446 protein-coding genes, 31 pseudogenes, 1 riboswitch and 8 other annotated features (2 of these 486 only partly in view) are annotated in these 461,373 nt (G+C 34.3%); of the genes and pseudogenes, 349 read left to right on the top strand and 128 right to left on the bottom strand.

The window, feature by feature from the left end; translation table 11 throughout:
• The 5 genes from MKX66_RS10090 to MKX66_RS10070 form a co-directional block, all read left to right on the top strand.
• A protein-coding gene (locus MKX66_RS10090) for a 3-ketoacyl-ACP reductase (protein ID WP_000818985.1) crosses the window boundary here: on the top strand, positions 1–672 show its 3' portion. It extends 48 nt beyond the left edge of the window; 672 of the gene's 720 nt are visible here — the last part of the coding sequence; the start codon falls outside the window, past its left edge; the stop codon is at positions 670–672.
• A 149-nt stretch (positions 673–821) separates the two neighbouring features.
• Positions 822–1,493: an O-methyltransferase gene (locus MKX66_RS10085; RefSeq protein ID WP_016103188.1), complete on the top strand. Its 672-nt coding sequence runs from the start codon at positions 822–824 to the stop codon at positions 1,491–1,493.
• Positions 1,494–1,626: 133 nt separating this feature from the next.
• Positions 1,627–2,505 carry an aminoglycoside 6-adenylyltransferase gene (locus tag MKX66_RS10080; protein ID WP_193653627.1) on the top strand — a complete coding sequence of 293 codons (879 nt, stop codon included), beginning with the start codon at positions 1,627–1,629 and terminating at the stop codon, positions 2,503–2,505.
• Positions 2,506–2,757: 252 nt separating this feature from the next.
• Positions 2,758–3,588, top strand: a complete 831-nt coding sequence (locus MKX66_RS10075) for a peptidoglycan-N-acetylglucosamine deacetylase (RefSeq protein ID WP_002031366.1) — start codon at positions 2,758–2,760, stop codon at positions 3,586–3,588.
• A gap of 70 nt (positions 3,589–3,658) precedes the next feature.
• On the top strand, positions 3,659–3,997 hold the full coding sequence (locus tag MKX66_RS10070) for an SdpI family protein (RefSeq protein WP_002012358.1): 339 nt from the start codon (positions 3,659–3,661) through the stop codon (positions 3,995–3,997).
• Positions 3,998–4,041: 44 nt separating this feature from the next.
• Here MKX66_RS10070 and MKX66_RS10065 read toward each other — a convergent pair whose 3' ends face one another.
• Positions 4,042–4,650 (bottom strand): NUDIX hydrolase, encoded by a 609-nt coding sequence (locus MKX66_RS10065; RefSeq protein ID WP_326996465.1) that lies wholly within the window; start codon positions 4,648–4,650, stop codon positions 4,042–4,044.
• Between the two features lie 81 nt (positions 4,651–4,731).
• Here MKX66_RS10065 and MKX66_RS10060 point away from each other — a divergent pair, with 81 nt between their 5' ends.
• From MKX66_RS10060 to MKX66_RS09945, 24 genes and pseudogenes are all read left to right on the top strand, one after another.
• The gene (locus MKX66_RS10060) at positions 4,732–5,370 is read left to right on the top strand and encodes a pyridoxamine 5'-phosphate oxidase family protein (RefSeq protein WP_341086036.1); all 639 of its coding nucleotides are present in this window, start codon (positions 4,732–4,734) and stop codon (positions 5,368–5,370) included.
• A gap of 236 nt (positions 5,371–5,606) precedes the next feature.
• Positions 5,607–5,838 (top strand) — a binding site (T-box leader).
• A gap of 115 nt (positions 5,839–5,953) precedes the next feature.
• Positions 5,954–6,185 (top strand) — a binding site (T-box leader).
• A gap of 155 nt (positions 6,186–6,340) precedes the next feature.
• Positions 6,341–7,636 (top strand): homoserine dehydrogenase, encoded by a 1,296-nt coding sequence (locus MKX66_RS10055; RefSeq protein WP_002031370.1) that lies wholly within the window; start codon positions 6,341–6,343, stop codon positions 7,634–7,636.
• Entirely contained in the window at positions 7,629–8,687 is a 1,059-nt protein-coding gene (gene thrC / locus MKX66_RS10050) for a threonine synthase (RefSeq protein WP_002189302.1), read from the top strand. Before MKX66_RS10055 ends, thrC begins: the two co-directional genes overlap by 8 nt.
• Positions 8,684–9,577, top strand: coding sequence for a homoserine kinase (thrB, locus tag MKX66_RS10045; protein WP_002189304.1), 894 nt, complete (start codon positions 8,684–8,686; stop codon positions 9,575–9,577). Before thrC ends, thrB begins: the two co-directional genes overlap by 4 nt.
• A gap of 92 nt (positions 9,578–9,669) precedes the next feature.
• A complete protein-coding gene (locus tag MKX66_RS10040) occupies positions 9,670–9,882 on the top strand; it encodes a DUF6366 family protein (RefSeq protein ID WP_002031378.1) in 213 nt (70 codons plus the stop codon).
• Positions 9,883–10,100: 218 nt separating this feature from the next.
• On the top strand, positions 10,101–12,404 hold the full coding sequence (locus MKX66_RS10035) for a glycoside hydrolase (protein WP_326996466.1): 2,304 nt from the start codon (positions 10,101–10,103) through the stop codon (positions 12,402–12,404).
• 358 nt (positions 12,405–12,762) lie between these two features.
• Positions 12,763–13,764, top strand: coding sequence for an LCP family protein (locus MKX66_RS10030; RefSeq protein WP_002189306.1), 1,002 nt, complete (start codon positions 12,763–12,765; stop codon positions 13,762–13,764).
• Positions 13,765–13,926: 162 nt separating this feature from the next.
• On the top strand, positions 13,927–15,174 hold the full coding sequence (locus tag MKX66_RS10025; RefSeq protein ID WP_326996467.1) for a hypothetical protein: 1,248 nt from the start codon (positions 13,927–13,929) through the stop codon (positions 15,172–15,174).
• A gap of 13 nt (positions 15,175–15,187) precedes the next feature.
• The gene (locus MKX66_RS10020; RefSeq protein WP_002189311.1) at positions 15,188–15,877 is read left to right on the top strand and encodes a response regulator transcription factor; all 690 of its coding nucleotides are present in this window, start codon (positions 15,188–15,190) and stop codon (positions 15,875–15,877) included.
• A complete protein-coding gene (locus tag MKX66_RS10015; protein WP_002189312.1) occupies positions 15,874–17,235 on the top strand; it encodes a sensor histidine kinase in 1,362 nt (453 codons plus the stop codon). The genes MKX66_RS10020 and MKX66_RS10015 overlap by 4 nt, the downstream gene beginning before the upstream one ends.
• A 101-nt stretch (positions 17,236–17,336) precedes the next feature.
• Positions 17,337–18,158, top strand: coding sequence for a peptidoglycan-N-acetylglucosamine deacetylase (locus MKX66_RS10010; protein WP_002189313.1), 822 nt, complete (start codon positions 17,337–17,339; stop codon positions 18,156–18,158).
• A 14-nt stretch (positions 18,159–18,172) separates the two neighbouring features.
• Positions 18,173–18,829 (top strand): YkyA family protein, encoded by a 657-nt coding sequence (locus MKX66_RS10005; RefSeq protein ID WP_326996468.1) that lies wholly within the window; start codon positions 18,173–18,175, stop codon positions 18,827–18,829.
• A 207-nt stretch (positions 18,830–19,036) separates the two neighbouring features.
• A pseudogene (locus MKX66_RS10000) lies at positions 19,037–19,189 on the top strand (MerR family transcriptional regulator); the annotation flags it as partial.
• Between the two features lie 32 nt (positions 19,190–19,221).
• The gene (locus MKX66_RS09995; RefSeq protein ID WP_002189317.1) at positions 19,222–20,379 is read left to right on the top strand and encodes an RNA-guided endonuclease InsQ/TnpB family protein; all 1,158 of its coding nucleotides are present in this window, start codon (positions 19,222–19,224) and stop codon (positions 20,377–20,379) included.
• Between the two features lie 157 nt (positions 20,380–20,536).
• Entirely contained in the window at positions 20,537–21,217 is a 681-nt protein-coding gene (locus MKX66_RS09990; protein WP_002012374.1) for an MgtC/SapB family protein, read from the top strand.
• 77 nt (positions 21,218–21,294) lie between these two features.
• Positions 21,295–21,831, top strand: a complete 537-nt coding sequence (locus MKX66_RS09985; RefSeq protein WP_061675411.1) for a GNAT family N-acetyltransferase — start codon at positions 21,295–21,297, stop codon at positions 21,829–21,831.
• Positions 21,832–22,081: 250 nt separating this feature from the next.
• A complete protein-coding gene (locus MKX66_RS09980; RefSeq protein WP_326996469.1) occupies positions 22,082–23,890 on the top strand; it encodes an IucA/IucC family protein in 1,809 nt (602 codons plus the stop codon).
• A 67-nt stretch (positions 23,891–23,957) separates the two neighbouring features.
• Positions 23,958–25,799, top strand: coding sequence for an IucA/IucC family protein (locus MKX66_RS09975; protein ID WP_061675413.1), 1,842 nt, complete (start codon positions 23,958–23,960; stop codon positions 25,797–25,799).
• Positions 25,786–27,024 carry an AMP-binding protein gene (locus tag MKX66_RS09970; RefSeq protein ID WP_326996470.1) on the top strand — a complete coding sequence of 413 codons (1,239 nt, stop codon included), beginning with the start codon at positions 25,786–25,788 and terminating at the stop codon, positions 27,022–27,024. The genes MKX66_RS09975 and MKX66_RS09970 overlap by 14 nt, the downstream gene beginning before the upstream one ends.
• Positions 27,021–27,296 carry a petrobactin biosynthesis protein AsbD gene (asbD, locus tag MKX66_RS09965; protein ID WP_002064932.1) on the top strand — a complete coding sequence of 92 codons (276 nt, stop codon included), beginning with the start codon at positions 27,021–27,023 and terminating at the stop codon, positions 27,294–27,296. Before MKX66_RS09970 ends, asbD begins: the two co-directional genes overlap by 4 nt.
• Before the next feature lie 24 nt (positions 27,297–27,320).
• Positions 27,321–28,325: a DUF6005 family protein gene (locus MKX66_RS09960; RefSeq protein WP_326996471.1), complete on the top strand. Its 1,005-nt coding sequence runs from the start codon at positions 27,321–27,323 to the stop codon at positions 28,323–28,325.
• Between the two features lie 14 nt (positions 28,326–28,339).
• Entirely contained in the window at positions 28,340–29,182 is an 843-nt protein-coding gene (locus MKX66_RS09955; RefSeq protein WP_326996472.1) for a sugar phosphate isomerase/epimerase family protein, read from the top strand.
• 123 nt (positions 29,183–29,305) lie between these two features.
• Entirely contained in the window at positions 29,306–29,512 is a 207-nt protein-coding gene (locus tag MKX66_RS09950; RefSeq protein WP_000113539.1) for an alpha/beta-type small acid-soluble spore protein, read from the top strand.
• A gap of 238 nt (positions 29,513–29,750) precedes the next feature.
• Positions 29,751–30,980 (top strand): MFS transporter, encoded by a 1,230-nt coding sequence (locus MKX66_RS09945; RefSeq protein ID WP_341086029.1) that lies wholly within the window; start codon positions 29,751–29,753, stop codon positions 30,978–30,980.
• Positions 30,981–31,028: 48 nt separating this feature from the next.
• Here the strand turns inward: MKX66_RS09945 and MKX66_RS09940 are convergent, their stop codons facing one another.
• Entirely contained in the window at positions 31,029–31,646 is a 618-nt protein-coding gene (locus tag MKX66_RS09940) for a LysE/ArgO family amino acid transporter (RefSeq protein ID WP_002189328.1), read from the bottom strand.
• A 122-nt stretch (positions 31,647–31,768) separates the two neighbouring features.
• On the opposite strand from MKX66_RS09940, the gene MKX66_RS09935 reads away from it, so the two are divergent.
• Both MKX66_RS09935 and MKX66_RS09930 read left to right on the top strand, forming a co-directional pair.
• Positions 31,769–33,211 (top strand): aminotransferase-like domain-containing protein, encoded by a 1,443-nt coding sequence (locus tag MKX66_RS09935; RefSeq protein ID WP_002189329.1) that lies wholly within the window; start codon positions 31,769–31,771, stop codon positions 33,209–33,211.
• Positions 33,212–33,223: 12 nt separating this feature from the next.
• Complete coding sequence (locus MKX66_RS09930; RefSeq protein WP_002012388.1) at positions 33,224–33,391, top strand: DUF3933 family protein; 168 nt, start codon at positions 33,224–33,226, stop codon at positions 33,389–33,391.
• 95 nt (positions 33,392–33,486) lie between these two features.
• On the opposite strand, the gene MKX66_RS09925 is transcribed toward MKX66_RS09930, so the two are convergent.
• Complete coding sequence (locus MKX66_RS09925; RefSeq protein ID WP_002141372.1) at positions 33,487–34,452, bottom strand: patatin-like phospholipase family protein; 966 nt, start codon at positions 34,450–34,452, stop codon at positions 33,487–33,489.
• Positions 34,453–34,534: 82 nt separating this feature from the next.
• Positions 34,535–34,696, bottom strand: a complete 162-nt coding sequence (locus MKX66_RS09920; RefSeq protein ID WP_002012392.1) for a YjcZ family sporulation protein — start codon at positions 34,694–34,696, stop codon at positions 34,535–34,537.
• A 224-nt stretch (positions 34,697–34,920) separates the two neighbouring features.
• Between MKX66_RS09920 and MKX66_RS09915 the strand changes: the two genes are divergently transcribed.
• From MKX66_RS09915 to MKX66_RS09900, 4 genes are all read left to right on the top strand, one after another.
• A complete protein-coding gene (locus MKX66_RS09915) occupies positions 34,921–35,673 on the top strand; it encodes a YwqG family protein (RefSeq protein ID WP_002141373.1) in 753 nt (250 codons plus the stop codon).
• Between the two features lie 147 nt (positions 35,674–35,820).
• Entirely contained in the window at positions 35,821–36,981 is a 1,161-nt protein-coding gene (locus tag MKX66_RS09910) for a transglutaminase domain-containing protein (RefSeq protein WP_044444241.1), read from the top strand.
• A gap of 108 nt (positions 36,982–37,089) precedes the next feature.
• A complete protein-coding gene (locus MKX66_RS09905; protein WP_326996473.1) occupies positions 37,090–37,290 on the top strand; it encodes a DUF4083 domain-containing protein in 201 nt (66 codons plus the stop codon).
• A 27-nt stretch (positions 37,291–37,317) separates the two neighbouring features.
• On the top strand, positions 37,318–37,779 hold the full coding sequence (locus MKX66_RS09900) for an NUDIX hydrolase (protein WP_002141378.1): 462 nt from the start codon (positions 37,318–37,320) through the stop codon (positions 37,777–37,779).
• 44 nt (positions 37,780–37,823) lie between these two features.
• Here the strand turns inward: MKX66_RS09900 and nadE are convergent, their stop codons facing one another.
• Positions 37,824–38,642: an ammonia-dependent NAD(+) synthetase gene (gene nadE / locus MKX66_RS09895; protein WP_326996474.1), complete on the bottom strand. Its 819-nt coding sequence runs from the start codon at positions 38,640–38,642 to the stop codon at positions 37,824–37,826.
• A gap of 264 nt (positions 38,643–38,906) precedes the next feature.
• On the opposite strand from nadE, the gene MKX66_RS09890 reads away from it, so the two are divergent.
• From MKX66_RS09890 to MKX66_RS09880, 3 genes are all read left to right on the top strand, one after another.
• Positions 38,907–40,787 (top strand): FtsX-like permease family protein, encoded by a 1,881-nt coding sequence (locus tag MKX66_RS09890; RefSeq protein WP_016102182.1) that lies wholly within the window; start codon positions 38,907–38,909, stop codon positions 40,785–40,787.
• Between the two features lie 119 nt (positions 40,788–40,906).
• Entirely contained in the window at positions 40,907–41,194 is a 288-nt protein-coding gene (locus MKX66_RS09885; protein WP_002012401.1) for an AbrB/MazE/SpoVT family DNA-binding domain-containing protein, read from the top strand.
• Positions 41,195–41,528: 334 nt separating this feature from the next.
• Entirely contained in the window at positions 41,529–42,479 is a 951-nt protein-coding gene (locus MKX66_RS09880; RefSeq protein WP_326996475.1) for a serine protease, read from the top strand.
• A 40-nt stretch (positions 42,480–42,519) separates the two neighbouring features.
• On the opposite strand, the gene MKX66_RS09875 is transcribed toward MKX66_RS09880, so the two are convergent.
• The gene (locus tag MKX66_RS09875) at positions 42,520–42,828 is read right to left on the bottom strand and encodes an ArsR/SmtB family transcription factor (protein ID WP_016102179.1); all 309 of its coding nucleotides are present in this window, start codon (positions 42,826–42,828) and stop codon (positions 42,520–42,522) included.
• 107 nt (positions 42,829–42,935) lie between these two features.
• On the opposite strand from MKX66_RS09875, the gene MKX66_RS09870 reads away from it, so the two are divergent.
• Together MKX66_RS09870 and MKX66_RS09865 are read left to right on the top strand one after the other, a co-directional pair.
• Positions 42,936–43,871 carry an aldo/keto reductase gene (locus MKX66_RS09870; RefSeq protein ID WP_326996476.1) on the top strand — a complete coding sequence of 312 codons (936 nt, stop codon included), beginning with the start codon at positions 42,936–42,938 and terminating at the stop codon, positions 43,869–43,871.
• A gap of 49 nt (positions 43,872–43,920) precedes the next feature.
• A complete protein-coding gene (locus tag MKX66_RS09865; protein WP_326996552.1) occupies positions 43,921–44,124 on the top strand; it encodes a hypothetical protein in 204 nt (67 codons plus the stop codon).
• Positions 44,125–44,154: 30 nt separating this feature from the next.
• On the opposite strand, the gene MKX66_RS09860 is transcribed toward MKX66_RS09865, so the two are convergent.
• Positions 44,155–44,379, bottom strand: a complete 225-nt coding sequence (locus MKX66_RS09860) for a hypothetical protein (protein ID WP_002141385.1) — start codon at positions 44,377–44,379, stop codon at positions 44,155–44,157.
• 84 nt (positions 44,380–44,463) lie between these two features.
• Positions 44,464–44,811 (bottom strand): DUF4257 domain-containing protein, encoded by a 348-nt coding sequence (locus MKX66_RS09855; protein ID WP_000426320.1) that lies wholly within the window; start codon positions 44,809–44,811, stop codon positions 44,464–44,466.
• Between the two features lie 196 nt (positions 44,812–45,007).
• On the opposite strand from MKX66_RS09855, the pseudogene MKX66_RS09850 reads away from it, so the two are divergent.
• From MKX66_RS09850 to MKX66_RS09830, 5 genes and pseudogenes are all read left to right on the top strand, one after another.
• Positions 45,008–45,519, top strand: a pseudogene (locus tag MKX66_RS09850) (DinB family protein).
• Positions 45,520–45,701: 182 nt separating this feature from the next.
• Positions 45,702–46,751 carry a ribosome small subunit-dependent GTPase A gene (gene rsgA / locus MKX66_RS09845; RefSeq protein WP_044444234.1) on the top strand — a complete coding sequence of 350 codons (1,050 nt, stop codon included), beginning with the start codon at positions 45,702–45,704 and terminating at the stop codon, positions 46,749–46,751.
• 208 nt (positions 46,752–46,959) lie between these two features.
• Positions 46,960–48,942, top strand: a complete 1,983-nt coding sequence (locus MKX66_RS09840; protein ID WP_326996477.1) for a methyl-accepting chemotaxis protein — start codon at positions 46,960–46,962, stop codon at positions 48,940–48,942.
• Between the two features lie 164 nt (positions 48,943–49,106).
• On the top strand, positions 49,107–49,412 hold the full coding sequence (locus MKX66_RS09835) for a hypothetical protein (RefSeq protein WP_107887935.1): 306 nt from the start codon (positions 49,107–49,109) through the stop codon (positions 49,410–49,412).
• 266 nt (positions 49,413–49,678) lie between these two features.
• A complete protein-coding gene (locus MKX66_RS09830) occupies positions 49,679–50,047 on the top strand; it encodes a DUF3979 family protein (protein WP_002086098.1) in 369 nt (122 codons plus the stop codon).
• 33 nt (positions 50,048–50,080) lie between these two features.
• On the opposite strand, the gene MKX66_RS09825 is transcribed toward MKX66_RS09830, so the two are convergent.
• On the bottom strand, positions 50,081–51,121 hold the full coding sequence (locus MKX66_RS09825; protein WP_002031445.1) for a YkvI family membrane protein: 1,041 nt from the start codon (positions 51,119–51,121) through the stop codon (positions 50,081–50,083).
• 235 nt (positions 51,122–51,356) lie between these two features.
• Between MKX66_RS09825 and MKX66_RS09820 the strand changes: the two genes are divergently transcribed.
• From MKX66_RS09820 to MKX66_RS09810, 3 genes are all read left to right on the top strand, one after another.
• The gene (locus MKX66_RS09820) at positions 51,357–51,800 is read left to right on the top strand and encodes a Dps family protein (protein ID WP_002012416.1); all 444 of its coding nucleotides are present in this window, start codon (positions 51,357–51,359) and stop codon (positions 51,798–51,800) included.
• 108 nt (positions 51,801–51,908) lie between these two features.
• Entirely contained in the window at positions 51,909–52,373 is a 465-nt protein-coding gene (locus tag MKX66_RS09815; RefSeq protein ID WP_000488199.1) for a DUF3939 domain-containing protein, read from the top strand.
• Positions 52,374–52,626: 253 nt separating this feature from the next.
• Complete coding sequence (locus tag MKX66_RS09810; RefSeq protein WP_326996478.1) at positions 52,627–53,568, top strand: alpha/beta hydrolase; 942 nt, start codon at positions 52,627–52,629, stop codon at positions 53,566–53,568.
• Between the two features lie 52 nt (positions 53,569–53,620).
• Here the strand turns inward: MKX66_RS09810 and MKX66_RS09805 are convergent, their stop codons facing one another.
• Together MKX66_RS09805 and MKX66_RS09800 are read right to left on the bottom strand one after the other, a co-directional pair.
• Entirely contained in the window at positions 53,621–54,622 is a 1,002-nt protein-coding gene (locus MKX66_RS09805; protein ID WP_002141391.1) for an LLM class flavin-dependent oxidoreductase, read from the bottom strand.
• A gap of 104 nt (positions 54,623–54,726) precedes the next feature.
• Positions 54,727–54,918 carry a DUF3896 family protein gene (locus MKX66_RS09800; protein ID WP_002012420.1) on the bottom strand — a complete coding sequence of 64 codons (192 nt, stop codon included), beginning with the start codon at positions 54,916–54,918 and terminating at the stop codon, positions 54,727–54,729.
• Positions 54,919–55,105: 187 nt separating this feature from the next.
• Here MKX66_RS09800 and MKX66_RS09795 point away from each other — a divergent pair, with 187 nt between their 5' ends.
• Together MKX66_RS09795 and MKX66_RS09790 are read left to right on the top strand one after the other, a co-directional pair.
• The gene (locus tag MKX66_RS09795; protein ID WP_326996479.1) at positions 55,106–56,578 is read left to right on the top strand and encodes a flavin monoamine oxidase family protein; all 1,473 of its coding nucleotides are present in this window, start codon (positions 55,106–55,108) and stop codon (positions 56,576–56,578) included.
• A 75-nt stretch (positions 56,579–56,653) separates the two neighbouring features.
• Complete coding sequence (locus tag MKX66_RS09790) at positions 56,654–57,238, top strand: GNAT family N-acetyltransferase (RefSeq protein ID WP_326996480.1); 585 nt, start codon at positions 56,654–56,656, stop codon at positions 57,236–57,238.
• Between the two features lie 387 nt (positions 57,239–57,625).
• On the opposite strand, the gene MKX66_RS09785 is transcribed toward MKX66_RS09790, so the two are convergent.
• The 4 genes from MKX66_RS09785 to MKX66_RS09770 all read right to left on the bottom strand — a co-directional run bounded on the left by MKX66_RS09785 (position 57,626) and on the right by MKX66_RS09770 (position 61,007).
• Entirely contained in the window at positions 57,626–58,195 is a 570-nt protein-coding gene (locus MKX66_RS09785) for a YdeI/OmpD-associated family protein (RefSeq protein ID WP_341086018.1), read from the bottom strand.
• On the bottom strand, positions 58,180–59,112 hold the full coding sequence (locus MKX66_RS09780; protein WP_085310577.1) for an alpha/beta fold hydrolase: 933 nt from the start codon (positions 59,110–59,112) through the stop codon (positions 58,180–58,182). Before MKX66_RS09780 ends, MKX66_RS09785 begins: the two co-directional genes overlap by 16 nt.
• A 92-nt stretch (positions 59,113–59,204) precedes the next feature.
• A complete protein-coding gene (locus MKX66_RS09775; protein ID WP_085310579.1) occupies positions 59,205–60,134 on the bottom strand; it encodes a helix-turn-helix transcriptional regulator in 930 nt (309 codons plus the stop codon).
• A 225-nt stretch (positions 60,135–60,359) separates the two neighbouring features.
• On the bottom strand, positions 60,360–61,007 hold the full coding sequence (locus tag MKX66_RS09770) for a hypothetical protein (RefSeq protein WP_341086016.1): 648 nt from the start codon (positions 61,005–61,007) through the stop codon (positions 60,360–60,362).
• A 353-nt stretch (positions 61,008–61,360) separates the two neighbouring features.
• On the opposite strand from MKX66_RS09770, the gene MKX66_RS09765 reads away from it, so the two are divergent.
• Entirely contained in the window at positions 61,361–62,044 is a 684-nt protein-coding gene (locus tag MKX66_RS09765) for a DUF4145 domain-containing protein (RefSeq protein WP_341086015.1), read from the top strand.
• A gap of 342 nt (positions 62,045–62,386) precedes the next feature.
• Here the strand turns inward: MKX66_RS09765 and MKX66_RS09760 are convergent, their stop codons facing one another.
• Complete coding sequence (locus MKX66_RS09760) at positions 62,387–63,289, bottom strand: aldo/keto reductase (RefSeq protein ID WP_341086014.1); 903 nt, start codon at positions 63,287–63,289, stop codon at positions 62,387–62,389.
• Positions 63,290–63,455: 166 nt separating this feature from the next.
• Here MKX66_RS09760 and MKX66_RS09755 point away from each other — a divergent pair, with 166 nt between their 5' ends.
• Positions 63,456–64,406, top strand: a complete 951-nt coding sequence (locus MKX66_RS09755; protein WP_002086082.1) for a CobW family GTP-binding protein — start codon at positions 63,456–63,458, stop codon at positions 64,404–64,406.
• 137 nt (positions 64,407–64,543) lie between these two features.
• Here the strand turns inward: MKX66_RS09755 and MKX66_RS09750 are convergent, their stop codons facing one another.
• Positions 64,544–65,014 (bottom strand): GNAT family N-acetyltransferase, encoded by a 471-nt coding sequence (locus tag MKX66_RS09750; protein ID WP_002012425.1) that lies wholly within the window; start codon positions 65,012–65,014, stop codon positions 64,544–64,546.
• A gap of 138 nt (positions 65,015–65,152) precedes the next feature.
• Entirely contained in the window at positions 65,153–66,103 is a 951-nt protein-coding gene (locus tag MKX66_RS09745; RefSeq protein WP_002141395.1) for a metal ABC transporter substrate-binding protein, read from the bottom strand.
• A gap of 223 nt (positions 66,104–66,326) precedes the next feature.
• Here MKX66_RS09745 and MKX66_RS09740 point away from each other — a divergent pair, with 223 nt between their 5' ends.
• Both MKX66_RS09740 and MKX66_RS09735 read left to right on the top strand, forming a co-directional pair.
• Positions 66,327–66,551, top strand: a complete 225-nt coding sequence (locus MKX66_RS09740) for a hypothetical protein (protein ID WP_215587668.1) — start codon at positions 66,327–66,329, stop codon at positions 66,549–66,551.
• 116 nt (positions 66,552–66,667) lie between these two features.
• Positions 66,668–67,327, top strand: coding sequence for an oxidoreductase (locus MKX66_RS09735; protein ID WP_002141396.1), 660 nt, complete (start codon positions 66,668–66,670; stop codon positions 67,325–67,327).
• A gap of 29 nt (positions 67,328–67,356) precedes the next feature.
• Here MKX66_RS09735 and namA read toward each other — a convergent pair whose 3' ends face one another.
• Entirely contained in the window at positions 67,357–68,394 is a 1,038-nt protein-coding gene (gene namA, locus MKX66_RS09730) for an NADPH dehydrogenase NamA (RefSeq protein WP_341086012.1), read from the bottom strand.
• Positions 68,395–68,527: 133 nt separating this feature from the next.
• On the opposite strand from namA, the gene MKX66_RS09725 reads away from it, so the two are divergent.
• From MKX66_RS09725 to MKX66_RS09700, 6 genes are all read left to right on the top strand, one after another.
• A complete protein-coding gene (locus MKX66_RS09725) occupies positions 68,528–68,986 on the top strand; it encodes a methylated-DNA--[protein]-cysteine S-methyltransferase (RefSeq protein WP_002186074.1) in 459 nt (152 codons plus the stop codon).
• Positions 68,987–69,151: 165 nt separating this feature from the next.
• Entirely contained in the window at positions 69,152–70,150 is a 999-nt protein-coding gene (locus MKX66_RS09720; RefSeq protein ID WP_012260773.1) for a DUF2628 domain-containing protein, read from the top strand.
• Between the two features lie 71 nt (positions 70,151–70,221).
• Positions 70,222–71,883, top strand: a complete 1,662-nt coding sequence (locus tag MKX66_RS09715; protein ID WP_012260774.1) for a peptide ABC transporter substrate-binding protein — start codon at positions 70,222–70,224, stop codon at positions 71,881–71,883.
• 58 nt (positions 71,884–71,941) lie between these two features.
• Positions 71,942–72,358, top strand: coding sequence for a FosBx1 family fosfomycin resistance bacillithiol transferase (gene fosB / locus MKX66_RS09710; protein WP_341086009.1), 417 nt, complete (start codon positions 71,942–71,944; stop codon positions 72,356–72,358).
• A 12-nt stretch (positions 72,359–72,370) separates the two neighbouring features.
• The gene (locus tag MKX66_RS09705; protein ID WP_002012437.1) at positions 72,371–72,916 is read left to right on the top strand and encodes a short-chain dehydrogenase; all 546 of its coding nucleotides are present in this window, start codon (positions 72,371–72,373) and stop codon (positions 72,914–72,916) included.
• Between the two features lie 11 nt (positions 72,917–72,927).
• Positions 72,928–73,539 carry a phosphoserine phosphatase 1 gene (locus MKX66_RS09700; protein WP_012260775.1) on the top strand — a complete coding sequence of 204 codons (612 nt, stop codon included), beginning with the start codon at positions 72,928–72,930 and terminating at the stop codon, positions 73,537–73,539.
• Between the two features lie 46 nt (positions 73,540–73,585).
• Here MKX66_RS09700 and exsB read toward each other — a convergent pair whose 3' ends face one another.
• Positions 73,586–74,218, bottom strand: a complete 633-nt coding sequence (gene exsB, locus MKX66_RS09695; protein WP_002012440.1) for an exosporium protein ExsB — start codon at positions 74,216–74,218, stop codon at positions 73,586–73,588.
• A 181-nt stretch (positions 74,219–74,399) separates the two neighbouring features.
• Here exsB and cotH point away from each other — a divergent pair, with 181 nt between their 5' ends.
• From cotH to MKX66_RS09655, 8 genes are all read left to right on the top strand, one after another.
• Positions 74,400–75,476, top strand: coding sequence for a spore coat protein CotH (gene cotH, locus MKX66_RS09690; RefSeq protein ID WP_000937998.1), 1,077 nt, complete (start codon positions 74,400–74,402; stop codon positions 75,474–75,476).
• 105 nt (positions 75,477–75,581) lie between these two features.
• Complete coding sequence (locus MKX66_RS09685) at positions 75,582–76,199, top strand: NUDIX hydrolase N-terminal domain-containing protein (RefSeq protein ID WP_061675463.1); 618 nt, start codon at positions 75,582–75,584, stop codon at positions 76,197–76,199.
• A 104-nt stretch (positions 76,200–76,303) separates the two neighbouring features.
• Positions 76,304–76,906 carry a DedA family protein gene (locus MKX66_RS09680; RefSeq protein WP_002086054.1) on the top strand — a complete coding sequence of 201 codons (603 nt, stop codon included), beginning with the start codon at positions 76,304–76,306 and terminating at the stop codon, positions 76,904–76,906.
• A gap of 96 nt (positions 76,907–77,002) precedes the next feature.
• The gene (locus MKX66_RS09675) at positions 77,003–78,382 is read left to right on the top strand and encodes a putative polysaccharide biosynthesis protein (RefSeq protein ID WP_002086052.1); all 1,380 of its coding nucleotides are present in this window, start codon (positions 77,003–77,005) and stop codon (positions 78,380–78,382) included.
• 184 nt (positions 78,383–78,566) lie between these two features.
• Positions 78,567–79,508, top strand: coding sequence for a magnesium transporter CorA family protein (locus MKX66_RS09670; protein ID WP_000932392.1), 942 nt, complete (start codon positions 78,567–78,569; stop codon positions 79,506–79,508).
• Between the two features lie 199 nt (positions 79,509–79,707).
• Positions 79,708–80,604, top strand: a complete 897-nt coding sequence (locus tag MKX66_RS09665; protein WP_000418719.1) for a permease — start codon at positions 79,708–79,710, stop codon at positions 80,602–80,604.
• Between the two features lie 3 nt (positions 80,605–80,607).
• A complete protein-coding gene (locus MKX66_RS09660; protein ID WP_002012447.1) occupies positions 80,608–81,477 on the top strand; it encodes a TIGR03943 family putative permease subunit in 870 nt (289 codons plus the stop codon).
• A gap of 119 nt (positions 81,478–81,596) precedes the next feature.
• Positions 81,597–82,103 carry an acyl-CoA thioesterase gene (locus tag MKX66_RS09655; protein WP_002012448.1) on the top strand — a complete coding sequence of 169 codons (507 nt, stop codon included), beginning with the start codon at positions 81,597–81,599 and terminating at the stop codon, positions 82,101–82,103.
• 129 nt (positions 82,104–82,232) lie between these two features.
• On the opposite strand, the gene MKX66_RS09650 is transcribed toward MKX66_RS09655, so the two are convergent.
• Positions 82,233–82,319, bottom strand: coding sequence for a YjcZ family sporulation protein (locus MKX66_RS09650; protein WP_000505094.1), 87 nt, complete (start codon positions 82,317–82,319; stop codon positions 82,233–82,235).
• Between the two features lie 159 nt (positions 82,320–82,478).
• Here MKX66_RS09650 and cls point away from each other — a divergent pair, with 159 nt between their 5' ends.
• The 4 genes from cls to MKX66_RS09630 all read left to right on the top strand — a co-directional run bounded on the left by cls (position 82,479) and on the right by MKX66_RS09630 (position 85,262).
• Positions 82,479–83,663, top strand: coding sequence for a cardiolipin synthase (cls, locus tag MKX66_RS09645; protein ID WP_078184755.1), 1,185 nt, complete (start codon positions 82,479–82,481; stop codon positions 83,661–83,663).
• 32 nt (positions 83,664–83,695) lie between these two features.
• Positions 83,696–84,166 (top strand): spore coat protein, encoded by a 471-nt coding sequence (locus MKX66_RS09640; RefSeq protein ID WP_012260778.1) that lies wholly within the window; start codon positions 83,696–83,698, stop codon positions 84,164–84,166.
• Between the two features lie 197 nt (positions 84,167–84,363).
• Positions 84,364–84,543 (top strand): hypothetical protein, encoded by a 180-nt coding sequence (locus tag MKX66_RS09635; RefSeq protein ID WP_002086048.1) that lies wholly within the window; start codon positions 84,364–84,366, stop codon positions 84,541–84,543.
• 98 nt (positions 84,544–84,641) lie between these two features.
• Complete coding sequence (locus tag MKX66_RS09630) at positions 84,642–85,262, top strand: NAD(P)-dependent oxidoreductase (protein ID WP_341086005.1); 621 nt, start codon at positions 84,642–84,644, stop codon at positions 85,260–85,262.
• Positions 85,263–85,286: 24 nt separating this feature from the next.
• Here the strand turns inward: MKX66_RS09630 and MKX66_RS09625 are convergent, their stop codons facing one another.
• From MKX66_RS09625 to MKX66_RS09615, 3 genes are all read right to left on the bottom strand, one after another.
• Positions 85,287–85,769, bottom strand: a complete 483-nt coding sequence (locus MKX66_RS09625) for a DUF456 domain-containing protein (protein WP_000217328.1) — start codon at positions 85,767–85,769, stop codon at positions 85,287–85,289.
• Position 85,770: 1 nt separating this feature from the next.
• Entirely contained in the window at positions 85,771–87,078 is a 1,308-nt protein-coding gene (locus MKX66_RS09620) for a hemolysin family protein (protein ID WP_002086044.1), read from the bottom strand.
• A gap of 209 nt (positions 87,079–87,287) precedes the next feature.
• Positions 87,288–88,175 (bottom strand): hypothetical protein, encoded by an 888-nt coding sequence (locus MKX66_RS09615; protein WP_193653181.1) that lies wholly within the window; start codon positions 88,173–88,175, stop codon positions 87,288–87,290.
• 350 nt (positions 88,176–88,525) lie between these two features.
• Between MKX66_RS09615 and MKX66_RS09610 the strand changes: the two genes are divergently transcribed.
• The 6 genes from MKX66_RS09610 to MKX66_RS09585 all read left to right on the top strand — a co-directional run bounded on the left by MKX66_RS09610 (position 88,526) and on the right by MKX66_RS09585 (position 93,311).
• Complete coding sequence (locus MKX66_RS09610) at positions 88,526–89,113, top strand: TetR/AcrR family transcriptional regulator (protein ID WP_002012456.1); 588 nt, start codon at positions 88,526–88,528, stop codon at positions 89,111–89,113.
• An 8-nt stretch (positions 89,114–89,121) separates the two neighbouring features.
• On the top strand, positions 89,122–89,766 hold the full coding sequence (locus MKX66_RS09605; protein ID WP_341086004.1) for an HXXEE domain-containing protein: 645 nt from the start codon (positions 89,122–89,124) through the stop codon (positions 89,764–89,766).
• A 175-nt stretch (positions 89,767–89,941) separates the two neighbouring features.
• Complete coding sequence (cbpA, locus tag MKX66_RS09600) at positions 89,942–90,589, top strand: cyclic di-AMP binding protein CbpA (protein ID WP_341086003.1); 648 nt, start codon at positions 89,942–89,944, stop codon at positions 90,587–90,589.
• A gap of 441 nt (positions 90,590–91,030) precedes the next feature.
• Complete coding sequence (gene brnQ4 / locus MKX66_RS09595; RefSeq protein ID WP_394818273.1) at positions 91,031–92,368, top strand: branched-chain amino acid transport system II carrier protein BrnQ4; 1,338 nt, start codon at positions 91,031–91,033, stop codon at positions 92,366–92,368.
• A gap of 66 nt (positions 92,369–92,434) precedes the next feature.
• A complete protein-coding gene (gene csaA / locus MKX66_RS09590; RefSeq protein ID WP_341086001.1) occupies positions 92,435–92,764 on the top strand; it encodes a chaperone CsaA in 330 nt (109 codons plus the stop codon).
• A complete protein-coding gene (locus MKX66_RS09585) occupies positions 92,745–93,311 on the top strand; it encodes a DUF1572 domain-containing protein (RefSeq protein ID WP_002193071.1) in 567 nt (188 codons plus the stop codon). The genes csaA and MKX66_RS09585 overlap by 20 nt, the downstream gene beginning before the upstream one ends.
• Here MKX66_RS09585 and MKX66_RS09580 read toward each other — a convergent pair.
• On the bottom strand, positions 93,284–93,589 hold the full coding sequence (locus tag MKX66_RS09580) for a permease (protein WP_080019332.1): 306 nt from the start codon (positions 93,587–93,589) through the stop codon (positions 93,284–93,286). The two genes, MKX66_RS09585 and MKX66_RS09580, sit on opposite strands and share 28 nt — an antisense overlap.
• A 4-nt stretch (positions 93,590–93,593) precedes the next feature.
• Positions 93,594–93,890 carry a hypothetical protein gene (locus MKX66_RS09575; protein WP_002189378.1) on the bottom strand — a complete coding sequence of 99 codons (297 nt, stop codon included), beginning with the start codon at positions 93,888–93,890 and terminating at the stop codon, positions 93,594–93,596.
• Between the two features lie 89 nt (positions 93,891–93,979).
• On the opposite strand from MKX66_RS09575, the gene spoIIP (MKX66_RS09570) reads away from it, so the two are divergent.
• The 5 genes from spoIIP (MKX66_RS09570) (at position 93,980) to MKX66_RS09550 (ending at position 98,783) form a co-directional block, all read left to right on the top strand.
• Positions 93,980–95,134: a stage II sporulation protein SpoIIP gene (spoIIP, locus tag MKX66_RS09570; RefSeq protein WP_002141409.1), complete on the top strand. Its 1,155-nt coding sequence runs from the start codon at positions 93,980–93,982 to the stop codon at positions 95,132–95,134.
• Positions 95,135–95,400: 266 nt separating this feature from the next.
• On the top strand, positions 95,401–95,898 hold the full coding sequence (locus MKX66_RS09565) for a GNAT family N-acetyltransferase (protein ID WP_002031539.1): 498 nt from the start codon (positions 95,401–95,403) through the stop codon (positions 95,896–95,898).
• An 11-nt stretch (positions 95,899–95,909) separates the two neighbouring features.
• The gene (locus MKX66_RS09560; protein WP_002031537.1) at positions 95,910–96,650 is read left to right on the top strand and encodes a M15 family metallopeptidase; all 741 of its coding nucleotides are present in this window, start codon (positions 95,910–95,912) and stop codon (positions 96,648–96,650) included.
• A 23-nt stretch (positions 96,651–96,673) separates the two neighbouring features.
• Positions 96,674–97,120, top strand: a complete 447-nt coding sequence (locus MKX66_RS09555; protein WP_002141412.1) for an NUDIX hydrolase — start codon at positions 96,674–96,676, stop codon at positions 97,118–97,120.
• 187 nt (positions 97,121–97,307) lie between these two features.
• On the top strand, positions 97,308–98,783 hold the full coding sequence (locus MKX66_RS09550; RefSeq protein ID WP_341085998.1) for an amidase family protein: 1,476 nt from the start codon (positions 97,308–97,310) through the stop codon (positions 98,781–98,783).
• 224 nt (positions 98,784–99,007) lie between these two features.
• Here MKX66_RS09550 and MKX66_RS09545 read toward each other — a convergent pair.
• Positions 99,008–99,133 (bottom strand): annotated as a pseudogene (locus MKX66_RS09545) (MFS transporter); the annotation flags it as partial.
• 351 nt (positions 99,134–99,484) lie between these two features.
• On the opposite strand from MKX66_RS09545, the gene MKX66_RS09540 reads away from it, so the two are divergent.
• The 5 genes from MKX66_RS09540 to MKX66_RS09520 all read left to right on the top strand — a co-directional run bounded on the left by MKX66_RS09540 (position 99,485) and on the right by MKX66_RS09520 (position 103,579).
• A complete protein-coding gene (locus MKX66_RS09540; RefSeq protein ID WP_002012470.1) occupies positions 99,485–99,913 on the top strand; it encodes an NfeD family protein in 429 nt (142 codons plus the stop codon).
• 2 nt (positions 99,914–99,915) lie between these two features.
• Positions 99,916–100,884 (top strand): SPFH domain-containing protein, encoded by a 969-nt coding sequence (locus tag MKX66_RS09535; protein ID WP_002031527.1) that lies wholly within the window; start codon positions 99,916–99,918, stop codon positions 100,882–100,884.
• 23 nt (positions 100,885–100,907) lie between these two features.
• Positions 100,908–102,113 (top strand): stage II sporulation protein P, encoded by a 1,206-nt coding sequence (gene spoIIP / locus MKX66_RS09530; RefSeq protein WP_002193069.1) that lies wholly within the window; start codon positions 100,908–100,910, stop codon positions 102,111–102,113.
• Positions 102,114–102,205: 92 nt separating this feature from the next.
• Positions 102,206–102,796, top strand: coding sequence for a histidine phosphatase family protein (locus MKX66_RS09525; protein ID WP_002141416.1), 591 nt, complete (start codon positions 102,206–102,208; stop codon positions 102,794–102,796).
• Positions 102,797–102,802: 6 nt separating this feature from the next.
• Entirely contained in the window at positions 102,803–103,579 is a 777-nt protein-coding gene (locus tag MKX66_RS09520; RefSeq protein WP_002031522.1) for a Cof-type HAD-IIB family hydrolase, read from the top strand.
• 7 nt (positions 103,580–103,586) lie between these two features.
• Here MKX66_RS09520 and MKX66_RS09515 read toward each other — a convergent pair whose 3' ends face one another.
• Entirely contained in the window at positions 103,587–104,048 is a 462-nt protein-coding gene (locus tag MKX66_RS09515; RefSeq protein WP_002031519.1) for a DinB family protein, read from the bottom strand.
• A gap of 171 nt (positions 104,049–104,219) precedes the next feature.
• Here MKX66_RS09515 and alr (MKX66_RS09510) point away from each other — a divergent pair, with 171 nt between their 5' ends.
• Entirely contained in the window at positions 104,220–105,395 is a 1,176-nt protein-coding gene (alr, locus tag MKX66_RS09510) for an alanine racemase (RefSeq protein ID WP_002141421.1), read from the top strand.
• Positions 105,396–105,415: 20 nt separating this feature from the next.
• Here alr (MKX66_RS09510) and MKX66_RS09505 read toward each other — a convergent pair whose 3' ends face one another.
• From MKX66_RS09505 to MKX66_RS09495, 3 genes are read right to left on the bottom strand one after another with little or no spacing between them, the layout of a single operon-like run.
• Positions 105,416–106,129 (bottom strand): class I SAM-dependent methyltransferase, encoded by a 714-nt coding sequence (locus MKX66_RS09505; protein WP_341085995.1) that lies wholly within the window; start codon positions 106,127–106,129, stop codon positions 105,416–105,418.
• On the bottom strand, positions 106,122–107,009 hold the full coding sequence (locus MKX66_RS09500; RefSeq protein ID WP_341085993.1) for a GNAT family N-acetyltransferase: 888 nt from the start codon (positions 107,007–107,009) through the stop codon (positions 106,122–106,124). The genes MKX66_RS09505 and MKX66_RS09500 overlap by 8 nt, the downstream gene beginning before the upstream one ends.
• 23 nt (positions 107,010–107,032) lie before the next feature.
• The gene (locus tag MKX66_RS09495) at positions 107,033–107,911 is read right to left on the bottom strand and encodes a phosphotransferase (protein WP_326996490.1); all 879 of its coding nucleotides are present in this window, start codon (positions 107,909–107,911) and stop codon (positions 107,033–107,035) included.
• A gap of 383 nt (positions 107,912–108,294) precedes the next feature.
• Between MKX66_RS09495 and MKX66_RS09490 the strand changes: the two genes are divergently transcribed.
• On the top strand, positions 108,295–109,503 hold the full coding sequence (locus MKX66_RS09490; protein WP_242247472.1) for a macrolide family glycosyltransferase: 1,209 nt from the start codon (positions 108,295–108,297) through the stop codon (positions 109,501–109,503).
• A 169-nt stretch (positions 109,504–109,672) separates the two neighbouring features.
• Complete coding sequence (locus tag MKX66_RS09485) at positions 109,673–110,530, top strand: YitT family protein (RefSeq protein WP_002031506.1); 858 nt, start codon at positions 109,673–109,675, stop codon at positions 110,528–110,530.
• A 44-nt stretch (positions 110,531–110,574) separates the two neighbouring features.
• Here MKX66_RS09485 and pdxR read toward each other — a convergent pair whose 3' ends face one another.
• The gene (gene pdxR, locus MKX66_RS09480) at positions 110,575–111,975 is read right to left on the bottom strand and encodes a MocR-like pyridoxine biosynthesis transcription factor PdxR (RefSeq protein ID WP_341085989.1); all 1,401 of its coding nucleotides are present in this window, start codon (positions 111,973–111,975) and stop codon (positions 110,575–110,577) included.
• Between the two features lie 131 nt (positions 111,976–112,106).
• Here pdxR and MKX66_RS09475 point away from each other — a divergent pair, with 131 nt between their 5' ends.
• The 7 genes from MKX66_RS09475 to MKX66_RS09445 all read left to right on the top strand — a co-directional run bounded on the left by MKX66_RS09475 (position 112,107) and on the right by MKX66_RS09445 (position 116,466).
• On the top strand, positions 112,107–112,529 hold the full coding sequence (locus MKX66_RS09475) for a GNAT family N-acetyltransferase (protein WP_088032670.1): 423 nt from the start codon (positions 112,107–112,109) through the stop codon (positions 112,527–112,529).
• Between the two features lie 150 nt (positions 112,530–112,679).
• Positions 112,680–113,807, top strand: a complete 1,128-nt coding sequence (locus tag MKX66_RS09470; RefSeq protein ID WP_341085987.1) for a metallophosphoesterase — start codon at positions 112,680–112,682, stop codon at positions 113,805–113,807.
• Positions 113,808–114,039: 232 nt separating this feature from the next.
• Complete coding sequence (locus MKX66_RS09465; RefSeq protein WP_002031502.1) at positions 114,040–114,606, top strand: GNAT family N-acetyltransferase; 567 nt, start codon at positions 114,040–114,042, stop codon at positions 114,604–114,606.
• Between the two features lie 6 nt (positions 114,607–114,612).
• Positions 114,613–115,173: a 2'-5' RNA ligase family protein gene (locus MKX66_RS09460; protein ID WP_326996495.1), complete on the top strand. Its 561-nt coding sequence runs from the start codon at positions 114,613–114,615 to the stop codon at positions 115,171–115,173.
• Positions 115,170–115,655 (top strand): GNAT family N-acetyltransferase, encoded by a 486-nt coding sequence (locus MKX66_RS09455; protein WP_002127033.1) that lies wholly within the window; start codon positions 115,170–115,172, stop codon positions 115,653–115,655. The genes MKX66_RS09460 and MKX66_RS09455 overlap by 4 nt, the downstream gene beginning before the upstream one ends.
• Positions 115,656–115,667: 12 nt before the next feature.
• A complete protein-coding gene (locus tag MKX66_RS09450; protein WP_107887955.1) occupies positions 115,668–116,024 on the top strand; it encodes a cupin domain-containing protein in 357 nt (118 codons plus the stop codon).
• A gap of 13 nt (positions 116,025–116,037) precedes the next feature.
• A complete protein-coding gene (locus MKX66_RS09445) occupies positions 116,038–116,466 on the top strand; it encodes a GNAT family N-acetyltransferase (RefSeq protein ID WP_341085985.1) in 429 nt (142 codons plus the stop codon).
• Positions 116,467–116,530: 64 nt separating this feature from the next.
• On the opposite strand, the gene MKX66_RS09440 is transcribed toward MKX66_RS09445, so the two are convergent.
• Positions 116,531–117,316: a GNAT family N-acetyltransferase gene (locus MKX66_RS09440; protein ID WP_215591182.1), complete on the bottom strand. Its 786-nt coding sequence runs from the start codon at positions 117,314–117,316 to the stop codon at positions 116,531–116,533.
• A 132-nt stretch (positions 117,317–117,448) separates the two neighbouring features.
• Here MKX66_RS09440 and ytfJ point away from each other — a divergent pair, with 132 nt between their 5' ends.
• The 4 genes from ytfJ (at position 117,449) to MKX66_RS09420 (ending at position 119,465) form a co-directional block, all read left to right on the top strand.
• The gene (ytfJ, locus tag MKX66_RS09435) at positions 117,449–117,874 is read left to right on the top strand and encodes a GerW family sporulation protein (protein ID WP_002127061.1); all 426 of its coding nucleotides are present in this window, start codon (positions 117,449–117,451) and stop codon (positions 117,872–117,874) included.
• A gap of 160 nt (positions 117,875–118,034) precedes the next feature.
• Positions 118,035–118,811 (top strand): hypothetical protein, encoded by a 777-nt coding sequence (locus MKX66_RS09430; RefSeq protein ID WP_002085994.1) that lies wholly within the window; start codon positions 118,035–118,037, stop codon positions 118,809–118,811.
• Positions 118,812–118,862: 51 nt separating this feature from the next.
• Positions 118,863–119,183, top strand: a complete 321-nt coding sequence (locus MKX66_RS09425; protein ID WP_002118741.1) for a hypothetical protein — start codon at positions 118,863–118,865, stop codon at positions 119,181–119,183.
• 69 nt (positions 119,184–119,252) lie between these two features.
• On the top strand, positions 119,253–119,465 hold the full coding sequence (locus MKX66_RS09420; RefSeq protein ID WP_002012518.1) for a hypothetical protein: 213 nt from the start codon (positions 119,253–119,255) through the stop codon (positions 119,463–119,465).
• Between the two features lie 30 nt (positions 119,466–119,495).
• Here MKX66_RS09420 and MKX66_RS09415 read toward each other — a convergent pair whose 3' ends face one another.
• Complete coding sequence (locus MKX66_RS09415) at positions 119,496–119,834, bottom strand: hypothetical protein (RefSeq protein ID WP_001253195.1); 339 nt, start codon at positions 119,832–119,834, stop codon at positions 119,496–119,498.
• Positions 119,835–120,193: 359 nt separating this feature from the next.
• Between MKX66_RS09415 and MKX66_RS09410 the strand changes: the two genes are divergently transcribed.
• From MKX66_RS09410 to MKX66_RS09395, 4 genes are all read left to right on the top strand, one after another.
• Positions 120,194–120,874, top strand: coding sequence for a class I SAM-dependent methyltransferase (locus MKX66_RS09410; protein WP_002085991.1), 681 nt, complete (start codon positions 120,194–120,196; stop codon positions 120,872–120,874).
• Between the two features lie 93 nt (positions 120,875–120,967).
• Positions 120,968–122,656, top strand: coding sequence for a formate--tetrahydrofolate ligase (locus MKX66_RS09405; RefSeq protein ID WP_002031556.1), 1,689 nt, complete (start codon positions 120,968–120,970; stop codon positions 122,654–122,656).
• A 90-nt stretch (positions 122,657–122,746) separates the two neighbouring features.
• Positions 122,747–123,274: a hypothetical protein gene (locus MKX66_RS09400; protein ID WP_002065080.1), complete on the top strand. Its 528-nt coding sequence runs from the start codon at positions 122,747–122,749 to the stop codon at positions 123,272–123,274.
• Positions 123,275–123,293: 19 nt separating this feature from the next.
• Entirely contained in the window at positions 123,294–124,463 is a 1,170-nt protein-coding gene (locus MKX66_RS09395; RefSeq protein ID WP_002012513.1) for a DEAD/DEAH box helicase, read from the top strand.
• Between the two features lie 298 nt (positions 124,464–124,761).
• Here the strand turns inward: MKX66_RS09395 and MKX66_RS09390 are convergent, their stop codons facing one another.
• The gene (locus MKX66_RS09390) at positions 124,762–125,841 is read right to left on the bottom strand and encodes an RNA-guided endonuclease InsQ/TnpB family protein (protein ID WP_002085987.1); all 1,080 of its coding nucleotides are present in this window, start codon (positions 125,839–125,841) and stop codon (positions 124,762–124,764) included.
• 295 nt (positions 125,842–126,136) lie between these two features.
• Between MKX66_RS09390 and MKX66_RS09385 the strand changes: the two are divergent.
• A pseudogene (locus MKX66_RS09385) lies at positions 126,137–126,199 on the top strand (VOC family protein); the annotation flags it as partial.
• 44 nt (positions 126,200–126,243) lie between these two features.
• Here the strand turns inward: MKX66_RS09385 and MKX66_RS09380 are convergent.
• Complete coding sequence (locus MKX66_RS09380; RefSeq protein WP_098635340.1) at positions 126,244–126,882, bottom strand: zinc dependent phospholipase C family protein; 639 nt, start codon at positions 126,880–126,882, stop codon at positions 126,244–126,246.
• 29 nt (positions 126,883–126,911) lie between these two features.
• Positions 126,912–127,898, bottom strand: coding sequence for a quinone oxidoreductase family protein (locus MKX66_RS09375; protein ID WP_341085981.1), 987 nt, complete (start codon positions 127,896–127,898; stop codon positions 126,912–126,914).
• A gap of 206 nt (positions 127,899–128,104) precedes the next feature.
• Between MKX66_RS09375 and MKX66_RS09370 the strand changes: the two genes are divergently transcribed.
• Positions 128,105–128,683, top strand: a complete 579-nt coding sequence (locus MKX66_RS09370) for a sigma-70 family RNA polymerase sigma factor (RefSeq protein ID WP_002031567.1) — start codon at positions 128,105–128,107, stop codon at positions 128,681–128,683.
• Positions 128,680–129,360: a DUF3600 domain-containing protein gene (locus MKX66_RS09365; protein WP_002135916.1), complete on the top strand. Its 681-nt coding sequence runs from the start codon at positions 128,680–128,682 to the stop codon at positions 129,358–129,360. Before MKX66_RS09370 ends, MKX66_RS09365 begins: the two co-directional genes overlap by 4 nt.
• 277 nt (positions 129,361–129,637) lie before the next feature.
• On the opposite strand, the gene MKX66_RS09360 is transcribed toward MKX66_RS09365, so the two are convergent.
• The 3 genes from MKX66_RS09360 to MKX66_RS09350 form a co-directional block, all read right to left on the bottom strand.
• Positions 129,638–130,072, bottom strand: a complete 435-nt coding sequence (locus MKX66_RS09360) for a hypothetical protein (protein WP_002135918.1) — start codon at positions 130,070–130,072, stop codon at positions 129,638–129,640.
• Positions 130,073–130,157: 85 nt separating this feature from the next.
• Positions 130,158–131,123: an MBL fold metallo-hydrolase gene (locus MKX66_RS09355; protein WP_002141446.1), complete on the bottom strand. Its 966-nt coding sequence runs from the start codon at positions 131,121–131,123 to the stop codon at positions 130,158–130,160.
• A gap of 96 nt (positions 131,124–131,219) precedes the next feature.
• Positions 131,220–131,429 carry a DUF3925 family protein gene (locus MKX66_RS09350; protein ID WP_002127081.1) on the bottom strand — a complete coding sequence of 70 codons (210 nt, stop codon included), beginning with the start codon at positions 131,427–131,429 and terminating at the stop codon, positions 131,220–131,222.
• A 225-nt stretch (positions 131,430–131,654) separates the two neighbouring features.
• On the opposite strand from MKX66_RS09350, the gene bsaA reads away from it, so the two are divergent.
• Positions 131,655–132,137 (top strand): glutathione peroxidase, encoded by a 483-nt coding sequence (bsaA, locus tag MKX66_RS09345; protein WP_002135920.1) that lies wholly within the window; start codon positions 131,655–131,657, stop codon positions 132,135–132,137.
• Between the two features lie 83 nt (positions 132,138–132,220).
• Here bsaA and MKX66_RS09340 read toward each other — a convergent pair whose 3' ends face one another.
• The 3 genes from MKX66_RS09340 to MKX66_RS09330 are packed head-to-tail and all read right to left on the bottom strand — an operon-like array spanning position 132,221 to position 136,622.
• Positions 132,221–134,449, bottom strand: coding sequence for a transglutaminase TgpA family protein (locus MKX66_RS09340; protein WP_107887959.1), 2,229 nt, complete (start codon positions 134,447–134,449; stop codon positions 132,221–132,223).
• Complete coding sequence (locus MKX66_RS09335) at positions 134,446–135,660, bottom strand: DUF58 domain-containing protein (RefSeq protein ID WP_341085977.1); 1,215 nt, start codon at positions 135,658–135,660, stop codon at positions 134,446–134,448. Before MKX66_RS09335 ends, MKX66_RS09340 begins: the two co-directional genes overlap by 4 nt.
• On the bottom strand, positions 135,660–136,622 hold the full coding sequence (locus MKX66_RS09330) for an AAA family ATPase (protein WP_002135924.1): 963 nt from the start codon (positions 136,620–136,622) through the stop codon (positions 135,660–135,662). The genes MKX66_RS09335 and MKX66_RS09330 overlap by 1 nt, the downstream gene beginning before the upstream one ends.
• A 710-nt stretch (positions 136,623–137,332) precedes the next feature.
• Between MKX66_RS09330 and MKX66_RS09325 the strand changes: the two genes are divergently transcribed.
• The 4 genes from MKX66_RS09325 to narI are packed head-to-tail and all read left to right on the top strand — an operon-like array spanning position 137,333 to position 143,738.
• The gene (locus tag MKX66_RS09325; RefSeq protein ID WP_341085974.1) at positions 137,333–141,016 is read left to right on the top strand and encodes a nitrate reductase subunit alpha; all 3,684 of its coding nucleotides are present in this window, start codon (positions 137,333–137,335) and stop codon (positions 141,014–141,016) included.
• A complete protein-coding gene (gene narH, locus MKX66_RS09320) occupies positions 141,006–142,481 on the top strand; it encodes a nitrate reductase subunit beta (RefSeq protein ID WP_326996502.1) in 1,476 nt (491 codons plus the stop codon). Before MKX66_RS09325 ends, narH begins: the two co-directional genes overlap by 11 nt.
• Positions 142,482–142,500: 19 nt before the next feature.
• Entirely contained in the window at positions 142,501–143,031 is a 531-nt protein-coding gene (gene narJ / locus MKX66_RS09315; RefSeq protein ID WP_098635331.1) for a nitrate reductase molybdenum cofactor assembly chaperone, read from the top strand.
• A gap of 17 nt (positions 143,032–143,048) precedes the next feature.
• Positions 143,049–143,738 carry a respiratory nitrate reductase subunit gamma gene (gene narI / locus MKX66_RS09310; protein WP_002031592.1) on the top strand — a complete coding sequence of 230 codons (690 nt, stop codon included), beginning with the start codon at positions 143,049–143,051 and terminating at the stop codon, positions 143,736–143,738.
• 118 nt (positions 143,739–143,856) lie between these two features.
• On the opposite strand, the gene MKX66_RS09305 is transcribed toward narI, so the two are convergent.
• Positions 143,857–144,549 (bottom strand): Crp/Fnr family transcriptional regulator, encoded by a 693-nt coding sequence (locus MKX66_RS09305; RefSeq protein ID WP_044444129.1) that lies wholly within the window; start codon positions 144,547–144,549, stop codon positions 143,857–143,859.
• Between the two features lie 376 nt (positions 144,550–144,925).
• Here MKX66_RS09305 and moaA point away from each other — a divergent pair, with 376 nt between their 5' ends.
• The 9 genes from moaA (at position 144,926) to MKX66_RS09260 (ending at position 153,005) form a co-directional block, all read left to right on the top strand.
• Positions 144,926–145,939: a GTP 3',8-cyclase MoaA gene (gene moaA / locus MKX66_RS09300; RefSeq protein ID WP_341085971.1), complete on the top strand. Its 1,014-nt coding sequence runs from the start codon at positions 144,926–144,928 to the stop codon at positions 145,937–145,939.
• A gap of 17 nt (positions 145,940–145,956) precedes the next feature.
• The gene (locus MKX66_RS09295) at positions 145,957–146,970 is read left to right on the top strand and encodes a molybdopterin-synthase adenylyltransferase MoeB (protein ID WP_002031598.1); all 1,014 of its coding nucleotides are present in this window, start codon (positions 145,957–145,959) and stop codon (positions 146,968–146,970) included.
• Between the two features lie 43 nt (positions 146,971–147,013).
• Positions 147,014–148,303, top strand: coding sequence for a molybdopterin molybdotransferase MoeA (locus tag MKX66_RS09290; protein ID WP_107887963.1), 1,290 nt, complete (start codon positions 147,014–147,016; stop codon positions 148,301–148,303).
• A gap of 44 nt (positions 148,304–148,347) precedes the next feature.
• The gene (locus tag MKX66_RS09285) at positions 148,348–148,818 is read left to right on the top strand and encodes a molybdenum cofactor biosynthesis protein MoaE (protein ID WP_002031600.1); all 471 of its coding nucleotides are present in this window, start codon (positions 148,348–148,350) and stop codon (positions 148,816–148,818) included.
• A complete protein-coding gene (gene moaD / locus MKX66_RS09280; RefSeq protein WP_107887964.1) occupies positions 148,815–149,048 on the top strand; it encodes a molybdopterin converting factor subunit 1 in 234 nt (77 codons plus the stop codon). Before MKX66_RS09285 ends, moaD begins: the two co-directional genes overlap by 4 nt.
• 80 nt (positions 149,049–149,128) lie before the next feature.
• Positions 149,129–150,298: a nitrate transporter NarK gene (gene narK, locus MKX66_RS09275; protein ID WP_002031603.1), complete on the top strand. Its 1,170-nt coding sequence runs from the start codon at positions 149,129–149,131 to the stop codon at positions 150,296–150,298.
• 267 nt (positions 150,299–150,565) lie between these two features.
• Positions 150,566–150,763: a PspC domain-containing protein gene (locus tag MKX66_RS09270; protein ID WP_000737853.1), complete on the top strand. Its 198-nt coding sequence runs from the start codon at positions 150,566–150,568 to the stop codon at positions 150,761–150,763.
• A gap of 495 nt (positions 150,764–151,258) precedes the next feature.
• Positions 151,259–152,002 carry an amidohydrolase family protein gene (locus tag MKX66_RS09265; RefSeq protein ID WP_002189422.1) on the top strand — a complete coding sequence of 248 codons (744 nt, stop codon included), beginning with the start codon at positions 151,259–151,261 and terminating at the stop codon, positions 152,000–152,002.
• Positions 152,003–152,087: 85 nt separating this feature from the next.
• Entirely contained in the window at positions 152,088–153,005 is a 918-nt protein-coding gene (locus tag MKX66_RS09260; protein ID WP_002031605.1) for an AEC family transporter, read from the top strand.
• A 224-nt stretch (positions 153,006–153,229) separates the two neighbouring features.
• On the opposite strand, the gene MKX66_RS09255 is transcribed toward MKX66_RS09260, so the two are convergent.
• The 6 genes from MKX66_RS09255 to ric all read right to left on the bottom strand — a co-directional run bounded on the left by MKX66_RS09255 (position 153,230) and on the right by ric (position 159,690).
• On the bottom strand, positions 153,230–153,700 hold the full coding sequence (locus tag MKX66_RS09255) for a precorrin-2 dehydrogenase (RefSeq protein WP_002189424.1): 471 nt from the start codon (positions 153,698–153,700) through the stop codon (positions 153,230–153,232).
• A complete protein-coding gene (locus MKX66_RS09250; RefSeq protein WP_341085968.1) occupies positions 153,693–154,403 on the bottom strand; it encodes a sirohydrochlorin chelatase in 711 nt (236 codons plus the stop codon). Before MKX66_RS09250 ends, MKX66_RS09255 begins: the two co-directional genes overlap by 8 nt.
• Positions 154,400–155,824, bottom strand: coding sequence for a uroporphyrin-III C-methyltransferase (locus MKX66_RS09245; RefSeq protein ID WP_002031608.1), 1,425 nt, complete (start codon positions 155,822–155,824; stop codon positions 154,400–154,402). The genes MKX66_RS09250 and MKX66_RS09245 overlap by 4 nt, the downstream gene beginning before the upstream one ends.
• A gap of 214 nt (positions 155,825–156,038) precedes the next feature.
• Positions 156,039–156,353, bottom strand: coding sequence for a nitrite reductase small subunit NirD (gene nirD, locus MKX66_RS09240; RefSeq protein WP_002031610.1), 315 nt, complete (start codon positions 156,351–156,353; stop codon positions 156,039–156,041).
• Positions 156,354–156,368: 15 nt separating this feature from the next.
• A complete protein-coding gene (gene nirB / locus MKX66_RS09235; protein ID WP_107888427.1) occupies positions 156,369–158,774 on the bottom strand; it encodes an NADPH-nitrite reductase large subunit in 2,406 nt (801 codons plus the stop codon).
• Between the two features lie 208 nt (positions 158,775–158,982).
• Positions 158,983–159,690 carry an iron-sulfur cluster repair di-iron protein gene (ric, locus tag MKX66_RS09230; RefSeq protein WP_098168008.1) on the bottom strand — a complete coding sequence of 236 codons (708 nt, stop codon included), beginning with the start codon at positions 159,688–159,690 and terminating at the stop codon, positions 158,983–158,985.
• Between the two features lie 421 nt (positions 159,691–160,111).
• On the opposite strand from ric, the pseudogene MKX66_RS09225 reads away from it, so the two are divergent.
• Positions 160,112–160,683, top strand: a pseudogene (locus MKX66_RS09225) (group-specific protein).
• A 124-nt stretch (positions 160,684–160,807) separates the two neighbouring features.
• Here MKX66_RS09225 and MKX66_RS09220 read toward each other — a convergent pair.
• Positions 160,808–161,743, bottom strand: a complete 936-nt coding sequence (locus MKX66_RS09220; protein WP_201051989.1) for an excalibur calcium-binding domain-containing protein — start codon at positions 161,741–161,743, stop codon at positions 160,808–160,810.
• Positions 161,744–161,951: 208 nt separating this feature from the next.
• On the opposite strand from MKX66_RS09220, the gene exsG reads away from it, so the two are divergent.
• The 3 genes from exsG (at position 161,952) to MKX66_RS09205 (ending at position 164,353) form a co-directional block, all read left to right on the top strand.
• Positions 161,952–162,104, top strand: a complete 153-nt coding sequence (exsG, locus tag MKX66_RS09215; RefSeq protein WP_000395678.1) for an exosporium protein ExsG — start codon at positions 161,952–161,954, stop codon at positions 162,102–162,104.
• A 216-nt stretch (positions 162,105–162,320) separates the two neighbouring features.
• Positions 162,321–162,530, top strand: coding sequence for a hypothetical protein (locus MKX66_RS09210; RefSeq protein WP_046959276.1), 210 nt, complete (start codon positions 162,321–162,323; stop codon positions 162,528–162,530).
• A 239-nt stretch (positions 162,531–162,769) separates the two neighbouring features.
• On the top strand, positions 162,770–164,353 hold the full coding sequence (locus tag MKX66_RS09205) for a lipase family alpha/beta hydrolase (protein WP_374101545.1): 1,584 nt from the start codon (positions 162,770–162,772) through the stop codon (positions 164,351–164,353).
• 186 nt (positions 164,354–164,539) lie between these two features.
• Here the strand turns inward: MKX66_RS09205 and MKX66_RS09200 are convergent, their stop codons facing one another.
• Positions 164,540–165,124, bottom strand: coding sequence for a hypothetical protein (locus MKX66_RS09200; RefSeq protein ID WP_002127124.1), 585 nt, complete (start codon positions 165,122–165,124; stop codon positions 164,540–164,542).
• Positions 165,125–165,314: 190 nt separating this feature from the next.
• Here MKX66_RS09200 and MKX66_RS09195 point away from each other — a divergent pair, with 190 nt between their 5' ends.
• The 3 genes and pseudogenes from MKX66_RS09195 to MKX66_RS09185 form a co-directional block, all read left to right on the top strand.
• Positions 165,315–165,464, top strand: a complete 150-nt coding sequence (locus MKX66_RS09195) for a hypothetical protein (protein ID WP_002012544.1) — start codon at positions 165,315–165,317, stop codon at positions 165,462–165,464.
• 191 nt (positions 165,465–165,655) lie between these two features.
• Positions 165,656–165,931: a stage V sporulation protein S gene (locus tag MKX66_RS09190; protein WP_002035358.1), complete on the top strand. Its 276-nt coding sequence runs from the start codon at positions 165,656–165,658 to the stop codon at positions 165,929–165,931.
• A gap of 157 nt (positions 165,932–166,088) precedes the next feature.
• Positions 166,089–166,361: pseudogene (locus MKX66_RS09185) on the top strand (IS3-like element ISBt2 family transposase); the annotation flags it as partial.
• A 371-nt stretch (positions 166,362–166,732) separates the two neighbouring features.
• On the opposite strand, the gene MKX66_RS09180 reads toward MKX66_RS09185, so the two are convergent.
• The 4 genes and pseudogenes from MKX66_RS09180 to MKX66_RS09165 form a co-directional block, all read right to left on the bottom strand.
• Positions 166,733–167,032, bottom strand: a complete 300-nt coding sequence (locus MKX66_RS09180) for a contact-dependent growth inhibition system immunity protein (RefSeq protein ID WP_002141479.1) — start codon at positions 167,030–167,032, stop codon at positions 166,733–166,735.
• A 12-nt stretch (positions 167,033–167,044) separates the two neighbouring features.
• Positions 167,045–167,455 (bottom strand): annotated as a pseudogene (locus tag MKX66_RS09175) (RNase A-like domain-containing protein); the annotation flags it as partial.
• Positions 167,456–167,770: 315 nt separating this feature from the next.
• On the bottom strand, positions 167,771–168,058 hold the full coding sequence (locus tag MKX66_RS09170) for a contact-dependent growth inhibition system immunity protein (RefSeq protein ID WP_002141482.1): 288 nt from the start codon (positions 168,056–168,058) through the stop codon (positions 167,771–167,773).
• Between the two features lie 17 nt (positions 168,059–168,075).
• A pseudogene (locus MKX66_RS09165) lies at positions 168,076–168,495 on the bottom strand (RNase A-like domain-containing protein); the annotation flags it as partial.
• 3,018 nt (positions 168,496–171,513) lie between these two features.
• Here MKX66_RS09165 and MKX66_RS09160 point away from each other — a divergent pair.
• The 3 genes from MKX66_RS09160 to MKX66_RS09150 are packed head-to-tail and all read left to right on the top strand — an operon-like array spanning position 171,514 to position 172,736.
• Positions 171,514–171,684, top strand: a complete 171-nt coding sequence (locus MKX66_RS09160; RefSeq protein ID WP_097855281.1) for a hypothetical protein — start codon at positions 171,514–171,516, stop codon at positions 171,682–171,684.
• 27 nt (positions 171,685–171,711) lie between these two features.
• Positions 171,712–172,194, top strand: coding sequence for an ArpU family phage packaging/lysis transcriptional regulator (locus MKX66_RS09155; protein WP_197210001.1), 483 nt, complete (start codon positions 171,712–171,714; stop codon positions 172,192–172,194).
• Positions 172,194–172,736 (top strand): site-specific integrase, encoded by a 543-nt coding sequence (locus MKX66_RS09150; RefSeq protein ID WP_326996510.1) that lies wholly within the window; start codon positions 172,194–172,196, stop codon positions 172,734–172,736. The genes MKX66_RS09155 and MKX66_RS09150 overlap by 1 nt, the downstream gene beginning before the upstream one ends.
• Positions 172,737–172,841: 105 nt before the next feature.
• Here the strand turns inward: MKX66_RS09150 and MKX66_RS09145 are convergent, their stop codons facing one another.
• Positions 172,842–173,981: an Ig-like domain-containing protein gene (locus MKX66_RS09145; RefSeq protein ID WP_215591186.1), complete on the bottom strand. Its 1,140-nt coding sequence runs from the start codon at positions 173,979–173,981 to the stop codon at positions 172,842–172,844.
• A gap of 657 nt (positions 173,982–174,638) precedes the next feature.
• On the opposite strand from MKX66_RS09145, the gene MKX66_RS09140 reads away from it, so the two are divergent.
• Positions 174,639–174,872 (top strand): hemolysin XhlA family protein, encoded by a 234-nt coding sequence (locus tag MKX66_RS09140; RefSeq protein ID WP_326996512.1) that lies wholly within the window; start codon positions 174,639–174,641, stop codon positions 174,870–174,872.
• A gap of 415 nt (positions 174,873–175,287) precedes the next feature.
• Here MKX66_RS09140 and MKX66_RS09135 read toward each other — a convergent pair whose 3' ends face one another.
• The gene (locus MKX66_RS09135) at positions 175,288–175,611 is read right to left on the bottom strand and encodes a WGxxGxxG family protein (protein WP_215591188.1); all 324 of its coding nucleotides are present in this window, start codon (positions 175,609–175,611) and stop codon (positions 175,288–175,290) included.
• Between the two features lie 345 nt (positions 175,612–175,956).
• Between MKX66_RS09135 and MKX66_RS09130 the strand changes: the two genes are divergently transcribed.
• From MKX66_RS09130 to MKX66_RS09115, 4 genes and pseudogenes are all read left to right on the top strand, one after another.
• Entirely contained in the window at positions 175,957–176,472 is a 516-nt protein-coding gene (locus MKX66_RS09130; RefSeq protein WP_000512143.1) for a DUF3231 family protein, read from the top strand.
• Positions 176,473–177,041: 569 nt separating this feature from the next.
• Positions 177,042–177,209: a hypothetical protein gene (locus MKX66_RS09125; protein ID WP_044441988.1), complete on the top strand. Its 168-nt coding sequence runs from the start codon at positions 177,042–177,044 to the stop codon at positions 177,207–177,209.
• A gap of 58 nt (positions 177,210–177,267) precedes the next feature.
• Positions 177,268–177,702 (top strand): hypothetical protein, encoded by a 435-nt coding sequence (locus MKX66_RS09120; RefSeq protein WP_215591189.1) that lies wholly within the window; start codon positions 177,268–177,270, stop codon positions 177,700–177,702.
• Positions 177,699–178,038 (top strand): annotated as a pseudogene (locus MKX66_RS09115) (HNH endonuclease). The gene MKX66_RS09120 and the pseudogene MKX66_RS09115 overlap by 4 nt, the downstream one beginning before the upstream one ends.
• 114 nt (positions 178,039–178,152) lie before the next feature.
• Here the strand turns inward: MKX66_RS09115 and MKX66_RS09110 are convergent.
• Together MKX66_RS09110 and MKX66_RS09105 are read right to left on the bottom strand one after the other, a co-directional pair.
• A pseudogene (locus MKX66_RS09110) lies at positions 178,153–178,842 on the bottom strand (helix-turn-helix domain-containing protein); the annotation flags it as partial.
• A 621-nt stretch (positions 178,843–179,463) separates the two neighbouring features.
• The gene (locus tag MKX66_RS09105; protein WP_113734563.1) at positions 179,464–180,153 is read right to left on the bottom strand and encodes a hypothetical protein; all 690 of its coding nucleotides are present in this window, start codon (positions 180,151–180,153) and stop codon (positions 179,464–179,466) included.
• A gap of 109 nt (positions 180,154–180,262) precedes the next feature.
• On the opposite strand from MKX66_RS09105, the gene MKX66_RS09100 reads away from it, so the two are divergent.
• From MKX66_RS09100 to ileS, 16 genes are all read left to right on the top strand, one after another.
• Positions 180,263–180,910: an HD domain-containing protein gene (locus tag MKX66_RS09100; RefSeq protein ID WP_002065130.1), complete on the top strand. Its 648-nt coding sequence runs from the start codon at positions 180,263–180,265 to the stop codon at positions 180,908–180,910.
• Complete coding sequence (locus MKX66_RS09095; protein ID WP_002127139.1) at positions 180,907–182,802, top strand: ABC-F family ATP-binding cassette domain-containing protein; 1,896 nt, start codon at positions 180,907–180,909, stop codon at positions 182,800–182,802. Before MKX66_RS09100 ends, MKX66_RS09095 begins: the two co-directional genes overlap by 4 nt.
• 75 nt (positions 182,803–182,877) lie before the next feature.
• On the top strand, positions 182,878–183,609 hold the full coding sequence (locus MKX66_RS09090) for a Bax inhibitor-1/YccA family protein (RefSeq protein ID WP_215591191.1): 732 nt from the start codon (positions 182,878–182,880) through the stop codon (positions 183,607–183,609).
• A gap of 95 nt (positions 183,610–183,704) precedes the next feature.
• On the top strand, positions 183,705–183,959 hold the full coding sequence (locus tag MKX66_RS09085; RefSeq protein ID WP_002012563.1) for a DUF4318 domain-containing protein: 255 nt from the start codon (positions 183,705–183,707) through the stop codon (positions 183,957–183,959).
• Between the two features lie 161 nt (positions 183,960–184,120).
• A complete protein-coding gene (locus MKX66_RS09080) occupies positions 184,121–184,459 on the top strand; it encodes a single-stranded DNA-binding protein (RefSeq protein WP_002141572.1) in 339 nt (112 codons plus the stop codon).
• 156 nt (positions 184,460–184,615) lie between these two features.
• On the top strand, positions 184,616–185,743 hold the full coding sequence (locus MKX66_RS09075; protein WP_016094150.1) for a conserved virulence factor C family protein: 1,128 nt from the start codon (positions 184,616–184,618) through the stop codon (positions 185,741–185,743).
• A gap of 3 nt (positions 185,744–185,746) precedes the next feature.
• On the top strand, positions 185,747–186,130 hold the full coding sequence (locus MKX66_RS09070; protein WP_002085930.1) for a thiol-disulfide oxidoreductase DCC family protein: 384 nt from the start codon (positions 185,747–185,749) through the stop codon (positions 186,128–186,130).
• Positions 186,131–186,212: 82 nt separating this feature from the next.
• Positions 186,213–186,647, top strand: coding sequence for a BrxA/BrxB family bacilliredoxin (locus MKX66_RS09065; RefSeq protein ID WP_002012568.1), 435 nt, complete (start codon positions 186,213–186,215; stop codon positions 186,645–186,647).
• Positions 186,648–186,696: 49 nt separating this feature from the next.
• Positions 186,697–187,473 (top strand): class I SAM-dependent methyltransferase, encoded by a 777-nt coding sequence (locus MKX66_RS09060; RefSeq protein WP_215591192.1) that lies wholly within the window; start codon positions 186,697–186,699, stop codon positions 187,471–187,473.
• Between the two features lie 36 nt (positions 187,474–187,509).
• Positions 187,510–187,724, top strand: a binding site (T-box leader).
• 45 nt (positions 187,725–187,769) lie between these two features.
• The gene (argS, locus tag MKX66_RS09055; protein ID WP_215591193.1) at positions 187,770–189,458 is read left to right on the top strand and encodes an arginine--tRNA ligase; all 1,689 of its coding nucleotides are present in this window, start codon (positions 187,770–187,772) and stop codon (positions 189,456–189,458) included.
• A gap of 171 nt (positions 189,459–189,629) precedes the next feature.
• A complete protein-coding gene (locus tag MKX66_RS09050) occupies positions 189,630–189,959 on the top strand; it encodes a DUF2085 domain-containing protein (RefSeq protein ID WP_341085956.1) in 330 nt (109 codons plus the stop codon).
• Between the two features lie 29 nt (positions 189,960–189,988).
• Positions 189,989–190,207, top strand: a complete 219-nt coding sequence (locus MKX66_RS09045; protein WP_341085955.1) for a hypothetical protein — start codon at positions 189,989–189,991, stop codon at positions 190,205–190,207.
• 222 nt (positions 190,208–190,429) lie between these two features.
• On the top strand, positions 190,430–191,308 hold the full coding sequence (locus tag MKX66_RS09040; protein ID WP_215591195.1) for a class I SAM-dependent methyltransferase: 879 nt from the start codon (positions 190,430–190,432) through the stop codon (positions 191,306–191,308).
• On the top strand, positions 191,302–192,096 hold the full coding sequence (locus MKX66_RS09035; protein WP_341085954.1) for an endonuclease/exonuclease/phosphatase family protein: 795 nt from the start codon (positions 191,302–191,304) through the stop codon (positions 192,094–192,096). Before MKX66_RS09040 ends, MKX66_RS09035 begins: the two co-directional genes overlap by 7 nt.
• A 367-nt stretch (positions 192,097–192,463) precedes the next feature.
• Complete coding sequence (locus MKX66_RS09030) at positions 192,464–196,666, top strand: tetratricopeptide repeat protein (RefSeq protein WP_341085953.1); 4,203 nt, start codon at positions 192,464–192,466, stop codon at positions 196,664–196,666.
• Positions 196,667–196,764: 98 nt separating this feature from the next.
• Positions 196,765–197,003: a binding site (T-box leader), on the top strand.
• 54 nt (positions 197,004–197,057) lie between these two features.
• Complete coding sequence (gene ileS / locus MKX66_RS09025; RefSeq protein ID WP_215591198.1) at positions 197,058–200,159, top strand: isoleucine--tRNA ligase; 3,102 nt, start codon at positions 197,058–197,060, stop codon at positions 200,157–200,159.
• Here the strand turns inward: ileS and MKX66_RS09020 are convergent.
• Positions 200,156–200,299, bottom strand: a pseudogene (locus tag MKX66_RS09020) (DUF418 domain-containing protein); the annotation flags it as partial. The gene ileS and the pseudogene MKX66_RS09020 sit on opposite strands and share 4 nt — an antisense overlap.
• Positions 200,300–200,517: 218 nt before the next feature.
• On the opposite strand from MKX66_RS09020, the gene MKX66_RS09015 reads away from it, so the two are divergent.
• The gene (locus MKX66_RS09015) at positions 200,518–202,029 is read left to right on the top strand and encodes a M36 family metallopeptidase (protein WP_063219642.1); all 1,512 of its coding nucleotides are present in this window, start codon (positions 200,518–200,520) and stop codon (positions 202,027–202,029) included.
• A 136-nt stretch (positions 202,030–202,165) separates the two neighbouring features.
• Here the strand turns inward: MKX66_RS09015 and MKX66_RS09010 are convergent, their stop codons facing one another.
• Entirely contained in the window at positions 202,166–202,642 is a 477-nt protein-coding gene (locus MKX66_RS09010; protein WP_341085951.1) for a hypothetical protein, read from the bottom strand.
• Between the two features lie 250 nt (positions 202,643–202,892).
• Positions 202,893–203,104: a binding site (T-box leader), on the top strand.
• Positions 203,105–203,218: 114 nt separating this feature from the next.
• Between MKX66_RS09010 and aspS the strand changes: the two genes are divergently transcribed.
• The 16 genes and pseudogenes from aspS to MKX66_RS08930 all read left to right on the top strand — a co-directional run bounded on the left by aspS (position 203,219) and on the right by MKX66_RS08930 (position 225,112).
• Positions 203,219–204,517 (top strand): aspartate--tRNA(Asn) ligase, encoded by a 1,299-nt coding sequence (gene aspS / locus MKX66_RS09005; RefSeq protein ID WP_098634950.1) that lies wholly within the window; start codon positions 203,219–203,221, stop codon positions 204,515–204,517.
• A 201-nt stretch (positions 204,518–204,718) separates the two neighbouring features.
• Complete coding sequence (locus MKX66_RS09000; RefSeq protein WP_002031626.1) at positions 204,719–205,483, top strand: vWA domain-containing protein; 765 nt, start codon at positions 204,719–204,721, stop codon at positions 205,481–205,483.
• Positions 205,484–205,494: 11 nt separating this feature from the next.
• Positions 205,495–206,268 (top strand): hypothetical protein, encoded by a 774-nt coding sequence (locus MKX66_RS08995; RefSeq protein ID WP_341085950.1) that lies wholly within the window; start codon positions 205,495–205,497, stop codon positions 206,266–206,268.
• 28 nt (positions 206,269–206,296) lie between these two features.
• Positions 206,297–206,659, top strand: coding sequence for a hypothetical protein (locus MKX66_RS08990; RefSeq protein ID WP_012260834.1), 363 nt, complete (start codon positions 206,297–206,299; stop codon positions 206,657–206,659).
• Positions 206,660–206,690: 31 nt separating this feature from the next.
• The gene (gene essC / locus MKX66_RS08985) at positions 206,691–210,701 is read left to right on the top strand and encodes a type VII secretion protein EssC (RefSeq protein ID WP_341085948.1); all 4,011 of its coding nucleotides are present in this window, start codon (positions 206,691–206,693) and stop codon (positions 210,699–210,701) included.
• 118 nt (positions 210,702–210,819) lie between these two features.
• Positions 210,820–211,092: a WXG100 family type VII secretion target gene (locus MKX66_RS08980; RefSeq protein ID WP_002158043.1), complete on the top strand. Its 273-nt coding sequence runs from the start codon at positions 210,820–210,822 to the stop codon at positions 211,090–211,092.
• A gap of 82 nt (positions 211,093–211,174) precedes the next feature.
• The gene (locus MKX66_RS08975; protein ID WP_341085947.1) at positions 211,175–213,850 is read left to right on the top strand and encodes a tetratricopeptide repeat protein; all 2,676 of its coding nucleotides are present in this window, start codon (positions 211,175–211,177) and stop codon (positions 213,848–213,850) included.
• Positions 213,851–213,873: 23 nt separating this feature from the next.
• A complete protein-coding gene (locus tag MKX66_RS08970) occupies positions 213,874–216,732 on the top strand; it encodes a hypothetical protein (RefSeq protein WP_341085946.1) in 2,859 nt (952 codons plus the stop codon).
• A gap of 70 nt (positions 216,733–216,802) precedes the next feature.
• A complete protein-coding gene (locus MKX66_RS08965) occupies positions 216,803–217,240 on the top strand; it encodes an SseB family protein (protein ID WP_088039298.1) in 438 nt (145 codons plus the stop codon).
• 56 nt (positions 217,241–217,296) lie between these two features.
• On the top strand, positions 217,297–218,808 hold the full coding sequence (locus MKX66_RS08960; RefSeq protein ID WP_341085943.1) for a WXG100 family type VII secretion target: 1,512 nt from the start codon (positions 217,297–217,299) through the stop codon (positions 218,806–218,808).
• Positions 218,809–218,822: 14 nt separating this feature from the next.
• Positions 218,823–219,290 carry a DUF2004 domain-containing protein gene (locus MKX66_RS08955; RefSeq protein WP_002141600.1) on the top strand — a complete coding sequence of 156 codons (468 nt, stop codon included), beginning with the start codon at positions 218,823–218,825 and terminating at the stop codon, positions 219,288–219,290.
• A 534-nt stretch (positions 219,291–219,824) separates the two neighbouring features.
• Complete coding sequence (locus tag MKX66_RS08950; RefSeq protein ID WP_341085942.1) at positions 219,825–220,610, top strand: recombinase family protein; 786 nt, start codon at positions 219,825–219,827, stop codon at positions 220,608–220,610.
• A gap of 155 nt (positions 220,611–220,765) precedes the next feature.
• A pseudogene (locus MKX66_RS08945) lies at positions 220,766–222,002 on the top strand (IS110 family transposase).
• Between the two features lie 74 nt (positions 222,003–222,076).
• Positions 222,077–222,295 (top strand): annotated as a pseudogene (locus MKX66_RS08940) (DNA/RNA non-specific endonuclease); the annotation flags it as partial.
• Between the two features lie 160 nt (positions 222,296–222,455).
• Positions 222,456–222,704, top strand: a binding site (T-box leader).
• 116 nt (positions 222,705–222,820) lie between these two features.
• Complete coding sequence (locus MKX66_RS08935; RefSeq protein WP_341085941.1) at positions 222,821–224,161, top strand: sodium-dependent transporter; 1,341 nt, start codon at positions 222,821–222,823, stop codon at positions 224,159–224,161.
• A 36-nt stretch (positions 224,162–224,197) separates the two neighbouring features.
• Entirely contained in the window at positions 224,198–225,112 is a 915-nt protein-coding gene (locus tag MKX66_RS08930) for an alpha/beta fold hydrolase (protein WP_326996527.1), read from the top strand.
• Between the two features lie 39 nt (positions 225,113–225,151).
• Here MKX66_RS08930 and MKX66_RS08925 read toward each other — a convergent pair whose 3' ends face one another.
• Positions 225,152–225,727 carry a nucleotidyltransferase family protein gene (locus tag MKX66_RS08925; RefSeq protein ID WP_002012589.1) on the bottom strand — a complete coding sequence of 192 codons (576 nt, stop codon included), beginning with the start codon at positions 225,725–225,727 and terminating at the stop codon, positions 225,152–225,154.
• Between the two features lie 24 nt (positions 225,728–225,751).
• A complete protein-coding gene (locus tag MKX66_RS08920; protein ID WP_002141610.1) occupies positions 225,752–226,549 on the bottom strand; it encodes a lipid II flippase family protein in 798 nt (265 codons plus the stop codon).
• 191 nt (positions 226,550–226,740) lie between these two features.
• On the opposite strand from MKX66_RS08920, the gene MKX66_RS08915 reads away from it, so the two are divergent.
• From MKX66_RS08915 to MKX66_RS08890, 6 genes are all read left to right on the top strand, one after another.
• The gene (locus MKX66_RS08915) at positions 226,741–227,406 is read left to right on the top strand and encodes an HAD family hydrolase (protein WP_215591207.1); all 666 of its coding nucleotides are present in this window, start codon (positions 226,741–226,743) and stop codon (positions 227,404–227,406) included.
• 370 nt (positions 227,407–227,776) lie between these two features.
• Positions 227,777–229,216, top strand: coding sequence for a GntP family permease (locus tag MKX66_RS08910; RefSeq protein WP_033709030.1), 1,440 nt, complete (start codon positions 227,777–227,779; stop codon positions 229,214–229,216).
• A gap of 303 nt (positions 229,217–229,519) precedes the next feature.
• Entirely contained in the window at positions 229,520–230,722 is a 1,203-nt protein-coding gene (locus MKX66_RS08905; protein WP_033709032.1) for an iron-containing alcohol dehydrogenase, read from the top strand.
• A 148-nt stretch (positions 230,723–230,870) separates the two neighbouring features.
• Positions 230,871–231,569 carry an aspartate/glutamate racemase family protein gene (locus MKX66_RS08900; RefSeq protein ID WP_002012596.1) on the top strand — a complete coding sequence of 233 codons (699 nt, stop codon included), beginning with the start codon at positions 230,871–230,873 and terminating at the stop codon, positions 231,567–231,569.
• An 88-nt stretch (positions 231,570–231,657) separates the two neighbouring features.
• Positions 231,658–232,131 (top strand): SAM-dependent methyltransferase, encoded by a 474-nt coding sequence (locus MKX66_RS08895; RefSeq protein WP_002085895.1) that lies wholly within the window; start codon positions 231,658–231,660, stop codon positions 232,129–232,131.
• Positions 232,128–232,568: a GNAT family N-acetyltransferase gene (locus MKX66_RS08890; RefSeq protein ID WP_002085894.1), complete on the top strand. Its 441-nt coding sequence runs from the start codon at positions 232,128–232,130 to the stop codon at positions 232,566–232,568. Before MKX66_RS08895 ends, MKX66_RS08890 begins: the two co-directional genes overlap by 4 nt.
• Before the next feature lie 55 nt (positions 232,569–232,623).
• Here MKX66_RS08890 and MKX66_RS08885 read toward each other — a convergent pair whose 3' ends face one another.
• Complete coding sequence (locus MKX66_RS08885; protein WP_016102095.1) at positions 232,624–233,151, bottom strand: HAD-IIIA family hydrolase; 528 nt, start codon at positions 233,149–233,151, stop codon at positions 232,624–232,626.
• A 171-nt stretch (positions 233,152–233,322) separates the two neighbouring features.
• Here MKX66_RS08885 and MKX66_RS08880 point away from each other — a divergent pair, with 171 nt between their 5' ends.
• The 9 genes and pseudogenes from MKX66_RS08880 (at position 233,323) to MKX66_RS08845 (ending at position 240,660) form a co-directional block, all read left to right on the top strand.
• Positions 233,323–234,033 (top strand): ABC transporter ATP-binding protein, encoded by a 711-nt coding sequence (locus tag MKX66_RS08880; RefSeq protein ID WP_002141616.1) that lies wholly within the window; start codon positions 233,323–233,325, stop codon positions 234,031–234,033.
• Positions 234,026–235,225 carry an ABC transporter permease gene (locus tag MKX66_RS08875; protein ID WP_061688413.1) on the top strand — a complete coding sequence of 400 codons (1,200 nt, stop codon included), beginning with the start codon at positions 234,026–234,028 and terminating at the stop codon, positions 235,223–235,225. Before MKX66_RS08880 ends, MKX66_RS08875 begins: the two co-directional genes overlap by 8 nt.
• Positions 235,226–235,507: 282 nt before the next feature.
• Entirely contained in the window at positions 235,508–236,095 is a 588-nt protein-coding gene (locus tag MKX66_RS08870; RefSeq protein WP_002031682.1) for a YpjP family protein, read from the top strand.
• A 105-nt stretch (positions 236,096–236,200) separates the two neighbouring features.
• A complete protein-coding gene (locus tag MKX66_RS08865) occupies positions 236,201–236,845 on the top strand; it encodes an HAD family hydrolase (RefSeq protein WP_341087637.1) in 645 nt (214 codons plus the stop codon).
• Between the two features lie 34 nt (positions 236,846–236,879).
• Positions 236,880–237,028, top strand: a pseudogene (locus tag MKX66_RS30845) (VOC family protein); the annotation flags it as partial.
• An 11-nt stretch (positions 237,029–237,039) separates the two neighbouring features.
• Positions 237,040–237,972: an aminoglycoside phosphotransferase family protein gene (locus MKX66_RS08860; RefSeq protein WP_341085936.1), complete on the top strand. Its 933-nt coding sequence runs from the start codon at positions 237,040–237,042 to the stop codon at positions 237,970–237,972.
• 294 nt (positions 237,973–238,266) lie between these two features.
• A complete protein-coding gene (locus MKX66_RS08855) occupies positions 238,267–239,148 on the top strand; it encodes an AraC family transcriptional regulator (RefSeq protein WP_341085935.1) in 882 nt (293 codons plus the stop codon).
• 112 nt (positions 239,149–239,260) lie between these two features.
• Positions 239,261–240,370: an alpha/beta hydrolase gene (locus MKX66_RS08850; protein WP_242308474.1), complete on the top strand. Its 1,110-nt coding sequence runs from the start codon at positions 239,261–239,263 to the stop codon at positions 240,368–240,370.
• A gap of 8 nt (positions 240,371–240,378) precedes the next feature.
• The gene (locus tag MKX66_RS08845) at positions 240,379–240,660 is read left to right on the top strand and encodes a phosphatase PAP2 family protein (RefSeq protein WP_002085886.1); all 282 of its coding nucleotides are present in this window, start codon (positions 240,379–240,381) and stop codon (positions 240,658–240,660) included.
• A 150-nt stretch (positions 240,661–240,810) separates the two neighbouring features.
• Here the strand turns inward: MKX66_RS08845 and tnpB are convergent.
• Together tnpB and MKX66_RS08835 are read right to left on the bottom strand one after the other, a co-directional pair.
• Positions 240,811–241,938, bottom strand: a pseudogene (gene tnpB / locus MKX66_RS08840) (IS200/IS605 family element RNA-guided endonuclease TnpB).
• Positions 241,939–242,204: 266 nt separating this feature from the next.
• Positions 242,205–243,662, bottom strand: coding sequence for a serine hydrolase (locus tag MKX66_RS08835; RefSeq protein WP_341085932.1), 1,458 nt, complete (start codon positions 243,660–243,662; stop codon positions 242,205–242,207).
• Positions 243,663–243,860: 198 nt separating this feature from the next.
• Between MKX66_RS08835 and MKX66_RS08830 the strand changes: the two genes are divergently transcribed.
• From MKX66_RS08830 to MKX66_RS08810, 5 genes are all read left to right on the top strand, one after another.
• Positions 243,861–244,817 carry a thymidylate synthase gene (locus MKX66_RS08830; protein WP_151627919.1) on the top strand — a complete coding sequence of 319 codons (957 nt, stop codon included), beginning with the start codon at positions 243,861–243,863 and terminating at the stop codon, positions 244,815–244,817.
• A gap of 19 nt (positions 244,818–244,836) precedes the next feature.
• Positions 244,837–245,325 (top strand): dihydrofolate reductase, encoded by a 489-nt coding sequence (locus tag MKX66_RS08825; protein ID WP_002031690.1) that lies wholly within the window; start codon positions 244,837–244,839, stop codon positions 245,323–245,325.
• Positions 245,326–245,479: 154 nt separating this feature from the next.
• Positions 245,480–247,465 (top strand): penicillin-binding protein 3, encoded by a 1,986-nt coding sequence (gene pbpC / locus MKX66_RS08820; RefSeq protein ID WP_341085931.1) that lies wholly within the window; start codon positions 245,480–245,482, stop codon positions 247,463–247,465.
• A gap of 238 nt (positions 247,466–247,703) precedes the next feature.
• Positions 247,704–248,339 carry an FMN-dependent NADH-azoreductase gene (locus MKX66_RS08815; RefSeq protein WP_012260865.1) on the top strand — a complete coding sequence of 212 codons (636 nt, stop codon included), beginning with the start codon at positions 247,704–247,706 and terminating at the stop codon, positions 248,337–248,339.
• A 111-nt stretch (positions 248,340–248,450) separates the two neighbouring features.
• Positions 248,451–249,170 carry a lysophospholipid acyltransferase family protein gene (locus MKX66_RS08810; protein WP_002141628.1) on the top strand — a complete coding sequence of 240 codons (720 nt, stop codon included), beginning with the start codon at positions 248,451–248,453 and terminating at the stop codon, positions 249,168–249,170.
• A gap of 37 nt (positions 249,171–249,207) precedes the next feature.
• Here the strand turns inward: MKX66_RS08810 and trhA are convergent, their stop codons facing one another.
• Entirely contained in the window at positions 249,208–249,864 is a 657-nt protein-coding gene (gene trhA, locus MKX66_RS08805) for a PAQR family membrane homeostasis protein TrhA (protein ID WP_002085872.1), read from the bottom strand.
• A gap of 209 nt (positions 249,865–250,073) precedes the next feature.
• Between trhA and MKX66_RS08800 the strand changes: the two genes are divergently transcribed.
• From MKX66_RS08800 to MKX66_RS08785, 4 genes are all read left to right on the top strand, one after another.
• Positions 250,074–250,250: a twin-arginine translocase TatA/TatE family subunit gene (locus tag MKX66_RS08800; protein WP_002141629.1), complete on the top strand. Its 177-nt coding sequence runs from the start codon at positions 250,074–250,076 to the stop codon at positions 250,248–250,250.
• Between the two features lie 57 nt (positions 250,251–250,307).
• On the top strand, positions 250,308–251,051 hold the full coding sequence (tatC, locus tag MKX66_RS08795) for a twin-arginine translocase subunit TatC (protein WP_215591218.1): 744 nt from the start codon (positions 250,308–250,310) through the stop codon (positions 251,049–251,051).
• 328 nt (positions 251,052–251,379) lie between these two features.
• Positions 251,380–251,631 (top strand): DUF2535 family protein, encoded by a 252-nt coding sequence (locus MKX66_RS08790; protein WP_002012715.1) that lies wholly within the window; start codon positions 251,380–251,382, stop codon positions 251,629–251,631.
• Between the two features lie 153 nt (positions 251,632–251,784).
• Positions 251,785–252,627, top strand: a complete 843-nt coding sequence (locus tag MKX66_RS08785) for a DegV family protein (protein ID WP_061673909.1) — start codon at positions 251,785–251,787, stop codon at positions 252,625–252,627.
• Between the two features lie 188 nt (positions 252,628–252,815).
• Here the strand turns inward: MKX66_RS08785 and MKX66_RS08780 are convergent, their stop codons facing one another.
• Entirely contained in the window at positions 252,816–253,790 is a 975-nt protein-coding gene (locus MKX66_RS08780; RefSeq protein ID WP_061673897.1) for an MBL fold metallo-hydrolase, read from the bottom strand.
• Between the two features lie 336 nt (positions 253,791–254,126).
• Between MKX66_RS08780 and MKX66_RS08775 the strand changes: the two genes are divergently transcribed.
• Positions 254,127–254,714 (top strand): SCO family protein, encoded by a 588-nt coding sequence (locus MKX66_RS08775; protein WP_002141632.1) that lies wholly within the window; start codon positions 254,127–254,129, stop codon positions 254,712–254,714.
• A gap of 36 nt (positions 254,715–254,750) precedes the next feature.
• On the opposite strand, the gene MKX66_RS08770 is transcribed toward MKX66_RS08775, so the two are convergent.
• Positions 254,751–255,218, bottom strand: coding sequence for an Hsp20/alpha crystallin family protein (locus MKX66_RS08770; protein ID WP_002012708.1), 468 nt, complete (start codon positions 255,216–255,218; stop codon positions 254,751–254,753).
• 217 nt (positions 255,219–255,435) lie between these two features.
• On the opposite strand from MKX66_RS08770, the gene asnB reads away from it, so the two are divergent.
• From asnB to MKX66_RS08720, 10 genes are all read left to right on the top strand, one after another.
• Positions 255,436–257,337 (top strand): asparagine synthase (glutamine-hydrolyzing), encoded by a 1,902-nt coding sequence (gene asnB / locus MKX66_RS08765; protein ID WP_002012706.1) that lies wholly within the window; start codon positions 255,436–255,438, stop codon positions 257,335–257,337.
• Between the two features lie 91 nt (positions 257,338–257,428).
• Positions 257,429–257,788 (top strand): GNAT family N-acetyltransferase, encoded by a 360-nt coding sequence (locus MKX66_RS08760; RefSeq protein ID WP_215591219.1) that lies wholly within the window; start codon positions 257,429–257,431, stop codon positions 257,786–257,788.
• Between the two features lie 45 nt (positions 257,789–257,833).
• Positions 257,834–258,169: a hypothetical protein gene (locus tag MKX66_RS08755; RefSeq protein WP_078176649.1), complete on the top strand. Its 336-nt coding sequence runs from the start codon at positions 257,834–257,836 to the stop codon at positions 258,167–258,169.
• Positions 258,170–258,275: 106 nt separating this feature from the next.
• Positions 258,276–259,277: an N-acetylmuramoyl-L-alanine amidase gene (locus MKX66_RS08750; protein ID WP_002031713.1), complete on the top strand. Its 1,002-nt coding sequence runs from the start codon at positions 258,276–258,278 to the stop codon at positions 259,275–259,277.
• A 234-nt stretch (positions 259,278–259,511) separates the two neighbouring features.
• Positions 259,512–260,474, top strand: coding sequence for an ABC transporter substrate-binding protein (locus tag MKX66_RS08745; protein WP_215591221.1), 963 nt, complete (start codon positions 259,512–259,514; stop codon positions 260,472–260,474).
• A 132-nt stretch (positions 260,475–260,606) separates the two neighbouring features.
• Entirely contained in the window at positions 260,607–261,482 is an 876-nt protein-coding gene (gene dat / locus MKX66_RS08740; RefSeq protein ID WP_002141635.1) for a D-amino-acid transaminase, read from the top strand.
• Between the two features lie 98 nt (positions 261,483–261,580).
• Positions 261,581–262,228 carry a nitroreductase family protein gene (locus MKX66_RS08735; RefSeq protein ID WP_002012699.1) on the top strand — a complete coding sequence of 216 codons (648 nt, stop codon included), beginning with the start codon at positions 261,581–261,583 and terminating at the stop codon, positions 262,226–262,228.
• A 260-nt stretch (positions 262,229–262,488) separates the two neighbouring features.
• Positions 262,489–262,977, top strand: a complete 489-nt coding sequence (locus tag MKX66_RS08730; RefSeq protein WP_002065200.1) for a hypothetical protein — start codon at positions 262,489–262,491, stop codon at positions 262,975–262,977.
• 147 nt (positions 262,978–263,124) lie between these two features.
• A complete protein-coding gene (locus MKX66_RS08725; protein WP_012260876.1) occupies positions 263,125–263,307 on the top strand; it encodes a hypothetical protein in 183 nt (60 codons plus the stop codon).
• Positions 263,308–263,542: 235 nt separating this feature from the next.
• Positions 263,543–264,091 (top strand): cysteine hydrolase family protein, encoded by a 549-nt coding sequence (locus tag MKX66_RS08720; RefSeq protein WP_341085929.1) that lies wholly within the window; start codon positions 263,543–263,545, stop codon positions 264,089–264,091.
• Positions 264,092–264,127: 36 nt separating this feature from the next.
• On the opposite strand, the pseudogene MKX66_RS08715 reads toward MKX66_RS08720, so the two are convergent.
• Positions 264,128–264,248: pseudogene (locus MKX66_RS08715) on the bottom strand (NUDIX hydrolase); the annotation flags it as partial.
• A gap of 287 nt (positions 264,249–264,535) precedes the next feature.
• On the opposite strand from MKX66_RS08715, the gene MKX66_RS08710 reads away from it, so the two are divergent.
• The 5 genes from MKX66_RS08710 to adhP all read left to right on the top strand — a co-directional run bounded on the left by MKX66_RS08710 (position 264,536) and on the right by adhP (position 269,930).
• On the top strand, positions 264,536–265,429 hold the full coding sequence (locus MKX66_RS08710) for a mechanosensitive ion channel family protein (protein WP_341085928.1): 894 nt from the start codon (positions 264,536–264,538) through the stop codon (positions 265,427–265,429).
• A 188-nt stretch (positions 265,430–265,617) separates the two neighbouring features.
• Entirely contained in the window at positions 265,618–266,715 is a 1,098-nt protein-coding gene (locus MKX66_RS08705; protein WP_341087634.1) for a GAF domain-containing sensor histidine kinase, read from the top strand.
• Between the two features lie 14 nt (positions 266,716–266,729).
• Positions 266,730–267,365 carry a response regulator gene (locus MKX66_RS08700; RefSeq protein ID WP_002031722.1) on the top strand — a complete coding sequence of 212 codons (636 nt, stop codon included), beginning with the start codon at positions 266,730–266,732 and terminating at the stop codon, positions 267,363–267,365.
• Positions 267,366–267,651: 286 nt separating this feature from the next.
• Positions 267,652–268,506, top strand: coding sequence for a MurR/RpiR family transcriptional regulator (locus tag MKX66_RS08695; protein ID WP_002031820.1), 855 nt, complete (start codon positions 267,652–267,654; stop codon positions 268,504–268,506).
• A 386-nt stretch (positions 268,507–268,892) separates the two neighbouring features.
• Positions 268,893–269,930, top strand: coding sequence for an alcohol dehydrogenase AdhP (gene adhP / locus MKX66_RS08690; protein WP_002031819.1), 1,038 nt, complete (start codon positions 268,893–268,895; stop codon positions 269,928–269,930).
• Positions 269,931–270,082: 152 nt separating this feature from the next.
• Here adhP and MKX66_RS08685 read toward each other — a convergent pair whose 3' ends face one another.
• Positions 270,083–271,102 carry an ABC transporter permease gene (locus MKX66_RS08685; RefSeq protein WP_149190462.1) on the bottom strand — a complete coding sequence of 340 codons (1,020 nt, stop codon included), beginning with the start codon at positions 271,100–271,102 and terminating at the stop codon, positions 270,083–270,085.
• A complete protein-coding gene (locus MKX66_RS08680) occupies positions 271,099–272,001 on the bottom strand; it encodes an ABC transporter permease subunit (RefSeq protein WP_002012684.1) in 903 nt (300 codons plus the stop codon). The genes MKX66_RS08685 and MKX66_RS08680 overlap by 4 nt, the downstream gene beginning before the upstream one ends.
• Before the next feature lie 394 nt (positions 272,002–272,395).
• Here MKX66_RS08680 and gntK point away from each other — a divergent pair, with 394 nt between their 5' ends.
• From gntK to MKX66_RS08615, 13 genes are all read left to right on the top strand, one after another.
• A complete protein-coding gene (gntK, locus tag MKX66_RS08675) occupies positions 272,396–273,934 on the top strand; it encodes a gluconokinase (RefSeq protein ID WP_341085927.1) in 1,539 nt (512 codons plus the stop codon).
• 14 nt (positions 273,935–273,948) lie between these two features.
• Entirely contained in the window at positions 273,949–275,298 is a 1,350-nt protein-coding gene (locus MKX66_RS08670; protein ID WP_002141651.1) for a GntP family permease, read from the top strand.
• Between the two features lie 18 nt (positions 275,299–275,316).
• A complete protein-coding gene (gene gnd, locus MKX66_RS08665) occupies positions 275,317–276,213 on the top strand; it encodes a phosphogluconate dehydrogenase (NAD(+)-dependent, decarboxylating) (RefSeq protein WP_002085837.1) in 897 nt (298 codons plus the stop codon).
• 143 nt (positions 276,214–276,356) lie between these two features.
• Positions 276,357–276,893 carry an NADPH-dependent FMN reductase gene (locus tag MKX66_RS08660; RefSeq protein WP_002031805.1) on the top strand — a complete coding sequence of 179 codons (537 nt, stop codon included), beginning with the start codon at positions 276,357–276,359 and terminating at the stop codon, positions 276,891–276,893.
• 1 nt (position 276,894) lies between these two features.
• On the top strand, positions 276,895–278,124 hold the full coding sequence (locus MKX66_RS08655) for an MFS transporter (RefSeq protein WP_016102081.1): 1,230 nt from the start codon (positions 276,895–276,897) through the stop codon (positions 278,122–278,124).
• A gap of 63 nt (positions 278,125–278,187) precedes the next feature.
• Positions 278,188–278,745 (top strand): YdcF family protein, encoded by a 558-nt coding sequence (locus MKX66_RS08650; protein ID WP_002165881.1) that lies wholly within the window; start codon positions 278,188–278,190, stop codon positions 278,743–278,745.
• Between the two features lie 102 nt (positions 278,746–278,847).
• A complete protein-coding gene (locus MKX66_RS08645; protein ID WP_341085924.1) occupies positions 278,848–279,795 on the top strand; it encodes an ABC transporter ATP-binding protein in 948 nt (315 codons plus the stop codon).
• Positions 279,796–279,798: 3 nt separating this feature from the next.
• Positions 279,799–281,310 (top strand): ABC transporter permease/substrate-binding protein, encoded by a 1,512-nt coding sequence (locus MKX66_RS08640; protein ID WP_341085923.1) that lies wholly within the window; start codon positions 279,799–279,801, stop codon positions 281,308–281,310.
• A gap of 213 nt (positions 281,311–281,523) precedes the next feature.
• Positions 281,524–282,951 carry a basic amino acid/polyamine antiporter gene (locus tag MKX66_RS08635; protein WP_002189509.1) on the top strand — a complete coding sequence of 476 codons (1,428 nt, stop codon included), beginning with the start codon at positions 281,524–281,526 and terminating at the stop codon, positions 282,949–282,951.
• A 76-nt stretch (positions 282,952–283,027) separates the two neighbouring features.
• Positions 283,028–283,288: a hypothetical protein gene (locus MKX66_RS08630; protein ID WP_002085825.1), complete on the top strand. Its 261-nt coding sequence runs from the start codon at positions 283,028–283,030 to the stop codon at positions 283,286–283,288.
• Positions 283,289–283,395: 107 nt separating this feature from the next.
• Entirely contained in the window at positions 283,396–285,213 is a 1,818-nt protein-coding gene (locus MKX66_RS08625) for an AAA family ATPase (protein WP_002012669.1), read from the top strand.
• On the top strand, positions 285,203–287,053 hold the full coding sequence (locus tag MKX66_RS08620; protein ID WP_016102078.1) for a hypothetical protein: 1,851 nt from the start codon (positions 285,203–285,205) through the stop codon (positions 287,051–287,053). The genes MKX66_RS08625 and MKX66_RS08620 overlap by 11 nt, the downstream gene beginning before the upstream one ends.
• Before the next feature lie 316 nt (positions 287,054–287,369).
• Positions 287,370–287,966 carry a hypothetical protein gene (locus MKX66_RS08615; protein ID WP_002085820.1) on the top strand — a complete coding sequence of 199 codons (597 nt, stop codon included), beginning with the start codon at positions 287,370–287,372 and terminating at the stop codon, positions 287,964–287,966.
• Between the two features lie 101 nt (positions 287,967–288,067).
• On the opposite strand, the gene racA is transcribed toward MKX66_RS08615, so the two are convergent.
• Positions 288,068–288,610: a chromosome-anchoring protein RacA gene (racA, locus tag MKX66_RS08610; RefSeq protein ID WP_002012665.1), complete on the bottom strand. Its 543-nt coding sequence runs from the start codon at positions 288,608–288,610 to the stop codon at positions 288,068–288,070.
• Between the two features lie 363 nt (positions 288,611–288,973).
• Here racA and MKX66_RS08605 point away from each other — a divergent pair, with 363 nt between their 5' ends.
• Together MKX66_RS08605 and MKX66_RS08600 are read left to right on the top strand one after the other, a co-directional pair.
• Positions 288,974–290,329 (top strand): hemolysin family protein, encoded by a 1,356-nt coding sequence (locus MKX66_RS08605; RefSeq protein ID WP_002127238.1) that lies wholly within the window; start codon positions 288,974–288,976, stop codon positions 290,327–290,329.
• A gap of 144 nt (positions 290,330–290,473) precedes the next feature.
• The gene (locus MKX66_RS08600) at positions 290,474–291,898 is read left to right on the top strand and encodes an aldehyde dehydrogenase family protein (protein WP_002012663.1); all 1,425 of its coding nucleotides are present in this window, start codon (positions 290,474–290,476) and stop codon (positions 291,896–291,898) included.
• 120 nt (positions 291,899–292,018) lie between these two features.
• Here the strand turns inward: MKX66_RS08600 and MKX66_RS08595 are convergent, their stop codons facing one another.
• The gene (locus MKX66_RS08595) at positions 292,019–292,411 is read right to left on the bottom strand and encodes a YueI family protein (RefSeq protein WP_002141658.1); all 393 of its coding nucleotides are present in this window, start codon (positions 292,409–292,411) and stop codon (positions 292,019–292,021) included.
• 254 nt (positions 292,412–292,665) lie between these two features.
• Between MKX66_RS08595 and MKX66_RS08590 the strand changes: the two genes are divergently transcribed.
• Positions 292,666–293,784, top strand: a complete 1,119-nt coding sequence (locus MKX66_RS08590) for a BA2291 family sporulation histidine kinase (RefSeq protein WP_002065228.1) — start codon at positions 292,666–292,668, stop codon at positions 293,782–293,784.
• 33 nt (positions 293,785–293,817) lie between these two features.
• Here the strand turns inward: MKX66_RS08590 and MKX66_RS08585 are convergent, their stop codons facing one another.
• On the bottom strand, positions 293,818–294,567 hold the full coding sequence (locus MKX66_RS08585; RefSeq protein ID WP_002012659.1) for a DUF4397 domain-containing protein: 750 nt from the start codon (positions 294,565–294,567) through the stop codon (positions 293,818–293,820).
• 801 nt (positions 294,568–295,368) lie between these two features.
• On the opposite strand from MKX66_RS08585, the gene MKX66_RS08580 reads away from it, so the two are divergent.
• The 10 genes from MKX66_RS08580 to MKX66_RS08535 all read left to right on the top strand — a co-directional run bounded on the left by MKX66_RS08580 (position 295,369) and on the right by MKX66_RS08535 (position 304,887).
• The gene (locus MKX66_RS08580; protein ID WP_033708325.1) at positions 295,369–296,679 is read left to right on the top strand and encodes an aspartate aminotransferase family protein; all 1,311 of its coding nucleotides are present in this window, start codon (positions 295,369–295,371) and stop codon (positions 296,677–296,679) included.
• Positions 296,676–297,374, top strand: coding sequence for an acetate CoA-transferase subunit alpha (atoD, locus tag MKX66_RS08575; RefSeq protein ID WP_002085805.1), 699 nt, complete (start codon positions 296,676–296,678; stop codon positions 297,372–297,374). The genes MKX66_RS08580 and atoD overlap by 4 nt, the downstream gene beginning before the upstream one ends.
• Positions 297,359–298,021, top strand: coding sequence for a CoA transferase subunit B (locus MKX66_RS08570; RefSeq protein WP_002127246.1), 663 nt, complete (start codon positions 297,359–297,361; stop codon positions 298,019–298,021). The genes atoD and MKX66_RS08570 overlap by 16 nt, the downstream gene beginning before the upstream one ends.
• Before the next feature lie 15 nt (positions 298,022–298,036).
• Positions 298,037–299,305: a peptidase gene (locus MKX66_RS08565; RefSeq protein ID WP_002012655.1), complete on the top strand. Its 1,269-nt coding sequence runs from the start codon at positions 298,037–298,039 to the stop codon at positions 299,303–299,305.
• The gene (gene ablB, locus MKX66_RS08560; protein ID WP_002085802.1) at positions 299,302–300,201 is read left to right on the top strand and encodes a putative beta-lysine N-acetyltransferase; all 900 of its coding nucleotides are present in this window, start codon (positions 299,302–299,304) and stop codon (positions 300,199–300,201) included. The genes MKX66_RS08565 and ablB overlap by 4 nt, the downstream gene beginning before the upstream one ends.
• A gap of 178 nt (positions 300,202–300,379) precedes the next feature.
• Positions 300,380–301,765 (top strand): arginine utilization transcriptional regulator RocR, encoded by a 1,386-nt coding sequence (rocR, locus tag MKX66_RS08555; RefSeq protein ID WP_002031776.1) that lies wholly within the window; start codon positions 300,380–300,382, stop codon positions 301,763–301,765.
• Positions 301,766–301,975: 210 nt separating this feature from the next.
• Positions 301,976–303,394, top strand: a complete 1,419-nt coding sequence (gene ablA / locus MKX66_RS08550) for a lysine 2,3-aminomutase (protein WP_002012651.1) — start codon at positions 301,976–301,978, stop codon at positions 303,392–303,394.
• Positions 303,391–303,663 (top strand): YokU family protein, encoded by a 273-nt coding sequence (locus MKX66_RS08545; protein ID WP_002085797.1) that lies wholly within the window; start codon positions 303,391–303,393, stop codon positions 303,661–303,663. Before ablA ends, MKX66_RS08545 begins: the two co-directional genes overlap by 4 nt.
• Before the next feature lie 72 nt (positions 303,664–303,735).
• The gene (locus MKX66_RS08540) at positions 303,736–303,951 is read left to right on the top strand and encodes a YozE family protein (protein ID WP_002085796.1); all 216 of its coding nucleotides are present in this window, start codon (positions 303,736–303,738) and stop codon (positions 303,949–303,951) included.
• Positions 303,952–304,224: 273 nt separating this feature from the next.
• Positions 304,225–304,887, top strand: coding sequence for a hypothetical protein (locus MKX66_RS08535; protein WP_002012647.1), 663 nt, complete (start codon positions 304,225–304,227; stop codon positions 304,885–304,887).
• Positions 304,888–304,891: 4 nt separating this feature from the next.
• Here MKX66_RS08535 and MKX66_RS08530 read toward each other — a convergent pair whose 3' ends face one another.
• Positions 304,892–305,059 carry a DUF3930 family protein gene (locus MKX66_RS08530; protein ID WP_000456534.1) on the bottom strand — a complete coding sequence of 56 codons (168 nt, stop codon included), beginning with the start codon at positions 305,057–305,059 and terminating at the stop codon, positions 304,892–304,894.
• A 148-nt stretch (positions 305,060–305,207) separates the two neighbouring features.
• Here MKX66_RS08530 and MKX66_RS08525 point away from each other — a divergent pair, with 148 nt between their 5' ends.
• From MKX66_RS08525 to MKX66_RS08505, 5 genes are all read left to right on the top strand, one after another.
• Positions 305,208–305,387 (top strand): YozD family protein, encoded by a 180-nt coding sequence (locus tag MKX66_RS08525; protein ID WP_002012644.1) that lies wholly within the window; start codon positions 305,208–305,210, stop codon positions 305,385–305,387.
• A gap of 110 nt (positions 305,388–305,497) precedes the next feature.
• On the top strand, positions 305,498–305,680 hold the full coding sequence (locus MKX66_RS08520) for a hypothetical protein (RefSeq protein ID WP_000473368.1): 183 nt from the start codon (positions 305,498–305,500) through the stop codon (positions 305,678–305,680).
• A complete protein-coding gene (locus MKX66_RS08515; protein WP_002031735.1) occupies positions 305,680–306,501 on the top strand; it encodes a serine/threonine protein kinase in 822 nt (273 codons plus the stop codon). Before MKX66_RS08520 ends, MKX66_RS08515 begins: the two co-directional genes overlap by 1 nt.
• Positions 306,483–307,238, top strand: a complete 756-nt coding sequence (locus MKX66_RS08510) for a sporulation protein (protein ID WP_326996542.1) — start codon at positions 306,483–306,485, stop codon at positions 307,236–307,238. The genes MKX66_RS08515 and MKX66_RS08510 overlap by 19 nt, the downstream gene beginning before the upstream one ends.
• A 77-nt stretch (positions 307,239–307,315) precedes the next feature.
• Positions 307,316–307,951 carry a phosphatase PAP2 family protein gene (locus MKX66_RS08505; RefSeq protein WP_002127255.1) on the top strand — a complete coding sequence of 212 codons (636 nt, stop codon included), beginning with the start codon at positions 307,316–307,318 and terminating at the stop codon, positions 307,949–307,951.
• On the opposite strand, the gene MKX66_RS08500 is transcribed toward MKX66_RS08505, so the two are convergent.
• From MKX66_RS08500 to MKX66_RS08490, 3 genes and pseudogenes are all read right to left on the bottom strand, one after another.
• Positions 307,941–308,822, bottom strand: coding sequence for a cation diffusion facilitator family transporter (locus MKX66_RS08500; RefSeq protein WP_002085782.1), 882 nt, complete (start codon positions 308,820–308,822; stop codon positions 307,941–307,943). The genes MKX66_RS08505 and MKX66_RS08500 overlap by 11 nt on opposite strands.
• Positions 308,823–309,246: 424 nt before the next feature.
• Complete coding sequence (locus tag MKX66_RS08495; RefSeq protein WP_000658777.1) at positions 309,247–309,561, bottom strand: thioredoxin family protein; 315 nt, start codon at positions 309,559–309,561, stop codon at positions 309,247–309,249.
• A gap of 43 nt (positions 309,562–309,604) precedes the next feature.
• Positions 309,605–309,928, bottom strand: a pseudogene (locus MKX66_RS08490) (site-specific integrase).
• Positions 309,929–310,539: 611 nt separating this feature from the next.
• On the opposite strand from MKX66_RS08490, the gene MKX66_RS08485 reads away from it, so the two are divergent.
• Both MKX66_RS08485 and MKX66_RS08480 read left to right on the top strand, forming a co-directional pair.
• The gene (locus MKX66_RS08485) at positions 310,540–310,674 is read left to right on the top strand and encodes a hypothetical protein (RefSeq protein WP_256491187.1); all 135 of its coding nucleotides are present in this window, start codon (positions 310,540–310,542) and stop codon (positions 310,672–310,674) included.
• A 22-nt stretch (positions 310,675–310,696) separates the two neighbouring features.
• Positions 310,697–311,092: pseudogene (locus MKX66_RS08480) on the top strand (hypothetical protein).
• Here MKX66_RS08480 and MKX66_RS08475 read toward each other — a convergent pair.
• A pseudogene (locus MKX66_RS08475) lies at positions 311,076–311,264 on the bottom strand (exosporium leader peptide-containing protein); the annotation flags it as partial. The pseudogenes MKX66_RS08480 and MKX66_RS08475 overlap by 17 nt on opposite strands.
• Before the next feature lie 131 nt (positions 311,265–311,395).
• Here MKX66_RS08475 and MKX66_RS08470 point away from each other — a divergent pair.
• A pseudogene (locus tag MKX66_RS08470) lies at positions 311,396–311,491 on the top strand (DNA (cytosine-5-)-methyltransferase); the annotation flags it as partial.
• 5 nt (positions 311,492–311,496) lie between these two features.
• Positions 311,497–311,922 (top strand): annotated as a pseudogene (locus MKX66_RS08465) (N-acetylmuramoyl-L-alanine amidase); the annotation flags it as partial.
• Positions 311,923–312,212: 290 nt separating this feature from the next.
• On the opposite strand, the gene MKX66_RS08460 reads toward MKX66_RS08465, so the two are convergent.
• The 3 genes and pseudogenes from MKX66_RS08460 to MKX66_RS08450 all read right to left on the bottom strand — a co-directional run bounded on the left by MKX66_RS08460 (position 312,213) and on the right by MKX66_RS08450 (position 313,986).
• Positions 312,213–312,644 carry an SMI1/KNR4 family protein gene (locus MKX66_RS08460; RefSeq protein ID WP_341085919.1) on the bottom strand — a complete coding sequence of 144 codons (432 nt, stop codon included), beginning with the start codon at positions 312,642–312,644 and terminating at the stop codon, positions 312,213–312,215.
• Positions 312,644–313,054, bottom strand: a pseudogene (locus MKX66_RS08455) (WXG100 family type VII secretion target); the annotation flags it as partial. The gene MKX66_RS08460 and the pseudogene MKX66_RS08455, both read right to left, overlap by 1 nt.
• A gap of 323 nt (positions 313,055–313,377) precedes the next feature.
• Entirely contained in the window at positions 313,378–313,986 is a 609-nt protein-coding gene (locus MKX66_RS08450; RefSeq protein WP_341085918.1) for a hypothetical protein, read from the bottom strand.
• A 76-nt stretch (positions 313,987–314,062) separates the two neighbouring features.
• Here MKX66_RS08450 and MKX66_RS08445 point away from each other — a divergent pair, with 76 nt between their 5' ends.
• The 4 genes and pseudogenes from MKX66_RS08445 (at position 314,063) to MKX66_RS08430 (ending at position 317,076) form a co-directional block, all read left to right on the top strand.
• Complete coding sequence (locus tag MKX66_RS08445; RefSeq protein ID WP_040963065.1) at positions 314,063–314,284, top strand: hypothetical protein; 222 nt, start codon at positions 314,063–314,065, stop codon at positions 314,282–314,284.
• A gap of 516 nt (positions 314,285–314,800) precedes the next feature.
• Positions 314,801–314,986 (top strand): annotated as a pseudogene (locus MKX66_RS08440) (hypothetical protein); the annotation flags it as partial.
• An 820-nt stretch (positions 314,987–315,806) separates the two neighbouring features.
• Positions 315,807–316,382 carry a C1q-like domain-containing protein gene (locus tag MKX66_RS08435; RefSeq protein WP_002031829.1) on the top strand — a complete coding sequence of 192 codons (576 nt, stop codon included), beginning with the start codon at positions 315,807–315,809 and terminating at the stop codon, positions 316,380–316,382.
• Positions 316,383–316,518: 136 nt separating this feature from the next.
• Positions 316,519–317,076 carry a C1q-like domain-containing protein gene (locus tag MKX66_RS08430; protein WP_002031830.1) on the top strand — a complete coding sequence of 186 codons (558 nt, stop codon included), beginning with the start codon at positions 316,519–316,521 and terminating at the stop codon, positions 317,074–317,076.
• Positions 317,077–317,167: 91 nt separating this feature from the next.
• On the opposite strand, the pseudogene MKX66_RS08425 reads toward MKX66_RS08430, so the two are convergent.
• A pseudogene (locus MKX66_RS08425) lies at positions 317,168–317,380 on the bottom strand (hypothetical protein).
• Between the two features lie 220 nt (positions 317,381–317,600).
• Here MKX66_RS08425 and MKX66_RS08420 point away from each other — a divergent pair.
• Complete coding sequence (locus tag MKX66_RS08420; RefSeq protein WP_341085917.1) at positions 317,601–318,104, top strand: MepB family protein; 504 nt, start codon at positions 317,601–317,603, stop codon at positions 318,102–318,104.
• Between the two features lie 350 nt (positions 318,105–318,454).
• On the opposite strand, the gene MKX66_RS08415 is transcribed toward MKX66_RS08420, so the two are convergent.
• Positions 318,455–318,649 carry a hypothetical protein gene (locus MKX66_RS08415; RefSeq protein ID WP_002189528.1) on the bottom strand — a complete coding sequence of 65 codons (195 nt, stop codon included), beginning with the start codon at positions 318,647–318,649 and terminating at the stop codon, positions 318,455–318,457.
• 566 nt (positions 318,650–319,215) lie between these two features.
• Here MKX66_RS08415 and MKX66_RS08410 point away from each other — a divergent pair.
• The 4 genes from MKX66_RS08410 to MKX66_RS08395 all read left to right on the top strand — a co-directional run bounded on the left by MKX66_RS08410 (position 319,216) and on the right by MKX66_RS08395 (position 323,004).
• A complete protein-coding gene (locus MKX66_RS08410) occupies positions 319,216–320,211 on the top strand; it encodes a glycoside hydrolase family 25 protein (protein WP_012260898.1) in 996 nt (331 codons plus the stop codon).
• 143 nt (positions 320,212–320,354) lie between these two features.
• Positions 320,355–321,206, top strand: a complete 852-nt coding sequence (locus MKX66_RS08405) for a peptidylprolyl isomerase PrsA (RefSeq protein ID WP_002031835.1) — start codon at positions 320,355–320,357, stop codon at positions 321,204–321,206.
• A 533-nt stretch (positions 321,207–321,739) separates the two neighbouring features.
• The gene (locus MKX66_RS08400; protein WP_326996807.1) at positions 321,740–321,961 is read left to right on the top strand and encodes a hypothetical protein; all 222 of its coding nucleotides are present in this window, start codon (positions 321,740–321,742) and stop codon (positions 321,959–321,961) included.
• Between the two features lie 707 nt (positions 321,962–322,668).
• Complete coding sequence (locus tag MKX66_RS08395; protein ID WP_002085766.1) at positions 322,669–323,004, top strand: YolD-like family protein; 336 nt, start codon at positions 322,669–322,671, stop codon at positions 323,002–323,004.
• Between the two features lie 285 nt (positions 323,005–323,289).
• Here the strand turns inward: MKX66_RS08395 and gerPF are convergent, their stop codons facing one another.
• Entirely contained in the window at positions 323,290–323,505 is a 216-nt protein-coding gene (gene gerPF / locus MKX66_RS08390) for a spore germination protein GerPF (RefSeq protein WP_001141569.1), read from the bottom strand.
• Positions 323,506–323,717: 212 nt separating this feature from the next.
• Between gerPF and MKX66_RS08385 the strand changes: the two genes are divergently transcribed.
• The 4 genes from MKX66_RS08385 to MKX66_RS08370 all read left to right on the top strand — a co-directional run bounded on the left by MKX66_RS08385 (position 323,718) and on the right by MKX66_RS08370 (position 326,423).
• Positions 323,718–324,056 carry a hypothetical protein gene (locus tag MKX66_RS08385; protein ID WP_002031841.1) on the top strand — a complete coding sequence of 113 codons (339 nt, stop codon included), beginning with the start codon at positions 323,718–323,720 and terminating at the stop codon, positions 324,054–324,056.
• 325 nt (positions 324,057–324,381) lie between these two features.
• The gene (locus MKX66_RS08380) at positions 324,382–325,092 is read left to right on the top strand and encodes an SDR family oxidoreductase (RefSeq protein WP_002085764.1); all 711 of its coding nucleotides are present in this window, start codon (positions 324,382–324,384) and stop codon (positions 325,090–325,092) included.
• Positions 325,093–325,250: 158 nt separating this feature from the next.
• A complete protein-coding gene (locus MKX66_RS08375; protein WP_002035373.1) occupies positions 325,251–325,910 on the top strand; it encodes a DUF6944 family repetitive protein in 660 nt (219 codons plus the stop codon).
• Between the two features lie 300 nt (positions 325,911–326,210).
• Positions 326,211–326,423 carry a YqaE/Pmp3 family membrane protein gene (locus MKX66_RS08370; protein ID WP_002085763.1) on the top strand — a complete coding sequence of 71 codons (213 nt, stop codon included), beginning with the start codon at positions 326,211–326,213 and terminating at the stop codon, positions 326,421–326,423.
• Positions 326,424–326,490: 67 nt separating this feature from the next.
• Here MKX66_RS08370 and MKX66_RS08365 read toward each other — a convergent pair whose 3' ends face one another.
• On the bottom strand, positions 326,491–326,700 hold the full coding sequence (locus tag MKX66_RS08365; RefSeq protein ID WP_002035375.1) for a KTSC domain-containing protein: 210 nt from the start codon (positions 326,698–326,700) through the stop codon (positions 326,491–326,493).
• Positions 326,701–327,166: 466 nt separating this feature from the next.
• Here MKX66_RS08365 and MKX66_RS08360 point away from each other — a divergent pair, with 466 nt between their 5' ends.
• Complete coding sequence (locus tag MKX66_RS08360) at positions 327,167–329,686, top strand: PBP1A family penicillin-binding protein (RefSeq protein WP_061688759.1); 2,520 nt, start codon at positions 327,167–327,169, stop codon at positions 329,684–329,686.
• A gap of 82 nt (positions 329,687–329,768) precedes the next feature.
• Here MKX66_RS08360 and MKX66_RS08355 read toward each other — a convergent pair whose 3' ends face one another.
• Positions 329,769–330,047, bottom strand: a complete 279-nt coding sequence (locus MKX66_RS08355; protein WP_002085760.1) for a hypothetical protein — start codon at positions 330,045–330,047, stop codon at positions 329,769–329,771.
• 234 nt (positions 330,048–330,281) lie between these two features.
• Between MKX66_RS08355 and MKX66_RS08350 the strand changes: the two genes are divergently transcribed.
• From MKX66_RS08350 to MKX66_RS08315, 8 genes and pseudogenes are all read left to right on the top strand, one after another.
• Entirely contained in the window at positions 330,282–331,436 is a 1,155-nt protein-coding gene (locus MKX66_RS08350; RefSeq protein ID WP_002031843.1) for an MFS transporter, read from the top strand.
• Positions 331,417–331,643 (top strand): annotated as a pseudogene (locus MKX66_RS08345) (HesB/YadR/YfhF family protein). The gene MKX66_RS08350 and the pseudogene MKX66_RS08345 overlap by 20 nt, the downstream one beginning before the upstream one ends.
• Positions 331,644–332,058: 415 nt before the next feature.
• Positions 332,059–333,180: a citrate synthase gene (gene mmgD / locus MKX66_RS08340; protein ID WP_002127276.1), complete on the top strand. Its 1,122-nt coding sequence runs from the start codon at positions 332,059–332,061 to the stop codon at positions 333,178–333,180.
• A 98-nt stretch (positions 333,181–333,278) separates the two neighbouring features.
• Positions 333,279–334,715, top strand: a complete 1,437-nt coding sequence (gene prpD, locus MKX66_RS08335; protein ID WP_002085755.1) for a 2-methylcitrate dehydratase — start codon at positions 333,279–333,281, stop codon at positions 334,713–334,715.
• Positions 334,716–334,733: 18 nt separating this feature from the next.
• Positions 334,734–335,642: a methylisocitrate lyase gene (gene prpB / locus MKX66_RS08330; RefSeq protein WP_002031847.1), complete on the top strand. Its 909-nt coding sequence runs from the start codon at positions 334,734–334,736 to the stop codon at positions 335,640–335,642.
• Positions 335,643–335,797: 155 nt separating this feature from the next.
• The gene (locus tag MKX66_RS08325) at positions 335,798–337,507 is read left to right on the top strand and encodes an acyl-CoA dehydrogenase family protein (protein WP_033709052.1); all 1,710 of its coding nucleotides are present in this window, start codon (positions 335,798–335,800) and stop codon (positions 337,505–337,507) included.
• Positions 337,508–337,523: 16 nt separating this feature from the next.
• Positions 337,524–338,414: an NAD(P)-dependent oxidoreductase gene (locus tag MKX66_RS08320; RefSeq protein ID WP_002031851.1), complete on the top strand. Its 891-nt coding sequence runs from the start codon at positions 337,524–337,526 to the stop codon at positions 338,412–338,414.
• 39 nt (positions 338,415–338,453) lie between these two features.
• Positions 338,454–339,914, top strand: a complete 1,461-nt coding sequence (locus MKX66_RS08315) for a CoA-acylating methylmalonate-semialdehyde dehydrogenase (protein ID WP_341085914.1) — start codon at positions 338,454–338,456, stop codon at positions 339,912–339,914.
• 106 nt (positions 339,915–340,020) lie between these two features.
• Here MKX66_RS08315 and MKX66_RS08310 read toward each other — a convergent pair whose 3' ends face one another.
• Both MKX66_RS08310 and MKX66_RS08305 read right to left on the bottom strand, forming a co-directional pair.
• Positions 340,021–340,653: a LysE family translocator gene (locus tag MKX66_RS08310; RefSeq protein ID WP_085960726.1), complete on the bottom strand. Its 633-nt coding sequence runs from the start codon at positions 340,651–340,653 to the stop codon at positions 340,021–340,023.
• Positions 340,654–340,812: 159 nt separating this feature from the next.
• Positions 340,813–341,865 (bottom strand): enoyl-CoA hydratase/isomerase family protein, encoded by a 1,053-nt coding sequence (locus tag MKX66_RS08305; RefSeq protein ID WP_002065275.1) that lies wholly within the window; start codon positions 341,863–341,865, stop codon positions 340,813–340,815.
• Positions 341,866–342,215: 350 nt separating this feature from the next.
• On the opposite strand from MKX66_RS08305, the gene MKX66_RS08300 reads away from it, so the two are divergent.
• From MKX66_RS08300 to MKX66_RS08285, 4 genes are all read left to right on the top strand, one after another.
• Positions 342,216–342,473 carry a hypothetical protein gene (locus MKX66_RS08300; RefSeq protein WP_002012747.1) on the top strand — a complete coding sequence of 86 codons (258 nt, stop codon included), beginning with the start codon at positions 342,216–342,218 and terminating at the stop codon, positions 342,471–342,473.
• Positions 342,474–342,657: 184 nt separating this feature from the next.
• Positions 342,658–342,897: a DUF2584 family protein gene (locus tag MKX66_RS08295; protein ID WP_002085739.1), complete on the top strand. Its 240-nt coding sequence runs from the start codon at positions 342,658–342,660 to the stop codon at positions 342,895–342,897.
• A 15-nt stretch (positions 342,898–342,912) separates the two neighbouring features.
• Complete coding sequence (locus tag MKX66_RS08290; RefSeq protein WP_002012752.1) at positions 342,913–344,070, top strand: exonuclease SbcCD subunit D; 1,158 nt, start codon at positions 342,913–342,915, stop codon at positions 344,068–344,070.
• Positions 344,067–347,156 (top strand): SMC family ATPase, encoded by a 3,090-nt coding sequence (locus MKX66_RS08285; protein ID WP_341085913.1) that lies wholly within the window; start codon positions 344,067–344,069, stop codon positions 347,154–347,156. The genes MKX66_RS08290 and MKX66_RS08285 overlap by 4 nt, the downstream gene beginning before the upstream one ends.
• Positions 347,157–347,316: 160 nt before the next feature.
• Here the strand turns inward: MKX66_RS08285 and MKX66_RS08280 are convergent, their stop codons facing one another.
• Positions 347,317–347,490, bottom strand: a complete 174-nt coding sequence (locus tag MKX66_RS08280; protein ID WP_002157923.1) for a hypothetical protein — start codon at positions 347,488–347,490, stop codon at positions 347,317–347,319.
• Between the two features lie 343 nt (positions 347,491–347,833).
• Here MKX66_RS08280 and MKX66_RS08275 point away from each other — a divergent pair, with 343 nt between their 5' ends.
• Complete coding sequence (locus tag MKX66_RS08275) at positions 347,834–349,201, top strand: lytic polysaccharide monooxygenase (RefSeq protein WP_341085912.1); 1,368 nt, start codon at positions 347,834–347,836, stop codon at positions 349,199–349,201.
• 125 nt (positions 349,202–349,326) lie between these two features.
• Here MKX66_RS08275 and MKX66_RS08270 read toward each other — a convergent pair whose 3' ends face one another.
• Positions 349,327–349,464, bottom strand: a complete 138-nt coding sequence (locus MKX66_RS08270; protein WP_162836435.1) for a hypothetical protein — start codon at positions 349,462–349,464, stop codon at positions 349,327–349,329.
• 483 nt (positions 349,465–349,947) lie between these two features.
• On the opposite strand from MKX66_RS08270, the gene alr (MKX66_RS08265) reads away from it, so the two are divergent.
• Both alr (MKX66_RS08265) and MKX66_RS08260 read left to right on the top strand, forming a co-directional pair.
• Positions 349,948–351,144, top strand: coding sequence for an alanine racemase (gene alr, locus MKX66_RS08265; protein ID WP_012260906.1), 1,197 nt, complete (start codon positions 349,948–349,950; stop codon positions 351,142–351,144).
• A 219-nt stretch (positions 351,145–351,363) separates the two neighbouring features.
• A complete protein-coding gene (locus MKX66_RS08260) occupies positions 351,364–351,663 on the top strand; it encodes an ArsR/SmtB family transcription factor (RefSeq protein ID WP_002012759.1) in 300 nt (99 codons plus the stop codon).
• Positions 351,664–351,726: 63 nt separating this feature from the next.
• Here MKX66_RS08260 and MKX66_RS08255 read toward each other — a convergent pair whose 3' ends face one another.
• A complete protein-coding gene (locus MKX66_RS08255) occupies positions 351,727–351,912 on the bottom strand; it encodes a YkvS family protein (RefSeq protein ID WP_002012762.1) in 186 nt (61 codons plus the stop codon).
• 680 nt (positions 351,913–352,592) lie between these two features.
• Here MKX66_RS08255 and MKX66_RS08250 point away from each other — a divergent pair.
• The 10 genes from MKX66_RS08250 to MKX66_RS08205 all read left to right on the top strand — a co-directional run bounded on the left by MKX66_RS08250 (position 352,593) and on the right by MKX66_RS08205 (position 369,233).
• On the top strand, positions 352,593–353,795 hold the full coding sequence (locus tag MKX66_RS08250; protein ID WP_063219575.1) for an L-lactate MFS transporter: 1,203 nt from the start codon (positions 352,593–352,595) through the stop codon (positions 353,793–353,795).
• 629 nt (positions 353,796–354,424) lie between these two features.
• Positions 354,425–355,210 (top strand): 2,3-dihydro-2,3-dihydroxybenzoate dehydrogenase, encoded by a 786-nt coding sequence (gene dhbA / locus MKX66_RS08245; RefSeq protein WP_002141680.1) that lies wholly within the window; start codon positions 354,425–354,427, stop codon positions 355,208–355,210.
• Between the two features lie 26 nt (positions 355,211–355,236).
• Entirely contained in the window at positions 355,237–356,436 is a 1,200-nt protein-coding gene (dhbC, locus tag MKX66_RS08240; protein WP_326996804.1) for an isochorismate synthase DhbC, read from the top strand.
• 12 nt (positions 356,437–356,448) lie between these two features.
• Positions 356,449–358,065: a (2,3-dihydroxybenzoyl)adenylate synthase gene (locus MKX66_RS08235; RefSeq protein ID WP_063219574.1), complete on the top strand. Its 1,617-nt coding sequence runs from the start codon at positions 356,449–356,451 to the stop codon at positions 358,063–358,065.
• 24 nt (positions 358,066–358,089) lie between these two features.
• On the top strand, positions 358,090–358,983 hold the full coding sequence (locus tag MKX66_RS08230; protein ID WP_002012770.1) for an isochorismatase family protein: 894 nt from the start codon (positions 358,090–358,092) through the stop codon (positions 358,981–358,983).
• Between the two features lie 33 nt (positions 358,984–359,016).
• Complete coding sequence (locus MKX66_RS08225) at positions 359,017–366,177, top strand: amino acid adenylation domain-containing protein (RefSeq protein WP_341085911.1); 7,161 nt, start codon at positions 359,017–359,019, stop codon at positions 366,175–366,177.
• Entirely contained in the window at positions 366,174–366,398 is a 225-nt protein-coding gene (locus MKX66_RS08220; protein WP_000184075.1) for an MbtH family protein, read from the top strand. Before MKX66_RS08225 ends, MKX66_RS08220 begins: the two co-directional genes overlap by 4 nt.
• Positions 366,398–367,840 (top strand): MDR family MFS transporter, encoded by a 1,443-nt coding sequence (locus tag MKX66_RS08215; protein WP_341085908.1) that lies wholly within the window; start codon positions 366,398–366,400, stop codon positions 367,838–367,840. Before MKX66_RS08220 ends, MKX66_RS08215 begins: the two co-directional genes overlap by 1 nt.
• 64 nt (positions 367,841–367,904) lie before the next feature.
• On the top strand, positions 367,905–368,654 hold the full coding sequence (sfp, locus tag MKX66_RS08210) for a 4'-phosphopantetheinyl transferase Sfp (protein ID WP_341085906.1): 750 nt from the start codon (positions 367,905–367,907) through the stop codon (positions 368,652–368,654).
• A 36-nt stretch (positions 368,655–368,690) separates the two neighbouring features.
• Positions 368,691–369,233: a hypothetical protein gene (locus MKX66_RS08205; RefSeq protein ID WP_002012778.1), complete on the top strand. Its 543-nt coding sequence runs from the start codon at positions 368,691–368,693 to the stop codon at positions 369,231–369,233.
• 50 nt (positions 369,234–369,283) lie between these two features.
• Here the strand turns inward: MKX66_RS08205 and MKX66_RS08200 are convergent, their stop codons facing one another.
• Complete coding sequence (locus tag MKX66_RS08200; RefSeq protein WP_002012780.1) at positions 369,284–369,556, bottom strand: HU family DNA-binding protein; 273 nt, start codon at positions 369,554–369,556, stop codon at positions 369,284–369,286.
• Between the two features lie 204 nt (positions 369,557–369,760).
• On the opposite strand from MKX66_RS08200, the gene MKX66_RS08195 reads away from it, so the two are divergent.
• Positions 369,761–370,528, top strand: coding sequence for a DUF3891 family protein (locus MKX66_RS08195; RefSeq protein ID WP_002085720.1), 768 nt, complete (start codon positions 369,761–369,763; stop codon positions 370,526–370,528).
• A 14-nt stretch (positions 370,529–370,542) separates the two neighbouring features.
• Positions 370,543–371,073, top strand: a pseudogene (locus tag MKX66_RS08190) (DinB family protein).
• 49 nt (positions 371,074–371,122) lie between these two features.
• On the opposite strand, the gene MKX66_RS08185 reads toward MKX66_RS08190, so the two are convergent.
• Positions 371,123–372,490 (bottom strand): alanine/glycine:cation symporter family protein, encoded by a 1,368-nt coding sequence (locus MKX66_RS08185; RefSeq protein WP_002012784.1) that lies wholly within the window; start codon positions 372,488–372,490, stop codon positions 371,123–371,125.
• Positions 372,491–372,597: 107 nt separating this feature from the next.
• A riboswitch (glycine riboswitch) is annotated at positions 372,598–372,717 on the bottom strand.
• A gap of 435 nt (positions 372,718–373,152) precedes the next feature.
• Between MKX66_RS08185 and MKX66_RS08180 the strand changes: the two genes are divergently transcribed.
• The 6 genes from MKX66_RS08180 (at position 373,153) to thrS (ending at position 379,218) form a co-directional block, all read left to right on the top strand.
• Positions 373,153–373,971, top strand: coding sequence for a nucleotidyltransferase (locus MKX66_RS08180; protein ID WP_088039341.1), 819 nt, complete (start codon positions 373,153–373,155; stop codon positions 373,969–373,971).
• A gap of 149 nt (positions 373,972–374,120) precedes the next feature.
• Positions 374,121–374,390, top strand: coding sequence for a PhzF family phenazine biosynthesis protein (locus tag MKX66_RS08175; protein WP_078176586.1), 270 nt, complete (start codon positions 374,121–374,123; stop codon positions 374,388–374,390).
• Positions 374,391–374,402: 12 nt separating this feature from the next.
• The gene (locus MKX66_RS08170; RefSeq protein ID WP_002127296.1) at positions 374,403–375,032 is read left to right on the top strand and encodes a YdbC family protein; all 630 of its coding nucleotides are present in this window, start codon (positions 374,403–374,405) and stop codon (positions 375,030–375,032) included.
• Positions 375,033–375,131: 99 nt separating this feature from the next.
• Complete coding sequence (locus MKX66_RS08165; protein ID WP_326996797.1) at positions 375,132–375,497, top strand: VOC family protein; 366 nt, start codon at positions 375,132–375,134, stop codon at positions 375,495–375,497.
• A 444-nt stretch (positions 375,498–375,941) separates the two neighbouring features.
• A complete protein-coding gene (locus tag MKX66_RS08155) occupies positions 375,942–376,649 on the top strand; it encodes a pseudouridine synthase (RefSeq protein ID WP_002085707.1) in 708 nt (235 codons plus the stop codon).
• 121 nt (positions 376,650–376,770) lie between these two features.
• Positions 376,771–376,994: a binding site (T-box leader), on the top strand.
• A gap of 37 nt (positions 376,995–377,031) precedes the next feature.
• Positions 377,032–377,254: a binding site (T-box leader), on the top strand.
• Positions 377,255–377,298: 44 nt separating this feature from the next.
• Complete coding sequence (gene thrS / locus MKX66_RS08150; protein ID WP_326996796.1) at positions 377,299–379,218, top strand: threonine--tRNA ligase; 1,920 nt, start codon at positions 377,299–377,301, stop codon at positions 379,216–379,218.
• A gap of 165 nt (positions 379,219–379,383) precedes the next feature.
• Here the strand turns inward: thrS and MKX66_RS08145 are convergent, their stop codons facing one another.
• Together MKX66_RS08145 and MKX66_RS08140 are read right to left on the bottom strand one after the other, a co-directional pair.
• On the bottom strand, positions 379,384–379,602 hold the full coding sequence (locus MKX66_RS08145; RefSeq protein ID WP_326996795.1) for a helix-turn-helix domain-containing protein: 219 nt from the start codon (positions 379,600–379,602) through the stop codon (positions 379,384–379,386).
• 10 nt (positions 379,603–379,612) lie between these two features.
• Complete coding sequence (locus MKX66_RS08140; RefSeq protein WP_016102056.1) at positions 379,613–380,095, bottom strand: DUF2975 domain-containing protein; 483 nt, start codon at positions 380,093–380,095, stop codon at positions 379,613–379,615.
• A 388-nt stretch (positions 380,096–380,483) separates the two neighbouring features.
• Between MKX66_RS08140 and MKX66_RS08135 the strand changes: the two genes are divergently transcribed.
• From MKX66_RS08135 to MKX66_RS08115, 5 genes are all read left to right on the top strand, one after another.
• Entirely contained in the window at positions 380,484–381,251 is a 768-nt protein-coding gene (locus MKX66_RS08135; protein WP_002127303.1) for an ABC transporter ATP-binding protein, read from the top strand.
• A 12-nt stretch (positions 381,252–381,263) separates the two neighbouring features.
• Positions 381,264–383,147, top strand: a complete 1,884-nt coding sequence (locus tag MKX66_RS08130; protein WP_088292237.1) for an ABC transporter permease — start codon at positions 381,264–381,266, stop codon at positions 383,145–383,147.
• A gap of 272 nt (positions 383,148–383,419) precedes the next feature.
• Positions 383,420–384,451, top strand: coding sequence for an alpha/beta fold hydrolase (locus tag MKX66_RS08125; RefSeq protein ID WP_201033746.1), 1,032 nt, complete (start codon positions 383,420–383,422; stop codon positions 384,449–384,451).
• Between the two features lie 224 nt (positions 384,452–384,675).
• Positions 384,676–385,542, top strand: coding sequence for an ABC transporter permease subunit (locus MKX66_RS08120; protein ID WP_326996794.1), 867 nt, complete (start codon positions 384,676–384,678; stop codon positions 385,540–385,542).
• Between the two features lies 1 nt (position 385,543).
• Positions 385,544–386,548 (top strand): ABC transporter permease, encoded by a 1,005-nt coding sequence (locus MKX66_RS08115; protein ID WP_061688774.1) that lies wholly within the window; start codon positions 385,544–385,546, stop codon positions 386,546–386,548.
• A gap of 44 nt (positions 386,549–386,592) precedes the next feature.
• On the opposite strand, the gene MKX66_RS08110 is transcribed toward MKX66_RS08115, so the two are convergent.
• Positions 386,593–388,293: a pyruvate oxidase gene (locus tag MKX66_RS08110; protein WP_002136230.1), complete on the bottom strand. Its 1,701-nt coding sequence runs from the start codon at positions 388,291–388,293 to the stop codon at positions 386,593–386,595.
• Positions 388,294–388,375: 82 nt separating this feature from the next.
• Complete coding sequence (locus MKX66_RS08105) at positions 388,376–389,113, bottom strand: ZIP family metal transporter (protein WP_193653609.1); 738 nt, start codon at positions 389,111–389,113, stop codon at positions 388,376–388,378.
• Between the two features lie 107 nt (positions 389,114–389,220).
• On the opposite strand from MKX66_RS08105, the pseudogene MKX66_RS08100 reads away from it, so the two are divergent.
• Together MKX66_RS08100 and MKX66_RS08095 are read left to right on the top strand one after the other, a co-directional pair.
• Positions 389,221–389,586, top strand: a pseudogene (locus tag MKX66_RS08100) (SAM-dependent methyltransferase); the annotation flags it as partial.
• 349 nt (positions 389,587–389,935) lie between these two features.
• Positions 389,936–390,634, top strand: coding sequence for a DUF7003 family protein (locus MKX66_RS08095; protein WP_256485151.1), 699 nt, complete (start codon positions 389,936–389,938; stop codon positions 390,632–390,634).
• Positions 390,635–390,645: 11 nt separating this feature from the next.
• On the opposite strand, the pseudogene MKX66_RS08090 reads toward MKX66_RS08095, so the two are convergent.
• Positions 390,646–390,747, bottom strand: a pseudogene (locus tag MKX66_RS08090) (ArsR/SmtB family transcription factor); the annotation flags it as partial.
• Between the two features lie 473 nt (positions 390,748–391,220).
• Here MKX66_RS08090 and MKX66_RS08085 point away from each other — a divergent pair.
• Both MKX66_RS08085 and MKX66_RS08080 read left to right on the top strand, forming a co-directional pair.
• Positions 391,221–392,534: a hemolysin family protein gene (locus tag MKX66_RS08085; RefSeq protein WP_016092639.1), complete on the top strand. Its 1,314-nt coding sequence runs from the start codon at positions 391,221–391,223 to the stop codon at positions 392,532–392,534.
• Between the two features lie 390 nt (positions 392,535–392,924).
• Entirely contained in the window at positions 392,925–393,791 is an 867-nt protein-coding gene (locus MKX66_RS08080; protein ID WP_326996792.1) for an MBL fold metallo-hydrolase, read from the top strand.
• A 188-nt stretch (positions 393,792–393,979) separates the two neighbouring features.
• On the opposite strand, the gene MKX66_RS08075 is transcribed toward MKX66_RS08080, so the two are convergent.
• On the bottom strand, positions 393,980–394,921 hold the full coding sequence (locus tag MKX66_RS08075; protein ID WP_341085899.1) for a nucleoside hydrolase: 942 nt from the start codon (positions 394,919–394,921) through the stop codon (positions 393,980–393,982).
• A 33-nt stretch (positions 394,922–394,954) separates the two neighbouring features.
• Positions 394,955–395,557: a DUF2441 domain-containing protein gene (locus MKX66_RS08070; RefSeq protein ID WP_016102044.1), complete on the bottom strand. Its 603-nt coding sequence runs from the start codon at positions 395,555–395,557 to the stop codon at positions 394,955–394,957.
• Between the two features lie 111 nt (positions 395,558–395,668).
• Here MKX66_RS08070 and MKX66_RS08065 point away from each other — a divergent pair, with 111 nt between their 5' ends.
• From MKX66_RS08065 to MKX66_RS08040, 6 genes are all read left to right on the top strand, one after another.
• Positions 395,669–395,905, top strand: a complete 237-nt coding sequence (locus MKX66_RS08065) for a hypothetical protein (RefSeq protein WP_341087682.1) — start codon at positions 395,669–395,671, stop codon at positions 395,903–395,905.
• The gene (locus MKX66_RS08060) at positions 395,823–396,272 is read left to right on the top strand and encodes a DUF2798 domain-containing protein (protein ID WP_341087630.1); all 450 of its coding nucleotides are present in this window, start codon (positions 395,823–395,825) and stop codon (positions 396,270–396,272) included. The genes MKX66_RS08065 and MKX66_RS08060 overlap by 83 nt, the downstream gene beginning before the upstream one ends.
• A gap of 181 nt (positions 396,273–396,453) precedes the next feature.
• On the top strand, positions 396,454–396,879 hold the full coding sequence (locus MKX66_RS08055) for a DMT family transporter (RefSeq protein ID WP_341085898.1): 426 nt from the start codon (positions 396,454–396,456) through the stop codon (positions 396,877–396,879).
• An 18-nt stretch (positions 396,880–396,897) separates the two neighbouring features.
• A complete protein-coding gene (locus MKX66_RS08050) occupies positions 396,898–397,590 on the top strand; it encodes a Crp/Fnr family transcriptional regulator (RefSeq protein ID WP_341085897.1) in 693 nt (230 codons plus the stop codon).
• 19 nt (positions 397,591–397,609) lie between these two features.
• A complete protein-coding gene (locus tag MKX66_RS08045) occupies positions 397,610–398,080 on the top strand; it encodes a DMT family transporter (RefSeq protein WP_012260918.1) in 471 nt (156 codons plus the stop codon).
• Between the two features lie 154 nt (positions 398,081–398,234).
• Positions 398,235–398,738 (top strand): GNAT family N-acetyltransferase, encoded by a 504-nt coding sequence (locus MKX66_RS08040; RefSeq protein ID WP_016102041.1) that lies wholly within the window; start codon positions 398,235–398,237, stop codon positions 398,736–398,738.
• 376 nt (positions 398,739–399,114) lie between these two features.
• Here the strand turns inward: MKX66_RS08040 and MKX66_RS08035 are convergent, their stop codons facing one another.
• Positions 399,115–399,936: a class I SAM-dependent methyltransferase gene (locus MKX66_RS08035; protein ID WP_341085896.1), complete on the bottom strand. Its 822-nt coding sequence runs from the start codon at positions 399,934–399,936 to the stop codon at positions 399,115–399,117.
• Positions 399,937–399,981: 45 nt separating this feature from the next.
• The gene (locus tag MKX66_RS08030; RefSeq protein WP_341085895.1) at positions 399,982–400,422 is read right to left on the bottom strand and encodes a MarR family winged helix-turn-helix transcriptional regulator; all 441 of its coding nucleotides are present in this window, start codon (positions 400,420–400,422) and stop codon (positions 399,982–399,984) included.
• Positions 400,423–401,094: 672 nt separating this feature from the next.
• Between MKX66_RS08030 and MKX66_RS08025 the strand changes: the two genes are divergently transcribed.
• Positions 401,095–401,502, top strand: coding sequence for a GNAT family N-acetyltransferase (locus MKX66_RS08025; protein WP_002031872.1), 408 nt, complete (start codon positions 401,095–401,097; stop codon positions 401,500–401,502).
• 82 nt (positions 401,503–401,584) lie between these two features.
• Positions 401,585–402,238 (top strand): MBL fold metallo-hydrolase, encoded by a 654-nt coding sequence (locus tag MKX66_RS08020; RefSeq protein WP_002031870.1) that lies wholly within the window; start codon positions 401,585–401,587, stop codon positions 402,236–402,238.
• Between the two features lie 126 nt (positions 402,239–402,364).
• Here the strand turns inward: MKX66_RS08020 and MKX66_RS08015 are convergent, their stop codons facing one another.
• Positions 402,365–402,988, bottom strand: a complete 624-nt coding sequence (locus MKX66_RS08015) for a TetR/AcrR family transcriptional regulator (RefSeq protein ID WP_002085667.1) — start codon at positions 402,986–402,988, stop codon at positions 402,365–402,367.
• Positions 402,989–403,111: 123 nt separating this feature from the next.
• Between MKX66_RS08015 and MKX66_RS08010 the strand changes: the two genes are divergently transcribed.
• Positions 403,112–405,343: an MMPL family transporter gene (locus MKX66_RS08010; protein ID WP_341085894.1), complete on the top strand. Its 2,232-nt coding sequence runs from the start codon at positions 403,112–403,114 to the stop codon at positions 405,341–405,343.
• Between the two features lie 48 nt (positions 405,344–405,391).
• Here the strand turns inward: MKX66_RS08010 and MKX66_RS08005 are convergent, their stop codons facing one another.
• Entirely contained in the window at positions 405,392–405,574 is a 183-nt protein-coding gene (locus MKX66_RS08005) for a DUF4021 domain-containing protein (RefSeq protein ID WP_002141724.1), read from the bottom strand.
• Between the two features lie 201 nt (positions 405,575–405,775).
• Between MKX66_RS08005 and catA the strand changes: the two genes are divergently transcribed.
• The 4 genes from catA to MKX66_RS07985 all read left to right on the top strand — a co-directional run bounded on the left by catA (position 405,776) and on the right by MKX66_RS07985 (position 408,856).
• The gene (gene catA, locus MKX66_RS08000) at positions 405,776–406,426 is read left to right on the top strand and encodes a type A chloramphenicol O-acetyltransferase (protein ID WP_341085893.1); all 651 of its coding nucleotides are present in this window, start codon (positions 405,776–405,778) and stop codon (positions 406,424–406,426) included.
• Positions 406,427–406,650: 224 nt separating this feature from the next.
• Complete coding sequence (locus MKX66_RS07995) at positions 406,651–407,175, top strand: GNAT family N-acetyltransferase (RefSeq protein WP_002141727.1); 525 nt, start codon at positions 406,651–406,653, stop codon at positions 407,173–407,175.
• Positions 407,176–407,212: 37 nt separating this feature from the next.
• Entirely contained in the window at positions 407,213–408,157 is a 945-nt protein-coding gene (locus MKX66_RS07990) for a GNAT family N-acetyltransferase (protein WP_341085892.1), read from the top strand.
• Between the two features lie 186 nt (positions 408,158–408,343).
• On the top strand, positions 408,344–408,856 hold the full coding sequence (locus MKX66_RS07985; RefSeq protein WP_002141729.1) for a GNAT family N-acetyltransferase: 513 nt from the start codon (positions 408,344–408,346) through the stop codon (positions 408,854–408,856).
• Positions 408,857–409,082: 226 nt separating this feature from the next.
• On the opposite strand, the gene MKX66_RS07980 is transcribed toward MKX66_RS07985, so the two are convergent.
• Positions 409,083–409,973 carry a DMT family transporter gene (locus MKX66_RS07980; protein ID WP_002141731.1) on the bottom strand — a complete coding sequence of 297 codons (891 nt, stop codon included), beginning with the start codon at positions 409,971–409,973 and terminating at the stop codon, positions 409,083–409,085.
• A gap of 114 nt (positions 409,974–410,087) precedes the next feature.
• Between MKX66_RS07980 and MKX66_RS07975 the strand changes: the two genes are divergently transcribed.
• The 5 genes from MKX66_RS07975 to MKX66_RS07955 all read left to right on the top strand — a co-directional run bounded on the left by MKX66_RS07975 (position 410,088) and on the right by MKX66_RS07955 (position 414,837).
• On the top strand, positions 410,088–410,705 hold the full coding sequence (locus MKX66_RS07975) for a helix-turn-helix domain-containing protein (protein ID WP_002031957.1): 618 nt from the start codon (positions 410,088–410,090) through the stop codon (positions 410,703–410,705).
• Between the two features lie 486 nt (positions 410,706–411,191).
• Positions 411,192–412,142, top strand: coding sequence for a hypothetical protein (locus MKX66_RS07970; RefSeq protein WP_341085890.1), 951 nt, complete (start codon positions 411,192–411,194; stop codon positions 412,140–412,142).
• A gap of 241 nt (positions 412,143–412,383) precedes the next feature.
• Positions 412,384–412,533, top strand: coding sequence for an aspartyl-phosphate phosphatase Spo0E family protein (locus tag MKX66_RS07965; RefSeq protein WP_002012842.1), 150 nt, complete (start codon positions 412,384–412,386; stop codon positions 412,531–412,533).
• A gap of 114 nt (positions 412,534–412,647) precedes the next feature.
• A complete protein-coding gene (locus tag MKX66_RS07960) occupies positions 412,648–413,376 on the top strand; it encodes an alpha/beta fold hydrolase (RefSeq protein WP_328068370.1) in 729 nt (242 codons plus the stop codon).
• Positions 413,377–413,436: 60 nt separating this feature from the next.
• Entirely contained in the window at positions 413,437–414,837 is a 1,401-nt protein-coding gene (locus MKX66_RS07955; protein WP_002031950.1) for a protoporphyrinogen oxidase, read from the top strand.
• 65 nt (positions 414,838–414,902) lie between these two features.
• Here MKX66_RS07955 and MKX66_RS07950 read toward each other — a convergent pair whose 3' ends face one another.
• Positions 414,903–415,451 carry a hypothetical protein gene (locus MKX66_RS07950; protein ID WP_326996782.1) on the bottom strand — a complete coding sequence of 183 codons (549 nt, stop codon included), beginning with the start codon at positions 415,449–415,451 and terminating at the stop codon, positions 414,903–414,905.
• Between the two features lie 230 nt (positions 415,452–415,681).
• Here MKX66_RS07950 and MKX66_RS07945 point away from each other — a divergent pair, with 230 nt between their 5' ends.
• On the top strand, positions 415,682–416,233 hold the full coding sequence (locus tag MKX66_RS07945) for a GNAT family N-acetyltransferase (RefSeq protein ID WP_002031946.1): 552 nt from the start codon (positions 415,682–415,684) through the stop codon (positions 416,231–416,233).
• Between the two features lie 43 nt (positions 416,234–416,276).
• Here the strand turns inward: MKX66_RS07945 and MKX66_RS07940 are convergent, their stop codons facing one another.
• Positions 416,277–416,462, bottom strand: coding sequence for a cold-shock protein (locus tag MKX66_RS07940; RefSeq protein ID WP_000286202.1), 186 nt, complete (start codon positions 416,460–416,462; stop codon positions 416,277–416,279).
• An 86-nt stretch (positions 416,463–416,548) separates the two neighbouring features.
• Positions 416,549–416,752, bottom strand: coding sequence for a cold-shock protein CspD (cspD, locus tag MKX66_RS07935; RefSeq protein ID WP_002012849.1), 204 nt, complete (start codon positions 416,750–416,752; stop codon positions 416,549–416,551).
• A 382-nt stretch (positions 416,753–417,134) separates the two neighbouring features.
• Between cspD and MKX66_RS07930 the strand changes: the two genes are divergently transcribed.
• From MKX66_RS07930 to MKX66_RS07920, 3 genes are all read left to right on the top strand, one after another.
• The gene (locus MKX66_RS07930; protein ID WP_033709068.1) at positions 417,135–418,031 is read left to right on the top strand and encodes a CPBP family intramembrane glutamic endopeptidase; all 897 of its coding nucleotides are present in this window, start codon (positions 417,135–417,137) and stop codon (positions 418,029–418,031) included.
• Between the two features lie 17 nt (positions 418,032–418,048).
• Positions 418,049–418,690 (top strand): AAA family ATPase, encoded by a 642-nt coding sequence (locus MKX66_RS07925; protein ID WP_061688797.1) that lies wholly within the window; start codon positions 418,049–418,051, stop codon positions 418,688–418,690.
• A gap of 256 nt (positions 418,691–418,946) precedes the next feature.
• A complete protein-coding gene (locus MKX66_RS07920; protein ID WP_341085886.1) occupies positions 418,947–419,552 on the top strand; it encodes a PRK06770 family protein in 606 nt (201 codons plus the stop codon).
• A gap of 113 nt (positions 419,553–419,665) precedes the next feature.
• On the opposite strand, the gene MKX66_RS07915 is transcribed toward MKX66_RS07920, so the two are convergent.
• Positions 419,666–420,535: a LysR family transcriptional regulator gene (locus MKX66_RS07915; protein ID WP_341085884.1), complete on the bottom strand. Its 870-nt coding sequence runs from the start codon at positions 420,533–420,535 to the stop codon at positions 419,666–419,668.
• 129 nt (positions 420,536–420,664) lie between these two features.
• Here MKX66_RS07915 and MKX66_RS07910 point away from each other — a divergent pair, with 129 nt between their 5' ends.
• The gene (locus MKX66_RS07910) at positions 420,665–421,708 is read left to right on the top strand and encodes an aspartate-semialdehyde dehydrogenase (protein WP_002168402.1); all 1,044 of its coding nucleotides are present in this window, start codon (positions 420,665–420,667) and stop codon (positions 421,706–421,708) included.
• A gap of 109 nt (positions 421,709–421,817) precedes the next feature.
• Here MKX66_RS07910 and MKX66_RS07905 read toward each other — a convergent pair whose 3' ends face one another.
• Positions 421,818–421,946 (bottom strand): hypothetical protein, encoded by a 129-nt coding sequence (locus MKX66_RS07905; protein ID WP_255220432.1) that lies wholly within the window; start codon positions 421,944–421,946, stop codon positions 421,818–421,820.
• An 8-nt stretch (positions 421,947–421,954) separates the two neighbouring features.
• The gene (locus MKX66_RS07900; protein ID WP_002168401.1) at positions 421,955–422,248 is read right to left on the bottom strand and encodes a hypothetical protein; all 294 of its coding nucleotides are present in this window, start codon (positions 422,246–422,248) and stop codon (positions 421,955–421,957) included.
• A gap of 376 nt (positions 422,249–422,624) precedes the next feature.
• On the opposite strand from MKX66_RS07900, the gene MKX66_RS07895 reads away from it, so the two are divergent.
• Positions 422,625–423,755 carry a C45 family peptidase gene (locus tag MKX66_RS07895; RefSeq protein ID WP_326996781.1) on the top strand — a complete coding sequence of 377 codons (1,131 nt, stop codon included), beginning with the start codon at positions 422,625–422,627 and terminating at the stop codon, positions 423,753–423,755.
• A gap of 44 nt (positions 423,756–423,799) precedes the next feature.
• Positions 423,800–424,063, top strand: coding sequence for a hypothetical protein (locus tag MKX66_RS07890; protein ID WP_113768944.1), 264 nt, complete (start codon positions 423,800–423,802; stop codon positions 424,061–424,063).
• A gap of 99 nt (positions 424,064–424,162) precedes the next feature.
• Here the strand turns inward: MKX66_RS07890 and MKX66_RS30840 are convergent.
• Positions 424,163–424,257: pseudogene (locus MKX66_RS30840) on the bottom strand (tyrosine-type recombinase/integrase); the annotation flags it as partial.
• 63 nt (positions 424,258–424,320) lie between these two features.
• On the opposite strand from MKX66_RS30840, the gene MKX66_RS07880 reads away from it, so the two are divergent.
• Together MKX66_RS07880 and MKX66_RS07875 are read left to right on the top strand one after the other, a co-directional pair.
• Positions 424,321–424,569, top strand: a complete 249-nt coding sequence (locus MKX66_RS07880; RefSeq protein WP_341087680.1) for a hypothetical protein — start codon at positions 424,321–424,323, stop codon at positions 424,567–424,569.
• A gap of 1,150 nt (positions 424,570–425,719) precedes the next feature.
• Complete coding sequence (locus tag MKX66_RS07875; protein WP_002085634.1) at positions 425,720–425,971, top strand: DUF3947 family protein; 252 nt, start codon at positions 425,720–425,722, stop codon at positions 425,969–425,971.
• 362 nt (positions 425,972–426,333) lie between these two features.
• Here the strand turns inward: MKX66_RS07875 and MKX66_RS07870 are convergent, their stop codons facing one another.
• Positions 426,334–428,223 carry a YVTN family beta-propeller repeat protein gene (locus tag MKX66_RS07870; RefSeq protein ID WP_341085880.1) on the bottom strand — a complete coding sequence of 630 codons (1,890 nt, stop codon included), beginning with the start codon at positions 428,221–428,223 and terminating at the stop codon, positions 426,334–426,336.
• 518 nt (positions 428,224–428,741) lie between these two features.
• Here MKX66_RS07870 and MKX66_RS07865 point away from each other — a divergent pair.
• Positions 428,742–429,032 (top strand): ArpU family transcriptional regulator, encoded by a 291-nt coding sequence (locus tag MKX66_RS07865; RefSeq protein WP_341085878.1) that lies wholly within the window; start codon positions 428,742–428,744, stop codon positions 429,030–429,032.
• 922 nt (positions 429,033–429,954) lie between these two features.
• Positions 429,955–430,284, top strand: a complete 330-nt coding sequence (locus MKX66_RS07860) for a heterocycloanthracin/sonorensin family bacteriocin (RefSeq protein ID WP_002141746.1) — start codon at positions 429,955–429,957, stop codon at positions 430,282–430,284.
• A 308-nt stretch (positions 430,285–430,592) separates the two neighbouring features.
• Here MKX66_RS07860 and MKX66_RS07855 read toward each other — a convergent pair whose 3' ends face one another.
• Entirely contained in the window at positions 430,593–431,495 is a 903-nt protein-coding gene (locus tag MKX66_RS07855) for a LysR family transcriptional regulator (protein ID WP_341087628.1), read from the bottom strand.
• 129 nt (positions 431,496–431,624) lie between these two features.
• Between MKX66_RS07855 and gabT the strand changes: the two genes are divergently transcribed.
• From gabT to MKX66_RS07825, 6 genes are all read left to right on the top strand, one after another.
• Positions 431,625–432,950 carry a 4-aminobutyrate--2-oxoglutarate transaminase gene (gene gabT / locus MKX66_RS07850; RefSeq protein WP_002136283.1) on the top strand — a complete coding sequence of 442 codons (1,326 nt, stop codon included), beginning with the start codon at positions 431,625–431,627 and terminating at the stop codon, positions 432,948–432,950.
• 14 nt (positions 432,951–432,964) lie between these two features.
• Positions 432,965–433,654 (top strand): MOSC domain-containing protein, encoded by a 690-nt coding sequence (locus MKX66_RS07845; RefSeq protein ID WP_002189591.1) that lies wholly within the window; start codon positions 432,965–432,967, stop codon positions 433,652–433,654.
• A 262-nt stretch (positions 433,655–433,916) separates the two neighbouring features.
• The gene (locus MKX66_RS07840) at positions 433,917–434,801 is read left to right on the top strand and encodes a GNAT family N-acetyltransferase (RefSeq protein ID WP_341085876.1); all 885 of its coding nucleotides are present in this window, start codon (positions 433,917–433,919) and stop codon (positions 434,799–434,801) included.
• A 33-nt stretch (positions 434,802–434,834) separates the two neighbouring features.
• Positions 434,835–435,431, top strand: a complete 597-nt coding sequence (locus MKX66_RS07835; RefSeq protein WP_002127357.1) for a DUF1349 domain-containing protein — start codon at positions 434,835–434,837, stop codon at positions 435,429–435,431.
• A 262-nt stretch (positions 435,432–435,693) separates the two neighbouring features.
• Positions 435,694–437,448 carry an ABC transporter ATP-binding protein gene (locus MKX66_RS07830; protein WP_002168397.1) on the top strand — a complete coding sequence of 585 codons (1,755 nt, stop codon included), beginning with the start codon at positions 435,694–435,696 and terminating at the stop codon, positions 437,446–437,448.
• Positions 437,441–439,237: an ABC transporter ATP-binding protein gene (locus tag MKX66_RS07825; RefSeq protein WP_341085875.1), complete on the top strand. Its 1,797-nt coding sequence runs from the start codon at positions 437,441–437,443 to the stop codon at positions 439,235–439,237. The genes MKX66_RS07830 and MKX66_RS07825 overlap by 8 nt, the downstream gene beginning before the upstream one ends.
• Before the next feature lie 65 nt (positions 439,238–439,302).
• On the opposite strand, the gene MKX66_RS07820 is transcribed toward MKX66_RS07825, so the two are convergent.
• Both MKX66_RS07820 and MKX66_RS07815 read right to left on the bottom strand, forming a co-directional pair.
• Entirely contained in the window at positions 439,303–439,590 is a 288-nt protein-coding gene (locus tag MKX66_RS07820) for a tyrosine-type recombinase/integrase (RefSeq protein ID WP_445662205.1), read from the bottom strand.
• Positions 439,591–439,852: 262 nt separating this feature from the next.
• On the bottom strand, positions 439,853–441,073 hold the full coding sequence (locus MKX66_RS07815; protein ID WP_341085874.1) for an ATP-grasp domain-containing protein: 1,221 nt from the start codon (positions 441,071–441,073) through the stop codon (positions 439,853–439,855).
• Between the two features lie 123 nt (positions 441,074–441,196).
• On the opposite strand from MKX66_RS07815, the gene MKX66_RS07810 reads away from it, so the two are divergent.
• Both MKX66_RS07810 and MKX66_RS07805 read left to right on the top strand, forming a co-directional pair.
• On the top strand, positions 441,197–442,294 hold the full coding sequence (locus tag MKX66_RS07810; protein ID WP_326996771.1) for a YheC/YheD family endospore coat-associated protein: 1,098 nt from the start codon (positions 441,197–441,199) through the stop codon (positions 442,292–442,294).
• A 271-nt stretch (positions 442,295–442,565) separates the two neighbouring features.
• A complete protein-coding gene (locus tag MKX66_RS07805; RefSeq protein ID WP_003189202.1) occupies positions 442,566–443,096 on the top strand; it encodes a hypothetical protein in 531 nt (176 codons plus the stop codon).
• 707 nt (positions 443,097–443,803) lie between these two features.
• On the opposite strand, the gene MKX66_RS07800 is transcribed toward MKX66_RS07805, so the two are convergent.
• Positions 443,804–444,664, bottom strand: coding sequence for an exosporium protein D (locus MKX66_RS07800; RefSeq protein ID WP_341085873.1), 861 nt, complete (start codon positions 444,662–444,664; stop codon positions 443,804–443,806).
• 174 nt (positions 444,665–444,838) lie between these two features.
• Positions 444,839–445,423, bottom strand: coding sequence for a LysE family translocator (locus MKX66_RS07795; protein ID WP_001128091.1), 585 nt, complete (start codon positions 445,421–445,423; stop codon positions 444,839–444,841).
• Between the two features lie 117 nt (positions 445,424–445,540).
• On the opposite strand from MKX66_RS07795, the gene MKX66_RS07790 reads away from it, so the two are divergent.
• Positions 445,541–446,098 carry a helix-turn-helix domain-containing protein gene (locus tag MKX66_RS07790; RefSeq protein WP_326996768.1) on the top strand — a complete coding sequence of 186 codons (558 nt, stop codon included), beginning with the start codon at positions 445,541–445,543 and terminating at the stop codon, positions 446,096–446,098.
• Between the two features lie 322 nt (positions 446,099–446,420).
• On the opposite strand, the pseudogene MKX66_RS07785 reads toward MKX66_RS07790, so the two are convergent.
• Positions 446,421–446,871 (bottom strand): annotated as a pseudogene (locus MKX66_RS07785) (BclA C-terminal domain-containing protein).
• A gap of 323 nt (positions 446,872–447,194) precedes the next feature.
• Here MKX66_RS07785 and MKX66_RS07780 point away from each other — a divergent pair.
• Positions 447,195–448,199 (top strand): annotated as a pseudogene (locus MKX66_RS07780) (DUF4183 domain-containing protein).
• Between the two features lie 65 nt (positions 448,200–448,264).
• Here MKX66_RS07780 and MKX66_RS07775 read toward each other — a convergent pair.
• Positions 448,265–448,555: a DUF4183 domain-containing protein gene (locus tag MKX66_RS07775; protein ID WP_002189596.1), complete on the bottom strand. Its 291-nt coding sequence runs from the start codon at positions 448,553–448,555 to the stop codon at positions 448,265–448,267.
• Between the two features lie 477 nt (positions 448,556–449,032).
• Here MKX66_RS07775 and MKX66_RS07770 point away from each other — a divergent pair, with 477 nt between their 5' ends.
• Positions 449,033–450,319, top strand: a complete 1,287-nt coding sequence (locus MKX66_RS07770) for an exosporium glycoprotein BclB-related protein (protein WP_341085871.1) — start codon at positions 449,033–449,035, stop codon at positions 450,317–450,319.
• Positions 450,320–450,646: 327 nt separating this feature from the next.
• Here the strand turns inward: MKX66_RS07770 and MKX66_RS07765 are convergent, their stop codons facing one another.
• The 3 genes from MKX66_RS07765 to MKX66_RS07755 all read right to left on the bottom strand — a co-directional run bounded on the left by MKX66_RS07765 (position 450,647) and on the right by MKX66_RS07755 (position 453,253).
• Positions 450,647–450,814, bottom strand: a complete 168-nt coding sequence (locus tag MKX66_RS07765; RefSeq protein ID WP_002085580.1) for a hypothetical protein — start codon at positions 450,812–450,814, stop codon at positions 450,647–450,649.
• Between the two features lie 124 nt (positions 450,815–450,938).
• Positions 450,939–451,571, bottom strand: coding sequence for a cupin domain-containing protein (locus MKX66_RS07760; RefSeq protein WP_341085870.1), 633 nt, complete (start codon positions 451,569–451,571; stop codon positions 450,939–450,941).
• Between the two features lie 293 nt (positions 451,572–451,864).
• On the bottom strand, positions 451,865–453,253 hold the full coding sequence (locus MKX66_RS07755; protein WP_193653836.1) for an HD domain-containing protein: 1,389 nt from the start codon (positions 453,251–453,253) through the stop codon (positions 451,865–451,867).
• Positions 453,254–453,458: 205 nt separating this feature from the next.
• Here MKX66_RS07755 and MKX66_RS07750 point away from each other — a divergent pair, with 205 nt between their 5' ends.
• The 3 genes from MKX66_RS07750 (at position 453,459) to MKX66_RS07740 (ending at position 456,016) form a co-directional block, all read left to right on the top strand.
• Entirely contained in the window at positions 453,459–453,764 is a 306-nt protein-coding gene (locus tag MKX66_RS07750) for a luciferase domain-containing protein (RefSeq protein ID WP_002035104.1), read from the top strand.
• 94 nt (positions 453,765–453,858) lie between these two features.
• Positions 453,859–455,169: a phytoene desaturase family protein gene (locus MKX66_RS07745; RefSeq protein WP_341085869.1), complete on the top strand. Its 1,311-nt coding sequence runs from the start codon at positions 453,859–453,861 to the stop codon at positions 455,167–455,169.
• Complete coding sequence (locus tag MKX66_RS07740; RefSeq protein WP_341085868.1) at positions 455,147–456,016, top strand: sigma-70 family RNA polymerase sigma factor; 870 nt, start codon at positions 455,147–455,149, stop codon at positions 456,014–456,016. Before MKX66_RS07745 ends, MKX66_RS07740 begins: the two co-directional genes overlap by 23 nt.
• 35 nt (positions 456,017–456,051) lie before the next feature.
• Here the strand turns inward: MKX66_RS07740 and MKX66_RS07735 are convergent, their stop codons facing one another.
• Complete coding sequence (locus tag MKX66_RS07735) at positions 456,052–456,210, bottom strand: hypothetical protein (RefSeq protein WP_002085567.1); 159 nt, start codon at positions 456,208–456,210, stop codon at positions 456,052–456,054.
• Positions 456,211–456,515: 305 nt separating this feature from the next.
• Between MKX66_RS07735 and MKX66_RS07730 the strand changes: the two genes are divergently transcribed.
• The 3 genes from MKX66_RS07730 to MKX66_RS07720 all read left to right on the top strand — a co-directional run bounded on the left by MKX66_RS07730 (position 456,516) and on the right by MKX66_RS07720 (position 459,428).
• On the top strand, positions 456,516–457,109 hold the full coding sequence (locus tag MKX66_RS07730) for an O-methyltransferase (protein ID WP_002085565.1): 594 nt from the start codon (positions 456,516–456,518) through the stop codon (positions 457,107–457,109).
• Positions 457,110–457,457: 348 nt separating this feature from the next.
• Positions 457,458–458,570: a toxic anion resistance protein gene (locus MKX66_RS07725; protein WP_002085564.1), complete on the top strand. Its 1,113-nt coding sequence runs from the start codon at positions 457,458–457,460 to the stop codon at positions 458,568–458,570.
• A gap of 24 nt (positions 458,571–458,594) precedes the next feature.
• A complete protein-coding gene (locus MKX66_RS07720) occupies positions 458,595–459,428 on the top strand; it encodes a DUF3974 domain-containing protein (RefSeq protein WP_002035109.1) in 834 nt (277 codons plus the stop codon).
• Between the two features lie 56 nt (positions 459,429–459,484).
• Here the strand turns inward: MKX66_RS07720 and MKX66_RS07715 are convergent, their stop codons facing one another.
• Positions 459,485–461,044: a glycoside hydrolase family 10 protein gene (locus MKX66_RS07715; protein WP_002035110.1), complete on the bottom strand. Its 1,560-nt coding sequence runs from the start codon at positions 461,042–461,044 to the stop codon at positions 459,485–459,487.
• Positions 461,045–461,270: 226 nt separating this feature from the next.
• Here MKX66_RS07715 and MKX66_RS07710 point away from each other — a divergent pair, with 226 nt between their 5' ends.
• Positions 461,271–461,373, top strand: partial view of a PTS sugar transporter subunit IIB gene (locus tag MKX66_RS07710; protein ID WP_000865888.1) — the start only. It continues 203 nt past the right edge of the window; 103 of the gene's 306 nt are visible here — the first part of the coding sequence; it begins with the start codon at positions 461,271–461,273; its stop codon lies off the right edge, out of view.

Here is a 461,373-nt window from a genome sequence, read left to right as displayed (position 1 = left end):
AGAGGGATTGGTCGCGCTGTAGCGATCGCATTAGCGAAAGAAGGCGTAAATGTTGGTCTTTTAGCTCGTTCAGAAGAAAACTTAAAAGCAGTTGCGAAAGAAGTAGAAGCAGAAGGCGTAAAAGCTGTTATTGCGACTGCTGACGTATCTTCATATGAAGAGGTAACTACTGCAATTGAAACATTAAAAAACGGTTTAGGATCTATCGATATTTTAATTAATAACGCTGGTATTTCTAAATTCGGTAAGTTTTTAGAATTAGACGTTGCTGATTGGGAAAAAATCATTCAAGTAAACTTAATGGGTGTATACTATGCAACTCGTGCAGCTTTACCAAGTATGATTGAACAACAATCTGGTGATATTATTAATATTTCATCTACAGCAGGACAAAAAGGTGCACCTGTAACAAGTGCATATAGTGCTTCTAAATTTGGTGTTCTTGGTTTAACAGAATCGTTAGCGATGGAAGTTCGTAAACATAATATCCGTGTAACAGCTTTAACACCAAGTACAGTAGCAACTGACATGGCTGTAGACTTAGGATTAACTGATGGAAATCCTGATAAAGTAATGCAAGCGGAAGATATTGCAGAGTTTATCGTAGCGCAGCTGAAATTAAATAAACGTACATTTATTAAATCAGCAGGACTTTGGTCTACTAATCCGTAAGGGGTAAATTTATAAACAAAGAAGGGACATCTATTCTGTAATGGAATGGGTGTCCCTTTTTTATTTTTTTGTATGTAAAGCAGAATTGTCGGTATAATGTGAAGTGAATGGTAGAAAAGCATGAAAAACTTGAAGGGGATGGTATTTCCATGAGTACGATTGAGAAATGGACGGCTGTTGATCAATATATGAGTGATGTATTAATACCGAAAGACTCTACATTAGAAGAAGTTCTTCAAGCAAATGCTTCAGCTAATTTACCGGCACATGATGTATCGCCAACTCAAGGGAAGTTTTTACAACTATTAGTACAAATTCAAGGAGCGCGTAACATTTTAGAGATTGGCACTCTAGGCGGATATAGTACAATATGGCTTGCAAGAGCATTGCCATCTGGAGGGCGAATTGTTACATTAGAGGCAAGTGAAAAGCATGCTGAAATTGCACGGAGCAATATTGAGCGTGCCAATTTGAATGATAAAATTGAAATACGATTAGGATTAGCGTTAGATTCTTTAAAACAAATAGAAAATGAGAAGTATGAACCATTTGATTTTATTTTCATAGATGCGGATAAACAAAATAACCCTGCTTATTTTGAATGGGCACTGAAACTATCACGACCGGGTACTGTAATTATTGGGGATAATGTAGTACGTGAAGGAGAAGTTATTGACAATACTAGCAGCGACCCTCGTGTGCAAGGGATACGCCATTTCTATGAGCTAATAGCTGCTGAGCCGCGTGTAAGTGCTACTGCGCTTCAAACTGTAGGAAGTAAAGGGTACGATGGGTTTGTAATGGCAGTCGTAACAGAGTAATGTAAGGAGGAAAAAGGGATGAAAAAGAAGTTTCAAAAATTATAACGTGTATCTTGTACAACGAATTTAGCTCGTGGACCTCCAATTTACATAGCTTTATATTATATATTAAAAACTTGGAGGCTATAAGAAGATGAGAACTGAAAAAGAAATGTTAGACTTAATTATAAATACAGCAAAAGAGGATGAAAGAATTCGAGCTGTCATCATGAATGGGTCACGTGTGAATCCAAATGTGAAAAAAGATTGTTTTCAAGACTATGATATTATTTATGTTGTAAAAGATATACAATCTTTTACGTGTAATCATAGTTGGATTAATAGATTTGGAGAAATAATGATTGTGCAAATGCCGGAAGAAATGTCGTTACTTCCAGCTGATAAAGACGGGAAATTTCCGTATTTAATGCAGTTCATGGATGGGAATCGAATTGATTTAATGCTAGTTCCAGTTGATTTAATAAATAAATTTATTGGACAGGATAGTTTAAGTAAATTACTACTGGATAAAGACAAATGTATTGGAGAATTTCCGCCAGCAAGTGATAAAGATTACGTTATAAAAAATCCTACAGAAAAAGAGTTTTTCGATTGCTGTAATGAATTTTGGTGGTGCAGTACAAATGTAGGAAAAGGATTGTGGCGCGAGGAACTTTCTTATGCGAAAGGAATGCTTGAAGGCCCAATGCGTGATATGTTAATCGTAATGCTAGAATGGCATATTGGTATGAAAACAAATTTTACAGTGAATACCGGAAAGTTTGGTAAGCATTTCGAGCAATATGTTGAAAAAGATACGTGGGAGCAATTTAGAAATACATTTTCAAATGCAGAATATGAAAATATATGGGAGTCATTCTTTGTAATGGGTGATTTATTTAGGGAAGTTGCGAACGAAATTGCTAACACATATGGATATCAATACCCGCAAGATGATGATGACAAAGTGACAAGCTATTTAAAACATGTGAAAGTTTTGCCGAAAGGTAGTACATCGATTTATCCCGCATAAACGGGCAGTAAAACCCCCACCTCAAAATCCAGCGAATGCAAGGAAGTTAGGTGGGGGATAACTGCCCGATTGGTTCAACTAATAATCAGTCGGGAATGGACAAAAGCCCCACTGATTAAAGTTTCACTTTATTAATTGTATAAAGCAGTAAGACTGTCCTAATTACGGACAGTCTTATTTTTGTTCATGAATAAGAATTTCTCTAACAAAGTACAGATGAATCACATATGAAATTTTAGGGAGGTTTTTATCATGTATTATTTTTACGCACCAGAAATGTTCGTTCCATTTCATTGGGGACTAGAACGAAATGTTTCGTATGCTTATATGCCATATCATTCATTTTATTATGGAAACTATATAGACGCAGTGCCGTATGTATTAAATGTTCCGCAAAATGATCAAGTCAAAGTGAAGGAAGAGAATCGGGGGTCATGGACACCTTTTTCATGGGTTGAAAAATATGCGTATGCATTTTCAGGACCATACAATAAAGCGGAAGTAGCTCTTACATTTGATGATGGACCAGATTTAGTATTTACGCCAAAAATTTTAGATAAGTTAAAACAATATAATGTAAAAGCTACTTTTTTCTTACTTGGTGAAAATGCAGAAAAGTTTCCGAATGTAGTAAAGCGTATCGCGAATGAAGGGCATGTAATTGGTAACCATACGTATAATCATCCGAATTTAGCGAAAGTAAATGAGGCTGAATACCGTAATCAAATTATAAAAACGGAAGAAATATTAAATCATTTAGCTGGTTATGCACCGAAGTTTATACGTCCACCATACGGTGAAATACTTGAAAATCAATTGAAGTGGGCGACAGAGCAAAATTTTATGATTGTACAGTGGAGTGTTGATACAGTTGATTGGAAAGGGGTAAGTGCTGATACGATTACAAATAATGTGCTAGGGAATTCATTTCCAGGAAGTGTCATACTTCAACATTCGACTCCAGGTGGACATTTGCAAGGATCTGTCGATGCACTAGACAAAATCATTCCGCAGTTAAAAACGAAAGGGGCACGTTTTGTAACACTTCCAAGTATGTTCCAGACATCTAAAGAGAGAAAATAAAAATGTTAATAATTGGGATTTTAAGGGTTGTATAGTATAATGAAGGTGTAAGTTAGGGGGGATATAATTGATGGATGCACTAGTAAACATAGGAATGAGCATATTGATTGGTATTATATTTATACTTGCGGCACTTATTCTTCAAAAAAATCCACCGACGGATATTAACGCAGCATATGGTTACCGTACGAAACGGTCTATGAAAAATAAGGAATTATGGGATGCAGGTAACAAGTATAGTGCAGAAGTGATGAAACAAAATGGATTCATTATGATGTTAATTGGAAGTGTTATTAGTATACTGTTTAGATATCCACATACAATGATAGCGATTATGATTGTTATGCTGTTGTTAATTATACGATTATTTATACGAGTAGAGAAAAAATTAAAGATACTTGAGCAATAAAAAAATAAGACTCCCGAATACAGTAAGCTGGGAGTCCTATTTTTTTATAAACTATTTTTGTTTAGCGATTCTTGTCCTTGCACTATAACAAATTCATAGTATTCAAGATCATAAGGATAAATATCTTCAAATGTTATCGTTATCGGATTATTGTTTAAAACAGAATTAGTCGTTAAAGATGAAATCTCTCTTCTTAATAGTTGTAGAAAAGAAGTCGCATGTACTTTCATCACATCGTCTACTTCTTCACCTGGTGCAAATGGAAGTGGTTTTATTACATTGTGGAAATACATATGACAAAACTCACGATCAGTAAGGCTTGAAATTTCATAATCTATTTTATAGATTCCTTTGTATGTTAAATCATTCGTTTGGAAGGAAAGACCCAGTTCTTCCTCAATTTCACGTAGACCGCCAATTAGTACATCTTCATCATGCATAATATGTCCGGCGGATGTAATATCCCATATACCCGGAGCTTCTTTTTTATTATTAGAGCGTAATTGGAAATATAAGAACATATCCTCAGCATCTTTTTCTATAAACCAGCAATGAAATGTTTCGTGCCAATCACCGTCACGATGCACGTCATCACGTAATTTCTTTCCAAGTGTATTTCCTTCAGGATCAAATATTGTTAACCACTCTGTCATTTTAATTCCCCTTTCTGCAAATTTTATTATACAATATTTGTATTGAATTTTGGGAAAATAAAGAAAAAGGAGTGATTATTAGTGAAGATAGAGAATAAGGAAATAAAATCAATAATTTCAACTGAGGAAGAATTACGACAAATATTGGGGCAACCAAGTGAACGGGCTTTGAAAAAAGTTATTTCATCACTTGATCACCATTGTGTAGATTTCCTGTCTAAATCGCCTTTTCTAGTATTATCTACTGCAAATAAATTCGGAGAGTGTGATGCTTCGCCGAGGGGGGACGCACCTGGATTTGTATATGTATTAAATGAAAATAAAATTATCATCCCAGAAAGACCGGGTAATCGTCGTATAGACTCTATTTTAAATATAATTTCAAATTCGCACGTAGGGTTAATCTTTTTTATTCCGGGTCTTGGGGAAACACTCCGAATAAACGGTAAAGCATATATTACGAACGATGAAGAAATTTTGAAAGAAATGCAGGCGAATGGACGCAATCCGTTACTTGGAATTGTTGTTGAAATAGAAGAATGCTATATTCATTGTGCAAAAGCTTTTATTCGTTCAAAAATGTGGGATCCAGAGTCATGGTTAAATAAAACAGAGCTACCTTCAGCACCGAAAATGTTAATGGAGCATGCGAAAGTGAATGCTTCAGAAGAGGACGTTGCACGTTCTTTAGAAGAAAGTTATAGGGAAAGATTGTATTAAAAATTATTTTTTAAATATAGTGTTGAAGTATGAAACTCTAAACGTTTTAGAGTGAGACTTTAACTATGAATATTGTTAATTTGTATGTGATGAATATATGTGCAAGAGAATAAATCTGTATTAGATGATTTGTTATTTTAAAATATAATTATTCATATTCTTAAAAATTGTGAAGAAAAATAGGCTTGCTTTTTAAAAAGTTGATAACTATAATAAGTTAACAAATAGACATGAACGAAAAAGTAACGATAAGGACATGAGATGATTTTTACGGTTTACAGAGAGGGAAGACAAGGCTGTGAGCTTCCTAACACGAAAAATGATCTTACCACCTTTGAACTTCAATAGTGAACGAGTAATCGAGTAATTATTGACGGTATCAGCCGTTATCTGAACTTGAGCAATCTAGAAGAAAGTAAGTCTAGGTTGGAACAAGGGTGGAACCACGAAAACACATTCGTCCCTTTCCTAGGGATGAGTGTGTTTTTTTATAGTTTTTAAGATTGAAAATTTAAAACAATTAAAAAATAGTATTGATTTTGTTTTTTATGCGAGTATAATGAGTTAACAAATAAACATGAGCGAAAAAGTAACGATAAGGACATGAGAACATTTTTACGGTTTACAGAGAGGGAGGCCAAGGCTGTGAGCTTCCTAACACGAGAAATGATCTTACCACCTTTGAACTTCAATAGTGAACGAGCAATCTAGTAATTATTGACGGTATCAGCCGTTATCTGAACTTGAGCAATCTAGAAGAAAGTAAGTCTAGGTTGGAACAAGGGTGGAACCACGAAAACACATTCGTCCCTTTCCTAGGGATGAGTGTGTTTTTTTATTACTTTGAAAGGAGGTGCGGTAACATGAAACGATTAGTACGTACGGAAATAACCACCACCTGCATGATTAAAAAGCAGAGTAAGGTGATTCACAGGTGTAACAATTAAACTATTTAGGAGGAGATTAGAAAATGAATAACGTTATTAATGTTGGGGTATTAGGATTAGGTACTGTCGGAAGTGGTGTTGTCCATATTTTGAAAGAACATTATCGAAAGATCGCTCTTGATACAGGATATGAAGTAAAGGTAAAGACAGTCGTTGTACGTGATTTGGAAAAGGAACGTGATGTTTGCATTGATGGAATCGTAGTAACAAGTAATGTAGATGAAGTTCTAAATGATTCAAATATTGATATTGTAGTAGAGGTAATGGGCGGAATTGAAGAAGCAAAACAGCATATTGTTACGGCTTTACAAAATAAAAAACATGTTGTAACAGCAAATAAAGATTTAATGGCCGTATACGGTGCGGAGCTTTTGCAACTGGCAAATAAAAATGAATGTGACCTATGTTACGAAGCGAGTGTAGCCGGTGGGATTCCAATATTAAGAGGATTATCAGACGGGCTAGCTTCAGATCAAATTGAAAAAATAATGGGAATCGTAAATGGAACAACAAATTATATGTTAACAAAGATGAGTCAAAATGGATGGTCGTATGAAGAGGCTTTACAGGAAGCGCAAAAATTAGGGTTTGCAGAATCAGATCCGACAGCGGATGTAGATGGACTAGACGCTGCGAGAAAGGTAGCAATTCTTGCAAACTTAGGTTTTTCGATGAATGTTTCTTTAGATGATGTTCAAGTTAGAGGTATTCGAAAGGTTGAAAAAGAAGATTTAGAGATGGCCGAAAAATTAGGATTTACAATGAAATTAATTGGTAAAGCAGAGAAACAAGGATCAGCCATTCATTTAAGTGTAGAACCGACTTTATTACCAAGGCATCATCCGTTATCGAATGTAAATAATGAATTCAATGCGGTGTATGTTCACGGTCAAGCAGTAGGGGAAGTGATGTTTTACGGACCTGGAGCTGGGAAGTTACCAACTGGTTCTGCTGTAGTAAGTGATATTATTTCAATCGTTAAAAATATGAATCAAGTTCCGAAAAATAAAAGTGCGTTAAAAGAACCAGAGCCTTACGAATTACAAGGAGATGAAGAAGTAGTTTCGAAATATTTCTTACGTATTTCATTACGAGATGAGCCAGGGATGTTGCAAAAAGTAACGGAATGTTTCGTTAATTACTCTGTAAGTTTAAAAGAAGTTATTCAATTACCTTTAAATCGCGAACTTGCAGAAGTCGTTGTTGTGACGCATCGAACTTCAAAATATCAATTCGAACAAGTTTTAGGGGCGATAGAAGATGTCGCAAGTGAAATAAACAGTTACTACATTATTGAGGAGGAAAAACAATATGTATAAAGGACTATTAAAACAGTATGCTTCTTATTTACCAGTGAATGAAAACACACCTGATGTCAGCTTAATGGAAGGGAATACACCTCTGATTCCATTATTAAATATATCAAAGCAATTAGGAATTCAGTTATACGGGAAATATGAAGGAGCGAATCCAACAGGTTCTTTTAAAGACCGTGGCATGGTAATGGCAGTTGCAAAGGCGAAAGAAGAAGGGGCAGAGGCAATTATTTGTGCATCTACAGGTAATACATCGGCATCAGCTGCCGCATATGCGGCACGCCTCGGAATGAAATGTATTATCGTAATACCAGAAGGAAAGATTGCGCATGGGAAATTAGCGCAAGCAGTTGCTTATGGAGCGGAGATCATTTCAATAGAAGGGAATTTCGATGATGCACTTAAGGCTGTAAGAAATATTGCTGCAGAAGAGCCGATTACATTAGTAAACTCAGTAAATCCTTACCGAATTGAAGGGCAAAAAACAGCGGCATTTGAAATTTGTGACCAGTTGCAAAACGCACCAGATGTTCTAGCTATCCCTGTTGGAAATGCTGGGAATATTACAGCATATTGGAAAGGGTTCTGTGAATACGAGAAAGAAAAAGGCTATAAGAAGCCCAGAATTCACGGCTTTGAAGCGGAAGGAGCGGCGGCAATTGTAAAAGGACATGTCATTGAGGCACCTGAAACGATTGCAACAGCGATTCGCATCGGTAATCCGGCAAGTTGGTCGTATGCAGTAGAGGCTGCCGAACAGTCTAATGGTGAAATAGATATGGTGTCAGATGAGGAGATTTTACATGCGTATAGATTGTTAGCAAAAACTGAAGGAGTTTTCGCAGAGCCAGGATCAAATGCTTCATTAGCGGGTGTAATTAAACATGTTCAATCTGGAAAAATTAAAAAAGGCGAAACAGTTGTTGCAGTTTTAACTGGAAATGGTTTAAAAGATCCTGATATCGCAATTTCTTCTAATAAATTTGATATTGCAAGTGTGTCAAATGATATAGAACAAATTAAAGATCATATTAAAGGGGTGATTATGTCGTGATACCATTAAGAGTTCGTGTTCCTGCTAGTACAGCGAATGTTGGACCAGGATTTGATTCTGTTGGAATAGCTTTGTCATTATATTTAGAAGTAAGTGTAAAGGAAGAAGCTGATAAGTGGCAAGTGATACATTCTTTTGACGATTCAATTCCAAAAGACGATAAAAATTTAATTGTTAGCACGGCATGTAAAGTATGTCCTTCTTTATCACCCCATATAATAGAAGTTACTAGTAATATTCCGCTGACAAGAGGGCTAGGAAGTAGCGCATCAGCGATTGTAGCAGGAATAGAGCTTGCGAATCAACTTGGAAATTTATATTTAACAACTGATCAAAAGGTTCAAATTGCTACAAACTTTGAAGGACATCCAGATAATGTCGCTGCTTCTATTTTAGGTGGAACTGTAATCGGAGCACTTGATGGAAAAAATGTTTCGGTTGTAAGGATTGAAAGTAAGGAATTAGGCGTAATTTCTCTTATTCCGAATGAAGAGCTAAATACGGATGAAAGTCGATCTGTATTACCAGAGATGTTTCCGTTTCATGAAGCGGTTAAGGCTAGTGCGATAAGTAACGTATTAGTAGCTGCGTTATGTCAAAAGAAGTGGGAAGTTGTAGGTGAAATGATGGAAAGAGATCATTTCCACGAGCCATATCGTTTAGAACTTGTACCGTTATTACCATCAATTCGTAAATGTGCAAAAGAATTCGGAGCATATGGAACAGCGCTTAGTGGTGCGGGACCATCCATTTTTATTTTAACTCCGTACGAGAAGCGTAAAGAAATAGCTGACCAATTAGCGAGAGTATTTGCAGCTATGAAAGTATGTGAGCTTGAAATTGATCATAAAGGGATTACTGTAAATAAGGAAGAACATATTGGATTATAAAGAAAGCTAGCATCGCTAGCTTTCTTTACGTTATGGAGAATCTATTTTAAAGGGGACTTTTCGGAATAAACATTAATTTTAGAGGTGATTATATGAGTTCAAAAGAGTCACCAGAAGAAAAAAGAGAACGCATGAGACAAAGTGAATTGAAAAATAATCCTACCGGTTCTTTGAATGATGGACTCAACAGGGCGGAATCAGGTAGCCCCGCTGATATGACAGGTGGTATGAATTGGAAAGGTACAGGGATATTAATTTTAGTGCTAGTTTTAGGATATATTATATATAGTTACTTTTTCAGTTAAGGAAAGCTTGATGGAAGTTAGATTTGCTTGATCTAATTATTAGTGAGAATAAAAAAAAGGATTAAAGTCTGCCTGTATTACATATTTTCTTTAAACAGATTATAGTAATACGTAAATTTTTTTTGCTCATAATAGAGCTAGCATAATGCTAGCTCTATTATTTTTTGCCATATTCCTGTAACAAACCTCCTGTATATTCAGTGGTGGAGGTGCAGAAGATGAAAAAAATGATAGCGATATGTCTTCTTACAACATTGTCACTTTCGACTTTAGTCGGGTGTGATGTAAAAGGTAATGATGCTTTACAAGAGTCTAAAATAAAGAAAGCGACGTATAAAGATTTTACTTACGATGTAAATCCTGAGACTTTTACGTTAACTGTAGAACATGATGGTGTAAAAGAACAGGCATCACAACCGTTACCAAAAATGAAGGTATCGAATTTGAAAAAAGACAGGGATCATACATCATGGGAATATCCGGATCAAAAAGTAAAAGTAAATTTAGAAAAGAAAAAAGACCACTTAAATATTGAAGTGGAATCGACTGGTGCAGAAAGTTTTACATGGCCAAAAGTGCAAGCTGAAAATTATACACTTCCGTTATGGGAAGGTAAGCAAATTCCGAGTAATGATGAGAATTGGAAGAAGTTTTTAAAGGATGATGCATATTCATTTGCTGAATCATTTTCTATGAAGTTTTTTGCATTAAATGGTTCTAAATATTCGATCGTATATATTGCGAACAATATGTTTAATAATGAATTGAAATTTCATTCAGATCCGAAAATAGGGTTTGATTTTATACATGAATTCCCGAGTATAAATAAAAATAAAACATATGGATTTCAATTATATGTGACAAATAATGATGCAGTAAGTATTGCTAAACTGTATAAGGATAATATTGCTCGAAAAGGTGAATTTAAAACATTACAAGAAAAGGCAAGAAAAAATAAAGAAATCGAAAAACTTTACGGGGCAGCTCATTTTTACTTTTGGAATCAAAATGGTTTATCAGAAAGTAACGTGAATTGGCCGAAGCTAAGAGAGCAAATAAATAGCCCGGTGTTTAGCCATATAAAAGACCTTATTCAAAAGAATAGTTCAGAGCCTGGGGAATTGAATGTATTTGAGCAGGTGAGTAAACAAGACTTTATCGATAAGTACCAAAAAAATGTTATTTTACGCTATACAAACGAAGTATTATCTATGAAGGAATTGTATAAAGAGGATATTTTCCCGAAAGTTAATCAGGAAGCTAGTGTGTTATTAAAGAAAGGTGTAGATCACTTATCGAAGACAGAGCTGTATAGCTTAAATAAACATTTATTAAAGTCAGTACTCGGTGATGCAGTTGAAGAAGTAAGTAAATGGGGTAAAGCAGATGGAACGGATATAATAAAGGAAATGAAAAAAGTAGGGATAGACAAAGCGTGGATTGGTCTACCGAACTGGGAACAAGGATTTATGCAGCCTAATTTCGTTACAGAAGCTAAGGAAATGGGATATTTAGTTGGTCCGTATGATTCTTACCATTCTATTCACGAAAAAGGTGATAAAAATTGGAACACAGCTTCTTTTAATGACCCATCGTTATATGAAGAAGCCACTGTAACGAAGAAAAATGGTGAGAAAGTGCAAGGGTTTTTAGGGAGAGGCCGAAAATTAAATCCGACATTATCACTTCCTAGTGTAAAAGAACGAATGAACGATATATTACAAAATGGCCCTAAATATAATTCATGGTTTATTGATTGTGACGCGACGGGCGAAATTTATGATGATTATTCAACAAAACATTTAACGACACAAGAACAAGATTTACAAGCAAGATTAAAACGAATGGATTATATTGCACAAGAAAAAGGTATGGTAGTTGGCTCTGAGGGCGGAAATGATTTTGCAAGTAGTACGATTGCATTTGCTCATGGAATTGAAACACCAGTTATTAAGTGGGACGATGAAGATATGAGAAAAAATAAAACAAGCCCGTATTATGTCGGTGGATATTGGTCACCAAATCAAAATGTTCCAGAAAAATATGCAAAACAAGTACCGTTAAAAGAAGAATATAAGCAAGTATATTTAAATCCAGTATATTCGGTGCCATTATATAAACTAGTATACAATGATTCGGTTATTACAACGCACCACTGGGAATGGGGAAGTTTGAAGGTAAAGGACGAGGTTGGAAATCGTATGTTATATGAGTTATTGTATAATGTTCCTCCGTTGTACCATTTAGATGAAGTAGAGTGGAATAAGCATAAAAAAGAAATTACAGAGCATCTGAAAGTTTGGAATGAAGTTCATGAAAAGGCAGTAAAAGAAGAAATGACGAACTTTGCATATCTGTCAGAAGATAAGCTAGTACAATCTACTTCATATGGAAAAGATATTAAAATCATTGTGAATTTCTCAAATAAAGATGTAGAAATAGAAAAAACGAAAATAAAAGCAAAGTCAGCTTTAATTAATAATAATGGGAAGCAAATGATATACACACCAAATGAGAAATAATAAAGTGAAACTTTAATCAGTGGGGGATTTATCCCTCACTGATTATTAGTCATCACCAATCAAGATGGTACGGCACAAACTTGACTCTTTATTCTTGCTAAATTGTGAGGTGAAAATCTTACTACCTGCAAATAACAGAATAATAAATATGTAAATTCGAATATTCCGAAGTATTGGATTTTTTAAGTTGATAAATAGTGACTTGCCAAAAATAAGCACAAGAGTATAATGTGAAATGGAATACATGTTGGATTCATGAAGTAACCTTACAAAAATGTAAGGTAATTGAAAGGAAATTCAATATGAAGATTAATAGACTTACATTATACTAGGGAAAGAGAAAGAGAGGCGAATGGGTATGAGCTCTGAATTAGAACAAAATACGAGAAGCAATAAAAAACGTTCTAAACGAAAGTCAATAAAATGGTTCATTTTAATTCCATTTTTCCTACTTATTTTTGGAGGAGTAGGATATGGATCGTTTATATATAACAAAGCAAAAGCGGTTGTAAGTGATGCATATGCAAAAATTGATAAGTCATCAAAAAGGGACAAAGAAGTGGAACCTTTAAAGGATAATATTTCGATTTTAATCATGGGTGTAGACGGAAGTGAAATGAGAAAAAGCCAATACGGCGAAGCAGTTCGGACAGATGCACTTTTATTAGCGACAATTAATAAAGATGATAAATCCGTTAAATTAGTAAGTATTCCGCGTGATTCACGCGTTTATATTCCATCTAGAAAGAAATTAGATAAAATTACACACGCACACGTATTTGGCGGTGTTGAAAGTACAAGAGATACAGTGGAAAGATTTTTAAATGTTCCAGTTGATTATTATGTGAAGTTTAACTTTGAGTCATTTGTACAAATTGTAGATTCAATTGGTGGTATTGATATTGATGTACCGGTTACTTTCACAGAACAAGATAGTAAAGACCAAGCAGGTATGATCCATTTAGAAAAAGGTTACCAACATTTAAATGGTGAACAAGCCCTTGCACTTGCTAGAACGCGTAAAATTGATAGTGACGCAATGCGTGGTCAAAGGCAACAACTTGTAATTGAAGCAATTGCGAAAAAAGCAATGTCTGTTCAATCAATTAGTAAAATGGGCTCTTTACTTGATGCAGTGGATAACAACATGAAAACAAACTTAACGTTTGATGATATGCTTGCTATTACGAAAAATATGGCTGGATCTGACCTGCAAATGGAAAAAATGCAAATTGAAGGTACTGATAAACGTATTGGTGGTATTTATTATTACAGTCCAAACGAAAAAAATGTAAAAGATATTTCAAAAAAATTAAATGATCATTTGGGTATAACACCAAAACCAGCTCGAAACGAATAGTAAAAAAGATTGGCCTTTGCCAATCTTTTTTTATGGAAATATAGTTGTAACTTTTCTGTAACGATTTTTTATATTAGAAAAACTATACTCATATGTATGAGAATATTGGAGAGGCACATAGTATAAAAAATACTTAAAATTTGTAGTAAGGAAAGATATCATATGCAGAAATGGATAAGCATTTTGGGAATCATTTTTATATTGACTGGATGTAAAATGTCTGAAGCTCCAACAAGTTTAATGGGAGCTCCTGCAAATGAAAAGTGGATTAATGAATTAAAAGAGCAAATAGATAAAGATTTGCCAGTTAATTATCGGTTGCTTACTCCAATGTCTAATAAAGATAAACAGATGATTTGGTCAATGGATTTTAAACAAGATAATAAGAAAGAAGCGATCGTATTTTATAAAGTACCGAATGAAGATCGGAGTATATATTTAGCTATTTATGCGGAAAGCAGCAATGGCTGGAAATTAAAGTCCACTCATACATTTGATGGTGAGAATATAGATATCGTTAAAGTCGGTGATTTTACAGGGAACGGGAAGCGAGAGTTATTAATTGGAATCTCTGTAAGTCGTGAATCTTTAGAACATGTAATGTATGTCTTTTCGGAAGAAAATGATGATATGAAGGAGATTTATAATCGGCAATATACGAAGTTATTTATAGAGGATTTAAATAAAAATGGCCTTAATGATATAAGCCTTGTTACTTATAAAAAAGATGAGCAATTGAAAGTTGAGTTCATTGAACAGTTTAACACTATGTCTGAAGTTACATTTGATCCATATATAAATAGTATCCAACGAATACAAATGGGACGTATTTCTAACAAGTCAAAGGCAGTTGTAATTGATGCAGGAGTTGGGGCTCATTCAGGTATAACATATGTAGCAAAATTTGATCAGGATCATTATGAGGGGCTGCCTATAGACGGGAAAGAAGATTTATTCAATGATTATGTTGTGGAAAGTAAAGACGTTAATGAAGACGGCATTATTGAATTTGTTCGTACTGTGCGTCCAAAAGGTTGGGAGGAGGTATCGTACGGAGAGAGCACGATGTTTGAGCGTTATATACAGTGGAGTGAAGAGGGAATTAAACTGATAGAAGAAAGATATGTCAATATAGAGAAAGGTTATTTTGTCAAAATCCCTCAAGCGCTAATTGGAAAAATAACTGTCCCAGTTCAGCAAGAAGCACCGGATGTTCAAAAATTTATAGATGTAACTACAAATGAAACATGGCTTGAAGTCCATATTTTTAAGCGGAAAGAATGGTTCAAAATAAAAGGATACGAGGCAGCAGTTAAAACGGCTTCTCATGTATATGCAGTACCGAAGCAATCAAAATTTGAAAAGGTAAAAGCATATATAAAACCGCTAGCGGATTATCAACAAGAGTAGGGAGGTGGGAATTATGTCAACAATTTTAGTTTTAGAAGATGAAATACCAATCCGTAGCTTTATTGTCTTAAATTTGAAACATGCTGGATTTTATGTATTAGAAGCTAGTACTGGAGAAGAAGCGTTACAGATTTTAAGTGAACATATTGTTGATGTAGCGTTACTTGATGTTATGTTACCAGGGATTGATGGTTTTCAAGTTTGTAAAGCTATCCGAGAAGAAAATAAAAAAATGGGTATTATTATGTTAACCGCACGTGTACAAGATGAAGATAAAGTACAAGGGTTAGGAATTGGTGCAGATGATTATATCGCAAAGCCGTTTAGTCCAGTAGAGTTAACTGCACGTATACAATCTTTATTAAGAAGAATAGAAGTACATGAAGAAAAAACGAATACAATCACGTCTGGTCCGTTTTCGTTAAATATTATAGAAGAAAGATTATATAAAGGTGGACAATTAGTTGATTTAACCCCTACAGAGTACATGATATTACAGTATTTAATGAATCAGGCTTCAAAGCCAGTCTCGCGTGATGAAATTCTAAATATGATTTGGGGAACCAATTACGTAGGCGAGACGAAAGTAGTCGATGTAAATATGAGACGATTACGTCAAAAGATAGAATGTAATCCGTCAGAACCAGAGTTTATCCATACTGTGTGGGGAAAAGGATATGTGTGGAAGGAAACTATAAGATGAGACGGAAAGTGACTTTATATTTTATGACGGTCATTACACTAATGCTTGTATTATTTGAAGTAGCATTTTCAGTTTCTATTTATCGATATTATTATAACGGCATTGTGCAATATGTTGAATCTCATGCAAAGACCAGTACACGTTTTTTCTCGGAATACAATTCACTATATTTTATTCGTTTGCAAGAATATAGCGGAGAAATAATTGAGAGTTTCCAATTAGAAGGAACGGAATTACAATTGATTGATCGTCACGGTACAATTATACAATCGTCAAGTGGGCAAAAGGTTGAAGGTAAAGTGAGTATTCCTTATTCTTTACTAGAGGGGGAAATGTATCACCAAGTTATTACTACGAAAGATAACGTGAAACAATTAGAAGTATTTAGTCCACTTATTCATCAAGGGCAAACTATCGGTGTTTTAAAATATACGACTGTTTTAAAACATGTAAATGCAAAGATTATTGAAATTATTTTGTTTACTATTTCAGTTGGAATTGTCATTTCAGGTATCGTATTCTTAATCAGTAGACGATTGGCGAATTCGTTTGTGAAACCTATCGAATCTATTATTCATGCTTCTTCGCAAATTGCGGAAGGTACATTAAAGGAGCAAATTAAAGAGGATTATCCTGGTGAATTAGGTGAGTTAGCGCATAGTTTAAATTATATGGCCGATAAAATAGAAAAGGCTGAGCAACTGAAAAATGAATTTATTGCCTCTATTTCTCATGAAATACGAACACCTTTAACAGGAATTAAAGGGTGGAGTGAGACGTTAAAAACAGTAGATCATTTAACAGATGAAGAAGTAAAGGTAGGTATGGGAATTATTTCAGGTGAAACAGACCGATTGATTCATTTAGTAGAAGAGTTACTAGATTTTTCAAGATTGCAGTCAAATCATTTTAATTTATATAAACAAAAGGTGCAATTATACGATATACTAGAAGAGACGATTTGGCAATTAACTCCTAAATCAGAAGAGAAACAGATTCATCTAGTTGCTAATTTAGAACGAGTAGAACTAGTAGGAGATCGAAATAGACTAAAACAAGTTTTCCTAAATATTATTCATAATGCTATTAAATATTCAAATGAAAAAAGTACAGTTTACATTGAAGCGACCAAAAGTGAGGGACAAGCCGTGATTAAGGTGACAGATCAAGGTATTGGAATTGCTAAAGAGCATCTACCATTTATAGAGCAGTCATTTTATCAGATTAATAACCATATTGAAGGCGCAGGTATTGGATTAGCTATCGTAAAGAAAATGGTGGAGCTTCATGGTGGTACGCTTAGTATTACAAGTAGAGAAAGAGTAGGAACAACAATTTTGATAAAACTCCCACTATAATTTATATAAAATATGTTTATATAGTGTAATGAAAATAAATAGATGTATAATTATATTGGGTGATTTACATATAAGATTAATAGGGAGAGGAATTCGATAGAATGGAAAAGGCTTTTAAAATTAAACGAGTTGTAGTTGTTTTAATAGCGATTGCAATAGTAGCTATTGGGTATTTCATGTTTCAATCTATTACTTCACCAGCAAAAGCTGTAGCGAAACAAGAAAATGTAGTGCAGCTTGCAAGTGAACAATCGAAAGTTGAAATGAATAAAACGGCACCAAGTCGTTTTAACGGAGTGGAAAGAAAAGTTGCGTATCTTACATTTGATGATGGGCCAGGAAAATATACGGCTGAATTATTAAATATGTTAAAACAGCATGATGCGAAGGCGACATTCTTTTTAATAGGAGCGAATGTAAAAGCGTTTCCTGATTTAGTAAAACGTCAAAATGCAGAGGGTCATTATGTTGGAATGCATAGCATGACACACAATTTTGCGAAGTTATATAAAAATGGCGAATATGTTAATGAAATGAAAGAAGATCAAAGCTTGATCGCAAATATTATTGGAAAATCACCTCAATTAACACGTCCACCATACGGGTCGAAGCCTGGTTTAAATGAAGACCTTCGAAACAAAGTAGTAGAGGGTGGTCTTAAAGTATGGGACTGGACAATTGATTCTTTAGACTGGAAATACAACAAAGTACCAGTCGATGCGGCGGCAGCACAAATCGCTCAAAATGTATTAGCTGGTGCAACAAATCCTCAAGAAGTCATTTTAATGCATGATATTCATCCGCAATCAGTCGCAGCTGTGCCAGCAATATTAAAGGGTCTAAAAGAAAAGGGTTATGAGTTTGAAGCATATCATGAAGAGAATCACTTCCCCGTGAACCTCTGGCATGATAACCGTATGTAATGGAGGAATTGAAGTTGAAATATGGAAAAGTAGCAGTAGTTGGAGCATTATCAGTAGGATTATTATCAGGTTGTTTCGGTGAAAAGCCAGAAGAAAATTTATTTACGGCTTTTGAAGCAGCATCTACACAAGAAAAATCTTTAGCAGATGACACAAAAAAATTAGAGAAGTTAGAAAAGCAAGGACAAGAACTTTATTCTCAAATTTTACAAGAAGGTAAAGAGCATAATGAAGCAGTTTCAAAGAAAATAGAGCAAGCTACTGCAAATGTAGACGAGCGTGAAAAAGTATTGAAAAACGAGAAGGAACAGTTAGAAAAAGCGCAGAAAGAAACGACATCCGTTCAAAATGATATTGAAAAACTCGAAGATAAGAAATTACAAAAACAAGCAAAAACAGTAGAAGAATCGTATAAAAATCGTTATAATGCCTTCCAAAAGATGAATGAGAATTACACGAAGGCGTTAGCGACTGAAAAAGAACTGTATGAAAAATTAAAAGTAAAAGAAACGAAGTTAAAAGAAATTGGTGAAAAAGTTAAAACTGTTAATGAATTAAATGTGGAAGCGCAAAAGGCGAAAGAACAATTTAATAAACATACAAAAGAGTATAATGATAATAAGTTAGCATTTTATAAAGATGCACAAATTAAAATTAAAGAACAAAAATAAAGAAAGATCTTAATTGTAATAAAAAGCCGGGGAAACATTGTCAAAAATGTTTTTTCGGTTTTTTACTTTAAATGAATAGAAAAGACTGGAATTGATATCATAAAAGAGTTATAGTGAAATATTCGAAGGGAAACATTAGGAAGTAAGGAGATCAATACAGTTGTATAAAACATACGCAAATGCAGATGAATATGTTACATTCTACCTATGAAACAATATAAATCAAAAGAATTCGCTGAAATAATCAATGTGTCTGTAAGAACTTTACAGAGAAGGATAACGAGGGTGTATTGACTGCTTACCGAAACCCTAAAGGAAGAAGATTTTATACAGATAAACAGTATAAAGACTATATGGGGATTCAAGAAGAAAATACCGGAGGATAAAGATTTATGAAAAGAGCATATCTAATAGAAATCCATCCGACAAAAGAACAAATACCTCGAATAAATCAGACTATTGGTGTGTGCAGATATGTTTACAACCTGTATATCTCTAAAAACAAAGAGTTGTATGAAGCCGAAGGAAAGTTTTTAAGTGGGTATGACTTTTCAAAATGGTTGAACAATGTCTATACAAAAGAATGTGACCAGTGGATAAAAGAAGTATCAAGTAAAGCTGTAAAACAAGCGATTATGAACGGGGATAAAGCTTTTAAGCGATTTTTTAAGGGTTTATCTAAATTTCCACGATATAAGAAAAAGAAGAAGCAAGATGTGAAGTGCTATTTTCCTAAAAACAACAAAACAGATTGGACAGTAGAAAGGCATAGAGTAAAAATCCCCACAATTGGTTGGGTAAGGTTAAAAGAATATGGGTATATTCCCAAAAATGCGATTGTAAAAAGTGGAACGATAGGTAAAAGAGCAGGAAGATATTTTGTATCCGTGCTTTGCGAATTGGAAGAAACAGAAACGAAGCCAACTTTCAAGCAAACAGGTTTAGGTATTGATTTAGGGGTGAAGGATTTCGCTATACGTAGCGACGGTATCGTTCATGAAAACATCAACAAAACAATAAGAGTAAAAAAGATAGAAAAACGGTTAAGACGTGAGCAACGTTCTTTATCGCGTAAATTTGAAAATATAAAAAAGAGAGGTGAAAAATCTGTTACTAACAAAAGAGCGAATATAGATAAAAATATTCTTAGAGTGCAAAAACTACATGCCAGATTAACAAATATTCGATTAGCGTATGTAAAGTCTATTGTAAATGATGTAGTGAAAACCAAGCCAACATTTATTACAGTAGAAGATTTGAATGTGAAAGGTATGATGAAGAACAAACATCTATCTAAAGCAGTTGCGAAGCAATGCTTTTATACATTTCAAACATGGTTATTGGCGAAATGTGAGGAATATGGAATTGAACTACGTCAAGTAGACAGGTTCTATCCCTCGTCGAAGTTATGCTCATGTTGTGGTCAAAAGAAAGTAGACTTAAAACTATCCGAACGAGTATATGAATGTGACTGTGGAAATGTAATAGGTAGAGATTTGAACGCGTCAATCAACCTTTTACAAGCAAAAAAATATACAATACTAACGTAAATAGATTGTATATATGTACGGTGGGCTACATCGGAATTTATGCCTGTGGAGTGTTACAGCAAACTGTAGTAGCGAGTTAGTGGCGAGACAGGACACGCAGAAGCAGGAATACTCTAAGAATGTACATTTGTCTATATTCTTAGTAGCAGAAGGAATTATGTCATATGAATTTTTATTCAAATTAGGTTTAGCACTCTTTTTAGGATTATTCATCGGAATAGATAGGCAGCTAAAGAATAAACCGCTTGGTGTGAAAACAAGTATGGTTATTTCCGTAGCGAGTTGTTTAATTACAATGGTTTCAATTGAATCAGTGAATGTTTATTCTGTACCGGGTCATACAAACATGGATCCAATGCGTCTCGCCGCTCAAATTGTTAGTGGGATTGGTTTTCTTGGAGCAGGGGTAATTTTACGAAGAAATAATGACGTTATTTCAGGATTAACGACAGCCTCTATGGTATGGGCCGCTTCAGCACTAGGTATTGCGATTGGTGCAGGTTTTTATATACAAGCGACGGTTGCTATGATTTTAATTATATTAGCGATTAACGTACTTCCGCAAATTGTGAAAATTGCAGGCCCTTATTCATTAAGACAAAAGGACTTATCTATAAAAATTACCGTAAACAAACATCGAGAGTTAGACGGGATTTTTAAGCAAATTAAAAATTTAAATATGCAAGTGAAACGAGTGAAAATTAAAGATATTGATAATGGGGCATCTCAGCAATTGGAAATGGTCATTTTAGCTCCAGAAGATTTATATACAACTGAATTATATAGTTCTTTAAAAGAAATCGATCATGTTGTTTCAGTAGAAGTTGAAAGTAGATAAAAAGAGTGATGAAAATTCACTCTTTTTTTAATGCATACAAAACATTTTGCTATAATTATTTTCTAAGGGGGATGAGTATGGTGGAGATACATATTAGAAGGGCAATAAAAGATGATATTTCGGCAATTGCAAAAGTGCATGTGGATAGTTGGAAAACAACGTATAAGGGGATATTCTCTAATGAAATTTTAGACAATATAACGTATGACCAACGAGAAAAGCTATGGGAAAGTATATTTCAAAAAGAAGACGGGCATCAATTTAGGTTTGTAGCAGAAACGTTAAATGGTAAAATAATTGGATTTATCGATGGGGGAGTTGAAAGAACAGGTGCATATAATTGTGATGGAGAATTATATGCAATATACATTTTACAAAAATATCAAGGAATGAAGATAGGACAAAGATTATTTCAAGCATTGCTATCGGAATGTAAAAAAGATAATATGCAATCTCTGTTAGTTTGGGTTGTTGCTAATAACCCTTCTAAAAAGTTTTATGAAAAATATAATCCGGAAAAAATTGACACGAAACTTTTAGAAAGACTAAATGTAGAAGAAATAGCATATGCTTGGCGAGATATGGATTGTTTATACAAATCACTATCAATCTAGAAAACGATAATTTTATTATGTAAACTTAATTTACGAGAATGAAAAAATACATCAATTATTATATTGGTGTATTTTTTTGTTGACGGATTAAATGTTTTGAAAAGGTGAAAAGTTTAGCTAGATAAAAAAATTCTGAAATATATCTTGAAATGATTATCATTATCAATTAAAATCATAGTTGATAATAAAATTCAACTGTCAGAAGTTTCACAAAAAAATGATAGTGTTCGTCTAAAAGAGGAGGAGCAGTATGCAGCATGCGAAACAAATCGCGGAACATGCAACAATACAAAGCTTTTTAAATTGTTATTTAAGAGAAACAGGAAGTGGAGAATGGATTACGGAGGATAAAAGGATAGAAAATATTTTCTGCCATTCATTTCAAAGAGACGCTATCCCCACTTATTTATGCTGCCCTTTATCGGCACAAAACGTTACTTTGTATGGGGAAGTTATATATAGATCGTCAACGGACCGTCATCTATTTGGAGAACAATTTTATTACCAAATTGGCGAAAATAAAAATGTTATTAAAGCAGATTATATTACGGTTATTATGTTTTTAATAAAGGAAATGTCTATTAACTATGGAGAAGGTACGCATCCTGATGAACTTATGCTTCGAGTTATCTGTAGTTGTCAAAATATTGAGAAGTTTATACAAGGAAGGGAGCAGGATACAGCTGAATTATATGGTTTCCATACGACTTTTATAGAGGCGGAGCAATCTTTATTATTTGGACATTTAACTCATCCTACACCAAAGAGTAGACAAGGTATATTGGATTGGAAAAGTTCAATGTATTCTCCTGAATTAAAAGGGGAGTGCCAACTTCACTATTTTCGGGCACATAAAAGTATAGTAAGTGAAAAGTCATTGTTACAAGATTCTACAACGGCGATGATAAAAAAGGAATTAAAAAACGATGAAAAGGTAGGTCAAGAATTTATTGAAGAGTACTGTCAAGAAGATGAATATTCATTAATTCCAATCCATCCGCTACAAGCAGAATGGCTATTACATCAATCTTATGTGCAAAATTGGATGAATCAAGGTGTACTTGAATATATCGGTCCAGTAGGTAAGTGTTATATGGCGACATCATCACTTAGAACGCTATATCATCCTCATTCGAAGTATATGTTCAAGTTTTCATTCCCTGTAAAGGTCACGAATTCAATGCGTATTAATAAATTGAAGGAACTTGAGAGTGGACTTGAAGGTAAGGAAATATTGAATACTAAAATTGGAGAGGTGCTAGAAAAGTTTCCAGGATTTGATTTTATATGTGATCCGGCCTTTATTACTTTAAAATACGGGGCACAAGAGTCTGGATTTGAAGTGATTATTCGAGAAAACACATTTTATAGTGAAAATGAAAATGATGCAACGCTTATCGCTGGATTAGTACAAGATGCAATTCCGGGTGAAAGAACTCGTTTAGCAAATATTATCCATCGCCTAGCGGATTTAGAAGGTAGAAGCTGTGAAGAAGTAAGTTTAGAGTGGTTTAGACGATATATGAATATCTCTTTAAAGCCGATGGTATGGATGTATTTACGTTATGGCGTTGCATTAGAAGCGCATCAACAAAATAGTGTTGTTCAATTGAAAGATGGTTATCCAGTTAAGTTTTACTTCCGTGATAATCAAGGTTTTTATTTCTGCAATTCAATGAAGTCAGTGCTAGATAATGAACTAGCGGGTATTGGCGAACGTACTGGGAATTTATATGACGATTACATTGTAGATGAAAGATTTCGTTACTATTTAATTTTTAATCATATGTTTGGACTAATTAACGGTTTTGGTACAGCAGGATTAATAAAGGAGGAAATTCTTCTTTCGGAATTAAGGTCTGTACTTGAAGCGTTCCTTCCATATAACCGCGAACCTTCTACATTTTTAAGTGAATTGTTGGAAGAAAATAAATTGGCATGTAAAGCAAATTTGCTAACGAGATTTTTCGATGTTGATGAACTGACAAATCCTTTAGAGCAAGCAATTTATGTACAAGTAGATAATCCACTCGTTAGAGAAGTGGCTGTTCGTTCATAAGTAGTGCTAAAATTTCACGTAATACAAATAATGGAATTTGATATTCCGTATTATAGCGGAGGGATTTATGAAAGAAGAAGTTTATCACATAAAAATATTGAAGGCACTCCAATCAAAAGAGTATATTTCAGTAAGAAGAAGAGTATTCCGGCAATTAGTAGAATCGTTAATTTATGAAGAAATCATTACGCCGATTCGTATACAAAAGGGAGAGCAAATACTTTTTATTATACAAGGTCTTGATGAAAAGGATCAAAATGTAATGTACCAATGCTATGGGCAAGAACGTATGACATTTGGGCGTATTTGTTTACATGACTCATTAATAATGAGAGTTCAAGATGAGGAAGAAGAAATACAATCAGTTTCACAATTTTTACAGGAGATTTTTCGGATTGTTCAAGTGGATCGAACGAAATTGGATTCTTTTATTCAAGAATTAGAACAAACAATCTTTAAAGATACGATTGCACAATATGAGAGAAGTTGTGAAGAAGACTATCTTGCGAAATCTTATGATGAGCTTGAAAGTCATTTAATAGATGGACACCCGTATCATCCTAGTTATAAAGCACGCATCGGGTTTCAATATCGTGATAATTTTCAATATGGATTTGAATTTATGCAACCAATGAAAATTATATGGATTGCAGTTCATGAGAAATATACGACTGTAGGATATGAAAGTGAAGAGAGTTATAACTGTACCTTTAAAGAAGAGATTGGTGAAAAGAAAATCGAAGAGTATATGGATCGTATTCGAACAATGGACTGTGATTCGAAGAAGTACATGTTTATACCTGTTCATCCTTGGCAGTGGGAGAACTTTATTATTCCGAATTATACTGACCATATACAGGGTAAATATATTATTTATTTAGGGAAATCAGAAGATGATTATTGCGCGCAGCAGTCGATGCGGACATTAAGAAATGTTACGAATCGAGAGAAACCATATGTAAAGTTATCAATGAATTTACTCAATACTTCAACTATCCGTACATTAAAACCACATTCGGTTGTGAGTGCACCTGCTATATCGAATTGGTTAAAAGATATAGTAAATCATGACCCTTATTTAAGGGATGAATCGCGTTTAATTTTGTTAAATGAATTTTCGAGTGTTACGTACGATGCGAATAAAAAAGCTACGTATGGCTCATTAGGATGTATTTGGCGCGAAAGCGTTCACAAATATTTAGATAAGAAAGAAGAGGCAATCCCATTTAACGGTTTATATGCCAAGGGAAAAGATGGGACACCAACTATTGACTTGTGGTTAAAGAGATATGGAGTAGAAAGCTGGTTACAATTGCTTATTCAAAAAGCAATTATCCCAGTTGTACACCTCGTTGTAGAGCATGGAGTCGCATTAGAATCACATGGACAAAACATGATTTTAGTTCATGAAGAGGGAATACCAGTCCGTATTGCACTAAAAGATTTTCATGAAGGACTGGAGTTTTATCGTCCATTTTTGAAAGAACTCGAAAAATGTCCAGACTTTACTAAAATGCATAAAACATATGCGAATGGTCAAATGAATGATTTCTTTGAAATGGACCGTATTGAATGTTTGCAAGAAATGGTTTTAGATGCGCTTTTCCTATTCAATCTAGGTGAACTGGCTTTCGTGTTGGCAGATGAGTATCAGTTGAAAGAGGAACAATTTTGGATCATTCTTGTTGAAGAAATAGAAGATCATTTTGAAAGATTTTCGCATTTGAAAGAACGTTTTGAAGCATTACAATTATATGCACCTACATTTCATGCAGAGCAATTAACGAAGCGTCGTTTATATATGGATGTGGAATCGCTTGTTCATGAAGTTCCAAATCCATTGTATAGGGCAAAGCAACTTACAATACAAAAATCAGTTGTTACAGGGGGAAATCATGCTAATCGTTAATAAACAAGAATTTAGCAAATATGATTTTGAATTGAGATTACAAGGTTACGAGGGAGTGGAACAATTTCAAGAAGCAGAAGGAAATAGATTTGCACTTTGTCTGAAAAATCCATTCGATATTATTACGCTTGTGTTTTTCCTAAAAGAAAAAAGAGCATCTGTACTACTTATTCATGAAGATACGCCAAAGGATACAGCTATTGAAATGGCAAAGCGCGCAAAGTGTACTGCACTTTTATACGGAGAAAGTAACGACTTTACAAAATTAGAAGTTCCAAATCTATTACAAGAAGAACCGTCTTTATTGCAGTATAGTTCAGGTACAACAGGAGAGCCAAAACTGATTCGTAGAGCATGGACGGAAATTGAAACAGAAATTGCTGCTTACAATGAAGCTTTAAAATGTGAAGAAGACGAAGTGCCAATTGTAATGGCTCCAGTTTCACATTCATACGGATTAATTTGTGGCACGTTATCAGCAATTACGAGAGGTAGTAAGCCTATAATCATTACAAATAAAAACCCTAAATTCGCATTAAATATAGTTCGTAATACCGAAAAACATATCATATACGCAGTACCACTTATGTTACATATTATGGGGAGTTTTCCACAAGGGACTTTTCAGTTTCATAAAATTATGACATCAGGATCACCTTTGCCAGAAACGCTATTTTATAAGTTAAAGTGCATGACGAAATACATGATGCAGCAGTACGGCTGTTCTGAAGCTGGTTGCATTAGTATATGTCATGCTATGGAAACACATTTGGATTTAGGAAAACCACTTCCTCATGTAAGTATTAACATAGGTTCAAATGAAGATGAACCTGAAGAAATCGTAGTGAAAATTGCTGAAAAGGAGATTTATACAAAAGATTTAGGTTATAGATCTGAGCAAGGCCTTCATTTCATGGGGCGAATAGATGATGTTATTAATGTGTCCGGTCTAAAGGTATTTCCTATAGAAGTGGAAGAAACGATACTTCGATTAGAAGGTATTCAGGAGGCGATTGTATACCGGGGCAAGCATCCTGTGATGGGAGAAATAGTAAAAGCGAAAGTAGTCTCTCGTATTGAACCAGTACAAATACGAGAATGGTGCATACAGCATTTACCGTCTTATAAAGTGCCACATGAAATTGAAAATGTAGCAGAGATTCCGAAAAATAAAACAGGGAAAGTAAGTCGGAAGTTATTAGAGATGGGAGAGATAACAACATGAGTCGTGAAATGTTAAAAGAAGCAGTTTTAAGTATTATGAGAGAAAAAATGGAACTGAAAAATGTAACGCATTTAGAAGAAACGATGCGTTTAAATCAAGATTTATATATAGATTCGGTAATGATGTTACAGCTTATAGTATACATAGAAATGGATTTAAAGCTATGCGTTCCAGAGGATGAGATAGACCCAAAGGCGTTTCTTACTGTAGGATCTTTGCTTGACTTTATGGAAGAGTTACAGCCGTTACACGAAATAAATGTGAATAACTAACCTTTTAGGAAAGTGGATGAGAGTATGACTTCAATTAAAGTTCACTGTTTAGTGAGTTGTTTTTGTGAAATTATAAAAAGGCGTAGCGATATAGATTTCCGTCCATTTTATTTCGGATTATGGGATGGAGATTTTGATATAACAGAAGGCGGGATTATTTCTTATCATTCCGAAAACATTAATCATGATAACTACTTACTTTGGTATGAAAAATTGTATGGCATTAAAGTGAACGAATGGTACGATCATTCAAAAGATAAAAGTAGCAATGTAGAAACATTTTTAGAATTAGTAGAAAATAAGCCGGAAAATCGTTACGTAATTGTAATGGTTGATATGTCTTTATTGCCTGAGAGAGAAAATAAGTTTCATCAAAAACCGTTTCCGCATTACTTAATGATATCGAAGACAGAGAAAGAAGAGGAATGGTTCATGCTTGATCCTGATTTTCGCTGGGAAGGGAATATGGAAAGAGAAAAAGTGCTCCATTCTGTTAAAGACAACCCATTTGGTGGAGGCTATTTCATTGATATAGAAGGAATTCAGGAGCCAACACAAGAGATGGTAGAAAGTTATTTCATGGAAACATTCAAAAAAGATGATAATGAACTAACAATGGAATTAAAAAAATTAATAATAAAAATGGTAAATGAAGAGGATGGGTATTCACTTTCCGGGCTCGTAACGGCAGTAAAGCAAATACCCGTATTGGCAATACGTAAATATAGCTATGAACATGCCTTTGCATACTTCCGTGAAACTTTACAATATTCGGAGCAAGAATTTGATTATTGGTGTGATCGAGTGGAAGAAATTGTACAAGGATTTACAAGTGTACAGTACCGTGCTATTAAAATGGCAATGACAAATAATAAAGATATGTTATTACCAATTGTTGAAAAACTTGATGAAATGAATACAATTGAACTGCAAATTAAGGATGAACTAGAGAAACAGTTTCTGTTATGGAAAGAAATGATAACAAATCAGTCTTTCTTAACTAATACAAGTTCATTGAATTTAAGATAAGGGAGTTCAAACCAATGAAATATTCGCTATGTACAATTTCATTTCGCCATCAACTAATTTCATTTACTGATATTGTTCAATTTGCATATGAAAACGGTTTTGAAGGAATTGAGTTGTGGGGGACCCATGCACAAAATTTATATATGCAAGAGCGTGAAACGACAGAACGAGAAATAGATTATTTAAAGGATAAAAATTTAGAGGTCACGATGATAAGTGATTACTTGGACATATCATTATCAGCAGATTTTCAAAAAACGATGGAAAAATGTGAACAGCTGGTAATACTAGCTAATTGGTTTAATACAAATAAAATTCGTACATTTGCCGGGCAAAAAGGTAGTGAGGATTTCTCGGAACAAGAGAGAAAAGAGTATGTGAAGCGAATTCGCATGATTTGTGATCTATTTGCTCCGCATAATATGTATATACTATTAGAAACACATCCAAATACGTTAACGGATACTTTGCCGTCTACTTTGAAATTGTTAGAAGAAGTAAATCATCCATATTTAAAAATAAACCTTGATTTTCTTCATATATGGGAGTCTGGTGCAGACCCTGTAGATAGTTTTCATCGATTAAAGCCGTGGATACAACATTACCATTTTAAGAATATATCATCAGCGGAGTATTTACACGTGTTTGAACCAAATAATGTATATGCCGCTGCTGGAAGTCGTGTAGGAATGGTTCCATTATTTGAAGGTATTGTAAACTATGATGAAATCATCCGGGAAGTGAGAGGTACTGATCATTTTGCTTCGCTTGAATGGTTTGGGCATAATGCGAAAGATATATTGAAAGAAGAAATGAAAGTATTAACGAATAGAAAATTAGAAGTAGTAAGTTCATAAGGTGAAATGATGAAAGAGTCTCGTTTAGGAGACTCTTTTTTTATTTTTATCAATAACCAAAAATTACCATGTATTTAATTTCGGATTTGATACAGTTTAATATATATAAGGAGGTGATCGGTAATGGCTAGAAATCGTAACGCTAATCAATTAGCATCACATGGAGCACAAGCAGCTCTAGATCAAATGAAATATGAAATTGCACAAGAGTTTGGTGTACAGCTTGGGGCTGATACTTCTTCACGTGCAAACGGTTCTGTAGGCGGTGAAATTACAAAACGCCTTGTAGCGATGGCAGAACAACAGCTTGGTGGCGGATATACTCGCTAAATGTAGAAGGTTATAGGAGAAAGGAAGGATTCTTCCTTTCTTTTTTATTTTCAATTAATTGGTATGGATATATTGTGAACAGGATTCAAAGAATAGGAGTAATGCTATATTTTACCCAATTTCTTTTGTTGTAAATGGAAAGTAGTAAAGATGAAATAGCCCTGGTGGAATGTAAACATAATTTCCAGCAGGGCTATTATATGGTAAGAAATATATGATGAAAGGTTCCGAAATCAACATGTTAAAAAAAGAAAACTGTTGTTTAATTGCACTTGCATCAGTTCCACTTGTTATGACGCTAGGTAATTCAATGCTTATTCCAATCCTGCCAACCATTGAAAAGAAATTACATATTTCATCTTTCCAAGTATCCATGATAATTACAATTTATTCTATCATTGCAATTATACTTATACCGATTGCTGGTTATTTATCAGATAGATGGGGACGAAAGATGGTAATGGTTCCAAGTTTATTAATTGCAGCTATTGGAGGAGCGATAACGGGATGGGTATCATGGAAAGTTGATAACCCTTATGTTTGGATTCTTATCGGAAGAGCAATTCAAGGGATAGGTGCTGCTGGTGCTATGCCAGTTGTCATACCATGTGTCGGTGATTTATACAAAGATGAAAAACAGGTTAGTGCAGGTTTAGGAATCATTGAGACGTCAAATACATTTGGAAAAGTATTGAGTCCCATATTAGGATCAGCTCTTGCAGCAATTGTATGGTTCTTACCATTTTGGGCGATTCCAGTTTTATGTGTAATATCGATTGTTTTACTACTGGTACTAGTAAAGGCGAAGAAACAAGAAGAAGAAGCCCCACCACTTAAGGAATTTATTCAATCTATTATCTCTACGTTTCGAGAAAAGGGAAGATGGTTAATTGCCATTTTTATACTAGGTGCAATTATTATGCTTATTTTATTCGGAATACTTTTTTATCTGTCAACTATACTGGAGTCGAAGTACGATATTCATGGTATATGGAAAGGGTGTGTACTCGCTATTCCTTTACTTGTACTATCACTTAGCTCATATATGGCTGGTAAAAAAATTGGAGATAAACAAGATATTATGAAAAAGTGTATCTATATTGGATTTTTACTGGCTGCTGCATCTGTCTTCTTACCTTTATTTCTAAAAGGAATCTATTTGCTACTTCTTTGTCTCGTTATTATGGGGGGAGGAATTGGTATGGCGTTACCATGTCTAGATGCTCTTATTACACAAGGGATTGAAAAAGAGCAGAGGGGGACAGTTACGTCATTTTATAGTTCAATGCGATTTATCGGTGTAGCAGCTGGACCACCCCTGTATTCTTTTTTTATGAAAGGGGCAGACCATGAAGTGTTTTATTTAACAAGCATCTTCGCTACTATTGGTGCTGTCATAGCAATTATTTGGATTAAACCAGCAAAAGATAAAATGATGTTAAAACAGAAACCGGAACCAACTTCATAATGCGAAAGAGAATTGCATGCCAATTACATAACATGCAATTCTCTTTAATTAGTTAGGAAAAACAACTTGTTTTAACATATAAAGTGCGACTCCCCATATGAGTAGCCCTGAAATTTTATTTAATACTATAATCGTTTTTCCTGTCGAGTCAAATCCTTTAAGAAATTTTCCAGCAAAAGCTAAACTAATAAACCAGATCCAAGAAACTATAATTGTTGCAAAAGTGAAAGCCCATTTCTCACTTCCTATGTACTGTATAGAGTTTGTTCCGATTACACCAATTGTGTCTAAAATTGCGTGTGGATTTAGTAATGAAACTGATGCGGCGAAAATAATTTGATTTTTTAAAGGCATGCTTTTTTCTTGTTTTACATCATTTGAAGGATCGCTTCTCCAAATAACCCAGCCCATATACATAAGAAAGAAAAATCCAATCATATACAAGGTGGTTGTTAACCAAGAGAAAGTTAAGAGGACAAGGGAGACACCTTGTACAGCAATTAATATTAATAATGTATCACATATAGATGCAGTCAAGACTACAGGAGCAGCTCGCCAAATATTTGGTTGACTAGCGCCTTGGTTAAAGACGAAAACATTTTGGACACCTAATGGAATGATAAGACCAAATGCAAGGATGATACCGTGAATAATTGCTTCACTCATCAGATTACCTCCTACTTAATTTGATTAATTATGATAGTCTATATTGTATAGAAGAAATGAAAATTTGTATCCATCCATATGGTTGGATAGGTTACCAACCATAAAGTATGTGAGGTGAGATAATGGAAAGGCTCGTTTGGAAACCTAATATGTCTTCATCTGTTCCTTTGTATAAACAAATAGAATCTTATATAAAAGAGAGAATTGTTAATGGGGAATGGACAATTGGAACTAAATTACCTTCACAAAGAGATTTGGCGCATACGTTTGAAGTGAATCGAAGTACAATTGTAATGGCTTTCGATGAATTAGTAGCAAAAGGGTATGTTGAGGGGAATGGCCGGAAGGGAACAATTGTTATAAATAATAGTGAGAGTACTTCTACATATGCCCCGCCTCCAAACTGGCAGTCTTATGTAGAAACAGGACTTCATTATCCGAATCTTCCTGCTGTACAAGAGATTAATCAAGCTGAATTTACTCCCAATGTAATTCGATTAGGAACAGGTGAACTTTCACCGAGTCTCTTGCCTGAGAAAAAGATGAAGGGTATTATTAATAAAATTCTACAATCAAATGTTACACTTGGGTATGAGGAACCGAAAGGAAATCTCCATTTAAGAGAAAAAATTGCGGAATATTTAAAAGGGCATGGGGTATATGTATCTCCTGACTCTATTTTAATTGTTTCGGGAGCAATCCAAGCACTGCAACTTATTTCTATGGGGCTTCTTCCGAAAGGAGCGTCAATTTTATTAGAAAAACCATCATATTTATATTCGCTTAATGTATTTCAATCAGCAGGAATGCGCTTGATTGGAATACCAATAAATGAGAATGGTATAAATACTTCCTATATCACAAAATATAAGAAACAATTTAACGCATCTATTTTATATACAATCCCATCTTTTCATAATCCGACCAATTTTAGTATGAACGCTAAGAAGAGGGAAGAAGTGATGGAGATATGTAATGAAATTGGATTACCTATTATTGAGGACGCGGTATATCAAGATTTATGGTTCGATGCACCAGTTTCAAAGCCTTTAAAGGCATATGATAAAAATGGTATCGTGCTACATATTGGAAGTATGTCCAAAGTCATTAGTCCTGGTTTAAGAATTGGGTGGGTTGTTGGATCAGAATCAGTTATTCAAAGATTAGCAGATATAAAAATGCAAACTGATTATGGTTCAAGTTCTATATCCCAGCAGATTGCAGCGGAGTGGTTTGAAAATGGATTGTATGATGAACATTTACAGTTTGTAAGAAGTGAATTGAAAAAACGTAGAGATTTTATGATAAGTATGTTAGAAAAGTATTGTAGTGGCATTGCAACTTGGCATGAGCCAGTAGGAAGCTTTTACATTTGGCTACATATAAACCTACCAATTTCGAATCGTAGTTTATTTGAAAAAGCTTTACAAGAAAAGGTGTTGTTAAACCCAGGCACTTTGTATGATAGAAGTGCTAACCAATTTTTACGTCTTTCTTATTCCTATGCAACTGTAGAAGAAATTGAAGTTGGAATAAAAAAGATTGCGCAATTAATTAAAATGTAAAAGGAGAAAACCATGAAACAATATGTGATTTGCCAAATTATCGATGGGGATAAATATTTAGCTGCTTATGCAGAGACAAAACAGGATGCAGTTGAAAAAGCAGAACTGTTAGGATTAAGAACCGGAAACCGTTACATAGTAATTACCGCAGAAGAAGCTGAAGGGTTAACTTATCCTTAAATAATGGGAGAGTACATAAGAAGTAAATAAGCCTAATAATGTACTATATTATTAGGCTTATTTACTATTAAAGTGTGACAGGGAAAATAATATAATTATGAGTCAAGTTGGCGGAAATACCGATTTGTTTTTCGATCCTGATTGCCGTCTCTATATTCATCAACATATTGTCTGAAGTTCCAGGATTGTAAAAACTTATTAGCTGCATTATAACCAGAGTTATAGAGCCATTCTTTCTCTTCTTTAGTTAGTTGAAAATTAGTACTGGTAATGATTCCTGTTGGAATTGTAATAGTTCTAGCCTTTGATTCTTTATCTAAATGACGTAAATCATGAGCTTGCATCATCGTTTTAAATAATCCTTTGAACATGGAAATAGGTTCGTCATAGTGGGCGGGATCAGCTTGAATCTCATCTTTTACAAAATGAAATCCAAAGGTAGGCCAGCGAGGAGAAGTCGGTGAATCGAAAATCCAAATTGGGTAATTACTTAAAATACCGCCGTCAACCATATAACAAGGTTGTTTCCATTTTGGGGTTCTCCATTTCACTGGTTCGAAGAAGAAAGGAATGGTTCCACTCATTCTTACTGCTTTAGCGATAGAGAAGCGATAATTTAAAAATCCGTAGTTTGGCAAGTCATCAGGAAAAATAACCATTTTACCATTGCTTATATCTGAAGCGATAATTTTGAGTTTATTCAAATCGGGTAAGTCTGTAAACAAATGAATTCCTTTTTTTCTAAGCAGGTCTTCTAGCCATTCTTCGAGAAATACATTTGAATAAATACCTAGAGTAGACCAAGCGCTTAATCCTTTACCAATAAAGGGGATTTTATCAAGAAAAGTTTTTTTAGTGAATTTTTCATAATCAATGTCTGTTACAATCGTCTTTAATTCGGAACAAGAATATCCTGCTGCTAGAAGAGCTGCAATAATAGCGCCGGCTGATGTTCCAGCTAAACGTTCCCATTCATATCCTTTTTCGGCTAACGCGCAAATTGCCCCTACATGAGCAATTCCGCGTACACCGCCTCCTTCAAAAACACCATCAATTTTCATTGAACATACTTCCTTTCTAAAAAATGAAAATGGAAAAAAAGCACGTATTGTACGTGCTTTTTTACAATAGTTTTTAAGTTTACTAGCAGCCTACAAAGCCGCCCCAACAGCTAGCTCCGATGATGATTAGAAGGATAAATAAAACGATTAATAAAGCGAAACCTCCATAACCACAACCGCCACCACAACTACCGCCGTAACCGTAACCACCGCCGTAACCGCCGCAACTATATCCGTAACCCATGTGGAATTCCTCCTTAAATTAAAAATAAAAATGAACGAGGGGAAAATGTACTGGAAGAAATAAAGAACTATCGTGTTTGTAGGAACAATGTATACTATGCTTTTTTAAACTTGTTCGCGTACGAGGGATAAGCCCGTTTTTTGGAGGGCTTGTTGAATTTACAATGAATGAAGTATAATCTTTGTGCTATGATACAAATAAGTATGTAAATGTAAGGAGAATTTATGGAACAGAAAATTGAAATATTAATTGATAAATATGAACTAACACATTTGAAACAGGAACTTATTAATACTGTATTTCCTTGTGTAAAAGTTGTGCCAAAACAACAGGAAATAATTGCGATAGGCAGTTCGAAAATGGGCGGAGTTCCTGATTTGCCAAATACATTTGAATATCCAACATACAAAGAGAATCCGTTACGTTTTATCGCACAATTTAATTTAAGTGATTTACAAAACGTTGGTATGGATCATAATCTTCCTAAGACAGGGATGTTATATTTCTTTAGTATTGAAAATTACTTTGAAGAAGATGTGGATCCAACCGAAGCTGGACGTGTACTTTATTATGATATCCCTGTAGAGCAATTACGTAGAGCAGATGAAATACAAGCGAAATATAACCAGTGTGCAATTACTTTTGAACTGACGTATAAATTACCGGAGCTTTTCATTGAAGATGAGGCGGATTCAGATCGTTTCTTGCAATTACTTGAAGAGCTAATCCCAGACAACTATGATAATCATCAAATGTTTGGAGAACCATTCTCTGTACAAGATGAGGTATTGTACGAGACTGGACAATATATGGGGATAGATCCACAGCATATGACGCTCTTATTCCAAATTGATTCAGATACTAAAAATTGTAATATGATGTGGGGAGATTTAGGGATGCTTTATTTCTGTATTGGAAATGAAGACTTGAAAAATCGCCATTTTGAAAATACATGCTGTGTGTTACAAACTTGCTAAAAAAAGGGTTGTTCTTTTTCTAAAAGAACAACCCTTTTAAAAATGTTAAATATGCATAATCTCATATGACCTATTTTGAAAAGTATTGTATACTCTGAAACTATACGATACTTTTTTGTATAGTTATAGAATGTAAGGAGTGACAAGATGGGAAAGACAAGTAAGTATGTGACAGCTGCCGCACTTTGTTCAACTATAGTAATGGGAGGCTTACAGGCGTCAGCTGTATCTTATGCGGCTACGAATCCGACTACAGTGACAACACAATCAGATGCAAAGTTGTTAAATGATTTCAGAAAAGAATTAAAAAAACAGATTGATAATAGAGAAGAAAATATTACAATCACATATAAAACAAAAGATAGAAATGCTAGAAATATTATGGACCAATTGTATGGCGAGTTTAATAAAATTGTAGATGCTGATGAGTATGTAAAATATAATGTAGCGTCTACTAAATATTCTATAAAAGGGATGCCAGGGAATTATACATTTACATTACAAGTGAAGTACCGTGAATCAAAAGAGCAAACACAGTATGTAAAGTCTCAGGCGAAAGCAATTGTAAATTCTATCATTAAACAAGGCATGGATGAACATGAAAAAGTGAAAGCTATTCATGATTATGTTGTGAAAGAAGTATCATATGATACTTCTTATCAAGCATATACAGCGTATGAAGCGTTAGCGAATCGTTCTGCCGTTTGCCAAGGATATACATTGTTAACATATCAATTACTAAAAGAAGCAGGTATTCAAAATCATATTGTAACAGGTACAGGGAATGGACAAGCTCACGCATGGAATTTAGTGAACATTGATAACAAGTGGTACCACCTTGATACTACATTCGATGATCCAGTTCCTGATAAAGCTGGGCGCGTAACATATTCATATTTTAATATGTCTGATGAACAATTAAGCAAAGACCATGAATGGGATCGTAGTGAATATCCCGCGGCAACTACAAGCTACTTCAACGAATTAACAAGCAAAATAAAAGCCGGTAGTTCAAAAACTGCTGTATATGAACAAATGTTAAAAGAAACAAATTTAAAGTATTTATCTGCACAATACGGAGCGGAAAATTACAATGAGTTTAAGAAAAAATTACAGCAACAATTTGCTTCCAAGCCAGAAAAAGTAGAAGTACGATATAAGCAGTCCATGGATGGAACGATGCAAGATATAAAGAAAGTATTAAATGAAATAACTTGGCCAAAAGGTGCAAAGCGTGTATCTTATCAAGTTGCGCCATATAGTGCAATGACAGGTTATTCATTAGCGACAATTACATTTACGTATTAATGAAAAAGAGCATCTTTAAAAGGTGCTCTTTTTACGTTTGAGTATAATTCTAGTGACTATTTAGAATTATGTGATAAAATAATTGAAAATAGAGGATGTGATAGCTGAATGAATTTGTTCGAAAATAATATATTTGCATTGATATATTTTTGTCTAGTAATCGGACTTATCGTTTTGTTTTTTGTATCATTTACTCTGTTCATTAAAAGATTATTGCAAAACAACACTCTGAAAAAACAACATGTGATTAATATGAATCAGAAGTTAGATCGGATTATTGAATTGCTTGAAAAAGATAAAAAAGAATAATGGAAGATGGATAAAAAGGAGAAGCAGATGGCGAATTATATAAAGGAATTACGTGAAAAAATAGGGCATGATTATGTTATTTTGAATTTTGCAGGAGGTTGTGTATTTAATGAATTTGGTGAAGTGCTTCTGCAAAAAAGAGGAGACTTTAATGCTTGGGGATTTCCAGGCGGTGCAATGGAAATCGGGGAATCTGCGGCAGAAACTGCGATTCGAGAAATAAAAGAAGAAACAGGATATGATGTGAAAATTGATGAGCTCATTGGTGTGTATACGAAATATTTTCAAGCATATCCGAATGGAGATCAGGCACAGGCAATTGTAATATTCTTTAAGTTTTCAATCGTTGGAGGGAATACAAAAATAGACGGTGATGAAACGTTAGATTTGCAGTTTTTCCCTTTAGACAAAATGCCGCCATTGTTTAATAAACAACATGAAGATTGCTTGCAGGATTTATTAGAGAAAAGAGTAGGGGTATATCGTTAACGTATAAAAAAGAAGCTAAATGAGATTAGCTTCTTTTTTATGTTCTATTTCCACCAATCATCAAACATTGACGCTGGTACTTGTCTTTTATGTTCACTCACTTTGTAACGCTTCTCGATCTTTTCAGCAACGTCAGGTGGAACGGATTTACCTTCTAAATAGTCATCTAATTGATCGTAAGTAATGCCTAGCTCTGTTTCATCAGCTTGACCTGGTTTTTCATCTAATAAATCAGCTGTTGGCATTTTTAAGTAAAGTCGCTCGTCTGCACCTAATTCTTGTAATAAATCACGTCCTTGGCGTTTCGTTAATCCCGTTAATGGTAATAAATCTGCACCGCCATCTCCGAATTTTGTGAAGAAACCTGTTACAGCTTCAGCAGCATGATCAGTTCCGATAACGAGTAGCCCTTGTTGTCCGCCGATTGCGTATTGTGTAACCATACGGATACGCGCTTTAACGTTCCCTTTATTGAAATCTGTTAATGATTCGTCTAATAAGTTTTCGTATTGATTTGAGAAAGCATCAACTGTTGAAGCGATATCGAAAGCAACAGACTGATCAGCTTGAATAAATTGTAATGCTAATTGTGCATCATCTTCATCTTTTTGTACTTTGTATGGAAGACGTACGGAGATAAACGTTGCGTTACCACCTTCATTACGAACTTCTTCGACTGCAAGCTGTGCTAAACGTCCTGCCAGTGTAGAGTCTTGTCCGCCGCTAATTCCAAGTACAAATCCTTTTGCACCTGTAGTTTTTAAATAATCTTTTAAGAAATCAATTCGTTTACGAATTTCTACTTTCGGATCAATTACAGGCTGAACATGTAATGCTTTCATAATTTGTTCTTGTAATGTCATTATGTTTTCCTCCTATTCATATTAAAGCGGTAAATAAGTTTATATGTATATTGGTACATACTTCTATCCTTTATTATTTCGCAAAACTAACGAATATACAATAGGATGCGTGTATGAATGTAGTCATTATAATGAAACTGTTTTATATAAGCAATTGTTTAAAACCTTTCAATAATGTAAGGTTTTTGTCATTTGAATCGATGGAAGGTATTTCCGAACTTTACTAATATAAAAGTATAGTTAGTAGAAGGGCGGAGAAGTAGTATGAACATTAGAGAACTCGCATTTCGAAATGTAACGCGAAATAGACGAACATACTCAGCTTATTTTTTGAGTAGTGCATTTGCAATTATGGCCTTTTTTGTGTATTCATTTTTTGCGTTTCATCCGGCATTAAGTGCTGGAGAATTAGGACAGTACGTATTCGTAAGTATGTCTTTTGCGCAGTCTATTATTTACTTATTTACATTCTTCTTTATTTTATATTCAATGGGAATGTTTTTAAAAACGAGAAAGCGTGAACTAGGAATTTTAATGATGCTAGGTATGACGAAATATCAATTAAAGCGTCTTATCTTCTTTGAAAATATAATGATTGGAATAGGAGCAATAATTTTTGGGATTCTTTCAGGTATGTTGTTTTCAGGGATATTAATATTTGTAGCTCCGATGATATTAAAACTAGATATCTCTTTATCCTATTACATACCGATGAAAGCGATTGTTGTAACGAGTATTATGTTTTTCGTATTATTTATGATCATTTCATTGTTTAGTGCAGGAATGGTTCGTAAAAATAAAATTATGAAATTGTTTAGAGGATCAGCAGAGGCGAAGCCAGAACCGAAGGCATCTATAATTTCTTCTATATTAGCAGTATTATTGCTTAGCGCTGGTTATGCAGGAGCTCTTATGTCACATGGTGCAATGGTATTTATAATGATGATTCCTGTTACAACGGTAGTCATTATTGGTACGTATTTGCTGTACAAGCAGTTGAGCGTCTTTATTATTCGATTATGTAAAAAAAGCAAACGTTTCTATTGGACACAGACAAATATTATTACTTTGTCAGATTTAGCATACCGTATGAGAGATAATGCAAGGATGTTCTTTATTGTAACGATTATTTCAACAGTAGCATTTTCAGCAATAGGTACATTGGTTGGGTTTGCTTCGATGACGAAAGAAATTATGGACAGACCAATTGCGTTTCACTATCAGTCTAAGCAAGGTAATAGCAATGAGCCACAGCATCTGAAAATCATTGACGAAGGATTAAAGAAACATAATATAGCAGCTTCAAAAATAAATATTTCATCGAAGAAAACGGAGGAGCAGTCGTTAAGAAGCGCCATTTTTATAAAAGAATCAGATTATAAAGAATATGCAAAGTTAACAGGAGAACCATTTAATACTGTATCAAATAAAGAGGCTTTATTTTTGTCAGTCGAAATACCCGGACCACCGATGAAAGAAAGAAAAGAAATTACTTTACCAAATATGAATGAACCTTTAAATGTGAAAAAAGTTAATACTTCTTCATTAAGTAAAATACTAAGAGGTAATGTGTATGTAATCTCTAAAAATCAATATGATTCATTACAAGATGGATTTAAAGAAGAAAAAGATTATATGTATAAAACACAATCCGCGAAAGATGAAATTGAGGTCGGTAAGGAACTTACGCTTCAGATGAAGCCTTATGAAGAACATTCAACGTTTAGTGCAGAAGAGTACGATCAAAATCAAAGTCTACAAATCGCAGGACCCATTTTATTTGTAGGTTTCTTTATTGGTATTGTATTTTTCGTTTGTGCAGGAAGCTTCCTTTACTTCCGTTTATTTTCAGATTTGGAGGACGATACTCGTTTATTTGAAATGATTCGAAAAGTTGGATTGACGAGAGGGGAATTATCGAAAGTAGTCACAATCCGCTTAGCGCTTTTATTCTTCGTTCCAGTTGGAGTTGCAACATTACACGGGGCAGTAGCATTAACTGCGTTAGGACAAATGTTTGAGTACTCACTGTTTAAAGAAAATACAATTGTATTAAGTATTTTCGTAGGTATTCAAGTTGTATACTTCTTAATTATAAGATCGCGTTATTTAAAACAATTGAAAGAAAGATTGAATATTCGTTAAATGTGTTTTTTTAACTTTTGTACTATATTTTCTAAAAAGAGTAAGGCATTACCAAATATATAGTGATAAAATGAAAATAGCGAGGTGAAAAAAATAATAGAGAGTAAGGGGGGAGTAACATGAAAGCAACAGGAATTATTCGAAAAGTAGATGAATTGGGACGGATAGTTATTCCTAAAGAATTACGAGATGTATTAGGAATACAAATCAAATCACCACTTGAAATTTTTGTAGAAGAAGACAAAGTCATTTTACAAAAATATCAACCTTACAATGCTTGTCAAATAACAGGTGATGTTTCAGACCAAAATATTTCATTAGCAAATGGAAACATTACTGTTAGTATAGAAGGCGCAAAACATGTAATAAAAGAAATTGAGCAGTTTTTGAACAAGAGTAAGATTTAGTCTTAATTTATCCCGCTATTTGTGGGCAGTAAAACTCCCACCTCAAAACTCGGCTGAAGCAAAGCAGTTAGGTGGGAGATCAACTGCCCGTAAAAGCCCGATTGGTGAGGGCTAATAATCAGTGGGGGATGAACACCACCCACTGATTATAGTTTCACTTTATATTATTCTATTGAAAAACTGAAAAAGAAAAGGACCATTAATGGTCCTTTTCTTTTGTTTATTGAGAAACATTTGAGAGGAAGGGAAATGGAACGAATAAAACGAATGTTAAATCTAAACGCATTCAATAGTGGTCTGAAATGAAAATAATATATTTTCAGGAGGGATTACGATGAATAGTAGTACAGCGAATAAACAAAAAGGCATTAAATTAATTCCGTTTACTGTAAATAAAGTGGTTGAACAAGTAAATGAAATTCCACCAGGTGTACAATTGATTCATGCTCCGCAAGTATGGGAAAAGAGCGCGAAAGGAAAAGACATTGTCGTTGCTGTTTTAGATACAGGTTGTGATGTAAATCATGTAGATTTAAAAGATCGTATTATTAGTGGGAGAAATTTCACAAAAGATTATGAAGGAAATCCCAATATTTATCTTGATAATAATGGGCATGGTACTCATGTAGCGGGGACAATTGCAGCGACTGAAAATGGAGTGGGTGTACTAGGAGTCGCACCACTTTCTAAAATGTTAGTTTTAAAAGTATTAGCTGGAGATGGTTCTGGAAGTTATGAGCAAATTATTGAGGCCATTCATTATGCTGTAAATTGGAGAGGACCGAATAAAGAGAAAGTAAGAATTATTTCAATGTCACTTGGTGGTCCGCAAGATGTACCAGAGTTACATGAAGCTATTCAAAATGCGGTAAAACAAGACGTACTTGTCGTGTGCGCTGCAGGAAATGATGGAGATTGTAACGATGATACTGAAGAATTAGATTTTCCAGGTGCTTATTCTGAAGTAATTGAAGTAGGTGCTGTTAATTTAGAGCGGAAAATTTCATGCTTTAGTAATTCAAATCAAGAAATTGATTTAGTAGCGCCGGGTGATGAAATACTGTCTACGTATCCAGAGGGGAAATATGCGGTATTAAGTGGTACTTCAATGGCGACGCCGCATGTCGCTGGGGCGCTAGCACTTCTCATAAAGCAGTGTGAGAGAGAGTATGGTAGAAAATTATCAGAGCCGGAAATATATGCGCAACTTATAAAAAGGACTGTACCTTTAGGGTATGAACGTACATCTGAAGGGAATGGATTAATAGATTTATTAAAAGAATAGTAATTACTAAAAAACATCTCATATTTATATGAGATGTTTTTTAGTATGGTTCTGTCGCATGTATTACAACATCTAATAAACCAGGGAATCGAGCATTTAAATCATCTTCACGAATTGAAATGAAACGTTGCGTTCCCTCAAGTCGTGTAAACATAACACCAGATTCACGTAAAACTTTGAAATGATGAGATAAAGTTGATTTTGCAATTGGAATGTTTAACGCACCACAAGATTGTTCATTTTTCTCTAGTAGCATAGTTACAATTTGTAAACGAATTTGATCGCTAAGTGCATATAAGACAGAAGAGAATTGAATTTCTTCTCGATTTGGATGATAGAGAGTACGCATTTTTTCACCTGCTTGTATAAGTTAATATATTTGCACTATAACATATAAAGTGGTATATTTCTATTGTTCGAATATAATCGAACAATAGAAATATAGGGGGATAAAAAATGAAGTATACAAAATTGCAAAAGGCAGGACTAAATATTTCGAAGTTGGGGTTAGGAACAAACGCTGTTGGGGGACATAATTTATATGCTGATGTGAATGAGGAAGAAGGAAAAAGATTAATAGAAGAAGCAATTCAGCAAGGGATTACATTTTTTGATACAGCAGATTCATACGGTTTCGGTAGATCAGAGGAATTGGTAGGAGAAGTATTAAAAGGAAAACGCCACGAGTTTGTACTTGCTACAAAAGGTGGAATTCAGCCGTTATTAAATGGAGAGGTTCATATTAATAATGAACGAAGCTATTTAAGAAATGCTGTGGAAAATAGCTTAAGAAGATTACAAACTGATTATATTGATTTATATTATTTACATTTTACAAATCCTGAAACAAGTTACATAGATTCAATTGGAGAGCTTACTCGCCTAAAAGAGGAAGGGAAAATTCGTTCAATTGGAATATCTAACGTAAATGTAGAGCAATTAAAAGAAGCGAATCAGCACGGACATATAGATGTTGTACAATCACCGTATAATATGTTGGATCGTGTTGCTGGGGAAGAACTTTTGCCATATTGTATAGAATCAGGTATTTCATTTATTCCGTACGGGCCTCTTGCCTTTGGGATACTAGGCGGTAAATATACAGAAGATTTTAAATTGGCTGAAGGCGATTGGCGTCAAAGTGTAAATCTATTTGAAGAAAATACATATAAGAGTAACTTTAAGAAAGTTGAGAAGTTAAAAGGCTTATCTAAAGAAAAGAATCTCGAAGTATCGCATTTAGCTTTAGTGTGGTTATTAAACAAAAAAGGAATTGATACTGTTATTCCTGGCGGGAAGCGGGCAGAGCAAATAAGAGAAAGTGTAAGAGCAGTGGATGTTTCATTGAATGAAAAAGTTATGAAAGAGATTGAATCTATTTTAGAAGATTAGTTGAAAAGAGGGAACTATCCCTCTTTTTATATAAAAAGAGAAGAAATACCTGAAGGAGCTTTTGAGTGCAGGGGGTAAAAAAAGTAGACAAATAATAGAAATGTATTGTAATAAAATTATGGGGAATCCAAAAATAAAAATCCCTAAAGAGATAGGGATTTATATATCGGCATATTGTTCCTTGGAAAAGGATATACTTAGTTTAACATATAGGAATACTTATATTTGTGAAATAGATGTGAAAGTAATGTGAAAAATGCCGTAATAAAAAGCACTGTTTTAGCTAAAACAGTGCTTTTCGTTTAGATTGAACTGTTGCCGCATTTTCATCATGTATTCCTGCTTCTTTAATAATTCGTTTTTTTACTTTATTTAATAGATGGTCTACTGCCTCACCAAAATAGTTAGCTTCGCTTTTTGTGCGGGCTTCTCGTAAACATTTATAGTTTTCTAGCAGTTCCTCTTTTTCGGTGTTTGTTAAGAAATCTTCTATTTTCTTTTTTGTCATACGAAACACCCTTTCTTCTGACAAACGACGCAATAGAAAATATTTATTTTTTATTATAACAATAATTTTTAGAGAAAGTATAGACTAACGTCGTAATAGTTTGTCAATTTCTTGGATTTTCTCATCAGCTTTCCCAATTTGCGTATTTTTAGCCTGTTCACCACCAAGAGCTTGGTGAAGTAAAAACGTTTGACCGGAAATAGCGGTCACAATGGAGACTTTTATAATTTCTTTTATTAAGGTGACATCGAATAAAACGAGTCCAAGAAGTGCGGCGAGGCTACCTGTAAAAATATCAGTTAAAAATCCAAAATGAAAAAAAGTTTTTAAACGGCGTGGAAGCAATAACTTGCCTTGGTTATTGATCAGATGGGAAACGAAGCCAGTAATGCCACCAACGAGAACAGCGGTTAGCCATTGATACATTTCCATCGAATCCACTCCTTTTAGTGAATAAGATTCGATAATTTGATATTGATTCCTTTTAATATTTCATATAAGCATATTGAGAAAGTTTGTTTAGGTTTATTCCGTATTCAATTTAATTATAACAGAAAAATCTGATATATTTCAGTCTATTGTATGAAGCGGTTATTCCTTAATATGAATGTAGAAAGGGGTGCGTGATATGAATATAGATTATCGAATAAGAAGTGTAGATGGTTATACAAAAAATATAGGGGAATTAGTAAGCATGCTGTAACATTACAGGAAATAAACGAGCTATCAGTTGAGCAATTAGATTTAATTATGCCGAGTGGAGGGAATTCCATCGGAGCGTTACTAAAGCATATAGCAGCTATTGAAAAAGCACATCAGCTTATTTCATTTCAAAAGCGTGACTTTACAAAAGAAGAATTAGAAATATGGGAAGATGCACTGTATTTAGGGGAAGCAGGGAAATCTATTCGTGGCTATGACATACCGTATTATGTACAACTTTTGCAAAGTGTTCGAGAAGAGTCGCTAAAGTATTTGAGTGAAGTAGATGATACATGGCTAATGTCAGAAAGAAAGTGGCCTAACGGTGTAGCGTATAATCAGCACTACCTTTGGTTTCATGTGCTAGAAGATGAAATTAGTCATCGCGGACAAATTAAAATGCTAAAAAATAAGTTATTTGAAAATTACGTTAAATGAGGTAGCTTTTTAAATCAATATTCCATATAATGAGAGTAATTAAAATAAGAACGGGGTGATGTATTATGGCGAAATTAACTTATATGAATAATAAACCAAATACAAAGGTGGACGGAAAGGGCGATACTCTATAAGTGAGCGCACAATCCTTCCACTAAGTTCAAACTAGGGAGGATATCAATTTGGATCAAAATATTTTAGAATCTTTCGGATGGGATTCTTTTTTTGAAGAACAAGCTGTAGAGAACTATGAAGTAGGGCGTATTTTACTTGAGCATAAGCATATATATCGGATTATTTGTAATGATGGTGAATATGTAGCGGAACTGTCTGGGAAGTTTCGTCATGAAGCGTTAACGAAGGGAGATTATCCGGCAGTTGGGGATTGGGTATATATAAAGAAAATAGAAAATGAGAAAAAGGCAATTATTCACCGTATTTTTCCGAGAAGAAGTTCTTTTTCAAGACAAGAAGCTGGTAACAGAACTGAAGAACAAATTATCGCAACAAATGTAGATTATCTATTTTTAGTGAATGCACTTAACCATGATTTCAACGTAAGAAGGATGGAACGTTATTTGCTGGTGGCTTATGAGAGCGGTGCAATGCCTGTTATTGTTTTAACGAAGAGTAGTTTATGTGAAGATGTGGAACAGAAAATTGCAGAAACTGAAGCGGTAGCAATCGGTGTTCCTATATTTGTTGTTGATAGCTTAGTGTACGTCGGAATAGAATCATTGCAACAATTTGTCTCACCAGGAAAAACAGTTGCTTTAGTTGGATCTTCAGGTGCAGGAAAATCTACTTTGTTAAATGCATTAATAGGAACAGATGTAGCAAAAACCGGAGATATACGTGAAGAAGATAGTAAAGGAAGACATACGACAACTCACCGTGAATTGTTCCAATTACCGAGTGGCGGTTTAGTAATTGATACTCCTGGTATGAGGGAACTTCAGCTTTGGGAAGGAAGCGCGGCAATTCAAACTACATTTTCTGATATTGAAGATCTTGCAAATACTTGCCGCTTTCGAGATTGTAAACATGAGAATGAACCAGGATGCGCAGTGCATAAAGCAATTGATAACGGGCTAATGACGATAAATCGTTTGCAAAGCTATAAAAAGTTGCAAAGAGAATTGGCGTATTTTATGAGAAAACAAGATGCTATTCTCGCAAGAGCTGAGCGTGATAAGTGGAAGAAGATTTCTAAACAACATAAAAAAATGTAAAAAACCAAAGGACTATTCCTTTGGTTTTTTGTATTTGTAAATTTTATAATAATATTATTCATATATATAGACAAAGGGGGAATATTTGTTTAAACTTTACAAGGTGTTTATCAAAAACGAATTGTAAAAATAGAGGATAGGGAATGGGATATATTCATAATTGGTTATTTATCTTTAAAACTTAATATTTAAATGTGGGAGGTTTATAATGAGTAAACTGTTAAGGTGGTTTCGAGATATAAAAGTAGCAAAAAAGCTATTAATTTCATTTTTGATAATTTTAATTGCGGCTGTCTCTATTATTGGAGGAATGTCTTATCAAACGGCTAAAAAGAATTTTGAATCACAAATTACGAGTAGTGCTCACGATAATATAAAAATATTAGATAATTTAATCAATCAAATGATTGAGGCGAAATTTAACGAAGTAAATAACTTTGCACGAGTGATTCATAGTGATATGTATCAAGGAGATAATCAAGATGAATTAAGAAAGGTATTATCTCAATATATTAATTTAAATAAAGATATTGAACAAGTATATGTTGCCGGCAATGATAAGAAGTTTGTGCAAGAACCAAATATACAAATGGCAGCAGATTATGATCCAACAACTCGTTCTTGGTATAAAGATGCAGTGAGTAAACAAGGTGGAATCGTGGTCACTGAACCGTATAAGGCGAAAGGAAATGGACATATTGTCGTAACGATCGCGAAACAAACAGAAGATAAAAATGGTGTTGTTGCGGTAGATTTAAGTTTAGATAATTTATTGAAAACAACAAAGTTAATCAATATTGGTAAAAAAGGATATACTTTCATTTTAGATGGAAAACAAAAAATAATTGCGCATCCTCAAGAAAAACCAGGAGATAAAGCAGCTGATTCTTGGGCAAAGAGAATTTACGAAGATAATCAAGGCACTTTTTCATACACGTATGACGGTAGTGAAAAGAAAATGGTATTTGCTACAAACTTAAAAACAGGTTGGAAAATCGGTGGAACGATGTACTCAAATGAAGTAATTGAAGCTGCTCAGCCTGTATTTTATAATATGTTAATTGTTATGCTTATTTCATTAGTTGTAGGAGGGGCACTTATTTATTTCGTAACTCTTTCTATTACAAAACCTTTAAAGAGATTAGTTGCCACTTCTAAAGAAATAAGTGAAGGAGATTTAACGCAAACAATTGAAATTAATTCAAACGATGAAATCGGTCAACTTGCAAAAGGTTTTAATGAAATGACAGATTCACTAAGAACGTTAATTGGAAGAATTAATACTTCAGCAGGGCATGTTGCAGCGGCATCTGAAGAGTTAACAGCAAGTGTGAGACAAGCGAGTGAAGCGACTGAACAAATTACATCAGCAATGGATGAAATATCAAGTGGTGCAACGACGCAAACAGCAAGCGTAGAAAATGGTGCTCTGTTACTGTTTGATGTAACAGAAGGGATTCAGCATGTAGCAAATAGCTCATCATCTATTAATACTGCTTCTGCTCACACTCGCGAAAAAGCAGAAGATGGTGGAAAGCTAGTTGGAAAAACAGTAAATCAAATGCAATCTATTGCGGAATCTGTTTCACAGTCAGATGCTGTTATTCAGTTGTTGAATAACAAATCAAAGCAAATTGGTGATATTTTAGAAGTTATTCAAAATATTGCAGATCAGACAAATCTTCTAGCTTTAAATGCAGCAATTGAGGCTGCAAGAGCTGGTGAGCATGGAAGAGGCTTTGCAATTGTTGCTGATGAAGTACGAAAATTAGCAGAACAATCTAGTGTATCATCAAGTGAAATTAGTAAATTAATTTGTGAAATACAAGATGATATGAGTAAGACAGTAAAATCTATGAATAATGTAAATGAAGAAGTGCAATCTGGACTTGTTATCGCAAATGAAACAAAACAAAATTTCACTGAAATTTTACAATCTACAAATGAAATTGCTGACCAAATTAAAACGATGGTTGAAACAGCTAATGGGATGTCAAAAGGTGCAAATGAAGTATCTATTTCGGTTGGTCAAATTGCTATGACGGCACAAAATAATGCGACGAGTACACAAAGTGTTGCAGCGTCAGCTGAGGAGCAGTTAGCTTCTATGGAAGAAATTGGTTCTGCAGCTGGTACACTATCTCAAATGGCTGAAGAGTTACAAGTATTAATTGAAAGATTTAAAGTATAAAAAGGGGAGGCTGTCTCAAAATAGCATTAGTGCTATTAGAGACAGTCTTTTAGCTGATAAACGGATTAGAGGTTCAATGTATTTAATGTTTGTCGAAAAATAGAGGAATTTGTTAAGCGGGTGTATAATTAATATAATATAGACTACGTTTAAAGGAGATCAGTATGGGAGTGTATTGGGGAACGAAAAGACATTCTTGGCTTAGCTATGTCTCGTTTTGGTTAAGCATTTTATTCTTTGTTGTTTTTTTAATTGAAGTGTTTGTATTTAAAACACTTTCAAATAGTTCATTACAAATCGTTAAATATCTTTATTTGATATTTGTCCCATTAAATATCATCCTTTGTTTAAGGTTATTATTTAAGAAGAATGAAAAGAAAATATTACCGATTTTTAGTTTAATTGTAACACTATTATTTGCAAGTTTAATTATAGTGTTAGCATTAGCAGCTACAGGAAAAATCTTATGAGGAGAGTGATATAAATTACTCTTCTTTTTTGTGGTTTTTTAAGAGTTATAAGTAGTGTATAGGAAATAAGGAAAGTGATAAGTTATCAGTAAGAGGACGTACTAGTGAATAGAGAGTGAACTGAAAATACTATATGTTTTGTATGTGTTTATAAAGCAAATGAATGCGGTAAGATTCATGATATATGGTACAATAAACATGGATAGTGATAGAGATAAAGGGTATATAAAATACTCATCGTTTTTTAGTAAGAGAGGGGTTATCTTATGCTATACGAGGATTTGATGACATTATTCCAAGCTGCTCCGATAGAATTGGATAGAGGCGGCTGGAAATATATAATCCAGGAACAAAATGATAATTATGAAATTGTTGATGAAATGTTAAAAAAGCAAATGAATGTTGAATTGTATTTTAATGAGTATGATGAGGTGAAAATCACTTTATATAAAGATGGAAGCCCTATTACTACTATGCAAAGAATTGCTATTTCAAAAGTTGAGTTGGATGAAGAGGAAGACGGCATTCAATTCGTATTGGAACGCATGCCAAGTCGAATGATTCGTTTGCAATTAAAGCCATATCTTGCAGTAGAAATGGGGCCGTACTGGGAAGTATGTGAAGACTGTGAATGAAGATGAAAAACATCCGTATACACGGATGTTTTTTTATGTTTTTTGAAGTTGTTTAAAGGCAATAATCGGTAGTAAAATGATGCTCACCCAACCGATAATAGGGTATAGAATATGAAGTAATTCACTATATCCAATGAAACTAAAGCAATAACTAATTAGTAATATGAAGTAAATAATGTTATTACTTTTCCATCCGGTAATGGATTGCATTTGTTTTGTCATTCCGAATATATTCCCAACTAATGTGGTGAATACTTCACCAAAAATGATAAGAACAAAGAAAAAATGGAAAGTTGCATTAAACCTTCTTACAACTTCAGCCATTGGGATGTTATATTGATAAAATTGTTCAACTGATAATATTGCTAGATGGCTACATAATAAAATAAAGCAAAGCCCCGCGCCGCCTAAAATACCACCCCATAAAATAGCTTTTCGATCTTTTACTTCACTGGCCAATGGGACGAGAACACTTTGGGCGAGAGAAAGATTTAATGCAACATATGTAATAGGGCTAGTAATCCATTTCATATTCCAACTTTCTGTAGGAACGGTGTCAATAATAGGAGTTGTACCATGAATAAAGGTTGTAATAGCAAGTCCGATAATGAAAATCATCATAATAGGTACGACAAGTGTATTCACTTCAAAAACACCTTGTAATCCCCGGCTCCCAATAATGAGGCAGGCGATGACTGTGATGAAAATACCAAGTTGTCTTGGGAGACGAAGTTGTTCTTCAAATACTGCCCCGGCTCCTGATAACATAACGCTAGTTACGCCAAATAATACGAGTAATAATAAAGTATTTACGACATTTCCAAATACATCCCCAAATAAATATTTATTAAATTCTTGCGCTGAAAATGCCCCGATTTGTGATGAAAGTAACATCATTTTTGTACCGAGCCAAATAAAAAAAAATCCACTTATACATATGCCAATGGTTCCGTACAATCCGTTAACTGTAAAAAATTCGACAATTTCTCGCCCAGTAGCAAATCCAGCTCCAACGACCGTTCCGATATAAGTAGCAGCGACTTTCTTTGCTACTTGCCATTGTTGATTGTCCATGTTATCCCTCTTTCTTCTATGATGAGCTTGACTTACTATTATGCATATGTGTGAGCTTGGACAATTAGACATATGAAGTAGTTGAAAGGATACATGAATTATATGATATTAGGGAAATATTAAGGTTGTTAAAACTTTGTTACATAAAAGCTGTTCATTCAAAAGAATAGGGAATGTATGGTAAAATGAAGTTAGGTCATTAAAAGATAGTAACATGATAAGAGGAGTGGATTGTATGAGTACGAAAACGAATGTTGTTGAAGTATTAAACAAGCAGGTAGCAAACTGGAATGTATTATATGTCAAACTGCATAATTATCATTGGTATGTGACAGGGCCGCACTTCTTTACATTACATGAGAAATTTGAAGAGTTTTATAATGAAGCAGGAACATACATTGATGAGTTAGCAGAGCGTATTTTAGCGTTAGAAGGAAAACCGTTAGCGACAATGAAAGAGTATTTAGCAACTTCAACTGTAATCGAAGGGACAAGCAAAGAGTCTGCAGAAGAAATGGTGCAAATTTTAGTAAACGATTTTTCTGCACTTATTCAAGAATTAAAAGAAGGTATGGAAGTAGCTGATGAAGCTGATGATGAAACATCGGCTGATATGCTATTAGCAATTCATACGACATTAGAACAACATGTATGGATGTTAAGTGCATTCTTAAAATAAACATAAATGGATTAAAGAAAAACTCTATTGAAAAATTCTTTCAATAGAGTTTTTTATAATTTTTCAGTTTTCTTTTATGCTATAATATAGTAAAAAGGAGGCGATACAATGTTTCGCTTTTTCAGAACTGGAAAAGAAGATAGGGAAATTACGAAAGATGAATTAGAACAAGCGATGGCGAAGTTTCTAGAAACGAATGCTAATATCGTTTATACAGTTTTAGTAAATGATGATTACACAGTAAATTATGATTTGCTAAAGCCCTATTTACCTGCATTTCCAACAAATTTTTTTCTGATAACGAAGGAAACGCTTGAAGTATTTGAACATACAGAAGAAAATCTAAACCTAGTTAAAGAAATTGATATCGTACAAAAGGCCGTAGATCAATATGTAACAGAAAAAGAAATGTTCCCAATTGTTGAAGATAGCGAAGATCGCCTCATATGCGGAGTGAAGCTAGGACCATATTTAAATCGTATATTAAAAAGAAACTTATATATTTCAGAAAAGCATTATTTAGTTTCAAGTAAACCAGATAAGAAAAAAAAGAATAGTGGGCAGATGTTATGAGAACAACAATAATATTATTGTTGTCTTTTTTTATTAAAATATTGATTTTTCAGTTTATTTAACTTTATACTACAACTAGTGGATAGGAAGGAGTGGTGTATTATGCGTATACATGCATTAACTATTAAATATCATTCTGAGAATCAGGTATTGTTAAGTTGAATTGTAGAATTTAACTACTTATACCGTGACCCTAGAATGATAGGAAGATTGGAGAAGCAATTATTATAAAAGGTTACGGGGGAATTCCTATATGGAAAATAATATGACTTATCTTAAGTTATTAAATGAAACGTTACATTGTTATGCAAATAAAGGAAGTTTTGAAGCGTATTCTTATATAATGAATAATGCTAAAGATGTAATGGGTAATGAAGCACAAATATATAATTTTAAATATGCATTAGCAAGTGCAGCAGGACTTGAAGAAGAAGCGTTGCATTTAATGAAGAAAGCAATTATAGAAAATGGATTTTGGTACGGAAGTGAGTATTTAATTTCCGATGATGATTTAAAACCACTACATAAATTTGAAGAGTTTCATAGAATGGTTCAATTATGTAAAGAAAGAGAAGAATTAGCAAAGAAATCGGAACAAGCAGACGTGAAATATAAATACAGCAAACAAAATGAAAATCTACTAATAACACTGCATGGGGATCAAGAAAATATACAAATAATAGAACCATATTGGAACTCTGTAATGGAACAAGGTTTTATGCTAGCATTGCCTCAATCTTCCCAAATTCAATTTTCAGATGGATATGTTTGGGATAATATCGAAAGAGGAAGAGAAGAGTTAAAAGGACATTACAATAAGATTAAAGTGAATAAACCATTTGAGAATATTATTATTGGTGGCTTTTCTGCTGGGGCAAGAGTAGCGTTACATTCCATGTTACAAGGTGAAATAGAAGTGAACGGTTTTATTTTTGTGGCACCGTGGCTCCCGGAAATGGAAGAATGGGAAGAAATGATTGGAATATTGCATGATAAAAGCATAAAAGGATATATAATATGTGGGGATCAAGATGAAGATTGTTTTGAAGGTACACAGCAATTTGTAAAGTTATTAAAGGATAAAAATATAGAACATAAGTATAAAGTTGTGCCTAACTTAAATCATGATTACCCTCATAATTTTGATGAGTTATTAAAAGAAGCTATTGAATATATAGGAAGCAAAAACAATTGATTGGTAGTAAGAAAAGGAGATGCATCATATGTGATGCATCTCTTTTTCGTTATTATAAATTAAAAGCATCTGCCAATAGGCGATAAGAGTTTAATTTATGTTCAAATTGATGAGTAATCGTGACAATCATAAATTCGTCAGTATTATACGCTTTGCTTAAGTTTAATATTTTTTCTTTCACAGAAGACGGATCACCGACAATCATACGTTGACGATTTTCTTTTATGCGGAATAGATCATAAGCACTATACGAATAATTTTGAGCAGTTTCAATAGAAGGAGTACCAGTAGTCCGTTTTCCTTGTTCTAATAGTAAAATCGATAAATCAAGGCTTGATGCAATCTTCTCCGCTTCTTCATTTGTTTCTCCGCAAATAACAAAAATAGATACGATTGATTTTGGTTTATCACCTAAATAGGAAGGTTGGAATTGTTCTTGGTAAGCCTTCATTACTTCAGGGCCACCGTATCCGTTAATGAACTGTGCAAATGCAAAAGAAGCGCCTTGCTTTGCGGCAATCATTGCACTTTCTCCGCTAGAACCGAGCATCCACATTTCAGGAGATGTTGGGATAACTGGAGTAGCCTTTAAGTTTGCATAATGATGGTTTTCTGGTACTTGATCATGTAAGTACATAGCAACATCTGCAATTTGTTCTGGATATTGATCAAGTGAGACCATTTTACCTTCTTGAAGTGCGCGAGTTGCTATTGGCATACCACCAGGCGCTCTACCGACACCAAGGTCGATGCGGCCCTTATAAAGTGCTTCTAAAACGCGGAAATTCTCGGCAACTTTATATGGACTATAATGTGGCAGCATAACACCACCAGAACCAACTCTAATACGGTCAGTTTTCGCGGCAATATGTGAAATGAGTATTTCTGGACTTGAACCAGCTAAGCTAATTGAATTATGGTGCTCGGATACCCAAAAACGTGTGAATCCGAGTTTCTCAACTTCTTGTGCAAGCGTAACTGTATGCGAAATAGCCTGGGCTGCTGTGCTACCATCTGAAATAGGTGATTGGTCTAATACACTTAATTTGATCATAGAATATACCTCTCAATCTTAATGTACATCCTATTATATATTTACTTACGAAAAATGCGTAATGAAATGCTCAAAAGGAAAAGTGAATAATTTTTTATCCGCTTTTAATGAGAAAACCCTCGTTCATAATGATTCATTTCGACTAAGTTTAATATATATTCGTAGTTATCAATTTCTAAATGTATTTGCTTGCGTTCTTCTTCAGTTAGTTTAACGCTAGTGAGTTTTTTACATAACTGCTGTTTCTTTAATTCTAAATGTTTTTTTGTAGCCTGATAATCGTAAGTACGTTTCATGTGTATCCACCCTTTCCATACAGTTACTATCTGTATGTTTATCATATGAAGCATGTGGAAGGGGGAGAGCTGCACCTTATGTATTTTTAGTGAATTTTCAAATTGTGGTGGTGTTATGTTTAAGTGAATTTAGGAATAAAATGCACTAAACCACTAATTTGTATTTCATGAAGTAAGGGGTGGGATTGTGCAGAAAGATATAATGTTTAACAATGAGATGGATGAAACGTTAAAAGTTATAAATAAGGGATTGAAGAAGACGACACGTCCGAAACAAATCATTGTAGTAGGGGCTGGTATGGCTGGATTAGTTTCGGCATCTTTATTAAAAGCAGCAGGGCATGAAGTGAAGGTTTTTGAAGCGAACAACCGTGTAGGTGGCCGCATAGAGACAGTTAGGATGGAAGATACCGGATTATATTTAGATGTTGGAGCGATGAGAATTCCGTATTCGCATACATTAACGATGGCATATATAAGAAAGTTTGGGCTACAGGTGAGCCCTTTTATTAATAGGAATGAGACAGATATTATCTACGTAAATGGTCGGAAAACGACATTAAAACAATACGAAAAAGATCCAAGTATTTTAAGATATCCTGTGGAAATGAATGAAGTTGGGAAAACGTCTGAGGAACTATTAATGTTAGCGGTACAGCCCATTATAAATTTTATAAAAAAGAAACCAGAGAAAAATTGGGATATTGTAGTAAAGGATTTTGGGAAATATTCTACAGGGCAATTTTTAAAGTATCATCCTTATCAATATAATACTTATTTTTCGCCAGTAACGATTGAGATGATTGGTGTTCTATTAGATTTAGAAGGTTTTTTGGAAAGGTCATTTGTTGAGACGTTACGATTTTTATACATTATGCAAGAGGAAAGTGGATTTTGTGAAATAATAGGTGGGAATGATAGATTACCAAAGTCTTTTTTACCACAATTAGAAGAAAATATTATATATAATCAAAAATTAATGAAGCTTCATCAACAAGCCAATAGTGTAACAGCCTATTACCGGAACGAGGAAACTTTTGAATATAGTAGTATTACAGGGGATTTAGTTATTGTTACAATTCCTTTTTCAACAATGCGATTTGTAGAAGTAGATCCATTTGATTCGATATCTCATGCGAAGTGGAAAACAATTCGCGAATTGCATTATATGCCAGCTACAAAAATAGGGATTCAATTTAAAAGTCGTTTTTGGGAGGAACAAGGGCAATTAGGTGGGAGAATTATAACAGATCTTCCTATACGTTATGCGTATTATCCAAGTCATGGAATCGGTTCAAAAGGACCAGCCATTATGCTAGGGAGTTATACATGGTCATACGATGCATTACTATGGGATGGTTTATCAAAAGGGGATCGTATCTATTACACATTACAAAATTTAGCAACAATATTAGGTGGTCAAGTATATGATGAGTTCATGTCTGGAATATCAAAAAGTTGGACATTAGATCCATATGCGCTTGGAGGGTTTGCACTATTTCAAGCTGGTCAAGAATCTGAATTACAGCCAGTCATTGTAAAACCTGAGGGGAGAATATACTTTGCCGGAGATCATACAACGCTGTATCACGGATGGATTCAAGGTGCGATTGAATCCGGAGTGCGTGTGGCGATGGAAGTGAATGATCAAAAAGTTTAAAATTCAGAAATTTCTTTACTGTATAACTTGAGATGGATATTATTATATATAAAAGAATTATAGGGAGTGTTTACAGTGAATCCGTTATTATTCGATTTTCCTTCTGAATTTTATACTGACAGGCTTTTTATTCGAATGCCAAAACCAGGTGATGGTAAAGTTGTATATGACGCAATTCAAGCTTCAATACAAGAATTAAAACCTTGGATGGTCTTTGCACAAAAAGAGCAAACGGAGGAAGAAATAGAAGAGAGTATTAGAAAATCGCATATTCAATTTTTGCAGCGTGAGGATTTGAGATTACTAGTTTTTTCGAACGAAACAGGTGAATTTATTGCATCTGCCGGATTACATCGTATTAATTGGGATATACCTCAATTTGAAATCGGGTATTGGATTGATTCAAGGTTTAGTGGAAAGGGCTTTATGGTAGAGGCTGCAAAAGGAATAACGGATTATGCTTTCACTGAACTGAAAGCAAACCGGGTAGAAATTCGTTGTGATTCTCTAAATAAGAAGAGTAGAGCGATACCAGAGAAATTAGGCTTTAAATTAGAGGGTACTTTAGAAAGCGCGAGTGTTGCGGTGGATGGAAATGGATTAAGGGATATGTGTGTATTTGCAATGACGAGAAATACGTATGAAAAAGAAGAGCTGTAAAGAACTATATAGACTAAACTAATAAGAGGATATTATGTTCAATATATGAGCATATATCCTCTTTTCCTATGCATATTATATTCGTTAATTAGATAGTAATAATTAATTAGGTTTAAAAAAGACAAGTTTGTGAAGAAACCCACTTAAACTATAGGGTGCTTTAATTGAAGATTCGCAACCAGAAATAATCAATCTTTATTATAAAAACCAAACTAGATAAATAAAGAACCAACTGTTTTGATCAAACTTTGTTTCAAAACAGTTGGTTTCTTTCTGTATAAAATCAGCGTTTGCAACTTACTTTTAATCGAACTTTATTCAAAAGCTACATATTCTTCTCTCTAAACAATCCAGGTATATATAAATTAATGCTGTTGATTGATAAAACTACGGTCTTAATATGTCTCCCTCTTTCCATGAATCGATTAATCGATTCAATCTTCTTAGCCTAGTTTCTTCTTTTTTGGCACTCATTACCCACCAAATAGAATCTCTTTTGTAAGAATCCGGAAGCTGATTAAAGAATTTCCAAGAATTTTGATTTTTTTTAATTTCATCCTCATATTCTTTTATTAAAGTAACGTTCCTATTAGCGGAAGAATAACCTGTTTGATCATTTCTTTGATTAAAAATAGTCAATCCTTCAGGCTTCATTTGATTAAGTTCTATTAATTTATGCACCTTTTGCACGTTAACTTTACTCCAGAGGCTATTAGACTTACGTGGAGTAAAGCGGATTTTATAGCTATCTTCATCAACTGTTTTTCGTATCCCATCAATCCAACCAAACGACAGTGCACAATCTACTGATTCTGACCAAGTAAGACTAGCTTTATTGGTCTTTTTTTTTGAAAAAACTACCCAAATCTCACTAGCTGTTTGGTGATGAATATCTAACCAATCAATAAATTCTGTTTGATTAATAAAAAATAAGGCTTCACTCATTTTATCAGCCATTTTAAAATCATTTGATTAAGCTCTTCAGGTCTTTCTTCTTGAATCCAATGACCAGTGTCCAAACTCTTAACGTCTATATTAGGTACAAAATCTTTTATATTTTGAAGTGGCGGAATAATATCTTTCTCGCCATATACCATCAATGTTGGCTGATGAATAATAGGAGAGATGTCACCTAATAAATGCCAATTGCGATTTAGATTTCTGTACCAATTGATGCTTGGAGTGAAACCTGTCTTATTGAACCCTGAGATATAAACAGAAAGATCTTCATCACTCATAACAGGTTTACCTAATGGCTTGGTTGCTTTAGCTAGATTAATCATTTCCATTCCTTTACCAGGAACTTGTGATGGAGCATTCTTTCGATATAAGTTATTAAGAAATTGTGATGAATTTTCATCTAGTATAGCATCTGCAACACCTGGTTGTTTGTTAAAGTGAACAAAATAGTAATCGTCTCCAAAAACTTCTTCCATAAAATCAATCCAAGGTTTCTCTCCACGAACTTGATAGGGCAAGCATAAGTTAATCATTTTACGAACACGTTCTGGGTGCAGCAAAGCCATGCTCCAAACAACACTTGCACCCCAATCATGCCCCATAAAAATGGCATCTTTGTACTGATAGTGATCCAATAGAGCAACAAGATCACCGGTTAAATGTTTAATATCATATTTTGTAACTTCTTTGGGACAAGAAGATTCTCCATATCCCCGTTGATTGGGAATAATAACGTGATAACCTGCTTCTACAAGAGGAGTCACTTGATGTCTCCAAGAATAGGCATGTTCTGGCCATCCGTGGCAGAGAACGATAGGTCGCCCCCAATTTTTTTGTCCAGCTTCAAAAACTTCTAGTTTCACACCGTTAACTGAGATAAGTGTTGGTGTCGGAAATTCATAATTGTTTGTCATTTAACGTTCCTCCTAATTAAAATAAATGTGTCTTATAACAACAATATTATCACGGTGATTTGACAACAGTCTGTCAACTTTGAGAAACGCAATTAACGATATTTTTCAGCCATCAATCTGAGTTTTGAAGCAATTGCTTCACGCATTTCTTTTGGAGCTAAGACCTCTACATGCTCTCCAAAACTAAATATGAGAGAGAACAACCATTCTTTTTCGGGGAGTGTAGCTTTAACAAGAAGTTCACCTGTTTCTAACACCGAAATATCTTCTTTATTAAAAATATCCTCCACACGAGACTGCATTATAGAGGAAATCTTTAAGACAATTGTTGTCATTATTGTTTGCTCATTTAATAATGTCCTAATCTCATGATACGATTTTTCTCGACGTTCAAATGATTGATTTTCGATATAACAATCACTTATACGGGAAACTTTAAATATTCTGAAATCTTCTTTTGAAAGACAATAAGCAAATAAGTACCAAGTATAATTTTTAAATATGAGTGACATAGGTTCAACTCGTCTTTTGCTGACAATATTATTATAATTTCTGTAGTCAATCATCAGTATATCAGTCTGTGTAATAGATTTTCTTAGCGTTTTAACTAATGACTTTTGTTCTAGAGATTCTCCAAAAGGATGTAAATCAATGATGATTTGTTCCATATGCAGCTTTAGTTCATCTGCCTTGTTTTTAGGAATGATATTTTCTAACTTTTCTATGGATGATTCTAGCTCAATGTCGTCAACCGTGGAATTAATATCTTTGAGAACAGAAAGAAGGGAGGACAGATTATTAAGAGTCAGTACTTGATGATTTAATTTATAATTTTCATAAATGCTGAATCCACCATTGTTTCCAGAGTGGGAAATGATAGGAATTCCGGCTAGATTGATTGTTTCAATATCTCGGTAAATAGTCCGAACCGACACTTCAAATTTTTGAGCCAATTCATTGGCTGTTATACGATTTCTATTAAGTAACATCACAATAATGGTTAACATACGTTCTATTTTCATTTTGTTCTCCTTAGATAAGGTTTCTTTTCATTCTACACTACACAATATGATGATACATTAAAAAAACTTTTCAAAAGAACTAATCTTTCATATACAAAAATATTATTCAAGTCTTGTATGCTTAGAGGTTCTTTTTTTACGTAACAAGTATGATAAAAGAATACTCAATACTTTTGATTGAGAAATTAAATCATGATATACTTTAAGTGCGAAACGTTATGAAATTTAGCAAGACAACACGAAAGCCAGTCCTACAGCGAATAGGACTGGCTTTTTTTTCGTTTGTTGCGAAGCCAAACGCGTGTTCAATACATGCGTCACACCATATAGTTCACCTTTTCCATTATGATTAATTGCAACGTCTAAATCATTGATAATTTGCTTCATGTATTCGAATGCAATACGCGTATTTTCATCAGTAGGTGCCCATTGATTAACTAAATCTGTTGATTCCATTGCTTCACCATTAGGATCTAAATGTACCGTACGGGCAGCTTGCTTATTAGATATATAACTTGTTAAAAGGAACAAATTTATATAATCTTTTTCCAATTCTTTATTTCCTTTAATTAAATGGATTGGTGATTCATCATTGACTACTAGTGACTTCAAGTAATACTCGAAACCTTCATCGTTACTAGCTTTTTTCAATTTTGGGTCGTTCATCGGTTCGGAAAGTAATACGTTCATCTTTGAAACCCATTCTCCGATTTCAGCATTATAAATTTGGGATTCAGATGCTTCTACAATGTTGCTATTTGTTGAGTCATCTTTGTCGCTTGAATATTTAAGAGCCCCATATTCACGAACTCCAAGTGTGGCAATAAGTATAACGGCAATAGCAGCAGAACCGAATAAGATTTTTCTTTTCATTCTCAACACTACTTTCCCTAATAAAGTTAGTATAACCAATAAGAGGGGCTCTTACAAATAAACGGGAAAGGGATGGAGAAGTAATTGTAATTGAATGATTTAATTGTATTTTCTAAATAAAGATAAATTTGATTAGTAATGATATTACAACTCTTATTCAACTAACGGAGTGCTTTAGTTGAATTTTAAAGCCAAAAATAACCCACATATTAGATATGTTCTAATTTGTGGGTATCTTTTATTATGATACGTTCAAGTTAACTGACCTAAAAATAGGTGTCTCCTCGTTTTTTTATATTTAAAGAGGAAAACTATCCTATTGTAGAAATTTTATGAGAGGAGAGTGAGGAGGAATGAAAGAAGTTAGACTTTGTTTTCATTGTGGAAATAAAACACAGATGGAGTTAGTGACTACGTATAAACATAATATTCCTGAAGTTGAATATGAACCAGGTTACGGAGAAATACAAATCGGGGAATATTGGGATGTTTATAACCTTTTTCTTTGTCCAGTATGTCAGAAAGTTACATTAGAACTGAAATCCTCAAGTACTTTTGAGTGCGGACCAGATGGAACAGAATATTGGAGCGAAAAGGTATTATATTCTCTAATAGAATCTCAAGTAATAAAGTTTCCCTCCGGAGTGAAAGAGGCTTTTGAAGCAGTACATAAAGTGAGAAATATTGATGGAGCTATAACATCTCTGGCTTTAAGGAGAACACTTGAAAGAATGTGTAAGGATAAAGGTGCGGAAGGGAAAGATCTATATCGTAAATTGAAATATTTATCAGATAATGGTGTAATCCCACCGATTCTTTCAGTAATGTCTTCTATCATCAAAGATATTGGCAACGAAGCTGCACACGGTGATGATGTGGAATTTGATCAACAATTAGTAAGTTCCCTATTCAAATTTACAGAGATAATTTTGGAATATGTTTATGTAATACCAAGGCATCTAAAAAAAATTCAATTTGATATGGGCATAAGGGAAGAGGAAAATCAGAAACCAACAGTGGAGGTAACTAGCGAGTAGAAAATACTCGCTTTTTTTGATTATTTAAAAGTAAAAACAGGACACTTGTGTACTGCATTTCTAACCAAATAAAATGGGGAATAATTGATTCTATTGAAATATAAAGACTTTAAAGAAGTTGAAGAATCATTAGGGATGACTTATATATTTCTAATAGGTGTTTTTTTATATCGTATATAAATATATTCGAAAGTGATAAATTACTTATTCAACTAACGGGGGCTTTAGTAAAAGAAGAAAGGTTCTACATATTAGTCATATCTAATATGTAGAACCCTTTAATTTTTCTATCTTTTTTAAAATTAGGTCTTGATAAATGTGTACAGCTCTTCTTTTTGTTTATTATGGTACAGGATGTCCATTAGAGCTTTCGAAAATTGTAAACCATTGTTGGCGGTCTAAATTAACTTTTGTTGCCATTGCGGCCGTTTTTACTCGATCTAATTTACCAGAGCCAACGATTGGCATCATGTTAGCTGGATGAGCGAGTAACCATGCATACATAACAGTATCGATGCTAGTAACACCTAGTTCAGTAGCAACTTTTTGTAAAGTTTCACGTACACGTACGGCGCGTTCTGATTGGCCAGTAAAGATTTCTCCACCAGCAAGAGGTGACCAAATCATTGGATTGATTCGTTTTTCTTGGCATAAATCAATCGTACCTTTTTCAAAATGCTCGATTTGCATCGCAGATACTTCAATTTGATTTGTAATGAGTGGGAAATCTAAATACGAACTTAACATATTAAATTGTGAAGGTAAAAAGTTAGATACACCGAAGTGGCGAACTTTGCCTTCTTGCTTTAAGCGTGAGAACGCTTCTGCCACTTCAGTTGGATCCATAAATGGATCTGGACGATGGATGAGCAATACATCAATATAATCTGTATGTAAGTTTTGTAATGAATCTTCCGCGCTTTTTATTATATGTTCAGCACTCGTATTGTAGTGAGCAACATATCGATCTGGAAATTTAGGTGATGGGGGAGCGATTCCACATTTAGTGATGATTTGCATATTTTCGCGTAAGGAAGGCTTTAATTGTAACGCTTCTCCAAACAATCCTTCACACGTATACCCACCATAAATATCAGCGTGATCGAAAGTAGTAATCCCCAAATCCATACAGTCTTCAATAAAAGAAAGTAACTCTTGCTTTGGCATATTCCATTCTGCTAAACGCCAAAAACCTTGAATAATACGAGAAAATTCTAGCGTTTCGGCCATTTGAACTCGTTCCACTATAAGTACCCCCTATATGAATGAATAATATTTTTGAAAAGGCTTTCTTACTACGTATTATTATATAGTTATAGGGTCGTACATACAATAAATATGTTTTGCTACAAAAACGTTTTTCTCTATATGCTATAATGTAGAAACATAGAGCTATAAGGAGATGTAAGGAATGATTCCAGTAACAATACTAACTGGTTTTCTTGGATCAGGGAAAACGACATTATTAAATCGAATTTTATCAGAGGATCACGGCAAGAAATTAGCAGTGATTGTAAATGAAATAGGGCAAATTGGTATCGATAATCAATTAATTATGAACGTTGAAGAAGAAATTATGGAAATGACAAACGGTTGTTTATGCTGTACTGTGCGTGAAGATTTACTTGTTGCTTTAAAACAATTACTGGATGTGAAAGCAGAAGGGAAAATGGACTTTGATGGATTAGTAATTGAAACAACAGGTCTTGCAAATCCAGGTCCGATTATTCAAACTTTCTTTTTAGATCCAGTTATTCAATCTGCATACCAAATTAACGGTGTTGTAACAGTTGTAGATAGCTATCATATACATAAACATTTTGAAAAAGGACTAGAAGCAAAAGAACAAATTGCCTTTGCTGATGTTGTGTTAGTTAATAAATTAGATTTAATTGAAGAAAATGAGAAAGAAAATCTCTTGCATGAACTTCAAGGAATTAACCCGACTGCAAAGTTAATCGAGGCGACTAACTGTGAGGTAGATATTCCATCGTTATTACAAATTCAAACGTTTAAAACGAAAGATACGCTGCAAATTTACCCTCATACAGAACATAACCATCTAGAAGGTGTAAAATCGTTTGTACTACGTGAAGAACGTCCGTTAGATTTACAAAAATTGAATGAGTGGATGTCAGCTGTCGTTCAGGAACTAGGGGAGCATTTATATCGCTACAAAGGAATTTTATCTATTGATGGAGTAGATAAACGTATTGTTTTCCAAGGTGTGCATACGTTATTTGCTGCTTCGTACGATAGAGAGTGGCAAGAGGGCGAAGAGCGAGTAAGCGAAGTAGTTTTCATCGGAAGAGATATTAATAAAGAATGGTTCCAAGAACATTTTGAAGAATGTGTGAAATAAGTCTGCGTAAATCGCAGGCTTATTTTTTATGAGCATTTTAATGAGGTAATACTAGATTACAAAAATGAAGTATATAAGGGAAAGAAACTAAAAATAGAAAACATAACATTGATAAATGCATAATAAAAAGCCTGTTTTCACAGGCTTGTATTTTCATCTATAAGTAATTCCATTACAACACCTACAACTGGACCTTCGTCATCAATATCCCCATTTAAACGGAAGCCAAATGACTCATATAGTCCCATTGCGTGTTTGTTGTCAGGATGTAAACTTAAATAAATTATTTTACATTCGAATTTTTGTTGCAAGAATTGAATTAGTAAGCGAAGGAAACGTTTTGCGTATCCTTTTCCTTGAAATTGTTGGTCAATCATAAAACGATCTAACCATACACTTTCATGTTTTTGGGAATACCAACCGTACATTGCGTATCCAACGAGTGTTTCTTTGTCATATAAGCCTACTGACGTTCCGTTTTCTTCATATAATGATTCCGCTAAAGAAAACGCATTGCTTTCAATAAACTGCTGCTGGTCTTTTGCTACGTCTAAAGCAGCAACTGAACGCCAATTATTTGCTGTTACTTCACAAATGTGAAGATTCATAGTTCCAACTCACCTTCTAAATTAGTATAGCTTACAAGCTAATATGGATAATTCTACTTGTTATCTCGATCAAGTCAAGGATAAATACATAAAAAGGCAGCTGAATGACATATTCAGCTGCCTAGAAAATATAGTTGATTAGTTTGTTGCTTCTTTTAAAGTATTTACGTTTTCTTCCATTAATGTGAAGTAATCTTTATTGTTCTTTGCATCATCCTCAGAAATAGTAGCAAGGTGATTTAAGCGTAAAATTTTTGTACCTGTTTCTTTTTGAATAACTGATGCTACTTTTGGAGTAGAGAATGTTTCAAATAAAATATATTGTAGACCGTGCTCTTTTACTGTTTTTGTAATGTCAGTAAGCTGCTTTTGAGATGGTTCATCAGATGCTGAAATTCCAGCGATTGGAATTTGTTTCAAACCGTATCGTTGTTCCCAGTAGCCGTAAGCTGCGTGTGAAACTAATATTTCTTTCGTTTTTGCATTTGCAACAACTGCTTTAAATTGATCATCTAAATCAGTAAATTTTGTTTGTAGTGCTGCAAAGTTTTTTTCGAACTCTTTTTTATGTTCAGGCTGTAATTCTACAAGTGCATTTTTAATTTTTTCTGCTTGTTTCATCGCAAGAGTAGGGTCTATCCAAACGTGTGGGTCTTTATCGTGATGATGTTCATCTTCTTTATGACCGTCTCCATGATCGTGCTGCTCTTCTTCAGATGAAGCACGAAGTTCGATATCTTTAGATGCATTTACAATTTTTACGTTTTCTTTTTTTAATGATTTTTCCATTTTTTCGGCAAATGGTTCTAATTCTGCGCCGTTATAAACAAATAAATCGGCTTTCGCCACTTGTACAGTCTGCTTTTGACTTGGTTCAAATGTATGAGAATCCGCACCAGGTGGGTAAATTGTTTCTACATTTACATAATCACCACCGATTTTTTTTGCAAAGTCAGCGAGTGGGAAAATGGTTGTATAAACAGAAAGTTTCCCATCTTTTTTCGCTGCACTATCTTTGTTGTTAGAACATCCAGCAAAGATGAGTGTGAAAATAAGTATAAATGAAAATAGAGCTAATTTTTTAGGCATATAATTCTCCTCTTTTCTTTTTTACAATTATATTTTCTCCAAATATAAGAAGAAAATATCGTTTTAATACAAAACGGAATAATTACGTTTTAATACAAAACGGAATAATTACGTTTTAGTTTGCGAACCTAGTATAATACATCTTTATGAAAGTTGCAATAAATAATAATCATTACGATTTGATTTTGTAATAAATCTGTCAAAAAGAAAGGTATTAAATTTTATGATTGGTGCATATGTGACAATGTTACTTTCATATATTGGGAGGGAGCAGAGAAAAGGGGATGAGCGCTTGGGTTACTTCATGGAAGCTATCTTATTAATACTTGCGGTTGTTTTGCCATTATCTTTTGTTTTAATTTTTTTAAGAAGACTAATAAGTAATTTAGGGGATGCTACAACAATTACAAAATTGCCAGCGGAAGAAAAAGAAGAGAAAAAAGAGTAAGTAAAGCACTATGCATACGCATAGTGCTTTACTTATGGTAAAATGGGAGAACGGAAACTCCTGTTAGCGACGATTAGCTATAGGAGAGAATAGTAAATAAAGAGGTATACACATATATGAATAAGCGAACAGCGTTAGTACTTGGCGCAAGTGGGTTAGTTGGACAAGAAATAACGCGACTATTACTTGACTCAGATTACTACGATTCGGTTACTATTTTTGTAAGGGAACCATTACAATTACAGCATGAGAAATTGCAACAGAAACAGGTGGATTTTTCAGTATTAGAGGAATACAAAGAATTTTTTGCAGTAGATGATGTTTTTAGTTGCTTAGGAACAACGATAAAAAAGGCGAAGTCGAAGTCGAATTTTAAAAAAGTAGATTATGAATATACATTACGAGCTGCCTGCTTAGCTGAAAAACAAGGCGTGCAAAATTTTCTTGTTATTTCATCAATGGGAGCAAAACCTAAATCATTTTTCTTTTACTCGCAAGTGAAGGGGAAAATGGAAGAGGAGCTGAAAAAGCTAGTTATTGGTGGCATACATATTTTCAGGCCGTCATTATTAGTTGGAAATCGAAAAGAATATCGTTTTGGGGAAAGAATGGCTGAGAAATTATCTCGTATTCTTCCGTTTATATTTAAAGGGGCTTTTAAAAAGTATAAACCAATTTCAGCTAAAGATGTGGCGAAAGGAATGTATATAACAGCGCTACGTGAAGAATCTGGTATTCATATTTATAGTTCAAACGATATTATAGAAATAAAATAAATAAAACCGAGAAGAATAATTTCTCGGTTTTATTTATTAGTTTTAATGTTTCCGGGTGCTCGTCGGTACTGATATGGTTCTTTTAATTCAAAGCCAAGTTCATTGGCAGCTATTCTTGGGAAGTATGGATTACGAAGTAACTCGCGTCCGATAAAAATTAAATCTGCTTCGTTATTATTTAAAATTTGCTCTGCTTGTGATCCGTTTGTAATTAATCCTACCGCACCAGTCGCGATGTCAACATGCTCCTTAATATGTTTAGCATATTGTACTTGGTAACCAGGATACACATCAATATGTGCGGGTACAACAGCACCAGAACTACAATCGATTAAATCTACCCCTTGTTCTTTCATCCATCCTGTATACTGCACATAATCTTGAACCGTTAACCCGTCAGGATGATAATCATTTGCTGAAATACGAACAAATAACGGTCCGTTCCAAACTTCATTTACAGCATCGATGATTTCGCGTAAGAAACGATAGCGATTTTCAGGTGAGCCCCCGTATTCATCAGTCCGCTTATTGGAAAGCGGAGAAAGAAATTCATTAATAAGATAACCGTGAGCACCATGTAATTCAATAACGTCAACCCCCGCTAGTTTAGAGTGTAAAGCTGCTTTTTGAAAAGCAGAAACAGTTTCTTTAATTTGCTGTTTATTCATTTCTACTGGTATTTTCATTCTATCGTTAAACGGAATTGCTGAGGGAGCGAAAGCATCTGTTTCTAATTCAGCCTTTCTTCCGGCGTGAGCGAGTTGAATGGCTGCTTTTGCACCGTTATTATGTATAAATGTTGTCGTTTTATGTAAGCCTTCAATTAGATTATCATCCCAAATGCCTAAGTCTTTGTTAGAAATTCGTCCTTCAGGTAACACAGCTGTTGCTTCAATCATAACTAAACCTACTTGGCCAGCAGCCCTGGTTCCATAATGGACGAGATGAAAATTAGTTACTTGGCCATCCTCATTTTCTGATGAATACATGCACATAGGTGACATAATGATACGGTTTTTTAGCGTAACGTCCTTAATTGTATAAGGTGAAAAGAGTTGAAACTCCATCAAATATCCCCCTTGATTGAATTTTCTTACATTGTATCATCCTCTTTTTTGTTTCCCTAATAAAACGCTTATACGAAAAATTTCGTCTATTCGTGTTACAATAAATAATATGTAATGAATTGGAGGATGACATATGTACCAGGCTTATTATGATAGTGAATTAGGTTTGTTAGAAATTACAGCGAACGAAGAAGGAATTACGTCTGTTATATTTGTTGAAGAAAGAAAAGAAGAACATAAAAATGAATTTGTTGAACAATGTATAAATGAATTAGATGAATACTTTGAAGGAAAAAGAAAAGAGTTTACAGTTCCATTGTCTGCTGAAGGAACACCATTCCAAAAGAATGTATGGGATGCACTTTACACTGTTCCGTATGGCGTAAGTGCTTCATATTTAGATATTGCGGAGAAGGTTGGGAATACGAAAGCTGTACGAGCGATAGGAGGGGCAAATAGCCGGAATCCAATTTCAATTATCGTTCCATGCCATCGTGTAATAGGAAAGAGTGGAAAACTTGTTGGGTATGCGGGTGGTTTATGGAGGAAAGAGTGGTTATTGAAACATGAAGGTATTTTAAATAAATCGTAAGAAACAACCTTTGGAAAGAGGGAGTTAGCTCGGCTGTCCTAAGACAAATGCGTTAGCTATCAAAAGTAACGATGAACCGAGAAGCCCCCACTTCGGGGTAAGCTCGTAAGAGATACTAAGTGGTGGGTAGTTCACAATGAAGTATGGATGGAAAGAGGGATTGTTTTGAAATGTATAAATTGTGGGCGACCTTGTATTAATGATCAGCTGAATTGTGCAAATTGTCAACGAAACTTGCATAATGAACAAGGTGAAGAAAGCTCGCTAATAGACAAAGAATTAGAAGTATATGTAGGGAGACAATATCCATATTACAAAAGAAAATGGGAGCTTGAGAATAAGCGAATTGCTAGGTGGAGCTGGAATGGTCTGGCTGCTATTTTTAATGTAGGTTGGCTTGGATATCGCAAGTATTACGTACCTGCTGCTTTATTTATACTGTTATTAGTAGCATGTGATGCATTTTCTTATTATATGGGGTTCAACGTAGCGTTGCCAATCATTAATATGGTGCCTCTTACGTTTTTATTACTCATTTTCATTCTATTTGGGATGGGGATTTTTGCAAATGGATTATATTATCAATTTGCAGAAAGGCGTATATATCGAATAAAAGCACGGGGAATTAAAGATGAATCGGTTGAAAATTATCTCATCCGTGATAGTGGTGGAACGAGTAAAATGGGAGCAACAATCGTTACTATTTTAGCAGTTGCTAGTATTTTTTTCAGTCATTTCTTTTTTCCGACTGATCGAGATATTATACAAAAAGTTCGTACAAGCTCGCTTTATGAATATCCAGTCTTTTCAATTGGTGAATCGTTCGAAAATTATTTTCAAAATTCAGGATGGATATACTATCGGGGAACGGAAGGATTAGAATTAGTAGAATTTCAGGGGGAGAGTCCTGAGATGCCAAGGAAAAAGGTGACAATTCAATTTATTGTTGATTATAAATTGGGAGAAGTGGAACCATATTCACTTACGATTAACGGTGAATCTAAAAATGAAGAAGAGTTTTTGAAGATAATGGAGGAAATATTTAAAGTTCAAAATCCATTTGATATAGAGGATGGCTTACAAGTAAATGCTATTCAACAAAGCGGAGGGAAAGCAATTTCTGACCGCTTTTTTTCTTTTTATGAAAATAAATATTTAAAATAATCAGAATTTTTTGTATAATAAAATATATTATACAAGTTTTAACTTATACATATAGATTGGGGGAAGGAAGAATGAAGAGAAAGGTAACAACGATTGCTGCAGTTGCATTATCGGCTAGTGTATTGGTTGCAGGTTGCGGAAATGGGGAGAAGGCATCTACAACGAAGAAAGAAGCAGGTAAGGGAGTAGCGGATAAGCAAGTATTAAACTTACTAGAAACAGCTGAAATTCCTTCAATGGATACATCTAAATCAACAGATTCTGTATCTTTCCGTGTATTTGTAAATGCAATGGAAGGATTATATCGTCTAGATAAAGATAATAAACCAACTCCAGGTATGGCCAAAGACGTGAAGATTAGTGAAGATAAAAAGACATATACATTTGAATTACGTGATGCAAAATGGTCAAATGGTGATCCAGTTCGAGCACAAGATTTTGTATATGCATGGCAACGTACATTAGATAAAGCAATAGCAGCAGAATATGCATTTATTTTATTTGATGTGAAAAATGCACAGAAAGTAAATAAAGGAGAAGTACCGTCGGATCAATTAGGTGTTAAAGCGAAGGATGATAAAACGTTGGTAGTAGAATTAGAGCAACCAGCACCTTATTTCCTTGAGCTTACTTCGTTCCCTACATTCTTCCCATTAAATGAAAAGTATGTAAAAGGACAAGGGGATAAATACGGATTAGAAGCAGATAAATTATTGTACAATGGACCATTTACAATGAGTGAATGGAAACATGAACAAAGTTACCAGTTAAAGAAAAACCCAAATTATTGGGATAAAGATGCTGTAAAATTACAAGAAATTAATGTGGGTATAGTAAAAGAGACAAGTACTGGGGTAAATTTATATGATAGTGATCAAGCAGATCGTGTCATTTTAAGTTCTGAGTTTGTAGACAAATATAAAAAGAATAAACCAGATGAATTTAAAACGAAGCTAGACCCACGTATGTATTTCCTACGTTTTAATCAAAAAAATGCAACGTTTAAAAATCAAAAGGTTCGTGAGGCGATTGATTTAGCGTACGATAAAAAAGGAATTGCGGATGTAATTTTGAATGATGGATCATTGCCGGCGTATTTCTTAGTACCTGAAAAGTTTACGACAGGACCAGATGGAAAAGACTTCCGTACTGTAAATAAAAATTTCCGTGACAGTAAAGATAATGCTGCGAAAGCAAAAAAACTGTGGGAAGAAGCGAAGAAAGAACTTGGTCAAGATACAATTACAGTAGAATTACTAAATGATGATAACGGTAGTCGTAAAAAAGTGGGCGACTTTATTAAAGAAGAATTAGAGAAAAACTTACCTGGTATTAAAGTGAATCTGAAGCAACAACCATATAAGCAGAAGTTAGATTTAGAAAAGAAATTTGAATATGAATTCTCATTATCTGCATGGAGTCCAGATTATCCAGACCCAATGACATATATTGATATGTTCGTTACTGGAAGCTCATTTAATGAAATGGATTATTCAAATCCGAAGTACGATGATTTAGTAGCAAAATCAAAAGGAGAACTACTAAAAGATGACGCAGCACGCTGGAAAGCACTTGCAGAAGCTGAAAAAATCTTAATTGGTCAAGATGCTGCAATCTCTCCTACGTATCAGCAAAGTACGGCTTATTTAGAGAAGACATATGTAAAAGGTATCGCTAACCATACGTTTGGTGGAGACTTCAGTTATAAATGGGCATATATTACAAAGAAATAGTATAATAAAAGATGAGTGAATTTTCGCTCATCTTTTATTTGTATAGGAGGAATTAGAGTTGTTAAAGGGAATCAATCATCTTTGTTTTTCAGTGTCCAATTTAGAAAACTCTATTACATTTTACGAGAAAGTATTGGAAGGAGAATTATTAGTCAAGGGGAGAAAACTTGCATATTTTAATATATGTGGAGTATGGATAGCGCTTAATGAAGAAACACATATTCCGAGAAAGGAGATTCATCAATCTTATACGCACCTCGCATTTTCTGTTGAACAAAAAGATTTTGAACGCCTGTTACATCGGTTAGAAGAAAATAATGTTCATATTTTACAAGGAAGAGAGCGTGATGTGAGAGATTGTAGGTCTATATATTTTGTTGATCCTGATGGTCATAAATTTGAGTTTCATTCAGGGACGTTACAAGACCGTCTAAATTATTATAGAGATGAGAAACCTCATATGACATTTTACTAAGGGGGGAAGAAGTTGCATGCGCTTGTAATTGGTGGAACAGGAATGCTAAAGAAAGTTTCTATGTGGCTTTGTGATCAAGGGTTTCATGTTTCTATTATTGGACGAGATAGTACGAAATTGGAAAATGTTAAGCAAGTGAGTTCTGTACCGGGAAATATTACGTGCCTTCCTTTAGATTATCAAAATGACGATGATGTAAAGCAATCTATTACAAATACAATTGAACAAAATGGTCCAATAACATTAGTTGTTGCCTGGATACACTCTAGTGCAAAGCATGCATTACGACTCATTTGTAATGAAGTTGAATTGTCATCGGAAAAGTATAGTTTATTTCATATATTAGGTAGTAGTGCATCGCGTACGAAGTCACAAAAAATAGGCGGGACATTATGTAGTTATTATAGAATTATATTAGGGTTTATTTTAGAAGATACATATGCAAGATGGCTTACTCATGAAGAGATTGCTGACGGAGTTATAAAAGGAATTGAAAGTAAATGCACAGAATGGATTGTAGGGAGAGTAGAGCCGTGGGAATCGCGGCCAAAATGGTAAGGGGGCTTGAAATGAAGACAACGGTATATGTAACAAGGCACGGTGAGACAGAATGGAATGTAGCAGGGCGGATGCAAGGACGGAAAAATTCAGCATTAACAGAGAATGGTATGATACAAGCGAAACAATTAGGGGAGCGTATGAAGGATTTACCACTCCATGCCATATATAGTAGTCCAAGCGAAAGAACGCTTCATACTGCTGAATTGATTAAAGGGGAACGCGATCTTCCAATTATAGAAGATGAATGTTTCTATGAAATAAACATGGGGATATGGGAAGGGCAAACAATTGCTGACTTGGAAATGCAATATCCAGAAGAAGTACATTTATTTTGGAATGAACCACATCTTTTTCAGTCAACATCAGGGGAAAACTTTGCGGCCGTTCATAAAAGAGTAATTGAAGGGATACACTTTCTTTTGGAAAAGCATAAAGGAGAAAATATTTTAATAGTTACTCATGCTGCAGCAGCGAAATTACTCGTAGGGCATTTTGCAGGTTTTGAAATTGAACATGTATGGGAAGAGCCATTTATGCATAGCGCGAGCCTTAGTGTGATTGAATTTGATGAAAACCGTGGTAAAGTAAAACAATTTGCAGATATAAGTCATTTTCAGTAAACGTAAAAAAGGTCGCAAAGCGACCTTTTTTGGTGGACATAAAAAACTAGCAATTACGTTTTTTATACCAGAAGTGATCGAATTTCTTGTTTTTGCAAGATGGGAACTTATGTCCGTCTCTGCAATCATTCCATTTGTGCCCGTCATCGTGACAGTCTTTACCATGATCACAATCATCATCGCAAGAGCTACCGTGTCCGTGAGGGAAGAATTCGCATTTTTTACAGAAACTTCGTTTTGTCCAGAAAAATTTCTTTTCAAAGCGTATGCATTTTGTAACGAACGTACAATGCTTTCTGCGAGTACGTTTTGTAACTAAAACGCATTCTTTTCTACGCGTCACTTTTGTAACGAAAGTCCATTTTTGAACACGTACACGAGTGCATTTCGTAACAAACGTCCATTTTTTAACATGAGTACATTTTGTAACGAAAGTACAATGTTTTACGCGAGTACATCTTGTTCTTGGACATTTACGCCCAGTTGTACATTTACGCCCAGTTGTACATTTACGCCCAGTTGTACATTTACGCCCAGTTGTACATTTACACCCTGTTGTACATTTATGATGAGAGAATTTATCATCATCGCACTCAAAAGTACTTGGATCTTGGTGTAAGAAATCCTCCATACCAGCACTTTTGATTTCTTCAACAGCTTTTCTAATATCACGTTTCATAGAAATCCTCCTTATCGAGTGTTAAATTGAAAAGGTATTCTTTTTCCTTAACATGATATGAGATTCGACTTCTTTCTGAACAGGACAAGAGTGTAATTTTATATAAATAGATGATAGCGGATGTATGGACAAGACAAGGCGCATACATTGAATGAAGAGAACTGAGAAGGGATGAGAAAACATGCTGCCTTCATATGATTTTTTTGTTCATCCAATGTACTTAGTGGAATTGAAAAAGGACATTTGGTCAGATAGTCCAGTGCCAGCAAAATTAACTTATGGAAAAAAGAAGTATGACATTGATATCGTATACCGAGGGGCTCATATTCGCGAATTTGAGAAAAAGTCTTATCATGTTATGTTTTATAAACCGAAAAAATTTCAAGGCGCGAAAGAGTTTCATTTGAATTCTGAGTTTATGGATCCGTCTCTCATACGAAATAAATTATCTTTAGATTTTTTTCATGATATTGGTGTACTTTCGCCAAAATCACAACATGTATTTATAAAAATTAATGGTCAAATTCAAGGTGTGTATTTACAGTTAGAATCAGTTGATGAAAACTTTTTGAAAAATAGAGGGTTACCGAGTGGTTCTATTTATTATGCGATAGATGATGATGCGAATTTTTCGTTAATGAGTGAGCGAGATAAAGATGTTAAGACAGAGCTCTTTGCGGGTTATGAATTTAAATATTCGAATAAAAATAGTGAAGAACAACTGAGTGAATTTGTATTTCAAGCGAATACTTTGTCGAGGGAAGATTATGAAAAAGAAATCGGGAAGTTTCTACATGTAGATAAATATTTACGATGGTTAGCTGGAGTTATTTTTACGCAAAACTTTGATGGTTTCGTTCATAACTATGCACTATATCATAACGATGAGACAAATTTATTTGAAGTGATACCGTGGGATTATGATGCGACTTGGGGGCGAGATGTACAAGGGAGACCACTTAATCATGAATATATTCGTATTCAAGGTTATAATACGTTAAGTGCAAGATTGTTAGATATACCTGTATTTAGAAAACAATACCGAAGTATTTTGGAAGAAATATTAGAAGAACAATTTACCGTTTCGTTTATGATGCCGAAAGTAGAAGGTTTGTGTGAATCGATTCGTCCATATTTACTACAAGATCCATATATGAAAGAAAAATTAGAAACATTTGATCAAGAAGCTGATATGATTGATGAATATATAAATAAAAGAAGGAAGTATATACAAGACCACTTACATGAATTGGATTAATTTTGAAAGAGATTGGAACATTATCAATCTCTTTTTTTGTATAATAAAGATGTATCAATTGAATTGACGTAATATTTACTTAATAAAGAATGGAGATGTGGAAACATGACGGTCAAGTGGATTGATTGGGTAAAACAAATACAATCTATAGCTCAAGCGGGTTTAACGTATTCTAAGGATGTGTATGACATAGAGCGTTTCCAACAATTACGGGATATTTCCATCTCGATGATGTCACATTACACAAAGACAGATTGGGAAGTAGTAGAGAATTTATTTGCAAGTGAGACAGGCTATCAAACACCTAAAGTTGATATACGGGCAGTTATTTTTCAAAATGAAAAACTATTATTTGTGAAAGAAAAAAGTGATAGGAAATGGGCATTGCCAGGTGGATGGGCTGATGTTGGTTATACGCCAACAGAAGTAGCAGCAAAAGAAGTTTTAGAGGAGACGGGCTATGAAGTAGATGATTTTAAGCTACTCGCTATATTTGATAAAGAAAAACATCAACCATCGCCTTCAGCAACACATGTATATAAAATTTTTATTGGCTGTAAGATTATTGGTGGCGAAAAGAAAACTAGTATTGAAACAGAAGATGTGGAGTTTTTTGGTGAGAATGAATTGCCTAATTTATCGATTGCTAGAAATACAGAAGAGCAAATTAAAGAAATGTTTGCCTACATGAAAGAACCTCAAAAAGAAACATTAATAGATTAATAATGCTTATGCCGATGATATTGTTGAAATGAAGATATTGGCAGAATGCGACCTTTATGTAATAATGGGATGGTATGTGAAGAAAAAAGGAGATAGAAAATAAAATGTTAGCAAGCATAATAGATCAGTTATTGCAATTTTTTGCAAGCCTAGGTTACTTTGGAGTAGCGCTAGCTTTAATGATTGAAATTATCCCGAGTGAAATTGTACTTTCGTATGCTGGCTTTTTAGTCGCAGATGGTAAAATTAGCTTTGTCGGTGCAGTTATTGCTGGAACAATCGGTGGTACTTTAGCTCAAATCTTTTTATATTGGCTTGGATATTACGGAGGGCGTCCGGTTGTAGAGAAATATGGGAAATATCTACTTATTAATAAACACCATTTAGACATAGCAGAAAATTGGTTTAAGCGTTACGGAGCTGGAGTAATATTTTCGGCACGTTTTATCCCAATTGTACGTCATGCAATCTCTATTCCGGCAGGACTAGCTAAGATGCCATTAAAACTTTTCACACTGTATACAGTTGTAGCGATTATTCCATGGTCAATACTATTTATATACTTAGGTGAAAAGCTTGGTGGAAATTGGCGACATATTAAAGAGTATGCATCTGATTACACACATTACATAATTATAGCGGCTGTTCTCTTTGTTGCTCTATACTTCGGTTTAAAGTATTTAAAAAAGAAAAAAGCAGCGCGTTAAAGTCAATGATTTTTCATTGGCTTTTTTTATTGTTTCAGTTCTAAAAAAAAGGAGTTGTCCATAATGTGTAATAATAAAGCGTAGCGGGGGAATGTGATGAAAGGATCACCGTTTTTACGTGGAACGATATTTTTAACGATGGCAACGATGATATCTAAAATGTTAGGGTTTATATATGTTATACCATTTACAGCAATGGTGGGTACGAGTGGGTACGTATTATATACGTATGCATACCGTCCTTATACAATTATGCTTAGTATTGCAACGATGGGATTACCACTTGCCGTTTCAAAAATGGTTTCAAAATATGATCAACTCAATGATTATCACACTGTTAAGAGAGTGCTAAAGAGTGGTATCGTTTTTATGGTCATTATGGGCGTTATTTCTTGTTTAGCATTATATATGTTAGCACCACATTTAGCTAAACTTGTGATTGATGGAAATGATCAGTCGGGGAATAGTGTGGTAGCTGTCACGCACAATATTCAAATTGTAAGTTTTGCGTTAATACTCGTTCCTGTAATGAGCTTGTTACGTGGTTTCTTTCAAGGTTTTCAATCTATGGGACCTTCTGCGCTCAGTGTAGTTGTAGAGCAATTTTTTCGGGTCTTAACTATTTTGATAGGAAGCTTTGTCGTTTTATATGTTATAAAAGCTTCTGTTTCGTTGGCAGTTGGTATTTCAACGTTTGGAGCATTTATGGGAGCACTAGGTGGATTAAGTGTTTTAAGTGCGTATTATATAAGAAGGAGAAAACATTTAAAGAAAAAAGAGATTGCCAGTATACCACAAACGACGAAAACTTTTTTTTCGTTGTATAGAGAACTGTTTACATATTCTATTCCTTTCGTTGTAGTTGGATTAGCGATTCCGTTATATCAGACGATTGATACATTTACAATTAATAAACTACTTATACAAATAGGGTATATGCAAGGAGAAGCGGAGAAGATTAATGCGATAATTGGTCTTGTCCAGATGGTTGTACTTATCCCGGTTTCCGTTGCGACTGCTTTTAGTATGTCTCTCGTACCTGAGATGACAAAAGCCTATACAGCAGGGAATGTGAAGTTACTGTACAAACATTTTACGAGGACGAATGTATTAGTAGTAGGTATTACGGTACCAGCGGCGATTGGAATGATGTTGTTAGCAAAACCAGTATATACTCTTTTATTTGGTGCCGGAAATGATCCGGAGATGGGGAGAGTTATTTTACAGTATTATGCTCCTGCCTGTATACTATTTTCGCTTTTCACAGTAACAGCTGCGATGTTACAAGGAATTAATCAACAACAGAAAACAGTGCTAGGATTAGTAATTGGTATTATTGTGAAGATAGTTTTAAATATCGTATTGCTTCCGTATTTCGATTATGTAAGTTTTATTATTTCAACATACGCTGGTTATACGATTTCAGTTGGCTTTAACTTGTGGATGCTTTCTAAATATGTTATAAAGGCAACATAAGCTTTTTAAGGCAGAGAGCACTCTGTCTTTTTCTTTGTTTAGAATATTTTTCTTATAAAAACGTTTTCAAAATAATTTTTCTATTGAAATTTAAACGTATGTTTCATATGCTGAGAATGGCGGTTCAAAAACTGTTATGTAAGAGAGGTAGATTCCTACATGTAAAAAGAATCGGGGTGATAGTATGTTAAATATTTATTTAACAGACCGAAACGGAAAACTACAAGAGGTTGAGGAAATGCAAAAGGGTTGCTGGATTAATGTACTTCATCCAACGGAAGAAGAAATTCAATATCTAGTACAAACGTTAAATGTAGATTTAGATTTCATTAAAGACCCTTTAGATGATGAAGAACGCTCTCGTATTGAAAAGGAAGACAATAATACTTTAATTATCGTGGATATTCCAACAGTTAGACATGATGAAGAAGGAAATTCGATTTATGACACGATTCCAATAGGTATGATTGTAATGCCAGATTGCTTTGTGACAATTTGTTTAGAAGAAAATCCAATTTTTGAACGCTTTATTAATCAACGTATTAAAGAATTTTATACGTTTAAAAAGACGCGCTTTGCACTTCAGCTCTTATATACGATTTCTACTTATTATTTAAGATACTTAAAGCAAATTAACAGAAAAACAATCGATTTAGAGCACCAATTAAATAAGTCGATGAAAAATAAAGAAATTTTTACATTGCTCGGCCTTGAAAAAAGTTTAGTTTATTTTACAACATCATTAAAGGCAAATAAAATTGTAATTCAAAAATTAATGCGAAACAGTACATTTTTGAAAATGTATGAAGACGATCAAGATTTACTAGAAGATGTATTAATTGAAAATAAGCAGGCTATTGAAATGGCGGAAATATATAGTCACATTTTAAGTGGAATGATGAATACATTTAGTTCGGTTATTTCTAACAATTTAAATAGTGTTATGAAACTGTTGACTTCTATTACAATCATTTTATCATTACCAACGATGGTTTCTAGTTTCTTTGGAATGAATGTAAAGGTTCCGTTTGAAGGGGAAGCACATGGTTTTGTAATTGTACTTATAATATGTGTAACATTATCTTTCACTTTAGCATTTGTTTTTTGGAAGAAACGTTACTTTTAATGATAGGAAAGCTGCGCTAGCATAGTTATAAAACTGTGCTAGCGCAGCTTTTTTTGCTATGAAATCTCAATTTTGGAACAGAATATAACTTGTGAAATGTAATGTGTATGAAGGTTATGAATTCCATATAACTCTTGTTCAAATAATGAAATGGGGTTAAAATTACATATTGTTAATGAAAAGTTGGAGGAAATACATCATGGAATTGTTTCAATTACCGAAAGCATTCCTGCAAATGAATACAATCTTTATCTCAATATTAATCGAAGCACTTCCTTTTGTGCTAATTGGTGTATTTATTTCAGGATTCATTCAAATGTTTGTGACAGAAGATATGGTGGCAAAATGGATGCCTAAAAACCGATTTCTGTCTGTTTTATTAGCTACTTTTTTAGGTATGATGTTTCCTGGATGTGAATGTGGAATTGTTCCGATTGTAAGACGATTAATCGGAAAAGGGGTTCCACCCTATGCAGGAATTGCATTTATGTTAACTGGACCGATTATTAATCCAGTTGTATTATTTGCAACATATGTTGCTTTTGGAAGTAGTATGCACATGGTATGGTATCGTTCTATTGTAGCGATTATCGTAGCAATTATCGTTGGAATTATATTATCATTTATGTTTAAAGAACATCAATTAAGAGATGATCACTTCCCAGAAGTGAACCATAAGCGTCCGTTACGTACAAAAATGTGGGATGTATGTACACATGCTGTTGAGGAATTTTTCTCAATGGGGAAATATTTAGTGTTAGGAGCGTTAATTGCTGCTGCAGTTCAAACGTTTGTACAAACTTCAACATTGCTTGCTATTGGACAAGGTCCGTTTTCTTCATCAGCTGTAATGATGGGACTTGCTTTCATTTTATCACTTTGTTCAGAGGCGGATGCATTTATTGCTTCTTCGTTCCAAAGTACATTTTCAACAGCGTCACTTGTCGCGTTTCTCGTATATGGACCGATGGTGGATATTAAAAATATGTTTATGATGCTTGCGACATTTAAAACAAAATTTGTAATTGTTGTGACGGTTACAGTTACCCTTGTTGTTTATGCAAGCTCACTACTCATTTATGCGATGGGGTGGTAGGTTATGTTTCGAGCATATATATTATTAGGCTTTACAATTTTAATTGGACAGCTTCATATTTCCGGTAACATTACGAAGTATATAAATATGAAGTACGCCTATTTATCAAAAACTGCTGCTATTATTTTAGGTTTCTTAACGATTGTACAAATTATTATCGTTTTCCAAAAAGAGCACCAAAAGGAAAAAGAGAAACATGATTGTAGTTGTGATCATAGTCATTGTGGGCATGATCATTCGAAAGATGAGAATACATGGTGGAAAAAAGTGTTTTCTTACACGTTATTCTGTTTTCCAATCATTACAGGATTGTTTTTCCCAATTGCAACATTAGATTCCGATATTGTTAAGGCGAAGGGATTCCATTTTCCAGTAGCGCAAGCAGAAAGTAAAGATCCATTTATGACAAGGCAATTTCTAAGACCTGACACGAGCATTTATTACGGGAAAGAAGGATACCGTGGTGTAATGGAAAAAGGGAAGAAAGAGTTTGTAACGAAAGACAATATCACTTTAAAAGATGAAGATTTCTTAAAGGGTATGGAGACAATTTATAATTATCCTGGTGAATTTACTGGTAAAACCCTGTCTTATAAAGGATTTGTTTTCCGAGATGATTCTTCTAAAAAGGAACAATATTTCTTATTCCGTTTCGGCATTATACATTGTGTTGCCGATTCGGGTGTATATGGTATGTTAGTTAAAAAACCAGAAGGTGTAGAGTGGAAAAATGATGATTGGATTCAGATAGAGGGAGAAATTTCAACTGAATTTTATCAGCCGTTTCATGCGAATATTCCAGTGTTAGAAGTAACGAAATGGAATAAAGTTGAACAGCCGAAAGAACAATATGTATTTAGAGGAGCCGATTGATAAAATCGGTTCTTTTTTATGGACTAAAAGTTCTAAAAATTGTTAATATTAAACGTGTAGTTCATGAGGTGTAGTGTATATTGGGATATTAGGGATAAATAATTAAAGGGGTGATAACAATGACTGAAGTAAAGGGTAAAACAGCTAATGAATCAAGGGTGTTTAAAACGAGTCGAGTATTTCCAACGGATTTAAATGATCATAACACGCTATTTGGTGGAAAGATATTGGCGGAGATGGATATGGTTGCTTCAATTTCAGCAACGAGACACTCGAGAATGGAATGTGTCACAGCGTCTATGGATTGGGTAGATTTCTTACATCCAGTACGTTCTTCAGATTGTGTTAGTTATGAATCTTTCGTAATTTGGACGGGAAGAACTTCTATGGAGATATTTGTGAAAGTAGTAGCAGAAGATTTAATTTCAGGTAAAAAACGTGTAGCAGCAACTTCATTCGTTACTTTTGTTGCGCTTAGTAAGGAGAATAATCCAGTTCCTGTACCGCGTGTTATCCCTGAGACAGAAGAGGAGAAAGAATTGCATCGAATTGCTGTGTTACGTGCAGAACAGCGCCATATTCGTAAGGCAGAGAGTAAGAAGGTAGCTACACTGCTAACTTTTTGATGTAAAATACTTTCCTAGTGGTACTATTTTGTAATAGGTTAGGAGATTTTTGAAATGAAAAGCGGACACCTAAAAATAGGTGTCCGCTTTTATAGTTTTTTCATCCCCATATCGTACTACAATAACTGCTTAGCAGAAGCAAGCAGCACCGACGATAATTAAGAGGATAAATAATACGACTAGTAGCGCAAATCCATTACCATGTGCGAAGCCCATTGTTATTTCCTCCTTTTATTTTAAGATACAACATACAATATGCAGATGAGCTCCTGTTTGATATGGACGTATATCATGCAATGACATATTTTTTGTATGATAATGTTTTAAAAAAGGAAAGATATAGGAATAACAGTAGTTAGAGAAAGGAACGTATCCATGAAGCGCTTTTTAATTGTAATAATTTGTTTTATAGGTGTATTCATATGGATGAACGTTGATGTGGAAATGGGGAAGAAAATGGCTAGTGGATATGAATTAGAAAAAATCCGATCAGGGGATTTTCAAGTATATACGAACGGTGATGAGTTATATAAAAGTTTATTTGAGGATATAAATCGTGCAGAAAAGAATGTGTATATTCATTTTTATATTGTAGGAAAAGATGAAGTAAGCCAAAAGTTCTTACAGTTATTAGAGAAAAAAGCATCTAGCGGAGTAGATGTGAAATTGTCAGTAGACCGCATTGGCGGATATAAGCTTAAGAAAAAGATAATTAATCAATTAAAAGAAAAAGGCGTGAAGTTTACATTTAGTAAAAAACCTAAATTTAAAAACTTATTTTATTCTTTGCATCAACGTAATCATAGACGCATTGTTACTATAGATGGGAAAGTTTCTTACATTGGTGGCTTCAATATCGGAAAGGAATATCTTGGACAGGATCCTAAATTTGGTCCGTGGCGTGATTATCATGTACGCATCGAAGGGAATGGAGCTACTGATATGGAACGGAAGTTTGCGGAAGACTGGCAAGAAGATACGGGAGAAAAGTTTCCTATACACCAAGAGTTACCTGTACAAGGAAATGTAAAATATCAATACGTATTTTCGAATGGAAAAGGTTTATGGAAGGAGTATGGAGCGTTTTTAAAGAAGGCAAAACATTCTTTAATTATCGCTACACCATATTTTGTACCGAGTAAAGAAATGGTGAAGGGGCTGAAAGATGCATTAAATCGTGGTGTCCATGTAAAAATCCTCGTCCCATTTAAAAGTGATGCAGTATTGCTAAAACAGGCTGCCTATCCTTATTTGAAAGACATGTTAGATGCTGGAGCGGAGATTTATCAATATCGAAATGGATTTTTTCATGGGAAAGTAACAATCATCGATGAGGAAATGGTTGATATTGGTACAGCAAATTTTGATAATAGAAGTTTTTACTTAAATAACGAATCTAACTGTTTCATATATGATAAGACAGTCGTTGCTGACGTATGGAATCGATTAAAAGAAGACTTTCATAAATCAAAACGATTTTCTGAAGAAGATTTTGAGAAAATTAGTAGATGGGATTGGTTTCTAGCAAGAATATCAAATGTTATCGCATCATATTTATAGTATAGAGATGAAATAGGAAGGGAGGCGCTTTAATGGATTGTATGAAAGAATTGATGACATATAGTTACACACTTATATATAAAGTTGGAGAATACACGAGCAAGGTTCGAGATGAAGAATTAAAGGATATATTACAGCATCATTTGCCGTATATGTTACAAGCATATAATGAACAAGTGAATTTTCAAGAAGGAGAAAATATACAACATATAACTTGTAAACAAATGTGGCCGGAATTTACTGAAATGGATAGGGAAACAGATAATGAGTGTACAGGGGATATTGGGATTGCTATTTGTTATATTTCACATTTGAAACGATTAGCATTAAAGTTTGCTCAAGTTGCAGTGGAAGTTGCGAACCCAGAGTTTCGTTCTTTCTTGGAAAATTGTTTTGTGAAAATGAATCGTTATGCTTATAGTGTTTGGCAATATGTTGTGAAGAAGGAATATAAAATTAAACATTTATATGAAAATGAAAGTGAAAGTGAGAAGTTTGCGTGAAAAACTAAGACGGAATGAAAGGCGTCTTAGTTTTTTTATGTCTAATGAAAGGCTCAATTAGAAGAATTGAGAAAAACCAGTTGTGTTATCGGAATATTTACAAAAGTTTACAATATCTTTACTGTTTTTAAATCTTCCCTTTAAAAAAAAAGAGTAATATGGGATTGTACATATTCTATCAAAGGGAGGAAACGCAAATGAACAAATGGGTTAAGTCATTAACTGCTATGGCACTTGCAAGTTCTTTATTAATGGTAGGTTGTAGTAAAGATGAGGATAAAAAGAAAGAGGATGACACAACTTCGCAGCAAGATGAAAAGAAAGATAAAGAAACAAGTGGAACAGAAAAATCTTCTGATTCGAAAGAAAAGAAATAAATAATAGAGCTTCCTCACATAAACGAGGAAGCTTTTTTGTTGTATATTTGTATGTATTAGGGAAAAATAGAGAGAAAGAACTGAAGAGGGGATAATATATGAAAGTATGCATATTAGGAGCGACAGGTAGAGTAGGATCACACATTATGAAATTGGCATTACAAGATTCATATGAAGTAACGGTATTAGTTCGTGATTTGAGTAGAGTGGAAACAGAGCATGAAAGGTTGCAAGTTATTAAGGGAAATGTATTAAGCGGAGATGATATAAAGGAAGCGATTAAAGGATGTGATATTGTAATTAGTGCTCTTGGAACTGATCGGAATGGGACGTTAGAGAAGAGTGTACCGATTATTATAAAGCAAATGGAAGAAGAGGGCATAAAGAAAATTGTTACAATAGGAACTGCTGGTATTTTACAAGCACGAACAAACCCAAGTATATATCGTTTCCGATCAAAAGAATCGAAAAGAAAAATGACAACAGCTGCGGAAGATCATTTAGCTGCTTATGAAGCGCTGAATAATAGTAAACTATGTTGGACTGTTGTTTGTCCGACGCATTTAATAGATGGTGATGTAACCGGTGTATATCGAACTGAACAAGATATGTTGCCAACAGATGGATCGAAAATCACAGTTGGTGATACAGCTCAGTTTACATGGAGTTTACGTAATAAAAGCTTATACGAGAAAAGCCGAGTAGGTATTTCATATTAAAAAACCATCCCAAAATAGGGATGGCTAAAAAATGATATAGCATACAAAGATGATAATCATAATGATTTGGAGAATGGCTTTGGCTACTGTACTACTTAAAAAACCGACAACAGTTGCAATTCCGACTAAAAGGGCGTCTTTTGGCGCCTTTTTATGCATAAGTTCCGTAATAAATACAGATAAGAACGGTATGATAATAAGCCCGAATGGTGGGAAGAAGAACGATCCGACAATGATAGAAACCATACCAACACGTTCGCCCGATTTTGTACTTCCGTATTTTTTTAGGAAGTATCCATTTGCAATAAAGTCAGCAACGAAAATGAAGAGTGTAAAAATGACTTGAATAATCCAAAAAGATGTCGTTAACTCTCCGCCGTTTATTCCAAAATGATAAATGAAATAGCCAGCCCATACGGCAAGGATGCCAGGGATAATGGGGTATATAAAGGCAAGAAATGAAACAATGAAACAAGCAATGATACAAATTGTTAGTAAAACAGTCACTTTATAGCTCCTTTGTAGTATCTAATTTATGTACAGCAATCTTTTTAATTTGATGCCCATCAAGTTCTAATGCTTTAAATTGAAAACCATCATATTCAACTGAATAGCCAGCCTCAATATTTAAATCAATTGATTGAGAGAGAAGCCAACCACCAATTGTATCTAAATCACTTTCATCGATATGTAGGCCAAACATATCATTTACTTCAGAAATGAGTACTTTCCCATCTAAAACAGTAAGCCTAGGAGTACGCTTTTCAATCATTGGTGATTCGTCTGCGTCAAATTCATCTTGAATTTCTCCGATAATTTCTTCAAGAATATCCTCCATCGTTAAAAGGCCAGCAGTTCCGCCGTATTCATCCATAACAATCGCCATTTGTACGCGGTTCTTTTGGAGGTGTATTAACGTTTTACGAATGGGAACTGTTTCAAATACAGTTAAAACAGGATGTATGTAGGCATCAAGTGGTTTGTAAATGCCTTTTGTTTGATTATGAAAAATCTCTTTCGTATTTATCATTCCGATAATATCATCTTTATCCTTTTCAATAATAGGATAACGTGTATACTTTTCAGTTGCAACGATTTTCATATTTTCTTCTAACGTATTTTCAGTAGATAAACAAACCATTTCAGTTCTAGGTACCATAATTTCTTTAGCAACACGATCATCAAATTCAAAAATATTATTTACATATTTATATTCGGTTTGATTAATTTCGCCGCTTTTATAGCTTTCACCTAAAATGAGTCGTAGTTCTTCTTCGGAATGGGCAAGTTCATTTTCTTTCGCAGGCTCTAAACCGAGTAATTTTGTGAAAAATATAGCTGCACTATTGAGAAGCCAAATGAACGGATACATAATTTTATCAAATAAAATAAGTGGTTTTGCAAATTTTAATGTGATTGCTTCAGCTTTTTGGATTGCGAAAGACTTAGGAACTAACTCGCCTAATACAACATGGAAAAAAGTAATCACACTAAAAGCAATAATAAAGGATAACGTGTTAGCCATTGTTCCAGTAATATTGATTTTTTCAAATAGTGGTCGCAGTAAATGTTCCACAGTTGGTTCACCAAGCCAACCAAGTCCTAAAGAGGTGATAGTAATGCCAAGCTGACAAGCGGATAAATAAACGTCTAAGTTAGATAAAACGCTTCTTGCAGCTAATGCTTGTTTATTACCTTCATTAGCAAGCTGGTCAATTCGACTTTTTCGTACTTTTACGACAGCGAATTCTGAAGCAACGAAAAAACCAGAAATAAGGATAAGTATAAAGATGAGAAAAATATTTAATATGTCCAAGTGTGTTCTTTATTCCTAATTTGGAATAAAGATGTCACCTCCTGTAATTATGTTATACTTTTATAATAAATCCAAATGAAAAGATTAGTCAAAGAAAATGGGTAAATAATGGTAGGTTTCTATAGTAGTTTTTTAATTTGCTGTTATTTTGTCCTCTATATAATAGGAATAACCGTCTACTTTTAATTTAAGTAGACGGTTATTCTATGTTATGGTTTCGAAATACTTCTAGTTAAAGTATACGTGTTTTGTTTAGAGTGGTTTGTTGTCCATAAAGCTTGGAGAAACGATAAGATGCTATATGGAATATAAAGTAGTAATAAACCAATTGTGACAACTATAGGTGCATTTCTACCAAATTGGACGATAAATTGTAATAGTCCGTTTGTATGAAAAATACATTCCATAAAAACGAATGAAAGAATAATGGAACTCAAAATAGATTTATGATTGGAAGTAAGCGCAATAAATAACGTATCAACAAGGAAAGATGAATTTTTTATTTCGTATTCATTAGTAGTATTTAAGAACGGTAGCCATTTTTTAATTGCTTGCATAACGATTATCATCGAAGTGCTACATACGATGATAAAAGAAGAGAAGAAAGGAAACTTTATGAATTTAGATATGTAGAGAAGTGATAATAGGACTGAACATTGTAATATCACAGTGCCAAAAGAATACGGTATCCAGCGAAATAAAGAACTACACTTTTTTAATGATTTTGGTGCTTTTAAAAATAGATGGCCAATTCCTAGACTTATAAAGAAACCGATTACAAGAGTGAATGTGAAACGAACGATTGATAAAAAATATATTTCCCATATGTAGGGGAACAGTGGTGACGAATGGTTAGAGATATGTAGTATATTTTGTGTATGTACAAGCTGATTTGCTGAGAAAAGGATAGGCTCATGCATCCAATCAATTGTTGGAATTGAAATGGAAGAAGGCTGTGCTAAATTATGAAAAATGCTTACAAATCCAGTTAAGTAGGAGTAATTATGTGTAATGAATAATGCTGGAAGGGGACTTATGACAAAAATAATCAAAACACCGGCTATAAATTTACATATATGTGAGCGCAATAAGGACATACAATCACCTACTCTTAGAATATTCAGAAAATTCTTATTCTTATTTTAGCTTTTTTCAGGGGAAGTTACAATATATTTTTCTTTACCTATTGGTATATGGATAGTTTTAAATTATTTTTAGAAATTTATTTTATGTGTGGGATATAAAGCAGGAGAGGGTATATAACAGCATCCATACAAAAAACGTGAACAGTTTAGCATTTTCACGTTTTTTGTATGGGATGAATGAAAAGAAATGTAGGTAAATGTCGAAAGGATTAAATTGATTTTTCAAATTGGAAAGTGATACCATAAAGTTAAACAGTGTTTAAATCATTGTTTAATCGATAAATTCTAGAGGGGGAGATAAGTTGGGGGGAAATGAAAACATATCAACGAAAGAAAAGATTTTAAATACAACCTTGGAGTTAATTAAAAACGAAGGTTTTGAAAGGGTAACGATAAGGAAAATTGCATCATTGTCAGATGTAAATATTGCGCTTGTAAATTACCATTTTGGTTCAAAAGAAAAGTTGATTAGTGAGGCGATTAAAGTTTTGTTAATTAGCTTCCAAGGCACTTTTTCTATTTTAGATGATATTACAGTACCAGCGAAAGAAAGATTAAAAATATTTTTATTTGATTATGTACTAGTAATTCGGCAATATCCTGAGTTAGTCAGGAAGATTATTGCAATGGGAACTACGGTATTTACATCTCAATACGAATATGGAGATTTTTTGAAGAGGCTAGGTTTTAGTAAAGTGAAGAATATTTTGAGCGAAATAACAAATGAAGCGGATCAGGAAATTTTAATGATGATGACAGTGCAAATATTTGGATCCATTTTTCTTCCAGCATTAATGATGCCAATTCTTGAATCAGGAGCAGATATAAGAGTACTGCCTATAGAAAAACAGATTGATTTCCTATTTGAACGCTATTTTTATAAAAATTGAGATAGTGGGTGATAGAGATGGTTAGTTTCTTTAGAAAGCATTGGTATGATATAGGGTTAGTTGTGGCTATTGTTGTCGTTGTTTGTTTAGTCGCGAATTTGGGAGAAATAAGTGAAATAAAAGTACTGTTAGCGTTAAGTTTTGTAGCCATTTTAGTGCATCAATTTGAAGAGTATCGTTGGCCAGGTTATTTCGCTGGTCTGTTTAATGTAGTTATATTTAAAAGTGATATACCAGATCGCTATCCATTAAATACGCAATCTGCTATGGTAATAAATATTTTGATTGCGTATGTTTTTTATTTACTTCCGGTTTTCTTTCAAAATATAATATGGCTTGGGATGGCACCTATTTTAATGGGGTTTTTTCAATTCATATGGCATGGTATTTTTGCGAATATAAAAGCTAAAACAATATACAATCCGGGATTAGGTGCGGTTGTATTACTACATGTTCCGATTGGTTATGCATATATGAGATATGTTCTTTTACACAATCTAGCTACAAATTTGGATTGGATATTAGGGCTGATCTATTTTCTAGTAGCAACCTATTTTTTAATTATAAAAGGAAATATGTTAATGAAAAGTAAGGAGACAAATCATTATTTTTCTAAAAAGCAATTAGATCCGTACAATGATGCAGTAAAGTGATCCAGAATGCAGAAGGGATTTTTGATGCTGAAGAGAGTACAAGTGAATGATTCATGAATAAATTATGACGAAAAAATGAATAATTTTCAGAAAAATAAAATAATATATTTATTTTTTTCTGAAAATATAATATAGTTATGGCACAGAAAGTATTTTAGCATAAGGAGGCTTTTTTATGAGGATTAAAGGGAATTATGTGCCAAAGAGGGAAGTTTTGTTTTGCTCAAGTTCAATTACGATAAGGGAAACGCTGGAACATTTAAATAAAACGGGGTATCGTTGTGTACCAGTTTTAGATGAAAAAAAAGAGAAGTTTTTAGGGAATGTATATAAAGTAGATATTTTAGAATATAAAGGTTCACTTGAAGATAATGTATTACAATTATTGAACGATAAAAATGGGTACGTGAGAGAAGACTCTTCCTTCTTTAAAGTATTTTTTACAATTAAAAAACTACCGTATTTATCAGTAGTTGATGAAAAAGGGGCCTTCCTTGGTATTTTAACTCATAAAAAAGTTTTTGAACTATTAGAAGATGCATGGGGAGTCCATTCTAGTAAATATTCTGTCATGATTGGAACACAAGATTATAATGGGGCCATTCAAAAATTATCGACAGTGTTAAAGAAATACACTGGTATTCAAAGCTTAATGACTTTTGATAATGATGCTTTATTAGTACGTAGAATAATGTTTACATTGGGAGAAGAGTTTGAAGATAGTGAATTAGAAACATTGCTAAAGGATTTAGAAGATCATGGATTTAGAGTTGTGTATGTTGAAGAGATGAAAAATCCACGTGAAGTTGAAACGATAGACTAACAAGTAAAGCCATCTTATTTTTGATGGCTTTTACTTTCTTTCACATAAAGATATCTAAATATAATAAAATATATGAATCGTAAATTTTAAAAAATATTTGTGTAATAGAATGAATAAAGGAAGTATATGTAGATAATTTTGATTTTCAAAAAAATCAAATTGAAAATATGTTTTTATTTTTCAACTAAATATGTTACTATATGTGTGATAAAAACAAAGAGGTCTGACAACTAAACTCCACGTTATACCACTCTAATGAGTTAAATTTTCGAAAAAATCAAAAATTAATAATTAGAGTAAGAATAAGGGGAATGGAGAAATTATGGAGAAAGACACTGCTTTGTAAGGGGCATATTTTATCATCTTGAGCAGAGAGGAGGATGCATAGCATATTGTGAAAAGAGATATAAACAATGAAAAAGTGCTATGCAAATGAAAAGCATGAAGGGACGTTTAAGGCCAGGTGATACGGTAGCGATTGGTTTAATGTTATTTGCACTATTTTTAGGAGCAGGAAATTTAATTTTCCCGCCAGTTTTAGGTCAACAAGCAGGAGAAAATGTTTGGATTGCTACAATTGGATTCCTTGTAACGGGAGTCGGATTACCCCTATTAGCTGTAACAGCTGTCGCGTTTGTAGAGGGGGACTTGAAAGCGCTATCTTCTAGAGTTCACCCTATATTTGCGTTTATTTTCCCATTGATTAGTTATTTAGCGATTGGACCATTTTTTGCGATTCCGCGTACTGGAGCTGTTTCATTTGAAATGGGTATGAAGCCATTTCTATCAGAGACAATGGTTTCTGAGTGGTACATGCTATTTCTTTTCACTATAGTTTTCTTCGGAATAACGTGGTATTTATCATTAAATCCATCTAAATTAGTGGATTGGTTCGGGAAATTTCTTACACCATTGTTAGTATTGATTGTTGCTGTTATTGTCGGAAAAGCAATTATTGATCCAATTGGAGAACCGGCTGCACCTTTAGCTGCTTATAAAGAGAATGCTTTCTTTGGTGGATTTATTCAAGGATATTTAACGATGGATGCGATTAGTGCACTTGTGTTTGGGATTGTTGTTGTACAAGTTATTCGCTCAAAAGGGATAAAAGAGAGCGGACAAATCGCAAAAATAACAGTTGTATCAGGGGTTATTGCTGTATTAGGCTTAACGTTAATATATTTATCACTTGCATATCTCGGATCTACAAGTACATCACTTGGTGTGTCGGAGAACGGTGGTCTTATTTTAACGAATGTTGTAAATGAGTTATATGGAACAAGTGGCAAAATTTTATTAGGACTTGTAATTATACTCGCTTGTTTAACAACTTCTGTTGGATTAACATCTGCGTGTGCTGGCTTCTTTACAAACTTATTCCCAAAACTTTCGCATAAAACGATTGTAACTATGGTATGTGTATTTAGTTTAATTGTATCTAACCTAGGGTTAACACAATTAATCACAGTAACATTACCAGTGTTAATGATCATTTATCCAGTTGCAATTGTATTAATCGTTCTTTCATATTTCCATAAATGGATAGGGAAGCGTAATACAATATATATTGGAGCTATTTTAGGTGCGTTGTTAATTAGTTTCTTTAACGGTTTAGAAAGTGCGAACATTAAAATTGATGCGATTTCTAATGTGCTACAAATGTTACCATTATATAAAGAAGGAATAGGATGGCTAATCCCATCATGTATTGGCGGGATTCTCGGTTTCTTCTTCTATAAATCAAATGAATTAAGTGAATTACAAAAGAAAGGTGCTTAGGCGCCTTTCTTTTTTTAAAGGGGATTTTTGTATTTTGTCTAAGTAATAATTGGGAGGAATGATAAAATGGCTAATTTTGAAGATTTTTTAACTTTTGATGTAAGAATTGGAACAGTAACACAGGCAGAGGAATTTACAGAAGCGAGAGTGCCAGCGATTAAACTAGAAATTGATTTTGGGGAGCTTGGGGTCAAGCAGTCAAGTGCTCAAATTACGAAGAGATATAATCCAGAAGACTTAATCGGTCAGCAAATTGTTGCTGTTGTAAATTTTCCGCCAAAGCGTGTGGCAGGATTTAAATCGGAAGTGCTTGTATTGGGTGGTGTTCCTGAAGCTGGTGATGTTGTGTTGCTTCAGCCTAATATGGAATTGCCAAATGGAACGAAAATTAGTTAGTGTGAAGGTAGGGGTAAACATGGATATCGGACGAGAATATTTACAATGTGCCATTTCGAATTTCAAGGCAACACAAAAACAAGGAGAACGTGTACTTTCTCAATTATCTTATGAACAGATAATGTGGTCTGCTCAGGAAGAGACAAATAGTATCGCGATTATTATTAAACATTTACATGGTAATATGCGTTCAAGATGGACGGAATTTTTAACGTCTGATGGCGAAAAAATAGATCGTAACCGAGATGGTGAATTTGAAGGTGGCTACAATTCAAAACAAGAAGCGCTTGCTGCGTGGCAAGAAGGGTGGGAGTATGTCTTTAAAACGATGGATACTTTAACAGCAGAACAGATTTTGCAGAAAGTATACATTCGCGGAGAAGAACACACTGTCATGCAAGCGATCGAAAGGCAAATTTCTCATTATGCTTTACATATTGGACAAATCATTTACATTGGTAAAATGTTAAAAGAAAATGAATGGGAGTGTTTAAGCATTCCTAGAGGTCAATCTACTAGTTATTTACAGAAAAAACGTTCAACGTAATAATATGAAAGAAACCGATATAAAATAGGAAGCAAAAAAATAAGCCAATTGATAGAGGGCTCCGTGAACATTAGAATGCTGCCAGCAATAAGCCCATATGTAATAAGAAAGAAACCAAAGAGTGTATTTATAGGAATAAAGCGTGAGACAAATAATTGCTGATTTTTGAAACAAGTGTTGTGAAACAAATAAAAGCGGAAATACCGTGTAGAGGTAATAAGATCTTTCTTTCTCGTTATTCTTTTTTTACATTTATGACAGATGAATGGTGGCTGCATTTCATTACGCTCCATTTTTTATATTTGTAATAATGTAAGACAAAAGTAAGTATAAAGTGTATGTTCCTATATACGCTCCTGCAATAAGGAAAAATGGATTCAGTAAAATTCCATGAATGCTCGTCATGAAAACTAAATCTTGTATTAAAACATCGTATATATTAATGGAAATAACTGTACCGAGTACATACAGTGCTAAGTATGCGGAAATATGTAGCACAATACGAATTTTAGGATGTAAAGCAAACAAATAAAAAATAAATGATAAGACGATTGGTAATGTTCCTATTAGTAGCTTCAATTCATTTCACCTCATTAACAATATAGCCGGAATTTAAGCGGTCTATTCTCTAGAGCTTGTACATAACTTGAAATAGAGAGGGTGATAGTATGAATCGAGGCTTTTTTTACGTGAAGTTCACAAGTGTACGTAAGTTAGTTTTATTTATTATTACTACAGTACTGGCGACTTTTTTTCTTATTAGTATGATGGTAACCTCTATGAAAGAGACAAAGTCAACGTATTTATATAATTGGTTAAATGAGTTATCGATGAATGGCTACATGTACGTTATTGGGAAAGAGAATCATTATTTTACACAGGAGTACCGGAATTTGAATCAAGACTTTTCTATTTCTTCATTCCTCTTTTCGATGGCTACGAATATTCGTTTTGATGATGTACGTAGTTTTGTCGGGAAAGAGCTTCCTGGCTTTGGTAAGTACGATACAGAAATCGTTATCGCAGGTGAGGGAACAAATTATTCTAACTTACCGATAGAGTCGAGTGTTCCTCTTGAAGAAGTAGTGAAAGAACGGACTGGAGAAGGTGGACAAGCGCCAAAGCCTGATACGAATAAAGAGAAAAAACAACCAGCTCAAACGACTGGAAAAAGACAAGTTGCATTTATATATCATTCACATAGCTGGGAATCTTATTTGCCGTTACTTAACTTAACAAATGATCCTAATCCAAATAAAGCAACGAGTTCTGTAACGAATATTTCAATAGTTGGAGATCGCTTTCGTGAACAACTGGCAAGTGAAGGGATAGGTGCTACTAACGATAAGACTAATGTCGGTCAAAAGTTAATAAGTAAAGGATTGAATGATACTAGTTCTTATAAAATGTCACGGGAAATTGTACAAGAAGCGATGGCTGGTAATAAAGAATTACAATACTTCTTCGATTTACACCGTGATAGTGCACGGAAAAATGTAACAACAAAAACAATTGGAGATAAATCATATGCTAAGCTTGCTTTTGTAATTGGGAAAGGTAACAAAAACTATGAAAAAAACTTACAATTAGCAACTGCGTTACATGAGACGATTAGTAAGAAATATCCGGGAATGAGCCGTGGTGTAATTCAAAAAGGATTCCAAACAGGAAATGGAGTCTACAATCAAGACCTATCAGGACAAGCGATATTAATTGAAGTTGGCGGGGTAGATAATACAGAGGAAGAATTAAATCGATCAATTGATGCACTTGCTAAAGCATTTGGTGAATATTTTTGGCAAGCAGAAAAAGTGAATGGATAAAGTGAAATTTGAATTAGTGGTAGGCATTGCCGATGGTTATCAGCCTACATCAATTGGGGGAAAACGTAAGTGTACAGCTTACGTTTTTTGTTTGTCATGAAATGAGGATGATAAGATGTCACATTATAGACATAATTTGTAATTGCTATAGTAATATCGAAATTTGTCTATTTATAATAGGAGAATTAGAAAGGGATTTTCGCAAAAATAGAGAAAATCTTTTTACAAGGAAAATTTTTAACTAACAGAATGGGTAGGGGATTAAGGTGATACGAGAGATTAGAGTAGAAGATGCAGCATCATTTTTACAATTAAGTAAGCAGTTAGACGAAGAAACGAAATTTATGTTATACGAACCAGGGGAAAGAAAAACCACAGTAGAGCAACAAGAAAAGATGGTCCACCGTTTTATAGAAAATGAATATGCAACAATATTTGTAGCAGTTGAAGATGATAGAGTAGTTGGATTTATTTTAGCCAATGGTAATGATGTTCAAAGAAAGAGACATGTGGCAGGCATTGTAATTGGTATTTTGCAAGAGTATAGTGGCCGAGGTATTGGAACGAGTTTGTTTAAAGAAGTAGAGAAGTGGGCAAGATTACATGATGTATGGCGTTTAGAATTAACGGTAATGGCCCACAATACAAGAGCTCAGGCACTATATAGCAAAATTGGATTTGAACAAGAAGGTGTCAAAAAATCTGCTCTTATCATCGATGGAAAAGGTATCGATGAGTATGAAATGGCCAAATTATTAAAATAAGAGGTCGTTATATGAAAAAAAGATGGGCACTACTTGGTATCGTAGCAATGATACTAATCATTGGAGTAGCAGGAATAAATTATAAGATGTACAAGGAGCAAGAGGCGAAGGAAGTAAATGTAAACAATATATTTCCGAAAGCTAAAGAAACGATTGCTAATATGGATGGGGATATCGCAGTCATTAGTAATCCAAGTTCGATGCTTGTACTTGTGAATAAAAATAGGCGTTTACCAGATGGGTATAGACCGCCAGATTTAGTTGTTCCGAAAGTACGTTACTCTAGTGAAGGTGATCAAGAGAAGAAAAAGATGAGGAAAGAGGCAGCGGTGGCACTTGAGGAAATGTTTCAGCAAGCCAATAATGAGCGGATTTTCCTTTTTGCAGTCTCTGGATTTAGATCTTTTGATCGACAAAAAGCATTAAATACAATGTATAAAAGACAAGATGGAGAAGCAAAGACAGCGATGTCTAGTGCAGTCCCTGGTACGAGTGAACATCAAACAGGACTAGCTATGGATATTACATCTCAATCTGCTAAATTTCAGCTAGAAACTGTTTTTGGGGAGACGAAAGAAGGAAAGTGGCTTTCTGAAAATGCCCATAAGTTTGGTTTTGTTATTAGATATACGAAAGAGAAAGAAGGGATTACCGGTTATCGTTATGAACCGTGGCATGTACGGTATGTTGGGAATCCGCAAGCTACATATTTATATGAAAACCAACTGACGATTGAAGAAGTAACGCAGTAATGAATTGAGGGGAGAGGGCTAAGATGACGATGTTATATAAGAAAAAGGTACATGCATATATTACGAGAGAAAAAGAAGGGGCTATGCAACTACTCGTTTTTAAACATCGTGATATACGAGAGGCTGGTATCCAAGTTCCAGGCGGGACGGTAGATGAAGGCGAAACGTTAGAGGCAGCAATTTTACGTGAAGTACAAGAAGAGTCAGGACTACGCCATTTTTGTATCGAGCGCTTCCTTTCTGATTACATTATTTATATGAAAGAAAAAAAGGAATATCAAAAACGTCATTTTTTCCACATTTCATTATTAACAGATGTGAAAGATACGTGGGAACATATAGTAAGTGCTGGTGAGGAAGACAAAGGTTTAGTATTTTGTTATGAATGGATTGATATTAACAAATGCCCTGAATTAGCAGGTAAACAAGGCGAGTTTTTACATTTGTTAGAAGAGGTATATGTAAAATAATAAAAAGAGTCTGAGGCGATATTGTATTCGTTTCAGACTCTTTTTATTTCTCTGGAAATTAAAGGTTTTTAAACTGGTGAGTTGAATTTCTTTAAAGGGATTGTAGCTGTTTATGCGAGGAGCGGAGAAAATGAAAAAGTAATAGATACACGTCATATATATAAGGGCTTATAAAAGGAGAATGAAAATGGAAATTCAGTTTAATACATTATTGCAAAAAGAATTAACAATTCATGATATTCAAAAGGAAATGGAAGCTGGGAAGTTAACTTCAAAAGAACTAGTCATGTATTATCTTCATAGAATCGCAAAGTATGACCAAGATGGTCCGAAAATCAATTCTATTTTAGAAATCAATCCGGATGCTATCTTTATTGCAGAAGCGCTAGATCATGAAAGAAAGACAAAAGGTGTAAGAGGCCTATTACATGGTATACCTGTTTTACTTAAGGATAATATTGAAACGAATGACTCAATGCATACAAGTGCAGGTACGATTGCCCTGGAACAAAATATAAGTAGTGAAGATGCATTTCTTGTTAAAAAGCTCCGAGAAGCAGGTGCGATTATACTAGGGAAAGCAAATATGACAGAGTTAGCAAACGGAATGTCTTTTGAAATGTGGGCTGGATATAGCGCTAGAGGCGGTCAAACGATTAATCCTTACGGTACAGGAAAGGATGATATGTTTGTTGGTGGATCGAGTACAGGATCTGCCGTTGCAGTTGCTGCTAACTTTACTGTATTATCCGTTGGAACAGAGACAGATGCTTCTATTTTAAGTCCAGCTGTTCAAAACTCGGTTGTAGGTATTAAGCCGACAGTTGGTTTAATTAGCCGTAGTGGAATTATTCCGTTCACATATTCTCAAGATACAGCCGGTCCGTTTGCTAGAACGGTAACAGATGCTGCTATTTTACTAGGGAGTCTAACTGGGGTGGATGAAAAAGATGTAGCTACTCATAAAGGTGAAGGCATGGCATATCAAGATTATACATCTTATCTTGATGCTAATGGTTTAAAGGGAGCGAAGATTGGTGTTTATAGCAATGCGCCAAAAGATTATTACGAAAATGGTGAGTACGATGAAAAATTGTTTGAGGAAACGATCCAAGTATTACGTAGTGAGGGAGCGACAGTAGTAGAAGATATTGATATTCCGTCTTTTCATAGGGAATGGAGTTGGGGAGTTCCACTTTATGAGCTGAAGCACAGCTTGGATAACTATCTTTCTAAATTACCTTCTACTATTCCAGTACATTCTATTTCGGAGTTAATGGAGTTTAATAAAAACATAGCAGAAAGAGCTTTGAAATATGGACAAACTAAGTTAGAAAGAAGAAAAGATTTTCCTAATACGTTAAGAAATCCAGAATATTTAAACGCAAGATTAGAAGATATATATTTTTCGCAAAAACAAGGTATTGATTTTGCGTTGGAAAAATATAATCTGGATGCGATACTGTTCCCTTCTTATATAGGATCTACTATATGTGCGAAAGCAGGTTATCCATCTATAGCAATGCCTGCGGGATATATGGATAATGGGAGGCCTTTTGGAATTACTCTTGCAAGTGCTGCTTTTAGTGAAGGGGCATTAATTAAACTAGCATATGCTTTTGAACAAGCGACAAAACATAGAAAAATGCCAAACTTATCGTAAATAGAAACGAGAGAAGGTTGCCTGAAATGGATTTATGGAGGCCAGCCTTCTCTTATTAATAGCTAAAAGTATTGTCGATTTCTTTTGATGAATCGATATCTCATATCGAATCGTTGATATATTGTAAGTTGTAATATATATAATTGAAAAATCGTTGATATAAATTCATTGGACTATTTAGTTGGAAGTCTTATATAAGAAATAAATCACTTAGATACAATATGTTAAATAGAAATCTCTTTCTTTTGCAATCTCTGATGCTTTAATAAACGAAAAGACAAACAAGTAGAACATAAAATAAGAAAAGAAGCGATAATATAAATAGTACGAACATCGAAAATATCGGTAATTGTAGCTGATTTAGTTGTATACAATGTCAGCGAGGATAATACACATTTTGGAGCCTAAATAGTAAGCTAGTGAACGTTTCGGCAATAAGAAGCCCATCTTCAAATCAATAATATTTTTCAAATTATAATCAGAAAAATATATTTTTGAAAGAATTAAATTTTTTGTCATTTTTTGAAAGGGGTTTTCGTGTATAATGAAGAATATATTAATATAGCATTATATTAATGCTTGTTGTAACAGCGAATACATATAATAGCTTGTAGCAAACGCCCCCTCTATGAGAAAGGGCGGATAAACCATTCTTTTCTTCATATACATATAGAAAATGAGAAAGAAAGTGAGGGTTGCATATGGCTGGATGGGTGATTTGGTTTATAATAGCGGGTATTTTATTTATTGCAGAAATGTTGTCGATTACGTTTTACATGCTTTGGCTTGGAATTGGAGCTGTTGTCGGAGGTCTTATTGCTTTGTTTGCTCCTGATGCACTATTTTTACAAGTTGTTGTTGGGGCGATTGTAAGTTTAACATTGACTTTCTTTACGAAAAGAATTTCTAAAAACTTTCGAGAAGCAAAAGGTTTTACTGATACAGTAGATAAACTTGTTGGTAAAAAGGGAATTGTTATGCAAACGATTACAAGTGAAGTGAACGGTATTGTGAAAGTGGATGGAGATACTTGGACAGCTATTTCGGATACTCCTATTGATGCTGGAGAAAAAGTCGTTGTTATACAGAGGCATAGTACTATTTTACAAGTGAAAAAGGAGAGTGAATAAATATGGCAGTAGCATTAACGTTAACGATTATTTTCGCATTGATTGTCGTTGTATTTATTGCATTGACAATTAAAATTATTTCTCAGCAAAAAGTTGGGGTCGTTGAAAGGTTTGGTAAATTTCAACGGATTATGCACCCAGGATTAAATATTCTAATCCCAATTGTAGACCGCGTTCGTGTATATCACGATTTACGTATTCAACAAACGAATGTACCACCACAAAAGGTAATAACGAAAGATAATGTACAAGTAGAAATTGATACAATTATTTTCTATCAAATTGTTGAACCAGAGCTTGCGACATATGGTATTTCAAACTATGAATATGGTGTTCGTAATATTACATCTGCAACAATGCGTCAAATTATTGGTAAAATGGAGCTTGATGAAACATTATCAGGTCGTGAAAAAATTTCAACAGAAATTCGTTTAGCACTTGATGAAGCGACAGAAAAATGGGGCGTTCGTATTGAGCGTGTCGAAATAGTCGATATTAATCCACCAAAAGATGTGCAAGTATCAATGGAAAAACAAATGAAAGCAGAACGTAATAAACGTGCGATCATTTTAGAAGCTGAAGCAGCGAAACAAGATAAAGTCCTTCGGGCTGAAGGGGAAAAACAAAGTAAAATTTTAATGGCTGAAGGGGATAAAGAAGCGCGTATTCGAGAAGCTGAAGGTTTAAAAGAAGCAAAAGAATTAGAAGCGCAAGGGGAAGCAAGAGCGATTGAGGAAATCGCAAAAGCAGAACAAAACCGAATTGAATTACTTCGCGCAGCAGATTTAGATGAACGCGTACTTGCTTATAAATCGTTTGAATCATTAATTGAGGTTGCAAAAGGACCAGCGAATAAAGTCTTTATTCCGTCTAATGCAATTGAAACACTTGGTACTCTTGGTGCAATTGGGGAAATCTTCAAAGAAAAACAAGCGAAGAAATTACCTTCGTCAGATACAGAAAAAGAATAATAAGAGTGAGAAAGAGAAATGGGATGCCATTTCTCTTTTTTTTTGCGTATATTACGAAAAGCTTGTACATATCCATGTATAAAGAAGGTGATACATTGAAAAAGTATGCAACCCGTATACATGGGAAGAAACTAATCTCGTTACTCTTTCTATATGCACTAGTCATAATTATTATTGCGTCGATTTTGACGTCGCTTTTACATACAATGAAATCGAATTACGTGAATCAATGGTTTGGAAAAGTATCGATGCAAGGTTTTGTTCAAATGATAGAAAGTGAGAATCGCTATTACGGATTTGATTATTTTAAGCAGAATAAAAGGGAGTCATTTGGAAATTTAATGTTCTCGATTGCGACGGATTTGAAAATTAAAGATTTAAGAACGTTTGTCGGTAAAGAAGTGCCTGGTATGTCAAAGTATTACTCTAACATTATCGTAGCTGGGGAAGGGACAAACTTTACGAATATCCCAAATGAATCTAGTGTACCGATTGAAGAAGTAACGAAAGAGCGAGAAGTAGCAAAAGATAAAGTTACAGAAGCTGAAAAGAATAATCCGGTTCAGAAAAAGAACGGAGCGAAAAAAGGTGAAAGTGCAGTATATATTTATCATACACATAGCTGGGAATCTTTCTTTCCGTTATTACCAGGGGCTACCGATCCATCAAGTCCAGATGTAAATGTGTCCTTACTAGGGAAACGTATGAAAGAACAACTTGAAGGACAAGGAATTCCAGTAGTTCATGATAAAACGAATATGGGGGATTTATTAGCGAGTAAAAAATGGAAATGGCCGCAATCATATAAAGCGTCTCATGAATATGTAAAAGAAACATTAGCACAAAATAATAAAATTGCGTTTCCGATTGATATACACCGTGATGATCAGCGGAAGAAGGTAACAACAAAAGTAATTAACGGGAAATCGTATGCAAGATTATATTTTATAATTGGGATGGAAAATGAAGGGCGTGCTGAAAATGAAAAAATTGCAAGAGCAATCAATAGTTATTTAGATGAAAACTATTACGGATTAAGCAGAGGAATCTTTCCAAAGTATAAAAAAGATGGAAATGGCGTTTATAATCAAGATTTATCTAAAAATGCGATGTTAATTGAAGTTGGTGGTGTTGATAATACATTAGATGAATTATATAACACAATTGATGTGTTGACGGAAGCGTTTAGTAAGTATTATTGGAATGATGCAGAGAAAGTGAATGGATGAGGGGCGGGAAACCGTTCCTTTTTTTGTTATATAAAGTTAAGAATGTGATATAATGGAGTTTTGTGAGTATTAAACAAGGGAGCGGAAGAAACATGCAAATACTACTAATACGCCACGGTGAATCAGAAGCAGATATTTTAAATGTACATGAAGGTCGAGCTGACTTTGAATTAACAGAAAAGGGAAGACAGCAAGTACAAAGACTTGTACAGAAAGTGAAAGCAGATTTCCCGCCAGATTTCATTTGGGCAAGCACATTAAAACGTGCTCGCGAAACTGGTGAAACATTAGCAGAAGGAATTGGGTGCCCAATTCAACTAGAAGAAGAATTAATGGAGTTTAATAATGGGGTACAAGCAGGGTTATCATTTGAAGAAGCGAAAAAATATCCAGAGCCAAAATTTCTTCATGATCGTTTTGAAAACGGGGAATCATTTATTGAATTTAGAATGAGAATAGAAGGGATTTTTTCTAAAATCGTGACAGAGAATACATATGACCGAATTGCAATTGTTGCACACGGTGGTGTAATAAATAGTATTTTACGAGCGTTTTTCCAAATGCCAATTAGCATGGACTATTATTTTAAAATGGGAGATACGGGAATTAGTTTGATTGAACTTACGGATAAACAGAAAACTATTCATTTTATAAATGATACAAATCATTTAGAGGGAATGTAAGAGGATATGTACAAAGTTGTATTTTTCGATGTGGATGGTACTCTTTTAAGTGAGATTGATAGAAGTATGCATGAAAGCACAAAAGAAGCGATACAAAGGTTAATAGATAAAGAAATTCACGTAGTTGTTACAACAGGGAGACCATATAGTTTATGCTCACAATTTAAAGAGCTGGGCATAAATACGTTTATTTCTGCAAATGGTGCACATATAAAATGTGCTGATGAAGTTATACATAAATCGGTACTTTCAAGTGGAATTGTTCATGATATTTCAAATTTCGCTGAATTACATGGTCACAGTGTTTCTTATTTTACAGAGGAATTTGTAATGAATGGTATTGCCTCAAAAGACGAACGTGTAATACGAGCATTAAATGAAACGTTAAATTTAGAGCGGTATCCTGACAAAGTTAGAAACTTATCAGAAGAGATTTATTGTGTATGTCTGTATGCTGATGAAACAGAAGCTCAAAAATTCTTTGAAAGATATCCAGCACTTACGTTTGAACGTTTTCATGGTTACGTTATGAATGTGTTGGAAGATAGTAAAGTATCGAAGCTAACTGCAATTCAAAAGGTATTGGAACATCTGGAAATTTGTAAATCAGAAGCAATTGCTTTTGGTGACGGTGGAAATGATGTTGAGATGTTACAGTATGTAGGACTAGGAATTGCGATGGGGAATGGCGGAGAAGAGTTAAAAACAAGAGCAGATTTCGTTACAAAGAAGGCGAGTGAAGGTGGTATTTTATTTGCCTTAAAAAAGTTTAATGTCGTCTAACATACCTTTATTGAAATAAAGGTATGTTAGGATCTTTAACGTGCTCACATAATAAAATATGAATTTGCCCGCGATGATGATAAAAATGTGCAACGATTTCAAGCAACCATTCGAATCGAGAGTAAGAAATACCCCAATAAGCAGTCATAATTTCCGCTAACTCTTCATTGGAATAGGATAAAAAAGTTTTAGAAAGTAAATCGTACCCTTGTATCATCGTTTGCTGTATTTGAGTAATTGTTTCTGGTGTTTGTTCTATATAAAAGGTATGTAAGTCTTTTTCCGTAATACCATTTAATATGAGTAAATCAGCGTGGCAAATAAGGGAAAGATGTGTACACATTTCAAATAATGCCCGCTTTGATTCAATCGACTTTATTTTCAAATCACTTTCAGTATATTGGTTCAGTATTTGAATGGAAGTATCGATAGCAATTTTAACTTGATTCAATGCAGATGGAACAAACATTGTAATTATTCTCACCTCCGTATATAATAGTTTCTTAAGGGTATTATATCATACTCAAAATTCCGAAAATTCTAGTAGTTTGACTAGCATAGTGAAAAGTATTATATTGTAAAAGGTCATATGAAACGTGAAATAGAATGGAATGTAATTATTGAGTTAGGAGTTAGACCAATGAGCTTGAAATATGGAAGAGATACAATTGTTGAAGTTGACTTAAATGCGGTAAAACATAATGTAAAAGAATTTAAAAAACGTGTGAATGATGAAAATATTGCAATGATGGCTGCTGTAAAAGCGAATGGGTATGGTCATGGGGCAGTTGAAGTTGCGAAATCGGCTATTGAAGCAGGAATAAACCAACTTGCAGTTGCATTTGTAGATGAAGCAATTGAATTAAGAGAAGCTGGAATCACTGTACCTATTTTAATTTTAGGATATACACCAGTAGCAGCTGTAGAAGATGTAATTCAATATGACGTTATGATGACTGTTTATAGAGTAGAAGATTTACAAGGTATAGATGAAGTTGCAAACCATCTTCAAAAGAAAGTGCGAATTCATGTGAAAATTGATACAGGAATGAGCCGTATTGGTTTACAGGAAGAAGAAGTTAAACCGTTTTTTGAAGAGTTAAAACGTATGCGATATGTAGAAGTAGTAGGGATGTTTACACATTACTCTACCGCTGATGAAATAGATAAAACTTATACAAATATGCAAACAAGTTTGTTTGAGAAAGCTGTAAATACAGCGGAAGAATTAGGAATTCATTTTCCATATATTCATAGTTCAAACAGTGCAGGATCAATGGAACTTAGTAACACATTTCAAAATATGGTTCGTGTCGGTATTGGAATTTACGGTATGTATCCTTCAAGAGAAGTGGATCATACAGTTGCTTCCTTACAGCCAGCGTTGTCTTTAAAATCAAAAGTAGCTCATGTTAAACATGCGAAAAAAAATCGTGGTGTTAGCTATGGGAATACTTATGTAACAACGGGCGAAGAATGGATTGCAACTGTACCGATTGGTTATGCTGATGGTTATAATCGTCAGCTATCTAATAAAGGGCATGCACTAATAAACGGAGTACGAGTACCTGTAATTGGCCGTGTTTGTATGGATCAGCTTATGCTAGATGTTACAAATGCAATGCCAGTACAAGTAGGAGACGAAGTTGTATTCTACGGCAAACAAGATGAAGAAGAGATTGCGGTAGAAGAAATAGCAGATATGCTAGGTACAATTAACTATGAAGTTACATGTATGTTGGACAGAAGAATTCCACGTGTCTATAAAGAAAATGATGAAACGACTGCAATTGTAAATATATTAAGAAAAAACTGAATCGATATGATTCAGTTTTTTTATTTTTGACAAATGAAAAATGTTCTATTTGCACCATGTAGTTGAATGTTTTTAAATCCTACAGATTCCAACGAAGAAATTATTTCTTCATTGGAGTAACAGGCTTCCTCAAAAGAAAAGTCACTTCTTTTCCAACTATCATCTATGTCATGTTTAAATAGTATGAAGTTCATTTCTGCTCTGTTACTTTCACTATCATACGTGGAATCAATGGTACAAACATATTCTCGTTCTGAAATATGAAACGAAGCACTCCAGTTTTCAAGAAATTCTTTTTCTGTATTTATATCAAATGCGAATGTACCTCCATCATATAATGCCGAATAAACATGATGAAAAGCGTCTTTTAGCTCGTTTAATTTCATAATGTGATTTAAGCTATCACCGGCTGAGATGACGTAGTGGAATTGCTCATTTATATTGAAATAGCGAGCATCATCGACGATGAAGGTTGCATCTGGCGCATTTTGACGTGCGTGTTCGATCATTTGAGCAGAACCATCTATACCAGTTACTATAAAATTATTATCAATTAGTTTCCTAGTAAGATGACCAGTCCCGCAGCAAAGGTCTAATATACGGGAGTGGGAAGCGGCATCTTGTAAAACAAATTTATGATAGGCTGGATAGGAGTGTTCTGCAAAATGTCCCCAATGTTTATTATAAATGTCTGCAAAAATATCATAATCAGAATAAATTAGTTTTTTAGACATATGTATTCTGCTCAAAATTCATTAAATTATAATAGTCATGCTTCTTTTTAATTTCAAAACCACATTGTGTATATAGTTTTAAAGCATTGTTATTTTTCGTTTCGACGTCTAGTTCAATTGTTGAAACTCCTTCTGTAATAAGTGTATGTACCATATAACTAAGAATATCTTTACCATATCCTTTACCTTGATAAGAAGGATGAACTGCAAATCCTGATAGTGTAGTAGATTGCTCTTGCTCAGTAACTGTAATCGTTCCAATTGCTTTTTCATTAATAAGAGCAATGTAAACTTGATGAGAAGGTGAATTCATCATTTTCTGTAACCATGTAGCGGTATTTTCTACAGAATCTCCAAAGGCTTTACTGGAAATTTCAATAAGATTAAGAAGTGATTCTGAAGATGCAAGTGTGAGCTGTATAGTATTCTTTGTTGTTTTTTGCACTTCTTTTGCTTTGAACTCCATACTATATTCACTATATAAATAAGGTAACTTCATTTGTTTTGCAAATTCTTTCCCAGAAGCAGAATCCCCATTCAAAATAAGAAGAGCTTCATCTGCCTCTCTTATTCGTATTTCTTTCATTGCGGTTTGTAAAAGAGTGGTGCCTATATGTTGTTTCCTATAGTTTGGATGAACAAACCCTATTAATTCCAGTTTTGTCGGTCTTTCAAAGTCATACATACTTAATGCACTGATTAATTGTGTATCATCATAAAATAGAAAATCATTTATCACATCTTTATTACGAGCTGTTAAAAAGTTTATATGTAAATCTGACGAGTAATCAATTTGATCGTGTTGTCCGCAAATATGAGATAAATCTTTCATTTGCTGAATTTCGTTTGCTGTTAAAGATGTCTTTTTTTCAATATTCATTTCATAATCCCTCTCATTCGTATTTAAAAATAGGATGGATGACTTAGCCACTTTTCTAACTCCACACTGCCCTGAACAGATAATAACCGGTACAAATATCGATAGGGGTGTCTACATTCTTCAAGACGAGGAATGGGCATAATGGTTTCGTAACCTTGTTTAAAAGCATGAGCCTCTTTTTCTGTAAGTACATATTCTAATCCAATAAAATCAAACTCTCGTGGAGAAATTGCATAAGCCTCTGTATCTACTAAACCAGTAATAGATTCTCCATCTGATAAAAACTGAGTAGGATCCATATCAATTAAAACAAGTGTAGATTCCTTCGGTGACGGCAAGGAAGAGAGCTGTGACTCAAAAGTATGAAATGCGTTTTGGATGCTCGCGTTATCGGAATAGAACTTATTTACAAGATCTTTACTGACTTTTAATATGTGAGACTTAAATTCTTCTAGTGGAATGTGGAAAGTATTTGATGGGTTTCCTATAAACTCTGCTTGAAACGAATGAATTTCTGCTAGTCCTTTTCCAAGGCTGAATAAAATAGAATCAGGTTGTCCGATAAATGATTGCAGCGTATTTCCGGTTAGTTTTTCGACGATTACATACTCTCGCTCATTTAAAACATGTTTTTGCAAAATAGTCGGGATGGGTAAGGTAGTATGCTTTTTCAATAATGCGTGTATTGTTTCTAAATGATGTACATGCCTTGGATCAATTCCAAAAAGATTTTTACATCCCCACCAAAAATCATTGTTGGGCTCTTCAGTCATTTTTGAAGAGCGAACAATAACTTCTTCAGCTTCTGTTTTAACAAGAAACACGTCGCTTGCATGGTCTTCATAGCCTGGATGCAAAGCTTGAGCGGATAAAATAGGTGAAGTAAACAATTGTTGTAGCATGAAAGGGCTCCTTATTCTGTAAATTCTATAAATTCATTATATAACAGAATATGTACCAAGTGGATAATGATGGGGACAACATAGAACTTAAATAAATTTATGGTGAGAAATCAGTGTGAAAATTATATTTTTCTAGTTTTGTATGAATTATCAAAATAATGTTTCTGATGATAAATCTGTAAAAATGCCTGAATGTAAATCCCGTATTTTTCAATAAATGAAAGGTTAAGCCTACTTTTATAAGAGTTATAATGTAGGTTATGAAAAATATTTCTCAATTATAAAATGAAGAGAAAAATATGAAGAAGTAGAATAGATTACTTAATAGTTTTAAATTAATTAATATGATTAACTATTAATTATATTAGATAGGAGAGAATATTATGGCAAATGTACTCGTAATAAATTTCCCTGGAGAAGGTCATATAAATCCGACTTTAGCTATTGTAAGTGAGTTAATTCGGCGAGGGGAAACAGTTGTTTCGTATTGTATTGAAGATTATAGAAAGAAGATTGAAGCAACAGGTGCAGAATTCCGAGTGTTTGAGAATTTCCTCTCTCAAATTAATATTATGGAACGAGTAAATGAAGGTGGGAATCCTTTGACGATGCTATCTCATATGATTGAAGCATCAGAGCGTATTGTTACTCAAATTGTAGAAGAAACAAAAGGGGAAAAGTACGATTACTTGATATACGATAATCATTTTCCAGTAGGACGTATTATAGCGAATGTTTTAAAATTACCTAGCGTTTCTTCTTGTACAACGTTTGCTTTTAATCAGTACATTACTTTTAATGATGAACAAGAATCGAGACAAGTAGATGAAACTAATCCATTATATCAATCTTGTTTAGCGGGAATGGAAAAATGGAATAGGCAGTATGGAATGAAATGTATTAATATGTATGATATTATGAATCATCCTGGTGATATTACTATTGTATATACTTCAAAGGAATATCAGCCGCGTTCAGATGTATTCGATGAATCGTATAAGTTTGTCGGTCCATCAATTGCTACTCGAAAAGAAGTAGATAGCTTTCCTATGGAAGGTTTAAAAGATAAACAATTGATTTTCATTTCTATGGGAACAGTTTTTAATGAACAACCTGAGTTATATGAAAAATGTTTTGAAGCGTTTAAAGATGTAGAAGCGACAGTCGTATTAGTTGTTGGTAAGAAGATAAATATAAGTCAATTTGAAAACATTCCGAATAACTTTAAGTTGTATAATTATGTGCCGCAATTAGAAGTATTACAGTACGCTGATGTATTCGTGACACACGGTGGTATGAATAGTTCGAGTGAAGCACTATATTACGGTGTCCCGTTAGTTGTAATTCCGGTAACAGGAGATCAGCCTTTAGTTGCGAAACGAGTGAGTGAAGTAGGAGCTGGAATAAGGCTTAATCGTAAAGAATTAACTTCTGAATTGTTACGTGAGACTGTAAAGAAAGTAATGTATGATGTAACGTTTAAGGAAAATAGTCGTAAAGTTGGAGAGTCACTTCGAAATGCTGGTGGGTATAATAGAGCAGTTGATGAAATATTTAAAATGAAAGTGAATTCATACTTAAAACTTAAATAAATGTTTGGAGCACACTTACTGAAATACGTAAGTGTGTTTTTATAAATAAATTACATAAAAAATCACTATAAAGGTGAAACTTTTGTGTATATAAACTGATATCTTTGAATTAGTAGTAAAATTACGTTAAAATAATACTAAGAAAATATATAAGTTTTGGGGGTAATGAATGAAAAAATTATTCGAATACGTATTATTAACAATTGGATCCATTATTGTAGCGGGCTCACTAGAACTTATTTTAGCGCCTAATGGCCTAGTAGACGGTGGGGTAACTGCGATTGCTATTATGGCAAATAAAGTTGCTGGATTACCGCTTTATGGAGTATTTTTAGGACTTAATATCCCAATTTTACTATTTACTGCAAAAGTAATGGGTAAGAAGTTCTTTATCCGTACGTCTTATGCAAATGTTGTTACAACACTTGGATTGATTTATTTAAAGCCATTTCCAGCAATTACAACTTCGGAATTATTAATTGTACTTTACGGAGGAGTTCTATTTGGAGTTGGTGTTGGGATCGTTGTAAAAATGGGCGGGGCAATTGATGGATCAGAAATGTTAGCTGTTTGGATGAACAAACACTTTAAAGTACCAATTAGCACATTTTTACTTGCTGTTAATGCAGTTATTTTCATTTTTGTTGCCATTTTATTTTCAATTGAACAAGCGATGTTCTCATTAGCTATTTTCTATATTGTTACGAAAATGATTGATTTCATATTAGATGGTATTAATCAAGGAAAGAGCGTTATGATTATTTCTGGGAAAAATAAAGAAATAGGCGATTTGCTTATGAAAGAATTGCAATTATCCGTTACGTATCTACATGGAGAAGGTGGTTTTTTAGGAGAGCACAAGAAAATCATTTATTGTATTACAAACCGTTTCATTTATCCAAAAATGAAAGATCTCGTTCTCTCTGTAGATCCAACCGCTATAATTGAAGCTTCTTATTCAACAGAAACAACTGGTGTTAAGCGTCCAGGAAGGACTGCTCGATCAGGAGACGTATCAGAAAAATAGTGTGTAAAATAACTCCACATAAGTATAACTTATGTGGAGTTATTTTACTTAGGGAACCAGGATTCCTTTAGTAATTTGACTACAATTTCGATACTATCTTCGGGAATGCTGCCGAAACCGAGTAGTACATATGACGCCTCGCTTAAATTATGTACAGAATCATATGTAGAGAGTGGGTATAATTTGATTTGTTGGTTTGCAGCAGCATGAATAAGTTCTTGTTCGTTCATCCCATTATGAACATGAAGTACGATATGAAGCCCTGATTGTTCACCGAGTATATGAACGTTATTGCCCATTTCATTTGTAATAGATTTAACTAAAGAAATATGTTTTCTTTTATATAACGTACGACTTCGATTAATATGACGTTCCCAATCCCCATTTTGAATAAAGGTTGCAAAGGCAAGTTGCTGCAGGGTAGAAACAGTTTGTTTAAACATGCCCCCAAGCGCTTTATAGATTTTTAAAAGATGAGGTGGTAAAACGATATACCCCATTCGCAAAGAAGGTAAAAAGGATTTCGAGAAAGTTCCCATATAAATAACGCGTTCATTTGAATCTAGTCCCTGTAAAGAGGGGATAGGTTTTCCTATATAACGAAATTCCCCGTCATAATCATCTTCAATAATATATCCTTCGCAATCATTGGCCCATCTTAATAATTCGAGCCTTCTAGATAATGGCATAATCATTCCAAGAGGAAATTGGTGAGATGGAGTGACGTATGCTACATTAGCACTTGATTCACGTAAAGCTGAAATATGAAGCCCTTTATCATCTAGAGGTATAGGGTGAACAGGAAGAGCAGAGCTTTGAATCATAGCAGTTATACGGTGAAATCCAGGGTTTTCGATTCCATATTCTTTTTTTGAACCAAGCAGTTGGAGTAGTAACCAAAGAAGAGGCTGCGTACCGGCTCCAATAATAATTTGATCAGGTGTAGAATGTACCCCGCGAGCATGATATAAATATTTTGAAATATGTTCTCGTAGAATGAACTCACCTTGAGGATCTTCTTTAGCAAATAATTCATTTTCATACTGGAATAAAGTTTCTTGTAATGCTCTTTTCCAGTTTGTAATTGGAAAAGCTTTTTGATCAATAAGGCCTTGGCTACAATCATAGTCATATTGTTCATTTTTAGTATTGTTAGCGCTGTTTGACGCAACGTGTTGTTTATTTTGAATGACATCAATATCAACTTCCACAACAAAAATCCCGCGCTTCGGTTTACTTTCTACATAACCTTCAGCTAGTAATTGTTGATAAGCAGATTCAACAGTAATACGGCTAACATTAAGTTGTATCGCTAAATTTCTGTGAGAAGGAAGGCGTGTACCGGCAGGCAGTGATCCCTGAGAGATTTCTCGTTTCATATATTCGTAAATTTGTAAATAAATTGGTGTTTTACTTTCTAATTGTAATGGGATAGTAAGATCCATTTTAAGAATTCTCCTTTAAAAACTGGCCATATAAAAAATAATCGAACTGTCACTTAAGTTAAGGGCAGTTACTTTTTATAATGATGATACAACATTTAGAAAATTTAATAAATAGAAAGAGGAGAATCAAAATGAATATTAGAGAAATAGTAACAGAAGCTGATTTACATGATGTATTCCCTGTATTACAGCAATTACGAACAAAAATTTCAAGAGAAGAAGCAAGTTCTTTATTTCAAAAAATGAAAAAAGAAAATTATAAACTACTCTCGTTACAGAATGAAGATGACGAAGTTGTTAGTCTAGCTGGTGTAGCGATTTGTACGAATTTTTATAATGAGAAACATGTTTTCGTATATGATCTTGTAACTGCAGAAGCTCACAGATCAAAAGGATATGGTAAGGTTCTGCTGTCATATGTAGAAAAATGGGGGGAAGAAAAAGGGTGCAGTTCTATCGTTCTTACATCAGCGTTTCCAAGAGCTGATGCACATCGTTTTTATGAAAGAGAAGGCTATGATAAGGTAAGCTATTCTTTTTATAAAGAATTATAATAGTAAGGGGGTTCTATGTGTGAAAACATATGGAACCCCTTTTAATTTAGAATTGAAGAATGAGGAGGGTTAATTACTTATTTTGTCGAATAGTCTCTTTATAATTGAGACGATAATATGGAATTAAAAGAAGGTTAGGGGAGTTCATACTTGGAAAAAATTCAGAAACTATTAATCCCAAAAGGTGTAAGAGTTATCGTAATATCTGATATTCATGGCGAATTAAATCTTTTAAAGGAATTATTACATAAAGTTAATTTTAAAGATGATGATTATTTAATTATAAATGGTGACCTTTGTGAGAAGGGGAACGATAGCATTGGCGTCGTAAACTATGTGATGGATTTAGTAGTTAGCAAGCCAAATGTTTATGTAGTTGAAGGGAATTGTGAAGTTGTAGTTGAAGCGCTTGTAAATGAAAATCCTGCGCTAATAAATTATTTATGTACGCGAAAAAATACAATTTTTAATGAATGGCTAGGGCAATTGAACGTTACAGTTAATGAAGAAAGTGATATTTGTGAAGTGAAAAACATATTGATGAGCTATTTTTCAAAAGAAATAAAGTGGCTAACAGAATTACCGACAGCGATTGAAACAGAAGATTATATCTTTGTACATGCTGGTCTTGAAGATAGAGAGAATTGGAGACAAACAGACAGGAAAAATGCAATTGCAATGCCGGAGTTTTTTAATAAATCACATAGAGCGGATAAGTACGTAATTGTTGGACATTGGCCTGTTGTGAACTATTCCGAGGAGGCGTCGTCTAACAATCCAGTTATTGATAAGGAGAAAAAAATTATTGCGATTGATGGTGGTAATGCGATTAAAGAAGCAGGGCAATTAAATGCATTTATTATTCAGAGGACAACTTCAGGTGATACGTTTTCTTATACATATGTAGATCATTTTCCGCAGTATGAAGTATTGGCCGATTTTAATGCGAATTCAGTAATGCAGGGCGGGGTTACATATCCGCATTATTATATAGAGCCTGTGGAGAGAATGAAAGGTTTTACCGTATGTAAACAACTAGGAACAAATGAATTACTTCATGTGAAAAACGAGTATATAAAGCAACTTGAATCAGGTGAGTATACAGTGAAAACGGATATTTCTTGTGCACAATTAAGCGTTAGAAACGGGGATGTTGTTTCTCTCATTGATGGTAGTTGTGTCGGATATGATTTAATTAAAAAAGATGGTGTAGAAGGCTGGATAGAGAAAGGAATTCTACTTGAGATAGAAAAGAAGAGGAATACAATATTTAGCTAAAATGGGAGGGATATAACCTCCTATTTTTTATTAACTATGTTACGAGTTCGTACTTCATCTGATTTTTTCCGAAGTTCCGTTTCTAAATTAAACTCGAAAAAATAGGCTAATTTACATAAATAATTCGTATTTTATAACAAAATTATACAATATAATAAATGATATTTGTTTTGATTTTTCTGAAAAAATATTATAATTGTATATGAAATAAAGAGGAATGTAGGAGGGAATTATGCAAAACGTTATATTAAAGGGGAACAAAGTTACAATTCGTACAATTGAAGAATCAGATATAAAAACATTATGGAGCTTCATATATAAAGAAGAAAATCCAGAGTGGAAAAAATGGGATGCACCGTATTTTCCGTTCTCAATGCAAGAATATTCGTCCTATAAAGAGAAGATGCAAACTCGTTTACAAGAAGAACCGCTATCAAATTTAATAATAGAAAATAACGGTCAAATTATAGGGACAGTCGGATTTTATTGGGAACATAAACCGACGCGTTGGTTAGAAATGGGAATCGTAATTTATGACCCAGCATACTGGAATGGTGGATATGGTACAGAAGCATTAAAACTATATAGAGATTTGCTATTTGAAAATATGGAGATTGGTAGAGTAGGACTTACGACTTGGTCTGGTAATGAACGAATGATGAAAGTAGCGGAGAAAATAGGAATGCGATTAGAAGGTAGAATGCGAAAATGCCGTTATTATAACGGGACATACTATGACTCTATTCGAATGGGAATGATTCGTGAAGAGTGGGAAGCGCTATGTGTAACGAAGGGGTGAGGAAGCATGTACGCAATTATTGCTACATTGGATAGTGTGTTTACTAATAAAATTAAAGAATTGCAAAATGAATTAACAAATATAATTGGAATAAATCAACTAGCTGGAGTAGAACCACATATTACATTGGCTGATTATAATGAGTTAGATGTTAATTTATATACGAAGAAATTAGAGGAGTTTGTAGTTTTTCAAGAGAACATCTCCGCTGTAACTTTTCCTTCAGTTGGAACTTTTCCTACTAACGGAACGATCTTTCTAGCACCAACCATTACTGATGAATTATTAAGACTTCATCATTCTTATCATGATTATTTCAAAACTTTTCATGATAATCCACAGTCCTATTACGTTCCAGGAAAATGGATTCCGCATTGCACGATTGCTAATGGGTTAAATTCAAATCAATTTTTAAGTGTAATGGAATATATATATGAAAAATTTAATGTTACACTAGCTTCGATTGAGAAGTTAAAATTAATTAAGGTAAATTATGAAGATGGTTCTGCCGTTTCTTCTAGTATTTTAGCAGAGTGTAATTTAAAGAGAATGGAGACATCGAGATGACATATGTAATTAGAGAAATGAAGCAAGAAGATATTCATGCTGTACAAAACGTAGCGAAAATAGCTTGGCATGATACTTACGAAGGAATTATTCCGGGAGAGATTCAAGACAACTTTTTAAATGAAGCGTATTCCGATGAAAAAATGAAATATCGTCTTGAAAATACACATTTATTTGTTGCGGAAGAAGAGGGAGAAGTAATTGGCTTTGCAAATTTTTCACCAATTAGACTGCAAAACGAAGCAGAATTAGGTGCAATTTATTTGTTGCCAGATCAGCAAGGGAAAGGGATAGGGACAGCTTTGTTACAAAAAGGGATCACGACGTTAAAAGGGATTCGAAAAATGTACATTCATGTAGAAGCGGAAAATGAAAAAGGAAAACGATTTTATGAAGCAAAAGGTTTTGCGGCTTTAGAGCAATTTGAAGAAGATTTCGAAGGACATATGCTGCAAACAGTGAGAATGGTTTTATACATATAAGGAGGATCAGAAATGAAAATTTTTGATTTCAGTGAAAAAGTGGGAGAGCATATATCAGCATTTCAATCTAACTTTATAATGTCAAAAATATTAAAACATCAAGGGAATATACATATCGGTGCCATGCATTTACAAGAGAATGGAATTATCGGATATCATGAAGCAGTTGTATCTCAACTGCTTCTTATTGTGGATGGTGAAGGATATGTATGCGGGGCAGATAAAGAAAAAGTGAAGGTGGAAGCTGGACAAGCTGTGTTTTGGGAGAAGGGTGAGTTTCATGAGACGAGTACGGAAAAGGGCTTGATGGCAATTGTAATTGAGTCGGAGGGACTTGAAAATGGTATTTCAATGATGATTAGAGGGTAGGAGGGAGAAAGGAATGATTACAAAAGCGAATGAGAAAGAAACGGAAAAAATATTACATTATGCAGCTCAATCACTTTTCGAAGGAACGAGAGGGAATTGTCAGTTAAGTAAAGAAAAAGCGATTGAAATTACAAAGCCAATAATAGAAAAAGGGGCATATTATTTAGTCATTAAAGAAGAAAATAAAGTAATGGGATGGATATTAATAGGGGAAAATACAGACTATTTTTCTCGTAAAAAACTTGGATTTATATATGAGCTGTATGTGTTTTCAGAATATCGCGGGAGAGGATTATCGCGAGAATTGATGGAGGCTGGCATTAAGGAATTGAAGGAGAAGTATTCCGAAATTCGTTTGAACGTATTTGCTGGAAATTTTGCAAAAGAGATGTACGAAGAATTTGGGTTCATTGAAAGACAAGTAATTATGACTTTGAAGTGAGAAAATATTTCAAGCTGGAATAGCAAAATATAAAATAAAAGAAGCCGATGAATAAATCGGCTTTTTAACGATACATCGTCCACATTCCAATATCTTTAAACCCTAAACTTTTATAAATTCGTCCAGCAGCTGGGTTGTTATAAAATAAGCAAAGCGTTCGGCCTTCTTTCGTAAAGTCTTGGATCATTTTCTGTAATATGAGCGAAGCATATCCATTCCCGCGATGATTCGGATGTGTGCAGACTCCAACAACCATAGCCGATAGTGAATTTTCAGCGGAAGTAGAAGCAGATGCGATAATAGCACCGTCTTTTTCAATATAATATGTACGTCCTGTATTTGTTTCGAGAGTTTGTCTTAATATTTTCTCTGATTCATTAGCAACTGGAAATTCAGCAATGTTACTTCGTAATTGCATAATTCGCTCCACATCATCTAGTGTGGCAAGTTTAATTGTTTCTTGGACAGGTGTGCTAGGTAAGTTGCTGTCATTTAGACATTCGCAAAAATACATTTCATTTTTGGCGCCTAGTTGTACACTTGGAGCAGTTTCAAATCTTTCTACAATAGTTGACTTGCCAGAGAGTTTAAGCGGCTTATATGCGGAAAGAAGTGCCTCATAGTCAGTAACCACAAACTCTTCTTTACTATACGGTATAAATGTATCGTGAAAGCGAAGTAAAATCGATTTTAATGTTCCGTTCTCTTTAAATACTCCCCATAATTCTTGAAAATCTGTGTCATAACCGAAAGCTTCAATATCTCCAATAATAAACAAGTTAATGGCTGCTTCTTCTTTTAGGTAAGCGAATACTTGTTCATGATCTTTCTTTGTTAATTTTCGCATCATAACGAATCGACCTCTTTTTTTATTTTTCTAAATATTACAACTTAAGTTTTTTGAAATCAATATAAAATTTTATGTTTAGTTCACAAACTTTCGGAAAAACTAGGAAAGATATGACAAAGGAGGTTATGAACGGTGGATCATCCAATTCAAGGGTTAATGAAAGCAGCAATGGAAAATTTAAAAGAAATGGTTGATGTAAATACGATTGTTGGAGAGCCTGTTCAAACGGCTGACGGTGGTGTGGTGTTAACGGTTTCTAAAGTAGCGTTCGGTTTTGGAGCAGGAGGTTCTGATTTCCAAACGAATGATGGACAAAGAGCGAACGGTAACCCTGCATTTGGTGGCGGTAGCGCGGGTGGTGTTTCTATTACACCAGTAGCATTTCTAGTCGTGAATAAAGACGGGGTAAATATTCTTCATTTACAAAATGCGACACATTTAGCGGAAAAAATAATTGAATTAGCTCCACAAACAATTGATAAAATTCAATCGATGTTCCAAACAGATGAAAAGAAAGAGGGAAATCATCACCCTCAAAACCCAGATGAAATCCTTTAAAAACGCCTGCTCATAAGCAGGCGTTTTTTCTTGTAATCAGTATGTAATAAAACACATGAAATTGTAAATAGTTTTTGAAGTTTTTTCTATGTTTCTAAAATTTTTCATGTTAAAATATGCTATAGAATTGAAACATATAAAACGAAGGTGGCTAGGTGCTTTGTCTGGAGGATCTGACCAAGTAAACAATATGATATATATTAATGGTAATCGTCGGGGTCATTGTTTTATTACATCTGGAATTACGTTTAAAGAGTTTGCAAGTAACATCCCTTCACCGCTTCATCAAGTATTGCTTTTAAAGCATAATTTTGAGTGGACAGATTTTCATTATCATACTTTATTTGAATATGTTGAGGAAGAAAACATACATAAACTCATTCAAGCAGAGATTGATGAATTTGATGAATTTTGTTGGGTAGATTTCGATGATGCAAGCGATTTAGATGAGTTAGAGCCAAAAGAAATTGCAGAATTATTATATTTGGCTCACAAAAAAGAACCACTTGGAAGAACGTTCTTCCCATTGTTGAAGAATAGATTCGTTTATTTTTCACATGATGACGGTTGGTACAACAAAGTGTATTACCGTAGAATCGGTGATTTTGTAGGAATGCTGAGTAAAGTGATTCCATATAAACTCGGTTCGTTTGGAAAGAAACGTTTTACTTTCTTCCAAAAATCAAAAATTTTCCCAGCAATTTCAAAGGAAGTTATCCTTGGGCTTATGCCGTTAATGGAAGATGGATTATACATTGATTTAGCGGGGAAAATTGAGTCGAGAAGAGGTCTTGAAATTCCGGTATATGTAGTAGGATCATTCGAAAGTACGGATGAGGTACTAGATAATATCGATGAATTGAAAGCGGAAGCAACAGAAACGGGTTGGCTCATTTTTGATAAGAAAGAACAAGAGTGGCAATGGGTTGTAGACTAAGAAAACTTGGCGCATGAAGTCAAGTTTTCTTGTCTTTTGAAAGGAGAACAAATGAAGAAATATTATACAATTGTGGGTATTGTAAGTATTATTCTCGTGGCAATATTACTTATAACTTGTCCGAAAGAATCAGATTTTAAATTGTATTTAGAGGATAAGTATGCATTGAAATGTGACGAGAGTAGCTTTGAATGCACGCAAAATGTAGATGAAAAAAAAGAGAAATTACAGTTTGAAAGTATTGATGCACGAAATGGTGTTTTCTTTATGACTGTAAAGCAAACGTATAAAACAGAAGCTGGTGTTACGAAAGAATATAGCGGAGTAGGTATATTCGGTACATTTCTTTTTGTTTCAGAGAAGACTTTCTAGTAATAGAAGGTCTTTTTTTTATGCTTATGTTCATATAGATGAAGTAAGACAAGCATAGGAGGGGTATTGATGAAGAAGGGATGTATCGTTTGTGGTGGTGAGGAGTTTTTTTCTTCAACATTATATGCACGTACGAAACAAGATTGGGCATATGCGCCAAACATGTACCGATTTGAAAAGGTGTTTATTGAGCATAGAGATGAAGAAAATTATCCAGTTTTTCAAGAAATTACAGCGAAGCATTGTTGTGGATGCGGTCATATTATGTTGTATCACGAATGAACACACCAAGTATAACTTGGTGTGTTTTTTTTAAAACGCTGACAAAGCAAGCGGATAGAGTAAAGTAAATAAAACAGAAAAACTACCAAAACCAATTGCGGTATATCCAAGTGTTCTCGCTCCAAAATTGACAGCTAATAAGCCAACTAAAATAGCAAGGGAGCCGAGTGTAACAGGATAAAAAGCAATGGAGAATAACGAAAGAAATAATGCGACATAGCCGATCATTGCACCGGTATTTGTACCTTCTATTTCATTTGCAATTTCTTTGCGCTCATGTCTAATCGGAATACCAGCCGGAGATATTTCAGCTGCATACTCTTCGTTTTTTTCACCACTTTTAAAATGATGATTTCTCTTTCTTCGCATGTACATCCCTCTCTTTCAATTGGGTGTATCTATAGTATCTTTCATAAGGAGCAGAACATGAGTATGAGTTAAACCCAAGTAAAGCAAAAATTGGAGAAAATAGATTCCGTTGTTATCCTGTTTATCCCGCTATTTGCCGTGCAGTAAGACCCCCACCTCAAAATTCGGCTGGAGCAAAGAAGTTAGATGGGAGTCGGGCTGCCCATAAAAACCCGATTGGTTCAAAGAATAATCAGTGGCGGACGAACAAACACCCCCACTGATTAAAGTTTCACTTTATCTCCTTATGAAGATAAACAGGGATTTTGGAACATGATGTAGAATGAAATGAATGATAATACGTGAAGGTAGGGGAATGTATGGCGAAGTTTAATTGGCATGAATCGGCAGAGAAAAAATGGGATAACAATGCAGAGTTTTGGAATCAAAATAGTCAAGAAATGTGGGATAGCGGGAGCAGGAGTACAATCATTCCATTTTTTGAGCAGTACGTGGAAAAGGAAGTACAAGTGTTAGATGTTGGCTGTGGTGATGGGTATGGTACATATAAATTAAGTCTTACTGGCTACAAAGCGGTTGGGGTGGACTTATCGGAAGTTATGATTCAAAAGGGTAAGGAGCGCGGAGAAGACCCAAACTTATCTTTTATAAAAGGTGATCTTTCTTCATTACCATTTGAAAATGAGAAATTTGAAGCAATTATGGCAATTAATTCTTTAGAATGGACCGAGGAGCCGTTGCGAGCATTAAATGAAATAAAGCGTGTTTTAAAGAAAGATGGATACGCATGTATTGCAATTTTAGGACCGACAGCAAAACCGAGAGAGAACAGTTATCCGCGCCTATATGGCAAAGACGTTGTTTGCAATACGATGATGCCTTGGGAATTTGAACAGTTAGCAAAAGAACAAGGATTTGAAGTTGTAGATGGTACCGGCGTATATAAGCGCGGAGTAAATGAGAAGATGTTAGGTCAGCTACCTACAGAGTTACAACAAGCGTTAACATTTTTATGGGTATTTATGTTAAAAAACGTATAACAAAATTGAAGGGTTTTAGGAGGTAAATAAGTGCAGAAAATACAAAAAACTGATACAATATCATCAGAATCAATTAAAGGGGGACTAGGGTATATGACAACTACTACAACAGTTAAATCTGATATTGAAATCGCACAAGAAGCAAGTATGAAGAAGATTCAAGAAATTGCAGCTAATTTAAATATTTTAGAAGAAGAACTAGAGCCATACGGACATTATAAAGGCAAGTTATCTCTTGATATTTTTAAGCGTTTACAAGATGAGAAAGACGGTAAAGTTGTTTTAGTAACAGCGATTAACCCAACTCCAGCAGGAGAAGGTAAATCAACAGTAACAGTTGGTTTAGGTCAAGCTTTTAATAAAATTGGTAAGAAAACAGTAATTGCACTTCGCGAACCATCTCTTGGACCAACAATGGGATTAAAAGGCGGAGCAGCAGGTGGTGGTTATTCTCAAGTAGTACCAATGGAAGATATTAACCTTCACTTTACTGGAGATATTCATGCGATTACAACTGCCAATAACGCATTAGCGGCGTTCATTGATAATCATATCCAACAAGGAAACACACTTGGAATTGATACGCGTAAAATCGTTTGGAAACGCTGTGTTGACTTAAATGATCGTGCCCTTCGTAATGTAGTAATTGGCCTTGGTGGACCGGTTCAAGGTGTACCACGTGAAGATGGCTTTGATATTACAGTAGCATCTGAAATTATGGCCGTATTCTGCCTTGCAACAGATATTCAAGATTTAAAATCACGTCTATCTCGCATTGTTGTCGCTTATAATTTTTCAAATCAACCTGTAACAGTTAAAGATTTAGGAGTAGAAGGAGCGTTAACACTTCTATTAAAAGATGCATTAAAACCGAACTTAGTACAAACATTAGAAAATACACCAGCTATCATTCATGGCGGACCATTTGCGAATATCGCTCACGGTTGTAACAGTGTTATCGCTACGACAATGGCAGCAAAATTAGGTGATTATGTTATTACAGAAGCTGGATTCGGTGCAGATTTAGGTGCCGAGAAGTTTTTAGATATTAAAGCACGTGCAGCTGGTATTAAACCAGAAGCGGTAGTTATTGTTGCGACTATTCGTGCGCTTAAAATGCACGGTGGTGTGGCGAGAGATCAATTAAAAGAAGAAAATGTAGATGCGTTAGCAAAAGGTATGGAGAACTTACAGAAGCATGTTGAAACAATTCAAAGCTTCGGTGTTCCTTTCGTAATTGCCATTAACAAATTCATTACTGATACAGATGCAGAAGTTGCATACTTACAAGAATGGTGCAATGAGCGTGGCTATGCAGTATCCTTAACAGAAGTTTGGGAGAAAGGTGGCCAAGGCGGAGTTGACCTTGCTGAGAAAGTGTTAAAAGAAATTGAAAAAGGTGAAAACAACTACGCACCACTTTATGAATTAGAATTACCATTAGAAGAAAAAATTCGTACAATTGCTCAAAAAGTGTACGGCGCAAAAGATATTGAATTTGCTCCGAAAGCACGTAAGCAATTAGCTCAATATGAGGGAGAAGGTTGGAGTAACCTACCGATTTGTATGGCGAAAACACAATACTCTCTTTCAGATGATGCAACAAAATTAGGTCGCCCATCTGACTTTATCGTTACAATTCGTGAATTAAAACCATCTATCGGTGCAGGGTTTATCGTTGCGTTAACAGGAACAATGTTAACAATGCCAGGCCTTCCAAAACAGCCAGCTGCGCTGCAAATGGATGTAAATGAAGATGGAAAAGCAGTAGGTTTATTCTAAAAGGTTGTAATTCATCTCGTTTATCTGTAAACTATATATACATCAAGTGGCGCCTTTCCATCGAAAGGCGCCTGTTTTTTGGAGGAAATTATGTTTGATCCAACTGCTTTTGAAAATTTAAAGGTAATTGTGGAAGGAGCTGTCTATGATTTCGATTTACACGGTGATATTCTCGTAACGGATCGAAAAGATGTGATGGACCTTGCTTCATTAAGTCGTATGTATAGTATTTCATTTCAACTAACAGAAACATTTAAAACGATGGTAGAGGCGACATTTTCACTATCTGTTGATGCAAAGAATTTATCAGGTGAAATATTAGAAGTACCTCAGTTTATACCAGGTTGTGAAATGAAGCTGGAATTCTCGTTCGAAATGGAGCAACCAGAGATAGGATGCGAAGAAATTGAAACTTTATTGCATTCTATATGGGGAAAAGAGCGAATGATTACGCAAAAAATTTCATACGAATATAATAAGCAAGCGATTTCATATCATAATAAGGTAGAGGTTCTATTTCAAAAATCGATTACAGAAGACCATGTTGATGATTTAATAGCTGTTATTTCACACATGATAGAAACGGTGCGAACAATACAACATTTTCTTCAAAAATAGAGATAAAGGAGAAAAACAAATGATAAAAGATATGCAACCATTTTTACAACAAGCTTGGGAAAAGGCTGGTTTTAAAGAATTTACTGAAATTCAAAAACAAGCGATTCCAACTATTTTAGAAGGACAAGACGTTATTGCTGAATCTCCAACTGGAACAGGAAAAACATTAGCGTACTTATTACCACTTTTACATAAAATTAATCCTGAAGTTAAACAACCTCAAGTTGTAATTTTAGCGCCAACTCGTGAACTTGTTATGCAAATTCATGAAGAGGTTCAAAAGTTTACAGCAGGAACGGATATTTCAGGTGCGTCTTTAATTGGTGGTGCGGATATTAAGCGCCAAGTTGAAAAATTAAAGAAACATCCGAGAGTTATTGTCGGTTCACCAGGACGTATTTTAGAGTTGATTCGCATGAAAAAATTAAAGATGCATGAAGTGAAAACGATTGTATTTGATGAGTTTGATCAAATTGTAAAACAAAAGATGATGGGTGCTGTACTTGATGTAATTAAATCAACGATGCGCGATCGTCAATTAGTGTTCTGCTCGGCGACAATAACAAAAGCTGCAGAAGATGCGGCACGTGATTTGACAGTTGAACCACAATTAGTACGTGTAACACGTTCAGAGGCACAGAGCCTAGTTGAACATACGTATATCGTTTGTGAGCGTCGTGAAAAAAATGATTATATTAGAAGAGTTATGCATATGGGAAATGTAAAAGCAGTTGCCTTCTTAAATGATCCATTCCGTTTAGATGAAATTACTCAAAAACTGAAGTTCCGTAAAATGAAAGCAGCAGCACTTCATGCAGAGGCAAGCAAACAAGAGCGTGAAGTAACGATGCGCGCGTTCCGTAGCGGGAAATTAGAAATATTACTTGCTACTGATATTGCAGCACGTGGATTAGATATCGATGATTTAACACACGTAATCCACTTAGAGTTACCAGACACAGTAGACCAATATATTCACCGCTCAGGACGTACTGGACGTATGGGCAAAGAAGGAACAGTTGTTTCTCTTGTAACAGAACAAGAAGAGCGTAAATTACTTCAATTTGCGAAAAAATTAGGTATCGTGTTTACGAAACAAGAAATGTTCAAAGGAACATTTGTAGAATCGAAACCACCAGCACCAAAGAAAAAGAAACCAGCCTTTACTGGTAAGAAAAAACCTAGATAAATAATGAGAAAGACGTAACTATGCGTAGTTACGTCTTTTATGTTTATTGGTAAAGTAGTGAACGAGTCAGTTGATAAATTTCGTGAAGAAATACATATAAAATAAAAATGTTACAGTTGGCGAGATGGTAACTATGCCTTCTGTTGAGACTCCCACGACTAAAGTCGCAAGCCCGAATCCTTACGGATTTACGGGTGGGATTCTTGAATGACTAATCGTTCGCAATCCATTTCTGCTTTGAACAGCCTTCAAGATAAGGGCATCTCATTGCCCCTCCTAAACCAGACCATAAAGGTGCTTAGGCTGATTGACTGTTATCATCAATCACAGTTGCGTAGCGAATATTCATCGCTCCAACGATATCACGATGTGTCTTAAACCCACACGAACACTTATATTTTCTATCTCGAGCCTTATTCTTTTTAGCACATTTCGGACAACTTTGACTTGTATAAGCTGGATTCACATATTCAATCTGAATACCAGCTATCATTGCTTTATAGGCAATAAATTGTGACAAACGATAAAATGACCAAGTGTGTAGGTTTTTTTCGTTTTTACGGCTTGTTCTTGCCGTCTGTCTTATATTCGTTAGTTGTTCTAATCGAATGACAGAAATATGATTTGCAATCGCAAAATTAATAATCGCACGACTTATTTTGTGATCTTTATCTTGCATCCATCTTTGCTCTTTATCATCCATTCTTCGAATGGCTTTCACTTTTTTGTCTTTTCCTAACTCCTTACGGACACTACGAAACTTACGCTTTTTATATTTATTGTGCCTACCATTCCCAAAGAAACGAACTTTATCATCATCTGTGATTGCTACTGCAGGGACCTTGAGACCTAAGTCTATGCCTAAAATTTTCGTTCCTGTCCTTTTATTGATAGGAAGTGTGACAGATATTTGGGCTATCCACTTATTCGATTTCTTTGTAATGCGAAGTGTACCTAATTTATGTTTTAACAGATTCAGATTACGATTGTTTTTATCACTTAATAAAGCTCGGATTTTTACACGAGTCGACTTTCCATTTACCTTAAATGGGATTGAAATATAAGTAGGATCAAATGAATAATTTTGATTGTTCCATACACAAACAGGTCTCTTTATAATTGGAATGATTTTATAATGACTTTTCTTTACTTTTGTAGCAAACAAACTTTTCGCGTCTTTAATCGCTTGATTTTTCACTGCGCTGGGGATATTTGCTTCAATATCTTTTGTGCTTTTTTTCGTACTTTTTTTTGCTTCAACCATTTCTGATACAAGCATATTCATGACTTTGATATACTCACGACTACTTTCTTCCAATAAACGACTTTGTTCTTTTGTTGGAATCAATTTCACTTTCGCTGTTAGGGTCTGTGACATACGTTTCACCCCTTGTTTTTGATTTTCAACATATTTTCATTTGCTACATTTTTAGCTGTAGAAACAAAATAAGAACGTGTCCATAAACTTTGCAACGTTCTTCTATAATCATTTACCATAGTTACAATGTATCATTTATTTTCGAAAAATCACAACAAAAAGATCCAATGAAACTACCTATACTTTGTATACATAAAGTACCATGAACCTTACGATTTTTAGTGGTACTCCGTATCCAACCTTACTTTTAGCCCATGCCTAAAGGCGATGGGCTTTCTCGTTCGGAAAGGGCTGTAAAGTATTTAACTTTGCTGATAGTGAAGGGAATTACTTTGCAGTAATGGAAAAAAATAAATAATTATATAGTTATGTGAAAATCCCCCTCGTAAATAATGAGGGGGATTAAATATTTGAAGTCAATTTTTTATTAGCGAGTTGTTCTATAAAAAATGTTCCTTTTTCAATTGCAGTCTCAATATAACCAACGATTTGATCAAATGAAAACACTTGTAAGTTTTCGTGCAAGTGTTGCTCAGGATATAGCATATCTTCAAAAATATATTGCCGAAAAGCTAAAACATTCTCTCTAGAAACCTCCTCTATATTCACAATGTTAGCCTCTTGATTAAGTAGGGCGAAGAGCTGCTGTTCTTTATCGTAATGATGCAACAATTGTGCGTTCAATAATTTAAAATCGTTATAGTACATAGGTGCGATAGTTTCGTCGTTTTCTATTCTGTTTTTAAGCCAAGGTAGAAAAAAGCCGCTTAGCCAATTATCATCGGCAATGAGGTGGGTATAATAACCTAAAATATAAGGGGAATCCATATGATCTTCGTATTTATGAATAAATGAATCATAATCTATTCTTCTCGTATAGTTCTTCGTTGTACCAGCGTAAAAATGGGAAGTTCCTTTTTCTTTTTTTGAATGAACAGCATCAGGAGCTACACCACCAAGTAAGAAAGAAGTTTTATCTTGAATAGATAGTTTCTCAGCAATACCGCTCGCGATAATGATATGCATAATTCGTGATCCCATGAATAACACCTCTATTTCATGTATTCATTTTAGGGAGCTGTCTGAACGTGTAGTATTACTTTCCCTGTACTTTGTCTACTTTCGACCCATTCATGTGCTTTCCCTGCATCTTGAAGGGGAAAAGATTTCGTAGCCTTAATTTGTAAACTTCCATCGCGTAAATAACGGAAAACTTCATTCGCAGTTTCTTGAAGCAATTCAGGACGTTTTTTCCGTGTAGTGCCAAAGCTGAAACCGAGTATAGAACGGCAACTTGCGTGTAAATCTTTCGTTTGAAAACTACCAACTTCTCCGCTAGCATTGCCGAAATGGACGAGGCGACCGTAATAAGCAAGGCAGTTTAAACTTCTTTCAGAAACAGTTCCAGAAATAGAATCTAAAACAATATTAACGCCTTCTCCGTGTGTAAGCTGATTTACCCTCTCTACAAAATCTTCATCTTGATGACAAATAACATAATCAGCGCCAGCATCTAAAGCAATTTTTCTTTTTGCTTCACTTCCGACAGTCCCGATTACTTTTTTAGCCCCTAATAGTTTTGCAAGTTGAATCGCTGTAGTACCAATTCCACCAGCAGCTGCATGGATTAGAACTGTTTCATCTTTTTGTAGTCTTGCAACATTTGCAAGTAAATTGTAGCTTGTAAAAGATACGATAGGGCAGGCAGCTGCAGCTTGAAAATCGACTTCATCAGGTAAAACGAAAGTAAGATTTTCGTTTGCGACAACGTATTCTGCGTAAGATCCGTTTTGAGGGAAAGCGATGACACGTTGTCCAGAATGAATATTTTTCACTTGAGAACCTACGTGTTCTACAATACCAGCTACATCTATACCTGGAATAAAAGGTAATGCTTTGTTTCCTTTTTTGCCATAGCGTGATTTAATATCGGCGAAATTAACACTAGTAGCAACAACACGAATTAAAACTTGATTATCTGAAATTGTAGGAATATCCATGTCCGTATATTTCAACACTTCAGGACCACCGAATGAAGTTACAACGATAGCTTTCATATACATCCTCCTAAATTTGACTATATATATTATTTTAAATCTTCATTAGGAATTGGAAAATTATATAATTGTTATGCAGGGTTATAAGTGAAGCTTATGAAGTTATTGCATCATTATATTAATTTATTTGAAAAATCTTTGAAAGAAATCGAACGAAATATCGTTTGCTTGCCAATATATAGTGTAAGACAAAGGAGGGATGGTACATGAAAGATGAAACAGTGTATACAGATTTAATCCAATTAACTTTATCAGGCAATAAAGAAGCGTATAGCGAATTGTATGATAAAACGATTCAAGAAGTATATAAGACAGCACATTTTTTAATAGAGGATAAAGCAGATATAGATGATGTCGTTCAGGAAATATACATACAGCTATATGAATCGCTTCGTAAATATGATAGTGAGAAGCCATTTCGTCCATGGTTAATTGGACTTGCGATTAAACAAATCCATTCTTATAGAAGAAAGAGGTGGATGCGACTGCGAATTGTAAAAAAAGCAGAAGAGCAAAGAAAACCAGTAGAAATTGATTTTTCTAGCGATGTTGTAAGTAAAATATCAAACCAAAAATTAATTGAGCTCATTCATAAATTACCATATAAATTGAAACAAGTTATTATCTTAAGATACTTACATGATTACTCACAAGAAGAAGTAGCACAAATATTACATATTCCAATCGGTACCGTGAAATCTAGAATTCATGCGGCCTTAAAGAAACTACGTCAAAAAGAGCAAGTAGAAGAAATCTTTTTAGGAGAGGTAGGGAATGTAAAATGAGTTTAGATTGTAGAGTTAGAGAATCTATACAAGAAGAAGCGAAGGGGATTATTGCCCCGCCGGAGTTAAAAGAAAAAGTAATTGTTCAAATAAAAATGAAGAGCGGGGGAAGTAAAAGGAAGAAGCGCCTTATCGCAGGAGTGCTTGCAGCCGCATTTTTAATCCCAACGACTGGTTTTGCTTACCAATCTATTATGGCGGATGGTATATACGGATCTTTTGAGAACTTAAAAAAACATGCCGGAGCTATAACATTAGAAGGATACATGCGTTTTAATGCAAAGTTATCACAAGCGAAAGACGAAATGGGTGCGAAGGAATATGAAGAGTTTACAAAAGAACTAAAGAAATTAACGAATGCAAAGCTTGAGTACGGGGATTCGAACGGTAATATTGATTATGATCAATTATCACCAGCTAAAAAAGAGGAAATGAAAAAGGTAGAAATGGAACTTCAGCCGTATTTTGATAAATTAAATGGCCATAAATCTAGTAAAGAAGTATTAACTTCAGAAGAGTATGAACGATATATGGAAGCGTTAATGTCATATCAAACTGTATTAGTAAAAGCGAAATCGAGTGGTGGGATAACAGTAGAAGAAGTACCTGAAGCGTATAAAGAAAGATTTATTAAAGCAGAACAGTTTATGGAGTATGTAGATGAAAAGGTGAGATAAGTAAAAAAGCTCATAGCTTAAGCTGTGAGCTTTTCTTATTGAAACGTAAATATATGAACAATAAAAAACGAGTATAAAATCTATGCGATTTTATACTCGTTTTGTTATTACTTAAATTTCCTTACCACATGTATAGCAACTCTTACTAGGAGTATTGCACTTATAAATAACCCAGCATAACCAACGGCACTTAAAAATTGAACATTAGGTTCTTTTGCATACAAGTCAGGGGCAGAATTACCTTGACTTGCTTAATAAAGTGAAAGTGGGAAATCACTTAGTTATATTCCTTACTATTCTCCTTGTCTTTTTGTATCAAACAATCTAAAAGTGAGTAACCAGCTATTAAACTAATAATGGTAATGAAAGTTGTATTCACAAGAATAATATTAGTTAAATAAGGTAGGTATTTACCAACTGGTGAAAAGAGTAGAGCTGGAGAAAAGGCAATGAATAGTGTTGGCAACGTAATAGCGATAAACTTATCCGGCTGAAAGTTCCAGTTTTGTTTACTCGTTTCGCGATTAATTGATTGTAGGAATCGTAATAAAATGCCGACCAAAAGAGGGAAGAGTGTAAAGTAGAATAATCTTGGATAGACGTTAAAGTTCACTTGCGCGTCTGTATCTAAATAAAATTGAATTTTAACACCTACAACTAATAATAAGATGATAAATAATGTAAAGCAGAGGTATAGTATCACTTTTTGCATTCCATTCCACCATCCTTTATTAAAAAATATATTCAAGGAGCGAAGATATATACGATAATGGCGTTGTATATATCTTCGTTTTCTATTAGTTAATTGTGGATTTTGTTTGCTTCGTTAAGTAATCAATAATTCCCATCGCGCTAATTTCTAAATCAAGATGTAAAATGTTATAAACAGAATGATTGGATGGAACATTTAGCTTTGTAAGATGAGTGGAGACTTTCTCCAGTAGCAAAGATTGTAATGCCTTAGTAGCCTCATCAAAATCAGTATGTTTTTGAAAAATTTCATTTCCAGTATTAACGAAAATAGGTAACCAATGTTCAAGTTGGTTATATACTTCTGTAACATTGGATGATGCGCCGTAATGACCGAAATAAATAGTATCTACATTCATACTTTGAATATGATTTTTAGAAGCAATCATCGCATCTGGCTGGAATTGTGAAGGAGACGTTGATGGTAGATATAGTTCTACATCAAGGTCTGCGAGTTCTCTATAATAAATTCCTATTGTATCACCAGTAAAAATGCCGTTTGTTAATGAATCGTGAATGCTAATATGGTGCTTCGCATGTCCCGGTGTATCATAAAATGTGAGTGTACGGTCTTCTGCAATTTTTAATGTATCACCATTTTGTACAATATGAACACGTTCTTCTTCAATTGGAAGAATTGGATCAAAAAGTTTATCAAAATCTTCTTTGTACACAGCTTTTGCGCCAAGAATTAGTTTTGTTGGATCAATCATATGACGAGCCCCGCGCGGATGCACAAATAGAGTAGCATTTGGGCACTTTTCCATCATTAACCCTGCTGCGCCTGCGTGATCTAAATGAACATGTGTAACGATAATGTTTTTTACATCATTTAAATTAATATGTAATTGCTGTAAGCCGTCTAAAATATAGGGAAGAGAAGGGGCCGCACAAGTTTCAATTAAAGTAATATCGTCACCTAATAAAACGTATGTACCTGTGCGTTCATCATGTTGTAAGTCATAATCATCAATAAGATATAGATGAGAAGATAGTTGTTCTACTTTTTTCATACTTACCACTCCTTATATACGGTATGTATCTATTATACGCTAAAAACAGAAAAAGACAGAAAACGAAAGCTCGTCTTCTGCCCTTTTGTAATGTAGTTATTTCGTTTGTTCTTTATTGATAGACATAACGAACAGTCCAACAATGCCACCAACGATCGGAAGCATAATTTCTCCTGCTAAATTAAAGTAGGAGCTTAAAAATAAACCATTTACATCGATTACCCAGCCAATAACATACAATAACATCATATATAGTACGAAATAAAACTCGCGATTTGAAATCGTTTCATGTTGTGCAGTTTTCATAATGAACACCATCCTTTTCTATTATAATGGAAATATAAACTGTCACATTTTGTTCACAAATTAATTGTAAAACTTTCCATCATAAAAGTCTAGTATATTGTGTCGAATTTTCGAACGAAAATAAAGCGCTATCATTACGGTATGTGAATACGTAATAAGAGCTGTATATTCACGAATGTAGTATAGTATAAACATAGAATGATAGTGAAGAGAGGGGTATGAACAATGACAGTTTATGATTTTTCAGCTAAAACAATAACAGGAGAAGAAAAATCGTTAAAAGATTACGAAGGAAAAGCACTTCTTATTGTAAATGTAGCTAGTAAATGTGGATTTACACCACAATATAAAGGGTTACAGGAAGTATATGATAAATATAAAGACCAAGGACTAGAAATACTCGGTTTCCCTTGTAATCAATTTGGGGGACAAGAACCAGGCACAGAAGCTGATATTACTAGTTTTTGTGAATTGAACTACGGTGTGAACTTCCCAATGTTTGCAAAGATTGATGTAAAAGGTGACAAGGCTCATCCTCTCTATACATACATGACAGAACAAGCGCCAGGTTTACTCGGTATGAAAGCAGTGAAATGGAACTTTACTAAGTTTCTAATTGGAAAAGACGGGAAAATAGTAGGGCGTTTTGCACCACAGACGAAGCCGATGGATTTAGAGGTTGAGATTGAGAAGGTACTTGGGGAATAATTAGGAGTTTCACTTTATTAACAAACACCTCAAAGAACAAAGTAGCTCTTTGAGGTGTTTTCTTTAAACTCACATTATCAAGATTAAATCACTCTATCGTAGTCGTTTGATTTAGGCAGAGAAGCTGCTTTTTTCATAAGCACTTCCCATAAGTGTACGGATGTCTTCCATTCGGCTGCGGCCTGTTCCTTTTGATACATAGCGTTCTCATAACTGAAAGTAAGTTGTTGCATATCGGCCGAATTGTAAAGTGTATCGATGTGGAGAGCGTATTCTCGGAATGTTTGACTTTCACCCCGTGGTATGCCGATTCTCGCAAATTGTTTTAAAAGTGCACCGTAAGCTTTTTGATAAACAGCATCATCTTTTAGGTATTTATAGAAAAGAATAATAAAAAATGTAATCCATTTCATTCTAGTGGTGAAGAGAATGTATCCGATGATACTAATCGGTATCGTAGAGAGGAATACGTACCACCAAGAAAAATCATTTTTAGAATTCGTGATCTTTTTAGTAGAGGCTTCTTCTGTATTTTCTATTAAACTTTTGAGCTTTGCTTCATTGTTCCGTTGGTGTATTGGCTCGTTATTAGAATTATTTACTTCGTTATTTTGTGAAGTAGAAGCAGGAGTATTATTTGTAAAATTATAGGGATTAGTAAATCCTTTTGTTGGTTCGAATGGAATCCATCCGTATCCTGGGAAATATACTTCGACCCAAGAGTGTGCGTTATCGTTCGCGATTTTATAAACATCCTCACCTTCTGCAGAGGCAAGTGTATTATCAAGAGTTCCTTCTGTATAACCTTTTACCCAGCGAGCAGGAATCCCGGTAGAACGAAGTAACACAATCATAGACGTCGAGAAATTATTACAGTAGCCGCTTTTTGTATCGAAAAGGAATTGATCTACATAATCTTGGTTTTTGGAAGGGAACAACACATTCATTGTTTCATATACAAAAGAATGGTCGGTAAAGTAGTTTTCAATAGCTAATACTTTATCATATCGGTTGTCTTTATCATTTGTTAGATTTACAGCTAAGTCTTTTACTCGCTGTGGTAATGATTCGGGAAGTTGCGTGTACTTTGTCATGAAATAAGGATTTGATTCTTGACCTTCATTTGTTTTTACAGCTTTCAAGTTTTCTATGGAAAACTCTGGGACCCCATATGTTACTTTATATGAATTTAAAATAGTAGAAGAATCTCCGTCCATCGTATAGATTTTTTCTGAAAAGGGGTCAACGCTGTATGATACATTAGAAGAAGCCTCAACTGATATTAATCCTGCTGGATAGGTAAGGTGTGGATAACTTTTTTTCATGGTGATTGTCGCCTCAGTGGCCTCCGTTTTTGTATTTTGTTCGTACCAGCTCACGACGTCGTTTTTATTTTTAAAAGAAATCTTTTTTTGATTTTCAGAAACTTCCCAGCCTTTTCCTGTATAAAAATCTTTCGTTTCGACTCTCCAATATTGTTTGTTTTGCGTTTGTGCTGTGAAAACAATTGTAGGATCTGCCTTAAAAGGACCGCCTAATCGCGAGTCATCTAAACCATATCCAATTTTAGAAACTTCTTGTTTTTTACTTGCTTCGGATGTGTTGAATTTTAAAAAATCCATTGGGTTTGGCCATTGAGGGCCAAATTTTGGAGCAAAGTATGCGATAGTTGCTGACAATACAATAAATATTGTAAGAGGTCTAAGTAATTTTGAGATTTCTCTAGCAAAATTTTGTAAGTTTTCCATCTCTCTTATTCGTTCTATGCGAAGAAGACTAAGCATAAAAAAGCCGATGACAATAGTACGAATAATAGCGTAGTTTGCATTGTATAAATGTAAGTTATGAAAAATGGTGATATAAATAATAGTCAATATAAGAAATAACAACCCACGTTTTTTATGAATCATCCAAAAAGAGATGAAAGCACTCAAAAACCAAAAGGATAAAAAAAATAAAAGTGTTGGAAAAACGGGAGAAATATCTAGCAAATTCCCCTGGAAAAACAGAGAGGAATTTCGAGAAATATCAGCAAAAAATTTCGTTAGCCAAGATGGATTTATAAAAGCATTTTTATAATACAGGAAATGAATGATGAATAAGATCGTGACGATCTTTATTGGAATCTGCCACCTTGTTTGAAAAAAAGAGAGAGTGAAGCAAATTCCTATAAATATTACAAAAATATCTAATCTACCTACGTTTGTAATACCTATAAGGGGTCTTAGCCATTCTAGTAAAAGTAGAAATGCACATACATGCATGAAGAATCTGCTCATATCCCATTTGTATTTTGTTCGTAATGTTATCATTTGCTCACCTCAAAAAACACGTTTGTATACCGGTTCCCATAAACCACATTTACAAATATTTTTCGTTTTTGTAGAGTTTCTAGAATACTTAGTTCTCGATGTGAGAGTTGATTTGCTTTTTCTTTCACGACAAACACCATTAATTTTCTACTTTTAATAGCGGCATAGTCAGCCGCCTTTTGAATATCGGGAGAAAGATCGCTTGTCACGAGTATAATCGTTACGGGCTCATAAATTTTTCTTAATTCCATTTCTACACTCCGGGAGAGCGGGAATACACTGTCTGCTTGTACTTTCGCTAAATGACAAAAGATTTGTTGTAACTGACTATCTCCATTGTCTAAAGGGAAAAAAGTTCGTTCTTTTCCGACAGACACGAATGACGCTGGTGAATTTTGCTTCAAGACAGCCCTTACAATAGAGGCGGAAAATGTTACGACTGATTCGAATAGAGGGGACTCAGTTCTGTCCATGAATATCATGATATTATGGCTGCGCTGTTGTTCAAACTCTTTCGTCATAATATTGTTTGTTCGGGCAGTTGCTTTCCAATCAATCCATGAAAAGCGGTCACCAGGTTTATAGTCTCTGACACCGACAGAGATTGTAGAGTCTTTTGCTAAATTTATATTTGCTGAAAGCGCTCCTTGTTCGAAATGATTTTCCAATTGTCGATACGTTATATCTACGTACTGGGGATAGATTAAAAATGTATCTGGAACTGAAAAAGTTACTTCCTTCTCCATCATACCGAATAGATCACCAGTTTTGACACGTACGCTTGAAAAAGTGTGCTCTCCTCTAGGGATTGTGTCAATAACATATTGAAACGAAATATTCCGTTTGAATCCTGGAAAGAGTATTACCTTATTCACCTTCGTTTGTCTACAATTTGTAAATTGTGATGGCAGTTCATCTTCTATAATTAAATAAAGTAAGGGAAAAGGAAATCTTCTTTTTATTGTAATGGTGCTTAAAAATTGTTCTCCTGCTGCATATTCATTTTGGTTTGTTATTCGTTTTACTTCAGCGTCTCGTAAAGCGTAGAAGGGAAGTAGTAGTGAATAAAGACCAATAGGAATCGTACTGTAAAACAAAAACCAACTTACAAATCCTCCTTGAAGCATAGCGTACACAAATGTTAAGACTAGGCATAAAGGGATTAGCAATAACTTCGTAACGTGATATAGTGCTCGTAGTATTCGTTTCATCAAAGGTTTTTCGTCCTTTGAGTCGGCACGGTAGTTCGTGCAACGATTTTGGCGATAACTTGTTCTCCTGTTATTCCTTCAAATCTTGCTTCCATTTTTAGAATGAGTCTGTGAGCTAAAACGTAAGGAGCTAAAAATTTAACATCGTCTGGAATAACATAATTTCTGCCATGGATGAATGCATAAGCTTGTGAAGCTTTCATTAAAGCGATTGAGCCGCGTGGACTTGCACCTAGCTGTATAGAACTATAAGAACGCGTCTGAGTAACAAGTTTTACAATGTAATGCTTGATTGCTTTGTCCATGCTTACTTCCCGTACGCTTTGTTGTAAATAAAGTAATTCTTTTATTGTAGTAATAGCTTGTAAATGAGAGAGTGGATTTGTTTTTTCCATCCGGTTTAAAATTTCAAATTCTTCTTCTGGTGTAGGATATCCCATTCTTAGCTTCAACAAGAAACGATCGAGCTGAGCCTCTGGTAAAGGATATGTTCCCTCATATTCGACCGGATTTTGTGTAGCCATTACAAAGAAAGGTTTTGGTAACGATCTTGTAATGCCATCTATTGTGATAGTGCCTTCTTCCATACTTTCAAGTAAGGCAGATTGTGTCTTTGGAGATGTACGATTAATTTCATCAGCAAGTACAAAATTCCCCATAATCGGTCCAGGCTTGAACTCAAATTGGAGCTCTTTCGGATTATAAATAGAAACACCTGTTACATCTGACGGCAGTAAATCAGGTGTGAATTGAATACGCTTGTAATCGGCATCAATGGATTTAGAAAGAGCACGTACTAGCATTGTTTTCCCAACGCCAGGAACATCTTCTAATAGTACATGACCTTCAGCTAAGAGAGCTGTCAAAGCTAAGATCGTTTCTTTTCGTTTTCCGACCATTAATTTTTCAATATTGTTGATTATTCTTTCTACTATGGGATGTAATGAATCAAGCTGGGGCATCGTAATCCTCCTAATTTTATTATCTTTTCTAATTCATTTTTATGTTAAAGAAAAGGAGCTCCTTCATTTTAATGCAGTATAATAGTAATCTAAGAGGTAAGTAGGAATGGTTTATATAAGTTCATATTGAGAACTTATATAAATAGGAAAAACTTAAATGTTAAAAAATCATGGTGATATACTTTATAATTTATATGTCCCAAAAGGAAATCATACTCATAATTTTATGAATATTCAGATTATATATGCAGATAACATCTAGTATAATTGTTTCCGTAATTAAGGGCAATACAGTAAATAATGATTTGTAGTTTTATCCCTCTATTTGCGGGCTGATTAAAGTTTCACTTTATATAAAATATGTCTTGATAATAGTATCGTTGCAGAAAAGTAAATTCCTTATAGCGTTATTGAAGTAGTATCAAAACTCTTTTTAATATATTTATATAAAAACGTAGGAATTTCTCCTGCGTTTTTTCTTATGCAAAAAAAGGTGAATCCTCCAAATACTATTCTCCTAATAAGCCCACCGCTGACCGAAATCTTCACAACAAAACAAAGTAATCTTTACTTATAAATGTTTCCCCTTAAACCGATTTCCAAATGAATTTATGACAATCTCTTGAACTGTGCGAAATGTCACATCTGTATTTTACAACCTCTTTTATAGTAAGGGTATGTAAGAGAGACGTATTAAAGGAGTGAACAGTATGAAGAAGAAACCTTCAGCATTAATGAGACGTTTAAAATATTTTTCACCAATAGATCGTTATAACGATAATCATACACAAGAAACATATGAAGATCGCGAATGGGAAAATATGTATAGAAAGCGTTGGCAGCATGATAAAGTAATCCGTTCTACACACGGTGTGAACTGTACTGGTTCTTGTAGCTGGAACATTTATGTGAAAGATGGAATTGTAACATGGGAGGGTCAAGAGCTTAACTATCCAACAACAGGTCCTGATATGCCTGATTTTGAACCACGAGGATGTCCGCGTGGAGCGAGTTTTTCTTGGTACATTTACAGTCCGCTTCGTGTGAAATATCCGTATGTACGTGGTGTGCTTTGGGAAATGTGGCAAGAGGAACTACAAAATAACGAGTCACCACTAGACGCTTGGAAAAGCATTGTGGAAAACCCTGAAAAAGCACGTACGTATAAGCAGGCGCGTGGTAAAGGGGGATTCATTCGTGCGAATTGGGATGAAGTATTACAACTCGTTTCTGCTTCATTACTATACACAGTAATTAAATACGGTCCAGACCGAAATGTTGGTTTTTCACCAATTCCAGCAATGTCGATGTTAAGTCACGCTGCAGGTAGCCGTTTTATGCAACTTATGGGTGGACCGATGCTTAGCTTTTATGATTGGTATGCTGATTTACCACCAGCTTCTCCGCAAATTTGGGGTGATCAAACTGATGTACCAGAAAGTAGTGACTGGTATAACTCTGGTTACATTATGACATGGGGTTCAAACGTACCGATGACGAGAACGCCAGATGCACACTTTTTAGCCGAAGTTCGATATAAAGGAACGAAAGTTGTTTCTGTAAGTCCTGACTTCGCCGAGTCTACTAAGTTTGCGGATGATTGGATTAGTGTGAAACAAGGTACAGACGGTGCGCTTGCGATGGCAATGGGGCATGTGATCTTACAAGAATTTTACGTAGATAATCAAGTGGAATACTTCACAAAGTATGCGAAGCAATATACTGATTTTCCTTTCTTTGTCACATTGAAAGAAAAAGGAGATCAATTCGTCGCTGATCGTTTCTTAAATGCTACTGATATTGGACGTGAAACAAAGTTAGGAGAATGGAAGCCTGTTCTTTGGAACGATAACACGAAAGATTTTGCAACACCTCACGGCACAATGGGATCACGTTGGGATAACGAGAAGAAATGGAACTTGCGTTTAGAAGATGAACAGACAGGTGAAACGATTGATCCACGTCTTTCTTTACTTGGAATGGAAGATAGTGTTGAAACAGTGCAAATTCCGTACTTCTCTGATGATGGAAATACAATATTAGAACGTACAATTCCAGTGAAAAAAGTTATGACAGAAGAAGGCGAAGTGTGCGTTACAACTGTATATGACTTAACGTTAGCAAATTACGGTGTGAACCGAGGTCTTGGCGGGCAAGAACCGAAAGATTTCAATGATGATGTACCGTTTACACCTGCATGGCAAGAGAAAATGACTGGAGTAAAACGAGAGCTTATTATTCAAATTGCTCGTGAGTTCGCGCAAAATGCAGTTGATACGAATGGCCGCTCGATGATTATTATGGGAGCTGGTATTAACCATTGGTTTAACTCTGATACGATTTATCGCGCAGTTTTAAATCTTGTTCTTCTCGTTGGGGCACAAGGTGTAAACGGCGGCGGTTGGGCACATTATGTTGGTCAAGAAAAATTACGACCAGCAGAAGGATGGCAAACAATCGCGATGGCGAAAGATTGGCAGGGGCCACCGAAATTACAAAACGGTACATCTTTCTTCTATTTCGTAACAGATCAATGGCGCTATGAAGATACACCTGTTGGACATTTAGCATCACCAGTTGAGGGCAACTCTCGTTATCAACATCACGGTGATTACAATGTATTAGCAGCACGACTTGGCTGGTTGCCTTCATATCCAACATTCGAGAAGAATGGAATTGAATTATATAAAGAAGCTGTTGCTGCTGGTGCAACAACACAAGAAGAAATCGGAAAATACGTTGCACAAAAACTAAAAGAAAAAGAACTGAAATTTGCGATTGAAGACCCAGATAATAAAAACAACTTCCCGCGTAACTTATTCGTATGGCGTGCAAACTTAATTTCAAGTTCCGGTAAAGGACACGAATATTTCTTAAAACATTTATTAGGTACAACAAACGGATTAATGAATGACGATAGTGACTCATTAAGACCAGAAGAAATTAAGTGGCATGAAGATGCACCTGAAGGGAAGTTAGATTTACTCATTAATTTAGATTTCCGTATGGCTGGAACGGCGCTTTATTCTGATATCGTCTTACCTGCTTCAACTTGGTATGAAAAGCATGATTTAAGCAGTACGGATATGCATCCATTTGTACATCCATTTAATCCAGCAATCGGTTCACCGTGGGAAGCACGCTCTGACTGGGATATTTTCACCTCTCTTTCTAAAGCTGTGTCAGATTTAGCGAAGAAAATCGATCTTGAACCAATGAAAGAAGTCGTTGCAACACCACTTCTTCACGATACACCGCAAGAATTAGCACAACCACTTGGTAAGATTAAAGACTGGAGCAAAGGAGAGTGTGAACCGATCCCAGGTAAAACAATGCCGCAAATTCATGTTGTCGAAAGGGATTATAAAACGATTTATGACAAGATGACAGCGCTTGGACCAAATACCGGAAAACAACCGATTGGTACGAAAGGGATTTCTTGGTCGGCAGAAAAAGAATATGAGCAATTAAAGAGTCGATTAGGAGTTGTTCGAACGGATTCTATTGCGAAGGGGTGCCCAGACATAAAAGAAGCAATTAATGCTGCTGAGGCGGTATTAACACTTTCTTCTACAACAAACGGTCATATGGCGGTAAAAGCATGGGAAGCGCTTGAAAAACAAACCGATTTAAAACTACGTGACTTAGCAGAAGAACGTGAAGAAGAATGCTTCACATTTGAACAAATTACAGCGCAGCCTAAAACAGTAATTACTTCTCCGGCCTTTACGGGTTCTGAAAAAGGTGGACGCCGTTACTCACCATTTACAACAAATGTTGAACGTCTCATCCCTTGGAGAACGATAACTGGTCGACAATCTTTCTACTTAGATCACGACATGATGAAAGAATTTGGCGAAACGATGGCAACATTTAAACCAATACTGCAACATAAACCATTCCGTAAATCACGCCCTGAAGTAGAAGGGAAAGAAATTACACTAAACTATTTAACACCGCATAATAAGTGGTCGATTCATAGTATGTACTTCGATTCATTGCCAATGTTAACGCTGTTTAGAGGTGGTCCAACTGTTTGGATGAATAAAGATGATGCGACTGAAGCTGGTGTTGCTGATAATGATTGGATTGAATGCTTTAACCGTAACGGCGTAGTCGTAGCACGTGCTGTTGTAACACACCGTATACCGAGGGGGATGGCATTTATGCACCATGCGCAAGATCGTCACATTAACGTGCCTGGTACGAAATTAACAAGCACCCGCGGGGGAACACATAATAGTCCAACTCGTATTCACGTTAAACCAACACATATGATTGGTGGATATGGCCAATTAAGCTATGGATTTAACTATTATGGTCCGACTGGGAACCAGCGTGACTTAAACGTTGTAATCCGTAAACTGAAGGAGGTAGATTGGCTTGAAGATTAAAGCGCAAGTCGGAATGGTAATGAACTTAGATAAATGCATCGGCTGCCACACTTGTAGCGTAACATGCAAAAACACCTGGACGAATCGTCCAGGTGCTGAATATATGTACTTCAATAACGTAGAAACGAAACCTGGAATTGGTTATCCGAAACAATGGGAAAATCAGGAGAAATACAAAGGCGGCTGGGAATTGAAAAATGGTGAAATTCAGCTGAAATCCGGTTCGAAAATGAAGCGTCTTATGAATATTTTCCACAATCCAGATCAGCCAACAATTGATGATTACTTTGAACCTTGGAATTATGATTATGAAACATTAACAAATAGCCCGCAGCGTAAGCATCAACCAGTTGCTCGTCCGAAATCAGCAATTACGGGTGAATTTATCGACAAAATTGAATGGGGTCCAAACTGGGAAGATGATTTAGCAGGCGGACATATAACAGGGTTACAAGATCCGAACGTCAAGAAAATGGAAGAAGGAATTAAAACGGATTTTGAAAATGTCTTTATGATGTATTTACCACGTATTTGCGAACATTGTATGAATCCATCTTGCGTTTCTTCTTGTCCATCGGGTGCGATGTATAAACGTGAGGAAGATGGGATTGTTCTTGTGGATCAAAATGCATGTCGTGCATGGAGATTTTGTGTATCGTCTTGTCCGTATAAAAAAGTATATTTTAACTGGCAAACAAATAAAGCTGAAAAATGTACAATGTGTTTCCCTCGTATTGAAGCTGGTATGCCAACAATTTGTTCTGAAACATGTGTAGGACGTATTCGATATATTGGGGTAATGCTATATGACGCTGACAAAGTAAAAGAAGCGGCTTCTGTTGAAAATGAAAAAGATTTATATGAATCTCAGCTTACTGCTTTCCTAGATCCAAATGATCCAGAAGTAGCAGCTGAAGCGAAAAAACAAGGGATTCCTGAAGAATGGATTAAAGCGGCACAACAGTCGCCAATCTATAAAATGATTATCGATTGGAAAATCGCTCTACCTCTTCATCCAGAGTATCGTACAATGCCAATGGTTTGGTATATCCCGCCGCTTAGCCCAATTATGAACATGGTGGAGGGGAAAGGTAGTAACTGGCAAGCAGAAGAGATTTTCCCTGCTATTGATAATATGCGTATTCCAATTCAATATTTAGCGAATTTACTCACTGCAGGAGATGAATCACATATTCGTCTTACATTGAAAAAATTGGCTGTCATGCGAACACATATGAGAGCATTGCAAATTAATAAAGAACCAAATGAAGCTGTATTAAAAGAACTCGGTTTAACGAAAGAAGATGTAGAAGATATGTATCGTCTTCTTGCTATTGCGAAATATAAAGATCGCTTTGTTATCCCGACGTCTCACCGCGAACAAGTTGCAGATTTATATAGCGAGCAAGGAAGTTGTGGTTTATCTTTCGCAGGTGGGCCAGGCTCTTGTACGACAATTTCTTAAAAAAAGGGGGCAGAAAACTATGAAACAAAGTTTACAAACAGCTTTTTCTTGTTCTTCTTTTCTTCTCTCCTATCCTGAACTAGGTTGGAGGGAAGCTTTACTAGAATTACAGGAAGAGATTCAAGAAATTGAACAGGAAGAAATCAGAGCATCACTTACAACATTTATAAAAGAAGCGCTAAATAAAACAGACAATCAACTTATTGATTCTTACGTCTATACATTCGACTTTGGAAAGAAGACAAATATGTATCTTACCTACATGAAAACAGGTGAACAAAGAGAGCGTGGAATTGAATTATTAGAGTTAAAACAGCATTATCAAAAATCTGGTTTTAACGTAACAGATAAAGAACTACCTGATTATTTACCGCTTCTACTTGAGTTTCTTGCAAACGCGAATGAAAAAGATAGCGAACCAATTATGAGTAAATACACGGAAAATATACAAGCGTTGCACGGGCAATTAAAAGAAGCAAACTGTATGTATGAACCAATTCTCGCCGCTGTTCTACTCGCTATCAATACATGGGGTGTACAGGAAAATTAGAAAGGAGAGTTGTCAAAATGATGGATCAATTTCTATGGGTATTGTTTCCCTATATCATTTTTGCAATCTTTATCGGTGGACATATTTTCAGATACAACTATGATCAATTTGGATGGACGTCAAAATCTAGTGAACTATTAGAAAAGAAAATGCTCCGAATCGGAAGTCTATTATTCCACTTTGGGATCATGTTCGTCATTGGTGGTCATGTTATGGGGATTTTAATTCCAGAGTCTGTATACCGTTCAATAGGTATTTCTGAGCATATGTATCATATAATGGCAATTAGTTTCGGGCTTCCGGCAGGTGTTGCTTCTATCATCGGTTTAATTATATTAACGTACCGCCGTGTAACAGTAAAACGCATCATTGCAACGAGTACAAGGGGAGATTATATTGCGCTTATTTTATTACTAATCGTAATGCTAGCGGGACTTTCTTCAACCTTTTTAAATATCGACTCAAAAGGGTTTGATTATCGTACAACAATCGGTCCGTGGTTCCGAAGTCTCTTTATTTTCCAACCGAAAGTTGAATATATGATGGAAGTACCAGTATGGTTTAAAATTCATATAATTGCAGGTATGGGTCTATTCGCAGTATGGCCATTTACTAGACTTGTTCATGTATTTAGTGCCCCAATTAAATACTTAAGCCGTAGTTATGTGATTTACAGAAGACGTATTCCTAATGAATTGAAAAAATAATGCCACAGTAAACGAATAGAAGTTAGCAACTAACATGAAACGAGGTCTAATGGAAGGCCTCGTCTTTTTTAGGAAATAACTGTATGCAAGAGAAAAAGAGTAGCATCTAAATAAGATGCTACTCTATGCTACAAACAGAGGCAGAGCAATCTTCACAAGCAATTTCACATTTTAAAAATTGTAAATCATGGATTGTAATCTTTCCTTTATGAATAGAAATCGTACCTTTTTTTTTCAAATCATTTAACATTCGATTTACGCTTTCACGCGAAGTTGCACAGAAGTTTGCAAGTTCTTGATTCGTTAATGGTAAATCGATGAGAATCCCATTTTCTTTAAACACACCATAACTATTTGTCATTCGAATGAGAGTAGAATATAGGGCACCTTTTTTGCCATGTAATACTAGATCTCGGAACTTCGTTTGCATTCTTCTTAAATGTTCACTAATCCATTTCATAAATTCAAATACAAGAGCGGGTTTTTGGAGTAATGCTTTTTCTAAGGCTTCACGCTTTATAACGCCTACTTCAACATCTTCAAGGCATTTTGAATTTAATAAATACCTTGCATCTTCCGTGAACAATGTTAATTCCCCAATAATGTCATTTTGTGAACAAATGCGAAGTGTTAATTCTTGTCCGTCAGCACTAAGTTTACTGATTTGCACTTTTCCAGAGTGAATAATATAAATTTCTGTTGCTTCCATACCTTCTTGAAAAATAAAACTCCCCTTATTGATTTGCATTTTATATTCAACAGATGAAAGTAACTCCTTTAAATCTTTGGATAATGCCGTACTGTTTGCCACAGCAATCACCTTTCTTCTTATAAGCAGTATATTTCTTATTTTGGATGTAATCATGATGAAATTGCAAGAGATATTTTTGAAAATAAAGTAAAATTTCAATGACCGTAAGGAAAAACGACCTTAAATGTCTAAAAAGCTACTTATAGTAAGGGTTTATATTATACGAATATAAGTTTTTTAGTTTAAGAAATTTTAGTATGTAAAGAGAATGGGACTAGAGATGTGAACAAAATTCGAACGGATTTGTGAAGAATTTTTGAATGGGGAAAGTAATGTGAGAAAAGTCACATTGAATATGTAGCTTCTTTTTTATAATGAAGGCAAATAAAAAAATTGAAAGCTTACTAATGATTGCAGTAGAAAAGAAGGGATATATATGCACGAGAAGATGAAAGATTCTTTAGAGCGGCCACTTCAAGATTTACGTATTTCAGTTATTGACCGTTGTAATTTTAGGTGCACGTACTGTATGCCAGCTGAAGTGTTCGGACCTGATTATGCTTTTTTACAGGAAGAGTTTTTATTAACGTTCGATGAAATAGAAAGGTTAGCGAGATTATTTATAAGTATGGGTGTTAATAAAATTAGACTTACTGGCGGTGAACCTTTATTGCGTAAAGATTTACCGAAGTTAATTGCAAGGCTTACAAAGCTAGAAGGCTTAAAGGATATTGGACTCACAACAAACGGTATTCATTTAGCAAAACAGGCAAGGTCATTAAAAGAAGCGGGATTAAAACGTGTAAACATTAGTTTAGATGCGATAGAAGATCATGTCTTCCGAAAAATTAATGGACGAAATGTAAGTACAAAACCTGTATTGAAAGGAATTGAAGCAGCAAAAGCAGCTGGATTAGAAGTAAAATTAAATATGGTCGTAAAAAAAGGGATGAATGATAGTCAAATTCTTCTAATGGCTCGTTATTTTAAAGAACAAGAAATTCAGCTTCGTTTTATCGAATTTATGGATGTGGGCAGTACGAACGGATGGAACTTTGAACAAGTTATTACGAAGGAACAATTAATAGAGAAAATTAATCGTGTATATCCGATTGAGCCCGCCCAGCCTCGTTACTTTGGAGAAGTTGCGAAATTGTATCGATATGTAGGGAGCGATGCAGAAGTTGGATTTATTACTTCTGTTTCTGAATCTTTTTGTTCCTCTTGTACGAGAGCTCGTATTTCGGCAGACGGTAAGTTTTTTACGTGCTTATTTGGAACGAAAGGAACTGATTTGCGAACGCTTCTTCGAGAAAATATTTCTGATGCTTCATTATTAAAAATTCTCCAACATACATGGGAGTGCAGAACAGATCGGTATTCGGATGAAAGAACGGCTGAAAGTACAAATAAACGTCCAAAAGTTGAAATGTCTTATATTGGTGGATAGCGAGAGGAGGATTCCCTATGCAAGAGCGGTATTCAAGGCAAGTATTGTTTTCTGGAATTGGTGAAATGGGACAAAGAAAAATAAGAAAAAAACATGTGCTCCTAATCGGTGCGGGTGCACTAGGAGCTGCAAATGCGGAAGCGCTCGTTAGGATGGGGATTGGGAAATTAACAATTGCTGACCGTGACTACGTCGAATGGAGTAATTTACAGCGGCAACAGTTATATACAGAAGAAGATGCACAGCAGTGTAAACCAAAAGCAATTGCAGCGGCAGAACATTTAAGAAAGATTAATTCTGAAGTAGAAATTGTACCAATTGTAACGGATGTCACAATGCAAGAAATAGAAGAGTTAACAAAAGAAGTGGATCTTATATTAGATGCGACTGACAATTTCGATACGCGTCTACTTATAAATGACATTTCGCAAAAAGAAAATATACCTTGGATATACGGTGGATGCATTGGAAGTTACGGTGTAACGTATACAATTCTTCCGGGGGAAACACCATGCTTTCGCTGCCTAATGGATCATCCTATGGGCGGTGCAACATGTGATACAGCAGGAATCATTCAGCCGGCTGTACAAATGGTCGTTGCTCACCAAGTGACAGAAGCGATGAAAATATTGGTGAATGATTTTCAGGCGCTAAGGGGAACGATGTTATCATTTGATATTTGGAACAATCAATATCTCTCATTAAAAGTAAATAGGCAGAAGAAAAGTACATGTCCATCTTGTGGGAATGTACGCACTTACCCAAATTTAACATTTGGATCACAGATGAAAACTGAAGTGCTATGCGGGCGGAATACAGTTCAAATCCGTCCAGGGATAAAGCGAGTTCTTAATTTAGAAGAAGTTCGAAATCGCTTACAAAAAAGCGTGAGTGTCAAAAAAACTCCATATTTACTATCGTTTCTAGTAGATGAATATCGTTTTGTTTTATTTACAGACGGTAGGGCATTTATTCATGGGACAAATGATGTAAAAATGGCAAAACGATTATACGCAAAATATATAGGATGAACAGAAAGAGAGTTTATCCTTATCAAAACGAGGTGAAAAAAGAATGCTAGAAAAACGTAAACCAATTCCAGTAGCAGAAGCAGTTGCACGCATAATGGAGTATGCTCATCAAGGTGAAATAGAAAAGGTTTCTCTTATAGACAGCTACGGTAGAATGCTTGGAGAAGATGTTATTGCAGATCATGATGTCCCGCATTTCGATCGCTCTCCGTACGACGGATTTGCGATTCGAGCGGAAGATACAAAAGAAGCAAATAGCAGTAACCCGATTCAGTTCGAAGTGATTGGTGAGATCGGGGCAGGTTCTGTTTTTAGAGAAGAGGTGAAAGTATTTCAAGCTGTACGTATTATGACAGGAGCTGCAATTCCAGCAGGATGTAATGCGGTTGTTATGTTAGAGCTAACGGAAGGATTTGAAGAAAAAGAAAAGACTTATATGAAATTAAAACGCTCTTTTGCTGCTGGTGATAACATTTCTTTTAAAGGAGAAGATGTAAAACAAAATGCCATACTTGTGAAAAAAGGGACTTCTATTAACCCTGGAGTAGCGGCGCTTCTTGCTACGTTTGGTTATAGTTCCGTACATGTTGTAAAACAGCCGGTTATTGGAATTGTAGCGACAGGAAGTGAACTTTTAGAAGTACATGAACAGCTTAAATCGGGGAGGATTCGAAATAGTAATTCCTATATGATTGCTGCTCAAATTGAGCGAGCAGGTGGAATTGTACGCTATTATGGACAATTTGCTGATGATTTAGAGACGTGTTATGAGACCGTAAAAAGAGCAATAAAAGAAGTCGATATTTTAATTACAACTGGTGGCGTTTCAGTAGGAGACTACGATTATTTACCTGCTATTTATGAGAGATTACAAGCTAATGTACTTTTCAATAAAATAGCGATGCGACCAGGAAGCGTGACAACTGTAGCTGAGCTAGAAGGAAAACTATTATTTGGTCTATCTGGTAATCCCTCTGCTTGTTATGTCGGATGTGAATTATATGTTAGACCAGTTATTCGAACATATTTGCAAAGAAAAGATCCGCATGTATATCGTGCAGAAGCGATTTTACAGAAAGATTTTCCGAAAGCAAACCCATTTACTCGTTTTGTAAGAGGGAGAGTAGAAATTGTAGATGGCCAATTGCAAGCTACACCAGTTGGTTTAGATAAATCTAGTGCAATTTCTTCACTTGCAGAGGCGAACGCATTTATCGTCCTGCCGGGCGGAACAAGAGGATTTGAAGCAGGAATAATTGTTTCGGTATTATTATTGGAATCGAACATAGGAAGTGAGTGGCCGTGGAAAGAACCACTTCGATCATACAAGTAATAGAAAAATAGATTGCTAATTTATACAAAGGTAAGAGGTGCAAAATGACACATACGTATTATGAAGTAATTGATACACCTATTTCAATTGAAGAAGTTACAAACAAAGTAATTCGGTGTGAGTGTGGTGCGGTTACTACTTTCATTGGTACCGTCAGAGAATTTACGAAAGGACGTCGTACGCTATATTTAGAGTATGTAGCATATAAAACAATGGCGGAAAAACAGCTTGAGAAAATTGGTAATGAAGTAGAAGAGAAGTGGCCTGGGACATATGTAGCAATTACACATCGCATTGGTACATTGCAAATTTCTGATTTTGCTGTTGTTGTCGCCGTTTCAACACCACACCGGAAAGCAGCCTATGAGGCGAACGTATATATTATGGAGCGTATAAAACAAATTATTCCGATTTGGAAGAAAGAGTTTTGGGAAGATGGTGAGTCATGGATAGGTGATCAGTTAGAGAAAATAGCATATGCAAATGGTGAGCCTGAAAGGGAGATGAGAACATGATTGAAGTACTATTATTTGCACATTTGCAAGAAGAAGCAAGTAAGCCGGCCTTGTACATAGATTGTGAAAATATTACGGTTGTTGAACTAAAGGAAGTTCTCATTAAGAAATACAGCGTAGCGATTTCAAACGAGATAATGGTCGCCGTAAATGAAGAGTATGCAAATGAGGATGACATTATTCAAACTGGCGATGTAGTAGCAATGATTCCGCCAGTAAGTGGTGGTTGATTCTTTTCAGCCTAATCATGTTAGGACGTGATTAGGCTGGAGAGAATGAATATAACTATGCATACATAGGAGGGAACAAGGTGAAAAGTCCTAATTTTCAATTAAGTTTACAAACTTCTAATCTAGTTATCGGTTTTATGGTATGGGTTATCTTATCATCATTAATGCCATATATTAAAGCGGATATTCCATTAACTGCGGGACAAATTTCTATGGTCACAGCAGTACCCGTTATTTTAGGTTCTATTCTTCGCATTCCAATTGGTTATTGGACAAATCGTTACGGAGCAAGAAAATTGTTCTTTATTAGTTTTATACTTTTATTATTCCCTGTCTTTTACATTAGTGTTGCCAATTCTATGATGGATTTAATTATTGGTGGATTATTTGTAGGGATTGGTGGTGCTGTATTCTCTGTAGGAGTAACTTCTCTACCGAAATACTTCCCGAAAGAGAGTCACGGTTTTGTAAATGGTATTTACGGTGTGGGTAACGCTGGAACAGCAATTACTTCATTTTTAGCACCTGTAATTGCGACATCAGTTGGCTGGAGAACAACAGTACAGTGTTATTTAGTTTTACTTGCAGCATTTGCACTTATGAACTTTTTATTAGGCGATCGTAAGGAAAAAAAGGTGAATACACCATTAATGGAACAAATAAAAGGTGTATATAAAAATGAAAAACTTTGGTTTCTATGTATCTTTTATTTTTTAACTTTCGGATCATTTGTTGCATTTACAGTATATTTACCAAACTTTTTAGTATCTCACTTCGGATTAGAGAAAGTAGATGCAGGCATGCGGACAGCTGGATTCATCGTATTAGCAACAATGATGCGCCCGATTGGTGGTTGGCTCGGTGATAAATTTAATCCATTTAAAATATTAATCTTCGTATTTATCGGCTTAACACTATCTGGTATTGTTTTATCATTCATGCCTAGTATGAACGTGTATACGTTTGGTTGCTTACTAGTCGCATTCTGTGCAGGTATTGGAAATGGCACAATCTTTAAGCTTGTTCCAATGTACTTCTCTGAGCAAGCAGGGATTGTAAATGGGGTTGTGTCAGCTTTAGGTGGATTAGGAGGGTTCTTCCCACCATTAATTTTAACGTTACTATTCCAACTAACAGGTCATTATGCAATTGGATTTATGGCGTTATCAGAAGTCGCTCTTGCTTGTTTAATCATTACAGTATGGATGTATAGCCAAGAGAAGCTGTTAGTGATGTTAAAGAATCATTAATAAAGAAAAAGAACCCTCCTAAAGTAATCTAGGAGGGTTCTTTTAGTAATAGGCTTCGATATGTTTTTTATTGCTAACTTAACAAACACTTGTATTCTAAAATAATGTGGTTTAAAAATGAAAAACAGAAGTTTTATGGAATTTTATGTTAAAATATAGATATCAGATGTTATTCAATTAAAGGGTTAGTTAAAGAAAGTTTAAATCTCTTCCGAAGATAGAACTAATTTTTAGCATACAAATACTTAATTGGATCGGGGTGTTTAGATGAAAAAATTATATAAGTCCACTCAAGATAAACAAGTATCAGGTGTATTAGGTGGCTTAAGCGATAAGTATGGAATTGATGTAAGTATCCTTCGCATAGTCACTGCATTATCAGCCTTTTTTACTAGTGGATTTACGGTGTTACTTTATATAATAGCTGCAATTGTTTTACCTACAGATAAAGATATTAAGAGATAAATGTATGAACTTAAATCTAATTCCACAATCGAGAACTCTGTTTTTTGTCTATTGAAAGTTTCCAAAGTAAAAGCAACAGTACGATTGTTATAAGACTGAAATGAACAAACGAAAAATCCTCATAAAACATTCGGAATATATCGAGAACGAAAATAATAACTTTTGAATTAAACGATGACTATTGATCGCTAACGAATCGATAAATAGTCGCTCCTTTCTAAAGGATATCTATTAATCTGTATAAAAATATATTGGTGGATTTAAATATTCTGAAATTCCAAAAACATATGACGGTATTTATAACAAGAAAAAACTTCATATTTTTTAGGGCCAGATTTTTTCGTAAGGCTAATGGATATTGTGAAAAAGTACACTTAAAATAAAGAATAAAGTTTAGGTCGATAAGATAAAATTATGAATTTGTATAAATAATCCATAATTTTCTTTATGAGTCATATTTGATATGTTAAAGAAAAGAGAGGGGAGGGAAATGAAATGAGAATTTTTGATGCACATTTTCATATTATTGATTTTAATTTTCCGATTATTGAGAACCAAGGGTATTTTCCACCCAACTTTGTTGTAGAAGATTATCAGAATGAAACTCCTAATTTGAATGTAATTGGTGGAGCGATCGTATCTGGTTCTTTCCAAGGGTTTGATCAAGAATATTTATTAAAGGCACTAAAACAGTTGGGTTCAACATTTTGTGGCGTAACACAATTACCTTTTACAGTGACGGATGAAGAAATACTAAATTTAAATGAAAATGGGGTAAAAGCATTACGCTTTAATATTAAAAGAGGTGGTTCAGAAGATTTATCGAAGCTGGATTACTTTGCTAGAAGAGTTCATGATTTAGTAGGATGGCATAGTGAGCTTTATATGGATGCAAAAGAGTTGCCCGAAATTGCATCCACTATAGAAAAATTACCAGCTATATCAATTGACCATTTAGGGTTATCAGAAGAAGGTTTACCATATTTATTAAAACTAGTTGATAAAGGGGTACATGTGAAAGCTACTGGTTTTGGTCGTGTCGAATTAGATGTTGAGAATGCCTTAAAGTCGATTTATGAAGTTAACCCAGATGCACTTATGTTTGGAACAGATTTACCATCTACAAGAGCAAAAAGACCTTTTGAGTATGGAGATATCAAATTGATTCAACAGCTATTTGATGAACAAGCTACCGATAAAATCCTGTATACGAATGCTTTCAAATGGTATTTTGGGTAGCGTCAGGGGCTACATTTGAATTAACTGTATCCATATTTAGTAAAGAGTTTAATCCAACTATAATGTATTTAGAATGGGGTATTAAATGTTTGTTTTTATTATATTAGACGTGATATTACCAATATTAATATTGATTCTAATTGGTGCAATCTTACAAAGAAAGTTCCAATTTAACTTAAAGCAGCTATCTACACTTATTACTTATTGCTTGATGCCAGCGGCTGTATTTGTGAATATATATGATATTAGTATAGAAACAGGTTTGTTGCTCCAGATAATATACTATTTAATACTTTACAGTCTGAGTGTGATGATAGTAAGTCATTTCATTTCAAAAACATTAAAGTTAGAAAAAGGAGAAAGTGCAGCTCTAAAAAATAGCATTTCGTTAATGAATTCCGGTAATTATGGATTACCAGTAAGTCAATTGATTTTCAGTCACAATCCAGTGGGGGTTTCCATTCAGATTTTCATTGTGATTTTCCAGAATCTTTTAACTTATTCATACGGGATATATAACTTACTATCAGCAACAAAAACAATCGGAAGTATTATTCAATCATTTCTAAGACTGCCTGTATTTCATGCACTCATATTAGGGGTTCTCTTTCAATCTTTTACAATTCAAATACCTAATTCTATCTTTCTACCTCTTAATCAGCTTGCGAATAGTTTTGTTGCAATAGCACTCATATTGCTAGGAGCGCAATTATCCAACATTAAGCTTAATTTTTTCCATCGAGTCATAACATGGGCTTTAATTGGAAGATTATTGATGGGACCATTATTAGCACTTGCCATGATATACCTACTAAACATTGATGGTATTGTTGCACAATCATTATTTATTGCAAGTTCTTTTCCTACTTCAAGAAATACAGCAACTATTGCTATGGAGTATCAAATAGAGCCTGAACTACATGCACAAATCGTTTTATTTTCAACACTTTTCAGCATTATTACAGTAACTGTCGTTATTTATTTGTCATATATTTTGTTTTGAATATACGTGCAAAAACGGATAGATTTGAGGCGGTAAATGATGGACGGAAATCCCATCGATATGAGAAGAAAACAGTCTTTGATATATTGGGTGTCGTTTACAATTGTACCATGTCTGATAATCAAGCGGCTTAATTCAAAAAAGGAACTAAAACAAAAAGAACAAACGCTTCTAAAAAAACGTTTGTCCAAAGGTAATTACTATTTTAGCTAAGAAATAGATTATTATTTGTGAGTACGAGAAAGCTTTTTTATAAGTTTAGGAAATATAGATGTTAGTTCCTGCTTCAAACGCTTTGTAAACGATGGATCCTTACCTGAAGTTGAAATCGTTACAATATATTCATCATTTCGGATGACACCAGGTGTGTGAAAGGATGATTCTGTGCCATCACTTACAACGTTAACCCATTGGAAATCATGGGAGGCCTGTTTGACCATCATATTGACATCATGTTGATTTGTAGCTGCATAAATAAGGTGAGCATCTTTAATATCATCATTACTAAAAGTTTTTTGCTTCCAAGTAATATAAGGAAGTTCCTTCATTTCCTCGCAAATCTCTGGGCTGATAACGGTGACAAAAGCGCCTGTATCTTTTAATCCAGACGCTTTCCGATATGCAATTTTACCACCACCAACTATAACAACAACTTTTTTATCTAAATTAAACATAAGAGGATACATATTATACATACACACATTCCTCCATTCGTTCTAATAATGCCAACTTCATATATGTATCAAATTGAAGACAATTACAAGTCGTAACGTGATCATATTTTTTTGTATGCAACTTAATTTTTTGAAGCAACAATCCGGTAAAGAGAAGGTACGGCATGACATATACATGGGACGCAGTCGATGTTATCGTCTTGAGCTCAGCAGTAAAAGAGGGCGCTCCTTTCGTTAAAAAGGAGCACGATACGGGCATACCGAGTTTTCGTTCGACCGCTGCTCCGATTTGTTGTAACTCATGTATCGGCTGTGGATCACTACTGCCTCGTCCTACGAGTAAAACGCTACTATCTTGCTTTGGCAAAGTTTCACGTATTCTTTTCACTACAAGTTCAACCATATGTGGATGCGTACTAAAAGGTGGTACAACTGAAAATGTTATATGTGGATATTTCTTTTGTAGTTGCTCTATTTCAAAAGGAATATCACGTTTATAGTGAGCTGCTGCAAATAATAAAACAGGTACAATCAATATTTCAGTTGCGCCCTCTAGTATTGCTTCTGTAACTGCATCCGAAATGGTAGGTGTCGTTAGTTCTAGAAAAGCTATTTTTTGACTCCTTTCGTTACGTTCTTTCATAACAGATTGAATAAAGTGAATGAATTGTTCATTACCTTCTCGCAGGCGACTACCGTGTCCAACATATACAATTCCTTTCATCGTACCACCAAATCTTTCTTCATAATCATGTCTTGTAATTGCTCATCTACATTATGAAAACCAACTTTATTCGCATAGTGTAACGTTGGAATGTCGGTATACGAGAAGGGAAGAGTAAGAATATCGATAAAGCCAAGTCGTTTTATTTCTGCTAGAAACGTATCAATTGAAGCACGCCCTTCAAATACAATGCTATCCCATGAGAATTCAGAAAGCATACGAGAATGAATTTCATCGAAGCGATGATCAATTGTATACTCATGAGTCATCATATAAGACCCAGCACCAATTTTTTCTTGAATAAAACCAATTCGATTAATATTTCTGCCTAAATAAACAGTTGTATCGGAAGAGAACTCTGCTTGTTTACTTAGTAGCCCATATTGCATAAGTTTTTCTTGAGTGGCAACGTTCATATACTGCAGTTTCGCCTGTAAGGAACGAATATCTTTCTGGTGTTTACTACATGATCGCATCAAGATTTCTACACTTTCATCTGAACAAAATACAAGGCGATCAACGTTAAAAATTTCATTGATTTGTTCAGATGTTAACGTGTATTCTTCCCTTTTGAAAGTTGGAATTTGATATGTTTCTGCACCGCATTCTTGTAACTTTTGCTTTATGAAACTGGTTTTATTTGTTGCGGATGCAAATAAAACTTTTTTACCATGCAATGGTTTACGTTCTTTCCAAGCGATTTGATCCCGTAAGGAAACGACATCACCAACAATTGTCATAGAAGGGTTAGAAATATTTTCGTTTTTGACGACAGGAACAATGGTTGAAAGTGTTCCTGTGACAACGCGTTGCTTTCCAGTTGTACCCCACTCAATGACTGCTACGGGTGTATTTTCTTGTTTTCCTGCTTGTAGTAAATTTTCACAAATTGTAGGTAAGTTTTTTATACCCATGTAGTAGGCAATTGTATCGCTATTGTGGGATGAATTATATTTTCCATGATCGGTTAAAGGACCTTTTGCATGCCCAGTTAGTAAAGTAACGCTATTACTATAGTCACGGTGGGTGAGGGGGATACCTGCATAGCTACTAGCGGCGATGCTAGATGTAATACCTGGTACAATTTCATATGGAATGTCCGCTGCTGCTAAAGTTTCTGCTTCTTCACCAACACGGCCAAAAATAGATGGATCTCCGCCCTTTAAGCGGACAACGATTTTTCCTTCTTGTGCAAATTGAAGGAGGTGGGCGTTAATCATTTCTTGACGCATAGTATGATTCTTTGGCATTTTACCGCAATAAATAAGTTCACAAGTTGGCTTTGTATAGCTAAGAAAGTTAGGGTTCAATAAGCGGTCATATAAGACAATATCTGCACGCTTTAAGCAATCTATCGCTTTCTTTGTAATAAGCCCTTCATCACCTGGTCCTGCACCAACTAAATATACATATCCGTTCATAATCGCACCTCATCATTTTTTATTTAAAAGGAAGCCAGAGGAGGCTTCCTTTCGTAAATTACATGTTTATCCCGCTATTTGCAGGGCAGTAAGACCCCTACCTCAAAATTCAGCGAAAGCAAAGTAGTTAGGTAGGGATCAACTGCCCGTAAAAGCCCGATTGGTGAGGGCTAATAATCAGCGGGGGATGAACCAATCCCCGCTGATTAAAGTTTCACTTTATATAAATGTCACCATCAATAACTTCTACTTCGTACGTTTGGATACAGCCGTCATCAGGTTTTTGAACTTCACCTGTTAGTAATGAGATTTTCCAATCATGCAGTGGACAAAAGACGAATTCCCCAGATACAATTCCTTCCGCTAACGGTCCATTTTTATGAGGGCACCGATTTTCTACAGCTCGAATATCACCATTTGAAAGGCGGAATAGGGCGATAGACATGTCTTTCATTTGTACCTCTTTACCAATTTGAATAGGAAGGTCTTCCGCACGCATAACTTTTATTTTTTCTTTCGTTTGTATCATATAGATCACAGCTCCTTATTTCACAGTTTCTACTTCATACATCGCTTTTAAAGACTTCGTTTCTAGTGCTTCTCCCCAAGCTTCCGTATATGTGCTACGAGCTGTTTGGAAACGATCATTTAACATCGTGACCATACTTGTATCTTGTAGTATTTCTTTTATATGATCGAAGCCTAATCGTTCTGTCCAATAGGCAGTACGCTCCCCGTAAATACCAGTTTCACGATAATATTGCATGTAAGCTGTAGCGATGCGAAGGACATCGTCTTCAGTAGGGACGATCATTACAAAATCAGCCTCGCGTACTTCCGTACCACCATTTCCACCGATATACAGTTGGAATCCATTTTCAACACACACAACGCCGAAATCTTTCGTAAGTACTTCCGCACAGTTACGTGGACAACCTGTTACACCCATTTTCATTTTATGAGGTGTATCTACCATTTCTAATGACTGTTCAAGGAGCATACCAAGTCCTAAAGAATCTTTCGTACCGAAACGACAGAAGCGAGAACCAACACATGATTTTACATTACGAAGCGATTTTGAGTACGCATATCCAGAAGTCATATTTAAGTCAGCCCATACGTTAGGTAAATCTTGTTTCTTAACACCATATAAGCCGATTCGGCTCGCACCTGTAATTTTCACAAGAGGAACGTCATATTTTTTTGCGACTTCAGCAATTTTCATTAAATCATCTGCGGTTGTAACGCCTCCGTACATACGTGGAATAACAGAGAATGTACCATCATGCTGGATGTTACCATTCATTCTTTCATTAACGTAACGGGATGATTTATCATCTACATATTCTTCCGGAATCGCCATACGTAAATAGTAATTTAAAGCAGGACGACATTTCGAACAGCCGTCTTCATGTGCAAAACCGAGTACATTTCGTACTTCTTTTGGCGATTTTAAACCTTTCTCGTGAATGGCGGCTACGACTTCGTCACGTGATAAAGTTGTACATCCGCACATACCAGCAGACTGCGCAGAAGCATCAAAAGCATCTCCGAGTGTATGAGCTAGAACTTGTTCCACAAGCGGACGACATTTACCACAAGACCCTGCGGCTTTCGTGCATCCTTTAACTTCTTCAAAAGTAGTTAACTCTTGTTCTAAAATGGCATGAACGATTGTACCTTTCGTAACGCCATTACATCCACAAATTGTGTCATCCGCACTCATTGTAGCAACGTCAAGTTCACTTTCTTCACCAGCTTTGTGAAGAAGGGAAGCGGCTGTATATTCTTGTATATCTTCTTCTTTCTTTAACATGCTAAAGAGGCGTGTACCATCAGTTGCATCACCATATAAAACGATACCGACGACTTTATTGTCACGAATTAATACTTTTTTATAGGAACGTTTACATTCATCAAAGATTGAAATTGCTTTCGTTTGATCATCTTCATAAATTTGACCAGCAGAGAATAAATCACAACCTGCAACTTTTAACTGTGTACCGACGATGCTGCCCGTATATCCATTAGTTTGTAAATTCGTTATATGTTTTGCTAATATTGCGCCTTGTTCATAAAGAGGAGCAACAAGTCCATATGCGATACCGTCATGTTCTGCACATTCTCCAACTGCATAAATGGATTCATCATTCGTTAGCATATAGTCATTGACTACAATGCCGCGATTTACAAGTAAACTAGCATCTTTTGCTATTTGAGTATTTGGGCGTATTCCGACAGCCATTACGATTAAATTACAATCTACAACTTCACCATCTTCAAATTGAATGCCCTCAACATGGTCTGTACCAAGAATCTTTACAGTTTTCTTTTCCATTAGAAACTTCATGCCTTGCGCTTCTAAATCTTCACGCAATAGGGAAGCTGCTTTCGTATCTAGTTGTTGCTCCATTAAGCTAGGCATTAAATGAACAACATGTACGTCCATTCCTAAGTCAATAAGACCTCTTGCGGCTTCTAAACCGAGTAATCCACCACCAATGACAACGGCCTTTTTCTTTTCTTTAGCGGTATCCATCATAAATTGTGTATCTTCAATTGTTCGAAATCCTGTTACACCAGGAAGGGTGGAACCTTCAACTGGTAAAATAAAAGCACTAGAACCTGTTGCGATAATGAGTTTGTCGTATGTAATAGTACGATTTTTTTCTGTAATAATAATTTTTTCTTTTCGGTTAATACTTTGAACTCTTTCATTTGTATACAAAGTTATTTCATTTTCTTCATACCAACTGTATTGATTCATAATGATATCTTGCATATTTGTTTTTCCTTGTAATACATGAGAGAGCATAATACGGTTGTAGTTCGGATGTGGTTCATCTCCGAAAATAGTAATCTCATATAAATTACTATCATGTTTTAATATTTCTTCCATACAACGTATGCCAGCCATACCATTTCCGATCATAACTAAACGTTTTTTCATTTTCGTTTCCCCTTTTTATGTGAAATGTTGAACAAAGGATTATATTTCTATTATAGAAAATTAAAAAAGAGGGAGATGTGATATTTATCACACTTATATAATGATTCACAAATTGTTGAAATTCGGATTTGTGTGAGGGGGGCGTGGATATTTTTCGCAAAATGAAAAAGCAGGACATAAGTATTTACACTCATGTCCTGCACTTGATTTATGCTCTCGTAATGGCACGTGGAAATAAAATATTATTTTCTAAATGAATATGCTCAAATAAATCAGACTCTAGCGCTTCAAGACGTTGATAAACAAGTCGATAAGTGCCGCAAGCTCCTTCTGGAGGAGTAAAGTCATTTGTCACTTTACGAAGTTCTTTTATAATATTTCCGGCATGATTGTGCTCATTTTCTAGTTCATCTACTACTTTACGTAACTTAGCATAGTTTTCATCAGTTGGATTGTGTTCAAATTCTAAAATTAATGGAAAATCTTCTGTTTCTTCTTTAATTAAATGCTGTTCTAATTCCATTTTAAGTTCATGAAACAGCTTATGAATTTGAGCTAAATGAGGCTGATTTGCTCCATGAACGCGTAATACTTTCGTCACATATGGACTTAACTGCGGTAACTCTTCATTTAAATAACGATGATGCTTATTAATTACATAATCAATCAATTCGCGATAAGAAGCATTTTTCCAATCAATTTCAGATTCATTTAATCGTTTCGTATTATGATAAAGCGTATTTAACTCTGTAATTACTTCAGAAGCTGATAAATTTCTTTCATGAATTGCATCAATAAGTGGCTTATTACCACCACAACAAAAATCTATTCTATACGATTTAAAAAGATCACTAGCTTTCGGAAATTGTGTAACAATCTCACCAACAATTGAAGTTTCAGTAAATGTATGTTTCATATGAATGCCTCCATAAAGTTTAAATGTAATATCTAAATTAAGAATAGCGATAAATGAAAAACAATGTGGTGATTGAAATCACTTATTATGTGTCTGATTTGAGAATAATAGGAGTGATATTTAATAGAGGAAATAATAGAATTGATGACGAAGAATTTTTTGAGCAGGAAATTATCCATAGGGCATTATTAAGGTATAGATAAGTTACAAATTTATTTTCTATCAATCTAAGATGCTTTTGGGTAGGAAGTATATCTTTTATCCCGCGTTAACGGACAGTAAAACTCCCACCTCAAAATTCAGTTGGAGCAAAGGAGTTAGGTGAGAGATCAACTGTCCGTAAACGTCCGATTGGTTCAACTAATAATCCGTGGAGGATGAACAAAACCCCCTATAAAGTTTCACTTTATAGGGGGTTTTTATGGAATATGTTTATCATATGGTACCAGAAGAACTAAAAGGAGAATATTTAATCCCATTAAATGAATTGAAAAGGGTATATCCAATTTTATATGGTGAGTATATACAAAAATATAAAGATCATACTCAAAGGGAGAACTTATTAACACGTAAAATACCAAAACTAGAATGTTTATGGAATGATGTTGTGCATTTTTTACCACTGCACCCTTATGAGATTTATAAAGTATTGTTGGAAATAGGAATAAACATTAATACAAATAAACTGTTTTATAAAATTCCTATTAGCGCACTGAATGGTCAGTGTATGGCAATATACAAGTACTCAAAGCATAATTTTGGGATGGACCAAATAGAGAATTAAAAGAATGTGAAATAGAACTCATCAACTTTAATGAATATAGAGAATTAAAGCAATTAAATACCTGCACAAAAGAATATTACAGAGATGAATACGAAAAGGGTAGAAGATTTGGGATGTTTCACCTAATTTCACATGTTCTTGTCAAAGGGAAAGTGGAGGTGAAACATATTGAAATCATTAATTGGAGTATTGACCCAGTTAATGATTAATTGTTACAAGTATAAAAAAATAAGATGCCAATTTGAATTGATATAGGGCTTACAAGAATGGAAGAGTAATAAGATTCTATACGTAATAGTAAAAAGAAGCTTACTAGAAGCTTCTTTTTCATTGCTATTTTTCACATGCGACTCCATCGCCATCTTTGTCTAGTTTACGGCTATACCCTGGTTGATCTTTATATAACGGAGCTTTCCCAGCAGCTCTAACTGCATCACAGTTTTTGTAATATGCATTACTAGTATTTCCGGAAGCAGGTTGTGTTTGAGGTTGCTGTGCCTTTTTCTGTTCCTCTTGTTGTTTACGAGCTTGTTCATCAGCTTGGCGTTTTTGCTCTTCTTGTTGCTTACGAGCTTGTTCATCAGCTTGGCGTTTTTGCTCTTCTTGTTGTTTACGAGCTTGTTCATCAGCTTGGCGTTTTTGCTCTTCTTGTTGTTTACGAGCTTGTTCATCAGCTAGACGTTTTTGCTCTTCTTGTTGTTTGCGAGCTTGTTCATCAGCTAGACGTTTTTCATCCTCTTGCTTACGAGCTTGCTCTTCGGCTTGGTGTTTTTCATCCTCTTGCTTACGAGCTTGTTCATCGGCTAGACGCTTCTCATCTTCTTGCTTTTGAGTTTTCTCGTCCGCTTCTTTCTTTTTATCATCTTTTTTCTCTGCATTATTAGAAGCGACTTGTTTATTTGTTGCTGTCGTCTTTTCAGAAGAAGGAGCTGAAATACTTGATAATGCAACAAAAATGACAAATAAAATAGCAGTGATAATAAATTGTTTTTTTGCTACACCTGTCTTTTTAATTACGGATAAGATTGCTAGAACAAGGAAAAAAATAAATAAAATTAAACTTAAAGTAGCAAAAAAATCGATGAATGGGTGTTCAGATTTTGTAGTGCCCATTCCTATTAAGAGAATTGAAATCATAAAAAGAATAACAGTAGGACGACCATATTGTTTTGCTTTTCCATTTTTCTTAAAGAATGAAATGATACATAGTATTAAAAGAATAAAAGCAATAAAAAATAAAGCTGCACCAATATTACTCAAAATCGCCATTTTTATACCTCCATTTGTAAGATTTTCACTATTGATTATATAGGAACTTATTGGATATTACACGATTTATATAAATTTAGAAAATTAGTATTTTTAATAGACTTATAAACATTTATTTTATATATAAGGAAAAATAGATATATTCCTTATTACATTTTTAAAGAGAATTCATAAAGTATAATATATCGATTGAAAGGAGGGGGTTTAAATGGAATTTCAATTATTGGTAACTTGTATATTACAAGAAGGTAATGCTTTCTTTTTAGTAACGAAAGTAGACGATGTTATTACGTTAAAAGTACCGATTACTGCGGGAGTAGCAGGTTTATTCTTAGCTTTAGGTGTACCAAGATGTTCTTAATTTAAATTTCTAGAGTAGAAGAGAAGGGATATTCCTTTCTCTTCTACTCTTACATAATATGATTATGTAAACTGAAATGTTGTTTTGTAATAGCACGTTTAAAATGGACATGCATATACTATAATGTTTCATTGGATGTTAGTGATGAAAGGTAGTTTTCACACGTGCATGTAATGATGTTCATTAAGTTATGAAATTAAAGAGGTGCTATTATATATGAAAAGAAGAACATTTGATATTCCAGTTACATTGCGAAGAGAGTGGTTTTTAATAGAATTAGCCCATTTAACGAAAAAATATGGAATTGAAATTGCAACTAGCAAAATGGAAGCTGCACCGTTTTTAAGAGATCAAGTTACGGAATCCAAAATAGGATCAGGGCTCCAATACGATAAATATGATGATGAGTATATCATTGATTTATAAGAAAGAAGCTGCGTATAAAAGGTTATGAAATAGACCTTTTATACGCAGCTTTTTTAGCTAGAAATATGTTGAGAAATTTTTAATGAGCTTAGTAGGAAAAGGAATGAATACATGTTGAGAGAATAACGTTTCATAAGAAAGGACAGTTACTAGTTATTTCACCTGCAAAAATAACTAGAGTAAAAATAGTGCTTCCTTTCAAAAAAGGGGGAATGTTAATGAGGATTTTGAAAAGGTGTATGTTATTACTTCTCGCATTTTTTATTATGACTCCGATGGCTGTTAGTACGAAGGTAGAGGCGGAGGAAGTAAAAGAAATTAAAACGGGATTTCCAGATAAAGAAGTATTTACACCTGGAGAATGGTTTTTAGGTCAAAAACCTGCTAATTACGATGAGAATAAGCCTCCAATTCTTTTTGTACAAGGAAGGAACGGGAATGCTGATAGTTGGTATGGAAATACAGTGTATCACGATATCAATGATATGTATGACTATGCTTTAAAAGCAGGATATCAAACAGTATTTATCCAATTATATGATGCTGCTGGGAAAGGGTCAGCTAGTCAGTGGGACAACGGAAAATTGTTAGCACAAAAATTAGAAGAAATATATAATCACTTCGGTAAAAAAGTTAATATTGTAGCACATAGTAAAGGCGGTATCGATACACAGGCTGCATTAGTAGGATATGGCGCAAATCGATTTGTCGGAAATGTTGTAACGCTTGCGACGCCACACCATGGATCAAACTTAGCGGATTTATCATATAGTTGGTGGGCAGGATGGCTGGCTTCTATATTAGGTCAAAAAGATGATGGTACGTACTCATTACAAATGGGCGAAATGGCAAAATTTCGTTCAACGATTGATAATAATCCAGCAGCTAAATTAAACCGTTACTATACGGCTACTGGGACTAGCTGGGGACCAGTATTTTCTGCGCTATCTATGGGCGGGTTCTATTTGTCATCATACGGTTCAAATGATGGACTAGTAAATGAGTGGAGTGCTAAGTTACCGTATGGAACGCATTTATTTACAGATTCCAGATTTGATCATGATAATATACGAAAAGGATCTGCTGTTTTCTCTCGAATTGAACCATATTTACGTACAGCAAATGTAGCCGTACCAGCTTTAGTAGCATCCAGCACTAGTTCAAATGAAAATATAGAACAATTAAATACAACTTCAAATCAAAACATATTAGGAGGAGATTTGCCACAAAATCAGTGGATAGAGCAAACTGTTACGGTTGATAAAAAAGCTGAAGGAATAGTTTCTATCTTAACAGCGTCTTCTGATGTAGAAGTACAAATGATGTCTCCAAATGGAAAAATGTATACAAATAAGGATAGCGTTATTACTACTGGTGAAGGTGAATCTTTCTTTGGTGGTGCGACAATTAGAACATTTAAATTTGATAAAATGGATGTAGGAGAATGGAAAGTTAAAATGATGGCGAAGCAGTCGAAAGATGCATTTTTGATTGTAAGCGATTACAAGAGTGGTGCACCATTTGTTCTCCAAATGCCTACAAAAGTTAAAGTGAATAAATCTGAGTATAAACTGAAAAAATCACCTGTGGCACCTGAAATGAAAGGGGATCTTTCTATAACAGTAAGAGTAGTTAATAAAGAAGGGAAACTAGTCTCTGAATACAATGAATTACAAAAGGGTAATAACAACACGTTTACTGGTGCTTTGAAGGACATAAAGCAACCAGGAGTATATAACGTTACGATGGATATAAAAGGGACGAATAAAGAAGGACAACCGTATAATCGTACAATTGTTAAGTCGGTTTATGTGGAGAAGTAAGAAAGAATGAGAAGTTTTTAATATAAAAAGTACCGAACTTTTGTAGTAGAAGAGTTCGGTACTTTTTTCATGTTTATTAGATTAACAGAAACGTACAATGGAATTTATGTTTGATTATAGGAATCAAAAGAGCATTATTCAATAAAAAAAGATGCTGAAATAGCATCTGAATGTGAGGGAATAGTATTAACTTAGTTTTGTAACTGTTAATTCAACTGAATTTATACCATTATCACAAGTTACAATACTTTGATGATTAAAACCACTATTATTTCTAAGTTGAAGAGTTGAATTAGCAGGCACCGTAACAATAGTTTCGCCAACTAGTTGAAGGCATTCGTTATTTGATGAAGTATTCATTTGAAAAGCGAAATCACCTTGACTATTAGCAAGTGGATTATTATTTAAAAATATAGTTATGACTGGAATATGGGGAAATACAGGATTTAACGTAGTGTTAATACTTGAAATGAAAGAAATTCTATAATCACCAGCTTTACTAAATTGTATAGTAGTCGGATTTAATAAGGAAACTCCCCCTGCCAAAGGGCCAACGTGATTAAACGGAAAAGAACCGCCAAAAGGAACAGTTATAAACTCAGTTTGCCAAAAAGTGCCGTAAGCAGGCTTAGATGATTTATGTGAATGGTCGCATGAACATTTTTTATACGAACTGGAAGATTGATGGCACGAACATTTTTTATATGAACTAGAAGAAGAGTGGCATGAAGATCTTTTATATGAACTTGAAGAATGATAGTATGAACCCAATATATTACCTCCTATTATTAATAAATGTATAACACATAGTAGTTTATGCAATCGAAAAGCAATTGGCGTGTATACTTGTCCATATATAAGGTAATAGATTTGGGATAAAAAGCTGGCATAATATAAAGTGCTCTAATGAGGAGATATAGTTTTCAAAAAAATGGAGTTAGAATATTCTATGTAATGAATTTTGGAGAAGAAAAAGGATGAATATTTAGCAGATAACTCTATCCAAGGTTTTAAAATGTTGAAGTATTTAAACTTTAAGATAGTATATCGCCAAAGTAAAGAAGAGAAGTATTTAAAGGACAGCATTTTAGTGAAACAGAGAAATGGATAAAGCGATGATTAAGTTTTTAACTTAGTCGTCGCTTTTTATTTATGTAGTTGTGCAGGAAGAAGGCAAAAAATATCGAATGAATGTAATTATACAGAATTGTTTGTATTTATTTCGAATAGTAGTTAAAGATACGTTAGTTATATTTCAAACAGTAAGAAAAGAGAGATTAAATAATAGAGGGAGCAACTTACATGGAAAATATATTAAAGGTATCCTCAAAATCAAGTCCGAATTCAGTGGCAGGTGCAATAGCGGGCGTACTAAGAGCAAGTGGCAAAGTAGAAATCCAAGTGATTGGAGCTGGTTCTTTAAATCAAGCGATTAAAGCAATTGCGATTGCAAGAGGTTTTGTAGCTCCAAGTGGCATTGACTTGGTTCTTGTTCCAGCATTTCAAGAGGTTACTATCGATAATCAAGAAAGAACAGCAATCAAATTAATTGTAGGTCCTAGAAGGAGAAGGTCTTAATAGCGAGCATTAATATAAGGGGATTTGAAAAGGTCGCTAGATAAAGTAATAAAAAGACCACTCTCACTTTTGAAGTGAACCCGAATAGTGGTACATGAGAAAAACACCTCCTGAATTCGCATACTAAGTATGCAAATTCAATGGAGGTGTTTTTCGTTTGAAGACAAGAGTTCATTATCCAGAAGAAATAAAGTGGAAAGTGATTGAGATGAAAAAGGATGGTTATTCAAATCGTACCATTATGGAGATACTCGAAATTAAAAATGTTTCCCAAATTAAGACATGGATGAAATGGTATCGTACAGGTCAAACTTATCGTTTTCAACAACCTTTAGGAAAACAATATTCTTATGGAAAAGGGCCAAAATAGCTAAATGAATTGGAACAGCTACGATTAGAAAATAAACATTTAAAAACAAAATTATTTTGTTATTGCTGGAATAAAATGCTGGTATTTTTCGCGATATACTCCTACTAATTTTTCTTCACCATTAATTATCGTGTAGATTTCCGCTCCGTTTTTTGGTTCTAAGATTCATATTCTGGAATAATCCGTCCGTTTTCGGACATTACAAATCCATTTCCTGTTTGAGGATATTGTAAGTAGTCGCTAGGTTATTTATTGGTCATTAAAATTATCGCCATAAGGGATAAAAAGTAAATGTAAACGATCCGCTACAATATAAAGTACACAATAGAAAAGGGGGAAATATACTATGTTACGACAAATGAAGCTTTTGTATATATGAAGTAGAAAAAAGTAAAAGACCACCTGTAAAGGGCGGTCGAAAATCGTTCTTACTATTTATTTTTTAATGCTCTTTTTAAGAGGTCAACTATTTGCTCTAGCCATTCTATAGGGGTAAGGTTTAAAGCAGGAAAATAAATTTCGGCATTATATTTAATGAACTCTTCTTTTTCATGAACAGTTAAACCACTTTGTAGGAATGATGTAATGTCTTCAATCGTATTCTCTAAACATATATTAGTAACTTCAGTGATAAATTCGTTTATGGCGAATTCGAGTGATTCAATATCTTGATGGAAAGTTCCTGCTAAAAAACCACCTAATTCTTCATATTGTGTGTATTTATCTTTCATGTAAACTCTCATCTATCTTTCTGGATATCCTGTAATAATAAAACTACCATCTCTGTCTTTTTTTAAAACAATTTTTGCATTTGTTACTTCTGAGATAATTTCTGATCCTCTAGCAACATGCCTACCAGTAATATCTGTACTTTGGTATCTTAACGGTAAGGTTGGCCTGCTGTTAGGGTTATTTAACCATCTGTTTATTTTTTCCGTATTTTGCGGGTTGCTTAAAACTTCATTTGTTATTTTTTCAGCCGTAGCTCTATCGGCAAAGGTGGACGCACCTGTTATTGTAGAATTACTTTCTAATCTTTGCAATAGTTCTTCATCCGTTTTACCTACATGTCTTTCTAGTAAATGTCCACCTCTAGCCTCATGTGCAGCTAGGCCTCCTCCAGGGGCAAGTGAACTGCTATCACCAGGTTTTACCTTACATGAAAGCTTTACAACTTATAAAATAAAAAAGGTAGTTATTTCGATTTCCTTTTTTAGATTCTATTTCTGTATTAGAAGAACATAGTAGATGAAGGATTAAAGTTTAAAATTAATGGGTGATAATAACAAATAACTTTGAACAATTTGTCATTATCACCTCACTAACTATTGAATGTATATTTGTTATACGGTAGCCCCATATGGAAAGGAAAATATACAACGTAACAGTAAATGAAGTCTATATGTTTGTGAAGTAAGATAAAAGCCGTTTCCTTTAGTAGAGACGGCTTTTGGGTAGCATTGCATTTTTTATCTTTTTTTTAATAAATCAACGGTTTGTTCTAACCATTCTAAAGGTGTTACTTTTAATCCCTCAAAATATATTCCATCTGCAGCTTCTTTTATATATCTGTTTTTTTCTTCGTTACTGTAATCACTTTGAATAAATTTAGTTAAGAAAATAATAGCATCTTGTATATATTCTTTGTTTTCCTCTTCTATTAGTTCTTGAATTACCTCTTCATAGAAAGAATCTTGATGAAAGTTTCCTGCTAGGAATTGATAAATTTCATCTTCTGGATTGTGTTTTAATAACATATTTATCCTCCTATTTATTAATTTGGATAGCCAGTTAAAATAAATTTTCCGTTTGCATCTTTCTTTAAAATAATTTTAGCATTGGTCATTTCCTCAATTGTCGTAGAACCTCTTTGAATTCCTCTACCAATTATTTCATTACCACTATAGGGTAAGGCTAAGGGCCGATTATTACGTGAATTATTTAACCAGTTTTGAATAAGTTCTTGGTTTCTAGGGTTATTTAAAACATTGTTAGCTATATTTTCAGCTGTCGCTCTATCTGTAAAGGTGGATGCACCTGTTATTCTAGTATCACTTTCTAATCTTTGCAATAGTTCTTCATCCGTTTTACCTACATGTCTTTCTAGTAAATGTCCACCTCTAGCCTCATGTGTAGCTAAGCCTCCTCCAGGGGCAAGTGAACTGCTATCACCAGGTTTCACTGTATCTTGGTTTGTTGAAGAAATTTAAACAAAAGCGTTATTTGAAAACAAAAAAAGAGCGTACAAATGAGTAGGCTCTTAGAAAGATAGGCTTTATGAGTATTGAATTACCATATACTTTATGTTTCTTTTGCATAATCGTGTAAAAAAAATTAAATAAAAGAGCACATATTAAAATGTGCTCCTTAAAAGGTGTCAGCTCACAAGGCCTAATTTGTAAGCTGAATACATGTGCAGCCGATATTAATATATGTATTTTCTCATGAAGGGTGAAAAGAGAGCACTTTTTCATAGTGCTCTTTGTAAGGTGATTCCTATAAGTGAAAAGCTTCCGTATTAATACTATATGCTTGTCTTATCAAAAGGTGAAAGCTTTTATATAAATGTTTTATCTAATAACAAACTTAAGAGCATGCAGTTAGCGATGCTCTTAGACAAGAAAAATTGATATTTATGGGTGAAGCCTCTTCATACAATAACATATGCTTGTCCAGTTTAAACGTGAAAAGTTTTTAACAAAATGGTTATGTAAATGAAAAAGCAGCTAGCAAAGGCTAACTGCAATGAGAACATTACAACCATTAATTTAAGGAGTACAAAATCTCATGGTTGAGTATAGTATAAGCAGAAATTCTAAGTTTATGTAACGAAAATTAAAAAAGAACAATTAATTATATTAACTGCTCAATGTAATAGAACCTGGGCAAGAAGCAAATTGTACTGTCATTAGTATTAGTGGAATATCGAATTTTATTATTTTTTTAACAAAATATTAATTTTATAGTAAATAAAAAAGAGCACACATATAAGCATGCTCTTTGATAAGAAAGGTAGATTTTTTGAATGGAGAGTTTCCATACAATAACATATGCTTGGCCAATTAAAAGGTGAAAATAATTTAACAAAAATGCTATTTTAGTAAGGAACAAGTTTAAAAGACCCTGATTGACACAGGGTCTTTTAAAAGGGAACAACACTTGACATGTTAAAAATTATGACTGAAAGGTACTTTTATATTACCATTATTGGGATTTTAATTCCAATAATGGTTGTTGAGAAATATAAACTTTATTTCGCACAACAAAGCAGCTAGCTGAAGTAGCTACCTGCTCTATTGTACAATTTTAGAAATTCATTGGATACAGATATATGTTGTAACAAAAAGTTACATCAATAGTATAAACAAATATCAAAATATTATGCAGGAAAGAAAACTAAATTAAAACTTCATTTAGCACAACAAAGCAATCAGCTTAATTAGCTAACTGCTTGTTGTACAAAAGAAAATTAGGCCCTACAAGTTAATATGTGTAACTTAAAGTTACAGTTATAGTGTTAGCAGGACTGGAAATGTTATACGGGGATTAATGCAATAAAAATTTCATTTTGTATTAGTTTAAAACCAAAAGAGAACACTTAATAAAGTGCACTCGTGACGAGATTATCCAATTGTAAAGACTATTTCAATTTATAAAGAAACACAGAATATTATATGTGTGCCCAGTTAATTGAGTGCTTTTTGCAAACAAAGAGCAGCTAGCAAAAGCTAACTGCTTAGCCCCAAGGAAGAGAGAGGAGCGCTTGATTAGGTCTAATACTAAAGGCTGAAATGAAGATTTAGAAAATTAGACCTATATATATTATGAATTTCATTTTGGAAATTATGCACTTTAAATATTTTTTGGCAGACAATTATAAAAAGCTGTCTGCCAAGTGAATGAACATTTACGTTTTTATTAGGCTACATCTGTAATAGCCCATAAATAGTATATGCTTAAATTCTAAATTTATGTAATGGAAACTAAAAAAGCAGTTAGTTATATTAACTGCTCTATGTAATACAACCTGGGTCAGAAGTAGATTGTACTGTCATTAGTATTAGTGGAATATCAAATTTTATTAATTTTTTTAACAAAATCCTTATTTAAATAAAAAGAGCGCTTTTTAAGGCGCTCTATGACCAAGAGAGCATTGAAATAAGATGATCTTGATTATTGTATGTATGTTCGTAATTTATGTGTAGTTTATAAACAAAATCGTTATTTAAATAAAAGAAACCCCGTTTGTCTGCGGGGTTCCTAAGGGTAATCGTCAAGTGATGACGTACTCGACTAATTAACAATATCATGAATTTTTTGGTAAAAATACTGGTAAATGTGTCCAAATGGATGAGGTCATCATTTTGAACAAAAACGCTATTTTGCACAACAAAGCAGCTAGCTGAAGTAGCTAACTGCTAAGCCCTCAGAGAAAGGGGAAAAGAACATTACAGAGGTCACTGTGAATTCAAGCTGTATCAGCCCATTTATAGTATTGGACAGAATTTAAAATTTTATTCGAATAAACTCAAAAGAGCAGCTAGCAAAAGCTAACTGCTCACCTCTCGACCAAGAGAGCTAGAGTGGGAAGAATTTAAAATAACCTTTTAAATTCTTCCATAGTATCGGAAAAAATTAGAATTTTATTCACTTAAAACTTAAATTAGGAAGTTCAATAATTGAATGTATCTATAGCATAGACAAGGTTTAAAAATTTATTCAAGGGAAATAAGGAATGGGTACTTATTGAAAAAAGGCAGTCAAGGAGTACTTCAAGGAGCAAGAGTTGGAACGCAATAAAAAGCAGTTAGCAAAAGCTAACTGCTCGAATCATGGAATGTGTTTAAGAAATGGGTTGTCTACAGTATTGACGTAATGTTGAGTTTTATTCAGGCGTAGAAGGTCTTTTTCAAAAGAAAAACGCTAGGATTTCTCCTAGCAAGTCACAGGGTATTCGTGCATAGACGAATTTACTTATATTATAACGCAATAACTAACTGTTCAAGATGTTAATGTTATTAATTTTTTTTACGAGATAATTACATTTGCAAATTGAGAGTAAAGTTAGATTTGAACAAAATAATCCTTTTAAAGTGAAAGCAAACTGAATATAGTCCGGCTAGAAAACTAGAGGACACCAATTCATTAAAGCAGTAATTAAAGCTGTTTTAAGAATAGGTGTCCTTTTTATTTTGAAAAAGGGGATGGGGAAATGAAGGTGCTAAGAGATCAGTTACGTGAGTGGGAAAAGCAATCAAAACAAGCAAAGAAGAAAAATAAGAAAAAACGAAAAGAGAAATTAAGCACTCGTGACATTGAAGATTTAATGGGAATTCATGGGCCGCGTTATGAGCGTAGACGTGGAGCTTTAAGACAAAAATAATTAAAAAATAAAAAGGAGTGGTCTTACATGACTAAACAATTATCTTTCTTACCAAAAATCGATAGAACGGCAACACAAGAGGAATTAGAAGGCGTTTTGGAAAGTGTACGTATACATAGACAATTCGGGATGATGCGTAAAGAAATGAAAGTCACTCCTTCTTATGAAATACGTGAGCACGGTCCTACACATACAGTTGGTAAGCCGTTAGAAGATGTTGCCATAGCAAATATTCAACAAAGTAAACGAGAAGAATGGCTTGAAAGAATGTCATTACGTATTGATCAGTTTCTAAATCGATTAGGAAACGGACGTGCAGGAATTATCCAAAGGGATATTATTTATAAACGTTATTTAGAAGAAGAGGACGTATGTGATTACATTGTTTATAACGAAATCGGAATGTCAGAGCGTACTTATCGACGTTGGAAGTCCAAAGCGTTTTATAAACTTGCTTTTGCACTTGGATTAGAAGTTTACGAGACAGAAGAAACGAGAGGTAATGAGTAATGAATTTTGTTCAGCCAATACGTGATCCAGAAGAAATACAGCAGCTAAAAGAGTATTTTAAGGAGAAGAGTGTACGAAATTATATTTTATTCATTATGGGAATCAATACAGGCCTGAGAATCTCTGACATTTTAAAATTGAAGGTAGGAGATGTCAAAGGCAGTCATATATCTATGCGGGCAAAGAAAACAGGGAAACAGAAACGAATACAAATTACTGCAGCACTGAAAAGAGAACTTAAATGGTTTATTGAAGAAAGAGAAGACAATGAGTATTTATTGCAAAGCAGACAAGGTAAGAATCGTCCAATTGGTCGTAGCATGGCATATAAGATACTAAGTGGAGCGGCGGCAGAGTTCGGATTAGATGAAATAGGAACACATACATTAAGAAAGACGTACGGATATCATATGTACATGCAAACAAAAAACATAGCATTACTCATGGAGATATTCAATCACTCTTCAGAGAAAGTCACGTTACGTTATATAGGCGTAAACCAAGATGCAATGGATAAAGCAATGACTAGGTTTAAAATCTAATCATTGCTTATTTCTTTTTAAATCTAGGGGTATCGCAGCATTTTGGGAAAAAAGACTCGACCGTTTTTTGGTCAAGCCCTGTATTAAATTACAAACTATTTCCCTTTAAGCACCAGGAATAGTTGGAACCAAACTCTGTACTACTTTGATGAGATTATTTGCGATATCTTGTTGTTGAGATGTAAGTGTATCAGATCCATCAATGAATACTGTAACGCAGATCGGACAAGCTTCGATATGAATCCCCAATAGATTAATAGCTAGACCACCTGGTATATCCACAGTAAGAATCGATGTGGAACCTTCAGGAGGAGTACAAGTCTGACAGTTAGTTTCAAGAGCCATAGAGTCACCTTCTTTCTTGATAGAGTTATTATATAAATATGTTCGAAGATACTCAAAGGACAAAGGTATTTGTACAAGCTTCGAAAATTGTGTTAGTGACTCAGATTTACCCCCAATGAACTCAAATCCTTCAGAAGATGTTACAATTATTGGATTAGTATCGGTATCGTGTACAATGAAAATTCCACCAAGCTTGGTGAATTCATCAATGATTCCTCCTGGTTGCATTAATTCCATGACGTCCAGATCAGTAATATTCCCTTGAATTTTGATCCAAACACACCAGTAATCCGCTGCCAGTTGTTTACCTGTAGTGTATTGATCTTTGATAATTGATGGAGATATCTGCACAACAGTATATTGAGTGAGTGACCAAAGTTGTTTGGCGAAGTCATAGGAAGCAACATCATTCTCAAGCAGTAAGACGCCCTTACCAAAAACGAAAGTGCTACTAGGACAATTCATACTGGTTGTCTCAGTAGTAGAAACTGTTTTATTTATATCCAACGTATAATCATTGGATCCCTTTAAATTTGTCATTTGAACCACTGGTTCAGTAACGGTGAGACAACTATCCGAACTCATGATTCCGTCTAATCTTGCAAAAATTTGAGCTTCCCCAGTATTAATTGCTGTAGTCAAACCTTTTGTTTCTTCCTCATTTGAAACTATTGCACTTGAAAGATTGCTAGAGTACCACTCTACAAGTTTTGTAATGTCCCTAGTTGATTTGTCAGAATACGTGCCTGTCGCAGTAAACTGATGGCTCAAACTTGAACAAAGAGATAAAGTCTTAGGATCTATCTTGATGGAAACCAAGACACATATTCTTTTTTCGTAACATTCTTTCTCTTTTGGGATAAACAGAATAGGAGGGTTAAATTGATTGGAAGTGTTCATTTGTGTTAGCCTCACTTTCTTTATCAATACATTTAATCAATATATGTTACATACAGAACTCGGTTTGGACTTGACCGCTCCCCTGATTATTTAGTTCATTTTAATCTGAAACTATTCACTTCCAGCAACGATAATTATGTAAATAAGCTGTCCAAATGGGCAGCTTATTTTATTTTTCCTCATAGCGTAGGTTATTTTGCTGGTGGTATCCCTATACAGTTACTCATAATTTTCGTACTGTGTAACTCAAAAGAGAAAGTAAAATGAAATCAATGGTACCAAGGGATTCAGCAAAAGGGGCAGTTACACACAATATAAGATATGGGTAAGTGAAGAAAAGGGATAAAAAAGGAGCGGAGTTCGTCAAACAGATGTAATGCTCTATTACTTTTAAGATAAGAAATTCATTGTTTCCGATTAATTGTATCCGTTTTTTGTGATTGTTGTGATTTGAATCATAAGTCCGCCACAATTTGAACCATAATATTGCCATAAATCTTTTTTTTACACATAAACTTGCCGTATTTTTTATTAATGTAGTTTGATGGGCAGGTGGTGCAACCCTAATAGATTTGGGACCTCTCTTTGCATCACTATCCTTTAATTATCATATACATATAAAGTATTAAAATTAAATTTTAATACTTTATATGTTATATGACAAAATTGGAGGAACTAGAAAAAGATTTTAATCAAATGAAACTAGATTTAAAAGCTATGCAACATGATATGAAAAATTTAGAAACAAGAATACTAGTAGCTGAAAAGGATGTTTTAACTATTAATAAACAATTAGATAAAATTAGTGCAAATACTACATGGATTTTACGATTAATCATAAGCGGATTGTTAACAGGAGTACTTGGTGTAGTAGCAAAAGCCCTGTTATAGGAAAAAAGGATGTTGGTCAATCAAAACGGATTTAGTGAAGCAAAGAGAATATTTGATTTGATTAACTAGCGTGGGAGCCCTTCAAAGATTGAGGGGCTCAAAGGGAACAGTCCTCCATAGGGTACACACTTTACTGTGGATGTGGTCTACATATATTTTGACAGTCATAGAAATTATCGCCTGTTCTTAACAAGCGATAGGTGAAACAGTCTTGGACAGTATAGGCAAACATTGAGGTTATAGGAGGATCGCCACAAACCGAAAGAACCATAAGCCTGCCCAAGCGGCAAAATTATGGCTCAAATCACAATTGTTATTGATTTTTAAAAAATAAAAAATCGCCTTATTAAAGGCGATTCATTTTGCATTTTTTTGATAAATAAATATTTTTTAAAATTAAATACAATGTTCTACATTAACGTCTTTCTGGATCATTGTCTTTTTTTCTAAGACCAAATAATCCTACTAGCCCCAGTAAACCAAGCCAAGCCCAATTATTATTTTTATTACGATTATCATTTAAATCATTTGTCGTATTTACATTTCGAGTTCTCACATCATTATTAACTCTATTCATATGATAGTCATTAACTCTATTCGTGTTATAGTCATTAACTCGAGTTGTAGTATTGTTAACTCTATTCGTATTATATCCATCGTATTCAGCATGGACGCTTGTACCAAAAACCATAATAGTTAGTAATAGGGCACCTAAAATAGATGAAAGTTTTTTCTTCATGGTTTTCCCTCCTTTCGTATTTAGTAATATCTCCAGTTCCTTTAGACAATATTCGGTTGAAAATATATAAAACCATTTGAATTGAAATTCCAATAAACATCTTTAATTTTTATTATTAAAAGTACTTATAATAATGGATTAAGTTAATTGAAATGTATTTATTCTTTATAAGAATAAATTTTTGGTAACGGTACATTCTATGAGAGGTAATTACTATATTTGGGTAAGGTGTTCCTTATGAGTTATAAGAATTTATTTTCTTTAATCAAGAACATGGTTGGGAAAATTTTTTCTATAGTAAGTATTGTTGCTAAAAGTCTAATTTCTTTAAGGAGGAATATTTTTATGGGTATTTTAAGTGGAAATCCACAAAATGAACCAATGCACTACGGAGAAGTCTTTGGAATTTGGAGTTACCTTGCAGCGGCACAAGGTGCAATTGCTGGATATCAAGTTCTTATTAACCACACAGGAGACGAGGATTTAAAGAAATTTTTAGAAAACCTTGTAGAGAATGATATTCAATCAGAAGTTGAAGAATTAAAAAATATATTAAAATTGAATGGTGTTGCATTACCACCAGCACCTCCAGAAAGACCAGTTGCATCTATTGAAACGATTCCTCCTGGTGCTCGTATTAATGATGCAGAAATTGCAGCTAAAGTTTCTATGGATCTTGCTGCTGGGTTAGTAGCATGTAGTCAAGCTATGGGACAATCTCTTCGAGAAGACGTTGGAATGATGTTTGGTCAATTTCATATGAAAAAGGCCCAAGCTGGAGCTATATTACTTCGTCTGAATAAGAAAAAAGGTTGGATTATTCCGCCTCCATTACATGTTCTACAATCAGATCAAGCATAATAACTAAATAAAATTCAATCTATTCTTTATGGTTGTTGCAGTGAGGTTGTCTAGGGAAATAAAGGCGATTAGCAAATTAAAATAATTGGCAGAGTCGTGACCGCTTTTTGGCAGTAAATGTGTCGGTTGTTTTGGAATCAACGTGATATCTTTGTATTGTGAGTAGTGGCGGAAAACATTGCTCACAAAACTCCTTATATCTGAAAATGGATCGTCATAACCGGTGGCGATGGTTGCAGATTGGCTGAACAGTTGTTTCTTGATTTCACATTCAATTGCAATTCACGTTGTGTAAACGGAGAAGGGCTTTTGCTCTTCTTCCAGTTACTTAATATTGTTACCTAGATAAGTGTAAACAACGTTAGGTGGTTGGAAGAAGAATAAAACTTCATTTACCGTATTTATAGTAATAGCATAAGATTTTGACGAAAGGGCAACTGACGCATGGTTGCTCTTTTATAATGCCAAAAGTGTATAATTCGTGTGAGATTTGAAAAAATAGTATATTATCTTTCTCGATGTACATATTAAATAAAGTGTTTAATATCATACATAAAAGGCGGGAGAATATGAGTGAAAATAAGAAAAATGAAGAATTGAATAAGGTAAAGAAGTATTATTTTAATGAGGATAATCAGCCAGTAGCTGGTATAGAGTTAACTTTGCCGCCTGATATAGGAAGCTTGTTAGACCCGAAATCAGTTAATGATGAAAGTAGAGATATTGATAATGAATAAGTTTAATCTAAGCATCCATTCGGGTGCTTTTTATTTTATAGATAAGGAGTGAGGATAGATGTGTGAGGTACGTACAGAAACAAGATATTTCAATCGTTCTGAATGTTTAGCGTGTGGTCATCAAAATAAGGTGTATCATCCATCTAAAGAAAAATATCAAGAAGTAACCGTTTGTCCGAAATGTAACGGTGCTTTTGTAGATATGTTTAAGTTAGGGAAGTACAAACAATCGGATGATATAAAAGCTAACGAAGAACCTTTATTACAAATTGTGCAATCAGATATCAATGCTGTTCCTATTGTGCTTTATAAAGGCGAAGAGATAAAAGGTAGAGTAAGAGTTAGTTTTGATTGGAAGACAAACTATAATTGTAGATTAGGTTCTTACATTCACACCGAACACGTTGAACCAGATGAACAAGGTATTAACACAAAAAGCATACAGCATAATCATCCTATTGTGGGAGAACAGGTAGAGTTCTTTCGGTTATGAAAGAATACAAAACCAAACAACAGAAGCGTAAGTTCTATTACAGTGGCGAGTGGAAGAGTATACGAGAACAAGTAAAGAAACGAGACAACTATGAGTGCCAACCAAGAATGTAAACGAAATGGTCGAGTTCAAACTGATACCAATGAGTATAGTGAGAGCGCAAAGCGTAAGAAGATACAACTCGTTGTTCATCATATAAAAGAACTAGAACATCATCCAGAACTTGCATTAGAAATAGACAATCTCGAAACAGTCTGTGTTAATTGCCACAATAAAGAACACGGAAGAACATTTAAAAAGAAAATCAACAAATGGGAACATGATGAAAAGTGGTGAAAATGATTCGGAAACAGCACCCCCCCTTAAAATATTTCATCAAAAATTGCTCTAAGGGGCACCGGAGGAGGGGATCGATTTTCTGAATTTATCACCGTTTTCGCGCGTTATATTAGTAACCTCTTGGTCCTTAGTAAATGCTTTATCACCTGTAGAGAAGTTTGTAACTTTATTGCACTGTCTTACGACCTTCCACAGTTCTTGAATTGTTTTTGATTCACTGTAAAAAGAGCTAGTTAAAGAAACAAAACGTTCTGGTACCCAGTGAGCTACGAAATCAGCTTCTTTAATGTTTTTTTCAGGAGTATTGCTATTCTCATTACTATTACGTTTGTTTTTATCTTTTATATTTTGTTTTAAGGAAGAAGGGGTTGTTTTAATGGTAGGGCACTTTGTAGGAGTTTTTGTATTTACCTTGTCGGATACTTCTTCCACAATTGGTTGAATGATAATGGCATTAGAAGTTTGTAGCATATCTTTTGTGCGCTTCATTGCCACTTGTTTAATCATCTCTAAATCGACAAGTTTCTTCATTAAACGTTGTACAGTTTTATATGAAACTTCCATCTATGCAGCAATTCTATTTCTGCATAGGAAACTAACACCTACATATTTAAAGCTGTGGCGCTTTAAAATTTCAAGTAATGTAATTAATTTAGATTGTACGTCAGTACGTTTAATAGACATACGAATGTTGTCTCTGTATGTACGTACAGTTTTATTTAGTTCTTCTAAATCTGTGAATGATGATAAATTATGGAAGGATTCTTTACTTGCGATAACATCGATACGTTTCTTTTCCATCATTAATTAGCCCCTTTGTATAAACAAAAAAGCAACAGAATGCCAATTGTAAGCAAACTGTTGTTAAGGAGCTCTTACGTACTGTAAAATAGTCCGTAAGAGTACAGCAAGTGTTTGTGCCTATCTAGCGTAGGCGGACGGTATATAGAGTGTTGGTATCACCTTATATACACGCTATGCTCTTTTGTTTTAGATTTAAAAATGCCCGATTTTATACAGTGCATTTTGGGTTATTTTGATTTATCGAATATACAAAAGGCTGATAAAGTAATGTTTCACAATGAATTTGATTTGAATTAATATCCTGAAATTTGTTCCGCACACAAGTTCAAAAATGGGAACGGTAATACCTATTTATCAAGGTGATTGTAATACAATATTTATTGTAGAAATGTATGTTAAATGAATTGTTTTTAAAATAAAAATCGATTTAATACAGTTTAATTAAAAGGCTATTATTTGCTCACATTTTGCTCACAAATAATATAAAAACACGTGAAAAAATATGAAATTCCCTATTGAAATAGAATGTAATATAACAAATGAAAAAGTGTCACAAATGCTTGTATAACAGGCGTTTGCGACACTTTTATAGTTTTGCTTAACACAAGATGAATAAGATTAAAACTGCTCATTCTTCTCCCAAGATTCCACAATATAATGTGCAATCGTCGGATTAAATCCTTTGCCAACTAAGAACATAATCGCAGCAACTTCTGTTAAAGCATGTTTGTGTGATGTATGTTTCGCTTCATTCAAGCCGTAATCTACCCAAGGTTTTACGAAATCAAGTACAGGTTTCTTTAAAGGTAAAAACTGTGTACCGACAACTTGTTGAATTTGTTGTTGCGTTGGTTCTGTAATAGGTCCAGGTGGTAAAATTTGAGGCTGCGTAATATCGAATGTAGGTCCAGGTGGTAAAATTTGAGGTTGCGTCGGATCGATTGTTGGTGGTTTTGGTGGTGAGACACGTGCGTCGTAGTTGGGTTGATACATTTGTTGTTGGTATTGTGGTTGTTGTGGCTGAGTTGGGTATGGATTTTGTTGTTCTTGAGTTTGCTGAGTTGGGTATGGATTTTGTTGTTCTTGAGTTTGCGGTGCTGCATATGGATTTTGAGGATATTCATAATTTGGACGTGTGTCATATGGATTTTGTTGTTCTTGAGTTTGCGGTGTAGCGTATGGATTTTGTTCGTATTGTTGTTCTTGCTGTTGTAATTCTTGCTCCTCATATTGTTCAGCATATCTTTGTTCCTGATGTTGAGGATAAAGAGGTTGTTGTGGGTAAGGCGGTTGGTTATTATAGAACATTTTTATTCCTCCTTCATAATGATGCTTACCACCTAGTGTATGGGCGGACAAGAAAATATGTGATGAAAAAATGCGGGCGTGTTACAATAAGTAACTGGGTGAAGATAAAATGATAAAACAAGAAAAAATACAAAAAACAATAACTTTCGTAAAGCATATTTTAGAAAAAGATGCGAGTGGGCATGATTGGTATCATATTGAACGCGTACATAAATTGGCGATTTCTTTATCCGAGCAAGAAGGGGGAAATCGTTTTATAATTGAAATGGCAGCATTACTTCACGATGTAGCAGATGAGAAGTTAAATGAGAGTGAAGAAGCAGGAATGAAAAAAGTTTCTGATTGGTTAGAAGAGTTACGTGTTGAAGAAGAGGAAAGTAAGCATGTTCTTCATATCATCGCCAATATGTCTTATAAGGGCGGTCATGGTGGCACAGTTGAGTCACTTGAAGGGAGAATTGTTCAAGATGCGGATCGTTTAGATGCTCTTGGTGCAATTGGAATAGCTCGAACGTTTGCATACGGAGGAGCGAAAGGGAGATTAATGTATGATCCAACTATCCCTCCTCGAGAAGTGATGACGAAAGATGAATATAGAAAAAATAATGATCCATCTTTAAATCATTTTTATGAAAAGCTTTTAAAACTAAAAGATTTAATGAACACGAACGCAGCAAAACAAGAGGCTGAAGTTCGTCATCGTTATATGGAACAGTTTATTGAACAATTTATGAAAGAGTGGAATGCACAAATATGAAAATGTTAACTGTGGAGAACTTATCGAAATCATACGGAGAAAAACCGTTATTTGATGGATTATCATGTAGTATTACAGAAGGACAACGTGTCGGAATTATCGGTGTAAACGGTACTGGTAAATCAACGTTATTAAAAATTATTGCAGGATTAGAAACTCCTGATACAGGTGATATGACGCATTCACGCGGATATACAATTAGTTATTTATCACAGCAACCAGAGTTTGATGAAAAACTAACAGTATTAGAGCAAGTGTTCCATGGTGATACACCTTTAATTCGTCTTCTTCGTGATTATGAACAATCGTTATTAAATATCGAAAAAGATCCAAGTAATGAAAAAGTACAGGAACAATTATTTGCAGTGCAGCAACGTATGGATGCGATGAGTGCATGGGAAGCAAATGCGAATGCAAAATCGTTATTAACGAAATTAGGAATTACTGATTTTACAGCAACTGTTGGAAACCTATCTGGTGGACAAAAAAAGCGTATTGCAATGGCGCAATGTTTTATTGAAACACCTGATTTATTAATTTTGGATGAGCCCACGAACCACCTTGACCATGAGACAGTTGAATGGTTAGAAGAATATTTAGCAAGATATACAGGTGCGGTATTACTTGTAACCCATGATCGTTATTTCTTAGATCGTGTGACAAACCGTATTTTTGAATTAGATAACGGTAAACTGTATAGCTACGAAGGAAACTACAGTACATTTTTAGAAGCGAAAGCACTTCGTGAAGAGCAAGAATCGGCACAAGAATCAAAACGCCAAAATTTATATCGTCGTGAACTTGCTTGGATTCGCCGTGGTGCAAAAGCCCGTTCTACGAAACAAAAGGCGCGTATTCAGCGTTTTGATGAGCTAAAGGGACAAGAAGGACCAGCAGCGAAGCAATCAGTTGATATTGCACTAAGTGGAAGTCGTTTAGGAAAGAAAGTACTTGAATTAAAAGATGTAACGAAAAAATTTGGTGATAAAACAGTATTACATAACTTTAATCATATTGTGAAGCCTGGTGATCGTATTGGAATTATCGGAGCAAATGGAAGCGGAAAATCATCACTATTAAATATGCTTGCAGGAAAATTCTCTCCTGATAGTGGTGAAATTGAAGTAGGACAAACTGTAAAAGTTGCCTATTATACGCAAGAAAATGAAGAGATGAATTTAAACCAGCGTATGATTGAATACATTAAAGAAATTGCGGAAGTTATTCATACGACAGATGGAAAAGTAATTGGCGCATCTCAAATGTTAGAACGTTTCTTATTCCTACCGCATTCACATGGAACAACGCTTGGTAAACTATCTGGTGGCGAAAGAAGACGGTTATATTTATTGCGTATTTTAATGGGAGAACCAAACGTACTATTACTTGATGAGCCTACGAATGATTTAGACACACAAACATTAACAGTGCTAGAAGATTATTTAGAAGATTTCCCAGGTGTCGTTTTAACTGTATCGCATGACCGTTACTTCTTAGATAAAGTAGTAGATGAATTGTTCATCTTTACTGGCGAAGGCGAAGTGCGTGAATTCCTAGGTAGTTATACAGAGTATTTAGAAATGGAAAAAACGAGAGAACTCATTGAGAAAGCAGAAGTTCAAAAGGAGAAAAAAGTAGTAGAAGAGGCTCCGAAACAACAACGTAAACGTAAACTTTCTTACAATGAGCAGCGTGAATGGGAAACAATTGAAGATACAATTGCACAACTAGAAGAGAAACTTGAATCAATTGGAGAAGAACTTACGAATGTTGGATCTGACTTCACAAAGGCCCAAGAATTATCTGAAGCAGGGCAGAAGATAGAAGAAGAGCTAGAAAAAACGATGGAACGATGGAGTGAACTATCCGACATCGTTGAAGGATTAAAATAAAAACAAGCTGCATATATTGAAAAGTAAAGAGAAAAACTTTACACTATTGGTAGAACCTATTTTAGGAGGGAAAAAATGAGAACATCTAATCCAATGTTGAAAAAAGAGGCATTCCGTAAAGAGGGAGCAAATACTTCCGCGATGACTATTGGCGGAACAGTAGGCAAAACGTTTATCATGCTTATCTTGCTGCTTGCAACGTCTGTCTATTCATACATACAGATGTCAAATGGTACGATGAAAATGCCAGTATTAATTGGTGCTTTAGTTATTGCGACAATCGTTGCGTTTGCATCTATCTTCTTCCCACGCATATCACCAATTGGTGCACCGATTTATGCGGCAGTAGAAGGGGTAGTGTTAGGAAGTATTTCAGCAGTTTATGCAATGAAATTTCAGGATTCTATCGTTTTAAACGCTGTATTACTAACAATCTCAATTCTATTTGCGATGTTAGTTTTATATGCAACACGCGTAGTGAAGGTAACTGATAAATTCCGCACAGGTGTTATGGCAGCAACAATGGGAATTATGGTTATGTATTTAATCGTATTCTTACTAAACATGTTCGGTGTTTCTGTTCCATATATTCACCAAGGTGGGACAATTGGTATGATCATTAGTGCAGTTATTATTGTAGTTGCTGCATTAAATCTATTACTAGATTTCGATTTAATCGAAAGCGGTGCACGTAGTCAAGCTCCAAAATATATGGAATGGTACAGTGCAATGGGTCTAATGATGACTCTAGTATGGTTATACCTAGAAATTCTTCGTTTCGTTTCTTACTTTACGAAAAATGACTAATAAAAAAATCCTGCATGAAATGTGCAGGATTTTTTTATTTTCAAAGATAAATTGAAAATATGATGTTGGCAACTTAAATTGAAGGGGGATGGAATATGATGAAAGAGAAAAAAGGGATTATGAAAAAACTATTTTCTAAAAGTTTTTTCATAGAACTAGATGACGCTTTAACATATCCATCAGCAGAAGTTATTCGTTCAGCTATTGAAAGCTATGCGGCTAAATGTAATGAACAATTAAAAATTGAGAGTAAAGTTAAACCGATTACTTTCTACTTAGAAAATGTAATGTACCGCGCTGAAATAAAGATGGCCCGCGGAGGATATTACATATCTTGCAGTGAAGTATAATATTTTTGGAAACCTTACATGTTTAAACTATGTAGGGTTTCTTTTTTTGATTTGTAAGATATAAAGTAATAATTTTTGCTTACAAACATATCATTTTGCGCTTTTTACCCTTCCAACATTTTTCTTTACAATGAAGAAAAATATGTGAGGTGGTATAACTTATGATGAATCGGGTTGTATTAATCGGTAGATTGACAAAGGAGCCAGAATTATACTACACAAAACAAGGTGTCGCTTATGCACGAATATGTGTTGCGGTGAATAGAGGTTTTCGAAATAGTTTAGGTGAACAGCAAGTAGATTTTATTAATTGTGTTGTATGGAGAAGGTCGGCTGAAAATGTAACAGAATATTGTACGAAAGGCTCACTTGTTGGGATTACAGGGCGTATTCATACGAGTAATTACGATGATGAACAAGGAAAGAGAGTATATAGAACTGAAGTTCTGATTGAGAGTATTACATTTCTGGAGAGAAGGAGGGAGGGTGCATCGCAATAATATTAGACTTTTAACGATAGTTTCGGATTAATTAGGTGGAAAGAGAAAGTATGATGATGGGAAGAAATCAATAAAATTAAGCATCCGAGTAGGAGTATAAAGGGGTAACATGTTACAATACAGCTAAGAACACGCAATAAAGGAGAGTATTTTTACGTGAAAATTAAAGCAATTGAACCGACGCCAAGTCCGAATACAATGAAAGTTATTTTGAATGAAGTATTACCATCAGGAGCGCGTAATAATTATACAAATGAAAATAAAGAACAAGCACCAGTGCAAGTGCAAGAAATTTTGAAGATTGAAGGCATTAAAGGTGTGTATCATGTTGCAGACTTTTTAGCAGTGGAGCGAAATGCGAAGTATGACTGGAAAGTTTTATTACAACAAGTTCGTGCTGTTTTCGGTGAAGAAATAGTGGAAGAAAGCGAAGAACAACAACTTTCTCATTTTGGAGAAGTGAAAGTGTTTGTTCAAATGTTCTTTACAATTCCGATGCAAGTGAAGTTAACAGATGGAACCTCAGAAGAGCGTGTTGGTTTACCTGATCGTTTTAAAGAATCAATTATGAAAGTGCAAATGTCTGCACCTAACGTTGTGAAAGAGCGTAAGTGGGTAGAGCAAAGTACACGTTACGGTAATTTTGAAGAAATCGGGAAAGAAGTAGTAGAAGAAATTATTGCTGCTTATTCAGAAGAACGTGTAAATGAAACGGTTAAAGAATTATTAGATCAAGCAGGTGCTGTTGAAGTAACGATTCAAAAGCGTGAGCCATATAAAGTAACAGAAGAGATGATGAAAGATTCTGACTGGAAAAACCGTTTTGCAGCTTTAGAACAAATGGATCCAACGGAAGAAGATATGATGGTATTGAAAATGGCATTAGATGATGAGAAAGTATCTATCCGCCGTTTAGCAACAGCTTATTTAGGTATGGTAAAAGGTGATGGAGTATTGCCGTTATTATATAAAGCGTTATTAGATCGTTCAGTAAGTGTTCGTCGTACAGCAGGAGATTGCTTATCGGACGTAGGTGATCCAGCAGCGATGTTCGTTATGATTAAATCTCTGAAAGATTCAAGTAAATTAGTACGCTGGCGTGCAGCAATGTTCTTATTTGAACTTGGTGATGAAAGTGCAATTCCGGCACTAAAAGCAGCAGAAGATGATCCGGAGTTTGAAGTGGCGATGCAAGCACGTTTAGCTTTAGAACGTATTGAAGGCGGCGAAGAAGCAAAAGGATCAGTATGGAAGCAAATGACGGAGTCTCGTAAAGGGGAATAGTTTATGATTGTTTTCTATGATAGTTGGTGCCCGATGTGTACGGCGGTTGCAGAACGTACGAAAAGATTAGATAAAAAGGGTAAGATGAAATTTGTTTCATTTCGAGATGAAGATGTAGTTGAGAAGTATGAACTTTCTCAAGAATTACAAAGTAAAATGGAACAAAGATTGTATATTTTAAAAAATAATAAGTGGTATGACGGAATTCATAGCATTAACGTATTAGCAAAGGCCGTTCCATCTTATTGGTTTGCAGTACCTTTTATAAAACTATCTATCGTACTTGGATTTGGAAGTAAAGTATACGATTATATTGCCAACAATAGAAAACTTGTCCCAGTTGGACACTGTCGTGAAGGGGTTTGTGAAATCCCTACAAAAAAATGAAATCATCGTTATCTTTCTTTTGCACCTATTAATAGAGCATGATATGATAAATTTGGAATGAAAGTTGAAGGAGAGATACAAGATGTCAAATGCATATGAAGAATACATGCGTCAAATGGTAATTCCAATGCGCCAAGAGTTAGTGCGTTCTGGATTTGAAGAGTTAACTACAGAAGAAGCTGTAACAGAATTTATGGAGAATGCATCAGGTACAACTTTAGTAGTTGTAAACTCTGTTTGTGGTTGTGCAGCTGGTTTAGCACGCCCATCAGCAGGTCAAGCGGTTGTACGTGCTGAAAAACAACCTGATCATCTTGTAACTGTATTTGCAGGTCAAGATAAAGATGCTACTGTAAAAATGCGTGAATACTTCGGAGAAATTCCTCCATCTTCACCATCTATGGCATTACTAAAAGGAAAAGAAGTTGTTCACTTCATTCACCGTCATGAAATTGAAGGCGCAACAATGGACGAAATTATTACAAACTTAGAACAAGCTTTCGAAAAGAATTGCTAAAGTAGGGGGAGAGTGAATCTCCCTCTTTTCTTTATATAGAGGTGAAAAAATGATAGTAACAACAGCAGGAAGAACAAATAAAGAAATGAAAGATTATGCAAACAAGGTAGCAGCAGAATTAAATCTTTCTTTCGTTAAACGTAATGACATACCAGTAAATAAACTGCATGAGCAGTATGAACAAGATGTACTTGTCGTAGGGAAAAATCGATTAGCCATTTATCCAAAAGGTACGGAAGAGTCGTTTTTCTTTCATCCAAACTCAGCGATGTTTCGTGTGAAAAGGTTAATGCGCGGAGAACATGATCCATTTATACAAGCTGCTAAATTAGAGAGCGGAATGACAGTATTAGATTGTACGCTCGGTATGGCATCAGATAGTATTGTAGCTAGTTATGTTGTTGGTGAAAGTGGAAAAGTAACAGGGCTTGAAGGAAACGAATATATGTCTTACATCATGGGAAAAGGCTTGCAAACATGGTCTTCATCCGTTTCTGAAATCGATGAAGCAATGCAAAGAATCGATGTAAAGCAAACAGAGCATTTTGCATTTTTAAAACAATGTGAAGATAATAGTTATGACGTTGTTTACCTTGATCCAATGTTTGAAGAAACTGTCATAGAATCAGATGGAATTAAAGGATTAAAACACTTCGCTTTGTATCATGATATTACTGACGAAACAATTGCGGAAGCGAAGCGTGTGGCGAGAAAGCGTGTCGTTCTGAAAGATCATTTTCGTAGTTCTAGATTTGAAAAACATAATTTTCACGTATACAAAAGAAAAAGTGCTAAGTTTCACTTTGGTGTAATTGACCCTTGCTAATTGTTTGAAAAGATGTATAATAAGCAATAATTAAATATACTGTCTGTGATGAAGAGAGTAATCTTTTTCAGAAGGAAAGCGAGCTAGGGATGGTGTGAGCCTAGTGCAGAAGAAAAAGATGAAGCGCACTTCGGAGACGCTTCTTGAACGAATAGTAGAGTAAGCCGAGGCCCCCTGTCCTCGTTATAAACGGGAAAGTGGTTCGAAATGAACAACAAGGGTGGTACCACGGGTTAAAACTCGTCTCTTTTTTAGAGACGAGTTTTTTGTGTTTTAAAAAATAAGGAGGTTATAGTATGAATTATAAAACGCAGTTTGCGAAAAGTTTATCGAATATTTTTACGAATGAATTAACGCAAAATCAAATTTTAGATTTAATCGAAACACCAAAACAAGATGAATTCGGAGATGCAGCGTTCCCATGCTTTTCACTAGCGAAGCAATATAAAAAATCACCAGCTATTATAGCGAAGGAATTGGCGGAGAAATTAAATGATCCGTTCTTTACGAAAGTAGAGGCTGTGGGTCCTTATGTAAATGTATTTTTTAATCGTGAAACAGTAAGTGATAAAGTATTAAAAACGATTTTAGCGGAGAAAGAAGAGTACGGTCAAAATCACTTTGGATGTGAAAAAACGGTAGTTATCGATTATTCCTCTCCTAATATCGCGAAACCTTTTTCAATGGGGCATTTACGTTCTACAATGATTGGTAATTCGCTGAAACATATCGCCGAAAAATGTGGGCATGAAGTTGTCGGAATCAATTATATTGGCGATTGGGGCACGCAGTTTGGAAAGTTAATTACTGCATATAAAAAATGGGGAAATGAAGAAGTTGTTAAAGAGGATCCAATTCGTGAGTTATTTAAGTTATATGTTCAGTTTCATGAAGAAGCAAAAGAGAACAAAGAACTAGAAGAAGAAGGACGCTCATGGTTTAAAAAACTAGAAGAAGGAAATGAAGAAGCAGTCGAACTTTGGAATTGGTTCCGTCATGAGTCTTTAAAAGAATTTTCTCGTATTTATGAACTTCTCGGTGTGGAATTTACAAACTTTCAAGGAGAAGCTTTCTATAACGATAAAATGGAAGACTTTATTGGGATTTTAGAAGAGCACGATTTACTTGAAGAATCAGAAGGCGCATTAGTCGTTAATTTAGAAAAAGAAGGTATGCCGCCTTGCCTAATTAGAAAATCAGATGGTGCAACTATTTACGCAACACGTGATTTAACAGCGGCATTGTATCGTCAAAACACATACGAATTTGATAAAGCTTTATATGTTGTAGGCCCAGAACAAAGCTTACATTTCAATCAATTTTTCACTGTATTAAAAAAGCTTGGTTATGACTGGGTCGATGGTATGGAACATGTACCGTTCGGGTTCATATTAAAAGATGGTAAGAAAATGTCGACACGTAAGGGCAGAATTATTTCATTGGAAGAAGTGTTAGAAGAAGCTGTTGCGCTTGCGGAACAAAATATTGAAGAGAAAAATCCGAATTTAAAACAAAAAGAAGAAGTGGCAAAACAAGTCGGTATTGGAGCAGTTATCTTCCACGATTTAAAAAATGAGCGTATGCATAATATCGAATTCTCATTAGAAAATATGTTGAAATTTGAAGGAGAAACAGGACCATATGTGCAGTACACACATGCGCGTGCCTGCTCTATTTTAAGAAAAGAAAGTGTAGAATTTGAAACGTGTACTTTTGAATTAAAAGACGATTACAGCTGGAGTGTAGTAAAATTACTCAATAAATTCCCGCAAGCAATTGAAGCGGCCTTCAACAAAAATGAGCCATCTATTATTTCAAAATACGTATTAGATGTAGCGCAAGCGTTCAATAAATATTATGGAAATGTTCGTATATTAGAAGAGAGCGAAGAGAAAGAGAGTAGACTCGCATTAGCTTATGCTGTGACGGTTGTATTAAAAGAGGGATTACGTTTACTTGGGGTAGGGGCACCTGAGGAGATGTAAAATAAAAATTTTGTAACAAAAAGGCAAATCAGACGGTCATTAACCTGATTTGTCTTTTTGTATTTTCTTAAATAAATTCTTATTTATAAAGTGTTATACGCTACGAAGTGTAAGAATTCTATAATTTTGTTACGAAATCAATTAAAATATTTGTAGAGAGGATGGTTCGTATTGATTCGAAGTTTTATTTTAAAAATTCCTTGTCATAGACTACCGGAAAGGGGTTTTCTTAAACTACAAAAATACATGCCTTTATGTGCGCGATGCACAGGTATGTTTATTGGTTTATGTATGTTTCCAATTTACTTTTTAATAACACCTTCGTTTAGTCTCTCATTAATGCTATCTTTTTTTGCTCAAATTCCATTATTAATTGATGGATTCACCCAAAAGTGGAAATGGCGAAGCAGCATAAATTTGCTAAGAGTAACTACTGGCTTATTAAGCGGTAATGGTATGGGATTATTTATTGCAGCTAGTATTATATGGATTACATCTTAAACCACATATCAACGGAGGTAGCTACTTACATGTTTTGGATTTACATAATTCTAATTTTTATATCAGGTGGAAGTGGAATTGGTTTTATCATTCATGAAAAATATATAGAAGCAACAATAGCTTTTGTTATTTGCCTATTATTTATGGTGCTACTATATTTTTATTTAAAAAGAAGCAAAAAAAAGAGAAATTTAGATTGTGACGTAATAGATTGTACCGATTACTCAGATTGTGATTGTACTATCTAAACTTCTATGTATTTCTTTTTTATGAAAAGGATTATATATCGTTTCAGGTATGTAATCCTTTTTATTTTTTTAAAAATTAGTTTGTCAAATAGGTGGAGAGTAAAGAACATGTACGATTTAACGCAATAATTAGAACTAAAAATCTCTAAAAATATTAGAAACATAGGAATACGTTTATTGAATGGAGAACTTTAGTTTTGTATATAAAAGGAGGTGTTGTACTTGGAAGAGTATGATTGGAATAGTAAGCTAGAGTATTTAAGAAATACGAGAGATTTATATTATAACGATGATTATTTAAGTTTTTTAGTAAATACAGTTTGGAAGATTTCTGAGCCAGTACATATTGTTGATTACGGTTGTGGGTATGGCTACTTAGGATTAATTTTGTTGCCGTTACTTCCAAATGGATCAAAGTATACAGGTATTGATAGCGGGGAAGCATTAATAGCTGAAGCGAGAGAGTTGTTTCGTTCGCTTCCATATGAATCAGAATTTATTGAAGGAGATGCTACAGAAATTGAATTGGAAAATAAATATGATATAGCTGTCAGTCATGCTTTCTTATTACATATGAATTCGCCCAAAACGATGTTGCAAAAAATGATAAATTCAATTAAGGAGGGAGGAAAGATAATATGTTTTGAGCCGAATTGGATTTCTAATATGTCCTCATACACGCTAGACGGATTAATTCAATCGGAAATTATCCAGCTTGGTGTTTTGCAGAAGTTATTTGAAGAAGATGCACACAGAAGTGGTAAAGATGGCAATATTGGCATGAAAATACCAATGTATTTAAGTGAATTAGGTGTTAAAAATATTGAATGTAGAGTAAGTGATAAAGTGAATTTTTTAGATTCTAATTTAAATCAAAATGATAAGCAAGGATTATATAATTCTCTAAAAGAAGAGGGGATTGCAGGCAATCCGGGTGATAAACAGCAATTTATAGAACGTTTAATGAGTCGGGGCTTAACATTTGCTGAAGCGCTTGCTCAATATGAAGCAGAACTACGATTTTTTGAAGTGTTTCATATACATGCATCTTTAGTTTATGCTCCGAATATGAAAATTACATTTGGTGAAATAAAATGTTAAATTGTAGTGATGTAATTCGAATTGCTATTTTCAATATATGGAATCACGAGAGTTTTTGGTTTGAGAGATTAGAAGCCATTTGTGAGGAGGTTCGCAATATTTCCCCGCATATTCTTGCTCTACAGGAAGTGGGAAGTTGTGCTAAGTATGAATTGAAGAAAAATGTTGCGCAGTATATAGCGGATCAATCTGGATATCCGGTCTGTGTATTTAAAGAGTATCCAGATTCTCCAGATAAAGGCCTAGCTTTTTTAAGTAAAGTTCCTATCTTAGCTGAAGAAGCTATTTGGGAAACAGATATAGAGGAATCGAATTATTGTGCCATTCGAATCATGTTAAAATATAAAGAGTATAAGCTCGGGGTAACGAATGTTCATTTAAATTGGAAATCTAGTAAGGTAAGACAAGAGCAATTGGATACGGTGAATAATTGGATTAAAAACAGAGGTAGTGGCTACGAATTATTATGTGGTGATTTTAATGATGAACCACATTCAGGGGTGCATCAATACTTAATAAGTAATCAATGGATAGACGTGGCTCAGCTTAAAGAAAATCAAGATAACATTCTTGCTCAGCCAACTTTAGATTATGGAAAGAATACAAATTTAATAGGGGATGAAAAGCAAGAAGAACGATATGATTGGATTTTGATACAAGAGAAGGATTCGTTTGAATCTCTAAATATAGAAAATGTATCTGTATTTGGAGATTTAGCATTAACTTCATCACACGTATTTCCAAGGGATCATTACGGCGTTTTTATGGATTTAAAATTTGATAAGTGAAATAAAAGATAGGATGATTGTCATTTTTTTAGGTAAATCGATATATCTTATCAAATCGTTGATCTATTGTAAGTTACAATAGATATTCAGGAAATCGTTAATATAATTTCATCCACTGAATGAAGCCTTAAAAAAGAGGATAAAATCGATGTTCTAATAACACATGATATTTCATCAAATTGAACAAAATTCCCATAAAAATCAATGTTTTTAAGATATTTAGTTATAAACTTGAATAATATTAAATAATATCGTTCATTATATGAGGTTTTAGTTGAATGCATACTATATGATGTGTAAAATCTAAGCAAGTAGGTTAGAATACTGCTTGCAAATGGCAGTATAAATAATAATTTGAGGTGAATGCATGCTAGATTTTAAGCAATTAGAGATTTGTTTGAAAGAAAAGAGATTCCTAGATGGATTACATGAGATAAATAATGAAATTGCGCATATAAAAGAAACGAATAAGTTATCATACGTGAAGAAATGGATTTCTAACGTCTCGTCAGCTAAGGAGTTTGATACATTAATTCGTCTTGCTGATGAAGGTTTGATGCATCAATATAGCTCCTTTTTAATTCGTTATACTTATAAAAAATTCCCAAATATGAGAACGCTCTCTTTATATTGTGATGAATTAATTGATGAGCGTAAAATCCTTGATGCTGAACAATTATTAAAAGATTCCTTGGAAAAGGTAAATGAAGAGGAAACTGATGCGGATGTTTTAACGAAAGCATACTTTACGTTAGTTAGATGTTTGCTAGATATGAAGCGAAATGAAGAGGCCTATGCCTATATGCAAAAGGCGGAAAAGCATAGTACGCGTGCAGTTTTTGATAAATGGGGTTACTTATATATACAGACTGGTGAGTGGGAGAAGGCAGAGGAACAACTTTTATCCGGTCAGCAGCATAAAGATTGTGAAGAGTTAGCTACGTACTTATTGGCGCAATTATATGCATATAAAGGTGAACAGCAGCGAGCGTTACAACTCATTAATGATGCGATTGCAAAGTTCCCTCAAGTACCATATTTCTATTTTGAAAAAGTAAAATATTTATTAGATTTAGAGCGCTATGAAGAAATGTTAGCGGTAATAGATAAAATCAATCATATGCTTCCGCATCATGCATATACAACTTATTTTATACATTTACGTGCAGAAGCATTTTATAAAATGAATAATATTCACGATTTGCAAGCACTATTGAAAAGTGAAAAGAGTTTGAAAAATTCTCTATATCATCATATAGAAAAAAATCCTGATGGAAAAAAGGTTCGTTTACCGATAGTTCCGGTTGTACAAAAGGATAACTATTGCGTTCCGACAAGTTTGGAAATGATGTTAGGGGTATGGGGAGAAAAACGTACGCAAGATGAAATTGCACAACATATTTTTGATGTAACAGGTTCTAAGTTTTCAGATACAGTTACATATATAGAAGAGCAAGGTTACGAATATCGTTATTTTCAAGGGAATGAGGAAAATTATAAGAGATTACTCAATCAAGGTATTCCCGTTTTATTAAGTATAGATATTGAGCACGCTTCCCATGTACAAGTGCTTTCTGGTTATGACGATGTACTGCAAGCTTTTTATATTCAAGATCCGAATTTCTTGGAACCGATTCTTGTGGAATATGATAAGTTGCAAGAAAAATATCGTTATACAGATTGTTTAGCTATTACGTTTATACCAAAAGATAGAATGGAACAACTTTCATTTTTAAATGAGGAAGAACACACTTATTATAAAACAATCTTTTCTCTTACAGATCATTTAGGTGAGCAAGATAAAGAGGGAATTGAAAAATTAGTACTATTTTTAAAAGAAACAAGTGAAAATCCAAACACTTGGTTATATACGATTAAACATTTAGATGCTGAAGTAGATAAAGATTTTATTCAGTTTTGTATAGAAAAATTAATGAAAAAGTTTCCGAGCTCTGACTTTGTGAAATTGCATAGTGCACAGTGTTTTATTCGTCTGCAGGATATGGAAAAAGCAGGACAGATGCTTCAAAGTGTGGAGAAGAAAAGCAATCAGGCGTTGTATCATTTTATAAATGGACGTTATTCTTTTGAGCAAGATAATTATGCAGAATCGATTGCTAGTTTTCGTTCATCATTACAATTGGATGCAGATCAACCAGTTGCGTGGAGTTTCTTAGCATTATCATACATGTATATGGATCAATCCGAAAAGGGGCTAGAGTATTCTCTAACAGCTATAGAACGTAGTCCAGAAAGGTTTACACTTGTAAATCACGGTTTAATTTTAATAGATTTAGAACGATATGAAGAAGCATATGGATTCTTTAATGATTTATTAAAAGAATATAAATATGAAGCGCACATATGGTATGAACGTGCAAGATGTGCTCAGTATTTAGGGAAAGTGTATTTGGCGGTAAAAGGACTTAAAGTGGCGATTCAATTAGATAAAACAGCAGCCTATTTATATACGAAGCTTTCGGAAATCTATGAATCGGATTTGGATGATGAGAAAAATACGAAGGAAATTCTATTACAAGGAATTCAAAATTGTGAAGATCAGGCGTCTTTATATGTTCGTTTAGGAGATTTTCATTTTCAAAATGATGAACTTGAAGAAGCGGAAACTATATATAAGCGTTCTTTAGAAGAAAATAATGAAGATGTATATTCTCATTTCGGTTTAATTCAAGTTTATATGGCAAAGGAACAATATAAGGATGCAAAAAACTATATTGTCAGTATTAATAAGCAATTTGAAGACAATCAAGATTTCCTTATGAATGCTGGTATGGTGTTATGGGATGCTGAAATGGCATTAGGTGAGGATGAAAAAGAGTTAAAACTTGCACTTTCTAAATTAGAGAACGGTATACGAAGCGTATACGCTAATATAGCGAGCGTGTTGGATGAGTATGTAAATCGAATAAAAGACACAGCTTTTGTGCAACGAGGCATAGCATTTTTAAGAACGTTAGAAAAAGAAAAAGAGGATGTAATTGAATACGGTTGTTACGCAGGTGTTTTATATGAATCTATTGGACAGTATGATCAGGCGATAAAACGGTATAATGATGCACTTAAGAAAAAACAAGATTCATTGCCGTATTTCCGTATCGGTGAAACATTCATGGCGTTAGGGCAATTTCAAGAAGCGAAGCATGCGTATGAAACATGTTTAGAAATGGATAAGAACTTCTTAGGTGTACATTTGCAGCTTGCTGAAATATACGAAAAAGAAGAGAATCGTTCCAAAGAACAAAAGCATATGGTCCAGGCGATGAAAGAAGAACCAATGCATATAAATATGGAATATTTAGCGCAGCTTTCAGTAGAAATGAATCTTCAGGAAGAATTGCTAGTTGAACTAGAAAAATTGGAGGAAGAAGTTCCTGAAACATGGCGTTTAGATGCGATTGCATACGTGTTTGGCGCGATGAATGACATAGATAAAGAAAAAGAATATATCGAATGCGCAATGAAAATAGATGAAGCGCATGTGGAAGTACTATATCATTATGCGAAATTGCTAGTTAAAAAGCAGAATGCAGAAGCAATCGAAGTTGCGCTGAAAGTAATGCATAAAGATTTGGAAAGTGAACGTATTTTTGGTGTGTACGTAAAAGCAATGGAACAACATAAAAAATTATCCCAAATACGAGACGTACTTCATACGCTAAAGGTGAAAAAAGCAGAAAGAAGTACAGCGTTTATGTATGCAGCTACTGCGGTTGCCGAAAGATTAGTAGAAAGGCAACAAAATGAGCAACCGAAAAAATCTATATTTACAAGAGCATTTTATCGTATGAAAAATCGTGCGAAGGAAATTTCAATGATTACAGTTATTATTGATTTATTTGAAATCTCCTTAAAGCTAAATCCGAAAAATAGTATGGCAGCGCAGCGTTTCGCAATATTTTATGAGAATGCGGCGATGAATAAAGAAGCTATAGAGGTTTTACAAACATCGTTAGAAAATAAGTGGGATTATGATGTAGCGAAGCAACTTGTAAATCTTTTCATTGAGTGTGAAGAAGAAGATATGTTACGAGACGCTTTTGAATTAACGAAACAAATGGTTCGAGAGCTACCGGATGATTATGATACTCTTCTTTTACAAGCGAATGTATTATGTAAGCTAGGTGAAGAAAGAAAAGCCGAAAAAATTTACTTGCAATTAATTGAGAAAACACCATTTGTAAGTAGAGGATTCCTTGCTTTAGCAGAAATATATCAAAGTCAAGAGAGAATTGAGGACGCGATTCAGTTATTAGAAGACGCTTCTGTATATCATCCGAATGAAACGGCAATTCTTCTTGCTTTAGCATCTTCGTATCATAGAGCTGGGCAAACGACAAAGGCAGAAAAAATAACAAGTGAAATATTAGCAATTGATGCTACTGACTTGTTAGCAAGATACGATCATGCTTGTTATTTAACATCATTAAACAGAAATGAAGAGGCAAGAGATGAACTTGAAATTGTGCTTCGTGAAGATGAAACAGGATTTTTCGCTGAACTTGCAGAGGAAGATGAAGATTTAGCAGGATTGCGAGAATTTGAAAAGTAATTGTATAAGAATAGAGAAAAAGGGTATAAATAAAAATATATTTCGAATTAGTTGACAATTAATTGTTTAATGGCATAAAATAACTTTTAATAAAGTATACAAATCTGAAGACGAGAAAGAGTAAAATAGTGAGCTGTTCTCCAGAGAGCCGGTGTATTGCTGAAAGCCGGTGTGCAGACGTTATTTGAAAATCATCTCCGAGGAGCCGTGGCTGAATAAAGTAAGCTCGGACGGATGTCTACCGTTACAAAGAACGCGTATGTTAGTACGTTGCTAAGTGCTATTAGTGAAAAGCTAATAGAATTAGGGTGGTAACGCGGGTAAACCCGTCCCTACTTCATAGGGGCGGGTTTTTTGTGTGCTTTTAAAACATTCAAAGGAGTGATTGTAGATGAAGAAAGTAGATGTAAAAGAGTCGGCTGTAGGGAGAGAAACACGTATTCGTAAGCAGTGGAACGAACAGGGCATTTTTGAACAATCAATTCAGAATAGAGAAGGCGCACAATCGTTTGTGTTTTATGAAGGACCACCAACGGCGAACGGTTTACCACACGTCGGCCATGCACTTGGTCGGGCAATTAAAGATTTAGTAGCAAGATATAAAACGATGGCTGGATATAAAGTGTTAAGAAAAGCTGGCTGGGATACACATGGATTACCTGTAGAATTAGGCGTCGAAAAACAACTTGGTATTTCAGGTAAGCATGAGATTGAAGAGTACGGCATTGAGCCATTTATTCAAAAGTGTAAAGAGAGTGTATTCACGTATGAGAAGCAGTGGCGTGAATTTACGGAGAGCATTGGATATTGGGTAGATATGGATGATCCATACGTTACTCTAGAGAATCCATATATCGAAAGTGTATGGAATATTTTAGGGACGATTCATGAAAAAGGTTTGTTATATAAAGGACATAGAGTTTCTCCATACTGTCCAAGCTGTCAAACATCGCTTAGTTCACATGAAGTTGCACAAGGATATAAAACAGTGAAAGATTTAAGCGCAACGGTTAAGTTTAAAGTAAAAGATAGTGAAAATGAATATTTCCTTGGATGGACGACAACGCCGTGGACACTTCCAGCGAATGTTGCACTTGCCGTACATCCAAATATGGAATACGTTAAAGCGAAACAAGAAGGATATGTATACATTGTTGCGAAAGAACGTGTACAAGAAGTATTAAAAGAAAACTATGAAGTATTATCTGTTCATAAAGGCGAAGAATTAGTAAACACATCTTATACAGCACCGTTTCCGATGAAGGAAGTTACAAATGGGTACCACGTAATTGCAGCAGATTTTGTAACAGCAGATAGTGGTACAGGACTCGTTCATATCGCTCCAGCATATGGGGAGGACGATTATAAAGTCGTTCAAAGTGAAGGATTGTCGTTCTTACATGTTGTAGATGAGAAAGGTGAGTATACGGATGCAGTACCATTTCTTAAAGGTAAGTTTGTAAAAGATTGTGACGTTGATATCGTTCGTTATTTAGCTAAAGAAGGTTTGCTATATCATAAAGAAAAATATGAACATAGCTATCCGCATTGCTGGCGCTGTGATTCACCATTACTTTATTATGCAGGAGAAAGCTGGTTAATCCGAACAACTGAGATTAAAGAAACATTTTTACGAAATAATGATTCTGTTAAGTGGTATCCAGACCATATGAAGCATGGACGGTTTGGTAAGTTTTTAGAAAACATGGTGGACTGGAATATTAGCCGGAATAGATATTGGGGAACACCGTTAAACGTATGGGAATGTGAAAGCTGCGATCATCAATTCTCACCGAAAAGCATTGCCGAATTAAGAAAGCATAGTACGAAAGAAACGCCTGAAGATTTAGAATTGCATAAGCCGTATGTAGATGAAGTAAAAGTGTGCTGTGAAAAATGCGGAAGTACAATGAATCGTACACCAGAAGTAATCGATGTTTGGTTTGATAGTGGTTCCATGCCGTTTGCGCAATATCATTATCCATTTGAAAATAAAGAGTTGTTTGAAGAACAGTTTCCAGCAGATGTAATTGCAGAGGGAATTGATCAAACACGCGGCTGGTTTTATAGTTTATTAGCAGTATCCGCACTATATACAGGAAAAGTACCTTATAAACGAGTGTTATCACTAGGGCATGTTCTAGACGAGGAAGGACAGAAAATGTCTAAAAGTAAAGGAAATGCACTAGATCCAGTTGATTTAGTAAATCAGTTTGGTGCAGATGCTTTAAGATGGGCTCTACTTGTTGACAGTGCTCCGTGGAATGCAAAGCGTTTTTCTGAAAGAACAGTACTGGAAGCAAAATCTAAATTTGTAGATACGTTAGTCAATGTATATAGCTTCTACGTTTTATATGCAAATTTAGATGAGTATAATCCGAAAGAAAAGTATGAAGTTAAACGTACGAAATTAGATGAATGGGTATTATCAAGATTGCATAGCACAACGAAAAAAGTGAGAACAGCACTTGATGATTATCAATTTACGAATGCAGCTCGTGAAATCGCGGCGCTTGTAGATGAAGTCAGTAACTGGTACGTAAGACGATCACGTAATCGTTTCTGGGAATCTGGTATGAATCCTGAAAAAGCAGCTGCGTATGAAACGCTTCATGAAGTGCTTGTAACAATTAGTAAATTAATCGCACCATTTACACCGTTTGTAGCTGAGGATATTCATCTGAATTTAGAAGGAAGAAGCGTTCATTTAGCAGATTATCCGTTTGTAAACGAATCACTTATCCAGCCTGAGTTAGAAGCAGAAATGGATGCTGTTTTACAAGTTGTTGAACTTGGAAGAAGTAACCGTAATCAACATTCATTAAAAGTAAAACAGCCGTTAGCAGAACTTGTATTACTAGCGCATAATGAAAATGATATGGATTGGGAATCTTATCGTGATATCATCATGGATGAGCTAAATGTAAAAGCGTTCCATGTTGAACTCGATGAAACGAAATACACGTCCTATCAATTAAAGCTGAATTTTAAAACGGCTGGGCCGAAGTTTGGTAAAAGTGTGAATGCAGTAAATGGCTGGCTAAAACAATTATCAAAAGAAGAAGTACAACACTTTGTATCTACAGAAAGAGCAGTTTACGAAGTAGCACCAGGAGAAGAAGTAGTTGTAACAGCTGAAGATGTATTAGTAGAGAAAGTTGCGAAATCAGGATTTTCAAATACGACTAACGGTCAATATACGGTAATGTTAGATACGAATGTAACGGAAGAATTGTTACAAGAAGGAGTAGCACGTGAATTTATTCGTGCAGTTCAAGAATATCGTAAGCAGTTGAATTTACCAGTTAACTTACGGGTTGATGTTACTCTTGATGTAGAAGATGAATTGCAGCATACATTAACGAACCATAAAGAGTTATTAGAAGAAAATTTACTCGTAAAACAATTTATGTTTCATGCATTAACGAAAGAAGATGATGAGCTTTCATTAGGTGAGACAAAAGTTCGCATCAAACTGAGTCCAGCAAATTAAATGAAAAGGAAGTTGGAATCATTCCAACTTCCTTTTTGTATGAAGAGAAATGATCCGGCTAATTTTCTCATAATCCATTCGATAGGACCTCTAGAAAATTTCTTTCTCCATAACACGCTAAATAAAACACTGAAAATGAATTATCACCATGACATGAAATTAAAGAGTAATATATTTCTACAGTATTTTTCTAGTTTTACACATAAATATTGAGAAAATTTCACTTACCCAAAATGTAAAGGTAATAGAATTGTTTTTATAGAATTACTCGTAGATTCACTTTATTTCGTTACTTGTGGACAGGAATAGCCTTATAGGAATGGGGTAAAGGGTTCAATTTATTAGGGGGAGTGGTTTTATGTTAAACAAAAAAATGGTGGCAATGGCAATGACTGTACCATTAGTAATGGGGACAATTTCCACAGTTTCAGCATTGGAAAAACAACAGCAAGTAAAGCTAGAAGCTTATTCACCACAGAAAAAAGCAATTGAATATTTAAAAGGACATGCTACGGAATATGGATTGAAGGCGGACCTTTCAGACTTACAATATATTTCTACAACAGAAACATCAGTAGCTTCATATGTTAGGTTCCAACAAGTAGTTAATGGTGCTCCTGTATTTTCAAAACAAATTACAGTTACTCTTAATGGACAGGGACAAGGAATACTTGCTGTGTCTGATTACCAGGCAGTTCAAAGTGTGAAAGAAATAGCAAATAAGATTAGTGAAAAAGATGCTGAACAAAAATCAATGGCGTATGTTGGAGGAGAAAGTGAGCAAAATCTATGGGCTCCTACAGAGAAAGAATTTGGATATATTATTGAGGATGGAGTAGCTATCCCAGTATACAAAGTTTTAGTCCATTCGAATAAACCTTTCGGAGCATGGGAAACATTTATTGACGCGGAAAATGGAAAGTTAATTAAAAAGGTTGATATAAACCGAAAAGCAGAAGGAACAGGGAAAGTATTTTTACCTAATCCTGTCGTATCTAGTGGTAGTAAAACAGGATTAAAAGACAATAATGACGCAGATTCAACAGCATTAACGAATCAATTGAAAACTGTTACGTTAAAAGGTTTAGATGGTACAGGATTTTTAATTGGTGAGTATGTAACAATTTCTTCAAAAGCGAAGACGAAATCTACAAACTTACAATTTAATTTTACACGTGCAAATGATAGTTTTGAAGATGTTATGTCATATTATCATATTGATACATTACAGCGTTACATTCAAGGATTAGGCATTAACAATATTAATAATCGTTCTATTAAAGTGAATGTAAATGGTACAACTGATGATAACTCATTTTATTCACCATCAACGAAAGCTTTAACTTTCGGTACTGGCGGAGTAGATGATGCAGAAGATGCGGGCATTATCGCGCATGAATATGGACATTCTATTCAAGATAATCAAGTACCAGGCTTCGGAAGTTCACCAGAAGGTGGAGCGATGGGAGAAGGATTTGGAGACTTCTTAGGTGCTACTTATGAAGATGCAGTATCCACAACAGGTTACGGAAAAGCATGTATTGGAGAGTGGGATGCGACTGCGTATTCTAGTTCAGATCCGACGTGCTTACGCCGATTAGATACGAATAAAGTATATCCGAAAGATATAACGAATGAAGTGCATAATGACGGGGAAATATGGGCTCAAGGTCAATATGAAATGGCGCAAGTTTTTGGACGTGATGTAGCAACAAAAATTATTTTACAATCACATTGGTCATTAACGCCAAATGCAAAATTCCGTGATGGAGCGAAAGCGATTAAGCAAGCAGATGCTCTTTTATACGGCGGACAACACGCAGCTGAAATTGATCGAATTTGGACAGCGAGAGGAATTAGTACGAATTAATATAAAACGTCGTGGCATTTATAAGCCACGACGTTTTTAATTTGTTCAAGGACTGGTACTAGTAAATTAAATTATATCAGTGATAATATAAATTTATTGGCGATTCATTTCATACACTAGCGATTCGACAAAATTACTATTTTTCTTCTTTAAAAACAAAATGCTCTTTAAACTTTCTAGCTTCAACTTTTTGACCGTTTCGCATAGAGCGGAAAGGATGTTCTTGCCACGTAATGATAACGTCAACCTCATCTGCTTTTGTAGAAACTGGGAAGTTAGCATGTTCAAATCCAGTTTTTCCACTTGCTAGACGACCTTCTTTTCTGGAAAAGAGTTCATACTTTGTTTTCGTATTTGGTTCATTCCGAAAAACTTCAACTTGTACATTATACACTTCACTTTTCCCGAGATTTTTTACAGAGAAATGATATGTTTGAAATACACCTTTTTTTGGTTGCAACAATTTTTCACTCGTTCTTTTTACTTCATCAATATTTACTTGCCATTGATCAGAATTTTGAGAGATTGGTAAAGATTTTGGTGAATAGGCATATGCTTCATTAACTACAACTATGCATAATAATAGGAGAAAGGAACTAATTGTTTTTTTCATATGTACACCTCCGATAAAACTTTAATAATAATATGCGTGGGAAATACAGATTTTATGTAATAAAATGGAAAAATGCAATTGGATGAATTTGAGAAAGATAAAATATTTCTAAGCTGTCAAATGATAATTGTATAGAGTTTAATGTTCATATTACATATCTTTAGAAGGGGTCTCTTTAGTGAGAAATTGCAATATTTTTCTAAAAAAGCTTGCGTTTTATAAAATAAAGAGATAGAATACTCTGTAAATATAAAAAGTGATGATTAGGAAAAGTACATGATGTAAGGGTCTACAGAGAGCAATCGGTTGCTGGGAAGATTGCGATACCGCATGATGGAAAGACGCCTGTGAGTGTTGCTTTGAACGTGATTATTAGTAAAAGCAAACGGTACCTACCGTTATCAGGACTAAGATGGTCATTATGACAATTTGGGTGGTACCGCGGAAAAATCCGTCCCTATTTATAGGGGCGGATTTTTGTATTCTTTGAAAGGAGGTGAGTGAACGTGGATGATGACGACGACAACAACAATAACAATAACGTAAATAAAAATAAAATTAATGGAGGGAAATATAATGGATCAAATAATGAAGCGTTCACTCACACGAGAATGTACGGAGCATAGCGGAAAGGTTGTATTACTACAAGGATGGGTAAAAAAGATTCGTCATCTAGGCAATGTTAGTTTTTTATTATTAAGGGATCGTACCGGAGTTGTTCAATGTGTATTAGAAAACGAGTTAGCTGGATATAAAGTTGATGTTGAAAGTGTCGTCCAAGTAATTGGTGAAATAGTAACGACAACGAAAACAGAATTAGGGGTTGAAGTACTTGCTCATGAAGTGAAAGTATTAAATGGTGCAGAACAACTTCCATTTGAAATAAATAAGAAGAAGTTACAGGTTGGCTTAGATCAACTATTGAATGAGCGGGTATTATCATTAAGACATGAGCGAATCGCTGCGATTTTTAAAGTGAAATCTACACTCGTTCAAAGCTTTAGTGAATTTCTAATAGAGAACGATTTCACACGTGTATTTACTCCGAAAATTGTCTCGCAAGGGGCAGAAGGAGGAGCAAATGTTTTTAAGCTTTCATATTTCCAAAAAGAAGCGTATTTAGCTCAATCACCACAATTTTATAAACAAATGATGGTAGCGGGAGGACTTGAACGTGTTTTTGAAATTGCTCCTGTGTACCGGGCGGAACATCATAACTCTTCACGACATTTAAATGAATATATATCGTTAGATGTAGAGCTTGGATTTATAAATGATTTTTATGAAGTGATGCAATTAGAAACGGATGTTTTACGATATATGTTTCAACAAGTAGGAGAAACATGCGAGAAAGAACTACAACTATTACAGATAGAAGTACCTGTCATTACTGAAATTCCTAAAATCACATTGTTAGAAGCACAAGATATTTTGAAAAATAAATACCGGAAAGAATCGCCGATTGGGGATTTAGATACAGAAGGTGAAAAGTTATTAGGGAAATATGTGAAGGAAACATATAATAGTGAATTTGTCTTTATTACACATTATCCGAAAGAATCGCGACCGATGTATACAATGCCGAATAAGGAGAACGAAGCCATAACGGATTCATTTGATCTATTATATAAAGGATTAGAAATAACGTCAGGTGCACAGCGTATTCATAATCATGAAATGTTACTCGCATCTTTTAAAGAAAAAGGATTACATCCAGAGAAATTTCAATCTTATTTAAATACATTCCGATATGGTTGTCCACCGCATGGCGGTTTTGGAATTGGATTAGAAAGGGTTGTATATAAACTTTTAGAATTAACAAACGTACGAGAGGCGAGCGCTTTTCCGAGAGATTGTACACGTCTTATGCCATAACATTAAAACCCTTCTATATTATAGAAGGGTTTTATGCATTTCAACATAAGTTAAAGGAGATAATAATGGATTTTTGTGTGAAAAAATGTAAATTATATCAAGAAAATTTTATAATGAATTGAGAAAAAGAAAATTCATAAGTTATAATAAAATATGAATATAAAAATAGTTCATATAATAATGTATGGAAGGGTATGAAACATGCTATATCAAACACAAGCAACACAACAAACACCAGCGTATATAATTTACCTTCTTGATGTAAGCGCATCAATGAATCAAATGATGGATGCAGGGGGAGAAGACAAAAGAAGAATTGATATTGTAACGGATGCTCTTTCTTTAGCAATTCGCCAAATGGTATTCCGTTCAACAAAAGGTAGTCGTTTGCTCCCGAGGTATAAATTGTCTATTTTAGCCTATAGTGATCATGTTTTTGATTTATTGGGTGGGGTGAAAACAATCGACGAAGTAGCAAGACTGCGTCCGCTAGAAAAAATCCAAACACATCGCTTAACTGATACAGCAAAAGCTTTCTCTGTAGTGGAGAAGTTATTACAAAATGAATTACCAAATTTACAAGATGGACCAGCTCCTGTTGTCTGTCATATGACAGATGGGGCTTCAACTGGTGAAGATCCAGAATTAATTGTGCGAAGAATTATGGATATGTCTGTACCTGATGGAAATGTACTAATTGAAAACATTTTTATTTCAGATGAAATTATGCAAGACCAAATTACTAGCATAAAGAAGTGGCAAGGGATTATGCCAAATACAGAAATTACAGATGAGTATGGTGCAAAGTTGCAAAGACTTTCATCGCCTATCCCTCAAAGCTATCGTGAGATGATGACTGAATATGGTTTCCATATTGCAGATGGTGCGGTGATGATGTTTCCTGGTACAAATGCGGATTTAGTATCACTTGGATTTCAAATGTCTGCTGCAACGCCGGTTCGATAGGAGGGAGAAGTATGGTGAAATATATCCTATCGCAAGAGAAAGAAACGGTATTGCAAGAAAAGAAAAGCAAACATTTTACTTATCGATATAGCTATGTCAGAGCAAAAGAAACGCAGGATTTAAATGAGAGTGGACAGGATTTCTTAGTATTTCAAGATAATGGAACTAGTTTCATATTTGTTTTATGTGATGGTGTAGGGATGTCTTTCCACGGTGAAATTGCTGCAGAGTTTCTTGGTATGAAGTTATTAAACTTGTTTGAAACGTGTCAAGAAAGTGGACAGGATATTCCTACATTATTAGATGAACAGTTAAATAATTGGATAGAAGAAGCTTCAGAGGAAGTGAGTGCATTTCGATTGCCAGAAGAAACACCGTGGTTACTTCGCGATGTATTAGAAGAAAAGCGAAAACAAGGTAGTGAAGCTATGTTTATTGGCGGGAGAATAGAACTCATTCCAAATGAAGATAAAGTATATGTAACAATAGTTACACATGGTGATTCATTTGTACAATTGTTTCAAAAGCAGAAGAATTGTTTGAATGTAATGAAGTTTGAGAGAAATATAGAGAAAAGATGGTCTACACATCGTGGCATTATTGGTGGCGAATTGGAGGTTTTTTCAAAGACATTATCCAGAGAAGAAGCTAATCGGATGGTTATTCATTCAGACGGGCTTATGTCGCTTATGCAGTATAATTTTGAGGAAGTCTTAGCAGAAATCGAGAGGGCGCAGTGCTCGCCGACAAGCGATGATATTTCATTTTTAGATATTTCTTGGTAACAACACGATGGAAAAAGGTGAATAAAACGTGGAAGAGATTATTGTGACGTACATAAAACAATCAAATGAAGAAATAGATATTGCGATTCCTAATGATATAAAAGTAGTGCAAATTATTGAAGCGATTTTACATCATGAAAAAATAGATGAAGCATTAAGCAGTATCTATGAAATTAAAGTGGCAAAAGATAAAGAAGAGTGGCATTCTATTCGGAATGATGAAACTTTGCGAGATAATGATGTTTGGGATGGACAATATGTAATGCTATATAAAAAGGGGGCTATTATTCCTTCTTTTGAAATGTTATCGGCAGAAGAAGTTTATAATGAACCTGTTAAACCAGATATATCTTCAAGTAGAGAAGATTATGTATGGAAAATCATTGAGTAATAGTTTTTGAATGGGGAAGGAGAAATGTTTTGTGCAAAAATCACCATATTTTCAACGCTCTCCGCGTGTGAAAGTAGATATACCCACAGGGGATGTTATTATTCATGATCCGCCGAATATACCGGAGGAGCCGAAATTTTCAATTGAAACGATGATATTGCCAGCGGCGATGACAATTTTGACTCTAGTATTATACTTTGTGATGATGAAGGTTATGAAAATGAATTCAAGCTATATGCCGCTAATGATGGTTTCTAGTATTCCTATGTTAGGGTCATATATATTTACATCGATGGGGCATTTACGTAGAAAGAAAGAACACCGTCAATTGGTTGAACAATTGCAAACAAGATACTTAGAGCAAATTCAAAAGCACCGAGTGGAATTAGATACGTTAAAGGTTGAACAAGCAAAGTATTTAATTACACAAAATCCAAGTCCTTTAAAAAGTGTGCAAAGAATTGAAAATCAAGAAAGTAACTTATGGGAGCGAACACCCGAAAGTCCGGATTTTTTAGATATTCGTATTGGAACGGGGGAAAGGCCATTCCTTGTAGAGTTGAAAGTGCCTGAGCAGAAAGGTTACGAAGAAAATCCATTAGTTACAGAAGCACAAAATGTGAAAAGAGATTTTACTACAATTCCTAATGGGCATATTTCAATTTCTTTGAAAAAAAATGATGTGATTGGTGTAGTTGGAAATAAAGAAGATAGGTTGAACTTTATTCGAATTGTAACGACGCAAATTATGACACATCATGCGCCAAATGAAGTGAAAATAGCAGCTTTTTATCATGAGAAGGAGAAAAAACAGTGGGATTGGATGAGATGGCTTCCTCACGTATGGGATGAGCAGAGAAGTATGCGTTTTCTATCTGCAAATCAACAAGACGCTCAGAAATTAGCTGAAGCGTTGTTCACACCACTTAATATGCGTAGAATTTATAATTCCTCTGCACAGGCAGATGCGAAAATACCTTTAATCCCAATGTATGTCTTTTTCTTATCCGCGCGAGAATTTTTAGAAGATGATCCTCTAATCCCAATGTTACTTAGAGAAGGGGAAAGTGTCGGAGCATCTACGTTTATATTTGCAGAACAAAGAGAAAGATTGCCGATGGAATGTGATCTTGTTATAAGCTTAAATGGAGAAAATGGTGAGTTAGTAGAAACGTTTTCAAGTTCAGCTGAAAATAGTGGGACAACACGTGTTAGTTTTAAAGTAGATCGACTTTCATTCGAACGATGTGAATTAGGAGCGCGAAGCATTGCTCCGATTCGGATGAAAAGTTCTACAGCAGCCAACATTCCGAAAGTATTAACATTTTTAGACTTGTTTCAAGCTAAGAAAATGGAAGAGTTACAAGTGCTAGAGAGATGGAAAGAAAATCGATATCCGACTTCATTACCGGTTCCAATTGGTGTAAGAGAAGGAAGTAAGCCTGTTTTTCTAAATATTCACGATAAAATAGAGAAAAAAGGGCATGGTCCACATGGTCTAATGGCTGGTACAACAGGATCAGGAAAAAGTGAAGTTATTCAGTCTATAATAGCAGCGTTAGCAGCAACCTATCATCCTCATGAGATGGCATTTATGCTTATTGATTATAAGGGTGGCGGAATGTCAAACACATTTGCGGGATTACCGCATATTATTGCATCTATTACGAACTTAGAAGATCCAAACTTAATTGAGCGTGCTAGAATTTCATTAAAGGCAGAATTAGAGCGGAGACAAAAATTATTCATTCAGGCTGGAAATGTCCAGCATCTAGATGAATATTATGAAACACGTTGGCGTGAAAAAGAACCTTTACCACATTTATTTATTGTCATTGATGAGTTTGCTCAAATGAAAAAGGAACAACCTGAATTTATGGACGAGCTAATTAGTGTCGCTGCAATAGGAAGGACATTAGGAGTTCACTTATTATTAGCAACTCAAAAACCTTCTGGGGTTGTAAATGACAAGATTTGGAGTAACTCGCGTTTTCGAATTTGTTTACGTGTACAAGATGATGCGGATAGTCGTGAAATGCTAAAGATTCCAGATGCATCTAAAATCAATGTACCGGGACGAGGATATCTACAAGTTGGCAGCAATGAAGTATTGGAGTTATTTCAATCTGCATGGAGCGGAGCACCTTATAATCCAGATGAAGAGAAAGTTCTTGATGTTGTTGACTTTACAGAAGTTAAGCTTTCAGGTGAAAGAATAAAAGTGAAAAAGCGTCCAAAACCAATGACAAATAGTCCAAAGCAATTACAAGCTTTTATTCAATATGTACAGAGCGTATCAGAAAAAGAAAATATTAAAGCATTACCAGGACCTTGGTTAGCACCTTTACCAGAGAAACTATTATTAAATCAATTCTATGAAATAGAGAATTGGAATGCGGATGTATGGAAGCAAAGAGAAGATGAATTGCAGTTAACGGTAGGATTAATCGACGATGTGGCAAATCAAGCGCAGTATCCTTTGAAATTAGATGTACAAGAGGGGCATTTAAATATTTACGGTATGCCGGGTACAGGGAAAACGACTTTCTTACAAACAATTATTATGTCTCTGGCACTGTCTCATACGCCAGAGGAAGTAAACTTTTATGTGGTTGATTTTGGTCGCATGTTTTTAGACTTTAAAGATTTACCACATATGGGTGGAATTGTACAAGAAGACGAAATTGAAAAAATGAAACGATTGTTTAGCTCTTTGAAAAAGGAAGTCACATATCGGAAAGAATGTTTTTCTGATGTGGGAGCAAAATCTTTCGCGATGTATAACCGAATAGTAGAAAGAAAGGTTCCAGTTATTGTCGTAATGATAGATGGTTATATTAGGTTCCGAAGTGAGTATGAGAAGGAAAATGAAATTTTAGAGCTATTATTACGTGAGTCAAGTACGTACGGTATTCATTTTCATTTTTCACTCAACCAAACAAATGATATGTTTGACCGTGTTCGTAACAATATTCCGATGGCGATTTCGTTTGAATTGCAAGATAGAACAGAATACTATAGTTTACTTGGAAGACCAAAATTCCCATTAATTGATGTACCATCTGGACGTGGTTTAGTGAAAGGGCAGCCCCCAGAACTATTCCAAGCAGCATTGCCTTTTATCGGAGAAAATGAATTGGAATATTCTCAGCAATTAAAAACAATTATTCAAAAAATGAATGGGGCATGGACTGGAGAGAAAGCGAAATCAATTCCAATGGTTCCAAAACAGTTGTTTGCTGAAGATATGCTAGAACAATCAGAATCATCGCGAATTTGTGTAGGTATCGAAACAGAAGATATTCGTTTGCAAAACTTTTCATTGGAAGAAATGACAAATATTTTCATTGGCGGAAGAATTGAAGGTGGTAAGACATCTTTATTACAAACACTGATTTTTTCTCTTACCTATCAACATGCACCTGAAGAAATTGAATTACTCATGATTGATTTAAGCGAAAAAACAACTGGTATTTTAGCTCTTGGAGAATTACCTCATGTTAAAAAGCGAATTACAGATGGAATACAATTAAAAGAAATGTTAGATGAGTTGCTAGAAGTAATAAATAACAGAGAAGTAGTCATGCCGTCTTTAAATCCAAATGAAAAAATGAAGTTTCCATATTCGAGGATTATTATTGTTATTGATGATATTGATCAAATGCTGGCGTTATTATCTACTGATTTTGATGCGAAAAATAAAATAGAGCAAATTGTTCAAAATGGAAGAAATAAAGGGATCCATTTTGTTGCAGCTGCTACAACTTCAAGTGTAACTAATTATTCACATGAAAAATGGTTTGCGGAAATCAGAAAACGAAGCTTTAGTTATTTATTAGGCACCACACAAAATAATGATGTGTATTTCTTTAATATAAAGCTTAAGCATACAGAAATGGATCAAGAATTCCAAAGCGGGGAAGGATATTTTATACGCAGACAACCTATGAAAGTAAAATGTGCTTTTACACCGCTACATTTACTACATGATTTAACAAAAAAGGTTGCTAGGAAATGGTTAGAATCTAAAAAAAGAGTATAAAATTAGGTAATTTACAAAAAAATACTATTTTTTTGTAAATTACCCCTTTAAAAATAGTGTGAATATAGTTTATAATCTAATTGTTATAATATTAGTAGATTGAAAGGGGAAATACAGGATGACACAAATTAAAATTACACCTGAACAACTTGATCAAATTGCTGGACGCTTTACAAACGCAGCAGCTGAAGCTCAACAACAAATCAATAACCTTGGAAATGACATTGAAAGTTTAAATGGGCAATGGTCTGGGGCAACACAAGATAAGTTCAGAGCGAACTTTAGTGATGCTAGACAAGAAATGCTAAAATACATTCCGATTCTAGAACACATTTCTGCCGATTTGAAAAACATTGCTACTAACTTCCGTAACGCAGATAACTCATATTAATAGCAGAACAATTGCAAAAGGCCAGGAGCTATTGTTCCTGGCCTTTTCTTTAAAAATTGTCATATGAGAGTAAGGGGATAAAATGGGATTCAGACCAGAAGTGGGAGAAAAAATTGTTTTTAATAAAGATGCTTATCATTTTGCAAAGCATCCAGCAGTTATTGGGATTGATATGCCATATGGGCAAGAAGGTAGACAAGGAACGGTATATCAGCTACAACATGAAAATAGTATAGATCGAATCGCATTAAAAGTTTTTAAGGAACGCTATCGTGATGAAAAACATCAATTAGTATTTTTAAAACCACTTTCTTCTATAGCGGGTCTTAAAGTATGTTCACGTTACATTGTTACAAAAGAAGAACATACATCTGTAATTGAAAAGTCAGAAGATCTTGCGAATAGTATTGTGATGCCTTGGATTGAAGGGCCAACTTGGGCTGATATTTTACAAGAGCAACGAATGTTATCAAAACAGCAATGTTTTTTTATTGCAGAAGCATTTCTAACAACACTTAAAACAATGGAAGAAAATGAGATTGCTCATAATGACTTGTCATCTAGTAACATACTAATACCTTTTTTAAGTGAAAATCCTATTGAAGGTCAACACCGTATTGAGCTTGTTGATGTTGAGCAAATGTATGGGCCAAAAAGTAAAAGACCTTCGTTATTGCCAGCAGGTTCAGCGGGTTATGCGCCAATGTATTTAAAAAGCGGGGTATGGCAAAAAGAAGCCGATCGATTTGCTGGTGCTATTTTATTAGGAGAAATATTAAGCTGGTGTAGTGAAGAAGTTCGAAATACAAAATGGACGGATGCAAGTTACTTTAAAACGGAAGAAATGCAGACCGAATGTGAAAGATATACGTTACTTCAGCAAGTATTACATAATCAATGGAATGGGGAAATTGCTAGGCTATTTAAGCAGGCATGGAATAGTAACTCTTTCGCAGAATGTCCAAGCTTTGCACAGTGGTACGATGCATTTAATAGCGCAAGAGAAATAATAAAAATTGATGCGGAAAGGCAGTCAGCACAAGAACATTCTCTTTTTGTATCGAAATGTTTGGAAATTGCAAGATTGTTTGAAGAGAGAGGACTTAAACAAGCGGCATTATATGAATATAAAAAAATTTTCAATTCACTTAATCCATCAACAGCTCTAAAACAAGAACTCGCATATATCATTCAAACTATGGAGAGTCAAGAGCCTGAAATAAATCAAAAAAAGGTACTACAAATTTATTTGGAACTAGCTACTGAATTGGAACGAGAAAACAATGCAGAATTTGCTTGTTTCGTCTATTCACGAATCGTACAATTTCCAAACATTGATCATGCGTTAAAAAAGGAAATTGAAAGCATTATTGAAGAGATAAAAGAAGAACAAGGAACACAGCCGCAGCAAGAAATAGCAGCCACAATTACAGTTCCTAATAGCATTCTACAGAGTCGGAAACAACCAAAAAAACAAGTTGAATATGATATAGATGATGAAATTTTAAATGCAAAAGCATCGAATCAACCACTTACAGTAGCGCATGAACAAAGTGAACCGTCTGCTTTTTCTAAATGGTGGAAAAAGAATAAGAAACGGATTTTGATTATTGGCTCAATAGTAGTAGTTGTTATAGGTGGTTCAACGTTATTTTATTTCTATACAACAAACGCTAAATATCAAAAATATATGGAACAAGCACGACAAGCTTATCATGATAAAAAATATACAAAAGCAGAAGAGGCTGTTGGTCATGCAATTACAGTGAAAGGAAGAGACGAAGCGCATCTTCAATTAGCAACAATTTACGTTGCTGAAGGAAAGAATAAAATTGCAATCGATTATATTACCAAATTAATAAAGGATAGAGAAATTGATAAAGAAAATAATGAAGCTGCCTATTTATTAGCTTCAGCAAATTTCCGCATCGGAAAATATCAAGAAGCAGTGTTGAATTTTGAACAAGCATTAGCGAATAATGCAAAAGGAATTGAACCGTATAAAAAAGATGCTATGCGAGATTTAGCTGTAAGTCATATGAAGATGAAAGAATTTGAAAAAGCAGAAGATGTTATTGTCAAAATGAGTACGAAGACAAATGAGGATAAGGCAATTGTTTCGTATTTAAAAGGGCAACTATCAACAGCAACTGTGCAGTTAGACAAAGCGGAGTCTTTCTTTAAAGAAGCTATTATACAAGATTCAAAGAATGCCATATATACAATTGAACTTTCAAATTTATATGTGCTTTGGAATAAAACAAACCTAATTGATAGTGCGAAAAAAGAAATGAATTATCAACAGGCATCTCAAGTATTACAGGCTGCGATTCAAAAAGATATGAAAAATATAGAATTATTAAATCAACTTGGAATTGTGTATTATGAAGCTGGTCAATTTTACGAAACGCGAGATGGTGCAAAGAGTAATGCTGCGTATCAACAAGCATTGGACGCTTACAATAGAGTTGTCAACAGTGGGACTCGCGACATAAATACGCTTGTAAATATAGGGATTTTATACGATAAAGTGGGACAAGGAAATGAAGCAGAGAAATTTTTTACAGAAGCATACTCACAAAATGATGAAGATCCACATGTGAACTTTGCATTTGGAATGTTCAAAATTAAACAGAAAAAATATGAAGAAGCGAGCCGCTTCTTAAGAAAAACAGTACAAGCAAATGAAAATGAAGCTGAAGTAAGAGCAGCACAAGAAAAACTAGCAGAAATGAAAACAAACGGCTGGATTCAATAAAGATAGGAAAAGGGGAAAAAGGCATGGAGGAAAACAATAATAACCTAGGGAAAAAAGTTGCTATATCAGTAATGTCGGTAGCTTTATTTGGAACGTCAGGATATCTTGTGTATGACAAAGGCTTTAGCACAGCGGGAAGAGAAACTGTAAAACTAGCAAGTAATACAGAAGAGAAAAAAGATGATCGTATTACAGGAAGCAACTTACAGTCTATGTTCCCAAATTTAGTTGCTGATCCTGCAAAAAAAGATGAAAAACCTGGCGAAAAACCAACTGTTAATTTAGCAGACCTAATCGGAAATAATAAATCACCAATTACACCAATGACGTATAAGCCAGATGATGTGTTGGTGGAAAAGAAAGATCCACAGATTAAATTGTCAGATGCACCAATGCCACAAAAGCCAGAGTTGCCAACGAATATGGGGGGGCCTGTGGTGGAGCCGAGTAAAAATTTACCGGATAGTTTGGTGGATACGGGGAAAACACCGGGCGATGGAAAGACGCCAGGTGGCGATAAAGAACCAGAGAAGCCAAAACCAGGTGATGATAAAGAACCAGAGAAGCCAAAACCAGGTGATGATAAAGACCCAGAGAAGCCAAAACCAGGTGATGATAAAGAACCAGAGAAGCCAAAACCAGGTGATGATAAAGAACCAGAGAAGCCAAAACCGGGTGATGATAAAGAACCAGAGAAGCCAAAGCCAGGTGATGATAAAGAACCAGAGAAACCAAAACCAGGTGATGATAAAGAGCCAGGGAAACCAAAACCAGGTGATGATAAAGAACCAGAGAAACCAAAACCACCAGTTCCACACGATCAAATTACTGTATCCCCAATAACTGGAGATATTTTGGTGGAGTGGTATGCTGGGAATGGAGAAAGGTACTCGTCGGTATTTTTCAATGATTATTATGATAAAGGACAAAATTTTGATACGTTGAATAATAGGGCTGAATATTCCAAGGAAAATAAAGAGTTAACACTTATATCTCAATTGAATGCATCTTCAAATGCACAGACAGTTGCTGATCATAGATTAACATTGGACAATTTGGGAGAAATTTTAGCTAATAAGGAGAATTATTCGAATCATAGTGAATTATTTTATTTACGTAACCAAATGAATACACTTAAGAAAAAGGATAAAACACAACAAGAGTTACAAGCATATTTAAATGAAAATAAGAAAGAGTATATTCAATCTGTTGCAAAGTTAGTATACGAAAAGGCTGTACAAGAGGAGAATATTTGGTTAAATAACCCAAATGATATAGCTTCTTTAGAACAATCTTTAAGTAAATATTACTTAGTTACTTCGGTGATTGAAAGCGTGGATCCTAAATTAGTAGAGGCTGCAAATCAACGTGTAGAAAAGATTTTCTACAAACTATTACAAGAAGAATTAAAAAATATTAACATCGAAACACCAGTAGTGACATCTAAAAATGATACAAAAGAAAACGTAAGTCCAGAGAAAGCAACTGCAACTAGCAGTAATAGAGGACAAGCGGTTAAAGAAGATAATACGAATAAAACTGAGGCGTCAGAAATAGTTAGTGAGAAAGAGCAAAAAGATCAATTAACTGAAGCTAATAAAAACAACAAAGAAAATACGAAAGAAGTAAATCATAAAGACACAAATAGCACAGATACAGATGGTCAAATGAAGCCAGAAAAACCTGAAAAACCAAATCTGATCAATCAAGCGATTGAGCAAATTGAAACATATTTAAACCCTGAAAGTCTAAATTATGAAAATGCTTTGCTATTAGCAAAGCAATGGATTGATGTCGCAAAAGATCAACAAAAAGAAAAACTAAATCAGCAATTTAGTATAGCGGTAGATGGACTTCGAGGTCAGATGAGAGATCCTAATCTTTCAGTGGAAGATGCTTTAAAGAAAGCAAATCTATTAGCAAGTACGGCAAGGGTAGAAAAACCTGTTCAAGATGAAGCAAGTAAAATGTTAATGCCACTTATGTTTGAAAGAAAAGCAAATGAGGCTGCAAATAAAGGAGAATATTATACAGCTGTATTGAATATTGCCAATGCAATTCGTACAAAACATCCATTAGAGCGTTCAAGAGAAGAAATGGTGAATTATGCAAATAAACTATGGGAAAAAACAGAAGTTGAATGGGAGCAAATCAATGGAACACCAAATTGGCAAGAAAAGGCTGAGAAAACTGTACTTCCATCATATACGTTATTGGCACAGTTGAAAGATATTGATAAAACAATTGAGCAAATCGCTGGTATGAGTGTTATTGATAATGCGTCGAAAAAGATGGAGGGAATCCAACTACTACAAGTAGCAAATGCAAAAGCGAACCAGAACGGAAAACTTTACGAAGCTTTACACTATTATGGACAAGCTTCTTATCGTGGAGCTAATGATAAAAAAGGATTCACTAAAGTCGCAAGTGCTGTATTGCAAGAAGGGAAAAAAGCAGAAGAAAGCAATTATGTATCAGCATTAGAAATTTATCAAATTCTTTATAAGACGCCAGGTATTGAACTGACTGGAATGAAAGATAAAGCCAAAGCTGCCATTGAATATTTAAGTGCATTTGATGCTGCAAATAAAAGGGCTAATCATGTAAGAACTATTGAAGATTTAGCATCAGTAATTGAATTAACACATCAATCAATGATGCTAGGGTATCAGCAGGAGCCTGTAAATAAATTTATGAAGTCTGTTTCTGAAGAAATGTTAGAGACAGGTGAAGAGTATTTAAAGAAAAATGATAGTAATAATGCATATAAATGTTTCGAGTTTTTAACTCGACCAATATATTCAGCTACAATTGATGGAGAATTGCGCCAAAAAGCAATGAAACAATTAGACGAAATTAAAGCTATAAACGTTCAAAAATAATTAGATTTAAATTTCGCCATCTTACTTTGCGTAAGATGGCGAAATTATTTCACATAAGGAGTGAAGTTCAATGAGTTTACTAGAAATTAGTCCATTAGATGAGGCGTTAGTGGAAGCTTTACAGAATGAAGAAAAAAGAGTTCGTTTTTATGAGATATTACAGAAAACAAATTTATACGTTGTAGCTTCTGTCGAGGGAGATACAAATGTAGATGAAGAAGGGAATTTGATTTCAACTGATAATACACAATTGCAAATTCATTATTTTGAAATGGAAGAAGGATTAATGTTACCACTGTATTCTGATTTGAAACATTTAGAAATGGTTATTCCAGAAGAATGTCCGTATGTCTCTATGAATGCGGTTGAATTATTAAAGACGATAGATTTAGAGGCAAATGTCATATTGAACCCAGGAACAAAATTTCAAAAATTATTTGTAAAGGAAGAAATTGAAGCGATTTGTGATAACAGTATTTTTGATGTTTTCTCTAAAGAGAATAAGTGAAAATTGATGCAGTTCTATTTCTTTTTGGTATAAAATAGAGGAAGGTGGGAGAAGGTTTGGAGATTAAAGTCAAACCTGAACAACTCGAACAAATTGCCAAAAACATATCAGAGATGCAAACACACAGCCAGAATATACAACAAAATCTCAATCAATCCATGTTTAGTATTCAAATGCAATGGCAAGGAGCGACGAGTCAGCATTTTTATGGGGAATATATGAGATCAATGAGACTCATGGAATCTTACATACGTAACTTACAAGTTACAGAAAAAGAATTACGGCGTATTGCTCAAAAGTTTCGTCAAGCAGATGAAGAATATCAAAAGAAACAAAATGAAAAATTGAAAGAAACCCATAAAAAAGAAAAGAAACATGAAAAATCATGGTGGGAAAAGGGAATAGAAGGAGCAGCTGAATTCATCGGAGTGAATGATGCAATTCGTGCAGTTACTGGTAAAGACCCTATTACAGGAAAAGAATTATCAACAAAAGAAAGACTCATCGCTGCAGGATGGACACTCCTAAACTTTGTTCCTGTTGGAAAAGTTGCGAGTCTTGCTGGAAAAGGAATAAAGTATGTCGCCTCTAGCTTCGGGAAGACAATTGTAAAAGCAGGAAAAGGACTAGGCGAAGGCATAACGATGGTGGCTGGAAAAGCTGGAAAAGCAGCGGTCGATGGAATAAAAACAGCCACCCACAAAGTAAAAGAGGGTGTAAACTTTGTAGCCTCCACAGCAAAAGGCTTTGCCGACAAAATCGGAAGCTTATGGAACAAAGGTGCCACAACCGTAAAAACAACTTTCTTGCAGGGGAATGAAAAGATTCAGTACGCAGTAAAAACATTACTGGAGTACAAATGGATCCCAGGTTTAGGAAAAGCCTACGTCATGCCTGGAGTAGGAATGGTCCGAGAGATGGGACAGCATTCTCTGAAAGATGCTTATCAGTATATGAAAAGTGTTGGAGAGAAGGGTGTTAAGGGTACGGGTAATAGAGAGGCTGAAGTTCCACCTGCTTTTAGACAAACTGATTTTGCTAGTTCTTATGAAGCAAGGTATAATCAGACACCTTCACCAATTAATTCGAAGGTTGAATTTGAAGGAATCAGAGGAGAATCTTTAAGTACGCTTAAACCACCACCAGACCCTAAATTGAAACGTATATTAGATGAAGCTGGCATTAAAGGTATTCAATATAAAAACGGAGTTCCTGATTTTTCACCAGTATCAAAGGCTCAAATTGAAATTGACTATATGCTTGGAGGAAAAGGAAATTATGGTACAAAGGCTAGGACATACAATTTTGCTCAAGCAGACCAAAAGTTAGCAGATAAGCTAAATGACTCAGTTGAACTAGCTCGCCAATTTGGAATGGAACCTGGTGGGGTTACCGCGAAAGACATAGACAAATATCGAACAAAAAATCAATTAACATGGCATGAAGTAAATGATGTGAAAATAATGCAACTTGTACCGACAGAGATAAATAAAAGATTTGGGCATCTTGGTGGAGTAGGTGAGATAAACGCAGGGGCGTTTGAGCCAGGAGGATTTGCTAAAAAATAAAAAGGAGAAGTAAGATGAAAATAAATGATGCGGTTTTTGGTGAGCTTGAATATGATTTTGTGTGGTCTAAGGATACTAGCATTAACTTTTTGGGAAATGAAGTCGAGATAGCACTAATAGTAAAAGGTGATGAGGATGGTAAGTTTGATGAAGAACAATATGTAGCATATACTTCACTCATGCAAAATTGGGAACAATTACAACAAAGCTTTTTGCAATCAATATTAGACTATTACAAACAAGAGCGTCAGGAACTAGGTTATGATATTGAAGTAAATGAAAACTATCCATTAGTTGAAACAACTAATGAAATATTAGAAATGATAAGTTTAGATGGGATTGTTGTTCCCTATGCAGGTATTTTTGACGGTCGGGATATTGGAATTACATTTAATTGTACATGGGATACAGAAAATGGGCTAGGGATTCGTTTGCTAAATGAAAAAGTAACTGAAGTAGGTTATCAAGACGTTGCAATTTAAAATAGGCTGTTAAAAAGTACATACTTCATGATGGTTGTACCATCATAGAGTGTTATGTGCAATGATAGAATAGAAAACGAGGTACGAGCTTAGGCGAGATGACATTTTACTGGGCGATGATGATAAACACATGGAATGTATATTAAACTAACGAACTCGTACAAACTCGTAAGTTTTAACGTAGTAGTTGTCACGACATATAAAAGGTGTCATACTGTTACAATAAAACTTACAAAATTAATGCTACTTAAAGCACTTGATTGTCGACTAAAGGCAACGAGTGCTTTTTTGTGTTTTAACGTGAAAGTTTAAAAGAGGATTATAATTTTATAAGTGTATTAATTGTTAAATTTTATAGATTGTAATGGCTATGTACAGTATACGACGATAGTAGAAGAAAAAATAAAGGGTTGTGTTATGTTTTGAAGTCATCGTAAAGTACGTTTTAACGGATGCATGTTACAAACAAGTTATCCGCAAAAAACGGGTAAACGTTACAGGGACTTTAATTGCTGTAACGGGAAGGGGCTCAATATGGGAGAGAAAGTAGTTGGTTATGTACGAGTTTCAACGGAAGGACAAGTGCGTGAAGGGTATAGCCTAACGTATCAAGTAGAAGAAATTGAACGGTACTGCATCGAAAATAAACTACAACTGCTTCACATATACGAAGATAAAGGAATCAGCGGAGCGAAAGTAGATGAAGATGGATTAACAGTTGAACGTGAGGGATTAGAAGAGCTATTGTCGGATATGGCGTATCAACAAGTGAGTCAAGTTGTTGTACTAAATACATCTCGTTTATGGCGCTCAGACATGGCAAAAGTGTTAATACAACGAGAGTTAAAGAAATATGAGGTAGATGTGAAAGCAATTGAACAACCAAATTATAGTATATACACGCATGACCCAAATGACTTTTTAGTAAATGGTATGTTAGAGCTATTAGATCAATATCAACGTCTTGAGATTGCATTAAAGCTAAGTCGAGGTAGAAAGAAGAAAGCAGAACAAGGTGGATATGCGGGGGGCGGTGTGATGTTTGGTTATAGAGTAAAGAACGGACAAAAAGTGTTAGAAGTAGATACGGAGAAAGCAGTGGTTGTACGTAGACTATTTGAGTTAAGACACTTTTTTAAACATTGGTCGCTGACTCAATTGGCAGAACGACTAAATAGGGAAGGGTATTGTACTGAGAAAGGAAAGTTGTTTACGAAAGTGCAAGTGAAACGTATGTTAGACCGAGAGAACTTTTATCGAGGGGTATATACATACGGGCAAATACAAACAATTGGGAAACATCCAGCAATTATTTTATAAATTCACTTAAAAAATTAGCTCATTTTACTATATGTACTTATGAAATTATGAAAATGGATAGGCTTGCGTACCTATGCGCATCGGAAGATGAACGCTCGAACTAAGGTTGCCGACATTTTTATATATGACTAAATAATTGAATAGAGGGATGAGTTATGCATCATAGGCAGAACTATTTGTATGTAGGAGTAGATTTACATAAAGAGCAGCATACGGCTGTTATTATTAATTGTTGGCAAGAAAAATTAGGAGAAATACAATTTGATAATAAACCATCTGCATTTTCGAAGTTTTTATTAGAAGTAGAGACATATGTGAGTGATGGTTTATCAGTTGTATTTGGTTTAGAGGATGTTGGTGGTTACGGAAGAGCGTTAGCGAAATATTTAGTAGATCATGAACAAGTAGTGAAAGAAGTAAATCCAGCTTTATCATTTTTAGAGCGAAAAAGCCATGTGACGACACAAAAAAGTGATAGTTGGGATGCGGAATGTGTAGCACGCATATTGGTAAACAAATTTAATCAATTGCCAGATGCAAAGCCAAACGATTTATTTTGGTCGATACAACAATTGGTTTCAAGAAGGAATGCATTAGTAAAAGCACAAAGTGCATTAAAGAACCAATTACATATTCAATTAAACCACCATTATCCAAGTTATAAAAAGTTTTTCTCAGAGTTAGATGGAAAAACAGCATTAGCGTTTTGGCAGCAATATCCGTCACCCTCTTGTTTAGAGGGGGCAAATATAAAGCAATTAACAGCTTTTTTTATTAGATGTTAGCAACAATACATGTTCAGTAAAGAAAGCAAGCGAAATATTAAAACTTGTAAAAGAAGATGGACATACAATGAAGGAATATCAAGAAACACGAGACTTTTTAGTAAGAAGTATTGTACGGGATATTGAGTTTAAAAAGACAGAAATTAAATACATCGAAAGAGAATTAAAACAGCTAGTAAAACTACTAGCTTATCAATTAGAAACGATGCCGGGAATAGAACTTGTGACGGCATCAGCATTAATTGCAGAAATTGGGGATGTAAGGCGATTTCCAAATGCCAACAAATTAGCACGATTTGCGGGGATTGTGCCTGTTTACTTTGGTTCTGGTGGGAAAGGTAAGACACACAAAAGCAAACAAGGAAACAGGGCGCTACACGCTTTATTTTATAATTTAGCAGTACAGCAAGTGCAAGTAGCAAAAGGCAGTAAGAAGCCACGGAATCCAGTGTTTCATGCGTACTACCAAAAGAAATTAAAAGAAGGAAAAACAAAAGGACAAGCATTGGTATGTATTATGAGAAGGCTTGTAAACATTGTATATGGCATGATGAAATATAAAATAGCTTATGAGTTGCCGGTAGTGGAAGAAAAAGAAGTAGTTTAATAAGGTTTACATGGTTTGTTTTTTTGTTGTGAGGGTTTAAGATTACAACATAGGGTACGGGTAATCCTCCTAAGATAACGGAAATACAAGAGGGGGACCTTGGGAAGCACATTATTAAAGGGAAAAATGGAAGAAAAGAACTGGCACCAAACGTGCGTTATATTACCGAGGATGGTTATAAATATACAACAGATGAGCTTGGTAGAATAGTAGATGTTGAGGCAGGAGAATTAATACTTCAAAAAGGAAAACGAAACAAAGGAATGCAAGTGGCAGCAGGCCGTGAAGATAGAAGTGACATAACATATTTTTCTCCTTATATTTTATTTGTAAATATTTTCTATGTGATTTTATAAAAATCCTTTTCGACAAAAAAATAATATATCCCTTGACAGTTATAAATATAACCGATATACTTCATATTAATTTCAAAAGAAAATATATTCTAAATATTAAAATGTGTTGAATAGGAGTAGTAAGGTCATGTATTTGTGCAGAGAGCTATGGGTTGGTGCGACATAGTCAAATGACATCCTGAACTCGCCTAGGAGCAGTAAGGTGGAACGGAATCACATTCTTAGTAAATCTTAACGGTTAACCTTCGATATTAGGTTTGTAATCAAACGATTACTACTAAGGTGGATTCATAATGGAATCAATAAGGGTGGTACCGCGTTAAGTAAATGGCTTAGCGTCTCTTTATATAGAGACGTTGGGCCATTTTTTTATTTTATAGAAAAAGAAATGGAGGTTTTATTCAGATTGATCAATAACATTTATTTATTAATATAAAATGATTTTATCGGGAGGAAAATAGGATGAAACAGACGGAGCAATGGACTTCGAAATTAGGTTTTATTATGGCAGCAGCAGGATCAGCAATTGGACTTGGCGCAATATGGAAGTTCCCTTATATTGCTGGAAAGAGCGGGGGAGGAGCATTCTTTTTAATCTTTATATTATTTACTGTATTAATTGGATTACCGCTACTTATAGCTGAATTTATGATTGGACGTAGTACACAAAAACAAGCAGTTGGGGCATTTAAAAGTATCGCACCAAATACAGGATGGCACTGGATTGGACGCCTTGGTGTTGGAACTTGCTTTATATTACTTTCGTTTTATAGCGTTGTAGGTGGATGGGTTTTAATATATTTTTTCAGGGGAGTAACAGGACAACTTATTACTCCGGGACAAAATTACGGTTCGTTATTTACTGAAACAATTGGAAATCCGCTTTGGGCTATTACTGGACATTTCGCTTTTATGTTCATTACGATATGGGTTGTATCAAAAGGTGTACAAAATGGAATTGAAAAAGCAAGTAAATATATGTTACCAGCATTGTTCGTTTTATTTGTCGCTCTTATTATTCGTTCATTAACACTGGATAATGCGATGCAAGGCGTGAAGTTTTTCTTACAACCAGATTTCTCGAAGATTACTTCAGAAAGTATTTTATTCGCAATGGGCCAATCATTCTTTGCGATTAGTATAGGGATTTCGATTATGGTTACGTATAGCTCGTATTTAAATAAAAAAGAAAGTTTACCAAAATCAGCAATAACAATTGTTGGATTGAATTTATTCGTCTCTTTATTTGCAGGTCTTGCCATTTTTCCAGCAGTATTTTCGTTAGGCATGGAGCCGACAGAAGGGCCAGGCTTACTATTTATCGTATTACCATCTGTATTTAGTCAAATTCCATTAGGAGGATTGTTCTTAACGGTATTTCTTGCGCTATTTACATTTGCGACATTAACATCGGCATTTTCTCTACTAGAGACGGTAGTTTCAGCATTAGCAAATGGTGAACAAGAAAGAAGAGCTAAACTATCATGGATCATCGGGTTCTGTATTTTCCTAGCAGGTATACCATCTGCCTTATCATTTGGAGTATGGAGTGATATTACGATTTTTGGGAAGAATATTTTTGATGCAGTAGACTTCTTATCTAGTAATATATTAATGCCGCTGGGAGCATTATTTATTAGTATTTTCGTATCATTCAAGATGGAAAAGAAAGTGTTAGAAGCTGAATTTTTTGTAGGTGGAAATTACGGAAAGATAGTATTTACTATCTGGGCATTTTTACTTCGATTTGTAGCACCACTTGCAATAATTATTGTCTTTTTAAATGTAATAGGGATTATTTAATATTAAATGTTATAATATTCGGTAAAAAAGAAGGTGATGATCATAAAAACGAATTTGATTGAAGTTGGGAAATATATGAACATTAGAGGGAAAAAGCTATACGTTGAAACACATGGAAGTCCTAAAAATAAACCAGTATTATTTTTACACGGTGGTCCAGGTGAAAGCTGTTATGATTTTTCATTTCATCAAGCGGAACGATTAAAAGATTCCTTATATGTAATTATGATAGATCAAAGAGGGGTTTGTCGGTCAGAAGTAATTACCGAAGAAGAAACTTTTGGACTATGTGATTTAATTGAAGACTGTGAAGAACTAAGAAAAGTATTACAAATTGAGAAATGGTCTGTAATTGGACATTCTTTCGGTGGATATTTAGCGTTGTTATATGCGTCGATGTATCCAAATTCAATAGAGAAAATAATATTTGAAGGTCCGACTTTCGATTTTGCATTAACAAGTAGGGCCTTACTACAAAAGACAGGAACTTTATTAAAAAAGTATGGAAAAGAATTAGTGGCAGAAGACTGCTTTGCTTATTCATCTAATAATGCTAGTTCAGAAGAGTTGTTAGAAGCTTATATAAGATTAAGTGCTGAATTAGAAGAAAAAAGAATGGAGATTTACAATTATAAAAAAGATGAGACAGACGATAGTTTATATAGTGATGAAGAGTGGGAAGTATTTTCAAATCGCTCCAAAATCCATTTTGATAGATTAAAATTAGAGGGAGCATGTCATACGTCATTATTATCTAAAATAAAAGATATACAAAATCCAATGTTATTAATTGTAGGAAAACATGATGTAGTAACGTGTGAAAAACAAATTGAAACATTTAATAAAGATGCTCAAAATGGGAAGCATATCATATTCGAAGAGAGTGGCCATACACCACATTATGAGGAAGCTGATCGATTTGCTGAAACAGTCATTCATTTTTTGAACTAAAAAAGAAAGAGCGCTTCGTATAATGCGAAGCGCTCTATTTTAAATTTCTGGATAAGTGATTGTAATATTAGGCCATTTACTTTGCCATTTCTTTTGATTAACTCTTTTGTTGTACATATGTATTCGTTCTTTCGTTTCCAGAAAATGAGGTGTAGGTTTCACTTGTAATGAAAGTACATCTTCAATTCCACATGGAGCTGTTAATATGACATTGTTTTGCTCGTCAAGCGTAACTCCTAAAGCGGTTGCTGTTTCAGGAAATTTAGAAATAGCATCAACAGAAGAAGAGTATGGTGGCATTCCATTCACTACATGCATGCGAGTTTGATTTTTTACTGACCAAGGGATAGAGGCATCCATATTCGCCAGCTTCTGTTTTAATGATTGTTCGTACGCCTCATCTTTATGTAATGGATCATAATAAATGACATCGACATCTGGCGTAGCCGTTCTTACTTCGTAGTTATGTAAAGTATCCCAAATTTTAGAACGGACAAACCCAGCGCAAATCCACCAATCAGGTAGCTCTAGTGATTTTGCCAATTGTAATACATTCATCATCCATTCGTCGTTTTCTATTAAGTGAATTAAATCTTGCTCTGTTTTTATATTCATTGATAAATACACCTTCCTAGTAGATTAATGCATCAGCTCAATAATCCATAAAATCCAGTGAGCACCTGGTACAAATAAAAGTTGTGCTAATAAGGTGCCGAGAAGTCTAGAAATCATTAGCCAACCATACATTTTACTCATAGATTCAGCGCCATTTTCTGATTGTAAAGCACGTTCTGTCAAAAGTGCTATACGTGGATCGAGTAACACTGTTAATAAAATTGTAGCAAAACCATTCACAAGGCCAGAAGCTGTACTTGCATTTGTTGCGTAATCTGGATTTAGAAAAGAAGCATAAAGGGCAGAAAGAACACCTGCTGTATAAATTGCAGTAGCAAACATGTTAATAAGCATAATACGCTTTGGGATACCACCGATACGCAATCTATGAATCATTTCAAATCTTGGAAAGCGCACATATTTTTTTGTGTACTTTAATTTTTGAATGTTATTTGTTTTCATCATTCGAATGAAAGAACCATCTGTTTCAAAGTTTTGAATGACATATCCAAATAGTTTTGTCAAAGTTGGATAAAGAATAATCGCAAGTAATGTACCGATGGAAGCAGATAATAGTACAAGTCGTATAGTATGTTCTAAATTAATAGAAGCATCTCGTTTTGCGTCATCGACAATCCCGCCAATTAAAAAGGCTTGTAGTAAATTTGACGTTCTTGAAATAAGTAATACCATTCCTACGACAGATAAGGCAACGACAATCTTTTTTAAACGAACACCAGCTAATCGAATACTATAAGAACTAGTTTCGACTGCGTGGATAACAATTGTGAAAGCCATTATAAAAATTAATGTAATTGACATTTGTTTCACCAGTTTCTATTAAAATAATTGTAACTTTTTTACTTTATCATATCTTTTGTGATTTTGTAACTGAAAGTATAAGGGTTAGAAAAAGTAATTTTCTGAAAAGTTAGATGGTGATAGTATAGTAAAGGGATAAGTAGGAGCATGGCCTTAATAGGGTACATATAAAATCAGTGGGGGAATTAAATATGTATACAACATTTCTATTTGATTTAGATGGAACATTAACTGATCCGAAAGAAGGGATAATCAATGCTGTTCTATACGTGTTAGAAAAAATGGGGATTGAAGAAGTGAATATAAGTGAGTTAGATTCATTTATCGGTCCACCAATTCAACAATCTTTTGCAGATAGATATAATATGAATGAAATAGAAGTAGAACGAGCGGTGTTTTACTTTCGGGAATATTTAAAGCAAAGTGGTTTATTAGAGAATAAAGTATACGATGGAATTACAGCCCTATTGCAAGAATTAAAGGATGCTGGCAATCGTTTGTTTGTAGCAACTTCAAAGCCTACTGTATTTGCGAAACAAGTAATAGAGCACTTTCAGTTAACATCTTTTTTTGAAGAGATTGTTGGGAGTAATTTAGATGGGACAAGAATAAAAAAGGAAGAAATAATTGCTCATATTTTACAAACAAATGAAGAACTCAAAAAAGAAGAAATGGTGATGATTGGTGATAGAAAGCATGACGTAATCGGTGCGAACAGTAACGGAATTTCTTCAATAGGTGTATTGTATGGATATGGTAGTGAGATTGAATTGAGTGATGCTGGGGCGATTCATATAGTGAAAGATGTCGAAGAGCTACAAAGCTTTTGTATAGAGAATAGTACGATAAAACTATAGAAATAGAACCTAGAAATCCCTTTATAACATATGACGATGAAATCGTTTTTGTTTAAAGGGATTTTACATATGTAATCGAATACTATAATTAGACAATTTTAGCATGAAAAATTTGTAATAAAGTGAAACTTTAATCAGTGGAAGTTTTGTCCATCCGGCACTGATTATCAGCCCTCACCAATCGGGCTGTTACGAGCAGTTGATATCCCGCCTAGCTTCTGCACATTTGCTGAATTTTAAGGTGGGAGTCTTACTGCCCGCAAATAGCGGGATAAAAAGAGGAGGAATGTCATGAAATAAAAGGGTTCGAAATACGAGTAAAAGTTCGTCGTTAAAAGATTGAATTTTCAGTTTAAAAGGAGGGTTATAATTGGAGCTAGTTATTATTTTATTAGCACTTAGTTTACTCATGTTTGTAGCATATAAAGGATTTTCTGTAATATTATTCGCACCTATTTTTGCATTATTTGCGGTATTTTTGACAGAGCCTAGTTTTGTATTACCTTTCTTTTCAAATATTTTTATGGAGAAAATGGTAGGATTTATTAAATTATATTTCCCTGTGTTTTTACTTGGAGCAATATTTGGGAAAGTAGTAGAAATGTCAGGAATCGCTGATTCCATCGCAAAGACGATTGTAGAGTTAGTTGGAGAAAAACGTACAATTTTAGCGATTGTTTTAATGGGAGCTATTTTAACGTATAGCGGTGTTAGTGTGTATGTAGTGGTGTTCGCTATATTTCCGTTTGCGGCTAAGTTGTTTCGACAAGCGGATATTCCAAAACGTTTAATCCCTGGCACAATCGTTCTTGGAGCAGCGACATTTACAATGGATGCGCTTCCTGGATCACCACAAATTCAAAATGTAATACCTACAACTTTTTTTAAAACTGATATTTATGCAGCACCGATACTTGGTATTTTAGGCGCAATTTTTGTTTTAACGTTAGGTTTACTTTATTTAGAGAGTAAGCGTAAGAAGGCAAAAGCAGCAGGAGAAGGGTATTTTGGTTTTAACGATGGAAATTCTGAAATGGCAGCATCTTTGCAATTAGAACAAAAAGATATGCCGATATTAAGCGGTATTGAAATTACAAGAGTACAGCAAGTAATTGCGTTTGTACCACTTATTTTAGTAGGTGTAATGAATAAAGTTTTCACAATCATGATACCAAAGTGGTATCCAGATGGTTTTGATTTCTCAGCTATTGGTATGAAAGCATTTGGAAAAGTTGAATTAAGTGCGGTAGTTGGGATTTGGTCTGTAGAATTGGCACTTATTATAGGGATTTTATCAACGCTTTTATTATATTGGAAACGAGTAGTAACTGGATTTCAAGCTGGATTGAATACAAGTATTGGTGGAGCGCTACTTGCAACAATGAATACAGGCGCGGAGTTTGGATTTGGTGGTGTTATTGCAGCACTTCCAGGCTTTGCAATTATGAGAGATAGCATCTCTGCAACTTTCACGAATCCATTAGTAAATGGGGCAGTAACGACGAATATTTTAGCTGGAATTACAGGTTCAGCATCAGGCGGAATGGGAATTGTGTTAAGTGCGATGGGGGATAAATTTATTGCAGCGGCCAATCAATATGATATTCCATTAGAAGTTATGCACCGCATTGTATCAATGGCATCAGGCGGAATGGATACATTACCACATAATGGTGCAATTATTACTATTCTAACGGTAACAGGATTAACACATAAACAGTCATATAAAGATATATTTGCTATTACAATTTTGAAAACGATTGCTGTATTTGCAGTCATCGCATTCTATACTTTAACAGGGATCTATTAATACTAGTTAATATACGAAAAGAAAATATTTATTAGATTGATATTTTACATAATAAAATATTTATTGTAACTACTCAGTCACTCTATGAAAAATCGGCAGAAAAGTTTTTTAAGTTGGTCGAGAGAGGACCTGGCTATTTATAGGAGCGGTCAGGGCCTTTCCTGCCACGCGCAAAGTTTTAAAACAAAGTATATTAATAAGGGGGCTTATTTTAACTGGAATAATAGACTTTATCAAACTTCTGAATGAAATGCATGGCTGAGTAGTTGCAAATATTTATTATAAATAGAAGGGGTGGAGTACTTGCAAGAAGTTGCTGAGTTTCGTATGCCGAAGTCTGTATTATATGGAAGAAATTCGTTTGAAAAACTAGGGGATCAATCAAGAAAGTTAGGGAAAAGGGCTTTTATTGTCAGTGATACAATTATGGAGAGTTTCGGTTATGTTGAAAGATGTGTGGATCACTTAAATGCGAAAGGGATTACTGTTATTACGTACAATGAAGTAAACACTGAGCCTACAAATTTACACGTATTGGAAGCGTTATCTATTTGTAAAGAAGGAAAATGCGATTTTATCATAGGTATTGGAGGAGGAAGCTGTATTGATGCTGCGAAAGCAGTAGCAGTGTTATATACAAATGGTGGAGAAATTGAAGATTACGTCCAAAAGGATATAGAAATAGAATACAATCCACTACCGCTAATCGCAATCCCTACGACTTCTGGTACTGGATCGGAAGTAACAAGTGTAGCAGTAATTACAAATAAAAAAACAGATGTGAAAATGATGATAAAACATCCAAGCTTTATCCCTCATGTTGCTATAATAGACCCGATTTTTACAAGTTCGGTACCACCTCATATTACTGCAGCAACGGGAGTAGATGCATTATGCCATGCAATTGAAGCTTATATTTCTAAAGTTTCACAACCTCTTACAGATGTTCTTGCTCTTTCAGCTATTGAAAGCATTATGAAATATTTACGTATCGCATATGAAGATGGAGATAATATGGAAGCAAGGGAAGCAATGATGATTGCTTCATTACAAGCTGGGATTGCTTTTTCGAATGCATCTGTTACATTAGTGCATGGTATGTCCCGTCCAGTGGGAGCATTATTCCATGTACCACATGGAATATCGAATGCAATACTATTACCTACAGTTTTAGAGTTTACAAAAATGAGTGCAATAAAAAGGTTAGCAGAAGTAGGACGTAGCTTAAACAAAGATTTGTATTCTCATTCTGATGAAGAAGTAGCGAACTACACGATTGCTGAAATTAAGAAACTTTGTTTTGATCTTCGTATTCCTAATTTAAGAGAATACGGAATTGACGAAGTTGAATTTGAAAATGCTATTTCTAAAATGGCGAAAGATGCAATTGCAAGTGGTAGCCCAGGAAATAATCCACGAGTTCCTTCTTATGATGAAATCAAACAGTTGTATCGAGAGTGTTTTAATTATCAATATGAAGATGCTATAAAAACATCAGGGTTTTAATTTCAGAATATTATAATAAAATTTCCTTGGAAATAGTTAAAACAAGACTTTATATTATAAATTTAAAGTCTTGTTTTATTGTGTATAATATACATAATAAAATATTGTTATTGGTTTTATAAAAATAGTTTAGGTAGGTGTTTTTACTATGAAAACGATAGGTCTTATAGGTGGTATGAGTTGGGAATCAACTTCTGAATACTATCGAATTTTAAATGAAGAAATAAAAAGTAGATTAGGTGGATTACATTCAGCAAAATGTCTGATTAATAGTGTGAATTTTGAAGAGATTGAACGATTCCAGTCTAGCGGAGATTGGGAGGGAGCAGGAGAAGTATTAGGGAATACGGCGTATTCATTGCAGAAAGGAGGAGCAGACTTTATAATCATTTGCACAAATACAATGCATAAAGTAGTTGAGAAAATAAAGGAGAATATTAACATTCCAGTATTACATATTGCGGATGCAACTGCAAAAGAAATAAATAGAAAAGGTATTCAATCGGTTGGTCTGCTTGGAACAAAATATACGATGGAGCAAGATTTCTATAAATCACGTATAGAAGAGAATGATATAAAAGTAATAGTACCATTAGGAAAAGATAGAGAAAAAATAAATGAAGTAATATACAAAGAATTATGTTTAGGAAAGATAACATCTCAATCTAGAGAGTATTATAAAAGAGTTATAGAAGAGTTAGTGCAAAAAGGGGCGCAAGGAATAATATTAGGGTGTACAGAAATAGGGTTATTAATAAAGCAGGAAGACATATCAGTTCCGATATTTGATACAACGCATATACATGCGATTGAAGCAGTCAATTTCGCTTTAGATAATAGATTGTAATTATATTATGTAAACTCAACTCATTTGTCTGGAAAACATTCAGAAAATATTTTATAATGTAAGTGGTTACATTTAAGGGGGAATGCGGATGTTTTCAGTTCAGCCAATCGCATTTGTACATAATGAAAGAAAGGAAATAAAAGATGATGAGTGGGGAGAAGTAAGATCCTATATTACTTTAACTGATATGTATACAGAGGAAAGTATACAAGGGATTGAAGATTTTTCTCATATTGAAGTTGTCTTTTATTTTCATAAAGTAACTGATGAACAAATTCAATATTTTGCTAGACATCCTAGAAATAATAATGATTATCCTAAAGTAGGCATTTTTGCACAGCGCGGGAAAAATCGTCCGAATCGCATAGGAGCTACAATTGTAAAGGTGATCAAAAGAGAAGGTAAATCAATTATTGTTGAGGGGTTAGATGCTATTGATGGCACCCCTATATTGGATATAAAGCCGATAATGAAAGAGTTTATGCCGAAAGAAGAAATTCTACAGCCTAAATGGGTAACGGATATTATGAAACAATATTGGAAGGGGAATAAAACAAAATGAGAATATATGAGGCAACAATTGCAGATTTAGATGGACTAGCATCTGTTTTTAATAACTATCGCGTATTTTATCGACAAGATTCCGATATTGAAGGAGCAAAAGTGTTTTTACGAAATCGAATCGAGAGAAAAGAATCCATTATTTTCGTGGCAGTTGAAGATGGAGAATATATCGGATTCACGCAACTATATCCATCATTTTCTTCTATTTCGATGAAAGAGTTATGGATTTTAAATGATCTGTTTGTACAAAAGGCGAAGCGCGGAGCCGGAACAGGTAAAAAATTGTTAGAAGCTGCAAAAGAATTTGCCTTAGAAAATGGCGCAAAAGGTGTGAAATTACAAACAGAGATTGATAATTTATCAGCTCAGCGATTATACGCTGAAAATGGATACTTGAGAGATAATCGTTATTTCCATTATGAATTAACTTTTTGAAATATATATAGTTAAATGAGACGTTTTCAATGTGAAGACGTCTCATTTAATTTTTTTATTGATGATTTAAAATCCAATTTGTAGCATCTTCAAAGTTTTCTGCGATGTAGTTTGGTTCAATATGTGCCCATTTATCTCGGAATGTATGTAAAGCATCATATCCAGCGCCAGTTTGAACCAATATAGTCGTTGCATTTACTTTTGCCCCAGCAACAATATCCGTCCAGCGATCACCGATTACAGCGCATTTTGTTAAATCAAGCCCATGTTTTTCCGCTGCTTGCAGGAGCATACCTGCGCTCGGTTTGCGGCATTCACATCCATCACCATGTTTATGAGGACATAGATAAATATCATCAAAACCAAACTCTTTTAATTCTTTCGTAAAATCATTCGCAGTTGCTTTTCCATCCGCGATACCTGGTTGATTCGTAAAAGAGAATAGTTTAATATTTTGTGCTTTTAACTTTTGTAAAGATTCCTTTGTAAAAGGAAATAATGTGAAAGAACCTGGATAATGTATTGTAGTATCACCGCCAATTGTTCCGTCACGATCAATGAATATTGCTTCAATGTTTGTCATAGTTATAGTCCTTTCAATTTAAATTAAAATCTATAAACATTAAGTATTCTCTTGAAATATGCTTTTTCCTGCTACAGAAATAAATATATCAGAAGTGATATAATACTATATTAAGAGGGATATGTTATCATTTTCCTTGATTGTAATGTAAATGGAAAGAAGGTAAGTATTATGTTAGAGGTGAATATCCGCTCAGCCGGATATGAAATTGGTGAAAAGACAGTTCATGATATTGCATTTGCAATTGAAAAAGGAGAGTTAGTGGCTCTTATTGGTGCAAATGGCGTAGGAAAGAGTACGACAATTAAGTCGATACTCGGTTTGCTTGTCAATATGGATGGTGAAATCTCGTTTGGTGAAAAGAAAAATCCATATGCATATGTACCGGAGCATCCCACTTATTATGATTATTTAACTCTATGGGAGCATATTGAATTGTTAATGGCTGCCCGTGGAAATGAAGAGGGACATTGGGAGGACAAAGCAAAAGAATTATTACATACGTTTCGAATGGAAAAACATATACACGAATACATATCAAAATTTTCAAAAGGTATGAAACAAAAATCGATGCTAATATTAGCATTTTTAACAGAGCCAGATTTCTATATTATTGATGAGCCTTTTATCGGTTTAGATCCAGTAGCCACGAAAGACTTTTTGAATTATTTATATAAAGAAAAAGAGCGAGGAGCAGGTATATTACTTTGTACGCACGTGCTGGATACAGCTGAAAGAATTTGTGAAAGATTTTTACTCATTTCGCAAGGTACATTAGTAGCAGATGGGCATTTAGAGGCGATCCAATCGTTAGCAGAAATGCCAGGACGTACACTGTTAGATTGTTTCGATGCAATTGTAAGGCGGGAACAAAATGATTAAACAACAGTTTAATAAAAGGTTACGTCATGAATTGCAAAGAAAATGGAAAGCGATTCGTTCTGTAACAGATTGGACAGTAGCATTATATATTATTATTCCAGCACTTATATTTGCGGGGATCTATTATCGTTCACTATGGATGAAAGAATTATCGATGGAAGAGAACATTTATTTTGGGTTAGGTTTACTTGCGTTTTATTTTGTCACATTTTCAAGAGGAGTTCGCTCATTTTTTGAACAAGCAGATAGTTTATTTTTAATTTCGTACCCAAATCATATGCGAAAATTAATGAAGCTTGGCATTATATATACGTTAATTCGGATTGCAATAACGAACGCAATTGTAGTATTCATTATGCTGCCTATATTGATGAAAAGTATGGGAGCGACAATTATACAAATCGTACTGTTCTGGATGTTCTTTACTGTTTTTCGATTTATGCTATCGTTGTTGACGAGATTCATAAATGTACGTGTGGGGAAACGATGGGTTTTATTGATTATAAAAGATGTTATATTTTCTTTAAGTTTAGTCTATTTTGGAATCAGTGTATTTTTCATTTTTAAAAATCCATTGTATTTCATATTATTTACCGGCCTAGTAGCTGTACTTACTGTAGTCTTAGTAAAAGAAAAGATGAATTATAAAAATTTCTTTTTTAAAGAAGTTGAGAAAGAAAAAGAAGAAAGTATGCGCTGGACTGTAGGGATTATGCAAGTTGGTGGTCATGCAGCTAAACCAAGTAGTTCGAATAAAAAACCGTGGATGTTCCCTCGGTCTAAAAAGATATTAGGAAAAAATTCTGATTCGCGTATTGTAGAAGCTTTTTTAAAAGAATTTTTGCGTACAAGTAGTGCTTTAATATTTTATGTTCAAATTGTATGTATAAGTACTGTAAGTATTATCGTGACTCCGCAGTGGATAACAGCTATTATTCTTGTATTTGCTATAGTTGCTATTTCTCGCTATGCGCGTGATTATTGGAATGAATTTACGAAGAAAATGTTTCTACATTTATATTGTGATGAAGGAGAATTACTATTATTAAGGTGGAAGGCGGATCGTTATTTGCTCCTTCCAGTCGTATTCATATACGGGACGGTCATCCTTTCTCAGTTTTATTTATTACCAGCAGTAATTATTGGAGTTATTTTTATAGTATTCATTGGTTGGATTGTATTTTTACCATAGAAAAAGAGCCGGAAGCGGCTCTTTTTCTAGTCTGTAACACACTGGTAAATAAAATATACTAAAAGGAGTATGCTTGCGGCGGAGTACACGACATCTAAAGTCATCTGATTGCCCCCTCATTGTTGTTGTATTTATAGTGTATGAAATCTTACAATTTCATATTCAAGTGAAAAATATGTGAACGTTAACAAAATTGTAAAGTGCAAAAATTACAATCATTTTGTATAATAGAAGAAACAACCGTTATATAAAATATAATGAGTGAAAGGGGAGGGAACATAAATGCCAAATTGGTTTAGAAAAACCTTAGTCGCATTAATTACCGTATTTACGTTTGGTTTAGTGACGCCTCCTTCCATATTACTTGATAATGCCAAAGCTGCGGACAAGCCTACGAGCACAGCTGGGCAACAAAATCTGGAGAGTACGTCCTATACATATGAAGAAACAAATGATAGGTTAACCACCGATACTTTTGTTAACTATGCGATGCAAGAAGCAGAGAAGCAATCTATGCAAAAATTCGGCTCTAAAATTGGGCCTGTAATTGAAGATGAATTTAAAGATGTTGTATTACCTAAAATTGAAGAGGCAATTGCGGAACTTGCAAATGATGTGCCAGAAGAATCTTTGCAATCATTAGCGATTTCTCAAAGACCGGCTGGTGGAAATAATGAAAAGATTTTTCATGTTTATGACACGAAATCAGGAAATGACTTACTGCGATTTCATGTGAGGAGAGATCATCCACCGCAAGATGGATATTATTTTAATTTCCACTATCATCGTTTTGATGATGGATATTCAGGACACCATGAGTTAGGAAATATTTATTGGAATACGAATGTACCGCCGAAATGGTTGTCTTAAAAAGAACGAGAGAAAATCTTGTTCTTTTTTTATGTGTATGAAAGGGTAAGACATTTATGTTGTTGAATAACATAGGTTTAGGAAAAAAGAAAAGGGAGTATGGGGATGCAAAAATATATCGTTTTTGACTTTGATGGCACATTAGTAGATTCACAAAATATATTTGTACCAATTTATAATCAACTTGCTGAAAAGCATGGATATAAGACAGTTAGTGAGGAAGAAATTGAGCCTTTACGAAAATTGACTATTTCTGAAAGATGTAAAAAACTCGATGTACCACTTTATAAACTTCCTATATTGGCGTTAGAGTTTTATAAATTATATCAACCTGCTATAAAAGATCTCGTTTTATTCCATGGGATGAAAGATGTATTAGATGAATTACATAAAAAAGACTACGGGATTGCGATTATATCTTCGAACTCAGAAGAGCATATTAGGGCATTTTTACATAGTAATGGCATAGAAAATATTCAAGAAGTGTATTGTTCTAAAAATTTGTTTGGTAAAGATAAAATGATTAAAAGATTTTTAAAGTCGAAAAAGCTAACAGAACAAGATTTGTTGTATGTCGGTGATGAACAACGTGATATTACAGCTTGTAAAAAAGCTGGTGTGAATGTCATTTGGGTTTCTTGGGGGTATGACGTAATTGAGACAGTAAAAGGAGACGTGCCAGATTATATGGTTAATACGCCAGGGGAAATTGTGCAAGTAGTACAGGCGGCACATTCTCAATATAAATAAACTTCGAGCAGTTATTTATCATATTGAATTTTGGGTAGCAAAGTTTCTTACTGGCAATAAGGTGAAGGTTATACGTGGTCCAATTGAAATGAATCATTATTCGGATGTTACTATACAATAGACTTTTATGACCCGAAGGGCTTTATTGTAGAGGTTGCGTATACAGCGAATACAGAAATGTAAGGAGAATAGACATGAAGATAATTACAACGTGGAAAAACAATATACAAATAGTAAAAGATGCTGCAAATATTGAAGAAATCTCTAAAGGTTTCTCTCCTGATAAAAAATATATTATTACGACTACTGATGATGAAAAATATTTATTACGGACAGGTGATATAAAAGAGTATGATAGGAAAAAAATAGAGTTTCAAATTTTAAATGAAATGGTAAAACGTAACGTGCAGGCTCAAAGACCAATTGAACTCGGTATATTGGAGGAAGAAGATTTATGTTATAGTATTTTTTCATATTTAGAAGGAGAAGATGCTAAGAAGCTATTGCCTACATATACGCCAAGAGAACAATATGATATTGGTATAGCAGCAGGAAAAGACTTAGCAAAAATGCATACACATGAAGCTCCTAAGGATATACTCTCATGGTATGAAAGAGCAATGAAAAAACATCGAAAATATGTAGAGGCATATAAAACATGCGGAATACGAATTAAAAATGATGATAAAATCATAAAGTTTATAGATGAAAATGAAAAATATTTAAAGAACCGCCCAAATCGATTTCAACACGATGATTTTCATTTAGAAAATATAATTGTACGTGATGCGAAATATGTAGGTGTTGTTGATTTTAACGGCTATGATTGGGGCGATCCACTTCATGATTTCGTAAAAATTGCATTATTTGCAAGAGACATTAGTATCCCATATTCAATCGGACAAATAGAAGGATACTTTAATGGGAGAATACCAGAGGAGTTTTGGAAATTATATGCGGTTTACGTTGGCATGACGGTTTTTTCTTCAGTTGTCTGGAGTTTACGAGCAGCACCGCATATGTTAGATGATACGTTAGAACGTCTTACTATAGTTTTAGAGGATCATAAAAACTTTGAATTATCAAAGCCAATCTGGTTTGATAGTGAAATGATGAATAAAAAATAAGGATAGCAGGTGGTAAATCTCACACCTGCTATTTGTAAATAACTCATGAGACGGTCTCTTTACATACTATGTATGTAGTTTTTTTATGAAGGAATGAAAACCTTGACGTCTACTTTATCCCGCTATTTGCCGGGCAGTAAAACTCCCACCTCAAAATTCGGCTTGAGCAAAGAAGTTAGGTGGAAGCCCTGCTGCCCGTAAACGCTCGATTGGTGAAGGCTAATAATCAGTGGGGATGAACAAAATCCCCACTGATTAAAGTTTCACTTTATAATATAAAAAGGGGGTGGACTATTGAAAATCAGGCAAGGTAAATATGAAGAAATAAAATTACGCGATAGAATTCCAGGAATGGTTGAATATATAGAGGACACGATGTTACCTACTGGTTTTCACTATTATATTCCTCCTCACTGGCATAGAAGTATTGAAATTAGTCTAGTCGTATATGGAGAGGTTTTCTTGTATGTGAATGGGCAAAAAAAGAAAGTATCCGCTGGCGAATTTATTTTTGTGAATAGTGGCGATGTTCATGAATTCGAAAAAGTTAAAAATACAAGTTGTGCAGTAATGATGTTAATTATTTCTTATGAATTTCTTAAAGAGGTAAATGGAGATTTTGATAAATATAGATTTAATATAAAAGAATCAGTTGTTCAGAAAACTAACCTCCAGCAAATATTTTATGAATTAAAGGAGTTAGTCACAAATTCTGATGATTTAAGTTACATAAAAATTAATAGTTTAATTTATGAAATTGTTTATATTCTATTGCGATATTGCAAAGAAGGAGAGAGTATAGACAATAATTATCAACTTGGAAATAAACAGAAAGAAATGATTACGTATATTTATAAACATTATGATGAAGAACTTAAACTGAAAGATGTAGCTAAACATTTTTTTGTAAGTGAAGAACATTTTTCCCGTATGTTCAAAAAATCGTTCGGATCAAATTTCACCACTTTTTTAACGAGATACAGGCTCTATAAAGCGTATGAAGATATTATTAATAGTACAAATTCTATACAAGATATAGCAGTGAAACACGGATTTCCAAATGTAAAATCATTTATTTCACAGTTTAAAGAAAAATACGGATATACACCATTACAGTATAGGAAAAATATCATATCAAAAAATGACAATAATCGAATCAAATATGAACAACAATAAAAAAACGTTTCATGTTACATTTTGTACATGGAACGTATTTTTATTTAGTAAACGGGAAGTTATATAATCCTGAATAATCAAAGCGCTTGAATTTAGAGGGGAGAAATATTAGATGACTAGAAAATATGACTTAGACTTATTAGAAAAAATGCAAGAAAAACAAGAAACCATCAATGTGCAGGGGGCGAAAGTTTTAGTAAAAAACATACCAGATTGTGATGAAAAAGGAGCGATGGATCCACGTCTTTATAAGGACACGAAGGTTCAAATGAATGTAATGAGGTTTATGCCTAAAAATATGATGAAAATGGACGCTTCTGAAAAATCGGTAAGGAATATGCGAAAACAATTTAATGGAATTAAGAGTGTTCCAATTGTCACTAAAGACGTTAATATTACGCATAAAACAGTGAAAGCGGAAGATGGATATGATATTCCGATAAGAATTTATAACAGTGTTTCTAAACAAGAGAATGCGCCAGTTTTATACTTTATTCATGGTGGTGGATTTATGGCAGGATCACCAGATGTAGTAGAAGAACTTGTGAAATTGATAGTAGAAAAAACAGATATACTAGCCGTTTCTGTGGATTATCGATTAGCTCCGGAAAATCCTTTTCCAACTGGGCATACAGATTGCTACACTACTTTAAAGTGGATTTATGAAAATGCTGATACATTAGGCGGGGATAAGAATAATATCTTTGTGGCAGGTGATAGTGCAGGAGGGAACTTAACACAGTATTGTACAACTAAAGATATGGAAGATGGTAGGAAGTACGTGAAGGGACAGTTGCTTCTGTATCCTACACTTAATATGTGTGACTATGAAGATGAATTTTATTCTTGGAGTATAGATAAATATGAAATTGCTCCTAAGTATAAAAAAGGATTAGAAAAAATGCTTAATATAATGCATTCAATGGTTGGAGGTATGTCAGAAGTACTGGGTACGAAAGAAATTCATTCGAAGTATTTAAGTCCATATGTTGATGTATCCCCAGACTATCCAAGTACATTTATTACGGTAGGAGAGCATGATTTTTTAATGATAGAATGTTTAGCGTATGCAGCTAAATTGACTAAAAAAGGAGTGGATACTGAAACGGTCCTTTATCGTGGTTTAGGGCACGCTTATGGAGATAATGTAGGGGTTTATCCTCAAAGTGAAGATTTAGCAATTGAGATGGGGAATTTTATATTAAAGCATAGTGGAAAGTAGGAGAAATGATGGGAAATAGAAAAGTGATATTAATTTCCAGCTTCGCTATTTTACTATGTATCTTTGCATTTACAGACTTACAAATATCCAATAGTTTATATGAACCAACTAATAAGATACTAGTACCAATGAGTCGTATTGTGGTAGGAGCCCATTTTGCTTCAGATGTTACAGTTGGAGTCGCTATTTCAGTTACTGTTTTTATGTGTTTGAAAAAATTTATATGGAAAGATAAGAAAAATAAACGCACAAATAATAATGATGTTCTTCCACATTCATTGAATCGGTAATAAGAAAGTCTTTTCCTTTGAGGGAATATAATAATTAATGCATGGCTTGTTCATTAAGCTGTTTTGTTGAACTACTCACCACTTAACATTCTCACGGACTGTTTGAAGTGGGAGTTTCCTAAGTACAGAAACCTAACGGTTTCTAATTCATTAGGCTATCCCCGTAGTTCCTACGGTTAAGAGACGAATTGCTTCATTTCTAAGATTGAGTGCTGCATTTCGATCTCTATCGTGATGTGCGCCACAAGAAGGGCAATCCCACTCACGAATGGTTAGATTTTTAACGTCTTTGTTTTTGTATTCACAATTGGAGCATAATTGACTAGAAGCAAATGTTTTAGATACTATAACAACTTGTTTGCCATACCATTTTGCTTTATATTCCTACATAGTCCGAAATTGTGACCAAGATACTTCACTAATCGCTTTTGCAAGCTTTCTATTTTTGAGCATGTTACTGACTTGTAAGTCTTCCATACCGATAACATCGTGGTTTTTGATGATTTCAGTAGAAAGTTTATGTAAGTAATCAGCTCTTGCATTTGCAATATGTTCATGAATTCGTGCAACGTTCACACGTTGTTTATTCCAGTTCGAAGAACCTTTTGTTCTTCTAGAAAGGATACGTTGTGCTTTCGCTAACTTCTCTTCTAATGTACGGAAGAATTTAGGGTTCTTGTATGTTGTGCCATCAGAAAGAATGGCAAAATCTTTTAATCCAACATCAATTCCACAAGTGGAATCAGTTTTAGGCATTTCTTGTACGCTTGTTTGAACAAAGATAGATACAAAGTATTTACCACTTGGGTTACGACGAATCGTTGCATGCAAGATACGCCCTTCTACTTCACGACTTTTAGCAAAGCGAACAAGGCCAAGTTTCGGTAATTTTATTGTGTTGCCTACAATTCCAATATTTCCGTTTGTTTGCTTAGTTGTGTAGGATTGAACTGTATTCTTTTTAGACTTGAATCGAGGCATATCATTCTGTTTCTTGAAAAAACGTGAAAAAGCATCTGCGAGGTTTTTTAATGTGGATTGAAGAGCGATACTATCTACTTCTTTTAACCAAATCGTATCCTGTTGCTTCTTTAATTGAGTAAGCTTGGCAGAGCAAGAAAAGTAGGTTAACCCTTTTCTTGCTTCTTTATACGTATCATTCCAAAGAGCAAGGAAATAGTTAAATACAAAGCGACTGCAACCGATTGTTTTAGCAATTAATATTTCTTGTTTCTTATTCGGGTAGATACGAAATTTATATGCTTTATTTACTAACATAGGTTGCACCTCACTTTTTCATCGTATATCTACAGTATACAAAAAAACGTAGGCTTACGCCTACTGACATTCATCTCCCACCTAAAATTGGTGTTTCACACCTTCACATTTTTGAGGAAGGAGTCTTCTGTCAGAAAACGATAAATAATTTAGCATTTGGGTTATCCTCATTTCATTTATTAAATTCAATAATAGGATTGGTTGCAAGGTGAATTTCTAATTCCGAAATAATAGAGGGAAGAGTAATCTTCCCTCTATTTAATTTGTTATTTAATTTTCGTAAATGTAAGAGGCTGAGTACTTAAAGTTGCAGGTACGTGTAATTGAAGAGTCGGGAATTCACCATTTACATTCATATCATAAGCGAATAAAAGCCCCATTTTCATTTGGAACAAACTAATTGATGCTGAGAAGATGTCGTAATGATGATGTTTTAGCTGAAATTCCATATCCATAAATTGTACATGTAGGAAATCATCTTGTTTGTATACTTTCAGTGTTCCATAAGCGGGATGCTCAAAAGTTCCAGTGTAGTCATCTAATGCATGAGAAGGGGTAGTCTCTTTTATTGGTTCGGGAAGTGATGTAGTTGCCTCTTTCATCATTTCTTTCATTTTTTCACTATCTTCTACAGCGCGTTCATGCCAGTTGATATATTCTAGTCCGAGAAGTTCATCGTAAATATGCTTTGTAATATAAGTAGGAAGTAAAGTTTGTCCAGAATTTGTTAGTACGATAATACCGATATTTTCGTTTGGCATAAATGACGCAAGTGCAGAAAACCCATCAATATTACCGCCGTGATGAATCATTTTATAACCGCGGTAAGCACTAATAAACCAACCAAGTCCATAGCTATTTAATGGTGATTCACTCGTTGATAACATTGGCTGATCCGGGATTGGAGTGTGTGGTGTATACATGTCTTGGAGTAGTTCAGTAGAAATCAAATCATGATTTTCTATTTTTCCTTCGTTTAAATGAAGCAAAACCCATTTTGCCATATCTTCAATGGTAGAATTAATACATCCAGCCGCTCCAACTGTATCGATATTTCGGAATGGAATTTCTTTTATTTCACCGTCATTTTCAATATAAGGTAAAGCATAATCATCTGTATTTTGTGAGTCTGTAACAGAGAAGTTTGTATGCCTCATATTTAAAGGCTCTAAAATATGTTCTGTAACGTATTGCTCCCATGTTTGATTCGTAATATTTTCCACAATATAACTAATTGTCGCATACATTAAGTTGTTATAAAGAAATGCTGTGCGGAACGGAGCATCAAGTGATAAATGTTTTATTTTTTCTACTATATCTTTTCGAGTTAAAGAAGAGCTGTACCAAAGAGCATCATGACGACTTACCCCAGTACGATGAGAAGCTAAATCTCGTCCTGTAACTTGCGAGTTAGCGAGCATATCGGATAGAGAGAAGTTAGATACGTAAGTTTGGATAGGAGTATCCCAATTAAACTTTTTTTGCTGTGCTAATAAGCTTAATGAAAGTGTACCGAATGCTTTCGTCGCAGAACCGATTGCGAATCGTGTCTGCGGAGTAACAGCCTCTTTTTTCTCTATGTTACGATAGCCGAAACCTTCTGAAATAATGACCTCACCATCTTTTATAACAGCTACAGCCGCTCCAGGAACGTGTAAATCCTTCATCATCTTCTCAACCTTATGTTGTAACGTACTTAAAACAGGAGTTTTGATTTTAGACATGCTTCCAACCTCCAAATATAATTTTTATGTTCCGCACTATACTTTCTGTAATAGAAAAGTGAAAACCTTTTTTAATATTGAAAGTTAATAATTTTGTAAGAAATATTGAAAGAATTTTTATTAATTTGGATTATTAAATTCGCTGTTTTTCATGTTATGATAAATCTCATATAAGATTGAAAGAAGGTTTTCTTACATATGAAACATGCTGAATATGAATACTTAAATTTATGCCGTCATGTAATGGAGAACGGTACGAAGAAAGAAGATCGTACAGGGACAGGTACTGTATCTGTATTTGGATATCAAATGCGTTTCGATCTAAGTAAAGGATTTCCTTTATTAACGACAAAGAGAGTGCCATTTCGCCTAGTAGCAAGTGAACTGCTTTGGTTTATGAAAGGTGATACAAACATTCGCTATTTATTGCAACATAATAATAATATTTGGAATGAATGGGCGTTTAAGAGCTGGGTAGAAAGCGATGAGTATACTGGTCCTGATATGACAGATTTCGGTCTTCGCTCACAACAAGATGAGGAATTTAAAGTGCAGTACGATGAGCAAATGGAATTGTTTAAAAAGAACGTTTTAGAAGATGATGATTTCTCGAATAAATATGGTTATTTAGGAGATGTATACGGAAAGCAGTGGCGTGCCTGGAAAACGACAGCTGGTGAGACGCTTGATCAATTAAAAGATGTAATTGAAATGATTAAAAAAACGCCAGACTCCCGTCGCTTAATTGTTTCTGCCTGGAATCCTGAAGATGTACCAAGTATGGCATTACCACCTTGTCATACGCTATTCCAGTTTTATGTAGCGGATGGCAAACTTTCTTGTCAGTTATATCAAAGAAGTGGTGACATATTCCTTGGAATTCCATTTAACATTGCAAGTTACTCATTACTAACACATTTAATCGCACATGAATGTGGTCTTGAAGTGGGAGAATTTGTTCATACAATTGGAGATGCACACATTTATACGAATCATTTTGAACAAGTAGAAAAGCAATTGGCACGTGAACCACGTCCATTCCCGAAACTTACATTAAATCCAGATGTGAAATCTGTGTTTGATTTTGAAATGGAAGATTTAACGATTGAAGGATATGATCCACACCCAGCAATTAAAGCACCGGTTGCAGTATAATTGTAGAGGAGATGAAAAAATGATTGTTTCATTTATGGTCGCAATGGACGAGAATAGAGTAATTGGCAAAGATAATAATTTACCTTGGCGTTTACCAAGTGAATTGCAGTATGTAAAGAAAACAACGATGGGCCATTCACTTATTATGGGCAGAAAGAACTACGAAGCGATTGGTAGACCACTGCCTGGAAGACGTAATATTATTGTAACACGTAATGAAGGGTATCGTGTTGAAGGTTGTGAAGTAGCACATTCTGTAGAAGAAGTGTTTGAACTATGCAAAAATGAAGAGGAAATCTTTATTTTCGGCGGAGCACAAATTTATGATCTCTTTTTACCTTACGTAGACAAGTTATATATAACAAAAATCCATCATGCATTTGAAGGAGATACATTCTTCCCAGAAATGGATATGACAAATTGGAAAGAAGTTTTTGTTGAAAAAGGTTTAACGGATGAAAAGAATCCGTATACGTACTATTATCATGTATATGAGAAGCAACAATAATAAGAAGGATTGATGTGAAATTCACATCAATCTTTTTATTTGTATTCATTAATATAAGTTTATAGATGGTATTCAATAGTGCTATAATGAAATCTAGCATGTAAAAATGCTAAAATTTTCAAAAGTATTCATATAGAAAGAGGAGGAGAATCGATTGAAAAAGATATGGGGGATTCTTTTTCTTTGCTTAACGTTCATGTTAGTTGGATGCGGTAAAGAAGAAAAACCACAAGAAGCGTTTGATACATATACAAAAGCATGGAATAAACAAAAATTTGCAGAAATGTATGATCAATTATCAGAAAAGGCAAAAAAAGATATTTCAAAGAAAGAGTTCACTGAGAAATATGAAAAAATTTATTCTGGCATTGAAGTGAAAAACTTAAAAGTAGAAGCAGGAGAAGTAAAAGAAGATAAAAAAGATGAAGGTCCTGTTCCTTTTAAAGTAAGTATGGATACAGTTGGTGGTAATATCTCTTTTGGCCATGAAGCAAAAATGGTGAAAGAAAAAGATGGAGATAAAGAATCTTGGAAAATAGATTGGACTCCTGATTTCATTTTCCCTGGCATGACAAAAGATAGTAAAGTGCGTATGCAGGCAACACAACCAAAACGTGGTGAAGTTTACGATCGTAATGGAAAAGGTCTTGCGACGAATGGGAAAGCTTCTGAGATTGGAATTATTCCAGAAAAATTAGATGAAACTGCTCCGCAAACGAAAGAAGCAGTAGCGAAGTTGTTAAATATGTCTGTAGAAGAGATTGATCAAAAACTAGCTGCGAAATGGGTAAAACCAGGGTATCTCGTACCAATTGGAATTTTGCCTGAGGGAGCAACGCAAAATACGTACATCGATTTACCTGGTGTTGCAGCAAAACCTGTAAATGTTCGTACATATCCGTTAGGGGAAGCAGCAGCGCATCTTACTGGTTATATCGGAAAAGTAAATGCAGAAGATTTAAAAACGCTTCAAAAGAAAGGCTATCAAGCCGATGATCCAGTTGGTAAAGCTGGATTAGAGCAAGTATTGGAAGAACAGCTACGCGGGAAAAAAGGTGGCCGTGTCTTCATGGAGGATGCACAAGGAAAAGAAATTAAAAATTTAGCGAAAACAGATGCTGTTGATGGAGAAAATGTAACTTTAACTATCGATAGTGTTGTTCAAGAAAAAACGTATAATGAAATGAAAGGAGAAGCTGGTTCAAGTGCGGCAATTAATCCGAAAAGTGGAGAAACAATTGCTCTTGTAAGTAGTCCAGCTTATAATCCTAATTTAATTGCACGAGGAACATCAAAAGCACAGCGCGAGGCTTGGAATAATGACCCGAAAAAACCGATGACGAATCGATTTACACAATTATCGGTACCAGGTTCTGTATTTAAGCCAATTACAGCTGCAATCGGTCTTGAAACGAAAACAATCGATCCGAAAGAAGAGTTGAAAATTGAAGGATTGAAATGGACGAAAGATTCTTCTTGGGGTAATTATTATGTAACGCGTGTAAAAGATGCAAATCCGATTGATTTTGATAAAGCGATGAAATACTCGGATAATATTTATTTCGCACAAGAAGCTTTGAAAATCGGAAAAGATAAATTTATGAGTGAATCGAAAAAATTCGGATTCGATGAGAAATTACCAATTGAATATGGATTCCCAGCTTCTAAAATCGCAAATGATGGGATTAAAAATGATATTCAAATGGCAGACACAGGTTATGGACAAGGGCAAGTATTAATGACGCCACTCCATCTAGCATTAACTTATGCACCAATTGTTAATGATGGAAACATACCTTCTCCATATATTATTAAAACAGATAAGCAACCAAAAGTTTGGAAAGAGAATGTCATTTCAAAAGGCAATCAGGATATATTAAAGACTGCTATGACGAAAGTAATTAACGATCCAGATGGTACGGGGAAAATTGCGAAAATTGATGGTATGACGCTTGCTGGTAAAACAGGAACAGCAGAATTAAAAGTATCAAAAGAGGCAGAAGGAAAAGAACTAGGTTGGTTCGCTGCGTTTGATTTAAATTCACCTGATATGGTTATTACAATGATGATTGAAGATGTAAAAGGTAGAGGTGGAAGTAATATTCCAGCTGAAAAAGTGAAACATGTTTTTCAAAAGTAGTAATTGAAGAAGACTATCTCCATGAAATATGGAGATAGTTTTTTATTTGATTAAAACCTTAATATTTATATACAAAAACTAACTGAAATAATGTAACTTATTAACTTACGAAAAAAAAGTAGCTATTTTTATTGACATCCATTAAAACTTTTTGTATTATACTTACATAAGGTAAGTTATTTACTATAAAATAATAAATCTCGAATTAAAGATAAATTAGAAAAAGGGAGATAATACAATGACAAAAGTACTATTTATTACAGCAAATCCAAATTCAGCAGAAGGTTCTTTCGGTATGGCAGTAGGGGAAGCTTTCATCGAAGCATATAAAAACGAACATCCACAAGACGAAGTTGTAACAATTGATTTATTCAATACAACTGTACCAGCAATCGATGCAGACGTATTCGCTGCTTGGGGTAAATTTGCAGCAGGCGAAGGATTCGAAGCTTTAAGTGAAAATCAGCAACAAAAAGTTGCAGCAATGAACAATAACTTAGAAACATTTATGCATGCAGATCGTTATGTATTCGTGACTCCAATGTGGAACTTCAGCTACCCAGCAGTAGTGAAAGCATACTTAGATAACTTATCAATCGCAGGTAAAACATTTAAATATACTGAAAATGGTCCAGTTGGCTTACTAGAAGGAAAAAAAGCACTTCATATTCAAGCTACAGGCGGCGTTTACTCTGAAGGAGCATACGCATCTATGGACTTCGGTCGCAATCATTTAAATGCAGTATTAGGATTCATGGGTGTATCAGACACTGAATATATTGCAGTTGAAGGAATGAATGCAAATCCTGAAAAAGCACAAGACATTAAAGAAGCAGCAATTGCAAGTGCACGCGAATTAGCAAAACGTTTCTAATATAGAAAACTTCAAAATGTCCAAACACTTGTTGTTTGGACATTTTTTCTTCTTTTTCCTTCGTTTGTCTAGTATAATGAAGGTCGGAATGATAATAGGTGGGGGTTCTGTATGATTCAAACGTTTTTTAAAATCTTTTATTTAATTTTAATCGTAATTGCGATTACACCAAGGTTGTGGCGTATAAAAAGAAAAGCAAATGCGATGTCACCGCAAGAAAAAGATAGTGTTGTGTATAAAACAACAAACTGGTTTGGTAAGAAAATGGTGCGTGTAACTGGATCGACTGTAGAAGTAAAGGGACTTGAAAATGTTCCGAAAGACAAGCCAGTGCTAGTTGTAAGTAATCATCAAAGTAATATGGATATTCCTGTGTTACTAGGTTACTTAAATAAGCCAATTGGATTCGTTTCAAAAGCGGAAATTAAAAAGTTTCCGGTTGTGCCAACATGGATGGAACTAATGAATTGTGTGTTTATGGACCGCAGTGATCGTCGTCAATCTCTTAAGGCAATTAAAGATGGAATTGAACTGTTAAAGAGCGGGCATTCTATCGTGATTTTTCCAGAGGGAACGAGAAGTAAGGGTGGCGAAATCGGTGAGTTTAAAGCAGGGAGTTTTCACCTTGCTGTAAAATCTGGCGTATCTATATTACCAGTAACTTTAGATGGTACATATAAGATGTTTGAGGCTAATGGAAATCGTATGAAACCAGCTCATGCAACATTAACAATTTCTAAGCCAATTACACCTGAAGAATATGCAAGTATGGATGCTAAAGAGTTAACCCAGCATACAAAAGATATTATTGCATCTCAATTACATAAGTAATAAAAAAAGTTTCAGCTTAAACAAGCTGAAACTTTTTTTATGCTGCGGGTAAGACATAAAACAGTACGCAGAAAAACATCATTGTACTACCGCCTAGTACGAAGAGATGCCAAATGGCATGATTGAACGGAAGCTTTTCCCAAAGGAAGAATATAGCTCCGACAGAATACAAAATGCCGCCTATTAATAGTAGTGAGAAGCCGTGACCGGTTAAATTTTCATAAAGGGGTTTAATGGCAACGATGATGAGCCAACCCATAATGATATAACATAATGTTGATGTTTTAATAAAGCGACGAACAAAGAAGATTTTGAAAATAATGCCACCAATCGCAAGGGTCCAAATAATTGCGAGTAAAGTCCAACCGAGCGGGCCACGCAGTGTAATGAGTAGAAATGGTGTATACGTGCCGGCAATTAATAAATATATGGCGGAGTGATCTAAAATGGTAAATAACTTTTCTACTTTTGGATGATGGATGCTATGTAGCAGTGTAGAAAATAAGTATAGTAAGAACATGCTTACGCCATAAACGGTAAAGCCAACAACAGCAGATGCTGTGCCATGTTTGGAAGCATGAATAATTAATATGATTAAGGCAGGGATGCTTAAAATGGCACCGATACCATGGGTAATTGCATTCGCAATTTCTTCTTTTACAAATTGGGTCATTCTTTTAATTTTTTGCGTCATAATGTTAATCCCTTTCACTGTATTGAGATAAGTTATATTTTCCTTAACCATATCATATACAAAAGGAATAGAAAATGATATTTAATTGATTATATTTTTGAATTTTTTTGACAAAAGACAACGGATACATTGACGTTTACGAAATTTTTTGACAAAATGAACTTATGGAATAGTAGGACAAGGAATCTACTTATGAAGGGGATGGGGAAATGTTTTCAAATATCGGCTTTCCGGGGTTAATTTTAATTTTAGTAGCAGTGTTAATTTTATTTGGCCCAAAAAAGTTACCGGAAATTGGGAAAGCTTTAGGGGAAACGTTAAAAGAATTTAAAAAATCAACAAAAGAATTGACTGATGAGGCATTTCAAGAGAAAGAAAAAAAATAAATAAAAGAATATGCTGAAGTTTTTCTCGGAATGGATAAATAAAGTGTGGTGAACGAGATGGAAGATCGGGAAATGAGCGTAGTAGAACATATTGTTGAGCTTCGCAAACGAGTAATATATACAGTATTATCCTTTGTATTATTTTTAATTATTGGATTTACTTTTACGAAGGATATTTATTTTTGGCTTGTAAAAGATTTACCAATGAAATTAACTGTTCTCGGTCCAAGTGATGTGTTGTGGATTTTTTTCTCGATTGCTACAGTATTTGCTGTCGTTTGTACAATTCCTTTTGCTGCGATACAAATTTGGTTATTTGTAAAACCAGGTTTACATCCCAATGAACAAAAAATGACATTAATGTATATACCGGTATTGTCTATATTATTTATAGCAGGCCTATCTTTCGGTTATTTTATCGTCATGCCATTTTTATTTCATTTCCTAACTACAATTGGTAATGAGATGTTTAATACGATGTTTACAACGGAAAAATATTTTCATTTCGTATTAAATTTAACAGTTCCGTTTGCTGTTATATTTGAATTACCTGTAGTTGTTATGTTTTTAACGAGTATAGGTCTTCTAACGGCAGAATTTCTTCAGAAAATAAGAAGATATGCTTATGTCGTGTTGATTATAATTGCATCATGTATATCGCCGCCAGATTTTTTATCACATAGTTTAGTAGCGGTACCGCTTATTTGTATTTATGAAATTAGTATCGCTTTATCAAAGATAGTTAGTAAACGAAAACAGAAAAGAGAAGAAGAAATACAGTCGAAAAGTGCCTCGTTATAAAGGCACTTTTTAATTTATTTGTTATACTCTAGCTATAATTGTATACAATATATAGAAGGAAAAAATTATAGAATCTCCAAAATTTAGACAAACTTTTCATTTTTATAAGTTTATACTGAAGTTATCAAGCTATATATGGGTAATAAGACTCCCGTCTCAAAGGATATATAGGACAGGGTTCGAATTAGGTGGATATAAATGAAGTATTAACTTCTAAATGGGGCAGCTTAAGGATATTTTAGTATTCATAGGAAACCTACACTAAAAAACGTGTTAAAGAATAAAGTGGAGGAAGTTCAAAAATCCAACGAAAAAGAGGATTGATATTGTGATTACGAAAAGTTTTTATTTCACTCATGCAACAGGGAATTGTATTAAAATATTTGAAATCCCTGTCCTACAAACACAGCATCCATTAGCGTTTCTAATTCAGTCTCGTCTTCAATTGTTTATTGCAAAAATTCAAAAACATAAAAACCCAAGATTCTCGTACTCTTTCCGTGAATATTTACAAAGTTGTTTGAAGTGGAATGATTATTCAAATGTATATAAGACAAATACTCTTGAAAAGAATGCATAATACACAGCAGGGACAGAGTTAGATAGGCTCTGTCTTTTTCATTTTAGGTATAAAAATATAATTAATTTGGTGAAATTCATTCGAAATTGTTGAAAGCCTCGGGAATGCTAGTATAATAACAGGGAGAGCGTATTGGAAAGGGAAGAATATAATATGCAAAAAATTAAAATTGTAACAGATTCAACGGCAGATTTATCAAAAGATATACTTGAGAAGTATGATATTCATGTTTTACCATTATCTATTTCTGTAAATGGACAAACATACTTAGATCGTGTAGATTTGCAACCGGATGAATTTATTGAAGAAATGATTAAATCAGAAGAATTACCAAAAACATCACAACCGGCTATGGGTACATTTGTAGAAATGTATGACAAGCTAGGCGAAGACGGAAGCCAAGTGCTTTCTATTCATATGACAGGTGGAATGAGCGGTACTGTCGCAACAGCGAATAGTGCTGCATCAATGACAGATACAAAAGTAACAGTTGTTGATTCTCAATTTATTACACATGCTTTAGCATATCAAGTAATTGAAGCTGCAAAAATGGCAAAAGAAGAATGCTCACTAGAAGATATTTTAAAACGTATTGATGAAGTAAGAAAGAATACTCGTTTATATGTTGTCGTAGATACATTAGAGAACTTAGTGAAGGGTGGACGTATCGGTAAAGGGAAAGCTTTTATCGGTTCATTACTTAATATTAAACCTATTGCAAGTTTAGAAGGCGGCGTATATAATCCGGTAACGAAAGTACGTAGCCAAGGGCAGATTGTAAAAACGTTGGCTAAACTATTCGAGGAAGATACTGCTGGGAAAGTGGTGAAAGCTGTTGCGATTCCACATGCTAAAGCAATTCCTTTAGCAGAAAGTGTAAAAGCTGCTGTTGAAAAAGTGAATGGATTCACTCAATCAGAGATTTTCTTTACAACACCAGTTATCAGTACTCATACAGGACCAGGAGCAATTGGTTTTATGTATTTAGCAGAGTAATAAAAAAGCTACTTGAAATGAATTTTCAAGTAGCTTTTTTATTATTTCAGGACAGAAAATAAGAAATGAGAAGGGCAATACAGGCGCTACCGCTAATTATATAGCGAGTCTGTAAATAATCTTTCATGGAAAACACCCTTTTCAATTTTTTAAAGTATATGATAAATTACTCGCAAAAATTAGTACTATTATACATGAGAAGTTTCTGTGATTTTTACTGGTTCTTTAACTGGGACAATAGGGCTATAAGTGAAAGTTTGACCTAAAAAGAGAACATGTAGTTGTTCCCACGGTAGCATTCGTAAATTCCAGTTATTTCGTAGTCGTGTTACTGCTTCCCTTGGTGTTTCATCTGCTAAAGCAAAAGTACCGTAGTGCATGGGAATGAAATGTGTAGCTTTTATATCTAGATACGCTTGCACAGCTTCTTCTGGTGAAACGTGAGACACTTTCATAAACCATTCTGGTTCATAGGCACCAATTGGCATAAGTGCAATATCGATTGAAAAACGTTTGCCGATCTCTTTAAATCCTTGGAAATAACCACTATCACCACAAAAATAAATGGTTTCTGAAGAAGTCATATTATCAATGATCCATCCTCCCCAGTGAGAGGTGTTCATATCAAATAATGTTCTTCTCGTCCAGTGCTGGGCAGGTACGAAGTGAAAAGAGACTTCATCAATTGTTGTACTTTCCCACCAGTTGTATTCTTCTACATTGGTGAATTTTTTACGAGTAAATAATTTTTTTAGCCCAATAGGAACAAGGTATAAGGTATCATCATTTAGTTGACGAAGAGATGAAAAGTCTAAATGATCGTAATGACCGTGTGAAATAAGAACGATATCGATTTTAGGTAGTTCTTTTATAGTGAGCCCTGGCTCAGTAAGTCGTGGAACTAACTTTAATTTATTTGCCCATACTGGATCTGTTAAAATATTTAAGCCGTTCGTTTGAATGAGAAAAGTTGAATGACCAATCCATGTGACAGTCGTTTTTTCAAAGTTATTTAGTAGAAATTTACTTTGTTTAACAGGTGATTGTTCTACTAGAAAAGAAAAGTCTTTTTTGTTTTGCTTTCTCTCTTTACGCCAACGTAAGAAGGCGCGAATTGATTTTTTTGTACTTGCATTATCCATATTTTCATAGCGCTTTGCCATGAACATCACCTCATTTAAAATCGTTGTAGTTGTATTGTACCGAAATGTTGTTAAGGAATACAGTGTTTAACATGGATTAATGTTTAAGTAATTGTAAAAAAATAGGGGGGATTTATTTACAAATTTAACAATGAACTTCGTTTCGCAAATAATGGTTAGAGAAATAATAGTAGTAAAATATATTTTGTCTAGTAATTCGCTTGAAATAAAGAAGTAACATACGTAAATTCGTACGATTTCGTGAACAAATGATGTAAACAATTTTCTCATAGTGTTTACTTTTGTTATGATATACATAACTTACATAAATTAAGGATAGAGAAAAGAGGTTTAATAATGAAGCGTTATCAAAAGTTAATTGGTCTTATGGTTGTATTTTGTCTCTTTGTACTTGCAGGTTGTAGTAGTTCAGGGGCAAAACTCCGTAAACCGTTAAACTGGGATTTAGAAACTTTCCAATTTACAAATCAAGAAGGAAAGCCGTTTGGTACAAAAGATTTAAAAGGGAAAGTTTGGGTAGCTGATTTCATGTTTACAAACTGTCAAACAGTTTGTCCGCCAATGACTGCTAATATGGCGAAATTACAGAAAATGGCTAAGGAAGAGAAATTAGACGTTCAGTTTGTTTCGTTTAGTGTAGACCCTGAACTTGATAAACCAGAAAATTTGAAAGCATTCATTCAAAAGTTTACAGAGGATACAAGTAACTGGAACTTGTTAACTGGTTATTCACTGGAGGATATTACAAAGTTTTCAAAAGATAACTTCCAGTCGCTTGTAGATAAACCAGAGAATGGGCAAGTAATACACGGTACATCATTTTTCTTAGTCGATCAAAATGGAAAAGTAATGAAAAAATATAGCGGCATTAGCAATACGCCATACGAAGATATTATACGTGATATGAAGCGATTAGCTGATTAAAAAGAAGGGTGCTTAGCACCCTTCTTTTATTAGTATTCAGTCTATGGATAATATGTCATGCTGTTGTGGTAATTTCGGTGCGCGAATTTCTAATACACCGTTTTGATAAGAAGCTTTCGTTGCTTTTTTATTAATTAAATATGGTAACTTAATAATTCTTGACGCTTCTGAAATGGAACGTTCTCGGCGATAATAGTTATGAGATGTTTGTTCTTCTTCCGTCTCTTCAAGTATATCTTCTTTTACAGAGACTTTTAAGTATTCGCTTTGTATTTCAATTTGAATTTGTTCTTTTTGTATACCTGGTAGTTCGGCTGTAACGACGAGTTCGTCACCAACTTCGTATAAATCTACTGGGAATGTTAATAAACGGTTTCCTTTTTGGAAAAAATGATTTAAATCAGCAATTACGCCACGAAGAGGCGTTTGTTCGAAAAAATCATCAATTTGTTTTAAATAATTACGAACTGGTGGGCGAGAAGAATCTTTTTTTTCTTCACTCATGGTATTACCTCCTAGAAATCAATTTGCAATATCATATGACAAAAGCGGAGAAAGGTGAGTGCCTAGTTTTCATGTTTTCATAAAAAAATGTTAAAAATGTGAAATGGAGTGAGTTTTTTATAGTTTTTGGTCGCCATATTCAGTTGATTATGCTAGTATAAATAGGGTTGATATAGTAGTATTGAGACAGAATGAAAACTGAAAGAGGGTAAGAAGTATGTGTGGTTTTGTAGGATGTTTATGTGAAAACCCTAGAGAGTTTTCAGAAACAGAAAAACATCAATTTGAAAATATGAACACGATGATTTTCCACCGCGGTCCAGATGACGAAGGATATTTTCGTGATGAACATGTACAATTTGGCTTCCGCCGTTTAAGTATCATTGACTTAGAGGCAGGACATCAGCCGTTAACTTATGAAAATGATCGATATGTAATTATTTTTAATGGTGAAATTTACAATTATGTAGAACTACGTGAAATGTTACTTGAAAAAGGTGCAACGTTTGCTACACAATCTGATACAGAAGTTATCATTGCATTGTATGCACATATGAAAGAAAAATGTGTAGACTACCTTCGTGGTATGTTCGCATTTATGATTTGGGATCGTGAAGAAAAGACACTTTTCGGTGCACGTGACCACTTCGGTATTAAGCCTTTATACATCGCACAACAAGGTGATACTACATTCTTCGCATCTGAGAAGAAAAGTATTATGCATGTAATGGAAGACAAAGGGGTAAACCCAAAGTCACTACAACACTACTTTACGTACCAATATGGTCCAGAGCCAGAAACATTAACAATTGATGTTAACAAAATTGAGCCTGGTCATTACTTCGTAAAAGAAATCGGTAAAGAGATGGAAATCCATCGCTACTGGAATCCTTATTTCAACGCTTCAAGCGCAACGAAAGAGGAGCATATCCAAGCAATTCGTGATGTATTATACGATTCTGTAAAAGTACATATGCGTAGTGATGTACCAGTAGGTTCTTTCTTATCTGGTGGTATCGATTCATCTATTATTGCTTCTATCGCAAGAGAAATGAATCCAAATCTATTAACATTCTCTATTGGTTTCGAACAACGCGGTTTCAGTGAAGTTGATGTTGCGAAAGAAACTGCTGAGAAATTAGGAGTTAAAAACCATAACGTATTCATTACAGCGCAAGAATTTATGGATGAGTTCCCAAAAATCATTTGGCATATGGATGATCCTTTAGCGGATCCAGCAGCTGTACCATTGTATTTCGTTGCGAAAGAAGCGCGTAAACATGTAACGGTTGTTCTTTCTGGTGAAGGTGCAGACGAGCTATTTGGTGGATATAACATTTATCGTGAGCCAAACTCGTTAAAAATGTTCTCTTACATTCCTAGCCCAGGAAAGAGTGTTCTAAAGGCATTAAGTGGTGCTCTTAAAGAAGGGTTTAAAGGAAAAAGCTTCTTAGAGCGTGGATGTACGCCAATCGAAGAGCGTTACTATGGAAATGCGAAAATCTTCCGTGAAGAAGAGAAAGCTGAATTAATGAAGTATTACGATGAAAGTGTTAACTATATGGATATCACGAAACCATTGTATAACGAAATTAAAGATTATGATGATGTAAGTAAAATGCAGTACATTGATATGTTCACATGGTTACGCGGCGATATTTTATTAAAAGCTGATAAAATGACGATGGCAAATTCATTAGAACTTCGTGTACCGTTCTTAGATAAAGAAGTATTTGACGTTGCATCTAAAATTCCGACAGAATTTAAAATTGCAAACGGAACAACGAAAGCTATATTACGTGAAGCTGCTCGTGGAATTGTTCCGGATCACGTGTTAGATCGTAAAAAGCTTGGATTCCCAGTACCAATTCGTCACTGGTTAAAAGATGAAATGCACGATTGGGCTGTAAATATTATTAAAGAAAGCAAAACTGAGCATTTAATCGAAAAACAGTATGTATTAAACTTACTGGAAGCACATTGTGCAGATAAAGGCGATTATAGCCGTAAAATTTGGACTGTACTTGCGTTTATGGTATGGCATCAAATTTATGTTGAGCATAAATACGATACGAATAAGTTCCACGAAGAAACAAAGCGTGCGTATAGCTTAGTTTAATAAAAAACCTTAAGGTCGCATTCGATCTTAAGGTTTTTTTCATAAATTGCATTTATTATTGATACAATAATAGTAAAAGGATGGACAACATATGATTACATTTGAGAAAGTAAATATAGAAAATGAAAGCGCTGTAAAAGAAATGTTTCACTCACACAGCTTAGATGAGAAAAAGGTTCAGTATTGTGTAAAGGCTGATGATACATATATTGGTGTAATAGATTATAGCGTTCAAGAAGAGAGTGCTATTTTGTCACAGTTAATTATTCATTTTGATTATCAAGGTTATGGATACGGGACAAATACGTATTTTACATTTGAAGAAATGATGAAACAGAGAAATGTGAAAGAAATAAAAGTATTGCAAGAGATGTTTACGGAACAAGCTAAATCTTTCATAGAGGGATCTGGTTTTATTGAGGAAAATGGAATATATGTAAAGAAAATATAGTGAATATTGATTAGGTGATGATATGAATATAAGGTAGGTGGACGTATGACGATAACTTCTGGTCTTGTATTAGTTGGAGGTTGTTTTATAGTAGCAGAACTATGCCAGACTTTTATTCGGAAAAGAATGTATAAGAAGAGAAGACCATATGAATTACAATATATACCCGTGTTTGTAATTTTGTTTTGTATGCTATTTGTATTGCAAAACATAACGTATTTCCCACCTCTTTTGAACATCTTTTTGAAGTTTGGGTTGCTATATAGCGGCGGTGGGATATTTCTTTTATTTCTTTTATTTTGCATACGTTACATCCATTATCAATCGTATATATTCATTTTAAATTGGCTAAAGCAAAGCGATAGAAACCGCCTTACATAAGGGGGTTTTTTTATTTGTACTTGTAACGGAACTTGTACAATTAACATAAAATAGGACGAGTAGAAATGAAAGCTTATTACAATAAAGAAAGGAATGAAAAAGATATATGAAACTTGTTATAGACGCAGGGCATGGTGGATATGATTCTGGTGCTGTTGGTAATGGGTTAGTGGAAAAAGAGTTAACACTTCAAATTGCTAGACGTGTGCGAGATATTTTATCTGCAAATTACCCAATCAATATTAAAATGACACGTGATAGTGATGTGTTTATCTCTTTATCAGAACGTGCTAATATTGCTAATTCATTTGGTGCAGATTATTTTATCTCATTTCACATTAATAGTGGCGGTGGCACTGGATTTGAAAGTTATATTTACAATGCGCTATCTAATAGTAGTTCCGCATATGAAAAGCAACAAAAAATGCATGCAGCAGTCAATCCTGTATTAACAAAATATGGTCTTCGTGATCGAGGGGCAAAAAAAGCAAATTATGCGGTACTAAGGGAGACTGCAATGGATGCAATTTTAACTGAGACTGCTTTTATTGATACAACATTTGATGCTAATTTATTGAAAAATCCACAATTTATCGAAGATCTAAGTCAAGCATATGCAAACGGAATAGCAGCTATTTTTGGAGTAGCTCCAAATCCGAATCCTCCAAATCCACAACCTCCAAATCCTCAGCCAACACCACAAACGAAGGGGATTGCTTATATCCTTGGGAAAAATGTGAATTTAAGAAGTGGTCCATCAACGTCTTCTTCGGTTATTCGTCAACTAAACTCCCCAGAATCGTATGTCGTATATCAGGAAAGTAACGGATGGTTAGACTTAGGAAATGGACAATGGGTGTATAATGACCCTTCGTACATTAATTTTGTAAAGACGAGCAATAGCGATGGAAGTGCAATTGGTGTCGCATATATACAAGGAACGAATGTGAATTTAAGAAGTGGTCCATCAACATCTTCTTCAGTTATTCGTAAATTAAATAATCCAGAATCTTATTTAGTATATATTAATCAAAACGGTTGGTTGAACCTTGGTGGAAATCAATGGGTGTATAATGATCCATCATATATTAAATATAATCAATATTAGGAAATGAGTTTATAATGTAATATGAATGCGTATTTATGTATAACGTAGATACGCATTTTAAGAACGTTTATTATTTTCATACTTATACACTTTATTTTAAAAATAAACATTTGAATAGCGGATAGAATCTAAAATGTATATATTGAAAAAGTTTTCTGATATACATTGACAATGTATGTAATATACATTAATCTTTAATTGTTAATGATAATCGATTTCATCTAGGGAGGACATATGGTACATAGCAAAAAAATATTTATGTTCAGCATTATGATACTTATGGTAATAATCGCAGGGTGTAGCAAAGAAGAGAAAAAAGAAAATGATACATCGGCTAAAGCAAAAGATTCGTATACTGTAAAGCATGCAATGGGTGAAACAACAGTAAATGGTACACCTAAAAAAGTAGTTGTTTTAACAAATGAGGGTGCGGAGGCGCTTTTAGCTGTCGGAGTAACACCAGTTGGAACTACAAAACCACGTGCTGGTGATGAATGGTATCCTCATTTAGCGAAAGATTTAAAAGATACGAAAGTTGTAGGTACTGAGCGTGATATTAATTTAGAGGCAGTTATGAAGCTTAAGCCAGATTTAATTATCGGTAATAAAATGCGTCATGAAAAAATATATGAGCAATTGAACGAAATAGCGCCAACTGTGTACGCTGAAACATTGCGCGGGGATTGGAAAGAAAACTTTACACTCTATACAAAAGCTGTAAATAAAGAAAAAGAAGGGCAAAAGGCTCTTGAAGATTATAAAAAACGTATTGAAGGAATGAAAGAGAAGTTAGGAGATAAATTGAATTCTAAAGTTTCTATTATTCGCTTCGTACCAGGTGACGTTCGTATTTATCAGAAAAACTCATTCTCAGGTGCTGTTTTAAATGATATTGGATTTAAGCGACCACCACTACAAGATAAAGATGAGTTTGCGATAAAAGGAATTACAAAAGAGCAAATTCCGAATATGGATGGAGACTACATATTCTACTTCACATCTGATAAAGATGCAGATAAGAATAACGAAGGAACCACGTTAGCAAAAGAATGGACAGAAGACCCACTCTTTAAGCAGCTGCAGGCTTCTAAAGATAATAAAGTATTCCAAGTGGATGAAGTAATTTGGAATACAGCAGGCGGTATTAAAGCTGCAAACTTAATGCTAGATGATATTGAAAAATATTTTTTGAAATAAATGAATGGTTGAGTGCATCACTTTAAATAGGTGATGTACTTTTTTTGTTTAGTTAAATACAGAAAATTCCTTCTTTTAAGTGTGGATAAGTTGTACAATAAAATCAATTATGGAATAAAGGAGTGGGAAGGAATGAAAGCTACTCATAAAGATTGGATTTTATTTAACGGAAGAATTGTGAATACGAAGGAAGAACAGCCGATGGTCCCATTAGAGGAGAGGGGCTTTCAATTTGGTGATGGTATATATGAGGTGTTTAGGTTATATGATGGGAAGCCACATTTATTGGATTTACATTTGGAACGATTTTTTAATTCTATGGAAGAAATAAAACTAATTCCATCGTTTACTAAAGAAGAGTTAGTGGAAGAGTTACATCAAATGATTGAAAAAAATCAATTTCAAGAAGATGGGAATGTGTATCTTCAAATATCACGTGGTGCTCAAGCTCGAAATCATGTGTATGAAAAAGATTTACAACCAACATATTTTGCGAATATTGTTTCGTTTCCAAGACCTACTACTACTATGGAACAAGGAATAAAGGTTACTGTAGAAGAGGATATACGCTGGAAGTTCTGTCATATAAAATCTTTAAACCTTCTACCTAATATCATGATTAAAAATAAAATAAACGAGCAGGGGTATCAAGAAGCGATATTAGTACGAGATGGAGTTGTAACAGAAGGGTGTCATTCGAATTTCTTTATGGTGAAAAATAATAAATTAATTACACATCCGGCCGATAATTTCATTCTACACGGCATTACTCGTCACTACGTTATTACATTAGCGAAAGCTTTACATATTGAAGTAGAAGAGCGTGAATTCTCATTGCAAGAAGTATACGAGGCTGACGAATGTTTCTTTACAGCGACACCACTTGAAATGTTCCCTGTTGTTCAAATTGGTGATGAGAAGTTTGGAAGCGGCGAAAGAGGACCAATTACGAAAAAACTACAAGCTGCATATGAAGAAAGTATTAGTTTGTTTAAAGTGACAAATTAATAATGAGGGAAAAAGCTGGTATTCCCCCAGCTTTTTTTCATGATATAATTCAACCATAGGACAAGTTTTGAAAACGCTGTAAAAAGGGGATTTAATATATGAATTATGAAGATTTTAAAGAAGTAATTCACGGTAGACGAAGTGTTAGAAAGTTTACAGAACAAGAAGTATCCACTAGTGATATAAAAGAAATTATTGATTGTGCTCGTTATGCACCGAGTGATACGAACTCACAAACGTGGGAGTTCTTGGTCATTATGAACCGAGAGAAAATTAAAGAAATTGAACAAATGACATGGGATGCATTACATAAACTTGCAGCAAAAGCAGCAGAAAATGGAGAAGAGAAAGCAGGGAAATTACTTACACGTTCTTTCGGTCCATATGCGACAGCTTTCTCTGAGGCGCCAGTATTAATCGTATGTTTGGCAACACCATATGAATCAAAGTTTCGTGAAAAGATATTTGATCCAATTGCCTTCGTTCCTGATTCAGTATGGGAAGAGGAAGGAATTAAGAGTAGCTGTTTAGCAGCACAAAACTTAATGTTGGCTGCACATGCGAGAGGACTGGGTACTTGTCCAATGACAGGACCTGTATTATTAGCTCAAGATGAACTGCGACAATATTTACAAATTGAGCCTCAAAAACAAATTAATATGGTAATTTCACTCGGGTTTCCGAAAGATAAGCCGAAGAAACTTTCTCGAAAAGAAGTTGATGAGATTACAACATTTATTTTCTAAATGTTATGTAGAAAAGACATTGAAATGACAATGTCTTTTTATTTTGAATGGATATTTTTTTAGTAAATTGGGCTAAAATGATGAATAGATTGGAATTACTATTTATTTCTTTAAAAAAATTAATGTTCTTAAAATGAAAGTATGGTACAGTAATCGTGAGCAAGCTAATATTTGTTCATGAAAGTGTTAAAAACTAGTTTTAAAATCAAGAAGTTATTTTTGTATAATAAATTATAATGAAATAACAGGGGGAATGAATTTTGAAGAAATTCATAATCGCTGGATTGTCTGTATTGCTATTAGTAGGCTGTGGTACTCCAAAGGAAAAAGAGGATGCACAGTCAAACCAGGAAGAACAAGTTGTAAATGCAAGTGATGAGAATATGGTCGTATTTCCTGAAGGAGCAGTGCCAATCGGAGAAGGGAAAGTAAAAGTAACTACTCCAGATGGTACTTCTGAAAATGGCAATATACCAACTGTATTCATAAAAAAGGATACTTTAATTCAGCAAGTCGAATTAGAACTTTCCAATTTTCAAAACGATAAAGAAACATTTGTATTTGTAGATCAAATATTTGCAGATAAACATCAAGTAACTAGTACAACACAGACAACAGTACAATTAAAAGAAAAGACGCTTGAGACAGGTAGTCATACGATTACCGCAGCTCAGTTTGAAAACAATGATCCAAAAGGAAAAGTCATTAGCTTGAATCAAGCGACGTTTGAAACGAAACCTGCGTCTTAATATGGAAAAAAGTACATTACTCAAAAGTAGTGTACTTTTTAGTTTGGATTGAATTATGTCATTGAGAATAATTTGTTTCACTTTCTAGTACGAATGAATAGAAAGAACTTATTCTTTACTATCATGTAAGAGGAAGGAATTGAAAGTTTGAAACGAGTTATTCGTATTTTCTTATTTATTATAATGTTTTCGGTCATTTGGTTTACTTTACAAGAGGCGGTTGAAGTTACGCTCAATTATCACATTCATGACTTGTTAATTGGAGCTGTATGTTTTGTCATTGTGTATCGGTTTTATCAAGCCTTAACGGACAATAAGAACCCCACTTGAAAATTCGGCACATGCGAGGAAGTTAGGTGGGAGATCAACTTGCCCGTAAAAGCCCGATTGGTGAAGGATAATACCCCCTATGATTAAAGTTACGCTTTATGATAAACTCGGATTAAGGTAAGTATTGAGTTGGAAATGTAGGGATTTCATTTGAAATGTCGAATAGTACATACGATGTCGTAATAACAAATTTTCTATTGTTTACTGTGAAACAGAAGAAGGAGAGATTGTAGTTATGAAAAGAGCTCTTATAAATATTGATTATACATATGATTTTGTAGCTGAAAAAGGTGCTTTAACATGTGGGAAACCAGGTCAAGAAATTGAGAAGGAACTTGTAAGTGTAACGAAACAATTTATTGAAAAAGGTGATTACGTAGTATTTGCGATCGATAAACATGAAGACAATGATGTATATCATCCAGAAGCGAAATTGTTTCCACTTCATAATATAGCAGGTACAAATGGAAGAGACTTATTTGGTGAATTACAAGATGTATGCGAGAAATATAAAAATGCAGAGAATGTATACTATATGGACAAAACACGTTACAGTGCTTTTGCAGGAACGGATCTAGAAATGAAGCTAAGAGAAAGAGGAATAGGGGAAGTGCATCTTGTAGGTGTATGTACAGATATTTGCGTCCTTCATACAGCAGTAGATGCTTATAACAAAGGGTTTCAAATTGTGGTTTATGAAAAAGCAGTAGCATCTTTTAATGCGCAAGGGCATGAATATGCACTTGGACATTTTAAATCTTGTTTAAATGCAGAAGTGAAGTGAAAAAAAAGAGGCCTTCAAAAGGTCTCTTTTTCACATTTAAATAGAGACGACTTGCTGTTGAATTAACTTTTTAATGAACGGTCTAATCTTTTCTGGTAGCCCATTTAAATCAAAAAATTGTACAATGTAATGATTCAGCTTCGTCTGCTTTTAACGAGGTGAGTATTGCGGACTTAAAAGAAAGTCGTTTATAAAAAATTCTATTGTAATATCCCTTTAGAGGATTAAAAAGGATTATAGTAAATAGAAAAGAACATCTGAAGTTGAAAGATTGATTAAAGGGTTATATTGTTGAAGATGAACAATGAATACAAATACATAGTTAAGAAAGTACGATTTAAGATCAGGATAAAAGATGTTTCGAAAACAAGTGTTGAGATGATAAATGCGTATTTAAAATATAGTAGCTTTGTATGAAATTTTTATTAGTAAGGAAGTGGATGGATGAGTTTATTAACGTATACTGAAGAGTTTTTTAATTATGTAAGGGAGTTTTTACTTTTAAGGTTTTTACTATTTGCTTTAGTTCTTATCATTATGTCTTTTGTTATAAATCGCATTATTGATTGGTTTTTTAGGAAATCAAGCTTTTTTGATGAAGAGGTAGAGCAGACGATTCAAAGTGTAATTCGATCTATTTTTAGGTATATCATTATCATTAGTCTTATCATATATTTAATTAGTCAATTTGTAGATATAAAAAGTATTATTGCAGGTGCAGGGATAGCGGGAGTCGTCATCGGTTTTGCTGCACAACAGATGCTAAAAGATGTCATATTAGGCTTCGCAAGATTAGCGGACAAAGAGTTTCGAGTTGGCGATTTTGTAACTTTTAACGGAACAAATTCAGGAACTATTGAGGAAATTAGTATTCGTTTTATGCAAATTCGTGAATGGTCAGGGAAACTCCTTACCATACCACACGGAGAGATTAGAACGATACAGAATTTTAATAAAGGATGGATGCGAGTTATTGAACGCATCACGGTAAGTTATCAGGAAGATCCTACAAGAGTTAAAGAATTGTTAGAAGAAGTATGTGTTATTTGTAATGAAAAATTGGAGCAAAATCTTTATAGAGTAGATGATGAAGCTGTTGAGCCATTTAAATATGTTGGAGTTACAGACTTAAATCCTAACCTTAAATATGTTGGATATGAATTTTGTATTACAGGTTTGATTAAACCGGAAGATTATTTTGAAACTTCTAGACAAGTAAGATTTGAATTAATGTCTATGTTCCATAAAAATCAAGTGCAAATGCCAGCAGCGAATATGTTCGTTAACACTGAAAGTTTACAGAATATCCATGTGGGACAATCTTTATCAGACAGTTAATGAAAACTAGCTAATTTCTGTTTTGGTTTAGAATTTAGATTTGTGAATCAATAGATTTGAATGAACTGTATGGGATATCTCCGAAAAAAGAGCTGAAGAAATTCGGTTCTTTTTTGTTTGTAGTATTTCGAAATTTCTTAATGTTATAATGGTAGTTGGTGATGAGAATGAACATAGATGAAAAAGAGATGCATCGTTTAGAGGCATTAAAAGAAATTGCTGAGTTACTAAATGAAGCAACAAACTTACAGGAAATGTTAGGGAAAGTGTTACATACATTATTACAAGTTATGAATTTACAAACAGGGTGGATATTCTTTATTGATGAAAGTGGAAAGCATCGTATGCTTGTAGAGCAAAATTTACCCCCAGCTCTTACGTGGCAGGAAAAGAAGCCGATGTGTGAAGGCGATTGTTGGTGTGTAGAACGTTTTGTGAATGGAAGATTGGAAAAAGCGACAAATATTATTGAATGTAAACGAATAGAGGATGCGATTGAATGTAATTGGGGCGAGACAGAAGATGTTACACATCATGCGACAATCCCGCTAAGATCTGGATCAGAGAAATTTGGTCTATTAAATGTAGCTTCGCCCCATAAAACACATTTTTCTGAGGAGGAGTTAGCGTTATTAGAAGCGATTGCATTTCAAATTGGAACGACAATACAACGTATTCAATTAGTTGAGAAAGAACGGAAATATGTAGTTGTAGCTGAAAGAAATCGACTTGCACGTGACCTACATGATTCCGTTAAACAATTGTTATTTTCAATTATGCTAACAGCGAAAGGGACTCTAAATATGACGAAGGATAGAGACTTGCAAGAGATGTTAAGTTATATTGGAGAGTTATCACAGGAAGCATTACAAGAGATGACACTTTTAATTTGGCAATTAAGGCCTGAAGGATTAGAGAAAGGTTTAGCAGAAGCGATTCAAAATTACGGAAAACTGTTAGGGATTCAAGTGGAAGTTCGAATTGATGGAATGGTTTTAATTGAAGATGAAATAGAAGAAGTTTTATGGCGTATAAGCCAAGAGGCATTACATAATTGTAAAAAACATGCCTCATGTGAAAAAGTATGTGTTCATTTAAGGATAGAAAATAATAAGTTGCATTTTTACATAGAAGATAACGGAATAGGATTTATACAGGATCAAGTAAGAGAGTCAGCACTTGGTTTGAAAAGTATGAAAGAACGAATTGAATTAATGAGGGGAATTTTTCGAATAAAAGCAGAACCGGAAAAGGGGACAAAGATAGAAATTCAATTACCGGTTTGAGAGGGAGAACGTCAGTGAAAATTAAATTATTACTTGTAGAAGATCATCATATCGTTCGAAGGGGACTCGTATTCTTTTTGAAGACGAGAGAAGAATTTGAAATTATTGGGGAAGCAGCAAATGGTGAAGAAGCATTAACATTCGTCCAAACAGAAAGGCCAGATGTAGTATTAATGGATTTATCAATGCCGAAAATGGATGGTATTGAAGCGACAAAACGTATAAAACAATACGATGAGACAATAAAAATTCTTATGCTCAGTAGTTTTTCAGAACAAGATTACGTTTTACCAGCATTAGAAGCTGGGGCAGATGGTTATCAATTAAAAGAAGTGCAGCCAGATCAACTTGTTGCGTCAATCGTTGCGGTATATCAAGGAAACGCAAATTTTCACCCGAAAGTAACACCAGCACTATTAGGACGATCAGCAGTCAAGAAAGAAAAAGAGAATCCTTTTTCTATGTTAACAAAAAGGGAGCAAGAAGTACTTCGTGAAATTGCGAAAGGAAGAAGCAATAAGGAGATTGCAGCAGAACTTCATATTACAGAACAAACTGTGAAAACACACGTTTCTAACGTATTGGCTAAATTGGAAGTAGATGATCGTACACAAGCTGCCTTATACGCAGTAAAGCATGGGGAAAACTAGAAATAAGTATGAATAATTGTGTCATATGCTACGGAAGAATACATATGAGAAATTAAAATGTATAGAGATGCCGAATAAAGGTTTTTCTTCTTTCAATAATTAGGTACAATAAAGTGAAACTTTAATCAGTGGGGGGGCCATCCCCACTGATTATTAGTTGAACCAATCGGGTTTTTACGGGCAGTTGATCTCCCACCTAACTCCCTGGCATTCATCGAATTTTGAGGTGGGAGTCTTACTGCCCGTTAATACGGGATAAAGCTACTATGGAAGGGGAAGATACGCTATGCCTGGTACAAAAAGTGGGATTGGAAAGATTCAGGCTTCGTTAAATGGTTTATCACCGAAATTACGAAGTATTGCCGAACATATTTTGAAACATCCACAAGATGTTGTACATAAATCGATTACGGAATTAGCGGAAGTTACGAATAGTTCCGAAGCAACGATATTCCGCTTATGCAAACACTTAGGTTTTCAAGGGTTCCAAGACTTGAAAATTACATTAGCTCGTGAGATTGTACATACCCCGATGCAAAATATTCATGAGGAAGTATCGGTAGAAGATAATATTGTCACTGTTGCTAAAAAAGTTTTTCATTCACATATTACAGGACTGCAAGATACATTACATTTGTTAAACGATAACGCGTTGGAACAGGCAGTAAGTGCGCTGAATGAAGCGAAACGAATTGAGTTTTATGGAAATGGTGGTTCAGGTATTATTGCGATGGATGCTTATCATAAGTTTATGAGAACGGGTATTTCTTGTATTGCTCATACGGATTCACATTTTCAAATTATGGGAGCGGGCTTGCTGACAAAAAAAGCAGTGGTCATTGCAATTTCTCATTCGGGCAGTAATAAAGGTTTACTTGAAGCGTTAGAAGTAGCGAAAGCAAGAGGGGCCAAAATTATTGCGATTACGAGCTATCAAAAATCGGCATTAAGCCAACTTGCTCATATAACATTATATACTTCGACGCGTGAGACGGAATTTCGTACAGAAGCAAGTTCGTCACGATTAGCGCAGCTTAGTTTATTAGATACTTTGTATGTGGGATTGTCATTGCAGCGACAAGAGGAAACACTACAAAATTTACAAAGTATACGTGAAACTATTTCGATGAAGCGAATATAAAGGGCTCTTCAAATGAAGAGCTTTTTATATTGGCGAGTAGTCTGTTGATATACCCTCTAGATCTACTTGTTCTAAGTGTCTATAGAAATATGCCAATTACCTATAATAATAATAATAATCTCTCATCTTTTAGACCCTTCATTTTTTAAACCTCGATATTTTGCATATGAAATTTAACAAGTAGCTTGATACATCAAAATACGTATTGGGTAATAATTCAAATATTGTTCAATATTTAACAATAAGCTTATGAAATTCCATGTTATGATGAACCTGTAATGATGATTGAACACTTAAATTTGGTACAATAATTAGCCAAAATAGTGAGGACAGTAGTTGTGAGATAAACTCATTAAAACTCTAAAACACTAAAGGGGAGATCACATATGAAAGCAGTAGTAGTTAATAAAAACAGCAAAGCAAATATTGAAGTTATTGAAAAAGAATTACGTCCGTTACACTCGGGTGAAGCGCTAGTAGATGTAGAGTATTGTGGAGTTTGCCACACTGATTTACACGTTGCGAATCATGATTTTGGAAACACCGATGGCCGCATCCTTGGTCATGAGGGTGTAGGTATTGTTACTAAAATTGCTGATGATGTTACTTCACTAAAGATAGGTGACCGTGTAAGTATTGCATGGATGTTCCAATCTTGTGGACGTTGTGAATATTGCGTAACGGGGAGAGAAACATTCTGCCGTGAAGTAAAAAATGCTGGTTATTCAGTAGATGGTGGTATGGCTGAACAATGTATTGTTACAGCTGATTATGCGGTGAAGGTACCAGAAGGATTAGATCCTGCTCAAGCATCATCAATTACATGTGCGGGCGTAACTACATATAAAGCTATAAAAGTATCAGACATTAAACCTGGTCAACCTATCGTAATCTATGGTTGTGGTGGATTAGGTAACCTAGCTATTCAATATGCTAAAAACGTATTTGGTGCAAAGGTAATTGCAGTAGATATCAATGACGACAAATTAGCCTTAGCAAAAGAAGTTGGTGCTGATATGACTATCAATCCGATTTCTCAAGGTCCTGCTGATAAAATTGTTCAAGAGGAGTTTGATGGTGCTTATGCTGCTGTAGTAACAGCAGTTTCTAAAGTAGCATTCAACTCAGCAGTTGATGCAGTACGTGCTTGCGGTAAAGTAGTTGCGGTAGGTTTACCAGTAGAAACTATGGATTTAAACATTCCACGACTTGTATTAGACGGAATTGAAGTAGTTGGTTCTCTAGTTGGTACTCGTAAGGATCTGGAGGAGGCATTTATGTTCGGCGCAGAAGGAAAAGTAGTGCCGGTTGTTCAAACGTGTTCTCTAGATAAAGTACAAAATGTATTCGAAGAAATGGAACAAGGTAGAATTCAAGGGCGTATGGTAATCGATTTTAAACAGCATAATTGTGAGTGTAAATAATTCATTTTAAATATAAAAAGCATGAGTCTAGCAAAGGTCATTTAAAAAAGTTAGACGGCATAAAAAAGATGATCCCTTGTATTCAATAGGGATCATCTTTTTTATATTCTACTAATATCAATGCCAATTAATACTTGATTGATGAGACATGATTAAAGGTTCACTTTATCTACAAATGAAAAAGAATCTTTACTTTTAACAAATTTTTTATGATTTGGAACGGTTTGAATTGCTACAACTTGCGAATCTCTTGCTTTCAGTGCATCTTGAATCCCGATTGTCATAAGCTTAATAAACAGAATCGTAATAAAGAATGAAACGAGAGTATACAAAATAATCCACCATGAAATATTCATTTCATAACGATTTAATCCAATAAGGCCTGCCCAATCATTCGATAGAGAAACAGGTTTGAGTACTCCGTCATAGAGTTCACGCATTTGTATCCCACCAATTACAATATCAAGCAACGCTAAATGGATAACGAGTATGAGTGTTTGGACGATATGTTCCATAAATAACACAAATAAGCGATCAAGTAATAAGACTCGTAAGTGTTTTTTGATAATATGAAAACGGCTAGCACCCAGTAATTGTGAACTTAAAATGTAATCTCGTTTCATAAATTCATCAACCTCTGAGGAGATATATAAAGAAAGTGTAGGTAGAGCGACGAAAATAAGTACGAGAACTTGATAAAACGCAAATGAAATATTTGGATCTAATCTATCAGCATTTGATATGATTACAATATTAACGGGCGTGATGAGTATAAATGCGATAAATAAAGTAGGAATATAGTAAAAAACTTCTGAGCATGCCTGGAAAAATCTCTTGAATCTTGGAGCGTATAAACTCAAGAGGATTCCTATACATGTTCCGCATAAAATTCGAAAGAAGCTAATTGCCACGGCTAATAAGATAGTGAATTTTGCTCCTTCTACAATTTGTAAGAAAACAGACTCTCCAAAACGATCAGATCCAAAAGGCGGCATTAACGATGGCGAAAAGGGGGCCTTTCCAAGTAATTCGTTATTGTCATTGTAAAGTAACTGAGGAGGTTTTGGGATGTTATCTTTAAAGAACCAACTATAAATAAAACTAGCTGAAACAAGTATGAATAGATAAGTAAAGCCGATTAAAAATCGTTTTGATTTCCAAATAGATTTCATAATGCTGCTCCTTTCAATTGCTTTTTCCATCTATTCATCATGAATGAGATTATTTGAAAAATGGCATAAAACGGTAAAATAATCATAACAAGTATGATAAATGCAGCTGGAGGTGAAATAAACGCCTTCTTAAATAAAAATTGAATAATGCCTTCCATATTAAAAACAAATTCTAAAATGAATAAGTTAGAAAGTAAGAAAACAAAAATCGTTTTTAAATGATGAAAGAAGTGGATAGATATATTTTTGAATAAATGAATGCATAGTATATAACTTGATGAAAGTCCTTTTCCATATGCAACCTCTACGTAATGTTTTTCATGTTCTTCTTTTATGTATAACACCATCATCCGAAACATTTGTAATGTAGGTAAGACTGCTAAAGATAAAATAGGGAGTAAATAAGCTCGATTTTCATTAAAAGAAATAATGGTGACAGGAGATTCCCCGAATTTCTGAAGTACCCATATGAAAAATATTTGCAAACAAATCATCATCATCATATCAGGGACAGCTTCTAATATGAACACAATTCGGTTTATCCATTTTTTTATATAATCTTTTGCTAAAAAATAAAAAAATGCCATGCTAGATGATAGAAAGAGTGCAAGCAAAAAGGCTATAAATAATACAGTAAATGAATATAGGTAAGGTTCTAAAACAGTTGGAAATAATGGTGTCTTTTTGAAATGACCAAATTTCGGGTCTGATCCCATAACTACTAATGATTCAGGGGAGAAAACCTGTTTTAACATAGTAACGATCTGATTAAAAAAATGAATTGGTTGAAAAGTGAATCCCTGTTGAGTGATAAATAAATAAGGTAAATTTAGTAATAGTAAGAGTGATAAAAGAATTGATGAAAGTTTTATTGTGAATTGAGATATTTTATATAACATTAAATCCCTCCGACATCTTTTTACAACATTATACAATAAAGTTCATATTTTGTTTTGATTTTTCAGAAAAATATAAATACTATTAGATTTTATAGTATGGAACATATATTTACAAGGTAAAAAAGTGATAGTAGGCAGCCACGCCCTATGTCCATCAAACTAAGAAAACGAGAACTTATATATTATTATCTTTAGGTGGAGGGGAAAGAATGTTTGATAAATTAAAAAGGTTATTTAAAAAAGATAAAGAGAATGATTTAGAAGATGAGAGGTACATTTTGGTTTGAAAAAAATTTTCTTTTCATAACTTGATTTATGAAAAAATATTTTATATACTAATTCATGTAAACGGTTTACTAGATCGTATTTTGCTAGAAACGAAAGGAATGTTCGCATGGAAACAAGGGGGAGAGTAATCGGGATTGACATCGGTACCACAAGTACGAAAACGGTTGTATTCACTGAAAAAGGAAAAGTCGTTGCTTCACATGCAATTGATTATCCAATTATTCAACCGTACGTCGGATGGGCTGAGCAAGATCCTGATGTAATATGTGCTGCTGTATATAAAACTGTAAGCGTTGCCATTGAAAAGGGTAATGTGTCACCGGAAGATATTTCTTCTATCGGGATTAGTACAGCGATGCATGCCTTAATTGCTGTAGATGAAAACGGTGTGCCGTTAACGCGCTCTATTATTTGGGCAGATAATAGAAGCACAAAGCAATCAGAAAAACTATTACAACAAATGAATGGTCATGACATTTATAGAAGAACTGGTACACCGATTCATCCGATGTCACCACTTTCTAAATTATTGTGGATGAAAGAAGAAGAAACGGAGTTATTCAGAACTGCTCATAAATTTATTTCCATTAAAGAGTATGTCATTTATCAATTATTTTCACGCTATGTAGTTGATTATTCTATCGCATCTGCTACAGGGTTATTTAATTTAAAAACATTAAACTGGGATGAAGATGTTTTAACTATGTTAAATATGTCACCAGAACAATTATCAACACCTGTACCAACTACATATATTTTATCGGGAATGAAGCCGGAATTAGCACAAAAGATGGGTATTAGTGAGGATACTCCGGTTGTTATTGGTGCAAGTGATGGTGTTCTTGCAAATGTAGGTGTCGGTGCAATATCACCTGGCTCAGCTGCAATTACGATCGGGACAAGTGGTGCGGTTCGAACAATTTCATCGAGTGTTAATACAGATGAAAAAGGAAGAACTTTTTGTTACGCATTAACAGATGAGCACTGGGTGATCGGCGGACCAACGAATAACGGTGGAATATTACTTAGATGGTTACGTGATGAATTTGGTAGCCCAGAGCAAGAGGTAGCAAGAAAGCTTGGAATTGATCCTTATGATTTATTAATTAAGTATGCAGAAAGTGTACCAGCTGGAGCAGATGGATTACTATTTTTACCCTTTCTATCTGGAGAACGTGCACCCTACTGGAATGCAAATGCTCGAGGTACATTCTTCGGGATAAACCTTCAGCATAAACGAGAACATTTCATACGAGCAGTTATGGAAGGTGTTTGTATGAGTGTGTATTCAGTAGCACTTGCCATTCGAGATTGTACAGGGCCACTTACTGAAATACGTGTTTCAGGAGGCTTTGCGAAATCTGCATTTTGGAGACAAATGTTATCTGACATGATGGGGAAAGAATTGCTTGTTCCAGAAAGTCATGAAGCATCTGCGCTTGGGGCAGCAGCACTTGCTTTGTATGCAATTGGGAAAATTGATTCTCTTGAAGAGGTGAAGGATTGGATTGATATTGTCCATCACCATGTACCGAATAAAGAAAATACGGCTTTATATTTAGAGATGTTTTATATGTATGAACGACTTTACAATCGTTTGAAAGAAGAATTTGATTGTATAGCTGCTTTCCAACGTAAACAATAGGGGGATTGGGAGAAATGGTAGTTGGGATCGTACTAGCGGCTGTTGTTATATTACTTTTACTAATTACGGTAGTAAAATGGCATCCATTTGTCGCGTTAATTTTAACAGCAATCGGAGTTGGGCTAGCAATGGGGATGCCCTTAATTGGAACTTCACCACAACATCCGGGGATTATCGATTCTATTAAATTAGGTCTCGGTAATACGTTAGGGTTTTTAGCGATTGTTTTAGCTTTAGGAACAATGCTTGGAAAAATGATGGCTGAGTCTGGCGGTGCTGAACGAATTGCTAACACATTAATTGGACGTTTTGGGAAAAAGCGTGTTCACTGGGCAATGATGTTCGTTGCATTTATAGTAGGGATTCCGGTATTTTTCCAAGTTGGATTTGTACTATTAATTCCGTTAGTATTTACAATTGCGTTAGAAACAGGGGTATCACTTATTACAATCGGTATTCCGCTAGTAGCAGGTCTTTCGGTTGTACACGGACTTGTTCCACCGCATCCAGCAGCTATGGCAGCGGTAGGTATATTTAAAGCAGATGTAGGGAAGACAATTTTGTATGCATTAATTGTCGGACTTCCAACTGCAATAATTGCAGGTCCGCTTTACGGGAAATGGATTGGTGCTCGTATACATAAAGAAGTACCGTTAGATATAGCGGAGCAATTTATTGAAAGAGATAAGAAGAAGGAACTTCCTAGCTTCGGAAATACATTGTTTACTATTTTACTTCCAGTATTTCTTATGCTAGGTGCATCGATAGCGGAAGTAGCATTAAATAAAACAAGCCAACTTGCACAAGTATTGCATTTTATTGGAGATCCAATAGTAGCATTATTAATTGCAACGATATATTCTTTCTTTAGTCTTGGCTATGCAAAAGGGTTTTCTAAAGACAAAGTCTTACAAGTTACAAATGATTGTTTAGGCCCAATTGCAAACATACTGTTAGTTATCGGTGCAGGTGGTGCATTTAATAAAGTGTTATTAGATTCTGGGATCGGAACTACAATTGCGGAGATGGCGAAAGAATCACATATTTCACCGATATTATTAGGTTGGGGAATTGCTGCACTTATCCGAGTTGCAACGGGATCGGCCACTGTTTCTATGATGACAGCAGCTGGAATTGTAGCACCGATTGCAGCAAGTACACCAGGAGTAAATGTAGAGTTACTGGCACTTGCAACAGGAGCAGGGTCATTAATATTATCGCATGTAAATGATTCTGGATTTTGGATGATTAAAGAGTATTTCGGAATGACTGTGAAAGAAACATTATTAACATGGACCGCAATGGAGACAATATTATCTGTTGTAGCACTTGGATTAATTTCGTTATTAAATATATTTGTATAGAATGGGAGATTGATTAATATGAAACTAGGTTTAATTGGATTAGGAAAAATGGGATTCCCATTAGCTGAACACTTACATGAAGACAAGCATGAAGTAGTTGTATACGATGTAAATAATGAGCTTGTTGAAAAGGCAGGGGAATTAGGGATTACTGCTCGTCATACATTAAAAGAAATGATCTCTGAATTAGAAGCACCTCGTACAATTTGGGTAATGGTACCTGCAGGAGAAGTTGTTGAGTCAGTACTAAAAGATGTATATCCATTATTAGAGGAAGGCGATATCGTTATTGAAGGTGGAAATTCATTCTATAAGGATACGTTACGCCGTGCTGAAGAAGCGAAAAGCTTTGGCTTACATTATGTAGATATCGGTACATCAGGCGGTGTAGAAGGAGCTAGATACGGCGCTTGCTTAATGGTTGGTGGAGAAAAAGAAATTTATGATCAACTAGAACCTTTATTTAAAGATTTAGCAGTAGAAAATGGTTATTCATATGCAGGCCGCGTTGGTAGTGGGCATTTCTTAAAAATGGTTCACAACGGTATTGAATACGGAATGATGCAAGCAATCGCTGAAGGATTTGAAGTACTAGATAAAAGTGATTTTGATTTCAATTATGAAGATGTTGCAAAAGTATGGGCAAACGGATCGGTTATCCGTGGTTGGTTAATGGACTTAACTGAAAAAGCATTTGCAGAAGATCCGAAACTTGATGGCATTAAAGGTGTTATGAACTCTTCAGGAGAAGGGAAATGGACTGTTGAAACAGCGCTTGAATTACAAGCAGCGGCACCAGTTATCGCTATGTCATTATTTATGCGCTACCGTTCACAAGAAGATGATACATTCCATGGGAAAGTTGTCTCAGCTCTTCGTAATCAATTCGGTGGACATGAGGTTGTGAAAAATTAGTTTTGTGAAACTCATACGAAAGTATGAGTTTTTTTTATTTCTCATACTATTTAATGAAAGTTTTTCCCTCTTTTTACTGTGTTTTGTATAGAAATTTCTGATAATATATAAATATAACTTGAAAACAAAGGGGAGAAATAATTATGAAACTAGTCGTTATTAACGGTACACCAAGAAAATTCGGTAGAACTCGCGTTGTGGCAAAATATATTGCAGAGCAATTTGAAGGGGAGTTATACGATTTAGCAGTAGCGGAATTGCCTTTATATAATGGAGAAGAATCACAACGTGAATTAGAGGCAGTAAAAAAATTAAAAGCTTTAGTGAAAGCTGCGGATGGAGTAGTACTATGTACACCAGAATATCATAATGCGATGAGCGGAGCGTTGAAAAATTCGTTAGATTACTTAAGTAGCAGTGAATTCATCCATAAGCCTGTCGCATTACTAGCAGTTGCTGGAGGAGGTAAAGGGGGAATAAACGCATTAAATAGTATGCGGACTGTCGCTAGAGGCGTTTACGCAAATGCAATTCCAAAACAAGTCGTGCTTGATGGATTACATGTGCAAGATAGTGAACTTGGAGAAGATGCAAAACCATTAATTCATGATTTAGTTAAAGAATTAAAAGCATATATGAGTGTATATAAAGAGGTGAAAAAACAATTAGGAGTTGAGTGATATGTCCTCTCTTTATCATGATTCTCGCTTGTATTACATTCTAGGAGCCAATAGTTTATCAGCTATTGGTTCCGGGATTGTTATGATAACGATTCCGTGGTTGTTAATTAAGGAAAGTGGAGGAGAGACAACATTTGGTTATGTTTCTATCGTTGCAACTCTCATCATGTTTTTACTAACACCATTCATTGGGCAAAGCATAGATCGTTTTTCAAGAAAATCTTTATTGTTATGTAACGAAGGTATCGGGATAGCCATTATAGGAATGATGGCCATTTGGGGATTTGCTGGGCAATCATACAATTCTATTCATTACATTATTATTTATATAGCAGGTTCTTTCTATTATCTATTATTCTATCCCACAATATTTGCATTTAACCAAGAAATATTTCAATCAGAGCATTATAAAAGTTTAAGTGGCACAATGGAAATACAAGGACAATTAACGCAAGTTATTTCAGGCGCAGCTGCTAGCTTTTTAATTGAGATTATTTCTTTGAAATGGATCTTGTTAGTGGATATGTTAACTTTTGCAGGAGCATTTTTTCTTTTCTTATGTATACCGTATGTAAAGAAAAAAGAAGTAAAACGGAAAGCAACATTTAAGAAGCAATTGTTCGAAGGAATTCACTTTATGAAAAAGCGCCCTAAGTTATTTTGGTTTTTACTAGCGACTTATATGCCGTTTATCGGTGTCATGATGGCAAATTATTTAATCCCAGTATATATTTCAGATATACTCAAAGCTAGTGCCTCTGTATACGCAATTGAAGGTATGATGTACGGTGTCGGAGCGGTTCTTGCAGGAATAAGTATTCCAATCATGATGAAATATGTCAAAATAGAAATTTCAATCGTTATGACGATGGTTATTTATGTAATTTCAATTACCGCAATGATTATTGAGCCTTCCATTATGTTATTATATGGACTAGCGATTTTCCATGCGATTGGAAATGCTGGAACACGAGTGGCGAGAAATGTATTGATGATGGAAGAAATCCCAAACGAAGTAATGGGACGTGTGGACAGCTTATTTCGATTAATTGGCACAGGAATTCGAATTGTATTATTAATGTTGTTTACGGCAGGCGTATCTAAAGCAGGGGTAATGATCCCGTTTTACGTACTGAGCTGTATATTGATCCTATCATTAGGGATTGCTTTTTATTATGTAATTTCAAAACGTAAAACGGAAGCGAATGTGTCTAATAAATCAATTGTTTAAAAAATACTTCTGCCTCCTTTTCTTTTTCTATATAATAAAAAGAAAGGGAGTGTTAACTTATTTATGAACAAATGGATATTGCTTATAATCTTATTACTACCTCCGCTATACATCATTTATATGACGTTTCGAATGAATAAAGTTGCTCGTGAAACATTGAGTAATCACTCTCCATACGTTCTTATATTAGGTGCAAAGTTATTTGGAGATAGACCGTCTTTATCTCTTCAAAATCGTTTGGATATAGCGTTGGAATATTTACATGCTCACCCTGAGGTGAAAGTAATTGTTTCAGGTGGTCAAGGGGAAGATGAAGATATACCGGAAGCTCACAGTATGAGAAACTATTTAATGGTACATGGTATAGATGAGAATCGTATTTTAATTGAAGACTGCTCTACAAATACGTATGAAAATTTAAAGTTTAGTATGGATTTATATGATGTAAAGCATGCGGTAGTTGTAAGTAATACGTATCATTTATATCGAACGAAAATAATTGCAAAGCGTTTAGGGATAAAGATGGAAGCTTTGGCTGCTGAAACACCGAGACGCTCTAAGAAAAAAGCGTATGTGCGTGAATATGCTGCAATTATGAAAACAATATTGTTCGACCGTTAGAGCTCAAATGAGAGCTCTTTTTTTGTATAATAAAGCGTATCATTTGAAATGAATGCTATATTCCATCAAAATAAAGGAAACAACATGAAAGGAGTTGTGTCTGTGATTCAATTTAATCATGTGTCAAAAGCGTATGAAGATGGCACAAAAGCAGTGGATTCATTACATTTAGAAATTAAAAAAGGAGAATTTTTTGTTCTCATTGGTCCGAGTGGTTGCGGGAAAACAACGACAATGAAGATGATTAACCGTTTAATTGAAACGACGGAAGGATCAATTTTAATCGATGGAAAAGATATTCAACAATATAACATAAACGAACTACGTTGGAATATAGGGTACGTGTTGCAGCAGATCGCGCTGTTTCCACATATGACAATTGCTGAAAATATTGCAGTTGTCCCTGAAATGAGAAAATGGACCAAAAAGGAAATAAAAGCACGTGTCGATGACTTGCTACAGATGGTTGGGCTCGATCCAGATGTATATCGTGATCGCATGCCAGATGAATTGTCAGGAGGGCAGAAACAACGTGTTGGTGTCGTACGGGCATTAGCCGCAAACCCGAAAATTGTACTTATGGACGAGCCATTTAGTGCGTTAGATCCGTTAAGTAGGGAGCAGCTTCAGAAGGATATCGTACAATTGCAAAAAAAGATTCAAAAAACAATCGTGTTCGTAACGCACGATATGCAAGAGGCTTTATCACTTGGTGATCGTATTTGTGTAATGAAAGAAGGAAAAGTTGTTCAATTAGATACACCAGAAGGAATTATACATAACCCGAAAAATGAGTTTGTAGAGGAGTTCATTGGAAATCGTGGACGACCTTGGTATGAGGGGAAGAGTATAGAAGAGGTATTGCCGCTAGACGAGGGTATACAAGTTGAAGGGAATGCTTTATCTTTACATTCGTCATTACAAGAAGCACTAGTCCGCTTACAAACTGAAGAGTCAGTGCCGGTTGAAGAGCATGGTCAATATGTTGGAGCGTTAACAAGTCGTCATATTGTCAATTACATTGTTGAACAAATGAAGGAAAGAGGCTAAACAGTGACTGATTTTATTCAAACGTTCCAAGAACGAAAAGTAGAATTGCTAAGTGCATTAAGTGAGCATTTACAAATATCGCTTATTTCACTATTTTTTGCAGTAATTATTGCAGTGCCACTCGGCATTATATTAACGAGAAAAGAACGAATGGCTGAATTTATTATAGGGACTTCTGCTGTTATGCAGACAGTGCCCTCACTTGCTTTACTTGGACTATTAATTCCGTTAGTAGGAATTGGAAAACTGCCAGCTATAATCGCATTAGTTGTGTATGCACTATTACCTATTTTACGAAATACATATACAGGAATACGGGAATTAGATGAATCACTTATAGAAGCGGCGAGAGCTATGGGGATGAATAGCTGGAAAAGATTATGGAAGGTAGAGCTTCCACTCGCATTGCCAATTATTATGGCTGGTATTCGTACAGCGATGGTATTAATTGTTGGAACGGCTACATTAGCTGCTTTAATAGGCGCTGGTGGGCTCGGTAAGCTCATATTATTAGGCATAGATCGAAATGACCATGCGCTTATCATTTTAGGGGCCGTACCAGCTGCGTTACTCGCTTTATTCTTTGATATAGTACTTCGCATACTTGAGAGCCCGAAACGCTCTTCTAAGCGCGTTATATTGACGATATGTATAGTTGTAGTAATGATAGCTGCTCCATTTCTTTGGAATACCGAAAAGAAAGACATAGTTATTGCTGGTAAACTTGGATCTGAACCAGAAATATTAATTCAAATGTACAAGCAACTTATTGAACAGGATACAGATTTACAAGTGGAATTAAAGCCAGGCCTTGGAAAAACAGCATTTGTATTCGAAGCGTTAAAATCAGGTGAAGTAGATATATACCCAGAATTTTCAGGTACAGCTTTATCTACTTTCGTGAAAGAAGAACCGAAAAGTACAAATCGTGATGAAGTATATGAACAAGCTCGTATTGGAATGGAAAAGAAATATAATATGGTTATGTTAAAGCCAATGGAGTATAACAATACATACGCACTAGCCATGCCGAAAAAAATAGCAGATCAAAATAACATAAATACAATTTCTGATTTAGGAAAAATTGCACAGGAAGCTAAAGTAGGAGTTACATTAGAATTTGCTGATCGTGAAGATGGTTATAAAGGAATGCAAAAATTATATAACTATAAGTTTTCAAATGTTAAAACGATGGAACCGAAACTGCGCTATAGTGCAATACAATCGGGAGATGTTAACGTAATCGATGCATATTCAACAGATAGTGAATTGGAGCAATATGGGCTTAAAGTGCTAAAAGATGATAAAGGACTATTCCCGCCTTATCAAGGAGCACCATTATTAAGAAAAGAGACGTTACAGAAATATCCTGAACTCGAAAAAGTATTAAATAAATTATCTGGAAAGATTACAGATGAAGAAATGAGAAAAATGAATTATGAAGTAAATGTGAATGGGAAAAGTAGCGAAGAAGTCGCAAAACAATTTTTACAAAAAGAGAAGTTACTTCGTTAATTTTACAATAAATATACAATTTTATATGTATGAAATGACCGTTCATTACAAAATGAACGGTTTTTTTGTGCATACTTATACATTTTTTCAAAAAAGTATTCCATTTTTCTTCATTTTCTTTTAGAATAAGTAATGTTTTCCTGAAAAAATATAAGAGAAACGTCTATTAGAGAAAAAGGTGACTTTAATAGTTGAACGAACATAACACCTAGAATGACAGATGGGGTGGTACAAATAGAAAAGAAGTTAGGGTTTTTTCCGTTAATCGCATTAGTAGTTGGAACGATGGTTGGTGGCGGTGTTTTTAGTTTACCGCATGATTTAGCAGTAGGAGCAAATAGTGGTGCAACGATAATTGGTTGGTGTATTACAGCAATGGGAATGATTCCACTTGCGCTCGTATATCAAACGTTAGCAAGACAAAAACCGGAGCTTGAGGGCGGAATCTATAGTTATGCACGAGCTGGATTCGGTGAATATATTGGTTTTAACAGTGCTTGGGGATACTGGCTAGCAGGGATTTTAGGAAATGTTGCAACAATTATGTTACTGTTTAGTACATTAGGTTACTTCTTCCCAATTTTTAAAGGCGGAAATAATGTTGCGTCAATCGTAGGTGCATCACTTTTATTATGGACATTGCATTTTCTAATTTTATTTGGAATTCGTGAAGCCTCCATTATGAATGTTATCGCAACGATTGGGAAATTAGTTCCGATCTTATTATTTATTGTCGTGATGGTAACAGCGTTTCGCTGGGATACATTTACACATGACTTTTGGGGCGAAGGAACTATCTCAGTTTCCTCTGTACTAGGTCAAGTGAAAAATACAATGCTCGTAACCCTTTGGGTGTTCATTGGGGTTGAAGGAGCAGTTGTATTATCAGGAAGAGCTAAAAATAGTAGAGACGTTGGAAAAGCGACAGTACTTGGACTTATTTTAGTAATGTCTATTTATATTTTAATTTCTGTTCTGTCAATGGGAGCCATGACAAGAAAAGAACTTTCAGTATTAGAGACTCCTTCAATGGGACATGTATTAGAACATGTTGTTGGGCCATGGGGTGCAATGGCAATTAATATTGGATTAGTTGCGTCACTTGTAGGTACATTAATTGGCTGGTTTTTACTTGTTTCTGAAATTTCTCACGTAGCAGGAAAAGACGGCGTGTTTCCGAAAGTCTTTACGAAAACAAATAAGAAACAAACGCCGCATATGGCATTGTGGATTTCAAATATCGTTGCCCAAACTATATTTATAATCGTTTTGTTTTCACAATCGACATATCAAATTATGTATTTTATTGCGTCAACATCTATATTACTGCCGTACTTATTATCAGCGCTATTTCAATTGAAATTAGTCATCACGAAAGAGCTGAAAGTTGCGAGAGTAAAAAATGGATTGTTAGCATTAATTGCTTCCCTATACTCTGTATGGTTAATTTATGCAGCTGGTTTAAAGAATTTATTGCTTGTTTCAATCGTATATGGTATTGGGATTCTCGTGTATATGTTTGCAAGAAAAGAAAAAGGGAATCGTTGTTTTGCAGGCAAAGAGCGATATGTGATGTTGGCAATTGTTATTGCAGCTATTACATCACTTTATATGTTACTGACAGGAACTATAAAAATGTAAAAGTCCTTTTAATTTAAAGGGCTTTTTTCCTTGTCTAGAGAATATTTAATACATAAGATATTCAGGAGGGATGAAAATGGAAGAAAAAGAACAGTTGTCTAGAATTATGGATTTAGCTAGTGATTTAAGGAAAGTATTAGTACAAGAATCTTTTTTTAATCATCATCCTGAACTTCGAGGCGTGATTGAAAATTTAGCGAGTTCTGTAGAGAATTTGGCGAGTTTGCAGCAAAATAAAGATGAAAATGCCGAAGATCGATTACGGTACGTACTTGCTAAAATGAAAATCGCTCATAATGCCATTTTACAAGAAAAAAAAGCATTTCCTTCTCATTAATATACGTTTTAATTTTGAACCTGACGGATGACGTCAGGTTTTTTATTTCTAGTTTTAGATTGTAGTTCATACAATAAGGATAGTATGAAAAAAAGAAGGTGACTACGTTGAAATTACATAAAGCTCTTCATCCAAGTTTTATAAAGCGAATGTATTATATGAGGTTTATTGGGAAGTTTGCAAAAGCTGAGGGAGAGAAGAATGGAGAAAATTTCTTTGTACAATGTCTTTCTTCAATACCTTTAACTTTACAAGAGTTATTTCCGACTGGAAAATATTTGTTTGAAGGATTATGCAGTAATAAAAAGAATGAAAAAATCTTTACTGATTTAAAGAAGCATAAATTAGAAAAGCAACTGGTTATGTTTCGTCTTTATTATGATCGTGGAAATTTATTTCTGGAATTAATATGCACAGAAGAGCCTCGGGAAATAGCATCTTCATATAAAGTGATTCCTTCACCAAAGGTCTCAAATTATAAAAAGAGAGCGTCATTGGAACGGAAGTTAAGCAACGGTTATTTATCATTTCTTATGCCTAAATTACCAAAAGACTTTGAGCCTCCAGAATTATTGTGGCATGAGGGAAGGCTATATGGAAATTTATCGTTAAAATCATCAATAAGTTCAATTTCATATTTTGAGCAAAGAAAAGAATGCAAATATATTGAAATAAACGATTGGATGAAACATGTAGAAATAGCAGTAGATGATCATTTATATTTTGTAAGTGAAAATGTGTATGACCAACTAAATAAACGAATTGCTGAAGAAGGTAAGTTAGTTGAAGTAGAAGATATTAAAATGCAAAAGGATGACTGGGAATGGGATGAGCGTGAATCCTCTTTTTTGCAGTATGTACAAAGTATGGTTCGTAATAAAGGGTTATATTTGGATGATACAGATATATATAATTTTCACATTAGTATTAAAACCAATATGTTAACAATTGTTGGTGGTATACCAGGTGTTGGGAAATCACGCTTTGTGCAAGCTTATGCAGAATCACTTGGGTTACGTTATGGGGAAGAATTAATTTGGATTCCGATTTCACCATCGTATCAAGAACCACATGATATTCTCGGTTACCTTCATCCGAATGGTAATTTTATTGAAAGTGAAACGAAGTTAGTTCGGACATTGTTAAAGGCTAAAGAAAATCCAAATCAATTGTATATAATTGTGTTCGATGAAATGAACATGTCACATATTGAGCATTGGTTTACTCCGTTTCTATCCGTTCTTCAACTTGAAAAGAAAAATCGTATTTTGAGTTTGTATGAGAAAGTACAAGAAATAGAAAATCAAATTCCACCTTCAGTGGAAATTGGTGAGAATATTATTTTCGTAGGCACTGTAAATTTTGATGAAACGACGAAAGAGCTTTCCGATCGATTATTAGATCGAACAAATTTGATTACATTACAAAAAATTCCGTTTTGCGAGATGAGTATAGAACATGAGAAAGTTGTTCAGCAACCCCCGCTGAAAGTAACAACGGGAGAATTTCGACTCAATTGGTTTAGGAATAAAGAGATGATCGAAGTGTATACTGAAGAGGAATTAGAGTTATTGGATAAGTTACATGATGTATTATCATCACACGATATATCAAAAGGAATTTCTTTCCGATGTGCAAGCGCAATCGCTACGTATTTGCAAAATATACCGTTCCAAAATAATCAGTCCTATATGATTAGCAGGGAAGAAGGTTTTGATTTGCAAATAAAGCAGCGTGTATTAACGAAATTAAGGGGGACAGAAATGACAGTGGGCCCTCTACTTTCTGAAGAAGCAAAAAGGGGAGCGACATTGATACCACTTTTACAGTCTCCGCTTGCAAATCGTGTATCTACATTTGAACATTCTTTAGCTTATATAAGACAAAAGCGTAGAGAACTGGAGCTGTATGGCTATGCAAAATGAGGAGCGTTATGAAACAGCAATCGTCGATACGAAAGAAACGCTCCCGTTTGTATTGAAGCTAATTATTGGTACTGAGGGGAAAGGCGATTTTATCCTTTTAAACCGGCTTTGTACGTCTACTACAGCATTAGTTCAATGTATTTATAAAGTACAGGAATTAAAACCACTGAAATTACATTTCCATTATCAAAATCCAATGGATATTACATTCATATGGAATAAAGTATATGAGGGACAAAAGAATATAAAAGAGTCACAATATGAATTAAATGAAAAAAAACAAAGAGTATTAGTGTATGAACATGGAAAAACTGAATTTTTTTATCCGTGGCGCTGTGGCTTATACCATTTTGAAGTGCGTATAGAAGATAAAACTTATTATGGTGCGTTTCAAGTTGTTCCTAAAAACTTTTTTGATGACCAATTTGAAATGATTCAAGATTATGTGAAGTCAATTTTAAACGAGTTAATTTTAGATAGAGGTTATTACAAGAAAACTTTCTCAGCACTTAGCGATATTGAAGATTCTTCTTATTTGGTATTGTTAAGAAAGTTGCCACAAAAAATGAAAAGAATAAAACAAATTTTTAAGAAAGTAGAATCGAATGCGGAATTTGTACACGAATATGAATGGGAAACGAAAGCGCGGAAGGCAACGAGAAAAACTGCCATTATGACAGAAAGAAAGCTTTATGCGAAATATTACAACCGTAAATTTAAGGAGCAAAAAAATAGTATTGAAAATGCATTTCTTAAATTTAAAACGATGCAATTCTATTATTATTTACTTGAAGCAGAAATTTTTGTACGTAAAACTATTGAAATACTAGAAGGAGAAAAGAAGAAAAAGTCAGATGAATTTCAAGCTGTTAAAACAATTATGAAAACGATTGAACGAAATGGATCCGTGACGGATAGGGAAAAACAAAAATATAGAAATCTACATTTACTGAAAGAAGCAGATTTACGGAAAAGTTCTGTGAAAATACAAGAATATAAAATATTAGCTCATATCGTATATGAAAGTGTGCAATACTTTCGAAATTTATTGTATTCTCCATTTTGGAGGGAAGTTTCTGAAACAGCTACCATTAATTCGAACATTTTATCTATACCGCATCAACAATTAATCCACCATTTAGAATTGTTACCGCAACATACGGAGCAACCCCCATCTTTATTATTCGTATATAAACCAACGTTTTTAGTGTATGAGTATTACGCTTTTTTTATCGTTATTTCTATATTAGAACAAATCGGATTTGAAGATAAGAATCCTATTCGTGAACAAATACAAGAACATTTTTATTTAGACGGATTACAAGATGGAACGACAGTGATTTTACATCGAGATGATATAAAAGTGCACGTCGCGTTTAATGATTTAATTGAAACACACCCTCTTATTGCACTAAGCAAAGGAAGTAATTTTTATAACGGAGAGGACACAAAGAAGCCGGATATTCGTTTAGATTGTTATGTAAAGGAAGAAGAGAAGTATGTATATAAATCTTCTATTATTATCGAAGTGAAATATAGTCCTATGTACAATATTTTTCAGCCTGTAGGTAATACGAAAGCAACGGAGCAAATGTATAAATACTGGTCTATTAAGTATGTAGAAGAACAGGATGGTAAACGAATTTTTAAGCGAAGAGCGATTTATGAAGTGATTTGTGTATATCCAGGTAGCCATATGCATAGTAAAAAAATTGAATCTGGATGTGGAGTGTTTTTACAACTATATCCATATAAAACGAAACAAGGAGAAGAGAAGTTGGCTGGGAAGCATGGGATGATTCAAATTTTTGAGAAATGGTTAAAAAGTAATAAAATGTAAAAGAAATCCTTTTTAATGAAGGATTTCTTTAGGTTAAGAAGAATTATATGCAGTACGGAAAGACACATTATACGGTTCGAACTTGATAGTGATTATTATTTTTTATTAGAGTAATTGAATCTTTTTATGTTTGTAATAGTATGGGGAATTAAGGGTTTTTACATGTGCATGAATGACTAATAAGTAGGAATTTAATTCATTTTGCAGAATATAATAAGACATAAATATTTTTAGTTGCATACGAAGATTTGTTCTTATATGATAGTAAGTGAAAGCGTTATCAAAAACAGAGCGGCGATGGGAAAGGCGGTTAAATATGTTCCAGCGTGTTCAAACAAAGGAAGAGCATTTTTGGTTCGAGCAACTGTGGGGAGATTTTTGTGAAGAAAGAAACTTAATGTTTGTAGAACGTAATTTAAATCCATCACGATTTTTATTAATAGAAGATGAACATCATATTGGTACAGTAGAATGTATTAAGTTTACAGTACCTGAACAATCAAATTCTGAGTTTTTCTATCCGTTTTCTAAAAATGATTTAGTGAAAGATTTGAAAAATGTGTATGAAATAGGAAAGTTAAGTATTGCGAAAACGTCTCGGGGGAGAGGACATTTCAAAAGGCTGGCAGCTATTTTATTTATGCATGCGTTAGAGACGAAAGCGGAATGGTATATTGCAGCAGTTACAAAAAGAATGTATATGTATTTACTTACACTCGGTTTTCCAATCGAACCGATAGATAGTCCATTCCAGTTTCATGATACTTTACAAGGTGTACCAGTGCGAATTCATGCTCGAAAAGGGGCTACACATCTGTATTCTTTGAAAGAATTCCGTGATATTATTCAAGGGAATGCTCATGCGCAGGCACTTATTGCAGAATACAGTAAAAATATTATGTTAACAAAATGAAAATATATGAATATGTATAGTATGAAGAAGAGTTACTTATTACAGGCATCTGTTTTCATACAAAAAGTAGACCCTTATTCTCAGAATAAGGGTCTAAAATATTAAAGTCCAAATATACTAAAAATCATTTTACGACGCTTCGGTTTCTTTTCTCTTTCATATGTTGGTTTTGCATCAGGAGTAATGTATATTGGTTCTTCTTTTTTTAGGGCAGCTTCTAGTTTTTGAATTCGTTCTAACATTTCCTCTATTTCGCGGCGATGTTGTAAAAGTTGGTATGTAACGACATCATTTGCTTTATCTTGCATTTGTTCTTCCATTCGATCTAGTCTTCTCGTAATTGTGGTAAATTGAGCTGTTAATTGCTCAAAATCATTCGATGATGTGTTTTGAACAATTGTGTTTACTTGAGTTTTTAATTTTTCTACATCATTTGAAGATGGTTTTTGAGTAGTTTGAGAGTTTTGAGGCTGGTCCATTTGAGAGCGATGGTATTCTAACATTAGATCTAAATCACCTTGTGTGAAAATAAAATGACCATATTTATTTTTTTTAATCGTAAGATTTAATTGTTGTGCAATCCGGACAACAGCCTTTGGGCTAACACCTAATTTCTTTGCGATAAATGGTGTTTTATATTCCAAAATAATCCCTCCTATATATATCCTGTTGAATGATTTCTAGTTATGTAGCAAGTTCCCTTCAGGTGTGACAAAAGAAGTGTGGAATCGGCAAAGAAAGTGTTTTTTCACGAAGTTCAGCTGTTTAGCACATACTATTTATATAAATCATTTTTAGTTATCGGAAAATTGGGCTTACTATAGTTTGACGATAATAAGCTAATTAGATTATCATAATTATAAATATCTTTTTTATGTATGCATATAATATATAAAAAGGTGGTTACTAATGTAGAATTTTATTAGAGTATAAGAATGCTTACTTCACTTGAATAAATTTAAGTAGGAGGTGGCTTCCTTGCTTACACTGTAAGTAAGGAAAAGTATTTGGACATATATAGTATAAGTATAGTGATTGTTTTAATTGCCTTAACGGCATTTTTCGTTGCAGCAGAATTTGCAATTGTTAAAGTGAGGAGTTCACGAATTGACTATTTAATTGCAAAAGGAAATAATCGTGCAATATCTGTCAAAACAATCATTACAAACTTAGACGAATATTTATCAGCTTGTCAATTAGGAATAACTGTTACAGCTCTTGGGATTGGGTGGTCTGGTAAACCTGCGCTAAAGCACATGTTTGATGTGTTGTTTGCAAATTGGAACGTCCCTACTCAACTCGCAGACATTTTAGCTATAATTTTAGTATTTTTGTTTATCACATTTTTCCATGTGGTAGTAGGAGAGTTAGCTCCAAAAACATTTGCGATTCAAAAAGCAGAACAAGTGAGTTTCTTTGTTGCTAAGCCACTCATTTTGTTTTATCGTATTGCATTCCCATTCATTTGGATTTTAAATGGATCAGCTCGGTTAATTACAAAGTTTCTTGGGTTGAAACCACCAAAAGGGCATGATGAAGTGCATTCAGAAGAAGAATTGCGGTTGTTAGTTTCAGAAAGTTATAAAAATGGTGAGATTAATCAATCTGAATATAAGTATGTGAATAAAATATTTGAATTTGATGATCGTATTGCGAAAGAAATAATGGTACCACGAACAGAGATGAATATTTTAAATAAAGAAATGCCTGCTGAAGAGGCTTTACAAAAAATGTCTCATGAAAAATATACGAGGTATCCGGTTGTTGATGGTGATAAGGACCATGTAATAGGCTTTGTGAATTTTAAAGATATATTTACAGATTTTGTGAAGCACCGAGTTGTTAGTGAAAAGACAGTGGAGCAATATATTAGGCCAATTATTTTAGTTATTGAATCTATCCCAATTCATGATCTATTTTTAAAAATGCAAAGAGAAAGAACACATATCGCTATATTAATTGATGAATATGGTGGTACATCAGGTCTTGTAACCGTTGAAGATATTTTAGAAGAAATTGTAGGGGATATTCAAGATGAGTTCGATACTGATGAACAACCGGAAATCCAACAAGTTAGTGAGACGAAAACGATTTTAGAGGGAAAAGTACTTGTTAGTGAAGTGAACGCATTATTAGGTTTGACTATTGACGACGATGATGTCGATACGATTGGCGGTTGGATCCTAACAAAAAATATTGAGATTTCCGAGGGTGATACCATTGAGATTGAAAATTATAAATTTTGCGTGAAAAAATTAGATGGACACTATATTAAGAGATTAGAAGTAACGAAACCTTCAGAATCGATTGTTATTGTAGGAGATGAAAAAAAGATTTCGCTCCAAGAACAAATTAGTTCGTAAACTCTGCTTTGTAGCAGAGTTTTTTTGAGCAAAATGTTTTTTTGATGTATTAGGGCTATGATACAATTACACAAGTCAGACCTTTCACTAGGTGAAATAAATGAAATGTATTATTGTATACATATATTCGGAAGGAGAACCACTATGAAAAAACATTTATATATAAATGGGGTATGGAAATCAGTGGAGACGTATAAACCATTGTATGCACCATATTCTGAAGAAACATTAGCGGAGATTGCGCAAGGTACAGAAGATGACGTTAAGGAAGCAATAGTTTCGGCCAAAAATGCAATGAAAGAAATGAAAAAATTATCCGCATACGACCGTGCAACTATTTTAGAAAAGGTTGCACAAAAAATGGATGAGAGAAGAGAAGAGTTTGCAGAGATTATCGCAAAAGAAGCTGCAAAACCAATTCGTGCTGCACGTGGAGAAGTAGATCGCACTGTTCAAACATATAAGTTTGCAGCTGAAGAAGCGAAGCGAATATATGGTGAGACGTTACCATTAGATGCTGCACCAGGAGCAGGTGGCCGTATAGCGTATACAATTCGACAACCAATCGGGGTTATTGGTGCTATTACACCATTTAATTTTCCACTTAATTTAGTAGCACATAAGGTAGGCCCAGCAATTGCGGCTGGAAATACTATTGTGCTAAAGCCTGCCGACCAAACGCCACTTTCTTCGTATGCATTGGTAGAATTATTTGAAGAAGCTGGTTTACCAAAGGGAGCTTTCAATATAATTTCTGGACCTGGATCTGTTGTAGGTGAGGCATTAGTAAAAGATGAGAACGTTGCTAGTATTACTTTTACAGGAAGTCCGAAAGTAGGTATTGGAATTAAGGCAAAAGCCGGGTTGAAACGAGTGACGTTAGAATTAGGATCGAACGCTGCAGTAATTATTGATGAAGATGTTGAATTGACAGACGAAATAATTGAACGTGTAAAATGGGGCGCGTTTGTGAATAATGGACAAGTTTGTATTTCAGTACAACGTGTTTTTGTGCATGAACGCAAAATGGAAGAGTTTATTACAAAATTAACGAAAGCAATGGAAAACGTTGTAGTAGGAGATCCGCTTCATGAAGAAACAGATGTATCAGCACTTATTTCAAAAAAAGATGTAGAACGTATAAATTCATGGGTGGAAGAGGCTGTTAAGGAAGGAGCTAATGTTGTATACGGTGGTAACAAACGTGATGCAAGGATTTTTGAACCAACTGTATTAACAAATGTTCCAGATTATGTATCTGTTCAGTGCCAAGAAGTATTTGGTCCACTTATGACTGTAAATACATTTAAAGAATTTGATGAGGCTTTAGAACAAGTAAATAATTCACGCTATGGATTACAAGCAGGTGTATTTACAAACAATCTATGTAAGGCAATGCGTGCAATTGATGAATTAGAAGTCGGTGGTGTCATGATTAATGATATTCCAACGTTCAGAGTAGATCATATGCCTTATGGCGGTGTGAAAGAGAGTGGAACAGGCCGTGAAGGGATTAAATATGCAATAGAAGAAATGACAGAAATGAAATTAGTGTGTATTAAAAAATAAAGTAGATCGAGCTTAAACACCGCAATAAAAAACGAGCAGGAAATGTTTACGATTCCATACTCGTTTTTTATTGTTTGTTTTACGTTTCTCGGAACGATTACATTTAATCAAGTGTACCTTTTACTTCATTTCTTGTTTGAAAATATCATCTTCGACATAAATATGTTCTTTATCTACAGCAGTGCTATGAGAGAGTACTAAACCTATTGGTGTTTCAGTACCTTTATTTTGAACAATTGTAAAATGAATATTTTTTTCAGTTGCTAATTTAATGTATTTTGATAAATGTGGGTAAGCAATGCTTCCATTTAGGAATAGTTGTAATGATTGAGAAGAACGTATGTTACCCGTTACTTCTGTATACACATTACTTTGCATTACTTGACCGATTGTTAAAGCGATTTCTACACGCTCACGTAATGTAGTTAAGTACATATTACGTTCTTCTGGTTTGTTTTGCTTTTGGCCATATATGCCTTCTTGGAGATAGTCTTCCACATTTTTATTTACCATATTTTTCACACCTTTCACTTCTTATTGTACGCAAGAATTAAAAAGGATGCAAAAAAAAAGTAGTTTTGAACAGGAAAATAATTTAAAAAATGAGAAGGGAAAGGGATATAGGAATACAACTTATTTAAATAAGAAAGGAAAAATAAATTTTATCAACAGAAATTAACAAAATGTGACAAAAATCTATTAACGAAATGTATTTTTTGTGTTAATATTCAAAATATAAAGGGTATTCGTCGTATGGAAATGGAGGAATGGAGGTTTTTCCAATCGATAAGGATATTAAAGAAGTATTTTGTTCGCACTTGAAAAACAACAGGCACCAATTCGTAGAGAACTGGAAAAACAAAATGATAATTTCCGAAAAAGATCCATTTAAACAAGAGGTAGTTCAAAATGGAGCGAATTTATTAGAGTTAATTATCGAACTTATTATGGAAGATAAAGACATTAATTATCTTCAGCCATTATGTGAGAAAATTGCCATTGAGCGTGCAGGGGCAGATGCGAATATTGGAGATTTTGTTTACAATGCAAATGTGGGAAGAAATGAACTTTTTGAAGCGATGTGCGAATTGGATGTAAGCGCTCGAGAACTGAAACCGATTATGGCCAAAATACATACTTGTTTTGACAAATTAATTTATTATACCGTTTTAAAATACTCAGAAATTATATCGAGGAATTTAGAAGAAAAACAGCAATATATAAATGAAACACATAAAGAAAGGCTTACGATTCTAGGGCAAATGTCGGCTAGTTTTGTACATGAATTTCGTAATCCGCTAACTTCGATTATGGGATTTGTAAAGTTATTGAAGACAGATCACCCTAATCTATCGTATTTAGATATTATTTCACATGAATTAGATCAATTAAATTTTAGGATTTCGCAATTTTTACTTGTATCGAAAAAAGAAATGTGGAATGAATCTGAACGTTTTTTGGTAAATGACTTATTTCAAGATATTATACAATTCTTATATCCAAGTTTAGTTAATGCAAATGTTTTGATTGAAAAGAATTTGCCGTATCCTATTCCACTCGTTGGTTACCGGAGTGAAGTGAAGCAAGTAGTTTTAAATATTTTAATGAATTCGATTGATGCTCTTGAATCGGTGAAAGAAGAGCGGAAAATTATCATTGATGTATTTGAAGAGGATCAGGCTGTTCGCATTGTTATAAAAAATAATGGACCTATGATTCCAGCAGACAATGTAGAGACTATTTTTGAGCCATTTGTAACTACTAAAAAGCTAGGAACTGGTATTGGACTATTTGTATGTAAACAAATTGTAGAAAAACATAAAGGATCCATATTGTGTCGTTCGGATAACGATTGGACAGAATTTCAAATTACGTTTCAAAAGTAAACAGTCTACACCATGCGAATGGTGTAGACTGTTTTAATTTGTAAGTATAACGGTTTCTAATTTTGGATCCTCAGTTGAATAACCAACTATTGAAATTGTGTAAATTGTATTTGGTTCAACGTTGAATTTTGGAATGGTTAATAGTACTTTTTTTGTATCAGCAAGTGAAACTTCAATATCTGCTGTACCAGGGCTAACTTGTAAAAAATCTGTTATTTGCTTAAAGAGTACATTTTCAAATAAATGATCCCCATCTTTTAAATTTACATTTACAACTGGAGTGTCTGGTGAAAAATGTGCAAATCGTATTTTTGCTTGACCAGATGGTAAATGAGTATTATCAAGAATGGGTTGTAATTGGAGATGATTATCGCTATTGACCGCTGCAAGGGTATAAGTGTGATTCCCCATTATTGGTACTAATGCTGAAAATATTGGAGTTTCGTTTCCGACAGGGACAATATCAATACGGTATTTACCTTGCACTAATGATAAATACGGACTGAATTGTTTAAAAGAAATATTTTTAATAACCTTTTGTCCGTTTATTATAATATCAACTGCTGGTGTATGGGGAGCTGTGTGGAAGATTCTCATATGTGACGGTAAAGTCGCTTCTTGTGAATCTCTCTTTTCATATGCTTGTACAAGTTTTGTAATTGCATCATAGTATTTCATATAGAGTTCTACATATCTTTTAGGATTGCTATATTGATAGTAACGAGCGAGCTGTTCGTAACGTGCAGCTTCTTGGCCGTATTTTTCAATTTCGGATTGAGTCATGAACATTCCTCCTTTATCATCATTACAAATATATGCGAAGCTAGAAAGAGGTTATGCAAAAAACTTGCCTTTCTAGAAGGAAAAGTTTAAATGGGGATTTTTTTATTTATAGGCAAACACACATACAAATCAATAATTGTCCTACATAAATTATAAAGGAAAGGTAGTTTGACTTTGATGGAAGGAGTGGAACCATTGGGATGGGGATATCCCCATAGTTATTTGGAATGAAGTTATGGAGGATTTGGTGCTATAGGCTGTGGGACGAATTATGGATTTGTATTATGAGTATTTCTATTAATTTTAGTGATGCGTTGGATAAGGTAATACCGATAAAAGAGCGTCGTGCCGAACTGATTAATGTGGTTAATCGGTTCTTTTTTTATTGTTCTAAACAGGTGGTACTATTTGTTAAGAAATAGTTATGATAAATGAGGTGAAGTAAAATGTCGAATTTTGTTTGAAAATATGCAATATAAAGTAGGATAATAGGAAGGAGAATAACGGGAGTTTCGTCGAAGTTTACACAATGTCAGCAATTGAGGAAAGTTGATATTATATTAAAAAAATATTCAATTTGCTGTTATCTTAAATCAGGAAGGGGTATTTAAGCGTACAGGTAAGGTTGGTCTTCATTTTTAGTTCTGAATTTTCTGTTTTTAAAATAATATTTAGCAGTCATTTGTATATTTTATAATAGTTTTTTGATAAATTCACTGCTTTTGCAGAGGATTCTTTTTTATGAAAGAAACGTCAATTTTCTTCATATACATATACAAATTGGAGAAATGGGGGAGCGCTATGCGCGATTACTTAATTAAACCACTTGTTGGTCAGCCGTATCCGATGATTTCACATGGAAAAGGTGTGTATTTGTATGATCAAAACGGAAATAAATATTTTGATGGTTCGTCTGGAGCGATTACGGCAGGTATTGGACATGGCGTAGCAGAGATAGCAGAAGTTATAAAAAAACAGGCAGAGGAGATCGCTTTCGTTTATAGATCACAGTTTACGAGTGAACCAGCTGAAAAATTAGCGAAGAAGTTAAGTGATTTATGTGTAGGAGATTTGAACTGGAGCTTTTTTGTGAATAGTGGTACGGAAGCAAATGAAACAGCTATGAAAATCGCAATTCAGCATTTTCAGGAGCGTGGCATTCAAGGGAAACATAAAATTTTGTCACGGTGGATGAGCTATCACGGGATTACAATGGGAGCTTTATCTATGTCTGGGCATCCACTGCGCAGACAACGTTTCGTTTCTATTTTGGAAGATTATCCGACTATTCCAGCTCCATACTGTTTTAGATGTCCTGTACAAAAGGTATATCCAACATGTCAACTTTCTTGTGCGACTGAACTAGAAAGAGCGATTGATCGAATTGGTGCAGAACATATTGCAGCTTTTATTGCTGAACCGATTATCGGAGCTGCTGGAGGAGCGGTTGTCCCACCGAAAGAATACTATAAAGTAATTAAAGATATTTGTAGTCATTACGATATATTATTTATTGCGGATGAAGTAATGACTGGACTTGGTCGTACTGGTGCATGGTTTGCGATGGAGCACTGGGGTGTAGAACCGGATATTATGACCCTTGGTAAGGGGCTAGGAGCAGGTTATACACCAATGGCAGCAACAGTTGTAAGTGACCGTGTTATGGAGCCAATTTTACGTGGATCACGTTCTGTAATGAGCGGGCATACGCTTAGTGCAAATCCATTGTCTGCAGCAACGGCTTTAGCTGTTATTGAATATATGGAGAAACATAATTTACCTGAAAAAACAGCAGAAAAGGGAGAGTATTTATTAAAAGGTTTGCAGAAAGTTCAGCAACAATCGACAATCATTGCCGATGTTCGTGGAAAAGGATTGCTAATTGGAATAGAATTGCAACCGTTTACAAAAGCGTCGGAGCTTATTTCAGTTGCTGCTAAAAATGGACTGCTCTTATACCAAGCTGTTTCAGGGCAAGCAGGAAAAGAGGATAGTGCACTGCTTGTTGCACCACCAATGACAACTACATATTCCGAGTTAGATGAATTACTTTCAATTTTTGTAAAGAGCGTGGAAGAGATGATGCAAAAAGGAGGGCATAGTATCGCATGACAACTATTACAAATACATTCGGTAAATTAAAAGAAATAGAGGAAGTAATTTCTTTGTTCCATGATGATATGACATTAATGTTTGGGGGATTTGGAGGAATCGGATCCCCTCCATCTTTAATTCAAGCTGTTTTAGATAAAGGCATTACAAATTTAAATTTAATAGGAAATGATACTGGATTTCCTGATGTAGGAATCGGTCGTCTTGTTACGAATGAAAGGGTTAAATCTTTAGTTACTTCTCATATTGGGTCAAATCCAAATGCGGGAAGACAATTAAATGAAGGAAGATTGCAAATTGAATTCTCTCCGCAAGGAACACTCGCAGAGCGTATTCGCGCGGGTGGTGTAGGGCTTGGTGGTATTTTAGTTGACGTTGGTGTTGATACGATTGTAGAAGAAGGAAAGCGTACAGTTGAAATGAATGGAAAGACATATTTAGTTGAAACAGCTTTAACGGCTGAAGTCGCAATTGTATATGCGAAAAAAGCGGATCCGTTTGGCAATCTTGTATTTGATAAAAGCGCTCGTAATATGAATCCACACGTAGCTATGGCTGGTGACATAACGATTGTAGAAGCAGAAGAAATTGTTCCACTTGGAAGTTTAGATCCAGAAGAAATTGTCGTCCCAGGTGTATTTGTAAATTATATCGTGCCATCGGAAGGAGTGAATTGGAAATGGGTATGGGCGTAGAAGTAAGAGATAAGATTGCAAGACGTGCAGCGAAAGAAATTCAGAATGGTATGCTTGTAAATTTAGGTATTGGAATTCCATCGCTTGTACCGAATCATTTGCCAGAAGATATGAATGTTATGTTCCATGCGGAAAACGGTATTGTTGGTATGGGACCAACGCCAAGTAAAGGGAATGAAGATGAGAATTTATGTAACGCAGCTGGTTTACCAACATCTCTTATTACAGGAGCAAGTTATTTTGATAGCTGCATGGCGTTTGGCATGATTCGAAAAGGATTACTTGATGTTACGATACTTGGTTCGTTACAAGTAAGTGAAAATGGTGATTTAGCGAACTGGATTGTACCAGGAAAACGCGTTCCAGGTATTGGAGGAGCGATGGATTTAGCGCAAAAAGCGAAGCGGGTCGTTGTTGTGATGAATCATGTTGATAAATACGGAAATGCAAAGATTGTTTCGGAATGTACATTGCCATTAACTTCGAAAAAATGTGTAGATTTAATTATTACAGACATGGCTGTCATGGAAGTGACCCAAAGAGGACTTGTCTTACAAGAATTAATGAGTCCATATACTGTAGAAGATGTAAAACGACATACGACAGCTGATTTTCATATAAGCTCAAATTTACTAGTAATTGAATGAGGGGAGTTGTAATATATGGAGCAATTAAAAAAACAAGTTTGTGATTATATTGAGGGTCATGAAGAAGAGAGTGTAAAATTTTTAACACGATTAATTCAAGAAAAGAGCGTATCTGGTGATGAAAGTGGTGCGCAGGCAATTGTTATTGAAAAGTTGCGTGAGTTAGGTCTAGATCTTGATATTTGGGAGCCTGCTTTTAATGAAATGAAAGATCACCCTTATTTCGTATCACCTCGTACAAGTTTTACAGATAGCCCGAATATTGTAGCGACTTTAAAAGGAAGTGGCGAAGGGAAATCTATGATTTTAAACGGGCATATTGATGTCGTGCCAGAAGGGGATGTAAATCAGTGGGACCATCATCCATATAGTGGAGAGAAAATAGGAAACCGCATATATGGACGTGGAACAACAGATATGAAAGGCGGCAATGTTTCACTTATGCTTGCGATGGAAGCGATTATTGAATCTGGTATTGAACTAAAAGGTGATATACATTTTCAAAGTGTAATAGAAGAAGAGAGCGGTGGGGCAGGAACATTAGCTGCTATTTTACGAGGATATAAGGCAGATGGCGTTATTATTCCTGAGCCGACGAATATGAAGTTTTTTCCGAAACAACAAGGATCAATGTGGTTTCGTCTACATATAAAAGGAAAAGCAGCACATGGTGGTACACGTTATGAAGGAGTAAGTGCAATTGAAAAAAGTATGTTTGTTGTAGAGCATTTGAGAAAATTAGAAGAGAAGAGAAATGGTCGAATTACAGATCCGTTATTTAAGGGGATTCCGATTCCAATTCCAATTAACGTTGGGAAAATTGAAGGGGGAAGCTGGCCAAGTTCTGTTCCCGATTCATTAATTTTAGAAGGAAGATGTGGTATTGCGCCGAATGAGACTATAGAGGCAGCAAAAGAAGAGTTTGAGGGCTGGATTGGTGAATTAAAAGATGTGGATAGTTGGTTTGTAAAAAATCCTGTAGAAGTAGAATGGTTTGGGGCTAGATGGGTTCCTGGTGAACTAGAAGAAAATCATCCACTTATTACAACGCTTCAACATAACTTTGTTGAAATCGAAGGGAACGAGCCGATTATAGAAGCTTCGCCATGGGGAACAGATGGAGGTTTGTTCACACAAATAGCTAACGTACCCACGATAGTATTTGGTCCAGGAGAGACGAAAGTAGCACACTATCCAAACGAATATATAGAAGTTGATAAAATGATTGCTGCCGCAAAAATAATTGCATGTACATTACTAGATTGGTGTGAGGTGAAAAAATGAAATACTATGAATCTTTTAGTGAACAGACAAAGCATTATACAGTAGAAGGGGTTTTAGATTATTTTAATAAACGTATTAGAGTTGATCACTATACAGGAAATGTTGAAAGCATCATACAAACAATCGATGAATTAGCAAAGAAACATTCTTTCACTAAATGTATTATTAAAGGAAAGGGAGAACATGTTTCAACATGGCTCTCTTTCGGTTTCTTACTGGAAGCAACGATACCTCATTATTTTCAAGGGCACGATGCGCACTTCTTCGTGAAATATCATAATGATGAAAGACGAAATAGTATTCATTGGACTGAGGAAGATACTATTTTAAGTGGTGTAAAAGAAAAAGAAGTGAAAGAAAAAATAGTCCCAGAGGAATTTGTGTTAAGAAAAGCGACAGAAGAGGATGCGGAAGAATTAGCAATTGTCTTTGGAAAAGTATTTGAAGTTTATCCGACACCTTTAAATGATGGGAATTATGTAAAGCAGACGATGAAGGAAGACGATACAATTTACTATGTTTATGAATTCGAGGGGAAAATTATTAGTACAGCATCTGCTGAAATGAACGTGAAAGAAGGTAATGCAGAATTAACGAATTGTGCTACATTACCTGAATATCGAAAACATGGTTTTATGAAAAGTCTGTTAATTAAATTGGAGGAAGAGCTCCAAGAAAAATCTATTTTTTGTTCTTATACAATTGCTCGCTCGCTATCTTTCGGTATGAATGCAGCCTTTCATCAATTAGGCTATACATATACGGGAAGGCTTGCGAATAATTGCTACATTTTTGATAAGTTGGAAGATATGAATATATGGGTGAAAGATTTATCAAGCTATTCGAAAGCAGTAAGACTCCCGCCTCAAAATTCGGCTGTAAAGCAAAGAAGTTAAGTGGGAGTCGGGTTAATAATAAAGCCCCACTGATTAAAGTTTCACTTAACCATAAATAAGCAATAAAAATATATATACATTTCATCAAAATAATAGAACGGAATCGTCATGCTTATAATCGCACAGAGGGTGCCGGAAATTCGGCGTTGAATTTGCTGGATTTTCGGCAAAAGGGGGGATGACATTGCTAGCAGTTTCGACACAGGAAGTCATTGAAGCGATTTTGGGCAGTATAGATGAGGCCATACATGCAGTAGATGAAAATGGGATTACAATATTTTATAATACAGTTGCTGCAAAACATGATGGATCTAAAATTGAAAATGTGCTAGGAAAGCATTTATTAGAAGCATTCCCGTCATTATCCAGAGAAACAAGTACGTTGATGAAAGTATTAGATACAAAAAAACCAATCGTACACCAAGTTCAACATTACCAAAATTTAAATGGGGAAGACGTTTGTACGGTCAATACAACGTTACCTATTTTAATAGATGGAAATATTGCTGGTGCTGTAGAAATTGCGAAAGATTATTCTACTATTCAAAAGCTTACTGATACGATTGTAGATCTACAATCGAAAATAAAACGATCGACTAGCAAAAAATCGGTGAAAAAGCATGTTGCATTCGAGACAATTGTAACTGATGATTCCCGCTTTAAACAGACGAAAGAGTTAGCACAAAAAGTAGCGCCAACCGATGCGAATGTTTTAATATATGGTGAAACTGGAACGGGGAAAGAGCTATTTGTACAAGCGATTCATGAAGCTTCTAAACGAAAAAATAAGCCGTTTATTGCACAAAACTGCGCAGCTTTGCCAGAGTCGCTATTAGAAAGTTTGCTGTTTGGCACGACAAAAGGTAGTTATACAGGGGCAATCGAACGAGCAGGATTATTTGAACTTGTAGATGGAGGGACATTATTTTTAGATGAACTGAATTCAATGCCGCTCGATTTACAAGCAAAAATGCTACGTGTATTAGAAGATGGAGTTATTCGTCGCATTGGTGATAATAAGACGAGAAAAGTAGATGTTCGCGTTATTACTGCAATGAATCAGCCTCCAGAAGTATGTTTAAGAGAAAATAAAATTCGCACTGATTTATACTATCGATTAAATGTGTTTTCATTATATATCCCGCCGCTTCGCGAAAGAACTGAGGATGTACTGTTATTAGCGTCTTACTTTTTGAAAGAATATAATAAAAGTTATAAAAAAGGTGTACTTCAAATTGATAAGGAAGCGAAAGAAAGATTACAAGCTTATCAATGGCCTGGAAATGTTCGTGAGTTAAAGCATACGATTGAACATGCTGTCATTATTACAGAAGGGAATTCGTTAACAGCAAATTGCTTGCCACGAACATTTCGGAAAGAGAAACTTCCGAAGAAGAAAAGTATATTACCACTTAGGGAAGCTCTTCATCAAATGGAAAAGGAATTAATAGATCAAGCGTTAATTGAAACGGAAGGGAATATTTTGCAAGCAGCAAAAATGTTAGGTATTCCGCGTCAAACGCTTCAATATAAACTGAGCAAGTATGACAAAACCGCCGAATAACCGGCGGTTTTTGTGTGTTTGCACCAATAAAAGAGCGTTTACATATATAACAAGTAATGAATATGATAGTAAATATCGTTTTAGTACAGCACTTAAAAATATTTATTCTCTTATATAATAGGGTATTTCTCGCATTTACTTATCAAGAATATGAAGTTGGCATAATTATTGCTTATATAAAGGATGAGCGTATAAAAAGGGGGAATAGCAATGTTACATGATGTATACAAACCAAATCGTCACTGGAAGGATATTGAATTATGGAAAGATGTTACAGAAGAACAATGGAATGATTGGGTTTGGCAATTAACGAATACGATCAAAACTTTAGATGATTTAAAGAAAGTAATTAACTTAACACCTGACGAAGAAGAAGGCGTTAAAATTTCAACGAAAACGATCCCGTTAAACATTACACCGTACTATGCTTGGCTAATGAATCCTGATGACCCACGCTGTCCGATTCGGATGCAATCAGTACCGATTTCGGAAGAGTTATATAAAACAAAATATGATTTAGAAGATCCTCTTCATGAAGATGAAGATTCACCAGTTCCAGGATTAACTCATCGTTATCCAGACCGTGTACTATTTTTAGTAACGAATCAATGTTCTATGTATTGTCGTTACTGTACACGTCGTCGTTTTAGTGGACAAATTGGAATGGGCGTACCGAAAAAGCAATTAGATGATGCGATTGCTTATATTAGTGAAACACCACAAGTACGTGACGTTTTAATTTCTGGCGGTGATGGTCTTCTAATTAATGATAAAATTTTAGAATATGTATTAAAGAATTTACGAGCAATCCCGCATGTTGAGATTATTCGTATCGGAACGAGAGCACCAGTTGTATTCCCACAGCGTATTACAGAAAACCTGTGTAACATAATTAAAAAATACCATCCAGTATGGTTAAATACTCATTTTAACACTTCTATTGAGATTACAGAAGAATCGAAACTAGCATGTGAAATGCTTGCAAATGCAGGTGTTCCAATTGGAAACCAAGCTGTAATTTTAGCTGGAATTAATGACAGCGTTCCAATTATGAAAAAACTTATGCATGATTTAGTGAAAATTCGTGTTCGTCCATATTACATTTATCAATGTGATTTATCAGAAGGTATCGGTCATTTCCGTGCACCAGTTTCGAAAGGTCTTGAAATTATTGAAGGCTTACGTGGACATACGTCTGGTTATGCAGTACCAACTTTCGTTGTCGATGCACCGGGTGGAGGCGGAAAAATTGCGCTTCAGCCAAACTATTTAATTTCACAAAGTGCGGATAAAGTTGTTCTTCGTAACTTTGAAGGGGTTATTACAACGTATCCAGAACCAGAAAACTATATCCCAGGAAGAGCAGAAGGCTACTTTAAAGAAATTTATCCGACTTATGAAGAGAAACGTTCTGATATCGGCGTTGCAGGATTGATGAGTGATAAGAAATTTAATCTTGTTCCAGATGATTTACAACGTATGAATCGCCGCAAAGATTATGAAGTCAATGAAACGCATGCTTCTTTAAAAGATAAACGTGATAAGCGTGATCAATTAAAAGATAAAAAATATCAAGCACAAATAGCAAAGTTAGATGATGACAAAAAAAATGAGGGTGACGTAGTATGAATTGTATGTGGTGTGACAGTACAGAAGCGAAAGAAAGCTTGAATACTGTATATTGGGAATTACCAGATGGTACGAAAGCCATTGAAATCCAAGAGACACCATGTATTACTTGTTCCTCATGTGGAATGGACTATCAAGCAGACCATACTGTAAAAGAAATTGAAGATCAGTTGTTTTTAATTTATACGAAAGATTTGCCAAAACAACTAACATACGAAGAGTTGATGGGAAGACCACGTTTATTAAAAAGGAATTATTTCGACTTTTAACCAGCTTTTATGCTGGTTTTTTTCTTTTTTGCCTTGTATAATGTACCCAAGTTAGAAAGGTAGGGAATATTTTTGAAAAAGACATTTTACCATTATATGATGAAGCACCGTGCAGCTTTATTTAAAAATGAAATATCAGATTTAGCAGAGGCGATGTATGATGATTTAAGTTTTCCGAAGCAATCTGAAGACTATGATGTAATTAGTTCATACTTAGAGTTAAGTGGAATGCTAGAAAGTATGTCTATATTTGATGATGCATGGGATTTATATATACAAGAGAGATAACGATATGAAGTTTTAGGGAAATGAAAGCATAATGAATACATTACTTTGAAAGAAGTGAAGTATTCATTATGCTTTTTTATTTACAATATGTCTTGTTGTTAGAACATAAATGAAAAGTGAAAGCTAGTTTAAATACTAGCTTTTTTAAGTTATATACAAATTCTACTTTTTTATTGAAAAAATTTATGAATATAAGCTTATGTGATAAGCGTTTTTATGTAGGTTGCATATACTGTTATCAAAATCACGACGTTTAAAAAAGGAGAGATATTGATGGCAAGGAAAAAACAACCTAAATATAACGTAGGAGACATAGTCGTGATTACGCTATATGGAACCGTTGGGAAAGTTACAAATATGAAAGTTTTAGATGGAGTTTACGTATACGAAGTAAATAATCACGATGGATTTTATGTAGAACAAACTTTACAGCATGTTACAGAGCAGGAAATGAAAAAGGGCGACACAGAGTGGATTGAATTAAATTATAACTTTACGTTTGGTGATCTCGTGCAAGTAACTGGATATGATAAAGATGTTTTTCGTATTGTTGGTTTTCGTACAGAAGTATGGAGATATAAAAATGATGCATGGGAAGATACTATATATGAATTGTCACGAATTACTGATGGTGAATGGTTAGAAGCTGATGAATCGGATTTAACATTACTTGCCAATGCACAAACGGCAAATGCAATTTTGAAGAAAATGAAACAAGATAAAGCGGGTATGAATAAATTAGATTTAGGAAAATTGAAGTCAATTAACAATTCGAAAAAAGTAAGTGTAAAGACGAATCGCCAAGAAATTATTGATGGGTTATTAGATATTTATAATGATTATCATTTATTATTCGATACATTTAAAGATGAAGAATATAAAATTGTTATGGATGTTGTTCAAAATTATTTAGTTAAATTGACAGAGAAAAAATAGTTAACTAGAAAGAGAGAATAAATTGAACAACAACATATGCAGTATAAGGTATGCCTACAATTATTAAAAAAATAAAAAGCCATTTAATAAGAGAGTCTGCCCATTGATCTTCATGCATGAACTCTTCTTTTGTTTGCCCTACTTCTTGATCTACTTCATATTGGTATTCCATTATTATTTCCCCCTTTGGATAGCTTGTACTAACATCGTATGCCCTTTACCTACATGATATGACTTATAAAAAAGAAAAACTATTTTTCTAATCTCATATACATAATTTTGAGATTTTTTCATAAAACAGAAATAAAGGAGTGATGCTCATGAAGGAAATTGAAGTCGTAATTGACACGGAAGAGATTGCGGAGTTTTTTTATGAGCGACTAATTGAAAGAGGGTACGTTCCAAAAAGAGAAGAAATTGAGGACCTGGCAGATATTACATTTGAGTATTTATTAGAGAAATGCATGATTGATGAAGTTTTTGATGAAGAGGAAGATTGAAAGTAACGGCGGGCTTAACTCGTCGTTTTTTACTCTTTACAAACTTGTCACAAATATAGACAAGAATTGTTGGTATAATTAAAAGAAAATTTTATACAAGAGGTGAAGGGATGTTCAAAAAAATTATTGATTCTTTATTAGGGAAGAAAAAACATCGTTCGTATTCAAGCAGTGATTATCGTCATAGAGGGCGCTCTTATTCAAGTAGCGACTATAAACGACGTTCATCTGGTTATGGGCATCAGCATTATAAAAGAAAACGTAAAAGCCGTAGCTTCTTTTCAAGTAGCTGATGAAATGGCGTCGTATACTAGCTTTATTTGATAGACCACTGCGAAAAAATACAATCGTTGCAGAGCGTTATAAGATTGAATCAGTAATTGGAATGGGCAGTTATGGGGTTACATATGTCGTTAATGATTTACAAATAAATAAATATAAAGTCTTAAAACAATTAAGGCAAAGTAAACAAAGATATGAGTCTGGTAGAAAATCATTTGAGCAAGAGAAAGTGATTTTACAAACATTAAATCATGCGTCAATTCCTAAGCTACATGACCATTTCATATGGGAGAAAAAGAACTTTTTTGTGATGGAGTATATGCCGGGGGAAAATTTCGAAGATCATATTTTCTTAGATGGGCAAGTATATGATGAACGTGAAGTTTTTGAAATTTTATATGAAGTACTAGGAATTGTTTCGTATTTTCATAGTAAAGGTATCATTCACCGAGATTTACGTATTCCAAACATATTAATGAAAGAAAATCAGATTAGTATTATTGATTTTGGATTGGCTAAATTGAAAGGTGAGGGTGATGAGCGAGCTATAACTTATGAAGGTGAACAAGCTTTGATGCGAGAAGTTCACTTTCGTAGCGACTTTTATGCGCTCGGTCATTTCGTATTATTTTTATTGTATGCTAGTTATCAATCGACTGAAAAAAAGGAAAAACCTTGGTATGAAGAGTTAGTGCTGGAAGAATATAATCGCGACATGCTGATGCGAATGTTACAAATGAAAGCGCCATACTATGAAAATGTACAAGATTTGAAAAAAGATGTAGCTTACGCTTTAGAAAGGATGGAGACCCCATGTTTCAAAAGTTTTTAGCAAGCGTTGGAATTGGAAGTGCAAAAGTAGATACTGTTCTTGAAAGAGATGAGTATACAGTTGGAGAAGAGATAGTAGGGAAGATTCATATAACTGGAGGTTCAGTTAGCCAAGAAATTGAAAGCATTTACTTAACGTTGTCGACGTCATATGTAAGAGAAGTGGATGATAAAAAAGTAACTGCATCGTATGATTTAGAGCGAGTTCGTTTAACAGATCCATTTTCTGTAGAGCCAAATGAAAAAGTGGAAATTCCATTTTCGTTTTTAATGCCAATTGAAGCACCACTAACACTTGGAATGAAAACGGTTTGGGTTCATACAGGTCTTGATATTAAACGTAGTATTGATCCAAGTGACCGTGATTATATTCAAGTATTGCCGAATGCGCTATTGAACAGTGTATTAAATAGTGTAAATCAATTAGGTTTTAAAGCGCGTCATGTAGAATGCGAAGAATTACCGTATCGATTACGTAAGCAAGTTCCATTCGCGCAAGAATTTGAGTTTATTCCAGTTTCCGGAGAGTATTATGGGAAATTAGATGAATTAGAATTATTAATTTTGCCAAGTGCCCACGACCGATTAGAAATTATTATGGAAGTAGATAGAAAATCACGTGGATTGGCTGGTTTATTCGCAGAAGCACTTGATCTTGATGAGAAGGTTATTCGCTTTACAGTAACAAACGAAGATATTCCAACGATGCAGCAAAAAATTAACAATAATATTTTTTAATAAACTATGCATAAAAAAGAAATGGAGAGGAAAACTAAAACAACCGCTCCATTTTTTTGCATAGTGAGGTTATGTATGTGAAACGATACCGACATTTATACTTGTTAAGTTGTACACTACTCATTTGTTTTGTCGCACTATCACTTTCGTATCATACCGCTTGTATTGAAAAATTTGATAATGTAGTCGCACACTTTATTCAAAGTTTCCGAAACGAGTATTTGACAACCTATTTTACTTGGGTGTCCTTTATCGGTTCAAAAAGAATATATTTCCCGTTACTCATTATACTTGTAATGTATTTTCTTCTTAGAAAAAAAATATTAAGTGCATTACTTCTAACAATTAATTATTACGGATCACGTTATTTGAACAGCATGCTCAAACTATGGTATGAACGAGCACGACCTGATGTGACGCAGCTTGTTACAGCAACTGGATATAGCTTTCCGAGCGGTCATACGATGAATGCTACTGCTTTTTTAGGATTTATTGCATACGTCACAATTACAGAAGATCGTATTTCATTGCATAAAAAGTTGCTGATTATTTTTATAGCAAGCTTCGTTGTATTATCTATTTCAGTTAGCCGAATTTATCTTGGCGTGCACTATCCATCTGACATATTAGCCGGATGGGCAGCGGGCGGTAGCTGGCTCGTTTTATGTATTATATTTCATAAGGCGTTCATTAAAAAAGAACCTATGTCATAATAGGTTCTTTTTGCATGGGCTCCACATGAATATGAGCATGGTAAATTCCGAATTTTTTTCGAAGCATATCTTCAATATTGTCAGTAATACAATGGCTTTCGCTAACATCCATTCGAGCATCTACTTCAATTGTAATATCCACATACGTTTGGTTCCCATACATACGAGCACGAATATCTACAATATGTTCTACACCTGAAATATGCCCTATAGCATCAGCGTATTCATCCATTTTTTCAGGATCAATTCCATCCGTTAGCATATGAGAAGCTTCTACGAAAATTTCCCACGCGGTCTTACAAATAATAAGACCGACAAGTAAAGCTGCAATAGGGTCCAAAATAGGCATTTGGAACTGTGCTCCGACTATACCTACTACTGTACCAATACTTACAAGAGCATCTGATAAATTATCTTTTGCAGCAGCCTCTAATGATTTACTTTTTGTTCGCATTGCAATCTTTTTCGTATACTTGTATACACCGTACATAACGACAGCAGAAAATAAAGCTACCCATGCAGCAAGTACATTAGGTGCTGCTTGTTTCGGATTGAAAAACGATTGAATTGCACTAATAACAACTTCTAATCCGACCGTTGCCATAATAAAGGAAGCAACAAGTGATGCGATTTGTTCTGCACGCGAATGCCCATATGGATGATCTGGGTCACGAGGCTTACGAGAAATTTTCAGGCCAATTAATATTGCTAAAGAAGCACCAATATCCGTTAAGTTATTCAAACCGTCAGCACGTAATGCGCTAGAGAGGGTAATATAACTGATGATGATTTTCATAGAGGATAAAAATATGTAGGCTATAATGCTGACAATAGCACCTTTATCAGCTTCTTTATGAGAAAGAGAATCCATTTTAATCACTCGCCTTTCTACAAGGAATTTCTTTCTATACATAGAGTATCAAACGAAACTCGTGTGGGTCTATACAAACATTGTTGACGTTTTATAGCTTTTTAAGAAGGGGATAACAAAGTTTCGTTAAGGAAAAAAATGTTGAAAAGTACAAAGCGGAAAATTGTTTAAACCATTAACGATGATTATGGTATAGGAGAAGGTGGCGTGAATAATGATTCGCATAATTCCATTCATATATATATTTCACAAAATAACTCTTCGTAATTCCTCGTGGGAGTAATATATAAGAAATGATAAAAAATTAGTGGATAAGAAGAGGAGAATAATATAAAAATGTTCATTTTCTATAAAGAGAAAAATACAAATAGCATACTAAGAAACGAAAAAACCTCTGAAAATATTTTCAGAGGTTTTTCGTTTCTTAGTATGCTTCTAAAAACTCAGTAACTTGCTCTTCAGTTTTTGCGTTAGCACTATGTAAGTGGCCAAGCTTCTCGCCATTTTGATAAACAAGCAGGCTTGGAATACCCATTACTTGATACTCTTCCGCGATACTTGGGAATTCATCTTTATTAATAGAATACCATTCAAACTTATTGAATTCTTCCATTACATCTCCGATAAAGTTGTCCATACGCACGCAATCCGGGCACCATGTTGTAAAGAACTTAACAACTACTGGCTCCTCGCTTGCGATGATGTCTTTGAATTCTTGTTCAGATTTGATTTCTTTCATGTTTTTGACTCCTCTCAATGTCACACGGATAAGCTAGTATTTTTTATGCAAAATCCGTAACTGCAAAATCTTCGACTGCTTTTTCTTGTAGGTCTGGTATACATATGAGTAGGTGTCTAATGTGATCCCTACTCTTTTATGTCCTAATCGTTTACTTACGATTTTCGGATTTACGCCTTATATCCTGCAAACGAATATTAGGAACCTCACTTTTCTTTATAAGCTTTTTCAGGAGCTGTGTCAAACTTCTGAAATTGCACGGGTTACCATTATAGGTTGGGCAAACTAAATCATAATTATTATTTCCATCGCCATACCGTTCTTTTTCTTCATTGATTTTTTGAAGATGTCCTTGAAGAGCCAGCAGAGTAATTTCAGGTAAAACAATTAATCTCTTTCCTGAAGATGTTTTAGGCTCATGAAACTCTTTGGTAATATGCGAGAGGGAATGATTAACAGATAAGGTACGTCTGTCAAAATCAATATCCTTCCATACAAGAACGTTGGGGAGCTTGGTTACAAAGGTTTGCAGAATGGGAAAAGGGGAGCAGCGTGAGCAATGTTGTTCGAGGCTACCCAAAAGGAAAGTACGCAGTATAAGTAAAAAAGGACAAGCAGTCGTACCTGCTGTCCTTTATAGGAGAAAAATTATTCTGGATTAAAACTACGAATAACCAGAAAACGCGCTTTTAACCAGTGTTGTCATAGATGTAATAATCTATGCAATAAAAAAGCTTAGTCGGAATTCAAAATACCAAAATGGCTTGCATTGGTAAACAGGCCCAAGAGTAGTATATGTATAATGAAAAATCTCATACAAAAAGCAGACAACAATTTTGGTTGTCTGCCAGCGAGTCGAATGAGCTAGTCAATTGTGATAAATTGCTTTCCCATTACAAGAAGAGTGAAGCTGCTAGTTCAAACAGCTTGTAGGTAGTCTTTTAGATATTTAAAAAAATATACAGAGAAAGCAGATAAGTGACGAATCTACCTGCTTCTGTTGTAACAAAAGAAAGAAGTATTAGCCGTGAATATGACGGCTTGAAAATAGTATGTATTGATTTGGAAAAATTATTCAAGGGGGAAGAGAAGAATGGCATCGATAGTGAATAGTGTATGTGAAATAATTCGGTTAATGAGTGAAACGAAAGTAGAACGCATCCAAATCACATACGAAATTGGCGATATCATAGAGCAGAAATGCAGACGTTGTTATTACAATCGTTCAGATAATGCTTGTTTTAGTATTAGTGTTTGTAAAAACTGCCCGACTGGTCAAGAATTACGTTAGTTGGGTAGATATTTTGATACACAACCGAAAGAGCACGGTGGAAAACGAAAAGACAAACCCATCGGACTTACTCCGGAGCGTGTGCGCGAATTGAATCAACAAGGCATTCCAGATAAAGATATTAGCATTATGTATGATCGTAGTCCTTCTTATGTCGGGAAAATGAAAAAGGAATGGAAGCAAGCTGGTATATGGAGAGGACCAACAATAATGCGGGAAATCAACCGGTGTCGCCAGTAGGTCCAGTAATACCAGTAGGTCCGGTGTTCCCTGTCAATCCCGTATTCCCAGTTGGCCCGATTGATCCGGTCGGTCCAGTAGCACCTGTAGGGAATTGAAAGGGTTGCATAGGTGAAAGTGTCGGCCCAATCGAACACGGATTTAATGCAGTAGAAGATAAAAACTCGTCCAATATAATTCACCTCTAAAAGTTCGTATTACTAATAGTAAATGCAATGATAGAGCAAAGTGTAATGAACAAGCGGTTGTATTTAGGAAATTTAATAAAAACGCTATTTTAATAGCAAGAAGGGAGGGGTGGCTTTGATTAAAATACTTGAATTATTCGGAGGAATCGGAGCGCCAAGAAAGGCACTTGTTAATTTAGGGATAGATCATAAAGCAATTGATTATGTAGAATGGCAAACGTGAAATATGACTTTGTATGGATTCCGCGTTATGGTGGAAATAAACCAGCGTATCCATGCGATATTTGGCAATACACGGAAACAGGAAATGTACCTGGTGTCGGTAAATGTGATTTGAATTATCTTGTGGGTAGCAAGTCATTAGCTTGGTTTACGAACCAATCACAAACTACTGAAAAGGTAAAAGAACAACCGCAACAAGATAATGAGAAAGTTGAAGGGATCGGAATCGCAACTTCAAAATACGCAGATGGTTATGGCGTGAATTTATATGAGAATCCTGCTGATCCGCAATACACAGGAAATATCACGAAAAAAATCCCGTATCTTATTTTTAAGGGATATTGGGGTGGCGGTGATAAGGATATGATTTGTTTAGGTAGCGAGAAGCAGTGGGCGAAATTAGAGCATTTTGATGTGCAATCCATCTTCTGGAGTCTCCTTAGTTTTCTCTATGGCGTTTTGTTCCGCCTGTTTTCTATAGTACTCATTTATTTCATCATATTTCATCGGTAAACCTTTTTCAAAAAGTGTACGGTGCACTTTTTATAATTTTATCGAATCATACTTTGCGGTCTATGACAACAACTCTGTCACTACCCCCATACACTGGAATCTAAAACATTTGTAAAAAATAGCATAGTTGTTACAAAACCTATATCGTTACCAATAAAAAACCTTGAAAGGCAAGCCAATCAAGGTCTCTAAATTTTTTAAATGTCTAATAAAGTATTCACACCTACATTATTTTCTAATAATTCGGTTAGCGATGTTGCAATTTTCACTGCCTCCTCAATATCCAAATCTGCGAATCTGTTATAGTATATTCCAAAACCATCTTTACCCTGTAGATAGATTAATGCACCGCCTCCTTCATCATCACCAATTGCGAGTGAATTCGGGAGATATTTCTGCACTTCATAAGCTTCATTCATTTCAATGCACCCCGAAGCTCCCCAAATTCGAATATAAATTTGGTCGTTAACATTAATTTCAATGTCTGAAGCTAGCTGAATTATTTCTATATATTCTGTAGGTACATCTATTGTTGAAAAATCCTGAAGCGCTTTAATTTCTTCTTCTTTCGAAGGAGATTTTTTGGCATCAATTCTATACACACTACTGATATTATCTAATCTGTTCATTAATAATCAATCCTTTCATATTTAACTCCTAGTTTATCTAGCATCTTGTATTGTTGTTCAAGAACTTGGCTAGTAGTATCACGTGAAAAACCAGCTTTAGTTAAATCACCCACCATGAATTGCATTTCTTCTTGTAAAGTAGTACTCCATTTCCCTACCCCTGAAGCCACCCGTTCATTTCGTCTCGCAGTTTGAGCATTAGTAATGATTGTATGTGGTAGTCCTTTTCCAGTCTCGACAGTTATTGTTGGAGCAAGTTTCGAATCATACCCATACTGACTGAAATTATTTTTTGCCCATTCTTGTTGTAATCCATGATGAGATTGTAATCGCCCACCATTTGGCCCATCTCCTTTTGGCTTAGGTAAGGAATCTTTATGTGTTTTATTAAAATGAACATAATTAATTTCACCTTTACGCATTCCACATGTAATAGCAAGAAGATAAGCGATATAATAACGTTTTTTTTTTGCATGTTCTAAAAAACGAAGAACTTCTTCATCAATTAAAAATCAGGGGGATAACGCTGATTTAGTGGAGAGAGCTCATTATATCACTCTTTCGGAGGAGGTGAGTTAGGATGCGGAAATGGTGAAAGAAACTATTTTCGAAAAAACGCCCACCCTGCATTGTTCGTGAGGAACAATGCAGGGTGGGCTAAACTGATAGGATCTGTGAAAATTGTGCCCAAATTATGCATGGAAAAGGTATTGAAAGAGATGAATAGTACTCTTTACATCTTATTCCATATATAACAAAGCTGGTTAGCTTCTGATTCAAGCGCTATTAAATGATCATTATTAATAGAGTTATTCGTATACATTCTGTTCTTTTGGATGTTAAGAACCGTATAATTCACATCGTTATGTTCATTTGAAAATATCGATTCGTTTAATAATGTCAGCGTTGAGTTGATGTTGTATTTATCAATTCGCTCTTTTTTTCCTTTGAAAAACAGTTTGATAAGATGCGGCTCATCATTAATGAGCAAACCGAGTTCAGGTGATGAGCGGACGATTAAATCATCTGATATCCAATGTGATTTACCTGGATCGAACCAAGAGACGTCTTTGTTTTTAATAAATTTTTTGTACTGTTTTATGACATCAATGTAGTTTTGCTTTTTCTTCTGATCAACCGTTTGCACTAATGTTTCGAAACATTCAAAAGGTAGTTCGTTTTGATGAAATTTAATAACAGTGTCTCGTAATTGTTTCCAGTAATCAAAAGCTGGTTGGTATTCCGGTTGAGATTTTAGATTTTTCGCAAAGTTTGTTTTAGCTGCACTACTTTTCAGTGTGAAATCTAAAAATTGTGTAAGTCCTACTTTAATTTCTGCCATATTACACCCCCTTTTCAAACATTACTAATTCGATAATGGAAAGGAAAATCCTGCATTTTTTAAGGGGGTGAGCTAGATGCTAGAAAACCCGATGTCCATGCACAATGGCTATGGTAAAGCTGATTCGCAAGAACAAGAGGGAATTATTACAACTTCTATCGATATCGAAAAGTTACAAGATGTCATAAGTCGAGCGGTAGTGATTTTGCAGGAGTGTCCAGAAGATGCTGAACTTGATGATTTAAATGGGAGCATTAATGAAGCGTTGGAATTGTTACAAAAGTATTTGGGGCAATAAAAAAGGACGAGCAGTCGTACCTGCTGTCCTTTATAGGAGGAAAATTATTCTGGACTAGAACTACGAATAACCAGAAAACGCGCTTTTAACCAGTGTTGTCAAAGATGTAATAATCTGTGCAACATAAAAGCTTAGTCGGAATTCAAAACACCAAAATGGCTTGCGTTGGTAAACAGGCTCAAAAGTAGTATATGCAAAATGAAAAATTCCATACAAAAAGCAGACAACAATTTTGGTTGTCTGCCTGTGAGTTGAATGAGTTAGCTAATTGTGATAAATTGCTTTCCCATTACAAGAAGAGTGAAGCTGCTAGTTCAAACAGCTTGTAGGTAGTGTTTTCGATATCTAAAAAAATATACAGAGAAAGCAGATAGGTGAAGAACCTGCCTGCTTACTACTGTAACAAAAGAAAGAAGTACTAGCCGTGGATACGACGACTTGAAAGTAGTATGTATTTTTATTTAAAAAATATTCAAGAGGTGAAGAAACATGGAGTGTTTGATAAATGGTGTCTATGAAATAGATAATGATTTTTTTGGTCCAATAAACTTTGCTAATGTTGTAGCTGTTTCATCCATAATTCAATTGAGTGCAGGGGATTTAGTCGAGATTTTTGCACAAAGTAGCGTAGCTGGAGTTATTAGTAATGTAGAAGATAGTACGCATTTTGAAGCTGCAAGATTCCCGTCTCCAAAAGTATAAGTGGTATGAAACCTTGTAAGTAATTTAATATCAGGACATTCCAAAATTTATACTCATCCTGTACAAGAACGGATAATTTATTTGTAGTGCATGAAGTATTTTAACGGTGTACAAGTTGTTTTGAAAGTGCTGGATAAATGAACTATGTACTGTTAAATAGTGTCTGATGATTGTAAACGAAACAGTCGAAGAAGAGTAGCGGTGTATGCAAAAAGAAATGCATGATGTTTAGGTAAAGAAAGCTTACTAGTTAGGGGATCTTACCGATTTAGTTTATGAAAAAAGGCCCTGTTGTCTCCAACAGGGCCTTTCCTAAAAAGGCAAAGAGTAACTCTTACCTTACTCCTTGTCCATGGAATACACAAAAATTATACGTTTGTACAGGTCAATAATTTACAATAATAATATTTGAATATAATGCTTGCAGGTAATTCTAAAGGATGAAAAAGTATTTGTTATAGAGTAAGTGTTGATTTTAAAGTGTTTTAAAGAGGATGTTTACAACTCAACGATAATAAAGGAATATTGAAATAATAAAATATGAAATATTGCATATCTCACTTAACAATATAATCTATTCAATAATAATAAAATCGTACAGAGGAGTTTTTTCTGAAAATCCGAGTTGATGAAACTAGATAATTTGTATTACTGATTTAACCAGAATATTACATGAGTGCTTTGTTTTTAAAAGTTATACTTTCTCTTCGCTCTGCCTTATGGTGGAGCATTTTTATTTTTGTAATCGCAATAACCTGTCCAAACTTTTCAAGTCTAGCATACATATTATGCAGTAGTAGATTAGAAAGGAGCACTATATATGTCTTGTTATTACTACTGTAAGAATTGTGAGAGTTACCAAAAGAAAAATCATGATTGCTGTAAAAAAAGAAGTGATTATTATAATAAGTGCGGTAAAAGATGTGATGACTGTTCTTGCGATCATAAGGAGAATAACCTTGTAAGAGCATCTGCTTTTAGAGCTGTAAATACAGTTAATCAAAACCTTCCAGCTAATACTTTTGTTAAAGTATTATTTCAAAATGAACAATTTGATTTAGCGAACGAATATAACCCAGCAACATCAGATTTTACTCCGAAGACTAGAGGAGTTTATTCCGTAATTGGGACGATTGGTTTCTTTCCGAACGATACAAATTTAAATTATAGAGCGCGTGTAGAAGTTCGAGTGAATGGAAATGCGGCAATTGCTATAGATAACGACTTTTTTGGTCCGATAAATTTCGGTAATGTCGTAAGTGTTTCAACAATACTTCAATTACATGCAGGTGATATTGTCGAGATTTTTGCACAAAGTAGTATAGATGGGGTTATTAGTAGTACAGAAGACGGTTCTCATTTTCAGGCTGCAAGATTCCCATCTCCAATTGTATAAATATTAAAAAGGAAAAAATTTATTAACTCTGCTTTTCGGTGGAGTTTTTTAATTTCATAATAGCAATAGCTCGTCCAAACTTTTTAAATTTATTTTGCATAGTATACAACAATAGATTTAGAAAGGGGATATAAATATGTCTTATTATTATTGTAAGCATTGCAATGGCTATAAAAAGACAAAGCATACTTGTTGTAAGAAGAGTACAGATTATTACGATAAGTGTTGTGATAATGAGAAAGATAAACTTGTAAGGGCATCTGCTTTTAGAGCGGTTAGTACAGTAAATCAAAATGTCACTGCAAATACTTTTGTTAAAGTATTATTCCAAAATGAACAGTTTGATTTAGCGAATGAATATAATCCAGTAACATCAGATTTTATTCCGAAGACTAGAGGGGTTTATTCTATTATTGGTACAATCAGCTTTGCACCTAATGATAGTAATACGAATTATAGAGCGCGTGTAGAAATTCGGGTAAATGATAATCCAGCTATAGCGATAGATAATGACTTTTTTGGTCCACCCAATTTTGCAAATGTCGTAGCTGTTTCAACAATACTTCAATTACATGCAGGAGATGTAGTTGAAATTTTTGCTGAGAGTGATGTAGATGGACTGATTATACAAAATGATCCAGGATTTATTAGTACGCATTTTGAAGCTGCAAGATTCCCATCTCCAATAAAATAAAAGACATGTTTGTGATTTATGGACTATTTTTTAAAAAAGGCCCTACCTTATGGTAGGGCCTTTTAGTTAAAGGTGTTAAATTGGTAATATATTAAAATAAGTTCATAAACACTTGATAAGCAACACCTAGAGTTAATATGATAGCTAACAGTTTTGCTACTCATCTCGGTGCATTTAAATTTAGTAAAAGGGAATGACATATACTAAATGTAATGCCGAGTGTTAAAAGAATTGCGATAAGATATAAAATTAATAGGAATAAAGGTTGCTCTATGGAGCCGAAGTCAATTTTGGATGGATTCATGTAATATGTACCTCGTTTTTTATTAATATATTAATGAAATAATGAAGAATATAAGGAATTGGAAGAGTAATGTAATAAATACTATAAAAGTAAATTTGAAGTTATGGATGGAGTAGATAAAATAATCTTTGAAAGACTATTCAAAGCCAACATTTGTTTAAGTTTAATATACAAGAACGAACGTTCTTGGTATACTGGAAAATAAAAAAGGTGCGTTTACATGACAAATTTTAGTAATATAATTGAAAAACTAGATGAAATGATTTACAAACCTAATAATCTATTAATTACTAAACGAAAAGAAGAAAAGCAAAATTCAGAATATGCAGGAGGGGTATTCCAGCTAAATAATAGAAGCATCCGATTTAGGGTATCAAAAATTACGCCTAATAAGATTGGACAATTTGTTTCTTTTTGGGAGAAGAATGCCTCCATGAGCAATCAGGCATTTTCTTATGATTCAGCTCCTAACCTTTTAGTTATCACTTGTATAGCGGATAATAACCTAGGACAATTTATTTTTCCAAAAGAGATTCTTCTAAAAGAAAAAATATTAAAAATTCAAAATCAAAAAGGGAAAATGGCTATGAGGGTTTACCCTATTTGGGATAAACCTATTAGTAATCAAGCTAAGAAGAGTCAATTGTGGCAACTTCATTATTTTGTCGATTTAAGTGATACTGAAAATGTAGCTACAGATAAATTATTAAACTTATATTCATAGCACATAATAAAAAAATTGAAATATTCAATGTTCGTTCAGATGATATTTGGAAATATTAACAGGGTAAGCCGTTAAGTAAAGAATAAAAAAGGAGCATACAAATAAAGTATGCTCAAAAAAAGATAGGTTTTATGAGTGGAGAATCTCCATACGATAATATATGCGCATTTCATTAATATGTGTAAAATATCAATAAAATATCAACAGAATATCAATTAATGAGTTATTTTAGTTTTTTAATGAAGTCATGTTTTGTGAAATGAAAAAGAGCCGTTTCTTTTGAAAGATGCGGCTCTTTTTATTATTTTGTTATCGTACTGTTCGAAATGATAAATCATAAAATTATACGATTAACAATTTGATAATGATCGGACTTCAGTTATATATTTCTTGAAGTCTGGATATTGAGATACAGTTTGGCAGGTAGTGGTGAGTAGTTGATTAATTAAAGATACATTTGTAATTACTTCGTTACAAGGACCATAGAATGTAACTTTTAGCTTTGAATTCGGGGGAACTTTGAATACGATAGGGATTTTTTTCATTAAATAAACTCCTTACATAACAGAGGTTATATGTTTATTTCCTTTTAATTAGGAAGACATATTAATATAATATGTAATTTTTATTGTAGTTGATTATTACATATACTGTATGAGTTGATGTAATTTCTATTACGTATCAAAATAGTGTTGTGAAAAAATATATATCATGTTTATAAAAAGCTTAAAAACAGACTAATATGAGGGAATAAGCGTTAATTAACTTGTCTCTATATAATAAATTGTAAAAAGGCAGCTTTTTTTAGCTGCCTTTTACAGGGAGATTGAAAAATCTTGGAGGTCATTCATGAGTATAAGCAAAAATTGCTTATATGTAGTATGTACATTATTTATAGTTTTATTCCAATATTTAGTATGAAATAAACGCAAGTTTATCGTTTACAAATGCAAAAAAAGAAGGACTTATTTATTATCGATAAAAAGAAATTATTTAGTTTTAAAAAATGATGAAAATATATTTATTTGTCTTATAGAAGCTTGCTATTAGGCGTATGGGTCTAGCAATAAAACAAGCTTTGAATAAGATAATAAAAAGGAGTTGATTAGTAATGGGTTATATTGTAGATATTTCGAAATGGAATGGAAATATTAATTGGGATATTGCAGCGTCTCAGCTAGATTTAGTTATTGCTAGAGTTCAAGATGGTTCGAATACGATCGATTTTATGTATCAAGGTTATGTGAAAGAAATGAAGAAACGTAGTATCCCATTTGGGAATTATGCATTTTGCCGTTTTATATCTATTTCAGATGCAAAAAAAGAAGCACAAGATTTTTGGAATCGTGGCGATAAAAACGCTAAATTTTGGGTGGCAGATGTAGAAGTTCAAACAATGGTAGATATGCAAGGCGGGACTCAAGCATTTATTGATGAATTACGCCGATTAGGTGCAAAAAAAATTGGTTTATATGTAGGACATCACACGTATGTATCATTTGGAGCTCGCAATATTGATGCTGATTTTATTTGGATTCCTCGTTATGGAGGGAATAAACCAGCATATCCTTGTGATATTTGGCAATATACTGATTCAGGAAATGTTCCTGGTATTGGAAAATGTGATTTGAATCAATTAATTGGGAATAAAAATCTTTCTTGGTTTATAGGTTCAAATCAAACAAATCAATCTAGTATTGGAGACAGTAAGCGACCAAATGGAATTGGTATTGCAGTTTCAAAATATGATGATGGATACGGAATTAATTTATATGAAAATCCTGCGAATCCGCAATTTATAGGAAGACTTACGAAAAAAATCCCATATTTAATCTATAAAGGTTATTGGGGAGGTGGCGAAAAAGATATGATTTGTTTAGGTGGTGAACAACAGTGGGCTAAGTTAGAACATTTTAATGTACAATGGTTTTATGCATATTCAAAGTATACACCTGGATATGAAATTAGAACGTACGATGGGCCAAACGGGAATGATACAGGTGCGGTCGATGGGAGGGTTCCTTATCGTATTTGGAATCGTCAAGATGGATATATAGATATAGGTGGGAACAAATGGATCAAAGAAGAACATGTGCAGATTAAATGATGTTAAAAGTCGGATTTATGCCGGCTTTTTTATTTAATAAAGCTTGTCTCTGGCATGAAGAGAAATACTTGCAGAAAACACATTGATTTCACAATAGCGCTGTATAGTTCCTAATATACATTTATCAAAGTGAGGTATTTGAATTGAAAAAGAAAAAGCTATTTATGGGAACTATTATTGCATGTGTGGCGCTAACATTGTCTGCGTGTGGTTCCTCAGAAAATGTTGCAACATCAAAAGTAGGAAACGTGACAGAGAAAGAGTTAAGTAAAGAATTAAGGCAAACATATGGAAAAAGTACTTTATCTCAAATGATGTTAAATAAGGCATTGCTAGATAAATATAAAGTTTCAGATGAAGAAGCTAAAAAACAAGTAGAAGCAGCGAAGGAACAAATGGGTGACAAGTTTAAAGTCGCTTTAGAGCAAGTAGGATTAAAGAATGAAGATGAATTAAAAGAGAGAATGAAGCCAGAAATTGCACTTGAGAAAGCGATTAGAGCGACTGTCACAGATAAAGATGTGAAAGATAACCATAAACCTGAAATGAAGGTAAGTCACATTTTAGTGAAAGATGAAAAAACTGCGAAAGAAGTAAAAGAGAAAATAAATAATGGTGAAGATTTTACTGCTTTAGCGAAACAGTATTCGGAAGATACTGGTTCAAAGGAACAGGGCGGAGAAATAGCTGGTTTTGCTCCTGGTCAAACTGTGAAAGAGTTTGAGGAAGCTGCGTATAAATTAGATGCAGGACAAGTAAGTGAGCCAATAAAAACATCTTATGGTTATCATATAATAAAAGTGACGGATAAAAAAGAATTGAAACCATTTGATGAAGTAAAAGATACGATTCGAAAAGATTTAGAACAACAAAGACTGCAAGATGCGACAGGTAAATGGAAACAACAAGTAATCAATGATCTATTGAAAGAAGCAGATATTAAAGTAACAGATAAAGAATTTAAAGATACATTTAAATTCTTAGATGAGAAATAAGGTTTAGAAGAAAAACAGAGATTTAGCATAATGCTATATTTCTGTTTTTTTTGTTTTCAATAGAAAAGGGAACTCATATAGAGTTCCCTTTTCGCGTTAGTGTGTGAGTTATAAATAGATAGTAAGACAATACAATATTACATTTAAATATTAAGAATTACAATAGGAAAATTTGGATGTAGATAAAAGGAATAAGCAATTAAATTCGCAAAATGTTGAAATGATAATGTTTTAGTTAATTAATTTTGTTAAATATAAACTAAATATATTTTCTTGGAGAGTGAATTGAGGACATAATTTAAAGAATGGTACATATCATATTTATTGGAGTATAAATTAACTTTATAGGAAGTGACATGTTGAACATTTAGTACAAAAAGATGTTCTTAATGATGATAAGAATTATTTATCCCGCTATTTGTGGGAGTCTTACTGCTCGTAAAACCCCCACTGATTATTAGCCTTCACTTTATTAAAATAGGATGAATATTTTTATATTTACTAGATTATTAAATTAATTTGGGGGAGAATATATGAAAGTTATTTTTAAGAGAGAAGGCGGAGGGAAAATTTTTGAATCATCTAATGAAAATATAAGCGTTCTATTAGCTGTATTAAAAGAAACAAAATGGATAAAGATTGGGATGGTTGAGTATGAAGTATTAGAATATAAACTGGAATATTATCGGAATCCGAAAAAAACAGAAACAGAGAGAGAATTACATATTATAATGCAACCCAAGCATATTCAATAAAGAAAGTGAAAAATTGATGAGTGTGAATCTTACTGCCTGCAAATAGCAGCATAAATGGTAGTAATTGTCGATATGTATGAAACTTATGAGGAATGAATTGTTTTACATCATAAGTTTCTAAAGCTTTGTGAGTTCGTTCATAATAAAAGTGTATGCTTTTGTTGAAGGATGGTTAATGAGATGTAGCTGAAATTTGTATTACAGAAAGAACGTTAGTTAGGATAGAAAAGTAAAATTAGAAATATAATTAGTTCAATAAAAGCGACTTCACATTAGGTGGAGTCGCTTTTATTGTTGCTACACGTATTCTATGATGCGATAGGAAGTGCAAAGAAATTTGATTAATAAAAGGGACTAATAAATGAGTATGAATAAACTTCATATATTAAAGTTGCATTTTGTTTGAAAAATTTACATGTTGCACTTCCGTAAGAACGTTCGTTCGTGTATAATTAGAACGAATGTTCTTTCGGAGTGGAGATGTCTACAAATTCATAAATAGTTTTGAATTGGAAAGCTACGCTACGTATAAATAAGAGATGGATAAAGAATGAAGCGATAAGGCTTCTAACCGCAAGGGCTGCGGAGATAGCCTAATAAATTAGAGTTCGATAGAACTCTTTACTTAGGAATCCCCCACTTCTAAACGAAGTGAAAGTGGGGTAGTTCAAGAATGGATAGATATAGAAAATTGAGGAGTAAAGAAAATGAATTATGTAAAGATACAGGAAAAAGGAAGAGAGTGGGTTCCGTTTACAGTAATGTCGGAACAATTATTAAGTATGAAAAAAATTATTGGAGAGAAATTAAAAGTCCAAAGACCGCTAATAACAAATGAAGCGAAAGACAGCATTTCAGACAAATTATTAACTTCATTATTGTCTGAAGAAGAGATGTTAGTGACATATTTTGAAGAAGGATACATACTTACGAGTTATATGACAGTGGTTCATATAAATCCAATTCAACAAATTGTAAAATGTACAGATGCATTTTATAAAACATATATATTTTCTGCAATGGACATAATTGATGTAACCTAAAAGAAGCTGAATTTTGAAGTTTAGCTTCTTTAATTTATCTAGCTATTTACGGACAGGCAGATTCACACCTCAAAATTCGGCTGTGAGTCAGGCTACTTGTTAAAACCTAATTTTTTGAAGAGGTGAAGAACTAAATGAAAAAGCAGCTAGCTGCAAGCTAGCTGCTTAGTCCCAGGGAAAGGGAGAAAAAGATTGGCACTCAAAAAATCAATGATAGCTGTGTATCAGCCTGAGTATAGTATAGACAAATTTTAAAATGTTATACAAAAATGATTACAGATCTGGTTAGGCCGTACCAACTTGGTTTTGATCTGCTAGATCAGAATCAAATGTATTAGTCGCGCTAACCCCACTAAAAGTGTTCACTACGAAACCAACGTTAGATGCGCCAGAGCCGTTATAAGCTTTCGTATTCTCTTTTGGAGAAACATTGTAGAAATCACCTAAGTTGAAAGATCCGTTACTATTTTGTACAACTAAATTCCCAACAACTGAGGGCATAATTTTCACCTGCTTTATAAGTAATTGTTTGCATTACTATATGAAGGTATAGTCTAATTGGTTCATTTGACAAATATTCCGGAATAGAAAAATGTTTGAAGCTTTGTTTAATCAATCGAGCAAAAAGTATGTTAAAATTAATGAAGAGCTGAATTTTAAAAAGAATAAATTTGAATAATTAATATATATGGAATTAAAGGAGGCAAAATGTAATGGATAATGTTATAAAAACAGTCGATTTAACAGATGCAGAATCAAGTAAACTTATTGCTTATATTTATAGTAATGATGTCACATTGATCGAAAAAGCATTTTGTCCTAATGAAATAAAATTAAAGTTTAATGAAATAGCAATTTTATCGGCAATTAAAACCGCATATATTACGAAAGTATCTATAAGAAAAGAACTTGAAGCAATTTTTCACGATACAGGCGTTTTATTAGTAAAGCAAAATGTTGAAAGGAATAGTATTCAATCTATAACAATGCATTTTGAGCAATTTAAAAAGTTACAAAATGAGATTGAGAATTTAAATAAAAGTATGTTATAAGACTAGGTGGAAATTTATTGATAGAGGTGGGCTCTGTTAAGTTGAAAAAGTGGATTGAAAAGTATTTGGATAAATCGAACCGTAAACATAAATATACTTTCATTAAGGTGTAACCTATATTTATCGATGTGAGAAATGTAGGGAATAGAAGATACAATTTAAAAATAATAACGATACAAACAAAAAGAGTAACTATGATGGTTACTCTTTTTGTTTGTAATATGTAATATCAAAAATACTTCTAAAGTATGAAATGAATTGATACTTAAGTGAGAAGTTGAATAAGAATAAAAAGAGTAATATTAATGGAAAGGAGGAGATGAAGTTGGAGCGAAACGACATTGGGAAACTTGTAATTATTACTGGAGTAACGCAAGGGTTAGGACGTGCAATGGTTGATAGGTTTCATGAATTGGGGTGGAACATAGCAGGGTGTGGACGCTCAAAAAATAAAATTGAAGAACTTAATAAATATTACGGTGCTTCACATGATTTTCAAATAATTGATGTTTCAAATCATCACCAAGTTAGTAAATGGGCAAGTCGTATTCTTAATAAGTATAGGGCTCCCGATATGTTAATAAATAATGCATCGATTGTTAATCAAAATGCACCTCTATGGAAAGTTACCGCACAAGAATTTGAAAGTGTAATGAGTGTAAATGTGAACGGGGTAGTAAATGTCATTAGGGCGTTCGTCCCGGCGATGATAGCTAGGAAAGAAGGAATTATTATTAACATGAGCTCTAGTTGGGGAAGAGAAGGCGAGGCTGAACTTGCGCCATATTGTGCCTCGAAGTTTGCTGTTGAAGGTATCACGCAGTCAATGGCAATGGAACTGCCAAATGGTATGGCAGTAGTTGCTTTAGATCCAGGTGGCAGTATTAGCACTCCAATGCTTCACTTATGTGCACCTCAATATGTAAAAGAATCTCCTACACCTGAAATGTGGTCACATAAAGCAATTCATTATATATTAAATATATCAATAGATAAAAACGGTGAGTCATTGACATGTCCGGCATACATTCATTGAGAAACTCCTTGTCAAAAAGAGCGCCTGAAAGGTGCTCTTTTGTATTATTAGTACATTATGTGATGCACAAAATTACATATGAAAAATAAAATAATGAATTAAAGGTGATATTTGTTTGTTTTGAATGTACTAGAAAATTTAAATATAGGTGATGGGAAATGAACCTACGCGATTTAGAATTGACAGGTGCCTGGTTTCAAGTAGGAGGAAATCTTATAGCGGCAATTGGAACAACTAGAGGGTTTGCAGGGGAAGAAAAGATTGAGTCGGATCTCGTTATTGTAGGGAGTTCATTACAAGCTCTCGGATATATATTACAAATTATAGCAACTAATGATGCGAAAGATGAAGATAAATGTGAGAAGCAAGAGGTAACTATAGATAATAAAAATAAAGCGCTAGCGAAAACGGGGATTGAGTTATTAGCTTTAGGTAATATTTCAAATGTAATAGGAACGTATTTTAATCTCAATGAACAAATGAAAGAAAATGATTTCCTTATAATTACTGGAAATAGTTTGCAATCAATTGGCGCTTTTTTAGGAGTAGAAGTAGCATTGAATGAGATAAATGGAATACAGTGGATTATCGTATTAGGGAATTCAATGCAAAGTTTAGGTGCGGGATTACAAGCATATGAAGGTATTAAAAATATACCAAAAGAAGAAAAGGGAAAAGAAGACAGTAATATAGATAAAGAAGATCAACGTATAATAGGGCTAATAGGTATTTGGATACAGGCAATAGGTACTGTAATTTCAGCAATTGGATTAACCGAAATAGTAGAGGAACAACGATTGGAATCTAAGAAAAGGTGATGAAATACTCATTTCAATGAAGTTTGGAGTATTTCAATTTTAGAAGTAGGACAAGATGGATGTGTTAATTGTTTTTGTAGGCTTTTTCATATAGGCGTAGAATATACATATAAACGAACAGGTGAAAATAACTTGTTAACGTTAGTGAGAGGTTCTTCATTTAGTTATACTATTATATGTGATTTTTGTAATGATGAGTTCTTATATACGCTTTTAGAAATAACATGATTTCATAGGTTTGATAGTGTAGGAGATGGATGGGGAAGAATCGAAAAATAAACATTAAGGAGTTTTTCAGACATGATGTACTTATTAGCAATTTTACTTCCGCCGGTAGCTGTTTTATTTTGCGGAAAGCCATTTCAAGCGATTATTAATTTCATTTTAACCTTAATTTTTTGGGTTCCAGGAGCGATACACGCAGTTCTTGTCGTACATGATAAAAAAGCCGACAGGCGACTTAAAAAACAAGTTCAGGCGTATGATGAAATTAATAAAAGAAATAGAAGGTAAATTGCGATTGACATACAAAAAAGAAAGGGGATTTGATTCGCCTTTCTTTTTTGTATGCCAATCAAGTTTAAATTTTAGTATAGCGGTAAGAATTTTTAATATAAGTATTATGATAATAACTTTTAGAATGTGCGTTTAATAAACCGGTGTAAATGCTTTCTGGCACATTAAAGAAATCATACATACCATTCTTTAGTTGAATACGTAAAATCATAGAAAAAGGATTATAGCCAACAGCAACTAATTTTTTTGAAATAACGGGAGATAGCTCCATCATTACGCAACTCCTTATTTTTCATTTTAGATGGTTTCTTGTAGAGAAGGGGATTGTCGTGTTGAAATCCTAATAATTAAAGGAGTATTATACTTATATGCAATATATTAAATGTTTGTTATACGTAATTATAAGGAAGTTCACACGAAGTACATATCGTTGTGCTATTTTTATTTCACCTTTGATTTATAAATAAGAAAATATTGACCATTTGAAAAAAAGGTATATTATTTATACGAGGTATTAAAAATTCACTTCTTACATTCTATGCTTTAAGGGGCAGTATTATTAGAAAAAATAGAAGTGAAAATAGTTTGTATAAGAAGTATTCTAAAATGTATAATCTGTGAATTGGGAAAATATTGAATGCTCCAGGTCAATATACTTTCTTGATTAAATGTATTTGGGAAAGTGACCTCAATATTTTCAAGTAAATCAACGGGAGAATTGAAAGGCAGGAGAAAGTAACATGTCAGAAAATTATCGTTCTCGAGAGGAGCGACGACAAGTTCAAAAGAAAAAACAGCCAGCTTCTAAAAAAACAAAACCAAAAGGTAAAACATCGTTTTTTCGTAAATTTTTAATCAGTTGTTTACTACTTGGTATTGTAGGTTTAGTGGCAGGGGTTGCTACCTTTTTCGTAATGATTAAGGATGCACCAAAACTTGAGAAAGCAAAACTTGTTAATCCGTTATCCTCAAAAATCTATGATAAAGACGGGAATTTGGTATATGAATATGGGAAAGAAAAGCGGACGAATGTTACGTATGATCAAATCCCTAAATTGGTAGAAAATGCATTTTTAGCAACAGAAGATTCGCGTTTTTATGAGCATAGCGGAGTAGATTTTAAAGGTACTGCTCGTGCAGTTTTAGTTAGTCTTAAGGGAGATTATGGCTCTCAAGGTGGTAGTACGATAACGCAGCAAGTTATTAAAAACTACTTCTTATCGATGGAAAAAACGTCAAAACGTAAAGTTCAGGAAATATATTTAGCGTATAAGCTAGAACAACAATATTCAAAACATGAAATATTAGAGATGTATTTAAATAAAATTAATTTAGGAAACCGTTCATATGGAATCGCAACAGCAGCACAAAACTACTACGGTAAAGAATTGAAAGATTTAACATTACCAGAAGTTGCGATGCTAGCTGGCTTACCAAAAGCACCGAATAACTATGACCCAACGAAAAAAGAAAATGTTCAAAGGGCAACAGAAAGAAGAAATACTGTACTAAACTTAATGAATAGACATGGTTATATTACAAAGGCAGAAATGGAAGAAGCTTCGAAAGTACCAGTGGATAAAAATATTAAGAGTGCAGCTGAACTACAAGCGATGCCATATACTGCATTTATGGATGCAGTAGTTAAAGAAGTAGAAAAGGAAATACCAGATGTTAATATTGGATCTGATGGTTTAGAAATTTATACAACATTGGATCCAAAAGCACAGAAATTAGCTGATAATATTTTGAATACAAATATTATTAATTATCCAAATGATAAATTCCAAGGTGCTTTCACATTTATGGATACGAAAACTGGAGAAGTTCGCGCTATAGGTAGTGGGCGCGGTGAAAATAAAGCAGTATTTAAAGGGCATAATATGGCGATTGAATTAGATCGTGCAGCTGGTTCAACGATGAAACCAATTTTTGATTACGCTCCTGCAATTGAATATTTAAAATGGGCTACTTATCATCAAATTGATGACTCTCCATTTAAGTATTCAACTGGCCAAGAAGTTAGAAATGCAGATAGAAGTCATTTAGGGCCAATCTCAATGCGTGAAGCACTAACAAAGTCACGTAATATCCCAGCTATTAAAACAGCTAAAGAGGTAGGTATTAGTAAATCGAAAGAGTTCTCTGAGAAATTAGGTATTACATTTAATGTAGCACCGACAGAATCAACAGCGATCGGTACAAATGAAGCGTCACCAACTGAAATTGCAGGTGCTTATGCGGCATTTGGGAATGACGGTAAGTATACGAAGCCGCATTTTGTTAAGAAAGTAGTTTATCCAGACGGCAAGTCACAAAGTTTTGGACAAAAACCAAAATCAGTTATGGCGGATTCTACAGCATATATGATTACTGATATGCTTCGTTCTGTAGTTACATCAGGTACTGGTACATCGGCAAATGTGGCCTCTTTAGATGTAGCTGGTAAAACAGGTACAACTAACTATTCTTCAAAACAACTAGCACAATATGGAATTCCAGAAAGTGCAACTCGTGATAGTTGGTTTGCAGGATATACACCGCAATATACGATGGCAGTATGGACTGGATATACGAAAGATGGTAAAGACGAGTATATTAGTAGTAAAAATACGAAAATTGCACAGTTGATCTTTAAAGAAATGATGAGCGAGATGGCTACAGATAAATCACGCTTTAAAATGCCAAGTAGTGTTATTCAAGAAGGTAGTGAATTGCGTATAAAAGGTGAAAAACGTGATTCATCTCCAAATACTAGCGTACCGGATACAACGGAACAACCAAAACAAGATCAACAGCAAAAAACTGAAGAAGAGAAAAATCAAGAGGAATTAAAGAAACAGGAAGAACTTAAGAAACAAGAAGAGCAAAAGAAACAAGATGAACTTAAGAAGCAAGAAGAGCTTAAGAAGCAAGAAGAGCAAAAGAAACAAGATGAACAGAATAAGCAAAATGAACAAAACAATGGAAATGGTCAAGGAACTCCAAATCCACCAACTAATGGAGGTGACCAAGGAACTCCAAATCCACCAACCACTGGAGGTGGCCAAGGAACTCCAAATCCACCAACCACTGGAGGTGGTCAAGGAACTCCAAATCCGCCAACTACTGGAGGTGGCCAAGGAACTCCAAATCCACCAACCACTGGAGGTGGCCAAGGAACTCCAAATCCACCAACCACTGGAGGTGGCCAAGAAACTCCAACCCCACCAACTACTGGCGGGAACACAGGAGAGGCTCCTTCCAATAATGGACAATAAATAATGCATTTTAAAAGCACCGAAGGTACCGGGAAAAACGGTTTCTTTGGTGCTTTTTGTATTATAAAGAGTAATATTATTTTTAAATATTAAAAGTACCATAGAAATTTTGAAAGTAAATTGATGGGAAATGATAAAAAATTTGAGTTGGCGGTATTGGATAACTAGGGCCATAAAAAGTAGTACTACTCGGGTGTGTACCATGATGCCAAAATGAAGGGGTGACTTGGTCAGTCGATTGATATTGTTGCCAAGCGGCAGGAAGTTCGATACCAACATCAGAACTAGCTGTATGAACGACAGGAACATGTATTGAGGGAGCTGATGGGACAACGGCGGTTATTCTTGGTGATACCCACATGAAAACGATCACTCCTAAGTTTAATAATAAAATAGTATATTCTTCTAAAACCTATAAAGGTACATATATAGGTTTTTTGCTTAAAACATAGGCATAAAGTCGTAAGACCAACTTAAATTGATGGTAGACCATTTATTATGAAAAGATACGTCTATTAGCGGAGGGCAAGGGAACATGAAAAATATACAATTGATGTGTTGATTGTATATTTTACGTGTTTATGGAGGGATTTTAATGGAACGATTATGGACGAAATCATTTATACAAATGACTATCGCGATGTTATTTTTATTTACGGGGTTTTATTTACTTGTTCCAACGCTCCCGCTCTTTATTAAAGAGATTGGTGGAAATGAATCGCAAGTTGGACTGATGATGGGAATGTTTACAATAGCGGCAGTTGTAATACGACCGATTATTGGAGGTATGTTAGATCAATATGGTAGAAGATCTTTTATTATTTTCGGACTCATATTTTTTGGGATAACGATGTATTCGTATAATTTAGCATCGACTATTGTCCTTTTAGCTGTTTTACGCGTTATTCACGGAGTGACGTGGGCTGTTTCTACAACAGCAGTTGGAACAGCGATAACTGATATTATTCCAGATTCACGTCGTGGTGAAGGGATGGGCTGGTATGGCATGGCGATGACAATCGCGATGGCAATTGGCCCGATGATTGGATTATGGGTTGTACAAAATTATTCATTTCATGGTCTATTCTTGTTAGCAACTCTTTTATCCTTTATGGCAGTCGTATTATCGTTAATAACGAAAATGCCATTCACGCCACAAAAAGAAAAAGGGAAAATTCAGCTGTTTGAAAAATCCGTTTTATCAATAACGGTTGTTGTTTTCTTTTTATCATTTGCATATGGAGGAATAACAACATTTTTACCGTTATTCGCGTCATCAATTGATGTGAATCCTGGGACATTCTTTCTTGTATATGCAATTGCTTTAACAATTGTACGACCTATTTCAGGAAAACTATTAGATAAGTATGGAGAAGTTTTTATCATACTTCCGGCACTATGTATTACTATTTTAGCGATAGTTGTACTAACGATTTCAAATGGTTTGATAGGTGTAATGATTGCAGCGGCATTATATGGTGTTGGATTCGGTTCAGCACAGCCCGCTTTACAAGCAGCGATGCTGACAATTGTTGATCCTAGTAAAAGAGGAGTTGCTAACGCTTCATTCTTTACCGCTTTTGATTTAGGGATTGGATTAGGTGCGATTTTACTTGGAGTAGTTTCACAAATGTTTGGTTACCGTATTTTATTTGCAGGTAGTGCAATTTCAGGATTAATAGCTTTAATTATATTTGTCATTTTTGTAAAACAACGATTAGGCAAAAAAGATTTTGCGTATAAAGCATGATGAATCTATTTGATGTATTGTAAGGTACGGAGGAAATAGCTCAATTCAGCCCGGATATTCTTTAGGGATTGTTTCTGAGAAATCAGTTCGGGAAATAGTGTCAGTTGAGAAAGACGGTAGTTTATTTTTATAGATTTTGATGATCTTTCGTACTTTCAAAACTATGAATTAGTTGTAAGCTATCGTAAAGAAACGGAAGAAATTTAATTTAATTATGTAAAATAATAATTTTATTAAAAATAAATAAATTTTATATAAGAATTATATTTATGGGAATATGAAATAAATATTATAAAAAACCGAGCTGTGCATGAGTGCAGCTCGGTTTTTTATGTTTGTTGAAGAAAAAGGGATTAAAGGTATATTTAGTGGGATTATATGGATAATTGTTATATTTCGTTTTAAAACATTGTAAAAGGATGTCTGTCCTTTCTTTATAAAAGATGAAAGTTATTTTTGAAAAATTGTATTATTACATCGGTAAAAGTATAGGAAACTTATCATTATAAAATAAATTGAAATCTTCTAAAAACTCTGATACATTGAAATAGAAATGTAGTTTCATATTATTGTAAAGGCTTACAGTTATGTGCACGAAGATCTATTAGGATTGGAGGAAATAATGATGAAAGCTGAAGAAAAATTTTCCCCGGGATTAGATGGTGTAGTAGCAGCGGAAACGAAAATTTCGTTTCTTGACACAGTAAAAGGTGAAATTGTAATTCAAGGGTATGATTTAATCGAACTCTCAAAAACAAAAGAGTATTTAGACATTGTGCACCTTTTATTAGAAGAACGTTTACCGAATGAGGATGAGAAAGCAACAATTGAAAAGAAATTAAAAGAAGAATATGCAGTGCCAGAAGGTGTATTCAATGTTCTAAAGGCATTGCCTAAGGAAACGCATCCTATGGATGGGCTACGTACAGGTGTGTCTGCATTAGCTGGTTACGATAGTGATATCGAAAACCGCTCGTTAGAAGTGAATAAAAGTCGAGGATACAAGCTTTTAAGTAAAGTGCCAAATATTGTAGCGAATAGCTACCATATTTTAAATAATGAGGAACCAATTGAGCCTCTTCAAGAATTGTCATATAGTGCGAATTTCTTCTATATGTTAACTGGAAAGAAACCAACTGAACTTGAAGAGAAAATCTTTGATCGTTCCCTTGTTTTATATAGTGAACATGAAATGCCAAACTCTACATTTACAGCACGCGTTATTGCATCAACGCAATCCGACTTATACGGCGCTTTAACAGGAGCAGTTGCATCCTTAAAAGGAAGTCTTCATGGCGGTGCGAATGAAGCGGTTATGTACATGCTTTTAGAAGCTGGTAATGTTGAGAAATTTGAAGAGTTATTACAGAAGAAACTATATAACAAAGAAAAAATTATGGGCTTTGGACACCGTGTTTATATGAAAAAGATGGATCCAAGAGCACTTATGATGAAGGAAGCATTAAAGCAGTTATGTGATGTGAAAGGCGATTATACACTATATGAAATGTGTGAAGCTGGAGAAAAAATTATGGAGAAGGAAAAAGGAATTTATCCGAATCTTGATTATTATGCTGCTCCAGTATATTGGATGCTTGGTATTCCAATTCAACTTTACACACCAATCTTCTTTAGTTCTAGAACAGTAGGGCTATGTGCACACGTAATTGAGCAACATGCGAACAATCGTTTGTTCCGTCCACGTGTAAATTATATTGGCGAGCGACATGCATTTAGTAAATAAAAACAACTGGGGAGTTGTTAGCGCCGCCCGCCAGATGGGTGTTTGACCGACACCCATCATTAATAATAACGAATTTTCGACAGAAAGGGAAGAATAGCATGATTAAAACAAATGAAATTAAACAAAAAGATGCATTATTAGAAGAAATTACGGACTATGTATTAAATAAAGAGGTTACAAGTGCAGAGGCATTCAGTACGGCTCGCTACGTATTACTTGATACACTTGGATGTGGAATTTTAGCACTACAATACCCAGAGTGTACGAAATTATTAGGACCAGTTGTACCAGGAACAATCGTGCCAAATGGTACACGTGTACCAGGAACATCTTATGTGCTAGATCCAGTAAAAGGCGCATTTAATATCGGATGTATGATCCGTTGGTTAGACTATAACGATACTTGGCTTGCAGCAGAGTGGGGACATCCATCTGATAACTTAGGCGGAATTTTAGCAGTTGCAGATTATATTAGCCGCGTTCGTATTTCAGAAGGAAAAGAACCATTAAAAGTACGTGAAGTACTAGAAATGATGATTAAAGCACATGAAATTCAAGGTGTACTTGCTTTAGAAAACAGTTTAAACCGTGTTGGTCTTGATCACGTATTATATGTAAAAGTAGCGACGACTGCAGTAGTTGCAAAAATGCTTGGCGGAACGCGTGAGGAAATCTTTAATGCATTATCACATGCGTGGATTGATAATTCTAGTCTTCGTACATATCGTCATGCTCCAAATACAGGTTCACGTAAATCATGGGCAGCAGGTGATGCGACGAGCCGCGGTGTTCATCTTGCAATGACTGCATTAAAAGGTGAAATGGGTTACCCAACGGCATTATCTGCACCAGGATGGGGATTCCAAGATGTGTTATTTAACAAGCAAGAATTAAAATTAGCAAGACCGCTAGAATCTTATGTAATGGAAAATGTATTATTCAAGGTGTCATTCCCAGCAGAATTCCATGCACAAACAGCTGCAGAATGTGCAGTGAAATTACATCCGGAACTTAAAGAAAGATTAGATGAAATTGATCGTATTACAATTACAACTCATGAGTCAGCAATTCGTATTATCGATAAAGAAGGTCCATTAAATAACCCAGCTGATCGCGATCACTGCCTACAATACATTACGGCAATAGGTTTATTAAAAGGAGATATCGTTGCGGATGATTATGAGGATGTAGTAGCGAATGATCCACGTGTAGATGAATTACGTAATAAGATGGTTGTTGTTGAAAACAAACAGTACAGTTTAGATTACCTTGACCCGAACAAGCGCTCAATCGCCAACGCTGTTCAAGTTCATTTTAAAGATGGTACTGTAACAGAAAATGTGGAATGTGAATACCCACTTGGCCACCGTTTCCGTAGAGACGAAGCAATTCCAAAAGTTGTTCGAAAATTCACTGCAAATATGGCAGGTCATTATTCTAGTAAGCAACAAGAAAAAATCCATGAAGCTTGTCTAAATGAAGAAAAACTAGAAAATATGAATGTAAACGAATTTGTAGATCTATTCTTAATTTAATAATAGGGGGAATTTAGAATGGCTTGGGTTGTGAATAAACAGTCAACACAAGAGGAGCTTGCGAATCGCTTCCGAGCTTTAGTAGAAGCAAATGAAATTTTGCAAATTCCAGGTGCTCATGATGCAATGGCGGCTCTTGTTGCGAAAAACACAGGTTTTTCAGCTCTATATTTATCGGGAGCTGCTTACACTGCAAGTAAAGGACTACCAGATTTAGGAATCGTGACGTCTACTGAAGTAGCAGAGAGAGCAAGGGATCTAGTTAGAGCTACAGATTTACCAGTTCTTGTTGATATTGATACAGGATTTGGTGGAGTACTAAACGTAGCGAGGACAGCTGTAGAAATGGTGGAAGCGAAAGTTGCGGCTGTTCAGATTGAAGATCAACAATTACCAAAGAAATGTGGACATTTAAATGGTAAGAAACTTGTTACTACAGAAGAATTAGTTCAAAAAATTAAAGCGATTAAAGAAGTTGCGCCAAGTTTATATATTGTAGCACGCACAGATGCTCGCGGCGTGGAAGGATTAGATGCAGCGATTGAAAGAGCGAATGCATATGTAAAAGCAGGGGCAGATGCAATATTCCCAGAAGCGCTTCAATCGGAAGAAGAATTCCGTTTATTTACTAGCAAAGTGAATGCACCTTTACTAGCAAATATGACTGAGTTCGGAAAAACACCATATTATAGTGCAGAGGAATTTGCGAATATGGGCTTCCAAATGGTAATTTATCCTGTAACTTCACTTCGTGTTGCTGCAAAAGCATATGAGAATGTGTTTACGCTAATTAAGGAAACGGGTTCTCAAAAAGATGCACTTTCTAATATGCAAACGAGAAGTGAATTATATGAAACAATTTCATATCATGACTTTGAAGAGTTAGATACTGGAATTGCAAAAACAGTATTATCTGAAGATCAATAGGTAGAAGGATTTAGGCGATGAAAATACATCTTTGGCAAAACGAACTGCTTGATGTGAAAAATCATCGCCTTCTGTTTTCAATAATAAGATATTCCACTCATCGTAGACGAGCATATGCAAAAATCAACGAAGGCCGAAATGATAGGGGGATTCAGATGGAGAAAACGAAGTTACCATGGGATGAATTTTTTTCACTCAATAAAGATGTGAATAATACTTTCTTTACACCAGAAGATTTTTCAGGGGATGAAGATTTAATTGCAAAAACGACAGAACAATTCGTTAAACAAGAAATTGTCCCGCAAATTGAGAATATTGAACAACATAACTATAAAGTTTCTCGTCAATTATTTGAGAAAGCTGGGGAACTTGGATTATTAGGCATTGAGGTACCAGAAGATTATGGCGGATTCGAGTTAGGAAAGGCTGTCTCAGGTCTTGTAGCAGAGAAAATGGGTTACGCTGGTGCATTTAGCGTTTCTTTTAATATACACGCCGGTGTAGGTACGTTGCCTTACATATATTATGGAACGAAAGAACAGAAAGAAAAATATTTGCCGAAAATTGCGTCTGGAGAATGGATTGGGGCTTATGCTTTAACTGAGCCAAATGCTGGTTCTGATGCATTAAGTGCAAAAACGAGTGCAGTATTGAATGAAGATGGAACTGCTTGGAAGTTAAATGGTGAGAAGCAGTGGATTACAAATGCTCATATGGCAGATGTATACGTTGTTTTTGCGAAGACAAATAAAGGAATGACAGCGTTTATTGTCGAAAGAACATGTGAAGGTGTATCCATTGGACTAGAAGAAAAGAAAATGGGGATTAAAGGTTCTTCAACAGCGACGCTTATTTTAGAAGATGTTGTCATCCCTGCTGAAAATGTTTTAGGGGAAGTTGGGAAAGGGCATCACGTAGCTCTTAATATCCTTAACTTTGCTAGACTAAAACTGGCTTTTGGAAATATTGGAACAGCAAAACAAGCAATTGGTTTATCGGTTCAATATGGAAAAGAGCGAAAACAGTTCCAAACGGAATTAGTAGATTTTACGATGATTCAAGAGAAAATTGCCAATATGATTATTTCTACATATGGAGCAGAAAGTGCAGCTTACCGTACAGCGGGTGTAATTGATGAAGCAATTCATGAGAGTGATGAAGATCTTATGAAAAAAATGTCCCAATTTGCAATTGAATGTGCACTGAATAAAGTAAACGCTTCTGAAACACTTGCTTATATCGTAGATGAAGCTGTACAAATTCATGGTGGTTACGGTTATATGCAAGAATACGAAGTAGAACGATTATATCGTGATGCTAGGATTAGTCGTATTTTTGAAGGAACGAATGAAATTAATAGATTAACAGTTGCAAAAATGTTAATGAAGCAAATCGAGCAAATAGAAGATGCTGAAGTAGAAATTGATGTGGCAAATGTAGAAAGAAACCATCGTTACATTTTATTAGCGAAAAAATTGTTGAAACAATCTTTGAAAACGCTCTCTAAAACTCCAGGTTTAAAAATTGAGCAAGAGCAAGAATATTCACGCGTATTATCAAATATGTTGACGGACGTGTACGTCATGGAATCAGCATTTTTACGTACGAGGAAAGCAGTTAGTAAAAATGGTGAGGAAAAAGAGCGTACGAAACAAATGATAACAGATGTTATTTGTGAAGAAGGATATCGTAAAGTAGAAGAATCCGCGATTTCCATTCTTTCAGCAGCTGTCACAGAAGAACAAAATAGACAAGAAATATTAGCTGAAATCCGTCAATTATTAGTGCCTTTATACTCAAACTTATTTACGAAAAAGAGAGATATTGCGAAAGTTATTATAAATCGCGGGAAATATATTGTGTAAATAGGAGGAAAGCGATATGAAAAAGATTGGTTTTATCGGTTTAGGTAACATGGGTCTTCCAATGTCTAAAAATTTAGTTAAATCTAGCTACACAGTATATGGAGTGGACTTGAATAAAGAGGCGGAAGCTTCCTTTGAAAAAGAAGGAGGAATTATCGGCCTATCAATCTCAAAACTAGCAGAGACATGCGATGTGATTTTTACAAGCTTACCATCACCTCGTGCTGTTGAAGCGGTATATTTTGGGGAAGAAGGATTATTTGAAAATAGCCACTCGAATGTAGCTTTAATTGATACAAGTACAGTATCTCCACAATTAAACAAACAATTAGAGGAATCGGCGAAGGAAAAGAAAGTAGACTTTTTAGCAGCACCTGTTAGCGGTGGGGTAATTGGTGCAGAAAACCGTACATTAACGTTTATGGTTGGTGGATCGAAAGAAGTGTATGAGAAAACTGAATCTGTCATGGAAGTGCTTGGAGCGAATGTTTTCCATGTTAGTGAGCAGATTGATAGTGGTACAACTGTTAAATTAATTAATAATCTATTAATTGGTTTTTATACAGCTGGTGTGAGTGAAGCTTTAACATTAGCGAAAAAGAACAATATGGATTTAGATAAAATGTTTGATATTTTAAATGTAAGTTACGGTCAAAGTAGAATTTATGAGCGTAATTATAAAAGTTTCATTGCATCAGAAAATTATGAGCCAGGCTTTACTGTGAATTTATTAAAGAAAGATTTAGGATTTGCGGTAGATTTAGCGAAAGAAAGCGAACTTCACTTACCAGTAAGTGAGATGCTATTAAACGTATATGAAGAAGCGAGTGAGGCAGGATATGGTGAAAACGATATGGCTGCTTTATATAAGAAAGTTAGCGAACAATTAATTTCTAATCAAAAATAGTGCACTTATAAAAACCATGATAAAAAAGGAGAGAATATAATGATTACAACTGAAATTAAACGAGTGAAAAATCATATTAATGGCGAATGGGTAGAATCTACTGGTACGGAAGTAGAAGCGGTTCCGAACCCGGCAACCGGAAAAATCATCGCTTACGTTCCACTTTCTCCAAAAGAAGATGTTGAAAAAGCTGTTGAAGCGGCAAAAGCGGCATACAAAACATGGTCTAAAGTGCCAGTTCCAAATCGTTCAAGACAACTATACAAATATCTACAACTGTTACAAGAAAATAAAGAAGAGCTTGCAAAAATCATTACGCTAGAAAACGGTAAAACGCTAACGGATGCAACTGGTGAAGTACAGCGTGGTATTGAAGCGGTAGAACTTGCAACATCAGCACCAAATTTAATGATGGGACAAGCCCTTCCGAATATTGCTAGTGGAATTGATGGATCGATTTGGCGCTACCCAATCGGAGTTGTTGCTGGTATTACACCGTTTAACTTCCCGATGATGATTCCATTATGGATGTTCCCACTTGCAATTGCTTGCGGTAATACATTCGTATTAAAAACATCTGAAAGAACGCCACTTTTAGCTGAGCGACTTGTAGAGTTATTCTATGAAGCTGGTTTTCCAAAAGGGGTATTAAATTTAGTACAAGGCGGAAAAGATGTTGTAAATAGTATTTTAGAAAATAAAGATATTCAAGCAGTTTCGTTTGTTGGCTCTGAGCCAGTGGCACGCTACGTATATGAAACTGGTACAAAAAATGGTAAACGTGTACAAGCGTTAGCAGGTGCGAAAAACCATGCGGTTGTTATGCCAGATTGCAACCTTGAGAAAACAGTACAAGGTGTAATTGGGTCTGCGTTCGCAAGTAGTGGAGAGCGCTGCATGGCATGTTCAGTAGTAGCAGTAGTTGATGAAATTGCTGATGAATTCATTGCTGTATTAGTAGCGGAAACGAAGAAGTTAAAAGTAGGTGACGGTTTCAACGAAGAGAATTATGTTGGACCATTAATCCGTGAATCTCATAAAGAACGTGTTTTAGGCTATATTAATAGTGGTGTAGCAGATGGAGCAACTTTACTAGTAGATGGCCGTAAAATCAATGAAGAAGTTGGAGAAGGTTATTTTGTTGGTGCAACAATCTTTGATGGTGTAAATCAAGAAATGAAAATTTGGCAAGATGAAATTTTCGCTCCGGTATTAAGTATTGTAAGAGTAAAAGATTTAGAAGAAGGTATTAAGCTGACAAATCAATCGAAATTTGCGAATGGTGCTGTTATTTATACATCAAATGGAAAACATGCACAAACATTCCGAGACAATATTGATGCTGGTATGATTGGTGTAAACGTTAATGTTCCAGCACCAATGGCATTCTTCGCATTTGCAGGAAACAAAGCTTCATTCTTTGGAGATCTTGGTACAAATGGTACGGATGGCGTTCAATTTTATACACGTAAAAAAGTTGTAACTGAGCGCTGGTTTTAATAAAGTGAAATGATAATGAGTGGGGTGCATTCCCACTCATTATAAAAATAATACAAACGAAAATACACTACTCATAATGGAGTAGTGTATTTTCGTTTGTATTGTGTTAACTATTTCTTTCAAAGGCTAATTTAATACCAAACCCAATTAAGACGATTCCTGTAATCCCTTGAATATAACGCTGTGTCTTCGGTTTTTTCATAAAAGCACTAATTTTATCAATTAAAAATATATAAAAAGCAAACCAAATGACGGTTAAAATGAGATAAGTAAGTCCCATAACGAGAAGTTGTATAAATGTATTATGATTTGGATTTAAAAACTGTGGTAAAAAAGTTAAAAAGAAGACTGCAATCTTAGGGTTTAGTAAATTTGTAAGAAACCCTTGGCGAAAGCAAGAAGTATGTTTATTGTCATTATTTATTGGAACGTCATTTGTATTTAAGTCTTCTGTGTTTCTTACTGCTAAAAGGGCTTTAATACCAATATAGACTAAATATACAGCACCAACATATTTAAAAATAGAAAATAAAAGAGCAGACTTTACAATAAGTGCTGAAAGACCAATTACAGCAGCTAAAGTGTGAATTAAAAGCGCAACACAAGTACCAAAAACAGTTTTTACGCCGCCGATTTTGCCGGCAATCAATGTGTTTTTCGTAGCCATTGCTGTATCAGGACCGGGTAGAATAATAAGACATATAGACATAATAATAAACAGAAAAAAATTTTCCATAATGTTATCCGCCTTCCTTTTTTGTTTTTAGAAAATTCGATTAACGTTAGTTTAACATACATTTTAGTTAAATAAAATTAAATTATATTTAAAATTATTTAACTAAAAAGAAGAGGCCATATAGAGTAGCTGAGAGTGTGCTACAATATATGGCCTCTTTGTTTAAGCGTTAAGTAAGTTAAAGAATCGATTTACATCTTCTTCTGAAACATCACTTAATTGTTTATATTTATAATTTGGATTTTGGTCTTTATCAACTACAACGGAGCGTACTCCTTCAAAGAAATCTTCATGTCGCATGAAGTTTTTAGCGAGTATAAGATCTGTCGCGAAACATTCTTCAACTGACTTTTCTTGGCCATCAATAAACTGTTTTAATGTTACCTTTAATGAAACAGGGGATTTGGATAATAGCTTTTCTTTCGTTGTTTGGGCAAATGGACTTTGATCTTTCTCTAACGATTGAATGATTCCCTCAATTGTATCGAATGCAAAATGCGAATTAATTTCTTCTACTGAGGAAGAAAGATTGCCATCTAAGTTTGGAGCAGTTGCAAATGTACGAATAACTTCTTTTAAATGAGTATGTACATCTTCTTTTTTCCAATTTACATTTTCAAGTGCGGTAAGGAAATTTGGTAATGAATCTGATGTCATAAAGTAATCAGCAGCGTTAATATATAATACATCAGGAGCTTTTAAAATAGATGCCGTTAAAGCAACATATCGACCAGTATATCCAGGCGCTTTATTTAAGAAATAAGCAGCACCGACATCCGGGAAGAAACCGATGTTCATTTCAGGCATTGCCCACTTCGTACGCTCTGTTACAATTCGATACGTCGCTCCATTTGTCAGACCGACACCACCGCCCATTACAATTCCATCTAAACAAGCGATAATTGGTTTTTTGTATTGATAAATAAATGTATCAATTTCATATTCTTCTTCAAAAAACTGCTCTGCATGTTGTAATGCAACTTCGTTAGAACGTGCTTCGTATAGCGTTTTAATATCACCACCTGCACAAAAACCTTTCGTCCCAGCTCCTTTTAAAACGATGAGTTCAATACGCTCATCTTGCTCCCATTCTTTAAGTTTTTGCCCAATTGGTTGTAACATGTCATAGGATAAAGAATTAAGTGCTTTTGGACGGTTTAAAGTAATAGATGCAACGCCGTTTTCGCTAACAGAAAATAAAACGTGTTCAGTCATTATAAATCCTCCCTTACTTATCTTTCTATTCTTATTTCTTGATACATGCTGAAATGTCCTCTATAATTTTTGTCTAAATTAGGTGCTTAGTGTTAGTATTTATCGCATATTTTGACGAGTTATATTTGCAGGATTTCAGAGAATGAAGAGGAATATTACAACATTACTGTAAGTGCTATTATTTGAAAATGTCGTGTTGAAGGCGCTATTATATGTATAACTTATATTGAGTTAGTATACGTGGCGTAAATTAAAGAGTGGATGTAGAAAAAGTTAAAAGGCTGAATTATCTAACTTTTAAAGAGCGCGGGGTTTGTATATAATTAGAAATAGAGAAAGGAGAGATCGGAATGCCAGGACCTTTACTATTGTCGGTTATTATTTTGTCATCTCTTATGGTAGGAATTACACAGTATTTTCATCATACAGATACGACAGAAGAAGTGAAGGCTAAGGTACGTCTCGTGTTTCCGATTTTTATAATATCTATTTCCATATGCTTTTTATTAAATAAAGATGGGTATGTTGTGGCCGTATTTGCGTTTTTTGTAGCGATTGTCTTAATAACTGTATTGTACTACGTTATGAAAGAGTACTTACAAAAATAAGGATGCCTGAAAGGGCATTTTTATTTTTGTAGATTAATAATTTCACATACCGTATTTCATATAAAAAAACATAAAATATTTATAATTAAAAAAGTATGTACATCGCGGTGTATTTACTTGTCAATCTTGCATGACCACTATACTATTAAAATGTAGAGATTAGAAAAAAGGGGTTGTATCTAGCATGAAATTTGAGATGCATACAAAAATTATTTCAAATGAAAAAGAAGTAAGATTACATATAGAAGATAATTTATTTCAATTAATTTTAGATGGTTATCATCTATTTACTATTCAAGAAATATTGCCTTTATATAAATCAAACGAAGAAAGAATCGGTAGTGCAATTGTCCAAAAGTTAGAATGGGAGAACGGAAAAACTACACTAAACTATCAGCTTGTTTCACTACAATCAGTAAACTAAAAGGAGAAGGGTAATATGAAGTTTTTTCATACAGCGGATTGGCATTTAGGTAAGCTTGTTCATGGTGTATATATGACTGAAGATCAAAAAATTGTGTTAGATCAGTTTGTACAAGCTGTTGAAGAGGAAAAACCGGATGCTGTAATTATTGCAGGAGATTTATATGACCGAGCAATTCCACCTACAGAAGCAGTAGACTTATTAAATGATGTATTACAAAAGATAGTTATTGATTTACAAACACCAATAATTGCAGTTGCAGGAAACCACGATAGTCCGGACCGCATACATTTTGGTAGTAATTTAATGAAAAAACAAGGATTACATATTGTTGGACAATTCCAGTTTCCATACAATCCTGTTGTTTTAAATGATGAATACGGAGAGGTTCATTTCCATCTCGTTCCGTATGCAGATCCAAGTATTGTTAGACATATATTGAAAAATGAAGATGTTCGTTCTCATGATGATGCGATGCGTATTTTTATGAACGAACTCTCTGAAACGATGGATAAAGAAGCGAGACACATATTTGTAGGACATGCATTTGTAACTTCTTCAGGAGAGGCAGAGGAAAATACGAGTGATGCGGAACGACCACTTTCAATTGGTGGTGCTGAATATGTAAATAGCCATTATTTTGATAAGTTTCATTACACGGCGCTTGGCCATTTACATCAAGCGCATTTTGTACGTAATGAGACAATTCGTTATTCAGGTTCACCACTTGCATATTCTATTTCTGAAGAAAAGCATAAAAAAGGATATTATATTGTGGAACTGGATGAAAAAGGTGAAACAACAATTGAAAAACGTTTACTTACACCACGTCGTAAAATGCGTACAGTAGAAGCGAAAATAGACGATTTATTGCTTCATCCAGTGAGTGAAGATTATGTATTTGTGAAATTATTAGATGAAAATCCTGTCTTGCAGCCAATGGAAAAAATACGTTCTGTATACCCAAATGCAATGCATGTTGAAAGATCTATTCAAAGACGAGAGTTCACAGATGAAAATGAAGTAACTGTTTCAAGACATAAAACGGATGATTTATCTCTTTTAAAAGCATTTTATAAAGAAATGAAAGGGCTAGATTTATCAGAAGAGAAAGAACGTCTATTTTTAGATGTTTTGCAAACAGTGCAAGAACGGGAAGGTGAGCGAGGATGAGACCGATTCAGCTTATAATGACCGCGTTTGGTCCATATAAACAGAAAGAAGTAATCGATTTTAAAGATCTTGGTGAGCATCGTATATTCGCTATTTCTGGAAATACAGGAGCTGGAAAGACAACGATTTTTGATGCGATTTGTTATGTATTATATGGAGAGGCTAGTGGAGAAGAGCGCAGTGATACAAACATGCTTCGTAGCCAATTTGCTGATGATGATGTTTATACAAGTGTGGAATTAACTTTTCAATTAAAAGGAAAAAGTTATGAAATTAAACGACAACTGGGCCATAAAAAACAAGGAAATAAAACAATTACAGGACATGCAGTCGAATTATATGAAGTAATTGATGAGGAGAAAGTTCCATGTGTCGATCGTTTTCATGTAACGGATGTAAATAAAAAAGTTGAAGATTTAATTGGATTAAGTAAACATCAATTTAGCCAAATTGTCATGTTACCGCAAGGAGAGTTCCGAAAATTATTAACATCTGAAACGGAAAATAAAGAAGAAATACTACGCCGCATTTTTAAAACAGATCGTTATAAATTAATGCGTGAGATATTAGATCAAAAGCGTAAACAATGGAAAGACGTCTTACAAGAAAAACAAAAAGAACGTGAGCTATATTTCCGTAATGTATTTAAATTACCAATACGTGATGGGGCATTATTAGAGACATTAGTGGAGCAAGAGCATGTAAATACACATCAAGTAGTAGAGGCATTAGAACAAGAAACAATTTGGTACAATGCAGAGGTTGAGCAATTACACTTAGAACAAAATGACAAAACGAAACAATTAAAAGAAGCAGAGGCACGTTTTCATGCAGCAAAAGCTGTAAATGAGAAATTCAAAGATTTAGAACAAAAGAATGAGAAGTACAGTATTTTACAAGAAAACCGTGCCGTAATCGAAATGAAAGAAAAATCTTTTAAACATGCGGAACAGGCGAAGCGATTATTACCATTTGAGCAATGGTATGAGGAAGCGATGCAATATGAACAGCAGTCTGAAAGTTTGTTAAAACAGATAATCGCAAAAAAAGAGCATATAATGAACAGTTTTGCACTTGCTCAGGAGAAATATGAAGCATTAAAGAATAAGGCATCCGAGCGAGAAAATGCTAAAAAACAAGTTCAAAGACTAGAAGAGTTACAGCCAATTATTGCATCATTAGCTGAGAAAAAGTTAAATTTGCAAAATGCTGAAATTCACATAGGAAAATTAAAAGAAGGTATGCAAAAGTTAGAGGAACAACTAGAAGCGCATAAAAATGAAAAACAAAGAATGTCTGGCGAATTACAGCAATTAGAAGCAGCGCTTGAACAATATGTAGCTAAAGTAGAAGAACTAACGAATATGCGAGAAGATGCAAAAGTATTAAAGCAGGCATATGATGTATGGCAAGAAAAACAAAAATACGAGCTAGAAAAAGAAAGTGCGTTTCATAAGATGCAACAGGCAGTTAGTACATATGAAAATATGGAACGCCGCTGGTTAAGTGAACAAGCTGGTATATTAGCTCTTCATTTACATGATGGTGAATCTTGTCCAGTATGTGGTAGTATGGACCACCCGAAAAAAGCTACAGAGCAAAGTAATGCAATTGATGAAAAAGAGTTAAATGAGCTAAGAGAAAAGAAAACTATTGCGGAAAAATTACATGTTCAATTAGAAGAAAAGTGGAATTTCTATCGAGTTCAATATGAACAAGTGATAGAAGAAGTGCTAAAGCGAGGCTATCGCTCAGAAGAATTAGTAGAAACATATAGTGCGCTCGTTCAAAAAGGAAAGCAATTAGCAGCAGAAGTTAATGCGTTAAAAGCAAGTGAAGAAACGCGTAAGCAAATTGCTGTGAATATAAAAAGCGTAGAAGAAAAAGTAGAAGAACTCCAGAAACAAAAGCGTGAAGTAGAAACTGTGCAGCACCGTACTGAAATGGAGTGTATGCAGCTTCGTACGTCATATGAACATGATAAGCAAAATATTCCGGAAAGCTTGCAAACGGTACAAGCTTGGAAAGTACAGTTTGACCAAGCTCTGCAAGAACTTAGGTTAATGGAAGATGAATGGGAGAAAGTACAAGAGGCGTATCAACATTGGCAAAATGAAAATATACGTATTCAAGCAGAACATGATAATGCTTCTAATCAATTTAATAGTGCAAAAGATAAGAAAGAAGAGACTTTCACACGCTTTATGAAAGAGCTAGAACAAAGCGGATTTACAGATCAATTAACATATAAAGAATCCAAATTAAATGATGCTGAGATGGATAAGTTACAACAAGAAATCCAAAGTTATTACTCATCTCTAGAAGTACTTACAAAACAAATTGAAGAATTAAAAGCAGACTTAAAAGATAAAGAGTATATGGACATTTCTTCATTAGATGAGCAAGTGAGAGAATTGGAAATTAGCCTTGATATTATTAAAGAAAAACGACAACGTGCTCAAAACGCCGTATCATATATTACGGATTTACATGAAAATATTAAACGAATTGATGAACAAATTCATGAGGAAGAAAAAGCATTCCAAGAACTTGTTGATTTATATGAAGTAATGAAAGGGGATAACGATAGTCGTATATCCTTTGAACGTTACATCTTAATTGAGTATTTAGAACAAATTGTTCAAATTGCGAACGAACGACTACGTAAATTATCAAATGGACAATTTTATTTAAAACGAAGCGAACGAGTTGAAAAGAGGAATCGACAAAGTGGATTAGGATTAGATGTATATGATGCATATACAGGTCAAACCCGAGATGTAAAAACATTATCTGGCGGTGAGAAATTTAACGCATCACTTTGCTTAGCACTTGGAATGGCAGATGTAATTCAAGCGTATGAGGGTGGTATTTCCATCGAAACGATGTTTATCGATGAAGGATTCGGCTCATTAGATGAAGAGTCATTAACGAAAGCAGTTGACGCCCTAATCGACTTGCAAAAATCAGGTCGCTTTATCGGTGTAATTTCACACGTTCAAGAACTGAAAAACGCAATGCCAGCCGTATTAGAGGTAACGAAGCAGAAGGATGGGTGTAGTCAGACGAGGTTTGTGGTGAAATAAGCTTGTCAAATTGAAAGTATCTATCCTTACTTTGAACATTGTACCAAATTGTTATAACGTTTTTTCAATTAAGTTCAAATGAATTTAATAATGTTTTTATATAAAGCCGTCTCTATAGTAGAGGCGGCATCTTTATTATTTAAAGGAATGAATGATGCAATTATGAATCATTTGAAGAAGGTGGTGTATTTGCCAAACGATTATAACTTTTAAAGGCTGAAATTGCAGATATAACACCACCTGTTAAAAATAAAGCTGAACCACCAACTAAAATAATACGACTGACATACGTTTCACGAGCTTCTTCAACTTGTTCTTGTGACGGTGTTGGCATATAAAGTCCCCCTCAATAAGAATGTGTTTTGCAATAGTATATACAAATGCCTAACATGTGTTAAAAATGAAGAAGTTGTCTGTATAAGCATCTAAGTGAATTTAATGTTTAGCCAGTGTTAGTATTAAGTTCAACGCTTCTGCACAACTTCTGCACAAGTTTCAGTAGTTTATATGTCATGATATATCCGTAAAGTTAAATATTTAATAATAATGAATGAAACATTCGTTCATTATTAAGTGTGAGTTTCTTACGCACTCCCAAAAACAAGTGTCTTTATTGTTATTCTTTTGCATCAAAGCCCTCATCACACTACAAGGTATAACAAGAAGGGGATACGAACATGAATAATCGAATTTTAAAACACTTACAAAACATGAAAATGAATAAGAAAAGTTTAGGAGCCGTAGCATTAACGGCTGGAATCATAGGCACGACTCTCATTCCTCAAAATGCATATGCGCACGGTTTTGTTGAAAAACCTGGAAGTCGTTCTGCTTTATGTAGCCCAACTTATGGCGTACTGAACATGAACTGCGGAAGTGTTATGTATGAACCACAAAGTTTAGAAGCTCCAAAAGGATTTCCACAAGGTGGCCCAGTTGATGGACAAATAGCTTCCGCAGGTGGTAATTTTGGTGGTATTCTAGATCAACAAACAGCAGATCGTTGGTTTAAAAATACGATAACTGGTGGAGAGAATACGTTTACATGGAAATATACAGCTCCTCACTTAACTAGCCAATGGCATTACTACATTACGAAAAAGAATTGGAATCCAAATAAACCGCTAACAAGAGCTGACTTTGAGCCAATTGGAACTGTACAACATGATGGTTCTGCAGCTTCAAACAATTTAAATCACAAAATTAACGTACCTACTGATCGTAGTGGATACCATGTTATTTTAGCGGTATGGGATGTAGCTGATACAGCAAATGCATTCTATAATGTAATTGATGTAAATCTAGTCAATAATGAAAAAACAGACACAGAAGCACCAAGTAATCCAAATGGGCTTGAGGCAAGAAAAGTTACAGCAAATAGTGTAGAACTAGCATGGAACGCTTCTACGGATAATGTAGGGGTAAAAGGTTATCAGGTCCTACGCAATGGAGAGATTATTGACACAGTACCAGGCACTCATTTTATTGATAAACAATTACAACCAAGTACTGAATACTCTTATACTGTAAAAGCGATTGACGCAGCTGGAAATGTATCGAAGGTAAGTACGGCAGTTAAAGTGAAAACATCAGTAGCGACTCTTGATACAGAAGCACCTACACAGCCAAAAGGATTACACAGCATGGGAACGACAGCATCAAGCGTTGATCTGATGTGGAGTCCGTCTGACGATAATGACGGTGTAGACCATTACGATATCTACAGAGAAATATCAGGCGTAATGAAAAAAATTGGAATATCCAACACTACTTCTCATATGGACAAAAATTTGCTTGCTAATACTACATATAAATATACGGTGAAAGCTGTTGATGTGGCTGGAAATGAATCAGCACAAAGCGATGTATTCACAGTTACTACAAAAACTGAAAGCGTTTCATACGAAGCGTGGGATTCAAAGAAGGCATATAAAAAGGGAGATAGAGTCGTACACGAAGGGAAAGTGTATGAAGCTGTCCAAAATTATCAAGGAAATGGGGATCCAAACTGGATTTATGCTTTATCATTATGGAAAACAGTGTAAGCTTTTACTGGTTTTGAACTAAGGAATGACTGACGGGCTTTGATGCAATAAAGTAATAATGAGAGTTCACTTTAAAGTTGAAACAAAAAAGACGACATATAAAATGTCGTCTTTTTTGTACGGATTTATTTTTTCTCCTGGTTTTCTACCTTTTCCGTTTTAGAAGCAAATCCACTTTTAAACCCATCAATAAAATTACAACCACTTAATGAAAATACAAATACACATATAAGACCAACTAAAATACCCTTTTTGTAATTCACTTTACAACAGCCTCCTAATTATCAATTCGCAAACTACATATTACTATACTTGAATTGTTAATATAAATTAAAATTACCTTAAAAATGAATTGTTAAATCATATAGTTGTAGGATATGACGTCATCTTATGAATATTTTTATACAGTAGATATATTTATTACTCATATAGTATTACTTCGAAAAGTAATTTCATTACAAAGAGGCATCTCTATACCTCTCCAACATACCACTAGACTGTAAAAATACATAATGTGTGTACCTTTTTGGATAGGTGAAGATATGTAAAAATATGAGGGTGAGAGTGAATGTGATTTTTAACGATTTTAGCTCACCGAAGGCTACGAGGTAAAAATAACTGAAGGAATACTAAAAAAATAATAACCGACGGATTTTCGTTTGAATACTAATGACTTTTATGGATTCATGAACTTGGCTCTTCAGGAAGAGCATTTTTGATAGCTTAATATAGGAGGTAAATAAATTATGAACGTTAACTATGGTAGACATACTATTATTGAAGTTGATTTAAATGCACTGCAACGTAATTTCCAACAGTACAAACAAGCTATTCCATTTGGTACAGCGATTATGACAGTTGTAAAAGCGAATGCCTATGGACACGGGGCAGTTCCGATTGCGAAGGCGGTAATAGAGGCAGGCACAAGTCACTTGGCAGTTGCGTTTGTAGATGAAGGAATTGAACTTAGAGAAGCTGGTATAACTGTACCAATATTAATCTTTGGATACACACCGTATGAAGCGATAGTAGATGCAATTACGTATGATTTAAGCATGACAGTATATACAATTGAGGATTTGCATGCTATAGAAGAGGTTGCTTCACAAATGGAAAAGAATGCGTACATCCATATTAAAATTGACACTGGAATGAGCCGAATCGGTTTACAACTTAATGAAGTCACATTGTTTTTACAAACATTAAAGTGTACAAAATATATTCAGGTTGAAGGAATGTACACGCACTTCGCTTGTGCAGATGAAAGGGATAAAGCATATACTCTCATGCAACAAGAGGTATTCCAAAAAGCCGTAAGCAAAGCAGAAGAGTTACAAATTGTTATTCCATGGATTCATGCCAATAATAGTGCTGCTACAATTGATATGAGAGAAACAAAAGGAAATATGGTCCGCCTTGGAATCGCGTTATACGGTCTCTATCCATCTGCAGATGTCAATCAAGAAGCTATTTCGTTACAGCCTATCCTGACATTTAAATCAAAAGTTGCGCATATCAAAAAAGTAAAAAAAGGAAATGGGGTTAGCTATGGAGCAACATACACAGCGACAGGAGAAGAATGGATTGCGACGATACCGGTTGGATATGCGGATGGTGTCAGCAGGCAACTCTCGAATAAAGGGTTTGTATTAATAAAGGATGTGAAAGTTCCTATTATAGGACGTATTTGTATGGACCAGTTAATGTTGGACGTAACAAAAATCATGCCAATACATGTTGGGGATGAGGTGGTCTTTTATGGTAATCAAGGCGAGGAATCAATAAGTGTAGATTGCGTTGCAGATACATTAAGTACAATTAATTATGAGATTACTTGTATGTTAAGTAGAAGGATACCTCGCATCTATATAAAAGACAATAAGCCAATCGAAATAATAAATGAACTACGAAGAAGTCCTATCAGTTTATGTATAAATGAATGAAGAATCTTCATCATAAATTTATGCTAACTTCACATACAGCACATATTAAAATTGTATTATGTATATGTACCAAATAAATAAAATAAAAAACATTTCTGTTTTTAATGAAATGAAATCCTGTTATTTCTATATAAGGGTCTTATTTGCATATTGGGGATTGCGGTTTTCTTTAGAAATGGATCTAAATAAAAAGGAATCAATATAAAAGGGGAATGTCTTATGACAACATATACGAGCGAGATAAAAAAAAGTTTAGTAACTGAAGAAGATGTGGATATTTTAAAAATAATGGCGCATCCAATACGATTACAAATTGTAAATGAATTAAGTGCACGCAAAACTTGTAATGTAACACAATTAACAGAAATATTAAATATTCCTCAATCGACTGTTTCACAGCATTTATCAAAAATGAAAGGTAAAGTGCTAAGAGCTGAGAGAAGAGGGTTAGAAATTTATTATTATATTAATAATTTAAAAGCAAGCAAGATTGTTAGTGTTTTAGGATATGTAAATTAATGAATTGTTATTATACAAAATAGCCTCCGCTGTTAAGCAGGGGCTATTTTGTATTGTATTGTTTTATTTATTTGCATTTAAAATTTTATAGTTTTTATGATTTACAATTGTTCGGTCAAATTCAAAAGTACCACCGCTTACATCTGTGACTTCAACTAAGACCGATTCAGTGTATAGTTTTAGTACAGATGCTGTGATCTTTAAGTTATTTCGTTGAAATAGTATAGTATCGCCTACGTTTGCTTTCATAGTACCTCCTTATAAAAGTCAGAAATGTTTGTTTATTATATATATTAAACCACGTATAGATATATTAGTGAATGTTTAGTTTTATTTATCAATAAAATATTTGTTGTTTAGTAAAAATTAAAGTGCAACATTATGTAAATGAATTATATATTTTCTATTTTTTTATGTATAAAATTGTAAAATAACGTTGTAATTCTGTATGTTTCGTTAAAAAACAAGATATATGGAAGTTAAAATGTATAAAAGATGGAATTTTTGATTACAAGCATTGTAATGAGAAGCCAGATTACAAGACTATTAAATGATTTGTATCAAGAAATACAGACGCAACATGTTATAAACGTTGAAGAGTTAAATAAGAATAGGATAAGCAAAATATTGAAGTCCAGCCATGGATAATTCGATAATTTTTTTGGTAAAAGAGGATGTGAAAGCCCCGTATGTCGTATTGATGCAAAACATTATAAAAGCTGCTACGTATTTAACAAGCAGTTTTTTGTATTTCACCCTTCGTTTTCTGTAACTGATTCCATATTTTTGACGCTCCATCTTGTAAGTGCTTACATAAACGAAAACATCCTATACAATGAAGTTGTTAAGTCGAATGAGGTGGCGAAAATAAAAATAAAAAAAGCATATTTAGCGAATAGCATTGAAATAGAAAGAGGAGGAGAGATGGTATGAAAAAATCATCGGTTAATCCATGGCTTGTTGTCCTTGGAACAGTCATAGTACAAATGGGGCTTGGTACGATATATACATGGAGTTTATTCAATCAGCCCTTAGTGAGTAAATACGGTTGGAGTCTTAACGCTGTTGCTATAACTTTCTCAATTACTAGCCTGTCTTTAGCGTTTTCAACTTTGTTTGCGAGTAAATTGCAAGAAAAATGGGGACTTCGTAAACTTATTATGATAGCTGGACTAGCATTAGGACTAGGATTAATACTTAGTTCACAAGCTTCCTCATTAATATTGCTTTATGTACTAGCAGGGGTTGTTGTAGGTTATGCAGATGGTACAGCATATATCACTTCATTATCCAATTTAATAAAGTGGTTTCCAAAGCGTAAAGGTTTAATTGCTGGTATTTCTGTCTCTGCATATGGTTCGGGTAGCTTAATTTTTAAATATATTAACGCACAGTTAATTGAATCAGTTGGTGTATCACAAGCGTTTATATACTGGGGTTTAATTGTTACAGCTATGATTGTCCTTGGCGCTTGTTTAATCCATCAAGCTGCAGATCAAGGAGCAGTTCATGAAACAAAAACTCAGGAATATACAACGAAAGAAATGTTAGGCACAAAACAAGTATACTTATTATTTATTATGTTATTTACATCATGTATGAGTGGCTTATACTTAATTGGTATGGTAAAAGACATTGGTGTTCAACTTGTAGGGCTTAGCGCAGCGACAGCAGCTAATGCGGTGGCTATGGTTGCAATCTTCAATACATTAGGTCGTATTATTTTAGGACCGTTATCAGATAAAATCGGCCGTTTAAAAATCGTTACTGGTACATTTGTTGTTATGGCAGCTTCAGTCTTGGTTTTAAGTTTCGTAGATTTAAATTATGGTATCTACTTCGTATGTGTAGCAAGTGTAGCGTTTTGCTTTGGTGGAAATATCACTATTTTCCCAGCTATCGTTGGTGATTTCTACGGTATGAAAAACCATAGTAAGAACTACGGAATTGTGTATCAAGGATTTGGATTTGGAGCGCTCGCTGGTTCCTTTATCGGTGCAGTTCTAGGTGGATTCAAACCAACTTTCATGGTGATCGGCGTATTATGTGTCGTATCATTTATTATCGCACTTTTAATCCAAGTGCCTAAGCAGAAAAAAGAAAAAGAAGAAGAGTATCGCAGTGTAGCGTAAGTATATAAATCTTCTTTAACACTATGTTTACTAAAAAGCACCCTATTTAATAGGGTGCTTTTTTATGAATTACAACATGTGGAATTTTCTAGAGGCAAAAAAATGAGTAAAGTATCTGTTTGGATTATATTGGAATATCATAAATTGATATATTATATGCGAAATACTTATTAAATCTTAAATTATAAACACGACATGCATCGGTAATTGCAAGATATACTTTCTTGATATTTTCAGAAAAATGTTGAGAAAATATATACTTGAGTTTTTGGTAAGGCTTTGTAAATGAAGGTATCTACAGTTTATCTTCTTCAATTTTAAAAAGAGGAGTACGAATTAAATTTTTTAATGTAAGTACTTATTAATGCTTTTAGATGTAATTGTATTGAGAAGTACTAAAATATTTTATCTGAAAAATAAAAATAGGTTGACAAGTTTATTGAGAAAGATTATCATTTCGATGTAAGAATATTAAATGAAAAACATTATCAATGAATAATATTTTGATGAAAAGTACACTTGACCAATTAGTTTAGTAAGTGTATTATTTTTTACATTGATAGTGATAATCGTTATCATTATTGCTATTTGTTTAATTAGATTAATTTTCAAATGAAAGGATAGAGGAAATGAACTTAGGGGAATTTGATGGAAAAACGGTTTTAGTAACAGGTGCAGCTCAAGGTATAGGCAGTGTTGTTGCCAAAATGTTTTTAGAAAGAGGAGCTACAGTTATTGCGGTTGATCAAAATGAAGAGGGGTTAAACGTACTCTTAAATGAAAATGAATTAAATGAAACACGTATGAAAATATTTCATTTAGATGTGAGTGATAGTACCGCTGTTGAAGATATGGTAAACGGTATTGAAAATGATATAGCACCAATAGATATATTAATAAATGTTGCAGGGGTATTACGTATGGGACCAATTCACTCTTTAAGTGATGAAGATTGGAATAAAACCTTCTCCGTAAATTCTACAGGAGTTTTCTATATGTCTCGAGCAGTAAGTAAACATATGATGCAAAGAAAGTCAGGGGCAATTGTTACAGTTGGTTCAAATGCGGCAAATACTCCGAGAATGGAAATGGCTGCGTACGCTGCATCAAAAGCCGCAACGACAATGTTTATGAAGTGTTTAGGGTTAGAGCTTGCAGCATACAATATTCGCTGCAACTTAGTTTCTCCTGGTTCTACTGAAACTGAAATGCAAAGATTACTATGGGCTGATGAGAATGGAGCTGAAAATATAATTGCTGGTTCTCAAAATACATATAGACTCGGTATTCCGTTACAAAAAATTGCACAACCTTCAGAAATTGCTGAAGCAGTATTGTTTTTAGCTTCTGATAAAGCGAGTCATATTACAATGCACAATTTATGTGTCGATGGCGGAGCTACATTAGGAGTTTAATAAAAAATTCAGGAGGTTATTATACTATGAATGAACTTACAGCCGTAAAGGAACTGTCAGAAAAACTTTTAGAAGATTATAAGACAGAATCTTCATTCTTTTTCGCTTCACCAACTCGAACAATATTAGCAGAAGGAGAGTTTACTACAGTAAAACATCGTGAAATTGAAAGCTTTCCAGAACTTGTACAAGCGGTATTAAGTAATGCAAAACAAGCCGGAAATCCGAATCCTATCGTTGTTGGTGCTTTGCCCTTTGATCGTAGAAAAGAAGTTCAACTTATCGTACCAGAACATAGTAGAATTACTGAGCGTTTACAGTTAGAGACGACAAATGAGATAAAACGAAATGAGAAACTGACATTTGAAATGACACCGGTTCCAGCTCCTGAAGTTTATATGGATGGTGTGAAGCAAGGAATAGCAAAAATTCAGGACGGAGATTTAAGAAAAATCGTTCTATCTAGATCATTGGATGTTAAGTCTTCCGAGAAAATTGATCAACAAAAACTACTTCGTGAATTAGCGGAACATAATAAGCACGGCTACACATTTGCTGTTAATTTGCCGAAAGATGAAAACGAGTACAGTAAGACGTTAATTGGAGCAAGTCCTGAATTACTTGTTTCACGTCATGGTATGCAAGTAATTTCTAATCCGTTGGCTGGCTCAAGACCACGAAGTGAGGATCCAGTAGAAGATAAAAGAAGGGCAGAAGAATTACTTTCTTCTCCAAAAGATTTACATGAACATGCGGTAGTAGTTGAAGCGGTTGCCGCTGCGCTTCGCCCTTACTGTCATATATTACATGTTCCAGAAAAACCCTCAGTTATTCATAGTGAAGCAATGTGGCATTTGTCTACGGAAGTGAAAGGTGAACTAAAGGACCCAAATACGTCTTCTTTAGAATTAGCAATTGCTCTTCATCCTACGCCAGCAGTTTGCGGAACTCCAATGGAAGAAGCGAGAGAGGCTATTCAAAAAATTGAGCCATTTGACCGTGAATTCTTTACAGGAATGTTAGGGTGGAGCGATTTAGATGGAGATGGCGAATGGATTGTTACAATTCGTTGTGCTGAAGTGCAAGAGAATACACTTCGCTTATATGCAGGTGCTGGAGTTGTTGCTGAATCAAAGCCAGAAGATGAGTTAGCAGAAACATCTGCTAAGTTCCAAACAATGTTGAAGGCTTTAGGGTTAAGAGATAATGCGCTGAATGAAAAATAGGGGGAAGAAAGAATGTTAATAGGTTATACGGAATGGCCAAAAGAATTTGCCAATCGCTATCGAGAAGAAGGGTGTTGGCTTGGAGAAACATTTGGTTCGATGTTAAAAGAACGCGCTGAAAAATATGGGGATCAAATTGCGGTTGTAAGTAGTAATACGCATATAACGTATAGTGAACTTGATAAAAAGGTAGATCGCTTAGCTTCAGGTTTACTGAATTTAGGAATAAAGAAAGAGGACCGAGTTGTAATCCAGTTGCCTAATATTATAGAGTTTTTCGAAATATGCTTTGCGCTATTTCGCATTGGAGCACTCCCTGTTTTTGCACTACCTTCTCATCGCAGTAGTGAAATTAGTTATTTTTGCGAGTTTGGTGAAGCGAGTGCTTACGTTATTTCAGATAAGGCTCTCGGCTTTGATTATCGAAAACTAGCAAGAGAAGTGAAAGAGAAAGTTCCCGCTTTACAACATGTAATCGTAGTGGGGGAAGAAGAAGAATTCGTGAACATAACTGATCTTTATATGGATCCGATTCCGTTACCAGAAGTTCAGCCAAGTGATGTTGCGTTTCTCCAATTATCAGGAGGGACGACAGGACTTTCTAAATTAATTCCTAGAACACATGATGACTATATTTATAGTTTACGTGTTAGCGCTGACATTTGTAATTTAAATGCAGAAAGTGTCTATATGGCAGTTCTTCCAGTAGCACACAATTACCCGATGAGTTCTCCAGGGACATTTGGAACTTTCTATGCGGGTGGAAAAGTAGTATTGGCAACTGGAGGCAGTCCAGATGAGGCATTTGCTCTTATAGAAAAAGAAAAAGTTACGATTACAGCGCTCGTTCCACCATTAGCAATGATTTGGCTTGATGCAGCATCTTCCCGTAACGACGATTTATCGAGCCTGCAAGTTATTCAAGTAGGAGGTGCGAAATTTAGTGCCGAAGTTGCGAAGCGTATTCGCCCTACATTTGGATGTACGTTACAGCAAGTGTTCGGTATGGCAGAAGGGTTAGTAAATTACACAAGATTAAATGATCCTGAAGAAATTATTATTCATACGCAAGGTAGACCGATGTCTACATTCGATGAAGTAAGGGTTGTTGATGAAAATGATAACGATGTAAAACCCGGTGAAGTAGGAAGTTTATTAACAAGAGGTCCATATACAATTCGTGGTTATTATAAAGCGGAAGAGCATAATGCACGATCATTTACAAAGGATGGATTTTATCGTACAGGAGATCTTGTGAAAGTAAATGAACAAGGTTACATCATTGTAGAAGGAAGAGATAAAGATCAAATTAATCGTGGCGGTGAGAAGGTTGCTGCGGAAGAGGTTGAAAATCATCTATTAGCACATGATGCAGTACATGATGTAGCAATTGTATCTATGCCTGACGATTATTTAGGAGAACGCACTTGCGCTTTTGTTATCGCTCGTGGACAAGTCCTAACTGCAAACGAATTAAAAATGTTCTTAAGAGAACGTGGTATAGCAGCTTATAAGATTCCAGATCGAATTGAATTTATTGAATCATTCCCACAAACAGGTGTTGGAAAAGTAAGCAAAAAAGAATTACGTAAAGTCATTGCTGAAAAACTTATTACAGTAAAACAATAATAAAAATCGGAAGGAAGTGATTAGATGGCTATCCCATCTATTTCAGTATATAAAATGCCAATTGAATCAGAACTACCAAAAAATAAAGTGAATTGGACGCCAGATCCGAAACGTGCGGTTCTTCTAATCCATGACATGCAAGAATATTTTCTTGATGCATATAGCGATAAAGAATCGCCAAAAGTAGAACTAATTTCAAATATTAAGGTGATAAGAGAAAGATGCAAGGAACTTGGTATACCAGTTGTTTATACAGCACAACCTGGTGGACAAACGTTAGAACAACGAGGGTTATTACAAGACTTTTGGGGTGACGGTATTCCTGCTGGACCAGATAAAAAGAAAATTGTCGATGAGCTTACTCCAGATGAGGATGATATATTCCTAACCAAATGGAGATATAGTGCATTTAAAAAGACGAATCTATTAGAAATTTTAAATGAGCAGGGAAGAGATCAACTTATTATTTGCGGTATTTATGCGCATATTGGCTGCCTTTTAACAGCTTGTGAAGCATTTATGGATGGTATAGAGCCATTTTTTGTAGCAGATGCAGTTGCTGATTTTTCGCTAGAGCATCATAAACAAGCATTGCAGTATGCATCTAATAGATGTGCAGTAACGACATCAACAAACTTACTATTAAAAGATTTACAAAGTGTAAAAAGCGATGAGAGTGAAGGAATCACTTTACAGAAAGTACATGAACTAGTTGCACAACTACTCCGTGAGCCAGTAGAGAGTATTGAAGTTGATGAAGACTTATTAAATAGAGGACTTGATTCGGTCAGAATTATGAGTTTAGTAGAGAAGTGGCGCCGCGAAGGGAAAGAAATCACTTTTGCAGATTTAGCAGAACGTCCAACTGTTGATGATTGGTACCGTTTACTATCTTCACAAGCAGCACAAGTGCTGTAACAAATAGACTACATAATAAAGGGGTAGTAAAGAATGCCTAATAGTCAAAAGATTCGTCATTCGTTATCATCTGCGCAGTCTGGTATGTGGTTTGCGCAACAATTAGATCCGCTTAATCCGATTTATAATACTGGGGAATATATAGAAATAAACGGAAATATTAATCATGAAATTTTCGAGTTAGCTGTGCGTAAAGTGGTAAAAGAAGCAGAAGCACTTCATGTTCGTTTCGAAGAGGATGAAATTGGCCCATGGCAAGTTATTGAGGAATCGTCAACGTTTCATATGCATTTTATTGACGTTCGTAAAGAAGAAAATCCTGAAGAAGCTGCTAAAGTATGGATGAAAAATGATTTATCTGTACCGATAGATTTAAAAGAAGATAAATTATTTACTGAAGCACTTATTCAAGTTGAAAATAATCGTTTCTTTTGGTATCAGCGCATCCATCACATTGTGATGGATGGCTATGGATTTTCACTTCTTAGCCAAAAGGTAGCGAATGAGTATACATCACTTATAGAAGAAACAAATAAGAATGAAAAGCCATTTGGTTCTCTTGCAAAAATTGTACAAGAAGATAATGAGTATCGTGAATCTAAACAAATTCAGGAAGATCGTACTTTTTGGCTAGAAAAGTTTGCAGATGAACCGGAAGTTATAAGTTTAGCAGAACGAGCGCCGAGAACATCAAATGGATTTTTAAGAGAAACTGCTTATCTATCAAATGCTAGTACGAAAACTTTACTAGAAGATATTAATATTTCGTTAACGAGTTGGCCCGAATTTGTTGTAGCTGTAACAAGTATTTATATGCATAAATTAACAGGTGCAAATGATATTGTTTTAGGTTTACCGATGATGGGGCGTCTTGGTTCTGTATCTATTCATACACCTAGCATGGTAATGAATTTAGTTCCTCTTCGTCTAAAGTTAACTCCAAATATAACTTTTGCAGAATTAATACAGCAAGTTTCTAAAGAAATTCGAGACGTACGTCGTCATCATAAATATCGTCATGAGGAATTAAGAAGAGACTTAAAGTTACTAGGTGAAAATCAAAGGTTGTTTGGGCCGTTAGTGAATGTTATGCCTTTTGATTACGGGCTTAACTTTGCTGGAAATCGTGGTATTACACATAATTTATCAGCAGGACCTGTCGATGACTTATCGATTAATGTATATAAGCGCTTCGATGAAAATGAGTTAATGATTCATTTTGATGCGAATCCGGAAGTATATAGCGATACGGAACTAGCATTGCATAAAGAAAGATTTATGAATCTATTAGAATTAGTGATAAATAATTATCACAAAGACGAGCCGATTGGAAAAATAAACATTACTCTTCCTGAAGAAAATCATAAAGTTTTATTGGAATGGAATGAAACGAAGAAAGCTGAAGAGCTAATTAATCTACCTATATTATTTGAAAAACAAGTACAAAAAAATCCAAATAAAATAGCAGTTACTTGTAACGGGATAAAACTTACGTATAAAGAGCTAAATGAACGAGCGAATGAACTAGCACACTATTTATTAGAAGAAGGAATAGAAGTAAATCAGTTTGTAGCCTTAGTATTTCCAAAATCAATAGAAATGGTAGTTAGTATGCTAGCAGTTCTAAAGGCTGGTGCAGCGTATTTACCGATAGATCCAGAATACCCAGCCGAGCGAATTCATTATATAGTAAATGATGCAAATCCAGTTTGTATCATAACACATTCATCTGTTTCATCTACTTTAGTTATAGAAAATGATATTAAAAAAATCATATTAGATAGCGAAGAAACGAAAATAGCGTTAAAAACATATTCTCATATGAATCTACCATTTAAAAATGATGAATCACTTTTAAACCAAGCTTATACAATTTACACTTCAGGATCAACCGGAAATCCAAAAGGTGTAATTGTTACTATGAAAGGTTTAAGTAACTTCTTATTAGCTATGAAAGATATGTTTTCATTAAATGAAAACGATCATTTATTAGCAGTTACAACGTTTGCGTTTGATATTTCTGCTCTAGAAATTTATTTACCTCTTATTAGTGGTGCAAGTTTAACAATTGCACAAAAAGAGGTAATCCAAGGGCCTTCTGCGTTAACGACATTGTTACAAGAAGAAAGAGCGACAATTATGCAAGCTACACCGACGCTCTGGCAGGCGTTAATAACTGAATATCCAGAGAGGTTACAAAGGCTAAACGTACTCGTTGGCGGTGAAGCTCTTCCGGCACATTTAGCAAATAAATTAAAAGAATTAGGTTGCTCTATAACTAACTTATATGGACCAACTGAAACGACTATTTGGTCTACTTTCATGAACATTGATGACAGTGAAAATGGTATCCCTCCTATTGGAAGACCAATTTGGAATACAGAAGTGTACGTTTTGGATGCAGGGTTACAGCCTGTTCCACCTGGAGTTATCGGTGAATTATATATTGCAGGAGAAGGACTTGCGAACGGATATTTAGGAAAACCAGCGTTAACGGCTGAACGGTTTGTTGCAAACCCTTATGGAAAAGATGGAGCACGTATGTACCGCACAGGTGATCTTGTGAAATGGCGTAACGATGGTGTGTTAGAGTACATTAGTCGCGCAGATCATCAAATTAAAATTCGCGGTTTCCGAATTGAATTAGCTGAAATTGAAACGGTATTACAACGACATGAAAATATACAACAAGCAGTGGTAATGGTACGAGAAGATCGTCCAAATGATAAACGAATCATTGCGTATATCGTTGCCGAAGAGAAGGAACCAATTAATCTTTCGGAAATTCGTTCTTATGTTTCAGAAAGTTTAGCGAATTATATGGTGCCATCGGCATTTGTTGTGCTAGAAGAATTACCATTAACACCAAATAGTAAGGTTGATAGAAAGAAATTACCTGCTCCTGATTTTAATGGAATGAACAATGAGAGAGTTGCTAGAAATCCGAAAGAAGAAATATTATGTGATTTATTTGCTGAAGTACTTGGTGTTTCGCGAATTAGTATAGATGATAATTTCTTTGAAATGGGTGGCCATTCGCTTCTTGCATCTCGTTTAATGGCAAGAATTCGTGAAACGTTAAGTGTAGAATTAGGAATCGGAAAGCTATTTGAATCACCAACTGTTGCTGAATTAGCGAACCAGTTGGATCGTGCAAAAAGCGCAAGGCCAGCTATTAAGAAAGTAAGTAGGCCAAATGAAGTTCCACTTTCATTTGCACAGCGCAGGTTATGGTTCTTAAATTGTTTAGAAGGTCCAAGTCCTACTTATAATATTCCGTTAGTCATTCGTATGTCTGGAAAATTGAATGAGGAAGCACTGCAAGGTGCCTTTTATGATGTAGTTGAGAAACATGAAACACTTAGAACGATTTTCCCGAATTCACTTGGCAGTTCATATCAAAGAATTCTAGAAATGGATAAATTGAATTTAAAAATGATTATAACAAATACATGTAAGGATGAATTAGAAAGTACACTGTCTGAAGCTGTAAGATATAGCTTTAATCTTGATATCGAACCAGCAATTCGTTTGCAACTTTTTAAAGTGAGTGAAAACGAACATGTTTTACTAATTCTTTTGCATCATATTGTAGGAGATGGATGGTCATTACAAGCGTTAACGAGAGACTTTACAGCGGCTTATAAAGCACGATGTCAAGGTGATAGTGTTCAACTAGAAACCCTTTCAGTTCAATACGCAGATTATTCACTATGGCAACAACAGCTATTAGGTGATGAAACAAAACCAGACAGTATTATTTCAACACAATTAGATTTTTGGAAAGAAGAGTTAAAAGGTTTACCAGATCAAATGGAGTTACCTACAGATTACCAGCGCCCAATTGAAACTAGTTATCGCGGGGAAACAATTCATTTTCATTTAGATGAAGGTATGCATAGTAGGTTAGTGGAGCTCGCTCGTAAAAATGGAGTTAGTTTGTTTATGGTGTTGCAAGCAGGACTAAGTGCCTTATTTACAAGATTAGGTGCTGGAACTGATATACCATTAGGTAGTCCGATTGCTGGAAGAAACGACGATGTACTCACGGATATAGTTGGTTTATTTGTAAATACATTAGTGTTACGCACAAATACATCAGGAAATCCAAGTTTTAAAGAATTATTAAATAGAGTGAAACAGGTAAACCTTGCAGCTTATGAAAATCAAGATGTTCCATTTGAACGACTTGTTGAAGTGTTAAACCCAGTACGAACTCGAAATAGTCATCCGCTGTTTCAAGTTATGTTAGCTTTCCAAAATACGCCAGAAGCAACGTTTAATGTACCGGATTTAGAAGCGAGCCTTGAAATTCAAAGTGTTGGTTCTGCAAAATTTGATTTAACATTTGAAATTAGCGAGAGTAACAGAGTTGATGGTACTCCAAACGGCTTACACGGATTGTTAGAGTTTAGTACCGATTTATATAAACGTGAAACGGTTCAAAAACTAATAGAACGATTCATTCTATTATTAGATGATGCAGAGAAACATCCGGATCAATCAATTGGTAGATTAGAAATATTAACTTTAGCAGAGCGAAATACAGTTTTAGAAAAGTGGAATGGTGGTTTTCAAATTGTACCTGAAATGACATTGCCACAATTATTTGAAAAGCAGGCTCATGTAAATCAAAATTCTATTGCTGTTGTCTTTGAAGATGAAAAGCTAACTTATGAAGAGTTAAATAGAAAAGCGAATAAAATAGCTCGTTTGTTAATAGCGAAAGGAATCGGTCCTGATCAACTTGTTGCTTTAGCGATGCCGAGATCTTTAAATATGGTTGTAAGCTTACTTGCTGTTCTTAAAGCTGGTGCGGGATACCTTCCGTTAGATCCGGATTATCCGTCAGATCGTATCTCATTTATGCTAGACGATGCGAAACCATCATGTGTTTTAACAAATTCAGATGTGGAAATTGAATGTGATGAGGCACTAAAGATTTTAGTTGATGATGTGAACGTAATAGAAGAAATTGAGAAATATAGTGAAGACAATATAGATGAAATGGAGCGCATGAAGCCGTTATCTCCTTCACATATTGCTTACGTTATTTATACGTCAGGATCAACAGGTAGACCGAAAGGCGTTATGATACCTCATCAAAATGTAGTAAGACTTTTAGGAGCAACTGATCATTGGTTCCAATTTGACGCAGACGATGTGTGGACGATGTTCCATTCATACGCTTTTGATTTCTCGGTTTGGGAAATTTGGGGACCTTTATTATATGGAGGGCGTTTAGTTGTAGTACCACATACTGTAAGTCGCTCGCCGAAAGAATTTTTACAGCTTCTTGTTAAGGAAAAGGTTACTGTTTTAAACCAAACTCCATCAGCGTTCTATCAATTGATGCAAGCAGATCGTGAAAATGAAGAGGTTGGTCAAAAATTATCTTTACGATATGTTGTTTTTGGCGGAGAAGCACTTGAACTAAGTCGATTAGAAGATTGGTATAGTCGTCATCCTTATAACGCACCGAAGCTTATTAATATGTACGGAATAACGGAGACGACGGTACATGTTAGTTATATTGAATTAGATGAAAGTATCGTATCTTTACGAGCAAATAGTTTAATCGGGTGCAGTATACCGGATCTTAAAGTATACGTATTAGATAACTATTTACAACCGATGCCACCTGGAGTAGTTGGAGAAATATATGTTGCAGGTGCAGGGCTCGCTCGTGGATATTTAGGAAGAGCAGGATTAACTGCGGAACGTTTTATCGCAGATCCATTTGGTAAGCCAGGTACAAGAATGTATCGTACAGGAGACCTAGCGCGCTGGCGTCAAGATGGGACGTTAGATTATATAGGACGTGCAGATCATCAAATTAAAATTCGTGGATTCCGAATTGAATTAGGGGAAATAGAAGCGGTAATAATGAAACATCCTAAAGTTGAACAAGTAGCTGTTATTGTACGGGAAGATCAACCAGGGGATAAACGATTAGTTTCTTATATCGTCGCATCAAATAATGAAACGATCGATACGAATGAAATGCGTCAGTATGCTGGAGGTAGTTTGCCAGATTATATGGTTCCATACGCTTTTGTAGTAGTAAATGAGTTACCTTTAACTCCAAACGGTAAATTAGATAGAAAGGCATTGCCAGCTCCAGAATTTATTGCATCATCTTCTAGCCGCGGACCGAGAACACCGCAAGAAGAAATGTTATGTGACTTGTTTACAGAAGTTTTAAGTGTGTCTCAAATTGGAATTGATGATGGATTCTTTGATCTTGGTGGTCATTCACTTCTTGCAGTGCAGCTGATGAGTCGCATTAAAGAGGCACTTGGAGTTGAACTAAATATCGGAACTTTATTTGCAGCACCTACTGTTGCAGGGCTTGCTGAAAGACTTGAAATGGGGAATGGTCAAAGTGCACTTGATGTGTTGCTTCCATTACGAGCAAGCGGAGATCAATTACCATTATTTTGCGTACATCCAGCAGGTGGATTAAGTTGGTGCTATGCAGGACTTATGAAATCTTTAGGAACAGATTATCCAATCTATGGTGTACAAGCACGTGGTATCGCTGAAAATGAAGAACTTCCAAAAAGCTTAGAGGAGATGGCGGCGGATTATTTAAAACACGTTCGTGAAATACAGCCTCACGGACCATATCGTTTACTCGGATGGTCGCTTGGAGGAAATGTTGTTCATGCTATGGCGGCGCAACTTCAAAATGAAGGGGAAGAAGTAGAATTACTCGTTATGCTTGATTCGTATCCTGGTCACTTCTTACCGAATACGGAAGCACCTACTGAAGAAGAAGCGTTAATCGCATTACTTGCTTTAGGTGGATATGATCCAGATAACATGGATGGTAAACCACTTACTATGGAAAGTGCGGTTGCAATACTTCGCAAAGATGGAAGTGCATTAGCAAGTCTTGAGGAAGAGACTATTTTAAACTTGAAAGAAACATATGTAAATTCAGTAGGGTTGTTAGGGAAATACGTGCCAAAAGTTTATAACGGGGATATTTTATTCTTTAGATCTACTGTTATACCAGACTGGTTTGATCCTATTTCTCCAAATACGTGGCTAAATTATTTAGACGGGGAAATCGTGCAGCATGACATTGATTGTAGACATAAAGATTTATGTCAGCCAGGTCCACTTACAGAAATTGGACAAGTGCTAGCGAAATATTTGCAGAATAAGAAAGGGGTAAGTAAAGTATGACGAATCCATTTGAAAATGATAATTACACATATAAAGTATTAATGAATGAGGAGGGCCAGTATTCTCTCTGGCCTGCCTTTCTCGATGTACCAATTGGATGGAATGTCGTACATGAAGAAGCTAGCAGACAAGTTTGCTTAGAATACGTTGAAGTTAACTGGAATGATTTAGAGCCGAAAAAAAATCAAATTAGCGAAAAAATATTAGTAGGAAAACAATAATGAAAGTAAAAATAAATCCAAAAGTAGTTGTAAGCATCGTTTATATAACAGCGATGTTTATGGCTGCGATGGATGCAACGATTGTGAATGTAGCACTGCAAACGATAAGCAAAGAACTGCAAGTGCCCCCATCTGCAATGGGAACTGTAAATGTTGGGTATTTAGTTAGCTTAGCTATTTTCCTTCCGATTTCTGGTTGGTTAGGAGATCGCTTTGGTACGAAAAAAGTATTTTTAACTGCCCTTTTCGTTTTTACAATTGCATCTGCACTATGTGGAATTGCTAATGATATTACTTCATTAAACATTTTTCGTATCATTCAAGGTGCTGGTGGCGGACTTTTAACACCAGTCGGGATGGCGATGTTATTCCGAACATTTTCACCAGAGGAAAGACCAAAAATTTCTCGATTTATTGTACTTCCAATTGCTGTAGCACCAGCGATCGGACCAATTATTGGTGGTTTCTTTGTAGATCAAATGTCTTGGCGCTGGGCATTTTATATTAATCTGCCGTTTGGCATCATTGCGTTGCTATTTGGACTTCTATTTTTAGCAGAGCATATTGAAAAATCGGCTGGTCGTTTTGATTCTCTCGGTTTTGTTCTTTCAGCACCAGGTTTTGCGATGCTCATCTATGCACTCAGTCAAGGCCCGTCAAGAGGTTGGGTTTCTAAAGAAATAATTAGTATTGGGATAGCTGGGATTGTATTACTTACATTGTTTATTATTGTAGAACTTAAAGTAAAGCAACCGATGTTAGATTTACGCTTATTAAAAGAACCGGTCTTTAGAAAAATGAGTCTTATTTCGTTGTTTTCATCAGCTGGTTTACTAGGAATGTTATTTATTTTTCCGCTTATGTATCAAAATGTAATAGGAGTTTCCGCGCTGGAGTCGGGTCTTACTACATTCCCAGAGGCGATTGGATTAATGATTTCTTCGCAGATTGTACCATGGTCATATAAGAAATTAGGAGCTCGAAAGGTAATCTCTATTGGATTAGTAAGTACGGCGGTTATCTTTATTTTATTAAGTTTTGTAAATCATGATACGAATCCATGGCAAATTCGGGCACTATTGTTTGGCATTGGTATTTTCTTAGGCCAATCTGTCGGTGCGGTTCAATTTTCTGCTTTTAACAATATTGCACCACCTTCTATGGGTAGAGCAACTACTATATTCAATGTGCAAAACCGATTAGGATCAGCAATAGGAGTTGCTGTTTTAGCTAGTATACTATCTGGTTTTGGAAGTAATAACGTACAGAATAATGCACAGTCAGATTTCTTACCATATGAAGCAGCATTAATTGGATCAGCAATATTTTTACTCATAGCATTACTATTTTCTTTACGTATTTCTGATAAAGAGGTAATGTCAAAGAAGAATAAAAAGCCGTTATCTGTATTACAAAAAGAGAAAGAAGTTGTAAATGAATGAGTTGCAGCATGCTAATACTCTTTTGAAATAAAGTAATATTGGCATTTAAAAGGAGAGAGTTTACATGATAGAGAGTAAAGTTGTAGATTCTGTACCAACTCTTAATGAGAATAGTTGTCAAATATGGTGGGCAAGAATTTCAGATTTACAATCATGGCATTACAATTTACTAAATGATGTAGAGCGAGAGAAAGCAAATTCATATCATCATTCGGCAGACCGTGCGCGTTTTATAATAGGGTGTGTAATTAGTAGATTAGTACTTGGAAAGGTACTTTCTATGTCGCCAGTCCAAGTGCCAATTGATCGAATGTGCCCAGTATGTAAATTACAACATGGCAGACCACAGTTACCAGAAGGTATGCCGCAAATATCAGTCTCACATTCGGGTGAGTGGGTTGTTGTTGCATTTACTAAATCTGCACCTGTTGGTGTTGATGTTGAGCAAATGAATCCAAATGTAGATGTTATGAAAATGGCAGAGGGCGTATTAACAGACATTGAAATAGCACAAGTTATGAAGTTACCTGATGAGCAGCGACTAGAAGGATTTTTAACATATTGGACTCGAAAAGAAGCAGTGCTGAAAGCGACAGGTGAAGGACTATTGATCCCACCAGTAGAAATTACAGTATCAGCTCCAAATGACCCTCCAAAATTGTTGATTTTTAAAGATAGACAAGAGTTAGCAGAAAATACAATGATGGAAGATGTAAGACCTAGTTTAGATTATATGGCTTCCATTGCAATATTTAGTAAAGAAGTAACTGAAATTACGCAGTTAGACGCGGGATTGCTATTAAATCATCGTTAATTTTTAATAAAATTTCTTATAGAAGAGGTGTTCCTCATGTTAGTAGCGGAAAATAGAAAAACTGAATTAACTTATAATGTACAGGCAATTAAAGATATGTTGTTTTCTAGAAATACGTCATCTATTCTAGCTTTAGAAAAACTTGTAAAAGATACAGTTCAATTTGATGTACTTGAACAGGAAGCGCTCGATAGACAATACATTCCGAAAGAAGCAAAGAATTTCTTTGATAAAAACGGAACATTTCTTTATCGCGTATCTAATGTTAGTTATAAAGGTAAGGTGTTATCTGAAAATCTAATTTTTGCAGACACTTCGTTTTTACCGGATACAATAAAGAGTGAATTAGAGAGTGGAAATATTCCTGTTGAAAACCTTATAGAAAAGATGGAAGTAAGAAGAAATGTATTATATGAAGGATATCAGCCATCTGGAAATATTATCGAATTGTTTGATGGATGTTCTGTTGCGGCGAATGTTTATCCAACTAGAAAATATCAAATTGTAAGTAACTGCAAATGTGTATTTTATATTTGTGAAGTGTATCATGCAGAGAATATAAAGGAACTGCTTAAATAAGAACTAAACAATAAACAAGAAACCAGCCTATAAAATGGCTGGTTTCTTGTTTATTTAACAGCTTCTTTTAATTCTTTTCCTGCTTTAAATGCTGGAACTTTACCAGCAGCAATCTGAATTTCTTCTCCAGTTTGCGGATTACGCCCTGTACGAGCAGATCTTTCACGCACTTCAAAAGTTCCAAAGCCGATTAGTTGCACTTTATCGCCAGATTGTAATGCATTAGCAATTGTGTCAAATACGGATTGTACAGCTGCAGAAGCATCTTTTTGAGAAATATCAGCTGATTGTGCTACATTTTTAACTAATTCTGTTTTGTTCATGTTTTCACCTCATAAAAATTTTTTTAGAATGAATGTTTTAGTATAATGGTTAGTAAAGATAAAGCTAACTTTGTGATTAGAAAGAATGCTGTATATTTATGTTAATTTCGTTGAAAGAAACTGAATCCCTGCTAATATTTAGGGATTAATTAAGAATTGATGCATACAACAAGCTGTAATATGAGGATGAGGGGGAATATACGGATGATTTTTCGTGAAAAGAATGAGAAAGAAAGTATATTAATTCGTCAACATGATCATGGTTTTTTAGCTGGTGAAATTGCAAGACATATAATAGAAGATTTTTTTGAAGATAAAATATACTTAAAAGAGACAATTGATGCTATATATGAGCATGATAGAGGATGGATAGAGCTTGATAAAGTACCAATTTTGAATGATACTAAAAATATTCCATATACATTTATGGATTGTCCAAGTTCATTACGCTTTGTTTTTTATACGATTGGTTTGAATGCAATTGAAGAGTCAAATCCATACGGGGCGCTACTTTGTAGTAAGCACTTTTTATCATTTTCATTAAATGAGGAAGATGAAGAGATGATGTCTTTTTATAAAAATGAATTGGAACGACAAAAAAGAATTTTGAAAACGTTAACAAAAGAACAATATGCGATGTTTGATAAACATTATAGATTATTAAAGTTTTGTGATGAACTTTCTTTATATGTATGTATGAATAAACCTGGTGTAAAAAAGAAAGATGAAATTGATTTATTTAAAGAGGGTTTTGAAGGAACAGAAATGTTTAATAGTAAGGGGGAGAAGCCTATTCAAGCTGAATGGGTGGATGAAGAAACAATTCAAATTACATCGTTTCCATTTAAAACGGAATTTTATACATATGTAAAATATAAAACTATAAATAAACATGAAGTTAAAGAAAAAGGGATTGTAAAAGCTGATAGAGAATCGGAAATGAAGAAGCAAAACATTCGTTTCATACAATAAGGAGGAGATTTAGATTGAAAGATTACATGTTAAAACAGTTTGATTACCATGCTTGGGCTAATACACGATTATTCAACCGACTAAAAGAGTTACCAAACTATGAGACAATTTTTAATGAACAGATACAGAGTGTATTCCCATCAATTAAGGATACTTTTGTACATATTTATATTACAGATCAAGTGTGGTTACACATATTGCATGGTAAAAGTATGAGTGAAGTAATACAAGACCGAGAAAAATTACGAAAACAAATCGAAACTAAATCGTTACATGAATTAGAAAAAATGTTTGAAAACATGGCAAATCAATATAAATAATTTTTAAGTAGAATACAAGACGTAAATACTGTATTTGTTATTGAGAACCCATATGCAGGTGCATTAGACACTTCCATTTTAGAGTTAGTGCAACACGTCGTAAATCATGGTACATATCATAGAGGGAATATAACAGCAATGATCCGTCAACTTGGTTATTCATCTACAATGATGGATTTTGTACTTTATTTACATATGGTTCAGGAGGGAAAGGAATTGAAATAGAGAAAAAAGGAATGGCTTATTATAAATGAGCCATTCCTTTTTTTAGTGATTAACTTGCCTGTTTTTTATGACTTTCTTTCAATTTCTCTGCTTGTAAAAAGCGATTCGTTTCAGCGACAACAATACCACTTAATCCGATTAGGCCAATTAAGTTTGGAATCGCCATAAGTCCATTTGCAATATCGGCAAATGTCCATACGACACCTAGCTTTAAATTAGCACCTATTGCAATCATAACGATAAAGATTGCTTTATAATATCGTACAGCACCTTGTCCGAATAAATAAGCTACACACTTCTCTCCGTAATACGACCAACCTAAAATAGTAGAGTAGGCGAATAATATAATGGCGATACCGAGAATCATACTACCAGCAGTACCGAATACGGATTGGAATGCTAATGTTGTAGCTTCAACACCAGTTTTACCTGATTTCCATGCGCCTGTAGTAATTAATACTAGCCCCGTAATTGTACATACAATAAATGTATCTAGAAAAGTACCAGTCATAGAAACTAAAGCTTGTTTTGCAGGTGAATCTGTTTTGGCAGCAGCCGCAGCAATAGGAGCACTCCCTAAACCAGCCTCGTTAGCAAATACACCACGTGCCATTCCTATTTGAATTGCAGATGCAACTGTTGCTCCGATAAAACCACCAGCAGCTGCAGTACCTTGAAATGCACCAGAAAAAATAAGTGAAAATGCTTCTGGAATTTGATCAAAGTGATAGAAAATAATAATAAGGCCAGCGATTATATAAAAGAATGCTTTAATAGGAACGATATATCCAGTAACTCTACCAATCTTTTTTACACCGCCCAAAATAACGATAGCGATTAAGAATGACATGAGTATACCAGTTAATGCAGGAGGGAAAGAAAAATTGATTCGCATTGCCTCTGCAACTGAATTAGATTGAACCATATTACCGATACCGAAAGAAGCAGCTGTGCCGAATATAGCGAATAAAACAGCCAGCCATTTTTTCCCTAAACCACGTTCTAAATAATACATTGGTCCACCGGAGTATTCACCATTTTCATTACTAACACGGTATTTCACCGCAAGGATTGCTTCGGCATACTTTGTTGCCATTCCAAATAAAGCAGTAATCCACATCCAAAAGATTGCGCCGGGTCCACCGATTGTCACAGCAGTTGCGACACCTGCTATATTTCCCATACCAATCGTTGCAGCCATAGCTGTCATCAGTGCTTGGAAGTGACTAATATCTCCAGAAGATGATGTATCCTCTGATTTTTTAAAAGCTAGCTTGTGAGCGTATATTAGTTTACTAAACTGTAAACCTTTTAAGCGCACTGTGAGAATGATACCAGTTCCAACGAGTAGCAACAAAGTTGGTAACCCCCACACATACTGATTAATTTGTTCTAATACTTTACTTACTGTCTCCATCTGTATTCTCCTTTTTTAGAAAAAATAAAAACCACTTCAAGGAAATGAAATGGTCTCTGGAGAAACAAGGGATAGAAAAATAAACCGATACAAATCGGCATTTTCTTTCGCTTGTCTCTGTCCTTTTACCTGAGAGATTATCCGCTAGATTAGCGGATTTGCTCCTTCGGTGCTCGTTTTCCTCCGCGCTATATTAAGCGAGAGGGAGTCTCTCCAGAGATTCGTCCCCATGCAGTTCTACTTGTAAACAAGACCTGAGAGTTTCAAAGTTGGTTCAGCAACTTTTTGCCCCGTCGGTAGATCAATAGACCTTCTCCTGAATGGTTCATCCGAATTATAAAATTAAAAACTTAAACGCATTGATTCTGTATAGAATCAATAAAAACATTATAGATATACAATTAGTGAAATGCAATCATTTTTTATTTTGAAATAGTAAATAAACTTATTTTTTTGGTATTCCTAATTTATCTTCTATTTTATGATCTCAGGAGAGATTACTTATTATATATTCGAAAAATGAATGGTGATAAAAGAGATAGGACGTAACAATGTAGGATTATTTATGTCTTATTTTCAAATTTTCAATTCTGAATTATTTGAATTATAATTGTTGTATGTGTGGAATAAACCAATATTTTATAGGGAAATGAGTTGATAAATTGCCAAGAATAAAAAAAATAGGGCGTTTTTGTCCTGTGGATGATGAAGGATTTATTATAAACGATGCACATTTTAATAAAATTCAGCCTTTGTTTTTGGAGGTAATACAAGAAATAAAGGATACTTGTTGTCAATTTTTGCGGGATGATTTGCACAGTGTTTATATAAGGGGTTCTATTCCAAGAGGGATTGGGATAGAAGGGGTTGCAGATGTAGATATGATTATATTAGTTCGAAAGAATCCTCAAGTAATTGACTTAAGCTGGAGAAAGGAGCTAGAAGTCCAAATTACACAGCAGTTTAATTGTATATCAGGAGTGGAGTTAAGTTTTTATAGTGAAAAAGAAGTAATAAACTCAGAGGATTTTTCTTTTATAGGATTTATGATTCAGACACATAGTGTATGTATATTAGGTGAAGACGTAAAATTATATTTACCTAAATATAAAGTAAGTCAGGAGATAGTGTATGAACATCTCATTCATTTGCGGAAACAAATTGAACAAACACACGAAGAGTTAATTCATAATAAGGACGTAGATGATATAGAGGATTGTTGTCGTTGGATCATGAAGATTGTAGTCAGGGCAGGTCTAGCATTAACAATTGATAGAGAAGGGCTGTATTCCAGGGACTTATATCCAGCATATGAGTTATTTAGTAAGCATTTTCCCGAACAAGAAAAAAATATGAGGAAAGCACTACAATATGTAATTGAACCGATAAAAGAGATAGAAGAAATCTTATCATTTTTAGATACGTTTGGTGATTGGTTGATAGAAAAAGCAGAGGATTCTTTGAAAAATATACAAATTTAATAAACTATAATTTCATTATGTAAACAGGTTGTATTGAAGAATAGAAGAGATATTGGGATTTTTACATTGTGGATGTATTCTCGCAAGGCAAGTATTCAGGTAATCACCTTGCGTTATTTATGGAAAATTAGGGATTTTATAGTTAGGGAATCAATGATCTTAATGTCCGTGATTTTGCAGATTATTATGGAATCACAGAGGATATGGCAACAGGAAGCTCAAATGGATGTTTAGCGGCGTATCTTATAAAATATCGTTATCTTGGAACGGAAAAGATAAATATGCATGTTGAACAAGGGTATGAGATAAATCGCCATTCTCTAATACACATACAAGCAGAGGTGATTGAGAGTAAAATTAATGTTTGCATTGGTGGAAAAATAGAAAGTATTGCAAGTGGGAAATGGACCGTATCATAAGGGGGATTAGAAATGCTATTAAAAACAATATTTTGCAAGGTGGAAGAAGAGAAAAGGGAATTGTTTTCTGATGCGCAAGAAAAATGGCGTGATTTACAGTATTTAGATGGATTCTATGGACAATTTGGTGGGTGGAATGAAGGGGAAGCGTGTGTATATACTTTATGGGAAGATAGAAATGCATATCAATCATTCATGAATGATGCTCATGATACAATTTTTTTAAATAGTAATCAAGAAGGCACATATATTTCCTGTAATATTGAAATGTTTCAAACGTTGTATGATATAACAGAAACTCCTTTGAAAGACGTAACTGCACAAGGGTCATTTGTAAGAGTTGCAATTTGCGATGTGAAAGAAGGAAAAGAAAAGTATTTTTTACATACGCAAGAAACAATTTGGAATAAAGGAATGGAAAATGCAAAAGGAATGTTAGGTGGAGTTGTTGGGAAGTCTTTAAAGACTGAAAATCGTTACATAGTATTAACGTATTGGCAAGATGAAATAGCACACGAACTCTATATGAAAGAAATTTTCCCAGAGTTATATCAGTCAGCAAATGTAAATGAGTATGTTGAAAATATAAATGGGAAGAGAGTTATTCGGAAGGAAGAATGGTCTGTTGCCGCTTCTAAATAAAGTTAGAACTTATTAAAGTAGCTAGTTTCGAAAAATTTGATACAGAACATTAGTTCTTTTATAATTACTTTGTACAAGAATAAGAGGGGAGATATTTAAATGAGTAGAGTTTTAAGGTTTGAATTGCAAGTCCCAAACCCTGAAGAAGCTATTCAATTTTATACAAATAGTTTTGGATGGAAGTTTGAAAAAATGCCTGGGCCACATGACTATTGGTTCATAATTACAGGTGAGAGTGATAGACCTGGTATCGATGGTGGATTAATGAAATCACCTGATGGTGCTACTAGGACAACTAATTCGATTGAAGTACCTTCAGTTGATGAGTACATAAATAAAGTTATTGAAAATGGTGGACAAGTAGTTGTACCTAAAACTGCTATTCCTAATACGGGTTACTTTGCTTATTGTATAGATAATCAAGGGCTACTTTTTGGAGTATGTGAAGAAAATAGTGAAGCGTAAAAAATTAGGGGAGTTCGAGATTATTTTGTTTGTTGAACGATGTTTTCTATCAAAGATAATAATTATTGAACACTTTTGTATAAAAACTAGTATTCGTTTAGTTGAAGAAGGATCCATTTTGATTATTTTCAAAAGGGTTCTTTTTTATTTTTCACATATTGTGAGTTATTTAGGCATGATTAATCAAACTTATATCGGTATATTATCTATGAAAAAAGTAAATAAATGATGTTATATTCAAGGGTTGATCTATTGACTGCTAAACAGTTTGAGGTGAAAAGGAAAAGAGGACCAATTATTTTCGTGTAAACATGTAATTAAGTGAAGACGTCATATACCCTTTCATGTTAATATATTTAAGTTATAATAGGAGGCTTACCCTTTTGTATTGTATGGTAGAAGCAGTGTGAGCTTGAAATTTTTTATGAAAAGGATGTGCCTAACTTGCGTATCAATAAATTTATTAGTGAAGCTGGAAAAGCGTCTCGACGTGGAGCAGATAAGTTAATTAACGAGAGAAAAGTAATTATTAACGGTAAGGTTGCAAAAATTGGTGACCAAGTAAATCCAGGTGATGACGTACGAGTAAATGGAGAGCAACTTCGTATTGCTCGAGACCATGTGTATATCGCTTTAAATAAACCAGTAGGTATTACATGTACAAGTGAAAAAGCAGTAAAAGGTAATATTATCGATTTAGTGAATCATCCTTTACGAATTAATCACATCGGACGTCTCGACAAAGACTCAGACGGTTTAATTTTGTTAACGAATGATGGCGATATCGTTAATGAGATTTTACGTGCTGAAAACAAACATGAGAAAGAATATATCGTTTCAGTAGATAAGCCGATTACACCGGAGTTTTTAGAAAAAATGGCAGCAGGTGTTAAAATTTTAGATACAAAAACACTTCCTTGTGAAGTAACACAGTTATCAAAATATGAGTTCCAAATTATTTTAACACAGGGGCTAAATCGTCAAATTCGCCGTATGTGTGAAGCTTTGGGTTATCAAGTATACACGTTAAAACGTACGAGAATTATGAATATTGAGTTGAATAATTTACCAGTCGGACAGTGGAGAGATTTATCGAAAAAAGAGAAAAAACGCCTATTTTCAGACTTAAATTACGAACCACAAGATTGGTAAAAAAGAGAAGGGGAGACCAAAAAATGTTTTTGGTTTCTTTTTTTTGAATAAAAAATATATTTTTAACACTTGTAAAAATAAAATGAATAGGATATATTAAATAACAATAAATGTAATTGTTACAAAAGCAAAGAAAAGGACACGAGTTATTTTAAACGGTTATACAGAGAAGGAAGGAAAGCTGAGAACTTCCTAACGCAGTAAAATAACTTACCACCTTAGAGCTGCACTGGGGAAATCAAGTATCTAGTGCCGTGTAAGCGACGTTATCGCAAAAGAAGCCATTATGTTTTTTGTGATGGGAATCTGGGTGGAACCACGAATATAAGCATATTCGTCCCTATTTACTAGGGATGAATATGCTTTTTTATATTTTATTTCATAATAAGCGAAGAAAAGGACACGAGTTATTTTAAACGGTTATACAGAGAAGGAAGAAAAGCTGAGAACTTCCTAACGCAGTAAAATAACTTACCACCTTAGAGCTGCACTGGGGAAATCAAGTATCTAGTGCCGTGTAAACGACGTTACCGTAAAAGAAGCCATTGTATATTTGCGATGGGAATCTGGGTGGAACCACGGGTAAAAGCACACTCGTCCCTATTTTAGGGATGAGTGTGCTTTTTATTATGAAATGGAGAGATGAAAAATGAAAGAACAGATGATCGAAATTAAATTTCCAGATGGTAGCGTTAAAGAATTTGTGAAAGGCATTACTTTAGAAGAAATTGCTGGGGCAATTAGTAGTAGCTTGAAAAAGAAAGCAGTGGCAGGAAAAGTTAATGATAAGTCTTTTGATTTACGACGAAACATTGAAGAAAGTGCGAAAGTTGAAATCATTACTATGGATTCAGATGAAGGGGTAAAAATTGCAAGACACTCTGCGGCACATATATTAGCGCAAGCTGTAAAAAGAATTTATGGTGATGTAAACCTTGGTGTAGGGCCAGTCATTGAAAATGGATTTTATTATGACATGGATCTTCCGAGTAGTGTAAACGTAGAAGATTTACCGAAAATAGAAAAAGAAATGAAAAATATTATAAATGAAAATGTAAAGATAGAGCGAGTTGAGGTTTCTCGAGAAGAAGCAAAAGAATTGTTTCAAGAAATGAAAGATAGTTTGAAATTAGAGCTTTTAGAAGCAATTCCTAATGGGGAAAGTGTAACACTGTATAAACAAGGTGAATTTGTAGATTTATGTAGAGGACCACATTTGCCATCTACTGGTTATTTGAAAGCTTTTCAATTAACTCATGTTTCTGGTGCATATTGGCGAGGCGATAGTAACAATCAAGTGCTTCAGCGTATATATGGTGTTGCTTTCTCTTCTCAACAAAAATTAGAAGAGTATTTACATTTTGTTGAGGAGGCCGCAAAGAGAAATCATCGGAAATTAGGTAGTGAACTTGAATTGTTTATGTTTTCGGAAGAGGCTCCGGGAATGCCCTTTTACTTGCCAAAAGGACAGATTATTCGCAATGAATTAGAAGCATTTTTAAGAGAAATTCAAAATGAGTACAATTATCAAGAAGTGCGTACTCCATTTATGATGAATCAAGAATTATGGGAGAAGTCAGGACACTGGGGACATTACAAAGACAATATGTATTTCTCAGAAGTAGATCATAAAAGTTTTGCGTTAAAACCGATGAATTGCCCAGGCCATATGCTTATGTTTAAAAATAAATTACATTCTTATCGTGAATTACCGATTCGTATGTGTGAGTTCGGTCAAGTGCATCGACATGAGTTTAGTGGCGCTTTAAACGGATTATTAAGAGTTCGTACTTTCTGCCAAGATGATGCTCATTTATTTGTAACACCAGAACAAATTGAAGATGAAATCAAATCAGTGTTGGCGCAAATTGACTATGTGTATAAAACTTTTGGTTTCGAGTATGAAGTAGAGCTTTCTACTCGTCCAGAAGATTCAATGGGTGATGATAAATTATGGGAGCAAGCAGAATTGGCATTAGAAAATGTATTACAGTCATTAAATTATAAATATAGATTAAATGAAGGTGACGGTGCATTTTACGGTCCGAAAATTGATTTCCATATTAAAGATGCTTTAAATAGAAGTCATCAGTGCGGAACAGTCCAACTTGATTTCCAAATGCCAGAAAAATTTGATTTAAATTATATAGATGAAAATAATGAAAAAAGAAGACCGGTTGTAATCCACCGCGCTGTATTAGGATCCTTAGATCGCTTTTTAGCGATATTAATTGAACACTTTGCAGGCGCGTTCCCAGCGTGGGTGGCACCGGTTCAAGTGAAAGTAATTCCAGTTTCAAATGCAGTGCATGAAAAATATGCAAATAGGATTGCAGATAAATTAGCACAAGCCGGAATTCGTGTCGAACGAGATATACGAGATGAAAAGTTAGGATATAAAATTAGAGAAGCGCAAATGCAAAAAGTTCCGTATGTTCTTGTTATTGGGGATAAGGAAATGGAAAACGAAGCTGTAAATGTACGGAAATATGGTGAAGAGAAGTCAGAAGTTGTTGAACTAGATGCGTTTGTGGAAAGTATGAAAGAGGAAATTAAAAATAGGAAATAGAGATTGATAATAAAACACACCATTAATATGTAATACTGAATTTAAAGTAATTAAAGATATATTAAATAACAATAACAAACGAAGAGAAGGGATAGCTTAATTGCTATCCCTTCATCTTAATTTCACTATTTAATCCCATTGGTTGAAGAAAGTTGTTGTCTGTACTTATTGAGTGAATTCTTCGCTTTTGTACTCCAAAATATCACCTGGTTGACAATCTAAAGTCTTACATATCGCTTCCAATGTTGAAAAACGAACCGCTTTTGCTTTCCCATTTTTCAGAATGGAAAGATTCGCCATCGTAATCCCAACCCTCTCCGAAAGCTCCGTTACGCTCATTTTTCGTTTTGCTAACATCACATCAATATTAATAATAATTGCCATATTCTCCACCTCAGACCGTTAAATCATTTTCTGATTTTATATTAATAGCTTCTTGTAAAAGCCTTTGGAGAACAGCAGCAAAAACGGCGATCACCATAGAGGCGAAAATGATGGTCAATCCGATTGGTATGAAACTTGGAGGATCAATTTTTTTTGCCATGAGATAGTAGAGTGGCATACCTAGCAAGTACAAGGTACTGATCGTGATGGCACAGTATTTTATATTCTTTAAAGCCTTTACCGATAATTCCGAGAACGCTTGGTTCTTATCAATATAGCTTAAAAGTTTAAAAGCTTGATACAGAGCAAAGTAAAAAGGTATCACTGCCGCGTACATATCGATTAAAACGAGAGATTTCATATAAGCAATATCTGGATACAATTCTCCAGCAAAATTCCCAATCTTAGGCACCAAAAATATGCACAATGCAAGAACTGGGAATCCTATAAAAGTAATAGCTAGCTTTAAAAAGAGTGTCGTAACTTGTTTCATAAAAAGCACCTCACTTATGTAATAACAACATGATTTTACCATGTTGTTTATCGTTTCGCAATAAAAATGTATTGTTTTTTATTTCATTATTATTGTTATTGAAATATCTTTTGAATTTTGATAACAATAAAAAGCATTTCTCATTCCAAAGAAATGCTCTTATGAAGTGGTTTGTTTTTTTAACCTTACAAAAATGTAAGGTAAATGTAAGGGAAATCGGATGAAAGGATTTTAGAAAAGTGAGAATATTAAGCAGAGAAATCGTTTGTATTTCTTATGTATCTCAATCTGCATTTGGAAAATTTAAAAATTCTTAAGAATTTTTATGAGAAAAATATAAGAAATATATGGGAAATTTATACTATACAAAAGGGATGGAGTGAAAGAGATGTCAACAAATGTAGTTACTGTAGAAAGTGTAGAAAAAACGTATGGAAAAAGAAATGAGAATCAGTCAAAAGCATTAAGGGGTGTTTCATTAAGTATTAAAGAAGGAGAGTTTGTAGGGATTATGGGTCCATCTGGATCCGGTAAAACGACATTACTAAATGTGATCAGTACACTTGATCAAGCGACAGGTGGTAGTGTAACAATAGCTGGCACAAATATTACTTCTATGAAAGGGAATGCATTATCAGATTTTCGTTCTCAAAAATTAGGATTTATTTTTCAAGATTTTAATCTACTAGAAAATTTATCAATTTATGAAAATATCGCTTTACCACTTTCCTTGCAAGGCGTACCGTCAAGTGAGATTACTGGAAAAGTAAATGGGGTTGCGACGAAATTAGGGATCACTGAAATTTTAACAAAATATCCGACTGCTGTTTCTGGTGGACAAAAACAAAGAACAGCGGCAGCACGAGCTTTAGTACATAATCCGGCAATCGTATTAGCAGATGAACCGACAGGAGCACTTGATAGTAAAAATGCAAAAAGTTTATTAGAAGCGATGCAAGATTTACATGAAAATCACAATGTAAGTATTTTGATGGTAACACACGATGCATTTAGTGCGAGCTATTGTGAACGTATTTTATTTATACAGGATGGACTTCTTTATAAAGAGTTAAAACGTCAAGGAACACGAGAAAATTTCTATCAAGATATTTTAGGTGTGCTTGCCCAAATGGGCTCAGCAACTGAGTCGAAGTAGGGGGGCGAGACTATGTTATTCAAATTATCACGTCATAGTATGAAAAAAATGTTAAAGGATTATATGGTTTTACTTATTGGTCTAGTCATTAGTATTAGCATTTTCTACATGTTCCAAACGATGGCGATGAATAGTGAATTTACAAAAGATAATAGTCTAATTAGTAGTATTAGGCTCGTCTTTTGGGTTGGTGCAATATTGCTTTCTTTCATTACAGTTTTTTACATCATATATGCCAATTCTTTTTTACTTACATTAAGAAGAAAAGAACTCGGTATGTACATGATGCTTGGAGCGAAAAAGAAAAAAGTAGCGCAATTATTATTTATTGAGACTTTTGGTATGGGGATTGTCAGTATTATTATCGGTATTTTAGTAGGAATAGTACTTGCTAGTGTAGCAGGAAATTTTTTAATGAATGGAATGGAGATTTCAGCAAAAGGTAATTACGCATCTGTGTACACACCAGCTATATTAGTTACATCTATTTTCTTCTTAATATTATTTTTCATTACTGGTTTAATGAATAGTTTCCGATTATTACGTAAAACAGAATTAGAGTTAATACGTGAAGATGAAACGCAAGATGAGGTGAAGAAAAGTAAGACTCGCACTGTTATTATGACAGTACTAGGTGTATTGCTAGTAAGTACAGGATATTATTTTATGGTGAATATAAAAATGTTTGCTGAACTAGGATTTATAATAGCGACAATTGTTACGACAGTAGGAACGTATTTCATTTTTAGCTCGTTGCTCCCACTTTTTGTAATGAAAATTAAGGGAAATAAAAAACGAAATGAAACGGGATTAAATAGTTTTACTTATGCACAGTTACGTTTTCGAGTAACTAGTTTATCGAGGGTACTAGGCACTGTAGCGATGTTAATTGCATTAGGTGCAGGTGCAATGACAGCAGGTATGGCGTTTCAAAAGAATGTAGGCATTATGACAGACTTCTCACGTGTATATGATGTCGTAATTCATGATCCAAATGAACAAGATAAAGCGGCATTAAAAGAAATGGAAATTGTTGAAGAAAGCAAGTATAAGTATAAAGTAGATGGAGAAGCGGTTTATTATTTACGTAACGACTTAACTGAAAAACCACCACTTATTTCAGATCATTTTGATACAAAGACTTTAAAAGAACCTGCTCGTAAACGTGTGGCTACACCTTTAACTGAACCTGTCTATTCTGCTTTGGAAGCTCCTGAAGTAGCGAATAAGCTTCCTCGTATGCCAAAAGATTGGGAAGATGCGGTTGTAAGAGAGATACAAATTACACATAATCAGTTTAACGGAAAACCGGTAAGAATTGCAGATGAAGAGCATTACAAAGGAATTCAAGGAACAGAGCATACTGTAACATTAGCAAAAGTAGATGATATGAAAAAATATAAACCGTTATTGACAGAAATTGATAAGAGGCAAAAAGAACAAATTGAAAAAACAACAGGTACAAAAGTAGAATTATATACGAAAATGACAACTTATCAGTTCGTGAACAGTTTCATGAGCGGAACAATGTTTATGGGATTTTTCCTTGGAATTGCATTTTTAGCAATGATGGCGAGTTCTCTTATGTTCAAAATATTAACAGGAGCTTCTCGTGATGTACGCCGTTATGAAATGTTACGAAAAATTGGTGTGAGACGTAGTATGTTAACAAAAAGTATATATAAAGAAATCTCATATTTATTTATCTTCCCAGCGATTATTGGAATCTCCCACGTTTTAGTAGGGCTTAACTTATTCAGTTTCATATTAGTTGACCCATTTGTAAAAGTGTGGATGCCAATAGGAATCTTCATAGTAATTTATTTCATTTATTATTGGATTACTGTCCAACTTTATAAAGGTATGGTAATGCCGAAAGAAGAAGTAGCAAAATAGTTTGAGAAAAGAGTCCTTGTTTTGACAACAAGGACTCTTTTCTATATTTGTAATACATTGTGATCAAGTCTTTCTACGAATAATATATTGAAAATTAAGAAAATATTAAGAGTTTATATAGCGGAAAGTTAAGAAGTATATGGGATATTAATAATGTAAAAAAGATTAAGATGAAATTGGAAAGTACAATTGTTGTACATTCATATTTTTTTGAGGTAGTTTTACAGAACTAAATTGTTATTTTTACAAATTTATAAGAAAGGAAACGTCTTATGAAGAAGATAAAAAAATTAGTAAAACGTATTGCAGTCACTATTATACTATTAATAATTATGGCGTTAGTATTTCCTACATGGACCTCGCAAATAAAGGGGAAAAACAGTATAAGTACATTAGAGCAAGTAGAGATAAATGGAAGTGGTCATGAAATTATGATACGCGGAAAAGATAAGAAGAATCCAGTTATTCTCTTTATCCATGGTGGACCAGGTTCTTCAGAAATACCATATGCTCAAAAATATCAAGACTTATTGGAAGAGAAATTCACAGTTGTTAATTACGATCAAAGGGCAAGTGGGAAATCGTATCATTTCTTTGAAGACTATTCGAATCTATCATCAGACCTACTTGTAGAAGATTTATTAGCTATGACAGATTATATTTCAAAACGTCTTGGCAAAGAAAAAGTAATATTGGTTGGTCATTCTTATGGTACATATATTGGAATGCAAGCTGCCAATAAAGCCCCTGAAAAATATGATGCATATGTTGGAATAGGGCAGATGAGTGATACAGTAGAAAGTGAAATGGATAGCTTAAACTATGTTATTGAACAGGCACAAAATGCGGGGAATCCAGATGAGGTTTCCTATTTAAAAGGGTTAACCGAAAAAATTAAAAATGGCGATACATACACTCCGCGAAATTATGTTGCGAAATATGGTGGAACATCAAGACTCATTGAAAATCCAGATGGTGATAACATGAGGATGCTATTTAGTAATGAATATAACTTGTTAGACGTAATTCGTTATAACGTTGGATTATCACATTCTCAAACTGTCTTATTAGAAAAAGATTTAAAGAATCCATTATCTACTAAAGTAACTAAGCTGAATCTACCGCTTTATTTTCTTATGGGTAAATATGACTATAATACTTCATTTCATGCAGCAAAACAGTATTTTGATAGAATTGAGGCGAATCAAAAAGAATTTATAGCTTTTGAAAACTCAGCACATTACCCTCAATTTGAAGAGAAGGAAAAGTTTTATGAGTGGTTGTGTGATACATTCGTAAAATGAAATTAAATAAAAAAGTACTTATTTTAAAAATAAGTGCTTTTTTATAGTATATAATCGAGCGAGAAGGAAAATGTTGGATAATAGTTGAAAGATATAATACAACTTCAGAGAAATGACGAGAATCGATATGTTTTGTCGAGAGAGGAGTTATTTTATTAAAAGGTATAGGTACTATACATAGTTTTAATTTCTGAATACTCATTTAAATAGAAGGGGTAATAGTTATGTTCATTCGAATTGGTAAGTGGTGTGGGGTTACATGTTTACAATTATTTGCGGCGCTTATTTGTATTCTATTTTTAGGGGCACTACCGCGTTTATTTAAGGGATTACAAATTGATCTAATCGGTTTTTGGAACACAGTTGTGTCTCTTGGAGAGAAGTTACTCCAACCAGGTGAAATTACGTATGGATTTCGGAATTCAAGAAAGTTATTTCCACAAATATGGATTCATTATGTAGAGACAATGTTTGTATTTATTTCGGCATTTATACTATCTTTACTCATTGCGTATCTTATCGTTGTGTGGGTATTACAGCGCTCTCAATCAAAGCAACGTATGTGGAATGGGATTTTCGTCGCACTTGAAAGTATTCCGGACATTTTATTAATTTTATTATCTCAACTTCTAGTAGTAATAATCTTTCAAAAGACAGGTTTTATGCCAGTGAAATTTGCAGGACTTGGAGAGGAAAGGGCTCGCCTGTTACCAATAATATGTCTTACATTACCTACAACATTATTATTTATTAAGTTACTACTATTACGTTTCAGAGAAGAATTAGAGAAAGATTATAGTATATTTGCTAAGAGTAAAGGGCTAAGTTTAAGACATATTTTGACGCACCATATTTCAAGAAATGTCCTGTTAACAACAGTCTATTATGCAAAAACGAATATTTTATTTATGTTATCAAACTTATATATTATTGAATGGCTGTTTAATACGTACGGTATGTTCGTTTTCGTGAAAGAAAATTCAAAATTAGAAATATTTACAGTGAGTTTAGTTTTATTATACGTACCGCTTTTTATACTATTTCGTTTATTACATACGCTTTTACAAAATGTTATAAAGGAGCGTGTGTAACATGTGGCAAGTTGTAAAAAGAGATGTGAGATTTTGGCTAGGTGTTACTTTTTTGAGTGTACTAATGATTGTTAGTATTGGGAATACGCTGTTTTTCGATGGGAATATTCGTGAACTAACGATGATGTATAACGAAAAAGGAGAATTAGAGGCTGCTCCGTTTTCACCGTCGAGTAAATTTTGGTTTGGAACTGATGAGAAAGGCCGTGACCTGTTCCAGTTAATAATAGAAGGAGCGAAATGGACAGTTGGTGCAAGTGTCGTTATCGCAGTTTTACGTGTAGTAATTGGAGGAGCTATTGGTTTATTACTTGGTATGTACAGTAAACGCTCATTTCCAGTAATCTCATCTTTTTTTGATCCGTTTAGTATTGTACCAATGATTATGATTTCCTATTTTATGTTAAATGCAGTTTTAATGTTCGAAAGTGGAGAGGCTGCTGCTCCGTTTCATTTACGGGTTGCGTTTCAAATTATAGTTCTTGCGTGCCTTGCTGTACCGACTGTTATGTTATACGTGGCGCAAGAAGTAAAACGTATTAAGAATGAAGAATTTATGTTGGCGGCCACTGTGCTAGGCGGAAGTAAGTGGCAGAGGTTGAGACGCCATGTATGGCCGCATATGTTACCATCATTTCTTTTATTAGTAGCCCAGCAATTTGTAAGTACTTTATTACTCCTCTTGCATCTTGGTTTGTTGCGATTATTTTTTGGCGGAACAATAATTTTTGGCGGTATAGATGCAGATAGTGTAACAAAAGAATGGACAGGGTTAATTGGTCAAAACTTCCGTCACTTAACTACTCATACATGGATTGTACTTATACCAATCGCTTTCTATAGTATGACAATTTTGTCAGGAAATCTTATTAGTAATAGTATGCAAGATGCGATTAAATTAGGAAATGTTAGAAGAGCGAAACAGAAGAAGGAAGAGGTGAAAGTAGAGAAACAAATACAGCCTACCGTGAATGATTTTTCATTTCATAGAGAGGTACAAAAATAAAGAAAGATAGCTGAAGACAAATTGTTTTCAGCTATCTTTTTTGTTTAAAGTGGTGGTAAATCAATCTTACCTTCTTCAAATAATTCCTTTATCATATGTTTCGTATAACCAGCTGCTTGACCAAATGTGATTTTTGCTGGCATTGGTGCTTCATTTACATCTACAACTACATCAATAATGCATGGTTTACTTTGTTTTACCGCATTTTCAAAGGCAGGAAGTAAGTCATCTAACTGTTCTACACGGTATCCAATACCACCGCACGCCTCTGCGTATTTTGCGAAATCAGGATTCGTTAAGTCTGTACCAAATTCAATATTCCCCATAACTTCTTGTTCAAATTTAATCATAGCAATTTTATTATTGTTTAATACAATGACAACGATTGGTAGTTTATATTTAACAGCTGTTACGAAATCGTTCATTGTCATTCCGAATCCGCCGTCACCACAAACTGCAAACACTTGTTTATCCGGGAAAGCAATTTGTCCAGCAAGTGCACCAGGTAAACCGCAGCCAAGTGTTGCAAGCCAACTAGAAATGATAAATTTCTGGTTTGTCATACGGAAGTGCCTTGCAGTCCATACTGTTACATTTCCGACATCGACTGAAAGAATTGCGTCATCTTCTGCTACTTTCTGCAGTGCATGCATAACTCGTTGTGGTTTAATTGGAGTAGAAGAATCTTCTTCTTGAGTGTGTAATTTTTCTTCCCACTTTTTCATCATTTCTTGATGATGCTCTAAGAAGGAATGATCCTCGTGTTTTTCTACATTTTCAATTAACCATTTTAATGTTTTATCAGCATCACCAGCTAAGCCGATATCTGTCGTATAACGTTTCCCGATTTGTGCAGGGTCTGTATCAATATGAAGTGTTTTTGCTTTTTCGGGTAAGAAACCAGTGAACGGATAAGAAGTACCAACCATAATTAAAGTATCTGCATGCTTCATTGCTTCATAAGAAGGTTTCGTCCCGATTAATCCTAATCCACCGATACAAAGAGGGTGTTCATCAGGAACAATCCCTTTAGCTGGTAATGTAAGTACGATTGGAGCACCGATATGTTCTGCAAATGCAAGTAAAGACTCTCTCGCATGTTTAGCTCCTTTTCCGGCTAAAATAACAGGTTTTTTCGCTTCATTAAGTGCGAGTTTCGCTACAGCTAAATCTTCTTCTTGCGGAAATATTTCTGGTAATGTAAAGGAAGAGTTTGTAATGCGCGCACCATTTTTTACTTCAAATTTTGGAACATCATCTGGAATTGTAAGAACAGAGACACCTTTTTTTGTATATGCCATTCGAATCGCTTGATTCACTACAGCAGGTAACTGTTCAGCTGACATTATTCGTTGGTTATAAACCGCAACATCATCAAACATTCTTTCTAAGTTTACTTCTTGGAAAAAATCTGTTCCGAGTAAATCGCTTTCTACTTGTCCTGAAATTGCTAGTACAGGAGCTTGATCGAGTTTTGCATCGTATAAACCATTTAATAAATGAATCGCTCCAGGTCCTGCAATAGCCATACAAACACCAAGTTTTCCTGTTAATTTCGCATATGCTGCCGCTGCTAATGCGCCAGCTTCTTCATGGCGAACTTGAATAAATTTAATTTTATCTTGTTTTTTCCTTAAAGCTTCAATTATAGAATTGATGGAATCTCCAGGCATACCATATATGTGTTCTACACCCCAGTCAATTAAAAGATCCACTAATGCTTCACCGGCTGTTTTTCCAAACATAATCGTTCCTCCTTATAATAGGTAGATACTATTATGTTTTGGAGAAAAAGGGAAAATATACAAATGATATAACTTATTTGTTTTAATGATGTCCAGTGAAAAGAGTGAAGGCTATTATTAATAAAAATCCACTAATAGACCACGATAGAAACGGAAGGAGAGATAGCTGTTTTTTTGCTTTCCAAAGCATTTCGTGAATTGTGACATAGCCAAGAGAACCAATTGCGCTTCCCATAATAAGTCCTTGTAAATGGAGCGCTTTCCCGTCCATCATAATGCCAAAAACAGTACCGGTACCTAGGATAAGAGAAAGTAATAAAGTTGTTAATAAAAATGAAATATATTTATGTTTTGTAAAAAGAAATGGAATAATTAAAGCTAACCCTTCTGGAATATGGTGAATGACAATCGCAAGTAAGAAAGGAATGGCAGAGTCATTATGATTTATAAAAGCTGTACCTAACGCAAACCCACTCGGCATATTATGAATGAATATAGCAAAAGAAAGAAAAAGGAAGGTTTGCCATGCTTGTTGATCTTTCTTATGTATAATCGGATGATGACAATAGTTATCTAATAAGCTCATAACTAAAATACCGATAGCTATACCGAGCATAGGCCCAATTATTTCATAGCTTGAAAATGTTTCAGGAATAATTTCAAGTGATAAAAGCCCAAGCAAAATCCCACCACATAATGCGTATAAGCGATGCATCTTTTCTTCAATTAGTTGGCGTGTTGCTACTCCAACAGCACCTCCTAATAGTAATCCACCGAACGAAAAAAACGTAACGATTATAGGAATCCATAAACGTTCCATATCATCACACTCCAATTCTATCCCCTTGTTTTCAGCTTACTAATGGGGGAGGGAGATTAGTCCAAATTATTATGACCAATTATAGAGAAAAAACTGTAAATTCATTTAATGGTATATTCATATTTGATACACGTTTTCCGTCAAAGGAAGAATTAATACAACCATCTACAGAAGAATATTGGACAACTATTGCAGATGAAAAGGGAAGAAGATGTGATTTATATACTGAGATGAATTATGATTCAATTCAACAAATACAGCACTACATAACAACAAGAAGGTTTTATGAGGAGGATACGCTAGTAGAGGAACTGAAAACAACAATAGATCTTCGGTATACGTATCCGCAAGAATTAGAAAGATTACTTGTAGCGAATGGGTTTGAATTGTTACATATATATAATGATTGGGATCGGAATGAGTTGCAGGAGGATTGTTATTCTATGGTGGTAGTTTGCCAGAAGAAAAGATAGGGATGCTGATTGTTATATAGTAAGTTATTAGAAAAAATGATCAAACTGTATTTCACATTAACAATAGACTATGTGTCTTTGTTTTAATTGTAAGGAAGAATAAGAGGAGCTGCAGTGGAGTGCTATGGTGGGGACTGTGTATAAAGAAAATGAAGGGTAAGGTCATAATCAAATGTTGTTTACTGAGCCATTAGAGTTTTATATAATATGCAAATAAACAAAACTGGATGTTTGCCAGTTTAGAGGGACATAAAAAAATGTCCTGGTATTTAGATAATGTTTATGAGTTAAATAAAGAAAAACGAATGTAATAAAAATTTACTATACTAACTTTATGGAGAGTAATGTTATGAAAGCAGAAAAAACACTTGAAACACTAGATAGGTACGCGGAGGAGTTTGATTTTCCAGTACTTGATAACTATAATTTTGACTTAGCACAATCCAGAATATCTGTTTTTCGAGAGGAAGACAAGTGGCTCATTGTATTTGAGGTTGTGGGCGTTGATGCAAACCTTGAGATATCGAATAACTTCTATGTGTATAGTAATAGCATGAGACAGCAAGGATTCTTTTCATGTTTCGATGAAATCTTAACGCTTGTAAATGAAGAATATTGGTACGATGATGAAGATCATTTCCTTGTAGATCCTTTTCATATGGAGTTACTTTTGAAAGGAGAACGTATCACTTTAACACCAACTGTAGAAGAGTATAAGCGTTTAGGAATTGAAACTGATTCATTTCATCCTACCAAACTTATTCGTTTTTTAACTTCTAAATATAAGGAGAAATTCTGGGTAAATCCCTCGGACATATTAGATGAAGCCAATGCAGAATTTAAACCAAATCTATTTTATCAAACAGAAGAATGGGAACATCCTGATATAAGTGATGATCAAAAACCGAGTGAGAGCATATTCTTTCAAAGTTTAGCTAAAGCGATTGAATTAAATAATGTGAATTTGATAACTGTAGGGAAAGTAAATAATGATTGGACCAATTGGACATGGAGTGATTTTGAAAAACAAGAAGAGGATGACATTTAAATAAGAAACTGTTTTTCCCCACCTATGATACATTGAAGCATTTGTAACATTATTTTATCGGTAAAGCCATGTATGAACTTCGCTTTCACATCTAAATCATTTGAGTTGAACAATCGTATTAGTTATTATTAATATGTGTGTCAAAATATTTTAAAAAAAGATTGATAAATGTTTCTTCGCTTTATTTTTAATGTGAGAAGGAATGTAAATAATGAACAAAAAAATAATATAGTTAGTGGCAGCGAAGGAAATGTTATAGTGTTTGATGCACACATTAAGCGGTTTTATGTCACAGGAAAGAGAAGCTTTTTGTTTGAATTTCAGGGTATACAAAATGTAAACGTTGACTGGGATTTATTTCTCATGCTAACATATAGATAATTTAATCAAGGCGGTGGAAATGTATTGGACTCAGATGTTGACTCGGATAGGTGGCTAAATGACCTCGATTTTCTCAGAGTACCCCTCATCATTTTGAGAATGTAGATTTTATACAATCTCATGTCAATGTGTATGAAGTAGGTCTGGAAAGAGAAAATATATCAGGAGGTGAATCCTTTAGTTTCAAGGAAGCTAAGGGAATTAGTTGGACATATTTAATTTAATCATGGTAGTGGTTTTAATCGCATGTACTGCATTTTTCGTAGCAATTGAGTTTGCTATTGTAAAAGTAAGAGGATCAAAGATTGATCAATTTGTATTAGAAGGAAAGAAAGGTGCGCTGGCAGCTAAGAAAGTGACATCAAACTTGGATGAGTATTTGTCAGCTTGTCAATTAGGGATTACAGTTACAGCAATGGGACTCGGGGCACTAGGTGAACCAACGATTGAGAGACTTTTACATCCTTTATTTGATAAGTGGAACATCAATCCTTCCATTGCAGGTGTATTATCTTTAGGAATTGCTTTTACTATTATGACGTACTTACATGTTGTAGTTGGTGAATTAGCACCAAAAACATTCGCGATTCAAAAGGCTGAGAAGGTTACTTTATTACTTTCGGCTCCGCTTATCTGGTTCTACAAAATCATGTATCCGTTTATTCGCTTGTTAAATGGCTCTGCAAGGATGATAACAGGAATGTTCGGCTTAAAACCTGCATCAGAGCATGATGTAGCACATACAGAAGAAGAATTACGATTGATTCTTTCTGAAAGTTATGAACGTGGAGAAATTAATCAAGCTGAATACAAATATGTAAATAATATTTTTGAATTTGATAATCGTATTGCGAAAGAAATCATGGTCCCCCGTACAGAAATTATAGGGTTACATGTAGATAATTCTTTAGCAGACCATATGAAAATAATCCGTGATGAAAAGTATACACGTTACCCAGTATTTGGGGAAGATAAAGATGAAATCATTGGCATGGTGAATGTGAAAGACTTCTTTATTCGTTATATGAATAAGGAAACAAAAGAATTCAATTCTATTCAATCGTATACGCGTCCAGTAATTGAAGTAATTGAGACCATACCAATACATAATCTTTTACTACAAATGCAAAAGAAACGTATTCCGTTGGCTGTGTTATATGATGAATACGGCGGTACGGCTGGTATTGTAACCATTGAGGATATACTGGAAGAGATTGTAGGAGAAATACGTGATGAATACGATGAAGATGAGCGTCCGCCCATCCAGCAAATGAATGAAGGACATCTTGTCGTAGAAGGTAAAGTATTAATTAGCGAATTAAATGATTTACTAGGATTACATATGAATGATAGTGATGTTGACACGATTGGTGGTTGGATTCTGATGCAGAATTATGATATCCAGGAAGGGCAAACAGTGAATAGCGAAGGATATGCATTTAAAATTCTTTCTAAAGACCCTCACCAAATCAAACGTGTTGAAATACAAAAAGAAATGTTGGAAGCAGCAACTGTATAGTTGCTGCTTTTATTCAATTGATAACATGGTAGCCCTCCTCATTAAATTCATTGATTGATCAACTTTTTACCTGTTAACACATTACCGAAATAGGGCATGATTGGTTCCTTTGCATTCCAGGTTCAACACTCCTTCGATATTGTAAAATGTATCTCATTTATACAAATTGTAATATAATTTAAATGTAAATTCGTAGCGTAAAATAGATTAAAAGTAACAAATGTTGAGAAAGGATTCCCTTGTCAAAATTAGTATTTGTATTTCACTAGATAATAAAAAAGGTAGAATGATTTTATTTCTGACATTGTTATTTAATAGTAATCAAAATACAAAATAAAGAATTTTCTCGGCTGGAAATTGTTACACATTCATAAAATGGAGGCAATAGTTATGCAGCAAATTAAAAAAATAGGAAACTCATTTTGGTATATGACACCTGTTTCCGAGACCGATAGACCTATCTTAGGAATGGTAGTTGGAAAAGAAAAGACTTTGATGATAGATGCAGGTAATTCAGAAGCACATACACAATTGTTTTTAGAAATGCTAAAAGAGCAAAATATCTCAAATCCTGATTTTGTAGCATTAACGCATTGGCACTGGGATCATATTTTTGGATTACCTGTACTACAAGGTGCATTATCTATTGCGCATTCTGAAACGAAAAGAGAGATGCAGAAACTAGTTTCTTATAAATGGACAGATGACGCGTTGGACACACGAGTAAAAGAAGGCACAGAAATTGAATTTTGTGCGGACTGTATAAAAAAAGAGTTCAGTGAACAACCAAGAAATATTCAAATTATTCCGCCGACCTTAACCTTTCAGAAGCAACTTGAATTAGACCTTGGTGATGTGACATGTGTGTTAAAGCATGTGGGCGGAGACCATTCACATGACTCTGTTGTCATTTATATTAAAGAAGAAAAGATATTGTTTTTAGGAGATTGTATTTATGCAAATATTTTTTCTTCTAAGTGGAACTATACGACGAAACGAACGTTTAAACTGATACAAGAATTAGAGAAATTTGATGCCGAGACCTATATTCTTTCACATGGGGAAGCTATAGATCGAAATGAATTTTTGCGAGAGATTCGTTTATTAAAAACAGTAGGAACTTATACGGAAACTCATAAAGGCGATGAAGAGAAGATAAAGGCAGCATATAAACAAGAACTAGATAGAGAATTAAATGAAGATGAGCTAGAAACAATAACGTACTTTGTAAATGGTTATGAAATGGTTAATCTGTAAAACCTAACTCAAATCAGATTGAAGCTTATTCTGATTTGAATATAATTAAACTGTACAAAAAGAGTATTGAAAGTTAATTCAATACTCTTTTTAATAAGTAAATATTAAGTCGCAACCAATTTGAATTTTTTTGCAGGCTCATCATCTGAAGTTATACGACTTTATTTATTTTTCGTATAGATAGAATTTCAAGTAGAAGCTTTCTTTGCTAATTCAGTTATATAGTTGAAAAATACATCACGTTTTACATCATAAATGACATTTACTGGTCTTCCGTTAGCAGTTTCCACTGTACGTCCTTGGCTGGGTCCGTATGTATGAACGATACTAGTAATCGTTTTTGTTTTTGCAAGATCAGCTTTCCCAACAAACGCAGCAGTTAATACATCCCACAAATAGTAGGTAGAGTTAGTTGAAAAGTGAACGAGAGGGGGGACCATTGCATAGCATTGACCAAGGAAATCAACACCAATATACTTACGCTCTTTTGCCCACTGTTCACGTATGTCTATAGTTAGCGGAACCTGGTTTGTACTTTCTAGAGTTACTAAATCAATGATTATATTAGCATTCCAAACACGAGCTACTGCTTCGGGATCCCAAAATGAATTCCACTCGGCTGTTCCGTCATGTTCTGGCTCATGTACATTGCCTGCAGTACGAAATGTACCGCCCATCCAAACGAGACGTTCAATTTTATCTTCGATTATTGGAGATTCATATAGTGCACGAGCAAGGTCAGTCAGGGGCCCTGTAAATAATAAAGTTGTTTTTCCATCAGTTTGTAGAAGAGTCTCTATTATATGATGATGTGCAGGTTTTTTTGATGCAGGTGTAACAACTTTCCCAAACTCATTTAAAATTGGTAAAGCATCTACATAAAATGCATGCATCCGCCATTCTTTTGGAAATGGGTTTTTTCCACGAGAGTTGGACGCTGCTACCTCAATATTATTTTTGCCGAAGCGATCTATAATTTTACGACTGGCAGACATTGCTGGTTCTAAATAACAATCTGCAGGAATAACTGAAACACCTGTAAGTTCTACATTTTCCATCTGGAGTAGTAAAAATAGTGATATTAAATCATCTACACCACCATCATGATTGAAGTACACTTTTTTCATCATTTTAATCTCCATTCTTTAAAATTTAACCAGGAATTAAATTTTAATTGATGAAAAATCATCAATAATTTCCACCACTTCAATTCTCCCATTAATCAGTAACTCAGGAAGTTCATTTCTAACGTTTCCTTTCCAATACTCTCTAGCTTGTTCCATTTTTTGAGCGAAAGGAATACCATCTTCTTTCGGCAAAAGGTTTCCATCACCTTCAAAAGAACTTCCGATTACTCGTAGTTTAACAATCTGCAAAACTTCTCGATTATAAGAATCAAATAGCGCTTTCCATTTCAAAGCATCCTCATAGCTTTTGGAAGCATATAAGCAAGACAACCTTGAGGGATATTCAGGAAATTCTTGCAGTCTAACCATTTCTACAATCGTTTCTCTAACCGCTCTAATTGTTTGATCTATATAATTCAGAACTACTTTAGCATTTTCATTATTTATATGTAATTCCTCATTGATATAATGCCTTTTTAAAATTTGAATAGAGTCTTCATCATTAGAATTTAATTGTTCTCTTTCAAAAAAGAAGTGATAGAGGGTATTAGTTTGATTTTTGTCAAAGTGAATGATTTTTCCGATACTCATTGTTTTCCTTGTAACGATGTGATATGCGTAAAATTCTGCTTTATTCATGGTTATCCTCCTATTAGTAATTATCATATAATTCAATATTAAATTTAATAATTCAACATCAAAATATATAAAACCTTTGTAAGTAAAAAGTTATAAAGTGGGAGGATTGGAGTGAAGAGTGGAAGAAATGCACGTAAACGCTTTACAAATGTTCACAAAATGTTCACTTACGAAGGAGTTTCCAATATCGATATAATGACAAAGACTCAAAGAGAAGGGATGATGAAAATTGCCAACAACAAGAAAGGAAAACCTCCAATTTGGTATGATGATGTGCCTCGGGATGGTTATCGTTATGACGTTTTACAATTTATTAATGAATGGAGCAGGAGGACCAATTCATATTAAGGAAATCGCATTAGAACTAATAATTGGATTTATTATTGCGCTATTAATTGAAATATGTATCGTTGGACCGTGTGCGAAAAAGATTGTATTTGCATTACCATTTGATAAATCAAAAAAAGTAAACATGATTATTGCGATGGCAACAACAATGGTAATCGGAATGGTATTCTTTATGTCATTTTACGGAATGGCTATGATGTATTTACATAATGGGTTACATGGTGACTCATTCGCTTCAATTTATTTCTCGATTTTCATTAAAAATTTCATTATGGCGTACCCACTTCAATTAATAATAATGGGACCTCTTGTACGTTTCTTATTTGGAAAGTTTGTTTTGAAGAATAAAGCTGCTAATGTAGCGTAGTTTTAATTACTAAAATATTATATATGGATTAAATATTTTAAACACATCTCACATATTTTGAGATGTGTTTTTTCGTGTACATTACTAATTATTTTCATATCGATGTGACATTTGTCCTTTTGTCGTTGTAGTATTGTAGCTTTTAATTAAATCATAGATAGAAGATTAGGAGATGATTTTTTTGAAAGGTATTTTACTTTCAGTTTTTGGAGGAGTATTCATTACACTTCAAGGTACGTTTAATGCGAAACTTAGTTCAGATATCGGTATATGGTCGACGAGTATTATGACGCATTTAATTGGGTTTCTTATTGTAACAACTATATTTTTGTTAAAGAAAGAAGAGAAAGTAACGGATTTAAAGGGTGTAAAAAAAGTATATTTAGCAGCTGGCGCACTTGGTGGGTTGATTATTTGTGCGGAAACAATGGCGATATATTCAATGGGAGTTACATTAACAGCTGGAACACTTATGGTTGCTCAATTATTAACTGCTACTGTTATTGAAATGAAAGGATTATTTCATATAAAAAAGATACAAATGGAGAGATACCATATTGTGGGGACAATAGTAATGATTTTAGGTATTTTTGTGTTTAATATGTAAGGAAAGAAGGGACTGTAAGTGGATAATAAATCAGACTTAATTATTCAATATTTGAAAGCTTATAATATACTTGAAATTTTTTCAAGAATAAGTACTGACAATTTTCAAGTAAATCATTTTGAAAAAGGCAAGCTTATTTGCGATAAAGATGATGAAATTCATCGTTTATATTTTGTTATTAAAGGAAAAGTAAAAGTTTACACGATTACACCAGAAGGAAAGAAACTAATCCTTCGCTTTATCAATCCATTAGCAATTGTTGGTGATATTGAATTAATACAAAATAGCAAAGCACATAATGTTGTTGAAGCTTGTTCAGATGTTGTAGCAATCTCCATTTCTAATACAGTTATTAGAAATAAGTTATTACATGATCCTATATTTATGAAGTTCTTGCTTGAAAACATTGCGAACACGTTAAAAATATCGACTCGTTTTACAGCTCTAAATTTACTTTATCTGGTAGAAGTACGTGTAGCTAGTTATTTACTTTCGATTTCAACGGATAGTAATGGGAATATGTATAAAGAGGATTTAGATTCAACTTCTGTATCAAGTATTGCAGATTTTATAGGTGTAAGTTATAGGCATGTAATTCGAGTTTTACAAAAATTTTATAGTGAAAAATTAATTAAAAAGAAAAATGGAGTTATTGTAATTAAAGATTTTTCTAGAATGAAGGAAGTTGCTAAAGATAATATATATGAGTAATGAAAGGGAGAGAAGGGTTATGATTGGATTTAGTTTAGCTATATTAGCTGGAATATTAATTAGCTTACAATCTGTTTTTAATACGAAAGTGAATGAAATTGTAGGACAGTGGTTAACAACTGCATGTGTTCTTGGAATAGGTCTCATAAGTTCTGTTTTATTTCATATCATTACAGAGAAAAGTATAAGCGTTAACTTTTATACTGCAAATTATTTATTTTATATAAGTGGATTGTTTGGTATCGGATTAATTATTTGTATAATGGGTGCAATAAAGAGTTTAGGTCCAGCTTATACGGTGCTCATTAGCCTTATTACTCAATTAGTTGTTGCATTATGTGTTGATACATTTGGATTGTTTGGAATGGAGAGAGTACCTATACAAATAAATAAATTAATTGGTATAGGTCTATTAATTGTAGGGGTAGGAATTTTTAAAAATCTTTTTTCGAATAAGAAAGCTATTACTATAAATGAGGATAGGGTCTAAAGAATTTAAAGGAAAAAGGTGTTAATAATTAGAACATATACATTTAGGTGGTAGTAAATGAGCGATAAGGAGAGAAAATAAGTGATTCAGTACATGTTGGAAGATGGTGTACATTATATTATGAGTGCAGTGACATAACTAGGAGGTTTCCACTATGACAGCTTTATTTAAAGCTATGGAGTTCCAGCTGAAAACTGAACGACTTGATCTGAGTATGTGGGAGGAATCCGATTCAGTCTGGATGAGAAAATTAATTGGCGAACGTGGTGTGGATATGCCAACCCTTGACGCCGTTCGTAGCATGCTTATAGAGATGCGTAAGAGATCAGGCGAAAATGGCATTTCCCTTCTCACTATTCGCCGACGAGACGAAGGTGATTTCATCGGATACTGTGGCTTGATTATCGGTCGTTCCACACTGGAAGAGCCGGAGATCGCATACGAGTTGTTCCGCAGTGCTCATGGCAAAGGCTATGCGACTGAGGCAGCATCTGTTGTGCTGGACGCTGCGATTGCTACGGGGCGCCACAGACTTTGGTCGACTGTAGGCGCTTGGAATGTTGCGTCCTTCCGGGTGTTAGAAAAGATAGGATTTAAGAGGCATCACAGTACGTGGGACGAGCGCGGTGAGATTGTTTGGAACGTACGCGACCTTTAGAAATCCCGGACCTAACTCGAAACTATTGAAAAGGAGAAGAGGTCATTAGTTTGGGCAAGAATCCAGATAAAGATAAAATAACTGATTTATAATTCAAATAGTGACAAACTATAACTGAAGCATGTCCTCGAAAGAGGAGTGTTGCCTTCGCACCGAGGCTATGCCCTCCCCCAAAAACCAATCGAACGTTTCAAGTTATATATCTTTATTATACTGATTAAATTAAATATTTATTGTTTACTTATTTCATTCATTATGTAAATAAAAAAGGATAGTTAGCCCTCATAATGGACTAACTATCCTATAGATTATTATATGAATTTAATAAAATCGAGGTCTTCTTTTATATATGATTAATATATAAGCTATAGATTTATCATTTTTCAAACCGTATATGAACGAACTTCAACATCTTTATTAAATTTACAATCCGCATCATAATTCGTGTACTTCCATCCCAATCTTTATTTGTAGGTATATGTTTAAAGAAAGGGGAGTAGCTTAATATTTTTATGTTAGAAGACCACTTTTCTATTGTCTTTGGATTATTTACGTAAAAATACATCATAGCGCCGTTATTACCAGATTTTTTTACAGTAGCATTCGAAAGTGTCAGTGCGAACTTTGATTCGGCATCAAAATATAACTCTCCTCCAGGAAAACGTTTTGCCATAGCGACAAATATCTCCTTCAGTTCTTCTTCTTTAAAGTAATAAAACACACCTGCTGATATAAAAAGAATACCGTCTTTTGGATCATATTTTATATCGTTGAACCAAGAAGTGTCAAAAAATGATTTGGCAATGCTTATATTTCGTGGTGTATCTTCAATTAATGTTTTGCGGAAAGCGATCGCATCAGGCAAATCAAGGTTATACCACTGTATAGTACCGTTATCAATTCTTGAAAAAGTAGTGTCTAGTCCAGAACCGATATTTACTATAGTAGCATTCGGATGTTTTCTAATAAATTGTTTAATAGTATCGTCTATTTTTCTTGCACGGGTAATGTAAGTGATACATCCATATTCGCCAAATGTATCTGCTATTTTAGAAAAATCAAAGTCGCATTCTTTAATAATCCGAATAGCTTCCGTATCATCTAAAATATCCTTGTTTTTCTCACTACCATATGCTCGTCCCCATAGTGGAATAAGCATAGTACTTTGAACTGATTGTAAATCTATTTCTTTAACCATGAAACGTCCTCCATTTAATAATAAAAAAATATCATATATATATGATTAGTCGTTATTTAGCATTTTTGATAGCATTTTATTTGTTTTATACAGTCCGTAAGTTAAATCACGTTGATCTTCTTCACTGAGTTTTTCAAGATTACTAGTGAAATTATTATAAATTTGTTTCCATCTTTCATAATGTACTTTTTCAGCTTTACCTGTTAAGGAAATTAAAACAGCTCGTTTATCTACTGTATCTTGTTTTTTTACAATGTATCCGTTTTGCTCTAAATTACGAACGGTTACACTTAATTGTTGTTTAGGTATGTTTAAATAACTAGCAATCATTTTTAAATTTACAGCGACTTTTTGCTGGGCAATATACTCAATTATGTGTTGCTCTAAATGTGTAAATTCAGTGGATTTCTCTGATAATAATTTAAAAGTACCTGACATATTTAATAATAAATTCATGTATTCGTTTATTAATTCTTTATTAGTCATTATTTTTCGTGTCCTTTATCAATTTAGTAATTATTTTATTACTATTTTTACTTAAAATCAAATAATAACATTGATATTAGTAATTGTTTATTTACTAATATCAATGTTATTTAAATCGTGAGCGATGCATTAGAGGAAAAGTTAAAGTTTTTTATGAGCGGTGAGTAGAAAGATTATAAAATATTACTTTATACATAAAAAACTAATGAAGCCAATGTCTTTTTCAGTCATTATACTATTAATAATTTTATGGTAAAATCTTTTACATAATGAAATAAAGGGGTAGTATTCTATGGGTTATTTCTCAAATAGTTTATTAGTTTTGTTTGTTCTTATCGTATGTAGCTGTATGATTTTTAGTTGATAATATAATGATGGATTGATATAAAAGAAGGTATCTCACAAAGATGAGATACCTTCTTTTTCTTATAATTGTAATTTAGATTCAGTATTTGGTGATGGTTGAAATGTATATATTTTATACTCACCATTAGTTGATATATTAAACAAATATTAAATAGAGAAATATATATGGTACCAATCTTATTAAGTTCCTTATGTTTTTAAAGAGAAGGAGTTTCATTTTTTCTTATTGAAGTATTGTTCTAGTCAGTTTAACGACGGTCAAAATTTTTTTGGAATAAAACAAAAAGGATGATAGGGAGTATTTACATGAAAACTATTTTAAATTACACGATTGAACCCCCTAAAGATTTCAATGAATTATTAACTATGTATGAATCTTTAGGATGGAATTCTCTTGAATTATCGGTTAATGAGTTAGAGCAAATGTGTAAGCAAAGTTGGTATGTGATATATGCTTTTAAAGAGCAACAATTAATTGGGATGGGACGAGTAATATCAGATGGTGTAATAACGGGCATTATTTGCGGTGTATGTGTAATGCCAGAGTATCAGTCCATGGGCGTTGGAAAGGAAATAGTGGAACGATTAATCCGGCACTGTGAACAAAAACGAGTTATTCCACAACTTATGTGTGTTGAAGATTTAAAATATTACTATGAATCAATTGGATTTGAGGAATTTTCGATTGGTATGACGAAACATATTAAACGATAGCGAGGCTTTGTAATTTAGAATTACTTGTTTATCAGGCCAATTTTTAGATTTCAAAAATTTCATTATAAAGGAGAATAATGTTATGGAGATTGCTAAAGGGGTAGAGATGTTACATCTTGAATTTCAAGAGTATATTATTCACCCAATTCTTTTATGGGATGATGAAATGGCAGTTTTAATAGATACTGGATTTCCTGGACAAATTGAAGATATACGAATAGAAATGGGTAAGGTTGGAGTATCGTTTGATAAACTAAAAGCCGTGATTTTGACGCATCAAGATATAGATCATATAGGTAGTCTTCCTGAACTATTACAAAACTGTGGAAGTAATATAAAAGTCTATGCTCACGATCTAGATAAGCCATATATCGAGGGGGAGTTACCTTTGTTGAAGGATGCACAAGTACAGAATCCACCAAAAGGAAAAGTGGATGATACTTTGGTTGAAGGCCAAGAACTTCCATATTGCGGTGGTATTCTTATTATTCATACCCCAGGGCACACTCCTGGTCATATTAGTTTATATTTGAGACAAAGTAAAACTCTTATCGCTGGGGATTCAATGTATAGTGTAAACGGAATTTTAGGGGGAATTCATGCCCCAACTACTTTGGATATAAAAGAAGCGCAAAATTCTTTGAAGAAGTATTTAAATCTAGAAATTGATTCTGTAGTTTGTTACCATGGTGGATTAAGTAAGGGGAATATAAATGCACAAATTCAAGAGCTATAGATAAGAATTTTTTGTTAATCGGTGCTAAAGTATAATTTAATTGCTAGTATATAAATAAAACCCTTAAATTAATAAAGAGCATGTTTGAAGGAATTTCAAATATGCTCTTTATTAAATATAATCAATTTAATTTTGATGACTTAATCCATTCCAATAAAACGAAACGATTTCTTTTGCTAATTCATCTATATTTGCAAGAGTAGGATTGTGATTCTCATCTTTAAAATTCCCGATTGATAATAAAGCTACGAAAGCATGGGCAGCAAATTTAGGATTTCCTTTAGGAATTTCTCCAAGGAGAATTGCGTTATCTAGCGCTTTTTCCAACACTTCATACATGTTATCCTCGGCATTTTTTAATTCCTTTAATTGCTCTTCAGATAAAGAAAGTTTTGCATCTTTCATAAAATTATTCATATCAATATCCATCGTTGCGTGTAAGTATACTGTAGCAAAGTTCAATAATCTTTCTTCCAAAGTTTTATTCGTAGAGAGTATTTGATCCATATTTTCTCTTATGCGCACCATCATTTGAATCATAGTAGCGGTAAATAGATCAGCTTTTGTTGAATAGTAATAGTAGACAGTTGCTTTTGTAACTCCACATTCTTTCGCGACCTCATCCATTGAAACAACTTGATAATTTTGAGTGAGAAATAACCTAGTTGCAACTTCTAAAATGATTTCTTTTGTAGACTTTGTATTTTTATTTTGACGAGGCCTTCCGAGAGGACGTTGTTTTTGATCCAAATACATTCGCTCCTGACATTTATTATTGAGATAATTATAACATAATTTTTTAATCATTCTTGATTAATTAACCGACCAGTATATATAATTAATGTTGGAGGAAAAAAAGGAAGGTGGGGTTTTATGAAAAAGCACCCGTTACATATGTTAGGGAGGCTTGTAGCAGGGAAGAATACGCAATGGATAACTTTATCGGTATGGATTCTTATTACATTAGTACTTTCATTTACGTTACCACAAGTAAACAGTACGAAAGAACCGAATCCGAAAAATTTACCTGAAACAGCTATGTCACAGCAAGCTGAAGCACTTATGAAAAAAGAATTTCCTAATAATGCAGGAAACCCGTTGTTAGTTGTATGGCATCGGGATGGTGGATTAGAGTCAAAAGACTACAAATTAATACAGGACGTTTATAAAGAGTTAAAAACGGACCCTTTAAAAGAACAATCATTGTTACCACCATTTGATACAATTCCAGAGCAAGTATTATCAAAAAGTGCATCAAAAGATGGTACATCATTTGTCACACCAATATTTTTTAATAAATCTGCTGGAACGGATATATTAAAAGGTAATTTAGAAGAGTTACGAAAAATAGTGAATAGTAAAGTGGATGAAGATCCGTTCAAACAAAAAATTACCGACTCTGGTTTACATGTTCGATTATCTGGACCTGTGGGTATTCAAACGGATGCGGTAAGTTTATTTAGTCAAGCTGATGTGAAATTATTAGTTGCTACTGTACTACTAGTATTGGTTTTATTAATTTTACTGTACCGTTCACCAATTTTAGCAATTTTACCTTTACTCGTTGTTGGTTTTGCATACGGAATTATCAGTCCGACACTGGGCTTTTTAGCAGACAATGGATGGATTAAAGTAGATGCACAGGCTATATCGATTATGACTGTCTTACTGTTTGGAGCAGGAACGGACTATTGTTTATTTCTTATTTCAAGATATAAAGAGTACTTGCTAGAAGAAGAAAGTAAGTATAAAGCATTGCAACTTGCGATAAAAGCATCAGGTGGAGCAATTATAATGAGTGCACTTACTGTAGTATTAGGGTTAGGAACGTTATTACTTGCTCATTATGGAGCTTTTCATCGATTCGCAGTTCCATTTAGTGTGGCTGTTTTCATTATGGGAATCGCTGCTTTAACGATTCTTCCAGCATTATTATTAATTTTCGGTAGAGTTGCATTTTTCCCGTTCATACCGAGAACAGCTGAAATGAATGAAGAGTTTGCAAGAAAGAAAAAGAAAGTAGTAAAAGTAAAAAATACTAAAGGGTTCTTTAGTAAAAAACTTGGGGATATTGTTGTACGTAAACCGTGGACAATTATTATGCTAACCGTATTTTTATTAGGAGGCTTGGCTTCATTTGTACCGCGTATTCAATACACGTACGACTTATTAGAATCATTCCCGAAAGATATGCCATCACGCGAAGGATTTACATTAATTACGGATCATTTTTCAGCTGGAGAATTAGCGCCAGTAAAGATTGTAGTTGATTCAAAGGGAAAAGATTTACCTATTAAACAAGAAATAGAGAAATTATCTTTTGTTAATAAAGTGAAAGAGCCAATGAAGGGAAAAGAAAATAATCAATTGCAAATGTATGAAGTTTCTTTAGTGGAAAACCCATACTCAATTGAAGCATTAGATCAAATCCCTAAATTGAAAAATAGTGTAGAAAAGGTATTAAAAGATGAAGGAATTAGTCAAGCTGAGAATCATTTATGGATTGGCGGAGAAACAGCTTCCTTATATGATACAAAGCAAATTACTGAACGGGATGAAGCGGTTATTATTCCGGTTATGATTAGTATCATCGCTTTACTTTTACTCGTGTATTTACGTTCAATCGTTGCGATGATTTACTTAATTGTAACTGTCGTTTTATCTTTCTTCTCTGCATTAGGAGCAGGCTGGATTTTACTGCATTTCGGTATGGGAGCTCCCGCGATACAAGGTGCGATACCGTTATATGCATTCGTATTTTTAGTTGCCTTAGGGGAAGATTATAATATCTTTATGGTTTCTGAAATATGGAAAAACAGAAAGAAACAAAATCATCTAGATGCAGTGAAAAATGGTGTTATACAAACAGGTAGTGTAATTACATCCGCAGGTTTAATTTTAGCAGGGACTTTTGCAGTGTTAGGCACACTTCCAATTCAAGTTCTTGTCCAATTTGGTATTGTAACTGCAATTGGTGTATTACTAGATACATTTATTGTAAGACCACTGCTTGTACCTGCGATTACAGTCGTTTTAGGACGCTTCGCTTTTTGGCCAGGGAAACTTTCTAAAAAGAGAGAAGAAGTAAAAAAAATGGATATATAATAGAGAAGAGCCAAGGATATTTTCCTTGGCTCTTTTCTATGTAGTTCATTAATTTTTTGAAGTCAAATCATCAGTTACAACGTGATCAGCATCTTCAATGGTTGTTTCGGGCATTCCATATGAGCCATTCATTGCTTGTTCTTCGATATTAAGATTTGCAGTATTATTATTTTGAATAGATGTAGTATTTTCGATAACATTTTCTTTTTTATTTACATTTTTGTCATTCATGTTTGAATCCTCCAAACGTCATTTGATTTATTAATAGTATGTGGATGGATTTCCAGAAATATGTGAACGAATTTCTGCAGATGTTATATAGTTAAATAAAAAGCTTAGTATTAAATTTAAACTGTAAGGAGTGAACAAGTGTGGTGAAAACAAGAAAGTTAGCCTTCTAAAATAAAAATAAAATTTTAGGAGGCTATTAAAATGAAGTTTCATGTAATTGACAGAGAAAATTGGAATAGAGAGCAGTATTTTGAACATTATTTAAAATTAAAGTGTTCGTTTAGTATGACAGCGAATGTTGATATTACGATGATGCTAGAGGAAATACATCAAAAGGAAATCAAATTTTATCCGACTTTTATTTATGTAATTTCTAGAGTGATAAATAAACATACAGAATTTCGAACATGTTTTAATGATGAAGGAGTTTTAGGGTATTGGGAGGAAATGATACCTAGTTATACAATCTTTCATAAAGATGATAAATCTTTTTCAAGTATATGGACGGGTTATTCTAGCGATTTCCACATTTTCTATAAAAACTATGAAGAGGATATGAGATGTTATGCTAATGTTCATGGTTTCTTCACGAAAGAAAATATTCCGCCAAATATTTTTCCGATTTCTGGTATACCTTGGACTAGTTTTACAGGATTTAATTTAAATATTAATAATGATGGTGATTCTTTATTACCAATTATTACTTGTGGGAAATATTTCAATGATGGAAGCAGGGTTATCCTACCTGTTTCATTGCAAGTACATCATGCGGTTTGTGATGGATATCATGCGAGTCGATTTATAGAGGATTTACAGGAGCTAGCTAATACTTGTAACGAGTGGCTTAAGTAATATCTAATTATTAATTATATAAAATTGAAAATGAATAAGCGTTAAAATAAAAAGAAGAGAACATATGTATATTACATGTTCTCTTCTTTTTATTCATTCATATTAAGTAACAGTGGAAAATATAGGTTGATTTGTAGTTTAATAGTAAAGAGAGTGATTAGTTTTAAATTTCTTTATTTTATAATTATTTAAGGGTTCAAATGTTTTAATAGGGGGAAGGTAAAGTGAAATTCATACGTATTGAAAAAGATGAAATCCTAATTAATAATATGGCAAAATTGTATTGTAAAGCATTTGAGAAAACAAATTTTACTGAAATGATTGAGAGAATGAAAAGACATATAGAATATGCAGATTTTAAAGGTATAGTAGCAATAAATGATGAAAATGAGGTAGTTGGTTTTACTTATGGTTATCGCTCATTAGAAGGGCAGTACTATAATCAATTAATGAGAGAAGCGTTAAATCTAGAACAAGCAGACGAATGGTTACAAGATTGTTTTGAATTTGTAGAGTTAGCAGTTCACCCACAATATCGAAATGAAGGTCTTGGAATGAAATTACATAATGAATTATTAGAAGGGATTTCAAATAGAACGAGTATTTTAACAACACAAATAAACAATGAAAAAGCGCGTTCTTTATATAAAAGATTGGATTGGGTGGATGTATTAGAGCCATTTCACCCAAGTAAAAGTGATGCCCCATATGTAATAATGGGAAAAATATTAAAGACAAAAGTAAATTAATAACTATATCGTTCACAAAAGTTATCGGTTTATAACAATGAAGGGGAAAACAAAAATGACAATAATATCTATAGAAAAAGCTACAATTTTAGATGCTGAAAAGTTAACAGAAATAATGAAAAGAACATTTGATGAAGAAGCAAAGCGATGGTTATACGGCCAAGGTGATGTAATTGATTATAACATTCAACCGCCAGGATATTCTTCAGTTGAAATGATGAAATATTCAATTGAAGAATTGGATACTTACAAAGTGATAATGGGTGAAAAAGTAATCGGGGGAATTATAGTTACGATCTCTGGTAAATCGTACGGAAGAATCGATCGTATTTTTGTAGAGCCTTTTCTTCAAGGAAAAGGAATTGGATCGCGGGTTATTAAGTTAATAGAAGAAAAATTTCCGAACATAAGGATTTGGGATCTTGAAACATCTAGTAGACAGATTAATAATCATCATTTTTATAAAAAAATGGGCTATGAAACAATTTTTGAAACGGAAGATGAGTATTGTTATGTGAAAAAAATAAAGATAGCTTTAAGCGAAGAAAACTTAGTTAAAAATAAAGATATGAAAAATGGTCAATACGAAAACTGTAATTTGGTTAATACAGAATATTATCAAGTAAATTTAAAAAATAGTGCATTTGTTGGTAGTAATATAATGCATATGAATATGAGTAATTGTAATATAAGTCAATCAACCTTTAGAAATATTAATTTTAGAAATTCCTCATATGCAGATTTAAATATTTCTGGCAGTAAATTTAATTTTGTGACTTTAGGTGGAGTTCAATTTAGAGATACAAGCCTTGGAGAGGATAAAGATCCTATTTCATTTGATAGATGTGATTTGGAAAGTACTACAATACGTAGTAGTAATCTGAAAAATATTGAAATAGAAAATTGTGATATTAACGGTATGAAAATAAATGGTATTTCAGTAGAAGAACTGCTTGAGTTGTATAATAGGGTGAAAAATTAAATAAAAAATCACTTAGCATATTCTAAGTGATTTTTTCATTTTGAACGAGAGGGAATATAAGAGATGATGTTCAAAAAGCGAATATTATATCGAAATAATTATATAAAAATAACACAAAGAAATAAGGGTTGGCAGGATTTTAATATGGGATATTAGAATATGAATATTTGAATGGAGGGGAAAAAGATGGAGATTAACGTTAGAGCAGTAGAAACACAAGATGCTAGAGCAATTCATCGTATATGCATACAAGATGATGTTTTACCTTATATGGTTTTCTTACCTAGTATGCGTGTAGATGCAATGGAGAATAGAATTCGAAATTTAGCACAGAATCAATTTGAATTTGTAGCAGAATATGATGGAGAAGTTGTTGGATTTGTCGGTTTAACCCAAAGTCCAGGCCGAAGATCTCACTCGGGTGATTTATTCATCGGAGTAGATAGTGAGTATCACAATAAAGGAATTGGAAAAGCACTTCTTACAAAAATGCTTGATTTAGCTGATAATTGGCTAATGTTAGAGCGAGTGGAGCTTGGTGTATTAGAAACGAATCCTAGAGCCAAAGTATTATATGAAAAATTTGGATTTATCGAAGAGGGTGTAAAGGTTGGGAATTTGAAGGCTCATGGGAAATTTGTTAACGAAATCATGATGAGTCGTTTTAGACCAAATGGTTTGATTGTACATAATAAATAGGTGTGTAAATTGAACAGAAATATCGATTTGTTTTGAAAAAAGTATGGCAAACTAATGTCATGCTTTTCTTGTTTATCCCGCTATTTGTGGGCAGTAAAACTCCCACCTCAAAATTTGGCTGGAGCAAAGAAGTTATGTGGGAGTCGGGCTGCCCGTAAACGCCCGATTGGTGAAGGCTAATAATCAGTGGGGGATGAATAAAATCCCCACTGATTAAAGTTTCACTTTATAAATTGTGATTCAATTGTTTCGGTTGTAATAAAAATATTGCTAATCCAATGAAAATAAGTAGAATTCCTAGTCCTTGCTGTAAAGAAATTGTTTCATCTAAAATGAAATAGGCTAAAATACAAGTTCCAATTGTCTCTCCTAAAATACTCATCGAGATAACAGTAGCGCTCATCCATTTTAATAACCAATTGAAAATTGTTTGTCCTAAAATCGTTGCAATGAATGCAAGACCTATAAAGGACCACCATGTTTGTGCAGTGTAATTGAAGAAAGATGACTGCTGTGTGTAAGCAAATATACCGAGAAAGAGTGAACTACTGCCATAACTAATTACCGAGTACGGTATTAGGGATAGGTCTTTACGAACATATTGACTGATGAAAAAGTAAGCTGTTATGACGCCAGCAGCAATAAAAGCTAAAATATCGCCGTATAAAGCCTCACCACTAATTTGAAAATCTTGCCACCCAATCACGATACTTCCTGAAATTGCAATAAGGCAGCCTATAATCGCACCTTTCGTAAACCGTTCCTTAAATAAAAAATAACCACCGACCATTGAAAATAAAGGTTGCAACGTTACGATAACTGTAGAACTTGCTATGGAAGTATACTGTAATGATTCAAACCATAGTACATAATGAGCTGCTAGAAATAATCCAGATAAGAGTCCAAATCCCCATTGCTTTTTTGATAATGAGCGAAGTTCGCTTCGATTGTTTGTATTAAATATTAGAAACGGTAAAAGAATTACCGTAGCAAACAATAATCGATAAAAAGCAGTGATTGCTGCAGGGGCATCGGCTATTTTTACGAAGATAGCTGAAGTAGATAAGGCGAACACGCCGAAAAATAAGATGAAATATGAAAGAATAGGTGATTTCAAAGTTTGTCCCTCCGATTGGTTGTTTATTATAATGAACTGTATATAATATAATGTACAAAAGTTAGTATATAAGCCTAAGATGAAATAAGGAAGGATTAATTGCCACTGTTTAGTATGTCAGCACAAAAGGGACAAAAGATGTATTATGATGGACGAAAGGAAGTTGTAACAATGATTCATTATCGGCTAGGTCAAACTGTTTTAAGTTATCGTAAGAAAAATAATATGACAATTCGTGAATTTGCTGATTATGCAGGAATCAGTACTTCACTTATTAGTCAAATTGAAAGAGGACATGCCAATCCTTCTTTAAATGTATTGGAATTAATAGCGAAAGCATTAAATGTACCGCTGTTTACTCTTTTTATTAATGATATTGATACAGACTCACTTATTTCTAAGAAGAAAGATCGGAAAAAAGTATATCGAGAAAATAATGATCATATTGTTTATGATGTGTTAACACCAGATTTTATGAAAGCTCGCATTGAAATGTTAATGATGGATTTAAACGGATATGCAAATACAACAGAAAGTCATTATTCCCACGAAGATAAGGAAGAAATTGCAGTTGTAATGAAAGGGGAAGTGTATGTGGAATTGGAAGGGAATGAATATTTTTTAGAAGAAGGAGATGTTGTGCGTATTCCACCGAACGTGAAACATAGATTTTTGAATAAGAGTGATGAAATGAATCACATCTTATTTGTATTAACACCTTCGTTAAGCTAAGGAAGTAGCTTAAGGATACATACTAAGTGGTAACATAATAGAAAGTATCAATTACATGAAGATTCGCGTGTATAATAAAACAACTATCTATAAATACATACACATTTGATTTTCACTTTGTATGTTTAAGAAGATGAGAGATTTGACAAAAAAATAAGATAGTTCCATGACTATCAAACCAAATAATTCAGATAAAAAAAGAGTGAAAATTTTTAAGGCTTTGGCAGGAGTAAAACGAGAGATTGTTCGTTATTTATTTCATAATCAAAACAAACACAATTGTGGAAGATTGAGACTGCATTAGGGATGAATAAGTATCATCTCAAAATATTATTAGAAGCAAATTTAATTCTTGTTGAGCGACAGGGGCAATTTTAATTTATAACTGTAAAGGAGGAAATTTTTCAAGAGTTTTCACCTGGCTTTTTGCCGACTTTGTAGATGCTAAAAAACCATTTTTATTAGGGTTTAGAGGGGATAAGAGAGATGGAAAATATAAGTGTATTAAAAGATGGGCTTTCAATTATATCTCAATGTAAAAAAGAAACAAATGATATTTGGCATGCACATTTCGGAGCAGCTGCCATTGCTAGTTATTTTTTTACGAAAAACAATAACATTGATGAAAAAACTGCCTGTAACATTTATTCTCAAGCGAAAATGATGCTCCATAAGCAAAGGTTAGGCGAAACAATTGATAATAAACAAGGTGTCGATTATCAAAGTGCTGAAGAAACGATAATTAAATCTTTGGAACAAACGATTGATGAACTCCATTGGGTTGGCCATAATGTAATTTACGCTTCTTTAAGTTTACTAGCCATTAAGGAGTTAAGTCATTGGGGGAGTGAGCAAGATATTAATAATATAGCAAACCTTATATTATCGTTTCAAAAAACAATTCCCGGTAGATCTTGGATTGGTTTTACAACTAAAGAAGTAAAGCAACTCATTATAAATAATGAGGAGATTCAAAGCGAAATTAAAAACCCGAAGCAATTATCTGATTTTATTTTAAGTGAATTATCTGAATTTAACGTTATATATAAGGCAGAATCACATCACGATTTAATTGGTCATATGCTTACCTTCTCACATGCGATTAATATATTATATGACTTAGGGCATATAGAATTATTTCAACGAGGAATAAAACCACTATTAAAGCTAGTTTATGTACTTAGAAAAAGTCGCAATTTAATGCCGAATGCCCAAATAATATTGAATTCTCCTGTAGATCGTTTACCTCTTACAAAAGCAAAAAAAGTTGATACACTTCCGCTAGATAATGCATTCTGGCTTAAAGACTACAGCGAATTTAATTGGGATTTTGGACACATATTTAAATTTTCAAATAGTTATTTTGATCACTTAACAAGGGTTCCAGAATATAAAGATAAAACATTTGAGAAATTCTGTTGTATTATTAATGAGTAAAAGTGTCTAACTTTAAATTAATAGTAAATGGTACACATTCATAAACTAACATATTTATAAAAAATGGTAGAAAATTATAATGACCTGTAATAATAGGCTTAGTTTAAGTCTCTTTTTTTGTTAGTAGTATATTGTTTTTTCAAATATGTAAGATTTTACATTAGCATGAGACTTTTACTTATTATGTAAGTAGGCTATACTAAAATACATATATTTTGAAATTGGAGCGAATAAAGACGACATGGAATTAGTGAAGTTAGAAAAAATAATTGAATTGAAAAAAGAAGAATTATTGAATCTAGTCTCAAATTATGGACTTCAACATGAAAAAGTAATAGCACTCAGCCAAGAAATTGACAAATTAATAAACTGGTTTATGTTTTTAAAATAGAAAGAACTATGACGTGAGTTGAATATGTTATAGTTCTTTTTTATTTGGTAATTTAGAAATATATTCGATATACTACCAATAAATAGAATGTTCAGTTTTAAAGGAGGGGGATAAATGATACTACATACGCATATTTCAGGTGAAGGGGAACCAATTGTGCTTTTACATTCTGGTGGTATGACAGGTTTAGTAGAGTTTGAAGAACAGGTAGAATTTTTTACAGAAAAACAATATAAAGTAATTCGTCCTGATTTGAGGGGACATGGAGAATCAGGAGGTACATTAGATAATTATTTTCTTTGCTCTGCTGATGATTTGAATGATACACTAGAACATTTGCAAATTAATCGTTGTCATATAGCGGGTGTTTCACTAGGGGGGATAGCCGCTTTATTATTTGCAAAAAAATATCCAGATAAAGTGAGGACATTAACTTTTTCAGGTATCTTTCCTATTGAGCGAGATAATTGGGAAGAGTCTCAGGAGTATGAAGTAAAGTGTCATCAACAGTTGATGGAAAATGAAGAAGTTGTAACTTATATGAATCAAATTCATGTAAAAAGTGATTGGAAAGGGTTGCTGAAATCGTGGCAAGTTAAGGAGTGGTACCCATTTCATGAAACAGGTGATGTAGCTAATCTTCAAGTACCTACACTGTGTATTGTTGGGGGAGATTCAGCAGATGAAGTTACAGCCGCTACAACGTTTAAACAATTAAACAACAATATACATATTGCTGTTATTCCGTTTGCAGGTCATTTAGTGCATAATGATCAGCCTAAAATATATTCATATATATTGTCTAATTTCTTACAGAATGCGCAAGCTGCTAGTCGACTATGATAATTTTTGGTTATAATAATAAAGGAATTATTAATTGTATCGGTTAGGGGCGCAGCAAATATGAAAACAGTCGTTGTCATCGGTGGAGGTATTACTGGACTTTCTACTATGTTTTATTTAGAAAAATTAAAGAAGGATTATAATATAGATTTAAATTTAATCCTTATTGAGAAAGAAGAGTATTTAGGTGGTAAAATCCACAGTGTGGAAGAAAATGATTTTATTATGGAATCTGGAGCAGATTCTATTGTAGCTCGTAATGAACATGTTTTGCCGCTTGTAAAAGATTTAAATTTAGAAAATGAAATGGTATATAACGAAACAGGTATTTCTTACATATACTCTGATAACATATTACATCCAATTCCTGCTGACACTATATTTGGGATTCCTATGAGTGTTGAATCATTATTTAGCAGTACGCTAGTCTCAAAAAAAGGGAAAATCGTTGCTTTAAAAGATTTTATTACGAAAAATAAGGAGTTTACAAAGGATACATCACTTGCTGTATTTTTAGAAAGCTTTTTAGGGAAAGAATTAGTGGAAAGACAAATTGCACCTGTGCTGTCAGGTGTATATTCTGGTAAATTGAATGAGCTTACAATGGCATCTACGTTACCATATTTACTTGAGTATAAAAATAAATATGGAAGTATTATTAAAGGTTTTGAAGAGAATAAAAAACAATTTCAGTCAGCAGGAAATAAAAAGTTTGTATCATTTAAAAGTGGACTATCTACGATTATTAATCGCTTAGAAGAAGTGCTGACGGAGACTGTCATTAATAAAGGTGCTGTAACAACAGTGATAAGTAAAAAAGGGGATCGGTATGAGGTTTCTTTTGCAAATCATGAGACAATACAAGCTGATTATGTCGTTTTAGCAGCTCCACATGATATCGCACAAACGTTATTACAGTCTAATGAGTTAAATGAGCATTTTAATAAATTTAAAAATTCATCGCTTATAAGTATTTACTTAGGTTTTGACATACTAGATGAACAACTACCGGCTGACGGCACAGGTTTTATCGTAACGGAAAACAGTGATTTACATTGTGATGCTTGCACATGGACAAGCAGGAAGTGGAAACATACATCTGGTAAACAAAAGCTATTAGTAAGAATGTTTTATAAGAGCACTAATCCAGTATATGAAACGATCAAAAGTTATAGTGAAGAAGAATTAGTACGAGTTGCTTTATATGATATTGAAAAGAGCCTCGGAATTAAAGGTGAACCGGAAGTAATTGAAGTTACAAATTGGAAAGATTTAATGCCGAAATATCATTTAGAACATAATCAAGCTGTTCAATCATTACAAGAAAAATTGGCCGTGCTTTATCCTAATGTATACTTAGCTGGTGCTTCATATTACGGTGTAGGAATTGGTGCTTGTATTGGAAACGGAAAGAATACTGCCAATGAAATAATTACGACATTGAATGAACAGTCAAAATAATAATATTGAATACATATGTAAATAAAATGTCCCTCCAACATAATGGAGGGACATTTTATTTGTAATTATTTAACATTAATTACAATCTTTTTATGATTGGCTTTATTCTCTTTAATAGTTAATGTTATTTTTCCAGATTCTTCAAAGGAATACGGTGAGAGCCGATAAAGTTCTTTAATACTATGTTTTTCTTTTAATTTATTTGTAGGAATTAATGTTATATTAGGCTTCCATGTTTCCTGTTTGCCTGAAGGGTAGTCTACTATTATTTCTGGATTATTTAATTGTATTGTTTCCCAAGAGACAAAATACAGTTCAACTTCTGCATCTTTTTTTAGTAATTCTTCTGAGAAATAACCAAACTCACCAACATTACCAAAAACAGTGAAATTTTGATTTTGCAATTTAATATCTAAATATCTAGGTTGATATGTTGCTGCGTGATACATTCCGTATGAAAGAGAGAGTGTGGCAGCGATTAATATACCAACTGAAAATATCTTAAAGCTATTTCCTTTAAAACTTGTCATCATAAATGAGTTTGGTGTGAATTTTTTTGCGAATAAAAAAATGAGTAAAATGAGCAAGAGGGATAAGCCAATGAAAATATACATAAAGTTTAAGTACCTCCGTAAGAAATATTTACTATTTTTCTATATTTTAACATGAGAAGGTATAAATTAGGGGTGGTTTTTAGAGGGGAATTAATAAATACAACGAAGTTATATATTATTAATAGGATAAACATCGCTAGAAATATTTGATTTGTGGGACATTAAGGACTTTCCTAATTATAAATACTTTTTCTGCTATAATAAATGAGTAGAGAGAAAGGAGTGATCCTATGGTATTTCCTATGTTAGAAACAGAACGCTTGCGCTTAGTTGAAATAGAACAATCTTATTGTCAAAAAATATATGAAATATTCTCATTAGATGAGGTAACGTGTTATTACGGTATGAATTCTTTTACTGAGTTTGGACAAGCTTCACGTATGATTGAATCTTTTTCAAAAAATTACTTTGAGAAAAAGGCAATGCGTTGGGGGATTGTATTAAAAGACACAAATAATTTAGTAGGAACAATTGGATTAAATAATTTACAACTTTGGAGTAAACGCTCAGAGATTGGATATGATTTGCATCCTCGTTATTGGGGGAATGGTTATGCTTCTGAAGCTGCTCGAGAAATTATTACTTATGGATTTCGAGATTTAGGTTTATTTAGAATTGGAGCTATTACATATCCTGAAAATATAACTTCGTGTAATATGTTATCTAAATTAGGTTTTCAACAAGAAGGGCTGTTACGTGGATACATTCATCAAGGAAATAAACAACACGATGCATTAATGTATTCTATTGTACGAACAGATGTAGAGGATATTCATTATTAATAAAAAAGCCCCTCTTATTTAAAATAAGAGGGGCTTGTAAAAATCAACCTATTTTAGGTAATAAACGTTCTCCGCTTTTCATACTACTTTTACATAAAGGGCATTTAGGCTCTTCTTCAAATGAAAAGTTCTTTCTCATCCATCCTAAACAATCCTCTGATTCACATTCCCAAACAGGGGTTTGTTCTGGTGGTACTTCTGCTACATCGTTCTTTCGATTGCGATACATGTAACCACTCCTTTTATGTAAAAATTTTTAGTTATATATTAAAAAGGTTGTTAACCGAGCTGGTAACAACCTTTTTATTGATTGAATTATAGCTTTACAACGTTTTTAGCTTGAGGTCCACGGTTACCGTCTTCAACTTCGAAGCTAACTTCTTGACCTTCGTCAAGAGATTTGAAGCCGTCGCCAGTGATAGCTGAGAAGTGAACGAATACGTCGCTACCGTCTGCAACTTCGATGAAACCGAAACCTTTTTCGCTGTTAAACCATTTTACTTTACCTGTTAATGTCATGGTAATGCCTCCTAAAATTTAAAAAGATTACAATATGATCGGCCTTATTCGATTGAAAATAAAAGTTCACATATTATCAAAAATCCATAAGGAGTACAAAAAATTCCTGATTGATACTTGATAATATGCAAAGAAAATATAGTGCTAAATTGACCTTAATTACTATCCTACAACAAATGGTGGGAAATAGCAAGTGCTGGTAATATCAGTGAATGAATTGGGTGATACTGGTAAAAGGCACGAAGACATCTCTTTTATTTATATATTATTCCTAATCTGAATTTATTCCAAACAGAAATCATTTATTTTAAAAAATATGTTTAAGGGAAACAATATATATTTTAAGAATACAGATGATTACAATAATAAGGAGGATAGAATATTGCTAAATAAACAATTTAAAATAATTGAAGCAGCAAAAGAAGGAAGAAGAAAAGTTCATCCTATTTTCGCTGTTATACTTGCAATTGTATTTTTAACTTTAGGTGAATTTTTCATGTTGTTTATGCTGTTTTTACCGAAAGCGGATACATCATTTGTAAAGGCAATTTATAATAATATTGAGATGATATTAACGTTTGGTGGGGCTATATTTTTTATTTTTTTATGGATTAGGTTTGTAGAGAAAAGGTCATTTTCATCCATTGGTTTTTGGAAAGTGCAATGGATGAGAAAGTATTTGAGAGGTGCGTTAATAGGATTTGTCTTCATTTCAATACCAGTAATTGTGCTTATATTAACAGGGATTGTAAAACTACAAATGCAACAAATTACGGCAACCGCCATATTTGGTATTGTAGGATCTTTAATTGCTTTTTTAATACAAGGTGCAACGGAAGAAATTATTGTACGAGGCTGGTTATTTCCAGTTATTTCTGTTAGAAGTCGTATATGGGTTGGGATTATAGTGACGTCCTTTTTATTTGGTTTTCTGCATTTACTTAATCCTGGTATTACAATCCTTTCAATATCGAATATAATATTAGTTGGTGTATTTGCAGCTTTTTACGTATTAAAGGACAGTAGTCTTTGGGGGATTTGTGCATGGCATTCCATTTGGAATTGGGCACAATATAATGTCTATGGTTTTGCAGTTAGTGGCATGACGATATATTCAACACCACTATTTAAACCTGTAACAAATGGCAATGAAGTCCTTCATGGAGGCTCATTTGGGATTGAAGGTAGTATTATTACAACAATAATGCTTTCTATCGCTTCAATTGTTTTATGGAGACAGTTATGGGGGAGAAGAGTGAAACAACGAGATTTTAGTTAAGGAAAGTGGGAGAAACTATGGGGATTATAGCGTTTGAGGGAGCGAGTGCTGTTGGTAAGAGTAGCACATGCCGTGAACTAGAAAACAATTATGGAGCATTCATTATACCTGAAGTGAATTTTTTATTTGAAAGACCAAAAAATGAACATAGAACATGGTATTTTGAAAAACAAGTAGAGCGCTGGAATATAGCAGTGCAGAAGTCGCAGCAATATGAATTAGTAATACTCGATGGGGATATATATCAGCCACTTAGTTATAATTGGTGTTTTCATTTTGATATATTTAATCAGCCGTTATCTTTAATAGAAAACTTTTATAAAGAAAAGATGATAAATAGAGAAATTGGTTTTCCAGATCAATATTTTTATTTATATACAAGTGATGAAGAGCTTAGAAAACGGAAAGAGTCTGATGGGACGAAAAAAAGAAGAAACTTTGAAAAACATTTACATATATCTAAAGCATTTCAGCGTTATTATGAAAATCTCAATACCGTCACAGACGGGTACTGTAAATTGATTGAAGCAAAAAGTATAAAGTCGAATGAATTAGAAATTGTGAAAAGTTTAAACAGCTTAAAAGTATGTGAAGAAAGACGTTTTGATGTTTCGAGGTTAGATGTTATTACGAAGTGGTTAAAAGAAAATCGTGCATAAAGTAAAAACAACGAGTGTTTTAGAAGGCGCTCGTTGTTTTTTTGTTTCCATATAAATATAAAGGGAAATTTTGTAGAATATCTTTATTTTTTAACAGAATAATCTTTCAATTTCACGAAAAAAGAAATACAATATAAGGAAATATATATAAATAATATGATAGGGGATGGGATGAACTATTTTGAATGAAGGAACTGTTTTATATAAGAAATAATGAGGTAGTAAGAACAGAGATATTTGGGAGGAAACAAGCAAGATGAAAACATTATTTAAAATCATAGGAATTATAGCTGGTATGGCGGTAATCGGGGTAGGTGTAACGTATGGTATGCTGTATTATCTGAATAATAGTAAACCAGCTGCGAAAAAGGCATCACCAGCCGCTCCGGCAGTAGAAGTGCTAGCTGATAGTAATGTAAAAGCTGAAGATGCAAAGCTTTTAGAAAATGGCAATCATTCATTACCGAATAGTGGTTTTAATAAAAATTTTAAGTGGACAGATGAGAACATACAGACAGCACTACATGAAATGGCACATCAAAAAACGAAAGCTGATCAAAAATGGGGCTATATTTTTATTACACAAGAACGTATTGAAAGTTTACTCGAAATTATAAATAGTAATGATGTTGCACAAAAAAGTACATATGTGGATATTTTAGAACGATGGAAACAAGGAAAATATGAAAAGGTTGATGTAGACCACAACAAGATTTGGAAATTACAAAGTGGGAATTTAGGAGAAGGGAAAGGAGTAATGTCAGGAAAGGAGCAAAAAGAATTAATTAATCAAGTTTTTATACAAAAAGGTACATATTCAGGTAGTAAATTAATTGCAGGTGAGGTACAAGCTAATAAATAATATACATATTGATTTTGAAACACCTGTATTGTTATGAACACAAATGTTTTAATAAAAATGAGTAATTGCTTTTTAGAGCAGTTACTCATTTTTGTTATTACTCGCTTACTTTTCTATTCTATTCTCTCTAATAATGTAAGAAACGATTGTAAAACTGGTGATATCCATCTAGATTTATGATAGATTACGTGGCTTTGAATGACTGCTGGAGTTTCGATGGGCTGAAAACAGAGTTGCTCTTTTTGACAACTTTCTTGTACAACGATGTAAGGGAGAATTGAAATTCCTAACTCACACATCACAGATTGTTTAATGACTTCAACATTGGAAGTTTCGAATGTTTTAGCGGGAATATTCCCGCTTTGACGTAAAAAACGATCTACCATTGGTCTATAGCCACAGCTTTGTTCTGTAAATATAAATTGAGTATCTTGTAATAAAAGGAGTGGATCAGTGTTTGAAGGGAAATGAGCAGGGAAAATCCATCCAAATGTTTCATTACATAAATTGCACGTAATAAAATCATTATGCTCTATACTTTCTCCAATTATGAAGATAACATCGGTTTCTCCTTCATGTAATTTTTTCAATGCTTGCTCATTGGTATTTGTCTCAAGTACGATATTTACTTTCGGATTTTCCTGTTTGTAAGTACGTAATAATTGTGGTAACCGATACACTGCCAATGATTCATTAGATGTAATAGCCAATGTTCCTTCTAAATGGTCACTGTTTTGAGGGATTTCTTGCGCTTTATCATAAATAGTAAGTAATTCTAATGCATACGGATGAAATTGATGACCTGCTTTTGTAAGAAGTATTTTTTTTCCTAATCGATCGAATAGGGGAATGTTTAAATCGTTCTCTAACGCTTTAATATGGGCTGTCACAGTAGATTGCGCATAACCTAATGCATGAGCAGCTTTAGAAAAGCTACCATATTTAACAATGGCACAAAATGTTTTAACATGTCTCATTTCCATAAATGATACCTCTTTTATTATCATGATTTGTGAATGATTATATCATGTATTTCAATTTTTCAAATCATTAAATTTCTTTTAAAATTAAGTTGTGGAGAAATTCATTCAATTGAAAATGGAGGAGAAAAAATGAGTGAAAAGAGCTATCATGTAGCTGTAGTTGGAGCTACAGGCGCAGTAGGGCAAAAAATCATTGCATTGTTAGAGAGAGTAACGAAATTTAATATAGAAGAAATTACATTACTCTCGTCAAAACGATCTGCTGGTAAGATAGTACAATTTAAAGGACGAGAGATTAAAATACAAGAGGCAAAATCAACTAGTTTTGAAGGTGTAGACATTGCCTTTTTTAGCGCTGGGGGAGAAGTTTCTAGACAATATGTAAATCATGCAGTTTCTAGTGGTGCAATCGTAATTGACAACACAAGTGAATACCGAATGGCACACGATGTACCACTCGTCGTTCCAGAAGTAAATGCACATACTTTAAGGGAACATAAAAGGATCATTGCAGTTCCGAATTGCTCAGCACTACAGATGGTAACAGCTCTTCAGCCAATTCGAAAATCATTTGGTTTAGAACGAATTATTGTTTCAACGTATCAAGCCGTATCAGGCTCAGGAATTCATGCGATTCATGAATTAAAAGAACAAGCTAAGTCAATGCTTACAGGTGAAGAAGTGAAGAGCACTATATTACCAGTGAAAAAAGATAAAAAACATTATCCAATTGCATTTAATGTATTGCCGCAAGTGGATATATTTACAGACAATGATTTCACATTCGAAGAAGTAAAGATGATTCAAGAGACGAAGAAAATTTTAGAAGATCCAAATCTGAAAATGGCAGCTACTTGCGTCAGAGTTCCAGTTGTATCGGGGCATTCTGAATCAGTTTATATTGAACTTGAAAAAGAAGCGACCGTTGCAGAAATTAAAGAAGTACTACTGAATGCACCAGGTGTTATTTTACAAGATAATCCTAGTGAACAAATTTATCCAACGCCATTATATGCAGAGGGTAAAAGAGATACATTTGTAGGTAGAATACGTAAAGATCCTGATACATCAAAAGGATTCCATCTTTGGATCGTTTCTGATAATTTATTAAAAGGTGCTGCTTGGAACTCAGTTCAAATCGCAGAGACATTGGTGGAAAATGGGATTATTTAGTATGGATTTATATAAATATTGAAAATAGAAGGATATTTGGGAAACCGTTAATTATAATGGTTTCCTGTTTTTTACTTAATGAGTATTTTCCTCTTACTTCAATTAAAATTTAATTTAAGTTAGTTTTTATAGTGTTTTTATAAATATCAACTTTATCTGCAGAGAATTTTAAAAATCTAGGCTCTCCGTTAATTGTGAGATTAATATTAAGTGATAAAGGCATTTCAACCTTTTTCATTACATCTTCTATAGCAATATACTCATCTTCTTTTTCGTTATAAAAACAATGGAACTAATTAATACCTCATTATTTTCAATATCAATACTACACATCATAGGGAATTTCTCATCATTATGTATTATTAATTCGCCAAGTACTATTGAACCGTTTAATTCTTCTGTAAAATTTATTGTTTCCACTGGTTTTACCCACGTTTCATCGCACTCTTCATTTTCCGCTTCATCTATTGCCCATTCCCATATTGGGTTTTGTTTCAGGTCCTCAATAGTTAATTCATCAATTGGTTTGCTATTACACATTAATATATACTCCTTTTGCCCTGAAAATGGATGAGTAAAAAATTTATTCATTAATTGTAAAATGTGGCTATTTGCAATCCTATAAATACAAGTTTGCTCGTTTCAATAAATAGTTGATCGCAAATAAGAAGTTTCAATGTAGATTATTATCCATTTGATATTATTAAATCTAGTTTTGTAATGTTGAACTTATTTTTACAACCTATTAAAAGTCTATTCTTACGGTAATCTTAACAAGGTTTTAACTAGACAGTAAATAATGCCTTTTGAAAAGGAAAACCGTGGTTGTGATGGGGGAAATAGCAAAAAACATCAAGAATGAACAAAAGTGTTTTGGTATGATATGGAATATATTCAATGTGAGGGGGAGATTATGGTGTATCAAGTAAAGGGGTACTTTTCATCGCTAAAAGGAAGTCATTATGAAGTTGGAAAACAGCAAGGGGAGTTTGTGAAAAATCATCCGTATCTCATTCCACAATTTATGCAGCAAGAAAATTTAATATCAGATAGCCATTGGACAGAATCTAGAAAAGTACTAAAACAATATTGTCCAGGAATTAATGAAGAAATTGAAGGGTTTTGCGAAGTATTGAAAATCCCTTCTAGAAATATGATGTATTATTATCAAACACTATTAAAAGCAGGTTGTAGTCATTGTGCAGTATTACCTAGAAAAACTGATTCAGAGCATACATATGTATTAAGAAATTATGATTTATCACCGAGAATAGATGATATGCGTTTTTGCTCGACGCATGTTGAAGGTGCATATGCACATAGTGGCTTTTCTACTCAATATTTTGGACGAACAGAAGGAATTAACGAGCATGGGTTATCTGTTACATTTTCGGCATGTGGTCAACCTGTAGGGAATATTGATGGTTTAAGAAAGCCGATGGTAAATGGTTTGCAATGTTTTGCGGTAATTCGGGTATTATTGGAGAAATGTCAAAATGTGCAGGAGGCTAAGATATTAATAGAAGAAATGCCAATTGCAAGTAACATTAATATAATTGTAGCTGATCCTTTAAAAGCGGCACATATAGGGATTTTTGATGGTTTTAAATCAACAACAACTAAAGAAGACAGTCAAGGCTTTATCGTATCAACTAATCATGCGGTTAGTTCATCCATTCAAAAATTAAATAACAGGAGACTAGAGCAATCTACGAAGAGATATCACATTTTACATGAGCATTTAAACCGAAATGAACAGGTGAGTATGGAATCTTTAAAAGGATTGGTAGAAGAAGAATATCCTGCAGGGGTGACGGTGCATAATTATGAAGAGTGGTTTGGGACTTTGCATTCTGTATTATTTGATTTACAGGATCGTACATTGAATATTTGCTTCGGATCGCCACTTTTCAACGAGTGGCACTCATTGAAAGTTGGAGAAAGCCTTCCGTTTTCTCAAGTGAATGTGAACTTTGAAAATAGTGAATATACTGATTTTTGGAGAGAAGAGAAAAGTGAGTTGATTCCTAAAGAACAAAAGGAATAATGTGGTAAAATGGAGGGGTCGGAAATAGACAGGAGGGGTTGATATTGCTACAAGCCATGTTACCATTTGTTCTTATCTTATTTTTAGTCGTTTCGATGTATATAACTTATCAAAAAAGAAAAAAATCAGGGATAAAAGGATTAAAAAGTGCATTAACTTCTAGTTGTTGCTTTTTAATTGCAATCTTAAATTTGTTTGCATATTGGTTTCATTTTGGTGGTATTTTTACTTGGTTATTTTCAATCGTATTATTGCTAGTTGGAGCATATTTTACAAAATATATTCCAATCTCAAAAAAGGTGCACTAAAATTATATGAGTTTAATATGTAATGTTTTATTTCAATGTGCTATAGATGCCTTTAAATCAATGCTTTTGAGCATTTTGATATGTGTTTGCAAACACATATCAAAATATACTCTTCGCGAATGTTTTCACTGCATCTTCTTGCATATTGGGTAAGACATGAGAATATACCCTTAAAGTTAAAGAGATATCAAATGCCAATGACAGAATTCATGAAGTTTGTAAAGTGCGAGAACGAAGATGTTTTTGACATCAAGCAGATGTACAACGCGGAAAAAGCTTTCAAGAAAGTGCAGAACCACCGAAATCTACATTTTGCTTACATGGGTATGCGAGTAAATGTAGCTGGCAAGTGGGGTACAATCGTTGGAAACTGGAAAACTAATTTGTTCGTTTTGTTCGATGGGGAAATAGAAGCGTACAACTGCCACCCTTATTGGGAAATTGCTTACTTCGATGAAGAGGGCAATGTGGTTCATAGCTGTCAAAAGGGAGAGTATGCGATATAAGTAAAAAAGGACGAGCAGTCGTACCTACTGTCCTTTATAGGAGAAAAATTATTCTGGACTAGAACTACGAATAACCAGAAAACGCACTTTTAACCAGTGTTGTCAAAGATGTAATAATTTATGCAACAAAAAAGCTTAGTCGGAATTCAAAACACCAAAATGGCTTGCATTGGTAAACAGGCTCAAAAGTAGTATATGCAAAATGAAAAATTCCATACAAAAAGCAGACAACAATTTTGGTTGTCTGCCAGTGAGTCGAATGAGTTAGCTAATTGTGATAAATTGCTTTCCCATTACAAGAAGAGTGAAGCTGCTAGTTCAAACAGCTTGTAGGTAGTCTTTTCGATATTTTAAAAAATATACAGAGAAAGCAGATAAGTGACGAATCTACCTGCTTCTGCTGTAACAAAAGAAAGAAGTATTAGCCGTGGATACGGCGGCTTGAAAATAGTATGTATTGGTTTTGAAAAAATATTCAAGGAGTGAAGGGAAATGGGATGGGGACAAATTTGAGGGCTATTTAATCGAACAGCTTCGTACCCGTCACAGTCGGTATCCTATTGTGACGGGTATCTGACTTATATTATTGAGAGAACGGGACGGAAGGATGCCACAGTATTGTTGCAGGAATCCAGACGGACCTGCGCGCTTGCCCCAGCATTCGCGAGTTGCGTCACGGCATTCAAGATAGCAGATCTTCTGCCAGATTTGACGGCTACGTTATAGTTCACGACTAGGGGCGAACTGGGTCCTGATGGGGAAAGCGATTGAGAATTGCTTGATGATAGGTTGTTCTTAACGTGACGTTCGCTGTCAGCGTGAAACCTTCTATAGTAATGCCAGTCAGCGTTGTCCCATTAAATGAGGTGAGTTTGACTGTAAGCATGTAACGGTTTTGCATATTTATTTTTCCTTTATTATTAGACTCAATTTATTTTATGCTTGTCTAACAATTTAGTGTAGACACTTGCATCATAATAAGTTGAAAGGTATATAAGATTATATTTTGATAAGGCGTGGGGATAAAAAGAAGGCAGTTGAACAAAAACGTTATTTGAATAAAAGCTAGTGGACTAGTTTTTAACACTCACTGAAATTAATACTCATAATATACTTTGTAATAACTTATATGGAAGTGAGTTGAATACTAATGTTTTATTCATATTTTGATACCCGAGATAGAATGCGTCCGTATGGTACGGCGGGTATTACGTATAGCGGAGCACAAAGTACAATTCAAGCTGTTCAACAAGCGTTACAAGCACAGCAGCAAATGCAACAAATACAGCAAGGCATACAACCGTACTATTTATCTATGGAGTATTATTATCCAATGCATCATATTACACCATACGGAATTTCTGTTTCAACAATTCCATATGGAACTGTATACAATTTATAAAAATATGCGGGGGAATAAATTTGAGTATTTATATAAGGGCGCAAGTACAGAGCGCCCTTATAAGAAATGATTCGTATCTGATGAATTAATATTCAATTAAATGTGTAATTAAGATTAATATAAAAATTTTATTTTGTATGTATTTGAAACACGAAAAGAGCACTTAATAAAGTGCTCTCATGACGAGATCATTCACTCAAAAGAAAGGAATACACCATATCATACGAAAATATTTTGAAATGCTCTTGGGTAAATTAATTATTATTTGTAAAAAAAGCAGCTAGCAAAAGCTAACTGCTCGGATATGATGGGGATTAATGGAAGAACAGAGAAATATGATTAGTGTCTCTCTGTTTTTTATATTATTCGCAAATAAATCCGGTTGCTATACCAGTTGGAGCAACACCTACTGGGACCGTATCAATAACCGTATTTGTAGCAGTATTGATGACAGAAACAGTATTACTAGCTTGGTTTGTAACATAGGCACGAGTGCCATCTGGTATGATAGTCACTTGGTCTGGTGATAGTGCAACCGGAATGGTATCGATGACGGTGTTTGTCAACGTACCTATTACAGATACATTATTACTTACTTTATTTACAACGTAAACACGAGCTCCATCCGGTGTAATAGCTATACCAACAGGTTCGGTACCTACGTTAATTGTATCAATAACGGAATTTGTAGCGGTGTTAATAACAGAAACAGTATTGCTGTTTTGATTTGTGACATAAGCACGAGTCCCATCTAGTGTGAAGACGATTATCCTAGGTCGAATACCGACATTAATGGTACCGACAACTGTGTTGGTAGCAGTAGCGATAACAGAAATTGTATTACTTAATTCGTTTGCAACATACGCAAGGGCCCCATTTGGTGAAACAGTAATTCCTTGCGGAGCGATTCCAACATTAATGGTACCAACAACTGTGTTGGTAGCAGCGTTAATAACAGAAACTGTATTATTACCATGATTTCCAACATAAACAGTTGTGTTATTTGGAGAAACAGCTACACCAATTGGATTATTTCCAACAGGGATGGTAGCGATAACTGTATTAGTGGCAGTATCAATAACGGAAACGGTATTAGAAAAAATATTAGTAACATAAGCACGAGTCCCATTTGGTGAAACTGTTACTTCAAGAGGTGCATTATCTACAGTGATTGTATCGACTACTGTATTTGTTCCGGTGTTAATTACAGATACTGTATCATCTGCAGGATCATCAATGGCTCCTGCGTTTGTAGCATAAACAAGGAAATTACATCCAGGTCCCGTCGGCCCAGTAGGCCCAGTAGGTCCAGTAGGCCCCGGTGGGCAATCACAATCTCCCGATGGCCCAGTAGGTCCCGGTGGTCCTTCAGGCCCTTGAATACCTTGCACGCCTTGAGGTCCAGTAGGCCCTGCAGGCCCTTCAGTTCCTTGAATGCCCTGCACGCCTTGAGGTCCAGTAGGTCCTTCAGGTCCTTCAGGCCCTTCAGGCCCTTGAATGCCTTGCACGCCTTGAGGTCCAGTAGGTCCTGGTGGCCCAGGAACTCCTGTTCCTGTCCCTGAACCAGTAGGTCCTGGTGGTCCTTGAATGCCTTGAATACCTTGCACACCTTGAGGTCCAGTAGGTCCTTCAGGCCCTTCAGGCCCTTCAGTTCCTTGAATGCCTTGCACGCCTTGAGGTCCAGTAGGTCCTTCAGGCCCTTCAGTTCCTTGAATGCCTTGCACGCCTTGAGGTCCAGTAGGTCCTTCAGGTCCTTCAGGCCCCGTAGGCCCCGTCGTTCCAGTAATGTTTAATAGTGAACTATTCAAGACTCCTTGTAAAATTAAGCTAAATGTCTGCTGTAACAAGGGGTCCGATATATTTGAACAACTAATAAGTGAAGACAAGTTTTGGAATAGAAATTGGAATAATGCTGAGATTTGAGTGAGAGTTGCAGTAGGTAAGGAATTGATTAATTGGTTTATAGTTCGTAAAACTAAATTTCTATTTGGTGTATTTGGTTGTACTGCTATTAATAAATCATTTAATGCCTGTAATGCTGTTTGGAGTATTTGTCTAGTTGTAGGATTTGGTGTTGTGAAGAAAGAAAGGATAGCTTGGTTTAATTGGTTTATTATTTGCAATAATTCTTGTTGTTGAGAATTTGAGAAAAAAACAGGTGTACAACAATTACTTTGATTACAAGGGGATACAGAAATAAAGCAGGGGCGCTGAAACTTATCACACGAATTTGACTTATTATTATGTCTCATAAATAACTCCTCTAAAAAATTTTAAATGTTAGATATGTCTTGATAATTTATATTAGCAACTGAGTTTAAAGTATTTATGGGTATATGTTTAATATGAAATGTTCAGAAGTTTTTCTTCCTTCAAAGTATATGTCAATAAAGTGAAGATGATCTTATTTTACATGTAATCATATATATAAATAAAATGAAGATACTTTTATAGTACATATAATCAATACTTAGTTACTAATAGGATGTTGTAATCATAGGAATAGAAGATATTATGACATATGATTTTATTAATATGACTCGCATTCCATATAACGGGCATCTGATTTGAATTTTTTCCAGTATCTTAATACATTTAAGAGACTGGATTGTTTAGTGGAAATAAAACTTAATAAAATAATCCTTTTATAAATAAGTAGATCGAACGGAGGGGAACCGTATCGTATGAATCAATTGTCATTTTCTGAAGACATCGATGAAAAAGAGATGCGAAGACTTGTGGTGAAGGAGCTGAAAAACTACAAAGCATTGTGCGTTCGGATGAAAAATCAAGAAGAACAGGCTCAAACGGGGGCATCGTTCTTTTTCCTAAAATGAAAGGTGACGATAAGAATCATGAGATACGTTTTAAACAAATTGAACGGACATTGAAATATGCTCTTGATAATGATCAACGTCAGATAATTGAATTGAAGTATTTTGGGAGTGAGAAAGTCAAAGATTCCTATGTTTATAATGAATTGATGATGAGGCGTGATAGTTTTTATGAGAATAAAAAAATAGCTATCCGTTTGATAGCTACTGCTTTAGGGATTATATGAACGTGGTTTTATTTTAGTGAAGATGAAATTATGATCTTTTGTGTTACTGATATAAATTGTTATATGATACGTGTAATCCATCTTACTCGCTCTGCCTTGTGGCAGGGCTTTTTTATATAATAATATAAATTAAGTAGTTAAAGAGGTGTGTTTAAATGAGCTGGGAAGAATCATATAGAAGAGAGCAACCATGTCCATGTGGTAAGGGAAAATATATTGAAATTATGAAGGTGTATGCAATAGAAGAAATATAAGAAAGTGCTAACACGTATGCGGAATAGACATAAAACATCGCTGATTTGCCATTCATAAAAATAGACTTTTCTTAGCAGAAATCACTAATTATAAATACTTATAAAATTAGCTCTGATATAGCAGATATTGAAGCGAAGAAAAATAAAGATGGGAGTGCATATTGGAAATACGAAGATGACCAAACAAAATTATGGAATATACGACTATAGAACTAGAAAATGATGACATAAATCTAAATATTATTGTTTAAATTCATATTTTATAATGTCCATTTAGCCCGCATTAACTGCCCGTAAACCCCCTCTGATTAAAGTTTCACTTTATAAAAATGAGCCCATAGTAAAAATAACCTAAAAATAGGCATATGAACAAGGTGCATCATCTAGTGATAGGTCATATTTTGTTGGTGTACGTATTGAACTTAGTTTATCCCGCTATTTGTGGGCAGTAAAACTCCCACCTCAAAATCCAACTGGAGCAAAGAAGTTAGGTGGGAGCCCTGCTGCCCGTAAACGCCCGATTGGTGCGGGCTAATAATCAGTGGGGGATGAACAAAACCCCTACTGATTAAAGTTTCACTTTATAGCGCTATTTCTACTTAGATTTAACGAACAGAAATATAGGAAAGTATCGATGGGGTTTTAGTTTATAAACGGAGGTCATGAAGATGAATAATTTTCAACAAGAACTACAAGCGTTAAGCCTTAATGATTATCAGCCTGGAAATATTGTGTATTGGGACCAGCAAAACCAATATCCATATTACTATATTACAGATGATGCTCGTCGCTGTGGCGGCTGTGGCGGTGGTCGTTGTGGTGGTTGTGGCGGCGGTGGTCGTTGTGGCGGTGGTCGTTGTGGTGGATTCCGTTGTTTTGGTTGCTTCGGTTGCTTTAGTTGTTTTGGTTGTGGTGGTTGCTCTAATTGCTCTAATTGCTCTAATTGCTCTAATTGTTTTGATGGTTTTAATGGTACTACTGTAACATTTGAATATTGATAAGAGACAAAAAGGAATCCATTTTGAAAAAAGATTGATCGAAACGGATTCCTACTTTGTGAAGCATTATATAATTTTTATAAAAATGTGCTAACAAGTTTGCAAACGGACTTGCTAACACCTATACGAAATAGACATAAAGTATCGCTGATGTGTAGCTTAATAATACGATAATAATTTAGCACTTATAATGAATAATAGGTTATTAGAAAAGAAACCATAAAATGTAATGTTTTATATCATAATAAAAAGAGATTATTCTAATAGGTCGTTGTGTAACGGCTGCATAGGATAATCTCTTTTTATGCTTATTTTTGTAAAGAATGTACTGTTATTTTGAGTTGCTCAATAAATTTCCGGGTAGCAGCGCACATATATTTATCTCTTCTATAAATAAGTCCTATATCTATTGTTGGAGTGGGGTTTTCAATTTTAATAGCTTGTATGTGCTCATTTTGCAAAAAGTCTATATACGGTTTTGGTAACACGGTAATCCCCATACCTTCTGCGACCATTTGAATTAAAGATTCCATTGTACTAATTTCTAAAATTGGCTTTGGTTTAAAGTTAAAGTTTTGGCAATGAGATGTAATTAGTTCTGTTAAATAGAAATTTTTAGGTAGAAGAATTAAAGGATAGTCCTGTAATTCTTCAATAGATACATACTTACGTTCAGTTAAAGAATGGCTGGTTGGCACAACTAATGTAAGTTCACTTTTATATAGTGGGATAGAAACAATCTCTTTATCTTGCACCGGGAGAAATGTAATACCAATATCTAATTCATTTTGTAATAATTTTTCACGAATTTCTCCTGTACGAAGCCCCAACACAGAGAGTTCGATATTTGGATATTGCTTATTGAAATCTAATATAGCTGGTGGTAGTAAATAATTTACTACGGTTAACAAAGATCCTATTGTTAAGGAACCATGATGTAATCCATTTAAATCTTGAATGGCAGAACGAGCTTGTTCGACTTCGTGAAAGATTGTTTTACTGTGCGATAATAAAACTCTGCCTGCTTCAGTTAAAGATATTTTTTTACCAATTCGATCGAAAAGTGGCATGCCTACTTCATGTTCTAATGCACGTATTTGTTGGCTTAGTGAAGGTTGTGAAATATTTAATTTCTCGGCTGCTTTTGTGAAATGTAATTCTTTCGAAACAGCTAAAAAGTATTCTAATTGTCGTAATTCGATTGAAATCACCTCAAGTTTAATCATAGGATATACCTATCATTATTATATAAATAATTGAATTGAACAATGGTTTTGTGGGATATATAATCACTTTATCAGAAATGGATTGATTAAAAAATTAGATGAGGTGAAGAAGAATTGTTGAAATCTAGTGTATTACCGGGCAGTTATTCACAAGTACTTCAAAAAAGGTATGAGGAGGCTGTACCGACAGGAATATATCATTTAACGCCTTTATATGTAAAAGAAGCAAGGGGAGCGATAATAACAGATGTAGATGGAAATCAGTTTATTGATTTTGCTGGTGGAATTGGTATGCAAAATGTTGGACATTGTCATCCGAAAGTTGTAAGAGCGGTACAAAAACAAGCAGAATCATTTATACATCCTTGTTTTCATGTAACTCCATATGAAAATTATATTACTTTAGCGGAGAAAATTAATGAGAAAGTGCCAGGTACAAGTAAGAAAAAAACGATGTTTGCCAATAGTGGTGCGGAAGCGATTGAAAATGCTGTAAAGATCGCACGTAAAGTAACAGGGAGGAGTAAAGTAATTTCGTTTGAACGAGGATTTCATGGGAGAACATTAATGACAATGTCTCTATCGACCAAAGAAACTCCATATAAAGCAGGATTTGGTCCGTTCGTTTCAGACATGCATATATTGCCGTATCCGTACTATTACAGAGCTGAAGAAGGAGTTTCTACTGAAGAAGTGGATTCTCAAGTCATCTATCAGTTTGAAAAGTTTTTAGAAGAAGTATCACCTGAAAAAGTAGCAGCAATCGTAATGGAACCAGTACAAGGAGAAGGTGGGTTTATTGTTCCTTCTATTACATTTGTAAAACGATTACGAGAAATTTGTAATCAATACGGTATTTTAATGATAATGGATGAAGTGCAAACTGGATTTGGCCGAACAGGGAAATGGTTTGCAACAGAACATTTTCATATAGAGCCTGACATAATGACTTTGTCAAAATCAATTGCTGGCGGTTTACCATTAAGTGCTATTGTCGGTCGTGCGGAGTTGATGGACATTCCTGGGAGAGGACAAATTGGTGGAACTTTTGCAGGTAGTCCGTTATCTTGTGCAGCTGGTCTTGCTGTATTTGAAATAATGGAAGAAGAAAATCTAGTTGAAAGGGCTCAGCAAATTGGAAATAGAATAATGTTACATCTACATCAAATGCAATTAAAGTACGAAGTGATTGGTGATGTTCGTGGAATTGGTGCGATGGTTGCAATGGAACTTGTAACGAATCGCATAACGAAAGAACCTGCAAAACAACTAACAGTAAAGCTAATTGAAGATTTTTGGAAGAATGGGCTTATAAGTATTGGAGCGGGGATATTTGATAATGTACTACGCTTTTTACCACCTCTAGTTATCTCAAACGAAGAAATAGATAGAGGGTTTGAAATAATAAATGAGTCTTTTGAAAAGTTGTGCCGCAAGTAAGAGGAGGAATTTGAATGACTAAAGTATATGAAATCCTATCTTTAAATATAGGACTACCAAAAGAGGTTATGTATGGTGGGAAGTTAATTCAAACAGGGATAAATAAAAAGCAAGTAAAGGAACCTGTTTTTTTATCATTTTTAAAGCTTAATGGAGATGGACAGGCGGATTTAGTTCATCATGGAGGGGTAGATAAAGCGGTTTGTGTTTATACTGGTGATCACTATCCGTACTGGGAAAAAGAATTGAATCAGGAACTTGTATATGGGGCTTTCGGTGAAAATATAACAGTAAGCGGAATGTGTGAAGAAGATGTTTGTATTGGTGACACGTTTCACCTCGGAGAAGCAATTGTACAAGTAACGCAGCCAAGACAACCTTGTTTTAAATTAGCAAAGAAATATAATATTCCAAAGCTACCATTATATTTTCAAGATACAGGATACACAGGTTTTTATTTTCGAGTATTAAAAGAAGGATGGATATTACCGGTAGATACTTTGAAATTGTTGAAGCCTGATCCAAAAGGTGTGTCAGTTTCGTTTGCGAATCGCATAATGCATAAAGAAAAACAAAACTCTGAAGGATTAAAAAGGATTTTAGAAGTAAATGCACTGTCTACTAGTTGGAGAAAGACGTTTGAAAAGCGAGTGAAGGGAGAAGAAATTAGTACGAAGGAGCGACTTGAGGGAACCAAAGAATAGGTGAATTATATTTGCATAAAATGGTGTATTTCTATTATCGGAAAGATAAGTAGGAAGCACCATTTGTTATATAATAAACATGATATTATTCAAAAATCTTAATACTAGTTTATTCGACTTGTTTTTTAATAATCAAAACATAAAATAAATTAAACCATTTTTAAAAGTTTTATGATACTATATTGATTTGAAAGGCCTATTTTTTGAGAGTAGGTCATATAAGTATATCTAAATTAATGGAATCGACGTATGGAGGGACAACATGGGCAATGTTGAAAAAATGGTAAACTTTCTATTAGAAGAACCGAGAAGAGAACAGTTATTTCCTTTATTTGAAGAAGTGTTTGGGATTACGAGCCAAACATTGCAGGATTTTTCAGAGAAAGGGTATTGGGATTATACATATAAAGCATTATCATTTTTACAAGATGATAATGCGATTGCAAATGTTGCGGCATTTTCACTTCCGCTTTTAATTAATGGTGAAAAAATAAATGCAACGGGTATTCAATCAGTAATGACACATCCGAATTATCGTAGACGAGGATTAATGAAGCAATTGTTTAGTAAGATGATAGAGGAAATTGATGAGCAATGCGAGTGTGCGGTCTTGTTTACGGAAAATCCGGAACTATATAAACCATTTGGTTTTCAAATTGTGCAAGAATATTTGATGACAGTATCATACGAAAATAAAGGCTACAAAGATTCTCAACTTAAAAAGTTAGATTTTTATAATGAAGAGGATAGACAATTAATACATGAGATTATTGAAAATGGCCAAAGGCTTTCTAATAAATTTTCAACGTTAAATTACCGCTCTTCGTTTTATTTAAATATGTATGATTCAACATGGAATGAAAACCTTTATTATTCAGAGAAATTAGATGCGCTGATTGTTTTTACAGTAGAAAATCAAAAACTAAAATTATTTGGAGTATTTGCGCCGGTAATTCCGATTTTAGATGAATTATGTGAGGAAATCTCTGGGGAATTTACGGAGATTGAATTTTATTTCTACCCAGATCAATTAGGAATTGATGATGTACAATATACAGAATTACAGACTAGTAAGTATTTAATGGTTCGAAGTAATAAAGAATTAGATTTTAAAGGTTATAAATTCCCGGTATTAACTGAGTTTTAAATATTAATTTAAATGCTTTTTTATGGAGGAATTATGAAAACATCATATATACCAAATCATATTGAGCAACTTACTGTAATGAACGCACCTAAATTTTACAAACTTGAAGACAATGATACATTCATTGTCCATTCGAAAGAAGAAACAGATTTTTGGCTGAAAACCCATTATGGTTTTGAAGTAATGAATGGCCATGTATTTTATGATGAGATAATGACAGATTTTCAGGCTGAGGTTCAATTGCGCATGAATCCAAATGCGACATACGATCAAGCGGGTTTATTTGTTATGATTTCTGAGAAGTGTTGGTTAAAAACATCTTTAGAATATATTCCTGAGGGCCCATCACATTTAGGTGCTGTCGTAACGAATAATGGCTATTCTGATTGGTCAACGCAAGACTATCCAAATGAATTTGCTAAGCAACAATTACGTTTTCGAATTATTCGAAAACTTGGCGATTATACAATATATGTGAAAACGAGTCAGCGATGGGAACAAATAAGAATCGCTCATTTGATGGAGGACATAGGTAATGAGCCTGTTAAAATTGGTTTTTATACGTGTAGTCCTTCTGAAAATAATGGATTCGAGACCGAGGTTTTCGATTTTAAAATTGAACAAATATAGATGGGAAAACCGCATTCTTACTAAATGAGAATGCGGTTTTTATTAAGTTAAAGAGTATTCACATCAACTGGCAGTGAAAATGCCTGGTAGATTAAAGTTCCATTTTATTGACTAAAAATGATTTAAAACTTATCATTTAATAATGTTAAATATTAATTTGCCTAATATAATAGGACTAATGGAGAAATTACAGACTATATCGCTCAAATAAGGAGGACTATAAATTATTCGATGGTAATTTCATGAAAAAAGGAGATTGTGTATGAAATCATTTCGCAAGTTGTTACAGTATTTAAAACCATACATGTTCTTCGCTATTATTGGACCGCTATTTATGGTACTTGAGGTTGCGATGGACTTAATTCAACCGACAATAATGCAACATATTATTGATGTTGGAATTGCAAACCGGGATTTGAATTATGTAATAAAAATGGGGCTTCTTATGATAGGAGCAGCAGCAATCGGTTTAATTGGAGGACTTGGTTGTATGATGTATTCTACAAAAGCTGCTGTTAATTTCGCTACAGACATACGAAAAGATGTGTTTGCGAAAATAGAAACATTTTCTAGCAAAAATCGTGATTCATTTGGAACAGGTAAATTATTAACAATCGTGACAAATGATATTACATCTATTCAATCGGCAATGACGATGACGTTACGTGTACTTGTCCGTGGACCGTTATTATTTATTGGAAGTATCATTATAGTCTTTGTAACAGCGAGAGACCTATTTCCAATTTTACTTGTTGTGGTACCCGTATTATTAGTTGCAATTGTATTGATTGCAGGTCAATCGAGCGGTTCATTTAAGCGAGTACAAGAAGCATTAGATAAAGTAAACACAAAGCTACAAGAAAATTTATCCGGTGTACGTGTTATAAAAGCATATGTAAGACAAAAATATGAAATCGCACAGTTTGAGAAAGTTAATACAAGTTTAACTGAAATAAATATTCGTGCAATACAAATTATTTCATTGATGATGCCAATTATTATGCTAGTTGTAAATAGCGGAATTGTAGCAACTTTATGGATTGGTGGCGAGAAAGTTTTTAACGGTACACTCCAAGTAGGGGCCATTTTAGCTTTTATTAACTATTTAAATATCATTTTAATGTCACTTATGTCTATTAGTATGGTATTTATTCAAATTGCCCGTGCTTTTCCATCAGCTGATCGTGTACAACAAGTCTTACATACTGAAGTTGATATTACAACTGAAGGCGACGTATATGAACCAAAACAAGTGGGTGGTAATGTAGAGTTTAAAAATGTTAGCTATAGTTATACGAAAAATAATGAATATGTTTTAAAAGATATTTCCTTTACTGTACGTAAAGGTGAAAAAATAGGGATTATTGGATCGACCGGAAGTGGTAAATCTACATTGGCGAAACTATTGCCACGACTTTACGATGTTGATCAAGGTGAAATATGTATAGATGATGTTAATGTGAAAGCATACGATTTGCAAAAACTTCGTGCTTCCATTGGCTTCGTTCCACAAAAGGCACTTCTTTTTTCAGGCAGTATAGAAGAGAATTTACGCTATGGCAAAGAAGATGCAACTTATGATGAATTGGAATTAGCATCTTCATCTGCTTGTGCGACTGAGTTTATCAATAAGCTGGAAGACTCTTATGAATATAACTTAACACAAGGTGCAACCAATCTATCTGGTGGTCAAAAACAACGTATATCTATTGCAAGAGCCCTAGTGAGAAAGCCATCTATTCTTGTATTAGACGATTCTACATCGGCAGTTGATGCGAAGTCAGAAGCTGTAATACAGGAAGCGTTAAGGACAAGATATAGTGGCACAACGACATTTTTAATTGCATCAAAAATATCTTCTATTATAGATGCTGATAAAATCCTCGTTTTGAATAACGGTGAATTAGTTGGAAATGGTACGCATGAGGATTTATTGGCAACTTGTGAAGTGTATCAGGAAATTTATCTTTCCCAAGGTGGTAGCCTGCAGCAAGAAGGAGGGGAAGAGCGTGCGTAATTTTCAAGGACAATTTGGAAATAAAGGTGGACGTAACAATCTGAAAACGGGAAAAACTAAGAATACTAAAGGAACTATAATGCGAGTATGGAACTATATGGGGTATCAAAAAGCATCTCTTATGTTCGTTATTATTCTTGTATTTATCACGACATTACTAGGTTTACTTGGACCATATTATATGGGGGTCATCATTGATGAATACATTGTACCGAAGGATTTAAGCGGGACAGCCAGAATGTGCATGCTACTCATTGCGATATATGGGATAACCGTATTATTAACATGGTTACAAACATTTATAATGATTAATGTTGCATTAAAGACTATACAAAAAATACGACAAGATATTTTTGAAAAAATCCAAACACTTTCTCTACGATTCTTTGATGTACGTTCTCAAGGTGATTTAATGAGCCGTGTGACAAATGATATTGATAACTTAAATCAAGCTTTGACACAAAGTGTTGTGCAAATCATTTCATCAGCGTTAACGTTTATAGGTGTAACAATTGCGATGTTTTCATTAGATTGGATTTTAGCGATTGTAACTTTAATTACAGTACCTATTATGTTTTTCGTTACGAAAAAACTAGTTGCTTATAGTGGGAAAAACTTTGCGAAGCGTCAAAAGGATTTAGGAGAATTAAATGGATTTATTGAGGAAGCTATTACAGGCGCAGACGTAACTACGTTATACGGAAAAGAAAAAGAAACCGTACATAACTTTAATGAAATTAACGAACAGCTAAGAATTTCAGCAACGAAGGCTGAAACGTTTTCAGCATTTATTTTTCCAAGTATGAACTTTATTAATAACTTAGGAATGGGGCTTGTAATTGGAACTGGATCGGTAATGGTATTAAACGGAATGACAACAGTAGGTGTCATTGCAGCTTTTATTAATTATTCTCGACAATTTTCAAGACCACTTAGTCAATTTGCAACTTTAATGAATACGATTCAAGCGGCAGTTGCTGGAGGAGAACGTGTCTTTGAAATTATGGATGAAGTACCAGAAATTCAAAATAAAAAAGATGCAGTACTTGTACAAAATTTACAAGGACATGTTAGGCTTGAGGAAGTTTCATTTGGATACGCACAGGACAACATGATTTTAAAAGATGTGAGTCTCGAGGCGAATCCTGGGGAGACAATCGCTTTAGTCGGTCCAACTGGATCAGGAAAAACAACAATTATTAATTTGTTAACTCGCTTTTATGACATTCAAAAAGGGCAAATTAGCATTGATGAAAAAGATATAAAGGATTATGATATTAATTCTTTGCGGAGTAAAATAGGGGTTGTTTTACAGGATACGTATTTATTTGCAGGAACGATTATGGAAAATATTCGATATGGACGTTTAGATGCAAGTGATGAAGAAGTAGTTGCAGCAGCAAAAGCAGCATCAGCACATTCTTTTATAAAACATCTACCGAATCAATATGAAACGGAAATTGCTTCAGAAGGTTCGAATTTAAGTCAAGGACAAAAACAACTCCTTGCGATTGCACGAGCGATTTTAGCAGATGCAGATATATTAATTCTCGACGAAGCAACATCTAATATTGATACGAGAACAGAATTACAAATTCAATCTGGATTAAATAATTTAATGAGAGGGCGAACAAGTTTTGTAATCGCTCATCGGCTGAAAACGATTGAAAAAGCAGATCAAATACTTGTAATAAAAGATGGAAGTATTTTAGAGAGAGGAAATCATGAAACTCTCATGGAAGATGGTGGGTTTTACTTTGATTTGTATACGAGTCAGTTTAAAATTTAACAAAAACATTGATGTGGTGAGGTTTCTCTAGAAAAGAGAAACCTCATTTTTTATATTTGCAAACATTACCATCCGAATAGTCTTTCACTAAATGTTTTAACAGCGTCCTTTTGCAGACTAGGTGAAAAATGTGAATAGCGATTTAAGGTTATGAAAACGTCCTTATGATCCAATCGTTCGCTTACAATCTTTGGATGTACTCCTTGTTTTAAAAGAAGCGTTGCATGAGTATGGCGTAAATCATGAAATCTAATGTTTTTTAATTCGGATTTTTTCAAATAGGTTTTAAATGTATCACGAAAACCACTTTTGTCTTCTTTTTCCTGTCTCTGAATCAGCTCCGATATCGACAATAATACACCACTTTGTTCCTCTTTTTCGAATATGTCCTTTCACTTAAAACATTCCTTCATTGATTTTTGAATCATGTTGTAAAAGTATATTTGTAATTTTGCTGCTATGAAAATTACATGTTTGGACATATCGGCGATGGATATATTTTACCATATATAAATTAAATCATTTTGGAGTCATCTATTTAGTAAAGAAATTAAAATTATAAGAAATATGATTTTTAGTATATTTTCATCAGTTGGTGTATATATGTTGTATTTATTATTTTTGGATTTCAAATGAAATTTCTTTAGCTGCTTCTAAAGCTATTTTTTTAGCTTCTGTTTTAAAATAGGCTGCAGCTAAAACGTATCCACATCGATGTCCCATTGATGTAGGTGGTTTTAAGATAGTTCCTTTTTTAGGTTTTATATAAACTTTCTCTACACCAGGATATTTAGAACTACGGTTTTTCCCTGTAACTCGAATTAGTTTTCCTTTAGATTTAACTGTTAGGTAATGAGCGTACACATATTTATAATGTTTTTTATTTAGTGAAGGTTTATTTCCTAACATTAACTGAATAGTCTCTTGCACTAAGTTGATTCCATGTCCAATTTCAATTATGTCATTCATTGCTCCACCTGATATTCTGGGATTTATCTCAATTAATTTCCAAACATCTTTTATTCTCCGGAGTTCTAGATGACACGCTCCATTTTTCATATTAAAGGCCTGAATAACAGAATTAACTGCATTGAAAAGACTATTATATAGTCTTTTGTCTACCTGTCCTAGTAAAGAATAACCAGTAACAATAAAACGTTCAAAAAGTGTAATTTCTTGTTCAATTACTGCTATAATATGGACTTTTCCATCTTGAACTAAAATTTCAACTAAGTACTGAGGTCCATCTATATATTCTTCAAGTAGAATTTCTTCATTAGGTAGTTTTTTTAAAAGACTTTGTATAGATAAGATTAATTGATCTTTATTTTTTACTAATAATACATCTTTGGATCCTGTTGATTTAGGGGATTTTACAATAAGAGGGAAATTTATCTCTTTAGTTTTTTCAAGAAAAGATGATAATGATTCTGTTGGTTTGTAAATTAAATAGTTGAGTGAGATTGGTAATTCTTTAAGTACATTACGAGTTAATATTTTGTTTTCCATATGATGGATAGCTTTAGTAGATACAATATTTGAGCAAAATATTTCTGATAAACGTGCAGCCACATAAACAAAAGGGTCAATAAAACTAAAGATCCCTTTTATGTTTTTTCCTGATGTATTTAATTTTTCAATTGTTGTAATTATATTATCATAATCATTTATATCAGTGAAAATCATCTGATGTACATCAGGGAATATAGTGCGTTCATTAATAAATTTTGTTTTTTTAGTTAATAAAACAGTAAAAAAATTAAGTTTTTCAGCTGCTTTGATTGCTTCCCTACTTGATCCAGATTTATTTGTTTCAATGAAAACGATAGTATCCATTTTATGTCACCTTAACCTTTATCATTTTATAAAATCTCAGGTTTATTATTTCTATAGGTAGAATATTAAAATGAGGTTAAGCTTGTTCTGGATTTTTCGAAAAATGGTTGAATGAGGAAGAACATGAATATATATATAATGAATTTGATATTTGTTTTGAAAAAAATCTTTAGAAAGAAGGGAAGAAGAACTAACATGACTATAATTGGTATGCTTCATCATCGGAAAGATCCGAATGACGTAAAGAAAGCATATACTTATGCTGCTGTAGCTAAAGCTGAAGGTGTGGAATTTTTTTATTTTACTTTAGGAAAAGTAAATATAGAAACGAAGAAGATTTTAGGTAAAACTTATGAAAATGGTAAGTGGATTGAACAAGAATTTTCTTTTCCAGATGTTATTTACAATGCAAGTGTTCATGTTAGTGATAAAAATCAGCAAATCTATGATTATCTACATGAAAAAGTTCCTTTTACAAGTCATTCAATTGGAAATAAATTAAGTGTATATAACAGAATAAATAGAGCGAAAAAATTTAAGCAATATCTTATTCCTTTTTATGAATTAAATGATGTTAATAAGTTTTTTGACATGATTAATCGTTATGAAAAACTTATTATTAAACCAATTTCTGGACATCAAGGTAGTGGTATTATTTTCATTGAAAAAAATGGGATGAATTACAGTATGAATGAGTCAGAACAAATTTCATCTATTAATAAAAAACAATTACGGAGCTTTATATCTGATAAGATTCAAGAGCAAGGTTACATAATTCAACAGTTTATTTCATGTCAAATGAAATCTGGGCATGTTTATGATTTTCGATTGCATGTTCAAAGAAATGGGGAAGGCAGGTGGGTTGTTACTTCTATATTCCCTAGAATAGGTCCATTAGGAAGTATTGTATCAAATATGGCTAAGGGTGGTTATAGTACGTATTTAGATGTTTTTTTAAAAGCGGAGTTTGATAACGATTGGTATAATATTAAAAGGTATTTAGAACGATTTGCAGTAACCTTTTCTAACCATTTTAATTCTTTATATGAGGATATACTATTTGATGAGTTAGGAATTGATGTAGGGATTGATAAGGATCAAAAATTGTGGTTATTTGAGGTGAATTGGAGACCAGGGGTACCTAATATATTTAATCTTGAATTAGATGTAGCTAGAAATTTAGTTCACTATGCTAGATATTTGGCTGATAAATATAAATAAGAAAAGGAAAATATAATGAAACCTAGAAACCTTTATATACCAATGTTTCTACTAATTTCTCTTTCTATATCTCCTATAAGGTTTTTCTCCATGCATTCCGAAATTCGGCGGATGCTGGACTGTCGCCAAGCCAACGTACCTAATATGAGGTAAATACCGGAACCTGGTAATACATCCTTCATTGTGGGCGGGGTCACATATTTATAAAAAAATACGCTTGTCCAATCCATTATCATTCTCCAGTCATTTAATACTACAAAGGGGGGAGAATATGGAAAACAATGAAAAAATCACGTTTCGATTTGTAAAAAAAGATGGAGAAGAAATTAATTTGGGAAATCTTGCTGATAAACGAAAAATTGTCATTGTCATTAATAATCAGATTACATTTGCACCGAATACAACACAAATTGCCAGTGGAGCCGGACAAAATAGTGCAGCAGGAAGTAATGCAGCAATCGATTCATCGAATACCCGACAGCAAGAAACGGTGGGCGCTGGAGGCGAAGCCATAAATAAAGGAATTAGTGGGGACCAGATTGAGCCGCATAAAATGAAAAAAGAAACTTCGGATGAAGAGGCAGAATTTGTACTTATCATCAATAATCAAATTAATAAAACCCGTAAGGAACAGGCTAGTGCTACTCAAGTGGCAAGTGGTGGTGGAGAAGACAGTGCAGCGGGAACCAACGCTGCCATCGAAAGCTCTAATACTAAACAGCAACATGCAGTAGGAGGCGGAACGGATAGTTCGGCAGAAAATGCAGGTGAAGAAGGCGACCAAATAGAAAAATGCGATTAAAGAAAAGAGGCTGTAATTATTTCGCAGCCTCTTTTTCTTATTATGGATTAATTGGTCTATTACTTACCCAACCAAATTAGGAATATATTAAATATCTTGATGGATCATACTGTCCATAATCCTATCCGTTGAGAAGTATTTGGATTTTTATATACTGCGATTGATCTATAAGGTTTTCTATGACTAGCGAAAGTATTGTCAATATATACTGCAAGGTCATAAGGCTGAAGTTGTATTTAATAAAAAGTTGTAGCTTCTGATTTTGATGATGCGAAAAATCAAATTCGTCAACTCGAATTGTCTTTTGCCACAGAAGCATGTGCTTCTTTTTTTGAAGAGCTATTAGTATTTGTACAGTTTCTAGTAATAAGTTTTGGATTATACATTCAAAAATAGAAAAAATATATCCAACCTTATTTAGCAATGAAGCTTAGTAAGAAGCGTGTGGATATAAAAATCGTTATTGGATAAAAAATCAAAAGAGCACGCCTATAAACGTACTCTTAGAAAGATAAGAAACTTATGAGTGGAGGAAATCTCCATATAATAACATATGCTTGTCTACTTTAAATGTGTAAAATTTATAAACAAAAATGCTATTTTATTAAGAAACGAGAAACGGTAGATAAGTAAGTACGTATATTATCGGATGTTAGTTGTTTTAATGAAAAAGAAACCTTTATAAAAAGGTTTCTTTTTCATTAAAATTAACAATCATAATCATTGTCGTATTCATGGTTACATTCATCGCAAGGGTTGTTCTGGTCATCACAGCAAATACAAAACGTTTTATTGATAAATATATCAATAAAATCAAAGGAATCGGAATTATTTGTGAGGGTAAGTTCTTGGAAATCTTCTACTTGAAAAATCCTTGTTTCATTAGGAACTATCGTAGCGATAATTGGTGTGTTAGAAATCCTTGTTCGAATAGTTACTTCAATGGGACCGGAATCGTTAGGAACAGATATTTGAAGTAATGTTTTGTTGTGATTAATAGTAAGATCTTCAAATACTGTTCTTGAGGTATTAGGGGGTACGATAATATCGAGAGGTACATTTCCAGCTAAGGTAGTTCCCGAACCAGCAATCGTGTGAGTTTCGACAAAACAGTTACTATCTTCGTTAATAGAATATGAATGCTCTTTATAATAATCATTTTGTTCATTGCAGCAGATGCAAAACGTTTTTTGGATATAAACACCAATGTCGCTACTTGTATTATTATTATTTGTGAGAGTGAGGCTTTCAAAATTTTCTACTTGAAGAATTCTTGTTTCACCTGAAGCTATTGTAGCGGTAATCGGTCTACGAGAATTTCTTGTACGAATAGTTACAACAATTGGTGCAGAAGTACCAGGAACATGAAACTGCAGTAATGTTTTATTGTGATTATTAGTAGCATCTTCAAAAACTATTCTTGAAGTGTTAGCTGGTACAATAATATCTAACGGTATATTTGAGCCAGCAATCGTATGCGTTTTAGTGAAACAGTTCTCTTTTTTATTGTGAGAATATGAATAGTTTTTATAGTACTTTTTACCATGTTTATAAAAAAAATCAGCCATTCTTTAATCTCCTATCTTTTATTTGTCTATATATTGTATTTAATGAGGATAAAAACTGTTTGTACAAGGTAGAAAAAAGTTTTATTTAGGAGAATAAGAGAAAAAGCTTAAGATATACGTACTGTAGCGTTTGGTTCAGTTAAACAAAATATAAGAATTAGAATGAGTATAGAGCTAGTTTATAACGATTGATATAGCACTGAAAACCAATAAAACAGCCATAATGATGTTAAATAATTGAGTATGTTTTAATAATAGTTTTTGGAACATTGAACCAAACAGGCTCCAACTAAATGTACTCATTAAACCGACTACACCTAGAAATAATGAAAAAAGTAGAAAACTTGAATATGAATTGTAGTAAGGGAGAATAAAAGTAGAAACTACAGTCAGTCCGAATAATATCCCTTTAGGGTTAACAAACTGAAGAAAAATCCCCACTGTAAATAAGTTTTTATTATCTTTTTCATCGGGATCCGTACTGCCTTTACTAGTGAGTATTTTAAAAGCTAAATATAACATGTATGCTACTCCTAAAATTTTTAAAGGTAATTCGATTTTAGGTAAAATATTAATTAGTACTATATTAAAGAAACTACATAAAGAAGTGAGGAGGAAAAAACCGAAAGCTACTCCAAAGCAAAATTGCATGCTCCTTTTCAAACCAAGTTGATTTGCGTATGTCATAGCTAAAAAATTGTTAGGACCGGGTGTGAAGCTACTAATAAAAACAAATAATAAAAAAGAAAATAAAGGCATTTCAAAACCCCCTAAGTATTTTTCGTGTGTTATAATGACCGAAAAGAACAATATAACGTGTGATTTTTATTATACATAACGGTCGTTATATTGTATATAGTGTAGGGGTGTTTTTTTATGGAAGAAATTCAACTTATTTTGGCGAAAAATATAAAGGCAATACGTGAGAAAGAAAAATTAAGTTTAGAAAAGGTTTCCCAATTAACAGGTGTGAGTAAAACGATGATTGGACAAATTGAAAGAGGAGATTCAAGCCCGACACTAACAACAATATGGAAGATAGCGAATGGTTTAAAAGTGTCTTTTACGTCTTTAATTAATAATCCACAGCCTGATACGAAAGTGGTTTTACGAAACGATGTTCAAGTATTATCAGAAGACAATGGGAGATATAAAGTGTATCCTTCTTTTCCTTTTCAAGATGATAGGAACTTTGAAATCTATACGGTTGAAATTGAACCGGAAGGAAAATTAAGTTCGGAAGGCCATAAAGAAGGGACCGAAGAATTTATAACGGTGTTTGAGGGAGAATTGACAATTGAAATAAATAATTGTCAATATACATTAAATAGCGGAGATTCAATTCGCTTTAAGGCGGATAGACCGCACTCTTATCATAATTCCGGACGAACGCTAACTCGGTTAAGTATGACCATTTATTATCCAGCTTCATAAACTTGCTATTTTATTTAGAATATAAAGAGATATGTTTTGATAAAACCATCTATAAGAGATGGTTTTATTTATTACAATTTACAAAAAAAGACACTCATTTGAGTGTCAACACAGTATTGCTCTCGCGTATAGGATTGGAGAATATTTCTCAAATACGTATTGAGATGGTTCGTAAAGGAGAAACCGTCTTCATAAATAACTTAACATTGATAGCGTATAGAGTAAATTGATAATGTTTATCCGGAATATTTAGTATAGATAGTTTCTACTATCTATATAGGGGAATGGCATTTAAAGCTAAGAAGAAAAAATGAATCATTTATTAATCAACTCGTATAATTGTTAGAGAGGCGCCAGTTGATCCACCACCGATTAAATTGACAATTGATAAGAGACCGAATAATTGAAGAGAAATAGTATTACCTGCATTTAATATTGTAATTAAATTATTATTATAACTTGAAGTAGATAGGGCAGGAGATAGAATTGAGCTCAGAAGTGATGTAGATCCGTTTAAAAGTAGTCTTGAACCCGCAAGAAGTGCAATTGTAGTATTAATTTGATAAGAAAGATAATAACGTCCCGTTACAGGGACTGTAAATAAATCATTTGCACTATTGACTGCAAAGCTATCAAGGCTTTGATTGTTTGAGAGTAGTATGTTAGTACCACCCTAGTACAACTGAAACTGTTCCATCCACTGTATTATTTGCAAACATAGAATTTGTTGTAACGTTTATGCCGGTACTACCCGTGGGTCCGGTATTACTCATGGGTCCAGTACTACCAGTAGGACTAGTTAGTCTATAAGGAAGGATAATTGTATGTCATTATTTTGGGGATTTTCTCTATCTTTATTTTTAATTAAAATCACCTCATTTTTATGATAAAGGAGATACTTTTCATATATTCTATTAATAATATTTTTTATAGTAACGGCATGCTGTTTAAAATACATTCATTTTTAGTAAATTACATTAAATTTGATTTTGTACAAAGATTTTAATCGAGAGATTAATAGTATTTTTTTAGATAATTCTTTTAACATTTCGGAACATCTAACATTTAATAAATACTATAGAAGGGAGATGCAAATTTGAATCGATATGACAAATTACCAATGTCTAAGGAAGTTATGGATTCTAAAAATATTGGTCCTACATTTCCACCTCTTCCGTCTATTAATTTTCCAACCGGAGCAACCGGAGCGACAGGAGAAACCGGAGCGACAGGAGAAACCGGAGCAACCGGAGAAACCGGAGCAACCGGAGAAACCGGAGCAACCGGAGCAACCGGAGAAACAGGGGCAACCGGAGAAACCGGAGAAAACCGGAGAAACCGGAGCAACCGGAGCAACCGGAGCAACAGGGAGCAACCGGAGCAACCGGAGAAACAGGAGAAACCGGAGCAACCGGAGCAACCGGAGAAACAGGGGCAAACCGGAGCAACCGGAGCAACCGGAGCAACCGGAGAAACAGGAGCAACCGGAGCAACCGGAGCAACCGGAGAAACAGGAGCAACCGGAGCAACCGGAGAAACAGGAGAAACCGGAGCAACCGGAGAAACAGGGGCAACAGGAGCAACCGGAGAAACAGGGGCAACCGGAGAAACCGGAGCAACCGGAGAAACAGGGGCAACAGGAGAAACAGGAATAACGGGAGAAACCGGAGCAACCGGAGAAACAGGGGCAACAGGAGAAACAGGAATAACGGGAGTAGCAGGAGCAACCGGAGAAACAGGAATAACGGGAGTAACAGGAGAAACAGGGGCAGCAGGAGAAACAGGAATAACCGGCCCAACAGGGGCAACAGGAATAACCGGCCCAACGGGAATACCGGGAATAATCCCAACAACAAACCTATTATATTTTACTTTTTCAGATGGGGAAAAACTTATATATACTAATGCAGATGGTATAGCACAATACGGTACAACACAAATCTTATCACCAAGTGAAGTTTCTTATATTAATCTATTTATAAATGGAATTCTTCAACCACAACCTTTTTATGAAGTTACAGCTGGTCAGTTAACTTTATTAGATGATGAACCACCCTCACAAGGATCTTCAATTATCCTACAATTTATTATTATTAATTAAAAAAGACAGATTCTTAATGGAAAAAGGAATCTGTCTTTTTTTGTTCTAAATTACATTAGTTAAAATTAAGTGACGATAAATTCAATTGTTATTGGGATTCCACCGTCTAATACATCTCCGCCAGGAATTGTAATAGCACCAGTAGGACCTGTGGTGACACTGGAGTTCACGCTAGGTTGAATTATCCCGTTTACATAGAGGTTGTAATACGTAAAAGTCGGAAAGGCAGTTGCAGTAGTACCGGCATCGTTTAAACAAGCTGTTGCAGTAATTGCAAAAGCTGCACCTGTTCCTGTTCCAGCTCCTAGTGTAGATGTAAATCTTCTAGAAGCGATAAATGGTTGAATAATTGGCAATTAAATTTCACTCCTTTAATTATTTTTTGAACGAAGTATAGAATAACTTGTCCACTATATTGTATGAAAGTTTTTTATAATAGAAACGGCTTCATGATTATAGAAGGAACACAATATTAGTAAAGGTATCATTTTTAATTAGTTGAAAGAATGATGTTGTTACTTGTAGAATATATGCTAATGATTTATTTATGTTTTAATTTTTAAATGAAAATGTGCTTTTGGACCTAATAGATAAACGTGGAAAAATAAAATAAACTCTTAAGTTTAGGTGTTTAATCTAAGCAGTCAATTATTAAAAACATATAATTAATATGTGAGTCATGAACATAATTAAATTACGTTTTCAAGTTTGATTCTAATTCATGTTTCCTATTTTAAGAGAAACATATAACTCAACTACTTTTTACAATCGCATCTTTTATAGTTCTTAGAATAGGAAAACACTCAACTATAAGAAAAGTAAGGAGGAAATAAATGTCAAATAATAATTGTTTTGGTCATAATAACTGCAATCCGATTGTTTTTTCAGCAGATTGTTGTAAAAATCCACAGTCAGTTCCTATTACTAGGGAACAATTAAGTCAATTAATTACTTTACTAAACTCATTAGTATCAGCTATTTCAGCATTTTTTGCAAATCCAAGTAATGCAAACAGATTAGCGTTACTCGATTTATTTAATCAATTTTTAATTTTCTTAAATTCCTTATTACCTTCTCCAGAAGTTAATTTTTTGAAACAATTAACTCAAAGTATTATAGTTTTATTACAATCTCCAGCACCTAATTTAGGACAATTGTCAACATTATTGCAACAATTTTATAGCGCCCTTGCACAATTCTTCTTCGCTTTAGATCTTATCCCTATATCCTGCAACTCAAATGTTGATTCTGCAACTTTACAACTTCTTTTTAATTTATTAATTCAATTAATCAATGCTACTCCAGGGGCGACAGGTCCAACAGGTCCAACAGGTCCAACAGGAGCAACAGGAGGCGGAGCGACAGGAGCAACAGGAGCAACAGGAGCAACAGGAGCAACAGGAGCAACAGGAGCAACAGGAGCAACAGGAGCAACAGGAGCAACAGGAGCAACAGGAGCAACAGGAGCAACAGGAGCAACAGGAGCAACAGGAGCAACAGGAGCAACAGGAGCAACAGGAGCAACAGGAGCAACAGGAGCAACAGGAGCAACAGGAGCAACAGGAGCAACAGGAGCAACAGGAGCTACAGGAGCAACAGGAGCAACAGGAGCAACAGGAGCAACTGGTGGCGGAGCTATTATTCCGTTTGCTTCAGGTACAACACCATCTGCGTTAGTTAACGCGATAGTAGCTAATACAGGAACTCTTCTTGGATTTGGATTTAGTCAGCCTGGAGTTGCTTTAACGGGTGGAACAAGTATCACATTAGCGTTAGGGATAGGTGATTATGCATTTGTAGCACCACGCGCAGGGGTTATTACGTCATTAGCAGGTTTCTTTAGTGCAACAGCTGCATTAGCTCCATTAACACCTGTTCAAGTGCAGATACAAATATTAACTGCACCAGCAGCAAGTAATACGTTTACAGTACAAGGCGCACCTCTTTTATTAACACCAGCATTTGCCGCAATAGCGATTGGTTCTACAGCATCAGGAATCATAGCTGAAGCTATTCCAGTAGCGGCTGGGGATAAAGTATTATTATATGTTTCATTAACAGCAGCAAGTCCAATAGCTGCAGTTGCTGGATTTGTAAGTGCAGGTATTAATATCGTCTAACTTGTTACAATGTTTGTTTGAAATTTAAACAGACATTTGTATATAGCCCCTCCTAATTTTATTAGGTGGGGCTATATTTTTTGTGGGAAATTAGAAATAAATCAATTGAAAAGTTACTCTTTGTTAAGTTGGTATATAAGAAAAATCAAAATTTATGATTTACACTTTATTGTTTATGGAATAAGTTATATGGTTTGAAAAATTACATATAAACAAAAAAGATGAATTCTATTAAAAACAGAATTCATCCATTAAATAAACTATATACTAGTGGGTTAAATTGTTAATCATGAGCGGTGAAATGTCATTGCTCAAATTAGTAATAAACTATTTATTTTTATTACAGTTACATCCTTTTTTCTTTACATAGCCTTGCTCGGCTAAATCTCTTTGTGACTGGGAATCGGAAGATTGAGAGTTTGAAGATTGAGAGGATGCTGAAGAGCTACTATTTTTATTATTAGAGTAGTTTTTTCGATAGTTATAATTACTCATAGTACTATCACCTCCAATTAAATATATAAATATTATATGTATGTACTCTATTAATTGTTACGATAAAAAATCTCCTCGATATTTTCCGAGGAGATAAATGGTGGTTCTATTAAAATGATACTAATTAATACCCCCAGTATAGAGGGAAGTAATAAGAATCTTGGTAATATAGATTTTGTTGTTGAGTAGGGGGCTGAGTTGACTGATTTATCATGTCGCGGTTATGATTACAGTTTCCGGGAGGACCAATTACTGTAGTGGATTGAATTGGGGATACTGCTTGTTTCCATTGTTGTTCATTGAGGCAATAAGTATGAGCCATCATATTAGCGGGAGTTAATCTTAAAATATCAGAACCAAAAATAACTTCTGGGGTTGGGGCGTCGAATATAGCTAATAAATGAGTATTATCTGCTGAAGCAATTTCATAATGCCACCACGCTTGTGGAATGTTGGCAACTTGCCCTGGTTTTATCGGTAAGTTTAATATTTGATTCGTAAATGGATTAAGTAAAGAAACGACAGCAGATCCTGAAATACAGTAAACAAGTTCAGCTGCATTTTGATGGATATGTGGTTCTACAACGTTGCCTGTACTTAAATAAATATCTAATAAAGAAGTACTTTCTAAAGTGTTTAATTGTTTTATGCCAAGTACATTTATATAATTTTGGGCATCTTTCTTAAAAAAATTACTTTTACTTAAATCATAAGTGAAGTTCGTTGAAGGAGAGGTGTAGTCAATAGTAGAAGTCAATCGTACTACCTGCCTTTCTATAGGTAAGTATGGATACACCTTTAGGATATGTGCCTAGTGTTAGTTATGTGCATTTGTCTGTATCATAATAAATTCACCTGTTTTATAAAGAATATAGGTTGTGCTTCTTATTTCTCATAATGTAAATACGGATAAAAATTAGAGCGAACTAATGAAAGTCGGAATTATTGATGTTAGGTTAGGAGTAAAAATATTGAAATTTATTTCGTATATTTTAATGGTTACGTTATATGAAAAGACCAATGCCTTATAGAAAGGAATTGGCCTTGGATTTAAGATAGTTTTTGATGAATCATTAATTGTGCTTTAGCAGTATTGGCGTAATTTAGCCACTCTAATTCCAAGTTTTGTTTTAAATCGAAATGGATTTCGATGACGTCAAAATGAGATACCTTTGTTTTAAGTGGAACAGGCATCCCATTTACTTTTACTTTTTTCATGCTATGTGCAATTTTTGGAAATGCAGAGAAAGAAAAATCAATGATTGTAGCACCATCAGGTAAATAAACTGGTTGTAAATCTGTAGTATAAGCTGTAATAGTATTTTCAAATAGTTCATACGATACTAAACTACGGAAAGTGATTGGATCTGTAGTTAATAAATTGTTATTCACAATTGTATCATCCATTATTTTATAAGATATTGCTTGAATATTTGCAGTTCTATCATTCAATAAAGAAAAAATACCGTTATCTTTCAACGTTTTTGCTATTTGTGTTTGAATGATAATTGTTTGTTCAGCATCATTCATATTGACTTTAGTTTTTAAGTTGTTATTAAAATGGCTATTTTCAAGTGCTATATTATCCTCGAAATAGTTTATAGTCGGTTTATATAATTGATGTATTATTCCAAGAATTTTATAGCAATCTAGTACACTTGTAGTTGTAATACAAATTTGTGAAATACCTGATACATTTTGTATTTCTTGTAATTGTGAGTATGCAGTATATACTGGGGGAAACTCATAGTTTATTTCAAATGAAAGGTTTGTATTAGAAAAAGAATGTATCCCTTTTCTTAAATGAGTTATATTTTTTTGAAGGTGTGGCACATATTCGGTTAAAAATTTATGTACTTCAGTATATCTTTCTTTATGTAGATATTGAAAAGCAAGATTTTCTAATTCATGCTGGATTGTATATAACCCTAATCGCTTTGCAAGTGGCGCAAATAGTGTTAATGTTTCATTCGCATAAGCTACTTGTTTTGCGGGTTTTTTAACACTCAATGTTTTTATATTGTGAAGGCGATCTATAACTTTAATAATGCCAACACGTATATCTTGTTGAGAGGATACTAGTAATTTTTTAAAATTAATTGCTTCGTATAATACTTTGTTTTGATCTTGTAGTTTTTTTCCTTTTGTTAATCCATTTACAATATATTGAATAGTCGCACCAAAATGTGATTCAATTTCTTCTAGAGAGTATTCGGTATCTTCTACAACATCGTGTAATAAAGCAGCAATCAATGTTGTAATGTCAGCTTTATAATTTAGCAGTATTTCTGTAATCGCGAAAGGGTGAATAATATATGGTTCTCCAGTTTGACGGTATTGTCCATCATGTGCTTGCTCTGCAAAATGTATAGCTTTTTTCAAAAGCTTTAATTCATCAAATCGTAGATAATTTGCCTTTTGTAATAATACCTTGCTCATATATATCCATCCCTTAAATTTATTTTTAATAATAATTCTATATAATAGAATAAATACCCTTTGAAATTGTTTTAAGTGTGTAAAAAAATAAAGATATTGAGATTAAACTATATTCGTATATCCATTCATACTTTGGATTGATGGAAAAAAGTAATGAACGTGTTAATTTAATATTACATCAATCATTAAAAAGGGGTGAAGGTTCATGTCATTTAGTGAAATGATTAGAAATGAAGTACTTGGCTGGGCAGGTGTTTCTGAAAAACCGCATCGATTTGGTGGTATTGAAATAAATTATGGTAAGAAAGAACTTGGTCATTTGCATGGCGATAAGTTAGTTGATTTACCATTTCCAAAGGTAAAGCGGGATGAATTAGTGAGCCAAGGATTGGTGAAACCACATCACGTATTACCTGAATCAGGATGGATAAGTTATTATATAAAGAGTGAAGAGGATATTCCATTTGCAATTGAGTTATTTCGTATGCAATATGACAGAATAAAAAAATAATGAAATAAAATAGATAAGTAAAAATATATTTTCATGTCACATCCTTCCTTAATCGTTCGTCTCGTATGTAGAACGGATAAGGAGGGATTTTATTATGAAACATTTTGAGGTAGCAATTGTTGGTGGTGGGCTTGCTGGATTAACAGCATCTATATATTTAGCTAAAGCTGGAAGGAAAGTTATTGTATTAGAAAAGTCCAGTCACTTCGGTGGTCGAGGGATGACTATAAATAAAAACGGCATTTGTATGAATCTTGGTGCACATGCTTTATATAGAGGTGGAGAAGCGTTTATAACTTTTAATGAGCTAGGAGTAAATCTTCCAGGTGGAATCCCATCTACAAAAGCACATGGAATATGGAAAGGGGATATTTATACCATTCCAACAGATTTTCGCTCTATTTTATCAACACCGTTACTTTCATGGTCTGCAAAAGTACAGTTCGCTCGTCTTATGATTCATTTAGGAAACTTAGATGTAGAAAAAGTTCCGAAAATAAGCCTAACTACATGGGCAGAAAATGAAATTAAAGATCCAATGGTTCGAAATATATTTTATGCATTATGCCGAACAACAACATATACGTATGCTCCTACAATACAATTAGCATCTTCCGTACTAAAGCAAATACAGCTTTCTATGAAAGAAGGAGTACTTTATGTAGATGGTGGTTGGGAGACGATAATAAAAAATTTAAGAGGAATAGCGAATGCTAGTGGTGTACAATTTCTGGCTAAAAAGCATGTTTTAAAAATAGAGCATTGTGAAGGAAAACAAAGAATACATTGTTTTGACGATGAAGTATTTGAAGCAGGGGCAGTTATTGTAACAACTCCACCGAAAGAGGCATGTGAAATTATAAAAGGTACAGAAGGAACAAGTTTGCAAAAATGGAGTGAACAATCTATACAAGTGACCGTGGCAGCGTTAGATATTGGTTTAAAACAATTACCGAATCCTTTGCATCATTTTGCATTGGGATTGGATCAACCTATATTTTTCACGAATCAATCGAGAGCAGCTAAATTGAGTGAAGATGGATCAATTGTAGTGAGTCTAACTAAATACCATAACCCTGTACTAGAACTGAATCATATTCAAGAAGAGAAAGAACAGTTAGAAAATATGATGGAATTGTTACATCCGAATTGGAAAAGAGAAGTTGTTGCACAGCGATATTTACCGAAAATTACGGTAGTACATGATTTTCCTCATATTGACCGTGTTGAAAAACCAGGCCCTAGTATACCTGAAATGCCAGGTGTTTACGTTGCAGGAGATTGGGCTGGGCATGATGAAATATTAGCTGATGCTGCGGTAGCAAGCGGGAAACGTGCAGCGTTACACATTTTAAAGCAATTAGAAAGTGAGGCAGTTCATCATGGAAACGGAGCAATTATATGAAGCGTATCAACCATTATTATTTTCATTAGCATATAGAATCCTTGGGAGTGTTATGGATGCTGAAGATATCGTCCATGACGTATTTATATCGTTTAATAATATGGAGGACGCTCAATCTATAGAAAATATGAGAGCCTATTTATGTAAAATGGTAACAAATCGCTCAATTGACAAATTACGTTCGGCAGCACATAAACGTAACGTATATGTCGGAATGTGGTTGCCAGAGCCATTTGTGGAAGAGATTGATGATCCATCAGAGTCATTTGTAATGAAAGAATCAATTTCTACGGCATATTTATTACTTTTACAACAACTGACTGAGGTAGAGAGGATTGTTTTCATATTAAGAGAGGTTTTTAGTTATGACTACGAAGAAATCGCTTCGATTGTAGAAAAGAGTAGTGTGAACTGCCGAAAAATCTTTCAACGTGCACGAAAAAGTATTTTGGATAAGCCGAAGCAGTCAACATTAAGTACGAAGAAGATGGCTGCTTACGTGGAGAAATTTGTATCAGCATTGCAGTGTGGGGATGCGCAAGGCATGTTAGAAGTATTAAAAACAGATGCGATATTGAAAGCTGATGGTGGTGGTAAAGTTACAACTGCAATTAATCCGATTTATTCTGCAGATAAAATTATACGTTTGTTCTTTGGAATTGCAAAACGATTGCCAGAAAAGTATAGTGTTGATTTCAAAATAGTAAATGGTGCACCAGGCGTTATAGTTACAATAAATAATAAAGTGACGTATGTACTTTCATTCATATTTGAGGATGAGAAAATTTCAAACATTTATATGATGGTTAATCCAGAAAAACTTATGCACTTAAATGTAATAGTATAAAAAAGACGCATTTCTTTAGAAGTGCGTCTTTTTTTTTATTTTTCTAACATTTCAAGAGGTACATCTTTTTCGCCGGCTACCTCGAATTTAATTTCCCCGTCTTCTTCATAAATGCGTTTAATAATCGGTATAGTTATCATTAGTTTTTTATGCTGTTTACGTCTTCTAGCAGCATCTAAGTTAATCACGTTCATGTGTAAGCATCCTTTCTTACAGAAATATATAAACAAAAGAAAATGCGTCCGAAAAGGGCGCTTAGTTGAATTAGAAATACCGATTCATTTAAATGGGGTTTAGATTATCTTATAATTGAAAACTGATTGTAAAATAATGTGAATTAAATAATTGCACGTAGAAATTAACTTTACCAAAAAACGAAACAATATGCTATAAAAAATTTTAATTCTTTGTCGTATAACAGGAAAAAGGTGTGCATTTCGCATATAATGAAAAGTAGACGGGCATCATGTACTTTTTCATCATATTGCTTGGAAAGGCGATGGAGAAAATGAATACTCTAGATTCATTATTATTGCAACTTGAACAATATGGAGAAGAGCATGATCGACATAAAGAAAAAAGAGAAGAAAAATTAAGAAATATTTCTCGTGAAATGGGGCAGTTTTTATCAGTATTAGTAAAGGGCTGCAATGCAAAAAAAATTTTAGAAATTGGAACTTCAAATGGCTATTCTACATTGTGGCTAGCAAATGCGGTAGAAGAAACAAATGGAAATGTTATAACTGTAGAACTTTCTTCAGAACGGGTTGGAGAGGCACTTGGAAATTTTGAAAGGGCAAATCTTACACAGAGAATCGATATTCATAATCAAGAGGCTGGGGCATTTTTAGATTCGCAAGTAGATCGTTCATTTGATTTTATTTTCCTAGATTCAGAGCGCACGCAATACATGTGGTGGTGGGAACATATAAAACGTATTTTAGAGCCAAAAGGTTTTCTTGTAATTGATAATGCAACTTCTCATGCGGGGGAATTAGCTGGATTTATAAAGATGATTGAAGAAGACGTTACGTTTGAAACCGTGTTATTAGCTTTTCAAAAGGGAGCATTTGTTGCGCGGAAGAATAATTAGAAGTGGACCTAATATAATTATCACATTGAAAGATAGTATATGTCAAAAGATAGAGCATTGTATGAATTTAAGAAGGTAACTAAATGGAATTTCAAATTAATAGTCAGTGGTGATAAGTAAGGTAAGCTGTGAAGAATCCGTCTTCAGTATGTTGTTCTCTAGGTCTTAAGTCTGAGGAAAATAATGACGAGAACAGGTATACTTATACTATGAAACAGGGAATGACTGCATAAGCAGGTATTTCTTGAAAAATCGATTTCAAGCAAGCAAAAATGTATATGAAATACGATATATTAGATGAAATATAGTGCACATAAATTCGCACATATAAATAAAGGAGCGATTTTGTTGACTGAACTCGAGAAAAAAGAACCTGTATCGATTGTGAAAGATAATAATGTAGAAGTAGTAGTGGATACAGTAATAAAAGATGCAGAACTTGAAGAACTGAATAAAGAAGCAGATCTTTATGTACAAAAGTTAAATAGCGAGCAAAATACAGATTTATCAAAAGTATTGTCGCAGCTTGGAGACTTAGGGGATAAAGAGCAGCAAGCGGCAGGACAAACGCTATCAGCTTTAAAACGTCCTGTGACAGCGATGATGAATGGAAAGAATGAAGAAATTCCAAATACATTGTTAGAATTACGAAAAGTGGTATCAGAACTTGATCCAAACTCATTAAAAGCAACTGGTATGAAGAAACTTATGTTTAAAGTGTTTAAGAAAAATCCGCTTGAAAATTACGTGCATAAATATCAATCTATAGATAAGCAAATCGAGGAGATTATAAGATCACTTCTCATTGGCCGTGATAACTTGCAAGAGGATACGGTTGGTCTTGAAATGTTAAAAGAGCAATCACACGATAAAATTCACGCTCTTGATAAACAAGTATACTTAGGAAGAAAACTTGCTGGTATGCTTGAAGCTGAGAAACAAAATCCAGAACGTCAAAGGGATATTCCGTTAATAAATGATGCATTAGAAAAGATACTTGTGCGTACTCGTAATATGCAACAAGCAAAAAGTGTATTATTACAATCTATCGCATCTGTAGACATCATTAAGAAAAATAATGAAAAGCTATCAGAGGCAATTCGTAATGCAATTACGATGACGCAAAACGTTATAACGGTTTCAGCTGCAATTCAGCTCGCATTAACAAATCAACGTAAAACAATTGATGCTGTTAATGCAACAAATGAAGCGATTGAATCAATGGTATTAAGCAATTCACAAGCATTAAAACAAAATACAGAAGAAACAACAAAACTCCTAGAAAATCCTGCAATTAGCATGGATAAATTACGTGAATCATTCCAAAATGTATTTGCCGCTATTGAAGCATCTGAGAAATCGTCAGAACGTATTATTGAGTCTAGTAAGAAATTTGTAATTGAACTAGATACATTTAATGATGAGATGAAGCAGAAACTCATTCAGCGTCCAAGGAAATAACAGACTTTTAGAGGAGGTGAAAAAATGAGTTTCATTCAAGGAGTATTATTACTATTAGGATCATTACTTTTAATCGCATTTACTGTCGTTGTTTTAGTTGTATACTTCGGACGTAAACTTTATTTTTCATGGACGAAACCATATAAGAGAGCACAAGATTCCATTGAGAAATTATCAAACAAATCGACACCGTTTTTACAAGAGTTTACGCAACATCCACTCTTTTATCGCTGGATTCGTACGGAAGGAAAGAAAGAACAACATACATTGAATACTCTTTTCTGTACATCAGGTCAACGTACGAGAGAACAAGTATTTTCAATGTTACCGAAAGAAAAACAGAAAAAAGTGCATGTAATGGCAAAAACAACGAAAAAGCTTACAAATGAAGATATCGATGTGGCCGCGATGAAAGTGAAAGATTTCTTAAGACAAGAAACGCAGCAAACTGTAAAACCGACAGACTTATCGTTTTATAAATTGTATTTCTATGATCGATATCCAGATGCATTAAATACAATTCAAGCATATAAACGCTCGATTAATCCTTCACTACAAAGAACAGTTGATGACATTACAATTTCAGTATTAAATGCATTGCCGTACTATCAAGAACAACGCATGTTTGAACAACAACATAAACTTGAAACGTTCTTAATGAAAGATTTAACAGCGATGTTATCATTAGTGGTACAATTACCACCATCACAACGTCCTGAAAAAGAAGAAGAACTAAAAATATACTTGCAAAATTTCCAAAAAGAAATGGAAGTAGTAGAGCGTGATATTCGCGACTCCATTGATCATGATTTGAATGTGAAGATGAGAGCAGCGACTGAGAAGTTTAAGAATAAATAAAAAAGGCGCCTTAAAAGCTAAGTATTTCTCAGCTTTAAGGCGTTTTTTTTGAGATTTTATTTTGCCTTAACGGTAGTAAAACTAGAAGGAATGCTTTCATTATGCAATCGATCAACTGCAGTTACCACATACGTATACGTTTCTCCAGAAATAGCCGTTTTATCTACGTAAATTTCTCCAAGTTTTGTTTTTCTTACAGTAGTAAGTAAATGTTTTGGGTTTTGTATATCCACTTCATTTTTTCCATTCACACGGTAAATGGCGTAATAAGAAGAGTCATTATCTCTATTGTCAATTATTCCTACGGCAATACCTTCATCTCTTGGAATGGCACCTTTTAAAGTAGGTTGTTTTGGCGGATCATGATCAAGCCAAGGCATAGGTGGAATTAATGCAGGGTGTTTATATATGTCTTTTGAGAGTCTATCTTTAATTCCAAGTGGATTGTTATTTATATCTTTTAAACTGAAATGCATACTACCTTTTATTTGTGGATATTGATGGTTTAAAGCGATTTGCTTTGGATATTCTTCTGGCTCAGACCAAGCAGGCACAGAGTTGTTATTTATTTTATAAGCCGCTTGACCGATGTATAGGTGAATCGGTTTGTTATTTGTTTCTTTTACCCACCAATCTACTAATATATCATATGCAGCAGGTGTGAAACCTATATTCCAATATATTTGAGGTGTAATGTAGTCAATGTACCCTTTTTGTATCCACTCACGTGTGTCAGCATAAAGGTCATCGTAGTTTCTTTGACCTGCGGTTGTATTAGAGCCAGTTGGATCGTCAGCTATATTTCGCCATACGCCAAATGGACTAATGCCAAATTTCACGTATGATTTTTCTTGTTTTATAGCAGTATTTAAACCTTTTACGAGTTCATTTACATTATTGCGACGCCAATCTTCGATAGTTGAAAAATTCTCATTATTATATGATTCAAATGTTTTTTGATCAGGAAATTCTTCGCCAACTACTTTATAAGGGTAAAAATAATCGTCCATATGAATTGCATCAACATCATAATTTTTTACGATTTCTAAAGCGCCTTCCGTTATAAAGTTTTTCACATCAGGAATACCAGGGTTGTAATATAGCTTCCCGCCGTAAGGTACAACCCAATCGGGATGTTGTCTTGCAGGGTGATTATTTGATAATCGATTTATATCAGTGTGATTCATCGTTATTCGGTATGGATTAATCCATGCGTGGAATTCTATATTTCTTTTATGTGCTTCTTCAATCATAAATGCGAGCGGGTCGTATCCAGGGTCTTTTCCTTGTGTACCCGTAATGTATTCAGACCAAGGACCGTAATTTGAAGGATAGAAAGCATCAGCAGTCGGTTTAATTTGTACAACGACTGCATTCATACCAGTGTTTTTTACATCGTCTAATAGTCTTATAAATTCTTGTTTCTGCTTTTCAATAGGTAAGCCAGTTTTTGAAGGCCAATCAATATTGAGAACAGATGCTAGCCATACAGCGCGTAATTCATGTTTTTTGTAAGTAGTATTTACTTCAGCATAAGTAGAGTGAGGGGAAATGAAAGAGAAAGGAGTAAACAATATGACGATACAGCACATCATTACTAAACGTTTCATAATCATTTATACGCCTCCCTATTATACGATTATTTAAAATAATATATGATGTTAGGTTGGCCCTGCAATTGAGAAAAATAAATATTGAAACATTAATTTAATAGGAAAAATATTTTTAGTGAAATTTACTTTCAGTATAACTAAATCGTTTCATTTCTTCATATGCTAGTTAGTAAAGTGAAACTTTCTTTCATTTGAAAGAAACAATTTATAAGTATAGGAGGATTCAATAATGAAAGTTTTATTCGTTTGTTCTGGAGGAATGTCCAGCGCAATTGTTGTAAACGCTTTAAAAAAAGAAGCAGAGAAAAAAGGTATGAACATGGAAGTGCATG

This window comes from Bacillus sp. FSL R9-9530 (genome assembly GCF_038008145.1).
Classification (GTDB): Bacteria; Bacillota; Bacilli; order Bacillales; family Bacillaceae_G; genus Bacillus_A; species Bacillus_A mycoides.
This window is presented reverse-complemented; position numbering and strand designations above follow the sequence as displayed.

Coding starts and splice junctions, on each gene's coding strand:
- MKX66_RS10085 (WP_016103188.1), top strand. CDS start 822: ATGAGTACGATTGAGAAATGGACGGCTGTTGATCAATATATGAGTGAT.
- MKX66_RS10080 (WP_193653627.1), top strand. CDS start 1,627: ATGAGAACTGAAAAAGAAATGTTAGACTTAATTATAAATACAGCAAAA.
- MKX66_RS10075 (WP_002031366.1), top strand. CDS start 2,758: ATGTATTATTTTTACGCACCAGAAATGTTCGTTCCATTTCATTGGGGA.
- MKX66_RS10070 (WP_002012358.1), top strand. CDS start 3,659: ATGGATGCACTAGTAAACATAGGAATGAGCATATTGATTGGTATTATA.
- MKX66_RS10065 (WP_326996465.1), bottom strand. CDS start 4,650: ATGACAGAGTGGTTAACAATATTTGATCCTGAAGGAAATACACTTGGA.
- MKX66_RS10055 (WP_002031370.1), top strand. CDS start 6,341: ATGAATAACGTTATTAATGTTGGGGTATTAGGATTAGGTACTGTCGGA.
- thrC (WP_002189302.1), top strand. CDS start 7,629: ATGTATAAAGGACTATTAAAACAGTATGCTTCTTATTTACCAGTGAAT.
- MKX66_RS10040 (WP_002031378.1), top strand. CDS start 9,670: ATGAGTTCAAAAGAGTCACCAGAAGAAAAAAGAGAACGCATGAGACAA.
- MKX66_RS10035 (WP_326996466.1), top strand. CDS start 10,101: ATGAAAAAAATGATAGCGATATGTCTTCTTACAACATTGTCACTTTCG.
- MKX66_RS10030 (WP_002189306.1), top strand. CDS start 12,763: ATGAGCTCTGAATTAGAACAAAATACGAGAAGCAATAAAAAACGTTCT.
- MKX66_RS10025 (WP_326996467.1), top strand. CDS start 13,927: ATGCAGAAATGGATAAGCATTTTGGGAATCATTTTTATATTGACTGGA.
- MKX66_RS10020 (WP_002189311.1), top strand. CDS start 15,188: ATGTCAACAATTTTAGTTTTAGAAGATGAAATACCAATCCGTAGCTTT.
- MKX66_RS10015 (WP_002189312.1), top strand. CDS start 15,874: ATGAGACGGAAAGTGACTTTATATTTTATGACGGTCATTACACTAATG.
- MKX66_RS10010 (WP_002189313.1), top strand. CDS start 17,337: ATGGAAAAGGCTTTTAAAATTAAACGAGTTGTAGTTGTTTTAATAGCG.
- MKX66_RS09995 (WP_002189317.1), top strand. CDS start 19,222: ATGAAAAGAGCATATCTAATAGAAATCCATCCGACAAAAGAACAAATA.
- MKX66_RS09990 (WP_002012374.1), top strand. CDS start 20,537: ATGTCATATGAATTTTTATTCAAATTAGGTTTAGCACTCTTTTTAGGA.
- MKX66_RS09985 (WP_061675411.1), top strand. CDS start 21,295: ATGGTGGAGATACATATTAGAAGGGCAATAAAAGATGATATTTCGGCA.
- MKX66_RS09980 (WP_326996469.1), top strand. CDS start 22,082: ATGCAGCATGCGAAACAAATCGCGGAACATGCAACAATACAAAGCTTT.
- MKX66_RS09975 (WP_061675413.1), top strand. CDS start 23,958: ATGAAAGAAGAAGTTTATCACATAAAAATATTGAAGGCACTCCAATCA.
- MKX66_RS09970 (WP_326996470.1), top strand. CDS start 25,786: ATGCTAATCGTTAATAAACAAGAATTTAGCAAATATGATTTTGAATTG.
- asbD (WP_002064932.1), top strand. CDS start 27,021: ATGAGTCGTGAAATGTTAAAAGAAGCAGTTTTAAGTATTATGAGAGAA.
- MKX66_RS09960 (WP_326996471.1), top strand. CDS start 27,321: ATGACTTCAATTAAAGTTCACTGTTTAGTGAGTTGTTTTTGTGAAATT.
- MKX66_RS09955 (WP_326996472.1), top strand. CDS start 28,340: ATGAAATATTCGCTATGTACAATTTCATTTCGCCATCAACTAATTTCA.
- MKX66_RS09950 (WP_000113539.1), top strand. CDS start 29,306: ATGGCTAGAAATCGTAACGCTAATCAATTAGCATCACATGGAGCACAA.
- MKX66_RS09945 (WP_341086029.1), top strand. CDS start 29,751: ATGTTAAAAAAAGAAAACTGTTGTTTAATTGCACTTGCATCAGTTCCA.
- MKX66_RS09940 (WP_002189328.1), bottom strand. CDS start 31,646: ATGAGTGAAGCAATTATTCACGGTATCATCCTTGCATTTGGTCTTATC.
- MKX66_RS09935 (WP_002189329.1), top strand. CDS start 31,769: ATGGAAAGGCTCGTTTGGAAACCTAATATGTCTTCATCTGTTCCTTTG.
- MKX66_RS09930 (WP_002012388.1), top strand. CDS start 33,224: ATGAAACAATATGTGATTTGCCAAATTATCGATGGGGATAAATATTTA.
- MKX66_RS09925 (WP_002141372.1), bottom strand. CDS start 34,452: ATGAAAATTGATGGTGTTTTTGAAGGAGGCGGTGTACGCGGAATTGCT.
- MKX66_RS09920 (WP_002012392.1), bottom strand. CDS start 34,696: ATGGGTTACGGATATAGTTGCGGCGGTTACGGCGGTGGTTACGGTTAC.
- MKX66_RS09915 (WP_002141373.1), top strand. CDS start 34,921: ATGGAACAGAAAATTGAAATATTAATTGATAAATATGAACTAACACAT.
- MKX66_RS09910 (WP_044444241.1), top strand. CDS start 35,821: ATGGGAAAGACAAGTAAGTATGTGACAGCTGCCGCACTTTGTTCAACT.
- MKX66_RS09905 (WP_326996473.1), top strand. CDS start 37,090: ATGAATTTGTTCGAAAATAATATATTTGCATTGATATATTTTTGTCTA.
- MKX66_RS09900 (WP_002141378.1), top strand. CDS start 37,318: ATGGCGAATTATATAAAGGAATTACGTGAAAAAATAGGGCATGATTAT.
- nadE (WP_326996474.1), bottom strand. CDS start 38,642: ATGACATTACAAGAACAAATTATGAAAGCATTACATGTTCAGCCTGTA.
- MKX66_RS09890 (WP_016102182.1), top strand. CDS start 38,907: ATGAACATTAGAGAACTCGCATTTCGAAATGTAACGCGAAATAGACGA.
- MKX66_RS09885 (WP_002012401.1), top strand. CDS start 40,907: ATGAAAGCAACAGGAATTATTCGAAAAGTAGATGAATTGGGACGGATA.
- MKX66_RS09880 (WP_326996475.1), top strand. CDS start 41,529: ATGAATAGTAGTACAGCGAATAAACAAAAAGGCATTAAATTAATTCCG.
- MKX66_RS09875 (WP_016102179.1), bottom strand. CDS start 42,828: ATGCGTACTCTCTATCATCCAAATCGAGAAGAAATTCAATTCTCTTCT.
- MKX66_RS09870 (WP_326996476.1), top strand. CDS start 42,936: ATGAAGTATACAAAATTGCAAAAGGCAGGACTAAATATTTCGAAGTTG.
- MKX66_RS09860 (WP_002141385.1), bottom strand. CDS start 44,379: ATGACAAAAAAGAAAATAGAAGATTTCTTAACAAACACCGAAAAAGAG.
- MKX66_RS09855 (WP_000426320.1), bottom strand. CDS start 44,811: ATGGAAATGTATCAATGGCTAACCGCTGTTCTCGTTGGTGGCATTACT.
- MKX66_RS09840 (WP_326996477.1), top strand. CDS start 46,960: ATGAGTAAACTGTTAAGGTGGTTTCGAGATATAAAAGTAGCAAAAAAG.
- MKX66_RS09835 (WP_107887935.1), top strand. CDS start 49,107: ATGGGAGTGTATTGGGGAACGAAAAGACATTCTTGGCTTAGCTATGTC.
- MKX66_RS09830 (WP_002086098.1), top strand. CDS start 49,679: ATGCTATACGAGGATTTGATGACATTATTCCAAGCTGCTCCGATAGAA.
- MKX66_RS09825 (WP_002031445.1), bottom strand. CDS start 51,121: ATGGACAATCAACAATGGCAAGTAGCAAAGAAAGTCGCTGCTACTTAT.
- MKX66_RS09820 (WP_002012416.1), top strand. CDS start 51,357: ATGAGTACGAAAACGAATGTTGTTGAAGTATTAAACAAGCAGGTAGCA.
- MKX66_RS09815 (WP_000488199.1), top strand. CDS start 51,909: ATGTTTCGCTTTTTCAGAACTGGAAAAGAAGATAGGGAAATTACGAAA.
- MKX66_RS09810 (WP_326996478.1), top strand. CDS start 52,627: ATGGAAAATAATATGACTTATCTTAAGTTATTAAATGAAACGTTACAT.
- MKX66_RS09805 (WP_002141391.1), bottom strand. CDS start 54,622: ATGATCAAATTAAGTGTATTAGACCAATCACCTATTTCAGATGGTAGC.
- MKX66_RS09800 (WP_002012420.1), bottom strand. CDS start 54,918: ATGAAACGTACTTACGATTATCAGGCTACAAAAAAACATTTAGAATTA.
- MKX66_RS09785 (WP_341086018.1), bottom strand. CDS start 58,195: ATGGCTGATAAAATGAGTGAAGCCTTATTTTTTATTAATCAAACAGAA.
- MKX66_RS09780 (WP_085310577.1), bottom strand. CDS start 59,112: ATGACAAACAATTATGAATTTCCGACACCAACACTTATCTCAGTTAAC.
- MKX66_RS09775 (WP_085310579.1), bottom strand. CDS start 60,134: ATGAAAATAGAACGTATGTTAACCATTATTGTGATGTTACTTAATAGA.
- MKX66_RS09770 (WP_341086016.1), bottom strand. CDS start 61,007: ATGAAAAGAAAAATCTTATTCGGTTCTGCTGCTATTGCCGTTATACTT.
- MKX66_RS09765 (WP_341086015.1), top strand. CDS start 61,361: ATGAAAGAAGTTAGACTTTGTTTTCATTGTGGAAATAAAACACAGATG.
- MKX66_RS09755 (WP_002086082.1), top strand. CDS start 63,456: ATGATTCCAGTAACAATACTAACTGGTTTTCTTGGATCAGGGAAAACG.
- MKX66_RS09750 (WP_002012425.1), bottom strand. CDS start 65,014: ATGAATCTTCACATTTGTGAAGTAACAGCAAATAATTGGCGTTCAGTT.
- MKX66_RS09745 (WP_002141395.1), bottom strand. CDS start 66,103: ATGCCTAAAAAATTAGCTCTATTTTCATTTATACTTATTTTCACACTC.
- MKX66_RS09740 (WP_215587668.1), top strand. CDS start 66,327: ATGATTGGTGCATATGTGACAATGTTACTTTCATATATTGGGAGGGAG.
- MKX66_RS09735 (WP_002141396.1), top strand. CDS start 66,668: ATGAATAAGCGAACAGCGTTAGTACTTGGCGCAAGTGGGTTAGTTGGA.
- namA (WP_341086012.1), bottom strand. CDS start 68,394: ATGGAGTTTCAACTCTTTTCACCTTATACAATTAAGGACGTTACGCTA.
- MKX66_RS09725 (WP_002186074.1), top strand. CDS start 68,528: ATGTACCAGGCTTATTATGATAGTGAATTAGGTTTGTTAGAAATTACA.
- MKX66_RS09715 (WP_012260774.1), top strand. CDS start 70,222: ATGAAGAGAAAGGTAACAACGATTGCTGCAGTTGCATTATCGGCTAGT.
- MKX66_RS09700 (WP_012260775.1), top strand. CDS start 72,928: ATGAAGACAACGGTATATGTAACAAGGCACGGTGAGACAGAATGGAAT.
- exsB (WP_002012440.1), bottom strand. CDS start 74,218: ATGAAACGTGATATTAGAAAAGCTGTTGAAGAAATCAAAAGTGCTGGT.
- cotH (WP_000937998.1), top strand. CDS start 74,400: ATGCTGCCTTCATATGATTTTTTTGTTCATCCAATGTACTTAGTGGAA.
- MKX66_RS09685 (WP_061675463.1), top strand. CDS start 75,582: ATGACGGTCAAGTGGATTGATTGGGTAAAACAAATACAATCTATAGCT.
- MKX66_RS09680 (WP_002086054.1), top strand. CDS start 76,304: ATGTTAGCAAGCATAATAGATCAGTTATTGCAATTTTTTGCAAGCCTA.
- MKX66_RS09675 (WP_002086052.1), top strand. CDS start 77,003: ATGAAAGGATCACCGTTTTTACGTGGAACGATATTTTTAACGATGGCA.
- MKX66_RS09670 (WP_000932392.1), top strand. CDS start 78,567: ATGTTAAATATTTATTTAACAGACCGAAACGGAAAACTACAAGAGGTT.
- MKX66_RS09665 (WP_000418719.1), top strand. CDS start 79,708: ATGGAATTGTTTCAATTACCGAAAGCATTCCTGCAAATGAATACAATC.
- MKX66_RS09660 (WP_002012447.1), top strand. CDS start 80,608: ATGTTTCGAGCATATATATTATTAGGCTTTACAATTTTAATTGGACAG.
- MKX66_RS09655 (WP_002012448.1), top strand. CDS start 81,597: ATGACTGAAGTAAAGGGTAAAACAGCTAATGAATCAAGGGTGTTTAAA.
- MKX66_RS09650 (WP_000505094.1), bottom strand. CDS start 82,319: ATGGGCTTCGCACATGGTAATGGATTTGCGCTACTAGTCGTATTATTT.
- cls (WP_078184755.1), top strand. CDS start 82,479: ATGAAGCGCTTTTTAATTGTAATAATTTGTTTTATAGGTGTATTCATA.
- MKX66_RS09640 (WP_012260778.1), top strand. CDS start 83,696: ATGGATTGTATGAAAGAATTGATGACATATAGTTACACACTTATATAT.
- MKX66_RS09635 (WP_002086048.1), top strand. CDS start 84,364: ATGAACAAATGGGTTAAGTCATTAACTGCTATGGCACTTGCAAGTTCT.
- MKX66_RS09630 (WP_341086005.1), top strand. CDS start 84,642: ATGAAAGTATGCATATTAGGAGCGACAGGTAGAGTAGGATCACACATT.
- MKX66_RS09615 (WP_193653181.1), bottom strand. CDS start 88,175: ATGTCCTTATTGCGCTCACATATATGTAAATTTATAGCCGGTGTTTTG.
- cbpA (WP_341086003.1), top strand. CDS start 89,942: ATGAGGATTAAAGGGAATTATGTGCCAAAGAGGGAAGTTTTGTTTTGC.
- brnQ4 (WP_394818273.1), top strand. CDS start 91,031: ATGAAGGGACGTTTAAGGCCAGGTGATACGGTAGCGATTGGTTTAATG.
- csaA (WP_341086001.1), top strand. CDS start 92,435: ATGGCTAATTTTGAAGATTTTTTAACTTTTGATGTAAGAATTGGAACA.
- MKX66_RS09585 (WP_002193071.1), top strand. CDS start 92,745: ATGGAACGAAAATTAGTTAGTGTGAAGGTAGGGGTAAACATGGATATC.
- MKX66_RS09580 (WP_080019332.1), bottom strand. CDS start 93,589: ATGCAGCCACCATTCATCTGTCATAAATGTAAAAAAAGAATAACGAGA.
- spoIIP (WP_002141409.1), top strand. CDS start 93,980: ATGAATCGAGGCTTTTTTTACGTGAAGTTCACAAGTGTACGTAAGTTA.
- MKX66_RS09560 (WP_002031537.1), top strand. CDS start 95,910: ATGAAAAAAAGATGGGCACTACTTGGTATCGTAGCAATGATACTAATC.
- MKX66_RS09555 (WP_002141412.1), top strand. CDS start 96,674: ATGACGATGTTATATAAGAAAAAGGTACATGCATATATTACGAGAGAA.
- MKX66_RS09550 (WP_341085998.1), top strand. CDS start 97,308: ATGGAAATTCAGTTTAATACATTATTGCAAAAAGAATTAACAATTCAT.
- MKX66_RS09540 (WP_002012470.1), top strand. CDS start 99,485: ATGGCTGGATGGGTGATTTGGTTTATAATAGCGGGTATTTTATTTATT.
- MKX66_RS09535 (WP_002031527.1), top strand. CDS start 99,916: ATGGCAGTAGCATTAACGTTAACGATTATTTTCGCATTGATTGTCGTT.
- spoIIP (WP_002193069.1), top strand. CDS start 100,908: ATGCCATTTCTCTTTTTTTTTGCGTATATTACGAAAAGCTTGTACATA.
- MKX66_RS09525 (WP_002141416.1), top strand. CDS start 102,206: ATGCAAATACTACTAATACGCCACGGTGAATCAGAAGCAGATATTTTA.
- MKX66_RS09520 (WP_002031522.1), top strand. CDS start 102,803: ATGTACAAAGTTGTATTTTTCGATGTGGATGGTACTCTTTTAAGTGAG.
- MKX66_RS09515 (WP_002031519.1), bottom strand. CDS start 104,048: ATGTTTGTTCCATCTGCATTGAATCAAGTTAAAATTGCTATCGATACT.
- alr (WP_002141421.1), top strand. CDS start 104,220: ATGAGCTTGAAATATGGAAGAGATACAATTGTTGAAGTTGACTTAAAT.
- MKX66_RS09505 (WP_341085995.1), bottom strand. CDS start 106,129: ATGTCTAAAAAACTAATTTATTCTGATTATGATATTTTTGCAGACATT.
- MKX66_RS09500 (WP_341085993.1), bottom strand. CDS start 107,009: ATGAATATTGAAAAAAAGACATCTTTAACAGCAAACGAAATTCAGCAA.
- MKX66_RS09495 (WP_326996490.1), bottom strand. CDS start 107,911: ATGCTACAACAATTGTTTACTTCACCTATTTTATCCGCTCAAGCTTTG.
- MKX66_RS09490 (WP_242247472.1), top strand. CDS start 108,295: ATGGCAAATGTACTCGTAATAAATTTCCCTGGAGAAGGTCATATAAAT.
- MKX66_RS09485 (WP_002031506.1), top strand. CDS start 109,673: ATGAAAAAATTATTCGAATACGTATTATTAACAATTGGATCCATTATT.
- pdxR (WP_341085989.1), bottom strand. CDS start 111,975: ATGGATCTTACTATCCCATTACAATTAGAAAGTAAAACACCAATTTAT.
- MKX66_RS09475 (WP_088032670.1), top strand. CDS start 112,107: ATGAATATTAGAGAAATAGTAACAGAAGCTGATTTACATGATGTATTC.
- MKX66_RS09465 (WP_002031502.1), top strand. CDS start 114,040: ATGCAAAACGTTATATTAAAGGGGAACAAAGTTACAATTCGTACAATT.
- MKX66_RS09460 (WP_326996495.1), top strand. CDS start 114,613: ATGTACGCAATTATTGCTACATTGGATAGTGTGTTTACTAATAAAATT.
- MKX66_RS09455 (WP_002127033.1), top strand. CDS start 115,170: ATGACATATGTAATTAGAGAAATGAAGCAAGAAGATATTCATGCTGTA.
- MKX66_RS09450 (WP_107887955.1), top strand. CDS start 115,668: ATGAAAATTTTTGATTTCAGTGAAAAAGTGGGAGAGCATATATCAGCA.
- MKX66_RS09445 (WP_341085985.1), top strand. CDS start 116,038: ATGATTACAAAAGCGAATGAGAAAGAAACGGAAAAAATATTACATTAT.
- MKX66_RS09440 (WP_215591182.1), bottom strand. CDS start 117,316: ATGATGCGAAAATTAACAAAGAAAGATCATGAACAAGTATTCGCTTAC.
- MKX66_RS09425 (WP_002118741.1), top strand. CDS start 118,863: ATGAAGAAATATTATACAATTGTGGGTATTGTAAGTATTATTCTCGTG.
- MKX66_RS09420 (WP_002012518.1), top strand. CDS start 119,253: ATGAAGAAGGGATGTATCGTTTGTGGTGGTGAGGAGTTTTTTTCTTCA.
- MKX66_RS09415 (WP_001253195.1), bottom strand. CDS start 119,834: ATGCGAAGAAAGAGAAATCATCATTTTAAAAGTGGTGAAAAAAACGAA.
- MKX66_RS09410 (WP_002085991.1), top strand. CDS start 120,194: ATGGCGAAGTTTAATTGGCATGAATCGGCAGAGAAAAAATGGGATAAC.
- MKX66_RS09405 (WP_002031556.1), top strand. CDS start 120,968: ATGACAACTACTACAACAGTTAAATCTGATATTGAAATCGCACAAGAA.
- MKX66_RS09400 (WP_002065080.1), top strand. CDS start 122,747: ATGTTTGATCCAACTGCTTTTGAAAATTTAAAGGTAATTGTGGAAGGA.
- MKX66_RS09395 (WP_002012513.1), top strand. CDS start 123,294: ATGATAAAAGATATGCAACCATTTTTACAACAAGCTTGGGAAAAGGCT.
- MKX66_RS09390 (WP_002085987.1), bottom strand. CDS start 125,841: ATGTCACAGACCCTAACAGCGAAAGTGAAATTGATTCCAACAAAAGAA.
- MKX66_RS09380 (WP_098635340.1), bottom strand. CDS start 126,882: ATGGGATCACGAATTATGCATATCATTATCGCGAGCGGTATTGCTGAG.
- MKX66_RS09375 (WP_341085981.1), bottom strand. CDS start 127,898: ATGAAAGCTATCGTTGTAACTTCATTCGGTGGTCCTGAAGTGTTGAAA.
- MKX66_RS09370 (WP_002031567.1), top strand. CDS start 128,105: ATGAAAGATGAAACAGTGTATACAGATTTAATCCAATTAACTTTATCA.
- MKX66_RS09365 (WP_002135916.1), top strand. CDS start 128,680: ATGAGTTTAGATTGTAGAGTTAGAGAATCTATACAAGAAGAAGCGAAG.
- MKX66_RS09360 (WP_002135918.1), bottom strand. CDS start 130,072: ATGCAAAAAGTGATACTATACCTCTGCTTTACATTATTTATCATCTTA.
- MKX66_RS09355 (WP_002141446.1), bottom strand. CDS start 131,123: ATGAAAAAAGTAGAACAACTATCTTCTCATCTATATCTTATTGATGAT.
- MKX66_RS09350 (WP_002127081.1), bottom strand. CDS start 131,429: ATGAAAACTGCACAACATGAAACGATTTCAAATCGCGAGTTTTATTTC.
- bsaA (WP_002135920.1), top strand. CDS start 131,655: ATGACAGTTTATGATTTTTCAGCTAAAACAATAACAGGAGAAGAAAAA.
- MKX66_RS09340 (WP_107887959.1), bottom strand. CDS start 134,449: ATGATAACATTACGAACAAAATACAAATGGGATATGAGCAGATTCTTC.
- MKX66_RS09335 (WP_341085977.1), bottom strand. CDS start 135,660: ATGAAACGAATACTACGAGCACTATATCACGTTACGAAGTTATTGCTA.
- MKX66_RS09330 (WP_002135924.1), bottom strand. CDS start 136,622: ATGCCCCAGCTTGATTCATTACATCCCATAGTAGAAAGAATAATCAAC.
- MKX66_RS09325 (WP_341085974.1), top strand. CDS start 137,333: ATGAAGAAGAAACCTTCAGCATTAATGAGACGTTTAAAATATTTTTCA.
- narJ (WP_098635331.1), top strand. CDS start 142,501: ATGAAACAAAGTTTACAAACAGCTTTTTCTTGTTCTTCTTTTCTTCTC.
- narI (WP_002031592.1), top strand. CDS start 143,049: ATGATGGATCAATTTCTATGGGTATTGTTTCCCTATATCATTTTTGCA.
- moaA (WP_341085971.1), top strand. CDS start 144,926: ATGCACGAGAAGATGAAAGATTCTTTAGAGCGGCCACTTCAAGATTTA.
- MKX66_RS09295 (WP_002031598.1), top strand. CDS start 145,957: ATGCAAGAGCGGTATTCAAGGCAAGTATTGTTTTCTGGAATTGGTGAA.
- MKX66_RS09290 (WP_107887963.1), top strand. CDS start 147,014: ATGCTAGAAAAACGTAAACCAATTCCAGTAGCAGAAGCAGTTGCACGC.
- MKX66_RS09285 (WP_002031600.1), top strand. CDS start 148,348: ATGACACATACGTATTATGAAGTAATTGATACACCTATTTCAATTGAA.
- moaD (WP_107887964.1), top strand. CDS start 148,815: ATGATTGAAGTACTATTATTTGCACATTTGCAAGAAGAAGCAAGTAAG.
- MKX66_RS09270 (WP_000737853.1), top strand. CDS start 150,566: ATGAAAAAATTATATAAGTCCACTCAAGATAAACAAGTATCAGGTGTA.
- MKX66_RS09265 (WP_002189422.1), top strand. CDS start 151,259: ATGAGAATTTTTGATGCACATTTTCATATTATTGATTTTAATTTTCCG.
- MKX66_RS09260 (WP_002031605.1), top strand. CDS start 152,088: ATGTTTGTTTTTATTATATTAGACGTGATATTACCAATATTAATATTG.
- MKX66_RS09255 (WP_002189424.1), bottom strand. CDS start 153,700: ATGTATAATATGTATCCTCTTATGTTTAATTTAGATAAAAAAGTTGTT.
- MKX66_RS09250 (WP_341085968.1), bottom strand. CDS start 154,403: ATGAAAGGAATTGTATATGTTGGACACGGTAGTCGCCTGCGAGAAGGT.
- MKX66_RS09245 (WP_002031608.1), bottom strand. CDS start 155,824: ATGAACGGATATGTATATTTAGTTGGTGCAGGACCAGGTGATGAAGGG.
- nirD (WP_002031610.1), bottom strand. CDS start 156,353: ATGATACAAACGAAAGAAAAAATAAAAGTTATGCGTGCGGAAGACCTT.
- nirB (WP_107888427.1), bottom strand. CDS start 158,774: ATGAAAAAACGTTTAGTTATGATCGGAAATGGTATGGCTGGCATACGT.
- ric (WP_098168008.1), bottom strand. CDS start 159,690: ATGAAACATACATTTACTGAAACTTCAATTGTTGGTGAGATTGTTACA.
- MKX66_RS09220 (WP_201051989.1), bottom strand. CDS start 161,743: ATGGCGATTTTGAGTAATATTGGTGCAGCTTTATTTTTTATTGCTTTT.
- exsG (WP_000395678.1), top strand. CDS start 161,952: ATGGAATTTCAATTATTGGTAACTTGTATATTACAAGAAGGTAATGCT.
- MKX66_RS09210 (WP_046959276.1), top strand. CDS start 162,321: ATGAAAAGAAGAACATTTGATATTCCAGTTACATTGCGAAGAGAGTGG.
- MKX66_RS09205 (WP_374101545.1), top strand. CDS start 162,770: ATGTTATTACTTCTCGCATTTTTTATTATGACTCCGATGGCTGTTAGT.
- MKX66_RS09190 (WP_002035358.1), top strand. CDS start 165,656: ATGGAAAATATATTAAAGGTATCCTCAAAATCAAGTCCGAATTCAGTG.
- MKX66_RS09180 (WP_002141479.1), bottom strand. CDS start 167,032: ATGAAAGATAAATACACACAATATGAAGAATTAGGTGGTTTTTTAGCA.
- MKX66_RS09170 (WP_002141482.1), bottom strand. CDS start 168,058: ATGTTATTAAAACACAATCCAGAAGATGAAATTTATCAATTCCTAGCA.
- MKX66_RS09160 (WP_097855281.1), top strand. CDS start 171,514: ATGAAGGTGCTAAGAGATCAGTTACGTGAGTGGGAAAAGCAATCAAAA.
- MKX66_RS09155 (WP_197210001.1), top strand. CDS start 171,712: ATGACTAAACAATTATCTTTCTTACCAAAAATCGATAGAACGGCAACA.
- MKX66_RS09150 (WP_326996510.1), top strand. CDS start 172,194: ATGAATTTTGTTCAGCCAATACGTGATCCAGAAGAAATACAGCAGCTA.
- MKX66_RS09145 (WP_215591186.1), bottom strand. CDS start 173,981: ATGAACACTTCCAATCAATTTAACCCTCCTATTCTGTTTATCCCAAAA.
- MKX66_RS09140 (WP_326996512.1), top strand. CDS start 174,639: ATGACAAAATTGGAGGAACTAGAAAAAGATTTTAATCAAATGAAACTA.
- MKX66_RS09135 (WP_215591188.1), bottom strand. CDS start 175,611: ATGAAGAAAAAACTTTCATCTATTTTAGGTGCCCTATTACTAACTATT.
- MKX66_RS09130 (WP_000512143.1), top strand. CDS start 175,957: ATGGGTATTTTAAGTGGAAATCCACAAAATGAACCAATGCACTACGGA.
- MKX66_RS09125 (WP_044441988.1), top strand. CDS start 177,042: ATGAGTGAAAATAAGAAAAATGAAGAATTGAATAAGGTAAAGAAGTAT.
- MKX66_RS09120 (WP_215591189.1), top strand. CDS start 177,268: ATGTGTGAGGTACGTACAGAAACAAGATATTTCAATCGTTCTGAATGT.
- MKX66_RS09105 (WP_113734563.1), bottom strand. CDS start 180,153: ATGTTCTATAATAACCAACCGCCTTACCCACAACAACCTCTTTATCCT.
- MKX66_RS09100 (WP_002065130.1), top strand. CDS start 180,263: ATGATAAAACAAGAAAAAATACAAAAAACAATAACTTTCGTAAAGCAT.
- MKX66_RS09095 (WP_002127139.1), top strand. CDS start 180,907: ATGAAAATGTTAACTGTGGAGAACTTATCGAAATCATACGGAGAAAAA.
- MKX66_RS09090 (WP_215591191.1), top strand. CDS start 182,878: ATGAGAACATCTAATCCAATGTTGAAAAAAGAGGCATTCCGTAAAGAG.
- MKX66_RS09085 (WP_002012563.1), top strand. CDS start 183,705: ATGATGAAAGAGAAAAAAGGGATTATGAAAAAACTATTTTCTAAAAGT.
- MKX66_RS09080 (WP_002141572.1), top strand. CDS start 184,121: ATGATGAATCGGGTTGTATTAATCGGTAGATTGACAAAGGAGCCAGAA.
- MKX66_RS09070 (WP_002085930.1), top strand. CDS start 185,747: ATGATTGTTTTCTATGATAGTTGGTGCCCGATGTGTACGGCGGTTGCA.
- MKX66_RS09065 (WP_002012568.1), top strand. CDS start 186,213: ATGTCAAATGCATATGAAGAATACATGCGTCAAATGGTAATTCCAATG.
- MKX66_RS09060 (WP_215591192.1), top strand. CDS start 186,697: ATGATAGTAACAACAGCAGGAAGAACAAATAAAGAAATGAAAGATTAT.
- argS (WP_215591193.1), top strand. CDS start 187,770: ATGAATTATAAAACGCAGTTTGCGAAAAGTTTATCGAATATTTTTACG.
- MKX66_RS09045 (WP_341085955.1), top strand. CDS start 189,989: ATGTTTTGGATTTACATAATTCTAATTTTTATATCAGGTGGAAGTGGA.
- MKX66_RS09035 (WP_341085954.1), top strand. CDS start 191,302: ATGTTAAATTGTAGTGATGTAATTCGAATTGCTATTTTCAATATATGG.
- MKX66_RS09030 (WP_341085953.1), top strand. CDS start 192,464: ATGCTAGATTTTAAGCAATTAGAGATTTGTTTGAAAGAAAAGAGATTC.
- ileS (WP_215591198.1), top strand. CDS start 197,058: ATGAAGAAAGTAGATGTAAAAGAGTCGGCTGTAGGGAGAGAAACACGT.
- MKX66_RS09015 (WP_063219642.1), top strand. CDS start 200,518: ATGTTAAACAAAAAAATGGTGGCAATGGCAATGACTGTACCATTAGTA.
- MKX66_RS09010 (WP_341085951.1), bottom strand. CDS start 202,642: ATGAAAAAAACAATTAGTTCCTTTCTCCTATTATTATGCATAGTTGTA.
- aspS (WP_098634950.1), top strand. CDS start 203,219: ATGGATCAAATAATGAAGCGTTCACTCACACGAGAATGTACGGAGCAT.
- MKX66_RS09000 (WP_002031626.1), top strand. CDS start 204,719: ATGCTATATCAAACACAAGCAACACAACAAACACCAGCGTATATAATT.
- MKX66_RS08995 (WP_341085950.1), top strand. CDS start 205,495: ATGGTGAAATATATCCTATCGCAAGAGAAAGAAACGGTATTGCAAGAA.
- MKX66_RS08980 (WP_002158043.1), top strand. CDS start 210,820: ATGACACAAATTAAAATTACACCTGAACAACTTGATCAAATTGCTGGA.
- MKX66_RS08975 (WP_341085947.1), top strand. CDS start 211,175: ATGGGATTCAGACCAGAAGTGGGAGAAAAAATTGTTTTTAATAAAGAT.
- MKX66_RS08970 (WP_341085946.1), top strand. CDS start 213,874: ATGGAGGAAAACAATAATAACCTAGGGAAAAAAGTTGCTATATCAGTA.
- MKX66_RS08965 (WP_088039298.1), top strand. CDS start 216,803: ATGAGTTTACTAGAAATTAGTCCATTAGATGAGGCGTTAGTGGAAGCT.
- MKX66_RS08955 (WP_002141600.1), top strand. CDS start 218,823: ATGAAAATAAATGATGCGGTTTTTGGTGAGCTTGAATATGATTTTGTG.
- MKX66_RS08950 (WP_341085942.1), top strand. CDS start 219,825: ATGGGAGAGAAAGTAGTTGGTTATGTACGAGTTTCAACGGAAGGACAA.
- MKX66_RS08935 (WP_341085941.1), top strand. CDS start 222,821: ATGAAACAGACGGAGCAATGGACTTCGAAATTAGGTTTTATTATGGCA.
- MKX66_RS08930 (WP_326996527.1), top strand. CDS start 224,198: ATGATCATAAAAACGAATTTGATTGAAGTTGGGAAATATATGAACATT.
- MKX66_RS08925 (WP_002012589.1), bottom strand. CDS start 225,727: ATGAATATAAAAACAGAGCAAGATTTAATTCACTTAATAGAAAACGAC.
- MKX66_RS08920 (WP_002141610.1), bottom strand. CDS start 226,549: ATGTCAATTACATTAATTTTTATAATGGCTTTCACAATTGTTATCCAC.
- MKX66_RS08915 (WP_215591207.1), top strand. CDS start 226,741: ATGTATACAACATTTCTATTTGATTTAGATGGAACATTAACTGATCCG.
- MKX66_RS08900 (WP_002012596.1), top strand. CDS start 230,871: ATGAAAACGATAGGTCTTATAGGTGGTATGAGTTGGGAATCAACTTCT.
- MKX66_RS08895 (WP_002085895.1), top strand. CDS start 231,658: ATGTTTTCAGTTCAGCCAATCGCATTTGTACATAATGAAAGAAAGGAA.
- MKX66_RS08890 (WP_002085894.1), top strand. CDS start 232,128: ATGAGAATATATGAGGCAACAATTGCAGATTTAGATGGACTAGCATCT.
- MKX66_RS08885 (WP_016102095.1), bottom strand. CDS start 233,151: ATGACAAACATTGAAGCAATATTCATTGATCGTGACGGAACAATTGGC.
- MKX66_RS08880 (WP_002141616.1), top strand. CDS start 233,323: ATGTTAGAGGTGAATATCCGCTCAGCCGGATATGAAATTGGTGAAAAG.
- MKX66_RS08875 (WP_061688413.1), top strand. CDS start 234,026: ATGATTAAACAACAGTTTAATAAAAGGTTACGTCATGAATTGCAAAGA.
- MKX66_RS08870 (WP_002031682.1), top strand. CDS start 235,508: ATGCCAAATTGGTTTAGAAAAACCTTAGTCGCATTAATTACCGTATTT.
- MKX66_RS08865 (WP_341087637.1), top strand. CDS start 236,201: ATGCAAAAATATATCGTTTTTGACTTTGATGGCACATTAGTAGATTCA.
- MKX66_RS08860 (WP_341085936.1), top strand. CDS start 237,040: ATGAAGATAATTACAACGTGGAAAAACAATATACAAATAGTAAAAGAT.
- MKX66_RS08850 (WP_242308474.1), top strand. CDS start 239,261: ATGACTAGAAAATATGACTTAGACTTATTAGAAAAAATGCAAGAAAAA.
- MKX66_RS08845 (WP_002085886.1), top strand. CDS start 240,379: ATGGGAAATAGAAAAGTGATATTAATTTCCAGCTTCGCTATTTTACTA.
- MKX66_RS08835 (WP_341085932.1), bottom strand. CDS start 243,662: ATGTCTAAAATCAAAACTCCTGTTTTAAGTACGTTACAACATAAGGTT.
- MKX66_RS08830 (WP_151627919.1), top strand. CDS start 243,861: ATGAAACATGCTGAATATGAATACTTAAATTTATGCCGTCATGTAATG.
- MKX66_RS08825 (WP_002031690.1), top strand. CDS start 244,837: ATGATTGTTTCATTTATGGTCGCAATGGACGAGAATAGAGTAATTGGC.
- MKX66_RS08815 (WP_012260865.1), top strand. CDS start 247,704: ATGACAAAAGTACTATTTATTACAGCAAATCCAAATTCAGCAGAAGGT.
- MKX66_RS08810 (WP_002141628.1), top strand. CDS start 248,451: ATGATTCAAACGTTTTTTAAAATCTTTTATTTAATTTTAATCGTAATT.
- trhA (WP_002085872.1), bottom strand. CDS start 249,864: ATGACGCAAAAAATTAAAAGAATGACCCAATTTGTAAAAGAAGAAATT.
- MKX66_RS08800 (WP_002141629.1), top strand. CDS start 250,074: ATGTTTTCAAATATCGGCTTTCCGGGGTTAATTTTAATTTTAGTAGCA.
- tatC (WP_215591218.1), top strand. CDS start 250,308: ATGGAAGATCGGGAAATGAGCGTAGTAGAACATATTGTTGAGCTTCGC.
- MKX66_RS08785 (WP_061673909.1), top strand. CDS start 251,785: ATGCAAAAAATTAAAATTGTAACAGATTCAACGGCAGATTTATCAAAA.
- MKX66_RS08780 (WP_061673897.1), bottom strand. CDS start 253,790: ATGGCAAAGCGCTATGAAAATATGGATAATGCAAGTACAAAAAAATCA.
- MKX66_RS08775 (WP_002141632.1), top strand. CDS start 254,127: ATGAAGCGTTATCAAAAGTTAATTGGTCTTATGGTTGTATTTTGTCTC.
- MKX66_RS08770 (WP_002012708.1), bottom strand. CDS start 255,218: ATGAGTGAAGAAAAAAAAGATTCTTCTCGCCCACCAGTTCGTAATTAT.
- asnB (WP_002012706.1), top strand. CDS start 255,436: ATGTGTGGTTTTGTAGGATGTTTATGTGAAAACCCTAGAGAGTTTTCA.
- MKX66_RS08760 (WP_215591219.1), top strand. CDS start 257,429: ATGATTACATTTGAGAAAGTAAATATAGAAAATGAAAGCGCTGTAAAA.
- MKX66_RS08755 (WP_078176649.1), top strand. CDS start 257,834: ATGACGATAACTTCTGGTCTTGTATTAGTTGGAGGTTGTTTTATAGTA.
- MKX66_RS08750 (WP_002031713.1), top strand. CDS start 258,276: ATGAAACTTGTTATAGACGCAGGGCATGGTGGATATGATTCTGGTGCT.
- MKX66_RS08745 (WP_215591221.1), top strand. CDS start 259,512: ATGGTACATAGCAAAAAAATATTTATGTTCAGCATTATGATACTTATG.
- dat (WP_002141635.1), top strand. CDS start 260,607: ATGAAAGCTACTCATAAAGATTGGATTTTATTTAACGGAAGAATTGTG.
- MKX66_RS08735 (WP_002012699.1), top strand. CDS start 261,581: ATGAATTATGAAGATTTTAAAGAAGTAATTCACGGTAGACGAAGTGTT.
- MKX66_RS08720 (WP_341085929.1), top strand. CDS start 263,543: ATGAAAAGAGCTCTTATAAATATTGATTATACATATGATTTTGTAGCT.
- MKX66_RS08710 (WP_341085928.1), top strand. CDS start 264,536: ATGAGTTTATTAACGTATACTGAAGAGTTTTTTAATTATGTAAGGGAG.
- MKX66_RS08705 (WP_341087634.1), top strand. CDS start 265,618: ATGCATCGTTTAGAGGCATTAAAAGAAATTGCTGAGTTACTAAATGAA.
- MKX66_RS08695 (WP_002031820.1), top strand. CDS start 267,652: ATGCCTGGTACAAAAAGTGGGATTGGAAAGATTCAGGCTTCGTTAAAT.
- adhP (WP_002031819.1), top strand. CDS start 268,893: ATGAAAGCAGTAGTAGTTAATAAAAACAGCAAAGCAAATATTGAAGTT.
- MKX66_RS08685 (WP_149190462.1), bottom strand. CDS start 271,102: ATGAAATCTATTTGGAAATCAAAACGATTTTTAATCGGCTTTACTTAT.
- MKX66_RS08680 (WP_002012684.1), bottom strand. CDS start 272,001: ATGTTATATAAAATATCTCAATTCACAATAAAACTTTCATCAATTCTT.
- gntK (WP_341085927.1), top strand. CDS start 272,396: ATGGAAACAAGGGGGAGAGTAATCGGGATTGACATCGGTACCACAAGT.
- MKX66_RS08670 (WP_002141651.1), top strand. CDS start 273,949: ATGGTAGTTGGGATCGTACTAGCGGCTGTTGTTATATTACTTTTACTA.
- gnd (WP_002085837.1), top strand. CDS start 275,317: ATGAAACTAGGTTTAATTGGATTAGGAAAAATGGGATTCCCATTAGCT.
- MKX66_RS08660 (WP_002031805.1), top strand. CDS start 276,357: ATGAAACTAGTCGTTATTAACGGTACACCAAGAAAATTCGGTAGAACT.
- MKX66_RS08655 (WP_016102081.1), top strand. CDS start 276,895: ATGTCCTCTCTTTATCATGATTCTCGCTTGTATTACATTCTAGGAGCC.
- MKX66_RS08650 (WP_002165881.1), top strand. CDS start 278,188: ATGAACAAATGGATATTGCTTATAATCTTATTACTACCTCCGCTATAC.
- MKX66_RS08635 (WP_002189509.1), top strand. CDS start 281,524: ATGACAGATGGGGTGGTACAAATAGAAAAGAAGTTAGGGTTTTTTCCG.
- MKX66_RS08630 (WP_002085825.1), top strand. CDS start 283,028: ATGGAAGAAAAAGAACAGTTGTCTAGAATTATGGATTTAGCTAGTGAT.
- MKX66_RS08620 (WP_016102078.1), top strand. CDS start 285,203: ATGCAAAATGAGGAGCGTTATGAAACAGCAATCGTCGATACGAAAGAA.
- MKX66_RS08615 (WP_002085820.1), top strand. CDS start 287,370: ATGTTCCAGCGTGTTCAAACAAAGGAAGAGCATTTTTGGTTCGAGCAA.
- MKX66_RS08600 (WP_002012663.1), top strand. CDS start 290,474: ATGAAAAAACATTTATATATAAATGGGGTATGGAAATCAGTGGAGACG.
- MKX66_RS08595 (WP_002141658.1), bottom strand. CDS start 292,411: ATGGTAAATAAAAATGTGGAAGACTATCTCCAAGAAGGCATATATGGC.
- MKX66_RS08590 (WP_002065228.1), top strand. CDS start 292,666: ATGGAGGTTTTTCCAATCGATAAGGATATTAAAGAAGTATTTTGTTCG.
- MKX66_RS08585 (WP_002012659.1), bottom strand. CDS start 294,567: ATGACTCAATCCGAAATTGAAAAATACGGCCAAGAAGCTGCACGTTAC.
- MKX66_RS08580 (WP_033708325.1), top strand. CDS start 295,369: ATGCGCGATTACTTAATTAAACCACTTGTTGGTCAGCCGTATCCGATG.
- atoD (WP_002085805.1), top strand. CDS start 296,676: ATGACAACTATTACAAATACATTCGGTAAATTAAAAGAAATAGAGGAA.
- MKX66_RS08570 (WP_002127246.1), top strand. CDS start 297,359: ATGGGTATGGGCGTAGAAGTAAGAGATAAGATTGCAAGACGTGCAGCG.
- MKX66_RS08565 (WP_002012655.1), top strand. CDS start 298,037: ATGGAGCAATTAAAAAAACAAGTTTGTGATTATATTGAGGGTCATGAA.
- ablB (WP_002085802.1), top strand. CDS start 299,302: ATGAAATACTATGAATCTTTTAGTGAACAGACAAAGCATTATACAGTA.
- rocR (WP_002031776.1), top strand. CDS start 300,380: ATGACATTGCTAGCAGTTTCGACACAGGAAGTCATTGAAGCGATTTTG.
- ablA (WP_002012651.1), top strand. CDS start 301,976: ATGTTACATGATGTATACAAACCAAATCGTCACTGGAAGGATATTGAA.
- MKX66_RS08545 (WP_002085797.1), top strand. CDS start 303,391: ATGAATTGTATGTGGTGTGACAGTACAGAAGCGAAAGAAAGCTTGAAT.
- MKX66_RS08535 (WP_002012647.1), top strand. CDS start 304,225: ATGGCAAGGAAAAAACAACCTAAATATAACGTAGGAGACATAGTCGTG.
- MKX66_RS08530 (WP_000456534.1), bottom strand. CDS start 305,059: ATGGAATACCAATATGAAGTAGATCAAGAAGTAGGGCAAACAAAAGAA.
- MKX66_RS08525 (WP_002012644.1), top strand. CDS start 305,208: ATGAAGGAAATTGAAGTCGTAATTGACACGGAAGAGATTGCGGAGTTT.
- MKX66_RS08520 (WP_000473368.1), top strand. CDS start 305,498: ATGTTCAAAAAAATTATTGATTCTTTATTAGGGAAGAAAAAACATCGT.
- MKX66_RS08515 (WP_002031735.1), top strand. CDS start 305,680: ATGAAATGGCGTCGTATACTAGCTTTATTTGATAGACCACTGCGAAAA.
- MKX66_RS08510 (WP_326996542.1), top strand. CDS start 306,483: ATGTTTCAAAAGTTTTTAGCAAGCGTTGGAATTGGAAGTGCAAAAGTA.
- MKX66_RS08500 (WP_002085782.1), bottom strand. CDS start 308,822: ATGGATTCTCTTTCTCATAAAGAAGCTGATAAAGGTGCTATTGTCAGC.
- MKX66_RS08495 (WP_000658777.1), bottom strand. CDS start 309,561: ATGAAAGAAATCAAATCTGAACAAGAATTCAAAGACATCATCGCAAGC.
- MKX66_RS08460 (WP_341085919.1), bottom strand. CDS start 312,644: ATGAACAGATTAGATAATATCAGTAGTGTGTATAGAATTGATGCCAAA.
- MKX66_RS08450 (WP_341085918.1), bottom strand. CDS start 313,986: ATGGCAGAAATTAAAGTAGGACTTACACAATTTTTAGATTTCACACTG.
- MKX66_RS08445 (WP_040963065.1), top strand. CDS start 314,063: ATGCTAGAAAACCCGATGTCCATGCACAATGGCTATGGTAAAGCTGAT.
- MKX66_RS08435 (WP_002031829.1), top strand. CDS start 315,807: ATGTCTTGTTATTACTACTGTAAGAATTGTGAGAGTTACCAAAAGAAA.
- MKX66_RS08430 (WP_002031830.1), top strand. CDS start 316,519: ATGTCTTATTATTATTGTAAGCATTGCAATGGCTATAAAAAGACAAAG.
- MKX66_RS08420 (WP_341085917.1), top strand. CDS start 317,601: ATGACAAATTTTAGTAATATAATTGAAAAACTAGATGAAATGATTTAC.
- MKX66_RS08415 (WP_002189528.1), bottom strand. CDS start 318,649: ATGAAAAAAATCCCTATCGTATTCAAAGTTCCCCCGAATTCAAAGCTA.
- MKX66_RS08410 (WP_012260898.1), top strand. CDS start 319,216: ATGGGTTATATTGTAGATATTTCGAAATGGAATGGAAATATTAATTGG.
- MKX66_RS08400 (WP_326996807.1), top strand. CDS start 321,740: ATGAAAGTTATTTTTAAGAGAGAAGGCGGAGGGAAAATTTTTGAATCA.
- MKX66_RS08395 (WP_002085766.1), top strand. CDS start 322,669: ATGAATTATGTAAAGATACAGGAAAAAGGAAGAGAGTGGGTTCCGTTT.
- gerPF (WP_001141569.1), bottom strand. CDS start 323,505: ATGCCCTCAGTTGTTGGGAATTTAGTTGTACAAAATAGTAACGGATCT.
- MKX66_RS08385 (WP_002031841.1), top strand. CDS start 323,718: ATGGATAATGTTATAAAAACAGTCGATTTAACAGATGCAGAATCAAGT.
- MKX66_RS08375 (WP_002035373.1), top strand. CDS start 325,251: ATGAACCTACGCGATTTAGAATTGACAGGTGCCTGGTTTCAAGTAGGA.
- MKX66_RS08370 (WP_002085763.1), top strand. CDS start 326,211: ATGATGTACTTATTAGCAATTTTACTTCCGCCGGTAGCTGTTTTATTT.
- MKX66_RS08365 (WP_002035375.1), bottom strand. CDS start 326,700: ATGATGGAGCTATCTCCCGTTATTTCAAAAAAATTAGTTGCTGTTGGC.
- MKX66_RS08360 (WP_061688759.1), top strand. CDS start 327,167: ATGTCAGAAAATTATCGTTCTCGAGAGGAGCGACGACAAGTTCAAAAG.
- MKX66_RS08355 (WP_002085760.1), bottom strand. CDS start 330,047: ATGTGGGTATCACCAAGAATAACCGCCGTTGTCCCATCAGCTCCCTCA.
- MKX66_RS08350 (WP_002031843.1), top strand. CDS start 330,282: ATGGAACGATTATGGACGAAATCATTTATACAAATGACTATCGCGATG.
- mmgD (WP_002127276.1), top strand. CDS start 332,059: ATGATGAAAGCTGAAGAAAAATTTTCCCCGGGATTAGATGGTGTAGTA.
- prpD (WP_002085755.1), top strand. CDS start 333,279: ATGATTAAAACAAATGAAATTAAACAAAAAGATGCATTATTAGAAGAA.
- prpB (WP_002031847.1), top strand. CDS start 334,734: ATGGCTTGGGTTGTGAATAAACAGTCAACACAAGAGGAGCTTGCGAAT.
- MKX66_RS08325 (WP_033709052.1), top strand. CDS start 335,798: ATGGAGAAAACGAAGTTACCATGGGATGAATTTTTTTCACTCAATAAA.
- MKX66_RS08320 (WP_002031851.1), top strand. CDS start 337,524: ATGAAAAAGATTGGTTTTATCGGTTTAGGTAACATGGGTCTTCCAATG.
- MKX66_RS08315 (WP_341085914.1), top strand. CDS start 338,454: ATGATTACAACTGAAATTAAACGAGTGAAAAATCATATTAATGGCGAA.
- MKX66_RS08305 (WP_002065275.1), bottom strand. CDS start 341,865: ATGACTGAACACGTTTTATTTTCTGTTAGCGAAAACGGCGTTGCATCT.
- MKX66_RS08300 (WP_002012747.1), top strand. CDS start 342,216: ATGCCAGGACCTTTACTATTGTCGGTTATTATTTTGTCATCTCTTATG.
- MKX66_RS08295 (WP_002085739.1), top strand. CDS start 342,658: ATGAAATTTGAGATGCATACAAAAATTATTTCAAATGAAAAAGAAGTA.
- MKX66_RS08290 (WP_002012752.1), top strand. CDS start 342,913: ATGAAGTTTTTTCATACAGCGGATTGGCATTTAGGTAAGCTTGTTCAT.
- MKX66_RS08285 (WP_341085913.1), top strand. CDS start 344,067: ATGAGACCGATTCAGCTTATAATGACCGCGTTTGGTCCATATAAACAG.
- MKX66_RS08280 (WP_002157923.1), bottom strand. CDS start 347,490: ATGCCAACACCGTCACAAGAACAAGTTGAAGAAGCTCGTGAAACGTAT.
- MKX66_RS08275 (WP_341085912.1), top strand. CDS start 347,834: ATGAATAATCGAATTTTAAAACACTTACAAAACATGAAAATGAATAAG.
- alr (WP_012260906.1), top strand. CDS start 349,948: ATGAACGTTAACTATGGTAGACATACTATTATTGAAGTTGATTTAAAT.
- MKX66_RS08260 (WP_002012759.1), top strand. CDS start 351,364: ATGACAACATATACGAGCGAGATAAAAAAAAGTTTAGTAACTGAAGAA.
- MKX66_RS08255 (WP_002012762.1), bottom strand. CDS start 351,912: ATGAAAGCAAACGTAGGCGATACTATACTATTTCAACGAAATAACTTA.
- MKX66_RS08250 (WP_063219575.1), top strand. CDS start 352,593: ATGAAAAAATCATCGGTTAATCCATGGCTTGTTGTCCTTGGAACAGTC.
- dhbA (WP_002141680.1), top strand. CDS start 354,425: ATGAACTTAGGGGAATTTGATGGAAAAACGGTTTTAGTAACAGGTGCA.
- dhbC (WP_326996804.1), top strand. CDS start 355,237: ATGAATGAACTTACAGCCGTAAAGGAACTGTCAGAAAAACTTTTAGAA.
- MKX66_RS08235 (WP_063219574.1), top strand. CDS start 356,449: ATGTTAATAGGTTATACGGAATGGCCAAAAGAATTTGCCAATCGCTAT.
- MKX66_RS08230 (WP_002012770.1), top strand. CDS start 358,090: ATGGCTATCCCATCTATTTCAGTATATAAAATGCCAATTGAATCAGAA.
- MKX66_RS08225 (WP_341085911.1), top strand. CDS start 359,017: ATGCCTAATAGTCAAAAGATTCGTCATTCGTTATCATCTGCGCAGTCT.
- MKX66_RS08220 (WP_000184075.1), top strand. CDS start 366,174: ATGACGAATCCATTTGAAAATGATAATTACACATATAAAGTATTAATG.
- MKX66_RS08215 (WP_341085908.1), top strand. CDS start 366,398: ATGAAAGTAAAAATAAATCCAAAAGTAGTTGTAAGCATCGTTTATATA.
- sfp (WP_341085906.1), top strand. CDS start 367,905: ATGATAGAGAGTAAAGTTGTAGATTCTGTACCAACTCTTAATGAGAAT.
- MKX66_RS08205 (WP_002012778.1), top strand. CDS start 368,691: ATGTTAGTAGCGGAAAATAGAAAAACTGAATTAACTTATAATGTACAG.
- MKX66_RS08200 (WP_002012780.1), bottom strand. CDS start 369,556: ATGAACAAAACAGAATTAGTTAAAAATGTAGCACAATCAGCTGATATT.
- MKX66_RS08195 (WP_002085720.1), top strand. CDS start 369,761: ATGATTTTTCGTGAAAAGAATGAGAAAGAAAGTATATTAATTCGTCAA.
- MKX66_RS08185 (WP_002012784.1), bottom strand. CDS start 372,490: ATGGAGACAGTAAGTAAAGTATTAGAACAAATTAATCAGTATGTGTGG.
- MKX66_RS08170 (WP_002127296.1), top strand. CDS start 374,403: ATGCTATTAAAAACAATATTTTGCAAGGTGGAAGAAGAGAAAAGGGAA.
- MKX66_RS08165 (WP_326996797.1), top strand. CDS start 375,132: ATGAGTAGAGTTTTAAGGTTTGAATTGCAAGTCCCAAACCCTGAAGAA.
- thrS (WP_326996796.1), top strand. CDS start 377,299: ATGAAAGAACAGATGATCGAAATTAAATTTCCAGATGGTAGCGTTAAA.
- MKX66_RS08145 (WP_326996795.1), bottom strand. CDS start 379,602: ATGGCAATTATTATTAATATTGATGTGATGTTAGCAAAACGAAAAATG.
- MKX66_RS08140 (WP_016102056.1), bottom strand. CDS start 380,095: ATGAAACAAGTTACGACACTCTTTTTAAAGCTAGCTATTACTTTTATA.
- MKX66_RS08135 (WP_002127303.1), top strand. CDS start 380,484: ATGTCAACAAATGTAGTTACTGTAGAAAGTGTAGAAAAAACGTATGGA.
- MKX66_RS08130 (WP_088292237.1), top strand. CDS start 381,264: ATGTTATTCAAATTATCACGTCATAGTATGAAAAAAATGTTAAAGGAT.
- MKX66_RS08125 (WP_201033746.1), top strand. CDS start 383,420: ATGAAGAAGATAAAAAAATTAGTAAAACGTATTGCAGTCACTATTATA.
- MKX66_RS08120 (WP_326996794.1), top strand. CDS start 384,676: ATGTTCATTCGAATTGGTAAGTGGTGTGGGGTTACATGTTTACAATTA.
- MKX66_RS08115 (WP_061688774.1), top strand. CDS start 385,544: ATGTGGCAAGTTGTAAAAAGAGATGTGAGATTTTGGCTAGGTGTTACT.
- MKX66_RS08110 (WP_002136230.1), bottom strand. CDS start 388,293: ATGTTTGGAAAAACAGCCGGTGAAGCATTAGTGGATCTTTTAATTGAC.
- MKX66_RS08105 (WP_193653609.1), bottom strand. CDS start 389,113: ATGGAACGTTTATGGATTCCTATAATCGTTACGTTTTTTTCGTTCGGT.
- MKX66_RS08095 (WP_256485151.1), top strand. CDS start 389,936: ATGAAAGCAGAAAAAACACTTGAAACACTAGATAGGTACGCGGAGGAG.
- MKX66_RS08080 (WP_326996792.1), top strand. CDS start 392,925: ATGCAGCAAATTAAAAAAATAGGAAACTCATTTTGGTATATGACACCT.
- MKX66_RS08075 (WP_341085899.1), bottom strand. CDS start 394,921: ATGATGAAAAAAGTGTACTTCAATCATGATGGTGGTGTAGATGATTTA.
- MKX66_RS08070 (WP_016102044.1), bottom strand. CDS start 395,557: ATGAATAAAGCAGAATTTTACGCATATCACATCGTTACAAGGAAAACA.
- MKX66_RS08060 (WP_341087630.1), top strand. CDS start 395,823: ATGATGATGTGCCTCGGGATGGTTATCGTTATGACGTTTTACAATTTA.
- MKX66_RS08045 (WP_012260918.1), top strand. CDS start 397,610: ATGATTGGATTTAGTTTAGCTATATTAGCTGGAATATTAATTAGCTTA.
- MKX66_RS08040 (WP_016102041.1), top strand. CDS start 398,235: ATGACAGCTTTATTTAAAGCTATGGAGTTCCAGCTGAAAACTGAACGA.
- MKX66_RS08035 (WP_341085896.1), bottom strand. CDS start 399,936: ATGGTTAAAGAAATAGATTTACAATCAGTTCAAAGTACTATGCTTATT.
- MKX66_RS08030 (WP_341085895.1), bottom strand. CDS start 400,422: ATGACTAATAAAGAATTAATAAACGAATACATGAATTTATTATTAAAT.
- MKX66_RS08025 (WP_002031872.1), top strand. CDS start 401,095: ATGAAAACTATTTTAAATTACACGATTGAACCCCCTAAAGATTTCAAT.
- MKX66_RS08020 (WP_002031870.1), top strand. CDS start 401,585: ATGGAGATTGCTAAAGGGGTAGAGATGTTACATCTTGAATTTCAAGAG.
- MKX66_RS08010 (WP_341085894.1), top strand. CDS start 403,112: ATGAAAAAGCACCCGTTACATATGTTAGGGAGGCTTGTAGCAGGGAAG.
- MKX66_RS08005 (WP_002141724.1), bottom strand. CDS start 405,574: ATGAATGACAAAAATGTAAATAAAAAAGAAAATGTTATCGAAAATACT.
- catA (WP_341085893.1), top strand. CDS start 405,776: ATGAAGTTTCATGTAATTGACAGAGAAAATTGGAATAGAGAGCAGTAT.
- MKX66_RS07990 (WP_341085892.1), top strand. CDS start 407,213: ATGAAGGGGAAAACAAAAATGACAATAATATCTATAGAAAAAGCTACA.
- MKX66_RS07985 (WP_002141729.1), top strand. CDS start 408,344: ATGGAGATTAACGTTAGAGCAGTAGAAACACAAGATGCTAGAGCAATT.
- MKX66_RS07975 (WP_002031957.1), top strand. CDS start 410,088: ATGTCAGCACAAAAGGGACAAAAGATGTATTATGATGGACGAAAGGAA.
- MKX66_RS07970 (WP_341085890.1), top strand. CDS start 411,192: ATGGAAAATATAAGTGTATTAAAAGATGGGCTTTCAATTATATCTCAA.
- MKX66_RS07965 (WP_002012842.1), top strand. CDS start 412,384: ATGGAATTAGTGAAGTTAGAAAAAATAATTGAATTGAAAAAAGAAGAA.
- MKX66_RS07960 (WP_328068370.1), top strand. CDS start 412,648: ATGATACTACATACGCATATTTCAGGTGAAGGGGAACCAATTGTGCTT.
- MKX66_RS07955 (WP_002031950.1), top strand. CDS start 413,437: ATGAAAACAGTCGTTGTCATCGGTGGAGGTATTACTGGACTTTCTACT.
- MKX66_RS07950 (WP_326996782.1), bottom strand. CDS start 415,451: ATGTATATTTTCATTGGCTTATCCCTCTTGCTCATTTTACTCATTTTT.
- MKX66_RS07945 (WP_002031946.1), top strand. CDS start 415,682: ATGGTATTTCCTATGTTAGAAACAGAACGCTTGCGCTTAGTTGAAATA.
- MKX66_RS07940 (WP_000286202.1), bottom strand. CDS start 416,462: ATGTATCGCAATCGAAAGAACGATGTAGCAGAAGTACCACCAGAACAA.
- cspD (WP_002012849.1), bottom strand. CDS start 416,752: ATGACATTAACAGGTAAAGTAAAATGGTTTAACAGCGAAAAAGGTTTC.
- MKX66_RS07925 (WP_061688797.1), top strand. CDS start 418,049: ATGGGGATTATAGCGTTTGAGGGAGCGAGTGCTGTTGGTAAGAGTAGC.
- MKX66_RS07920 (WP_341085886.1), top strand. CDS start 418,947: ATGAAAACATTATTTAAAATCATAGGAATTATAGCTGGTATGGCGGTA.
- MKX66_RS07915 (WP_341085884.1), bottom strand. CDS start 420,535: ATGGAAATGAGACATGTTAAAACATTTTGTGCCATTGTTAAATATGGT.
- MKX66_RS07910 (WP_002168402.1), top strand. CDS start 420,665: ATGAGTGAAAAGAGCTATCATGTAGCTGTAGTTGGAGCTACAGGCGCA.
- MKX66_RS07905 (WP_255220432.1), bottom strand. CDS start 421,946: ATGAAAAAGGTTGAAATGCCTTTATCACTTAATATTAATCTCACAATT.
- MKX66_RS07900 (WP_002168401.1), bottom strand. CDS start 422,248: ATGTGTAATAGCAAACCAATTGATGAATTAACTATTGAGGACCTGAAA.
- MKX66_RS07880 (WP_341087680.1), top strand. CDS start 424,321: ATGTACAACGCGGAAAAAGCTTTCAAGAAAGTGCAGAACCACCGAAAT.
- MKX66_RS07875 (WP_002085634.1), top strand. CDS start 425,720: ATGTTTTATTCATATTTTGATACCCGAGATAGAATGCGTCCGTATGGT.
- MKX66_RS07870 (WP_341085880.1), bottom strand. CDS start 428,223: ATGAGACATAATAATAAGTCAAATTCGTGTGATAAGTTTCAGCGCCCC.
- MKX66_RS07860 (WP_002141746.1), top strand. CDS start 429,955: ATGAATAATTTTCAACAAGAACTACAAGCGTTAAGCCTTAATGATTAT.
- MKX66_RS07845 (WP_002189591.1), top strand. CDS start 432,965: ATGACTAAAGTATATGAAATCCTATCTTTAAATATAGGACTACCAAAA.
- MKX66_RS07840 (WP_341085876.1), top strand. CDS start 433,917: ATGGGCAATGTTGAAAAAATGGTAAACTTTCTATTAGAAGAACCGAGA.
- MKX66_RS07835 (WP_002127357.1), top strand. CDS start 434,835: ATGAAAACATCATATATACCAAATCATATTGAGCAACTTACTGTAATG.
- MKX66_RS07830 (WP_002168397.1), top strand. CDS start 435,694: ATGAAATCATTTCGCAAGTTGTTACAGTATTTAAAACCATACATGTTC.
- MKX66_RS07815 (WP_341085874.1), bottom strand. CDS start 441,073: ATGGATACTATCGTTTTCATTGAAACAAATAAATCTGGATCAAGTAGG.
- MKX66_RS07810 (WP_326996771.1), top strand. CDS start 441,197: ATGAATATATATATAATGAATTTGATATTTGTTTTGAAAAAAATCTTT.
- MKX66_RS07805 (WP_003189202.1), top strand. CDS start 442,566: ATGGAAAACAATGAAAAAATCACGTTTCGATTTGTAAAAAAAGATGGA.
- MKX66_RS07800 (WP_341085873.1), bottom strand. CDS start 444,664: ATGGCTGATTTTTTTTATAAACATGGTAAAAAGTACTATAAAAACTAT.
- MKX66_RS07795 (WP_001128091.1), bottom strand. CDS start 445,423: ATGCCTTTATTTTCTTTTTTATTATTTGTTTTTATTAGTAGCTTCACA.
- MKX66_RS07790 (WP_326996768.1), top strand. CDS start 445,541: ATGGAAGAAATTCAACTTATTTTGGCGAAAAATATAAAGGCAATACGT.
- MKX66_RS07770 (WP_341085871.1), top strand. CDS start 449,033: ATGTCAAATAATAATTGTTTTGGTCATAATAACTGCAATCCGATTGTT.
- MKX66_RS07765 (WP_002085580.1), bottom strand. CDS start 450,814: ATGAGTAATTATAACTATCGAAAAAACTACTCTAATAATAAAAATAGT.
- MKX66_RS07755 (WP_193653836.1), bottom strand. CDS start 453,253: ATGAGCAAGGTATTATTACAAAAGGCAAATTATCTACGATTTGATGAA.
- MKX66_RS07750 (WP_002035104.1), top strand. CDS start 453,459: ATGTCATTTAGTGAAATGATTAGAAATGAAGTACTTGGCTGGGCAGGT.
- MKX66_RS07745 (WP_341085869.1), top strand. CDS start 453,859: ATGAAACATTTTGAGGTAGCAATTGTTGGTGGTGGGCTTGCTGGATTA.
- MKX66_RS07740 (WP_341085868.1), top strand. CDS start 455,147: ATGGAAACGGAGCAATTATATGAAGCGTATCAACCATTATTATTTTCA.
- MKX66_RS07735 (WP_002085567.1), bottom strand. CDS start 456,210: ATGAACGTGATTAACTTAGATGCTGCTAGAAGACGTAAACAGCATAAA.
- MKX66_RS07730 (WP_002085565.1), top strand. CDS start 456,516: ATGGAGAAAATGAATACTCTAGATTCATTATTATTGCAACTTGAACAA.
- MKX66_RS07720 (WP_002035109.1), top strand. CDS start 458,595: ATGAGTTTCATTCAAGGAGTATTATTACTATTAGGATCATTACTTTTA.
- MKX66_RS07715 (WP_002035110.1), bottom strand. CDS start 461,044: ATGATTATGAAACGTTTAGTAATGATGTGCTGTATCGTCATATTGTTT.